This window comes from Ruegeria sp. THAF57 (assembly GCF_903914075.1).
Classification (GTDB): domain Bacteria; phylum Pseudomonadota; class Alphaproteobacteria; order Rhodobacterales; family Rhodobacteraceae; genus Ruegeria.
Window position 1 is genome coordinate 54,732 of sequence record NZ_CAIWNQ010000004.1, and the last position, 357,842, is coordinate 412,573.

The following is a 357,842-nucleotide window of genomic DNA, read 5'->3' on the forward strand; positions in this document are numbered from 1 at the left end:
GCGGCAAGTTGTGAGATCGGCAGGGCTGGGGTGTCGTCGATGAACAACGGGCAGGCTTCCAACTCCTTCGCGGCGTCCACGAAACGGCGGAACTCGGATTCCGTCATGTCGCCCTGACGGATCTTGTGGCTGGAAATTTCCGAGGCTTCTGCCAGAACCCGGCCAGCCAACTGCTCGGCGCTCATTTCCAGCGAGAAGAACCCGACCACGCCGCCGTCAACCGCTCCTTCGGATCCGTCCGATTTGGTGCCGCGTTTGTACGCCTTGGCCACGTTGAATGCCACGTTGGTCGCCAATGAGGTTTTCCCCATCGACGGACGCCCCGCCAGAATGATCAGGTCGGATGGGTGTAGGCCGCCAAGTTGTTTGTCCAAGTCGGCCAGACCGGTGGAAATCCCCGCCATGCCACCACCGCGCTGGTACGCTTCGTTGGTGACGTTGACGGCTTCTGTGACCGCCTTGAGGAAGGACTGAAATCCCTGTTCGGTCTGGCCCTGCTCGGATAACTGATAAAGCTGTTGCTCGGCCTCGACGATTTGTTCTTTAGGTTCGCTTGATACATCGACCCGCGCCGCCTTGTCCGAGATGTCGCGGCCCAGTCGGATCAGCTCGCGCCGAATGGCGAGGTCATAGATCATCTGGGCATAGTCATGCACGGCAAAGGCACTGATCGACGCACCCGCCAGTTTGACCAGATAGGCGGGGCCACCCAGTTCCTTCAGGCCTTCATCCTCGGCCATGAAGGATTTCAACGTGACGGGGGATGCCAGCGCATTCTTGGCGATGCGATTGGCGGCGACCTCATATATGCGGGCGTGAACCGGGTCATAGAAATGCTCGGCCCCGATGATCGAGGCCACCCGGTCATACAGATCATTATTCGTCAGGATCGCGCCCAGAAGCTGCTGCTCGGCCTCGATAGAGTGCGGCATGGTTTCGGCGTTCTGAATCTGCGCCGCTGCCTGCTCGATGCTGCTAATCTCGTTCATTTTGTCCCCGCTGCCCGTGCGACAGTTCTAATCAATCCGGCACCCGTTGGGCCATCTGTAAATCTCTGAAGATAAGTTGCGTATAACTCAGCTTCAGCTTGGGATAAGTTTGGACAACTTTGCCAAAGAACGCTGCGCCGCGCAACATTTAGTGCGCCATCCAGTCGGCGACACTAGATGCAAGCGTCTTGGGGCGATTCTACGCCGAGTTACCCCCAGCTTATGCACAGGTGGATTATCAGCTTTTGTGGGTTTCCTGCCATCCACGCGGGTCATTCAGGAAGGCTTCGACGCCATCAAGTGTCTCAGCGTCAAAGGCTTTCTGCGCCTTTGCTTCGGCCAGAACATCCCACCAGGTGCACAGGTGATGCAACTTCACGCCATGGTCGCCCAGGGTTTTCTCGGTCTCGGGGAAGATACCATAGTAGAAGATTACTGCGGTATGGCCGCAGGTGGCACCCGTATCGCGGATCGCGTCGACGAATGACAGTTTGGAACCTCCATCGGTAGTCAGGTCTTCGACCAGCAAGACGCGCTCACCCTCGGACATCGCGCCCTCAATCCGGGCATTGCGGCCATAACCTTTGGGCTTTTTGCGTACATAGGTCATGGGCAGGGCCATGCGTTCGGCCACCATGGCGGCAAACGGGATGCCTGCGGTTTCTCCACCCGCGATGTTGTCAAACGCTTCGAACCCCGCGTCCCGCATCACGGTAACGGTCAGGAAATCCATCAAGGTCGACCGGATGCGCGGGTATGAAATCAGCTTGCGGCAGTCGATATAGGTTGGGCTGGGCAGGCCCGAGGCCAGTGTGAACGGTTCACGGGAATTGAAGTGGACGGCTTTGATCTCCAGCAGCATCCGCGCGGTCAGGCGGGCGATTTCGGTGCTGTCGGGGTACGAGCTGGGGATCATGGTGCAAACCTCTGGGCTGAAAACAGGTTGCGGGCTGATAACGTGCTCCGCCACCCAGAGTCGAGAGGGCGGGCAAAAGAAAAGCGGACCCCGCAGATGCGAGGCCCGCCATGGCCCAAAAGGGCCCGAGCGCCAAGGTGGGCTTAGCTGCTCATGTCATAGGCCCGCTCGCCATGTACCGACAGGTCGAGGCCGTTTGTTTCGGTCTCGGCGTCTACGCGAAGCGGGGTGATCAGCGCAACCACCTTGATCAACACAAATGTGACAACTGCCGTAAAGGCACCCACGATAACCAGCCCGCCCAACTGGGCGGTCCAGGCGCCAAGGCCGAACACGGCGATCATGATGGTGCCGAAAATGCCTCCGACACCATGGACGGCAAATACATCCAGCGTGTCGTCGATTTTCAGTACGTTGCGGATGACATTGACAGCCTCTTGGCACAACACACCTGCGACAGCGCCGATGATCAACGCCTGCACCGGATCGACATAGCCCGAAGCCGGGGTGATTGACGCCAGACCCGCAATCGTACCGGTGACCAGACCAACCATCGAGGCTTTGCCGTACTTGATCCGCTCGTACAGCGCCCATGTCAGCGAGGCGGTCGCGGCCGAGATATGCGTCACGGTCATTGCCATCGCGGCACCGCCGTCAGCGGCCAGTTGCGACCCGCCGTTGAAGCCGAACCAGCCGACCCACAGCATCGCGGCGCCAACCATCACGAATCCGGGGTTGTGCGGCGGCGTCGTACGATTAAGGCGGGGACCAAGCACCACGGCAATGATCAGCGCGGCCAGACCTGCGGTTTCGTGCACCACGATACCGCCTGCAAAGTCGCGCACACCGACCTCACCCAGAATACCGCCATCTGTCAGGATGCCGCCGCCCCAGATCCAATGCACCACCGGCGCATAGCACAGCAGCATCCACAGGCCCGAGAAGGTCAGCACGAAGCCAAAACCAACGCGTTCCACATAGGCACCCACGATCAGCGCGGGCGTGATGATGGCGAAGGTCATCTGGAACGCAAAAAATAGGACCTCGGGCAGATTGCCTGAAAGGCTGTCTGCATCGACGCCGTTCAGAAAGGCTTTGCCCAGACCGCCCCAAAGCCCCGACCCGCCGTCGCCGAATGCAATCGAGTAGCCCGCGACCAGCCACAGAATGCTCATCAAACAGGCGATCGAGAAACAGTGCATGAAAACACTCAGCACGTTGCGGGCGCGCACAAGGCCGCCATAGAACAGGGCCAGGCCCGGAAGTGTCATGAAAAGGACCAGTGCGGTTGCAACTATGATCCAGGCGGTATCGGCTCCATTCATTGGCCGCTCTCCTCATCAGCATGTGTGGCGGGGCTTGAAGCGGAGGGGGAGCGTGGAAAAAAGAGGCAATGATCGAAAAGCCCGCCTAATTTGGGGGCTTTTTGTGAAGTGATGGTTAAATGCGCATCAATTCTGGTAAAATGCCTTATTTTTGGGCGAGTGTGAAAAGCCCAGTTGAAAGCAAGTTCAACGCGTGATCGCGCGCGGCAACGCGAACCTTGTCACGGCCGAGCGCGCCGAATTCGATGGTTTCAACGTGCGTTGGTGTTCCACTGGCAGCTAGTCCGAAGCACACGCGCCCTTCGGGTTTGAACTCGGACCCGCCGGGTCCTGCGATACCGGTAATGGACACGGCCAGTTGCGCCTCTGAATGCTCTAACGCGCCTTCGGCCATCTCGCGGGCGACCTGTTCCGAGACTGCGCCATGGGCGTCCAGCGTCCCGACCTGAACACCCAGCATCTGTTGCTTGGCTGTGTTGGTGTACGTGACGAAACCGCGGTCAACCACCGCCGAGCTTCCGGGAATGTCGGTCAGCGCCGCGGCCACCATGCCCCCTGTGCAGCTTTCGGCGGTGGCGATCATCACCCCTTGCACCTTGGCGCGGTCAAGCAGGTCAGTCACGTTCATAGCCCAAGAACTCCATGTGCAAGCCCGGCCAGCAGTATCACACCAATGGCGGCGAATACCCCGGCGATTACATCGTCCAGCATAACGCCCATCGCATCCCCCTTGCGGTCGGCCCAACCAACCGGACCGGGCTTGGTGATGTCGAATAGCCGGAATAGCAGGAAGCCGGCAATCCAACCGGGCCAGAGTGCGGTGATGTCGATCCCATGCGCCCATGAGGGGTAGGAAACCGCCCAAAGCGCGATGAACTGGCCCGCGACCTCATCTATAACAATCTCGGACGGATCGTGATCCTCTTGCCCTGCAGTCATCACGCGGGTCGCCCAAAGGCCACCGAAGAACGCAACCAAAGTGGCGATCACCAGCAGGGGAAAACCGCCCAGCGTATGCAGCAGCCATGCAAGGGGCAGGGCGACCAGCGATCCCCAGGTGCCCGGCGCAGGGCGCAGATAGCCCACACCGCAGACTGTTCCGATCAGGCGCGCGGCGGTCATGACTTCACCAGACAAGTGGTGGCTAGCGAGGCGATTCCCTCACTCCGGCCGGTAAAGCCCAGACGTTCAGACGTTGTCGCCTTGACCGAGATCTGATCGGCCTGCAGGCCCATGATCCTGGCCATTTCCGCGCGCATCGCTGCGGCATGAGGGCCGATTTTTGGGTATTCGCAGACCAGCGTGCAATCCACATTCGAAATTGCGTAGCCCATCGTTTCGGCCAGTTCGACCGCGTGACGCAGGAAAATCTCGCTGGCCGCGCCCTTCCATTGCGGGTCCGAAGGCGGGAAGTGCTGGCCAATGTCACCCTGTGCCAGCGCGCCATAGATCGCATCAGTTACGGCGTGCATTCCCACATCCGCGTCCGAGTGGCCCTGTAGGCCGCGATCATGCGGAACTTTCACGCCGCACAGGATCACATGATCCCCGTCGCCAAACCGATGCACGTCGTACCCGTTGCCCAGTCTTACATTCATATTCGTTCCCAATATGCGTTCCGCCCGGGCAAAATCCTCGGGTCGTGTTATTTTCAGGTTGTCCGCATCACCCGGAACAATCGCCACATCCAGACCCGCCGCGCGTGCAACTTCGACATCGTCTGCTGCGCCTCCGGGATGGGTCGCGTGGGCTGAAACGATCGCACCGTAGTGAAAGCCTTGCGGCGTTTGCGCAGCGAACAGGCCGGTTCTGTCCTGTGTTCCCGTAACGAAATGTCCATCTCCGGTCCATAAGGCATCCGTGACGGCAAGCCCCGGAGCGGCAGCAGGGGATTCGTTCAGGGCCGACAGTACACCCTGAATAAGATCGGTGGTCACGCAAGGGCGCGCCACATCGTGAACCAGAACGTAATTGATTTCCAAATCCGCCAGCGCGTCCAGTCCGTTGCGTACAGACGCCGCCCTATCTTGCCCGCCTGCGGCGAGGATCAGGTTCGTTCTTTCAAACTCGCTCCAGGCGGATTGATCGTCTTCGGACAGGACAAGAACGATGTGGTCGACCTGACCCTGAAATCGGTCAATCGTCCAGTCTGCAACGCGACGCCCTGCAAGTGGTCGCCACTGTTTTGGAATATCCCCTCCAACGCGCGTTCCGCGTCCTGCGGCGACGATGATGGCGGCGGTGGTCATGGGGCGGTCACTCCGGTGATTTGAGCGCAATGTTTAGGGTGCGGTGAATGCAGAGGCAATCACCCGCGTAACCGTGCCTAAAAAATAGGCACGTGATGATTTTACGGGCTTTTGACCCCCCGCTTTGTTGTTCATATACGCTCAATTCGATATCAAAGCCGCAACTGCCCAAGGATTAAGCACGTTGACCCTGCAACTCGCTGACAAAGACCTGAACCCGCCAGTCATGCTGGCTCCGATGGCCGGAATCACCGACCGGCCGTTTCGTGATCTGGTGATGCGCTTTGGTGCCGGGATGGTCGTCAGTGAGATGGTCGCCAGTCAGGAGATGGTTCAAGCCAAGCCCGGCGTGCGCGAACGGGCCGAGCTTTCGGCGGATGTGGAAAACACCGCCGTTCAACTGGCTGGGCGCGAGGCTCATTGGATGGCCGAAGCCGCACGGCAGGTTGCAGATCGGGGTGCGCGCGTCATCGACATAAACATGGGGTGCCCGGCCAAGAAGGTGACGAACGGCTATTCCGGATCGGCGTTGTTAAAGACACCGGATCACGCGCTGACTTTGATCGAAGCGGTCGTGAATGCCGTGGACGTGCCGGTCACGCTGAAGACGCGCCTTGGCTGGGACGATAGCCTGTTGAATGCTCCGGACGTTGCGCGGCGGGCGCAGGACGCTGGTATATGCATGGTTACGATCCATGGCCGCACGCGATGTCAGTTCTACAAGGGGCGCGCGGACTGGGCCGCAATTCGGGCCGTGAAAGAGGCTGTTTCGATCCCTGTCATTGCCAATGGCGATATCGTGGACGCAAGCGCGGCGAGGACTGCACTGGAAAAGTCGGGTGCAGATGGGGTCATGGTCGGGCGGGGTGCTCAAGGTAAGCCATGGTTGCTGGCGCAGATTTGCCATGACTTGTATGGGGCCAAAGCTCCGGTCGTTCCCATAGGGGATGATTTGGTTGAAATGGTGCAGGGGCACTATCAGTCCATGCTCGAATTCTACGGTACTGACTTGGGGCTGCGGGTCGCGCGAAAACACCTTGGCTGGTACATGGATGAGGCAGGCACTCCGCCCGGTTTGCGCCGCGCTGTGCTGACGTCCCGCGACACGGCTGAGGTTCTGCGTCTGCTGGGCGATGCGCTAATAGGCGATGCGGAGGCTGCGGCATGACTTCGGATCAGAGCATTTGGGCCTCATTGCCGGTACCAGCCTTCATTATTGACGCCGAGGACCGGATCACCGATGTGAATTCTGCGGGTGAAGGGTTTTTGAATGCGTCCCGCAAGTCTGTAATCGGCAACCCAGTCTGGGACCAGATCGCTGTCGATGCCCCGCTGGAAGAGGCGTTTCTGCGCGCCCGTCAGCAAAGCACCCCGTTGTTCGTGAACGACGTCGACGTGGGGTCCGGCAGCCGCGCGCCGCTGCAATGTGCGTTGCAGATTGCACCTTTGGTTGGACATTCGGGGTCGATGATCATGATCATCTCACCGCGCGAATTGGCAGGGCGGATGACACGCGGCAACACGGTCAAATCTGCGGCGCAGTCCGCCATCGGCATGGCCGAAATGCTGGCGCATGAGATCAAGAACCCGCTGGCCGGAATAACCGGGGCCGCGCAGTTGCTGAGCATGAATATCTCGCAGCAAGATCTTGAATTAACAGACCTTATCGTCGCTGAAAGCCGCCGGATCGTAAAACTGTTGGAGCAGGTTGAACAGTTCGGCAACCTCTCGCAGCCCGATTTCAAGCCGGTCAATATTCACGATGTTCTGGACCGTGCAAGGCGCTCTGCGCTGCTGGGGTTTGGTGCCCATATGACGATCATCGAAGATTACGACCCCTCGTTGCCGTTGGCCTATGGCGACCCGGATCAGTTTCTGCAAGTTGTGCTGAACTTGTTGAAGAACGCGTCGGAAGCAGCTGATCCCAAAGGGGGAACAATCCGGCTTCGCACGTATTTCGAACATTCCTTCCGACTGCGGCGCAGCGATGGATCGGGGCATTCGCTGCCGCTACAGATCGAAATCATGGATGACGGGCCGGGTTTGCCGGACAAGATTCGCAGCGACATTTTTGACCCGTTCGTGTCGGGCAAGGAAAACGGCACCGGCCTTGGGTTGGCGCTGGTGAGCAAGATCATCTCGGACCATGACGGCTGGATTTCCGCCGACTCGGTGCCGGGTCGCACGGTGTTCCGCATCTCGCTGAGGCGGGCGCCAAAAGACGCAACATAGAACACAGCCGGCAAGAGCTGAAAGCAAGGAGAGCACCCGATGGATGGAACAGTATTGGTCGCAGATGACGATCGCACAATCCGCACGGTCTTGACACAGGCCCTGACGCGGGCAGGGTGCAAGGTGCATGCGACATCCTCGCTGACCACGCTGATGCGTTGGGTTGGTGAAGGTAAGGGTGACGTCGTGATCTCGGACGTTGTCATGCCGGACGGGAACGGGTTGGAGATGTTGCCCAAGATCGCCCAAGATCGGCCCGGTCTGCCGGTGATCGTCATTTCCGCGCAGAACACGATCATGACGGCGATTCAGGCGGCAGAGGCGGATGCTTATGACTATCTGCCCAAACCGTTCGACCTTCCGGACCTAATGAAACGCACCGCGCGGGCGTTGGAGCAGAAACAGCGGGTTCAAACCGAGATCACGGAACCGTCGGATGATCGCCCTGAAGAACTGCCGCTGGTCGGTAGGACGCCGGTCATGCAGGCGCTTTATCGTCTGGTTGCGCGGGTGATGAATACAGACCTTTCAGTGATGATTTCGGGCGAAAGCGGAACGGGTAAGTCTTTGATAGCACGTGCTATTCATGACTTTTCTGACCGTCGGACGTTGCCGTTTGTCACCGCAACGGCTGCGGACCTGCGTGATCTGGAAGGCCCGGCCCGCGTGATGGCCCGTGTGCGCGGCGGCACGCTGCTGATTGATGAGATCGCAGATATCGAAGACGAATTGCAGGCCCGGATCGTGCGGATGATGGACACGCCCGGCGATCATGTCCCGCGATTCATGGCCACCAGCCAGTCGGATCTGACCGAAGCGATGGAGAGTGGTCGTGTTCGGCAGGACCTGTATTATCGCTTATGCGGCGCAACAATCCATGTTCCGGCCCTGCGTGAACGGGTGGATGACATCACGCTTTTGGCCGATCATTTTCTGGCGCGAGAAGAGCGCGAGCATGGCGCAAAACGCTGGCTCAGCCCCGAGGCGGTGGAACTGGTGCGCCGGTACTCGTGGCCCGGCAACGTTCGGCAGCTTGAAAACGCGATCCGCCGTCTAAGCCTGACCAGCCGCGCCGACGAGATTTCGAAGGCCGAGGTCGAGATGGTCTTGGGCAGCCAACCCGAAGCCGAACCGGTTCTGGGGGATGGTGAGCGCGAAAAACTGTCCGCCTCTGTCGCGCGTCATTTGCGCCGTTACTTTGATCTGCACGGCAATTTATTGCCACCTCCGGGCCTGTATCAACGCATCCTGCGCGAGGTTGAGGCCCCTTTGATCGAGCTGGCATTGGACGCAACCGGCGGAAATCAGGCGAAATGTGCCGATCTGCTGGGCATAAACCGGAATACGCTCCGGAAAAAGATCACTGATCTCGATATTCAGGTGACACGGCGACGCAAACTGATGTAATATAGCCACACAAAGCGTGGCATCCGGGCCTATGTCCGGCAACGACCACGAAATATGGCGGTAAGCCGCGCAAGCGGCACATCAGGATGAGGGCAGACGGTGGCAACCCGGGCACAGAGCGGGCTGATCCTATCGATCAATCGGTGGAGAAAGTCACGAAAGCTGCGCAATTTTAGCACCTTGGGTCTGGTTTTGCTGGGCCCTGTCCTTGCGTTGGCCACTTACCTTGTCATTGGTCCATTCGATCTGGGAACGACGGCGCCGACGTTGCGCCTGATTTTGCTGGCTGACCTGGTATATGTTCTGGTTGTTGCGGCACTGGTCCTAAGCCAACTTGGAAGCCTGATCGCTGCGCGAAGGGCTAAATCCGCGGGTTCTCGTCTTCATTTACGTCTGATCGGCGCTTTCACGCTGTTGGCGCTGGTACCAACTGTCACAGTCGCGATTTTCGCAGGGCTGACGGTGAATATCGGGCTTGAAGGCTGGTTTTCGGACCGCGTCCGCGAAGTTGTGGGCTCGTCCTTGACCGCCGCTGAGGCCTATGAACAGGAACACCGCGAGGGACTTACCCAAGACGCTACTGTTCTGGCGCGGTTCTTGGATACGGCCCGAGCGCGGGATTACTACATTTCGGACGCCGAATTGCGCACCGTTCTGGCGCAGGGCCAGTCGCAGATTCAGCGGGGCTTGCGCGAGGCTTACGTCATCGACGGCAGTGGTGAGATCAAATCCCGGGGTGATCGTTCGTACCTGTTCAACTACGAAGCCCCCACGCCTGAGCAGATGATCGAAGCTACGGACACCGGATTGCTGATCATTGCCGATTGGCAAAACAGCGAGTTTCGGGCCTTGGTGCCCCTCCAGGCGTATTTGGATCGCTATCTTTACGTCAGTCGCGAGGTGGACGGGCAACTGCTTACCTTGTTGGACGACACAAAAGAAACAGTCCAGTTCTATCAACAGCTTGAAAATGAACGAGGCAGGGTACTGTTCGAGTTTGGCCTGCTTTATCTGGGCTTTGCGGTGATCCTGATTTTGGCCGCGGTGTCTTTGGGCATGTGGTTTGCAGAACGGCTGTCTCGACCTGTCGGACGTTTGACCACCGCAGCGCAGCGGGTTGGGGCGGGTGACCTGAGTGTGCAGGTGATCGAAGAGGCCAGCGATGACGAAATCGCCATGCTGGGCCGTTATTTCAATCAGATGACTCGGCAACTGAAAGGCCAACGCGACACTTTGCTTGAAAACACGCGCCAGATTGAGCGCCGCCGGCGACTGTTCGACTCGGTCCTCAGCTCTGTAACGTCTGGCGTTGTGGGTGTGGACTCCGATGGTTGCGTGACATTCGTGAACCGGTCGGCGGAACGCCTTTTGGACTGGTCCAGTAAAGAAGAACATCTGGCTATCGGTATTGCCGTGCCAGAGTTTCTTCCTTTGTTTGAAAGCCTCAAGGACAGCGGTCAGGAAGCCGTTCAGGGCGAGGTCAAAGTGACCCGAAAGGGCAGGTTGGAGAACCTTCTGGTTCGTATGGCAATCCGGCGGGGCGAGGATGGTGGTCTGGAAGGCTACGTGGTGGCCTTTGATGACGTGACCGATCTGGTCAGCGCACAACGCATGGCGGCCTGGGGTGATGTGGCCCGCCGCATCGCGCATGAGATCAAGAACCCGCTGACCCCAATTCAACTGAGCGCCGAGCGGATCAAACGCAAATTCTCTCGCAAGCTGGATGAGGAAGATTGCAACAGCCTTGAATCCATGACGGACGTGATTGTGCGGCAGACTAATGATCTAAGGCGGATCGTGGACGAGTTTTCGAAGTTCGCGCGTATGCCCGAACCTGACCGGCACGAGGAGAATGTCGTTGATCTGGTGCGCGAGGCCGTGTTGCTGCAACAATCCGGTCAGCCCGACGTTCAGATTGATGCAACGCTACCGAACCATCCGGTCGTGGCGGATCTGGACGCGACGATGCTGAATCAGGCTTTGACCAATCTTATCAAGAATGCCGGAGAGGCGATTGAGACCTTGAAGAAAAAAGGTGCTCCGGAATATCTGAAACCACAGATAAAAGTGGATCTATCCTGTGATGACGCAGGGACAATCATCACCATTGCAGACAACGGAATAGGGTTGCCCGAAGATCGGGCGCGGCTGTTTGAGCCTTACGTAACCACACGTGACGAGGGAACCGGTCTGGGCTTGCCCATCGTCAAGAAGATTATCGAAGAACATGGCGGTGCGCTGACGTTGGAAGACGCACCGGTATTTGACGGACAGGACCATTTTGGCGCGATGGCCGTTATCCGTTTGCCGGGGGGCAAATTTACCCAGACGGCTGCGCCACAAAAGCAGGCAAATCATATAAACAAACTGAAAGCAGGCCAAAGATGAGTGACATTCTGATCGTAGATGACGAACGCGATATTCGCGAGCTGGTGTCCGACATTCTGGAGGACGAAGGCTATTCAACCCGGCTGGCTGGCAACTCGGACGAGTGCATGGCGGCAATCAATTCGGAACCGCCGGGGCTCTTGATTCTGGACATCTGGCTGAAGGACAGCCGTATGGACGGTATCGACATCCTGAAAGCTGTGAAACGTGACAATCCCGATGTTCCAGTGGTGATCATCTCGGGGCACGGGAACATTGAAATCGCCGTGGCTGCAATCAAACAGGGGGCTTACGACTTTATCGAAAAGCCATTTAATATTGATCAGTTGATGGTGGTGATCCGGCGCGCAATGGAAACCTCGCGCCTGCGCCGCGAGAATGCATCGCTCAAGCGTAAAGAGGTCACGAATTCGGACATGATCGGCAAATCCGCCGCCTTCCGTTCGATGCAAAGCCAATTGGACAAAGTCACCAAATCGAATGGCCGTGTAATGTTGAGCGGCCCTGCCGGGTCCGGCAAGGAAATCGCGGCGCGTTATATTCACGCCCATTCCAACCGGGCGAATGCGCCCTTTGTGACTGTAAACTGCGCGGGTATCGAACCTGAGAGGGTCGAAGAGGTTCTGTTCGGACGAGAGTCGTCGGAGCGCGGTGTTGAATCCGGGCTTCTGGAAGAAGCACATGGGGGCGTGGTTTACTTTGACGAGGTCGCAGATATGCCGCTTGGCACGCAATCCAAGATATTGCGCGTATTGGTCGATCAGCAGTTTCAGCGCGTCGGCGGGTCGGACAAGGTGCGGGTGGATCTGCGGGTGATCTCTTCGACGAACAAGGATCTAGACGCGGAGATCGCGGCAGAACGGTTCCGGGAAGAGTTGTATCACCGTTTGAACGTCGTGCCGATTGACGTGCCTTCGCTTGAAGACCGGCGCGAGGACATCCCGGTTCTGGCGCAGCATTTCATCGAAATGTGCAATGAATCCCAAGGTCTGCCCATGCGCGAGATATCTGAGGAAGCCGTTGCTCTGTTGCAGACGATGACTTGGCCGGGCAACGTGCGCCAATTGAAGAACCTGATCGAACGGGTGTTGATCTTGGGTGACGGCACCGGCCCAATCGAGGCCAAGGAACTGCCCGCCGAAGATGAGAAAGCGGACGATTCTGGCCGAGTCGTACTGTCAGGCGCATTGGCCACGCTGCCCCTGCGTGAGGCGCGCGAGGCGTTCGAACGTGAATATCTGTTGACGCAGATCAACCGGTTCGGTGGAAATATCAGCCGCACAGCCAGCTTCGTCGGGATGGAGCGCAGCGCGCTGCACCGCAAGCTGAAATCACTAGGTGTTGTGACGTCAAACAAGTCGGGCGCACGTGTCGCGCAACTGGATGAACCGGAGCCGGCAGAATAAGCTGCCGGTGACTTTAGCCCGGTACACCGGGTGTTATGATCTGAAACGCGCCGTCGTTAAATTTGACGAAACACGACTCGGTGCTCAGCGGCGGGAATTGTGTCGTTCGCTGCGCAGGAACCCGTGATTTCACATTTTGCCTGCATGGCGGCAGGCTGACGGGGCGATATCCCTTTTTGGCCATGCACTGGGCTTCGACGTTGTTGCGCAGGCCTTGGTTCACATCCACGGTGTAGACTTGCCCCGGCTGCCACCATCCAGCCGATCGGTAGCATCTTCCGTTCCCGTGACAATAGGTTCGACCAGGCCAATATGTTGGCGGGGATTGCCGCACTTGAGTGGCGACCGGCACGTTGTTGACCGCCTGCACCCGGCACTCGGTCGTGTCCGTTTGCATGCGCGATACGCTTTCACCCTCACGGTAATACATGGAAAGTGGGCCGCATGAGGTGAGCGTCAGAACAGGAATAAGCAATCGAAGCACTGTTTTCATAGGGTTATCTTGCCTTGAAAGGACAGGTATGACAATTCAATTGACCGCTATAAGGGCATCTGTCATTCAAAGATTTCAGGCAAGAGGGCCAAAAACATGAAGGTCATCATATGCGGTGCCGGTCAGGTTGGCTGGCAGATTGCACGGCACCTGTCGGGTGAATTGAATGATGTAACAGTTGTGGACAATAACCCGGACCTCGTGCGTCGGGCAACGGAAACACTGGACGTTCAGGGCATCGCTGGATTCGCCAGCTACCCAGACGTGTTGGAGCGCGCAGGTGCGCGCGACGCTGAGATGATCATTGCAGCCACCCATTCGGATGAGGTGAATATGGTCACCTGCCAAATGGCGCATTCGGTATTCTCGATTCAGCGGAAAATCGCGCGACTGCGGTCAAAATCTTACCTTGAGGCGATCCATTCGGATCTTTACCGCCGGGATCACCTTCCTATCGACGTGGTGATCAGTCCAGAGCGAGAGGTTGCAGCCGCCGCCATGCGCCGCCTTTCTGCACCTTCAGCCTTTGATACCGAAATGTTCATGGACGGTCAGGCGCAGCTTTTGGGGATTCGCATCGACGAGGATTGCCCAATTGTGAACACCCCTTTGCGGCAATTGACGGATCTGTTTTCCACGCTCAGCTCGGTTGTCGTCGGGGTGCGGCGTGAGGGCACCCTATTTGCTCCGGAATCCGAGGATCAACTTTTCGTCGATGACGAATGCTATGTCTTTGCCAATGTCAAAGACGTGGACCGAACGATGGAAGTGTTCGGAAAGGCACAAAAGAAACAGGATCGCGTCGTAATAGTCGGCGGCGGCAATGTAGGGCTCGAAGTTGCCCGGACGCTGGAAGAACGCGAAAGCCGCGTGCGTGCCAAAATCATCGAACGGGACCGCAATTGCGCGGAACTCGCGGCTGAGGCGCTGGAACGTACGATTGTTCTGAATGGCGACGGGCTTGATGCCGCCTTGCTGCGCGAGGCCGGGATTGAGCGCGCCGACGCGATGCTTGCGGTCACCGACGACGACCGTGCCAACATGCTTGCCGCCGTGCGCGCCAAGGCCGAAGGCTGTGCATTGGCGATTGCGCTGATCAATGATCCCAGCATGGTCGCTTTGATGGGGCCTTTGGGAATTGACGCCTATATTAACCCGCGCGCGACCACGGTCAGCTCGATCTTGCGTCACATTCGCCATGGACGTGTTCGGCAGGTGTATTCCATCGGCGATGCCGAGGCCGAAGTGATCGAGGCCGAGGTTCTATCCACCTCACCGATGGCAGGGCAGCGGTTGCGCGATATCGACTTTCCCGAAGGTGTCCTTGTTGGCGCGGTTCGCAAAGGGGAAGAGTTGTTTCGGCCAACAGGCAGCCTGCGGATCGAGGAAAAAGACGTAGTCGCCATCTTTGCCATGGCCAAGGACGTGCCCGAGGTCGAACGGTTGCTACAGGTCTCGATTGATTTCTTCTGATGGAGCGGGCGCAGGCACACAGGATCGGGCTGGTGCGGCGATTGCCGTTGTTCCTGCTCATCTGGGGCATCGCTGCTTTGTCGATGTGGGTCCCGGCGATCTATGCGCTCGCGCTGGATGACCACGACACATCCCGATCATTTTTCTATTCGGGGTTGTTGGGATTGTTTGTCGTAGCAACCGTTGCTCTTGCATCATCCAACCGGGTTCCAAGGCGCGGCACATTGGGGCAGTTGGCTGTGTTACTGGCCTGCTTCACAATCCTGCCGGTCTTTCTGGCGATACCGCTGCATGATGCCTTGGGGAACACTACGTTCCTGAATGCGTATTTCGACATGGTCAGCGCATTGACGACGACCGGAGCAGACATTTTTCCCGACCCTGACCGATTGACCGCCCCGCTACATCTATGGCGGGCGCAAGTGGGATGGATGGGTGGCCTGCTGATGTGGATTTCTGCCGCAGCTATTCTGGCACCCTTGTCACTGGGTGGGTTCGAAGTAACCGCCCGAGGGCAGCCGGGGCGACCCGTTTCCGGCGTGGCGCAGAGTGAAAAGGTCGATCCGCGTGGTCGGCTGATACGTGTCGCGCGTGCTCTGACACCAGTCTACGCCGGTCTGACGGCGGTGATCTGGTTGCTTCTGCTGATCGCGGGTGAGCAGGGTTTGACCGCGATCTGCCATGCCATGTCTACCATGGCCACGTCCGGCATTTCTCCTGTGGGGGGGCTTGAGGGCGCACAGGCGGGAATTACCGGCGAGGCGATTTTGTTTCTGTTTCTCTTCTTCGCGCTCTCCCGTCTGACGTTTTCGACCGATACAGCCATGACCGGGTATTCTCGGCTGGACAAGGACCCGGAGTTTCGGATCGGGCTGATGATTGTCCTTTCGGTTGCGATACTTCTGTTCATTCGTGTGTGGGCGGGTGTGAACGAAATTGGCAACACGATGGAGCCGCTGCAGGCGTTGAATGTTATCTGGGGCATGACATTCACGGCCTTGTCCTTTCTTACGACAGCGGGATTCGAAAGCGCCAACTGGAACGACGCGCAGCAACTGTCCGGCTTGGGCACACCCGGTCTGATACTGATGGGGCTGGCGCTGATTGGTGGGGGCGTTGCGACAACGGCAGGTGGCGTCAAACTGTTGCGCGTGTTTGCCCTGTACCTCAACGGCGCGCGCGAAATTGATCGGCTGATCTATCCGTCTTCGGTCAGCGGGGTGGGCGGCGGCAACAGACGCATCCAAAGCGATGGTGCCTTTATCGCTTGGATATTTTTGATGATGTTCGCGCTGACCGCTGCGGCTTTCAACTTGCTGCTGGCAGCGACCGGGGCTGGGTTTGAACAGGCGATGGTTTTGACGGTTGCCGCGCTTAGTACGACCGGGCCGTTGATCGAACTGGCCACGGATGTTCCATTGCGGCTGGTGGATTTATCGGCGGGGGCCAAGCTTACAATGTGCGCCGCAATGGTCATTGGTCGGCTTGAAACACTGGCGATTGTCGCGCTGATAACGCCAACACTTTGGCGGGGCTAAGAATCCACACCCGCAGAATGACTTATTTTTCATCTGGAAACTCGGTTAACGACACTCCATACTCCGCCGGAGGGAGCGCGTTGGTCCGCAGCGCGTAGCAAGAACAATGGCGAGATTATAAAAATATGGCTTCGGACAGACAGAATCTGCAGGACGCGTTCCTGAATAATGTACGGAAAGCAAAGGTCCCGGTCACAATTTTCCTGATCAACGGTGTAAAATTGCAGGGTGTGATTACCTGGTTCGATAACTTCTGCGTGTTGTTGCGCCGCGACGGACAGTCGCAGTTGGTCTACAAGCACGCGATTTCGACCATCATGCCGTCGCAGCCGATCAGCCTATATGAGGGCGAAGACGCCTCTTGATGGAACACGATAGGACGCGCACCCGCGCTTGGGTGCTGCATCCGGAAATCAAGTCAGATGAACAGCGCCGTGTCCCTGAACCAGCGCTGGAAGAGGCGGTGGCACTTGCCGCCGCTTTGCCCGATCTTGATGTGGTTGGATCGGAAATCGTGCGCCTGCAACGCGCCCAGCCCGGGTTGCTGTTCGGCAGCGGCAAGATTGATGAATTGGCAGAACGGCTGCACGACAACAAAATCGAACTGGTTCTGATCGACGGGCCGGTTACGCCCGTCCAGCAGCGCAACCTTGAAAAAGCTTGGAAGGTCAAAATCCTTGATCGGACGGGGCTGATCCTCGAGATTTTCAGCGACCGCGCGCGTACCCGCGAGGGTGTTCTTCAGGTCGAGATGGCCGCGCTCAGCTATCAGCGGACGCGTCTGGTTCGGGCGTGGACTCACCTTGAGCGGCAGCGGGGCGGGCTTGGATTTGTCGGCGGACCCGGTGAAACCCAGATCGAAGCCGACCGGCGCGCCATTGACGAACAGCTTGTGCGTTTGCGGCGGCAATTGCAGAAGGTGGTCAAGACGCGGACTCTGCACCGGGCCGCACGCGCCAAGGTGCCGTATCCGATTGTGGCGCTGGTGGGCTATACCAACGCCGGAAAATCCACTCTGTTCAACCGCCTGACGGGGGCCGAGGTGATGGCCAAGGACATGTTGTTCGCCACGTTGGACCCGACCATGCGCCGGGTTGAACTGCCTGACGGCCCCGAGGTGATCCTGTCGGACACAGTTGGGTTCATCTCGAACCTGCCGACCGAGCTGGTCGCGGCATTCCGCGCCACGCTGGAAGAGGTTCTGGGCGCTGATATCATTGTTCATGTGCGCGATATCAGCCATGACGAAACCGACGAACAGGCGCGGGATGTCGAAATGATCCTGAGCTCGCTTGGCGTTGATGATGAACGTCCACGACTTGAGGTTTGGAACAAGATCGACCTGCTAAGCGATGAGGATCGCGAAGCTGCCATTGCGCGTTCGGATCGCGATCCTGCGATCTTTGCGATTTCAGCAGTAACGGGTGAGGGGATAGAGCCGCTATTGGCCGATATCGCGGTCAAACTGCAGGGCGTAAGGCAAGAAAGCACGTTGTCCCTTGGATTTGCCGAAGGCGACAAGCGCGCGTGGCTATTCCGTCAAGACGTCGTCCGATCCGAAAAGCAGACAGAGGACGGGTTCCAGATAACGGTTCTGTGGACCGACAAGCAAGCCGCGCAGTTCGCGGCGCTTTGAGCTGACGAGGGGGGCACAGTGTCCGAAAGCAAGGTCTTTTTGACTGGTCATATCGACGTACCGATAGATCGTCTTGAGCAGGTACGCGCCGCCTTGCCCAAGCATATTGCGCTGACACGGGCGGAACCGGGGTGCCTGTCCTTCGAAGTCACCGAAGACGTGGAAACCCCAGGTCGGTTTAACGTCAACGAGGTGTTTCGGGATCAAGCGTCGTTTGATGCGCATCAGGAACGCACGCAAAACTCGGACTGGTTCAGGATCACACAGGGCATCCCACGTACCTACCAGATTACCAAGGGGTAGGTTGGGTCAAGCCCCGTCGATTTGCCGCTGATAGTCTTCGGCGTCGTACCACCACATCGAAGACTGAACCTTGTTGTCGGCTGTCATGTCCCATTCTTCCCAACCCCGAGTGATGACGTGATTGCGGGTTTCGGCGTGGTGCCCTTCCAGTGTCCAGACAAAGATTGCGTGGGTTCCGGCCCATCTCAACATATCGCATCGAACTTCTAGGTCGACAAACTCGTCAAAGAACCCGCGCGCCATATCCGCGATTGCCGAGCGTCCGACAAATGGATCACCACGATTGACAGTGATTGTTCCGTCCGGTGCAAAGAAACCGGCGACCGCTTCGGGGTCGCCCGAGCTCCACGCGATCGCGTAATCCCGTGCGAGGTTGTTCAACATATCCCGAATACTGGCCATGAATACCCCCCGGTTCCAATCAATGACCACTGGGATCGTAAGCCAAAACAAGGGGCTGCGTCCACGCAACCGTGAAAAAGGGGCAAGGTCTTGCCGAACAGACGAAATCAGCGCGGGATCAAATTCGTCACACCAACTGCCGCTGCACGGGCCAGATCAAGATCCAGCGACATCGGAATATACTCCCCACGCCGCCAAAGTTGTGCCTGATCGTCATAGTAGCGTGACAGGAAATGGCCCGATTGACCAGTGGCTGTGATGAAGACCGAACTGTCAGGGTCCGCGAAATCATAAACGCCCCGATAGCCCGCGCCGTGCACGTTCTGGAACGGGTCTGGCCCTTCGCCCGAAGTGCGGCCGCGCAGTAGGGTGTTGTCGCCACCGCTGGTGGATTGGCGGATATTGACGAAGAACCGCAGAACCGGGACCGAGCCCAGAACCGGGTGGTCATGGGTCGCCTGATGCGCGTCGCCCCAGCGCAGGGATTCCAGCGACCCGCCATATTTCTCGGAAATCCAGATCAGCGCGTCGTCCAGCGCCAGCCGCGCCATGTCGGTGCAGGTTTCCGTGGGTGCACTTTGACGCACGTCACACCATACTGCCGAGCCGTCGATGTCACGGTAAACACGTTCAATGAACAGCGGCTCAACATGTTTGTATTCAGCAGCCAACGGGCCAAGCTCGTCCGAGATCAGGCGGATTTGCAGCGCACGCAGCCAAGCGGCATAGATAAGAGGTTCGGGCAGATGTTCGTTCATCTCGCCATTCCACTCGGCCAGCAATCCCAGCGCGATCTGGCGCTGACGCTCGGGCGTGCCTTCTGGGGCCGATGCTCCGGTGAACCACAGGTCCGCGCCAATCAAGGGCAGCAGCGAGCGAGCGGTAAAGCTGACGGTGTCCAGTTGCGCCTCGATAAAGCTGTCGCGTGTGTGAACCTCGCGCGATTGCATTAGGCGTTCCCAGCGGTGAATGCGCTGCGTGTCACCCCATTCATATGAAACATGCTCGGGGAAGGGGCGGTCTATGATCTTGTTGTTTGTGTTGCCCAGTATGCCACCGGCGGGGGCCACAAACTCGGGGTTGTCCGCATAGGGCAGGCGGCCCTGCCAGCGGTTCTCGGTCAGCCATCCGGGGGTGGGGATGCGTCCACGGCTTTGATTGCGCAGGTCGCGCTTGGGCATGGCCCCGATCAGCTTCATGCCGATCGTGTCCTTATCCACCAGTGAAAGGTTTTGAGATGGGGCGATAAACAGTTCGGCTGCGTCAATCGCCTGCGGCACGGTATCTGAATTCATCAAGGCCATTGACGCGGTCATTGACGTGTCTTGCGCACTTAGGGCCGTCCAGGACAGCGATGCAACGTGGCCCTGCGGTGTGATGGTTCCCAGATCGTAGTGGCTGCCGGGCAGAACGGGGCCATTCTCCGTCCATCGCAGGGTCAGCGTGATGGGCGCCTCATCCTTGATCTCGATGATCGACGGGCGGGTTCGGAATGACTTGTACCCATCCGGGGTCAGGTATTCTTCGGGATTGTCAGGGTTGAGCTGTTCAATATGAACGTCCTGATCATCCAGGTAAGATGAGGTCAGTCCCCATCCCAGCCGATCGCTGCGCCCCGCCATGACCGAAGGAATGCCCGGAATCGTTGCGCCGATGACGCCACCTTTTTCAAGTTCCAGCCGGGCCAGATACCAAATTCCGGGTGCGGTGAAGCCCAGATGAGGGTCGTTCGCCAGCAGCGTCCCGCCAATGGCCGATCGTGATGGTGCGGCAGTCCAGGCGTTTGATGCCCCGGCTAATCCACGTTTCGGGAATGGCGAAAGCGGACTGTCTGGCATCGGCGATCCGGCTGCATATCGGGGCAAACCCGGAAACAGGGCAGCATATTCGGGCAGGGCCGCAATTCCGGCACCCGGTACATCGGGCAGGATATCGGCCAGCCGCGCCGGGGTGTTCAGCATGAGCGAGGTGCGCGCCCTCAGAACTTCGTCCTCAAGGTGGCCGGACAACTGAAGGCTCATCAATTTGATCACAGCGAGGCTGTCACCGGGTTGCCAAGGGGAAACAGGCGCATTGAACAGGAACATCTCGGGCGCGCCACGCCCAAGCGCCATCTCGTTGATTTCGTCCAGCCGCGCGTTGACACCGGCCGCGTAGGCGCGCAGCGCGGCCTTGGTATAACCGTCCTGCACGTCGACCGAGCGATGGGCAAGTCCATAAAGATCAAGCCGACGCAGTAACTTGTCGATGGATACCGTGCGCGCGCCGAACACTTCGGACAAGCGCCCTTGGGCGGTGCGTCGCAGGACGGTCATTTGCCAAAGCCGGTCCTGCGCATGCGCGTACCCAAGCCCGAAGAAGACATCCGGGTCAGTCTCGCCCAGAATATGCGGCACATTGGCGGTATCACGCACGATTTCCACGGGCGCTGTCAGCCCACGTACCTCGACGGTTTGATCGTATTCGGGCAGGGACTGACTAGCCAGAAAGTAGACCAGAATGACAGCGGCTAGACTAAGAAGAACGAGGCCCGTGGCGAGGCGCACCAGCCAACGAAATACTAATCCCATCTGAGGCCCATTTTCTGATCTATCTCCGTTTGGCTTCAGATTAGTGGAAGCCCATCCCAACCGAAAGAGGAACGCCGGAAGATTGTGAAACTTTGCGCAACGTCGCAAAGAAAAACCCCTGCCACAGAGATATGTCCATGGCAGGGGTTAAGCACTGAGGGGGTTAGTGCTGTGTTATGGGATGATCCGCGTGTATTTCGTGCCATCGACGGTTGCGCCGATCTGCAGACCCGCCTGACCGAAGACAGCGGCCAGTACCGGGGAACGCAACGTTGTTGTGTTGGTCGAAAGAGAATCCCCCTGATCGCTGACCACGTAGCCGATATCAGCGCCAGCCGTCCATCCACTGGAACGACGGAAGTCATTCAGCGCGTCCTGTGTCATGAAGAACAGGACGTGGGCGTATTGCTGCGCGCCGACCTGCAATCCGGCGGTGCCTTTTACAGCAGAATAGTAGTCCACGGTCGCGCCATTGATCCGTAATGCGCCACGGCCGTAACCGCCGCCAAAAACAAACCCGGCTTCGGTTATCAAAGGCATAACCAGCATACCGTTGGCTTTTTCCGCGATTTCCACCGTGTTCGGATAGCGTGAATACATTTCGGTCAGCGTGGCATCGACGCGCGCGTCGATCGTTGCCGCGTTCGAGTTGCCGACACCGTTGCCGCAAGCTGCGGTCAGGGTCAGCCCGGCCATGCCAATGGCAAAGCCACGACGACTTAGTCGAATGGGATTGGAACTGCTCATGTTTTTTCTCTGTATGACTGCCTGAATTGTCGGGTGTTCCCGATCTTATGGGCAAGGATACGCCTATTGAGTCTACGTGTCACGGGAAAGCTGCATCACCCCCGATCACAATAGGCGAATTATCGCGACAGTTTGAGGTCTTAGCCCTGAAGGTGCCGAGCGGCCTCTGGGGCAAAGTAGGTCAGAATGCCGTCACATCCCGCGCGCTTGAACGCGAGAAGGCTTTCCAGCATGACCTTTTCCCCATCGATCCAGCCGTTCTGCGTAGCCGCCTGAATCATCGCGTATTCACCGGACACCTGATAGGCATAAGTGGGGGCGCCAAACGTGTCTTTGACGCGTCGGCAGATGTCCAGATAGGGCATGCCCGGCTTGATCATGACCATATCAGCGCCTTCCGTCAGATCACGTTCGATCAGGCGCATGGCCTCGTTCGAATTGGCCGGATCCATCTGGTAGGTCTTCTTGTCACCCGTCAGCGCACCAGACGCGCCGACCGCATCACGGAACGGACCATAGAAGGCGCTGGCGTATTTGGCGGCGTAGCTCAGGATCATCACATTCTGGTGGCCTGCGGATTCCAGCGCGCGGCGCATTTCCCCGATCCGGCCGTCCATCATGTCAGATGGCCCGATGATGTCAGCACCCGCGTCGGCCTGGGCCAGCGTCATCTTCACCAGCGCCTCGACTGTCTGATCGTTCACAATCTCGCCATCGACGACATACCCGTCGTGACCGTTGATGTTGTAGGGGTCCAATGCCACATCCGTCATCACTGCAATATCCGGAGCCGCGGATTTGATGGCGCGAATGGCACGGTTCGACAGGTTGTCGGGATTCCACGCCTCGGCACAGTCTTCGGTTTTTAGGCTGGGGTCTGTGTAAGGAAAGATGCAGATCGCAGGTATTCCAAGCGCTTGCGCTTCGACTGCGGCCTTTGCAATCAAATCGACGGACCGCCGCACAACGCCAGGCATGGAGGGCACCGGTTCTTCAATCCCTTCGCCGTCACGCACAAATACCGGCCAGATCAGGTCATCTGTGGTCAGTGTGTTTTCGCGCACTAGGCCTCGAATGGCCTGAGATTGCCGCGCTCTACGGAAACGAGCCAATGGAAAAGGGGCGATGGTCGGTTTCATGTCGCGCTCTCCTTGAATATTCCCGCATTGGGTGGCATGAATTCCGCGTAGTCTCAAGGGTAACGATGGACGCGCCTGTGCGAAGAGGGTCCCTAAGGACAGTGAACAAAGGGCAGACGCGTGGACTTATACTCTTCGATTTTTGAACTCATCGACATGCGCAGCTTTTCCAACCTTTGGTACTGGATCGGTTTGGCCGTTCTATGGTCGTCGGCAAGCCACTGGGCCATGGGGGTGCCTTATGACCTGGTCGTTCGCGCGCGCCGCATCGGTGGACAGGCTGAAGAAGACCTGTTGGATATCGTCAGGATCAACAAAAACCGGCTTCTTTACATCGTGGATGTGTCCGGGCTGGTCATCTTGGCATTAAGTTGCTTTTTCTTTTCCGGGCTGGCGATACTTGGGTTTTTCTATGGGGTTGAGTTCGCGCAGGCGGTCTTTTTGCTTTTGTTTCCGCTTTGTGTGGTGATGCTGATCAACATATCCGCGGCGCGCAAGTTACAACGGACCGAACCGGGCATGGATGTCGTGTCAAAAATTCTCACGCGATGCAGAATCTATACGCAGATCGTCGGAATAATTTCGATCTTGATCACATCGCTTTGGGGTATGTATCAGAACTTTTCCATCGGCGTTCTGGGATAGAGAATTCGGAAAGGCAAGGCGATGACGGCTCCGAACCATGTGACGGTTGGCGGCGCCCCCGAAGGGTTTGACGCACAGCTTGTTCTGAACGAAATGACCCGGAGCGGTGGTCCGGTCTGTCATGTTGCGCGTGATGACAAGCGGATGGAAGCGATGCGCGCGGCGCTGGCTTTCTTCGCGCCGGGCGTTCCCGTATTTGTGTTTCCCGGCTGGGATTGCCTGCCATACGATCGGGTGTCGCCGAATGCGGATATCGCGGCGGCGCGGGTGGCGACATTGGCAGCTCTGGTCCACCAGATGCCAGAACGTTTCGTTTTGCTGACAACCCTGAACGCGGCAACACAGCGCGTTCCGGCGCGGGACGTGCTAAGACAATCTGCCTTTACCGCACGCGTGAATCATCGTGTCGATGAACAGGCCCTGCGCGCGTTTCTGGTCCGCATGGGATTTACCCAAAGCCCCACCGTGATGGAGCCCGGAGATTATGCGGTTCGCGGCGGTATCATCGACATTTTCCCGCCCGGTGAGTCCGGTCCCGTGCGGCTGGACCTGTTCGGCGATGTTCTGGATGGTGCGCGCCGGTTCGATCCTGTCTCGCAACGAACGACTGAAAAGCTTGAGGTCGTGGAATTAGCTCCGGTGTCCGAGGTTATTCTGGACGAAGCCGCAATTACCCGGTTCCGCCAGAATTACCGCATCGAATTTGGTGCGGCGGGGACGGATGATCCTTTGTATGAGGCCGTCAGCGCGGGGCGCAAGCATCAAGGTGTCGAACACTGGTTACCGTTCTTTCACGAAAGGCTGGAGACACTTTTCGACTATCTGCCGGGGGCGACGATCTCGCTGGATGATCAGGTGACGCCCGCGCGTCTTGCGCGGTGGGATACGATTGCCGATCAGTATGAAACCCGGTGTTTGGCTTTGGAAAACCGATCCCGCATGGATACGGTGTATAAGCCGACGCCACCCGGATTGTTGTATCTGGACGATGTTTCGTGGGAACAGGCGATTGGCGACCGGCGGGTTCTGCAGTTCAGCCCCCTGCCGCAAGCCAGCGGACCGGGCGTGATCGACGCAGGCGGACGGATCGGTCGAAACTTTGCACCCGAAAGGCAGCAGGAAAGCATCAGCCTGTTTGGTGCCCTAGCTGCGCATATCACCGACAAAATGGCCAAAGGCCCGGTGCTGATCGCGTCTTATTCCGAAGGCGCACGCGAACGTCTGACCGGGCTGATCGAGGATGAGGGGCTGGCCGAGGCGATCCCCGTCACCGATGGCACCCGCGTTGGCAAACGGGGCCTGCATCTGGCTGTTTGGGCGCTGGAGCATGGGTTCCAGACCCCCGACCTGACGGTGATTGCCGAACAAGACGTGCTGGGTGATCGCCTGATCCGTCAACCCAAGAAACGCCGCAAGGCCGAGAACTTCCTGACTGAGACCCAATCCCTAACGCCCGGCGATCTTGTGGTGCATGTGGATCACGGCATCGGGCGTTATATGGGGATGGAGGTCGTCACGGCTGCCGGTGCCGCCCATGAGTGCCTGCTGCTGGAATATGCCGAACAGTCGAAACTGTACCTGCCGGTTGAGAATATCGAACTGCTGTCGAAATACGGCCACGACGAAGGGTTGCTGGACCGTCTGGGTGGTGGCGCATGGCAGGCTAAGAAAGCCAAGCTGAAAGAGCGCATCCGCGAGATGGCGGACAAGCTGATCCGCATCGCCGCCGAACGCGCGCTGCGCAAAGCGCCCGTCATGGATCCTCCGCCCCACGCATGGGAGGAATTCAGCGCCCGTTTCCCTTATCAGGAGACCGACGATCAGTTGCGCGCGATCTCCGAGGTGATGGAGGATATGCATTCGGGCGCGCCGATGGATCGCCTGATCTGCGGTGATGTGGGCTTTGGCAAGACTGAGGTTGCCATGCGAGCGGCTTTTGTCGCCGCCATGTCCGGCGTGCAAGTGGCGGTGATCGCACCAACCACGCTGCTGGCCCGCCAGCATGCGGCCAGCTTCAAGGAACGGTTTCGGGGATTCCCGCTGGAGGTGCGGCAGTTGTCGCGCTTTGTCTCAGCGAAAGAGGCGCAGCAAACACGCGACGGGCTGGCGCGTGGCACAGTGGATATTGTGATCGGCACCCACGCACTGCTTGCCAAGGGCATCCGGTTCAACAATCTGGGCTTGCTGATCATCGACGAAGAACAGCATTTCGGCGTCGGTCACAAAGAACGGTTGAAGCAACTGCGCAGCGACATCCACGTCCTGACCCTGACCGCCACGCCGATCCCGCGTACCCTGCAACTTTCGTTGACCGGTGTGCGCGACTTGTCGATCATCGGCACGCCGCCCATCGACCGTCTGGCGATCCGCACCTATGTCAGCGAGTTCGACGCGGTGACGATCCGCGAGGCGCTGCTGCGTGAACATTATCGCGGCGGCCAGAGTTTTTACGTCGTTCCGCGCATCTCTGACCTGCCCGAGATTGAGGAATTTCTAAAAGAACAACTGCCGGAACTGACCTATATGGTGGCCCATGGTCAGATGGCAGCGGGCGAACTTGATGACCGGATGAACGCCTTTTACGACGGCAAATACGACGTTCTGCTGGCCACCACGATTGTCGAAAGTGGGCTGGATATCCCAACCGCGAACACGATGGTTGTGCACCGGGCGGATATGTTCGGCCTCGCGCAGCTCTATCAAATCCGTGGTCGGGTGGGGCGCTCAAAAACCCGCGCTTATGCCTATCTAACCACAAAACCGCGCCAGAGGCTGTCTGCCACGGCCGAGAAACGTCTGCGCGTTCTGGGCTCGCTGGATACGCTGGGGGCGGGGTTCACGCTGGCCAGCCAAGACTTGGACATTCGCGGCGCGGGTAACCTGCTGGGCGAAGAACAATCGGGGCAAATGCGCGATGTGGGCTATGAACTCTACCAGTCGATGCTGGAAGAGGCGATTGCCAAGATCAAAGCCGGTGAGATGGAAGGGCTGTCAGACAGCGATGACCAATGGGCCCCGCAGATCAATCTGGGTGTGCCGGTTTTGATCCCCGAGGACTACGTGCCCGATCTGGATGTTCGTCTGGGCCTCTATCGTCGCCTGTCATCGCTCTCGACCAAGGTTGAACTGGAAGGCTTCGCGGCGGAACTGATCGACCGTTTTGGAAAATTGCCGAAAGAGGTGAATACACTAATGCTGGTCGTGCGCATCAAAGCTATGTGCAAACGCGCGGGTATTGCAAAGCTGGATGGCGGGCCCAAGGGCGCGACGATCCAGTTCCACAATGACAAATTCGCGTCACCTCAGGGATTGGTCGATTTCATCCAGAACCAGCGCGGGTTGGCCAAGGTCAAAGACAACAAGATCGTCGTGCGGCGTGACTGGAAGAAGGACAGCGACAAAATCAAAGGCGCCTTCTCTATTGCACAGGACCTGGCCGAAAAGGTTATGGCAGAGAAAAAGGCCAAAACCTAAATCATATTGCTCAGTCGGGCCGGTGACGCCTTAGTCACCGGCGACGAAGGTGCATAATTGCCATTGACCGCCCTCTGACTTGGCGAATGCGGCGCGATACCCGACCATCGGCCATAGAAACATGCTGTGCATGTAGCCCTGGCCGCCATCGGTCAGCAAAACCTGCTGGTAATCGTCAATCTCGGAATAGTCCCGGACGATGACGACCTCGTGGCTGATCAGATCCAGAATAGGCGCGCCCCGGTTTGGAGACTGGCGCAAAGTCACGTCCGACGCATTGACGAAATAAGCCATATAAGGGTCTAGCGTGGCGGGCAGGGTGATCTGCCACTGATGCGGCATCCAGAACTCACCGTCTTCGTCGAAATAGCCGGGCTGTAACAAGGTGTTTTCAAGATCGGACCAATAGGTCTCGCCTCCTTGGTCCGACACGGTGGTCGGATCGGGGGCCAGAAGCTCTTGGAACTCTTCGGGGCCGCCATTCCCGCCGTGGCTAAGGTAAATGTCAGGACAGGCCGCAGCTATGACCGCGTCAGCGTCACGCGCTTTGACCTTGGTCAACAACTCGGCCCGAAACGCCAAAAGGCTTGGGTCTTGGTCAGCCTCATCCCCAGGGGGAAAGGTCTGGCGGTCCGCCAGCGCCGGACCGCATGCAAAGGCTGCAACAAGCAGAAGGGGCTTCATTCAGCGGCCCTCATCGCCGCTTGGGCGCAAAAGCAGGATGCGCCGACGGCCCGGTCAGCGCGGGCAAGTGCCAGATCCAGCCTTTGGCTGATTTGCTTGATCTCGTCGACCTCGCCACGCGCATTCAGGCAATCATGCAACCCCCTAAGGCTCCAGACATTGTCGGGATGGATCGAGGCGCGGCTGAGCGTACCGCCCAGCCCCAAATCCTCACGATAAATAGCTTCAGCTTCGGCGGTGTGGCCCTGTTCGAACAACAGGGCGCCCAATGCGTGACGGGTCGGCTGCATCCAGCCCCACGGCTCATCATAAGGAAGGTTATCGTCCAACTCGACCGAGCGTCGCAGATGGGCATAGGCCACATCGTAATTCTGCTTGCGGTACTCGATCTCGCCCCTCAGCATCTCTTGCGCGATCCCCAGCAGGTCAACAACACGGTTGTTGTGCATCAGCCGGGTGTCGGGGACGCGGGCCTTGGCAGCAAGAAAAAGCTGTTCCTCGGCCTCGGCTTCGGCCACCTGTCCCGTCGCCGCAAAAGCGATGGCGCGGGCATAGTAGGTCGTCGCGGTCAGGGTCAGGAATAAGTCGGTGTCTTCTGGTGGTTCAAGCGCCTTGGCTTCTTCCCAGCGGCCAAAACGGATCAGGATGTGAGGGCCCATGGACATGTAGCTTTCGAAGTAGTCCGCCATTGGCGGGCTTTCGATGCGCAGCATCTCTTCGGGTGTGGTGTCCCACATGCCCTGATTGGCGCGCAGGGCTGGTTCGATCTGACCCAGGAACAACGCGCCGTAGATGACAAAGTGATAATCGTGCTGACGATAGCCGGTGTACACGTTGAAAGCGCCTTCGCGCTCGTAATACTTAAGATCTGCCTCGATTGCCTTTTCGTTCCAATGAACGACGTTTTGATAGTGGCCGCACAACACGTCGATATGGGTGGGCATATGCACCAGATGGCCCGCATCAGGCACCAATGTGCGCAAAACATCCCCCGCTTTTAACGCTTTCTCGGGGGTTGGCGACATCTCCATCAGGTGCACATAAAGATGGAGAAGACCGGGATGAGACATGGCTGCTGGATCGTTAGCCATGGCGTCTTCCAGCGCTTTTTGGGCTTCCAGCGTCGCAGCACCCTCGGCTGGTTTCCCCAATTTCAGGTCCCACATCTGCCAAGGCGTGAGGTTCAGCAGCGATTCAACATAGATAGTGCGCAGGTCCAGATGGTCGGATCGTTCCGCAAATGCCGCGCGCATTGCGTCTGCAAAGTCGTAGTCCCATTGGTGCATTTCGTCCGTCGGGTCACTCTGCGGATAACGCGTTGGCAGGGCGCGGATTAGCGCCTGTTCGACTGGGGTACAGCCATCGACCAAAGCAAGCGCCCGTTGGGTCGCGTCAAATGCCAGGGTCAGCGCCTTATTCTTGCCGCGCTCATCCAACAGATTCCACGGCACGTTATAGTTCGGACCAGCGGCATAGGCGACGCCCCAATGTGCCATTGCGCAATTCGGATCGGCTTCGACCGCGCGCTGGAAACAGGCGACGGCCTCATCGTGGTTATAGCCGTAGGTCCAGACCAACCCGCGATCGAACCATAGCTGCGCCTCGGCCGAGGCGGTTGTGACCGTGCAGGTATGTGTTCCCAGATCGTAATAGTCGCTCATTGAAAATCTCCACTCGGGTTGAGCGGAGGTTAACCTGATTCACCGGGGGTGCACAGATCAGGCTGGCAATCTGTTTTCGATCCGACCCATGTGCAGCATAAGGCCAAAACCCAGTGTGCTCATCGTCAGTATCCCGGCTGCCAGAGGCGCGATTGAGCCGTCGAACAGCAGGCCAATGGGTGCAGCGATCGCCGCGGCAAGAACCGTTGAGATTGCGCCAATGACCGAGGCCGCCATGCCTGCGATATGGCCCATAGGTTCCATCGCTATGGCGTTCAGGTTGCCCATGGTCATGCCCGCCATAAAGAACACGGCGGTTTGCCAGCTTACGAATACTGCGAATGACAGGGTCGGTGACAGGTCTATGCTGTTCAGGACGATGACCGAGGTCGTGAAAACGATCTGCGCACCCAGAACCCAGGTCACGATCCGGCGCATTCCCAGACGGATGACAAGGGCTGCGTTCAGCAGGCTGGCAGAGCCGGACATAAGCGCCACGAAACCGAACCAGAAGGGAAAGCTTTCGGCGCTGTCGTGGATGATGTCATAGATCGGCTGCACCATGGTCAGCATAGTGAACAGCATCCCAAGGCACAGGGTCTGCACCATAATTGAAACCCGCACGGTTGGATGTGCAAACATCTGGCGCGCTGCGTCCAGCATCAGCGGCAGACGCAAAGGGCGTCGGTTTTCAGCAGCCAAAGATTCCGGCAGGCGCAGCCCCATCCAGACGATTGTGATCAGCGAAAACAGCACGAAAGACGCGAAAATTCCGCGCCATCCGGTCAGTGCGATTATTCCGGCGCCCATCATTGGCGCGATGGCCGGAACCAGCGTAAAGATCATCATCGCGATCGAGACAATACGGGCCATTTCGCGGCCGGAATACAGATCCCGGATAATTGCCATCGCAACAACGCGCGGGGCGGAACAGCCGATACCCTGAAAAATCCGCGCGATCAGCAGCATCTCAAGCGAGGAACTGGACCATGCCACCGCCGCCGAGAGAATATACAGTGCAGAGCCGACGTAGATGACTGGTTTACGCCCGAATGCATCAGACAGCGGACCGGTAAAGAATGTCCCGATCCCCATCCCCAGAACGAATGAGGTCAGGATCAACTGCGCTTGGTTGATGTCATCCGGGCTGAGCTGCGCGCCGATTTCGGGCAGGGCGGGCAGCATGGAATCGATCGAGAACGCGATTGTTGCGAACATCATCGCGACAAGTGCGACGAACTCTCCTCGTGACATACGACCGGCCATTGTGCCCTCCTGACCTGATCGCGCTATCACGGTAGGTCAGGTGGCACCAGAGACTAAATGTGCACATAGTGCTGTGCTAATTTGCAGGGGAAGCCTCAAGCTGAGACATGATTTCACCGATCACGCGCTCCCACATTTCAGGAGGTTGGGCGCCGGGAACTGCGTGCTGGTTGGCGACGATAAATGTCGGGACCGAGTTCACTCCCATCTGGCGCGAATGCGTGTCGCGGTCGCTTATGTCCTGACGATCAGCATCTGATTTCAGCAGTTTCAAAACGATCGCAGCGTCCATACCGATACCGTCGGCGATGTCCGCCAGAACCTCGTGGTCTCCGATGTCGCGTGTCTGAACGAAATAGGCATCGAACAGGGCGTCGACCGCCGCGTTTTGTTTCCCTTCGATCCCGGCCCAGTGGATCAGGCGGTGGGCGTCCAGCGTGTTGGGAGTGCGCTTCATCCCTTCAAAGTCGATTTTCAGGCCAGCGTTTTCTGCGTGCTGAACAACCGGGGCGTAGGCACGGACAGCACCTTCTTTGCCGCCAAACTTGCGCTCCAGATATTCGCGGCGGCCCATGCCTTCTTCAGGCATGTCGGGGTTCAGTTGGAAAGGATGCCATTCGATGACAAATGGGTGATCCGGGACCGCGGCCAGCGCCTTGTCCAGATGGGTCTTGCCGATATAGCACCACGGGCAGATCGGGTCGGACATGATGTCAAGCTTGACGGTCTGAGTCATTCGGTGGTCGCCTTGAAATAGGCCGGAAGCGCCCGGCGCAGGAGTTTGCCATTGCCGCCAGTCGGCAGCTCGGGCAGGTGGATAAAGGCGCGCGGCTGCTTGTAGCGCGCCAGATTTGCTTCCACATAGGTGCGCAGGGCATCTTCGTCCAGCTTTTCCGGGCCTGTATAGAAGGCTGCTATCAGGAATGTGTCCTGTTTCACCTCGACGGCGGCGGCACCTGCCTGCGTGATGCCGGGGTATTGTGACAGCACGGCCTCAACCTCGACCGGGGACACGCGGTACCCGCCCGCGTTCATCATATCGTCGTCACGGCCCAGATAGGTTATCTGCCCATCCACAGCCATCGCGCCCTGATCGCCGGTCAGAAACCAATCGCCCTGCATCCGCGCCTGCGCTTCGTCCGGGGCATTCAGATAGGTTAGCATCAGGCCAGGATCCGAGCGGTGGATGGCGATGGTGCCTTCGGTTCCTTGCGGGACTGGGCCATCCGGCCCAAGGATCGCCACGCGGCGACCGGGCTGCGGTTGGCCCAAGGCCTCACCCCGCGCGGGGTGTTCGGGGCTGGATGAGATGAAGGTCGAGCATTCGGACATGCCATAGGCCTCAAACAGTTCGGTCCCGGTGGCGTGTTTCCATTGTGTATGAAGCGTGGGCGACAGCTTTTCACCTGCGCACAGCCCATGCCTTAGGTGTGGAAGGGCTAACTTATCAGTCGTTCCGACGACTTTTCGAAAGACGCCCGGAGCGGCCGCGAAAATAGTGGCTTGGTGGTCGCGCAGAAGGGCGGGAAGGGTGGACAGATCGGTTCCGGGCTCTGGGATCAACGCTGTCGCGCCGATCGTCCAAGGGTCCATCAACCCCGTGCCCAATGTGTAGGTCCAGTTGAATGCTCCGGCGTGGCACAGGCGGTCGTCTTCGCGCAGACCATACCATCCATCCACCATCATCTGCCGGGCCCAAATCGCGCGATGCGCATGTGCAACAGCCCGAGGTTTCCCAGAGGTGCCCGAGGTATAGACGACGTAAGCCATCCTCTCGGGATCGCCCATCTGGAATGTTGCTGGGGGCAAGTCCCGCATGGCAGTCAGATCGGACAAAGTGATCTGCACAGGGTGGTTGGCGCAGGCCACGTTCAGGTCGCGCAGAACGGCTGCTGGCTTTAGGTCTTGGATGATCTTTGCCATTTCAGGTTCGGTCAATTGGGACGAGGTCGGTACAGGCACGATCCCCACCGATATCGCACCTAGATAGGCGATGGGGAAGTCGACCGTGTTTCCCAGCCTCATCAACGCGATGTCTCCGGGGTTTAGGCCGGACTGCAGCAAGCCAGTTCCGGTGCCAAGGATGGCGCGTTTCAACTGTGTGTATGACCAGTGTTGCGCCTTGGTCGACCCGACGACTGACAGGGCGATTTTGCCGGCCAGACGATCGGCCTGACGCAACACATGCGCCGCCAGATTGAACGGGGATGGACAGGCCAAAGCAGGGCCTTGATCGAAGACAGAAAGCATAACGACTGGCTAACGCGACGTCTGTTACGTTGCAAGCAGGTCAACCTGGCCCTATAGAATTGCACATGAGTACGCACGAACAGACATCCCTGATCCGATTGGCCCGAGACTCGGGCGAGCCCGCGGAGGTTGAGCCGCTGGACCTTGGCGCCCGCGTGCGCGAGCTGCGCAAGGCGCGCAAATGGACGTTGGAACAAGCGGCAACTCAGGCGGGGTTGGCGCGTTCGACACTCAGCAAAATCGAAAATGGTCAGATGTCTCCGACTTATGATGCGCTGAAAAAGCTGGCGACCGGGCTTGAGATTTCAGTGCCCCAGCTATTCACCCCGCCACAGCGGGAACAGGTGATTGGCCGTATGGCTGTCACGCGGATGGGAGAGGGCACAGCCCATCCCACGACGACGTACGAGCACGAGTTGCTGGCCGAAACGCTGACGAAAAAGCAGATGCTGCCCTATCGGGCGCGTGTGCGGGCGCGGTCGATGGACGAGTTCGAGGGCTGGGTTCGCCACGACGGGGAAGAATTTCTTTACGTGCTTACAGGCGTCGTGCGTCTGTACACCGAGTTTTATGAACCTGTGGAAATGCGCCGCGGCGACAGCGCCTATTACGACGGCAGCATGGGGCACAACGTGGTGTCTGTCAGCGACGAAGACGCGACGATCCTTTGGGTGACGTCACTTAGTTAACGACCGGCTGAATTCTCGGTTCAGGCCTTCCGTGAACAGAAAGTCCTCAAGCTCTTCGTGGGCTTCGTTCACTGTCAGGTGGTGACGTTCTGCAAGGTAAGCCTCAAATCCTTTGCGATCCTTGCTGAACAGCGGCTTGTCCTTGTCGCGCAGGTTTGGAAAGCGCCGTTTGGCGCGCGAATACATTGCGTCCCAGTCTTGCGTCAGGTCATTCCAGTTCAACATCTGCAAGCTTTCCGGTTTCCAGGTTTCAAAGCTGCTCGGCCATAAACAGGGTACGAAGGGGCATGGATCGTCAGCGCATGACAAAATGTCGCACCCATTTCCGATCTGCTGCAAGGATCAAAATGCCCGTTGCAGGCAATCCGCAACGGGCATACGGACCCAAGTTTGGAGTGAGTGGGGGCTGGTCCGTGAAAGGCGCACGCTGCGAGGCTGAGAAAAAGCTATGTTCCGAAATTCAAAGCAATAATCAGGTCGCACAAAGCGCTATAATGCGGCAAGGCTACAACGCACGGATACATTGCGTAAAGCTTTTTGTGCGAAGTTTCTGGTTATTAACTCAAATTAGTATGCGTACCAATCTGTAGCAGGCGCCCCAATTTGTGTCGCAAGATGTTGGGGCTATTGGCGCGTGTGCCGTTTTTCGCCGAAAAGCCGAACGCAATTGAATTCCGCCTGAGATCGGGTCTGGTCCGCGCGTTTGCGTTACTCTTCGAACCACCAGACCTGCGGCATATACTCGGGCCCGTCGCCGTAAATTGGCAGAGTTTCCGGTTGCTTCAGTTCTTTGGCGTGCGCGATCCGTCCGACGTCGAAATTCCAGATCGGAATGACGTACCGACCTGCCGTCAACACGCGGTCCAAGGCGCGGGTGGCGGCAACGAAGTCCTCATGGCTTTCTGACGCAAGCATGGCATCAATTAATCCGTCCACAGCAGGTGAGGCGACGCCCATCAGGTTGCGTGTGCCGGGCGTATCGGCATTTTCACTTCCCCAATACAGTCGTTGTTCGTTGCCCGGCGATAACGAGAGGGCGCGTCGGAAAAACGTCATGTCAAAATCCAGATCCGAGGTACGCCCCGTGAATTGCGCGCTGTCTACCTGTTCTGTTGATACCTGAATCCCCAGACGTTCCAGCGCTCGGCTATAGATCTCGATGGCGGTCTCGCCTTCGCTATCGCCCTGTTGCAGCAACACGTTCAGCGTGAACGCATCACCGTTTGCGTTGCGAAGGACGCCGTCCTGAATGGTCCAGCCTGCGTCGGACAGCAGCTTGGTCGCTTTACGGATGTTTGACCGGTTGCGGGCCGAGCCGTCACCTTCCGGCAGGACGTATCCCTCAAGCGTTCCGGGCGGCAGGTCTGCGGCGTAGGGTTGAAGCAGCTCTTCCACGCGGCCAGTCGCCGCGCCCGGCTGCATGGCGAGATCGGAGCCCGAGAAATAGGACGTGATCCTGGGCTGCGCCCCGCCGGTGATCGTGTCGTTGATGAACTCAAAATTGAAAGCCAGCGTCAGAGCTTCGCGAACGCGCCAGTCGTCGAAAGGCGCTTTGCGGGTGTTCATGACATAGCCGGTCATACCCGATGGCTTGCCATGAGGGATTTCGGTTTTTACTACATCGCCGCGCTGAACGGCTGGGAAGTTGTACTGTGTTTCCCACTTGTCTGCATTGAATTCGCGTACGGCGGTCAGCTCACCGGCTTTGAAGGCCTCAAACAGAACGGTGCCGTCCCCGTAGAATTCGATCCGCATCTCATCAAGGTTCATCGTACCCCGACGGAATGGAACATCGCTTCCCCAGTAATCGGGGTTACGCCGCAGATTGACGTATCGTCCCGGCTCATAACTGTCGATTACATAGGGGCCTGTGCCTACGGGAATATCGTGCAGTGTGGCATTGGCAAAATCCTTACCGTCCCATTGTGCCTTTTGCAGGATCGGGCGCAGACCGGCGATCAAGGCCAGCTCGCGGTCGGGCTCATTGAAGGTGATCCGCACGGTGCGCGGGCCGGTTGCTTCGATGCTGTCGATCTTGCCCCAAAGACCGCGATACCGCAGATGCCCTTCGGTTCCCAAAATCTCATACGACCAGATGACATCATCCACGGTGACGGGTGTGCCGTCCGAAAACAGTGCCCCTTCGCGCAGTGTAAATTCGACCCAAGACCGGTCCGGAGCGGTCTCAACTGATTCGGCCAACAAGCCATAAAGTGTGAAAGGTTCGTCCCAAGATCGCCCCATCAGGCTTTCATGCGTCCAAAACCGCAATTGCCAGGGAGACGTCCCTTTTTGCACAAACGGGTTCAAACTGTTATAGCCGCCCGTATTTCCGAAAACGACTTTCCCGCCTTTGGGCGCGTCGGGGTTTGCGTAAGGCAGAGACACAAAATCCGGTGGTAGGGCGGGCTCTGCGTACATAGCTATGCCATGCGCCGATTCTGCACTGGCGATTGCGGCCCCCAAAAGGAAAGTGATTCCCGTGATCACTGGGCGTGCGGGTCGTAGAAAATCGGGGCTCATTTTGGAAACAATCCTGCTCTGGCCTTATTTTGTTGGGATTCATCGTACCGATGATTTTTCTTCTTTTCAAACTTTTAGCTTGGACGAAGGCGTGGAATTGCTTATAAAGGGTGCACTGCTCGATAGGTTTCTTGCCTGTATGAAACCTGCCTCAATAACTTAACGCCCGCTTCGTGCGGGCGTTTTTTTTGGCCGAGTATTTGTCAATCCGTTCCGCAGGGTCATTCTTCGTTTTCTTTGCACGTGCAGCATGGCACTGTGTCGCCGATACGGATTCTAAGGGAGAGCGGCCATGAGCCTTAAGGGAAAAACGGCAATCATAACGGGGTCGAACTCGGGGATCGGATTGGGGGTTGCTCGTGAATTGGCCAAGGCCGGCGCAGATGTGGTTCTGAATTCCTTTACCGACCTTGACGAAGATCACGCCCTTGCTGCGGAAATCTCTCAGGAGACTGGCACCAACGCGCGCTATATCAAGGCAGATATGTCCAAGGGGGACGAATGCCGCGCCCTGATCGAACAGGCCGGGGTCTGCGATATCCTTGTTAACAATGCGGGTATTCAGCATGTCTCGCCGATCGACCTGTTTCCGGTCGACAAGTGGGATGCAATCATTGCGATCAACATGAGCTCGGCCTTTCACACGACTGCTGCCGCTCTGCCGATGATGCGAAAGGCAGGATGGGGTCGTGTGGTCAATATCGCGTCGGCGCATGGGCTGACCGCCTCTCCTTATAAGGCAGCGTATGTCGCGGCGAAACACGGGGTCGTGGGGATGACGAAGACAATTGCACTTGAGACCGCGCAGGAACCAATCACCTGCAACGCGATTTGTCCGGGCTATGTGCTGACGCCTTTGGTGGACGCTCAGATTCCGAACACGATGAAGGAATACAACATGAGCCGCGAGGACGTCGTGAAGAACGTCCTGCTGGAGCGGCAGCCGTCGAAAGAATTTGCAACTGTCGAGCAACTGGGCGGGACCACGGTTTTCCTGTGCTCGGACGCTGCGGCGCAGATCACGGGGACGACGATTTCCGTGGATGGCGGCTGGACGGCTTTGTGAGATTACGTGGGGGCGCTGCCCCCACACCCCCGAAGTATTTATAAACAGAAGAAGGGGTGGGATCGTGAAGAGGATCAATCTGGCTTTGCAAGGCGGTGGCGCACATGGGGCGTTTACCTGGGGTGTGTTGGATCGAATTCTGGATGAAGAGGATATCGAGGTCGCGGCGATTACTGGAACCTCGGCCGGGGCGTTGAATGGGGCGGCGTTCAAATCGGGCATGGTGCACGACGGGCGCTCGGGGGCGCGGGAAAATCTGAATGGTCTTTGGTCCCGGATGGGTGCGGTTGGTGACATGCGGCTTGCCAACTGGATGCAGTCGTTGGAGCCTGCGCAGATCGCTCAGGCCATGGAATATTCGCTGCCGTTTTCCGTGGGCGATGCATGGTCGAGACTGGTCTCGCCTTATGCGTATGGTCCGTTTTACCGCAATCCGCTTGAGCCCGTGGTGGATCGGTTCAATTTTGACGAGATTTGTGCAGATGAAGGGCCGCAGCTTTTTGTCTGTGCAACCTGTGTACGCAGCGGGAAGATACGGGTTTTTACCGGGCAAGAGGTTTCGACCGATGCTATTTTGGCCTCGGCCTGTTTGCCGAACCTGTTTCAGGCTGTCGAGATTTTTGATCCCAAATCCGGCAGGACCGAGGCTTATTGGGATGGCGGATATACCGGCAATCCGGCACTTTATCCGTTGTTCAATGGTGACCTGCCAGACGATGTGGTGATCGTGAATATAAACCCGCTGGAACGGGACGAGATACCGCGGACGCCGCAGCAGATTCAGAACCGTATTAATGAGATCAGTTTTAATTCCTCTCTGTTTCGGGAGCTGCGCGCGATCAGCTTTGTTCAGCGTCTCTTGGCGGATGGAAAACTAAAGGCCGGAGAGATGAGCCGGGTTCTGGTTCATATGATCGCAGATGATGATCTTATGAATGATTTGTCGGTGGCCACCAAGACTGTGCCAAACCCGGTGGTGTTGCACAAACTCAAGGATGCAGGGCGCAGAGCCATGGATCGGTTTCTGACGCAGCACAAATCCGATCTGGGCACGCGCAGCACGGTCAATCTGCCCGAAATGTTCGGCTGATCACTCAGGCGGCTGTGTCGGGTCTTTATCGTTGGGATAAACAAGACCTGCCGAAATCACCAGTTTGGCCGCGTCCTCGATCGACATGTCCAACAGGATTACGTCTTCTTCCGGGAAGAACAGCAGAAACCCAGAGGTCGGATTGGGTGTGGTTGGGACAAAAACACTCAACAGGTTGCCACCTGTTTCAGCGCGGTCGCTGACCTCGCCCCGCGCAGTGGTCGAGACAAATCCGATCGCCCAGATGCCCCGGCGGGGATATTGAATCAGGCAGGCTTTTTCAAAGGATCGTTCCGTCTGTGCAAACACCGTTTCTGATATTTGCTTGATCCCGGAATAAACAGAGCGCACCACCGGCATCCGGTTCACAAGGCTTTCGGCAAAGTGGATCAGCGAGCGGCCAAGAATTCCTTTGGCAATCCAGCCGACCAGCACGGTGAAGATCAGGAAGATCACCACGCCCACACCGCGCAGGTTCACCCCCACATATTCCGAGGGTTGGAATTTCTGCGGGATCAGCGGTAGGACCGCGCTGTCGATCCAGCCCACCACGGACCAGATCAGCCAGATGGTCAACCAGACCGGCGCAATGACAACGATGCCCGTCAGAAATGACGCGCGCAGCCGGGAAAACAGGCCCGGTCGGCGGTGAGGTTCTTCGTCAAAGGGCGTGTTCATTACGGTCCTGCGTGTTTGCCGATTTAGTTAAGCAGTCCGGGGCTTTGGTACAATAGCTTTGCTCACTCGGACAGGGCGCGGGCGATGCCGGCGGCCAATTTTGCGTTATTTCTGACCAATGCGATGTTCGCGGCCAGCGATCGTCCCTCGGTCTGTTCATAAATGCGTTGCAGCAGGTAGGGGGTGACGTCTTTGCCGGTGATCCTGTGTACGTCGGCATCAGCCTGAGCTGAGGCGATGATCGGGGCCAGTTCCAACGCCGGGATTTGATCAGCGGCAGGAATCGGGTTGGCGACCAACTGGCCGCCGGGCAGGTTCAGCGCGCGGCGGGTGGCGTGTGCCTTGGCGATTTCTGCTGCGCTGTCCATGCGCAAAGGCGCTGCATAGGGCGATTGCGCCGACCAGAAGGCAGGGAATTCGTCCTGACCATAGGCGATGACGGGCACGCCCAGCGTTTCCAGCACCTCGAGCGTTTTGGCCAGATCAAGGATCGCTTTGGCCCCTGCTGCCACCACGGTCACGCGGGTTTGCGCCAACTCATGCAGGTCTGCCGAGATGTCGAACGTAGTCTCGGCTCCTTGATGTACGCCACCAATGCCGCCGGTGGCAAAGACCTCGATCCCGGCATATTGCGCAGCGATCATCGTGGCGGCGACGGTGGTGGCGCCGGTGCCGCCAGTGGCGATGCAAGCGGCCATGTCGGCGCGTGAGATTTTGGCGACGCCCTGCGCCTGTCCCAGCGCCTTTAGTTGGTCAGCCTCGAGCCCCACATGCAGCTTGCCTTTAATCACCGCCATGGTGGCGGGTACGGCCCCTGCGTCACGGATATCTTGTTCGACCTGCGCTGCGACCTCGATATTCTGCGGGTAGGGCATGCCGTGGGTGATGATGGTGCTTTCCAGCGCAACGATGGGGTGGCCCGCGTCTTTGGCGGCGCGGAATTCGGCCGAGTATTGGATGTCGATCACAGTGGGGTTTCTCCGGAAACGTAAGTGGCGGCGGCGTGCAGGGCGCGGGTCAAAGCCTCATCGCTAGACGCGCCACCGGATTCTGAGGCGATGTGGGCCGCCATGAATGTATCGCCTGCGCCGGTCACACGCGTGACCAGAACGGACGGGGGTGTCTGGGTCAGGATTTCATCCGAGGTGCCGACGGTGGCAGAGTTGCCGCCGTCTGTTACCAACACCCGCAGCGCGCCCCGGTCCAGCAAACCTTTGGCGGCGCTTTCGGAATCGGTGAACTCGCGTTGGCACAGAATGCCAGCTTCTTCGAGATTCACATAAAGCGTCGCGCGGGCGTGTTTGAGGAAAGGCAGCAGGCGCTCGGCCTTGCCGGGCGAGGCCGGAGCCACACGCAGATCGGCTTTGGCAAAGGCCGGGCTTTGGGCGATGTCTTCCAGCAGGGTCAGCGTCAGGTTGCCGTCCAGCGCAATCGGGCCTTCGAACGGCGTGTTCTCAAAGCCCAGTGGCCCGTGCATCAGCGGGCGCAGAATCTTGGCCCCCGCAGCCTCGAGCGAGTGCGCGTCGGCGATGGCGGCGATCAGCCCGTTGGCGCCTTCGACCGCCATATAACGGTCGGTCGGCAAATCCAGCGAGCGGTAGATGTGATCCGTGACCATGCCCAGCCGGGCGCAGGCATGGACCAGCTCATCCCCTTCGGGGTCGCGGCCAATGGCAGTCAGCAAGGTGGGCGTCATGCCGAACCGCACCAGCGTCATGGCGATATTCATCGCCACGCCGCCAGGCAGGCGTGTGATCCGCCCCGGCACGTCGGATCCCTGCCGCATGGCGCTGGCCGAGCGTCCGATCACGTCCCACAGGACCGAGCCGATACACAGGATGTCACTAGTCTGAGTCATGCCCGTGTCATGCCGCAGCGTCACAGCAGGTGCAAGGGTTAACGCTCACATCGCGTCGGTGAGCGTTTTTAGCGCAGCAAGCGGATCGTCCTGCGACCAGATTTCGTCGCCGATGCCGAAGAAATCGGTATGGGGGGCGAGGTCACGGATCAGCTCGGGCGTCAGGCCGCCTTCGGCGACAACCGGCACCTCGATCATTTCAGACCACCACTGGAACAGGTCTTTTTCGGCGATCGTACCGTCGCCCAAAGTTGATGTACCGACCGGGCCGAAAGCCACGTAATCCGCGCCGTTTTCGCCTGCGGTCATGCCGTCATGGCTGGAGGCCGCGCAAAAGCTGCCGACGATGGCATCCGCGCCCAGTTCTTTGCGCGTAGCCCGAATTGATCGGGCACCATCATCCAGATGTACCCCGTCCAAACCCAGCCGTTGCGCCAGCAGAACATGGTTTGAGATGACGATGGCGACATCACGCGCATGGGCAACCTCGCGGGAGGCATCCGCCGCGCGGGCGATGGTGTCTTCGTCGCTGCCCGCCAAGGCCAAGCGGATGCAGGCGATTTCGGTGCTGTCCAGCACGCGGCCCAATTGGTCGGGGAAGGTACTAAGCGCAATGGTCGGAGGCGTAATCAGGTAAATCTGCGGCTGCTCGGGAGTGTCCATGGCGCGTCCTTCAGTTTTCAGTTCTCGGCGCGGTTTAGCGGATTGAGCGGGGGAAGCAAACTTTTTAGCCTGCCGAGCGGGTATTTGGGAACAGAAGAAGCAGCGGCGGCTTGCCCTAACCAGGCCGGGAGATTAGAGCAGGCGGAACTTTCGGAGTAAGCTATGCCCAGCGATCAACCTCAGCCTTCTTTTGTGCTTGTGCGCCCTCAGATGGGGGAAAACATCGGCGCCGCCGCGCGCGCGATGTGGAATTTCGGGCTGGACCGAATGCGGATTGTGGCGCCGCGCGATGGCTGGCCGAACCCCAAGGCCGTTGCCATGTCAAGCGGGGCAGGGCGGTTGCTGGATGAGGCGCAGTTGTTTGACGATCTGGCCGGGTCGTTGGCTGACAGCACCTTCGTCTTCGCCACTACGGCGCGCCAACGGGGCCTGACCAAGCCCGTCTACAGCCCGGAACGCGCCATGCAGATGGCCGCAGAGAAGGTTGCCGCGGGCGAAAAGGTCGCCGTGCTGTTCGGCCCCGAACGCGCAGGGCTTGAGAATGAGGATATCGCCAAGGCAAACGCCATCATCTCGGTGCCGGTTAACCCGGAATATGCCTCGCTCAACCTTGGGCAGTGCGTGTTGCTGACTGCATATGAGTGGATGCGCCAAAGCGCGGATGTTGTGCATGAGGCCACCGATCTGGGCAAGGGTGATTGGGCCACGGGGATCGAGGTTGAAAAGCTGGTTGAACATTATGAGGACCGGCTGGATCAGGCGGGCTTTTTCTATCCCCCCGAAAAGGCCGAAGGGATGAAGACCAACCTGCGCAACCTGTGGTCGCGGATGCGGATGACGCGGGCTGATGTGCAGATGCTGCACGGGATCATGCGGCAGATGGTCCGCTGGAAGGACAAGGGCTGAGGCTGGACCTATCTTCCGCTTCACCCTAGCGTGCGACGAAACAAGGACATGAGGACAGCATGAGCGGCAAGCGCAGCATCTTCGAAGAGGTCTCGGGCGACCAAAAGCAAGAGGCGGTTCAGCCCGGTATGATCGATCGTGACCGTGGTGGTGCACGCAAGGCGATCCGGGCTTGGCTGATAATCCTGTTTGCGCTGGTTGTGATCATGATCGCGGTGGGCGGTCTGACGCGCCTGACCGATAGCGGCTTGTCGATCACCGAGTGGCGGCCCATCACCGGGGCAATCCCGCCGATGTCCGAAGCCGACTGGCAGTCCGAGTTCGACAAATACAAAGAAATCGACCAGTGGCGCATCCAGAACCAGTGGATGGAATTGGACGATTTCAAAACGATCTACTGGTGGGAATGGGGCCATCGCCAACTGGGCCGCGTGATTGGTCTGGTCTGGGCAATCGGGTTCTTTGGGTTCCTTATGGCGCGGAAAATTCCAACTGGTTGGACGGGTAAGCTGCTTATACCCGGTGCTTTGGGCGGGGTTCAGGGCGCAGTGGGCTGGTGGATGGTCGCCTCGGGCGTAACGCAGGGCGAGGGTATGACCGCCGTCGCCAGCTATCGTCTGGCTGTGCATCTGGGGCTGGCTTTTGTGATCCTCGGGTTCCTTGCATGGTACATCTTTGAGCTAGGCCGCGAAGAACGTGACTTGATGCAGGCCCGCCGCGCGAAAGAGGCAAAGCTGTTCTCTCTCTCGACCGGCCTTATGCATTTCGCGTTCCTGCAAATCCTGATTGGCGCTTTGGTGGCCGGGATCGACGCGGGGCGATCCTATACCGACTGGCCTCTGATCGGCGGGCAGCTTTTGCCTCCTGATGCCACCATTCTTGAGCCGATGTGGCGCAACTTCTTCGAAAGCCCAGGATTGGTGCAGTTCATTCACCGCTGTGCGGGCTACCTGTTGCTGATCTTCGGTGTCATCGTCTGGCGGCGCGGCGGTACCAGCGCACATTCGCAAACCCGGTTCGCCTTTAACGCGGCCTTTGCGGCGCTGGCACTGCAAGTGGTAATCGGTATTGTGACCGTGGTCTATGCCGCGCCGTGGCAGATCGCGATCTTCCATCAGTTCATGGCCGTTGTCGTCTGGACTCTGATCTTGCGCGCGCGTTTCCTGACCGCTTATCCAATCGCAACTTCGATCCGCGGAGCGTGACATGACCGCCTTTGATGACCTGATGGCCTTTCAACGCGAAACCTCGGCGCTGGGGCAGATTGCCGGGCGGCTGGGCTGGGATCAGGAAACGATGATGCCACGCGGGGCCGCCCCGCAACGGGCCGAGGAAATGGCCGCGATCGAAGCCGTTCTGCATGCCCGTCGATCCGACCCGCGCGTGGCGGAGTGGCTGGATCAGGCCGACCCGCAGGATGAGGTGGGCCAAGCGCAGATCCGCGAAATCCGCCGATCCTATGAGCGCACGGTCAAAGTGCCCGCCGATCTGGCCAAGGCGATTGCCCGCGTGACCTCGGCCGCGCAGGGCACATGGGCACAGGCGCGCGCGGATGAGGACGTAGCGGCGTTCCTGCCCGTGCTGCAAGAGGTCGTCGCCCTGAAACGTCAGGAGGGCGAGGCGCTGGCCCAAGGCGGCGATGTCTATGACGCCATGGTCGAGGACTATGAGCCCTACACAACCGGTACCCAGATCGCCGAAATCTTTGACCAGATGCGCCCACGTCTGGTGGCCCTGCGCGCCGGTGTGCTGGACCGCCCCGCGCCGCAGGCCCTGACAGGCACGTTTGACGAGCTGACACAGATGCGGCTGTCGCAGAAGCTGGCGACAACCTTTGGATATGACCTCAACACAGGTCGTGTGGACAAGGCCGTGCATCCGTTCAGCTCGGGTAGTGGGCTGGATGTGCGTATCACCACCCGTACCAGTGAAACCGACCCGTTCAACTGTTTCTACTCGACCATTCATGAGGTCGGCCACGCCGCTTATGAACAAGGCATCGACCAAGCCTATGCGTTGACCCCGCTGGGCAGTGGGGTGTCGATGGGTGTCCATGAAAGCCAAAGCCGGATTTACGAAAACCAGTTGGGCCGATCCCGCGCCTTTACCGGCTGGTTGTTCGATCAGATGACAGCAGCCTTTGGCGATTTCGGGATCAGCGACGCCGACGCCTTTTACGCCACCGTCAACGGCGTCCATAACGGGTACATCCGTACCGAGGCGGATGAGGTGCAATATAACCTGCACATCATGCTGCGCTTTGATCTGGAGCGCGCCCTGATGGCCGGGGACTTGCAGGTCAACGATCTGGAGGTCGCGTGGAATGACCGGTTCAAAGCCGATTTCGGCTATGCGGTCGATAAGCCCTCGAACGGGTGCTTGCAGGACGTGCATTGGTCGGTGGGTCTATTTGGCTACTTCCCGACCTATTCACTGGGCAATGTCTATGCCGGATGCCTTTACCAGACCCTGCGCGCGGCGCTGCCTGATCTGGATACGCAACTGGCGCAGGGCGATACCTCGGGCGCAACGGGGTGGTTGCGCGAAAATCTGCAGCAATATGGCGGACTTTATGCCCCGCGTGACATTATTACCCGTGCAAGCGGGGTTGAGCCTGGGCCAGAGCCTTTGATGGCCTATCTGGAAGATAAGTTTGGCGAGATTTACGGCCTGTAACATGCCCGCTTGAACGCGTAGGCACGTGATTTCCTCCCCCCGCCAATAAAGTGCCCCGGATACGGATGGAGAGGGGTGTTCGTCTATCTGGAATGCGCTGAAACCTGTGTAGGGACTGTGGTCCTTTGAATCTGGCCAACCAGAGCGCGACGTTTAATGAAAAACCCCGCAGGCTGGCCTACGGGGTCTTACAGGTTCTTTCGGGCTGGCTTATTCGTCTTCGTCCTCGTCGCCCTGATCGGCGATCCAGGCAACGCTGACGACTTCTTCGCCCTTGCCGGTATTGAACACCCGTACACCGCCCGCGCTACGCGAGCGGAAGGAAATGCCTTCAACCGGCACACGGATTGATTGGCCCTTGGAGGTTGCCAGCATGATCTGGTCGTCGATTTCAACCGGGAACGATGCCACCAGTTCACCACCGCGCATGGCCTTGTCCATTGCCGCAACGCCCATGCCACCGCGCCCGCGAACCGGGTAATCGTGGCTGGAACTCAGCTTGCCAGCGCCCCCCGAGGTGATCGTCAGGATAAGGTTCTCGGCTGCCGACATCTCGGCATAGCGTTCCTGCGTGATCGAACCGGGTGCGGCTTCATCCTCGTCCGTTTCGCCGTCATCGGCGATGCCTGCCACGGCGCGGCGCATCTTGAGGTAGGCGGCGCGCTCGTCCGGTCCGGCCTCGAAATGGCGGATGACAGACATCGACACAACGCGGTCGCCATTGGACAGCTTGATACCGCGCACACCGGTCGACTCGCGCGAGTTGAAGACGCGCACGTCAGTGGTGCGGAAGCGGATTGCACGGCCAGAATTGGTGACCAGCATCACATCTTCATCTTCGGAACAGATGCGTGCATTCACCAGTTCAACATCTTCAGGCAGCTTCATCGCAATCTTGCCGTTGCGGCGTACGTTGGTGAAATCTGACAAACGGTTCCGTCGCACGTCGCCCGCGCTGGTGGCGAAGACGATTTGCAGGTTTTCCCATTCTTCATCCGGCACATCGACAGGCATGATCGCTGCAATGGAAACGCCGGTCGGGATCGGCAGGATGTTGACGATCGCCTTGCCCTTACCGGTGCGGCTGGACTGCGGCAAACGCCAGGTCTTGAGCTTGTAGACCATCCCTTCGGTGGTGAAGAACAGCAGTTGCGTATGTGTGTTCGCAACGAAGAGGTTGGTAACGACGTCCTCTTCCTTGGTCTGCATCCCCGACAGGCCCTTGCCGCCACGCTTTTGTGCGCGGAAATCAGCCAGCGGAGTACGCTTGATATAGCCGCCCGAGGTGACGGTCACGACCATGTCTTCGCGTTCGATCAAGTCCTCGTCTTCCATGTCGCCGGACCAGTCGACGATCTCGGTACGACGGGGAACGGCGAACTGATCACGAACTTCGCGCAGCTCATCGCCGATGATCGACATGATGCGTTCACGCGAGGACAGAATATCCAGGTATTCCTTGATCTTGGCAGCCAGTTGCTCCAGCTCATCCGTGACTTCTTTGACGCCCAGTTGGGTCAGGCGTTGCAAGCGCAGTTCCAGAATCGCACGGGCCTGCACCTCGGTCAGGTTATAGGTGCCGTCGTCGTTCATCTTGGACAGAGGATCGTCGATCAGGCGCAGATACCCTTCGATCTCGGCTGCAGGCCAGCGGCGCGTCATCAGCTTTTCGCGCGCCTCGGCGGCATCTGCCGACGACCGGATGGTGGCAACCACTTCGTCCACGTTTGATACGGCCACGGCCAGACCACACAGGATGTGGCTGCGTTCCCGCGCTTTGCGCAGGTCATAGGCTGTGCGGCGGGCGACGACATCCTCACGGAAGTCGATGAACGAAGTCAGGAACCGGCGCAGGGTCAACTGCTCAGGGCGACCACCATTCAGGGCCAGCATGTTGCAGCCGAAGGACGTTTGCATCGGCGAGAAACGGAAAAGCTGGTTCAGAACCACTTCGGGCGTTGCATCGCGTTTCAGTTCCACAACAACCCGTACGCCGTTGCGGTCAGATTCGTCCTGTACGTGCGCCACGCCCTCGATGCGTTTTTCCCGCACGGCCTCGGCGATCTTTTCGATCATCGACGCCTTGTTCACCTGATAGGGGATCTCGTCCACGATGATGGCATAGCGGTCTTTTCGAATTTCTTCGGTCCGCGTTTTGGCGCGGATGATGACACTACCGCGACCTTCCAGATAGGCTTTGCGCGCACCGGACCGGCCTAGCATCACACCGCCCGTCGGGAAATCGGGGCCGGGGACGTATTCGATCAACTGTTCAGAGGTCAGGTCCGGGTCGTCGATCAGTGCAAGCGTAGCATCGACCACTTCGCCCAGATTGTGTGGCGGGATGTTCGTGGCCATGCCCACTGCGATACCACCGGCCCCGTTGACCAGCATGTTCGGGAACCGGGCTGGCAGGACGGTCGGCTCTTTGTCCTTGCCGTCATAGTTGTCCTGAAAATCGACCGTTTCTTTTTCGATATCGGCCAGCAGGGATGCGGCAGGTTTGTCCATCCGCACTTCGGTATAACGCATGGCCGCCGGGTTATCGCCGTCCATCGAACCAAAGTTGCCCTGACCGTCCAGCAGTGGCAGCGACATCGAGAAATCCTGCGCCATCCGCACCAACGCGTCATAGATCGCGCTGTCGCCGTGCGGGTGGTACTTACCCATCACATCGCCAACGGGACGCGCCGATTTACGATACGCCTTGTCATGCGTGTTCCCGGTTTCGTGCATGGCGTACAGAATTCGCCGATGCACCGGTTTCAAGCCATCGCGCAGATCAGGGATCGCACGGGACACGATGACCGACATGGCATAGTCCAGATAGGACGTGCGCATCTCGGATTCGATGGACACCGTCGGACCGTCATAAACGGGACGGTCAGGCGGGGTTTCATCCATGTTTTCTGGGGTTTCTGGCGTATCGCTCACGTAAACTGCCCGATCTTTGGCTTGGGTCTATATCTTGTGTGTGCATCTTATCAGACCCGGTACATAAGGTGCAAGCAAGCTGAGCATTTCAGGCAAAAAACCACAGTAACACCGGAGTAACATATTGTTATTCAATAGTTTGAGGGTTTCCATGTTACCCTAACGAGACCTTGCAAGAAATTGGAGGTCTGCATGGAGCAAAGCGAAACCGAATTAATGCTCAAGGGATATGGGCTGACGACGGCGGAATTCTTCTATCACATGCCCGACTATATCCACGTTCTGAATACGTTCATCTGGCAGGATTACGATCTTGCTCCGGACCACCCGAAACTGTTTGATTTCATCGAATTCTGGCAGCGCGAGATTGAAGGACCGCTGCATTCGGTGAGGTACACGCACCGGAAAATGATTGCCCCCGGAGAATGGCGCAACATGGTCGGTGAATTCAGGATAAACTGAACGGGCATTCTCAACGCGGTTTTATTGAGTAGAGTGGCATGCAAACCGTTTGCCATATGGAAAGTCACAATGTCTCGAATTCTGTATCTCGCTTTTGCCGCCACACTGCTTGGCGGTCCCGTCGCCGCCGAGGGCGTCCTGGATAAAATCAAGAAGGGTGCTGAAAACACTGCAAACGCCATTGGGCGCGGGGCCGAGTCGGTTGGGAACACAGTCGAAAAGGGCGTGAGCGCCGTGGATGACACCATCGACTCCACTGCCGATCTAATGTCGAACGAAGCCACCCCGGAAGAGACTCGCGCGAAACTTGACGTCATGGCAAACGAGGTTCTTACCCAGCTTATGGCTGAGAACCCCGAAGCACAGGCGCTTTACGATGTCAGCGCGGGATATGCGGTTTTTGATTCCAGAAAGGTGACGGTATTTCCGGTGTCCGCCGGATACGGACGCGGTGTGGCCGTGTCGAAAGAGACCGGACAGCACACCTATATGAACATGGGAACCGGAGGGGTCGGTGCCGCGATTGGAATCGGTGGGTTTGAAACCAAGTTCGTTATCCTGTTTGAAACGCAGGCGGATTTGGACAAGTTCATTGACTATGGATACGACGCTACGGCCCAATCGGACGCGATGTACGGTGAAGAACGCACTGACGAGACACTCAGGTTTACTGATGGCCGTTCCTTCTTTGTCCTTAGCAAGAAGGGGTGGCGCGTTTCGGCAGGGGCGTCGGGAACCAAATACTGGAAGTCGCCCGAGTTGAACTGATCAGCCCGAACAGCTTGCGCCGCCCAATACACAGAACTTGGCGCAGTGCGGGTGGTTCAGGTGGACATCAGCTTCGGCCTCGGCCAATGTTTCTCCCATCTCGAACTCTGGTTCGTAGGCCAGCAGGGTGCAGGCAAGCACGCCGGGTTTGTCTGAGCCCTTGCGTTTCACGACCATCCGAGCGTTTGAGCACATGACCGCCTCGGGTGATTTATCCAGAATGCCCCAGCAAGCGGTTGTGATCTCAGGCACTTCGATGGTTTCGTCCATCTCGGGGAACAGGACGGTCTGCGCGGGGTTCTGCGCGTCGATGTCAAAACCATGGGCCCGATAAAACGCGGCATATCCTGCACGGCTTTCTGCGTCGGTATCCCCCCAAACCGAACGCCCGGCCACGGCCATTTGAAACCCGTTGTCGCGTAGCCATTTCATACCTTCGACGGTCTTGTCAAAGCTGCCTTGCCCACGCTCTTCGTCGTGTAGGTCAGGGCGGAAGTGATCGACAGAAATCCGCAAAGTCAGCTTGTCGCCGAAGTCACGTTGCAGGTCCAACAAGCCTTCGCGGACCTTGGGACGCATCATGGGCTGCATTGCGTTGGTGAGGATCAGAACCTCGAACCCACGTTCAAGCGCGGCGCGCGTCATCTCGATCATTTGGGGATTCATGAAAGGTTCACCGCCGGTGAAGCCTATTTCACGTACCGGCCACGCGCGTTCTTCGATCTGACCCAGATATGCGCGCACCTCGTCCGCTGTAATATAGACAAGCGCGTTGTTGGTCGGGCTGCTTGCGATATAGCAGTTGGTGCATTCGATATTGCACAAGGTGCCAGTATTGAACCAAAGCGTCTGAGGATTCTTCAACGCCACGGACGCACGGGTTTGCCCGTCTGCTGTCACCAATTTGTTCTGAAATTTGCCAATGTTGGCGCTTTGAGGGGCGTTGTCTTTCATTCCGGTTTCCGGTTCTTTGAGCTCGTGTGAAAGACTTAACGCCTTGGCTTGTGTTCGTTAAGTGGGCAGAACCAACCTGACAGAGTTGTGATGAAGCAGATTGCTGCAAAAATGGTTGCGCTAACATTGGACATGGCCTTAGGGGCAAGGTAAGGAAAACACATGGTTTCTCGTGTCATACCCGTCGACCCCTTTGATCTGGTCATTTTTGGCGGTACCGGTGATCTGGCGCAGCGCAAGATCCTTCCGGCGCTGTTCCGTCGCTTTTGCGCCGGACAATGGGCAGATGGGGTGCAAATTATCGGTGCCGCCAGAACAAAGCACGATGGCGCAACCTTTCGGCAAGTTGTGGCCGAATCGCTGAAAACGCATGCCTCGGTCCAGTGCAAAGATGCGGCGGCGCTTGCGGCATTTCTTCAATGCGTCGATTATGTTGCACTGGATGGTGGTTCCGACGAAGGGTGGTCGACATTGGCGGCCAAGCTTCAGCCCGACAGGGTGCGCGCCTTCTATTTTTCCGTTGGGCCAAGGCTGTTCGGTTCGTTGGCCGAGCGAATTCAGTCACATGATCTTGCGACCGAACAGACCCGAATTGTCGTGGAAAAGCCGTTTGGTCATGACTTGGACAGCGCTAAGGTGCTGAACGCGACCTTGGCAACGCATTTCAGGGAAAAGCAGATCTACCGGATCGATCATTATCTGGGCAAAGAAACGGTTCAAAACCTGATGGCAGTGCGGTTCGGAAACATGTTGTTCGAACCTCTCTGGAACAGCCAGTACGTAGATCACATTCAGATCACCGTGGCCGAATCCGTAGGTATAGACGGGCGGGAAGAGTATTATGAGCGCGCCGGTGCGATGCGCGACATGATGCAGAACCACCTGATGCAGCTTTTGTGCCTAATCGCGATGGAACCGCCGGCGAAATTCGATCCGGACGCCGTGCGAGATGAAAAACTCAAGGTTATCCGCGCGCTGGACCCGGTTGAACCACATCATATTGTGCGCGGCCAGTTTGAAGGGGGCGGGCCCAGCTATCGTCAGATCGTGGGCAATCCACGTTCGACCACTGAAAGTTACGTGGCGCTGCGGGCGCATATCAGCAACTGGCGATGGGCCGGTACACCGTTTTATTTGCGGACGGGCAAACGGTTGGTGGCGCGTTCTTCGGTCATCAATGTTATGTTCAAGGATGCTCCGCACTCGATCTTTGGTGAACAGGCTGGTCGCCACGCGAATGTCCTGTCGATCCGCCTGCAGCCGAACGAAGGGATCACCCTGAAGGTGACGATCAAGGAGCCTGGGCAGGGGGGCATGCGTCTAGTCGACGTGCCCTTGGACATGAGCTTTGCCGAGGCACTGGGGCCTGAAAACCAAGAGCCGCCGGACGCATATGAACGGCTGGTGATGGATGTGATCCGCGGCAATCAGACTCTGTTCATGCGCGGTGACGAAGTCGAGGCCGCATGGGCGTGGACCGACCCTATCATCGCGGGGTGGCAGTCGAGTGGGGACGTACCGAAACCATATGAAAGTGGCAGCACCGGCCCGGGCGACGCCGAGCTGCTGATGAAACGGGATGGTCGCCGGTGGCAAGGGATAAACCCATGAAAATACAGGAATACGCTGACAGGGACATGCTGGCCATCGACGTCGCCAACGTCTTGGCCGGAGATCTGGAAGCCGCGTTGCTGCATCACGACATGATTTCGCTGGCGGTTCCCGGCGGCACCACTCCGGGGCCGATATTTGACGGGTTATGTGCGGCTGATCTGGAATGGGACAGGGTGCGGATTTTGCCGACGGATGAGCGTTGCGTGCCGGGCAATAGCGACCGATCCAACGAAAAACTGATCCGCGAACGTCTGCTGACAAATCGCGCATCCGCCGCGCAATATGTTCCGCTGTATCTGGACGGCAAAGACCCCGAGGCGGTGCTGCCGGAAATCGAAAGCCTGATCACTCCGGTCCTTCCCCTGTCGGTTCTTGTTCTGGGGATGGGAGAGGACATGCATACGGCGTCATTGTTTCCTGGAATGCAGGGATTGGAAGAGGCCCTTCATAAGCACGCGCCGCCGCTGGCCATCGCTCGGACCGAAGTTCAGCCAGAAGCGCGCATAACCCTGACAGCACCGGTTCTGGACGGGGCCTTGTCCAAACATCTGGTGATCTTCGGGGCCGCAAAGCGCGAGGCGTTGAAACAAGCGCTTACCTTGCATCCGGAAGAAGCACCAATCGCAGCGGTACTAAGTGGAATGACGGTTCACTGGGCGGAGTGACGACAATGAAACTGGATAACCTCAAAACTCTGGCAGTCGGCGCGCAGAACCGCGCGATTTTGGACTTGTTCGAACAATCGGCCGACAGGGCGCGCATCTTCTCGACCTCGACCGGGGACCTGCTGTTTGATTACTCGAAGACACAGTTGGATACGTCGATCCGAGATGCCCTGATTCAGTTATGCGATGAGGCAGATTTGGCCGACCGTCGCGAAGCAATGTTCAGTGGTGCCAAGATCAACGAAACCGAAGGCCGCGCGGTGCTGCATACGGCCCTTCGCAATTTGGACGGTGGCCCGGTAGAAGTTGATGGTCTGGATGTCATGCCTGATGTGTTGGACACGCTTCAACGTATGCGGGTCTTTGCCGAAGAGGTGCGCAGCGGTGCCGTCACTGGGGCAGGGGGCAGCTTTACGGATGTGGTGAACATCGGAATCGGTGGGTCCGATCTGGGTCCGGTTATGGCCACTCATGCTTTGTCGCCGTATCACGATGGGCCACGGTTGCATTATGTGTCGAACGTGGATGGAGCGCATATCGCCGATACGTTGAGACAGTTGGATCCGACGCGGACGCTGGTCATTGTCGCCTCGAAAACCTTCACAACCGTTGAGACCATGACCAATGCGCGCACGGCTCGGGCGTGGATGGCCGAAGGTGGGGGCGACCCGGCGACACAATTCGCGGCGGTGTCCACCGCTTTGGACAAGACGCAAGCCTTTGGCATTCCTGAAAACAGGGTATTCGGCTTTGCGGATTGGGTCGGCGGAAGGTACTCGGTCTGGGGGCCGGTTGGTTTGCCCGTGATGATCGCCGTCGGGTCGAATGCCTTTGATGCCTTTTTGCGGGGCGGTCAGGCGATGGATGTGCATTTCCGAGCGGCTGACTGGGGTGAAAACATGCCTGTCATGCTGGCTCTCGTCGGTATCTGGCATCGGCAGGTTCTTGGCCATACCAGCCGCGCGGTTCTGCCCTATGATCAGCGGTTGTTGCGGTTGGCTGCGTATTTTCAGCAGCTCGAGATGGAGTCGAACGGAAAATCTGTGGCGATGGATGGCACAGCGTTGGCGGTTCCTTCCGGGCCCGTTGTCTGGGGCGAGCCCGGAACCAACGGGCAGCACGCTTTCTATCAGTTGATCCATCAAGGCACCGACGTGATCCCCTGCGAATTCATGGTTGCAGCCGAAGGGCACGAGCCGGAACTTTCGCATCACCACCATCTGTTGTTGGCAAATTGTTTGGCACAATCCGAGGCGTTGATGCGGGGGCGTTCGCTGCCCGAAGCACGGCAACGCATGGCTGCGAAGGGGTTGGAAGGCGCCGAGCTGGAACGTCAGGCCCGCCACCGGGTCTTTTCCGGAAACCGACCGTCAACCACATTGATATACCCAAAACTCACACCGTTTGTTCTGGGGCAGATAATTGCGCTGTATGAACATCGTGTATTTGTCGAAGGTGTGTTGCTGGGAATTAATTCGTTTGACCAATGGGGTGTCGAACTGGGTAAGGAATTGGCGACATCCCTTGGCCCGATCATCGAAGGTGAGGAATCGGCGTCTGAAGAGGATGGTTCGACCGCCGCGTTGGTGGCGTATGTGATGCGCCATCGGGACTGAGGAAAAAACTTCTTTTTGCCGCAGCGGAAAGCTGCATTCTATTATTGTCAGGAAATTAAATGCTTGGCAGGGTGGGTCCCCGAACAGATGCCCTGCCGGTTGTTGCAGGGGGCGGAACAAATGCACTGTCGCAAAGAAATGGTGCAACTACAGGGAGGATGTCCATGCTGGGACAAATGATGACGCAGCCGCTGCTGATTTCGTCACTGATTGAACACGCGGATCGCTATCACGGTCAGACCGAGATCATCTCGGTTGAGACCGACGGGTCCGTGACCGAAAGTACTTGGTCACAAGTGGCGGTGAATGCGCGAAAGCTGGCGTCAGCCTTGACCAAACTGGACCTCGAGCCGCAAGCGCGCATCGGGACACTGGCGTGGAATAATCGGCGGCACCTGGAAATATATTATGGAACTTCTGGTGCTGGCTTTGTGTGTCACACGATCAACCCCAGACTGTTCCCCGAGCAACTCACCTATATCATTAACCACGCGAAAGATCGGGTTCTGTTCTTTGACGCAACCTTTATTCCGCTGGTTGCGGCGATCAAAGAGCATCTGACCGAAGTTCAGCATTTCGTGCTGATGGGGCCAAGGAACGATGACGCGATCGCGCAGGTTCCCGGTGTTCAGTTCTATGATGAACTGATCGAAACGGGTGATGAACAGTTCCAATGGCCCAGCTTTGACGAAAACACAGCTTCTAGCCTGTGTTACACATCCGGAACAACGGGAAATCCAAAGGGCGTTTTGTATTCCCATCGTTCAACCGTGCTGCACAGTTTTGGGTCGAATACGCGAGATGTCATAGGGTACTCCGCTGTGGACGTTGTGATGCCGGTAGTACCGATGTTCCATGTGAATGCGTGGGGGTCGCCTTATGCCTGCGCGATGTCAGGCTCACGCATGGTTCTGCCCGGACCGGATCTGCATGGTGAGGCGTTGGTGAACCTGATTGACACCTATGGCGTTACTCTGGCGATGGGTGTTCCGACGATCTGGCAGGGTTTGTTGGCCCACGCTGGAAAGTCGGGCAGTAAACTGACCAGTCTGGAGCGAACGGTTATCGGCGGCGCGGCCTGCCCACCCTCGATGATCGAAACATTCCGTGACACCTATGGAGTAGACACAGTTCACGCCTGGGGCATGAGCGAGATGAGCCCGTTGGGTACGGCGAATCAACCCATGGCGAAACACGCTGATCTGCCGATTGAACAGCAGCACAAGCTGCGCGAGAGTCAGGGCCGGCCGTGCTATGGCGTCGAACTGAAAATCGTTGACGATGACGGCAATGAGCTGCCCCGTGATGGTGAAACTCAGGGTGATTTGCTGGTTCGCGGGTATTGGGTGCTGGACAGCTATTTTGAACTGCAGGATCAGAACCTGTTGCAGGATGGCTGGTTCGCCACTGGTGATGTGGCGACTTTGGATGCCGACGGGTACATGACCATCCGTGACCGATCCAAGGATATCATCAAATCCGGCGGCGAATGGATCAGTTCGGTTGAGTTGGAGAATATCGCCGTTGCCCATCCCAAGCTTGCGACGGCCGCTGTGATCGGAGTTCCGCACCCCAAGTGGGATGAGCGTCCTTTATTGGTTGCGGTTAAGGCCGAGGGGCAGGACCCGTCGGAGGACGAACTGCTGTCATACTTCGACGGCAAAATCGCCAAATGGCAGATTCCTGACAAGGTTGTCTTTGTGGACGCACTGCCACTGAACGCTACGGGCAAAGTGCTAAAGCGCAACCTTCGTGCAGACTTTTCAGATGCACTTACGGGCTAAGTCTTTGAAATAAGGGGAAATGGCTCCGGCGGTAGGGATCGAACCTACGACCAATTGATTAACAGTCAACTGCTCTACCGCTGAGCTACGCCGGAACGGTCCGCGCCGTATATCAATACGACTCTGCGGCGTCCAGAGGGGTGCGCGAAGTTTTTTTGACGAAGGTTGACTGTCCACGGCGCCGGGAAATTCGCCGAACCATTCTTCTGAAATCTGAGGGGGAATTTGGCTCCGGCGGTAGGGATCGAACCTACGACCAATTGATTAACAGTCAACTGCTCTACCGCTGAGCTACGCCGGAACTGAGGGCCGTATAGCAACCTCGTTTTTGGCCGACAAGACAAGATCGTCATAAGAGCTGAAAAAAGTTCTTTGGTTAGCCCAACCTTTCAAAACACGCATTCACGGAAAGCTGGCCTTTTGGTGAAGCCTTTGATTTTCCGCATAAATCGACAAGATGTGCAAAAACATTGCGCTCGGCGGCGGGTAGGAGGGCCGCGGGTGTCTCTGTGTAAATTCTCTCGGCCAGGTCGCGTGCGGTGCCGGGCTTTTCCTCCAGCGCGGTCAGAATCTGGGCTTCGCGCCCAAGTCGGTGATTGATCAGCCAGTCCAGACGCTGGGCTGGATTCTGAATCGGTGCTCCGTGACCGGCATGAAAACTGCTCCAGCCCCGTTCGCGCAGGCGATAGCAGGCGTTCATGAAATCAGTCAGATCACCATCTGGTGGTGACACAAGAGAACTGGCCCAACCCATGACGTGATCTGCGGTAAAACAGACATCCGACCAACCCAGCGCGATATGGTTGCCCAGATGACCGGGGGTGTGAATGACGTCGAGTTGCCAGCCATCGCCTTGGATAACTTCGCCGTCAGAAACCTCGATATCCGGACGGAAATCGGTGTCGATGCCTTCGCCGCCGCCTGCAAGGCCCTGTTCCGCCAATTCGGACATAACTGCGCTGCGGCCAGATTCGGGGCCGCCAAATGCCAAAATCGAGGCACCTGTGCGGGCGGCCAATGATGCGGCAAGGGGCGAGTGATCAAGATGCGTGTGCGTTACAATAATATGGCTGATCCGCTGGCCGGGCTGCAAAGCATCCAGAATCGCCTGAAGATGACCCTCATTCAGTGGGCCGGGGTCAATGACGGCGCAGTCCTTTTCACCCAATAGATATGTGTTGGTGCCCCGATAGGTCATTGGCGATGGATTGGGGGCCAGAATGCGCCTTAGGCCCGTCTGTAACTCGACAGCCATACCGGGACGCGGGTTGAAATCGTCGGGAGCCTGCATTCTGTACTCTTTCTCTTGTCGGATCAGCCCGTTAGGTTTAGCGCATGTCCAGTCGGTGGCTCAAATCCTATATGCCGCGCAGTCTCTATGCGCGTGCGGTTCTGATCCTGGTTCTTCCGGTGATCGTTCTACTGTTGGTGGTCGGCGTCGCGTTCATTCAAAAACACCTTGAGGATGTGACCGCGCAAATGACCAGCGCGGCTGCGCGTGAGGTCGACCTGATTACAGACACGATGGCGGACGCCGAAACGCAGCATCAGGCCATTGCCGCGATTCGACAGGACATCGCCTCATTGGAAATGAAGGCCCGATTTTTGGGGATCAATGAAGGGCCCGATATTGGATATCGCAGATGGTATGACTTCATCGCGCCACAAGTTGAAGCCGATCTGCACGAACAATTGCTGGATCTTGTTGCTGTCGCTCTGCCAACGGGCGATCAGGCGCGGCTGTACATGCGGACCCATCTAGGGTTGCTTGAACTGACACTGGACCGCCGCCGCCTGTCCCCAACCGCGCCGCACCAGTTGATCGTAACCATGGTTTTCTTCGCGGTGATCATGACTTCGATTTCCTTTTTGTACATGCGCAACCAACTGCGGCCGATCACTCGACTGGCAAATGCAGCGCAGGCATTTGGCCGGGGCAGGGTTGTCCCTTATTCACCCGGAGGGGCAATTGAAGTCCGCGCAGCAGGCAGTGCGTTTCTGGACATGCGCGCGCGCATTGAGCGCCAGATGGAGCAGCGCACACTGATGCTGTCGGGGGTCAGCCACGATCTCAGAACCCCGTTGACGCGGCTGAAACTGGGCCTGTCCATGCTGCCCGAGGATGAGGCCGCGCCGCTGCAACAGGATGTGGATGAAATGCAGTTGCTGTTGGACGCATTTCTGGATTTTTCTCGCGGAGCCGCAGAGGGCCCGCCGGAAACCGTTCAGCCCGAGGTTTTGCTGAGGCAGATTGTCGAGGATGCACGCCGCGCGGGTCACGAAGCCAGCCTGGTCTCGGTCGAGGGCGAGGGTACGGCCTTGCTGCGTCCCACGGCCATTCGCCGGGCCGTTGAGAACTTGATCGGAAACGCTGTTCGATACGGTAACAAGGCCGAAGTCAGCCTGTCGATGACGCCCAAGACGATCCGTTTTCGGGTTGAGGATGACGGCCCCGGTATTCCACAGGACCAGCGAACCGAGGCAGTCAAACCGTTTTCTCGCCTTGATCCTGCGCGGAATCAGAATCAGGGCAGCGGTGTTGGTCTTGGCCTTGCGATCGTCTCGGACATCGCGCGCGCGCATGGTGGGGTGTTACGTTTGGGCAAAAGCGAAAGGCTGGGTGGGCTATGCGCGGACATAATCATCGGTCGATGACTCGGGGCGGCTTAGATGCTCTGGACGTAGGTTTTCTTACAATTACTTAAATGTGTTATGATGAGCCTGAAGGAAGGAAAGACAGCGCTTGTGCTTTTGTAGGCCGCCTGTCGGGAATTGAGGTCAGGGTCTCGTTCGCGCGTGTTCTGCGAGGGGGTCATCGCACTGATTGAAACTCTTGTTTAGCACGCCTTGGTAAATGGTGAGGTTAAGGTTTTGAATTGGTTGTTTATTGTTGTCGGTGTTGCAATTGCGGCGGTGCTTTATTTCGGGTGGTTTGAACCCTGTGACGAATTCTACGCCGTCTGTCAGTTCATGGGATGGCGTTGAAGCGGTGTTTTGGTAGGCCCGGAGGGACTTGAACCCCCAACCAAAGCGTTATGAGCGCTCTGCTCTAACCAATTGAGCTACAGGCCCGCCTAAGCGCCTTGCGTACCACGGTGAACAGCCGCGTCAAGCCTGACCGTTGCAACATGTCCAACAATCGACTAACCCGCGCGTGAACCATTCAAAAGGGGTTGGCCATGACAGCGGGCAAGAACGGAATCACCTATGCTGATGCAGGCGTTGACATTGATGCGGGGAACGCTCTGGTCGACCGGATCAAGCCTGCGGCCAAGCGGACGAACCGCTCGGGCGTGATGAGCGGTCTGGGCGGATTTGGCGCGCTGTTCGACCTCAAGGACGCAGGCTATAGCGACCCGATTCTGGTGGGCGCGACCGATGGTGTGGGCACCAAGCTGCGCATCGCCATTGATACCGGCGTAGTTGACGGGGTGGGCATTGACCTGGTGGCTATGTGCGTCAACGACCTGATCTGTCAGGGCGCCGAGCCGCTGTTCTTCCTCGATTATTTCGCCACCGGCAAGCTGGACACAGATACCGCCGCGCGGATCATCGAAGGCATCGCTGAAGGCTGTGTACAGTCTGGATGCGCCCTGATCGGGGGTGAGACCGCTGAAATGCCTGGCATGTACCCCGAAGGAGATTTCGACCTGGCCGGTTTCTCGGTCGGCGCGATGGAGCGCGGCGCGCATCTGCCCGCAGACGTGCAGCAGGGCGATGTGCTGCTAGGGTTGGCGTCAAACGGGGTGCATTCAAACGGCTATTCGTTGGTGCGCAAACTGGTTGAACTCTCGGGGCTGGACTGGGATGCCGCCTCGCCGTTTAGCGCAGGTTCGTTGGGCGAGGCGCTGCTGACGCCGACGCGTTTGTATGTCAAACAGGCGCTGCAAGCGATCCGGGTAGGGGGCGTTCACGCGCTGGCGCATATCACCGGTGGCGGCCTGACTGAAAACCTGCCGCGTGTACTGCCTGATGAGTTGGGTGCGCAGATTGACCTGAATGCGTGGGACCTGCCGCCCGTTTTCCGCTGGATGGCTGACGTTGGCGGGATTGCCGAGGCTGAAATGCTAAAGACCTTCAACTGCGGAATCGGCATGATCGTCGTCTGCGACGCTGCGCGCGCGGATGAACTGACCACTTTGTTGGCCGAGGCGGGTGAGACTGTTTCCCGGATCGGCAGCGTCACAGACGTGCCCGGCGTATCTTATTCGGGCCAACTGCTGTGAGCCACAAGCGCGTCGCGATCTTAATTTCGGGTGGCGGTTCCAACATGGTGTCGCTGGTCGACAGCATGACCGGCGATCACCCCGCGCGACCGTGTCTGGTGCTGTCCAACGACCCGCAGGCGGGCGGCTTGGTGAAAGCCACCGACCGCGGCATCGCCACGGCTGCGGTTGATCACCGACCGTTCAAGGGGGACCGCGCCGCGTTCGAGGCCGAGTTGCTGAAGCCCTTGGTGCAAGCCCAACCCGACATCGTGTGCCTTGCTGGTTTCATGCGGGTATTGACGGCGGATTTCGTGTCGCGATTTCAGGGGCGGATGTTGAATATCCACCCGTCACTGTTGCCAAAATACAAGGGTTTGAATACCCACGCCCGGGCAATCGAAGCAGGCGATGCTGAACATGGCTGCTCGGTGCATGAGGTTACGGCCGCATTGGATGACGGTCCAATCCTGGGTCAGGCCCGTTTGAACATTGAACCAGATGAGACACCCGAAGCATTGGCTACACGTGTGCTGGTATTAGAGCACAAACTCTACCCGGCGGTGCTTAGACGTTATGCAGGCGCGGATCGCACTCCGGTGTTGCTGCCTTGAACATTTCAGGGTGATTTACACTTGCGTGTCATTCGGCCTATGTTCTGCACTACGGCTCGGTATGTCAAAAAACTGACGGGCAGTCACAAAGAACAAAAGCAAGAATAGCACCACGAATGAAAACCCTTACAACGACGCAAGAGTTGGCCGAGTTCTGCACGGCAGCTGCGGATCATGACTATGTCACTGTGGACACCGAGTTTCTGCGGGAACGCACCTACTATTCCAAACTCTGTCTGCTGCAACTTGCGGTTCCTTCCTCGGACGAGGGCAGTGCTGTTCTTGTTGATCCCTTGTCGGACGGACTGTCGTTGGACCCGTTGTACGAGCTTTTTGCCAACGAAAGTGTTGTCAAAGTCTTCCATGCGGCTCGGCAGGATCTTGAGATTTTCTGGGTAGAGGCTGGCGTGTTCCCCAAGCCGTTGTTTGACACGCAAGTGGCGGCGATGGTTTGCGGTTTTGGTGAACAGGTCGGATATGAAACGCTGGTGCGCAAGATCTGCAAACAAGGTTTGGACAAGACCTCCCGCTTCACCGACTGGTCCCGGCGGCCCTTGTCCGAAGCGCAAAAAACCTATGCTCTGGCTGATGTAACGCACCTGCGGCAAATCTATGAACATTTGGCCGCTGAGTTGGAGAAATCCCAGCGTAGCCATTGGGTCGCCGAAGAGTTGCGGACGCTGACCCTGCCTGACACATACGATATTCGCCCAGAAGACGCCTGGAAGCGGGTAAAGACGCGGACGAATTCCGCCAAGTTTCTGGCTGTCGTGCGCGAACTGGCCCGGTTCCGCGAGGCTTATGCGCAGGAAAACAATGTACCGCGCAGCCGTGTGTTCAAGGATGATGCACTGATCGAACTTGCATCTACCAAGCCGAAATCGCCGTCGGACCTGGGTGGCTCTCGGTTGTTGCTGCGTGAAGCCCGCAAAGGGGCTATTGCCGAAGGGATTTTGAACGCTGTCAAAGAAGGGGTCAGTTGCCCGCCCGAACAAATGCCGCGCGTGGACAACAGCCGAGACAAGCTTAAGGTCAATCCCGCGCTGGCGGATCTTTTGCGCGTGTTGCTGAAGTCGAAAACCGAAAGCGCGGGCGTTGCGGCAAAGCTGATCGCAACCAGTTCCGAGTTGGATCAGATTGCTGCGGGCGAGCGTGACGTTCCCGCCATGTCAGGCTGGCGGTTCGAGGTGTTCGGCGAGGACGCCCTCAAACTGTGTGAAGGTAAGATCGCTTTGGCTGCCAAGGGGCAAACGGTGAAGGTCGTCACGCTCTAGCGGCAGTTACCGGCGCCGGGATTCCAACGCGTTCTGCTGACCGACGACCCGAACCAGTCGGGTATTATTCAGATCATCAAGGCTGACATTAACCGCATCGGACACCGCTCGTGACCGTTCTGTCCCCTGATTGGTGGCATAGCTGGGGTAGCTGACCCGGAACGTGAACTCCAAAACCCCGTTCTTTTGGTTCTCTGCGTTTTCAACCCGGACAAGTTGGGCCCCATAAGCGCCTTGGCGCGCAGCGGTACCCCTTACATAAATGATGGCACCCGAGGGCGTGGGGTTAATCCGCAGCTCATCAACCTTGGCGATCGGCACGCTGTTGTCCACGGGATCAGGTCTTGAAAACAGGCCGGACCCTTCGCGTTCTGGCGGCACCAGTACGTCGGGGTCATAGGCCGCCTCGGCGGGTGGCGGGGTCGACGTGCTGGACCCGAACCAGTTGGACGGGTTGGCCCGCGAGTCGCTCCAACTGTTGCAGGCAGACAGGGTCAGTGCGGCGACCATAAGGAGTGACAGTGATTTTTGCATAGACCCAGCTCAGAGCATTAAATTCCGCAATGGGTTATCGTAATTTGCAGGCTTTGAAAACCCATGGCAGGGCTGGACAGATGCGGGTGCGCGGCATAGTTCTCCTGTATGGTCGCAACAAAAGGATCGCCGCAAGATGGCAACGCCAGCCTTTGAAGAAATCGTTGAGGATTTCGAGTTTTTGGAGGACTGGGAAGACCGGTACCGCCACGTCATTGAACAGGGCAAAGCAATGGAGCCGTTGGACGATGCGCTCAAGGTACCTGCGACCAAGGTGAACGGCTGTGCCAGCCAGGTGTGGCTGCAACCCATTATTGAAGGCGGTGTGTTTCGCTTTGATGGCGACAGCGATGCGTTGATCGTGCGGGGCCTGATCGCTGTGCTGCGGTCGCTTTATAACGGCTTGCCGGTTGCAGATGTGCCAAAGGTCGATGCGGGCGGAGAATTGGCGCGGCTGGGCCTGAATGATCACCTGTCCGCCCAGCGTTCAAATGGCCTGCGGGCGATGATCCAGCGCATTCGGGAAGTGGCTCAGGAAAACGCCTGATCTCGTTAGTTATTGGGCCTGCGAGTGGCCCAATCGGAAAGCGTGGTTTCAAGATCGCCGTACCCGGTAAAGCGGCGCTCGAACGCCAGCCCCATCCGGTCGGCGCAGTCGCGGGCGCGTTCTGTCAGATCCGGATCGTCCGTTTGCGCCTGATAGACCAGTTTCGTGTAATTCCCGAAATACATGTCCCTGAGTTCGGGGTGACGATCCAAGCCCAGCGGTTTCCAGACAAAGGCATCGAATTGGCGGGCCAGAAAGTCCGTCAGATAAAACGCTGTGGTCTCGTCTTCGCCGCGCGCGTCGAAGGCCTGATTGCCTTCAAAAAACGAATAGCAGTGCGGGCCCTGAACCATCTCAATTCCCATGTCAGCACAGGCTTTTTGGAGCAGCCCCCCGGTGCCGCAATCGGCATAGACAACAAAGATCTGGTCATATTCGTCGCGATGCTTGGCGACGGCCTCTTCAACAGCTTGCGTGATCCGTTCCGGGTGAACATGCAATATCGCAGGCAGGCAGGTCAGCGACATGTGATCCCATCCGTTGCGATTTTTTAGGTCAAGAATTTCACGCGCCAGCGCGCCACAGGCCAGCAACAGAATACTGCCCGAGCGCCCGGTTTCACTATAGCCTTGAGACGTCAGGCTTTCGTCATCTGGAGGGCTGTTGCGTTGCATGGCTTTGTTCCGACTACGATTGCGACATCAAAGGCCGAAACCGGGGTGAAGACAAGCCTGCTTACGACATCCCGCGCTAGGCGACCGACGCTTGCGTTTCGAAGTGCTGCAGCGACGGACGGGCAGGGGGACCGTATGCGGTAATTCCTTGATCTGCCAGTGTCGGGAACAGGTTCAGAATCTCGGTCCGTGTCGCGTCGGTCAAACTATTCCAGGCTTGGATGCCCGGATGAAAGCTTTCGGTCAAACACCCCTCGGCCCAGACCAGTTCGTGTTGATCAAACATCAGGTGATAGTAGGTAATAAGGCCGCCTGCTTGCATCACGATGTCATTGCCGTTCACCAATTGGGTTGCGGGCGCCAGCGCCTCGGAAAATCCGGTGTTCAATTCAACCTGCCAGGTGTCGATCAGCATTCTGTGCTGTTGGGACACCAGCAAATCCCTGCTGTTTCCAAATGCTCCGGCCTTGAAAAGAACGGGCGCGAATGCACCGGTGGCGCGAACGGTTCGGCGACCGACCCAGCGCAACGTCTGCAATCCGTGATCCAGTGTTTTAATCCTGTCGCCGATCCGAAGGTCTTCAACCGCGACGGCCCCGCTTTCTGTTTCAATCAGCGTGCCAGTGGTAAAGCACGTGGCAATGTCCCATTCCTGACGGTCCGAGTTCAGACCGCTGGCTGTATCGGTGTTAATACTGTCGAAGGTTACGGAGCGGATGCCCTGATCCTCAAGCGCGGCCTGATCTGCGTTGGCCGAAAACTCCGGCACCAGATAGGTATTTCCAGCATCATCCTGCGCCACCACGGCAGTTATGTTCGCCGTGGTTCCGTCGACATAGGTAATGGTAGCGTTATACGCGACCGCCGCGTCGAATTGGGCTGTGTTGCCATCAATCGAGAAAGAGTCGGTGTCGACATTCGCGTCGTTTTCATAGGTGCCGCCGGGATTTCCCACCGGGCTCCAGACAGCGGCTTCTTCGAGCAGGGGGTCGCCTGGGCCACCAAAGGTCTGACCCACAAGTGCGCCTGCGTTTTCGGCAGTGTTGTTACCCTCGGTCGGGTCGATGATCGGAAGCGTTCCGAGGAAAAGCACATTGAATGTCGTAGGCATAAACTACCTCGCAAATACTGGTCACTTATCGAGCTTAAATCGCAATGCTCGGCATCACGAAATCAAACTCTAAAATAATGAAGCTTTTTTCAAGACGTCCAACAAAAAGACCGCCCAGATTGGGCGGCCTTCGTTCAAATCTGTGTCACTATTGTCAACCGGCAAGCTGATTGTGCTTGCGAGAAACGAAGTCCTTGGCCATTTCCACGGCCACAGCCGCATCGCGGCAGTAGCCATCGGCCCCAATTGCTTTGCCGAACTCTTCGTTCAGCGGTGCGCCGCCCACCAGTACAATATACTCTTCGCGGAGGCCTTGTTCGACCATAGTGTCGATCACAACCTTCATGTAGGGCATGGTCGTGGTCAGCAGGGCGGACATGCCCAGAATGTCGGGTTTCTCGGTTTCCAGCGCTTCGAGGTAGTTTTCGACCGGGTTGTTGATGCCGATATCCACAACATCGAAACCAGCGCCTTCCATCATCATCGAAACAAGGTTCTTGCCGATGTCATGGATGTCGCCTTTCACGGTGCCGATCACCATCTTACCAACGCGCGGTGCACCGGTTTCGGCCAGCAGCGGTTTCAGGATGGCCATCCCGCCCTTCATGGCATTTGCGGCCAGCAGAACCTCTGGCACGAACAGGATGCCGTCGCGGAAGTCATGGCCAACAATGGTCATGCCACCGACCAGGGCCTTGGTCAGGATGTCATAGGGCGTCCATCCGCGTTCCAGCAGGATGTTCACACCTTCTTCGATTTCTTCTTTCAGGCCGTCATAAAGATCGTCGAACATCTGTTCGACCAGTTCGTCGTCATTTAGTTCGGACAGGACGATGTCTTCTTCATCGGACATGGGGCGTTTCCCTGAGCTGTTCGGGCATTGCGCCCGTGGTGGCATTTTTTCCGTTTTGGCCATTTCGTCGCAGTTCGACTGTGACGATTGCGACCTTGGCGGTTCCGGGACCGACCTATACGGCAAATTATTGATCAACTCGACGTCATTTTCTGCATGAACATCCTGCATTTCGTTCAGAAAAGGCTGCGGTACGCGGGTCTTTGTCAGGATGCTCAATTCCCAACGAAACTTCCGAAATGCTTGCCGCAGACGCAGAACGGGCGTATTCATTGATAAGAACAAAAGGGAAACATTATGGTTTCGCACAACATCAAAGCCCGGGGGTCTCTGTCAAATTCCGCAGGGCGGTTTGAGAGGTATGAGACCGAATCTTTTGACGATGGGTGGGATGCGGAGGACGATCTTCCTGTTCTTCGGACCGAGGTCCGCCAAGAGGTTGCGCGCAGCGCGATAACCTATAACCGATCGCCCGACTTGCCTTTTGACCGTTCCATTAATCCCTATCGGGGATGTGAGCATGGGTGTGTCTATTGCTTTGCGCGTCCCAGCCACGCTTATTTGGGCCTATCGCCGGGATTGGATTTTGAAACCCGTTTGGTTGCGCGTCCCAACGCAGCCGGAATACTCAGAAAAGAACTGTCAGCGCGTGGTTACAAGGTCGCGCCAATTGCGTTGGGGACAAACACCGATCCATATCAACCTATTGAGCGTGACCTTTCAATCACCAGATCTTGTCTGACAGTTCTACAGGAGTTTCGACATCCCATTGGAATTGTGACCAAGGGCACTTTGATTGAGCGGGACTTGGACATTCTGTCGGAAATGGCGCAGGACGGATTGGTGAGGGTCGGGATTTCATTGACCACCTTGGACGCTGACCTGTCTCGCAGGATGGAGCCGCGCTCGCCATCACCCCAGCGTCGCCTGTCCGTTATTCGCAGGTTGACTGGGGCAGGGGTGCCGGTGCGCGTCATGACGTCGCCCTTGATCCCGGGGCTAACAGATCACGAGTTGGAAGCCCTGTTGGAAGCCGGGCGAGATGCAGGTGCAGACGCCGCAAGCTGGATCATGCTGAGGTTGCCGCGCGAAGTATCGGGCTTGTGGCAGGACTGGTTGAAGCAACACGAACCGGCCCGCGCCGGAAAGATCATGTCAAAACTCCGCGAGATGCACGGTGGGCGGGATTATGATCCGCGTTGGGGACGCCGGATGCGCGGAGAGGGTGAATACGCAGGGGTGATCGCCAAAAGGTTTGCCTTGGCCGTCAAACGGCTGGGTCTTGCGACGCGAACGCCTTCCTTGCGATGTGACTTGTTTTCCAAACCCGCGCAGGCCGGAGATCAACTTTGCCTGTTCTGAATCAAAAACCGCCCCGGCGTTCTGACCCGGGGCGGTTTGTTTTAGTCTGGCAAATCAGCGATTTTCGATATCCACGTAGTCGCGGTTGGTTTCACCCAAATACAACTGACGCGGACGGCCGATCTTGTTCTGCGGATCTGCGATCATCTCTTTCCACTGGCTGACCCAGCCAACGGTGCGCGACAAGGCAAAGATCAGGGTGAACATCGACGTTGGAAAGCCCATCGCCTCGAGGATGATGCCCGAATAGAAGTCGACGTTCGGGAACAGTTTCTTCTCGGCGAAATACGGATCTTCCAGAGCCTGTTTTTCCAGCGCTTTGGCGACCTGTAGCTTCGGGTTGTCCTCGATACCCAGCAGGTCCAGCACTTCGTCCGCCGACTGCTTCATCACTTTGGCACGGGGGTCGAAGTTCTTGTAAACCCGGTGCCCAAAGCCCATCAAACGGAACGGGTCGTTCTTATCCTTTGCGCGGGCGATAAACTCGGGAATACGATCAACGCTGCCGATCTCTTCCAGCATTTCCAGACATGCCTGGTTTGCGCCACCATGTGCCGGACCCCACAAACATGCGATGCCAGCCGCGATACAGGCGAACGGGTTCGCACCCGAGGACGAGGCCAGACGCACGGTCGAGGTTGAGGCGTTCTGTTCGTGATCCGCGTGCAGGGTGAAAATCCGGTCCATAGCGCGGCTGAGGATCGGGTTGACCTCATATTCTTCTGCCGGAACGCTGAAACACATGCGCAGGAAGTTCGACGCATAATCCAGATCGTTGCGTGGATACACGAAGGGCTGACCGGTGTGGTACTTGAACGCCCACGCCGCAATCGTCGGCATCTTGGCGATCAGTCGGTGCGAGGCGACCTCGCGCTGATGCGGGTCCGAGATATCGGTCGAGTCGTGATAAAAGGCCGACATCGCACCAACCACGCCAACCATGATTGCCATCGGATGCGCGTCACGGCGGAAGCCACGATAGAAATACTGCATCTGCTCGTGCAGCATGGTGTGGCGAGTGATCGTGGTCTCAAACTTTTCAAGAACGGGTGCTGTCGGCAGCTCTCCGTACAGCAGCAGGTAGCACACCTCGAGGAAGTGAGATTTGCCAGCCAACTGGTCGATCGGATAGCCGCGGTGCAGCAGTTCACCCTTTTCACCGTCAATATAGGTGATGGTGCTGTCACAGCTGGCGGTTGAGGTGAAACCGGGGTCATACGTGAACACACCCGCCTGTCCATAAAGCTTGCGGATGTCGATCACATCAGGACCGGCGGTCGGCGAATGAACCGGCAACTCGTACGTTTCACCATGGACTGTCAGAGTGGCTGATTTATTGCTGTCGGTCATAGTGTCCCTTCCTCATTCATGCGCAAGTCGGATCGCTGTCCGAACTTACGGGCAACGGATGCGCGCAGACGCGCAGTCCGGGTGTTAGCGGAGCAGCGTTACCCAAATGTGAAGCTTTGGTTTAACTTGCTGCATCAGAAAGCCGTGCAAGGGTTTCTTCTCGCCCCAACACAAGCATCATGTCAAAGACCGAAGGTGTCACCGCCCGACCCGCCAAGGCCGCCCGCAAGGGTCCAGCCAGCTTGCCGAACTTCAGCCCATTCGCTTCCGCAAAGGAATTCAGGGCATCCTCCAGTTCGTTTCGCGACCAGCTAACATTTTGCAACTGCGGCGTCAATTCATTCAGTATACCATCGGATACAGAGTTAAGGGCTTTTTGGGCTTTCTCATCTGGCTGAATGGGGCGGGATGCCAATACAAACTGCGCTTTTTCAAGGAGTTCAGGAAAGGTTCGGGCCCGATCCTTGAGGCAATACATCGCACGTTGTAGATCACTGGATTGTGTGTCGCTGAGAGCAGGCAATCCGGCCGCGGCAAGATAGGCTTCGATCTCTTGCCGCAATGCAGCATCATCTGCAACGGCTATGTGTTGGCCGCACAGGTTCTCTAGCTTTTTCAAATCGAAACGGGCCGGGCTTTTGCCGATTCCGTCAAGATCAAACCATTCTTTGGCCTGTTCGTCGGTAAAGAACTCATCGTCCCCATGGCTCCAACCCAGCCGCGCGAGGTAGTTGCGCATCCCGGCAGCGGGGTAACCTATGGCCTGATATTCCTGCGCACCCAATGCGCCGTGGCGTTTGGACAGCTTCTTGCCGTCAGGTCCGTGGATTAGGGGGATGTGGGCCCAGACCGGTACGTCCCATCCCATCGCCTCGTAAATCATCATCTGGCGCGCGGCGTTGTTCAGGTGGTCGTCGCCCCGGATCACATGGGTGACGCCCATATCGTGATCGTCCACCACCACGGCCAACATATAGACCGGCGTCCCGTCCGAGCGCAGCAGGATCATGTCGTCCAACTGATCGTTACGGATGGTTACATCCCCCTGCACCTGATCGCGGATCACGGTTGCACCGTCTTGCGGGGCCTTGATGCGGATCACAAAGGGCGCGTCCGGGTGGGTCGCAGGATCTGCATCGCGCCAAGGGCTGCGGAACAAGGTGGACTTGCCCTCTGCGCGGGCCTGTTCACGAAACGCGGCAATCTCATCCTGGGTTGAGAAGCACTTGTAAGCCTTGCCCTCGGCCAGCAATTGACGAGCAACCTCGGCGTGGCGGTCGGCACCTTCGAATTGACTGATCACGTCGCCATCATGATCCAGCCCCAGCCATGCCATGCCTTGCAAGATTGCCGCTGTCGCTTCGGGGGTTGAGCGTTCGCGGTCGGTGTCTTCGATCCGTAGCAGAAACTTACCACCACGTCCGCGGGCATAAAGCCAGTTGAACAGCGCAGTACGCGCGCCGCCGATGTGCAAGAAGCCGGTGGGTGAAGGGGCGAAACGAGTGACGACCTGATCGGACATTGTGTGGATTAACCTTTTGGTAACCGTGTCGGGCATAGTTTGGCGCCTGTCTAACGAGCCGGAGGGACGGGGGCAACCATGCGTGTTCTGGCACGTGTCGAGGCGTCATTGCTGCACCAGACGGGTCATTTGTTCCAGTGGTCTCCGGTATGTCTTGCCATTGGCATTGCGCTGTATTTCTCGCTCAGGCTTGAACCGGGATGGCACGTTTATGGGGCTCTATTGGGCGTCATCGCTGTGGGCGCGTGGGCTGTCAGACACTGGCGTTCGGTCTGGGTGTCCTTGGCGATTGGCGGTATGCTTGTTGCGGCAGGGTTTGTTCTGGCAGGTGCGCGGGCGCACTCTGTAGCGGAACCGGTTCTTGGATGGCGGTACTATGGTCCGATCGAAGGGCGCGTGGTTGCAATTGATCGTTCCGCCTCTGACGCGCTGCGGGTGACACTTGATCACGTGCGGCTGAATGATGTGCCAGAGGCTCTGCGCCCCCAGCGCGTACGCCTGTCTCTGCACGGCACGGATGTATCAATGTCGCCGGGGCAAAGGATCATGACCACAGGTCACCTATCGCCTCCGCAAGGCCCGGTTGAGCCGGGGGGCTTCGATTTTCGCCGTCACGCGTGGTTTCAGGGGCTCGGGGCTGTTGGGTATACCCGGGTTCCTGTTCTGACGGCTTCCGCTGCTGACGAAACTGGACTGCGTATTACCGCATGGCGCATGGCGATATCCAACCATGTTCGAACGAAACTACCGGGTGAGGTCGGAGGGTTCGCGGCCGCTGTGACTACCGGCGACCGCAGCGGTATGGGGCAAGAAACGCTGACAACCCTGCGCGCGTCCAACCTTGCCCATCTTCTTGCGATTTCTGGCCTGCACATGGGGCTGTTGACGGGATTTGTATTTGTTACCTGCCGGATCGCGCTGTCGGCGTTGCCCGTGATTGCCCTCAGGTGGCCGGTCCGTAAATCGGCGGCGCTGTGCGCATTGCTTGCGGCTGTCATCTATCTGATGCTGTCTGGCGGAAATGTCGCCACCGAACGCGCCTTCATCATGGCAAGTGTCATGCTGGTCGCCGTTCTTATCGACCGCCGCGCGATTTCCCTGCGAGCTGTTGCGGTTGCGGCCCTTATTGTCCTGTGTTTGCGGCCGGAAACTCTGCTGAGTCCGGGATTCCAGATGTCATTCGCCGCAACAACGGCGTTGGTCGCGGTGTTTGGTGAATTGCGCGACTATGGCCCTTTGCCGGGCCCAAAATGGTTTAAACCTGTAATTGGCTTACTTTTGTCGTCTGCCATTGCCGGGATTGCAACTGCCCCTATTGGCGCCGCGCATTTCAACAGTTTGTCGCATTATGGGTTGTTGGCCAACATATTGTCTGTTCCCGTGATGGGAACCGTAGTGGTTCCGTCGGCGGTGGTCGCCGCGTTGCTCGCCCCGTTTGGGCTTGAGGGGGTGGCGTTGGGTGTAATGGGCCTTGGGCTTGAATGGATTCTGACAGTATCGGACTGGGTGTCCGGATTGGATGGCGCGCAAAGTCACGTGGTCAGCCCGCCGTTTTATGTGTTGCCGATGTTCGCACTGGGCGCATTGTGGCTAGCGCTATGGCTTGGGTCCGCGCGGTGGATCGGCGGAGTGGTGATCCTAGCCGCGTTCCTTCTTTGGGGGCAGGGTGATCGCCCCGAAGTCCTGGTCGCGGAATCCGGAGGTCTTGTTGGCGTCATGACGGACAAGGGCAGGGCGGTGAGCAAAAGGAAAGGCAGCGGTTTTGTCGCTACGGTCTGGTTAGAGAATGACGGGGATGGTGTGGATCAGATTCAATCGGCAGATCGCTGGCCTCAGGGTTCAGACTTGGTTCAACGCCATTTGTGGCGTGGCAAAGAGCTGATCCATATCACCGGCAAACGCGCCGCGCGCGCGTTTGACGAATGTGCCGAGCATCAGATCATCATATCCGCTGTTTCCATGGACCTGCCGGGCAACTGCCAGATATTTGACCCTCAGCGCCTTTCGAAAACCGGGAGCCTTGCGCTCCACGGCAACACGTTCAGAACCAGCAGAGATGAAATTGGCAACCGACTGTGGTCCCCGATTGAGGACAAGGACCACAAGTTCGATCAGTAGCTGCGGATCAAACCAACCAGCCGGCCTTGGACCTTGACTTTTTCTTCGGGCAGGACGCGGGTTTCATAGGCGGGGTTGGCGGCCTCCAGTGCGATAGCGTGACCACGGCGGAAGAACCGCTTCAAAGTCGCCTCTTGATCTTCAACAAGGGCCACAACGATATCACCGTTATCCGCGACAGAGGTTTCTTTGATCACAACGACGTCACCATCATTGATGCCCGCGTCGATCATCGAATCGCCACGCACCTCCAGCGCATAATGTTCGCCTTTGCCGGACACCATGCTGCCGGGGACAGCAACGCGATGCGACACATGGCTGATCGCTTCGATCGGCACACCGGCGGCGATACGGCCCATTACCGGCAGTTCCATGGCGTCGACCGTCACCGGTTCAAAGTTCGCTGGTCTCGGGCCTTGAGGTTTGTCGCCCTCAATCACGCGGGGTTTGAAAGCAACCGTTGGCTCACCGCCAAGACTTTCCGGTAGCTTGACGATTTCAATCGCACGAGCGCGATGCGCCAATCGACGAATAAACCCGCGTTCTTCAAGCGCGGTAATCAGTCGATGGATGCCTGACTTGGATCTGAGGTCCAATGCGGCCTTCATCTCGTCAAAACTGGGGGGAACACCATCCGCTTGCACGCGTTTGTGGATGAATTCCAACAAATCCAACTGCTTCTTGGTCAGCATTGCTCACACCTCGTCGGTCATGCGTTTTATTTTGTTCTACGCATGTTCACGTTTTGTGTCAATGGATTTGCGCGCCGTTCAGATAGGCAGGTACCTGACTATTTCTCCGGCAGCGCGTGCCGGTTCATTGGGGTCGCGGACCAATAATGCGTTTGCATGGGCCAAAACACTAAGCAGCGAACTGTCCTGATCATCGCAAGCCCGGATGCCGTTTTCGTCCAGAACCGCTCGCATGTAATGCTCGCGCGGGCCGTTTTCAGCAAGCGGTGCTGTCAGTGCAGCGTTGCGGAAGGAGGGTACAGCCTGTTCAATTCCCAACATGCGGTAGACCATGGGAACTAGGAACAAATACCCACAAACCATTGCGCTGACAGGATTCCCCGGAAGCCCAACCATCGGTATGTCCCCCAGCCGGCCAGCCATCAGAGGTTTTCCGGGCCGCATTCGGATTTTATAAAAGGACCTTTCCATGCCCAAACCGGTTGAGGCCTCGGAGACCAGGTCGTAATCCCCAACCGATGCCCCACCAATGGTGACGACAAGGTCAGCCCCCTGTGCGAGGTCAAAAGCGGCCTCCAGCGAAGAAATTGTATCGCGCGCAATGGGCAGGATTCTAACATCCGCCCCAGCTTTTTCGAGCAACGCCTTGAGGCCAAACGTATTTGAGGCGATGATCTGATCCGGTCCGGGAACCTCACCCGGCATCACCAGCTCATCTCCGGTCGAAATCAGGGCAACCGACGGTTTGCGAGCTACGGGAACCGCAGCGGCATTCATGGCGGCCATTAGCGCAAGGTCTTCGGGCCGCAAAAGTCGAGGCGACGTGATCCTGGTGCCAGCTTTAAAGTCCACGCCAGACGGGCGGATGTTATCCTTGGGGCCGGGATCGTCGGTGATCGTAAGAAGATCTTCACGGCGTTCCGTATCTTCTTGAATTACAACGAAATCAGCGCCTTCTGGAACCGGGGCACCGGTGAAGATACGCACGGCCTGTCCGGCACCGACCTGGCCTTCGTATCGGCGTCCGGCAGCGGATTCCCCCACGATCTTGAACATCGCGTGCGGTTCCACTTCGGACGATTTGACCGCATATCCATCCATGGATGAGGCTGCAAAGGGCGGCTGATCTCGCGTCGCGGCGATATCTTGCGCCAACACACGTCCAGCGGCCTGCGCCAGCGGAACCGTTTCGATGGGCTGTTGTTCCACCAGATCGAAAAGCAGTGCACGCGCGTCTTCAACCGTAATCATGACGCCTCATAACGTCCTGATTTACCGCCATCTTTCAAGATGACTCGAATGCCGCCAATCTCCATCGCCTTGTCCACGGCTTTGGTCATGTCGTACACCGTCAGGGCGGCGGTAGAAACCGCTGTAAGCGCCTCCATCTCCACTCCGGTTTGCCCGGATGTTTTTACGGTGGCCTCAATTTGAACTCCGGGTAGATCGGGATCTAACGTCAGTTCAACGGCCACCTTCGTCACAGGCAAGGGATGGCACAAAGGAATTAGGTCTGGCGTTTTCTTCGCCCCCATAATCCCCGCCAATCGAGCGACACCAAGCACATCCCCTTTTTTTGCACGACCTTCGGAAATTAAATCAAAGGTTTCCTGCCCCATCTTGATGTTTCCTGCGGCAACGGCAACGCGGTCGGTTACAGCCTTGTCCGAAACGTCAACCATATGGGCCTGACCCTGGGCATCAAAATGCGTCAAAGGCATCACATCACTCCGGGTATCAGTGGGTTCGCCAAAAGGGTGCGCGTGGCAAGCGCAACGTCGTCCTGCCGCATCAGGCTTTCACCAATCAGGAAACTGCGCGCGCCATAGCGGGCGATATCCGCCAAGTCGCCAGGGGTGCTGAGGCCGCTTTCACATACGATCGTCCGATCCGCCGGTACCAGCTTGGACAGGCGTCTTGTCGTATCAAGAGTGGTCTCGAACGTCTTGAGATTGCGGTTGTTTATTCCAATCAGCGGGCTTTTCAATTTGGTTGCGCGTTCCAACTCGGCTTCATCGTGAACTTCGATCAACACGTCCATGTCCCAATCGAAAGCTGTCTGCTCAAGCTCAGCGGCTTGGTCGTCCTCGACCGAGGCCATGATGATCAGGATACAGTCTGCGCCCAATGCGCGGGCTTCGACGACCTGATACGGATCATACATGAAGTCTTTGCGCAGCGCGGGTAACCCACAAGCCTCGCGCGCTTGGGTCAGGTATTCTTTGGCACCCTGAAAGCTGGGTGCGTCTGTTAGAACGGAAAGGCAAGCTGCACCGCCTTCCTCATAAGCTTGCGCAAGTAGAGGAGGATTAAAATCGGCACGGATCAAGCCCTTGGACGGGCTGGCTTTCTTGACTTCTGCAATAAGCCCATAGCCCTGACGTGCAGCGGTTTGGAGTGCTTTCGCAAAACCGCGAACTTCCGGGGCAGACCTGGCCTCACTCTCTAATGTTTCCAGTGGCTTGTGCGTCTTATCTGATGCAACTTCTTCAAGCTTGTAAGCCTTGATCTTGTCCAGTACCGTCTCGGTCATGCGGCCTCCTGAGTGATGCGGGCCAGTACCGCGATTTTTTCTTTGGCGCGCCCGCTGTCGATGCTTTCGGCAGCCTTGGCCACACCTTCCTTCAAGTCGCCAGCCGCATCCGCCACAACCAGCGCCGCGGCGGCGTTCAGCAAGACCGCGTCACGATAGGCTGACGGCGCACCGTCCAGTAGAGCGCGGAAGGCGATGGCGTTTTCTTCGGGGGTGCCGCCGATGATTTCCTCGAAAGGATGAACCGGCAGTCCGGCATCTTCGGGATGAAGCTCAACTTCTTTGATTACGCCGTCTTCGACTGAGGCAACCCAGCTCACGCCAGTAATGGTCAGTTCATCGGTTCCGTCAGAGCCATGGACCAACCAGGCGTGCTCTGATCCCAACAAACCCAGGGTTTCGGCCATAGGGCGGATCAATTCGCGGCTGAACGCACCGGTCAGTTGCCGTTTGACCCCTGCAGGATTGGTCAGCGGCCCGAGAATGTTGAAGATCGTCCGTGTTCCCAGCTCTTGGCGGGTGGGCATGACATGCGCAATGGCGGGGTGATGCATCGGGGCCATCATAAAACCGATGCCGACCTCTTCCATTGCCCTTTCAACGGTTTGTGGGCCGACCATCACGTTGATTCCCAGTTGTCCAAGCGCATCAGCCGCACCAGACTTTGAACTGAGATTGCGGTTGCCGTGCTTGGCGACCGTGACACCGGCACCTGCGACGACAAACGCAGTCGCGGTTGATATGTTCAGCGTCCCTTTGCCGTCACCTCCGGTGCCAACGATATCCATCGCGCCCGCCGGGGCTTTGACGGCATTGCATTTTGCGCGCATCACTGCTGCGGCTGCCGCGTATTCCTCAACGGTTTCACCCCGTGTGCGCATGGCCATTAGCAGCCCACCGATCTGGCTGGGGGTGGCTGCACCGTCAAATAGGATGCCAAAGGCTTGTTCTGCTTCGGCACGGGACAAGGGCCGGTCGGCCGCGGCACCGATCAGCGGTTTAAGGGCGTCGCTCATGCAGGGACTTTCATTTCAGTCAGGAAATTCTTGAGCATGGCATGACCGTGCTCGGAAGCGATGGATTCGGGGTGGAACTGAACCCCGTGGATAGGCAGTTCTTTGTGTTGTAGACCCATGATGGTGCCATCTTCCAATTCGGCGGTGACCTCTAGGCAATCGGGCAATGTATTCCGGTCTACGATCAGGGAATGATACCGCGTTGCTTCAAAGGGTGAGGGGAGTGCCGCGAACAGGCCTTTGCCCGTGTGGTGCATTGTGCCCATCTTGCCATGTACGATTTCGTGACAGCGAACGACGTTTCCCCCAAACGCTTGCCCGATCGTTTGATGCCCCAGGCAAACCCCTAACAGCGGCGTTCCGGTTTCAGCCGCCGCTTCGGTTAGGGCCAGGCATATTCCGGCCTGATCGGGATCACACGGTCCGGGGCTAAGAAGGATACCGGCCGGGTTCATGGCCATCGCTTCCTGCACGTCCAGTGCGTCGTTTCGGCGAATGACCATTTCAGCGCCAAGCTCGCCTAAATAATGGACGAGGTTGTAGGTGAAGGAGTCATAGTTGTCGATGAGCAGCAGCATTTGGGCACTTGTCTCGGATTGGGCATTTCGGGCTGGCGATGCAGCCCCGAGCCGCGATATAATGTTTGCACATACATGCTCAGGCTTGCGGGGCAGCGTCAAGAGGACATCCCATTCTTGACGAACCGGCAGGTGAGTGCTGCGCAAGATGGCACACTGGCGGTCGAAGCAGGAATTAGACGAGAGGCAATTGTTATGGGCGGATTTGTGGGTGGAATGATCGCAGGCGCGGTCGTTGTGTTACTGCTTGGTGCAGTTTTGTCCCTGAATACACCTTTGACCAGAAAACCCATTGTCGCCGAGGACGCTCCGGAACCGGCGCCGGTGGAATCGGTTTCAAGCGACTCGGAAGTGGAAGAAAGCGTTTCCGATGCCGGGCTTGTCAAAGTTCCACCAAAAGAAGCTGAACCAGCTGAGGAACAGGCCGATACCTTGGCAGGTTTGGATGAGGCGGAAACCGCCACTGACACGCAGCCTCAGGTCAAGGATACGGCGACTCAGGTTGAACAGGCGGCGCAACCGTCCGAAGCACAGGATGTGACCGTGTCGACCGAAGCTCCAATTGCGCCGCAAGCACCTGCACCGTTGCCTGATACTCCGCTGGAAGAAACGGGTCCGGAGGTGGCTGAACAATCCCCTGAACCGCCTGCGCCTGTGGTTGAAGAGGCCGAAGTGGAAGAAATTCCTCAGGATCAAAGCGATGAAGTTGCAGATGCCGAAACGTTGGATCAGGACGAAACCCTTCCGCAGGATAATCCGATCGCGGTTGAAGGTGAGGAAGAGGTCGCGCCGCCTGAACTGCCGCGAATTGCGTCGGTTCCCCAGATCGGAGGAGAGCAGACCGATGTAAGCTCGATTTCGGTCGGCAAGCGGATTGTACCCTTGACCGAACGCGATGACGCGCCAATCGCTGAATCGGCTGACGGAACTGCCGTGGTCGCGGGAAAACCGATCGAAGCGTATTCGGCTGAGTTTGAAAATCCCGATGCGAAACCCTTGATGTCCATCATTCTGATCGACGACGAAGGCGCGTTCGGTGCCGAGGCGCTGCAGGATTTTCCGTACCCAATCAGTTTTGCCATTAGTCCTGCTGATCCGGACGCTGCCGAAAAGATGGCCAAGCACCGTGCAGCAGGGTTTGAGGTATTGGCCATGGCAGATTTGCCCAAAGCGGCGAGCGCACAGGATGCGGAAGTTTCTTTGTCTGTCTGGCTGGATATGCTGCCCGAAACCGTCGGTATTCTAGAAGGGGTTGAGACCGGGATTCAGGGCAACAGAAAACTCGCAGATCAGGTGGCCGCGATTGCTGGTGGCACGGGGCGTGGGTTGATTACGCAGGATAATGGTCTGAACACGGTGCAGAAACTGGCTGCGCGAAACGGTATTCCGTCGGGTGTGATCTTTCGTGACATAGATGGTGCCCGGCAGGACCCGAAAATCATGCGTCGTTTTCTGGATCAAGCCGCGTTTCGTGCCGGTCAGGAAGGAACCGTCGTCATGCTTGGCAGGTTGCGCCCCGACACGATCTCAGCCTTGCTGTTGTGGGGGCTGGAAGATCGTGGTGGCCGGGTCGCCATGGCACCAATCTCAGCAGTCATGATGCAAGAAGTTCAATAATACTGCTACGAGGCCAATTCTCGATTGGCCTCTGGCTTAGCTGTTCCCGCTGCCCGTAAATCGCGCGGCATCTGCTGCTGCGCGCCTGATCGCGTTCGACTTGTGGACGGTCTCCATGAATTCAGCCTCGGGGTCGCTGTCGTAGACAACACCGCCGCCTGCCTGAATATAAAGTTTATGGTCCTTCACGATCGCCGTTCTCAGCGCGATGCACATATCCATGTCACCGCCCGCGCTGAAATACCCCACGCCGCCGCCGTAAATCCCGCGCTTTTCAGGCTCTAGCTCGTCGATGATTTCCATCGCCCGCACTTTGGGCGCGCCCGAGACCGTACCAGCCGGCATTCCGGCAAAAAACGCGTCCAATGCGTCTTTGTCATCGGCCAGTTCACCGACAACGTTGGAGACGATGTGCATGACGTGACTGTAGCGTTCGATGATGAATTCTTCTGTCGGACGCACCGTGCCGATTTTTGCGACCCGACCGGTATCGTTACGGCCCAGATCCAGAAGCATCAGGTGTTCGGCAAGCTCTTTCTTGTCGGCCAGCAGATCTACTTCGTTGGCCTTGTCCTCTTCGGGGGTCGCGCCACGCGGACGGGTTCCGGCGATCGGGCGGATTGTAACCTCATCCCCGAACACCCTAACCAGAATCTCGGGGCTGGCACCAACAACCTGAAAACCGCCGAAGTTGAAATAGAACATGAAGGGCGACGGGTTTGTGCGTCGCAAGGACCGGTAAAGCGCAAAGGGCGGCTGCGGGAAATCCTGAGTCCAGCGTTGCGCGGGAACGACCTGAAAGATATCGCCTGCGCGGATATATTCCTTGGCCTTCTCAACAGCTTCCATGTAGCCAGATTTGGTAAAGTTGGATACCGGCGCTGCGACCTCGGACGCATCCCCCAAATCGCGTGTTTCGGCAGGCATGGCGCGTTCAAGATCGCGCACCGCATCCATCACGCGCTCTGCCGCCTGAGCGTAGGCTGCTTTTGCGGATTGCACTTCGCTGACCCATGCTGGCGACACGACGGTTACCTCGCCCTTTACGCCATCAAGCACAGCAACGACCGAAGGGCGCAGCATGACCGCATCCGGCAGGCCAAGCGGGTCCGGGTTCACATCGGGCAGATATTCGACCAGACGAACCATGTCATAGCCCAGATAACCAAACAATCCGGCAGCGGCCTGCGGCAGGTCTTCGGGCAGCGCGATCCGGCTTTCCGCCAGCAGCGCCCGCAAGTTGTCCATTGGGTTGCCGTCTTGCGCGGTAAACGCTTCGGGATCAAACCGCGCCGAGCGGTTCAGGGCCGAGGTTTCACCTTGGCATCGCCAGATCAGGTCAGGTTTCATACCGATGATCGAGTACCGTCCACGGACTTCGCCGCCAGTCACCGATTCCAGCATAAATGCATCTTTTTGCGCGCCGGTCAGCTTCAGCATCAGCGATACCGGAGTGTCCAGATCAGCGGCAAGACGCGTGTAAACGACCTGATTTTCACCCGCCTCGTAAGCGCGCGCGAAACTGTCGAATTCTGGGGTAAGGGCCATCTTTGGTCTCTTTAATAGCTCGCTTGCACGGCGTTCAGGGCACGTTGATCCACGACGGGGCGCGCGCGCACCTGTGCATCGCGGACGTACACGTCGAAAATGTTCTGTGCCAGAGCTTGATTCAACTGGGCGGCCAATGCCTCTTGCGCCTGACGCAGCTCGTCAGTCTCATCTGGCGGCAACAACTCATCCAGACGCACGATCAGGGCGGTTCCCGCGCCGGGAACTACACGCAGTTCGCCCGGCTCCATCTCAAATACCTGCGTCATGAAGTCGGCTGGCACGTCATCAAGGAAGGCCGTGCGGGTAAGGGCATTTTCCACCCGGAACGGCAGGCCCGTGGCGGTAAAGTCGCCGTCTTCCTTCAGTTGTTCCAGAACCACGTTTGCCTGTTCTTCAAGGGCTTTGCCGGTTTCGGCCAGGGTCCACGCCGTGGCCACGCGTTCGCGGGCTGTGTCCAGAGGTTCAGGTCGGCGGGGCAGCACTTCGTTCAGGCGCATCGCAAAGATCGAGCCATCTTCCAGAAAAGCAACCTCGGGGAAGTCATCTTCTTGAACAGCTTCGGCGGCGGAACGGAAACCTTCATAGGCGGCAACACCGTCTTCGCTCTGGCGTGTCCAGTCGATCTGGCCCAACTCCATCTCGGTTTCCGCAACCAGTTCTTCCAATGTGGCACCACCAGCCAGCAAGTCATTGATGTCCTCGGATTGCGCCTCGATCTGACGGCGGGCGCGATCCGCTGCCAGTTCTTCTCGCAGGATCGGGGCGGCGTCTTCAAACGAGGTGTTGTTTTCAGCAAGCGATCCGTTGATCCGGAACAAGGCAGGGCCGAAAACCGACGGCAAAGGTCCGACGACGGTATCCAGTTCTGCCGCGAAAACAGCGTCGGCGGCACCTTCCAGATCCTCACGGGTCACGTCGCCAAGGTCGACGTCGCTAAGTTCAAGCTCGCGGTCGCGAACAAGTTGCTCGAAAGACGTGCCACCGACCTCAAGCTGCGCCATTGCGTCTTTTGCTTCTTCCTCGGACGGGAAGGGAAGGCGTTCGACCAAGCGGCGTTCGGGTTGCAAAAACTCAGCCGAGCGCTGGTCATACAGGCGGCGAACCGAATCCTCGTCAACCTCGACGCTGTCCAACAGCATGTCAGGTGACAGGATTGCATAGGTTAGCTGCTTGGTGCGGGGCAGGGTGAACTGGTCGGAATTCTCATCATAGTACGCCTGCACCTGCGCGTCCGTCGGGTCAGCAACCGGCGTCGCCAGGGCATCAGGTGCCAGCGTAGCAACGGTAAAGCTGCGCCGTGCGCCGATGAAATCCGTCAGGACATCGGTCAGGGTCTGCGGCATCTCAACACCACCCATGATTGCGCCCTGCACGATGGTACGGGCCGATTCCTTGCGCAGGTCGGTCTCGAACTCAGTGTCGGTCATGCCGACCTGTTCAAGCTGGAACTGATAGGCCTCGCGGTCGAACGTGCCGTTGACGCCCTGAAAGGCGGGGATCGCCAGAATTTCCTTCTGCAGGTTCTCGTCGCCGATCGAAATGCCCAGCAAGCCAACTTCGTTATCAATCGCGGCCAATGCGGTCAGGCGGGAAAGGGCAAGCTGATCCAATCCGATCTCAAGCGCCTGAGACATTTGCAGCGGTTGACCGGTCTGATTTTCGACGGCACGGATTTCTCGCTGAAGCTCACGCACATACTCGTTGACCGAGATATCCTCGTCGCCCACCTGCGCCACTGTCCGAACTGTTCCGGTCAGGCTGGTTGCTCCGAACCCGGCCAGACCCAGCATCAGAAGGCCCATCAATATCCAGACAAAGGTCTTCGAAAGGTTTTTCATGCCTGCGGCCATTTTGCCCTCTTTGTGCTTTTTGGCAGGTTACTGCCCCGTCGGTTGCGGCCCTGAATACGACGCGCACCGCCGGGGGGCAAGCTCAGAAGGAAAGGGCCTGTAGCCGATCGAACAATTGACCCAGCCCGGCGCGATCCAGATTGGCGAATGCGATGCGTACTTGGCGTTTTCCTGCCGGGTCGCCCGTGGGCATGAACATGGTGCCGGGCAGCAGCAGCACACCGGCGTCTGGCACCAGACGACGGGCCAGCTCGTCAGACGGAATGTCGAACGGATGCTCAAAATATGCGAAATAAGCCCCAAGCCCAAGCAGACGCCATCCCTTGTCCGTTAATACAGGCAGCAGTTCCTGAATGGCAGCGCGCCGGTCCAGAATTTCTTGTCTTTCATCCGCAAGCCATTCCGGAAGGTTCTTCATTCCCCAAAGTGCTGCGAACTGGCCGATCTGACCAGGGCAGATCGCAACGGTATCCAGAAACTTTTCAATCTCAGCCAAAAGCGCGACATCGGTGGCGATTGCACCAACACGGTGGCCAGTCAGCCGGTAGGCTTTTGAGAACGAATAGAGATGCACCAGAGTTTTTTCCCACTCCGGCTGCTGAAACAAATCGTGCGGCGGCCCGCTGCGGCTGTCAAAGTCACGATAGGTCTCGTCCACGATCAACCGGATACCAGCGTCACGACATAGCTGGTAGAAGGCCAACACCAGATCGGCAGGGTATTCAACGCCGCCCGGATTGTTGGGGGTAACCAACGCAATTGCCCGGGTTTTATCGGTCAGCAGCGCTCGGGCCGCATCAGGATCGGGCAGAAGGTCGTCGCCGGTCGGTAGGTCAACCGCACGCACCCCAGCCATATCCAGCCACATTTTGTGGTTGAAGTACCAAGGTGTTGGCAGGATCACCTCATCGTTTTGATCCGTGATCGCTGATATCACCGCCGAGAATGCCTGATTACACCCTGAGGTTATTGCGACCTGATCCGAGTGAACCTTTGCATCGTAATGTGCGCTGATTTGGGCTGCCAGTTCATCGCGCAGGTTCGTATTGCCCAGCACCGGCCCATAAAGGTGGGCCGCATCTTCGGAAATCGCGAACTCTGCCATGGCCTGTCGCAGAGCCAATGGCGGTGGATCAACCGGGGCTGCCTGACTGACGTTGATAAGCGGGCGATCTTCCGGGAAGTCCACACCGTCCAGCCAACGCCGCGCCTCCATCACCGGTGGCGCGAAGGTTGAGGCAGTGCGTGTCCGGGGCATGTGTATTCTCTGACCGTTGGAAAACTGAGTGTTATGGCCGTCGGCGTCAGTCGGTTCCGCGATAGGGCTCGACATATTGCAGGGCCATGTCCCAGGGGAAGAAAATCCAGGTGTCCTGGCTGACTTCGGTGATGAAGGTGTCCACCATTGGCCGACCCTTGGGTTTGGCATAGACGGTCGCAAAATGGGCGTTGGGATACATCGCGCGTACCAGCTCCAGCGTTTTTCCGCTGTCAACAAGATCGTCGATGATCAGAACGCCGGTTCCGTCGCCCATCAAATCCGCGTCCGGAGCCTTGAGCACTTCGGCCTCGCCCTGTTCCTGATGGTGATAGGACCGCACGCTGATGGTATCGACGGTTCGAATGTCGAGCTCACGGCTGACAATCATCGCAGGGGCCATGCCACCACGCGTGATGGCAACCACAGCGCGCCATGCGCCGTCGTCGGGGCCTTGCCCATCCAGTCGCCACGCCAACGCTCGGGAATCGCGATGGATCTGATCCCAACTGATGTGAAAGCCTTTTTCGTGGGGCAGACGGTCCTTGGCGCTCATGCTGTTAACCCTTCTCAACGTCTGGCGCGTCGACAGCCTTCATGCCGACGATATGGTATCCCGAATCCACGTGCAGGTTTTCGCCGGTCACGCCGCTGCTGAGGTCTGACAACAGGTACAGGGCCGACTTGCCCACATCGTCGATTGTCACGTTGCGGCGCAGGGGCGAGTTATATTCGTTCCACTTCATAATATAGCGGAAATCGCCGATGCCGCTGGCGGCCAGTGTCTTGATGGGGCCGGCCGAGATCGTGTTGACCCGAATGCCGTCTTTTCCAAGGTCTTCGGCCAGGTACTTCACAGAAGCTTCCAACGCAGCCTTTGCGACGCCCATGACATTGTAATGCGGCATAACCTGTTCGGCACCATAATATGTGAGGGTGACGGCACTGCCGCCTTCAGACATCATCTTTTCGGCACGCTGCATGACGGCGGTGAAGGAATATACCGAAACATCCATCGTCAGCTTGAAATTTGCGCGCGATGTATCGACATAACGACCGCGCAGTTCGTTTTTGTCCGAGAACCCAATGGCGTGAACGACAAAGTCCAGCTTGCCCCATTTTTCCGACAGCGCTGTGAAAAGCGCGTCGATCGACTCTTCATCGCTAACGTCACAGGGCAGTACGATTTCGCTGCCGAGTTGCGCCGCCAAAGGGTCGACGCGTTTCTTCAGCGCGTCCCCCTGATAGGAAAAAGCCAGCTCTGCTCCGGCTTCTGACAATGCACGGGCAATTCCCCAAGCGATTGATTTATCATTGGCCAGTCCCATGATGAGGCCGCGCTTTCCGGCCATCAACTGATTTGACATGTTCGGTTCTCCGCCTGTCTTCGCGTCATGTTGAGATGGTTTATGCCATTGGATGCGCGGCATCAAGGCCGCGCGCTCTTGCCCGAGGCGGGTTCTCGCCCTAGGGTGGAAGGCAAGAGTTTCCAGGGGATGGAAATGAACGAACGAGACGGCATTTTCGCCGGCACCGATCCGTTTGTTATCGCGGCGCGGTGGTTGGACGAGGCCAGGGATAGTGAACCGAACGATCCGAACGCGATTGCCTTGGCAACCGTGGATGATTCTGGTTTGCCGAACGTGCGCATGGTTCTGTTGAAAGAGATCGAACAGAACGCTTTTGTTTTCTACACAAACTATGAAAGCACCAAAGCTGCTGAGCTCGACAGTGCTGGCAAAGCCGCATTTGTGATGCATTGGAAATCTTTGCGGCGTCAAATCCGAGTTCGTGGTACAATAACACGCGAGAGTGGGTCGCAGGCAGACGAATACTATGCGTCCCGTTCTTTAAAAAGCCGTTTGGGGGCCTGGGCATCGAAGCAGTCGCAGCCTCTGAGTAGTCGCGCGGCTTTGATGGCCGAGGTCGCCAAGGTAACGGCGAAACTAGGGCCGAATCCGCCGCGCCCTCCGTTCTGGGGTGGTTACAGGCTGGAGCCGGTCGAGATCGAGTTTTGGGCGGACGGAGCGTTTCGACTGCACGATCGGTTTCGATGGCAACGCGATCATTCGGGCTCGCCCTGGCAAATTCAAAGGCTGAATCCATGACGTTCGCGTATCGTGAAATGCAAGACTCGGAGAATAAAGGATTTTTTCGGCTTGAAATTGCGGGCCATTCCCATACACATCGAACTCTTAACGAAGTGCTAAAACTCGCGATGGAAACACTGTGCCAGAAGACCTGAACAGCATGTACCGCGTCCGTGGACACGTAAAATGGTTCGATCCCGCCAAGGGGTACGGATTCGTTGTGTCCGATGAAGGCGGTCCTGATATTCTGTTGCATGTAAATGTTTTGCGTAATTTCGGCCAAAGCTCGGTAGCTGACGGCGCGGGAATCGAGATTATGACGCATCGCACCGATCGCGGTGTTCAAGCGGTTGAAGTGATCAGCGTCGACCCGCCGGTGCGTACCGACTCGATGATGCTTGCCGATTTTGCCGAGCTCGATCCAGTGGTGATCGCGCAAGCTCCGTTGGAAGCTGCGCGCGTGAAGTGGTTCGATAAGGGCAAAGGCTTTGGCTTTGCGAATGTCTTTGGGCGCGACGAAGATGTATTCCTCCATATTGAGGTTCTGCGTCGATCCGGATTGGCTGATCTTCAGCCCGGAGAGGCGTTGGCGATGCGCGTGATCGACGGCAAGCGCGGGCGTATGGCGGCCCAGGTACTGGCCTGGGAAGCGGCCTTGGACGAATAAGTCGGACAATGCTTAGGTTTCTCACGGTTCTTGCTTTTATCTCTCTGCTATGGACCGAAGATGCGCTGGCCGCGTGCCGTGCGGATCGCGTTAACCTGAAGAATGACAAGATGCAGGCGGGTTTTGATGTCGAGCTCGCCATCACGCCGCAAGAGCGATCCCGCGGGTTGATGTTCCGAGAATCACTGCCGGCCCGATCGGGAATGCTTTTTGTTTTCGATCCTCCACAACCTGTTGTGTTTTGGATGAAGAACACACTGATTCCCCTCGATATCATTTTCATCGACCGGGCAGGTGTAATCACACATATTCATCAGGGCGCAGTACCCGGCGATTTGACGCCGATTGAAGGCGGTGATTCCGTGTTTGCGGTGCTGGAAATCAATGCCGGGCTGTCTGCGCGGTATTCGATTACGCTTGGAACCGAGGTGCAGCACGAAATTTTTGCACAAGGTCCCGCAATTTGGCCCTGTTAGGGCTTTTCAAATCAGAAAGGCATCGTTAGGAAGGCGCACGGTCCGGGGCGTGGCGCAGTCTGGTAGCGCACCTGTTTTGGGTACAGGGGGTCGTAGGTTCGAATCCTGCCGCCCCGACCACTTCTTCTTATATCGCTGGTGATCCACCCATAGCCTGATAAAGCGCTGTCAGCGCCTTATCCAGCGTTTCGCTTTCCACAGGGACCTGAACGGCAGGCCCTGTTCGTTGCGGTACGTCAAAGTATAAATCGGCATCCACTCGGTACCCGGTTGAGTTCTTGGTCGACGTCAGTCTCATAACGCTTGTGGGAAGATCCTGCGGGTATCCGTCGTAATTGAGAATCAGGTAAGCCGTCGTATCCGGGGGCAGCAACTCGGAGCATTCAAAAACCCGATTCCCAAGCTGTTGAAACTGTTCGCCGGGTCCGGCACATCCAATTTCAAAGGTTTTAAACAAGCGCTCTGGATAGTTTTCGAATTGCGCACTGCGCGATGGAAGGGGCACATCTTGTGGTGCACAGGCCACGATCAGGCCAATCAGAGGAACCAACCCAACCCATCTCATCAGACTACTTGCCCAATTTTTGGCCCGTCGAAATTTCCGACCGAATTTTTCTTCATGACCATCCTTGCACCGATTCTTTTTTGACACGGCAATCATAGCGCGGGTTTATCAAATGCCGATAACCATACGAGGCAACACAGTTAATTGGTTCTCCCAAACATGTGTTCATCAGCCCAGAGCGGTGGATGAAGCTGTGGAGGAATCGGCCACCAAAGTTCGAGTGCGTTAGAATGCGAACCGGTCAACAGTAAAGATTCCAAAAATGACCGAAAAATGACGTTGACGATCTATGGCTGAATGCGTCAACTTGTATGGGCCGAAGGTGGTGCCACTAAATCTGGTAGTAAATCCAGAGATGGTACAGGGCGAGGGTCGGAAAGCACAGCTATACTAACGTGCAACCGTTTGGACGGGTTGCGCTGTCATAGGCAGCGAACGGTCTTTTGCGCCCAATTTTCTGGCGCGGTCGAAGGTCTACAGTTTCGGACCTGAAACCAAAGAATAAGTTGATTGAATCTAGGGCGGCGGACATGAAGATTGACAGAAAATTCACTACATCGGGGCAGGATGCTTATGCGGACCTGGACTTTGTGTCTGCAACGTCCGAGATTCGGAACCCGGATGGCACGATAGTATTCCGTCTGGATAACATTGAAGTTCCGGCGAGCTGGAGCCAGGTCGCAAGCGATGTCATTGCGCAGAAGTATTTTCGCAAAGCCGGTGTTCCGTCCAAGCTGAAAAAGGTCAAAGAGAAAGACGTTCCCGAATTTCTGTGGCGCTCTGTCCCGGCGGATGGTGCCGAGTTCGACGGTGAGACGTCGTCCAAGCAGGTCTTTGACCGCTTGGCAGGTGCATGGGCGTATTGGGGCTGGAAAGGCGGCTATTTCTCAACCGAGGAGGACGCGCGCGCCTATTTCGACGAGATGCGCTATATGCTGGCCACTCAGCGCGCCGCGCCGAACTCGCCGCAGTGGTTTAACACCGGTCTGCACTGGGCCTATGGCATCGACGGTCCTGCGCAGGGTCACCACTATGTCGACTATAAAACCGGCAAGCTGACAAAATCGAAATCTGCTTACGAGCATCCGCAGCCGCACGCATGCTTCATCCAGTCGGTAGATGATGATCTGGTCAACGAAGGCGGCATCATGGATCTGTGGGTGCGCGAGGCGCGCCTGTTCAAATATGGCTCGGGCACCGGGACCAACTTCAGCCATCTGCGTGCAGAGGGCGAAGCGCTGTCGGGTGGCGGCAAGTCTTCGGGCCTTATGGGCTTTCTCAAGATCGGCGACCGCGCCGCTGGCGCGATCAAATCAGGCGGGACAACCCGTCGAGCAGCAAAGATGGTAATCGTCGATGCAGATCACCCGGACATCGAGCAATTCATCGAATGGAAGGTGATCGAAGAGCAGAAGGTGGCCTCGATCGTTGCCGGATCGAAGATGCACGAGAAGATGCTGAACGGCATTTTCGAGGCCATCCGCTCATGGGACGGCGCCGCCGATGACGCTTATGATCCGAACAAGAATGACAGCCTGAAGACCGCTGTGCGCGAGGCGAAAAAGGTCGCGATCCCTGAGACTTACATCAAGCGCGTGCTGGATTATGCGCGGCAGGGCCACGACAGCATCGAATTCCCCACCTATGATACGGACTGGGATTCGGAAGCCTATAGCTCGGTCTCGGGCCAGAATTCGAACAACTCGATCCGTGTGACCAACGCGTTCCTGACCGCAGTTGAGAAAGACGCCGATTGGGAGCTGATCAACCGCACCGACGGCAAGGTCGCCAAGACCGTCAAAGCGCGGGACCTGTGGGAAAAGGTCGGCCATGCGGCATGGGCCTGCGCCGATCCGGGCATTCAGTTCCACGACACCGTCAATGAGTGGCACACATGCCCCGAAGATGGTGAGATTCGCGGCTCGAACCCGTGTTCCGAGTATATGTTCCTGGACGATACAGCGTGTAACCTCGCGTCGATGAACCTGCTGACCTTCCTGAAGGATGGTGAGTTCCAGGCGGCCGACTACATGCACGCCTCGCGTCTGTGGACCCTGACGCTGGAAATTTCGGTGACGATGGCGCAATTCCCGTCGAAAGAAATCGCGCAGCTTTCTTATGACTTCCGCACGTTGGGCCTGGGCTATGCCAATATCGGCGGTCTGCTGATGAACATGGGCTACAGCTATGACTCGGATGAGGGTCGGGCGATCTGTGGTGCACTGACAGCGATCATGACCGGCGTGGCCTATGCGACCTCGGCCGAGATTGCGGGTGAACTGGGGCCGTTCAAGGGATACGAGCGGAACGCGGACCACATGCTGCGTGTTATTCGTAACCACCGCCGCGCGTCGCAAGGCGTCACGACGGGTTATGAAAAGCTGGCCGTGAAGCCGGTGCCTCTGGATCACGGCAACTGCCCCGATAAGCGCTTGGTCGATCTGGCAATGTCGACTTGGGATGATGCCCTGAGCTTGGGCGAAAAGAACGGCTATCGCAACGCGCAGGCCACCGTGATCGCGCCGACCGGTACCATCGGGCTGGTGATGGATTGCGACACTACGGGGATTGAGCCGGACTTTGCGCTGGTAAAATTCAAAAAGCTGGCCGGAGGCGGTTACTTCAAGATCATCAACCGCTCGGTGCCGTCGGCGCTGGAAAAGCTGGGCTATTCCTCGGCGCAAATTGAAGAGATCGTGGGTTATGCGGTAGGCCATGGCACCATCGGCAACGCGCCGGGGATCAACCATACGTCGCTGACTGGTCACGGCTTTGGTCCGAACGAGCTGACGAAGGTGGACGCCGCGCTGGAAAGTGCCTTTGACATCCGGTTTGTCTTCAACCAGTGGACGCTGGGCGAGGATTTCTGCACCGGTGTTCTGGGCATCCCGGCGACCAAGCTGAATGACCCGACCTTTGACCTGCTGCGTCACCTTGGGTTCACCAAAGCCGATATCGACGCAGCCAACGACCATGTCTGCGGGACCATGACGCTGGAAGGTGCTCCGCACCTTAAGGAAGAGCATTATGCGATCTTCGACTGCGCCAACCCGTGCGGCAAGAAAGGCAAGCGTTTCCTTGGGGTTGATAGCCACATCACCATGATGGCAGCGGCTCAAAGCTTTATCTCGGGCGCGATCTCAAAAACGATCAACATGCCGAACGACGCGACCATCGAGGACTGCCAGCAGGCGTATGAACTGTCGTGGTCGCTGGGTGTGAAAGCGAACGCGCTCTATCGTGACGGATCGAAACTGTCGCAGCCCTTGGCCGCGGCGCTGGTTGAGGATGACGACGAAGCGGCTGAGGTTCTTGAAAGCGGCTCAATGCAGGAAAAGGCGACCGTGCTGGCCGAAAAGGTCATCGAAAAGGTGGTCGTCAAGGAAGTCATCCGCAGTCATCGCGAAAAACTGCCGCATCGCCGCAAGGGTTACACTCAGAAGGCGATCGTAGGTGGGCATAAAGTTTACCTGCGCACCGGTGAGTTCGAAGACGGACAGTTGGGTGAAATCTTCATCGACATGCACAAGGAAGGTGCTGGTTTCCGGGCGATGATGAACAACTTTGCCATTGCTGTTTCGGTTGGCCTGCAATACGGTGTGCCGCTGGAAGAGTTCGTAGATGCCTTTACCTTCACCAAGTTCGAACCGGCGGGGATGGTGCAGGGCAACGACTCGATCAAGAACGCGACGTCGATCCTTGATTACATCTTCCGCGAACTGGCCGTCAGCTATCTGGATCGCACCGATCTGGCCCATGTGAAGCCTGAAGGTGCAACTTTCGACGATCTGGGCCGCGGTGAGGAGGAAGGCGTCTCGAATGTCTCCGAAGTCACTGATACTGCGGCGTCCAAGTCACTGGAAGTGCTGAAACAAATTAGCTCTACCGGGTATCTACGCAAGCGGTTGCCGCAGGATCTGGCGGTGTTCAACCCGCAGGCGGATCTGTCCGGTATGGCCGAAACTGCTGCGACGTTTGAGGCCCCGGTCGCGGAAACCGCCGTCGCAACCGGAATGGACGCCCGCACCAAAGCCAAGATGCAAGGCTATGAGGGCGATCCTTGTGGCGAGTGCGGAAATTACACGCTGGTGCGTAACGGCACCTGCATGAAATGCAACACCTGCGGGGCAACAAGCGGGTGTAGCTAAGGCAAACACCCCGGCAACGGGGTGTAGGGACCGCGATCTTCCCCCCGGATATCCGGTCCCGACGAATACGGAGCAAGGCACTGAGACTTACCCAAGCTGCCATGCTCCACTCGGTCGACATGCCCGTGTCGACCGGGAACAGGGTGGGGCGGAATATTGCTCTTTCCCACTCTTTCACGGGACGGGTGCGCTCGTCCCATGCGCAGTCCAGGCCGCAGGCAAAAAAACACCGGGCGGTCAACGATATGAGCCTGGATGGCGAAACTTAAAGGGGGCTTCGGCCCCCTTTTTTTCTTGGGCTACGTCGGAAGGTGAATGTTGAACCGGGCGCGAATCTGGGCATCCAGCAGTGGATCAAACTTTGCCGGTGACGGCATGGACAGGATTTCCTCTTTCCGCGCGGTCGCCTTTTCGATCAGGTCCGGCCTGCCCAGTTCGACCCATTCTTTAGGTGACGTCCTGTCTCCGAAGGTCGGATAGACATAGTCCGCCTGCATACGGCTGAGTGTTGCGTCGGTTCCCAGATAGTGACCGGGTCCGCCCATGCAAACCTCGGCAATCTGATCCAAGGCCAGCGTTTCTTCGTTCACTTCAATTCCGCGGATACAACGCTGAGCTTGCCCGATAAGATCGTCCCCTAAGATCAGGCTTTCAAAGCAAAATCCCAATAGCGAAGCGTGCATTCCGGCTGCCTCGTAAACCATATTAACCCCAGACAGCCCCGCCAAGACATTCGAGCACATCTGCTCCCATCCTGCTTGCATGTCCGGCAGTTTCGAATCCGATGCCCCGGCTGCGGCCCCGCCGGGCAGGTCGTAGAACTGGTGCATCTGGGCGCAGCCTGCGGTCAAAAGGGCCTGTTCACCCGAGCCGATGGACATGGCCCCGGTGCGCAGGTCCAAACCAAACGGCCAAGTGCCAAAAACGGCTGGTGCCCCAGGACTTACGGCGTTTACGTAAACCAATCCTGCAAGGCACTCTGCCGTGGCTTGCGTGATGGCACCCGCGATGGTCGAAGGTGCGGTCGCTCCGGCCATTCCTGCGGAAAGAAGGAGAACGGGCATGCCTGCCTTGATGCATTCTTCCATCACTTCGCAGCTTTCGGTGGCGAATTTCATCGGCGGCACCACAAAGCAATTCGAGTTTGAGACGAATGGACGTTCACGCCACTTGTCCTCACCACCTGCAATCATGTGGAGCATTTCCACGGCCGGGGCGACATGACCGGGTTCGGTGAAAGATGTACCGATATGTTTGAAAGTTCCCGAACAGCTTGCGTAGATTGTGTTCAGGTCCATTTCCTGATTATCGAAAATATCACGACACACCATAGGGCGTTGAACAAAATGGATATTATCCAGTTGCTGACAAATCCGGGCTGCGTCGTGCAGGTCCTGTACGGTCGAGTCGCGATATCCGCGCCCGTGCACATCCACCATGCTGACAGCGGCCCCGGCTGTGCCGTAGTGAACGCGGGTGCCCGAGAGTTCAAGATCGGTACTTCCGTCACGACTGCACAGGGTAACTGATCGGTTGGCATTGGCGATCGTGTCTTCGACCAACGCCCGGGGAAACCGTATGCGGCCATCATCGCCCAATGTGCACCCGGCACCGACCAGATAGTCGATCCCGCTTTGCGGGGCGTCTGCCAAACCTATCGTTTCAAGCGCAGTCAGCGCTGCGTCGTGGATTTGTTCAACCTGAGTTTGGGTCAACGGCTTGTAGGTTCCGCCCTCAAGCCCCGGGCGTATGGGGCGCAAATGATCTGGAAGGGCAGAGGCGCGGGCGGCACGGCGCGCGGCGCGTCCGCCGCTGCGCGAAGTATTACGGGATTGATCGTTCATGTTGAGATTCCGCTAGGTGGCACGTGAGGGGGGTGAATGTGGTTACACCCCCGTCGGGCGCCCTCGGGCCGCGCGTCCACGATCCGCTCCTATTGTGCGGCTTATCAGACGGATCTTCCAAACGTCGCTTTGCATGCAGGTCCTCACCTTATGCCTATCAGTCTTTCAATACAGGTCGCGACATTCTGTCCTGTTTGCGACTTTGGGGTTCAAAAACGAAATGGATGCTTGGGTGCGGATCAAAGAAGCGAAAGAGATTATTAATTTGTACCGAAACGCGGGAAATCTGTTATACTTCTGTCACTTATTTAAGAGCGGTTCGTGATCTCAATTGATTGTTAACGATTGCGACCCAGTTTTATGCGAAAGTGAACTAAATTCTCGAATTCCTTATTGGAAGGTTTTTGGTGAAAGTTGTGATACCCCGTTCGGCCCTTATCGCCACTCTGATCATAGCGTGCGCTGCCCCGGCAGTTGCCGAGGATTGGAGCGGGGCCTATGCCGGTTTCAGCTTTGGGTATGCCGACGCAGATGGGCCCAACGGTTCAAGCGGCAGCGACCTGACTTTTGGTCCTCATGTCGGGTACGATCATGATTTCGGGAACTTCGTGCTTGGGGGTGAGCTGGAATATAACCGCTTGTCTCTGAATCTAGGGCAGGGTGAGGGTAGCCTGGACAGCATGACACGTCTGAAATTGCGGGGTGGATACGATTTTGGATCCGCGCTGGGGTATGTCGTGGTTGGAGCCGCGCGCGTGGATTCGACGGTCGATAATGACACCGCCGCTGTCTACGGCATTGGCGTCGCTTATCCGATCGGTGAGAACTTTGTCATCAGTGGCGAGGCGCTGCGCCAGAATTTCGACGATGTCACCCGCTCCGAAGGCGGCCTTGATTCCAACGTGTTCAACCTGCGGACGACGTTTCGGTTCTGAACACCGCTACTCGGCTGCGCGGCGGTCGGACAGTTCACTTGCAAAGTTACAAATTGTCTGAAGCGCCGAAGCAAAGCGTTCATCGTCAATTGTCATAGCCACGCGAATGTGCCCCGCAGCAGTATCACCGAAACTTTCACCCGGCATGACCGCGATCGCGTGCGTATCCAGCAAGGCATTGGCAAAACCTTCGCCGCTTTGACCGGTGGCGCGGATATCCAGCATCAGGTACATGGCACCTTGCGCCGGAACCAGACCAACCGTGTTTTGCGCCGCAAGAATTTCAACCGCCTTGGCGCGTCGCCTGCGAAATGGCGCGGCGATTTCCTCTTCCATTGCCACGCCAGCCGTCAACGCGAAACTGGCTGCATCCTGTATGAAACCGGGAACGCCATAAGTGGTATGCGTTGCCAAATTGATCAGATGTGAGATGACGTCCTCGGGGCCGACTATCCAGCCACAGCGGGACCCCGTCATCGCATGTGACTTGGACATCGATCCAACAACCAATGTCCGTTCGACCATGTCAGGCAAGCTCCGCGGAGAGATATGGTCGCCCTCCCAAACCTGAGTGTCGTAGACCTCGTCCGAAATCAGCCACAGATCACGCCTGCGGCAAACCTCGGCGATTTCCTCAAGTGTCTGCCGGGAATATGTCACCCCGGTAGGGTTATTGGGTGTATTGATCAGCAATGAGACCGCACCTTCGGCCGCTTCGTCGATCCGCTCGGCGCGGGGTTGAAAGGCATCTTCTGCGGTGGTTTGCACCGGTCGGGCAATTGCGCCCGCGCCACGGATCGTACCGGGATACGTGGCGTAGTATGGATCGAGAAACAATCCGACGTCACCCGGATTGCAGACCGCAACATGGGCGGCAAACAGTGCGGCTTGACCCCCTGGCGTGATCAGGACATTGCGGCGCGTGGTGGTTACGCCTGTGCGGGCCTGAACACGGGCCGCGACGGTGTCACGCAACAAATCTGTGCCGGGGACCATTGCATAACCGGTGTGACCTTGCCGGGCAGACAGGTCCATTGCCTGCAGGATTGAAGGGTCGGTGCGAATGTCATGTTCGCCAATAGTCAGCTCAGTAATGGCGTGGCCCTCACTGATCATCCGGCGCGCACGATAGAACACATCCCAGCCATCGTTGCCGCCCGGGGTTAGATGAGTGATACGCTGCGACAGCTTCATGGCACGCTCCTGCGGTGGTCTTTTGGGCTGAAAGGGCCAGAGGACGTTTCAATTGTCAATCGAATACCCGCCGGATCGTGGGGACTTGGCGAGAGGGATGCTGCGTGATAATCAGGGTGTCATGAACCGGATGACCTGCATCATTATTTGCTGCATTTCCTGCTGATTATTCAAGCGGGCCGGTTTCTTTCGTTTTCATCCCTGAGACAAGTTGCTATGCCCGCGCCAACGCGACACAGCCCATGCTGTTCTGAGGAGCCGACCGATGACGACGATCAAGCTGCACAACACACGGACGCGGACGAAAGAGGATTTCGTGCCGATCAGCGCCGACAATGTGCGGATGTATGTCTGTGGTCCCACGGTCTATGACCGTGCCCATCTGGGCAATGCGCGGCCAGTGGTGGTGTTTGATGTGCTGTATCGGTTGCTGCGCCATGTCTATGGCGCGGATCACGTGACCTATGTGCGCAATTTCACCGACGTAGATGACAAGATCAACGCCACGGCCTTGGCCCGTCAAAAGGCCGGGGCTGAAGGGACGTTGGAGCAGTTGGTGCAGGAGCGCTCGGACGAGACGATCGGTTGGTATCTGCACGACATGGGCGCTTTGGGTGCGCTTGAGCCGAACGAGATGCCGCGCGCGACCGAATATATCCCGCAGATGATCGCGATGATCGAAGGGTTGATTGAAAAAGGCCATGCCTACGCTGCCGAGGGGCATGTTCTATTCGCTGTGGATAGCTGGAAAGAGCGCTATGGTGCGTTGTCGGGTCGCTCGGTCGATGACATGATTGCAGGGGCGCGGGTCGAGGTTGCGCCCTACAAGAAGAACCCGATGGATTTCGTGCTGTGGAAACCGTCAAGCGATGAGCTGCCCGGTTGGGACAGCCCGTGGGGCCGGGGGCGTCCGGGGTGGCACATTGAATGCTCGGCCATGAGCTATGAGCTGCTGGGCGAAAGTTTCGACATTCACGGCGGCGGCAACGATCTGATGTTCCCGCATCATGAAAACGAGATCGCGCAAAGCTGCTGCGCGCACCCCGAGGGCGAGTTCGCTCGGGTCTGGCTGCATAATGAGATGTTGCAGGTCGAGGGTAAGAAGATGTCCAAATCGCTGGGCAATTTCTTTACCGTCCACGATCTTTTGGATCAGGGTGTGCCGGGTGAAGTAATCCGGTTTGTGTTCTTGCAAACGCATTACCGCAAGCCGATGGACTGGACCGAGAAGAAAGCGCGCGAGGCCGAAGCGACGCTGCGCAAATGGCGGGCGCTGACAGCGGGCATCGAGCCCGCCGCCAGCGCGGCCCCCTCGGTGATCACGGCGCTGAGTGATGACCTCAACACGGCGGGGGCTCTTACGGAACTGCACCGTTTGGCATCGGATGGTGATGCCGCCGGGCTGTTGGCCAGTGCGCGGGTTCTGGGGTTGTTGGAGCCTGAGATGGGTGATTGGGCCGATACGGGCTCGGCAGATCTTTCGGGCCATGCGGCGCGCCTGGCCGATGCGCGAGCCGAGGCGATGCAAAGCAAGGACTTCTCGGAAGTGGACCGGCTCAAGTCGGCTTACGTCGCGGCAGGGCTCGAAGTGCGGATGAGCAAGGACGGTGTGGAGCTGGTGCCGGGGGCCGGTTTCGACGCTGCCAAGCTGGAGGGCGTGTGATGTCGAAGGAACGGCTTTATCTATACGACACCACGCTGCGCGACGGGCAGCAGACCCAGGGAGTGCAGTTCTCGACCGCCGAAAAGGTGCAGATCGCCAAGGCTCTGGACGAGTTGGGCGTGGATTATATTGAGGGCGGCTGGCCGGGTGCGAACCCAACCGACAGTGCGTTTTTCGAGGTTGCGCCCAAGACCTCGGCCCGGTTGACGGCGTTTGGGATGACCAAGCGGTCGGGACGGTCTGCCGAAAATGACGATGTTCTTGCCGCCGTGATGAACGCGGGAACGCAGGCCGTCTGTCTGGTGGGCAAGTCGCATGACTATCACGTGACCCATGCGCTTGGGATCACGCTGGACGAGAATGTCGAGAATGTCCGTGCCTCGGTCGCGCATATCGTGGCACAGGGACGCGAGGCGCTGTTCGATGCCGAGCATTTCTTTGACGGCTACAAGGACAATCCCGCCTATGCGGTTCAGGTCTGCCGGGCGGCGCTGGAGGCAGGCGCGCGGTGGGTCGTGCTGTGTGATACCAATGGCGGCGCGCTGCCTGCCGAAGTCTCGCGCATTGTGGCCGAAGTGATTGCCGCAGGGCTGCCGGGCAACCGGTTGGGCATTCACACCCACAACGATACGGAAAACGCGGTAGCCTGTTCGCTGGCCGCCGTGGACGCGGGCGCACGCCAGATACAAGGCACGCTGAACGGGCTGGGAGAGCGGTGCGGCAATGCGAACCTGACCGCTTTGATCCCGACTTTGTTGCTGAAAGAACCCTATGCCTCGCAGTTTGAAATCGGCGTCAGTGCGCAGGCGCTGGCCGGTCTGACGCGGATCAGCCGGATGCTAGATGATATTCTGAACCGGGTGCCCAGCAAGCAATCGGCCTATGTGGGGGCCTCGGCCTTTGCGCATAAAGCAGGGTTGCACGCCAGCGCGATCCTCAAGGACCCATCGACCTATGAGCATGTGGACCCGGGCGCGGTTGGTAATGCGCGGATCATTCCGATGTCCAATCAGGCGGGGCAATCGAACCTGCGAAAACGCCTGACCGAGGCGGGGTTGTCCGTGGATAAAGGCGACCCGGCATTGGGCCGCATCCTTGATCGGATCAAGCAACGCGAGGCCGAGGGCTATTCCTATGACACCGCACAGGCGAGTTTCGAATTGCTGGCGCGGGTCGAACTGGGGCAATTGCCGGCGTTCTTTGAGGTTAAGCGATACAAGGTCACGGTCGAGCGGCGCAAAAACAAGTACAACAAGATGGTCAGCCTGTCCGAGGCCGTGGTCGTGGTGAAGGTCGACGGCGAAAAGAAGCTATCGGTTAGCGAGTCTCTGGATGAGGATGGCAGCGACCGGGGGCCGGTGAATGCGCTGGCCAAAGCGCTGGCGAAGGATCTTGGGCAATATTCGCAGGTGTTGGCCGATATGCGGCTGGTGGACTTTAAGGTGCGCATCACGCAAGGCGGGACCGAGGCTGTCACCCGCGTCATCATCGACAGCGAAGACGGGCAGGGGCGGCGCTGGTCGACCGTGGGCGTCAGCGCGAACATAGTCGATGCCTCGTTCGAGGCGCTTTTGGATGCGATACAGTGGAAACTGGTTCGCGATTGCGGACCGCAGACGGCGGTGGCCGAGTGAGCGTTGCCTTCGACGATGACGTAAAGGCCTGTGCCGCACTGGTGCATCGCGCCGACCCGGATCGGTTCATGGCGGCAATGGCTGCCCCTGTCACAGCACGGGCCGTTCTGTTCCCGATCTACGCGTTGAATGTCGAAGTCGCCCGGGCACCCTGGGTTACGCAGGAACCCATGATTGCCGAAATGCGCCTTCAATGGTGGCGTGACGCTTTGCAGGAGATTGCCGAGGGGCAGGCGGTGCGCAGGCATGATGTCGTAACACCTTTGTCCCGTATTCTTTCGCCGCATTTGGCGGCTCAGTTGGATGAGTATGTGGCCGTAAGGCGTTGGGATATCTACCGTGATCCGTTTGAGGATCACGCGCATTTTGAGTCCTATTTCAACCATAGCGCCGGAACTTTGATGGTCGCGTCCGCGCAAGCCTTGGGCGAGGCGGACGAACAGGTTTTGCGCAATTTCGGTTATGCCGTAGGTGTCGCGAACTGGTTGCGGGCGATCCCCGAGCTTGAGGCGCGCGGGCGTGTTCCCCTGTTGGATGGAACACCGGACGGGGTGCAGCAATTGGCAAAGTCGGCACTGGAACGACTTCACGCTGCCCGCGCTCAGCGATCTGCTGTCTCAAACGAAGCGCGTCCGGCCCTGTACGCCGGTTGGCAGGCAGACTGGGTGTTGCGGCAGGCGATGGCGCAACCAGATCTCGTCGCCGCTGGTGCGCTGGCGCAAGGTGAAATCCGGCGTCGGCTGTCACTGATGTGGAACGTCGCCCGAGGGCGCTGGTAGCCGTCAGGCTGCTTCCGGTTCGGTCGGGCGCAGTACCAACCACAGCAACGCGCCCCCGGCCAAAGTCAACAGCGGGATCATGGCAAGGTTGACGGCAGTCCACCCCTCAACCGGGGACCCGCCCGAACAGTTCATCAACCCGCCCGAGGACAAAGAGGCCAACGTCACACCGCCGAACACCAGCAGGTCGTTCAGGCCCTGCATCCGACCGCGTTCATTTACGTCGTGTGAGGCGGCCAGCATCGTGGTTGCCCCGATAAAGCCGAAATTCCAACCGACACCCAGCAGGATCAGGGCAATAAAGAAGTTTTCAAGTTCAACACCTTGCAAGGCCACGATACCCGCACCGCCCAGAATGGCGAGGCCAAGCGCAACGATCTTTTCCACCCCGAAACGTGCGATCAACTGGCCGGTGAAGAAGCTGGGAATATACATGGCCAACACGTGACCGGTTACCACATCCGCCGCATCATTCGCCGAGTATCCGCAGCCTACGACAGCCAGCGGGGTCGAGGTCATGACAAGGTTCATCAGCGCGTAGGACACCATCGCACAGATAACGGCCACGGCGATGCGCGGCGTCTTTAGCATCTCAAGCCGGGTTCTGCCCCTGGGCGTGCCTTTCTCGGCCATGGTAGGGGTTGGGGTTTCCAGAAAGAAGAACAGACCTGAACCAACAACGTTCAAAGCAATCACAGCCAGATAAGTACCGAGAAAAGGGATGACATATGCCGTCGAGGTAAGCTTGACGATCTGAGGTCCGATGATTGCTGCAACCAGACCACCTGCCATGACGTATGATATTGCCTTGGGACGAAACTCATCCGAGGCCGTGTCTGCGGCGGCAAAGCGATAGAAGCCGTGCGCGCTCATGTAGATGCCGGTCAGAAGGCTTCCCAAAAGAAACACGGGGAAAGACCCAAGATACAGCCCATACGCGCCGACAAGCCCGCCTAGGGCACCGGCCGTTGCCCCCAAAAGAAAACCCGCGCGCCGGCCCCAGCGTTGCATGATCGCGGAGATCGGCGTAGCCGTCAGCATTGACCCCAGCACGATCAACGAGATCGGAAGTGTTGCCAGGCAAGCGTTGGTTGCCAGAGACTGCCCCGCCAATCCAGCGACGATAAAGATAATCGGCAGTTGCGCGCCAAGCACGGCCTGCACCGCGACCAGTACAGCGACGTTGCGCTTGGCCACACTATCATTTGGGGAAGAGGCGGTCATTGTCATGTGCCTATGCGTATCCGTGAAAAGCGTGGCATACAAGCGGGTTGCATATACGGCAAAGCAGCCTAACGTGCTCGTGATTACTCAGCCCCCGGAGCGCGCATGTCCGTCGGACGTATCATCGAAACCAATGACTGTGTCAGCGAGGGTGCCGTGTGGTTGGCTGGCGCGTGCCCTCGGATGGCCTATGCGTTGGAACAAGTGGGGCCGCTGCCTCTGCGTCGGCGACCGGACGGGTTCGCGCAACTGCTTAGCGCGATTGTCAGTCAGCAGGTCAGCGTGGCCTCGGCCAATGCGATCTGGAAACGCTTGCAGGATGCGAAACTGACCGGCCCGCGCAAGATAATGTGGGCCACGGATGACGATCTTAGGGCAGTTGGGCTCAGCCGACAGAAAATACGCTATGCCCGCGCGCTGGCCGAGGCACGTATTGATTACAAAGCGTTGCGGGATGCTCCAAACGACGAAGTTGTCGCGATCCTTACCGAGGTTTCGGGCATTGGCGTCTGGACCGCCGAGATCTACGCGATGTTCTCGCTCGGTCGCGCGGATGTAATCGCGCCCGGTGATCTGGCCCTGCAAGAGGCCGCGCGTATTCTCTATGACCTGCCCAAGCGTCCGACCGACAAAGAACTGAGACAAATGGCCGAGGCGTGGTCGCCTTGGCGGTCTGTTGCGGCGCGGGTGTTGTGGGCCTATTACCGGGTGGCCAAGCAAAGAGAAGGGATCAGATGACACGGGTTTTGAACGCGCTCAGGAAAGAGCCGGTTTCGGGCGACACACGCTCGGTCGTGGTGTTCGTACACGGCTACGGGGCGAACGGGGCCGATCTGTTGGGCCTTGCCGACCCATTGGGCGAGCATTTGCCCGACACGCTGTTCGTCGCCCCCGATGCGCCGGAACAGATCCCCGGAATGCCAAACGGGTTTCAGTGGTTCCCGATCCCGTGGATCGACGGCTCGTCCGAGGAAGAAGCGCGTCGCGGCATGGAGATGGCAAGCGACGACTTCAACGCCTTCCTCGACGCGCTGATGGTGGACGAAGACGTGCTGCCCGAGCAGGTCGTGCTGTTCGGGTTCAGCCAGGGCACGATGATGAGCCTGCACGTCGCCCCGCGCCGTGAGGACCCGGTCGCGGGGATCGTCGCGTTCTCGGGCCGTCTGCTGGAGCCAGATTTGTTGCCGGACGAAACCGTCAGCCGGATGCCGATCCTGCTTGTCCATGGGGATGCCGATGACGTGGTGCCTCCGCAATCGCTGCCCGAGGCGGCCGAGGCCCTGCAAGCGGCGGATTTCAAAGAGGTCTACGCCCATGTCATGAAAGGCACTGGTCACGGTATCGCGCCCGACGGCCTCAGCGTTGCGCTGGCCTTTATGCGCGACAAGCTGAGCCTCTGACCCCGTGATCGCGGTCCGTCCGATGATGCGAGAGGACGTGGCAGTTGCCTGCCATATCCTCAACCAAATCATAGACATCGGCGGCACGACCGCACATGAAATCCCGTATTCCGAGGCCTTATTCACGCAAAGCTACTTGGATGGGTCGGACAAGATCTGTTGCCATGTCGCGCTTGATGAACAGGGCGAAGTCGCCGGCTTTCAATGGTTGGGTGTGAACGAAGCTCTGCCCGACGGATGCGCCGACATCGCCACATTCACGCGCCGAGAGCCTCTTTTGAAGGGCGCAGGGCGGGCGTTGTTTGCCGAGACTTCGAAACATGCCGGGGCGCTCGGGCTGCGGGCGATCAACGCGACGATAAGGGCCGATAACCGGCAGGGGTTAAGTTATTACGAAAAGATGGGGTTTGAGGATTACTCGGTCTCTTACGGTGTTCCTCTTAGGGACGGTACCCCGGTGGATCGGATTTCCAAACGGTTTGAATTGAGGAAAGGCTAAGAATGCTGGTTGTCACAGGAATAGTTGAAGTTTCGCCGGAAGGTATTGAAAAGGCTGAGAAAGCGGCTTTGGAAATGGTGGGGGAAACGGTCAAGGAAGAAGGTTGCATTACCTATGAGTTCAGTCAGGTTCTAGGCCACAGCAACCGGTTCCGCGTGTATGAGGAATGGGAAAGCCAAGCCGCACTCGAGGCGCACTTTGCCGCTCCGCATATGGCTGCGTTTCGGGCGGCATTGGGCGAAGCAGGAGTGAAGTCTAGCGATATCTGCCGCATCGTCGGGGGCGAAAAGCAGCCCCTTCGCTAAGTCTGACCCCAAAGGTGAGGTTCGGCGAATTCCACCGAATTTCCGGCCGGGTCACGGATATAGAGTGAGCGCGCGCCGTTCGGCCAATCGAACTCGGCCTCAATGGGTACATTCCAGTCCAACAGATGCTTGCGCATCACTTGTATCTGCGCGCGTGACATGGACAGGCAGACATGCCCGGGCCCGCGTGCCCCGTGGGGCGGAACAGGAAGGTCCGGGTTCGTTGGGGCCTTTTCAGTTTCATCCGCATTAAAGATCAGCAGAACCGATGCACCGAGGCGGTAGAAAACATGGCGGTCGGTGACACGTTGAATTTTCTCCAGCCCCAATATTTCGCCATAGAACCGTTCTGCTGAATCTAGATCATCGACGTAAAGAGCGGCCTCCAGAACACCTTGTGCGGTTGGTATGTCTGGTGTGACTTTCATGGCGTAAGTCTATCACAAATCGCGGTTTTTGTCACCGGCGCGGGCGGCGGTCCCGTTTGCGCTGAGGCGCGACATTGATTGTAGGTGCAGGCAGGCTGTCCCATTGGCCCGGTTCCAGCCCCTCAAGTGTCCAATCTGCGATGCGGGCCCGGATCAAGCGCAGGGTTGGGTGGCCAACCGCGGCCGTCATCCGGCGGACCTGCCGGTTCTTACCCTCGCGCAGGGTCAATTCGATCCAGCAATCAGGCACTGTCTGACGAACCCGTATCGGAGGCGTGCGCGGCCACAGCCCGTCGGGTTCATCTATCAGGCGTGCCTTTACGGGGCGGGTCAAACCGTCCTTCAGTTCGACCCCGTCCCTCAGGGCTTTCAGCGCCGCGGCATCAGGCAGACCTTCAACCTGAACCCAATAGGTTTTGGGCATCTTGTGCTGCGGATCGGATATCTGCGCCTGCAACCGGCCATTGTCAGTCAGCAGCATCAACCCTTCGCTATCGCGATCCAATCGTCCGGCGGGATAAACGCCGGGCAAATCAATGAAGTCAGACAAGGTGCTGCGCGGCGAATCTGCATTGGCGCGATCGGTGAACTGCGGCAACACGTCGAAAGGTTTGTTGAAGCGGATGAACCAGGACATAAGTCACGCCATAGCCCGAGCGACACAGGCAGCGCAACCTGTGGATAACTGTCACGTGCCTGTTACTTGGGCAGCTTACCCCATACCCGAGATATTGTGGAAACTCAGGGCTTGTCAGAGTTTTAACACGATATATAGTTGAGTTAAGGCCGGGGCGGGTGTTCCCCGCTCTGATGTCAAAACGGGCAGAGCAGAGCGAGGAGCGATTCTGATATGGATGGAGACTTCAGAACCGAATTTGTCAGGGAACCCGGTGCGCTAAAGCATCATCCGGCATTGGTTTTGAACGCCGATTACCGCCCCTTGTCCTATTATCCACTGTCATTGTGGCCCTGGCAGGAGGCGATCAAGGCGGCCTGGTTGGATCGGGTGGATATCGTCGCTGAATATGACGAGGTCGTGCGAAGCCCCAGTACCGAGATCCGAATACCCTCAGTCGTTGTTCTCAAAGATTACGTAAAACCCAGAAAGCGCGTGGCCTTCACGCGCTTTAATTTATTTCTGAGGGATGAGTTCCGTTGCCAATATTGCGGCGCTCGCGGAGACCTGACGTTTGACCACGTCGTCCCCCGCGCGGCAGGTGGCGTGACAAGCTGGCAAAACGTTGTGGCAGCGTGCAGCCCCTGCAATTTGAAGAAGGGGTCAAAATCGTTGCGTCAGGCCGGGATGGCGTTGCGCAAGCCCCCACGTCAACCGGACGCCGAGGCGCTTCGGAATATCGGCCGGAAATTCCCGCCAAACCACCTGCACGATAGCTGGATTGATTTTCTGTACTGGGATGCAGAATTGGATGAGTTTTAATCGCTGGCGCGTCGCGCTGCGAGCCAGATCATAACCAGCACAGCCGAGATAGCCGCATTCCAACCGGCCATGGATAGACCCAGAAACTCCCACGGGATGTCGTCGCAGCGTACCAATGGGGCAGACATGATCTGGTCCATCAATTCTTGTGTGGACAGACCTCCAATGTCTCCTGAAGTGCAGCTTGATGGGCCTTCCCACCATTTCTGCTCGACGCCTGCGTGGAAAACGCCGATGGCGGCGGTTGTCATCGCTGCAAGAGCGCCCAATACCGGAAGCAACGTGTTACGGGGCAGAGCCAGCGCCAACCCACCAATCAAAACGGCCGCCCCATGCGGGTAGCGCTGCCAGATGCACATCTTGCAGGGCGGCAGGCCGCCCAAGTACTGAAACCCCCAGGCCCCAAGCAAAAGCGCAGCGGAGCCTCCGGCGGCGATCAGGACATACAGGTTTCGACGCGTCATAGGTATTTCACCGCAATAAACCCGCCAAACAGCAGGATGATAAACAGCGTGAACATGAGGCCAAGGCGCTTTTCGATAAAGGCGCGAATGGGTTCTCCGAATCCCCACAGCAAGCCTGCCACAACGTAAAAGCGCAAAGCACGCGCCAGAATAGACGTCGCGATGAAGGTGCCCAAGGGCATACCGGTCCACCCGGACATGATCGTAATGACCTTGTAGGGAAATGGCGTTACGCCCGCGCCCAAAACGGCCCAGAATCCGAAATCATTGAATCGTGTGTTGAATTCTTCCATGGCGTGCGCCTTGCCCATGGATTCAAGAATGGGCTGTCCAATGCTTTCATAGAAAAACGCACCAATGGCATAACCCAGCAATCCGCCCAATACCGAAGCAACCAAGGCAACGGTCGCGATCAACCACGCGCGAGACGGTCGGGCGATGATCATTGGAATCATCAGAACGTCGGGGGGAATCGGAAAAAATGAGCTTTCGATAAAGGCAACCACGGCCAGCGCCCACAGCGCATGCGGATGTTCGGCCAGACGAATGGTCCAGTCATAAAGCGATCGCAACATTAGGTGCTAAAATCCTGTTGGTTTGATGTTCAAGCAAAATCACGGGCCAGATGTGTCGTCAACCTACCGGAGGAAAACAATCTGGCGATGGGGTGTTTTTTGCCTCTGGACGTTCCGGTTCATGGGCGATAATTCAGTGACCGTGGCCCAAGTGGCGGAATGGTAGACGCAGGGGATTCAAAATCCCCCGCCTTCACGGGCGTGAGAGTTCGAGTCTCTCCTTGGGCACCACAATTCCGGTTTCGACGTTTGTGTATTTGTTGCGCAATGCGACAGCCTTTTTTTGGCGCTTCGGGACAAGCGATTTCCGCCGATGCGTTTGGCTGTGTCCGTACAGTCGGCTGTCCACTTGGTGGTTTCGTGAACGTTACCCGCGGCGATACAGCCTCCATTCAAGATCAAATGACGGATAGCGGATTTTCGCGTCATGATGCAGCATTCGTAGGGGCCTAACAGGCATCTTGCTGCCAAGAAGGTGTTCCAGCAACGACGCGGCGTGTCCTGCGGATATGTATTTCTTTGGTTTGCCGCTATCTATCACCGAAAAAGAATGGCGCCGCATCAGTGTATCAAGCCCGGATCGCGAAAACCAATGCAGGACGCTTGGGGGCGAATACTCGTGCCAGCGCTTGCCCATCAGCCGGGCCATCCAACTGTCCAGACGCCAGTATTCGATCACGCAAATACCGCCTGGCCGCGTCAAATCCGCGACCGATTTCATGGCCTTGGGCAGGTCGTGAAAGTGGCCGATAACCTGTATCAAACTTACGGCATTGAAAGGTTCTAGACCCTTGCAGTCCTCAAGGCTTCCCTGCAGCGCGTTCAGACCTAGCGTGTCCCGAGCGTGAGAAACCATCGTCTGATTGGGGTCCAGGCCTGTCGTCGCCCAGCCTGCATCCTCCATCCCAGCTTGAAGAAAGCCTGCGGCGCTACCAACCTCAAGAAGCCGCCCATTTTTTGAATGGCGGGACAGGAGTTTTCCGTATCGTCGGCCTTGGTCTCGCAACAACTGAGCCTCGCTCAGGTAATCGGAGTACCCAGCGCCACCACCAAAAAAATAGCTGTCGTCATAAACTGACGCGACGTGGTCCTGATCAAACAAGCCTGCAACCGAACGGTTTCCGCAGGCCGGGCAGTGCATAATCGAGTATCCGTTTTTAGCGAACGCAAATTCGGTTCTATTTTCACAGGCCGGGCAAATTGAGCTTTGGCCTGTTTTTAATTCACCTGCATGTTTCACTCGGCAAATCCCGCCGCAATTGTTCAAATAGGTCTCTAACATGTCGCAAATCTTTGAGCGATCGTCAAAATTTAAGGCGTATGGATTGAATAATCGCCAACTAAATTGACATCAATTTGTACTTAATTTGGGCGCGTTGACGGCTGATTAAAAGTAAGATCTATGCGATGACTGACGGAAAAATTTAGGCGCCAATATGCTCCAAGGGAGATAATTGTTTCCTTTTTGTGGACACCTGTTCTGACGTTCAGATTCTCATTCACCTTGCGCTAAATCGTTAAAAACACTGGAGGTTAGGGGGTATTTTCAGGCCGTTTCAAACGAATCGGTTGACAATTCCGCATCCCATAACGGACTTTGAATGTGGGGGCAGGCAATTTTAGCGAGTAAAAATCTCGCGACTATTCATAGCAGAGCAGTACGAAAAGTATTGTGACTTGGGCGGAATTTTACGCCCGAGGTAATGATGAATAGTGGGGTGTTTGGTTTGTGTGAATTTGGTTATTTGTGCGCTCGAATGGGCGCAGTTTTCGGCGCTGTTTAAGCGTTATGGGGAACCCTCAATCGGAAAATAGGTCTGAACAAAGGGTGTTTGGAAAAGCACCTTTTGGCCGGCGTTCGGGCAGACAATCACGTCGTGTGGCATTGAAAATCATGTTGGTTTTTGGAACCCGCCCGGAATTAATCAAGATGCTGCCGATCATTCGCGAAGCAGGTGAGCGTGAAGACGTTGAGTTGATTACAGTGATGACGTCCCAGCACACTGATCTTGTGCGGTCTCTTGCTACGGAATGGGCAATCCCTGTCGATTACGACCTTGAGGTCATGAAGCACGCGCAGTCGTTGAATGACGTGATTTCTCGGGTTGTTGGACGGATTGATCGTGTTCTGGAGGAAGAGAAACCGGATGTGGTTCTTGTTCAGGGCGACACCTCAAGCGCGTTTGGTAGTGCTTTGGCTGCGTGGCAACGGCAGATACCTGTTGGTCATGTCGAGGCTGGACTGCGGACTGCGAGTATCGATTCTCCGTTCCCTGAAGAGGCGAACAGAAGGCTGATTTCCCGCATAGCCAGCTTCCATTTCGCACCAACCCTAAGCAACAAAAATGCGTTGCTGGCCGAGAAAGTACCGTCGCAGGGCGTTTTCCTGACTGGCAATACGGTGGTGGACTCGATCAGGCATGTCATGGGGCAAAGGCGTCCCTCCAAGCCGGTCGCGTCGTTGATATCAGAACTCGAGGGGCGTCGAATAATTGTATTGACGACGCATAGAAGAGAGAGCTTTGGCTCCGTTATGTGCGATCGCCTTAAGGTCTTGCGTCGCTATGTCGAAGAACGGCCGGATATCAGCCTCGTGTTCCCGGTCCACCCCAATCCGCAGGTCAAGAATGTAGCGCGTGCCGAGTTATCCGGGTCAGATCAGATTCACTTGGTTGAGCCTTTGGCCTATCCGGATTTCCTGCACGTGCTGGCGGCCTCGTGGGTTATTCTGTCAGATTCAGGAGGCATTCAGGAAGAGGCGCCAAGCCTTGGAAAGCCGCTGCTGATTTTGCGGGACGAAACCGAACGTTCGGAAGCCGTGAGTTGCGGAATCGCGCGGCTTGTCGGTCAATCGGCACAACGCCTGCAGGAAGAACTTCTGGAGCTTGATTGCCCTAAAAGTTGGGCCACAAAGGTCGGAGAAGTTGAAAATCCATTTGGCCGGGGAAACAGCGCAGCGCGGATACTGGACATCCTGCAAAGAAGGCAGACGGTGGCGCGTGCCGTTGACTTGGCTGCTGCGGGGACGGTGCAATGACGCGTTTGTCCGATCCCACTCCGGCGGCCAATCCGCGCGTACAAGGTGGGGCGGACACCGTCCTTGATCACCAGTCCTTGACCGTGGTCGCACCGTGTTTCAACGAGGAGGAGGGGCTGCATTATTTGGCAGAGAAGCTTGCCAAATTGCAGACGAGCCTTGGTTCGCAAGTGGTTCTTTCGATCGTTCTGGTCGACGACGGAAGCACTGACAACACGTGGGATGTCATGCACGACCTGTTCGGGCGTAGGCCGAACGTTACCTGCCTGCGTCATAAGAAAAACCTTGGGATCATGGCGGCAACGGCCACCGGGATAGCGGCCTCGACAGACGAGGCGGTCGCGGTCATCGATAGCGATTGCTCTTATGATCCGGCACTTATTTCCAAGATGCTGCCATTGCTGAAAGAGGACACGTCGATCGTGACGGCATCGCCGTACCACCCGCAGGGGCAAGTCGAAGGTGTACCGGAATGGCGTCTGTTTTTGTCCAAAGGCGCCTCTTGGGGTTATCGGCGGTTACTTCGGAACAATCTGGCTACGTACACATCGTGCTTTCGCCTGTATCGAAAAAGCTCGGTTGTTTCTTTACCCCGCCGGCATGACGGATTTTCCGGCGTGGCCGAGGTTCTTGCGTTGCTGGACCGCCGTGGGTGGCGCATTGACGAGGTTCCGGCCGTTTTGACAACACGTAAATACGGGCAGTCCAAGCTGAAGCTGATGCGGGTGGTTCGCGATCACCTGTCCTTGATGTCCAGTATCGCAGTCGGAAAGATTTTTTTTAACCGTATCCCCCCGCAGGAAGTTTCTGCGGGCCCTCAAGTTCGTGGAGAAAGAGATTAATGACGAGTACATCTGTTCCCGAGTTCCCTTCAGACCAGGATGCAAGCGGTCGCCAGTTGGGTGACGAAGAAATCGCGGCCCTGACGTCCGCAATTCGCTCTGGTACGCTTACGTCGACCAAAGGTCATTTCGTAAAAGAATTTCAGTCCAAATTCGCCCAATCCATCGGGGCTGTGTTCGGGTATGCCTGCAGTTCGGGGACGGGGGCGATCCACGCCGCGGTTTCCGCAATTGACCCAAGTCCCGGCGACGAGATCATCACGTCGGCGATCACCGATATGGGTGCGATAACCCCGATCCTGTACCAGACCGCCATACCTGTTTTTGCGGATGTCGATCCGATCACGGGAAACCTGACGGCGGAAACGATTGAGCGCGCGATTAGTGAACGCACGAAAGCTATCATCGTCACGCACCTTTTCGGGTATCCCGCAGACATGCCGGCGATTTGCGCTGTCGCCCGCCAGCATGGGATTCCAGTGATTGAAGACTGCGCGCAAGCATATGGCGCAACCATTGATGGACGTCATGTCGGGACATTTGGCGACATCGGGTGCTTTAGCCTTCAGCAAGGTAAACACATCACGACCGGCGAAGGTGGAATTGTAACGTCCAACGACGAAGGTCTTGCCCGGCGCATACGGTTGTTTATCGACAAGGCGTGGGGTTACGGAGATCCAAAGCCGGATCATTATTTTGTCGCGCTGAACGGGCGGATGACCGAACTGCAAGGCGCGGTGGCGCTTGCTCAGTTCGCCAAGCTTGATGACAGCGTGCACCAGAGAAAAGCGATGGCCCAAAAGCTGACGGACGCGATATCTGGCCTGCCTATGCTGGTGGCTCCGTATTCGGATGACCAAACCGTTCACAGCTATTGGAAATATCCGCTGATCGTTCAGCCCGAAATTGGCGGCCCCGTTCGTGTTGCCGAGGCGTTGCGCGGATTTGGCATCAACTCGGCGCCACGATACATCCAGAAGCCCGCGTTTGAGTGCGCCGTGATCCGCGATCAACAGACCTTCGGAGACAGCGGCTTTCCCTTCAATCTTGCCCGGCCCGAAGCTGTTGATTATGCGCCCGAGCGATTTGAGGGAACCTATTCTTTCCTGAACGATGTTCTCGTTCTGCCGTGGAACGAGCGTTACACCGACGAGCACGTCGATTACTTGGCACAACAGATTGCCGCTGTGTGTTCTGACGTGCCTCGTCTGGACGTGGCGGAGTAAAGCTGATGGTACGATTTGGTATTGTTGGGGCTGGAGCGATTGCAAAAGCGTATGCCGAAGCACTGGAGCAGGCCGAAGGCGTTTGCCTGACTGCCGTTGCAGATACGGTATCTGATGCCGCAAGTTCGTTGGCCGATTGCCACGGCGCTGCGACGTTTGCGTCGCATCGGGAATTGGCGTTGTCAGGGCTGTGTGACGCGGTGATCGTATCTACACCGCCCGCAACCCACGAAGCTGTTGTTTTGGATCTGATTGAGGCGGGTTTACCCGTGCTCTGCGAAAAACCTTTTGCAATTAACGGTGTAAGTGCACGCAGAATGGCGTCGGCGGCTGGTGAGAAAGGCATTCTGATCTCGATGGCGTCAAAGTTCCGCTATGTGGATGACGTCCAGATTGCGCGGGAAAAGGTGGCTGCGGGAGAGATTGGCGACCTCAAACTGATCGAGAACGTCTTTACAGGCGTGGTGGACATGACCGACCGGTGGAACGCGCAGCCTGAAATATCTGGCGGTGGCGTCTTGGTGGATAACGGCACACATTGTGTAGATATTGTGCGCTTCTTCACGGGCGGTATTGTCGCAGCCTCTGCCATGGTGGGCCCAAGTCTTCAGGATATCAGTGTCGAAGACCACGTCTTTATGTCGCTCAGAACGGCAAACGGGGCACTGGCCCAGATCGAAACGTCTTGGAGTATTCACAAGGACAGTTCGGACTACTTGGCGTTGTACGGCGACGAAGGCGTCATTGAAGTCGGTTGGAAGTCCTCGCGCATACGGCGTCCTTTGACCGGACAGTGGGAAACCTTTGGCACCGGTTACGGAAAGGTGCAGGCGTTTTCAAATCAGGTCTTGGATTTCGCGGCCGGAGTTCGCGGCGAACCAACCAAAAGCCTTGCGACCGGGCGGGACATTCTGGCGTCTGTGGACGTGATTTCAGCCGGTTACACGTCGATTGCGGAAGGCGGCAGATGGGTTGATGTTGACGGCGTTGCCACCATCGACAGGGTCATGCCCAAGAGTGTGGTGTCGTGACAGCCAGGATTCACCCAACGGCAATCGTCGAGAAGGGCGTGGAAATCGGCGCCGGCACATCGGTATGGGACAACGTTCATCTGCGCGGTCCCAGTAAGATCGGCAGAAACTGCATTATTGGTGGCAAAAGCTATATCGCATACGGGGTTGAAATCGGCGATTTCGTTAAGATAAACTCGTTTGTCTACATTCCAAATGCCGTCAAGGTCGGGAATGGGGTGATGATCTCTGCGGGCACCATCTTTACCAATGACATCACACCGCGTGCCACTGACGCCGACATCACACAGCTTTTGGATTCCGGTCCGCAGGATAGTACGCTCCCGACCTTTGTTGGGGACGGTGTCACCATCGGAGCGGGCAGCAGGATCTCTGGCGGGATCACGATTGCTGAGTTCGCAATGGTTGGAATGGGATCGGTTGTCACCAAAGACGTGGGGGCGTTCCATCTGGTATTTGGCAACCCGGCCCGGCTGAAGGGGGCTGTGTGCAAATGCGGCCACGTTTTAATCCGTGGAAGCCTTGAGGGGCAGGGAAGGGCGACCTGTCCAAAGTGCGACCGGCAATACAGTTATCAAGACGGGGTTGTCTCATCCGAGTTGGAAAGCGCGTCATGAGCGGTGTGCAAGCGGATACGTGGGCTGTCCTCGGCGGAGGGATTCTGGGTCAGGCACTGGCGCTTCGTTTGCAGGAAGCCGGTAAGCGCGTGACCCTGATCGAAGCCGCGCCAGAGTTGGGCGGCCTTGCAATGGCCCAGCAGGTCGGAGGCATCACCTACGACAAGTTCTATCATGTGATCTTGCCGTTTGATAAACGAACCCTCGCTCTGCTCGACGACATAGGGTTGGGGGACGACGTTGAATGGAGGTCAACGCGCACAGGTTTTTTCAGCGACGGGCGGCTGATGCCGCTGAACGGGGCATTCGATTATCTGCGCCTCAGATCAATCGGTTTGGTAACCAAGTTGCGGGTTGCCTATCTGTTGATGGCGGCTGGACGGATCAGGGATGGGGCTCCGCTTGAACAGATCAGCGTTCAGGAATGGTTAACCCGCTGGTGTGGGCAGGCTGGGTTTGATCGGCTCTGGCGGCCGCTACTCAGGGCAAAGTTGGGTGATAATGCATCGCGGGCATCGGCGGCGTTCATTTGGTCTAGCATACGCCGTTTGTACCTTGCGCGGCAGGGTGTTCAAAAAGTTGAACAGCTTGGTTTTGTAAAGAATGGTGGCTATGCCCGTATCCTGAACGCCCTGCGCGACACGTTGATCGCAAGAGGGATCGAGGTGCAAACCAACACCCCCGTAAGTCGGGTTTTTGGTTCCGCCGCAGGTGTTTGCGTCGAAACTCCATCCGGCAGGCAGGTATTCCAAAATGTTGTCTCGACACTTCCGACAAAAGCAAATCTGGCAGTGTGCGAGGGGCTGGATGCTGAAGAGAAAAACCGTCTGGATGGGGTGGTTTACCAAGGCATAATTTGCGCGTCCGTTGTGCTGAATCGACCACTGGCCGGTTATTATCTAACCTACCTGACAGATGAGGCGCTGCCATTCACGGGCATCGTTGAAATGTCTGCTTTGACCGGCACAGATGCGTTTGACGGCAAAACCCTGGTCTATTTACCGCGTTACGTCACGCAGGATGATCCGTATTGGGCCCTAAGCGATGAAGGGATTGCGCTGCAATTTGTTGACGCGCTGCGAAAGGTACATCCGGACGTCGCAAGCACCGATGTTCTGGACATAAAAGTATCAAGAGTACGCGAGGTGATGGCCGTGCCAACCATTGGGTATCGTGAGAACGCCCCGCAATCGGTGACTTCGGTGCCTGGCCTTTACTTTGTGAACTCGGCCCAGATCATCGACGGGACGTTGAACGTAGATGCGACTCTGGGCGTTTTGGACGAGGCCATGGAGAAACTCGAACTGGGCCGCACCACAACCGAGGCGAGGCCAGCAGCATGACAAAGAAGCTCGCAAGCCTGTCGCTCGATCTTGATAACCTGTGGTCCTACATGAAAACGCATGGCGATCCGGGATGGCAGGATTTTCCTGGATATTTGGACGTTGTCGTGCCGCGGTTTCTGGACATGCTTGACGAGCTTTCCATAAGCATGACGGTTTTCGTTGTCGGGCAGGATGCGGTGATCAAGGAAAACAAACCGATCCTAAAGTCCATCGCCGACGCAGGCCACGAAATCGCCAATCACTCATTCAACCATGAGCCTTGGTTGCACCTATATTCCCCCGAGGAGATCAGCAAAGAAATTGAACGCGCGGAAGAGGCGATCCACTCTGCCACAGGCGTAACGCCCAAGGGGTTCCGGGGCCCGGGATACAGTTTGTCAGAAACCGTTTTGGATGTACTGAAACAACGTGGCTACGACTATGACTGTTCGACCTTTCCCACGATCGCCGGCCCTTTGGCGCGGGCTTATTATTTTGCCAAGTCGCGCTTGTCATCAGATCAAAAGGAAAGGCGAAAAGTCCTGTTCGGCGGGATAAAGGATGGCTTTCGACCCTTAAAACCCTACGCATGGGACCTGAACCGAGAGCGGATGGTCGAAATCCCAGTTTCGACTATGCCGTTTTTCAGAATACCTTTTCATTACAGTTATTTACACTGGATCGCAGGCGCGTCCGAAGGGCTGGCCTCGGTCTATTACGCATCCGCACTACGAGCTTGTGATATGGCCGGTGTAGCCCCTTCGATGTTACTGCATCCGTTGGACTTCATGGGGGGGGATGACGTGCAGCAGTTGGCTTTTTTCCCCGGTATGAACCAGTCCTCTAATGAAAAGCTTGTCCGCATGAAGCGCTTCTTGTCCAAGCTGAACGACGAGTATGACGTCACGACGATGGCCGGGCACGCGAAGACTCTGAAAATCACTGAGCTGCCTTTGCGAAGACCGGATTTTGCCACCGAAGACACGGATGCCGTCGATTTGGCCCAAGAAACGAGCGCCACCCGATGATTGCGGCACGGCAAACCCAATCCTTTCAGGCGCTGCTGAGAGTCAGCGTGTTCTGCATTCTCACTGTTTCCTACCTGGTGACTGCGCCTGAGTATCATACGACAGCAATCGACTCGTACTATTTCGCCGAGATTATCTCGCAACATGACCTTTTCGAGGCGCCGGTCCGGCTGTTGTTGTGGCTGTCTTCGATGCAGGTGCTTTACCGGATAGTTTCGGTTTTTCAGGCCGAGCCCGACCCGTTCGTCATCCTGAGTATTGCCAACGCGATATTTGCATCGCTTTCTGTCATCTTGCTTGAAAGGTTATTGTCGCGACAGTTCGCAGTGCCTTCACCGGCGTCTTGGCTTACCGCCATTACTTTCGGGGTCAGTTACGGCACATGGCGATACGCAACCGAGCTTGAGGTTTATCCCTCAGCGATGTTGTTCACGATAGTTCTGCTTACCTTGGCCTTCTCGACGGCGGGGATGAAACCCCCTGCGCGGTCAAGACGGATCTGGATCACGGCAATCGCCGGCGCGGTTGCTTCGTTTTTCTATCAACCGTTGGGCATCGTCGCAGGCATAGCAATCCCGGTATTCTTCCTGTCCCGGCGGGTCTTGAAAGACCTTATTCAATACTGTGCAATCTACGGTCTGTTCTTGGCGGCTGGGTTCCTAAGCTTGGCACGCACGGGGGGATCCAGCGATCCGTTGCACACAATTTTAGATACGGACGGCAAAGTTGTTGTGCTGCCCGACATGGTCAGCCTTTCCGCTTCGGCGGTGGCGTTCTTTCAAAACCTGTTGTCGGCGAATTGGATGTTTGCGTTCCAACCCACACGGGATGTCATCGAAAGCAAGTTTGCGGACCATTTCATGCATGAATTGGTCGCCACTGACCCGGCCTATTGGGGGTACCGCCTATTCCTTCTTACGATTCCGGCAGCATTGGTTTTGTTGCTGCTTGCAGTCATTCGCGTTCTTAAGGCGCGTGAAAGACGCCCGCTGACCAGCCCTGAACTAAGTGCGATTTCGCTTTTGACCGTGCAGGCGCTTATGGTGCTGGGTTTGCACCCCGAAGGTTTCGAAGCGTGGTTGCCAACGCTTGTGCCTGTATTCTTACTGTTGGGAAGTCGTATTTCCGGGCCTCTGCAACGCTCTGGGCATGTGTCGGTACTTGTTTTAATTGTCGCGGTCTTTGGGGTTCATAACTGGTTTGCAGGCGTTGGAGTGTTTGCCAATGCAACGCGGGACTACAATCGCATACTGGCCGAACCCGCCATTACCCGCCTTGGCGAGAAGGACTTGGTTATCATTGGGGCCGACTGGCCGTTGTTTAAATATCTAAATTATGTAGGCGCCGCCGATACGATTTTCGCCAAGGACACACAGACCGACGTCATTCTTAGTCGGCTGGAGGGTACCATAGACAGTGGTCATCAGGTCATGATTTACCCAGATGTCATTGCACCCTCTGCCTTGGCCCTAAAGCAAGCCAGAAATCTGACGGAAGTCTACTCAAAAATGCCCAAGCAAGCGATTGCCAATGGCGAGAAGATTGAGTTCGGTGACCTTGGATACGGTTTGCTTTTGAGGAAAGAGTAGAAATTGAAACACCCGGGCACGTCATCCGGTTGTCAGAAGCCCGACACCAACAATGACGAAGGCAATTCCAAGTACCGTTTTCAAACCTATAACCTCGCCAAAAAAGATCATCCCGACGCTTGATATTCCGACGATAGAGAGGCTTGTCGCAAGCGTGTACGCTGTGCGCAAAGGAAGCCCGCGCAAAGCATATAGATAGCTGAGTAAAAGCATGACACCCAACGTCAGCCCAACCCATAGCATCGGGTGCAGTGCGGCAGACAGCATGGAAGACCACGAGCGGGATATCTCGGTTTCAACTGTAAACTTCTTGAAAGCAAAGTTCGCGCCAATATTTCCGCAAATCGCAAGCAACAAGGCTAACCAGTAACTCATCCGACAAAGCTCCGAAAATAAACTAAGTCTTCAAGTGCTAGTCTGGAAGCGGTCTCAGGTCTAATGAAAAGTCGGGCGTGCGCGGCCTGCGGTGCTTGCTGCCGTTCCGCGCAGTGTCGGACCCACTGTTTCCAAATAGACTGGTTGAGGCGCACGTTGACTTGCGGCTTCGTTCCGCTCACTGTTTGGAAAAAGAGGTAAAAGGTACATCCAGCAGTGTTTGTTGATCTGTTTAAAGACGGAGTTATTCGGAACTTCATGGCACCTTTGTTGCCATCGACAAGCCTGTTCTATCTCTATGTAGTTTCAGCGTTTATCATCTCGGCGGCGGTGTTTTTTTTCTTCGAGAGAAGAGAGAGTGAGCACCGTCCCGACGAGATTGAAAAAGGTCTGTTTGGGTATGTTTTTGATCGAAAGGTCTGGTTTCATCCGTCTTCAAAGCAGGATTATTATTTCTTTGTCGTAAACACTTTCATCTATTCTGGGATCATTGCCCACTTTATGATCTCGGGGCATATCGTGTTCAACGCATTCGGTAACGTCTTTGATTCAGTGCTCGGACCGCGTCAGGAGGCCCTGTTCACGTTGTCCGTATTCACGTCACTGGCATATACTCTGGTGGCGGTCCTTGCGATTGATTTTGCCATTTTCCTAACCCACTACGTGCAGCATAAGTTTGCACCGTTGTGGCATTTCCATTCTGTTCATCACTCTGCCGAGGTGCTGAACATCGTAACTGTCTATCGTCAGCACCCGGTCGACCTGTTCATTACCGGTACGTTCATGGTGGTTCTGACCGAGGTCGCTTTTGCGTTCTACGCCTATCTGACGATGTCCGAACCCGCGCAGCTTACAATCGGAGGGCTGAATGTTGTGCTATTTGGGTTTTACCTACTGGGGTACAATCTAAGGCACTCGCATATCTGGCTCAGTTATCCGCGCTGGCTGTCTTACATCTTCATCAGTCCGGCGCAGCACCAAACCCACCACTCGATCGACGAAAAGCATTTTGACAAGAATTTTGGTTTTATCTTTGCGATTTGGGATTGGTTGTTTGGCACGCTGTACGTTCCCAAAGGATACGAAAAGCTGGAATTTGGCATTTCACGCGCCGAACCCAACCCGTTTGGGTCGGTAGTCGAGCTTTATTTGAAACCTTTTCAACTGGCGTGGAAGGAAATCACGGGGTCAAAGCTGTTCAGTCGCTTTGCTATGGGGTTCGGCGTCGCGGCTGTTTTGTGCGTGGTTTTCAGCGTCGCCTTCTGAGTTGTGCAATCGGGGATCACGGATCCGGATGCTGGCTGAGCCAAATCAGAAAACCAACATAGGCGAACACACTTAGGTTCAGCACTGTATCAATCAGTCCACCAGTCATGCGTTTTCCTCCTTGGTGAGCGATTTGAACAGGCAAACGACCAGAACCGGAACAATAAACACAAAGGCAATAGCGGATAGCGCGATGATCGAGCGCACAAGGCCAATATCCCCGACCAAAATCATTGCCAGCCCAAGTGCCCCCAAAATTCCGCCCCAAATTGTACGAATGCGGGGCGAAGGGTTCTCATCCCCTCCGGCGCCGATCATAGCAAGAGTAAAGCCCGCGCTGACTACGCTTGTAACGACGAACAGGAACGCAGCTAGAACTGTCGCCGTGCGGGTCAAACCGTCCAGCGGAAACTTTTCGAGCAATGCAAATGTGGTCGCGTCAAGGTTTTCGGCATTTACTGCGGCCAGCGTTCCGTCCTGCCTGAGAGTGTCAAAGAATCCCAGCCCCCCGAAGATTCCGAACCAAAGGATGGAAAACAGGGTGGGGGTGACAATAACGCCGATCAAAAACTCTCGTATCGTTCGCCCGCGCGAGATGCGGGCGATGAAAATACCCACAAATGGTGACCAGGCGAGCCACCAGATCATGTAATTCAGCGTCCAGCTGTGGAACCAGTTGACGATCTTTTGGTCAAAGAACCCGGCCGTTGAAAAACCAGCGGGAAGAACGCCGAACAGGTAGCGCCCAAACCCCGATACGATGTCGTCCATCACATACGAAGTCGGGCCGAAGATCAAAAGGTAGATCATCAGTCCCACGGCGATCAGCATCGCGGCATTCGACAAAAGCGCCATGCCGTCGCCGAGGTCTCTGCGCAGTGGAATGATGAAGGCGATGCATAGGGCTCCAAATATTGGAAGGGTCAGGCGATCGGGCTGCTCAACACCAATCAGACCGGCCACCCCGGTTTGAATTTGAAAGACGCCCATCGCCATTGATCCCGCCAGCCCAACCGCGATGGCGACGATTGACAGCAGATCGAAAACCCAGCCCAACGCCTTGACCCAGCGGGCCTCTCCCAATGCGGCCAGCAACGGTGCGCTTAGCAACAGTGCGCGGCCTTTACGGTAGGCAAAATAGGCTATGACCAACGCGACGATCCCGTAAATTGCCCAGGCGTGGAAGCCCCAGTTCAAGTAGGTCACGAACATGGCGTGACTGGCGGCTTCGGCATCGTCGCTATAGTTTTGCAAAAGCTCAAAATGCGTCAGGGGTTCGGCCGTTCCGTAAAACAGCAAACCCACGCCCATCCCGGCCGCAAACAGCATCGCGATCCAGACCGGCGTTGAAAATTCGGGCTCGGACGTATCGGTCCCCAGACGTATGTCGCCAAAGCGCGAAAAGGCCAGATAGATTGCAACAAACAGAAGGCCGCTGACTTCGAGCATAATAAACCAGCCACGGCTGCTGAATTGTGTCTCAACAGCCGCAGTCGCAAGGCGGCCCAATCCATGCGGATCGGCAATGCCCCACGCAGCGATAGCCGCGCTGAGAGTCAGGGCAATAATCAAAAGCGGGCTGGGGGATTTCCTATCCACGGTCCGAGGCCTTTCTGCGCCGTTTCTGCCAGCTTAGTCCAATTGCGCGCATAACCGAAAGGACCGGCGTGCTTTACACGCCTTGTTGTTTTTCAATGCGAACCTGATGCGGGCACCGTCGAACAAAGTTAATCCGACTAGTCTGGTCAATTCCCGCGATCTCGGGGGGAAAGTTCCGGAAATTCTCTCACATTTGCTGCTCGGGGCGGTTGAGGGCGGCGCGGGGGTTGACAAGCGGAGTGTCTGAATGAAACGTCAAATAAGTTGGGAGATTTTGAAAATTCAGATGCTTGACCCTGTTGCAAGACGGGGTGGCTTGTCGTACCGGCAAGGTCCCAGATGAGGGACCGCTGAAAAGTCTCTCATCCATAATAAGAGTTTGGGAGTTCTCAAAAATGAAAAACAGCAGCAAGCTTAGCCTTGGCGCGGTCGTAACCGCGGCGCTCATGGCTCCGGCCGCTTACGCCGAGGAATTCATCACAATTGGTACCGGCGGTGTAACCGGTGTATACTATCCGACAGGCGGTGCCATCTGCCGTCTTGTCAACAAAGGCCGCAAAGAGCACGGCGTGCGTTGCTCGGTCGAATCTACCGGCGGTTCGGTCTACAACATCAACACCATCCGCGAAGGCGAGCTGGAGTTTGGTGTTGCCCAGTCCGACTGGCAGTTCCACGCTTACAACGGCACTTCGAAATTCGAAGAGGCTGGTCCCTTCGAAAGCCTGCGCGCGGTGTTCTCGGTCCACCCCGAGCCGTTCACCGTTGTGGCCCGTGCCGACTCCGGCATCGCCAGCTTTGAAGACCTCAAGGGCAAGCGCGTGAATATCGGCAACCCCGGTTCCGGTCAGCGCGGCACCATGGACGTCGTTCTCGAAGCGATGGGCTGGAGCCTTGACGATTTCGAGCTGGCGTCCGAGCTGAAAGCGGCTGAACAGTCGGCTGCTCTGTGCGACAACCAGATCGACGCGATGATCTACACCGTTGGTCACCCATCGGGTTCGATCCAGGAAGCGACCACAGCCTGTGATTCCGTTCTGGTCAACGTGACCGGCGACGCGATCGACGGTCTGATCGACGGCAACTCGTACTACCGCACCGCGACCATTCCTGGCGGCATGTACCGTGGGTCGGATGGCGACACCACCACCTTCGGTGTGGGTGCAACCTTTGTGACCTCGGCCGACGTGTCGGATGACGCGGTTTACGCGGTTGTCAGCTCGGTCTTCGAAAACTTCGACGACTTCAAAAAGCTGCACCCGGCATTTGCCAACCTCAAGCCCGAGGAAATGATCGCAGACGGCCTGTCGGCACCTCTGCATCCGGGTGCCGAGAAGTACTACAAAGAAAAAGGCTGGATTCAGTAAACCAGACCTGACGCGGGGTGCCTTCGGGCGCCCCGCAACCCAAGCCCGGCTCGACCGGGCAATAAATAAGGCCAAAAGGCCGCATGACGGGGAGACATCTTGATGAGTTCCGACACCCAATCCAACCGACCGCTATCCGAAGAAGAGCTACAGGACCTTGTCGCCTCGTCCGATGCGGGCGGGCGTAATCCGGTCGGTAATGTCGGAATTTTTCTGGCTGTTGTTGCGGCACTGTGGTCCGTGTTTCAGGTTGTTCTGGCCTCACCCGTTTCGAATGTGGTGCTGCCGGGCAGCGTGGTGAACAACTCGCGCCAGATTCATCTGGCTTTCGCTATGTTTTTGGCGTTTGCCGCCTATCCTGCGCTTAAGTCCAGCCCGCGGGATTACATTCCCGTGCAGGACTGGATCATGGGCGCGCTTGGCGCCTCCGTGGCGTTGTATGGATATTTCTTCTACGACAAGATCGTAAACGCAGGCGGTCTGGCCGATGACACCGACAAATGGGTCGCGCTGGGTGGTCTGTTGCTGTTGTTCGAGGCCGCGCGTCGTGCGCTTGGCCCAGCAATGGCGATCATCGCAACCATATTCCTGGCCTATGTCTTTTTTGGCTCGTCGGAATGGGTGCCCGAAGTTATCCGTTGGAAAGGGGCCAGCCTCAAGAAAGCCATGAGCCATATGTGGATCACGTCCGAGGGCGTGTTCGGTATCGCGCTTGGCGTGTCCACCAAGTTCGTGTTCCTCTTCGTTCTGTTCGGTGCACTTTTGGATAAGGCGGGGGCAGGGAACTATTTTATCAAGATGGCCTTTGGTGCATTGGGCCACCTGCGCGGCGGACCTGCCAAAGCAGCCGTTGTGGGTTCGGCTGCAACCGGCCTTATCTCGGGCTCGTCGATTGCGAACGTTGTGACGACCGGAACCTTCACCATCCCGCTGATGAAGCGGGTAGGCTTTAGCAGCGAACAGGCAGGCTCGGTCGAGGTTGCCTCATCCGTGAATGGCCAGATCATGCCGCCCGTTATGGGCGCTGCCGCCTTCCTAATGGTGGAATACGTCGGCATTTCCTATGTCGAGGTGATCACCCATGCGTTCCTGCCGGCTGCGATTTCTTACATCGCACTGGTCTATATCGTTCACCTTGAGGCCGTGAAGCGGAACATGCCCACGCTGGGTGACCGCGACGTTCATCTGGCGCGCACTGTTTTGGGTATGCTGTCCTTCTTTCTCGTCTTTGCGGGTCTTTGCTATGGCTCGCAGTTCCCTGTCGAAGCGGTGACAAGCTGGGCACCGTCCTCGGCGGGATTGATCCTGAGCCTTATCGTCTGCGCAGTGTACGTGGCGCTGCTGTATCTTGCCGCGCAGGTGCCGGACCTTGAACCCGACGATCCGAATGCCAAGGAAGTTACGCTGCCGGTGATCGCGGATATCTACAAGGCAGGTCTGCACTATCTGCTGCCGATCATCGTGCTGGTTTATTTCCTGATGATCGAACAGAAATCACCCGGGTTGTCGGCGTTCTGGGCGACGGCGCTGTTGTTTGTAATCCTTCTGACGCAGAAGCCTCTCAAAGCGTTGTTCCGGGGGCAAAGCAATCTGAAAGACACGTTCATCGACGGTGTTGCCGACCTGTGGCAGGGCCTGATCGACGGCGCTCGAAATATGATCGGGATCGCTCTGGCCACGGCCACCGCGGGTGTGATCGTAGGCACCGTGACCCTGACCGGAGTGGGTCAGGTCATGGCCGATCTGGTCGAGTTCCTGTCGGGCGGAAACCTGATCCTGATGCTGGTGATGGTCGGTCTGCTGAGCCTGATCCTGGGCATGGGCCTGCCGACTACGGCGAACTATATCGTGGTCAGCTCATTGATGGCCGGGGTTGTCGTTGAACTGGGCGCACAAAGCGGACTGATCGTGCCGCTGATCGCGGTCCATCTGTTTGTGTTCTACTTCGGTATCATGGCGGATGTGACCCCGCCCGTGGGTCTGGCCAGTTTCGCCGCAGCCGCCGTATCTGGCGGCGATGCGATCAAGACTGGTTTCACCGCGTTCTTCTACAGCCTGCGCACCGTGGCGCTGCCGTTTGTATTCATCTTCAACACCGATTTGCTGTTGATTGATGTGACGTGGGTAGAAGGAATAATCGTCGCGATATTTGCGACCATAGCGATCCTTGTCTTTACGGCGGGAACGATGGGGTATTTCCTGACCCACAGCCGCATCTACGAAAGCGTGGCGTTGATCGCGGTGGCCTTTGCATTGTTCAGGCCGGATTATTTCATGGACCGTATCGTGCCGCCCTATACATCGGTCGAGCCTGCTGCATTTGTGGAAACCATCGGGCAGACCCCGCCCGGAACCGAAGTACGCATGGTCGTAAGCGGCCCGGATTTCGACACGCTCGAAATGACTGACACAACCGTTGTTGTCACGGTCGGTAGCGAAGAGGGCGGCGCGGCGCGGGTTGATGCCATGGGCTTGCTTCTTCTGGAAGAAGACGGGTTGGTCAAACTAGAAGAACCGCTTTTTGGCACGCCCGTGGCGGATGAGCTGGATATGTTCGACTATTACGGCGACGACGCGGTGCGTCTGACCTCGGTCAGCCTGCCGTCCAGCCAGCCTCCAAAGCAATTGATCTACATTCCTGCTATGATCTTTCTGGGTCTGATCGCATTCCTGCAACGCGGCCGAGCCGCCAGACAAGAGGTGCCCGCATGACGAACTCGGTGCTTTGTGCCGTCGACATCAGCAACGGCGAACTGGATACCAATGTCTTGAACAAAGCCGCGGCTCTGGCGGATCAGGACAATGCGCAACTGGATGTGGTGACGGTGCTTCCCGATTTCGGGGAAAGCTGGGTTTCCGGGTTCTTCCAACCAGACTTTCACGACAAGGCGATGGAAGAAGCGCATTCCAAACTGGTCGAGATGTGCGTCGCAGCGGTTGGCAAAGAGCGGAACGAAAAAATCCGCCATGTTGTCGCGACGGGAACGGCCTATCAGGAAATTCTAAAAACGGCTGAGGGTGCGGGTAGTGATCTGATCGTGATTGGAGCGCACAAACCGGACCTGAAGGATTATTTGCTGGGCCCGAATGCTGCGCGGGTCGTGCGGCACTCGACGGTCTCGGTCTACGTCGTGCGATAGGGGTCAGTATCCGGTCATCTCAAGGTATCCGCGCCCCGCGTGGCTGCCCGAGATCGTAACCGGGCCTTCCCAATATTCGAACCTCGTCGCCATCCAAGCCTCGGGCGTCAGTGCGGACACTTCGACATCGAGGTTCCGGTCAGGCAGCGTCACGCGCCAGCGGGTCGGGATCGTGCGGCCAGCGACCGTGGACGTTTCGAGCGGGCTGAACGTAATGGAACCATCGGGCAGGGCGGTTGTCTCGCCATCTGCCGAGATCAGGGTCGCCGCGGTAAAGTCACTGCGATCCCCGCGAAGGCGAAACGCCATAAGTTTGTTCCCGTCGTTGAAGCTCAGCGAAAACCAGTCCCATCCGCTTTGATCTGCTGCCAGTGGTTGCGATGACCATTCACGATCCAGCCAGCCTTGTCCGGTGACCGCGATATCCTGATCCGGCAGGTGCAACGTGCCCTCGACCGCAAAAAACGGCTGAGAGTAATAGTAGCTGGCCTGTCCATCCCCTGATTTTACCGAATATCCCTGGTCGCCGTGAAACACCAGCGGGCCCTGAGCGTTCAGGTCTAGGTCATATCCGAAATTGCCCCCATTGGCCGAAAGGGACAGCTTATTGATATCTGGTCCGCGCATGTGCCATTCGTCTATCCAAGCCTCGAACGGTTTCGCCGTCACACCAGCCTGCCCGATGCCGCCCCGTGACAGTCTTTCCGCAAAGTAGTGGTGATCCGGGGTCGTAACCGCCGCGTGCCCCATCCATAGCTGGGGGCTTTGCCAACCCTCGGTTTCTTGGGGTTTGAGGGCAGAACGAAACAAAGTCCATTGAATGCCGTAGGGCCGCCCGTCTTCTCCGGTCAGGTTTGCTGTCAGGTACCACCATTCAATGCGAAAGGACGGGTGTGGGCCGTGATCCTTCGGAAACTCGAATTGGTATCCCGGCTGCGGAATGTCGAACCCTTCGGCCGATCCCCCCAAACCTGCATATCCTTGGGCCTGCGCGAAGGGTGGAAGCAGCAGAGCAAGGATCAATAACCACGGTTTAACGTTCATTGGCGAATACCCTTAGCAAGTCAGCCGGGGGCAGGCGCAGAAGGCGCAAGGCGGGCAAAGCCGCTGCGATCAAAGCCGCCAGCAAGGTAAGAAGGAACAATCGAACCCAATCTGCGGGAAACAGGTACATCGGCAGGCGCCAGCCAAATGCCTCGACATTGATGATAGCCAAGAGGCTCCAGGCCAGAACCAAGCCAAGGGGCAGCGCAATGATCGCGGTCATCGCCGCCAGCAACGCGCTGCGCAGCAGTTCAAATCGCGCGAGTCTGGCGCGAGTCAGGCCCAAGGCCCAAACGGGTGCAATTTGAGGCAGGCGTTGGGTCCACAGGGTCAGCAGGCTGGTCAGAATGGCGAACCCGGCGACACCCAGCGTCAGCACATTTAGCGCCGAAGTGACCACAAAGGTTTTCTCAAACACGGCCATGGATTGTGCTTTCATCGCGGCCTGTTGGATCACGGCCTGCCTTGAAAGGTCAAATCTGTCCCGTAGCGCGTTTGCCAGTTCCGTTGCACCTTCGGGGCGCGTACGTATCCCGAAGCGCCTTGCCTCAACCCCCGGGGCGATTTGATCCAGTCGTGTCATCGAGACAATCGCTTGTCCAGTTGGGTTGCCATAGTCAGAGTACACGCCAGCAATGGGCAATGTGTATTCACGGTTTATTTTAAGATCGTCACCGGGCCACAGGTCCTGACGGCGGGCGAGTTGTTCATTGATCAGCACCGCTTCGCCGGCATTCACGCGATCCCAGACATCCGCACCTGATGCGATCAGTGGCCAATGTTGTCGGTAGGTTTGATCGTCCACGACTCCGTACAGAAAAAGGGGTCCGCTGGGATGCGCCAGTTCCACACTGCGAATTGGCAGAATTGCGTTCACTTGCGGCGCTAACCAATCCGAGATTTCTCGCCCTTGCTGGTCATCCTCTGCCGTCAGGTACAGCTCGGACGTCAGGCGTTGATCCAGCCAGCCGGTGAAGGTCAGGCGAAAGCTCGAAACCATCGTTCCAACGCCGATATTGGCCGCAAGGGCCAATAGGAGCGCCATCAACGCGAGCGATAGACCGGGCAACTGCGCGCGCATATCCGACCAGATCCACTGGGCAATTGGGTCTTTGGTAAAGCGTTGAAAAACCGAAATCACCAACGAAAGCAAGGACGGCAAGAGCAGCGCCGCACCCAGCAGCAAGCCAGCAACCAGCGAAAACCCGGCGACCAATCCACCAATGGACAGTTGCACGATGATGCCAACCAATATGACCAACAGGCCCAAAAGCGGGGTGGTGAAACCGTTGAAGGCGGCTGTCCGCCACGCTTGAACTCCGGCACCCGACAACAGGGGCATATGGGATAATCGGATTAGTGCGTGACCACTGGCCAGCAGCGTTCCGCCCAAAGCCATCGCCAATCCAGCCAATGCCCATTTTGGCTGTAATGCAATTTCGCCGCTAACCGGGGCGCCATATAACCCGCGCAGCGTCGCGGCGACATCTGGCAAGAGCGCACCCGCCAGGAAGTACCCAAGCATCAGCCCTGCAAACCCGCCGAACAGTGCCAGCAAGGACAGCTCCAGAAGGATCAGCCAAACCAGTTGCCACATTGAAATGCCAAGCGCCCGCAGCGTTCGGATCATCCCCCGACGCTGCGCAAAAGCCAGCCCAACCGTTCCGTGCACGATGAACAGTCCAACGGCGAATGACAGCAGCCCAAAGGCTGACAGGTTCAGGTGAAAACTGTTGGTCAGTTGCGCCGTATCCAGTTGCGAAGACGCTTCGACCCGCTCTAGCTCGGGTGTTATCGCGGCGATTGCAGGAAGCGCGCGCGGTTGGTCGGGCAGAATGATCAGCCTTGAGATTTGACCCTTCCTGTCCAGCAAAACCTCGGCCACACCGATATCTGTCAGGATCAGATCAGGGGGAAGGTCCGGGCTTGTCAGAACGGGCGGCAGTCCGGTTTGGCTGCTCAGAAACCGCGCCAACTCAGGTGAGGCCAGCAACCGTCCGGGGGAGGTCAGAATGTCAGCCGGGTTCGGTGGGGTGGCGCTTTGCTCAATGCGCGTAACAGCTGGCAGCGCTGGATAGGCGACCATGTCAACGCCCATGACGCGGATGCTGCGCCCCCCTATGCGCGTGGTTTCTTCCAACACGGCCGCGACCTGCCATCCCGCGCGTCGCAATGACAGATATCTGTCAATCGTGATTGGACCAGCCGGATTTCTCAACTCGTCGTGTTGTCCCAGCGCGAGTTGTTCGTTGGCGCGCTGATAGCTTGCCCGTGCTTCGGCGTTGATAGCCTGAACCGCTGACCACAGGCCGGTTGCCAGCGCAATCCCGATTAACAGGGTTGCAAGTTGCAAGCGGTGCCGCCGCCAATGAGACAGCAGCGCCTGAATAATCGCCACAGTCATGTAATACGCCCGCCGGACAGATGCGCCCGTCGGTCCAACCGTACGGCAATGTCCTGTGAATGCGTGACCAGCAGCAGCGCGGCCCCGGTTTCAGCTACGAGGGATAGCATGAGGTCCAGAACGGTCGTGCTGGCAGTTTCATCCAGATTTCCGGTGGGTTCATCTGCAAGCAACAGTTTAGGCCGCGCAGCCATGGCACGACCAATCGCAACACGTTGCTGCTGGCCGCCCGACAGATTTTCGGGATAGCGGTCCAGTAAGTCTGACAGCCCCAGCCTGTCTGCAAGATGGGTTGACCACGCTTCGTCCCGTCTTCCTGCCAGACGCGCGTGAAAGGACAGGTTCTGCGCGACGGTCAAAGAAGGGATCAGGTTGAATTGCTGAAACACCAAAGAAACGCTCTGACGGCGCAACGCGGCACGACCGGGATCATCCAGACCGGACAGATCGGTTCCGTCCAGCGTGATCTCTCCGCCATCGAAACTGTCCAGCGCGGCGGCAAGGTTCAACAGCGTGCTCTTACCGCTGCCACTTTCACCGGTTAGCGCAAGCGTTTGCCCCTTATCCAGCGCCAGCGAGACACCGCGCAGGACAGGGCGCCCTCCGGGATAGGATTTCTGAACATTGTCTATTTTCAACAGCATGAGTAAGCCTCGGGTCGTATTTGCAACAATGTGGAACCCACCCGGGCAGAGTCCAGACCCGACACAGATTCGATTCTATTCGTCGCGGTGTCCGAGGCGGGGTTGTGAGCCTTTGCTTAAACCGTCATTCTGACGTTGCATTCACTGACCAAGACAAGAGATACCGAGTTATGACCTTAGCGCAGCAGATCCTTTGGGGCAGTGTCTATCTTGGTATTTGCTTTTTGATTGAACTTGTTCTGCTGACCTGGTGCACGCAGACGATCCGCGGCATGGCGCTGAAACTCGAAGAAAGTAAACGGTTTGTCACAATCGCCGCACCGATTTGCATTGCCTTGGTGTTTATCGTCGCGATTCACACGTTTCAGGTGTGGCTATGGGCGATCGTCTGGGTTCTCGGGGAAACCCTGCCAGATTGGAATACGGCGCTTTATTTTTCTTTGGTGACCTTCACGACGCTTGGCTATGGCGACATCGTTTTGGGTGAGGACCTGCGTATTTTCGGCGCGTTTGCATCCGTCACGGGTTTGCTGGCCTTTGGCCTGTCGACGGCTTTTATGGTTGCCTTGATGACTCAGGTGTTCAAAGAGGAACTGATGTCCTAAAGGATCGGGGCGAACAGCCGCGCCAGTGGAGAGCCAAAGCGAATAAAGGCGGGTTGCTCGGGCAATTTCCGCTCTAGTTCGTAGCAGTCTTTGAAATCTGCCTTTAGCATTTCGTCCACAGCCTGTGCTGCGCGTTCGTCAAAGAACAGGGCCATCGCCTCAAAGTTCAATCGGAAAGAGCGGTTGTCCAGATTGGTCGTGCCGACCGCCGCAAGAGTATCATCAACGACAAATGCCTTTTGATGCATGAACCCGTTGGTATAGCGAAAGACGCGCGCACCGCATTCGCGAATTTCGTCAAAATAGGCAAAAGCGGCCAGCCAGGGCAGGCGGTGGTCAATCACGTCAGGCACAAGAATTCGAACATCCACTCCGCGCAATGAGGCATGTTGCAACGCCGTCATGATGTCGATGTCAGGCACAAAATAGGGGGACGCGATCCAGATCCGTTCTTTTGCTGCAGCGATGGCAGCAAAGAACATCATTGCCCCGGTCTCGGTATCGTCGCCGGGACCTGTGGCGACCAGAAGCGCGTTCATGTTCTGCTCGGCCTCTGTTCCGGCCCAGTCCAGTTGATCAATCAGATCCTCTTCATGTGCCCAATGCCAATCTTCGCAGAAGATAAGCTGCAACTGGCGAACAATATGGCCGAACATTTTGATATGCGTATCCCGCCAATGGCCGAAATGCGGATCCTGTCCCAGATATTCGACGCCCACATTGTGCCCGCCGATAAAGCCGGTTTCCCCGTCAATGATCACCGTTTTTCTGTGGTTGCGGTAATTGAGCTGAAAGCGGTTTTGCGGGCCGCGCCGGTCGCGTGGATTGGCGATCTCAACCCCTGCAGAGCGTAGTTTGTCCAGATACGCCGTGGGCAGACCATAACTGCCGACCGCATCGGTCATGAAACGTACACTGACACCGCGTTCGGCCGCTTCGATCAGCTTTGCCTGAAGTTGTTGGCCCAATGCGTCATCGCGCACGATGTAGAACTGGATCAGGACATAATTCTGCGCGGCGTCAATTGCCTCGAATATGGAATCGAACGTGGCCTGACCGTCGATCAGCAACTCGGCCCCGTTTCCACGAGATACCGGTAAATGCGCCAGCGCCTCAAACGGTCTTGGGTTCACCTGCATTGTGTCTGGGTCGGGTTTTGAGAAGTCTGCGAAAGTCTTGATGCCTTCGACCACGGTTTCGCTTTGTTTGCGCGCAATCCGATACCCGCGAAACCGGTGGTGCCCTAAAAAAAGATAGAGCGGCACGCCAAACACCGGAGCAGAGATCAATAAGACAACCCACCCAACCGCACCTTGTGGGGTGCGCGCCGTTTGCGCCGCCCGGATCGCAAAGAGGATCGCGGTGACATATAGGATAAAGACAAACGCGGAAACAAGTAGTGTCCACATGGGGTTATCAGTCTCTGTTCTACCTAGTTTGCCCCAGTGTAGACGCGTTTCCAATCTTCCGCCATATCGACGATGACCCATCCCATGTCCGGGCCTTTGTCTAGCCCGTCAACAAGCTTGCCAATCGGGCTTTCGCGGTCATAGGCCCATTCACGTTCAGAATCCGTGTGATGGATTAACATCCCAAGACGAGGGCCTTCCCCGGCGGTCGTCCACTCCAGCATCGCAAAATCGCCATCTGAGTTGCCAGCCGCCAAAATGGGACGTCGGCCAATAGTACGTTCGATGTTGATGGGTTTTCCCTGTTTGTCGTCGATGAACGCAATACCGGGCGACTTCACAATGGTGGGCTTGCCGTCGATGGCCTCGTATGTGGCATCAGCATATGTACCAAGGACTTGCTCGGGCGGAATACCGTATGCGTCTTCGGCGAAAACGCGCATGAAATGCAGGCCGCCGCCGGACACGATATAGGTGCTAAATCCCTCGTCCCGGAGATACCGCAGCAGTTCCACCATCGGTTGGTAAGTCATTTGGTAGTAAGGCAGGCCCGTGTCAGGGTGGCGCGCTGATTGCAGCCAGTCAGCGACGGACTCTTGGAAATCATCGACGCTGGCGCCCGCGTGGGAGGCGTTGATTACCTCGATCAGTGCTTCATGCCCGCCTTCTGCAATGGTTTGGACATCGCCTTTGGCTGCGGCTTCCAAAATGGGGGAGTTCAGGATGGCGGGGTCTGTTTTTGCAAGTTCTTCAAGCCGATCCATGGCAAAGATCAACTGAAAATAGACCGGTTGTTCGGCCCAGAGAGTGCCGTCGTTGTCGAACACTGCGATCCGTTCGGCTGGTGTTACATAATCCGAGTGGTTTGGATCGGTCACCGTGCTGACGAATTCAACGATCCGAGACTTTGAATCTCCATCATCCCAACTGGGCAACGGGTCCGCGAACAAGGCTGTCGCTGTTATCGAAAGGAACGTGGTAAACAGAGCTGCCTTCATAGGAAATTCCTTAACCTTAAATAGTGCCTCAGAAGGGCCGCCATATGCGTGGCGGCCCCTTGTTTGTTGTCGTCTGGCCTTAGTTGTTTGTCGGTGTGGCCAGTTTCTCCATCACTTGATCCAGGTTGAAGCTGGCCGCCTTCTGTCGAGGCGGGAATTCCTGGAATGTTTCAAGGAAGGTTCCGACATACTGTTGCGCAGGCACCAGGAAGTACGCACGTTCCAGCAACCAATCGTAATAGGTGTTGGACGTACGATAGGCCCGTTCATACGGATCGCGGCGCAGATTGACGATCAGCGGAATGCGCAATTCGGTCCACGGCTCGATCCACGCGCGCAGCGTTGCCCAGGCTTTCTGCTCAAGGAAGATCAGTTTCCAATCCTCAAAGCGCAGCGCGGTCAGGTCGCCATCGTCTGAGAAATAAAAGATTTCCTTACGCGGGCTTTCGGTTGCCTCACCAGTCAGAAGGGGCAAGATGTTGTAGCCATCCAAATGCACCTTGTAATCACGGCCCATGCCCGAAGAACTGTATCCAGCCTTCAGTTTGTCCTTGATTTCCGGATCACCGGCAACCGCCAGATAGGTTGGCAGCCAGTCCATATGGTGAACGATCTCGTTGGTTACAGAACCAGCTTCAATCTTGCCGGGCCAACGCACCATCGAGGGCACACGCCAGCCGCCTTCCCAGTTGGTGTTCTTTTCTCCCCAGAACGGGGTCGCCGCCGCATCAGGCCACGTGTTCATATGGGGGCCGTTATCGGTTGAGTAGTGGACGATGGTGTTGTCGGCGATGCCGAGTTCATCCAGCAGATCAAGCAACTGACCCACATGCATGTCATGTTCGATCATGCCAGCGGTGTATTCGTCAGCCACTCCGCCAACGATTTCGTTGGCCTGAGCGCGCATCTCGTCCTTGACGTGGGTCCGGAAGTGCATGCGCGTCCCGTTCCACCAGACATAGAAAGGCTGACCCTGTTCGTGGGCACGCTTGATGAAGTCGATCGCTGCGGCAACGGTTTCGTCATCCACCGTTTCCATACGCTTTTTTGTCAGCGGACCGGTGTCTTCAATGGTGCCGTCGGCCTTTGACTTGATCACGCCGCGCGGACCATAGGCTTCGCGGAAGGTGCGACCGTCGGCCAGTACAGTATCACCGGGATAGTCTTCGTTCTCGGGCTCTTCCTCGGCGTTCAGGTGGTACAGGTTTCCAAAAAACTCATCAAAACCGTGGTTTGTCGGAAGATGTTCATCCTTGTCGCCTAGGTGGTTCTTGCCGAACTGACCCGTGACATAGCCATGATCCTTAAGCAGACCGGCGATGGTTGGATCTTCGACTTGCATACCAAGATCAGCGCCCGGCAAACCCACCTTGGACAGCCCGGTCCGAAATACGGATTGACCCATGATGTAAGAGGATCGACCAGCGGTACAGGATTGCTCACCGTAGTAATCGGTAAAGATCATTCCCTCTTTCGCGACACGGTCGATATTTGGCGTCTGATAACCCATCAGACCCATCGTATAGGCCGAGATGTTGGATTGCCCGACGTCATCGCCCCAGATCACCAGAATATTTGGCTTTTGGTCTTGCGCCCATGCGGGAACCGCCAGCGCGACCGCAACAGTTGCGACAGCGAATCTACGTAAGCCCCTGCGCCAAGTGTCTGCCATTGAACGTGGTGGTGACATGGTTTTCTCCCGTTTTTTTTTGGACCCTGTACGGCCCTGTCATGAAACTCAAAGTTGGCGCGATAACTAACTAAAAACGCAGCCTAAAAGTTGGTTCGATATTGTACTGCGATAATGCGTGGTAGAAGGAATCGAACGGGATTAGCATAGGCGATGATTTGTGTTAAAAAATTATCATTTGATGAGTTTGGAAAATTCTAATGTTAAACAAATCCAACAATCTTAATACCTTGAGGAAAGGCGGCTGGTTCAGCAATCGCTCGGCTGCGTTTCAGCGCGACTTGCTTGAGTGTGGGATCGCAAAGGACTTTGAAGCGAGCGAGGCGTTGTATCATCACGGCGATACAGTGAACGGTATTTTCGCGGTACTTGAGGGGGGCGTACAGATAACCGTGCCAGCCGATGATGGGCAGGAGTTCGTCATACACCGCGAAGGCGCAGGTTTCTGGGTTGGCGACCTGGCTTTGTTCGCCGATTCCTCAAGGCTGGTCAGTGTTGTCGTGACACAGACAACCCGCGCCCTGTTCTTCCCAAACTCGCGTGTCACCAAGTTGGTTCAGGAGAAGCCTGATTACGTGAGGGATTTCTATGCGCTCAGTCATGAGAATATGCAGACCGCGCTGCGTATCGTGGCGAATCTTGTGGTGACTGGTACGGAAAAGCGGCTTGCGCTGCGCCTTCTTCATCTGGACGAGGGCACTTCGAAGTCCGACGGTTGGATTGAGGTGTCGCAAGAAGAACTGGCCGAGATGATAGCGGTCTCGCAACCGACACTTCACCGCAGTCTGCACCGCTTGGCTGATCTTGGTTTGGTTGAGGTGGGCTATGGCCGCGTGCTTCTAAAAGACCGGCGTGGCCTTATTGCAAATTGTCAGAACTGAGCATCATGGGTTCAATGGGGGCAACGAATTGGCGTTAGCCCCTCGTGGCCGGACAAGGGTGTCAAGGGTGGCGATAGCCGCGGACCAATGCGGGGCCTGCCGACCGGCATCAGACCCGTAGCGCGTTGCGCCGATCAATGCCAATTGCGCTTCAAGTTTATTAAAATCCACGGGTGTTTCTGTTCGCGCCTTCAAAAGATCCAACGCCGAATAGGCGCCTGACAGGTCGTGGTTTTTCAAAGACAGCCTGAGCTGTGCAAAGGCATATTCGGCTGAGGACCTATAAGTACGTTCGCGTTCTTCCCGGCGCGTCCTTAAGCGGGGTGCAACCCAACGCCAGCCGGTCCAGATCATCAGCAACACGAGTGTTATCCCTAAGCCAAGCCAAAGAAAATCGCCCACGTCTTTCGGGGGCGCCTTGGGTGCAGCCAAGGTTAAGTCGATTGCAGGGATATCAACAGTTTCAACCTGTTGGGTCGTCAAGTTGAACCAGTCGATCGAAACAGCAGGAAGTTGCGTCTGCCCACCTGCCTGAGCCAGATAAACAACTTCATCAACGCGCTGACCCGACAAAACTCCGCGATCTTCAGATTCGGTAAAACGCGGCTCTTTTGGGTAAGCACGCAGGAGTTCATCCTGATTTTCCGAAATAAGAGGAGGTATCAAGATCGGAGTAGTCCCGGAAATTTCGGCTGTGAGCTTTCGCGTAATCGCGCCTCCGGTTTGAATGTCAGTGTTACCATCCAGTATTTGTTCAATGGAAAAGTCCGACGCCAGAATAAGCGGGTCCAGATTTTGCGCGCCTTGCGGGATCACAGCGTCAAAGGATATCGGTGGCAGCGGGACCGAAGATTCAATTGGTGCATTGGTATTTGGATCGGCGTAAGTAACCAAAATATCCATTTGACCCAACTGGATTTTTCCAGATTGCAAGGGATAAAGGCGATAGCTTCGCTGAACACCAGACCACGTGTCACCTTGCACAGTTTCGCTGACAGGACCGGATGCGCGCTCGGGCAGGCGCACCAATAGGTTTTCCTGCTCCAATGATGGAAAGACCGGAGGGGCCGGCAAAAAGGTCGGGACCAGAACCTTGACGCGCAAAATGGTGGGTTGCCCGACGATCACATCGCCCTCAGCAAGGTCCACTGTTACAAGTGGGGCAATATCTGTTGGGGTCTGCGGTGTGACCACCGTTGGAAGAAGCAAGAAAATGAGGAACAGAGGGTATCTCATTGCGATTGCACCTGATTTTCCAGCAGGAATCGGTTTCTCAGAAAATCCTGCATGTCGGTATCAATTGCGCTGATCCATTGGTCTGCAGACATTGGCTGCGCGGCTTCGGTCTGGGCTTGCACCGTGGTGTCCTGACCACGCGCGTCTTCATTGTCGAATACCGTATCATCCGCGCCGATCCCGGCCTCTTCGCCTGTATCCGATTGCTCTCGGGTGGTTTCGACATATTCCAGAATTGCTGTCGCAACCTCCAAATTGTGCTGGGCTTCTGGCCAGTCTGGGCGACGTTCCAATGCGGTTTCAAATGCGGCAATCGCCGGGCGGTACTCGCGGTTACGGATGCGCGCCATACCTTCCGCAAACGCGGCTTCAGGTGTGTTCAACGACGAAAAGACCTCGGCCGCCTCAGGATAGCGGCCTGCTTTGAGCATGGCGTATCCTTGATGGTAGGGGTCCTGAAACAAATCGGCCGCGTCAGAAAAGCGCTTTTGGTTCATGGCGATTTGGCCTTGTTGATCAGGTGTCAGGAACCAGTCCTTCCAACCTTCGGCCCGCGCAGGACCGGATGGGTGCGTGATGCAAAACAGCAAAAATGCCCACCGAATGACCCAGCCGCGCCGGAACCACAAAAGTGAGAGCAACGCCGCAGGCCAGGCCAAAATCCAACCCTGATCCTGCCAATCCAACTGATCCTCTTCGTCCAGAGCGTCAACATAGGCGTTGTGAATACTTCTGTTGAGCCGCGTAACATCCTGATCGCCCGTGGAAAATGGCACGACGGTCGCGGATGATAACGCGTCTAGCTGAACCAGTCTTTCGCCTTCTGGTAGCATCGTAAGAAACAACAGGTCTGCCACTTCACTATTCATTGCCTGAACCTGCGACGGGTCGATATCGTCCAGCACAAACAAAATGGCGCCCGGGGTTTCGGCATCGCCGAGTATGTCCTGAGCCAGTGCAAGGGCATCGGCTGCCGCGTCGCCTTTCAGCGGCATAACGGCGGGTGTCAATCCTTCCAGTAGTGGGCGAAGGATGTTCGCGTCCTCTGTCAGGGGGGCAACACGGTGCGGACTGCCTGCATACGCGATTAAAGCGGTTCGCGCCCCCGAGCGCGTGTTGATCAGATCGGTGATCTTGTATTTCGCGCGCTCAAGCCGGGATGGGGGCAGGTCGGTGCCTTCCATGCTTTCGGTGACTTTCAGCGCAATAACCAACGGCGCGGTGTCTGCAATCAGCGGGTTAGGGGCGCGCGACCACGTTGGGCCCGCAGCGGCCAAGGTAATCAGCACTGCGATGGCCATGACCACGTCAACGGGGTTCATCTTGCGTTTGTTTCTGTCGCCGACCTCAAGGGCTTTGGCTAGGTGCGGGGCGATACCGTCAGGAATTTGAGTGGACAGTTCCGATCTTGGACGGATCAGCCACCAAACTGCAAAAACCGGTATCAGGAAAAGAAGCCAAGCAGCTCTGATAAAGTGGAAATCTGCGAGTGCCTCAATCATCGAACACTCCGCCGGTGCTGCGCGACATGAAATCCTGCCGAACTCAACAGGATCACCGCAATGACGATCAAAAGCGGTATATGGGTAAGGCTTTCACGCGGTCGATAGCTTTGGGTTTCAACAACTCTTGGATTTTGCTCGTCAATTTGTTGGTAGGTCTGCGTCAAAGCGGCTTCATCATCGGCAAAAAAGTATTGCCCGCCAGTCGTTTGCGCGATGTCTTGAAGGGCCTGCAAATCCACGCGGTCTTCACCTGTTGCGTTCGGATCGCCAACTCCGATCGTATAAATGACCACATTTTTATCCGCAGCGATTGCCGACGCGTTGACGGGTGTCATGCGGCTTGACGTGTCGGCCCCGTCGCTGAGGACGATCATAAGGCGTTGATCGACTTCGCTCGAGTCAAACAGCCGTATGCCCAACCCAATGGCATCGCCAAGCGCCGTGTTCGGCCCAGCCATTCCCACTTCAGTCTGCTCGAGTAACCCATTCAAACTATTCAAATCTTCGGTGAACGGTGCCTGCACAAACGCGCGTGTCCCAAAGATGATCAAGGCCATTCGATCCCCCTGACGCGCGGCAATGAAGTCCCGCAGTACATCTTTGACCGCTGCGAGGCGCTGTTTGGGGGGTCCATCCTCGGACGTGAAATCCCGTTGGTCCATTGACCCGGATATATCTAGGGCCAGGACCACATCCCTCGCCGATTTTTCCACCACGATGGGATCCGCCAGCCGTTCAGGGCGTGCCAGTGCTGTAACCAACAAGACCCAAACCAGCGTCGCAATTATAGATTGCAACCATGTTCGTCCTAGAACGCTTGATCCGGATTTGGGTTCAAGGCCGGTCGCGGCCGCGACGTGCCGGAAAAACGGAATGCGTGTGGCTTGCACCTTTTCTTTATGTGGTGGGGCGAACCAAAACACGACAAAAGGCAATGGCAACAGAACAAAGACCCAGGGCGCGGCAAAGGTGTAGGTCATGCCCCTTGGTCCCTTTTGTGAAGTTTGATCCAACTGCGAACCAGATCGGGGACGTCGGTGTTTTGAACGGTTTCTTGGTACGGTGCGGCAAGGAGGACTTCGCCGGGGGCGCCTTTAAATTCTTTTTTTTCATACGTCTGATTTAAAAAGTTCAACCATTCTTGCCCGTGAAGACTTGCCACAGTCGCACGCGGAAAAGCGACCAGGGCGGTCCGCCGCAGAATCTCGGCTGCGCGTGCCACATCGGTGCCGGCCCGATCCAGCTCTGCAAGGGCCGAGCGCCGGTAGGCATTTTCTGACCAATGTCGACGGACCAGGTAGAAGCAATAAGTCAAAGCTGTTGCCAGCACCACTGCAAGAATCGCCCAACCCCATGTTTGCGGGGTCATTGCGATTGGTTCTGGGGCTGGAGCGGGCTCTAGCATATCCAGCAGTTCAACCAGTGATTTGCCCGAAACATCGACCGCCATCATCGTCCCCCCGGATGCCCGAACAGCTTCAGCAACTGATCTAGAGCAGGGACCGCTGTGGTCAGGGGGACAATTGGGAAGCCATAGCGGCGGGACCACAGGTTCAACTGCGAAAGCCTGTCCTCCATCGCTGATCTGATGCGGTCGGGCAGATCAGGGATTGAGCTATCGATTTCGATCTGGTTGTCCCCGTCGGATACCGTCAGTTTAACCCCCTGAGGTAATGTGCGCGAACTGGGGTCAAAAACATTAAACAGGATCAGATCATTTGATCGCGATAACCTGCTGAAAAGACGTTCGGACATGTCGTTGATCCCGTCGAAGTCGGAAAACACGCACACCAATGCGTTCGTGTGTGCAAGTCGGGCGGTCTGTTTCAGTACGTCGTTCAGTGTCACAGTTGGTACCGGGCGCAAAGACGCGTTCAGGCTGCAATTCAATTCTCCAACAGATGACAGGAATCGCGTCAGCGCAGCAGGGCGCCGTTGCGGGTGATGTTCGGCCAAATCGTTATCTCCGAAGACAATCCCGCCAACACGGTCGCCTTGCCCCAGAACCCGATGTGCGGCGATGGCCGCGGCTTCTGCCGCGATCACGGACTTCATATAGACCTCGGTTCCGTAGAACATGGATACCCGTTGGTCGACCAACAAAAGGGCGGGGCGATCGCGTTCTTCCGTATAGACCCGAACATGGGGTGTGCCGGTGCGTGCGGTGACCTTCCAGTCAATTGTTCGAATGTCGTCACCCGGCAAATATGTGCGCAATTCCTCAAAGTTCAGCCCACGTCCGCGTAAACGCGATGCGTGACGTCCATTGAGGATTGATCGCGCGGGTTGCCGGGGCAAAAGGCTGAGCGATCGCGATTTCGGTCCCAGCCGTTGTAAATGTTCGGCATTCACATGGATGCGCGTGTCTGAGAGATATGTGGCTGTCTGCGCCATGTGGGGCCCTTACGGCAACGCCACAAGGCGCAGGATTTCCGCAATGACATCATCGGCTGTTTTGGCGCTTCCCTGCGCTTCGAAGCTTAGGGATATGCGATGGCGAAAGACATCATGGGCAATGGCGCGAATGTCGGCGGGGTCGACATAGTCGCGTCCGTTCATCCAGGCATGTGCGCGCCCGCATCTATCAAGCGCCAATGACGCGCGGGGACTGGCCCCAATCTCGATCCAGTTGGCAAGCTCTTCGCTCAGGTTTCCCGGTGTTCGGGTCGCCTGCACAAGATCTGCCATATACCTGTCCATTGCGTCCGAAACATGGATCTGGCCGATCTCCGAACGCGCCGTGAACACGGCTTCTTGCGGGATCGGAGCAGGGCGTTCCCCAGACGTCTCGCGACCCGCAGCAATTTCTTCGTTTCGGACCAGGCGTATGACTTCGACCTCGTCATCGACCGGCGGGTAGGTGATCTGAACATGCATCAGAAACCGGTCCATTTGCGCTTCCGGCAGGGGGTACGTGCCCTCTTGTTCAATGGGGTTCTGCGTCGCCATAACGATGAACAACGGGTCCATTTTATGCGTTGTTCCGGAAACCGTGACCTGCCGTTCTTCCATCGCCTCAAGCAGCGCGGCCTGAACCTTGGCCGGGGCTCTGTTGATTTCGTCCGCCAACACGATATTGGCAAATATCGGGCCGGGATCGAAGCGAAACGTGCTGCCTGTATCGGTTTGCTGAAACACTTCGGTTCCGGTCACGTCAGACGGAAGAAGGTCTGGCGTGAACTGAATCCGACTGAAACTAGCGTCCATGTTGCGCGCCATTGCTTTGACGGCGCGGGTCTTGGCAAGGCCGGGCAATCCTTCGATCAACAGGTTGCCGTTTGCCAGCAAACCGATGATCAGACGGTCAATGACTTCGGTCTGGCCGATGATGGACTGTCCCATTCGGGTCTTGAGGTCGCTTATTTGTTCGTGTGCATTCATTTTGGTGATCCAATTGCAGCCAATAGGTAAACACAGGCTGGCAGGTTTCCAAATTATCCGGGCGGTCAGAAATATTTCGCAATGACCGCAGGTTAGCAGCCCTGTCGAAACCAATCCACTAAGAAATCCGGCTGGCAAGTCGCCTCACATCCGCCAACAGATCGAGCCTGATCTCGCCGGTGTTTGGACGGTCGCGTAGTGTTTTGAACCAGTGGGCCGGCGGCTGTTTGCCAGCGGCTCGGTTCCACGTCAAAGCGCCGAGGACGGATTGCGCCTTGGCATTTAATTCCTGAGGAATTTCAAAGCCATTAAGCGTCGCCCAAACGCCGGCCCACAGCCGGGCGACCGACCAAGGGTTATAGCCGCCTCCGCCCAGAACAAGAAACCTGGGCGCCATATCTCTTAGGTGCGCCACGGCGCGCCAATGGGCGTTGTTTGACAGAGACAGGCGCGACAGCGGGTCTTCGGCGACGGCGTCCGCGCCACATTGAAGGATAATCGCCTGCGGGCGAAACGCGGCTGTGGCGGGCAGGATCATCTGATCCAGTATCGCGTAGAACTCACTATCGTTTAGTCCGCGCGTGACCGGCAGGTTGATCGCAGCACCCCCAGCTGTGTCATCAAGCGCGCCGGTAAAGGGCCAGCGCCGCGCTTCGTGGACCGAGATCATTCTGACCTTGGAAGATCCGCAAAAGGCGGCTTCGACCCCGTCACAATGATGCGCGTCGATATCCACGTAAACGATACGCTCAAGACCTGCGTTCAGAAAGGTCAGGATCGCAAGTACGGGATCATTCAGATAGCAGAACCCGTTCGCACGGTCAGGCAGGCCGTGATGCGTCCCTCCGGCCGGGTTATAAACGATCCCGCCGTCCCGCAGTAGTTCTGCGGCCAGCAACGATCCCCCTGCGGCGGTAGCTGGCCTGCGAAACATTTCGGCGAAAACTGGATTTGAAAGTGTTCCAAGGCCGTATTTCTGGCGCGTTTCATCGGAAACCGACTGTGTCTTTTCGGCTTTTTGAAGCGCGGCAATATAATCGGGCGTGTGAAAGATGCGCAGGGCGTTAGGCTTGGCCCGGGGGCTGACCCGGTATGCCTCGGGGGGAAGCCATCCTTGCGCCCGGCACAGATCAATAACCGTTGAAACGCGCGGGATCGCAAGCGGGTGTTTCGACCCATAGGTCGAATTTCGATAGATCTCTGATCCGATGAACAGTGGGCGCATCGCTCAGGTGGTGGAAGTTGGTTGTTGATCTTCACCCAGTCGCCCGTCCAGTGACATGAGGATGGCGATCGGACGCAGCGCGGGGATGTGGCTGAAGACGATAAGAATGCAGACCGTCAGCGGAACACTTAGAAAGGCACCGATCATGCCCCAGACGGTTGTCCAGAATGTCAGCGCGAGAATGACCAGAAACGTCGACATGTTGAGCGAACGCCCCAGCATGGCGGGGTCCAGAAAATTGCCGATTAGGAACTGGATCGTCCCGCATCCAAATACGATGATCAGGAACGGACCGATGCTGTCGAACTGAACAAGAGCGATCATTGCAGGAAAAATCACCGCAATGATTGAACCAATTGAGGGGATGAAATTCAGCGCAAAGGTAAGCACAGCCCACGTTTCGGCGTATTCAAGACCCAATATTTTGAAAACCGAATAGCTGATTCCGGCGGTTATCAGGCTGATGAATGTCTTAACCCCAACATAACGCTGCAGGCTGTAAGAGATCGCGTCCAACACCGACGCAAACTCGGCCCCGGTCTGAGGGTTTCCTGCCGCCAGTTGAATCTTCTTTCGAAAGGCCAGCCGTTCAGCCATGAGGAAAGCCACGTAAAGGCTGATCAGGAAGAAATGGTTCAGCAAGGACGTGGCGCTGCCCAACAGAACGCGGGCGACATAAGACATGTCGATGCTGATCAGGTTGTCCCTGATAAAGGTGGTCACGTCGTTACCGACCAGCCCGGTGACACGGCTTACCGCGCCGTCGAATTGATTTTCATAGGTGCTGATGGACCGCGCGAACTGGGTCGCCTGACTGCCCAGAATATACATGATCATGAACAAGCCTGCCAAAACGACCGTCACACCGGCGACATTGGCCAGCCAGACAGGGGCGTGGGTGACGGAAATCACCCGGTCGCTTAGCGCGATAATCAGAACGTTAATCAGCAATGCCATCGTCAACGGGATAAGAAATGCGGACCCGGCATACAGGCCTAATACGGTCAGCGTGGCAACAATAGCCGTATCGCGGACGACAGACAGCTTCAGCCGGGGTGTCGTATACGTATCGTTTTGGTCCAAGGGCATCGGTTTCCCGCCGCTGAGCTGAGGTTGCCTCAAGCTGGTTATCCTATCCTGATCCTGCACAGCCGCGCGGGATTATGCAATGCACCCAAATATTTGTGCGGATTAATTTGTCTTCATGCTGGATTTGATGTTTCTGTGATCCAATGAGCCGGGGTAGGCTTTCAGCATGAGCGCGAACGTGATTCCCCTTTTTGGCCGGCCTCTTCAGGCGCTGTGGCTGGCGCTTGGTCGCTTTGGTGCCAAAAACGGGTTGGTGATGAGCAGCCATGTCGCCATGTCCCTTATGCTCGCCTTGTTTCCGTTCGTCTTGTTCACTGTGGCCTTGGCCGGATCTTTGTCTCAGGATTATGTCACCAATGAATTGATTGAGCTGATCTTTGGGGCCTGGCCGCAAGACGTGGCCGACCCCATTGTCGCTGAGTTGCGGGCCGTGCTGGAAGAATCCGGTTCAGGCGTCATAACCATCGGGGGATTGTTGGCCGTGTTCTTCGCTTCCAACGGTGTTGTGGCCGTTCGTGCAGCGATGAATCAGGCATATCATGACCACGATAGCTGGCCGTTCTGGAAAACCCGGCTGTTCTGTTTGGCACTGGTGGTGATCGGTGGCGCCACGATTCTGGCGATTGCTGCGGTCGAGGTGGTCTTGCCGGTCTATACAAAACTTGTGTCTGAAAGGACTGATGTAAACGTGTCAGAGTGGTTGTCCGTGGATCGGCTGCGATGGACCTTTACGGTTGCCGTTCCAGCCGGAACCGTGATTCTGGCGCATCTTCTATTGCCGACACGTCGACATTCGGTGATGCAGATTCTGCCCGGCGTGGTTCTTACACTGGCGCTTTGGGCAGCAGGGGGATGGGCGTTCTCGATCTATATCGGTCAGTTTGCGTCTTACAGCACGACCTATGCCGGATTGGCCGGTGCAATGGCGGCCTTGATCTTCCTGTATCTATGCGCGGCGATCCTGATTTTGGGCGCTGAATTTAACGGTGCCTTGATGGACCTTCAGAATTCCGGCGAAGGGACCGTGGATTGAGACAATTTCTTTTTGGTTTCATAGTGCTTTTTCCGGCGTTCGCTTGGGCGCAGGTACCGTCTTATGTCGGCTCGGATCAATGTGTTGAGTGTCATCAGGACGAAGCCGACGCATGGGCCAATTCTCATCACGCATTGGCGTGGACTGGCGTAGATGCCGGTCGCGTTGTCGCTGACTTTGACGGGACCGGGTTCGAGCATGATGGCATGTCTGTTGAGTTTTCCAAAGGCGAAGCCCTAAGCGCTCGGGTCACCGAAAAAGACGGTGTAACGACCGAGTATGATGTGCACTCGGTGATTGGTATCGCGCCACTTCAGCAATATCTTTTCGAAACCGAACCGGGCCGTTTGCAAAGCTTTGACGTGGTTTGGGATACCGAGCAAAAGCGTTGGTTTCACCTTTACCCCGATCAGGATTTGCCCCCGGATGACGGGTTGCACTGGACAGGACCCTATAAAAACTGGAATGCCCGCTGCGCAGAATGTCATGCGACTGGTTTTGAAAAGAACTATGACGCGCAAACCCGCAGTTACGCATCAACTCAGGAGGAGATCGGCGTCGGGTGCGAGGCGTGCCATGGCCCGGGTTCTGCCCATATCGACTGGACCAAAGGTCAGAGCCTCGGTGGCGACCTGACAGAATACGGGTTCATTATGGATTGGGGCAGCGGCCAGACCGAGGCTGAAATCCAGCAATGTGCTGGGTGCCATTCGCGTCGCGAAGCACATGGTGACGGTAATCCCTTGCCGGGAACGCCGTATCACGATGCCTATAACCTCGCGGTGCTGAGACCGGGATTGTACCACCCCGACGGGCAGATACTGGATGAAGTCTATGTCTATGGCTCGTTCCTGCAGTCCAAGATGTACGCGCAAGGCGTAGGGTGCATGGACTGCCACGAGCCCCACAGCGCGACATTGCGGGCCGAGGGGAATGGGGTTTGCACACAGTGCCATTCTCCCGCTGGGAACAGCCGCTTTCCGACTCTGACGTCAAAAGAATACGACGCGCCAGATCATCACCACCATCCTGACGGCAGCGACGGCGCACAGTGCAAGTCGTGCCATATGATCGAACGTGTCTACATGGGGGTCGACGGTCGACGTGATCACAGTTTCCGTATCCCGCGCCCGGACTTGGGGCTTGGCGAAGATGCCTGCACCGATTGTCACAAGGACGAGGATCAGGAGTGGGCAGCGACACAGATTGAGGCATGGTTTCCCCAGTCGGAACAGCGTGGCATGCACTATGGCACGTCGTTTCAGCAAGTGCTGACAGGCCGCGCGGACGGGCCCGCCGCATTGCTGGATATCGCCACCGATCCCGGGCTGGCGGGCATTGTTCGCGCGACGGCGGCTTATTTGCTGCAGGATTTTGGCTCGGACGAAATTGCGGCTCAGACGGCGTCGTTGCTGGCGGACGTTGATCCGGTTGTTCGCACCAACGCAGCCCCTCTGCAACGATATGCGAGTATGTCGGATCGAGTTCAGCGGTTGGAACCGTTGCTGTCGGACCCGCGCCGCAATGTTCGGATTGCAGCAGCGAAGGAGTTTCTGACCATACCGCCGCAAGTATTGACCCGCGAACAAGGACAATTGGCCGGACAGGGTATGTCAGAGTGGCAAGGCGCGATTGCGAACCGTCTGGATTTTCCCGAAACGCATATGGTGCTGGGTGGCATGGCCCTTACGCTTCGCAATCCCGAGGCGGCCGAGCGCGCCTTTGCCGAAGTGATAACCCTTGACCCGCAACGTGCCGAGGCATGGCCGATACTGGTTCAACTCGTTCAGTTGAACCGAGGGGTCGAAGCCGCGCGGGGCGTTCTTGCAGAAGGGTTGTCGCGGGTTCCGAAACACCCCGAACTGCTGCAGCTACAGGCCCAGATCGGGCGCTAAATTGGCATTGTAAAACCCGCTTTCGGCCATGTTCACGGCAAAATCTAGCGGTATCCAAATCGGAAGGAGCAGAAGCTTTTTTCGGTAAGGGGTTTGAAATGTTTGGAAAGCCGGTTTGGATATCGCAATTGCAACGCCCGCTATCAATGTCCCAGCGCATTGAGGATTTGCGTACCCGCAAGCCGCAATACCTTAACCATGGCGAGGCTCTGCTGCTACAGGGCATCGCTGCTGCGTCCCTGCGCGAGCAGGTTCTGACCGAAGAACAGGTTTCGTTAGAGGATTAAGAGTCGCCTCGAAAACCAGTTGCTACAACAAACTTCTCGGAACTGTCTGATCGGGACGCAGGTGGTTTGACGTTGGCGACCTTGGTGAATTTCTGTTTCAGCAGTTTTTGCAGATCGCCCTCGGCACCTCCGGCCAGGACTTTGGCGACGAAGGTGCCGCCTTCTTCCAAAACATCAAATGCGAAATAGGCGGCTGTCTCACACAGTGCCATGATCCGTAGATGGTCGGTTTGCTTATGCCCTGATGACGCGGCTGCCATGTCCGACATTACCACATCCGCCTTGCCGCCCAGCCATTCTTTGACCTTTTGGTCGGCGTCGTCCTCCATGAAGTCCAGCACATGGGCCATTGCACCAGCGACCGGCTCGACTTCTTGCAAGTCCACGCCCAGAACCGTGCCGATCCGCTTGCCGCTTTTTTCGCCCAGCGCATTCACCCGTTTGACAGCGACCTGCAACCACCCGCCGGGGGCGCAACCCAGATCAACGACGCGTGCGCCAGGGACCAGAAAACGAAACTTGTCGTCCAGTTCCAATATCTTATAGGCCGCGCGTCCGCGATACCCTTCGGCATTCGCGCGCTTGACATAAGGGTCATTCAACTGCCGTTCGAGCCAGCGGGTTGAGCTGAGCTTGCGCCCACGTGCAGTCTTGACCTTAACCTTCAGGTCGCGCTGTCCGCGGCCCGAGTTGTTTTTGCCAGTCGGTGTCTTCGCCATTAGAACGGTCCGTCTTCCAATACGCCGTCCGCGCTCATTTGTGCATAAAGCAGACCCTCGCGCAGCCCACGATCCGCCACGGAAAGACGGTCGGTGGGCCAGCAGCGTAACAGCGCCTGCAAAATGGCCGAGCCGGACATGATCAGGGCCTGCCGATCATCGCCGATACGCGGATCCCGGCGTCGACCCTGAGGGCCGAGTTCTAGATAACCACGTATCACTTTGTCAATCTGATCGCTGGTCATGCGCAGGCCATCGACCTTGGTTCGGTCATATCGTTTGAGCCCAAGGTGGGACGCAGCGACGGTAGTGACCGTGCCGCTGGTGCCTACAATCTGAAACCCTTCACGTGCCTGCTCATCTTTGTAGGGGGCGAAATCGGCCAGATTTTCTTCGAAAAACCAGCTCATCAAGGCAAACCGAGCCGAGTCGTCCTCGACGTCGTTGAACTGATCCCGAAGGGTCGCAACCCCTAAAGGAACACTGATCCAGTCCACAACCTTGGCCGCAGGAAATGGGCTTTCGGCTGTGTGAAACCCATTGTGCAGACGCATGATCGCCGCGGGCCGATCCCGGCGTGGAACGGATGAGATGTCGATCCACACCAGTTCGGTCGAGCCGCCACCGATATCCACGACCAGTAATTGTTCGGTCTTGGTTGAAACCAGAGGCGCGCAGGAGATCACGGCAAGCCGTGCTTCTTCCTCGGGCTGGATGATCTCAAGCGTCAGCCCGGTTTCGCGCCGCACCTGCCGGATGAAGTCGCGTGAATTTTTGGCGCGCCGACAAGCTTCGGTCGCAACCAGCCGCATTCGTCGGACTTTATTGCGTTTCAGTTTTTGCTGGCAAATCCGCAGCGCCTGAATGGTGCGTGCCATGGATGATCGGGACAAACGCCCGGTCCGCTCAAGACCCGCGCCCAATTGCACGGATTTTGAGAAGCTGTCGACCACATGGAACCCGCTGCCCTTGGGCTGGGCTATCAACATGCGGCAGCTATTTGTCCCCAGATCCAGCGCCGCATACAACGCATCTGGATCGGGTCTTGCCGGCGCGGGGCTTTCGACCGCCTTCGGGAACGCGCCCGCACCTTTGGGACGCTTGGGCGCCATCGTAACGCCCTCCGATTTTCGAGTTACCCCGACCATAGGTCGCGCGCCTGCGTCGTGCAAGACGCTCATTAAGGTGATGAGAATTTTGATGTGAGGGTTTGCTCAAGACTTCGTTACAAGGCCGGTATCCCATCGTGGGTAAAAAGGTCGTTAGAACTCTGCCTTGTGTCGAAAATCGACCGACCTGAGCCCATATTGAAGTTTAGAACCGATCCATCTGGTTAGGAGGAATCAAACGCGATGCCTGACGTCACCATCGTTTTTTGGCGCGATATCCCAGCTCAAGTCATCGTCGGCAAAGGCCGCCGGGGCGCAAAGCGGCAATTGGAGGAACGGTTCGAGCAAGCCATCGACCGCGCGGCGATGAAGGTGAACGCCAAGGATAGCGACGCCTATCTGGCCGAGTGGCGCAAGGCCGAGCCTTTTGCGGTTGAGGGCGACCCGTCCGAGATCGCTGAGGCCGAGGCCGTGCGTCTGGAAACGGAATATGATCAGGACCGTATCAAGGCGCTTATCGCAAATGACGGTTGGGCATGAGCCCGAAATCTATATGGGAGGCCGCGATGGCTTTGCTGAACTTCAAGAAACGTGATGCCGCCGAAAACGGCCCTGTAAACCCGACCGTCGAAGCCTTTTTGCAGGGCTATTCGATCGAGGTAATGCCCCGTACGGCCGAAAAGGTCGAGGATTTCCGCGCTCTGCTGCCCGAAGGTACCCGTGTCTACATCGCACATATCGAGGGCACCCCGATCGAGGACATGGTTAAGACCGCCAAGCGCATCGCTGCCGAGGGCTATCCGGTCATGCCGCACTTTCCTGCGCGGATCATCAAGGACGCGGCGACGCTGGAAAACTGGATTTCTATGTATCAGGGCGAAGCGGGCGTGGAACAGGCGCTGCTGCTGGCCGGTGGACTGGACAAGCCGCAGGGAGATTTTGACAGTTCGATGCAACTGATGGAGACCGGCCTGTTTGACAAGGCAGGTTTCAAGCGTCTGCACGTGGCTGGCCACCCCGAGGGCAACAAGGATATCGACCCCGACGGCTCGACCAAAAATGTTGACGATGCGCTGCGCTGGAAACAGAAATTCAGCGAGACAACCGACGCCGAAATGGCGCTGGCGACACAGTTTGCGTTCGACGCGAAGCCGATCATTGAATGGGCAGACGGTCTGAAGGCCGCGGGGATCGACCTACCGATCCATATTGGTATTGCGGGTCCGGCCAAGTTGCAGACTCTGATCAAATTCGCGATTGCCTGTGGCGTTGGTCCATCGCTGAAGGTTCTGCAAAAGCGTGCGATGGATGTATCCAAGCTGTTGCTGCCTTATGAGCCGACCGATGTGATCACTGAATTGGCCAACCACAAAGCCGCCAACCCGGATTTCAACATCACCAACGTACATTTCTTCCCGCTTGGCGGCGTCAAGACCAACGCCAACTGGGCTATCAACAATGGCGGCGCTTCGGCAAAGCCTGCAAATACCTAAGGAACGGACATGACCCGTACTGTCGTAGAATCAAAAACAAAAACCGCCGTTCTTGGCTTCGACGAACCGTTCTGCGTGATCGGTGAGCGGATTAACCCCACTGGCCGCAAGAAACTGGCCGCAGAACTGGAAGCGGGCGATTTCTCGACTGTCGAGAAGGACGCCATTGCGCAGGTTGCAGCAGGCGCGACCGTTCTGGATATCAATGCGGGCGTTGTCTACAACTCGAACCCCAACCCGAACGAGACCGAGCCGCCGCTGATGACCAAGATCGTCGAGCTGGTTCAGGGCCTGGTTGACGTCCCGCTCTGCATCGACTCGTCCGTTCCGGGCGCTCTGGAAGCCGGTCTTGAAGCGGCCGAGGGCCGCCCGCTTCTGAATTCGGTTACCGGTGAAGAAGAGCGTCTGGAACTGGTGTTGCCGCTGGTCAAGAAATACAACGTGCCGGTTGTGGCAATCTCGAACGACGACACCGGGATTTCCGAAGACCCTGATGTGCGCTTTGACGTCGCCAAGAAGATCGTTGAACGCGCCGCCGACTTCGGCATTCCGGCCCATGACATCGTAGTTGACCCGCTGGTCATGCCCATCGGCGCGATGGCAACTGCCGGCCAGCAGGTGTTTGCTCTGGTTCGTCGCTTGCGCGAGGAACTGGGCGTGAACACCACCTGCGGTGCGTCCAACATCTCGTTCGGTCTGCCTAACCGCCACGGCATCAACAATGCCTTCCTGCCGATGGCAATGGGCGCTGGTATGACCTCGGCGATCATGAATCCGGTGGCTTTGCCAGTTGGTCCTAAGAAACTGGCTGAAAAGAAGGCCGAGGTTGCAGCCAAGGGCATCGTTCTGCCTGCGGATATGGATGATGAGACCTTCTGTCAACTGTTCGGTCTGGGCTCGACCAAACCGCGAGCCGGTAAGGAAATGGAGGCCATCCGCGCCGCTAATCTGCTGACCAACAATGACCCGCATGGCGGAGCGTGGATCAAGTTCAACAAGTCGCCTGAAGAAGCCGCGGCAGCAGGCGCCGCAGGTGGTCGTCGTGGTGGTGGCCGCCGCCGCCGCGCGTGATCCGCATCAAATTTTGATCGAAGGCCGGGCCTAGTGCCCGGCTTTTTTTGTTTTGACACCGATCAATGCCGGTTGCGGCCGGTATTGCGACACTGGTTGTGATTTTCTGGCAGATCAGGGCGCCATTATGACCAAGCATATTCCCCCGAAGCTGGCCGAAGCCGATCTGTCGCTGAGGCTGGGCAAGAAAGAGTATTTTGAGGAACTGGTAGAGTTGCAGGCTCAATTGGCGCTCATCCAACAGGCATTTCTGTTTCACGGGACCAAGGGCGTGCTGGTGTTCGAAGGATGGGACGCGGCTGGCAAAGGCGGCACGATCCGGCGGATCAGTCAGGCACTGGACCCGCGCAGCTTCAAGGTTTGGCCGATTGGTGCGCCGCGCAACTACTATCTGAACCGGCACTATCTGTTGCGGTTCTGGGAACGTTTGCCGCCCGAGGGCGCGATTTCAGCCTTTGACCGCAGTTGGTACGGGCGCGTGCTGGTCGAGCGGTTGGAAAAGTTCACCCCCGAAGATCGCTGGCGCGCCGCTTATGGTGAGATCAACGATTTCGAACGGATGCTGGTGGATGACGGCACGCGGATTGTAAAGCTATTCTTCCACATCTCGCCCGAGGAACAGATGGCGCGATTCACCGAACGTCTGCGAAACCCGCTGAAACGCTGGAAACTGACCTACGAGGATTTCCGCAACCGCGAACGCTGGTCCGAGGCCGAGGTCGCGGTGGATGAAATGCTGGCGCGCACCTCGACCCAGACCGCGCCGTGGCACGTGATCCCCGCCAACAACAAGAAATACGCCCGGATCAAGACGATGCGAACGATTGTTGAAGCGTTCTCCAGGGACATCGACCTGAGCCCGCAACACTTGGACCAGCGAACTCTTGATGCCGCGTGCAAAGCGTTGGACGTTGAACAATCGCTGATCGACAGCCTGCGTGCCCGGACAGAGTAATCTTGTGATGCAGTGTTGAAACGTGCTTGAAGCTGGTCCCGAGCCAATGCTATTCCAACCCACGCGGCGGGTATGATGTAATGGTAGCCTGTCAGCTTCCCAAGCTGAACGCGCGGGTTCGATTCCCGCTACCCGCTCCAGTTTTCTCTGATCTGATCAATTGGCCCGACGCGCCTGAAATAGGTTGATCAGAGCCGGGACGTGCACGAATTCCCCTTGTAAATATGGCTCGAACTGCAACGCCACTGCCTCGCGGATAGCGGCTACATCTTCGGGTGTACCATCGAAATGGTCGATCACGCGCGCGGCGGGTCCGATCCGAGTACACAGCGCCGCGCAGTCCTCAAGCGTGCCTCGAGCGGGCAGGGTGAGGGGAACGGCATCGACGGTGATCTCGGTCAGGCCGGCGTCGGCAAGCAATCCGCTGACCCTGTCCTGATCGTGAAAGGCCAAGGGGCCGGGGGCGTTGCGATCCACTTTGGGTGGGGTGCCAAGCTGTTCGGTGGCTGCGATATGGGGCACGCGGAACCATGGGTTGCCGGACAGCGGCCCCCAAGCGGCGAAACACATCCGACCGCCAGGTTTCAGTGCACGGGCCATGTTGGCAAAGGCGGCCACGGTATCCTCAAAGAACATCACCCCAAAGCGCGAGATCATGATATCGCGATCGCCCTCCTCAAAAGGATGGGTCTGCGCGTCTGCGAATTGAAAGCTTATATTCGCGTGGCCTACGGCCTGCGCGCGCTCAGCCGCGCGATCCAGAAAAGGTTGCGAGAAATCTGCGGCCAGAACATGTCCGTTAGGTCCTACGGCCTGTGCGGCCAGAACCGTGCTGGCCCCTGTGCCGCAGCCAATATCCAACACGCGCTGACCCGGTTGCAGGGCGGCGCGATCCAGAACCAGATTCAGAACCGGGGCCAGAAGGGCATCCATCTGATCCTCATAGGTCAGCCATTTCGCACCCGAGGGTGAGTTGCCCCAGAATTCAGCCTGTTCTTCGTTTGCTATCGCCATGTCGCCTCCGGTTCTTTGAGGTGACTATGACCTGCGGCGGCGGCGGCGGCCAGATTTTTCCTCATCCCCGCCGCCGGTGTTGAACGTGGGTGAGGGCAGCGTGACCACCTGTGCCAGCTCCGGGAACGGGTCGGTCTTGTGCGGGATCGCGTTGGCGGCGACGAAATGGTCCTGAAACTTGGGCTCGATGGCGGTTTCGACCTTGGTGATCTCGCGCACGACACGTTCGATTTCCGTGCGCGATCCGATATTGCACAGCGCGATCCGCGCGCCGGTTCCGGCAGCGTTGCCTGCGCTGGAGACCTTGTCCAACGGCGCGTCGGGGATCATCCCCAGAACCATCGCGTGTTTGGTCGAGATATGCGCGCCGAACGCCCCGGCCAGAACCACGCGGTCAACGGCGTCGACCTCCATCTCGTCCATCAGCAGGCGCGCACCGGCATAAAGCGCCGATTTCGCCAGTTGGATGGCGCGGATGTCACCTTGGGTCACAGTAATACGCGGGCCACCCTCGGCGCTTGCATCGTGGATCAGATAGGAATGTGTGCGGCCCTCGGGGATGCAGCGCGCAGTGCCGGTTTGTTCGGCCGATCCGATCAGACCGCTTTCATCCAGCAGCCCGGCGATGCGCATTTCGGCCACAGCTTCGATAATGCCTGAGCCGCAGATGCCAGTGATTCCGGTGGTAGCGATGTCGAGATCGAACCCGTCCTCGTCGGACCACTTGTCCGACCCGATGATACGGAAACGCGGTTCCTTGGTGACGGGGTCAATCTCAATCCGTTCAATCGCGCCGGGCGCGGCGCGCTGGCCCGAACTGATCTGCGCGCCTTCAAATGCTGGGCCGGTGGGTGAAGAACAGGCCAGTACGCGCGAAGTGTTGCCCAGCAGGATTTCCGCGTTGGTGCCTACATCCACGATCAGCACAAGATCTTCAGACTTGGCGGGTTCCTCGGACAGGGCCACGGCGGCGCAGTCGGCCCCTACATGGCCCGCGATGCAAGGCAGGATATAGACCTGTGCGCGGGGGTTCATCTGGATCAGGTCCATCTCACGCGCGGGCAGGGACATGCTCTCGGATGTGGCCAGCGCGAACGGAGCCTGCCCCAGCTCGACCGGGTCCAGACCCAGCAGCAAGTGGTGCATGACGGGGTTGCAAACGAACACCGTTTCCACGATTAGGCTGGCGTCGATTCCGGCCTCATCTGCTATCGAGGTGGTCAGGTCATTGATTGCCTCGCGCACGGCCTTCGTCATTTCCTGATCGCCGCCGGGATTCATCATGGCGTAGGACACGCGGCTCATCAGGTCTTCGCCAAAGCGGATTTGCGGATTCATCAGGCCCGAGGAGGCCTTGACCTCACCGGTTTCCAAATCCGTCAGGTGGGCGGCGATAGTGGTTGATCCAAGGTCGATGGCCAGACCGTACAGTCCCTGTTCATGCAGGCCGGGCCAGATTTCCACGACCTGCGCGACCTTGTCCTTGTGGCCTTTGTGGACGGCGACCGTGACCTCCCATTTCCCTTTGCGCAGCACAGGCTGCAGCTTGGCCATCAGCGACAGGTCGGCGGTGATGGCTTCGATCTTCCACTGCTCGCGCAGGGCGCGTTCCAGCCGTTCCAGATCGCCGGTGGGCGAGTGCATGTCGGGTTCCTCGACCACCACGAAATACAGCCGCGTCGCCGGGTCCATGGTGATGGCGCGGGCCGCGGCCGCTTTGCGGACGACCTGACGATGGACCTGAGATTCGGGCGGCACGTCGATCACCACATCGCCCTGAACGGTGGCCTGACAGCCCAGACGGCGACCGGGCTTTAACCCTCGCTTGTCATCATAGCGTTGTTCGACCGCGTTCCATTCGCTCAGCGCGTCCTCAGATACGGTGACACCGTGCTTGGGAAACTCACCATAGCTGGGCGTGATCTGACATTTCGAACAAATCCCACGCCCGCCACAGACCGAATCCAGATCGACACCCAACTGCCGGGCAGCGGTCAGGACCGGAGTGCCAACTGGGAAGTGCCCACGTTTGCCCGACGGGGTAAAAACGACAAGGGGTTCGGTGGTCATATCTGGCCTGCCTTTTGTATTCGCGCATCTGCCGCGCAAGATATGGGTTTGTGCGCAAAGGGAAAGGCCATTCAGCGGCACGTTTTGACCGTCTTGCGTCGTTTTTTGCCGCGGCAATGTCCCGCAGGGCAAAACTAGTTTAGGTCAGGGGCTTTTCCTTAGCTTGAATCCATGCAATAGGGTCGCCGTCAAACGGGGTTTTGCATGGGGTTAGCAGATGCAGATTCGTGAGGCACTCACCTTTGACGACGTTCTTCTGGTTCCGGGCGCATCTTCTGTGCTGCCCGCAACGGCGAATACGACGACGCGCGTGACGCGCGAGATTACCATGAACATCCCGCTGCTGAGTTCAGCGATGGACACAGTGACCGAGGCGCGCATGGCCATAGCCATGGCGCAGGCAGGCGGCATCGGCGTGATCCACAAGAACCTGAGCACCGAAGAACAGGCCCGCGAGGTACGCCGGGTCAAGCGGTTCGAATCCGGCATCGTCTATAACCCTGTAACCCTGCGCGCGGATCAGACGCTGGCGGATGCCAAGGCGCTAGTCGAGCGGTACAACTTCACCGGCTTTCCCGTTGTCGATCCCGAGGGTCGCGTTGTCGGTATCGTGACCAACCGCGACATGCGGTTTGCGACCTCGGACGACACGCCGATCCACGCAATGATGACCACCGACAATTTGGCGATGCTTCAGGAGCCGGCCGATTTGGAAGAAGCCAAAAGCCTGATGAAGGCGCGTCGGATCGAGAAGCTGCTGGTAGTTGATGGCGAAGGCAAGCTGACCGGCCTGCTGACCCTGAAAGACACAGAACAAGCCGTGCTGAACCCTACCGCCTGCAAGGACCGTTTGGGCCGCCTGCGCGTTGCGGCAGCGACTTCGGTCGGGGACGCAGGGTTTGAGCGGTCCGAGCAATTGGTGGATTCAGGCGTCGACATCATCGTTGTGGACACCGCACATGGCCATTCGCAGGGCGTTCTGGACGCGGTGAAACGGGTCAAGACCCTGTCGAATGAGGTTCAGATCATCGCGGGCAACGTGGCCACGGGCGAGGCGACCAAGGCGCTGATCGATGCGGGCGCGGATGCGATTAAGGTGGGGATCGGGCCGGGCTCGATCTGTACCACGCGGATGGTGGCCGGTGTGGGTGTGCCACAGTTGACAGCGATCATGGATTGCGCTGCAGCGGCCGGGGATGTGCCGGTAATCGCCGATGGCGGCATCAAGTTTTCGGGCGATTTCGCCAAAGCGATCGCGGCCGGGGCATCTTGCGCCATGGTCGGCTCGATGATCGCGGGCACCGATGAAAGCCCAGGTGAGGTGATTTTGTATCAGGGCCGCTCGTTCAAATCATATCGCGGTATGGGTAGCTTGGGCGCAATGGCGCGCGGCTCGGCGGATCGGTACTTCCAGAAAGACGCCGCCAACGACAAGCTGGTGCCCGAAGGGATCGAAGGGCAGGTGCCCTACAAAGGCTCGGCCAGTGCCGTTGTGCATCAGTTGGTTGGCGGCCTGCGGGCGGCGATGGGCTATACGGGCTGCGCAACTGTGGAAGAGATGCGGCGCAACTGCAGCTTTGTCAAAATCACGGGCGCGGGGCTGAAGGAAAGCCATGTGCATGACGTTCAGATCACGCGCGAAAGCCCGAACTACCGCGTGATGTAAACTCTCGAATTGTGCAATGCGGCGCCTGTTTGGGCGCCGTTTTGTGTTTCTAAAGAGCAAGGGACAGCCCGATGACACCAGCAGCCCGCGTTCAGGCCTCCATCGAGATTCTGGACGAGATTCTTGGCGGAACGCCGGTTGAAAAGGCTCTTACGGGATGGGCGCGCCGAAGCCGTTTTGCGGGGTCAAAAGATCGTGCGGCCATTCGTGACCATGTTTTCGGTGCTGTTCGTTGCAAACGATCCTTTGCAGTACTTGGCGGAGCGGCAACCGGGCGTGGGCTGATGATTGGCGCGTCACGGGCCGCGCAGGCTGACCTTGCCGCGCTTTTCACCGGCGAACGTCACGCGCCGACTGCTGTGCTGGAAACGGAAGCTGGGCGAGACTTTGCATCTGACGCAGAGCTGTACGATATCCCCGATTGGTTATGGCCGGTGTTCAAGGACTCCTTAGGAGATCAGGCTGTTCCTGCTGCAGAAGCGTTGCAAAGACGTGCTCCGATCCATCTACGCGCCAACCTAATCAAAACCAATCGGTCCGACGCAATTGTGGCACTGAATCAGGATGGGATCGTTGCACGCGTTCATCCAGCCAGTGACACGGCACTTGAAGTCGTCGAAGGGGCCCGCAAGGTCGCACAAAGCCGGGCCTATACCGAAGGGCTTGTTGAGCTTCAGGATGCGGCAAGTCAAGCTGTTGTGTCCGCGCTGGACCTGCAGCCGGGTCTGCGCGTACTTGACTATTGCGCTGGCGGCGGAGGAAAGTCTTTGGCCTTGGCCGCGCATCGCGATGTCGAAGTTTTTGCGCATGATGTAAACGCGGGCCGGATGCGTGACCTTCCTGCCCGTGCTGAACGCGCTGGTGCCAAGGTTACGACAGTGACCACGCAAGACGTTCGGAAACACGGTCCTTTTGATATCGTGTTGGTGGACGCGCCTTGTTCGGGAAGCGGTTCATGGCGGCGTGCACCTGCCGGGAAGTGGGCATTGACACCACAGCGCCTGACTGAGTTGACTGAATTGCAGTTTGAGATTTTGGAGACAACGTCGTCGCTAGTCGGTGAAGGCGGAACACTGGCCTACGTGACCTGTTCGATGTTGAGGTTCGAAAACGATGAAGTCGTCGACAGGTTTACAGCGCTTCATTCCGAATGGAGTGAGGCATTTCGCAAAAGGTGGTTGCCGACTGAGGGCGCGGACGGTTTCTTTGCGTCACATCTAAGGCGGTAATTTTGACGCATCAAACAACTTGGGGTAGATTTTGGCGAGAGAATTAATAGGGTGTTAATCAATTTGGGCTGATCTCCAAAAAATCTATTGATCCGAGTTGTTAATGCCTGAAGCCCTCGCCTTGATTTCTGAACATTCCCTCAGGAAATTTCCTGCCAACGTGCGGCTTGCCTCTTTGGTGATGCTGGGTGGTGCACTTAGTCTCGCGCCCTTTGCCAAAGACCTACCGGAAGCTATTGCAACTGGATTTTTGGTCGTCGGAGTCTCATTTCTGTCGGCTGCATTTTTGGTCGTGCTTAGGGGGCAGATCGCGGAACTATCCCTGCGGCAGGCCATTAAGGTTATGGCATCATTCGCAGAACAGGACATGTTTCCCTGCGTGATCGCGGATTCCGAAGGGTGCGTGAGCCACGCGAATTCCAGGGCTTCGGCTCGGTTCCATGCTTTTCCGGGGGTCAGGCTGGACAGTTCTCTCAAGTCCGTGTTTGCCAATCCATCTGCGGTTTTGCTTCGGCTGCAAGCTTTAGCGGAAATTCACGGAAAAGCACGCGAAGATGTTGTTACTGTTGGGTCGACCGTGCCGGTCTCGGTCTTTGATGTTGGGCACGGCCTATATTGCTGGCGCTTCAAAATGGACGAGCGGGGACAATGGGATGATGCGGATGTTCCTGTTCTGACGCACGGAAGAAATGGCACGCTGCTGCGCGTCAACGGAGCCGCAGAAAGTCTTCTTGGTTTCCGGCCTGAGACCATAGGGCAAGTGTTTGCGACAGAACTCCCGCCCGCTGGTGAAATTGTGCGTGCCGAATCTGCCGATGGATCAATTCCGGTGACCTTGTGTGAGCTTTCACGTTCGGGATCAGTTCAAGATACACTTATTCTTCCAGTGAATGTGTCAGCCGGTCCCGCGCCTGAGGCCCCATTTGATGATTTACCAGTCCCCCTCATGTGCCTTTCCCTTGATGGGCAGATCAAAGAGGTCAACCGTCTGGCCGCCAAGCTGGTTGGGGATATCCGTCCAGGTGAAACGAACGTCGCGCAAATCATGCAGGGGCTGGGCTATCCGATCCACGAATGGCTGGCGCGCTCTGCAGCTGATGATGCAGTACCGCGTTCGGAATTTCTTAGGCTAAGTCGCAAGGATAAAGAAGTCTTCGTTCAGGTCACACTGAGCAAGGTCGTCGACAAAGGCGAAGTTTGCCTGATCGCCATGTTGAACGATGCGACGGAGCTCAAGACTTTGGAGGCCCAGTTCGTTCAGGGACAAAAGATGCAGGCCGTTGGGCAACTGGCAGGTGGAGTTGCGCATGACTTCAACAATCTGCTTACGGCGATCTCGGGTCATTGTGACCTGTTGCTGCTCAGACATGATCAGAATGATCCAAACTACGGAGATCTGGTTCAGATCAATCAAAACGCCAACCGCGCGGCTGCGCTGGTCAGTCAATTGCTGGCGTTCTCGCGCAAACAGACCCTTCAGCCCGAAGTTCTGGACCTGCGGGACACAATTTCTGACCTCATCCATCTGTTGAATCGACTGGTTGGCGAGAAAATCCGCCTGATCCTCAGCCATGACCCGGTTCTCAAACCCGTGAGGGCAGATAAGCGCCAACTGGAACAGGTTTTCATGAACCTTGTCGTCAATGCACGGGACGCCATGCCGGACGGGGGGATGTGCGAATTGAAACTGAGGTTGTTCGTTTGACAGAGCCACTTCGCAGGGACCGCGCGACCGTTCAACCCGGCGAATACGTTACTGTTAAGGTGATTGATAGCGGCACCGGGATTGCTTCGGACAAATTGCAAAAGGTCTTTGAACCCTTCTATACGACGAAGAGAACCGGCGAAGGCACGGGGCTGGGCCTGTCTACTGTTTACGGAATCGTAAAGCAGACGGGGGGGTTCATCTTTGTTGACAGTCTGGTTGGGCGCGGAACCGAATTCACAGTATTCCTGCCTGTCTCGGGCGCAGAGGAGCGGATTGTTCCCGAAGAAACCACCTTGCCTAACGCTCAGGGTGCTCGATCGGGCGAGGGCGTTGTCCTCTTGGTTGAGGATGAAGCACCGGTCCGGGCATTTGCCACCCGCGCGTTGCGGTTGAAAGGGTACACGGTGCTTGAGGCAGATTGCGCGGAAGAGGCTTTACGGTTGCTGGAAGATGGGTCCTTGAATGTGGACGTTTTTGTCACCGATGTCGTTATGCCCGGCATTGATGGGCCGACATGGGTTCGCAGGGCGTTGGAAGACCGTCCCGACGTCAGGGTCATCTTCATGTCAGGCTATACCGAAGGCGCATTTGGGAACTCGGACCACGATATCAGCAATTCGACCTTCCTGCCGAAACCCTTTTCTTTGAACCAACTTACAGAAGCGGTGTTTCAACAAATTAATTGAAACGGTCAGAGCGCGGCGTCATGACATGCGAATTCGGCGGCATGTGATTGGCGAAATGCTATTTCCGTTTCCGGGCTCAAACTCAAATCGCGTTTTGGCGAGACATTCTCTTGGGTCAAAGATATCTCGGTGCCAAGTCGGTCTTGCAGGAAATCCAGTATTTTGTCCTGATTTTCGTATTTGAAAACATGACTTGCGCCAACACCGTTGTTCCGTGTGCGAAAAAACTGGCTCTGACTGCCAATATCCGCGAAGCCCGGGCGTGGGGTTTGCATGTAGGCTTGAACGAAATCATCAAAGCTCAGGTCGTGGGTGGAATGCGGGTGGTTCAGACGCTCGGGTCGGCTGCGAAACTTGTACCAACTGCCAAGCCAGTCGATCGGCTCTCGGACAACGGCCATAATTTCCATCTCGGTGTCGTACATTTTTCGAAAGATGTTCTGAAAAAAACGATCATAGCGTCGGACCGGCGCGTGTTTCAGATCCGGAGGGCCGGTAATCACAAGGTCAGCCCGATCCTGCAAGGCCGCATGGTACGCAGTGCTTCCGGTCTTGGGGACGGCTAGGAACGCAAGACGTTCTTTATAGAAAACAAGCAATTATCGCGTCCTTGGCCAAGTTTGTCACAAGGGCAGAGTGGCGTAAACGACTCTTTAACACAATTGCTGAACAGTACTTTCTGTAAGTTTTTATTGAAATGTTCTCTCTTTGGTCCCATAAGGAACAAGAGGCGAACAAAGCAGTGATTGCCGCCCGTTAAAGGGTGTGACAAAAGGGAAGGCGACAGGACAATGGCGGATCTTCTGACGATGAGCGACAAGAAAAACGCAGACAAGCAAAAGGCGCTCGACAGCGCGCTGGCGCAAATTGAACGGCAGTTCGGCAAGGGCTCGATCATGAAGCTGGGTGAAGATGCCAAGCAGGATATCGACGCTAGCTCAACCGGATCACTGGGGCTGGATATTGCGTTGGGAATCGGTGGGCTGCCGATGGGCCGGATTGTCGAGATTTACGGGCCAGAAAGCTCGGGTAAGACTACGCTGACGCTGCATTGTATTGCAGAACAGCAAAAACGCGGCGGTGTCTGTGCGTTTGTCGACGCGGAGCATGCGCTTGACCCGCAATATGCCCGCAAGTTGGGTGTTGATCTGGATGAGCTGCTGATCTCGCAGCCCGATACCGGCGAACAGGCGCTTGAGATTACCGATACTCTGGTGCGCTCGGGTGCGGTGAACATGGTCGTGGTCGACTCGGTCGCGGCGCTGACGCCGAAATCCGAGTTGGAGGGCGACATGGGCGACAGCAATGTCGGTGTTCAGGCCCGTTTGATGAGCCAGGCGATGCGCAAGCTGACCGGCTCGATCAGCCGCAGCAACTGCATGGTGATCTTCATCAACCAGATTCGGATGAAGATCGGCGTGATGTTTGGCAGCCCTGAGACCACGACCGGGGGCAACGCCCTGAAATTCTACAGCTCGGTGCGTCTGGATATCCGACGCATCGGCGCGATCAAGGATCGCGATGAAGTGGTTGGCAACCAGACTCGCGTAAAGGTCGTCAAGAACAAGGTGGCACCTCCGTTCAAGCAGGTGGAATTCGACATCATGTACGGCGAAGGCATTAGCAAGATGGGCGAACTGCTGGATCTGGGCGTAAAGGCTGGAGTGGTTGAGAAATCTGGCTCGTGGTTCAGCTATGGCGACGAGAGGATCGGGCAGGGGCGTGAGAATGCCAAGCAATACCTGCGTGACAACAGCCGGATCGCGCTTGAAATAGAAGACAAGATCCGAGCCGCGCATGGGTTGGATTTTGATATGCCGCCCGGTGCGGCCGAGGATGACGACATCCTCGAAGCCTGATCTGATCCCGATTCCTGACAGACGGGCGGTCCTTCGGGGCCGCCTTGTTTCGTTTGGCCTTCCAATCCTGTGGACTATCCCATGGGACAGGGATAAACCCTTCTGGAACAAGATGACTGCGCGCTGAGAGAGCCTTATGCCCACGCTGAACGATATCCGATCGACCTTTCTGAACTACTTTGCCAAACAAGGGCACGAAGTGGTGGCGTCCAGCCCTCTGGTGCCCCGCAATGACCCGACACTGATGTTTGTGAACTCGGGCATGGTGCAATTCAAGAACCTGTTTACCGGCGTTGAAACCCGCGACTATCAGCGCGCGACAACGGCCCAGAAATGCGTGCGTGCAGGCGGCAAGCATAACGATTTGGACAATGTGGGTTACACCGCGCGCCACCACACGTTCTTTGAAATGTTGGGGAATTTCTCATTCGGTGATTATTTCAAGCATGACGCGATCCCTTTCGCGTGGGAGCTGATCACCAAGGAATTCGGTATCGACAAAAACCGTCTTCTGACAACGGTCTACCACACCGATGATGAGGCGTTCGAGATCTGGAAGAAGGTCGGCGTCCCCGAGGATCGGATTATCCGCATCGCCACCAGTGACAACTTCTGGCAAATGGGCCCGACCGGACCGTGTGGTCCGTGCACCGAGATTTTCTATGATCACGGCGACCACATCTGGGGCGGCCCTCCGGGTTCGGCCGAGGAAGATGGTGATCGGTTCATCGAAATCTGGAACATCGTTTTTATGCAAAACGAACAGTTCGAGGACGGCTCGATGGTGGAACTGGACATGCAGTCCATCGACACCGGCATGGGGCTGGAGCGGATTGGCGCGTTGTTGCAGGGCAGCCATGACAATTATGACACCGACCTGTTCAAAACGCTGATCGAGGCGTCGGCGGATGCAACCGGCGTTGATCCATACGGCGATCAAAACGTGCATCACCGCGTGATTGCGGATCACTTACGCTCGACCTCGTTCCTGATTGCCGATGGGGTGATGCCCAGCAATGACGGGCGCGGGTACGTTCTGCGCCGGATTATGCGTCGCGCTATGCGTCACGCGCATTTGCTGGGTGCGAAAGACCCTGTGATGCACCGCCTTGTGCCCTCGTTGGTGCAGTTGATGGGTGCGCAATACACGGAACTGGGACAGGCGCAGGCGCTGATCGAAGAAACGCTGCTGCTCGAGGAAACTCGGTTCAAGCAGACTCTGGATCGCGGTCTGAAGCTGCTGGATGATGAGGTTGCGGGCCTGCCCGAAGGGGCCGCTCTGCCCGGCGATGCAGCATTCAAACTGTATGACACTTATGGTTTCCCGCTGGACCTTACGCAGGATGCGTTACGTGAAAAGGGCCGGACCGTGGATACCGATGGATTTGATGAGGCGATGGCCGAACAGAAAGCCAAGGCGCGCTCCGCATGGGCAGGTTCGGGCGAGGCCGCAGATCAGGCCGTTTGGTTTGACGTGCTGGACAGTGCCGGGGCCACGGATTTTCTAGGCTATGATACTGAAAAGGCCGAAGGGCAGGTGGCTGCTCTGGTTGTGGATGGCGCGCTGGTCGACACTATCGAACAGGGCGGAACCGGCTGGGTCATCGTGAACCAAACCCCATTCTATGGTGAGGCCGGTGGTCAGGTCGGGGATACCGGCGAAATCCGACGGCTTGAGAATATGCAGGATGTGTCCAAGGTCGAAGACACTCGTAAGTTCGCCGAAGGTAAGGTCTATGCACATCGTGTGACGGTCAATCAAGGCGCGCTGTCCAAGGGTGACGGCGTCGAGCTTGAAGTGGATCATACCCGCCGTAGTGCGATCCGGGCCAACCACTCGGCCACGCACTTGCTGCATGAGGCGCTGCGCGAAACGCTGGGGGATCACGTGGCACAGCGCGGGTCGCTGAACGCCTCTGACCGACTTCGGTTCGATTTCAGCCACTCCAAGGCGCTGAGCACCGAGGAACTGCAAAAGGTCGAGCGTGAGGTGAATGCCTTTATCCGCCAGAACTCGACCGTGGAAACTCGGATCATGACGCCTGACGATGCGCGTGAACTGGGTGCGCAGGCGCTGTTTGGCGAGAAGTACGGCGACGAGGTGCGCGTTGTCTCGATGGGTAAAGCGCCCACGGGCAAAGGGCAGGACGGCGAAACGTGGTCGATCGAGCTGTGCGGTGGTACGCATGTCAAACAGACCGGCGATATCGGAACCTTTGTCGTTCTTGGCGACAGTGCCAGCAGCGCGGGTGTGCGCCGTATCGAGGCATTGACCGGGGAAGAGGCTTTCCGCCATTTGTCGGCTCAGGATCAGCGGTTGGGGCAGATTGCGTCCGAACTGAAGGCACAGCCCGACGATGTGGTCAGCCGGGTGAAGACTCTGATGGACGAACGCAAGGCCCTGCAGAACGAAGTAGCGCAGTTGCGTCGCGACTTGGCGATGGCAGGGGGTTCAGGTCAGGGTGGCGCTGAAGCAAAAGATGTGAACGGCGTGCCATTCCTGGCGCAGGCGCTGACTGGTGTGTCCGGTAAGGATCTGCCTGCATTGATCGACGAACACAAAAGCCGTCTGGGATCGGGGGCTGTTTTGCTGATCGCGGATGCGGGCGGCAAGGCGGCGGTCGCGGCTGGTGTAACGCAGGACTTGACCGAAAAAGTTTCGGCGGTCGATCTGGTTCGCGCTGCTGTCGCGGAACTGGGCGGTAAGGGCGGCGGTGGCCGCCCTGACATGGCGCAGGGTGGCGGCAAGGACGCTTCGAATTCTGATGCGGCGATCAAAGCCGCTGAACAGGTACTGGAGGGGTAAGATGCCCGCACTTTGGATCGCACATGTCACGGTGACAGACACCGAGGCTTATGGAAAATACGCTGAGCTTGCTGGACCAGCGATCGCCAAGCACGGCGGAGAATTTATCGCGCGCGCCGCGCGATATGTGCAGCTTGAAGGTAAAGAACGGCCGCGCAACGTGGTTGCCCGGTTTCCGTCCGTAGAAGCCGCGGTCGAATGCTATAATTCGCCCGAGTATCAAGAGGCCCTGGATCACGCGCGCGGCGCAAGTGAGCGTGAACTCGTGGTCGTGGAAATCACTGAGTAGAATCAGTTTTTTCGGCCGCCGGGTATTAACTAACCCGGCGGCCGTTTTTATTGCGCGGATTTCAGCCAACGCGCAAAATCGAAATTGTGTCCTCCACCGGGCTCACAATGTCATTCTAATATTTTATTTTTTTCAATGAGTTGCATCAGTTTTCTGAACGCAGCTCGCGACCTGCATGCCATAATTGTGGCTGGCTCAACGCAATTCTTGCTCCAAATGGTCAAATTGAGTCACGAAATTCCGCCTCTTTTCCTTCGCACGGTCACGTCAGATTGCGCAGGCGGTTCCGTTTACCGATAGTTTCCGAACTGGGGATACGGTCCGGTCTGTTCGCAATCGCTTGGAGACATAAGGATCGAGGGACAGGCATGAATTCTGTTGGCATCGGAAGCAGAGCAGTTGTTAAGAGGTCGGCCTTATCACTAGGGCGGGCCATTGGAGTATCCGCTTTGGCATGCGCCGCCATGTTTGGTGGCTCGAATGTCGAGGCTAGCGAAGGAAGTTTTATCCGCGCGGTGGCTGCGTCGCCGCCGCCGTCGGGCGCGCGCCAGTTGTGCCGGCAATACGCTTGGGCGTGTTCAAGTACGTCGTCTATCTCATTGACGACACAGCAGGAAATGAGAATCATCAACAGGGTCAATCGACAGGTTAACGCAACAACCCGAGAGGTCACCGACCAGTCGCAGTACCGCACAGTGGAACGATGGGCATTGCCAACTTCCCGTGGAGGCGATTGTGAAGATTTCGCTTTGCTCAAAAAGCGGGATTTGATCCGGGCAGGCATTGATCCAAGCAAACTGCTGATTGCGACCGTGCTGGATACGCAAAGACAGGCTCATGCAGTGTTGGTCTATCGCTCTGCCGGTGGCGATCTGGTGCTGGATAATCTGACCAACAGTATCAAGCCGTGGTCGGCCACCAGGTACCTGTTCTTGCGGATGCAGGACCCTAGAAAGCCAAGCAATTGGGTCGGAATTTACGGTCGAAGCTGAGCGTAGCCTTCGAAATTGACGGCCGGCAAAAGGAAGGGCGACCAATCGGTCGCCCTTGTCCGTATCTGAGAGGCGGTCAGAACGCTCGGTTAGAATACACCGCCGCTCCCGTCGGAACCGCCGCCGCCAGCACCGCCGCCGCTGCCATCGCTGCCACCACCGTCGGAGCCGCCACCGCTGCCGTCAGAGCCACCGCCACCAGAGCCGCCGCCGTCACCGTTGTTGCCGCCAGTGTTGCCTCCACCATTGCTACCGCCGTTGCCGTCGCCGCTGTTGGAGTTTCCACCGCCATTGCTGCCGCCATTGCCGCTGCCGCTGTCGGAGTTTCCTCCTCCATTGCTGCCGCCGTTTCCGTCGCCGCTACCTCTTCTGCTGCCGTCATCGCTGCCGCCATTACTCTGTCCAGAAGAACCAGAGTTGCCGCCACCGTTACTACCGCCATTGCCGCGACCTTCGCCATTGTCAGCACCGCCGTTGCTGCCGCCATTGCTGTCATTGCCGCCGCCGCTGTCGCCTGTGCTACCGCCGGAACCCGGTCCGTCACCGTTGCCGTTTCCGCTTCCGCCGCCGCCGTCATTGCCGCCACCGCCGTCGTTACCGCTGCCGCCGCCAGAATCACCTCTTGTTGGTGACACTCCACCACCGCCATTGGTCCCGTCGTCACCATCGGTGCCTGATCCGGTTTGTCCGCCGTCGCTACTGCTACCGGTCCCGGATGAGCCGAGCGAATTCTGATTTGCGTCATTGTTGCGTTGGTTGGCTGCGATGGTTGCGGTTGGGATGTCCGTAAGTATCGCTGCGAACAACGGGCACGCTTCAGATGTGCGCGCCAGGATGTCTTCAAAATCCGGGCGGCGTTGAAGATACTTGAGCATCCTCCGATCAACGACCTGACAATCGCACAGAGTTTCTGTCGATACCGACTGTCGGGCCGTTTTAACTGTGCAAGTTTCCGATGCCTGGACGGTACCCGCGGAAATCAGTGGGAAGGTCGCAGAAATGAATACAAATGATAGTAAACGGGATTTCACGCGCATGGCGTCACTCCTTCAAACTCGTTAACACATCGCTTTACAAATAATAGTGTGCCACATTTTTAACACAAATTCACCGGTTCTTGGCCATATTTTAATAATGCTTGAAGGAAAAACTTAAGTTGCTGACACAATGTTGGGTTGAAAGTTTTTAAAAAACAAAAAGAAAGCCCATCGCAAAGATGGGCTTTCGTTGAATGATTATTTCGCAGGGATACCCAAAAGTACCAAATTGCATATTTTGTTCCGAATATGGAAACCGCAATTTTCGAAATTATGCAGACTTGGCCATCCGCTTGCGTTCATGCGGATCAAGATAGCGCTTGCGAAGCCGGATGGCGTTTGGCGTAACTTCGACCAATTCGTCGTCGTCGATATAGGCAATCGCCTCTTCTAGCGAGAACTGGACATGCGGTGTCAGTCGTACCGCGTCGTCAGACCCGCTGGCGCGCACGTTTGTCAGTTTTTTACCCTTGAGTGGGTTCACTTCCAGATCGTTGTCGCGGGAATGCTCGCCGATCACCATGCCTTGATAGACATCGGTTTGCGGCGCCACGAACATGCGTCCACGCTCTTCTAGGTTCCATAGGGCATAGGCCACGGCCTGTCCGTTTTCCATCGAGATCAGAACGCCTGCACGACGACCGGGAATTTGGCCTTTATGCGCGGCCCAGCCGTGGAAAACGCGGTTCAGAACACCGGTGCCGCGGGTGTCGGTCAAGAACTCGCCGTGATAGCCGATCAGACCCCGCGACGGCACATGCGCGATGATGCGGGTCTTACCAGCACCTGCGGGGCGCATTTCAACCAGTTCGCCCTTGCGCGCGCCGGTGACTTTCTCGATCACAGCGCCCGAGAATTCGTCGTCGACGTCGATGGTGACTTCTTCGATGGGTTCCATGCGCTGACCGTCTTCTTCGCGGAACAGAACCTGCGGGCGCGAGATACTAAGTTCGAACCCTTCGCGACGCATGTTTTCGATCAGAACGCCCATTTGCAATTCGCCACGGCCTGCGACCTCGAACGCTTCGCCGCCGGGGGTATCGGTGATACGGATGGCGACGTTTGACTCGGCCTCCTTCATGAGGCGGTCGCGGATCACGCGGGACTGAACCTTTTTTCCGTCACGACCGGCCAGAGGCGAGTCGTTGATGCCAAAGGTCACTGTGATGGTCGGCGGGTCGATGGGTTGGGCGGGCAGGGCCTCTTCAACCTGCGGGGACACAAGCGAATCCGCAACGGTCGCTTTGCTCATGCCAGCGATGGTGACGATGTCACCGGCTTCGGCCACGTCGATGGGCTGTTGGGCCAGACCGCGGAACGCGAGGATTTTCGAGGCGCGGAAGTTTTCGATCAAAGTACCGTCGCGCGACAGCGCCTTGAGGCTATCGCCCGCTTTCAGTGTGCCGCTTTCGACGCGGCCGGTCAGGATTCGTCCGATGAACGGGTCGCTGCCCAGCGTCGTTGCCAGCATACGGAACGGTTCGTCTTTCTTGTCGGCCTGTTTGGGGGCAGGGACGTGATCGACGATCAGGTCGAACAAGGCGGTCAGGTCCTTGCGCGGACCGTCCAGCTCCATATCCGCCCAGCCAGAACGGCCCGAGGCGTACATCGCCGGGAAGTCCAACTGGTCATCGTCCGCGCCGAGGTTGGCGAACAGGTCGAAGCACTCATCCAGCGCGCGGTCGGGTTCAGCGTCGGGCTTGTCGACCTTGTTCAACACCACGATCGGACGCAGGCCCAGCGCTAGCGCCTTGGAGGTCACGAATTTGGTCTGCGGCATCGGGCCTTCGGCCGCATCGACCAACAGAACCACACCGTCGACCATCGACAGGATCCGCTCAACCTCGCCGCCGAAATCGGCGTGGCCGGGGGTGTCGACGATGTTGATGCGCGTACCTTTCCATTCGACCGAAGTTGCCTTGGCTAGGATGGTGATCCCGCGCTCACGCTCCAGATCGTTGCTGTCCATGGCGCGTTCCGCCACGGCCTGATTTTCCCGGAACGCACCGGATTGTTTGAGCAGCTCATCCACCAGGGTCGTCTTGCCGTGGTCCACGTGAGCGATGATTGCGATATTGCGCAGGTCCATGAGAGGTCAGCCTTTGAACGGGAAGTTGCCGCGCGCATAGCGTGGTTTGACCAAATAGACCAGCCCTAACCGGCGATCAGTGGCCAGCGGTTTTTGAAAACAGGTGAATGACAAGGATTCCGGTCAATATCATTGTCAGTCCGAGTACGGCTGGCCAGTCCAGCTTTTGGCCGAAGACAATAAACCCGATGATCGCAATCAGAAAGATGCCAAGACCGGACCAAATCGCGTAAACGATTCCGACCGGCATGTATTTCAGCGTCAGACCCAGCAGATAGAAGGCGACGCCATAGCCCACAACAACAAGTACCGATGGCCAGAATCGGCTGAATTGCTGGCTGGCCTGCAAGGATGTCGTCCCAACGGTTTCAGCAATAACTGCCAGTAGAAGGATCAAATAAGCTTTGGGCACGGCAGGTCTCGATATGATTGAACCAAGCGTTGTTGAGCACGGTTTTTCTGATCTCTGCAAGCCCTTTTTGGATGATCAGGTTTTTCTATGGGGACAGAGCATGCAACTCCGTTGAGGGTCCGGTTTACCTTACTGTTTAGACGCGCAAATTTGTGGCATTTGAGAAGCGTTAGAAGGTTGTATTTTATGAGTAATTTATATGACGAAATTTGCAATTTCTGTCATTGCTGTATCGGCTTTGATTGTGGCGCTGGGTTGGCTGACTGGCGGAGGGGAAGTTAACGACAGTGTGGCCGACAATGTTGAATGGTTAAACGGTGTTCAGGTCTAGGCGCCTGCCGGTTGCCGGGAGAAGGGGCATTTTCGCCCCTTCTTTCGTTATTCGGCCAACGTTTCAGAAAAATACCTATCCAGTTGCGGGCGCAGCCATGACCACAGTTTTGGGGCGCCCCGCGAAATAGGTTTGCCGACGCGGCTTTCGATCTGGGCAAAGGTCACGTTGTAATCTACCCACGATCCACCACCGGTTTCCAGATTACCGACCGGGGTCTGAAACCGGTCAATCGCCTTTGCAAAACATGCATCTGGCGTTTCTGCGGCTTCGAACTCCTGCCAAAGCGAAAAAAACCTTTGGTTTTGTTCAGGCGGGAGCATTCCGAACAACCTGGTCGCCGCAGCCTGTTCCTCGGCTTCCTGGGCGGCGTGGTCTACCTGTCCGTGGATCGGATGATCTCCGGCATCTATTTCGACGATGTCGTGCAGTAAGAGCATTTTGAGGACCCGGTCGATTGATACAACTGGGTCGGCATGCTCGGACAGTACCCACGCAAACAGCATGATGTGCCAGGAATGCTCGGCAGAGTTTTCGAACCGCTCCCCGGACAATAGCCGTGACGCCCGCGACACGGATTTGAGCTTGTCAGATTCAGCTAAAAAGGGAAGGCGTCGTGAAAACGGTGTGTCTTGGCCGCTTGTGTTTTCCAGCATCGAACGGGCAAGCCGGAACGCATCGGGGAAGTCTGTTTCCAGATAAGCCGCACGTCCGCCGTTCAAGTTATCGCGGACGACATCAATATGGTCTGGGCGCGGTTCCGGTGCACACAGTACCTGGAACATGGGTTGGCACCGATCAAGAATCTTGGCGAAACGGGCGTCTGCGGATTTATCCGCCTCAAATTCTTGCCAAAGCGACAGGAACGCCTGCGACTGATCGTCAGGAAGCAGCCCGAACAACTCTGCTGCCGCTGCTTGTTCTGCACGCTCAACAGCCAGCCAGTCTGTCTCAAGGTGGATCGGATGATCGCCGACTATGATCTCAACCAGATCATGCAGCAGAAGCATTCGTATGACGCGGTCGATATCAACGTCATCGCCAGCCAAAGGCTGCATGGCCAAAGCCCAAAGAGCCAATTGCCAGCTATGCTCGGCCGCATTTTCGGCACGTGACTGATCCAACAATGCGTTGGCGCGATCAACCGATTTCAGTTTGTCCGCGCTTTTCAGGAATTCTACTTGCGCGGACAGCCTGTCAGTCATTGTTTTTCAATCGCTTTTATTTGCTTGCGGTGTTCCGACAGGCGCTTGATGACGAACTGTCGCGCCTTGCGTTCAGCCAGCCGCACCCGGATTTCTGTCAGAAACGCCTCTTCCAATGTTTGAGAGGATGCGCCCAGCAAATCGCCGACCTCGACAAAGAAGCGATCGTCACCGGTTTCATCCATGACTTTCAACGTGTCTTCGGCCAGTTTCGCCGCAAGCGAGTTGAGCGTGTCAGACATCAGCGCGTGGTCTCGGTCAGCCGGCGTTTCACATAGTCGCTGACATCGGTGATCAGGGTGTCCATGTGGCGATCCTGGAAAAAGTGGTCAGCGCCTTCAACCTCGTTATGGGTGATGGTGATGCCCTTTTGCTCGTGCAGTTTGTTGACCAGCGATGTTGTGTCTGCAGGCGGTGCAACACGGTCCGCAGAGCCATTGATGATCAGCCCGGACGAGGGGCAGGGGGCCAGGAACGAAAAGTCGTACATGTTGGCCGGGGGCGATACACTGATAAAGCCAGTGATTTCGGGCCGGCGCATCAGCAGTTGCATACCGATCCATGCGCCGAATGAGAATCCGGCCACCCAGCAGTGTTTCGAGTTGTTGTTCATCGACTGCAGGTAATCCAGCGCCGAGGCGGCATCGCTCAACTCGCCGACGCCTTGATCATACTCGCCCTGGCTGCGGCCCACGCCACGGAAGTTGAACCGCAGAACTGTGAAGCCCATGTTGTAGAACGCATAGTGAAGGTTATAGACCACCTTGTTGTTCATGGTCCCGCCGAATTGAGGATGCGGGTGCAGCACGATGGCGATCGGTGCGTCTTTTTCCTTTTGCGGGTGGTAACGGCCTTCCAGGCGGCCTTCTGGTCCGGGAAAAATCACCTCGGGCATGTGTGCGTTGGTCCTGTCTTTTTCTTCTGGGCGCCTGTCTATACTTGACTGTTATCGTCAGGCACCTTAGAACGGTTCTAATTGTAATGCTGCGCGCTTTGGCGCTGTCAGTCGGAGATACGCACTGGCAGCGGCGGCGTCAATGTTTTCGCGCGATGTCAGCCAAGAGGGAAAGAAAATGAAGCTGTCGACCAAAGGTCGTTATGCGATGGTCGCTTTGGCTGATATCGCACTTCAACCGCCTGACGGGCTGGTGACGTTGGGCGAAATCTCTGAAAGACAGGACATTTCCTTAGCTTATCTCGAACAATTGTTCGTCAAACTGCGACGCGCCGATCTGGTGTCGTCAGTCAGGGGGCCAGGCGGTGGCTATCGGCTGGCGCGACCTGCTTCGGAAATCCGTGTTGTAGAAGTTCTGGCCGCGGTTGATGAGACTGTGGATGCGCTGCAAAAGGGCGCAGGAGCGTCGGGCGGATCCTCTGGCAGTCGTGCGCAATCCTTGACCAACAGGCTTTGGGAAGGCCTGAGTGCACACGTCTATGTCTTTTTACATCAGACCCGTCTTTCTGACGTCATCAAGAACGATCTGGCGCCTTGCCCGGCAGTTCCAAATCTATTTTCGGTCGTGGACGACTGAAATGATCAACTGCGCATTCAGGGCAATCACACGACACGATGAGCCGTTAAAGGTGCATCCATGAATCGCGTTTATCTGGATCATAACGCGACAGCCCCTCTGCGGCCCGAAGCACGGGATGCTATGCTTGCGGCAATGGATGTGTGTGGCAATCCGTCGTCTGTCCATGCGGAAGGGCGTGCAGCCAAGGCACTGATTGAGCGCGCGCGCGCCCAGGTTGCTGCGGCGTTTGGGGCGGATGGTGCCGATATCGTTTTTACCTCGGGGTCGACCGAAGGTGCGGCGCTGGCCTTGGAAGGCCGCGCCTTGCATGGCGCCGGGATTGAGCATGATGCGGTCAGGGCCTGGATACAGGAAGACCTTACAGTTTCCGATAACGGTTTGGTTGATGTAGCAGAGCCGCAAAACGCCACCTTGCAGCTTGCAAATTCCGAGACGGGGATCATCCAGTCTTTGCCTGCGGGTCTGGCAGTAACGGATGCGACGCAGGCGTTTGGAAAATTGCCCGTGGCGTTCAACTGGCTGGACGTACAAATGGCGTTGATCTCGGCGCACAAACTGGGTGGGCCAAAAGGGGTTGGCGCAGTCGTAATGAAGCGTGGAACTGATCTGGCCGCCCGAATAAAAGGCGGCGGACAGGAAATGGGGCGTCGATCCGGCACCGAAAATGTCATTGGAATCGCGGGTTTCGGAGCGGCGGCTGAGGCAGCGGCGCGCGATCTGGCCAATGGGGTTTGGGCGCAAGTTGAAGAATTTAGAAATATTCTAGAAATGGCTCTTGAGGCTGGTTCTAAAACTACTATTTTTATCGGGAATGGTCAGGATCGCCTGCCGAACACGCTGTGTTTTGCCACCCCCGGCTGGAAAGGCGAGACACAAGTCATGCAGATGGATTTATCAGGTTTTGCGGTCAGTGCTGGCTCGGCCTGCTCCAGCGGCAAGGTCCGGGCAAGCGCGGTTTTGACTGCAATGGGTTTCGATGACGAGGTGGCATCCAGCGCTGTGCGCGTGTCGCTTGGACATCAGACTACAGAAGAAGATGTGCTGCGTTTCGCGGAAACGTGGCTGGCGAAAGAAAAGAAACATCGCGCGCGGGCCGCGTGATCTGACGGAGGGTGACTTATGGCCGCTTTGGACCAGACCCAGGTAAAAGAGGGTGTCGATCAGGAAACCGTGGACGCGGTACGCGAGGTCGGAACCTATAAATACGGTTGGGACACTGATATCGAGATGGAGTATGCGCCCAAGGGCGTGAACCCCGATATCGTCCGTCTGATCTCGGAAAAGAACGAAGAGCCCGAGTGGATGACTGAATGGCGTCTGGCCGCGTTTGAGCGCTGGACCCAGATCGAAGAGCCGAACTGGGCGATGGTCAACTATCCCAAGATCGACTTTCAGGATCAGTATTACTATGCCCGGCCCAAGTCGATGGAGGAAAAGCCCAAGTCGCTGGACGAGGTCGATCCCAAGCTGTTGGCCACTTATGAAAAGCTGGGCATTCCGCTGAAAGAACAGATGATTCTGGCTGGTGTCGAGGGGGCCGAGGATGCGCCCGCCGAAGGCCGGAAGGTTGCCGTTGATGCAGTGTTTGACTCGGTGTCTGTTGGAACAACATTTCAGGCCGAATTGAAGAAAGCCGGTGTGATCTTTTGTTCGATTTCCGAGGCGATCCGCGAGCACCCCGAGCTGGTCAAGAAATACCTTGGGTCGGTGGTTCCGGTCTCGGACAACTTCTACGCTACGCTGAACTCGGCCGTGTTCTCGGACGGCTCGTTCGTCTACATCCCGCCGGGTGTGCGCTGCCCGATGGAGCTGAGCACCTATTTCCGCATTAACGCGGAAAACACCGGTCAGTTTGAACGGACGCTGATCATCGCCGACAAGGGATCGTATGTGTCCTATTTGGAAGGCTGCACCGCGCCGCAGCGCGATACCGCGCAATTGCATGCCGCTGTGGTTGAGATCATCATCGAGGAAGACGCCGAGGTTAAGTACTCGACCGTTCAGAACTGGTTCCCCGGGGATGAGAATGGCAAGGGTGGCATCTATAACTTCGTGACCAAACGCGCCGATTGCCGGGGTGATCGGTCTAAGGTGATGTGGACGCAGGTTGAAACCGGTTCGGCTGTGACGTGGAAATACCCATCCTGCATCCTGCGTGGTGAGGAAAGCCAGGGTGAGTTCTATTCGATCGCGATCACGAATAACTACCAGCAGGCCGATACCGGCACCAAGATGGTTCACCTTGGTAAGAACACCAAGTCGCGGATCGTGTCCAAAGGTATCAGTGCGGGTAAGGCGCAAAACACTTACCGTGGGCTGGTCTCGATGCATCCCAAGGCCAAGAACAGCCGGAACTATACCCAGTGTGACAGCCTGCTGATTGGCGACAAATGCGGGGCGCATACGGTGCCGTATATCGAGGTCAAGAACAACTCGAGCCGGGTTGAGCATGAGGCGACGACATCCAAGGTGGATGACGATCAGCTTTTCTATTGCCGTCAACGCGGCATGGACGAGGAAGAGGCCGTGGCGCTGGTTGTCAACGGGTTCTGCAAGGACGTCCTGCAGGCGTTGCCGATGGAATTTGCCATGGAAGCGCAGCAATTGGTTGCGATCAGCCTTGAAGGGTCTGTGGGGTAACCCTGAACTCTCTCTCTTGAAATCAGAATTTATCGGGGCCGGGTGGCCCCTTGCGATACGCTAAAGGGTCAAAAAATGCTGGAAATCAAAAACCTGCACGTGAAACTCGAAGAAGAGGAAAAGCAAATCCTCAAAGGTGTCGACCTTACCGTCGAGGCGGGAAAAGTGCATGCGATCATGGGGCCGAATGGCTCGGGCAAATCGACACTCAGCTATGTGCTGTCGGGTCGTGACGGATACGAAGTAACCGATGGGTCAGCCACGTTGGATGGTGAGGACCTGCTGGAGATGGAGCCCGAGGAACGCGCTGCCGCTGGTGTTTTCTTGGCCTTCCAATACCCGGTCGAAATTCCGGGCGTTGGCAACATGACGTTCCTGCGTACCGCTGTGAATGCACAACGCAAGGCGCGCGGTGAGGATGAGCTGTCGGCCGCTGATTTCCTGAAAGAGGTTCGCGCTAAGGCGAAATCCTTGAAGATCGACGCGGACATGCTGAAACGCCCCGTCAATGTCGGTTTCTCGGGCGGTGAGAAAAAGCGTAACGAGATCCTGCAAATGGCGATGCTTGAGCCCAAGATGTGCATCCTGGATGAAACGGATTCGGGTCTTGATGTCGACGCGATGAAACTGGTCGCAGAAGGCGTGAACGCGCTGCGCGACGAAGGTCGTGGGTTCCTGGTAATCACGCACTATCAGCGTCTGTTGGATCATATCAAACCGGATGTCGTGCACATTATGGCAGATGGTAAGATCGTCAAGACCGGCGGTCCTGATCTGGCGCTTGAGGTTGAAAACAACGGTTACGCTGACATTCTGGCCGAGGTGAACTGATGGCGCTGCCCGAAGTGAAACAAACCGCAACCGAGGCGCGGCTGGCCAATCTGGTAATGCCTGACGCCGGTTGCACACGTGCCGCGCGCGAAGATGCGCTGGCGCGGGTTCTTGAAATGGGTCTGCCGGGGCGCCGCGATGAGTATTGGAAATACACACGCCCCGATACGCTGGTCTCGGCCGAGGCGCCCACTGCTGCATTGTTCCACTCTGATGAAGCGATGCTGTTCAGCGAGTTTGACCGCCTGAAGATTGTGTTCGTGGACGGTGTCTTCAGCCCCGAAGAGTCGGATGATCTTGAGCTGGAAGGCGTCACGATTGATCGGATCGAAGACATCTGCTGCAAAGACATCCACTGGGCAAAAGAGCTGTACGGCGTTCTTGAAGCGCGTGGTCAGACTCCTGTGCAGCGTCCGCTTGCTGCGTTGAATACGGCATTTGCCGCAGACGGTATCGCGATTCATGTGACTGGGAAGCCCTCGAAGCCGATCAGCTTTATTTATCGGCACGCGTCGGAAACCTCGGATGCGATGTTGCATCATATCATTCGCGTAGAATCCGGAGCAGAAGTGACCATTCTTGAGAATGGGCCAGCCGCGTCGCGTTTTAACAAATGCATGGAAATCGACATCGCCGATGAAGGCGTTCTGCACCATGTACGCGCACAAGGCCGGGATCATGAGCGCCGGGCAGCCACCCATATGTTCACTCGTTTGGGTAAGGAGTCGGTCTACAAGTCCTTTACACTGACCGTGAACGGAGTGCTGACCCGCAATGAGCAAGTCATCGAACTGACCGGCGATGACGCCGTGGCGCATGTGGCGGGTGCTTGTGTTGGCGATGGTGATTTTCACCACGATGACACGGTGTTTGTAACCCATGACGCGGTGAACTGCGAAAGCCGTCAGGTGTTCAAGAAGGTTTTACGAAACGGCGCTACCGGCGTTTTCCAGGGCAAGATCCTTGTGAAAGAGGGCGCGCAGAAAACCGACGGGTACCAGATCAGCCAATCGTTGCTGTTGGACGATGACAGCCAGTTTCTCGCCAAACCCGAGCTTGAGATTTATGCTGACGACGTTGCATGCTCGCATGGCTCGACTTCGGGCGCGATCGACGAAACGGCTCTTTTCTATCTGCGCTCGCGCGGAGTTCCGACAAAAGACGCGACCAACATGCTGACGTTGGCGTTTCTGGCCGAAGCCGTGGACGAGATAGAGGATGAAGCGTTGGCTGAAGCGATCGTGAGCCGGCTGGAAGGCTGGTTGTCGCGACATAGCTGATGCCGGTTACGTCTGATATTGTGGCCACATATCGAGGGCCGGGCCGTGTCGTGCGCCGGCTTCTCGAATTGGGGCAACGTGAAGATCGCGCTTTGGTCTTTGTCATGGCGTTCTGCGTCGTGGCTTTCATTGCCCAGCTGCCCAGCCTGTCCCGACGCGCACATCTTGAAGGTCTTGAGTTGAACATGCTCATGGGCGGTGCGCTTTTGGGTACGGTGATTATCCTGCCTCTCTTCTTCTACTTGCTGGCGTTCATATCGTATGGCGCGGCGCGTTTGATTGGCGGCAAAGGTTCGGCCTATGGCGCGCGGGTCGCGCTGTTCTGGGCTCTCTTGTCATCAACGCCGTTGGTTCTTCTAAATGGGCTGGTTGCGGGATTCATTGGGCCGGGGCCAACGCTTTCAGCGGTCGGCCTGATCTGGGTCGCGGTTTTCCTGTGGTTTTGGATGTCAGGAATGCGTCAAGCGCAGGGGTTCTCAGAATGAATAGTGCCCCGCTCAGCCATCTTGCGGTTCTCACCGTAACCAATCCAGCCGAAGCCGCCCGTCGCCTGCTGTCACTGCGTCCGGGGCGCGAGGTTTTGTGGCTGGCCTTTTTCCTGGCGGTTGTTCTGAACGGACTCGTTCAGGTTGGAATCGACCAGCTTATCGTGGTTCCGCAGGGACAGGGCGTGGTTGAAGCTGAACCGGTGCTTTTGAACCTTTTACGATCGGCGGGTGCCATGCTGCTGAGCATCGCGGCTTTTCTGTTCATCGGAAAGTTCATGGGTGGCACGGCTTCGTTTGAAGACATCATGATTCTGTCAGTTTGGCTGCAGTTTCTTCAAATTGTCGCGCTTACGGTGACTTTGCTGGTGTCTCTGGTCGTGCCCTTCTTCATGGTCATGTTGATGCTGGCGACAGCGATACTAAGCCTTTACGTCACACTGCATTTCCTGAACGAAGCGCATAAGTTCGGCTCACTCCTTAAATCCTTTGGGGTCATTGTGTTGTCGGCTTTGGTTGCATTGCCATTTGTCCTTGTGCTGACACCCAGTGGTCCGGTGTAGGAAAGAAAAAACCATGTATGATGTGCAGAAAATCCGCTCTGACTTCCCGATCCTGTCCCGAGAGGTGAATGGAAAGCCGTTAACCTATCTGGACAATGGCGCTTCGGCGCAGAAACCTCAGGTCGTGATTGACGCGGTGACGCGGGCGTATGCTGAAGAATATTCAAATGTTCATCGCGGTTTGCACTACCTGTCGAACCTGGCGACCGAGAAATACGAATCCGTTCGTGGCACCATCGCGCGTTTCCTCGGCGCCCAAGATGAAAACGAAATCGTTCTGAATTCGGGCACGACCGAGGGAATTAACCTTGTTGCCTATGGCTGGGCGATGCCGCGTCTCGAGGCCGGGGATGAAATCGTCCTGAGTGTCATGGAGCACCACGCCAACATCGTTCCCTGGCACTTCCTGCGCGAGCGGCAGGGCGTTGTCCTGAAATGGGTCGACATTGATCCGGACGGCGGGCTGGACCCGCAAGCGGTGATTGACGCGATCGGACCCAAGACCAAGCTGGTTGCCGTAACACAGTGTTCAAATGTTCTTGGTACTGTGGTCGATGTAAAGGCTGTTACCGAAGGCGCCCATACCAAGGGCGTTCCGGTGCTGGTGGATGGAAGTCAGGGTGCCGTGCACATGCCGGTGAACGTGCAGGATATCGGCTGTGATTTCTATGCAATCACGGGGCATAAGCTGTATGGCCCGTCCGGTTCTGGTGCGATCTACATTAAATCCGAACGCATGGCCGAGATGCGCCCTTTTATCGGCGGTGGCGACATGATCAAAGAAGTCAGCAAAGATCAGGTTATCTATAACGACCCGCCCATGAAATTCGAGGCCGGTACCCCGGGCATAGTTCAGACCATCGGGCTGGGCGTCGCGCTGGATTACATGATGGATCTGGGGATGGAGAACATCGCCGCGCATGAGGCGGGGTTGCGCGATTATGCGTTCGAGAAACTGGCTGGTCTCAATTGGCTTCAGGTTCAAGGTATGCGTCCGGACAAGGCCGCGATCTTCAGCTTTACGCTGGACGGGGCTGGACATGCGCATGACGTATCCACCATTCTGGACAAGAAGGGCGTCGCGGTCCGCGCCGGGCATCATTGCGCAGGGCCACTGATGGATTTCTTCGGTGTTACCGCAACTTGCCGTGCGAGCTTTGGCCTTTACAACACAACGGATGAGGTTGACACGCTGGTCGACGCGCTTGAACTGGCGCATGATTTGTTTGCGTAAATGCCGGCGCTATAGGGGCGATTTGCAGTTGCACCCGGATCGGATCAAGGTTAGCTAACGACCAAGGCACCTGTAGCTCAGCTGGATAGAGCGCTGCCCTCCGAAGGCAGAGGCCAGAGGTTCGAATCCTCTCAGGTGCGCCATAATCATCCGATCCGTTTATCTGTCCTAACGTCGCAATTCTGCATCTGTCGGTATTGCGCCCGTCGTGAGACGTTCTAGAAAAACAAAAAGCGCCCGTGGGCGCTCTGTGTTTGGTGGGGTGGGTTGCTTTTAGCCGCCCCAGCTTCGGATTTCACCGCAATCCATGTGAACGAAATTTGAGCGGGAATATTTGCCAACACCACCGGCCCGACAGGACATTGCGGCCTTGGCCATTTGCGAGACTGAACGGGACGACAAGCGCAGGTCAGCAGCCTGACCTTTCATGTGCAACGAGTTCTTGGCAACGCGCCGCGATCGTGACCGCAACATCGCGTTTGTCTGCGGCGAGCGATAACCCGACAGCAGCATATAAGGCTCGTCAACATTCAGGAGATTGTGAGAGGCAGCCATGATGTCGATGGTGCGCAGGTCCATAGGTTTGACCTGATCGGTGCGCCAGTCGCGCATGAAGTGGTTCACTTCCTTGACGGCATCCTTGATGTACTTGCCGTCGACCCAATAGATCATATCGATCCGCTCGCCGGTACGGCCCGAATACATGCGAATACGTCGAATATCACCACCGCCGCGGAGAAACCCTGCTGCATTGGAATAACTCGGTGCCGCGACAACTGCCGTAGCTGCAAATGCGCCCAATAGGGCACGTCGGGTCAAGCCCGAAGTACTGCTCGTAGTCATTATAGTTTCGTCCCGTACTGTTCCTGCCTGCACACGATGTTACGCGCGCGTTCTTAATTTTTTCCCATCCCAGATGGCGAATTTATGGCACAGTCGTGAAAGACCGCCAAGAAGTCTTTCATACTCATCTATTCAAGGGGGAATTTTCGGCAGTTTTTTGCGCAGATGATGCAATTCGGTATATTCTTTAAGCGGATGGGTCATGCCGGTCCCTTGACGATGCAAACGCGCATCACGGCCAAAAAGAAGATTTGAAGTGATGCATTTGTGAATGGACAAGCGGTCTGACCCGCAATCATATTTGTTCGACGTGAACTGAAAAAGCGTCCAAGTTATTGAATAATCAGGGTCATCCCATGCGAGCATTTTTACGTGCACCATCTGGTTTCATCTTCGCAGCCTGCTTTGCGGCGTCTGCGGCGCTGGCGAACACCGAATCCAAACCTGCGACCGCGTTTCAGATGTCCGTTGCCGAATTTCTTCCCGCAGGCTCTGGAATGTCCGAATTTTATCGCTCCAACGGGTTTTCTCCGGTTTGGGTTGGCAATTCGCCCTCACATCAGGCACGCAGGTCAGGTTTGATCCGGGCATTGTCCAGCGTTGACATGCACGGTTTGCCAGAGGGCGCTTACGACGTACAGGGTTTGCTGACTCAGATGCAGGACGCGCAAACCCAGCGCGATCTGGGTGCGGTCGAAATGTCGTTGAGCCGCGCTTTCGTCGCCTACGCCAATGACATGTATTCGGGTGCGTTACGCCCATCCCAGATTGACGACGGGCTGGTGCGAAAGATCGAACGTCGGACAGCCGCCCAGCATCTGCAGGGCTTGGTGGATCACGATGCCGCGTATTTTGATCTGCTTACCCCACAAAACGCACAGTATCGCGCGCTTATGAAGCAGAAGATCGCGCTTGAAAACCTTATTCAGAAAGGCGGCTGGGGGGCGGGCGTTCCCTCTGATAAACTGGAACACGGTGACACGGGGCCGAATGTAATTAAGCTGCGCAATCGGCTGATTTCTATGGGCTATTTAAAATCCACGGCAAGCCCTGAATTCGACGATGCGTTGTTGGCGGCAGTAAAAAGATTTCAGTCCGATCATGGCCTTGCTGCGGATGGGGTGGCCGGTCAGGGTACAATCTCAGAATTGAACCGGACTGCATCTGACCGCCTGAAGTCCGTATACGTGGCGCTAGAGCGTGAACGCTGGTTGCCGAAAGAGCGTGGCGCGCGGCATATTCTTGTCAATCAGGCGGACTTTTCAGCGAAGATTGTTGATGACGGCTTGGTCTCATTCGAAACGCGGACGGTGATCGGAAAGAACACACATGATCGGCGCAGCCCCGAGTTTTCGGACGAAATGGAGCATATGGTTATCAACCCAAGTTGGTATGTGCCACGTTCGATTATCACCAAGGAATACCTGCCAAAGCTGCAGTCTAACCCAAATGCTGTTGGGCATATCCACATCACTGACCGCAGTGGCCGGCAAGTGAATCGCGGGGCCGTGGACTTTACCCAATTCAACGCCCGCAACTTTCCGTTTGCCATGCGACAGCCGCCGAGCCAAAGCAACGCATTGGGGCTGGTAAAGTTCATGTTCCCAAATCAATACAACATCTATCTGCATGATACGCCTCAGAAATCTCTTTTCGCGCGTGAGGTTCGGGCGTTCTCGCACGGGTGTATTCGTCTGGCCCAGCCGTTCGAGTTTGCCTACGCACTGCTTGCCAAACAGGAAGAAGACCCCAAGGCGTTTTTCCACCGCATTCTTGCCACCGGAAAAGAGACCACGGTTCCGTTGGAGCAACACGTGCCGGTTCATCTGATCTATCGAACGGCCTATATCGGCCCGAAGGGTGAGGTGCAGTATCGGCGTGATGTCTACGACCGCGACCGGAAAATCTGGGAGGCGCTCCAGAAAGCAGGGGTAGCCCTGCCGGACGTTCAGGGGTAATCACCGGGTTAAGTCCTAGTTCCGGGAAGCCCGACATGCACTACACAATTCTACAAATCGCCGAAGCACTGGGTGCTGAATACCAGGGCGAAGGCGATCTTGCCATTGAGCGCGCAGCAGAACCCGGTGATGCGGGACCTTTGGATTTGGCAATGGCCATGTCGCCAAAATATGCCGACGCTCTTGGTGCGGGGAACGCGCAGGCGGCGGTTCTTTGGGAAGGAGCCGATTGGAAGGCATTGGGCCTGAAGGCCGCTGTTTTCGTTGCTCGTCCCAGAATGGCAATGGCCGGGATTACTTCGATGCTTGATCCGGGGCAGGGTGTTGCGCCCGGTGTTCACCCCTCGGCTGTGGTTGATCCAACTGCGGAACTGGCCGACGGCGTTTCGATTGGCCCATTGGCGGTGATTGGCGCGCGCGCACAGATCGGCAAAGGGGCCGTGATCGGCGCGCATTGCGTGATCGGAATGGATGCCGTCTTGGGTGAGAACGCGGTCCTGCGCGAGATGGTCAGCATCGGCGCCCGAGCCCAAATCGGCCGTCGTTTCATTGCGCAACCGGGTGCCCGGATTGGTGGCGACGGGTTTAGTTTTGTTACGCCCGAGGTGTCAGGCGTAGAAAACGTGCGCAAAACGATGGGAGACCAAGGCGATGCGCGGGCGCAAAGCTGGTTGCGTATCCATTCGCTTGGCGCGGTCGAAATCGGGGACGATGTCGAGGTTGGCGCAAATTGTACGGTCGACAACGGCACGATCCGAAACACTTACATCGGGGACGGATCGAAATTGGATAACCTTGTGCATGTCGGCCATAACACGCGTGTTGGCAAAGATTGCCTTTTGTGCGGACAAACCGGTGTGTCGGGTTCGGTCGAGATCGGCAATAACGTGGTGTTGGGCGGACAGACCGGTGTGGTCGACAACATTTTTATCGGCAACGGTGTCATCGCGGGCGGTGGTACCAAAATACTGTCCAATGTACCGGCCGGGCGTGTGATCATGGGGTATCCGGGCGTAAAGATGGAAACGCATACGGACATGTACAAGGCCCAGCGCCGCCTCCCACGCATGGCGCGTGACGTAGAGGCGCTCAAAAAGGCTGTTTTCAAACAGGCTCCGAACGATTAAATCACCCTCAACGGGATAATCAGAGGTTCGACATGAGCATCACCGAACGCGTCATCGCCATCATCGCCGAACAGGCCGTGCTGGAACCTTCGGATGTGACGCCCGAAAGTACGCTCGAGGATCTTGGAATCGACAGCCTTGGTCTGGTGGAAAGCATTTTTGCCATTGAGGAAGAGTTCGATATCACCGTTCCTTTCAATGCCAACGAACCTACGGCAAGTGACTTTGACATCTCGAACGTGGCTGCGATCATTGCAGGCATCGAAAAACTTGTGTCGGAAAAGGTCTGACACAAGATCATGAAACGCGTTGTCATTACCGGGGCCGGGACGATCAACTCGCTGGGCCACTCCGTACCTGCCACACTTGAAGCAATGCGTGATGGCCGCTGTGGGATTTCCGAGTTGGAGTTCCGTGACGTTGAGAGGTTGGCCATCAAAATCGGAGGTCAGGTTCGGGGGTTCGAGGCCGAAGGCCGGTTCAACCGACAACAAATGACCCTGTACGATCGGTTCACGCAGTTCACGCTGACGGCTGCTAAGGAAGCAATCGAACAATCCGGTATCGAGTTTCACGGTGATCTGGCCGCGCGGTCCGGTGTTGTGCTAGGCACGGCCGGAGGGGGCGTTTCGACCTGGGACGACAATTATCGCTCTGTCTATGAGGATGGAAAGAACCGGGTTCACCCGTTCGTCGTGCCTAAATTGATGAATAATGCCGCCGCCAGCCATGTGTCGATGGAGCATAACCTCAAGGGGCCAAGCTTTACTGTTTCGACGGCCTGTGCGTCCTCGAACCACGCAATGGCGCTGGCGTTTCAGATGGTGCGCAGCGGTGCTGCGCCGACGATGCTGACCGGTGGTTCGGAATCCATGCTGTGCTTTGGCGGCGTCAAAGCGTGGGAGGGGTTGCGCGTCATGTCGAAGGACGCCTGCCGCCCGTTTAGTGCGAACCGGAATGGAATGGTTCAAGGTGAAGGCGCTGGTGTTTTTGTGTTTGAGGAATATGAACATGCGCGCGCCCGAGGTGCGGACATATTGTGCGAAGTAGTCGGGTTCGCGATGTCATCAGATGCCTCTGATATCGTGATGCCCAGCAAGCAGGGCGCGGCTCGGGCCATGTCGGGTGCGTTGGCCGATGCGGGGCTGAACGCGGATCAGGTAGGTTATATCAATGCGCATGGCACGGGGACGGCTGCCAACGACAAAACCGAATGTGCCGCCGTTGCTGATGTCTTTGGACCGCATGCGGACGAGTTGATGATCTCGTCCACCAAGTCGATGCACGGTCACCTGATTGGCGGAACCGGAGCTGTAGAGTTGCTGGCCTGTATCATGGCATTGCGCGACGGGGTGATCGCGCCGACCATAGGCTATGAAGAACCTGATCCCGAATGCGCCTTGGACGTGGTGCCAAATGACGCGCGCAACGCCAAAGTTGACGTGGCGCTGAGCAATGCGTTTGCCTTTGGCGGCCTGAATGCGGTTTTGGCGCTGAAACGTGTCTAAGCACGTTGGGCGGAAAAGAAAGGCGACCGTTTCTTCAGCCGCCTTTGTCTGCCGTTCTTAGTTTTGCTGTGCCGTCAGGCTGTCAAACCCCGAAGTGAATCCCGCAAGCGACATGTCCATTGACAGAACCTGATCCGGAAAACGGGCCGGAACCAGCGACAGAACCGCTTTGCTGCCTGCTTTCATTGCGTCGACATCGCCCTGGCTCAACCCAAGTTGGGCAACGCATCCGACGGGAACACAGTGGTGGTAATTGTAGAGTTTGCGCGGTGCCCCGTCGATTGACAGGGCAAGCTGCGCCTGAAGCAGGGTTTCAAGGGGAACGATCACACTGGCCCATGCAGCGGCAGCTCCACCAGCGGGCAATTTACCGATGGTGACTTCGGCAATGGGCTCACCCTGCTGACCGTTCAGGATCTGGACCAAGGCGCAGGGGTCATTGCCTTCCTCGGCCTTAATGCAGGAAACCTCCCAGTCGCCTGACTTTTCCTTGATGAACTGTTCGCCGACACGCGGCCCGGACTGACCCAGATCAAGACCACTGTCTGCCTGCGCCGGTTGAGATTCACCGGATTGAGTTTCCTGGGCTGCAACCGCGCCTGACAGTAGCACGGCGCCAACAATGTTGAGTGAGAGAAGTTTCTTGAACATGAACGCCTCGGCAGATTGGTTTAGCTTTTTGCCCGGTCTAACATCCTTGTGGCAGGGTGTCAGGCACTAAGCTTTCAAAATGCAGGGAAGTGATCGGAATCTTGCCGGTTTGCCGCGATTTTCGGGGCTATTTCCAACGAAGAAGGGAGCCGGTGGAGCGGCTCCCTTCAACTGAATTTTCTCCCCGTCGGACTGGCCGACTTAGTTATGCGCAGACGTTACGAGAGGGGAGCGCATCGGTCAACTGCAAACCTAAAAATTTAATGACATAGGCCGTAATCTTAAAAAAAGCCGCGCCCGAAAGCGCGGCCAGTCGACAGGGAGGAAGATCGTTGCCTCGCACCTCTCACCGCGGAGACAACGAATAGACTATCGCAGTTAAATATTAAATTTGTATGCTGCCGTCAGATCGGTGGATATTGGGACCATAATCATATGGAAAATGGTATTTTTTTAGGTGGCGCGGGTGACGACTATGGCCAGCCTCAATCATTGACGTTGAAATATGCCAATCGGCATGGATTGATCGCTGGTGCGACTGGAACCGGAAAAACGGTGACATTGCAAATTCTTGCCGAGGGATTTTCGCAGGCAGGCGTTCCGGTGTTTTTGTCCGATGTTAAGGGTGATCTGTCCGGGTTGGCCAAGGCGGGTAGTGAAACGCATAAATTGCACAAGTCTTTTCACGAACGCGCCGAGAGAATTGGACTTACAAATTATTCTTATGCGGCGTGCCCTGTGGCCTTTTGGGATCTTTTTGGCAAACAAGGGCACCCCGTCCGTACAACCGTGACTGAGATGGGTCCGCTTCTTCTATCGCGTCTGATGGATTTGAGCGAGGCGCAGGAAGGTATTTTGAACATCGCCTTTCGTGTGGCGGATGAAGAAGGGTTGCCGTTGCTGGACCTCAAGGACCTGCAATCGTTGTTGGTGTGGATCGGTGAAAATCGAACCCAGTTGTCCTTACGCTTTGGCAATGTCTCGACGGCTTCGATAGGGGCCATTCAGCGACGCCTCTTGGTTCTTGAAAACCAAGGTGGCACTAACCTGTTCGGCGAGCCAGCTTTGGAACTTGCGGATCTGATGCGCGTTGACGAAAACGGGCAGGGCGTCGTGAATATCCTTGCCTCGGACAAGCTGATGGGGGCGCCGCGTCTTTATGCGACGTTCCTTTTGTGGTTGCTTAGTGAACTGTTCGAAGAACTGCCCGAAGTCGGCGATCCGGATAAGCCAAAGCTGGTGTTTTTCTTTGATGAGGCCCACCTGCTTTTTGAAGACGCCCCAAAAGTTCTGGTGGACAAGGTCGAACAGGTCGCGCGCCTGATCCGTTCAAAAGGGGTTGGCGTTTATTTCATTTCTCAGAACCCCGCAGATATCCCAGAAGATATTCTTGGTCAGCTCGGGAACCGTATTCAGCACGCCCTGCGTGCGTTCACGGCGCGGGACAGAAAGAACCTGCGCCTTGCAGCCGAGACATATCGCGAGAACCCGGCCTTTGATACCGAGGCCGCAATCCGTGAAGTCGGGGTTGGCGAAGCCGTTACTTCGATGCTTCAGAAGAAGGGCGTGCCGGGTATTGTCGAGCGGACATTGATCAGGCCACCGGGCTCGCAGCTTGGCCCGGTAACTGCGGCCGAGCGTCAGGCCGTGATGGATGCGTCGCCGATGAGAGCGAAATATGATGCGTTGCAAGACCGAGAGTCCGCCTTTGAGATTTTAAAATCCCGTGCTTCGGCCGCCGCAGAAGCCGCTGCTGAGGCCGAAGAAAAGGAAGAATCTCAATCCGTGGCCGAACGTGAATTTGCGACAGCGCGACGTTATTCCGGCAGCAGGGTGGGGCGGTCAACGTCCCGCGACACACGCAAAAAGGATACGTTTACGTCGGCCATGAGCGAAGCGGTCATCAAAGAGCTTAAAGGCACCACTGGACGCCGCATCGTGCGCGGTATCCTTGGTGGATTGTTTAAAAACAATTAGGGGCCGCGCGCCGGACCAATTTGGTTCAGCGCGCACCCAGCCGGATCACTTCAGGCGGCGCTGGCCTTCCTGCTTACAGTAGGCGTCCGCCTCTGGCACGGACATCTTGTCAGCCGGGAAGTCAGTGGCGCGATCCCAGATTACCCGGTCTAGGCGGTAGAGCTGACAGGTGACTTCGCCCTTGGGGGTTTGAACTTTCACCGGTGTGCTCTCCACGTCTTCGGGTGATGGAATACATCCCGACAAACCTACAACAAGCGGCAGCAAAAGAACGGTTTTGGTGATCAAGGTTTTCATGTGAACTCTTTTCATACTCATCAGGCCGTCCGCGTTATTCAGGATGAGTGGAACACCGGCCTGAAACACTGCGGTTATTTATCCTGTAAACAAGCGATGGCCTGAAATCAACAAACCGCGCCAGACGTTTGGCGCGGTTTGAATCCTAACCTAAGGTTAATCTATTTTTCGGGTATCAATCCTCGTGGGCTGAACCTGAGCACGATGAGAAGGATCAGACCCATTGTGAACAGCCGCATATGAGCAGCACTTTCAATCAGGTGTGTCTTAAGCGCGCTGCCGTCCGGCATTCCGGCCGTAATCAGGTTCATCATCCACAAGCCAATCGGTTCGACCTGTACCCACAGGAACCAGATCAGGAAAGCCCCCAGAACCGCGCCGAAATTGTTACCGGAACCGCCGACGATCACCATCACCCAGACGAGGAAGGTAAAGCGCAACGGATTATATGTGCCCGGCGTCAACTGGCCGTCAAGCGTGGTCATCATCGCGCCCGCAATACCGCAGATCGCCGAGCCCAGCACGAAGATCTGCAGGTGGCGTCGGGTGACATCCTTGCCCATTGCCTCGGCCGCGACTTCGTTGTCACGAATGGCGCGCATCATCCGTCCCCAAGGGCTTTTTAGCGCCATTTGCGCCATCCACAGCAGCGCCAGCAGGACGATGGTGAACAGTAGCGAATAGCCCAGCTTGACCGAAAGGGTCGAGGCCGTGACCGGATCAAGACCCAGCCATTCGGCGCGGGCGATAAAGCCGGGATCGGCCTGCAACTCGACCTCATACCCCACCACTGGGGTGGGGCGCGGGATGCCGTAGACATTCTTGACGCCACGGGCCAACCAGTCTTCGTTCTTCATGATGGCGATGATGATCTCGGCGATACCCAGCGTCGCAATCGCCAGATAGTCTGACCGCAGGCCCAACGCAGTTTTCCCGATCAACCAGGCCGCGCCGGCTGCCAGTAGGCCGCCCGCAGGCCACGCCAACAGAACCGGCAAGTTCAAACCGCCGATATTGCCCGCGACTGCGGGGTCAATCGCCTCGACCGCGGCGATGCTGGGATCGAACACCGCGCGATAGATAAAGAACCCGGCGATGAGAATACCGATGATTGACAGGGTTTGTGTCCGTCCCTTTGGCATTCGCGTGGCGACAAGCACGGCTGCGACCACTGTCGCGGCCCCCAAAAGCAGGGCCAGCAGAATGCCGTATCCTCCGGCCGACCAAGCGCCCGGCGTAGGCGGGGTTGAGATCAGCACCACGGCCAATCCGCCCAGCGCGACAAAACCCATGACGCCTACATTGAAAAGGCCCGCAAAGCCCCATTGAAGGTTCACCCCGATCGCCATGATCGCCGAGATCAGCCCCATGTTTAGGATCAAAATGGCCGAGTTCCAGCTTTGCGTGAAACCCGTCAGCAGGATCAGAGAGCCGACCACAATGAAAAGCAGCGTGTTTTTGACGGACTCGGTCATACAGCTTTCCCCTTGAACAGGCCCGTGGGCTTAAACAGAAGCACGATCAGCAGGATCACGAAACTGACGGCGAATTTGTAATCGGTCGACAGGAACTGAACGAGGCCCGAGGGCTCCAGACCTTCGGGTGCCAGATAGGTCAGCACCTTTTTCCATGCATAAGTGATGGTCACTTCGGAAAACGCGATGATGAAACCACCGGCGATGGCACCAATCGGATTACCAAGACCGCCGACAATGGCCGAGGCGAAGATTGGCAGCAGAAGCTGGAAATAGACGAAGGGTTTAAAGCTTTTGTCGAGGCCATAGAGCACACCCGCCGTAGTCGCCAGCGCTGCGACGATGATCCATGTGATCATCACCACGCGTTCGGGGTTAATGCCTGACAGCAGGGCCAGATCTTCGTTATCCGAATAAGCCCGCATCGACTTGCCGGTGCGCGTTTGGTTAAGGAACCAGAACAACAGCACCACGGCGAAAACCGCAACAACCACGGTAATGCCCTGAGAGGTTTTGATCGCCAGTCCTTCCCGCAGGCCGGTCATCGCCTTGAAATCCCGTGCTGAAACGATGAACCGCGCCCCGTCCGAGAAACGTTGATCATCCGGCCCGATGATGAATCGCACGATCCCGTTCATGATGAACATCACGCCCATCGACACGATCACGAGAATGACCGGTTTGGCCTTTTGTTCGCGGTAGAACCTGTAAACAAGTCGGTCGGTGACCAGCACCAGAATGATACAGCCCAGAATAGCAACGGGCAGGGCGAGTAGGGCGGTCGGCAGCGGCCCGAAACTGACCCCGGCAGCTTGCAAGCCCCACGTGACCAGAACCGCGATCATCGCGCCAAAGGCCATCGTGTCGCCATGGGCAAAGTTAGAAAACCGCAGGATGCCATAGATCAGCGTCACCCCGAGTGCGCCCAGCGCCAACTGGCTGCCATAGGCGATTGCGGGAACAAGAACGAAGTTGGAGAGCGCCACAATGGCGTTGAGGAAATCCATTAAAACTCCTGCTCGCAATCACCTTCAAATACGCGACGCGCATTGAAAGTCTTTGAGTAATCGACATATTTCTGCGGAACGACAACGAGCGTAGCCGTCAGCGTTGATGGCGGTGTTTGTACAAAGTATATGATCGAGCGGCTATTTTCATTCTTTTGAGACGCGATCATCAATGAGTTTTTGGATGTGACCACATACTCTGTTCCATTCGAAAGACGCACTTTGGAAGTCGCTTCACCTGCTGCGGAGGTGCCGTCAACTCCGAAATCCCCGAAATTAGTTAGAACCCGATCAGGCGGATTGCCGACAATCTCGAATTTGAGTGTCGAACCCGTGCATCCTTCATTGTTTTCACAGAGTTCGCTCAGAAAGCATGGTTCAGTAACAGCAGTGCCGGTTAGATAGGTCAAGATCAATATTGTAGGTATCTTCACGCTAGCCCCCCAAGAAACTCTTACGCACTTCGGGATCGGCCAGCAGTTCCTTGCCCGTGCCGGTATAGGCGTTGCGCCCCTGAACCAGCACATAGCCCTTGTCCGCGATCTCCAGCGCCTGACGGGCGTTCTGTTCGACCATCAGGATCGGCAGCCCGGTGCGAGAAACCTCGATGATCCGGTCGAACAGCTCATCCATCACGATGGGTGAAACGCCAGCGGTGGGTTCGTCCAGCATCAGCACCTTTGGCTGGGTCATCAGCGCGCGGCCTACGGCGACCTGCTGGCGTTGACCGCCCGACAGCTCTCCGGCCGCCTGATTGCGCTTGTCGCGCAAGATGGGGAAAAGGTCATAGACCTGCTCCATCGTTCCAGAAATGTCGTCGCGGCGGATGAAAGCGCCCATCTCGAGGTTCTCCTCCACCGTCATTGAGGTGAAGATGTTCGACGTCTGCGGCACAAAGCCCATCCCCTTGATCACCCGGTCCTGCGGCGAAAGTTTGGTGATGTCTTCGCCGTCCAGTCGAACAGCTCCGGCGCGGACGTCCAGCATTCCGAAGACCGCCTTCATCGCGGTAGATTTTCCTGCGCCGTTGGGGCCGACGATCACGGCGATTTCACCTTTATCGACCGCGATGGTGCAGTCGTGCAGGATATCCGGCCCTTTGCCGTAACCGCCCGTCATCGTGTCACCGATCAGGAAGGGGCCGCCCGCGACCTTATGCGTTTCGCCACTTTTGCGATGGGCGGGGGTCATCGTGCCGACGCCATGCGTGTTTGTGATCGAGGCGTCCTTGTTGCCCTTGTCGTCGTGATAAGGATTGTCGCTCACGCCCCGGCCTCCAGCTTGTCTTTGTTCTTGAGGCCGGTGCCTAGATAGGCTTCGATCACGTGCTCATTCGCTTTGATTTCATCCAAGGTACCTTCGGCCAGCACCTTGCCCTCGGCCATACAGATGACTGGGTCGCAGATTTTGCCGATGAAATCCATGTCATGCTCGATAACCACGAAGGTATAGCCGCGTTCCTTGTTCAGGCGCAGGATCGTGTCAGCGATGGTCATCAAAAGGGTGCGGTTCACGCCCGCGCCGACCTCGTCCAGAAAGACGATCTTGGCGTCGACCATCATGGTGCGGCCAAGCTCCAGCAGTTTCTTCTGCCCGCCCGAGACCTGACCGGCCTTGTGATCGGCCAGATGTTCGATGGTCAGGAACTCCAGCACCTCATCGGCCTTGGCGCGCAGCGCGCGTTCCTCATCGGCGATGCGCTTGCGCCCAAACCACGTGTTCCAAAGGGATTCACCCGATTGCGCGCCCGGAACCATCATCAGGTTTTCGCGGCACGACATCGAGGAAAACTCATGCGCGATCTGGAACGTACGCAGCAGGCCTTTGTGGAACAGCTCATGCGGGGGCAGGCCGGTGATATCCTCACCATCCATGAAGACCTTGCCGCTGGTTGGCGGCAAGACTCCCGCGATTACGTTGAACAGAGTGGTTTTTCCGGCCCCGTTCGGCCCAATCAGACCGGTGATCGAGCCCTTTTGGATTTCCAGCGATGCCCCGTCCACCGCATGAAACCCGCCGAAATGCTTGTGCACGTCTTCGACGACGATCATCTTTTCCCCTAGCCGCCGTTTTCGGCGTTGTTGTCCCATCCCCGTTTTCCGGGGTGCGGCCTTTTTTCATTGAAACAGCCCGGACACAAGGCCCGGGCTGCTTGTTTTTATGACTTTTCAGGTCCGATCAACGGAAGTTGACGGTCTTGTTTTCGCCGTCGGTGACTTCGATCTCACGATACGAACCTGCGCTTTCACCGGGGCCGATCAGCTCAACACCCGACGCGCCGACATAGTCGATGTCCTGACCTGCGGCCAGCATTTCCAGACCCTTGGCTAGTTCGCCGGGATAGATCTTTTCACCCGGAGCGTTGGCAACGTCCATGATCTTGGCGCCGTAGTCCGCAGGGTTGGTGGACCCGGCGGCCTGCATTGCCAGCATGAACAGCGCTGCGGCGTCATAGCTTTCGGGCGAATAGGGCGAAGAGCCGTCGAAACCCGCGGCTTCGGCCATGGCAAAGTACTTTTCAGCACCTTCACCGCCCGAACCGGCGATCTGACCGAACGAGCCGTTCAGATCGGGGCCGACATTGTTGGGCAGCGAGTCACCGATCATGCCACCGGGCAGACCGAATGTGTCAAACGCACCGCTGTCCAGCGCTGACTGGATGATGCCCAGACCGCCCTGATCCAGATAGCCCGCGACCACCAGAATGTCGCCACCGGCCGAGGCCAGCGCGCCCACTTCGGCCGAGTAGTCGGCCTTGCCGTCTTCGTGCGCGGCCACGATGGTGACTTCGCCACCCGAAGCCTCGAACGACGACTGGATCGCGTCCGCCAGACCTTTACCATAGTCATTGTTGGTATAGGTCAAAGCGATCGAGCTGATGCCACGGTCGTTCAGGATGTCCGCCATTACCTGACCTTCGCGCGCATCCGACGGGGCGGTGCGGAAGAACAGGCCGTTGTCTTCCATGGTCGACAGGCCGGGCGAAGTTGCCGACGGCGAGATCATGACCATGCCGTTCGGAATCGCAACGTTCTGCAGGATCGCTCCGGTCACGCCCGAGCAGTCACCACCGATGATGCCGGCAACACCGTCTGCGATCATGCGCTCACCGTTCGAGGTGGCCAGACCGTTGTCGATGCAGCCAGTGTCAGCGCGGGATGCCGAAACGGACGAACCGTCCAGCAGCTTGCCGGATTCGGTGACTTCGGCCATTGCCAGTTCCGCGCCCGAGCCCATGGCCGGTGCCAGTGATTCAATCGGACCGGTAAAGCCGAACAGAACGCCCAGTGTGACATCTTCGGCCATTGCCGTGCCGGACAGCAGAGCGGTTGCTGCGGTTGCTGTAAGCAGCTTTTTCATATGGTTACTCCCTATTGTGAACGTATTCGTTCTGGGCATGACCCTAGGCAAGCTGTTCGGAAAAGAAAAGTCCTAACGCAAACGTGTTTTTGCGGCCCATAATCCTATTTGTTTTGTTGTGGTTGTCGCAGTGTCCCCAAAGTGGAGATCCCCATGCTCAGAGCGTTCGCGGTTTCACTCTTGCTGTTTGGTCCGATGGTGGCCGAAGCCGATGAATTAAGAACATCAGCCGGTCCAGTGCAGGTGAGCGCACTTGTCGATGGGCTGGATACCCCGTGGGCGGTTGGGATACTGCCAGACGGCACGTTTCTGGTGACCGAGCGTGACGGACAGCTATTGTATGTCGCTGACGGGGACGCGCGCCGGGTGCACGGAGCACCGGATGTGGTGGCCAAAGGGCAGGGTGGGTTGATGGACGTAACCGTCGCACGCGATTTTGCCCAGAGTCGTGAAATTTTTCTTACTTTTTCAAAACGTCAGAAGGGTGGTGCAGGAACTGCCGTGGCGGTCGCGCGCCTGTCAGAGAACGGAAAACGCCTTACAGACCTAAGGGTGATCTTCGAAGCCAAGCCGGGGGGATCTGGTGGTCGGCATTTTGGGTCTCGGGTCGTGGAAGCCGATGATGGAACCTTGTTTGTCACGATCGGTGATCGCGGTGACCGGCCTCAGGCTCAGGACAGGTCGAACCATATTGGCTCGGTTATCCGGATAAACCGCGATGGTTCGGTTCCGTCTGACAATCCGTTTGTCGGTCAACCCGATATCAGGCCCGAGATTTGGTCTTATGGGCACAGAAACCCGCAGGGCGCGGGTCTTGATGCGCAAGGGCGCCTGTGGACGTCGGAACATGGCGCGCGGGGCGGGGATGAGGTGAATCTTGTTCTGCCGGGCCAGAATTTCGGTTGGCCAGTGATTTCGTATGGTAAGCACTATTCAGGCAAGTCAATCGGCGAAGGCACCGCGAAGTCCGGGATGCAGCAACCGGAATTCTATTGGGACCCATCCATCGCACCGTCGGGATTGATGGTGTATTCTGGAAAACTATGGCCCGAGTGGAGGGGCGACATCTTCGTGGGGTCGCTCAAGTTCAACTACATCGTCCGGCTAGAGGGGACCCCCCTTAAGGAAGTCGAGCAAATCAAAGGAGCCGAGACCGAACGCGTCCGGGACATTGTCGAAGCGCCTGACGGGTCGATCTGGTTTATTTCCGTAGGAGAAGGCGCAGTTTATCGGATGGCGCCCCGGGGTTAAACCGAAAGGCGACCACTTTGGGCGCCGCGTTCCCTGTAGGGCGTGGTATTATAGTGCGCGCGGTAGCATTTCGAGAAATGCGAGGGGCTGGCAAATCCGCAGGCCAGCGCCACGTTAATGACACTCATATCTGTCTGCATCAGCAGGTTGCGTGCTTTGTGCAGCCTAAGCTCCATGTAGTACCGCTTGGGAGAACGGCTCAGGTAGCGGCGGAACAGGCGTTCCAACTGCCGCGTGGACATGCCCACATCTTTGGCAAGGATTGAAGGTGAGATCGGTTCCTCGATGTTTTTTTCCATCATCAGGATGACCTGGCTCAACTTGGGATGGCGCACGCCGATGCGAGTCGGGGTGGACAGGCGCTGCGTGTCCTGATCGGTGCGGATCGAGGAATAGATCATCTGGTCGGCGACCGCGTTGGCAAGATCTTCGCCGTAATCATCAGCGATGATTTTCAGCATCAGGTCGATGGATGAGGTCCCGCCCGCAGTAGTCATCCGGTTGCCATCAATCTGGAAAACAGACTTCGTGAGTTCGACCTCATCGAACTCCTCGACAAAGCTGTCCGAGTTTTCCCAGTGGATCGTCGCACGTTTTCCGTCCAGAAGTCCGGCCTTGGCCAGAGTATAGGCCGCTGTGCAAAGCCCACCGATTTTCAGACCACGCCGTGCCTCGCGCCGAACCCAATTCAGAACTTTCTTGGTGGTCGCCGCCTGCACGTCGACACCCCCGCATATGATCACAACGTCGTCGCGCTGTAATTCGTTCAGATCGGTGTCCAGCTTGAACTCGGTCCCGGCCGAGCATTTGACGGTATCACCGCCTTCACCTGCAAAAGTCCACGAATACAGTTCTTTGTCGGCCATGCGATTGGCAATACGCAGGCTATCCAGCGCCGAAGCAAAGGACAGCAGCGAAAATTTGTCCAGCAAGACAAATACGAAATTCTTAGGGTTGGCCGCAGTGTCTTCCACCGTGACAACTTGGCGTTGCTCTTGCATGGCGAGGTGTCCTTGATTCGGCGCCTGATGACGTTGCGTCGGCGACAGATTTGACAGCAACCATGATCAAAGCTTGTTTCCCGCGTCAAGAGGCGCAAATCGTATATGGTCACTCTTCATTGCATTTTGTATAGAGACGACCTGAATACTTCAGCGGAGATCAAAGCTATGACCGAGTGGCAAAAATCGAACTGGCGCAACAAGCCCCGGGTTCAAATGCCAGATTATACCGACGCGGACGCGCTGTCTAAGGTCGAGGCCCAGCTTTCTCAGTATCCCCCGCTGGTTTTTGCCGGGGAAGCGCGCCGCCTGAAACAGCTTTTGGGCGCCGCCGGACGTGGCGAGGCGTTCCTGTTGCAAGGTGGCGATTGTGCTGAAAGCTTTGAACAATTTAGTGCCGACGCAATCCGTGATACCTTCAAGGTGATGCTGCAAATGGCGATGGTGCTGACGTATGGCGCCAAAGTTCCCGTGGTCAAAGTTGGCCGGATGGCGGGACAGTTTGCCAAGCCGCGCAGCGCCCCGACCGAGGTTGTCGATGGTGTGGAACTGCCAAGCTATCGTGGTGACATCATCAACGAACTGGCGTTCACGCCCGAGGCGCGTATCCCGAATCCCGGCAAGATGTTGCAGGCCTATACGCAGGCCGCGGCGACGCTGAACCTGTTGCGGGCCTTCTCGACTGGCGGTTTCGCGGATATGAGCATGGTGCATTCTTGGACTTTGGGCTTCACGGACGAACAGGACGTTCAGAAATACTCTGAGATCGCGGACCGGATTCAGGACACGATCGACTTTATGCACGCGGCGGGTATCACCGCCGACACCACGCATGAGTTCTCGACCGTCGAGTTCTATACCAGCCACGAAAGTCTGCTGCTGGAATATGAAGAGGCGTTGACGCGTCTGGATTCGACTTCGGGCAACTGGCTAGCCGGGTCTGGCCACATGATCTGGATCGGCGACCGCACCCGTCAGCCCGACGGCGCGCACGTGGAATTCTGCCGCGGTGTATTGAACCCCATTGGTCTCAAATGCGGTCCAACCACGACAGCGGAAGATCTGAAAGTTCTGATGTCCAAGCTGAACCCCGAAAACGAAGAGGGTCGCCTGACCCTGATCGCGCGGTTCGGAGCGGGTAAGGCCGGTGAGCATCTGCCGCGGCTGGTCAAAGCCGTGAAGGAAGAAGGTGCCAATGTGACCTGGGTCTGCGATCCGATGCACGGCAATACCATCAAATCGGCAACGGGCTACAAGACGCGTCCGTTTGATTCAGTCCTGCGTGAAGTTCGCGACTTCTTTGGTGTGCATCAGGCCGAAGGAACCATCCCCGGTGGTGTACATTTCGAGATGACCGGTCTGGATGTAACCGAATGCACGGGCGGCGTGCGCGCCGTGACGGAAGAGGATCTTTCGGACCGCTACCACACCGCCTGCGACCCTCGTTTGAACGCGTCGCAGTCCTTGGAACTGGCCTTCCTTGTAGCCGAGGAACTGACCAACCTAAGGCGCGATCGCAGCAAACGTGCGGCGAGCTAACTCATAGAAAAAGCGGGCTAAGGCCCGCTTTTTTGTTACCTAATCATCTCGTGATACAACCAGACGCAAATGGGACGTTGAGCGATCAAATTCCCTTTGGCCCTCGGCAAAACCTGCTGAGGCCGGTTCGACGTTCGTGCGCGGTGATTGAATGGACGCCACTGTGCGAACCTTCTGACCAAGCACGCCGAACCGTCTGGGCGTAGCACCAATGGCACCATTGCTAGCAAGTACGCCCAAAACGCGACTTACGTCCCCTAAATCGCTCTTCAGCGGCAGGAGGATCATGCGCGCATCCAGATGGGCGCGCCCCGGTTTTCCAGCCCCCTCAAGTTCAAACTCGGCAATCGCAGGTCCTGCAAAAACCTGCTCCAATATCTCTGTAACCTGAGATCGCGCCGACGGTTCGAAAAAGGCGGTCAGGGGCATGCCCCGAACCTCCATCCCGGCAAGCCTGTTCAGATGACTGCCCGCAAGGCGAAAACGGGCCAGGCCGGGTGCTATGCGTTCGAGGATAAAGGTGTTTTCCAAAATGTTCTCAAGTCCGCGTGGATCAATTTGCGATCGCATTGGAACCTCGCCGCCCGTCAGCAGCGCGCTCCAATAAGCCTCAGCCTGGCGGAGGGGCGAAAATATGCGGCCACTGTCAAAGCGATCCATCGCGATGATCTTTCCAAAGCTAGACCCGGACCCGTTTCCGAAAAAGGTTTTCATTTCATAGCCCTAACGCCAATTGGCCATCATTTTCCTAAAATGCCAGATATCGGGGGCATCTTTCGAATGACCAGTTCTGACAAGGGCCAAACTGACATGGGTGGAGCCACTCTTGGAGGAATTCTTTAATGAATGGTTAACTTAGGTGTCTTCAGGCGAAACCCAGCAAACTCTTGCCCTGCGTGCTGTGATGGCATTAGGTGCGGTCAAGTATTCTGAGACGAGCAGCGACGAAAGGGCGGGCATGATCAGATCCATGACCGGATTTGCCTCTGGCAAGGGGGCGTTTGGGCCGCATAGCTGGACGTGGGAGATGCGCAGCGTTAATGGCAAGGGGCTGGACATGCGGGTGCGTGCCCCGGACTGGTTGACCGGGTTAGAGGTCGCATTGCGTGGACAATTGTCCAAGGCACTGAGCCGGGGAAACGTCACGCTGTCCCTGCGGCTTAACCGCGATGAATCTGCGCCGGACCTTGTATTGAACGAAGTCGCAATGGGGGCAGCGCTGGATGCGCTGGCAAAAACGCAGCAAATGGCAGAAACCCGGGATGTCACGCTGGCGCCTTCGCGTGCGTCCGACCTTATCGCGTTAAAGGGTATGCTGGATGCAGGCAGCGACGGAGACGATCCTGCGCCATTGGTCGAACATCTAATCGCCGAATTCCCAGGGCTTTTGACCGAATTTATTGCGATGCGCGAAACCGAAGGTCAGGCGCTTTCGCAAATATTGAACGGTCAATTGGAAACGGTAGCGGAGTTGACAGAACAGGCTGCAATTCTGGCGGAGCAGCGAAAGGATAAGGTCGCAGAAATGCTGCGCGAGAACCTGACGCGCGTCATGGATAACGCGCAGGGTGCCGACCCGGATCGTGTTGCGCAGGAACTTGCACTGATCGCGGTCAAGGCCGATATCACCGAAGAAATTGATCGCTTGAAAGCGCATGTCTTGGCGGCGCGGGACTTGCTGGATCAGGACGTTGCAGTTGGCCGAAAGCTTGACTTTCTGATGCAGGAGTTCAACCGAGAGGCCAACACCCTGTGTTCAAAGGCGCAAAGTGCCGATCTGACTTCGGTAGGGCTTGAGTTGAAAGCCGTTATAGATCAGATGCGCGAACAAGTTCAGAACGTGGAATAACGACAGGAGCGCCAAATGGCGGATCGACGCGGCCTACTAATCATTCTGTCCTCGCCCTCAGGTGCAGGAAAATCCACATTGGCCAAGCGGTTGATGCAGTGGGATACCGATCTGGAGTTTTCGGTCTCGGCCACCACCCGCGCGCCGCGTCGGGGCGAAGAACACGGTCGCGAGTATTTCTTTCTTACGGAGGATGCGTTCAAACAGCAGGTCGCCGAAGGGCAGATGCTGGAACACGCGCATGTTTTCGGGAACTTTTACGGCTCACCCGCCGGGCCTGTCCGCGAGTCGATCAACAGCGGAAAAGACGTATTGTTCGATGTGGATTGGCAGGGTGAGGTTCAGATCCGCAACTCGGACCTTGGCAAACACGCGCTTTCGATCTTTATCCTGCCGCCCTCGATCCCGGAACTGCGCCGTCGGTTGGAAAGTCGTGGCCAGGACAGTGACGACGTGATCGCCAAACGGATGCTCAAAAGCTGGGACGAGATCAGCCATTGGGGGTATTACGATTACGTTCTGGTCAATGACGATCTGGATTCGACGGAAGAAAAGCTGAAGACCATCGTCAGCGCCGAACGTATGCGCCGCATTCAGCAACCCAGCCTTCAAAACCACGTTCGCGCGCTACAAAATGAATTTGAGGGCCTGTCATGACAATCTACGCCTTGGGCGAGCATAAGCCGCAAATTCACGATGACACATGGGTTGCACCGGACGCCAACCTGATCGGCAAGGTGGTGATGGAGCAGGGCGCCTCGGTCTGGTTTGGTTGCACCATCCGCGCCGACCACGAAGAGATCCGCATCGGCGAAGGCAGCAATGTTCAGGAAAACTGCGTCATGCATATTGATGCAGGTTTTCCCCTGACTATTGGAAAGAACTGCACCATCGGCCACAAGGTCATGCTGCATGGCTGCACGATTGGCGAAAACTCTCTGATCGGAATGGGGGCGATCGTCCTGAATGGGGCAAGGATTGGCAAGAATTGCCTGATCGGGGCGGGGGCTTTGATAACGGAAGGCAAAGAGATCCCGGATAATTCACTTGTAATGGGATCACCGGGCAAGGTCGTGCGCACATTGGACGATGCAGCCGTAAAGGGTCTGACCCTAAGCGCCCTGCATTACCAGAGCAACATGCGCAGGTTTCGGGATACGATGACGGCGGTCTGATTACCTCCAAGAGGTTTTTTTCATGTCAAATGACCAGCTGACCGAATTTGTCGCTGCCGTTCCTATGCCGGCTTTGGTGGTCGATCAAACGGAACGCATTATCGCGGCGAACACGGACGCCAAAACCTTGCTTGGCGCGGGGATCGAGGGTCGGCACTTCGCAACGATCCTGAGGCAGCCTCAGGTCATTGAAGCCATGGAGCAGAGCTTGCGAACAAAAGGGCCGGTGAAAACGCGTCATCTGGCAAATGACGGGGCGCAGGACACAACCTTCGAAGTTCAGTGTCGGTACATGAACGGCGTCGGAGCGGTTTCCGGCGGCGCTGTGTTGGCCATCTTTCAGGATGTCACCCATCTGGAGCAGGCCGGTCAGATGCGCCGGGACTTTGTTGCCAATGTCAGTCATGAGCTGCGAACCCCTCTGACCGCCTTAATGGGGTTCATTGAAACCCTGCGGGGACCGGCCCGTGACGATGCCGTCGCGCGTGAGCGGTTTCTTAAGATCATGGCCGAGGAAGCCAACCGCATGAACAGGCTAGTCGGTGATTTGCTTTCATTGAACCGGGTTGAAAGCGAAGAACGCATCCGCCCGACAGAGCAACTGGAACTGACGGGAATGATGCAGTCGATTTTGAACTCGGTTCGTCCTTTGTCCGAGGACGCCGGTGTCGAACTGACCCTTTCGGCGGATCAGGGGCCTGTTACGTTAACCGGTGACAGCGATCAGTTGCGGCAGGTTTTCACCAACTTGATCGAAAACGGTATCAAATACGGCGGCAGCGGTGGCGTGGTCGAAGTGCGCATCACGTCATCGGAACGGGATACGGCGATGCGTGGCCCTGCTGTTCGGGTGCAGGTCATCGACAAGGGGCCGGGAATCGATGCGACACATCTGCCGCGACTGACCGAGCGATTCTATCGCGCCGACAGTCACAGATCGCGTGAGCTGGGCGGAACAGGGCTGGGCCTGGCGATTGTGAAGCATATTGTAAATCGCCACCGCGGTCGCCTGCGCGTGGAAAGCGACCTTGGAAAAGGTTCCGTGTTTACAGTTATTTTGCCGGGGTAACCCGGTTCAGTTTCCATCTGTGGTCGTCCAATTTGTCAGTTTTTGACCGACTTTTCTTTCGTTACGTCACCTTCAAACAAAGCAAGGTGTCATAAAAGCGTTACAAACCTGTCACAAAAGGCTTACGCACGGCTCTTAGGGGTGCCGCAGGATCATCATGGGGGTGATCAAATTCTATCTTTTCAGGGAGACTGAAATGTCCTTTGTAAAACTGTCGGCTTCGGCTCTTGCCATCTCTGCAATCTCGGCCACTGCTGCCGCTGCTCGTGATCAGGTTCAGGTAGCCGGTTCCTCGACCGTTCTGCCTTATGCTTCGATCGTTGCTGAAGCCTTCGGTGAGAACTTTGACTTTCCGACGCCGGTTGTTGAATCGGGTGGCTCGTCCGCTGGCCTCAAGCGCTTTTGTGAAGGTGTTGGCGAAAACACCATCGACGTTGCCAACGCATCGCGCGCTATCCGCGAGAAAGAAATCAAAGCCTGTGCCGAAAACGGTGTAACCGACATCATCGAAGTTCAGATCGGCTATGACGGCATCGTTTTCGCATCCGACATTAACGGCAACTCGTTCGAGTTCACCCCGGAAGATTGGTACAAGGCCCTGTCCGCTCAGATCGTTGTTGACGGTGAACTGGTCGATAACCCCAACAAAACCTGGGCCGACGTGAACCCCGCGTTCCCGGCGCAGCCGATTGCAGCCTTCATCCCCGGCACCAAGCACGGTACCCGTGAAGTGTTCGAAGACAAAGTGATCCTGGCCGGGTGCGAGCACCTAGGCGACTTTGACGTTTACAAAGCCGCTAACGGCGATGACAAGAAAGCCGCTGAAAAAGCCTGTATCGCGCTGCGCACCGACGGCGTGTCTGTCGACATCGACGGCGACTACACCGAAACTCTGGCCCGTATCGACAGCAACAAGGACGGCATCGGCGTCTTTGGTCTGGCTTTCTACGAGAACAACACCGACAAGCTGCAAGTTGCGACCATGTCGGACGTTGTTCCTTCGACCGAATCCATTGCTTCGGGTGAATACCCGGTTTCGCGCCCGCTGTTCTTCTACGTGAAAAAAGCCCACATTGGCGTGATCCCCGGTCTGAAAGAATATGCTGAGTTCTTCGTCGCGGACGAGATCGCAGGCCCCGACGGCCCGCTGGCGGAATACGGTCTGGTCTCGGATCCTGAGCTGGCGAAAGTACAGGAAACTGTTGCGAACGAAACCGTTCTGGGCGGCGGTTCCTAATATATCTTGTGAACCGAACCGGGGCGTAATTTTCGCGCCCCGGTTCTTTTTGACTCCTCCACTTGCGATACCATCGGAGTTCTCATGGCATTATCCTGGCTGCTGCTTATCCTGCTTGCGCTGGCAGTGATCGGTTTCTTCACGGGTCGCTCCCGTGCCTTGGCAAGCGCAGGAGGAGACGCGCGCGAGTTGCATTCGCTGCCGTCCTATTATGGGTACAATGTCGCCCTGTCTGCGTTGGTTCCGGCACTTGGCGTTTTGATTGTATGGCTTCTTGCCCAGCCGATGATCGTGAACAGCACGGTTTCCAGCCTTATCCCCGAGCAGTCGATCCCAGAAGGTTCTGATCGCGGCCTCATAATGAGCGAAGTACGTCGCGTGGCCGTTGGGTTGGATGGGGCAGTCGCCGCAGGCGCAATGACCGAAGCGCAGGCCCAAGACGCGAATTCGGATATTGATCAACTGACGGCAACACTAAAGGACGCCGGGCAGGTACTGACGCAGGAGATTTCTCAGCCGATCCTGATTGCGGCGCAAAAATACCGCAGTATGACGTCGACCGGATCGGTTGCCATGCAGGGCATTGTTCTGGCTGTCGCACTTTTGGGGGCAGCCTTCGCCTATATCCGCACGCATAAAGAATTCCGCGCCCGTAACGTGGTCGAGCAGGCGGTTCTGGCACTGCTGCTGCTGGCGGCTTCTATCGCGATCCTGACGACCGTGGGCATCGTTTTGTCGATGTTCTTTGAAACGCTGAACTTCTTCCAGCTTCATTCTTGGAAGGACTTCTTCTTTGGCAGCACATGGGCCCCCAACTTCCGTGGCGGGTCAGAGCTGTCGATCCTTCCGCTGCTGTGGGGTACGCTCTATATCTCATTAATTGCTTTGCTGGTCGCGGTACCGATTGGCCTGTTCGCGGCGATCTACCTGTCGGAGTACGCCACGGGTGCGACGCGCGCTGTGGCGAAACCGTTGCTTGAGATTCTCGCCGGTATCCCGACCATCGTTTACGGTCTTTTTGCCCTTTTGACGGTCGGCCCCGCATTGGTGTCGATGTTCGGTGAAGGCGGTGCGCTCGGGGTTGGCTGGATGGCTAGCTCGAACGCGGTGCTGACTGCGGGGCTGGTAATGGGCATCATGCTGATCCCGTTTGTTTCGTCGCTGTCGGATGACATCATCAACGCGGTGCCGCAGTCGATGCGCGATGGATCCTTGGGTTTGGGCGCGACAAAATCCGAAACCGTGCGTCAGGTGGTTCTGCCCGCCGCTTTGCCGGGTATCGTGGGTGCGATCCTGTTGGCCGCCAGCCGTGCCATTGGCGAAACAATGATCGTGGTCATGGCCGCCGGTGCAATCGCCAAGTTCTCGGGCAACCCGTTTGAGGCGATGACGACGATCACAACCCGGATCGTCAGTCAGTTGACCGGCGATACTGACTTTGCCAGCCCTGAGACGCTGGTGGCTTTTGCGCTGGGTCTGACCCTGTTCATCATCACGCTGGGGCTGAACATCTTCGCCCTTTATATCGTACGCAAATACCGGGAGCAGTACGAATGACCGATATTTCCCAAACGCCTGGGGCTGCTCCTGCTGCGAAGCCCAAAGGTGGCTCATTGTTCGAGAAAGACGCGCGTACCAAACGCCGCAACGCAGCCGAGGGTCGGTTCAAGCTGTACGGAATTGCCGCCATCGGGATCGGCCTGCTGATGCTGATCATTCTGGTCACGAATATCGTGACAGCAGGTACCGGCGCATTCCAGCAGACCTTTCTTGAGCTGAATGTCGAACTGAAGGCCGACAAGCTGGACAAAAAGGGCGACCGCAATATCGAGGATATCAAGAAGGTCTCGACCTTTGGTTACGCCCCGCTGATTGCCTCGGCGCTTGAGGCCGAAGTACAAAAACTTGGCATTCAGACGGATCTGAAACCCAAAGAAATGGGTAAGATCCTGTCAAAGTCGTCGCAGGCTCAGTTGCGGAACTACGTGATCGCCAACCCCGATGAGATTGGCAAAACCGTCAGTTTCCGCTTTCTGGTCAACAGCCGCGTAGATGGGTACATTAAGGGCCGTGTCACGCGTGAATCCATCGCCAATGACAAAAGCATAACGGCTGCACAGTTGGATTTTGTTGATCAACTGCGGGATGCAGGGGTGCTTTACAAGGCCTTCAACCCCGATTTCATCTTTGGTTCCGACGCGTCAGACCAACGGCCCGAGGCCGCGGGGATCGGCGTATCAATGCTGGGATCACTGTTCATGATGTTTGTGGTGCTGGCGCTGGCGTTGCCGATTGGCGTGGCCGCTTCGATCTATCTTGAGGAATTCGCGCCGCAGAACCGGCTGACCGATATCATCGAGGTCAACATCTCGAACCTGGCCGCCGTCCCGTCGATTGTGTTCGGTATTCTGGGTCTGGCTGTTTTCATCAACTACATGCACCTACCGACCTCGGCGCCGCTGGTGGGCGGTCTGGTGCTGACGCTGATGACGCTGCCGACGATAATCATCTCGACCCGCGCCTCGCTGAAGGCGGTTCCGCCATCGATCCGCGATGCGGCGCTTGGGGTAGGGGCCTCGAAGATGCAAGCGGTGTTCCACCATGTTCTGCCGCTGGCCGCACCCGGCATTCTAACCGGGACCATCATCGGTCTGGCACAGGCGCTTGGCGAAACCGCGCCGCTTCTGCTGATCGGGATGGTTGGGTTTATCGCGTCGAACCCGCCCGATGGGATTGTTGCGGGTTTCCTGTCGCCGAACTCGGCCATGCCTGCACAAATCTATGAATGGTCCAAACGCGCCGACCCGGCCTTTTACGAACGCGCATGGGGGGGCATCATCATCCTGTTGATCTTCCTTGTGACAATGAACACCATCGCGGTCATCCTGCGCCGCCGCTTTGAACGCCGCTGGTAAGGGGCTTATTATGAACGACATGACACGAGTGGAGAGAGCCGTGGACTCCAAAGCTATCAAGATTGCCGCGAACAAGGTTCAGGTCTATTACGGCGACACTCACGCCATCAAAGACGTGAACGTTGAGATTGAAGAAAAGACTGTGACTGCGTTCATTGGCCCGTCGGGTTGCGGCAAGTCCACCTTCCTGCGCTGTCTGAACCGGATGAACGACACGATCGACATCTGCCGGGTTGAGGGTGACATCCTGTTGGATGGTGAAGATATTTACGACAAGCGCGTCGACCCGGTGCAGTTGCGCGCTAAGGTGGGGATGGTGTTCCAAAAGCCGAACCCGTTCCCCAAGTCGATCTATGACAACGTGGCCTATGGCCCGCGCATCCATGGTCTTGCCAAGAACAAGGCGGAACTCGATGAGATCGTTGAGAAATCCCTGCGCCGTGGCGCGATCTGGGATGAGGTCAAGGATCGTCTGGATGCCCCCGGCACCGGCCTGTCCGGTGGTCAACAACAGCGTCTGTGCATCGCACGCGCAATCGCGACTGCACCGGAAGTTCTTTTGATGGATGAGCCGTGCTCGGCCCTTGATCCGATTGCAACCGCGCAGGTTGAGGAACTGATTGACGAGTTGCGTTCGCGCTATTCGGTGGTGATCGTGACCCACTCGATGCAACAAGCCGCACGGGTCAGCCAGAAAACTGCGTTTTTCCACCTTGGGAACCTCGTTGAATTTGGCGAGACAGGCCAGATCTTCACCAACCCCGAAGATCCCCGCACCGAAAGCTACATCACCGGCCGGATCGGTTGAGGACAGGTATCAGATCATGACTGAACAACATATTGCATCCGCTTTCGACCGCGATCTCGAAGCGATTCAGGCCCACATCATGAAAATGGGTGGTCTGGTTGAGGCCGCCATCATGGGCGCCGCACGGTCGCTGGAATCGCGAGATGAGGAACTGGCCCAGCAGGTCCGCGCAGGCGACAAGGCTATTGACGCGCTGGAAGAGCTGATCGACGAAGAAACTGCGCGTCTTATCGCCTTGCGTGCGCCAACGGCCAGCGATCTGCGTCTGGTGCTGTCGGTGCTAAAGGTTTCAGGCAATCTGGAACGTATTGGGGACTATGCCAAGAACATCGCCAAACGCACCACGGTTCTTGTGAATGCGGGGGAAATCAACGGCAGCGCCGCGGCCCTGCGCCGTATGGCCCGCGAGGTTGAACATATGCTGCGTGACGCGCTGGACGCCTATATCCAACGTGACGCAGAACTGGCCACCGATGTCATCAACCGTGACGAAGAGGTGGACCAAATGTATAACGGCCTGTTCCGTGAGTTTCTGACATTCATGGCTGAAGACCCGCGCAACATTTCGTCCTGTATGCACCTGCATTTCATTGCCAAGAACATCGAACGCATGGGTGACCACGTCACCGCCATTGCCGAGCAGGTCGTCTATCTGGTCACGGGGGAACGCCCCGCCGAGGCGCGACCCAAGGCCGATATCACGTCGCACACCCCGCAGGAGATCTGACACATGTCCGCCGACCAACCTACCGTTCTTGTGGTCGAAGATGAGCTGGCACAGCGTGAGGTGCTGGCGTACAACCTTGAGGCTGAGGGGTTTCGGGTGGCCAAGGCCGAGAACGGGGACGAGGCCCTGCTTTTGGTCGATGAGGATAGTCCGGACATCATCGTTCTGGACTGGATGATGCCAAATCTCAGCGGGATCGAGGTTTGCCGCAGGCTGAAATCAAGGGCCGATACGCGTTCCATTCCGATCATTATGCTGTCTGCTCGCACGGAAGAGGTCGACAAGGTGCGCGGTCTGGAAACCGGAGCAGATGATTACGTGGTCAAGCCATATTCGGTTGTCGAACTGATGGCTCGGGTCAGAACTCAACTGCGGCGCGTACGACCAGCAACAGTGGGCATCAGGCTGGAGTTCGGCGATATCATTCTGGATTCCGAAACACATAAGGTTAGCCGTGACAGTAAACCCCTGAAACTTGGGCCGACAGAATTCCGGCTTCTGAGTACGTTTATGGAAAAGCCCGGGCGTGTTTGGAGTCGTGAGCAGCTATTGGACCGCGTGTGGGGCCGCGATATCTATGTCGATACCCGGACGGTAGATGTGCATATCGGACGGTTGCGCAAAGCATTGACCCAACATGGTGGAGAAGATCCCGTACGCACCGTACGTGGTGCAGGTTACGCTCTGGGGTAAAGCCGGGCAGGGGACATACCTATCCGTCCATGAGAAAAACTCATGGTTGGTTGCGAATCTCTTACTGTCATTTGAAGGGCTGACAGGTTAGTTTGCGCCCAGAGATTTGAGCGGAGATACACCATGAACGCCCCCAATACGAAGCCCACCTTGCGCGCCAAAGATGCACCGGACTTGGGGCAATTCGCCTGGGACGATCCATTCCGTCTGTCTGATCAGTTGACGGAAGACGAGCGGATGATTTCCGACAGCGCGCGGGCTTATGCGCAGGAAAAGCTACAGCCCCGAGTCACCGACGCTTTTCAGAACGAAGAAACCGACCCCGAGATTTTTCGGGAAATGGGTGAAATGGGCCTGTTGGGGACGACGATCCCTGAAGAATACGGCGGATTGGGCGGGGGATACGTTTCCTATGGTTTGGTCGCCCGTGAAGTAGAGCGCGTGGACTCTGGTTATCGTTCGATGATGTCGGTTCAAAGCTCATTGGTGATGTACCCGATCTATGCCTATGGCAGCGAAGAACAACGCCGAAAGTATCTGCCCAAACTTGCAAGCGGTGAATGGATTGGGTGTTTCGGGCTTACCGAACCGGATGCTGGTTCGGACCCGGCTGGTATGAAAACCCGTGCCGAAAAGACTGACGGCGGCTATCGGCTGACCGGCAACAAAATGTGGATTTCGAACTCGCCGATTTCGGATGTCTTCGTGATCTGGGCCAAGTCGGATGCGCATGACGGTAAAATTCGTGGGTTCGTTCTGGAAAAAGGCCTCAAGGGGCTGAGTGCTCCGAAAATCCAAAACAAGATGAGCTTGCGCGCGTCGATCACTGGTGAGATCGTTCTGGATGGTGTCGAAGTGGGCGACGATGCTTTGTTACCGAATGTGCAAGGTTTGAAAGGCCCGTTTGGCTGTCTGAATCGCGCACGCTATGGAATTAGCTGGGGCGTCATGGGCGCAGCCGAGGCTTGTTGGCATGGCGCACGTCAGTACGGCTTGGATCGCAAGCAATTCGACAAACCCTTGGCCCAAACACAGTTGTTTCAACGAAAGCTAGCTGACATGCAGACCGAGATTGCGTTGGGGTTGCAGGGCAGCCTGCGTGTCGGTCGTTTGATGGATCAAGCGGAAGCAGCGCCCGAGATGATCTCGATCGTAAAGCGCAATAACTGTGGTAAAGCGCTTGAAATCGCACGCATGGCCCGCGACATGCATGGCGGCAACGGGATTTCTTTGGAATTCCAAGTGATCCGCCACATGGTTAACCTTGAGACGGTCAACACCTATGAAGGAACGCATGACGTGCATGCCTTGATCCTGGGACGCGCGCAAACTGGATTGCAGGCGTTTTACTAAGGGATTCTGCTGTGGAATCGCAGGATGGAAGTCCTGCGATATTTCACTTTAGGGCTACAATGACTGTTCGCATAATCGGTATTATGGTTAAATTAATGCTGTGCGGCGCCAGAATAGCAGTCGTCTAAACAGCGGTTTCCCCGGAATCCGAATGTTAAAATAAACCCTTAAGAATTCTTTTGAACTTTCCGCATTAACCCTTCCTGGGCAACCGATGCCACCAGGATTCCGTCTTCGGAATAGATAGAGCCTCGATTAAAGTTCCGGCCTCGGCCGGTCCACGGGGAATCCATTGAGTATAAGTGCCAGTTCTCGAACCGCACCGGAGCGTGAAACCACATCGCGTGGTCAAGGCTTGCGCCATTAACTTCGCCTGTGAACCAGCTCAGCCCATGTGGGCGCATACCAGAACTCAACAGGCTCATGTCTGACGCATAGGTAAGCAGTAATTGTTGTGTTCTTTCATCAGCTTGCTTGGCGGCATTCATGCGCATCCACATTTGGTTGCGATCATCTGTTTTCGCGGGTTTCAAAGGATGCACATGGTTGACCTCGCGCACCTCAATTGGACGCTCACGCATCAGTTCGCCATGCAATCGTTCCGGAAGCGCGCTCAGGTACTTTTCTTTTAACTCTGTGCGCGCCGGATAGTATTCCGGCTTTTCCAGTTGCGGCATATCATGCTGATGATCCCAGCCTTCGTCGCGCACATGAAACGATGCGGACATGTTCAGGATTTGCTTTCCGTGTTGAATTGCAACGACTCGACGCGTAGTGAATGAACCTCCATCTCGAGCTCTATCTACTTGATAAATAACAGGTATTGATGGATCACCCGGTCGAATAAAGTACGCATGTAAGGAGTGACACAGCCGTTCGTCCACTGTGCGATACGCGGCGGCAAGCGCCTGGGCAACCACCTGCCCTCCGAATATCCGTGTGGATGTTTCCCCACCTGACCCTACGCCCCGATAAAGGTCAACTTCCAATCTTTCGAGGTTCAAGAGGTCTATGAGAATACGTTCTGCCTCGGTCATGCGGGGTCTCCAATTGGATTTAAGACATGGCGTAACAGCCTAGCCCGTTTCGTTCAATAATTGCCCTGACTGAATGCCGTAGGGTGAATCGATTTCATAAGGCATCACCAAGCAGATCGGCAGGAAATCGGCGGAATTCGCCTGCTGTCGCACTTTAGAGGCAACAGTCTGTTAAACTGTTAGCAGTTAGAGAATCATTTGCTTGTGGTGAGTGCGTAGTAGCCATATTCCTTCAGGAGGAAGAACATGTCGCAAGCCATAGATTTTATTTATGATTTTTGCAGTCCAAATGCGTTTCTTGCGCATAAGATACTGCCGGAGTTGGCGGACATGCACGGCGTCAATATCGACTTGGTGCCGGTGTTGCTGGCAACCGTTTTCAAGGCCACAAACAACCAAAGCCCGTTTCGGGCCTTTTCCGACATTCGTCAGAAAAGCGCGTACCTCACGCATGACTTGCACCGTTTTGCCAGACGTCGCGGTTTGAGTTTCCACATGAGCCCGCACTTTCCCGTAAACACGAAATTCGCCATGCGGGGTGCAGTTTTTGCCTCGGGAAAATCATGGGAAGCCAAATATGTAGATGCCATATTTGATGCGATTTGGGTGCATGGGCAAAAGGTTGATGAACTTGGCGTTTTGATGGATATCCTGCAGGAAAACGAATTGCCTGTTCGCAAACTGCGCGAGGCAATGACAAGTGTCGAGGTCAAACAGCAGCTTAAGGATCAAACAAAAGCTGCTGTAAGAAAGGGCGTATTCGGTGTGCCGACGTTCTTTGTTGGGTCTGAGATGTTCTTTGGAAAGAACAGCCTTGGAAACCTTGAACTAGAGCTATCCGGTCCGTCGTGATTAGATGTCGTCGGTTGGTCTAAGCGCAGTAAGCTCAAACTGCTTGTCAGTTTGAAGGCTCAGAAACTTCGGCGTCTAACGCGACATACTTTCAGAGTGCCTCAGCGAAGATGTTCCCAGCGGTCACGACGTTTATGCCGCCTGAAACCGGAATGACAGCTCCGGTTACATAGCTCCCCCCGCGCCCGCAGAGAAACAGCATACATCCGGCAATGTCGTCTTCGCTTCCGACCCGGCCAAGCGGAACGGATTTGCCTACTTTGGCCCTTACGTCTTCGTCCGCTGTTGCGAACGCTGTCATTCGGGAAACAAACGGCCCCGGTGCCAACGCATTCACGGTGACATTGTATGGTGACAGTTCCTTGGCCATGATCTTTGTCAGGTGCAAAACCGCCGCCTTCGATGCCGAGTAGCTATAGGCACCATCCCCCATTGGGACCTCTCCCATCACGGATCCGACGTTGACCACGCGGGCAGGATCATCGGGCGTGCCGGACTTCATCAACATTGGCAACAGTTTTTGGGTCAGGTCAAAAATCCCTGCGACGTTTACAGACATCACTTTGTCCCAGGCTTCGTAGGGAAACTGCCCCATCGGTGCGCCCCAAGTAACGCCCGCATTGTTCATAAGGATGTCGAGTCTTTCCGTCCGCTGCCCAACCTCGGACACCATGTCGTCGATTCCCTCTTTGGTGCCGACGTCGCCTCCGAACCCTTCGGCGCTGCCCGGGGCATCCAGGGCATTCAACTCCTCCGCTACGGCTTCACAGGCGTCGCTGTTTCGCGAGGCGATCAGAACATGGGCCCCTGCCCTAACCAAGGCTTCAGCAGCCATGCGCCCAATTCCAGTCGCGCCACCTGTCACAAGCGCTGTCTTGCCGTTCAGTGAGAACAATGTTTCTGGGGTCATGATCTTTATCCTCCGAGCTTTGGTTTGGCGTGCAAAGACTGCCGCTATCCGGCGCGCAACTGCAATTTGAAGGTGCGCTTGGCCGGGATCGTGACATTTTTTGCGGTGTCGCCAATGTTCTTTCTGATTGGATAACAGGGATAACGGCGACGACATGCAAGCTTTACTCAACGTCGCGCCGGACGGGACATGAGTTTGATTTTGATGACACCGCCGACGGTGGCATCTTGGGCAAAGCGGTTTTCGTCGTGGCGCGCAGTTCGGGAAGGTAAATAGCTGCCCTGAGGGAACTGTGTGGGAAGGGCCATTCCCTTGTGTTTGAAAAATTGCAGGCGGTGGACATTCCTACCTTTTCGCGTTTATGAACTTGTAAACAGGAACAGTGAGATTATGCACAAAGCTCTGATTTTAAACGGTCCGAACCTAAATCTTCTGGGCACACGTCAGCCTGAGGTTTACGGCAGCACCACGCTTGAAATGATTGAAAGTTTGTGCGTGAAACACGGCAGTTCTGTCGGTTTGGACGTATCGCATTTCCAATCCAATCATGAAGGTCAGCTTATTGATGCAATTCACGTTGCCAAGGACACCCAGCACGGAATCGTTCTGAACGCTGGGGCGTTTACGCACACGTCGATCGCGTTGATGGATGCCATCGCGTCAGTTGAGTTGCCTGTGGTCGAAGTACATCTGTCCAATATCCATGCGCGCGAAAGCTTTCGGCACAATTCGTACATTGCGCGTGTGGCAATCGGGCAAATTTGCGGGTTTGGACCGCAAAGCTATGTATTGGCGCTGGATGCACTATCGGCTCATTTGAACGCAAGGGCTTCTACATGAAGCTAAGAGAGTATCTCCATTTTCTCAGCTATACAAAAACGCTGGAGGAGCTTTGGGACGCTCATTGCAGGCAAATGGCCGAGTATGGTTTCAATCGCCTGCTCTATGGGTTCACGCGCTATAGAACTGAAACGTCGTTGGGTGATCCCGAAGACTTTGTGATCCTGACCAACCACGGCAGGGATTATCTGGACGGGTTCCTGCGGGATGGTCTGTATTTCAACGCTCCGATGTTGAAATGGGCGTTGCAGAACGAAGGCGCCGGTAGTTGGAAAATTACTCAGGACATGATGGAGGACGGCACGCTTACAGAGCTTGAGCGCAAAGTTATTGAGTTCAATCGTTCCAAGGGTGTCGCGGCTGGTTATACGGTCAGCTTCAATTCGGTGTCTATGCGTTCGAAGGGGGCAATCTCTCTTTCAGGCTGCGGTTCGCGCACACAGGAAGAAGTTGATGAGGTTTGGGCCGAGCATGGCGAAGACATTTTGTTAATGAACAATGTCGCGCATCTCAAGATTTTGACCCTGCCCTATAATGCCCCCAACCGCGCGCTGACCAAGCGGCAGCGCGAAGCTCTGGAATGGGTGGGCGACGGTAAGACGACGCAGGACATCGCCCTGCTGATGGGGCTGACCGCAGCGACTGTCGAAAAGCATCTCAGGCTTGCACGAGAGTCGCTTGCCGTGGAAACGACGGCTCAAGCTGTTCTCAAAGCATCGCTGCAGAACCAAATGTTCATTATGTAGGCAAAATCGCTGAGCAATTGACGCTTCTCTGCGTCAATTTACCTTAGGTAAGGAAAACATGACTTCCCGAATCTGAGCGTTTGGTTGCAAAGTGATATTGTTCCGTGAGTGGTGGCTTTAGCCTGGGAACATTTGGTCGGATCTTTGCAATAACAAAGCTCTCTGATCGCTCTGGCAAAGGGGCGTCTATTCGTCCACGTACCTATGTCGGAAATTGTGGGGGGCCTCGACCATCCCCATCATGCGGGGCCCCTCATTCTAACCAACAATCACAGGACACTTCGGTGTCCTTTTTTATTTGCGCAAGCAAAAGGCCGGCCACGCAATGCGTCACCGGCCTTTGCAGTTATCTCAGAACCCAAAGCAGGTCCTGAGATTAAAATTAGCCCTGAGCGGCTTTGGCAACTTCGGCTGCGAAGTCTTCTTTTTCGACAACGATGCCTTCGCCAACTTCCAAACGGACGAAGCCCGTGATGGTTGCTCCCGCTTCTTTGGCCGCTGCTTCAACGGTCAGGTCAGGGTTCACAACGAAGGACTGGTTCAGAAGGGTCGATTCTGCGACAAATTTCTTCATGCGGCCTTCGATCATCTTCTCGATCACCTGCTCGGGCTTGCCGGATTCACGGGCGATGTCCATCTGAACCTGCTTTTCCTTCTCGACAACCGCCGGATCCATATCGGCCTCAGACAAAGCTGCCGGGTTCACAGCCGCGATGTGCATCGCAACCTGCTTGCCAATCGTTTCGTCGCCACCGGTCAGGGCGACCAGAACGCCGATTTTGCCCATGCCGTTGGTGGCAGCGTTGTGGACGTAGGAGACAACGATATCGCCCGACAACTTGGCCATACGACGCACCGACATGTTTTCGCCGATGGTGGCGATCTTGTCGGTCAGCGTGTCTGCGACGTTTTTGCCGCCCAAGTCAGCCGCCAGCAGAGCTTCGACATTGTCGACGCCTTCAGCTGCATATGCGATCTTGCCAACCATTTCCTGGAACTCGGCGTTCTTCGCAACGAAGTCGGTTTCCGAGTTCACTTCGACAGCAACACCATTGCCACCGTCAACGTGAACAGCAACCAGACCTTCTGCTGCGGTACGGCCCGATTTCTTGGCCGCCTTGGCCAGACCTTTGGTGCGCAGCCAATCAACGGCCTCGTCCATGTTGCCGCCGGTTTCGGTCAGCGCTTTTTTCGCGTCCATCATGCCTGCGCCGGTCGAGTCGCGCAGTTCTTTTACCATTGCTGCTGTGATTGCCATTTTTGGCTCTCCTCAATTCAAACGGAATTGGGGCAGGTCATACCCTGCCCCATATGTCATTTACGTGACGGGCAGCTTACGCTTCGGCAGGGGTTTCTGCGTCGGCTTCTGCGGGCGCTTCTTCCGCAACGGCTTCTTCAACCGGAGCTTCTTCGAACGCGCCCAGGTCAACGCCTGCGGCACCCATCTGAGCGGTCATACCGTCCAGCGCAGCACGTGCTGCCAGGTCACAGTACAGGCCGATTGCGCGGGCTGCGTCGTCGTTGCCGGGGATGATGTAGTCCACACCATCGGGCGAGCAGTTGGTGTCGACAACAGCTACAACTGGGATACCCAGCTTGTTGGCTTCGGCGATTGCCAGTGCTTCTTTCTTGACGTCGATGACGAACAGCAGGTCAGGAACGCCGCCCATTTCGCGGATACCGCCCAGCGAAGCCTGCAGCTTGGCCTGGTCACGCTCCATGCCCAGACGCTCTTTCTTGGTCAGGCCTTCAGCGCCCGATTCCATGGCTTCGTCGATCTGGTTCAGACGGTTGATCGACTGGGAAACGGTTTTCCAGTTGGTCAGAGTGCCGCCCAGCCAGCGGTGGTTCATGTAGTACTGAGCAGACTTTTCAGCCGCTTCGGCGATCGGGCCAGCGGCCTGACGCTTGGTGCCAACGAACAGAACGCGGCCACCTTTTGCGACGGTGTCACGAACGGCCTGCAGCGCCTGATCCAGCATCGGAACGGTCTGGGTCAGGTCCATGATGTGAATGCCATTGCGCGAGCCGTAGATGAACGGGCCCATGCGGGGATTCCAACGCTGTGTCTGGTGACCAAAGTGAACGCCAGCTTCCAGCAGCTGACGCATGGTGAACTCGGGAAGAGCCATGCTATTTTCCTTTTCCGGTTTACGCCTTGGCGGGGGTGAAAGAAGCGGATGCTCCAACCGGCGGTCCTGATGAGGATGTCTCCCTCAAAAAGCCCAAACCCCGCCTGCGGGTTTGAATGGCGCGCGTATACGGCAGGTTTAATAGCAGCGCAAGAGGCTTTTGCCCTTAATTTTCAAGCTGCGCCAGACTGTGAGCGTGACGAACGGCCGCTTCGCAATGCGCAGCCAGTTCCTTGCGGTTGGCGAAGTCGCTGACCTTAGCGGGTGTGTGGTAAATCAATTCGATAGACCCCTGCCGCCGTGCCCCGAGTGTTTTCAGTAGATGCGGTCCGAAGTCCATGTCGCCCCACCATCCGTAAAACCTGTCTGGCTTACCTCGGGGCGCGTGATAGATCACCGAAACCGGCTGTACGTACATGAAGTCACGTAGTTCATCTGTGAAGAACGCCGCAAAGAGCGTTGTTTTAAATGGTAAAACGCGCAATCCGTCCGTCGATGTGCCCTCGGGGAAGAACAGCAATTTGTGACCGGCGGTCAAACGCTCTTGAAAAAGAAGCGTCTGTTCGCGCGCCTTTTTGCGGTTTCTTTCGATGAAAACCGTGCCAGTTGCGCGGGCCAGCCAACCGATGCCGGGCCACTTGGCGACCTCGGCCTTCGACACAAAGTATACTCTTTTGCGCGCGTTCAGCGAAAAAATGTCCAGCCAGGATGAGTGGTTTGCGACAACCGCTCCGCGCTGCGTCATCAACTCTCCAGACGCTTTGAACCCGATGCCGAGAATACGCAGAGCATTTCGGCAGACGAATTGCGTAATGAACGGAGTCACCGGACGACGCAGCCCGAAAAAGGGAATTTCGATCAGACGCAGGACGAGAAGGATGGCGAGGCCGCCAAGCAGCAACACAACCAACGGTACACCCCGCAGAATGGCAAGCGCCCAGCCCGAAAGGCCAAGTTCTATAGGGTCAGGGGCATCTTCGCTGTGCCAGGACGATTCACTCAACGCTTCATGCTCCGCTATAAATTCGCCGTTGGCGTTCGTTCATGCGCGCCGTGTCGAGGATCAGGCACACATCCGTTGTGTTAAAGGCGTGGTCGATGAACGCCCCCTCGCCCACGAACCCGCCCAGCCGTAGATAGGCTTTGATCAGAGCGGGTACCTGCACCATGGCCGCCCGACGATCTAACGCGTCCGCGTTGACAATATTCATCGACTGAAACACGTCGGGTTGCGCCCGGACCCTTAAGTCAGGTGGGGCAAGATGGTTGTGATGCAGCATGGACAGAGGCTGCGCCAGAGGCTGCACATCGGTGCCGTGAAAGCTGGCAACGCCGAACAGAACCTCGATCTGTCGTTCGGCCACATAGGTCGCCAAGCCATTCCACAGATGGTACATCGCCGTACCACCACGATAGTCGGGGTGCAGGCAGGAACGACCCAGTTCCAACAGCTTGCGCCCGCTGTCTTTCAGGACAGTTAAATCGTATTCGTCTTCAGAATAGAATTGGCCCAATTCAGCGGCACGTTCGCCCGGTAACAACCTGTAAACGCCCACAGTTTCACCGCTCTGGTCGTCGATGGCCAGCATGTGGTCGAAATAGGGATCGAAGCGATCCCGCTCAAGCCCGGCCTCGTGGTCGACCATCTCTCCGCCGCCGCCCAGTTCGCGCACGAACACGTCATAGCGAAGGTGCTGCGCCGCGCGCAGTTCGGCCTCTGTCTCGGCAAGTTTGACGGTGAAGGATGGGCCCGCGTCCGGCATCTGAGGTTCCGTGTTGTTTCAGCGCTGATACCGCAGGTTTCGGGGGGATGGCAACATAGGGTAAGACCGACCGGACGTTAACCTTTCCTAAACCAGTTTCACGGATCAAAGACGGGCATCAGGGCGATGCGCGATCCGTCAATCACCACTTTCCCCTGCTCGCGGAAGTTAACGGTGATTTTGCCACCGATATTGGACTGCACCTGTCCAATGCCCCAATCAGGGAAATCGGGGTGGCGGACATACATGCCCGGTGCAAGAATGGCATTGAGGTCTGACATGACTGGGCTCCGGGTCCGGTGGCAGATACAGCAGGAGGTACGCATGAGCGCTACAGACGTCAACCTGGCCGAACTGATCGGCTCGCGGATCTGCCACGACCTGATCAGCCCAATTGGCGCGATCACCAACGGGCTGGAGCTGTTACAGATGGTTGGCGGTACGCAAGGCCCCGAGATGGAGCTGATCGCAGGCAGCGTGGGCAGCGCCGGGGCGCGGATAAGGTTCTTTCGCGTGGCCTTCGGGTCCGCAAGTGATCAGCCCCTTGGTCGAGCTGAAGTCACCGAACTTTTGAACGATGTGGAAAAGGCAGGTCGGGTGCGCGTGAGCTGGCATTTGACCGAAGCGGTTCCGCGCAATCAGGTCAAACTGGCGTTTCTGGCGATGATGTGCTGCGAAAGCGCGATGCCACTGGGCGGTGAGGTCAAAGTGCAAAATGACGGGCGAAACTGGGTCGTCATAGGCGTTGCCGACAGGCTCAACCTTGATGGTGACCTTTGGAAAAACCTGCCAACGGGCCGTTTTGTTGACAAAGTGACCCCGGCGCAGGTGCAATTCGCCCTTCTGCCGGATACAGCCGCTGCAATGGGGCGACGGGTTGCAGTAGAGACCACCGCAACCCGAATTGTGATCCGGTACTAACTGCGGACGGTGCCGTTCCCGCGAACCAGATATTTGAAACTGGTCAGTTGTGCTGCACCAACTGGGCCACGCGCATGCATTTTACCCGTGGCAATGCCGATTTCTGCACCCATGCCAAACTCCCCCCCATCGGCGAATTGGGTCGAGGCATTGTGCATTAGGATCGCGCTGTCGAGACGTTCAAAGAACCGATCTGCGGCGGCCTGATCTTCGGTGATGATGCAATCCGTATGGTTCGAACCAAATTGACGGATGTGCGCGATTGCCGTGTCAATATCCTGTACGGGTTTGGCGGCAATGATGCTGTCCAGGAACTCTTTGCCCCAATCCTCGGCAGTTGCGTCAATGGTGCCTTCGATAGCCAGAGAACCTTCTGCGTGAACCTCGACACCTGCCGCCAGTAACTCCTGTATGACGCTTTGGCCTAATGTCTCGGCTATGTCCTCGTGAATAAGCAGGCATTCAGCAGCCCCGCAAATTCCGGTGCGCCGCGTTTTGGCGTTCAGCACGACATCCAGCGTTTTCTGCATATCTGCGGTTTTGTCGACATAGATGTGCACGATCCCTTCGAGATGCGCAAAGACCGGTACGCGGGCTTCGCGTTGCACCAACCCAACCAGACCTTTGCCGCCGCGCGGGACAATGACGTCGACATAGTCGGTCATTCGCAACAATTCCTGAACGGCCGCCCTATCCCGTGTGGGGACTAACTGAATAGCGTCTTCGGGCAGGTTCGCGGCCTTCAATCCTTCGACCAGGCAGGCATGGATCGCGCTCGAAGAGTGAAAGCTCTCGGACCCGCCGCGCAGGATCACGGCATTCCCTGATTTCAGGCACAAGGCACCGGCATCCGCCGTCACGTTCGGGCGACTTTCATAGATGACGCCAATGACGCCGAGCGGTGTACGCACGCGCTGAATGTTGAGGCCGGACGCCATGTCCCATTCGGAAAGAACCTCACCGACTGGGTCAGCCTGATCAGCCACGGTTAGCAGCCCATCGACCATACCTTGCACACGGGCTTCGTCCAGCTTCAGACGATCCATCATGGCCGGGCTCAGGCCCTTTTCGCGCCCGAACTCGAGGTCTTTCTTGTTGGCTTCGATGATCTCTGCGCGACGTGCCCATACTGCATCGGCGGCGGCGATCAGGGCGGCGTGCTTACGCTCGGCACTGGCAAAAGCCAGTTCGGACGAAGCGGCCTTCGCCCGTGCACCGAGATCAGCCATCAGGGCGGGAATGCTGTCAAAATCCTTCATCTCAGGTGCCTTTCTCGTGTGTTTGTCATAGCGCCAGGTCGTCCCTGTGGATCAGAACGGCGCGGCCGGGATAGCCCAGCGTGGCTTCGATCTCGGACGACTTGCGGCCCTTGATTGCGTCTGCCTCTTGCGCGGTATAGCGGCTCAGCCCCTGCGCTAACCGCCGCGCCTGTGGGTCGATGATTGCCACAGGATCGCCGCGCCCGAAATCGCCGGTCACTTCGACAATACCTGCTGGCAGCAGGCTTTTACCATTGCCAAGAGCCCTCGCCGCGCCTGCATCCACTACGATCTCACCACGTGGTTTCATCGCCGAGATCCATCGTTTGCGCGCCGCGTGCGGATCGACCGTGGCGGTGAACCATGTGCAATTCGCGCCATTTTCAAGCGTTTTCAGTGGGTTCAGTGGCGATCCTTCGGTGATTGCCATGTCACAACCCGCCGCCGTCGCCATCTTAGCCGCCAGCAATTTGGTCTTCATCCCACCCTTGGACAGGCCTGAACCGGCGTCCCCCGCCATTTCTTCAATCTCTGGCGTGATTTCCTCGATCACGTCATAGCGTGTGGCTGAGGCATCCTGAACAGGGTTGCCGGTATAGAATCCATCCACATCCGACAGCAGGATCAACTGATCCGCACCCACCGTAACGGCGATCTGGGCAGCCAGACGATCATTGTCGCCGTACCGGATCTCATCCGTTGCGACCGTGTCATTCTCGTTGACAATCGGCACCACGCCAAGGCTTAGCAATGTCTCAAGCGTCGCGCGTGAGTTCAGGTAGCGGCGGCGGTCGGCGCTGTCCTCCAACGTCACCAGAACCTGTGCTGTCGTAATATTGTGCGGGGTGAGTGCCTCTTCATAAGCGCGAGCCAGTCGGATCTGACCAACGGCGGCTGCGGCTTGTGATTGTTCCAGAGGCAGGGTCTCCATAGGCAGCCCTAACACACCCCGCCCTAAGGCGATTGACCCGGACGACACCAAAATAACGTCAGTCCCCTGCCCCTTGAGCCACGCTACGTCCTGTGCCAGCGAATGCAGCCAATCTGAACGCAACAACCCTGAATTTCGGTCCACCAGCAAGGCAGACCCGATCTTTACAACCAGTCGTTTCGCCGACGTCAGGGTTGCCAAGGTGCGGCCTCCTCGGCGGGTTTGTGGCGCACGCGATTGTCGTCAATTTCGGCACGCAACGCGCGCAGCACCTCAGTCACGCCCAGATGCGCAACACCGGACATGGCCATGACGGGGCCGCCCACCGCCTCTTCCAGCTCGGACTTGGCCAGTTCTTGTTCCTCGTCATCCAGCGCGTCGACCTTGTTCAGCACCGTGATCCGAGGTTTCTCGGCCAGTTCTCCGCCATAGGCCTCAAGCTCGTGAATGATGGTGCGGTAATCTTCGGCCGCGGATTCCGAGGTTCCATCGACCAGATGCAGCAACACAGCGCAACGTTCGACGTGGCCCAGAAAACGATCTCCAATGCCGCGCCCCTCATGCGCGCCTTCGATCAGGCCGGGGATGTCGGCGACGACAAATTCCACGTTATCCACGCCCACAACGCCCAGATTGGGGTGCAGCGTGGTAAACGGATAATCCGCGATTTTGGGTCGTGCGTTTGAGGTCGCCGCCAGAAAGGTCGATTTGCCCGCATTGGGCATCCCCAACAGACCGACATCGGCGATCAGCTTGAGCCGCAACCAGATGGTGCGGTCGATCCCTGCCTGCCCCGGATTGGCCCGGCGTGGCGCCTGGTTGGTGGCCGATTTGAAATGCAGGTTGCCGAAACCGCCATTGCCGCCCTTGGCCAGCAGAACGCGCTGTCCAACCTCGGTCAGGTCGCAGATGACGGTCTCTTCGTCTTCGTCCAGAATTTCGGTGCCGACAGGCACGCGCAGGACGATGTCATCGCCATCCTTGCCGGTACGCTGCTGACCGCGGCCGGGTTGGCCGTTCTTGGCAAAGAAATGCTGCTGATAGCGAAAGTCGATCAGCGTGTTCAGGCTGTCCACAACCTCAACCCAAACGGAACCGCCTTTGCCGCCGTCGCCGCCATCAGGGCCGCCATATTCGATGTATTTTTCGCGCCGGAAGCTGACGCAGCCGCCCCCACCGGCCCCGGACCGGATGTAGACCTTTGCAAGATCGAGAAATTTCATGTCTGTCCCCTACTGCAAAGGCCCCATCGGCCACAAGTCAGAGTTTCTTTGTATATGTCCAGGTGGGCACATTTGCATCGCGCGCCACCGAATAGCTTTCCGCATCGCCCAGATATTCAAACCCACAATGAGTCAGAACCCGCGCCGAGGCAGGGTTGTCCTGAAATACACTGGCGAACATGTTGGCGTTCTCCAACGGGTTGGAGTTTACCAACGCTTCTACAGCCAGCGAAGCGACGCCCGTGTTCCAGTAGACGGGCGCGACCCAATAGCCAACCTCGGATTGGTTGCGATCCAGTCGCGTCAACGAAATCAAGCCAATAAGCTCGGGGCCGCCATCCTTGGTCGCGTCCATGGCCCAAACATCCTCGTCCCGGTCATCGGACATGGCACGGGTCACAAAGGCTTCGGTCGATCCAGGCGGCAGCGGATGTGGGATTGCTGTCGTCATCCGCGCCACGCGTTCATCACCTGCATAGTGTTCAATGAGACCCATATCCGACCGGCGCAACGGGCGCAGGTCGAACCGCTCGGTTTCTATCACCGGCTGGTTTATTATTGTCTCAAGCTTCATGAGTGCGTTCCTCCTCCGAACAACACGTAAATTGCGGACGCAACAGTGAAACCAATTAACGCCCACATCAGATATTTGCGGCCCAGACGATCTTCAACCGCATGGGCAATCCGTCCCTGAAACAGGGGTGGTATGGTGCTTGCTGCGTGTGTCATCGGGCTCATAGGTCAAAACTGTGTTAAAAACGAGAAAGGGGACCGGCATTTTCTGCCGGTCCCCCATTTATTTCTAAACCTTATGGGTTTCGGCTTACTCTGCGGCCTCCGCCACTGGCAGGACCGAAATAAAGGTGCGGTTCTTGAGCCCCTTATGGAACTTCACGGCGCCATCAACAGTTGCAAAGATTGTGTGATCCTTGCCCATGCCAACGCCTTCGCCCGGCCAGAACTTGGTGCCGCGCTGACGTACGATGATGTTGCCTGCGATGGCAGCTTGGCCACCATAGAGTTTTACGCCAAGGCGACGACCCGCTGAGTCGCGACCGTTACGGGAGGAACCGCCAGCTTTTTTATGTGCCATTCTCTCTCTCCTTAGCCTTTGGCCAGTTCTTTGGCCTGTTCAACCCATTCGGGTTTCACTTTGACGGTGTCGATAGCAGCAATCTGCTCGTCCGACAAGGCGGCCAGAGCGGCAAAGCTCTCGATACCTGCGTCGTTCAGCTTTTTGGCGGCGGCGGGGCCGACACCGTTCAGCTTGGTCAGATCGTCAGCGGCAGCAGCAGCAGCGGGTGCTTCTGCTTTGGCTTCAGCTTTCTTCGCTGCAGGCTTTTTCGCCGCCGGAGCAGCTTCGCCAGCCGGTGCGGAACCGGTTGCAGCTTTGATGCCCGACTTGTCAGCGCCCGACGACAGGATGTCGGTGATCTTGACCAGAGTCAGTTTCTGACGGTGGCCAACGGTACGCTTCGAGCTGTGCTTACGACGGCGCTTGACGAATTTGATGACCTTGTCACCTTTGATCTGTTCGATCACTTCGGCCTGAACGCCTGCGCCTTCAACGAAAGGTGCGCCAACAACCGGAGCGTCACCGCCCAGCATCAGAACATCGTTGAATTGAACTTTTTCACCTGCGTCGGCAGCCAGCTTTTCAACGCGGAGGATATCGCCCGCCTGAACCTTGTACTGCTTGCCGCCAGTCTTGAGGACCGCAAACATTGCGTCTTTCCTTTGTCTAACCGCGTTCTATGGTCCCCTTGCGGGCATTAACGGCCTCAGCCACCTCGAACAGCGCGCCCTTTTCGGGCTGTGTGACGACCTTTCGGGGTATCCCCTTGGGTCAATAATAACGAGACCCGGCGCGGAAAATCCGGCCGGGATGCGCGCTTATCCATAGATTGAAGAGGAAAGTCAACATCAAATACGGTTTACAGGTCCGATCCGCTCAGGACATGCGAAACTGCTAGACCGAGGCGGTAATACACATCGTCGTACATACGATTGAAGCCAAGAAAAAACGCATCATTCATGGCGCGGCCCGTGTCCGTACGTGAGAAAGCAATGTTTTCACGCATCTGCGCCTCGGTCAGCGGCTGATAAGCCAAAAGCAGAAAGGAATAGAGCCACGTAACGGTTTCTCGTTCAATGTTGTCTTTGTCGAGAAGCAATTGCTCAATCAAGTCAGTCCCGTCACCGCCTGTATCTTCTGTGAGCGCTCGGAAAAAGTTGTAATCGGCGTTCAGGGAACTCTCGACATTCTTTTCGATCAGGTCGTTGACCTTGATGTATTCGTCAATCAGCCGATAAGATTGCGAGGAACGGTCGATTGCGAAATAGCTGTCCTGCGCCATTTCCTTGATGGTTTCGTCTTGAATTGCCAATCGCGCCGAGTTTTCAAGCGAAACGATCGTTTGACCCAAGTCGCTCTCAAAAAACACGATTGCGCGGTCCAACTGGCTGTCTGTCAGGGTTTCGAGGAAAGCCATGGAGATCTGATCTTGTATCCAGTCCGGATCATAGATGTCTTCTATCTGGGTGTGAAAATACTCACCGCCTGAGTTTCCCAGAAAGGTTTCGTTCATCGTGTGCGCTTGCGCTTTGCCTTCGCTTGTCAGGATGTCGACAACCTCGGACAGGCGCAGCGCCTCCATCAGGCGGTCCACTTTTTCTGCGGCACTCAGCGGAGTGATCCACAGCACAGAGACGAACATAGCGGTCAAGAAGCGCATCAGATATCCTGTGCGGGATGTAGATCCGCCATTCGTACCGCCAGCACTTCGAACTTCATCGCCATGATTTCGTACTGAATTGCGTTTAACAGCTCATATACTTCCTGCATCAGGGGTTCTTCCAACGCTTCGGCATAGGCGATCACCTCGTCGTCGGAAAAGCCTTGATAGGTGTACGCCGCGCCTGCCAGTGCGGAAAGTTGCAAAGCCTGTCGCATACCGATTTCGTTTTGCTGCATCATCTGGCGCAGTTCGTCGGCACTAAGCTGAAGGTCAATGACGCCCGACGCGCTGGCGGCCAAAAGGAATCGGACCTGGATTTCCTGAAGGGCGCGCAGAGCTGTTCCGCTGGCGTCAATGGCCGTGTTCATGCGTTTGAGGCTTTCCACCCTTTTCGATCCCTCTTGAACCAAACCCGATACGATTTCCTGACCTTCAAGCTGCTTGGTGTCGTCATCCTCGATCATATGAGATTCGTTCTCGGCCTCGACCAGCCGCTGCCCAAGATCCGAGGCGTAGAACTCGACCGCGTGGTTCAGGGCATCGTCGCTGAGTGTTTGTTCCAATATCGACACGGCCGTTTCGTGCATGTCTTCGGTGTCAAAGACCTCTTCGGTCAGGCGTGTCCAATCCGAGCCGAATCCGTCGGGGTCAATTCCCAGCATTTGCGGGGCCGACGCCGACGCCAGCGCGATGCTTTCCAATGCGACGTCGAAACCGGTGGTGGTTAGAAAGGCTTCGATCCGGTCCCTATCGGCCGCACCAGCCGGAAGGGACAGTGTGGCAAGCGTGGCAACAAGGGCTGAAATCGACCGAAAGGCAGAGCGTGCAGAGTGTATCATGGTATCAGAGCCTAGGCGTTTTACGCCAACAGGCAATGGAAAATCCCGTCAGATTGAATTTCAGGAATTTTCTGCTTGCACCCCTGCGCGTTCCTCACTAAATCCCCCCCTCACAGACCCCCGCGGAGAGGTGCCGGAGTGGTCGAACGGGGCGGTCTCGAAAACCGTTGTGGGTGCAAGCCCACCCAGGGTTCGAATCCCTGTCTCTCCGCCACTATCCCCAAACGTATTGTGCGCTTTTTTGCCTTTGTGGCGCGATGTTGCCGGTGTTTCGCATGGGATCGGCGTGGCCCAGCTTAATCTCGCTTATTGATGACGTGGTCGAGGATTTCCCCTTGGATAATCCCTATCTTTAAGCCATCCCGGTTACACATATTCTGAGGAGATTTCGATGTCGCGTACTATCGTGTTAGGTGTAGTGGTCGCCGCTATTGGTGCTGGTATCTACTACTATTTGAATCAACCCGAGCCGACCCCTGCGGAACGGTTGCAATCAGCGGCTCAGGATGCAGGTGATGCCGTCAGTGACGCTGTGGAGTCGGTTACGGAACAGGCCTCTGACGCAACAGATCAAGCAGGTCAGGCAGCGGCGGACCTTGCAAATCAAGCTGGTGAAGAAGTGGCTGCTTTGGCAGAGCAAGGTCAGGACCTGCTGAATTCCTGGATCGAAGAAGGCACGCTGACGGTGCAAAATTTCGATTATGATGCGATGGTTGCATCGGTCCAGGACAGCGCACTGGCGCAGGATATGAAAACGAAAGCCATATCCATTCTGGACGAAATCAAAGCCTCTCCTGACTTGTTCGCAGCAAAACTGCAGGAATTGCAGGCCCTGCTTCAGGGGCAATAAATAACCGGGCCGCCAAATTGGTGGCGGCCCGATGCTTTAGCCGTGTGGCGGAGTTCCGTTAGGTAAGTCTCCGACAAAGTTGACGTAGCGCGAAACCTTTGTTTGGCTGGCTGAAAACCTGACACGAACCTGGAAGTGTTTTCGCGAAGTCTTGTCAAAATTTTTGGCACGTCGTGGGGAGAACGCCCAAAGAAGAGGATTAGCGATGGCCGCCCTGCCCTCTAAAATGTTTGCAGTCATTCAGACGCATGACGGCTATTCGGACACAGCGTCAGGACCATTCATTGATGATGCCGCCGATTGGCTTGCGGAAGCTGATCTACCGGTACCAGCACCAGGTCCTGGTCAGGTATTAATCAAGCTGAGGGCTTCTTCTGTAAATCCGTCGGACATCCATTTCATCAAAGGTGAATACGGCCAGCCGCGTGTCAAAGGTACCGCAGCGGGGTTCGAAGGCTGTGGGGATGTCGTGGCAACGGGCACGGGCGCCGAGGCGTTGCAAGGGAAACGCGTGGCTTTTATCGCGGCGGGCGCAGGGGCTTGGGCCGAATATGTCGTGACCCAGGCGCTGATGTGTATTCCGCTGCGCCCAGATGTCAGTGACGAGGATGGATCGGCACAGATCGTAAACCCGCTGACCGCCATGGCCATGGTCGACATCGCCAAGAACTCGGGCGAGGCCTTCATCGTGTCAGCGGCGACCAGCCAGCTGGGTAAGCTGATGTGCAGTTTGGGGCGCGACCTGGGGCTAAAGCCCATCGCGATCGTTCGTCGTTCAGATGCGGTTGAATCGCTGAAAGCCTTGGGGGCGCACGACGTGTTGGTTACCTCGGATCCAATGATGCTGGAGAAATTTTCCAAGTTGAGTTCTGAGTTGAAGCCACGGGTTTTTCTGGACGCAGTTGCTGACCAGATATCCGAGCAGATTTTTTGCGCCATGCCCAACGGTGCACGTTGGGTTTGTTATGGCAAGCTCAGCACGGAAACCCCTGCGCTGACGCAGACCGGCCAGCTAATTTTTATGGGAAAGCAGATCGAAGGGTTTTGGTTGACGAAATGGATGACCTCGACCCCGCCTGAGGATCAGATGCGCGTTGTTGGTGAAGTGCAGGCGCGTTTCGCTGACGGTCGCTGGAAAACGGATGTATCGCAACGGCTTCCACTTAGGAACGTGGTGACGGGTCTGGCGGATGCGCTGAAAAAGGGTGACGGCAAGGTGATAATCGCGCCATAGTAGAACAAAGCTCTGAACAAAGGAGGAGGTTCGGAGCGCCAAAAATACCGGTTGAACCGGTTATGGGAGGTGAACTTGGACAACGCTCAGCTGTTGATCAGCGGGCTGGCGAACGGCTGTGTCTATGGCCTGATCGCTCTTGGCTTTGTTTTGATTTATAAGGCGACCGAGGCTGTGAATTTCGCGCAAGGCGATTTCATGATGCTAGGGGCATTTGTCACCATCGGGCTTACAAACACCGAGTATATGGGGCTTCCTTTCTGGATGGCGTTGCCGATCTCTTTGGGGATCATGGGTGCGCTGGGGTATTTGCTGGACCGGTTAATCATCCGACGACTGTTCGGCGAAAGCCAAACGGCGGTCGTGATCTTGACCATTGCATTGGGCTTCGTGATCCGGTTTGCGGCTGGGTTGATCTGGGGGCATGAACCACAAACGCTTCAGAACCCTTTGGCCGGGAAAGAGGTCCGTTTTGGTGGCCTCGTGCTGGGGATGGAGGATGTTGCGGTTATCGTCGTTACAGTCTTGCTGACCTGGGGGCTTTATATTTTCTTTAGCCGAACGAAGCTGGGACTGGCGATGCAGGGGGCATCGCAAAACCAGTTGGCGGCCTATTACATGGGTATCCCCGTCAAACGTGTTCAGGGGTTTATCTGGGGGCTGGCTGGCGTGGTCGCCGGTATCGCGGGAATCCTGTTTGCCGCCAAAGGTTCGGTCGATCCAACCACGGGCCTACTGGGGATCAAGGCGTTTGCCGCGGCTGTGATCGGCGGGTTCGGCAGCCTACCCGGTGCGCTGGCCGGAGGATTGATCGTCGGCGTGATCGAGCCCTTTGCCAGCCGCTATATCGCTGCAGGATACAGCCAGATTGCACCCTATGCGCTGTTGCTGGCGGTGCTGATCTTCCGCCCCAACGGGCTGTTCAGTCAGGTTCGGGTCAAAAAGGTCTAGGCATATGCGGATTGTTTTCAAAACCAATTACATGCAGGACATCCGACCTTGGAAAGACGGCTACCAGCTTGGCCTCTACCTTGCTCTGCTGGCAGTGGTGGCAGCGGCTCCGTGGTGGCTGGACGACTTCTATCTGGGTGAGCTGACGAACGTCCTGATCTGGGCCATCGCCGGTCTGGGCCTGATGGTGCTGACGGGCCACACCGGGCAAGTCAGTCTGGGCCACGCGGCGTTTCTGGCTTTTGGCTGCTATGCCAATGTCATTCTTCTCGAGGCCGGAGTGCCCTTCCTGATCGCTTTCCCGTTGGCCGGTATCCTAACCGGGATCGCGGGCGTGACGGTCGCCATCCCTGCCCTGCGGTTGCACGGTATTTACCTCGCGATCTTCACCATGGCACTGTCGATTCTGATGGATGACGTGATCGTACTGGCCGAGCCTCTTACGGGCGGTGTCGGCGGTAAGTTCATCGGAGGCGTCGATATCTTTGGCCTGACGATCGACCGTTGGGGTACCCCGGTTCAATTCTTCTGGCTGGTCTTGGGCGTTACGGTTCTGGTCACGCTGGGCTATATTAATCTGCTGCGTGCCCCTTTGGGACGCAGCTTTATCGCGGTGCGCGACTCTGAAGTTTCGGCGCAGGCGATGGGGGTGGATATCGCGCGGACCAAGATGATCTCATTCGCGCTATCCTGCGCCGTCACTGGATGGGCGGGTGCGCTGATGGGGATGTTCTCGGGCGCGTTCAACAACGAAACCTTCAGCGTTGTGATCTCGATTCAACTGCTGATGATGATCGTGATCGGCGGGTTGGGCTCGATCCACGGTGCATTTCTTGGCGCTATTGTTATCGGGTTCCTTCCGCAATTCCTGTCGATCTCAAAGGAATATGTGGGCGCTCTGTTCGGCGGCAATACTGTTGCAATTCCAGGGTTGGAGTTCGGCATCTTCGGCATGATCCTGATCGCCTTCATCCTGTTCGAACCGATGGGCATGTATGGCCGCTGGTTGAAAATCCGCACATGGTTCGAGCTGTTCCCCTTCTACCGCAAGGACATGTTCAAACGTCAGAAATCTTACCTCAAGACGGAGCGCCTGAGATGAGCTTGCTTGAGTTCCAGAACGTGACCCTGAAATTCGGTGGCCTGACTGCGGTAAATGACCTGTCCTTTGCGGTTGAGGAAGGCGAAGTCTTTGCCATCGTTGGCCCCAACGGCGCGGGCAAATCGACCGTGTTCAACCTGATCTCGCGGTTCTACGATCCGTTTGCCGGGTCGATCCGTTTTGACGGGCATGATCTGCTGCAGGTCAAGCCCTCGGGCGTGGCAGCGTATGGCGTGGCGCGGACGTTTCAGAATATCGAATTGTTCGAACATGCGACTGTGTTGCAGAACCTGCTGGTCGGGCGGCATCGGCACCGCAAAACCAACCTGCTGTCCGAGGTACTGTTCCTGCCCTCGGCCCGGCGGCAAGAGGTCGAGAACCGTGAAAAGGTCGAAGAGATCATCGACTTCCTCGACCTTCAAGCGTACCGCGACAAGATGATCTCGGGCCTACCCTACGGGGTGCGCAAAGTGGTCGAGGTCGCCCGTGCATTGGCCACCGATCCCAAGCTGCTGTTGTTGGACGAACCGGCCTCGGGCCTGTCGGTCGAGGAGACGACGGATATGCGTTGGTGGATCGACGATATCCGGCGACAGATGGGGATCACGGTGCTGATGGTCGAACACGATATGGGGCTGGTCTCGGGCGTGTCCGACCGGGTGTTGGCAATGGCCGATGGCGCGATGCTGGCGCTTGGCACTCCGGCGCAGGTCCAGTCGCATCCGGCGGTGGTCGAAGCGTATCTGGGGAAAGCCTCATGAGCGCGCCGATCCTGACCATCCGCAATGTCGAAAGCTTCTATGGCCCGATCATGGCCATTCGCGGCGTGTCGCTGGACGTGCATCCGGGGCAGATCGTCTCGATCCTAGGCGCGAATGGCGCGGGCAAGACGACGCTGATGAAAACCGTGTCTGGCGTGATGGACCCTGAAAAGGGCAAGATCACCTTTGACGGCGACGAAATCCAAGGGTCCGAACCACATAAGGTCGTGCAGAAAGGCATTGTCCACGTCCCCGAAGGGCGCGAGGTGTTCCCCCTGTTGACCGTGGACGAGAACCTCAGCCTCGGGGCCTATACGGCAACAGACAAGGGCCAGATCGACCATGATCGCGAGCTGGTGTTTTCGTACTTCCCGATCCTCAAAGAGCGCCGGAGTCAAGAGGCAGGAACCCTGTCGGGCGGGCAACAACAGATGCTTGCCATCGGGCGCGGGCTGATGGCGAACCCGAGGATCATGCTGCTGGACGAACCCTCACTTGGGTTGTCGCCCCTACTGGTGCAGGAGATTTTCGGAATCCTCAAACGCCTTAATGACGAGCAGAGCATGACCATGATGCTGGTCGAACAAAACGCTAATGCTGCGCTGGAACTGGCGCATCATGGGTACGTGATGGAAGTCGGACGCATCGTGATGGATGGCGACGCAGATGTCTTGATGAAATCCGAAGATATTCAGAACTTTTATTTGGGCGTTGAGGAAGAAGGCGCGCGGGAAAACCGCCGCTGGAAACGCAGAAAGACCTGGAGGTGAGTGGAATGAATATCAGCACCCTGCCCCCTCAGACCAAGATCAACGGCGTGCAATTCAACGCCACTCCCGGCCAACGCCCCGTGCTGGTGGATGAATGCCAGACCATCAGCCAGCTATTCCAGAAACGTTGTGCCGATCTGGGTCCGCGCACGGCGCATCGGGAAAAGGACTTCGGCATCTGGAAAGCCTATTCCTGGGTTGATTACTGGCAACACGCAAAGTGGATCGGACTCGCCCTGCGCAAGCTGGGTTTGCAACGGGGTGAGGTTGTCTCGATCCTGTCCGAGGACCGCAAGGAATGGGCCTGGTTCGATATGGGCATTCAATGCGTGGGCGGGATCGCTTCGGGGGTCTATACAACTGATTCCGCCAACCAATTGAAGTACTTGGTGAATGACAGCGATAGCCGGTTTCTGGTGGTCGAGAATGAAGAGCAACTGGACAAATACTTAGAAATCGAAACCGAAGTTCCGGGCCTGTTGAACGTCATCATCCTTGAGGATGAGGGCTTGCACGATCTGGACCACGACCGATGTATGATGATCGACGCCCTATACGACATCGGGCGTCAGGCCGAGGCTGAAGACCCTGATCGGTTCGAGGCCGAAATCGCCTTGGCATCACCGCAGGACACGGCGCTACTGGTTTATACTTCGGGTACGACGGGCGCCCCCAAGGGGGCAATGCTGAGCCATGAAAATGTTCTGGCGGCCATTGAGTGTGGCGCCAATTCTCTGCCAACCCATGAAACGGATGAGCAACTGTGTTTCTTGCCGCTGTGCCATATCCTGGAACGGGATGTGTCCGTGTATTTCCCTTTGGCCGCAAAGTGCGTGGTTAATTTCGCAGAAAGCCCCGAGACTGTGTTTTCGAACCTGCAAGAGGTTTCTCCTTCGACCTTCACCGCGGTTCCGCGCGTATGGGAGAAAGTATATTCTCAGGTCCAGATCATGACGCAGGATGCAACCCCTGCTGGCCGTGCCGCTTTCGGGATGGCGTTGAAGGCGGGGCTTGCCCGGGCAGAGTACATTCTGTCCGGCCAACCCGTTCCTGCAGGTGTGGCTGCAAAATTCTGGCTGTGGGACCGCCTTGTGCTGCGCAACCTTCGCCGAATGCTCGGCATGGACAAAATGCGACGGGGCGGTAGTGGGGCCGCTCCAATCTCGACCGATCTGCTCAAGTGGTATTGGGCCATTGGTGTGCCGTTGGTCGAAGGTTTCGGGATGACGGAGACCTCTGGCTTGGCGACGCTGAATACCATCGACGACAATAAAGTCGGTACGATTGGCAAACCGGTCCCCGGCAATGATGTTCGCATCTCAGACGAAGGTGAGATCCAGATCAAAGGTTTGAACGTCTTTCAAGGATACTGGCGTAATAACGCAAAAACCGCCGAGACATTTACGGCCGATGGCTGGCTGAAAACCGGCGACATAGGGCAGATTGACAAGGAAGGCTATGTTTCCATCACAGGCCGGCTAAAGGACATTATCATTACCGCAGGCGGCAAGAACATCACCCCGGCCGAGATCGAAAGTCGTCTGAAATTCAGCCACTATATCTCGGACGCAGTGGTGATCGGTGACAAGCGAAAGTTCCTGACGGCGCTGATCATGATAGATCAGGAAAATGTCGAGAAGTTTGCGCAGGATCGAAAAATTCCGTTCTCTAACTTTGCATCTCTGTGTGCCGCTGCCGACGTGAAGGATCAGATCGCGTCAGAAGTTGCAGAGGTCAACAAAGAGTTCGCGCGCGTAGAGCAGATCAAGGATTTTCGTCTGATCGACGTTTTGCTGACAGCAGATGACGACGAACTTACTGCGACCATGAAACTTAAGCGCAGCTTTGTCGAAAAGAAACACGGGCACCTTATTGAAGACATGTACAAATAGACAAGGGATTACCCAAAGGGAGGAAAAACATGAGGACTCTGATCAAACGGATGGCTGCAGCTACTGCGCTGACCGCTTCGGCGACATTCGCCAGCGCGCAAACTCAGGGCGTGACAGATGATGAGATCGTCATCGGATCGGTCAATGATCTGAGCGGTATTTTCGCTGCGGTTGGAGTGCCGTCCACCAAGGGGGCCAACGTGGTGTTTGATCGCGTGAATGCCGAAGGTGGCGTGCACGGGCGCACGATCCGGTTTGTCGTTGAAGACAACGGTTATCAGATGCCGCGCGCGATGCAGGGTTATAACAAGCTGCTGAACCGGGACAAGGTCTTTGCGATGATGCAATCATTGGGCACACCAATGAATCTTGCAGGGTTCAAGCTATTGGATCCAAAGGGTATTCCGAATGTTGCCCCTCTGACCGCCGCGCGACAGATGTTGCAAGAGCCGATGAAGAACAAATTCACGTCCTTCTCGACTTACTATGACCAAAGCCGTGTGGGTGTGAAATACATCGCCGACCAATTCGGGTCGCAGAAGGTGTGTACGATGTACCTGCCCACGGATTTTGGTGAAGAAATTCTAGAAGGCAGCAAGGCCGGTGCCGAAGAAGCCGGAATAGAGTTCGCGGCTGAGACAACGCACAAGCCGGATGAAACCGATTTTGTGGGATCGCTCAGCAAGCTCAAGGAAGAAGGCTGCGACATTGTAACGATGGCCTTGGGGGTCCGTCAGGTGATCACAGTCGTCGGAACAGCCAAGAAGATGGGTTTGGAGGATATGAAATTCCTCGGCACATCGGCCAGTTTCCTGACCGTGGTCGCTCAGGTACCGGGCGGAGTGACCGACGGGTTTTATGCCGCAGCCTCGTGGCAGGACCTGTGGGCGCGCGCGGAGGAACCTGCCCCTGCCGCCTTTATCGAGGAATACAAAGCCGCAACCGGTGAAGACCCTGTAGGTTTTTCGATGCTTGGCTACGCAGCGGCTGAAATGATGGTCAAGGCGCTCGAGGCCGCAGGACCTGATCTGACGCATGACAGCTTTATCGCCGCGATGGAGTCACTGAACTATACCGATGAGTTGGTTGGGAATGAGATCACCTATGGTCCCGATGATCATCAGGGAGCGGATACTGTCTATGTCAGTGTTGTTGACAACGGTGTCTGGAAGAAAGTCTACGAAGAATAACCGTTCCAAAGAAAAAGGGCTCGCAGACGCGAGCCCTTTCCAATTCGATATTCGCAGCGATTAACGCTTCGAGAACTGGAACGAACGACGCGCTTTGCGCTTACCGTATTTCTTACGTTCCACAACGCGGCTGTCGCGGGTCAGGAAGCCAGCGGCCTTCAGTGCGCCACGCAGCGACGGATCATAGAGTTGCAGTGCTTTCGAGATGCCGTGCTTGACCGCGCCGGCCTGACCGGTCAGGCCGCCGCCTTTGACGGTTGCAACAACGTCGAACTCACCTTCTACACCGGCAACCTGGAAAGGCTGGCGCAGGATCAGCTGCAGAACGGGACGAGCGAAGTACTTGTCCTGGTCTTTGCCGTTGACGGTGACCTTGCCGGAACCCGGCTTGATCCAAACGCGGGCAACAGCGTCTTTACGCTTGCCGGTGGCGTAGGAGCGGCCCAGTTCGTCACGCACGGGCTCACGTGCGATGACTTCTTCGGCTACGGTTTCAACGCCTGCGACGGCGCTCAGCTCTTCGAGAGTATTGATCTGATCAGCCATCGGTCATTAGCTCCGGGTGTTTTTCTTGTTCATGGACTTAACGTCCAGAACTTCGGGCGCTTGCGCCTCATGAGGGTGCTCGGCACCGGCATAAACGCGCAGGTTGGTCATCTGCTGACGCGCCAGACGGTTACCCGGCAGCATGCGCTTAACCGCTTGGGTCACGACGCGCTCAGGGTGTGCACCCTCGAGGATCTGCTGCTTGGTGCGGGATTTGATGCCGCCCGGGTGACCCGTGTGCCAGTAGAAGTTTTCTTCGCGCTTCTTGCCGGTCATCTGGATTTTGTCAGCGTTGATCACGATGACATTGTCGCCCATGTCCATATTGGGTGTGAACGACGCTTTGTGCTTGCCACGCAGGCGCATGGCGACGATCGAGGCAAGACGGCCCAGAACAACGCCTTCGGCGTCGATCAGGATCCATTTCTTGTCGATGTCTGCAGGTGTTGCAGAAAAGGTTTTCATGGCAGGATAGTCCTGTTTGATGTGAAAGACCGCCCCAAGGCGGAGCGGCCCGAATTCGATGGAGCGTATTTAGAGGGGTGCGTGGTGCACGTCAACAACGCAAATTGGAATAAAATCCTTCAATAACAATGCTTTAAAAAATAGGTATTATTTTACCCCATAGTTAGACGCTGATTTGCTCGGGTGGATTGTCCAACAGGGATCTCAGCCGCTGCATTGCCTCTTCAAACCGTTCCAGAGAGACATGGCCGTTCATTGCAATGCGTACCGCGTTTGGGGCGCGCCCGTCACGCAATGCGAACTCGTCGGCCGACCTCAGTTGTATGCCTTCCCGTTCGGCTGCGCGGCTGAAGGCAGCAGCGCGCCAGCCTGATGGCAAATTCAGCCAGACAAATGGCACATCCGGCGCCCAGCTCAGGTCGAAACCGCCAAGAGCGTTGACAGTAACGCGCACATATTCACCCATCTTCAGACGCACGTCTTGTGCGATCCGTCGGGTTCTTGGGTCTGACAACAGTAACCGAGTCAATTCCGCCAGAGGCTGTGCAAGGCCAAAATACCCGTATTCCGCAGATCGACGTAGATCGACACTTCGTTCCCGCGGCGCGATCGCAAAGCCAACCCGCAATGCCGGTGTCAGTGTTTTTGAGATTGACGAGACATGCCACCCGCGTTCCGGCGCCAGTGCGCGGTAACTGGGTTCGCGTGCGTCGCCCATGCGATAGCAGTCGTCTTCGATGATTTGCAGATCAAAGCGGCGGGCGACTTCCACGATTTCCTTGCGCCGCTCCAGCGGAGCATGAGCGCCGGTTGGATTCTGCACCTCGGGCGAAACACAAACGGCCTGCGCGGCGGTTTGGCGCAAAACTTGTTCCATTGCTTGGGGATCAATTCCCCACTTGTCCATTTTCACGCCGACGACTTCGGCACGCATCAACTCTCCCGCGCGCCGAAACCCAGCATAGGAAAGGTCTTCGACCAGAACGACAGGTTTAGGTCCACGCAAAATGGTTTGAAACACAAGGCAAAGCCCGTTCTGGCCGCCATGTGTCAGTACAATGTCGTCATGTGACAGCGCCCCCAACGGCAGGTCCGACAACCATTCGACCACAGCTTGTCGAACGGGTTGATAGGAGTCGCGGGTCGGATAGTTCAGGAACAGCCCCGGATCTGCCTGCGAAACCTTGTTAAGGCATTCCCGGATAAGGGTTACCTGCCCCACATCTGCCAATCGCGGGCTGAACAGACTGACATTGGTATTGTATTTGCCATCCCGCAGATGCAATTGCCGCGCCCAGACATCGTCCAGAATCGGTGATTTCGGAGGGGCCACGAATGTACCGCGCCCTACCTCGGCTTGTAACAATCCTTCATCGGTCAAAATTGTATAGGCTCGTGCAACGGTCCCTGGCGTGATTTGTAACCGATACGCCAATTCACGGACCGGCGGAAGCTTGGTTCCAACGTCCAGTAACTTGTTATCAATTGCTTTTCGAATTGTGTCGGCCACCAGTGTATACTTGGGGCCTTTGGATTTTGGCAGTGACTCTGGCCAAATTGTATCCATTACAATTCTTCCTTTGATTTTGACACAATTGGGAATGTATCAAGTGAATATACCGAACATATTACGTTTGTGTCAATACAATTGAAAGGATACCCACTATGACACGCGCAATGCACACCCCCGCCCTTTTGCTGCTGAACGACAGCCCTCGGCTGCCTTTGATCGCTGCGCTGGCCGTGCGGTTTGCGGCGACTGTCACCAAGTGGGAACGTCAACGCCGCAGCAGGGTCAATTTGTCAAAACTGGATGATCGGATGCTGCGTGATGTCGGGCTGACCCGGCATCAGGCAGACCGCGAGATCAATCGTCCGTTCTGGCACGGATAGGTTTTCCCCAGTCCCATAAGGGACCTCTTCCTTGGCCGGGTTCGCCCGGCCATTTTTTATCCAAAAGATTCGGCTGAAGACCCTTCCGGCGGAAGGGAATACGTCATTGTGGCCCGGGCAACCGGCTTGTCCGAACCTACCGAGTACATAAGCACATCTCCGACCGCCAAAGTCCTTCCAAGCTTTAGCAACCTGCAACGGGCAATCATGTCCTTGTCTCCATCTGGCTTGCGCATGAAGTCCATCGAGCATCCCGTTGTAACCGCAAGGGACAATCGCCCCTTTCGCGCAAGGATGAGCGCGTAAACGCAGACGTCAGCCAAGCCGAACATCGAGGGCCCCGATACGGTTCCGCCCGGCCTCAGGTGCCTGTCTTCGACGACCAGTCGCATGACAATCGTATCTTCAGTCACGTCTTCAACGACAAAGTCATCCTGTACCTGCGGAAACACCTGCGCCATGTAATCCGACAGCTCTTCGCGGTTCAAAACCAACGACATACTTCCCCTCCTCGAATTGCCGACCTAGAGTTGGCCTCACATCAGATCGGAGGGCAAGATGGGAATTCTGGAACGTAGCGACACAGGTGCCGTTGCCAGGCTGAAGATGAACGCGCCGGATCGCCTGAATGCCCTCAGCGAGGAAATGCTTGCCGCTCTGCAAGCGGAATTTGATGCGCTTCGAGAAGACAGTTCTATTCGCGTCGTTATCCTTTCGGGGGCCGGGAAAGGGTTTTGCGCTGGCCACGATCTAAAGCAGATGACCGCTGGCCGTCAGGCTGAAGATGGCGGAAAGGCGTATTTTCAGGACTTGTTCGCCCAGTGCACCCGAATGATGCTGTCGATCCAATGCCTTCCTCAGCCTGTGATTGCACAGGTGCATGGGATTGCGACGGCTGCGGGTTGCCAATTGGTTGCCAGTTGCGATCTTGCGATTGCTGCCGAAGGGACGCGGTTTGGTGTCAACGGTGTGAATATCGGTTTGTTCTGTTCAACGCCGATGGTGGCCCTCAGCCGAAATATCCCGCGCAAGCGTGCTTTCGAAATGCTGACGACCGGTGATTTCATCTCGGCGGAACGGGCGTCTGAACTGGGTCTGGTCAATCGCGTGGCGCCAGAAATGCTGCTGGAGCACGAGACACAGGCGCTGGCTAATCAACTGGCGACCAAGCTTGGATCAGCGGTGAAAATCGGGAAACAGGCCTTTTATCAGCAACTGGAAATGCCCATTGAACAAGCCTATGCGTATACGGGTGAGGTAATGGCACAGAATATGTTGCATCGGGATACCGAAGAAGGAATATCCGCATTTATCGAAAAAAGACCCCCAAATTGGGATCAATAAGGCGACTATATTATACTTTTTTCGCCACTGTTCGTATTTTTGGACTTTTCAAAAGGGCGACACTGTGGCAATGCTGAGACAAGGCTAAGGCCTTACATATACTTTTGGGTCGCCGTGGGCGGAAGGTCCCTCCGAGCTGGTTTCTCTCACTGGCGTTGACATTCCCGCAGCGGCGATCCCAAAAAAACCTCTCCTTTTATCTGTTCTCTGAATAACAGTCGTTTGCGTTAGCGTGCGCTCTGCCCTATGTGGCAGCTCATGACACAGACATTGCATATCGTGGGCGGCGGCATGGCCGGGTCCGAAGCAGCTTGGCAAGCAGCGGAAATGGGCGTTGACGTGGTCATCCACGAAATGCGGCCCAAAGTTGGCACCTTTGCGCACCAAACCGGCAACCTGGCCGAGATGGTGTGCTCGAACTCGTTCCGCTCGGACGATGACGAACAAAATGCGGTTGGGTTGCTGCATTGGGAAATGCGCGCTGCAAACGGTTTGATCATGACTACAGCCGATGCATACCGTTTGCCAGCCGGGGGTGCGCTTGCTGTCGATCGTGACCCATTCGCCGAGGCCGTTACCGCAAAGCTCAAGTCGCATGACCGTGTGCGGATCTCCGAAGAGGAAGTGACCGCCCTGCCCGATGACGGCAAATGGGTCTTTGCGACGGGGCCTTTGACATCGACAGCACTCGGAGAATCGATCCGCGCGGAAACCGGAGCGGACTCATTGGCGTTTTTCGACGCGATCGCACCGATCGTATATGCAGACAGCATCGACATGAGCAAGGCATGGATGCAGTCGCGATATGACAAAGGCGAGACCGAGGAAGAACGCACCGCTTATCTGAATTGCCCAATGGATCAGGATCAGTACGAGGCGTTCATTGACGCGCTGCTGGCCGCCGACAAGACCGAGTTTCACGAAGGCGAAACCGCTGGCTATTTCGACGGCTGCCTGCCGATTGAGGTTATGTCTGAACGCGGGCGCGAGACACTCCGACATGGCCCTATGAAACCCGTTGGCCTTACCAACCCGCATCAGCCCGATGTGAAACCCCATGCGGTTGTTCAGCTTAGGCGCGACAACGCGCTTGGCACGCTGTTCAACATCGTGGGCTTTCAGACCAAGATGAAATACGGTGCTCAGACCGAGGTGTTCCGGATGATCCCGGGTTTGGAAAATGCAAGCTTCGCGCGCCTGGGTGGTATCCACCGGAACACTTTCATCAATTCACCCACGCTCTTGGATTCGCAGATGCGGTTGAAGTCGAAGCCCAACATTCGATTTGCCGGGCAGATCACTGGTGTTGAGGGTTATGTGGAAAGTGCGGCAATGGGATTGCTGGCGGGGCGTCTGGCCGCCGCGGAAATCCTTGGGCAGGATATGCCGACGGTCCCGCAGGACAGCGCCATGGGTGCCTTGATTCACCACATTACAGGCGGGGCCGAAGCCAAGACGTTTCAGCCCATGAACGTAAATTTCGGCCTGTTTCGTCCTGTTGATGGCCTCAAAGGGGGCCGCAGGGGGCGGAAAGATCGTTACAAGGCCTACACGGACCGTGCCAAGGCCGAATGGTCCGCGTGGCTATCACATTGCTGACTGGACGCAGCCCGTGTCAGCGGCCTAACATACGGGCATGAACGACGATTACCTAAAAGACGCGTATGGGCTGGACACACCTGAAGCTACGCGCGCGCACTATCAGAAATGGGCGTCGTCATATGATTCCGAAGTGGCTGCCCATGGCTATGTCACCCCTGGTCGCGTTGCCGAGGCGCTTTGGTCGCATATGCCCGAACCTCAGACACCTGTCCTGGACTATGGCTGTGGCACTGGTTTGTCCGGCGAGGCGCTGCATGCTGTTGGGTTCAGGGTCATCGACGGCGTAGACCCTTCACCAAAGATGTTAGAAGGCGCAGAGGCCAAGGGCGTTTACAGACGGTTGTCGACGTTCGATCTGGCCGACCCAAACCCCTTGCAGAAAGGTGCGTACAAGGCGATTGCCGCCATTGGCGTCATCAGCGTCGGCGCCGCGCCGCCCGAGACATTTGATCTGCTGATGAATGCTCTGCCCAAAGGGGGGCTGCTGGCGTTTTCATTCAACGATCACACACTTGCAGATCACGCCTATACCTGTCGCCTGAACGATTGGCTGGACATGGGGGCGACACGTTTGCTGTTTCGTGAGCATGGCCCTCATCTGCCGGGCATGGACCTCAAGTCGGACGTCTATATTGTTGAAAAGTCGTGACATTTGTAACTAGGTTTGCGCCCTCTCCGACGGGTCCCCTGCATCTTGGACATGCGTATTCGGCGCTTTTGGCCTGTGATATGGCCGCATCGCATGGGGGTTCGTTTCTTCTCAGGATAGAAGACATTGACCGCGCACGTTCGCGCCTGCAATGGGAAACCCAGATTTTCGACGATTTACACTGGCTTGGAATTACTTGGCCTACGCCGGTTACGAGACAATCTTTGCGGCTGGATGTGTATGAGCACGCGCTTGAAGCGCTCTGGCATGACGGACTGCTTTATCCTTGTACGTGCAATCGCCGCGATATTGCTGCAGCCGTTGGAGCACCGCAGGAAGGTGCCCCCTTGCTTGGGCCAGACGGGATAATCTACCCGGGTACTTGCAAGGGTAAATCGGATAGAACCGGACCGATGCCTCGAACCGTCCCGTTGAGATTGGACATGGAAGCGGCGGTGCACCGGGCAGTTGATCTGTTTGGAAAATCAGCAGGGTTTCAAGAAGATGGAGCGGGGCCAGAAGGAGAAACCGGGTGGATTTCTTTCAGCGGGCAAGAATTGATCGAAACGATCGGTGACGTCGTTTTGTCCCGGAGGAATATGGGCACTTCATACCACCTGTCGGTTGTATTGGATGACGCGGAACAGGGCATTAGTCATGTGGTGCGCGGGCAGGATCTGTTTGAGGCAACACGGATCCACGTTCTATTGCAGTCTCTACTTGGCTTGACCTCTCCGGTTTACCACCATCACAAATTGATCCGTGATGACACCGGCAAACGGCTTGCGAAACGCGACGATGCGCGCGCGATCGCAAAGTACCGAGCCGACGGCCAGACCCCAGCGGATATAAGGGCGATGGTGGGTTTATGTCATAGGTGACATTAGTTCGATCTCGTCGCCGCCCCGAACGGCAGTATAAAAACAGCTGCGCCGATTTGTGTGACAGGCTGGGCCGGTCTGATTTACGAGAACAAGCAGGCAATCACGGTCACAATCCACACGGAAATCTACCAACTCCTGCGTGTGGCCAGAGCTTTCCCCTTTGATCCAAAACGACTGACGTGAACGCGACCAATAGGTGACGCGGCCTGTTTCCAGCGTTTTTTCAATGGCTTCCGCGTTCATCCACGCCATCATCAGCACCTCGCCCGAGGTTTCGTCCTGAGCAATGGCCGGGATAAGACCCGCATCGTTATACTTCAAAGTGGTCGGGTCGAATGTGGCGCGTGTTTGCATCATAAAAACCTTTTGCATCCGGGTGGATGCTCACTATGTATGAGTAACAGTCAACGAGGGGAAGTCATGTCCGGCGATAATGACCTGATAAAGTTATACTCTGGCCGAATTCTGGCGCTGGCGTCGGATATTCCCCATTTGGACCGGCTTGAGAATCCGGACGCGACGGTGAAGAAACGCTCGCCTCTTTGCGGATCGACCGTGACCGTTGATGTCAAGGTTCAGGATGGACGTGTTGCGGAATTTGGGCAGGATGTGAAAGCCTGTGCCTTGGGTCAGGCATCGGCCGCCGTTGTCGGGGGCGCTGTTGTTGGCGCGACCAGAGCGCAGATAGAAACGGCGCGCGATCAACTGGCCGATATGCTCAAAAAGGATGGCCCTGCCCCTGATGCCCCGTTTGACGGGTTGGAGGTTTTGATGCCTGCCCGCGAATACAAGAACCGCCATGCCTCGATTCTACTTGCTTTGGATGCAACGGCCGAAGCGATGGAACAGGCTGAACAAGCAAACTGCGCGTAACCATAGTTTTTTCCGGCAATTCAGTCTAACCTCCTGCGAAATCAGGGGGAGTTTGTGATTTGAACAACTTGCTGGAACATTTCGTCACGCTTTGGGTTGTGATTGATCCCATCGGCACGATCCCCGTTTTCATTGCCGTTACCACCGGGCTGGAGGCTGCAGCAAGGCGCAAGATGGCGTTGGTTGCGTCAATTATCAGCGCTGGAATTCTTTTGTTCTTTCTAGTCTTCGGGCAATTGCTGATCGAGGCGCTGGATATCGGGCTGAACTCATTTCAGGTTGCAGGTGGCATTATTCTGTTCCTGTTCGCGCTGACCATGATTTTTGGCGAAAGCAAGCAGGACACCGAACAACGCGCCGCCGAGGAAGATATCAGAGACAAGATGCACCAGCACAACCCGGCCATTTTTCCGCTGGCGGTTCCATCTTTGGCATCGCCCGGCGCCATGTTGGCCATCGTCATTCTGACGGACAACAATAGATACAGCGTTGCTGACCAGGGAATCACGGCGCTTGTCATGATTTCGGTCGTGGCCATTGCATTTGTGCTTATGCTGTTGGCCGAGCCTATCATTCGGTTGATTGGCCATTCTGGAGCCGCGATCATCAGCCGTGTCATGGGGATGATATTGGCCTCTGTCGCCGTGAACTCTGTTCTGTCGGCGATGCTGGAAATAATGAAAACCGGGCAATTGTAGAAAAAAACCGCCGCACCTTCCGGGCGGAAAGGGCGGCGGCAGGATGTGCGTTTCTCGTGTGGGTCCGGAGGTCCGCACGGGGCCGAGGCAAGGCCCCTTCAAGGGAATTGGGACAGGCAGGTCACCCTTGACTGAGATGGGGATGACAGCGCGGGTTTGGTCGGCACGAGATCGCAGGCAGAAAAGGTTAGAACGCTCCGGGCAGGTGGAGGGCAACCATCAGAATAACCACCAAAGAAACGGCACCGGCTGCGTCCTGCAAAATCGTAGATTGTGAGCGGGTGATGGCGGTCTTTATCTGGGTTAACATGGGTCACCTCCGGTCAGAGCTTTAATCCTTTGTTGACCTTTTGTTCTCATATTTTGCCGAGTCGGTAAAGAACTTTTTGAGAACATTTGTGAACTAAAGGGAAATTACTCTCTAACCCACTGATATCAAACGGATCGCCTGATCCTGTCTCATCAGCCAGAGAAGAACGCGCACAGCCTGCCCCCTATCCGAGCTTAGTTTTGGGTCTTTCGCAAGAAAAGCTCTGGCATCCGTTTGCGCGATGGCCATCAGACCTGCTTGCCGCTCAAGATCAGCGATCCGAAATTTGGGTGACCCGGATTGCGCCGTCCCAATAAGGTCTCCGGCACCGCGCATCTGCAGATCTGTTTCGGATATCCGAAATCCATCCTCGGTCTCGCGCAGAACTTCCAGGCGTTTTCGCCCCCCTTCACTCAGCGGGGGTTGGTACATCAACAAGCAGGTCGAATCCGCTTCTCCACGACCGACACGGCCGCGCAGTTGGTGTAATTGCGCCAAACCGAAGATCTCGGCTCGCTCGATGACCATGATGGTGGCGTTGGGAACGTTTACGCCGACTTCGATAACAGTAGTCGCGACCAGAACCTTGGTCTGACCTTCCTGAAACGCTTTCATCGCCGCGTCTTTGTCCGCTGGTGGCATTTGGCCATGCACCAAACCCACCACGTTATCCCCGAGAATTGCGCGCAACTGCTTGAAACGCTCTTCAGCGGCTGTGAGGTCCAATACTTCGGACTCGTCAACCAGCGGGCACACCCAATAGCATTGCCGCCCCTCGTCTATCGCCCGCCGAAGGTGAGTGATCACTTCTTCCATACGGTCTGTGCTGACAACAGCCGTCTTGATGGGTTTGCGGCCCGGAGGCTTTTCATCCAGAACAGACACGTCCATGTCGCCATATTGGGCCAACGCAAGACTGCGCGGGATAGGCGTCGCCGTCATGACCAACACATCGGCACCACGTCCTTTTTCGGACAGTTCCATCCTTTGCCGAACGCCAAATCGATGCTGCTCATCCACGATCGCCAGTCGCAAGTCGCGAAATTCCACGTCATTTTGGAAGACCGCATGGGTTCCGACCAAAATTTGAATGTCACCCTTTTTTAGTGCATCCAACTTGTTGCGCCGTTCACCCCCTTTATCGCGTCCTGTCAGTATCTCCAGAACAATCCCGGCTTCTTCGGCAAGGGGGCGCAGTCCTTCAAGATGTTGACGGGCAAGTATCTCGGTCGGAGCCATCATGACGCCCTGCCCTCCGGCCTCGACCGCGACCAGCAGCGCCATGAATGCCACCAGAGTCTTGCCGGCACCGACATCCCCCTGCAACAGACGATTCATCCGCGCGTCCGAGGCCATATCCGCCGCGATCTGATCAATTGCCCGCATCTGCGCGCCGGTTGGCTTGTACGGAAGGCTCGCCAGAACCTTGGATTGAAGCGCGCCTGTTCCAACACTGACAACGCCCCTCGCCTTTCGCTCCCGTTGCCGGGCCAAGGCGAGGGTCATCTGATGAGCGAACAACTCATCATAGGCCAAGCGTTGTCTTGTAGGGGCATGGCTTGCGATATCATCCGCGCCTTGTGGGTTGTGGGCTGCTTTGACTGCAGTTGCCCAGTCAGGCCACTCTTGCTTGGTGACTTGCGTCGGATCAATCCACTCAGCCAGTTCCGGCGCACGGGACAATACGCTTCGAGCTGCCTTGTAAGCCGTCTTTTGCGTTATCCCCTGAGTCAGGTGATAGACCGGTTCAAACTCCGGTATGTCGCGGGCGCTTTCCAACGGAAGCATATGATCGGGGTGAACCATCTGGGCTATACCGTCGAACAGCTCAAGCTTGCCCGATATCACCCGTCGCGATCCTTCGGGCAGAACCTTTTTCAAATATTCCCCGCGTGCATGGAAGAAAACCAGTTGGAAATCTGCCTGCGAATCCTCGACGTGAACACGGTAAGCGCCACCTTTATTGCGCGGCGGTCTGTGCGGCCCCACCGTCACCTCAACTGTCAGGGTCGTCGGAAGATCAGCGCCTTGGATTGTGTCCCTTCGACGCCGATCTATTACCGCATAGGGCAAACCGAAAAGCACATCCCGGGGTGCTTCAACCCCGGCCTGAACCAGGGTTTGCGCGGTCTTGGGGCCCACTCCTTCCAGTGTTTCTAGCCCGGCAAACAGCGGGAACAGGACTTCGGGCCTGCTGCTCATGACGCGCCGATCAGGGTCAGCCAGCCGTCTTCGTCCAGCGTTTCGATGCCCAATTCCGCCGCCTTTTTCGCCTTTGATCCGGCACCCGGACCAGCCACGAGCAAATCGGTTTTCTTGCTGACCGACCCGGACACTTTCGCACCCAAGGATTCGGCCCGTGCCTTGGCTTCGGCTCGGGTCATTTTTTCCAGTGTGCCGGTGAAGACAACCGTTTTACCAGCCACAGGACTGCCCGAGGTGTCGGGTCTGGTTGCTTCCTGTACGTTCAACTGCGCCACCAGAGCGTCGATGCTCGACCGCTCGGCATTCTGGGCAAATGCTGAAACCAAAGCGCGGGCCATGATCTCTCCGATCCCGTCAATGGCCAGCAAGTCTTCCCATTCAGGACCGACAAAATCCACGGCGGCGGTGATGGCGCCCTCGAACTCGTCCCAGGACCCATAATGGTTGGCGATTAAGTTGGACGCAGCTTCGCCCATGTGGCGGATCCCCAGCGCAAACAAAAGGCGTCCGAACGGTATGTCCCGCTTTTCATCAATCGCAGCCCACAGGTTACCAGCGCTTTGCGCGCCCCAGCCCTTGCGGTTCGCCAGTTTGTTCAGGTTAGCGGCGTCGCGGGTTTGCAGGGTGAAGATATCAACCGGGGTTCTGACCGGAAGATCCGGGTCGTCATAGAACATCTCAATTTGTTTGGCACCCAGACCTTCGATGTCGAATGCCTTACGCGAGACAAAGTGCTTCAGCTTCTCAACGGCTTGGGCTGGGCAGATTATGCCTCCTGTACAGCGCCTTACGGCGTCGCCTTCCTCGCGCACCGCGTCGCTTTGGCATTCTGGGCAAGTCGTTGGGAACACATAAGGTTCTGCGTCAACCGGGCGTTTGGAAATGTCGACATCCGCAAGTTTGGGAATGACATCACCTGCCCGGTAAACCTGAACCCAGTCGCCGATGCGAAAATCCTTGCCGTCCCGGATGATCCCACCCTTGGCGTCGCGCCCTACGATGTAGTCTTCGTTGTGGAGCGTCGCATTCGATACGACAACACCGCCGACCGTTACCGGATGCAGGCGCGCGACCGGGCTGAGCGCCCCTGTTCGGCCAACCTGAATGTCAATTGCTTCAAGCCGAGTCCAAGCGAGTTCTGCTGGGAACTTATGAGCAATTGCCCACCTGGGGGTCGTGGACCTGAATCCAAGCCGAGATTGCAAAGACAGGTCATTCACTTTGTAAACGACGCCATCAATGTCATACCCAAGCGTTGCGCGCTGCGCTTCGATACTTCGGTAGTGGTTCAGGATCTGGTCCTTGGTGTCACAAACGGTGGTCAGTGGATTGGTCGAAAACCCAAAACCTGCCAAACGTTCAATTGCGCCCATTTGCGTGTCGGCCAAAGGTTCGGACAATTCGCCCCATGCATAGGCAAAAAACCTGAGCGGGCGCGACCGGGTGATTGCCGAATCCAGTTGCCTGAGAGATCCCGCAGCGGCATTGCGCGGGTTGGCAAAAAGTTTGTCACCCAAAGCCTCCTGGCGTGCATTCAGGTCCTCAAAATCTTTGTGCGACATGTAAACTTCGCCCCGGACCTCAAGAATATCAGGTGCATCTGATATGCTCTGGGGAATATCGGAAATCGTGCGCGCATTTGCAGTCACGTTTTCGCCGACCTCTCCATCCCCTCGGGTCGCAGCCTGAACCAAAGTTCCCTTTTCATATCGCAGCGATAGAGACAGACCATCTATTTTTGGCTCCGCCGTAAAGGACAGTGGCTGCGTATCCGACAAACCCAAATACTTGCGAACTGAGCGGTCAAAATCGACGATGTCTTCTTCGCTGAAGGCATTTCCAAGAGACATCATCCGGACGGCGTGGGAAACCTTAGAAAACCCATCAGAAGGTCGGGCACCTACCTGGTCGGATGGGCTGTCCGTTCTTTTCAGGTGCGGAAAGCGGCGTTCAATCTCAGCGTTTCGCTGTTTGAGGCTGTCATACTCGGCGTCCGAAATCTCGGGCGCGTCTTCCGAGTGGTACAGTGTGTTGGCCTGTAGAATCAGCGGGGCCAGCCGTGCAAGTTCGGATCGGGCCTGTTCTTCTGTCAGCTCGGATACTGGTATTGAATCGCTCATGCCCTCGCCCTGTCACGTAATCTTGAAACTCAGTGATAGGGCGAGGTTATTCTCAGGTCCAGACGTGCCGTTCATAGACTGAGGGTACCGCTCTGAACCAACGGCCAGATTTCGAAACCCGGGTTACGCGCCGACCGCCACCCGCCTGTCGTCCATGCTGTTGCTTTGTGGGTCCCGTAGGACGTATCCCCTGCCCCAAACTGTTTCGATATAGTTTTCGCCGCCCGTCGCGTTGCTGAGTTTCTTGCGCAGCTTGCAGATAAAGACGTCGATGATCTTAAGTTCGGGTTCGTCCATGCCGCCATAGAGGTGATTCAGGAACATTTCCTTGGTGAGTGTCGTGCCTTTGCGCAAACTCAACAGTTCTAGCATCTGGTACTCCTTGCCAGTCAGGTGTACGGCTTTGCCTTCGACCTCGACTGTTTTGGCATCCAGGTTCACCGCGACGCGGCCCGTGTGGATCACGGATTGGGAATGGCCCTTGGAACGGCGAATGATTGCGTGAATACGTGCAACCAGTTCTTCACGGTGGAAAGGTTTGGTCATGTAGTCGTCAGCACCAAAACCGAAACCTTTGATTTTGCTTTCGGTGTCGTCAGCGCCAGACAGGATCAGGATCGGCGTTTCAACCCGCGCAATGCGCAATTGACGTAATACTTCGTGCCCATTCATATCAGGCAGGTTCAGGTCCAGAAGGATCAGGTCGTAATCATATAGTTTTGCCAGATCGATACCCTCCTCGCCGAGGTCGGTCGCATAGACATTGAGGTTGGCGTGGGTCAACATCAATTCGATGCTTTTCGACGTAGTGGGATCATCCTCGACAAGAAGTATACGCATTTACTGCTCCAATTCGGTTCAACGTACCAATTAGGTTAAGCCTGCTCAAAAATGGTTAATCTGACGTTACCGTTGAATCACTTATTAACTTTCATCTTTAGGTTGTCGATATTTTTTTAAAGCCGTCACTTTCAGGGCGTCTTTTCCATGCTCTGCAACGGCCGAAACCCAGGAATTGAACTCTTCATCGCTCAGCCCATACCGTGACTTTGCGTCAGACAGCGTGATCAGGCCGTAAAGTACGCCGCGAACAACAACGACTTTGCGCGACGCCACCCATCTTGTCGTGTCCGCCGGAGGAAGGTCTGCGCGCGACAAAACCGTTCCATCCGGTAGGGTTACGGACCGTGGTCCTTCAACTTTGTGCAAATACATCTTCATAACCTTTTCTGCTGCGACAAAGCTGAGGCCAGCGTACTTAATGCTGGGTGAAACCACCCCTTGAGAGTGTGTAGAATTTTCCTATATTCTGCCGGTCTTTCTTAATCCGTACTGGAATCGTCATGGCCCTCGATACCGAGACACCGCTGAACTCGCTTGGCATTGCTAAACCCCCGTCGGAAACGCGGGTGGTTGTGGCCATGTCTGGTGGTGTGGACAGTTCTGTTGTGGCGGCACATCTGGCCGATCAGGGCTATGACGTCGTGGGCGTGACGCTGCAATTGTATGACCATGGTGCGGCGCTGGCTAAGAAAGGCGCGTGCTGTGCAGGGATCGACATCCACGATGCGCGGCGCGTGGCGGAAGAGCGCGGCTTTCCCCACTACGTTCTGGACTATGAGAACATCTTTAAGGACGCGGTGATTTACGAGTTTGCCGACAGCTATCTGGCTGGTGCAACCCCTGTGCCCTGCATCCGGTGTAACGAGCGTGTAAAATTCAAAGACTTGCTGGAAACTGCAAAAGACCTCGAAGCCGACTGCATGGCCACCGGCCACTATATCCAGCGCAAGATGGGTCCGAACGGCCCGGAACTGCACAGCGCCGAGGATGCGAACCGCGATCAGTCCTATTTCCTGTTCTCGACCACGCCCGAGCAGCTGGATTTCCTGCGGTTTCCGCTGGGCCACCTGCCCTCGAAGGACGCCACGCGCGAGATGGCAGCGCAATACGGGCTGGCCGTGGCCGACAAACCCGATAGTCAGGACATCTGTTTCGTGCCCGATGGCAACTATGCCAGCGTGATCGAGAAACTGCGCCCCGGTGCGGCTGAACCCGGCGAGATCGTCCATGCCGATGGCCGCGTTTTGGCGCAGCATGACGGGGTCATTCACTACACGATCGGGCAACGCCGTGGGCTTGGCATCGGCGGCCTGAGCGAACCGCTTTACGTGGTCAAGCTGGACGTGGACAAAAAGCAGGTCGTGGTCGGCCCCAAGGACATGCTGGCCACCCGCACAATCCCCGTGCGCGAGATCAACTGGCTGGGCGATGAGCCGTTCACGTCGCGCGACGAGTGGCACCTGAAGGTCAAGGTTCGGTCCACTCGACCCCCGCGCGACGCGATCGTTCGCCCCCTGTCAGACACCACCGCCGAAGTCGAGCTGCTGACGCCCGAGGAAGGCATTTCTCCGGGTCAGGCTTGTGTCTTTTACGCGTCTGAAGGTAGCCGAATCTTTGGCGGCGGCTGGATTTGGCGCGGCTACTGATTCAGCAATATCACAAGGCGTCTGTTGGGCTGTTGATCAGGATATAAAGACCGACGGAAACCATGATGTAAGGAGCTATTCTGTCCAGTCGTGCGATGCGTGGACCAAGGTTTTGCGCACGAGGGGCACCCCAGCTCGCCAAGGCAATCAATCCGGTAAGCGCGAAGGCCGCTCCGATCAGTGCGGTTACCCGGAATGCAGGTGTTGAATCCGCCAACAAAGGCGTCATCGCCGCAAGTGTGTCGATTGACAGGCTCAGAAACAGGACGACCACCGATGTGACCGCGCCGCGTTCGGGTATCTTGCGATCATCTTTGCCGGACATCTGGTGCCAAATACCGCGTAGGCCAAGCGCAAGAGGAACAACCCCAAGATAGCCGACCCAGTGCAGAAAGCTCGTTTGATCCAACCCGCTGGCAATGGCTAGCGACAGCGACAGGATCAAAACTTGCGCAACCGCAAAACCAATAACGGCGCGTGCTGTCTTCATCACCATGACCAGTCCAAACAACATGACGAGGTTGTCCAGGTTGGTCGAAATCGTCACGATGCCCGCAGAGATGGCAAATAGGATATGTTCAACCATGGCGCGCGGGTAGCCTGTCCAACACCGCTCGTGCCGCACGAAGGCCCGGAGCCTCGCCGCCGCGCCCCAGACGATTCATTGTCACGTCCATCGCTGTCTGCTGCGCCTTGGGGTTGGAATAAACTTTGGCCAGCGCTTCAGATATGCGTTCCGGAGTGCAGTCATCCAGCAGACGTTCCGGAACTGCATGGGTATCAGAGACTAGATTCACAAGCGTCACGGTTTTCAGTTTTACCATCCGCTCAGCTATTTTTTGGGTCAGCCAGCTTAGCTTGTAGGCGATGACCATCGGCGTGTTTTGTGCGGCCAATTCCAGTGACACAGTGCCCGAGGCGGCCAACGCCAGATCCGCCGACGCAAACGCAGCCCGCTTCTCCGCCACAGCTTGATCTGTTGGCAGGTCGCGCGGGTCCACAATCACCGGATTGCCCGGCCAGTCTTTGAGATGCTCGCGGACTGCATCGACCATATGCGAAACCGTCGGAACAACCACCCGCATGTCCGGGTGATCACGAAGAAGAAGTGTAAGCGCCTGTCCAAATACCGGAGCCAAACGATCAACCTCACCCCGGCGCGAACCCGGTAGAGCAAGCAAAAGCGGAGCATCACCCAATTCATGGGCCGTACGAAAATTGGTGATTTCCTGATCCGAGGCGACCGGCTCATTGGCGACAGGGTGGCCGACAAAATCACATTCCATCCCCGCCCGTTCCATGTAGGGGGGTTCAAAGGGCAGCAGCGCCAGAACGTGATCAATGACTTTGGCCATTTTATCCGCACGCCCCGGTCGCCACGCCCATACGCTTGGCGCGACATAGTGTACGGTTCTGATATTGCTTTGAGCTTTGACAATCTTGGCGACGCGCAAGGAAAAATCCGGGCTGTCGATCGTAATCAGAACATCCGGCTTCATATCCAAAACCGCCTGAGCAGTTTCGGCAATGCGACGCTTGAGGTGAAAGAACTTCGGCAGAACCTCGACCAGCCCCATTACCGAGAGTTCCGACATAGGAAAGCGGCTGTTTAGACCCTGCGCCTGCATCAAGGGGCCGCCAACCCCGTCGAACTCAACATCAGGAACAAGGTTGCGTAACCCTTCCATCAGCGAACCGCCAAGGCGGTCGCCCGAAGGTTCACCGGCGACCAGAAAAACTCGCATCAGTTGGCCCGCTCGCGGACATAAAGAAACAGGCCGAGGCGATCGCATTCTTCAACGACCCGCTCCTGATCCAACACAATGACACCGCCTTTTTCGATAACGATACCCGTCAGACCCGCAGCCACGGCTCCCGAGACTGTGCCGGGGCCGATTGTTGGAAGATCGGCACGACGGTCCTGATCGGGTTTAGGGGCTTTGAACAAAACCCCTCCGCCTGCATCGGGGCGTTGGGTCAGCGATTGCAGCATCCAGTCAGTGCCAAAGATGCTTTCAATAACAAGTGCTTGCCCTTTTGAAACCGCACAGGCCTGACCAACATCCGCAGTTCCCATTGCGCGCAGAATACCGGCCGCCCTGTCTGCATCGGCCAGATCGTCATCCGACGGCTGCGTGTCAGTCAAGCAACCAAGTTGCGGCAACAAGGCCGGTGCGATTTCATGGGCCGCGCGCACTTTCAGACCGGTTTCTTCAAGAATGCCGATTACTGCACGCAGCGCACTATCATCCCCGGACATCAGCGCCTGCTGAATCACGGGTACAAGAGGCATCGTGGCGGAATCAATGCGCGAGGGGTCTATCTGAGGCCGCTTCACAGCACCCGCCATACAGATTTCGGTAACACCGCGCCCTTTCAGATCGGCAATGAAACTGCCCAGATGCTCCAACGGAAAGACGATATCGGCAGTGAGCCTATCCGGGATGAACCCCTCCATTGCGCAAATGATCGGTTTGGTCTCAAGGTGGCTAACCACCTCATCCGGCAATGCGCCCGTTCCCGCAATCAGCGCCAGCATGAGTTACTTCCTCGGGGTCAGGAAAGAACGGTCTGTCTGTCCGGTGACAAAATCGACGATCCGTTGCACGTATTCGCTTTCGTTTTCTGCGCCGACACGCTGCGCACGTTCCATAAATGTGCCATCGCCCGTCGATAGCTCACGGAAGGCCGCGCGCAGGGCCGAGATATCTTCGCGGGAGACACCTTTGCGTTTCAGACCAACCAGATTCAGCCCGTCCAACTCGCCGCGTGGGGCCTGAACCAGCCCATAGGGAATGACGTCGTTCGGTACCATGGTCAGCGCGCCGATTATCGCGCCGCGTCCGACTCGCACCCACTGATGCAGTCCAGAAATACCACCCACGATCACGTCATCTTCGATGATGCAGTGTCCGGCAGCCCCGGCATGGTTCACCATAATCACCCGGTCGCCGATCTGCACGTCGTGAGCCACGTGAACGCCTGCCATCAGCAGACAATCATCCCCGATCCGGGTCACTCCGCCACCGCCATCGGTGCCCGTATTTACAGTAACATGCTCGCGGATGCGATTGCGCTTGCCGATTTCAAGGCGGGTATTTTCGCCGCCGAATTTGAGGTCCTGCGGAATCTCACCGATCACCGAGAAATTGAAGATGACCGTGTCATCCCCGACCGAAGTATCGCCGGTCACGACCACATGCGATTTCAGCTCGACCCGGTCGCCCAGTTTGACCCGAGGCCCGACGTAGCAGAACGGCCCGATGATGCAGTTTTCACCGATCTGCGCACCGTCTTCGATGATTGCGCTGGGGTGAATGCCGCTCATGTCGTTTTTTCCATGTCCCAATCAACATAGGCCGAGAATTCAGCTTCGGCGGCAACCTCACCTTCAACAGTTGCACGGCCGCTGAACTTGAAAATCTTACCACCTTTTTTGCCACGCACAGTTTCCACATGCATCTCAAGCACGTCGCCCGGTACGACTTTGCGGCGGAATTTGCATTTGTCGATATTCATGAAATAGATCAGCAGTTCGCTGTCGATCACATCCATGCCCACGCCCAACATCACACCGGCGGTCTGCGCCATCGCCTCGACGATGGTGACGCCCGGCATGATCGGAGTACCCGGAAAGTGCCCCTGAAAATGCGGTTCGTTCATGGTGACGTTTTTTATGCCGACCGCAGACTGATAGCCCGAGATGTTGATGACCTTGTCCACCAGCAGAAACGGATAGCGGTGCGGCAAAATCCGCTGGATCAGCTGAATGTCTGCGCTCTTGGTTTCCGTACTCATGATGAAGGTGTCCCGTTCTGGATTGCTCTTTCCGGCGTGGTTAGCAACACCACGCCCCAAGGGCAAGCAAACCTATTCGTTCGCCTGGTTTTCTATTGTGCTTCCGTCCCCGATTACCACGTTAATCCGGGCAATTGCAGATTCGGTCACATCTGTGCGGTCCGAGCTTAAAAAGACACTTGAACGTTCTATAATGACAGTTGCTCCGGATTCACGAAGCAGGTCTATCAGCACGGGCTGAATCAACTCAAAAAACATCTGCTGGGCTTCTTCACTCCGCCGCGCAAGTGCGTCCAGCTTTGCCCGCTGCCCGTCCCGATGGGATTGCACCTTTTCATCGAATGCTTCAGCTAGCGGTCGAAAATCTTCCGGCGGAAGCTCGGCCCGTTGCTCTGTAAGGTCTTTTTCCTCACGACTAAGTTCGGCAACGATCCGTTCATTCTCTTCGGCCAACAGTGTGCCCTCAGCCTCGATCTCACGCAGGACACGTTGGCCAAATTCGGAGTCGGCGAACAGACGCTCACTGGAAATCGTCAGAACCGCCGTTTGCGGAACCCCCAGTTGCTGAGCCTGAGCAAAACCGGCAAGGAAAATGGTCAAAAAAACACACAGGGCCCAAAGGGGGCCCTGCAGTTTAAGAGATAATGAGTTCATCATCCTCTGGTCAGAATTGCGCCTGAATGGTCAGGTCGAAATTCTGCTCCTGGTCGAAGTCTTCTTTCTTCAACGCCTTCGAGAAGTTGAACCGCAACGGTCCAAACGGTGTTTCCCATAGCACAGACACCCCGATGACGTGGCGAATTGAACCACTTGCACCAACGATATCAGCACCGGCCGTATTCACATCGTCGATGTTGTACAGGTTGCCCACGTCATAGAACACGCCACCGCGCAGTCCCAGTTCCTCGGGCAGGCCCAGCGGGAAATCCGATTCAAATCTGGCAACCCAGTAGTAGTTGCCGCCAATCGCATCGTCCTGACCGTTGGACAGATCGCGCGGACCAAGACCCGCGGGTTCAAAGCCGCGGAACGTGTTCGGACCAAGCACAAATCGGTCGATCGTCCGGCTAAAGTCGTCACCTCTCCAGTGCAGAGCACCCGCTTCAAGAGTGGCGCGCAAGACGACTTCTTCGCTGAGGACACGGGTTTGAGCGATCGCTCTGGCGGTTGATTTGTAGTACTCGTTGTCACCGCCCAGACCGGCGGCATCAAGACCAACTTCAAACAACACACCAGCATTCGGGTTCAGGCCGCCAATCCGGCTGTCGTACACATAGGATACGCCCAGGGAGCTGGTTGTACGCTTGCCCTGATCAATCTCCGACGAAATCACAGCGCCGTTTACTTCGTCATCCTGCTGCGTCATCTCGCTGCGGTCCCAGCCATAGCGCACGCGCAAGGCGGAAAGCTCACCAATCGAGTAGCTAAGCTGTGGATTGAAGAAAACCCGCTCGGTGTCGTAGCTTGCAAAACTCGAGTTCGTGGACGCCAGGCCCAGACCGAGATCAAAACGCAACCGGCGTCCCAACAGGTAGGGTTCGGTGAAGTTCAGCGTATATTGCTCGGCATCCTGCGCGGTCGACAGGGTCACACCCAGGTTCTGACCTCGGCCAAGGAAGTTCGATTCATTCAGGCCGATTGCAATCCCGAAACCGTCGGAAACCGAGTAGCTACCACCAAGGCTTAGCGAGCCGGTTGGTTGTTCTTCCACGTCCACGTCGACGATGACCTGGCTGGCCGTTGATCCTTCGCGCGGCTCAACGTCTGCCACCGCAAAGAAGCCCAGTGCACGGATACGTTCGGCCGCCTGCCGGATTTCACGCGGGTTGAAAGGGTCACCTTCAACGGTGTCGAACTGACGGCGGATGACACGGTCCAGCGTCGTGGTGTTGCCTTCAATGTCGATGCGTTCAACAAAGATACGCGGTCCTTTGGTAAGGACGAACTGAACATCCAACGTCAAGTCGCGTGGGTTACGCGTGACACGCGGTTCAACGCGCAAGAAATCAACACCCTGCTTGATGCCCAGGCGCTCCTGACGAGCGATCGAGTTCTCAACCAACGACGGTGAATAAGTCACACCGGGCTTGATTTTCAACGCCTGCTGATACGGAGCCGCATCGACGCCGGGAATTTCGCTGACGGTCGAGATCTTACCGAACGAGAACTTCTGTCCTTCGGTGATATTCATCACTAGGAAAAACGCATCACGTTCGCGGGTGAACTCCACATTCGCGCTGTTGACGCGGAAGTCGACATACCCTCGCGACAGATAGAAATCGCGGATGACCTGTTTGTCGAATTCGATCCGGTCGGCGATAAACGTGTCGCCCCGCAGGAAAGTCCGCAGGAAATTGGCTTGCTTGGTCTCCAGCACCCGACGCAGGCGACGGTCGGAAAACGCACGGTTGCCGACGAAGCTGACGCGCTCAACCTCGATTGTCGTGCCTTCAGCGATTTCAAAGACAAGATCAACGCGGTTGTCGCTGCGGCGAATGATGCGCGGAATGACGGTTGCCGACACCCTGCCCTGCGCCGAATAAATCTCGGCGATCAGATCCGCGTCGGCTTCGGCGACTTGTGGCGTGAATACGCGGCGTGGCTGCGACGAGATCGCCTCGATCAGAACGTCATCTTTTACGCGGCGGTTTCCTTCGATGCTGATCTGGTTGATCGTCGGGTATTCCTGAACCTCGATCAGCAGAGTATTGCCGCGCGGGGTCAGTTCGACTGTCTCAAAAACACCACTGTCAAGCAAACGCTGGAACGCGTCGTTCAATTCTCCGGCAGTCACGGTCTGTCCGGGCTGGATGCCAGTACGGGCAATAATCGTGGATGTTTCGATCCTACGGTTCCCGTCAACGTCGAAGGAATTGATGGTGTAACTCTGCGCCTGTGCGACCTGCGGCGCCGACACTAAACTCACTAAAACAATAAGGGAAAAAACGGATAGCGTTCGCCACAAAATATTGTTTGTCAGCTTCTGCCCTCCGCAGGATGTGCCTGCGCCTCGCCTATCAGTCATATTTTTCTCTACCCAAATTTTCAGGACTTTAAGTTTGAGTAGCGGTATTCAGAAATCTTGTCAAAAGCCCAAAAAGTAAAGCGACCCAGAAGGTCGCCAACTGTTGTTTTTCAGTGAAATGCGAGAATCACATCGTGATCAGGTAAGCGCATCCAAACATCGCCAAAGCGGTCGCGCCGAAGAACAGGATCGAGTCCCAGTTCAACAGGAATAGGAAGCTGAAGCTTTTATACGACTTTTGCAGGGCCCGTGTCATGGCATCCTCTGAAACAATCATCCAATTGCCATAGAGATTACCCATAAATTGAGGCGGAAATGCGGCCTTTCCGCGCCGAACGCGCCACAATCAGCAGAACAAATCGTTGGATACCGAGAAAAGCATCAAGCCCAAGATCAACGAAACCCCGACACCCATGAGCACGCGCAGTACACCATCGCTGGGTGGCTTGCCTGCAACCGCCTCGTAAGCGTAGAAAACCAGATGCCCGCCATCCAGAGCCGGGATCGGAAACAGGTTCAGAAGACCAACGGCCGTCGACAACACCGCTATGAAAAAGATGAAGTTCTGCGCGCCTTGGCTTGCCATCGCCCCTGAGGTCTCAGCAATTCCGATAGGCCCTGACATGTTACACGTACTGATAGCACCTGTAACCATATGCCAAATCCCCGAAAGGGATCCTTCAACGATCCGAATTGTCTGCCTTACGCCACCAGAAAGGGAATCGCCTATACCCGCCGGTTCCGTCGCTGGTTCCAGCATCATGCCGCCGACAATCCCGATCCGCCAATGGGTGACAAAACCGCCGTCCGGCTGAGGTTCGTCAGTTCGACGTGGTGCCAGCGCAAATTCCAACTCGGCCCCGTCGCGCCATACGTCCAGCAAAAGAACCTTGCCGTCAGAGGCTTCCACGTGGTCCTTCAACTGCTCGAACGCAAAGATCGGCTCACCGTCAACCGCAGTGATGACGTCACCCTGCTTCAGGTCGATATCCATTGCGGCGCTGCGCGGGGCCACCTGCTGGATTAGCGGAGGCATCAGCCAGGGGGCGGAAACGTCCAATGTCTGACCATCTCTGACGACCGTGTAGTCCAGCACAGGTTCAACGGGCAGCGCCTCCAAGAACTCGGACCAGACCCCCTCTTCTCCAAATTCGGGAAGTGGAACGCCTGCAATGGCGATGATCTCATCCCCGTCACGAAGCTCCTGAACTGTACCCGGCAAGGGTGCGAGTGCGCCAACCGTCAACGGCTCTTTCGTTACGCCCTGAGACAGGAAGATCATTCCAAAAACCAAGATGGACATGGCGAAATTGAAAATCGGTCCGGCAGCCACCGTCGCCGCTCGCGCCCAAAGCGGTGCGCCATGCATCGTTCTGCGCAACTCTTCCGGGCTTTGCTGCGTGATCTCGGACATGGCGGTTTCGTCCTTGCCCGATGCCGCATTGGCGTCTCCCAGAAATTTCACATATCCGCCAAAGGGTAGCGCCGCGATCTGCCACCGTGTTCCACGCTTGTCGACTCGGCTCCAGAGGACCGGGCCAAACCCGATCGAAAATACCTCGGCGTGGATACCTGACCACCGACCTACGATATAGTGGCCGTATTCATGCACCGCCACGATCACCGACAACGCAATGACAAACGCAACAATGGTGTAAACTAGATTACCGAATTGGGGGATCAGTGAAAGTAAGTCCAAAATTCTATCCTGCGCGTTGGGCTACGGTTTCATCTACCCACTTACGTGCCAGATGGTCCGTTTGCAGCACGTTATCAAGTGTCAAAGGGGCATCAATAAGGCTGCTTTCAGCCTCTGCCCTGTCCAGAGCGGTTTCGACGATGTCAGCCATTTCCAAAAAGCCGATCTTGCGGTCGATAAAGTGATCCAGCGCCCGTTCCTTGGCCGCATTGAAGATTGCGCCTGACAACCCGCCCCGCTCCATCACATGACGCGCCAGCCTTAGGGCCGGGTATCGTGCCTCGTCGGGGTCGTGGAACCGAATTTGACCCAATTTTGCAAGGTTCAACCGATCAACCGGCAGGTCGCGTCGGTCCGGCCAATTTAAGGCGTATCCTATGGCATGGCGCATATCAGGCGCACCCATATGGGCCATGACCGCGCCATCAGTAAATCCCACCAAGGCGTGCACAATGGATTCGGGATGAACCAACACTTCGATCTTAGATGGTGCGATACCGAAGAACTCTTTCGTCTCAATCAGTTCAAGGGCTTTGTTGAACATCGACGCACTGTCGATGGTAATCCTTTGGCCCATATTCCAGTTTGGGTGGCTTGACGCTTGTTCGACCGTGGCGCTTGCCAAATCGCTAAGGGGCCAGTCGCGAAATGCCCCGCCGCTTGCCGTTATGATGATACGTTCGACGGCCTGCATATCCTCGCCAACCAGAGCCTGAAACACGGCAGAGTGTTCGCTGTCGACCGGCAGAAGCTTTGCGTCATGCTTGCGCGCTGTCTCAAGCACAAGAGCGCCTGCGCAGACCAGAGTTTCCTTGTTGGCAAGCGCAAGAGTTGCGCCTTGCTTCAGTGCCTCAAGACCCGGCGGAAGGCCTGCCGAACCGACGATGGCCGACATAACCCAGTCTGCCGGACGCGCGGCTGCTTCGGCCAGAGCTTGCGGCCCGGCGGCCGCTTCAATACCGCTGCCTGCCAATGCGTCGCGAAGATCGCCCAGCCTGTCCTCGTGGGCTGTCACAGCCAAGTCGGCGTTCAAACGACGCGCGTCCTTGGCAAGCTGTTCAATACTGGCGCCCCCAGTAAGTGCAACGACGTCATATGCAGACGGGTCCCTGCCAATCAGGTCTATCGTGTTTTGACCGATGGAACCCGTCGCGCCAAAAATTGAAACTTTGCGCATTACATTGCACCCGGAGTGTAAATCAGACCGGCAATCAACACGAACAACGCGGCCCCCATCATCCCATCGAAGCGATCCAGAAAACCACCATGGCCGGGGATAAGGTTCGAGCTGTCCTTTACTCCGAACTTACGTTTGGTGGCGCTTTCTATGATATCTCCGGCCTGACTTGCCATCGAAGCGAGTATCGAGACTAATACGAACAAGACGCCAAATCCGGCATAGAGGGCAAAAATAGTCCCGACCAACGCAGCGGCAACCCACCCGCCGGCGGTGCCCGACCACGTTTTCTTAGGGCTGACTTTCGGCCAGAATTTCGGGCCGCCAAATGCCTTGCCGACGAAATAACCCGCAACATCTGTGGCGACCACGACGGCAATCAGCCAGACCATCCAGCCAAAGCCCATGTTTTCGCGGATTGAGATGAACCCGAGGCCCGCAGCCGCAATCCACGCGGCAAACAGTGCATATGTCCCCTTGGCGCGACTGATCTGCCCCGCCCCGACAAGGGCCGGTGCCAGCAGGAACGGCAACTTATAAAGCGGCGGCACGTGGTAACTTAGGACAACGGCCACACCCGTCAGGATAGACAATTGCACAGCCACCGCAGTTCGATCCGGGTCAATCATCCGGACCAGTTCCCATGTCATCAGGCCACAGGCAATTGCGATGAAGGCTTCAAACCAAAGACCGCCCAGCCAAACCTCGATTGAGCCAATCGCGACAAGAACCGCCGCTGACAGGACGCGCGCCGTCAGGTCAGACCATCGGCCTTCGCTCATGCTGAAATTGCTCCGAACCGGCGCTCTCGCGTCCCGAAATTGCGGCACAAACGCTCGAGTTCCTCGGCGGTGAAATCAGGCCACAGCGTGTCGATAAACTCATATTCCGAGTAAGCGGATTGCCACAGAAGGAAATTGGAAATCCTTGCTTCACCGCTTGTGCGAATAACAAGGTCAGGATCTGGAAGAACATGTGTGTCCAGATACTTGGGCAGGGTTTCCTCATCCACATCTTCCGGTTTCAGACGCCCTTCCGCGACATCCTTTGCCAGACGTTTCGTGGCCCGTGCAACCTCATCCCGACCGCCATAATTGATGGCAATGGTCAAGTGTACCAGATCATTGTTCTTGGTGGCGTCTTCCAGAGTATCCATCAGGTCGATTAGCTTTCGATCCAGACGAACGCGATCACCGATAAACCGAACCCGCACCCCATTGTTGGTCAGGTTTCGTGTTTCATTGATGATATAGCGTCGGAACAGGCTCATCAGACCGGCAACTTCTGCCTGTGTGCGTTTCCAGTTTTCGGTCGAGAACGCAAAGACGGTTAGATATTTGACTCCCAGCCCCGGGCACGCTTCGACCACGTCACGCACTCGGCGCGCGCCTGCCTGATGCCCGAACAAGCGCGGCCTGCCCCGTGCCTGGGCCCAGCGACCGTTGCCATCCATAATTATGGCAACGTGACGAGGGCCATCCACTGGTACAGTATGTGCGGTGTCGGGCATTGTGGCGTCAAACCTGCATGATTTCAGACTGTTTCGTCTCAAGCGCGGCGTCGACGGACTTGATCATCTCATCGGTCAGGTCCTGAACTTCGCTTTCCCAGAACTTCTGGTCGTCTTCGGACATTCCGTCAGCCTTGGCCTTCTTGATTTGGTCCATACCGTCACGGCGCACATTGCGGATCGAGACCCGTGCATGTTCCGCATACTGTCCCGCGACCTTACCAAGTTCGCGGCGACGTTCTTCGTTCAATTCGGGGATCGGCAGCATAATGATCGTGCCGTTCAGTTGAGGGTTAATTCCCAACCCGCTTTCACGAATGGCCTTTTCGACTTTGCCAACCAGACCTTTGTCCCACACGTTCACCGTAACCATACGGGGTTCGGGAACGTTTACCGTGCCAACCTGGTTGATTGGGGTCATCGAGCCATAGGCGTCAACCATTACCGGCTCCAGCATCGACGCTGACGCGCGACCAGTTCGCAGCGACGCAAACTCGGTTCTGAGGTTGGACATGGCGCCATCCATGCGGCGCTTTAGATCGTCAGTGTCCAGTTCGAAATCGTCAGACATGCTGCTCACTCCCCGTCTTCAGGTGCTATTTGCTAGGCTCATAAGACATCACGGTTGGGATGTATAGCAATGATGATGGGGAAATGCGTCAATGACCAGAGTTGTTTCCGGTATTTTCGAGTTCTTCAGAAGGCAAAAAGACCGACCGGTCCACTGACCAGTCGGTCCCCAGGAAGACTTCGGGATCAGGCGTTTACGTCTACAACAACACGCCCTTTAACCTGCCCTTTGAGGATATCGCCCCCCAATTGTGGCAGATCATTCAACGTGGCGGGCTGAATCATCGCATCAAGCTTGTCCATCGGCAGGTCGGTTGCCACCCGTTGCCACGCACGCACGCGGTTTTCGTAAGGCTGCATCACACTGTCGATGCCCAAAAGGTTCACGCCCCGCAACAAGAACGGAATGACCGAGGCTGGAAGCCCCGCCCCACCGGCCAGACCAACCGCTGCAACGGATGCCCCGTACTTCATCTGACCCAGAACACGCGCCAGCATCTCGCCGCCTACTGCGTCGACGCATCCTGCCCAAGTTTCGCTCTCCAATGGGCGTTTGACAGTCTCATTCAGATCCTCACGCGGGACGATAGTGGTCGCACCCAGTGATTTGAGGTATTCGCCCGCTTCGGGGCGGCCCGTAACGGCTGCGACCTTATATCCGAGATTGGAAAGAATTGCGGTCGCGACAGACCCGACACCACCAGCGGCGCCAGTCACCAAAACAGGTCCGTTACCGGGTGTCAGGCCGTGGTCTTCCAGCGCCATTACGGCCAGCATGGCCGTGAATCCCGCAGTACCAACCGCCATCGCCTGCTGTGTGTTTAGTCCGTCGGGCAAAGGCACCAGCCAATCGGCCAAAGCGTTGGCCTTTTGCGCATACCCGCCCCAATGAGCTTCGCCGACGCGCCAGCCGGTTGAAACCACTTTGTCACCAGGTTTGTAGCGATCGTCGGTCGAAGATTCGACTGTACCGCTGTAATCGACGCCGGGCACGTGAGGATAGTTTCTGACCAGTCCGCCGCCCTTTGCAGACAAGCACAGGCCGTCCTTGTAGTTCACGGTAGAATATTCGACAGCCACGGTGACTTCACCGTGAGGCAGGTCATCAGTCGAAAGCTGCTTTATCGAGGCGCTTGCAAGCCCGCTTTCTTCGTCCTTATCCATAACCAACGCGTTAAACATATGATTTCCTTTCATTTCTTGTGTGCTGCACGTCTGGCGACGTGATCAAATCCAGAATTTTTCCTGAACGACGGCGCGGCGTGTTCCTTGCGGTGTTTCAACCATGACTTCAGTTCCCGCGTCCCAATGGCTCAGCCGGAGCATCCCAATCGACACGTTTGTCTGGAAGTCAGGGGACCATGCGGCCGAGGTCACCTGCCCTACCCGTTTTCCGTCGGCCAAAATCGGCCACGTGCCACGACAGGCAGGTACCGGGTCTCCGTCGATTGCCAGGGGCCGAATTTGCTGAACCGGACCTTCCTTGGCCACGCGCAACAAAGCGTCCCGTCCGATGCAACCGATGGCCGTATGCGTGTTGCAGAATTTGCCCAAGCCACATTCATGCGGCGTGTTGTCGTCTGTCATGTCATTGCCGTACGACAGCAAACCGCCTTCGATACGTTCAATAAGGTTCGGACATCCCGCACGAACGTTCAGGTCTTTTCCTGCCTCGAACAAGGCGTTCCACAACGGCATCCCGATGTCAGACCCTTCGACATAAATCTCGAACCCACCCTGTTTGGAATACCCCGACCGGGCCACGGCCAGATCGCGCCCTTGAAAGTCGAACATGTCGAACTTGAAAAACCGGACGTCCCGAATGCGATCACCAAAGACTCGTGACATCAATTCGTCTGCCTTGGGGCCTTGCACTGCAAGCGGCGACACGTCTGGCTCATCAACGAGCACGTCCAGACGATATCCGTTCGCGATGCCCTTGACCCATAGCAGCAAATCGCTGTCCGCAATCGAGATCCACCAGCGATCTTCAGACAGTTTCACTGCGACGGGATCATTCAGCATCCCGCCGGTTTCATCCACGATGGGAACATAGAAACATTGTCCCGGAAGCATGCCTCGCAGATCACGCGGAGTCAGCATCTGCATCAGTCGCGTCGCCTCTGGCCCCCGCAGTTCCACCTGCCGCTCGCATGAGACATCCCATACCTGAACATGAGTTTTCAGATGTCGGTAATCGTCCTCGACGGATTCGAAAACCGTTGGCAAAAGCATGCGGTTGTAAACCGTGTATGCCTTGACACCCGCAGCCTCAACGCCTTCGGAAAAAGGGGTACGGCGCAAACGACGGGAAAGCGAAATCTGTGCCATTGCAAATCCTCGCTACTTGGGGCCGTGCCAGTCGATCGGGCAGATTTCCGCAGACTTTCCACCAAAGTCCCAGACCCGGCCATAATCGCGCACCTTGGACTTTGTCCCGCGGGCGACAATGATGTCCGGACCCATCCAGTATTTGGAATTGGAAACCATGACCGGATGGTCGGCATCTTTGCCTGCCATCATTTCGATCTCGCCCTGAATTTTGCGGCCAATCGAGATGCGGCGTTTGTTCCCGTCACGCTCAATTTGAACCGGGGCGCGTTCTGCACCGATTATTTCGCTCACCAACATGGTGAACAGACCGGTCGTGCCACCCGCCTGGCCGCTGAAGATTTGCAGCAAGCCGTTATAAGCTTTTCCGCTGGAGCGTTCGTCCACGTAAGCGGCGACTTTCCACTGGCCTTCGCCCATTCGACCCGGAATATCGACCAACAGCCCGACATTCAGCCCCGAGAGGTCTTCGCCTTCATAGTGACCTTCGTCGATGATCACGCCCATCCATGCATGGCAGTGCCCTTCCGTCGGAGGGTGCGCCCCCAGGGATACGACGCATGGGCAGAACACATCGCAGGAACAGTTCAGTATCAGTTCGCCCTTGATCGCCCAATCTGTCGGGCTCATTTCGCGCCGCTTTGGATTGGGCATACGGCTGTCGATGCGCTGGCTGATCGGTAAACGGTCAGCGTCTTGTTTTCTGTTTTTAGCCATATACTTATCCTCCGTAAGCAAAAGGGAAAACGAGCAGAACAAGACCGCCCGCTATCAGAGCAAACCCCAGCGGCCGCGTCACAGCGTGCCCGATCTGAGGTAGTTTTTCGAAAACCATGAACAGTGTCGCCAAGCCCATCCACAACAGGCTCATCACGCCGCCGACAAACCCAAGCGCCATGAAGCCCCAACAGCATCCCACGCAAAACGCGCCCAGGCCCAGCCCCATGCGCACCCCGCCGGAAAACCCTGTTTTCCAATGGCCCAGGAAATAGGTCATCGGGGCGTGGCACACACCATGGCAAACTTCTTTTGCGCGGGTGAACTGGAACGCTCCGACGGCGATAAGGAGCCCGGCAGCGAGTATGTTGGACTTGGAGATCCCCAGCATATCAACCACACCGCCATACAGAAGAGCAAGCTGCACACCGGTGATGAGCGCGGCAAAGCCGACCCAAACGAGAAAATAGCCGCTAAGAACGCCAAGCCATCCCGCGCGCGTACCGTCAGCGCTGCGGATCAGGTCATCATAACTGCGCAAGGTTGGAACCAGCGTGGGCAGCATCATGGCCGCCATCATAATCGCCCACATCCAGAAAAGGGGGCCGAACTCGGCCATGGGCATGTACATATCCATGCGCGGGTCCATGGCTGCCATCGCCTGACCCATCGGACCCGGGCGACCAATCCAGTCAAGGTCCATGTCACGGCTCATGGTGAACATCATCCACCACGCCCACAGGATCAAAGCATAGAAGCCCAGCCAAAAGCCGTTACGTAGAACTGCGCGACTCACTTGTGCCTCCCGACTCAATCCTTGCTTTTCAAATGTCAGACTTTTAAATGTCAGACAAATAAAAATTAGAAAAATGTCTAAGATTATGAAAATCGACCCTCAAAAACCTGTAGATCTGTCCGCGCAGATTGCTCAGGCTATCCGTGACGCGATCGTCTCAGGGCAGTTGATCGTTGATGAGCGGTTGCCGTCCGAAGCGGAACTTGCCGATCAATTTCAGGTTTCGCGCCCGACCGTCCGCGAAGCCCTTAAACGCCTTGCTGCACAGTCTCTGATCCGAACGCAGCGCGGCGCGACCGGTGGGGCCTTTGTCAATCGTCTAAGCTTTGAAGACGCGTATTCGCAGCAAATCACGACATCGACCCTTTTGCTGTCTATGAACGCCGTAGATTTCGATACTGCTTGTGAGGCACGCTATGCGCTGGAACGCGCTTGCGCGCCTTTGTCGGCGCAGCGTCGAACAGCGGATCAATTGGCAACGATGCGAGCCGAAATTTTCCGACAAGAACAACCCGGCCTTACGGATGAAGCATTCTGCGCCTCTGATGTGGCCTTCCATCGTGCGCTGGTCGACGGCGCAGGAAATCCGGTTCTGTCCTATCAATTGGCGGGCGCGGTTGAGGCGATGCAGCCTTTGATGAACATGATTACCTTCACGGCAAGATCACGCGAAGAGATCATCTCGCTGCACAGCCGGATCGTGGATGCTCTGCAAGAAAGAGAGCCCGACATTGTTGATGAAACGCTCGTAAAACTTGAAAACTATACCCGAAAGCTGGCGCAGGATGTCGCTGACCGGCGCAAAAAAGCTGTTTAACGAGGGCATGATGACCACAGGACTTAATGTAGTTGCCGCGATCCTGACAATCGGTTTCGGCTTGTTTGGATTCCTTGCCCCTGCCTTTACTGCTGCCTCGCTGGATTTGGCACCAACCGACAGCAATATGGGGCTGAGCGAAATGCGCGCCTCGGTCGGAGGGCTGTTTGTCGTGACCGGTGCAGTGGTTTTGCTGCTGAATAATCCAATGGGCTATGTGATGCTGGGTGTCGTCTATGCGGGTGCCGCACTGGGGCGGTTCGTATCGGTTGTGCTCGACAATCCACCACTGGTCAAGGCACTGACCTTCGGTGGAATCGAATTGGTGCTGGCGTTGTGGCTGATCCTCGCGAACTTCAACAAGGCCACCTAATTATTTAAAATTTATAAGAAAGACTGCAGGCGTTTCCCCGTTTGCATCCGGGCGTATGCTAACTTATATAGGAAGAGTCCTTCGGGACTATGGACATAAACGCGCTCGTAATAAGCGGATCGGACCCGGGGGCGGTACCCGGCGGCTCCACCAAAATCTCTCGTTTGGGGATCATGGGGCCGAAATAGGATCGACGAACGTCTAAAGGGGTTAGCTTTGTCTCGGCTGTCTGCCACCGTTACCGGCGAAAATAGTACAATTGCAAACGACAATCGTGCTCCGGTTGCAGTTGCTGCGTAAGCAGTAACAAGACCGAAACTTAAGCCCTTGCGCCTAGCCGCGTAAGGCGGGGTTCGCAGGTACCTGGCAACAGAAACCTGCATTTTCCCAAATTCACTCCGGAAGTCTTCTGTTCTTATGTTCAGAGTTTATTCACTGATTGCAGCGATGCTCTGTTCATAATGACAGGAGAACCGAGATGTCGCATGCAGAAGTGCTCAGAGAGTGGTATTCGGAGGTTTGGGAAAACGGCAATACCGACGCAATCGACCAATATTTTGCCCCGGAGACCATGGCCGAGGGGCTGATCCCGGAAATGCAGGTCGGCGCGGATGAATTTCGCGATCTGGTTATGGCATTTCGGCATATTCTCGGCGACATACAGGTCGACATTCCCAAGGTTATCGAAGATGGTGATTGGGTTTCGGCCATTCTGCATGTCAGGACAACCCGGGCCGACAACGGTGCCCCGCTTCAGGCGACCGGAAGCATGATCGGGCGTATCAAAAACGGGCGCGTCGTTGAGGCATACAACCAGTTTGACTTTATTTCACTGTTCGAGCAGCTCGGCCAATTTCCACAAGATACCCTGCCCGTCTGCATGACAGGACAAAGGCTGGATTGGGCCTGAGAGTCCCGGCAAGAAATCTTGACCCCCCTGTCCCATGCGCTGTAGCAAGGGGCATGGGGTAAGATTGCGAACGCCCCGTGAGGCGCAAGCCCAAGTTTCGCATGTATCCGACCAACACAGGAAACATGCTATGCCCGCGCCCAATTCGATAACCTCCAAGCAACTGTTGCGATTGATCGGAACACCTCAAGCCCCGGTGTTGGTCGACATTTGTGTCGATGAAGATTTTCAGACGGACCCTTTCCTGATACCGGGATCGTTCCGCCGTTCTGCCCGTGATTTTGACAGCGTGAAAGAGGCCGTTGACGACAGCCCTGCTGTGATTATCTGCCAAAAGGGCAAAAAACTCAGCCAAGGTGTTGTTTCCTGGTTGCGAAGTGAGGGGGTAGATGCCGAGTATCTGGACGGCGGGATGCATGCGTGGCGGGAAACACCAGATGCGCCGCGGATCCCCGCATCAACTCTCACTGGATTGGGGGGTGAGAATACTCTTTGGGTCACGCGACATCGGCCAAAGATTGATCGTATAGCCTGCCCCTGGTTGATCCGACGGTTTGTGGACCCCAAAGCGCGGTTTCTGTTTGTGGCCCCGAATGAGGTTCAGAGTGTTGCAGACGTTTTCGAAGCCACCCCCTTTGACGTGGAAAACGTGTTCTGGAGCCACCGTAACGACCAGTGCACCTTTGATACGATGCTGGATGAATTCGGCCTGCACACTCCAGCATTGGAACGGATGGCAACTGTTATTCGCGCGGCGGATACGAACCGTCATGACCTATCCCCCGAAGCCGCAGGATTGCTGGCGATCTCTGTCGGCCTGTCCCGGCAATACCGCGATGACCATCAGAACCTCTCGGCCGGACTGCAGCTTTATGATGCGATGTATCGCTGGGCACGCGATGGTTTCGAAGAGCGTCACGACTGGCCAACGGACAAGAAATCATGACGCCGACAATTACCGATTTGATCAGGGTTTTCGGGCGGATTGGGCTGTTGTCTTTCGGCGGGCCCGCGGCGCAGATTTCGTTGATGCATCAGGAATTGGTGGAAAAGCGCCCGTGGCTGGACGAGCAGACGTATCTTAGGGCGTTGTCCCTGTGCATGTTGCTGCCCGGGCCAGAAGCTATGCAGTTGGCCACATTCGCTGGATGGCGTCTTCGCGGGGTATCTGGCGGTCTGATCGCTGGTGGACTTTTCGTTCTGCCCGGGGCGTTTGTCATATCGGTTCTGGTTGGGCTCTACGCTGCGTTTGGCAATCTGCCTTTGGTTCAGGCCGGCTTTCTTGGCGTCAAGGCAACTGTAATCGTGATCGTGCTGCAGGCTTTGCATAAACTGTCACGCAAGGCTTTGTCGGACACCGAACATCGCATTATCGCCGGGTTGGGATTTCTGGCAATTTTTGCGTTGAACCTGCCTTTTCCGCTGATCATCCTGGCGGCCGCCGTTTGGGGATACGTGCGGGACAAAGGGACAGGTGCTTACGCGATCACCCCGCCGCCCGTTCCGGCGACGCATCCGGTTCGTACCTGCGTGATTTGGCTGGGCCTGTGGCTGACCCCTTTGTTCCTGCTGGGTTTAACAGGACAAAAACTGCTGAGTGATCTGGGTTGGTTCTTTGCCCGCCTTGCAGTTGTCACCTTTGGGGGCGCTTACGCAGTCCTTGCGTATATGACGCAGACAGTTGTGGACAAGTATCAGTGGATCAACACAGACCAGATGATTGACGCCCTCGGGCTCGCCGAGACAACCCCGGGACCCCTTATTCTGGTTACACAGTTTGTCGCCATGCTGACGGGCCAGATCGAAGGCGGAGCGTCATTGGCGATCGCGGCAGGTGTAGTCGCGCTTTGGGCAACATTCGTACCGTGTTTCCTCTGGATATTTCTGGCCGCACCGTACCTGGAACACTTGGCCGCGCGCCCACGACTATCCGCTGCCTTGCATGGGATAACGGCGGCCGTAGTGGGTGTGATTCTCAATCTGTCCGTTTGGTTTGGCCTTAATGTTCTGTTTGGCGAAATTTCGCAGAAACAACTGGGCATTGCCTCGGTTCCGTGGCCTGATCACTCCAGCCTGAATCCGTCGGCGGTAGTGCTGACAATGTTGGCTGGGGTGTTGATATTCAAACTAAAATTTGGCATGGGGCTGACGCTGGCGGTTATGGCTGCGGCTGGTATCGGGTTTCATTTTCTTTGAACAATCTGTGAATACGCGGCCTTTCGTTTCCGTTGGAATCCCTTATGCTTGGGGTAATTACTTTTGAGGATGGCACATGTCGCAGGACATTGATTATGGCAACTTGATGCACACCGCCATGCGCGGCCTTATCAAGACTGTTTTGACAGAAGTTTCCGAGCGAGGCCTGCCCGGTTCACATCATTTCTTTATCACTTTTGACACCGGCCACGATGGCGTCGAGCTGGCGGATTGGCTGCGCGAGCGTTACCCCGACGAAATGACTATCGTCATGCAGCATTGGTTCGAAAACCTCGAGGTGGGTGATAACGGATTCGCAATTACGCTGAACTTCGGGGATGCGCCAGAACCCCTTTATATTCCCTACGCGTCGATCAAGACATTTGTGGACCCGTCAGTCGAATTTGGCCTTCGCTTTGAAAGTCCGGAAGATGACGAAGAAGTGCCGCACGTCGCCGAGGAAACGATCGAGGTAGAAGAACCTCAGGACCAACATGATGCGGATGTTGTGTCGTTGGACAGCTTTCGGAAGTAACAACTCCCGGGCTTTTTCTACTGACGTTTTAGGAAGGTCTCCACCGACCGGGATTTGATCCCGTTTCGGAACCTCGAGAATGAAAGGTTTAGTCCGCCGTCGGCAAGTGTCCGATCAAACTGCTGAAGTTCGTATCCACCGTTTTCGTCAATAAACAACGAAAACACAGTCATAGTGTCCCCTTCGATCCGGCCCCAAACAAAGGGCTCGCCCTGCATCGGGTCCAATGGGACTTCGTGACCGAAGACATTCCGTCTCATTGCGGCAGAATAAACGTCCGACCGTTCGGATTCTTTGAAATCAATCGAAAAAGATTGCTCTTTCACACGGCCATCCGCTTTGTACGTCGTGGTTTTCCAACTGACATTGAAGCCGTCCTTGGTGGCTTGGATCGACACGCTCATATCACGCGGTGTTTCGCTGCCGTCCTGATCCACAACATTCGCCGATCCGACGTAATCGCCAACAAAATCTTCAATGTCTGCGGCGCGGGCCTGAAGGCTGAATAAGAAAACGAAAAGAGCGATGCCCGTGAAAAAGGCGAAGAATCTCAGGGGGTGAAGCCGTGTTAGTTGGGCCACCTTAACCTCCAAATTTATGATCTGTTTATCTTAGCCTACCCGGTGACACAGACAATGGCGCGAATTGTCATTGGTTCAAGAAAAATCAAGCACGCGCTTATCTATACCTTTCCTTTCCCTAAGTTTAAGGTGCGCGAAACTGGCCGATTGCATGGTGGCTCTGCTGCAGGTAAACGGCATACGATTGTATACACGACGGAGTGACCGATGTCTCAGACCCGCACCGAATCCGACAGCTTTGGCCCGCTGGAAGTCCCTTCTGACAAGTATTGGGGCGCGCAAACTCAGCGTTCGATCATGAACTTCCCGATTGGATGGGAAAAGCAACCCGTCGCCATCGTTCGCGCGCTTGGTGTGATCAAAAAAGCCTGTGCGATGGAAAACAAGGCGATCGGCAAGCTTGACGCCATGATCGCGGACGCTGTTATTCAGGCCGCTGGCGAAGTGATCGAGGGCAAGTTTGACGACAACTTTCCGCTTGTCGTATGGCAAACCGGGTCTGGTACGCAGTCCAACATGAACTCGAACGAGGTGATTGCGAACCGCGCGATCGAGATTTTGGGCGGCGTGATCGGCTCGAAGGATCCGGTTCATCCCAATGATCACTGCAATATGGGGCAATCGTCAAACGACACCTTCCCGACCGCGATGCACATCGCTACCGCCATGAGCGTGCGCGATGTTCTTCTGCCCGGACTGGAAAAGCTGGCCTCGGGGCTCGAGCAGAAGTCCAAAGAATTCGGTGATATTATCAAGATCGGGCGTACGCATACACAGGATGCAACGCCTCTGACTCTGGGTCAGGAATTCAGTGGGTATGCGCATCAAATTCGTCAGGGTATCGAACGGGTAAAGGCCGCGATGCCCGGAATTTATGAATTGGCACAAGGCGGTACGGCCGTCGGAACCGGCCTGAACACGCATGATGGCTGGAGCGAGGCCGTCGCTGCCAATATGGCCGAGATTACTGATCTGCCATTCGTCACTGCCCCCAACAAATTTGAGGCTTTGGCGTCGCACGATGCGATGGTCTTTCTGTCTGGTGCTTTGGCGACCATTGCGGGAAGCTGCTACAAAATCGCGAATGACATCCGGTTGCTGGGCTCTGGTCCGCGCTCGGGTCTGGGTGAACTGATCTTGCCTGAGAACGAGCCTGGATCGTCTATCATGCCGGGCAAGGTAAACCCAACGCAGGCCGAAGCGATTACCCAAGTTGCCGCCCATGTTATGGGCAATGACGCCGCAATCAAATTCGCGGGCAGTCAGGGGCATTTTGAACTGAACGTCTACAATCCAATGATGTCCTACAATCTGCTGCAATCCATTCAGTTGTTGGGCGACGCTGCCGACAGCTTTACCGAGCGCATGTTGATGGGCATCCAAGCCAACGAGCCTCGGATCGAAAAGTTGATGAAAGAATCTCTGATGCTGGTGACCGCTCTGGCCCCCACGATCGGGTATGACAACGCCACGACCGTCGCGAAAACGGCCCACAAAAATGGGACAACCCTCAAGGAAGAAGCGATCGCGCTTGGGTTTGTCGACGAAGAGACCTTTGACGCAGTGGTCCGTCCCGAGCACATGATCGGACCCAAAAGCTGATGGGAAAGCCGGTTAACCTCAACCGGTATCGTAAAGAAAAAGCGCGGGCTGAGAAAAAAGCCCGCGCGGATCAGAACTCTGTCGCATTCGGGCGAAGCAAGGCTGAAAAAGAAGTCTTGCAAAAACAACAGGAAAAGCAACGCTCGGACCTAGACAATCACGAGTTGGACAAATGAGCGGGCGTCCAGTCAAACGCTCACTGACGCTCAAGGGGCATCGGACATCCGTGTCGTTGGAGGATGAGTTTTGGCTGGCGTTTCGGGATATCGCCAAGTCAAAGAATACTCCAATCAATGCATTAGCTGCAGAAATTGATGTGGAGCGGGACCCAGATGTGGGGCTTGCATCGGCCATCCGCGTTTTCATTCTGAATTGGTACCGGTCCTGACGGAAAGCGGTTGAGTTTTGCGTACAAACCTTATTAGTGTTACCTGAGAACAAAAAGGGTACACGCAATGAGCAAGACCGTAGCTGGACCAGACGGTGAACCACGCTGTGCATGGTGTAACTCTGCGCCAGAGTTTTTTGACTACCACGATCAGGAATGGGGTTATCCGGTTGCGGACGACCAGCGGCTATTCGAAAAACTATGTCTAGAGAGTTTTCAGTCCGGCCTCAGTTGGCGCACGATCTTGTCCAAACGCGAGAACTTTAGAAAAGCGTTTAAACACTTTGATTTCAAACAGGTGGCTGAGTTTGATGAGGCTGATGTTAAACGCCTACTTCAGGACGAAGGGATCGTTCGCCATCGTGGAAAGATCGAAGCTGTTATCAACAATGCCCGGCGTGCTCAGGAACTGGTTGCTGCCGAAGGGTCTCTTGCCGCTTACGTCTGGAGGTTTGAGGCTGATACGCCGAAAAACCCGCAAACAGCTTCAACATCGCCAGAATCTATTGCGATGTCGAAAGACCTTAAGAAACGGGGGTGGAAATTTGTAGGGCCAACAACGGTGTTCGCCTTCATGCAGGCGATGGGTCTGGTGAACGACCACGCCGTTGGTTGCATCATGCGCGAAAAAGCGGCGCAGTTGCGCCGCGATTTCAATAAACCGTAAAGTTAGAATGCTTTAGACGGACGCCTTGAATATCTTGTCGATGTTCCCGCCCAAAGCCGCATTAAACTCAGCGTCGGACTGTTGCTTTGACAAACCTTCAGTCAACGCGCGTGAGAAAGACGCGATCATTTTACCATTCTGATCCAGCAGATCACAGGCTTGTTCGGTTGAGTATCCACCCGACAAGGCTACGACACGGACGACGCTTGGATGATCGGCCACTTCATCGTACAAGTTGGCCTGGCTGGGAATGGTCAGTTTAAGCATCACATCCTGCCCATCCTGCAACAGATCCAGATTCTTCAGGATTTCGTCTTTCAGGATATCCTCGGCTTCGGCCTTTGTTGCAGAGTTTATATTCACCTCAGGCTCAACAATCGGAACCATACCTGCGGCGACAACTTCACGGGCGACGTCGAACTGTTGGGCGACAACGGCCGCAATGCCTTCGGCGTTTGCTTCGTGAATGACCGAGCGTTCTTTGGTGCCAAACACACCGTCAGCTTTGGCCAGCGTGTCGGCGAGGCCCGGGATCGGCTTCATCATCTGAACGCCGTTCGCTTCGTCCTCTAACCCTTTGTCAATCTTCAGGAAAGGAACGATCCCTTTGACCGACCATAGGTAGTCGGCGACGGGGCGCCCGTCGATCTGTTCGGACAGAGTGCGCTCAAACAGGATTGCACCAATCACCTTGTCCTTGGTAAAATCATTACCCAGAATAATCCGCGCGCGCATCTTCTGGATTTCACCAAACATCTCTTCATCCGAAGAATAGTCCGATGCCTCTACCCCATAAAGCGCCAGTGCCTTGGGGGTTGAACCGCCACTTTGATCCAAAGCGGCAATAAAGCCCGCTCCGTTAGACATTTGTTCGCGCTGTTCAGATTTGGACATAAGACTTTCCCGTTCGAAATGATTCCGCTGTTTTCAACCGCATACAGCAAGGCGTCGGATGTTGATAGGCGTTTAGCGCTCACGCACGCGCAACCAAATCCCATCTTTTGATCTGACCGTAAGATGGGCAACGGGTACGGGTTCGCGCCCTTCAATCAGCTCAAAGCGGAAGGACTTCAGAAGCAACGACAACACCAAAGGCCCCTCGATCATCGCAAATCCGGCACCCGGGCAGACGCGCGCCCCCGCAGAGAAGGGAATAAAGGCATCCCTTTGACATGAGCGTCCGTTTTCGGTTTCCCATCGGGCCGGATCAAACGCGTCCGGGTTTTCCCACAATCGCTCGTGCCGGTGAAGATGCCAAGGACTGATAACTATTTGCGACCCTTCCACAACCTCTCGATCCCGGAACGTCACCGGGCAGGTATTCTCGCGGACCATCATCGGAACCGGCGGATATAATCGCAATGCTTCGCGAAACACATCCCGGCTGAGTTTCAGTCGGGGAATGGTCGTGAAGCCTTGGTCGGAAAGGCTGTGCGCTTCGTTGGCGACCTTGTCCTGCCAATCTGGGTACAGCGCCATCAGATAGAGGGTCCATGCCAATGCAGAAGCACTGGTTTCATGGCCGGCGAGGAAAAAGATTGCGACCTGATCCACCATTTCATCTTGCCCAAAGCATTTCCCCGTTGCCGGGTCGGGCGTGGTCATGATCTTGGTTGCCAGGTCGTTCGGGGCGCAACCAGCGGCGATTTGTTTCGCGCGGTCAGCCGTAAGCTGTTTGATCAGAAACCTGATCTCTTTGGCATTTCGTTTGGTTTTGGACGAATGAAATCGCGGCGCCCACTTTGGAAGCGGAAAAAGGGCTGCGAGGTTCAACAGAGGTTGCGCACGCTGATATCGTCGAAACTTATCAAATACTTCGGTTGCGATCTTGTGGTCAATCGGGACTGAAAACAGCGTCCTAAAGATGACATCCGCCGCCGCGTAACTGGTGAACTGTTCACATTCCAATTCAGTGCCCGCAAGAGGCCGCAACCGCTCGACCGCAGCATTCGCCGCGTCCAGCATTGCTGGATATGTGTCTTTCAACCGCCCCCCGTCAAACGCCGGGTCGATAATGCGCCTCTGGCGTTTCCAGGTTTCGCCGTTGGTCAGGAACACCGAATTCCCTAGCAACGGGCGAAGCCCTTCGCTGATCCGTTCCGATTTCGGAAACTGATCAGGCTGCTTTTTCAACACCTTATCAACAAGTTCGGGTTGGTTGATCAAGTATGATTTGAAGAACGGGGTTCGAAACTCTGCCATCCACGCTCGGTACAGACGATGCGGTTGTGCTGACAGGATATCTTTTCGAAAGAGTTTGAAGTAGCGCCAAAGTGACACCTTGTCGGGGCGCGAGACCGGCTTTGGCGGGGTCATGCCTGCACCGACCTGAATTTTGACACTGGTGCGTCTATCCGGGACTTTGAAGGCGCACGCCCTTCATATCTTTGCGCCAATGTCATTGGACCGGCGGTAATCCGGAAATAGTCATAGGTCCCCACCCGGTCGAACGCGCATAGGTACTGGAAGTGTAAACGAAAGAAACGCCACCGAAGTTCTTTCCAACGTTCTGCAGATAGCGTTTGCGTGAAGGCCGCCGACAGCACAAGTGGCCATTTCGACTTGTCTGTTCCGACCCCCGAAACCGCAACCGGATCGCAAAGCGCAAATGAGCATCCATCTCCGGGCGCCGAAACGTCCAGCCATGTAAGATCGTCCCGCTGAGACAGATAACGAAGGTCACTGCGCAATCCATGCGCATCAGGCAAAAAGGACACCATAGGAACGACCTGCCCCAATGTAAGAAACGAAAGCTCTGGCCCTTTTGCTGGTCGAGCTGTTGATCGCAAGACCTGCGCAAGCACACTAACTCCGAGATGCGCCCCTGAACTGTGTCCTACGACCAGAATTTCGTCGACATCTGCTTTTAGGGCTTCCGCTATCAGCATACCGAATTCTGACAGACGCGTTTCAAGGGCATCCGGCGTCACTCCTTTTTCAGAGGCCGAATAAGCGTAGTCGTGCATCAAGTAGTAAGCAAACAACCTGTTGTCTGCTTTTCGAAACCATCTCAACAGACCGTAGCCGAGCAGTGCCGCCGGCAGGATCGCGAACCAAGATGCAACTGGCAAGAGAATAGCCGTCAAAGCCCATGCTGCACCGAACGCCAGAAACAGTTGAAACAGCAGCATCGCCACGGGATACAGCGCGGCAATCACGGGGCCTTTTCGCAAACGCATCAGCCGCCAAAGGGTTCCGGTAGAGATGTAAACCCACGCGGTTTGAGCCAGTTGCAAGTAGGTCGCGAGGATCGAATTCGACATGCTTTCCCGAACGATGTCGGACCAGACCAGAACCTCAACATCGCTCTGGACTTGTGCACCATCCTGTTCCGAGCGCACATGCCAGCCGTATGGCCCCTCGCCCGACTTGGCGGATACGGATATTTCGTAACCCGAGAGTTTGGCCTGAACAGCGCTTTCCTTGCGGTACAGCTCACGATACCTGCGCGGATGGATCGGGTCATAACCGGGAATGTAGAACACCCGGCGTTTGCGTACCCGTGATTGTTTGGCCTGACTGCTCATGATCTTACCTTCTGCCACGTAAGTTACCGCAGCATTACCGACAAGGTAAGACAGATCAGGTCATCAACCGAAATTCGCCAGTGCTGGGAAGGCTTCCAGCAACCACCAACTGAATTCGGTAAACAAGCCGGTGATCAGCATGATGCCGACAAACAACAGCAAGCCCCCCATGACTTTTTCAATCGTCGCCATGTGCGGTTTGATTTTGTTCATCACTGTCATTGACCGGTTGAGGAACATCGCCGCCAGAAGGAAGGGAATTCCCAGCCCCGCCGCATAGACCCCCAACAGCAGCGTTCCACGCGCCACGGACGCCTCGGATGCAGCCAGGGAAAGGATCGCGCCCAATTGGGGACCAATGCAGGGCGTCCATCCAAAGGCAAACGCAAGACCCAGTATATAAGCACCAAAGACCGAGCCACCGGAATCACCGGTTTCGATACGGGCCTCTCGGTCAAGAAACGGAATTCGAAACACGTTCAGGAAATGCAAACCAAAGACAATGACCACAGCGCCGGACAGTTTGGTGAAAAGAACCTGATTCTGCAGCACAAACGCGCCAAAGGCAGACGCTGTGAAACCCAACAGCAGGAATACCGTTGAAAGGCCCAGAACAAAGAACAAGGCCGTCAGAGTCGCCTTGCGACGTGCCTGCGCCTGATCCTGCATGTCGTTGATGGACACGCCGCTCATATACGCCAGATACGGTGGTACAATTGGCAAAACGCAGGGTGACAAAAAGCTGATCAGGCCACCCAGCATCGCGATGAACATGGCAGGCAAAAGGCCCGCGTCTATGATGTCAATTCCGAACATGCTTCAGCACATATGTTATGACTCCGCCGACGTCACGGGGCAATTCGGTCACATCCTCGTGGTTGCATGCTGGACACCCGACAAAACTGGAAATATTTGATCTGTATGTCAGACACGCCGGAAACACTCGACGCACTGGGGCTGTTGTGCCCCCTGCCCGTGCTCAAAGCACGCAAGCGGTTGAAATCCATGCCGAAAGGGTCGTTGTTGCGCGTGTTGGCTGACGACCCCGCTGCAGTCGTTGATGTTCCTCACTTCTGTGTCGAAAGCGGCCATGTGCTTGTCTCGCAAGAGGTTTCAGACGGGCACCAAGTCTACGTTATTCAAAAGGCGGGCTGATAAAACCACGGCTTTCGAAGAAAAAAGGCGGGTCTTGAAACCCGCCTGATCTTGTTATTGTCCCAACGACCACCAACCACGTCGCTTGGGTTTGGCAGGATCGCTTGGTGCCTCAGGCTCTTCTGCAACCACTTCCAACACCGGCTCTGCGGCGGGTTTTTCCGGTTCTGGGTCCTGAGCAGGCTCTTCCGGTGCTTCCGCCACTGGCTCGGCAACCGGTTCGACAATCTCTTCGGAAACCGAGTCTGTTACTGACTCCGGTTCAACAGCGGTTTCCGCCTCGGTCACGGGTTCGCTCTCAGCAACCAAAGGTTCGGTCGTTTCGGTGTCCGCCGTTTCTTCTGGCTTTTCATTGCTGCTGTCCGACGCCTGACTTTCCTCAGAAGCTTCAGCCGTTTCGGGATCTTTTTTCTTGCGGCGGGGTGAACGGCGGCGTTTTGGTTTAGCCGGTTTTTCTTCTTCGGCCGCGTCATCTGCAACAGCTTCTGCTTCCGCCTCACCTGAAGATTCAGCCGATTCTTCTTCGCCTTCTTCTCCATTCACCTCAGGTGCGTCACCTGAATTGTTGCTCTTCTTACGACGGCGACGACGTCGCTTGCGCTTGGGTTTTGTCTCATCTTCCGCCTGAGGAGCTTCGTCCTCAACCTGCTCTTCGTCAGAAGCATCCACAAGGTCCATCAATGAGGCATCTACGGAAACAACCGGGGCACTCGCCTCGGGCACAATGCGGCTCGCTGTCTTGAACTTCTCCAACGAGAAGTCAGGGCTGACCAGATGCACGTCCCCTTCGATCCGAACGGACAGGCCATACCGGGCTTCGATTTGGGCGATGTGCTCGCGCTTTTGGTTCATCAGGAAGTTTGCGATACTCACCGGGCAGCGCACAAGTACCTCACGCGACCGGCGGCGTGTGCCCTCTTCTTCGATCTGGCGCAAAATGGTCAACGCCATATTATCGTCCGAGCGGATCAGGCCAGTGCCATGGCAGGACGGGCAAGGCTGCGTCGTTGCCTCCAACATTCCGGGGCGTAGACGCTGACGGCTCATCTCCAACAAGCCAAAGCCGGAAATCCGGCCAACCTGAATGCGCGCGCGGTCGGTTTTCAGCTTGTCTTTTAGACGCTTTTCAACAGCTGTGTTGTTCTTGCGCTCGTCCATGTCGATAAAGTCGATGACGATCAGACCAGCCAAGTCGCGCAGGCGCAATTGCCGCGCCACTTCTTCGGCCGCTTCAAGGTTGGTCTTAAGCGCGGTGTCCTCGATCGAGCCTTCCTTAGTCGCCCGGCCCGAGTTCACGTCAATCGCAACCAATGCCTCGGTCACGCCGATCACGATATAGCCACCAGATTTCAACTGAACGGTCGGATTGAACATCCCCGCCAGATAGCTTTCCACCTGATAGCGCGCGAACAGAGGCAGCGCGTCCTCGTACCGTTTCACGTTCTTCGCGTGCGACGGCATGATCATCTTCATGAAGTCCTTGGCGATCCGGTAACCGGCTTCACCTTCAACCAGAACTTCGTCGATGTCGCGGTTATACAGGTCGCGGATCGACCGCTTGATCAGATCGCCTTCTTCATAAATTTTCGCCGGTGCGATGGACTTCAATGTCAACTCGCGGATTTGTTCCCACATCCGCTGAAGATATTCATAGTCGCGCTTGATTTCGGACTTGGTGCGCTTGGCTCCAGCCGTTCGAATAATTAGCCCTGCGCCAGTTGGCACATCGATCTCGGCTGCGATTTCCTTCAGCTTCTTTCGGTCGGGCGCATTCGTGATTTTCCGGCTGATCCCGCCGCCGCGTGCTGTGTTGGGCATCAAAACGCAATAACGACCGGCCAAAGACAGGTACGTCGTCAGGGCAGCGCCCTTGTTTCCACGCTCTTCCTTGACGACCTGAACCAACAGGACCTGGCGAACCTTGATAACCTCTTGGATTTTGTAACGACGCGGCCGCGGTTTACGCGGAGGCCGAATGTCCTCACTGTCATCCTCATCCGCAACGGATTCGATCGAATCGTCTTTGGCGGCCGCGTCTGCACGGGCCTCTGCCTCGTCCGTATCTTCCTTGGTTTCGCCTTCGTCTGACGTCTGCTCAGCAGCTTCGGCAGTGGGGGTAGCATCGCCCGCATCTTCTTCACCGGAGTCACCGTCCGAGCTGTCCTCGGCGGCACCTTCTGAAGTTGGCGTTTCGACGGCTGAATCCGCTTCTTGGGTGTCTGATTCCTCGTCAGCCGCGCTTACAACGCCTTCGCCTGACGCGTTTTCAGATGCGTCCGGCGCGTCGTCAACGGGCTCCTCAACGGGTGTTTCGGCAACGCGATCTGCAGGGGACGTCCCCTCCGGCACATCAAGATCGGGACTTTCTTCCCCATCGCCGAGGTCAATTGTCTCCATCCCGGAAGGCTCGTTCGAAACATCAAGCGTTTCGACCGCATCATCGGTTTTTACGTCTGCAGCTTTGGTCCGAGAGCGCGAGCGACGTTTCTTAGGCTTGGATTCCTCCGCCTCATCGCGTGCTTTCAACGCTTCCGCATAAGCCCGCTCTTCTTCCATCAACGCTTCACGGTCAGCGACAGGAATCTGGTAATAATCCGGATGGATCTCTGAAAACGCAAGAAACCCGTGGCGATTGCCACCGTAGTCAACGAACGCAGCCTGCAGGGATGGTTCGACCCGCGTTACTTTTGCAAGATAGATGTTGCCAGCAAGCTGGCGTTTGTTTTCGGATTCAAAATCGAACTCCTCGACCTTGTTTCCGTCGACCACCACAACGCGGGTTTCCTCCGCGTGGGTGGCATCGATAAGCATTTTCTTAGCCATGTGTCCTTGGTGCACCGCGCCAAACGCGTTGTCCTGACCCGTCCGGGTGGACAGGCGCTTTTGGGGTGGTGTCTTGTCAGGGCGATTTCGGACGGCGCGCAGCAGGGTCCGGCGCTGTGGCCCCCTGCCCGTATGGTCAATCGTTGCGCGCGCGTCATCGCGGTTCTTCTCCGACAGGCGCGGTCCTACGCTGCCTGCCCATTTATTCCTATCACCCGTATAGACGGGTTCAGGCGTTCACTTGCCCCGCTAAGGGGCACAATCGGTCTGCGCAGCCTGTGTGGGAGATTGTCACCACCTGCGGCATTGCAGCGAAACTCAAAGATTCGGGACTTGGGGGCGCAAAAAGGCCCGGCCCGTTCGGTTACAATAAAAGCAGTCCTGTGGAAAAGACAATGGGCAAACTGCATGACAGTGCCTTCTAGCAGGCATCTGCACCTTCTTCTGTTCAAAAATACTTCGGGGGTGAATTGAGCCAATGGCTCAAGAGGGGGCTGGCCCCCTCCTCGCCTTTACAGATAGTCCGAACGCTGAAGCCCGTACTTGGCCATTTTCTCGTTCAAGGTACGCCGTGGAAGGCACAGTTCCTCCATCACGGACGCGATTGAGCCTTTGTGGCGGCGCATCGTATTGTCGATCAACATGCGTTCGAATGCCTCGACATACTCTTTCAGAGGTTTACCTTCGGTCGTCATCACCGGTTGCATTTCTTCGTGATCCGACATCAGCAACGAAGCAATGGTGCCCGAGCCGCGACGCGATTGCAGAACAGCACGCTCGGCAATATTGATCAACTGACGCACGTTGCCCGGCCACGGAGCTTGCAACAACTGCGCTGCTTCCTGAGCACTGACCTGCGGTGCGTCACAGCCATATTCCTCGGCAAATTGCTCACTCAGACGGGTGAACAATGTCAGGATATCCTCACCACGCTGCCGCAACGGGGGCATGGTAATCCGCAGCGCAGCCAAACGGTAGAACAAGTCAGGGCGCAGCACATCTTCGCTGGTCTTGCCAGCCTCTTGAAGGTTTGAAATTGCTATTATACGCGTTTCGGCCGGTGTTCCCTGATCGTTCATCACACTCAGCAGCCGCGCTTGTAACGTATCGCTCAGGGCTTCGATATCTTCCAAGACCAAAGTCCCGCCGCGCGCCTCTTCGATCGCTGGTAATTGTGCGTCTTCGGGCATCATCGGTCCGAACAGGCGCTTTGACAGGGCCTCTTCCTCAAGCGCAGCACAAGACACCAGAACAAACTTCTTACCTGCCCGGCTGCCAACAGCGTGCAATGCATGAGCCACTAGCGTCTTGCCAGTACCTGTTTCGCCGTCGATCAGCACGTGGCCGTCGGCCTGACCCAGATCCAGAATGTCTTCACGCAGACGGTCCATCACAGGGCTGGCACCGATCAACTTGTTCATGATCTGCGTGCCGTCCGATAATTCCCGCCGCAGGGCACGGTTGTCGAGCGTCAGGCGCCGCGCGTTGCTGGCGCGCTTGGCAAGCTCTGACATCCGATCCGGGTTGAACGGCTTCTCAAGAAAATCGAACGCCCCGACCCGCATGGCCTCTACCGCCATGGGAACATCGCCATGTCCGGTGATCATAATAACCGGCAGAGTGCTGTCCGCACCCATCAGCTTTTTCAACAATTGAATGCCATCCATGCCCGGCATCTTGATGTCGGAGATGACGATCCCGGGGTATTCAGGCCCAAGAACCTTGAGCGCATCTTCGGCACTGGAAAAGGTTTCCGTGTCATATCCCGACAACGCCAACCACTGACTGATCGACTGGCGCATGTCCTGTTCGTCGTCCACGATGGCAATCTTCATGGCTTGTGCCATAGTCTTTCCCCGTTATTCCGCGGCCGCAAGGCCGTCGCTTCCTAGTGTCGGCAGCTGCATTTCAAACACCGCGCCTCCGTTCGGGCTGTTGCGCGCGGTCAGCCGTCCGCCATGGTCGTTCACGATCCCGGACGAGATGGCAAGCCCCAGCCCAACGCCATCGCCGGGTTGTTTGGTCGTGTAAAAGGGCTCGAACAGGTTTTCGATGTCTTCGATCCCGTGACCATTATCCCTTACAGTCAACACCGCCATGTCGCCCACGGCCAGAATTATTTCGACATCTGGCTCTGTTACAGATTTGGTGGCATCCAGCGCATTCCGCAAGAGGTTCACCATGACCTGTTCAATCCGCATCCGATCCCCCATCACAAACACGGGTTCTTCCGGGAGAATTTGCGTGATCTTAACATGACGCTGCCGCAGTTGCGGTTCCATCATCGACAGGGCCGAGGCCAGCGCTTCACCAAGATTTACAGGCGAAAACGCATCCGCGCCCTTGCGCGCATAGGACTTGAGCTGTCGAGTAATGGCTCCCATCCGCTCGATCAGGCCGTCGATGCGGCCAAAGCTGGCCAACGCCTCTTCGGGGCGGTTTCGGCGCAACAGCAGGCGTGCGCCCGCCAAATAGGTTTTCATTGCAGCCAATGGTTGATTCAACTCGTGACTGACCGCCGCCGACATCTCACCAAGGGCTGCAAGTTTTGAGCTTTGCGCAAGCGTCTGTTCTGCCACTTCCAGCGTCTTTTCGACCCTCTCACGTTCAGCAATTTCCCGCTGTAGCCTTGTGTTCAATGCGCGAAGCTCTGCCGACTCGCGTTGGAACAAGGCCATGCGGAAGGTTGCCCGGCGACTGAGCGCATAGAAGGCAAGCGCCAGAAGAATCGCAAAACCCATGATTTCCAGCGCGATGACGCTGTTCACCTTTTCCCGAATTGAGGAATAGGTCGTGAACGACGTCATTTGCCAGCCTCTGAACGGAATTCGCGTGTCCAGTCGCATCACGGCTTCGCCTTGCAGATAGGCGTCTGGTGGCAATGCCGTCCAATCGGTTGTCGCGCGGATGGCACGTTCAATCGCGCCTTCGGGTGGTTGACGCACCAGGGCTGCACTTTCTTCCAGTCCCCGCCACTTCGGTTCAGTCGAAAGAATAATCGTGCCGGTACTATCTGCCACCATCACCGCGTCAGAGATACCGGCCCAGGCACGCTCGAACTTTTGCAGGTCGACCTCGACAACGATAACCCCAAGAATATCCGAACCGGCGTCCATTCGGCGTGAGTAGGTAAAGCTGTACGACCCGGTTTCATTCTCGATAACGGTGAAAATGGTCGAATTCGCGCGGACAGCCTCCACGTAGTATGGAGAGTTCCGGTGCGCTTCGCCCAACCTGCTGCGATCAGTGGCGGCAACGGTGCGCCCATCACTGTCCAACAGCATCAAAGATGCCGCGCCAATTTCTTCAACAAATGATATAAGGCGCTGAGTGGAAAGCGTAAAATCGCTGGATTGCAATGCCGAAATCAGGGTTGGGTCCCGCGCCAAAAGCTGTGGAACAATTGCGTTCCGGCGCAGTTCACTCAGCAGGTTGCCGGAATACAGGGCCAGGCGCAGTTCGGCCCGGTTGCGTGTGGATTCCGTAAACCGATCTGTTAATAACCGGTTGGTTACCCAGATTGTTGCAACGGTCGCAATCAGTAGAATGGAAACCGCAACTCGCAGGCGCCAACCCAATGGCGCGCCGCGGAAAGGTTTTTGCAGTGAAGCCCACCCTGAGCGATCGTCGGAACTCATACCCGGAAACTACGCGGGCTTGTCTGCGACCTCAAGTCATGCAGGTGCAAGCACGCCTGACAATGCGCGGAACAATGCCGTTCCGTCTGTTCCACCGTGGCCTTCGTCTGCCGCACGTTCGGGATGCGGCATCATTCCAAGAACGCGACGGTTTTCAGACAAGATACCAGCGATGTCGCCAACCGAGCCATTCGGATTCTCGGTATAGGTGAACGCCACCCGATCCTGGTCCCGCAGTTGATCCAGCGTGGCGTCATCTGCGAAATAATTGCCGTCGTGGTGGGCAATTGGAATCCCGATCACATCCCCTGCATTATATCCTTCGGTAAATGCACTGGCGCTGGTCTGGACCTTCAGGCCGACCGTTCGGCAGATGTACTTGAGGCCAGCATTTCGCAGCAAAGCACCCGGAAGGATGCCGGTTTCGGTCAGAATTTGAAAACCGTTGCAAATACCCAGCGCGTAGCCGCCCCGCTGTGTGTGATCTACGACTGCCTTGCAGATCGGCGACTGCGCAGCGATCGCACCGCAGCGCAGATAATCACCGTAAGAAAAACCACCGGGTACGCCGACAATGTCCACCCCCTCGGGCAAGGCGGCGTCCTTGTGCCAGACCATATCAACCTGAAAGCCGGCCTGTTCGAAGGCTACGGCCAGATCTCGGTCACAGTTCGAACCGGGAAATACGATGACTGCTGCGCGCATTACGGGGCCTCCTAATGCAAATAATCGGCGACCACGGCAACGCCAAGTGGCGTCGGATGATCAACGGCGGCAAGTTCTTCACTTGCCAGAGACAGTGAATTCTGACGTGACGCCAGCGGGCTCAGATCAACACCGCCCCCAGCGATCAACGATACAAGTGAAGGATAGCGCCAACTTGGCATTCCACCGGCGCCGAACACGGCCAGCCGCCCGGAATAGAGCGCATCCCGCATCCCGTCAGACCAGTTCGATTTCGTAGCGTTCGATGACCGTGTTGGCCAACAGCTTTTCGCACATCTGGGTCACGTCGGCTTCGGTCGCGCCTTCAGCCAGTTCCAGGTCGATCACTTTGCCCTGGCGCACGCCTTCGACCTGATCGAAGCCCATAGCGCCCAACGCATGACGCACCGCTTCACCCTGCGGGTCCAGAACCCCGTTCTTGAGCATCACATGCACCCGTGCTTTCATTCCTGCAACTCCAGCTAAGGGCCTTCGGTCACGGCCCGTTCCGTTGCGCGGGGGATAACGCGCCTTTGGCCATTCGACAACCCTTGTCCGCACGCAGTTTGCCGCAGGACCGACGGCAAATAAAAAACGCCGCAAACAGGTGCGGCGTTTTATGGTCAGATTGAGGCCATCGCCTCAATTGATAAGTGTCGGCTTGGTCACATTGCTTTTGGGCAGAACACCCAGACGACGCGCCACCTCGGAATAGGCATCTGTCAGGCTGCCCAGATCGCGGCGGAACACGTCCTTGTCCAATTTCTGGCCCGTTTCAATATCCCACAGGCGGCAACTGTCCGGGCTGATCTCGTCGGCTACGATCAAGCGTTGAAAATCGCCCTCAAAAACGCGGCCGATCTCGATCTTGAAGTCGACCAGTCGGATACCTACCGCCAGCATCATGCCGCTCATGAAGTCGTTCACACGCAATGCAAGGCTAAGGATATCGTCCATGTCCTGCTGGCTGGCCCAACCGAATGCTGCAATGTGCTCTTCAGTCACCAGAGGGTCACCCAAAGCATCATCTTTATAGCAGTACTCGACGATAGGTCGCGGCAACTGCGTTCCCTCAGCAATCCCAAGGCGCTTGGACATTGTTCCGGCCGCATAATTGCGCACGATCACTTCAAGGGGTACGATCTCGCAACTGCGAACCAGTTGTTCGCGCATGTTGAGGCGACGAATGAAATGGGTCGGCACGCCGATCTGGTTCAGGCCGTTCATGAAGAATTCGCTCAGACGGTTGTTCAGAACGCCTTTGCCGTCGATGACATCCTTCTTTTCTGCGTTGAATGCAGTGGCGTCATCCTTGAAATACTGCACGATTGTGCCCGGCTCGGGGCCTTCATACAGAATCTTCGCTTTGCCTTCGTAGATTTTCTTGCGACGCGCCATAAGCGACCCTTCCAGACTGTTGAGCCGGGGATTTCCCCTGCTTCTTCGCGCTCTCATAGTCCAAGCCCCACTTTCCCGCAAGTTCGACGACCCGAGGGGCTTTGACGCAGCGCAAATACCTTGCGTCTGGACGCAGCTATAGTCATATCATCAATTAAGAAGATGTAATCCAAGGGGTCCCCAATCAATGACCACGTTTGACGAACGCGAAAACGCCTTTGAAGCCAAATTTGCGCATGATGAAGAGATGCAGTTCAAGGCACAGGCACGCTGCAACAAGCTTTTGGGCCTTTGGGCCGCGGAAAAGCTGGGCAAGTCCGGTGCTGAGGCTGAAGATTATGCGAAAACCGTAGTGATCGCCGATATGGAAGAAGCAGGCCACGAGGACGTGGTTCGTAAAGTGTCCGGCGACCTTGGCTCTTTGTCATCCGATGATGAAATCCGCGCGAAAATGGCTGAGCTTTTGCCTGAGGCCAAGGCGCAGATTCTGAGCGAAGCTCAGTAAGGCAAACGCCCACCTCATGATCTTCATGAGTTTTATGAATTTGATTTGATGCCCCGTCCATGAGAGACGGGGCATCTTAGTTTATACGGCCTTGTTCGGCCTTGCCGACATCTGGAAACCTCAATGACAAACGCGCTCAACACATTTCTGGAAACCAACGATACGATTCTGGCTGATGGTGCCACCGGAACAAACCTGTTCAATATGGGTTTGCAATCCGGCGACGCGCCTGAGTTGTGGAACGTGGATGCACCCGAAAAAATCAAGGCTTTGTATCAAGGCTCGGTCGATGCGGGCAGTGACCTGTTTCTGACAAACACGTTTGGTGGAACATCGGCGCGGTTGAAGCTGCACGATGCCCAAAACCGCGTGGCCGAGTTGAACCGGGCCGGCGCTGAGTTGGGCCGCGAGGTCGCTGACAAAGCCGGACGCCCCGTAATCGTCGCCGGTTCGGTCGGCCCGACGGGCGAGATTATGGAACCCATCGGAAGCCTGTCCCATGCTGGCGCTGTCGAGATGTTCCATGAACAAGCCGAAGCGTTGAAGGCTGGCGGTGCGGATGTTCTTTGGCTTGAGACAATCAGCGCCCCGGAAGAGTTCCGCGCCGCAGCCGAAGCTTTTGCGCTGGCCGACATGCCCTGGTGTGGCACGATGAGCTTTGATACCGCCGGGCGCACCATGATGGGCGTCACTTCGGCAGATTTGGCCCAATTGGTCGAGACCCTACCGAACCCGCCCGTGGCCTTCGGTGCGAATTGTGGAACTGGTGCATCTGACATCCTGCGCACCGTTCTTGGTTTTGTGGCCCAAGGGACCGAGCGCCCGGTGATCTCAAAAGGCAACGCAGGCATCCCAAAATACGTCAACGGCCATATCCACTATGACGGCACGCCCGAGTTGATGGGGCAATACGCAGCGATGGCACGTGATTCCGGCGCGACGATCATTGGCGGCTGCTGTGGCACCATGCCAGCGCATCTTCGAAAGATGCGCGAAGCCCTTGATACCACTTCGCGCGGCTCTCGCCCTACACTGGATCAGATTACTGAGGCACTCGGGCCGTTTTCGTCAGCCTCGGACGGCACCGAAGAGGCGGATGTGCCCGAACGCAGGGCCCGCCGCCGTCGCAGAGCATAAGGTTTAGCGCCCCTCGAATTTCGGGGGGCGTTTTTCCATGAAGGCCACCACGCCTTCGGCAAAGTCTCGGGTTCGTCCGCATTTGCCTTGTAAATGGGCTTCGATCTCTAACTGCTGACTTAGCGTCTTGTCGTAAGTACCCCGAATGGCTTGCTTGATCGCTCCGAAACCGGCAGTTGGACCTTTGGCAAGATAGGATGCGCGCTTGCGCCAGTGCGCGTCAAATTCCTCATCAGGAACAGCTTCCCAAATCAAGCCCCATTCATCAGCTTGCCGCGCGCTGATCTTATCGGCGAACAAGGCTGCACCCATGGCCTTTGCGAACCCCATCTGCCGTGGTGTGAACCATGTGCCGCCCGCATCGGGCAGCAATCCAATTCGCGCAAAAGCCTGAAGGAAATACGCACTTTCTGACGCGATCACAACATCGGCACACAGCGCAAGGTTGGCCCCTGCCCCGGCCGCAGCGCCATTCACGGCAGCGATGGTGGGAACCGGACAGTTATAAATCGTTTCAAGCATTGGTTCGTACTCATCCCGAAGAGTACGCTCGAGGTCGATTTTGCCAGTGCTTGAGGAATCTCCCAGATCCTGACCCGAACAGAACGCGCCGCCTGCACCTGTCAGTACGACTGCGCGGGCATTGCGCGCTGCGTGTTTCATGGCATGTGTGACTTCGGCCCGCATCTGCGCGGTCATCGCATTCATTTTGTCTGGCCGGTTCAATGTGACTACTGCCAGATCATCGGCAACGTCCAACAACAGCGTTTCGTAGTCCATGCGTTCCTCCCGTTCGTCCTAGATTTCACGCGACCCTGACGCAATTACCTTGAGAGGGAAAGCCCGACGAACCGTTAGTCCTTAAGAATTTGTTCTAACCGCTCTTTTTCAGTGTCGGTCAGGGCCTCACCGCCTGTGGATTGTTGCGCGTTTGACCGCTTGCGCACAAAGTTCCAACCCAGACCCGCTGCGATCAACAGCATGATTGGACCGGCCAGCCACAGCACAAGGTTTGCCCCAGAAGAGGTAGGCCTCAACAGAACGTATTCGCCGTAACGATCCACGATGAATTTAATCGCCTCATCATCGGTGTCGCCTGCGACCAGTCTTTCCCTAAGCAAAAGGCGAAGGTCACGTGCAAGGTCGGCATTGCTTTCATCAATACTCTCGTTTCGGCACACAAGGCATCGCAGACCTGTGCTCAGGTCGCGCGCGCGCTGTTCTAGAACTGGGTCGTCCAGAACTTCGTCCGGTTGAACCGCCCACACGGGCGATGCAAGAAACGCGAGGATCAAAAGCAGTCGTTTCATTCTGCGGGAACTCCACCCGAAGGGGCCTTGCGCGCACCTGCCGCAACACGGAAGCGGCGGTCAGACAAGCTGATGAAGCCACCAAGGGCCATAAGAATACAGCCACCCCAAATCCAGTTGGCCAGAGGTTTGATATACGTCCGCATCACCCAGCCACCGTCAGCCTGTTGATCACCGATCACGACATATACGTCGCGCAGAAAACGATAGTCGATTGCCGCTTCGGTGGTGGGCATTCTGGCAACCGGATAGTCGCGTTTTTCCGGATACAGGGTAGCGACAGGTCGTCCATCCTTTTCCACCAGAACTTCGGCCATGGTTGAAAAGTAGTTCGGTCCCTCTACCCGCCGGACATCTTCCAATGTGAACGTAAACTGTCCCACATCGAATGGTTTTCCCGGTTGGGCAACACGAATATCCTCAACCTCCCACGCGGTAAGGCCCGCTATGGCGAACATTGTAACGCCAAGCCCCGTATGCGCGACGGCTTTGCCCCAATCAGCGCCGGGAAGGCGGAACAGACGCGACAGGTTGCCTTTGCGCCCGGTGCGGCTCCAAAGATCCACAGCTGCGCCAAAGGTAATCCATGCGCCCAGAAACAGACCTGCAGGCCCCAATGCACTGCGACCGGTCTGCATTGCCCACACCAACAGCGCCAGAGCCACCGCCAGAACAAAGGCAAAGCGCAATGAATAGGCGGCTTTCGCAATCTTGCCCCGTTTCCATGGAAGCATCGCCCCAACAGGAAGGGCTATTCCCAAAGCAATCATGAATGGCGTGAAGGCCGCGTTGAAGAACGGTGGACCAACCGAAAGCTTCCGGTCAAACGCCATTTCCGCCACCATCGGCCACATCGTTCCGAAGAACACGACAAAGCAGCTTACGGCCAGCAGGATGTTGTTAAGAACCAGCGCGCTTTCGCGGCTGACCATGCCGAAGACGCCCTTTGCCTCCATCGCCTGAGCACGGGCTGCATACAGGGTAAGCGCCCCGCCAATAAAAATGACAAGAATGAACAGGATGAACACACCGCGTTCCGGGTCATTCGCGAAGGCATGAACGGATGTCAGCAGGCCGGATCGAACGATAAACGTCCCGATAAGAGAAAAGCCAAAGGCAATGATGGCCAGAAGGATAGTCCAGCTTTTGAGGGCTTCGCGTTTTTCCACTACGATGGCGGAATGCAACAAAGCCGCCGCCAGAAGCCATGGCATAAACGATGCGTTTTCAACCGGGTCCCAGAACCAGAAACCGCCCCAGCCCAGTTCATAATACGCCCACCACGATCCCAAAGCGATGCCAATCGTCAGAAAAATCCACGCCGCCAAAGTCCATGGCCTAACCCAGCGGCCCCATGCGGCGTCGATGCGCCCCTCGATCAAGGCGGCGACGGCAAAGCTGAACGCCATGCTCAACCCCACATAGCCCAGATACAAAAACGGGGGGTGAAACGCCAAGCCCGGATCCTGCAACAGAGGGTTCAAGTCCTGCCCGTCGAACGGGGCAACGATGAGCCGGTCGAAAGGATTAGATGTGAACAGGATGAACGCATAAAACGCGACACCAATAGCGGCCTGTACTGACAGAACACGGGCCTTGAGTGTGGGTGGCAAACCAGCGCCAAAGAAGGCAGCCATTGCACCAAACAGCGCAACGATAAGAACCCACAGAAGCATCGACCCCTCATGGTTTCCCCAGGTTCCGCTGATCTTGTAAAGCATCGGTTTCAGCGAGTGGCTGTTTTCCACGACGATGCGCAGCGAAAAATCCGACGTCATAAAGGCCCAGACCAGCGCGCCAAAAGAAAATGAGACCAGCGCGAATTGGGCAATTGCAGCCGTTTCTCCGAACTTCATCCAACCCGTCCAGCGGTAGCCCGCGCCGATAAGTGGGAATACCGTCTGAACAATCGCGACGAGAAAGGCGAGTATCAGGGTGAAGTGACCGAGTTCAGTAATCATGGCCCCGCATATAATCCTGATGCGGGGCGATAACCAATAACTTTCGCCCCGTAGGGGCGCACATAGTGTCGCGGCTTCAGCCGGACCGCTGATGCCTCCAGTCCTCCAGTGCGCGGTTCATATCGGGCCGAAGCGCGTTTTCCGCCAATTCGGCGTCAGTGCCGGGGTCAGCGGAACCAATGGCTTCGGTACGCAATCCCTCAATTAGCCTAATATTTTCCACGACTTGGGGCACGCGCTGAACTGCCGCGGATAGCTCTCGTTGCAAATCTTGTGCCTTGGCCTGATGGCGGGCGCCAAAATAAAAGGACACGATCACACCCAACAACCACCACAACGGCTCAGGAACCAAAGCAATGCCCTGCATCCGGGCTGCGAACCAAAGCGGATCAACCATTGCAGCGACAAATAAGCCAAGTGTGCCAAGGGCCAGCGCCGGTCTAGGTAAACGATTAAGACCATCCAGCACCCGATCGTACCTGCTTTTGTTGGCCGCGCTGAATTCGGTGCCGAATTGGAGCATTGCCTGTTGTTGCAAGGTCAGATCACGAACGGCTGCGTTTTCGGCATTTTGGCGAAAAACCTCAGTTGTTTCGCGTACCACGTTCCTTCCGCCGCCAAAGAGGAACGTCAAAACCTCGGATATCAGTCCCATCCCGCCACCCTTGTCTGAAACTCTGCATCACTCAGATGGTAAACCGGCGAGATGAATTCCTCGGCCCGGCGTATCCACCCACCTTTGCCGCCTGCCCGCGTCCGTGCATATTTTCTGGCCGAGGGTCGGCGGTCTGCTAATCGGAAATAATAATTCCTCCGAGCCACTCCATAGGCGTCTTTCAAGGCCACAGGTTCTGGTCGCGAAGCCTTTTGTGCGGCGTTTGCTGTCTGCGGTCCAACAACCCCATCTACATTTACTGAATACCCCATATCGCGCAATAATATCTGCAATATTTTAACGGCTTGCGCGCCAGAGTTGACATACATATCGAATAACGAAGACTGTAAATTCCTTGGCAAAAGCCCCAGACGCGGACCCTTGAAGTAATGGGTTACAAAAATGTCGACCGCCTGTGATTTGTTAAGCAGTCTCACATCTTCCCTGTTTACCTTTCCGTCACCAGAAAGGTCCAAACCAAGCCGTCGCATTGTGTGGATTGTTACACCATACTTGGTTGCGCCGCCCGGGTCGTCTGGGTCATCAACAAACCCGCCTTCTCGGGTCACAATCTGTGTGGCGATTTGTCGAACCGTCTGCACCGCACCCTCCTTCAAAGTGTGACAGAACGGTCAGTCAATAGTGTTAAGACCAGAAAACAAGAAAGGGCGCTGCATAGTCTTCCTACGCAACGCCCTTGTGCCTAGTGGAAATTCGTCGGATCAGCCTTCGTCGGCGTGTTGATAAACGCCTTGTTCCTTGAGGGCATCCACTACCTCTTTCGGCATGTAGGTTTCATCATGTTTCGCAAGTATTTCAGTCGCTTCAAAAACACCATTTACGTAACTTCCGGTGCCGACCATGCCCTGATTTTCTGAAAACAGGTCTGGCAAAACACCCGTAAAGGCGACTGGCACGCTTTCTCCGCCATCCGTCACAACAAATGTCACCGTTTCACCCTGACCGCGAACAATCGAGCCTTCTTCGACAAGGCCGCCTATCCGAAACACTTCGGTCGGTTTGGGTGGTTCAGCGATCACTTCACTGGGCGAGCGAAAAAAGTTGATACCGTCCTGCAGTGCCCACCCAATCAACACCGTCGAGGACACCAAGGCCACAACGGCCAGCAGAATGATTTGTACGCGACGACGTTTCTTGAGTGACTTCATGATATCCTCACGGGAACAGAGGGGCCATCATTAGACCAGCGGTTTCAGCTTCACCTAACATCAGGTTGGCATTCTGCAAGGCTTGTCCACTGCTACCTTTTGTCAGGTTATCCAACGCACCGATCACAATTGCGCGGCGTTCAATCCGGTCTGCAACCACGCCAATATGGCAAAAATTCGAACCCCGCACATGGTGCGTCGAGGGCGTTTTACCATAGGGCAACATCTGGATGAACGGCTCATTCTGATAGGTCTTGGCCAATGCCTCATAGACACTGGCAGGATCGCCCTTGACGTAGGTGGTCGCCAGAATTCCCCGGTTCGCCGGTATCAAGTGCGGCGTAAACTGAACGTGCACAGGGCGTCCGGCCAAGGCGGAAAACTCCTGATCAAACTCTCCGAGATGCCGATGCGTGCCGCCAACAGCGTAAGCATTATACCCTTCGCTGAGTTCCGCGTGCAGTAGGTTTTCCTTGAGTGAGCGCCCTGCCCCCGACACGGCGCATTTGAGGTCCAGAACGATGTCGTCCAGATCAATCACCCCGGCCGAGATCAACGGGCGCAGAACATATTGCCCCGTCGCGGCGTTGCATCCCGTTCCCGCAACGAGTCGAGCTTGGCGAATGTCGTCGCGATAGAACTCGGTCAAGCCATAGACGGCTTCGTCTTGCTGTTCCAAGGCCACATGAGGGTTGCCGTACCACTTTTCGTATTCGTCGGGGTCACGCAATCTAAAGTCTGCGGACAGATCAACGATCTTTAACGCTTTAGGCAGATTGCGGATGACTTCCTGACTGGTCTTATGCGGCAGCGCGCAAAAACACAGGTCAACTTGCGAGAAGTCGATTTCAGATATCTTGCACAGATCCGGCAGGTTCATATGACGCAGATGAGGAAAGACTTGCGCCATCGGTTGGCCCGCTTTGCGCTCGGCGGCAAGGGCGGTGATTTCCATGTTCGGATGTTCGGCGATCAACCGAACAAGTTCAGCGCCGGTATATCCCGAAGCGCCCAGAATTGCGATTTTATGGGTCATCTGAGACCTCTTGTTTCTGAGTGTCACACATTACGATCGCCGAAGTGACGATCTTTGAACTAAGGGGCCAGCCGGGAACAATCCTTGACCTAAGTCAGGCGGCCTCGAATGTGATTTGTCGTCGGAGGAACTGTGTCGCCCGATCACTGACAACGTCTGGCTTCCCGGTTGTCAAAAAGCCGCCTGTCCCTTCGCCAAGCATCTTGGGGTGCCGCTGCAGGTAATCTGCCAGGCTTTCCGCCACCAGATCGCCCTGACTGAACACCTCGACATTGGTGCCAAGTGCCTGCTGGAACGTGTCCGCCATCAACGGGTAATGTGTACACCCCAAAATGGCGGCCTGCGGCTCGGGCATCTTGCGTTTGAGCGCATCGACATGGCTGCGAACCAGCGCCTCGGCCAAAATCATGTCGCCATCTTCGATCGCATCGACAACGCCACCACAGGCCTGAGCCTCGACATCCACACCGATCGCCCGGAAAGCCAGTTCGCGCTGAAACGCTCGGCTGGCGACGGTGGCCGGGGTTGCAAACAGGGCAACATGTTTCACGGCAACTTCGCGCGGGGGACTGTTATCGCCCCACTGACGTTCCGTTAGCGCTTCGATCAATGGAACGAATACACCCAGAACCCGTTTGCCTTCTGGTACGCCCTCTTCCTGCATCCGACGCAGGGCAGCGGCGCTTGCCGTGTTGCACGCCAGAATCACCAGATCACAGCCGCGGCTCCACAGATCGTTCACAGCGCTGCGCGTCAGATCATAGATGTTTTCGGCGTCCCGCACCCCGTAAGGCGCGTGAGCGCTGTCTGCGAAATACAGAAAATCCACGTCCGGCAGACGTTGCTGCGCGGCGTCCAGCACGGTTAAACCGCCCAAACCAGAATCAAAAATACCTACTGCCATTTGCCCCTTCAGGCGCGATGCCGTTCCTCGAATTCATAGCCGTAGTCATAGGACCTTAGCGGCTTTGGAGACAGCTCATACGTGGCTTTGCGCAGGAAATCCATCATCTTGCGCGTATCCTTTGCCAAAGGGTTCAGAACGTCGCGGCCAATCGGCTCTCCGATGGCGACTTTGACAGGTGTATCTACGCGCTTTTTGAACTCTTTGATCAACAAACCCATACGTAAAGTGCTGTGCAGATGGCTGGCGATCTGAAACAGGCGCGAGGTGTGGCCGTCAAAAAAGACAGGAACCACAGTGGCGTTCGACTTGGCGACCATCCGCGCGGTGAACCCGCGCCACCCCGGATCCATCGGGTGGGAGAACGGTTTTGCGCCCGTGCTGACAGTGCCTCCGGGGAAAATGCCGATTGCGCCACCCTCACCCAGGTAGTTCAAGGCTGTTTTCCGAGTCTCCAGGTTCAGCTTCACCGCTTCTTTCGTGTCATCAAACGAAATTGGCAGCACGATGCGGTTTAGGTCCTCAGCCTTTCGGAACACTCTGTTCGCCAGAATGCGGAAATCGCCACGGGTCTGGGATAGCATATGCCCCATCATCATCCCGTCCAGAATGCCATACGGATGATTGGCGATCAGGATCAACGGCCCAGTCTTGGGAATATTCGCCAGTGACCCGCCAACTACATCCAGCGAAAGACCGTACCGATCCACCATCACCGACCAGAAATCGCGCCCATTGGCGACTTCTTTCTCGTACCCGTCCGCCCGCTTGATCAACCGCATCCGGCCGGTTGTATTCTCCATCAGCTTAATGACCATGCGTCCGCCCTTGGTTTCGGCGGAATAAGCATAAGAAATGTCACGTACGACATGGCGGCGCGAGGGCATGGACGACTCCGGGGTTTGTTGCCTGCTATTTATGTGCAGGCATCAACTTTGCCTAGATATCGTGACAGGGCTGTGACGATTTACTCGGCGGCTGCGCGCAAATCGGGCCCTCCGCTTCGGATCGTTGCCAACAGTTCTTCGCGACGCTTGGCTGCTTTAGCCTCGTTTTCCTTCAAAACAGGTCCGAAACCCCGGATATCCAACGGCAACTGGGCCAGCGCAACAACGGCGTCTTTTGTCTGCGGCGTGATCAGCGAAGACACCTCTTTGAAATCACGCTCATATTGCTTGATCAAAGCACGCTCCATGCGCCGTTCCGTGCTGTAGCCGAAAATATCCAACGGTGTACCGCGCAGGAATTTAAACTTGCTCATTATCTTAAGCGGACCCAGCATCCATTCGCCAAAATCGCGTTTGCGTGGGCGTCCGTCCGGTCCGGTACCGCCCAGCAATGGAGGGGCAAGGTGGAAGGTCATCTTGAAGTCCCCGTCGAATTCAGCAGCAGCCTTATCGCGGCTGGACAACAGCAAGCGGGCAACCTCGTATTCATCCTTATAGGACAACAGCTTGTGATACCCTTTTGCTGCGGCTTCTTTGACTTCCGCATCCTCGAACGAGTCAATCAGTTTCCGGTATCGCTTTGCCAGTCGGGCACTTTGGTACTCGGATAGATGATTTGCCCGGAACTCGATCAGTTGATCCAGAGTTTTGGGCAGTTCGGCAACCTTGGGGCGCAGAATTTCGCTGACTTTTTCGGGGTGCAAAACGGCCCAGCGTCCAATGTCGAATGCCCGTTTATTGCGCTCAACCGCAGTTCCGTTCAGTTCTATCGCCGTCAAAACGGCCTCATGGCTGATTGGTAGCAACCCGCGCTGCCATGCGGCCCCAAAAACCATCATGTTGGAATAGATCGAATTCCCCATTACCGCACGCGCCAGATCGGTGGCGTCAAAAAGGGAAACGTCGTCTTTCAAACGCGCCTGCAATGCCAGTTCCAGCCTGTCACCGGGAATACGGAACTTGGTGTCTCGCGTGAAATCACCCGTGACTGTCTCGTGGCTGTTCACCACTGCTCCTGTCTGACCTGCGCGGGTTAGACCAAGTGTCGTGGACCCGGCGGACACGACAAGATCACCGCCGATCAATGCGTGGGCCTCACCCGTGGCGACGCGAATTGCGCTTATGTCTTCGGGCCGGTCGGCGAGGCGACAGTGAATGTGCACTGCGCCACCTTTCTGCGCCAGCCCAGCCATCTCCATCATCCCGGCGCCTTTGCCGTCGACCTGAGCGGCCTGCGCCAAAACCGCGCCAAGTGTAACAACCCCGGTGCCGCCAATACCGGTAATCACCACGTTATGAGTGCCATGGATCGTCGGCAGAGTGGGCAAAGGCAGGTCGGGCAGGTCAATCTCGGTTGTGGCTTCCTTCCGGATTTCCGCCCCTTCCAGGGTAACAAAAGAAGGGCAAAACCCTTTCAAACAGGAAAAATCCTTGTTGCAACTGGATTGATCAATCGCGCGCTTACGCCCCAGTTCTGTCTCTTGGGGCACGATCGACACACAGTTCGACTGAATGCCGCAATCGCCGCAGCCCTCGCAGATATCGGTATTGATGAACACCCGCTTGTCCGGATCGGGGAAAGTACCGCGCTTGCGACGCCGCCGTTTTTCGGCAGCGCAAGTCTGTACGTAGACGATAACGGAAACCCCTTCGATGTCTCGGAACCGTTCCTGAACATGCATGAGTTCCGCGCGTTCAAATGTCTCGACTCCGGCGGGCAGAGCCTTGAAGTTCACATCCTCTTTCTCGTCATAGACCAAAGCGACGTCCTTTACGCCCATCGCCTTAACTTCGGCTACGATCCGCTCGGCGGTCAGGTCGCCTTCATTCCCTTGCCCGCCGGTCATAGCAACCGCGTCATTGAACAGAATCTTGAAGGTGATGTTCGTTCTCGCAGACAATGCCGCCCGGATGGCCTGCACCCCGGAATGATTATAGGTTCCATCCCCAAGGTTCTGGAACACGTGCTGAGTGGTTGAGAACGGCTCTTCACCGATCCAGTTCGCGCCCTCTCCGCCCATTTGGGTAAAGCCGGACGTATTCCTGTCCATCCACTGAACCATATAGTGACACCCGATGCCGGCATATGCGCGGCTTCCGTCCGGCACTTTGGTCGAGCTGTTATGCGGACAGCCCGAACAGAAATACGGAAGGCGGGTCGCGATCTCTTCGGCGTTGTCGGCGCGTCGGGCTGCGGACAACGAATCGAGGCCGCCGCGAATGCCGTCGGTTTCACGACCTTCCTCGATCAGGATTTCTCCTAGTTTCTCGGCGATCATAATCGGGTCAAGCGCGCCACGGGTCGGGAATAGCTCCTCCCGGTGCAGCGTACCTGCGCCGCCCTTGTACCAGCCGTAAACGCGGCGCCCCCGGCGATCGTCGAAAATGGCTTCTTTGACCTGAACTTCGATCAATTTTCGCTTTTCCTCAACGATCACGATCAGGTCCAGCCCTTCGGCCCATTCGTGGAACCCGGCCATGTCCAGCGGGAATGTTTGCCCGACCTTATAGGTCGTGATCCCAAGCCGTTCGGCCTCGGCCTCATCGATATTCAAAAGTGACATGGCGTGAACAAGGTCAAGCCAATTCTTCCCGGCAGCTACAAAACCGATCTTGGCACCGGGTTTGCCCCAAACCCGCTTGTCCATCTTGTTGGCGCGCGAGAATGTTTCAGCCGCAAACCGCTTATAGTCGATGATCCGTGCTTCTTGCAGATGTGGTGTGTCGCCAAGCCGGATGTTCAAGCCGCCCTCAGGCATCTCAAAGTCCGGCGTTATCACCTTCATTCGGTCCACGCTGCCATCCACGACGGACGTCACTTCGATCGTGTCCTTCATCGTCTTCAGACCAACCCAGACGCCAGCAAACCGGCTGAGTGCAAATCCATAGACGCCATAATCCAGAATTTCCTGAACCCCGGCCGGGCTGACCACGGGCATATAGGTGTCGACCAGTGACCACTCGGACTGATGCAAAACGGTCGAGCTTTCGCCAGTGTGGTCATCGCCCATCGCCATTAGAACGCCGCCGTGCTTGGCTGTACCAGCCATATTCGCATGACGCATCACGTCACCAGATCGATCAACGCCGGGCCCCTTGCCGTACCAAAGGCCAAAGACACCGTCGTATTTTCCATCCCCACGCAAACCAGCCTGCTGGCTTCCCCACAGCGCCGTGGCCGCAAGGTCTTCGTTCAAACCGTACTGAAAAGTGACATCGCTTTCGGCCAATTGCTTCTGAGCGCGGATCATCTGCTGATCAACGGCCCCAAGTGGTGATCCCCGATACCCGGTCACCAAACCTGCTGTGTCTAGTCCTGCTTGTTTGTCCCTTGCCTTCTGAATCAACATCAGGCGCACCAAAGCCTGTGTTCCGTTCAGCAGAACCGGGTTCTTCTCCAGATCGAACCGGTCATTTAGCGATATCAGTGGCTGACTCATCAGACGTCTCCCCTCGTCAGATCAGTGTGCTTCATTTATACACATATTAGGTCACAATTCCTGACCTGTATAGAGTTTATCCTCTGAAACATAAGGATTTCACCGTTTGAATGTGGAAGTTGTTACCTATTTCATATAGGCATTCCGAAGGATAACGAAAGTTGCGGCGATGGACTGGGACAAGCTTAGGATATTTCATGCAGTGGCCGATGCAGGCAGTCTAACCCACGCGGGCGATCGACTGAACCTGTCGCAATCCGCCGTAAGCCGCCAAATTCGGGCATTGGAAGAATCGCTTGATTCGACCCTGTTTCACCGTCACGCCCGCGGCTTGATCCTGACCGAACAAGGTGAGCTGTTGTTCGATGCAACCTCGGCCATGTCCAAACGATTGGATGCTGCGGCAGCACGCATCCGCGACAGTGAAGAAGAGGTTTTTGGTGTTCTGCGCGTCACAACGACCTTCGGGTTCGGAACGCTTTGGTTGGCACCGCGCCTCCCTAAACTTTATGAGCAATATCCTGACCTGAATATCGACCTGATGCTGGAAGAACGTGTGCTGGACCTGCCAATGCGCGAGGCCGACGTTGCCATCCGTATGAAGGAACCCAGTCAGGCCGACCTTGTTCGCAAACGGTTGATGACCGTGCAGATGCAGCTTTATGCGACAAAGGAATACCTTGCCGAAAACGGTACGCCCGGGTCACTCGAGGAAATTTCGACCCATCGGCTGATCTGTCAAACTCCGGCAGCCCCACAAGTAGGCGCAAGCGCATCAATGGTTCGGCATCTCATGACCTATAACCCCGGGTCGTTGCTGACAGTGAACAACTATTTCGGCGTCTTACAGGGCGTTTTGCACAATCTTGGTATTGGTGTTTTACCGGACTATGTGACCCAGGATTTCCCACATCTGGTTCCGATTTTGAGCGATATCGAAACGGCCGATGTCCCCGTTTACCTCGCGTACCCCGAGGAATTGCGCCATTCCAAGCGCGTTGCGGCGTTTAGGGATTTTGTTCAGGATGAAATTATTGAACAACGCAAGCAACTGAAGCAAATGGGAAAACTATAGCTATGCACGAAAAGCATAGCGGACATTCCCATTCATCAGTCTGAAAAATCTTGATCGTTCATAAACTGATCCCTAAATGAGCACTCGAAGGCGGTGATGCTGAAACGCTCATCATCTTCATACCTCCCTGTTGGACTATGGCCGAGCTTAGTGCTCGGCCTTTTTTTTGCCTTCAAGCATCAGAACGGGCCTTGAGTCGGTGAAACATCTGGGAATGCCGGGCACTTAGACCTATGATCCGAGAAAAATACCAATACATGTGTTCGAGGACAGATTCGATGTTTCACCCATTTCGCCTTCTTTTGGCGATGCTGTCAGTTATTCTACTTTCAGGGCCTCTGGCCGCGCAGGAAAGCGGTACTTCCGGTTCGACAGCCTCCATCTCAATTCCCGAGGATCTGACACCCGAGCAGGTGGATGACCTTGTTGCGCGCATGTCCGACGATCAGGTTCGCGCCATTTTGCTGGAACGCCTCGACGCTGTGGCGGCGCAACAGGCCGAAACCACTCAGGCCAGAAAGGGTCTGATCCAAACGATTTCAGACACCGTCACCAGCATGACTGCCTCGTGGCTGGACGTGATCCGAAAGATACCCCTTTTGGTAAGCGCCCAGGTCGAGGCTTTCTCGAACTTCGGAGCGAACTTCGGTTCAAGTGGCCTCATGTCGCTGTTTGGATTTACGTTCCTGGCGCTGGCGATTGGGTATGCGGCGGAAAACGTCGTTGGTCTGTGGACGCGCCGCTGGATCAAGGTTGTCGATGGCGACGCATCATCGAACCTTCGTGGGGCCGTGACCTTTCTATTCAAACGGTTCCTGTTCGAGTTCCTGGGCCTGCTGGTCTTTTACTACACCCTCGTTTTTGTCGGACGGCAGTTGTTGAACGAACAACAGATTGCTCAGGCGGCCCCCTTTGTATTCTACATGATCTGGTTCCCGCGTCTGGGTGCGGCTATTTCACGGTTTATTCTGGCGCCCAAACAGCACGACCTGAGACTTGTGAACGTCGATGACCATTGGGCAAAGTATCTGCATCGGAACCTGATTGGCCTTTTCCTGCTAATCGGATTCACGCTGTTCATTCTGGACTTTAACGCGCTCAATGGTGTCATGCCGGGTGAATCGCGCTTGGGATTCTGGCTCAATACAGCGATCCATATCTATATCGGCGTGATCGCGTGGCGCGCGCGTGATGGACTGTCTGACATGATGCGGGGGTCTGACCCCGACCGCACGCGTTTCGACGAAGAGGTCGCGCGCCTTTATCCCTATCTGGCCATAGGTGTCTCGGCGGGTACATGGCTGCTTGTTGAATACCTTTCGGCACAGCGCAACCCGGCCGTTTTCGAGTTGCTGGCGCATGGCGCCCATTTCACCACCATGTTCTGGCTCCTGATTGCGCCGGCGTTGGATACGCTGATCCGTGGGCTGGTCCGCCACCTTCAGCCTCCGATGCTGGGCGATGGACCGGTTGCAGAACGCGCCTACAAGTCGACCAAGCGCAGCTATATCCGCATTGGTCGGGTTCTGGCTGGTATCCTGATCATTCTGATGATCGCGAACGCCTGGGATCTGGATCTGCAAGAGATTGCGGGCGGTGGAACAGAATCTGGCAGCAAGGTCATTCAGTTCTTTATCATCATCGCAGTCGGTTACATCCTAAACGAAGCGGTATCCCTGTGGATCAACCGCCGGCTGGCCAAGGAACAGACCGCGGCCGAACAAAGCCCCGACGAAGAAGCCGGCGAAGGCGGCGGTGCTGGTGGGTCCCGTCTGGCGACGGTCCTGCCTCTGTTGCGCGTGACGGCGCAGGTCTCGATCGCTGTGATCTTCTTGCTGCTGGCGCTGGGGGCGTTGGGTATCAACATCACCCCGCTGCTGGCTGGTGCTGGTGTCCTGGGTCTGGCCATTGGTTTTGGCGCGCAGAAGTTGGTGGCTGATATCGTCGGCGGCATCTTCTTCCTGATTGATGATGCCTTCCGCGTCGGTGAATATGTCGATGTTGGCGGCACAATGGGAACGGTTGAGAAGATTTCGATCCGCTCCATGCAACTGCGACACCACCGCGGACCGGTTCACACGATCCCTTACGGCGAAATTCAGAAACTGACAAATTTCAGCCGCGACTGGGTGATTATGAAGCTGAAATTCACCGTTCCATTCGATACCGATCCAAACAAGGTCAAAAAGATCTTCAAGAAGATTGGGGCCGAGATGATGGCAGACGAAACCCACAAAGACGGGTTCCTTCAGCCATTCAAATCTCAGGGTGTGTTTGATTTCGACGATGTTGGCATGATCATCCGAGGTAAGTTCATGGCCAAACCGGGCAAGCAGTTCACGTTGCGTAAGGAAATCTTCAATCGCGTGAAAGCGGCCTTCAAGGAAAACGGCATCGACTTTGCCCGCCGCGAAGTGCGCGTAGCGATCCCCGGCTTGGAAGAGGCCGAGAACCTGACGGAAGAACAAAAGGCAGCAGTCGGCGCAGCCGCGGCGGATGCCGTCAACAAGGGTGAAGCACCTGCCTGACCCGGTTCTTTCTTAGTCAACACACGGGCCCTGCACGATTGCGGGGCCCGTTTTTATTTATCTAGACCGCCCTGCGGTGACTTGACCCTTCCCACGGGCGCGTCCTTGCCCTACAAGGCGCGCAATCTCGGCCCCTTTGGACACAGGACAGACGATGCAAGAGCCCGCCATCACCCCGGATCTGATTGCCGCACACGGGCTGAAGCCCGACGAATATGACATGATACTAGAGATCATCGGGCGCGAGCCGACCTTTACAGAGCTGGGCATCTTCTCGGCCATGTGGAACGAACACTGTTCGTACAAGTCGTCCAAGAAATGGCTGCGCACCCTGCCCACCTCGGGCCCTCAGGTGATCTGCGGACCAGGCGAAAATGCGGGTGTGGTCGATATCGGCGATGGTCAGGCCGTGGTGTTCAAGATGGAAAGCCACAATCACCCGTCCTACATCGAACCCTATCAGGGCGCGGCGACCGGCGTTGGTGGTATCTTGCGCGACGTTTTCACCATGGGCGCGCGCCCTATTGCGTCTATGAATGCGCTGTCCTTTGGTGAGCCCAGCCACCACAAAACCCGTCAGCTTGTGAATGGCGTGGTCGAAGGCATTGGCGGCTATGGAAACTGCTTTGGCGTTCCTTGTGTGGGCGGTGAGGTTCGCTTCCACCCTGCCTATAACGGCAACTGCCTTGTAAACGCCTTCGCCGCCGGTCTAGCCGACTGCGACAAGATATTCTACTCGGCTGCCTCGGGCGTCGGGATGCCAGTCGTATATCTGGGCGCTAAGACCGGCCGCGATGGCGTGGGCGGTGCGACCATGGCCTCGGCTGAATTCGATGACACGATCGAAGAAAAGCGTCCCACCGTTCAGGTCGGCGACCCCTTCACCGAAAAACGCCTGATGGAAGCGACGCTGGAACTGATGCAGACCGGCGCCGTGATCTCGATTCAGGACATGGGTGCGGCTGGCCTGACCTGCTCTGCCGTTGAAATGGGCGACAAGGGCGGCCTTGGCGTGCGTCTGGATCTGGAAAACGTGCCCCAGCGCGAAGAGAACATGACCGCCTATGAGATGATGCTGTCTGAATCGCAGGAACGGATGCTGATGGTTCTTAAACCCGAGCTTGAGGCCGAGGCCCGCGCCGTGTTCGAAAAATGGGATCTGGATTTCGCCATCGTCGGCGAAACCATTGCCGAAGACCGGTTCCTGATCGTTCATAATGGCGAGGTCAAAGCCGATCTGGTGCTGTCGAAACTGTCCTCGACCGCGCCGGAATATGACCGCCCGTGGGTTGAAACACCCGCAGCCGAAGAATTGCCCGAGGTTCCACAAATCGACCCGATTGACGGATTGCGCTCCCTGCTCGCCTCGCCCAACTATGCGGGTAAGCAGTGGGTCTATGAACAATACGACACCATGGTAATGGCAGACACCGCCCGCACGCCCGGTCTGGGCGCTGGCATGGTGCGCGTGCATGGCACCGACAAGGCGTTGGCCTTCACCAGCGACGTGACCCCCCGCTATGTGCGCGCCAACCCCGTTGAAGGCGGCAAGCAGGCGGTGGCCGAAGCCTATCGCAACCTGACCGCTGTTGGGGCCACTCCGCTGGCGACCACAGACAACCTGAATTTCGGCAACCCCGAAAAACCCGAGATCATGGGCCAGTTCGTCGGCGCGATCAAAGGCATCGGCGAAGCCGTCGCCGCGCTGGACATGCCCATCGTGTCGGGCAACGTCTCGCTTTACAATGAGACCGACGGTCAGGCGATCCTGCCCACGCCCACCATCGGCGCGGTGGGCCTGTTGACCCATACCGACGACATCATCGGCAACGAGGTCCGCGAAGGCCATGTCGCGCTGGTCATCGGTGAAACCCAGGGTCATCTGGGCCAATCCGCCCTGCTGGCCGAGGTGTTCAACCGCGAAGACGGCGATGCGCCCCATGTCGATCTGGACGCTGAAAAACGCAATGGCGATTTCATCCGCGCCAACCGCGAGATGATCAAAGCTTGTACCGATCTGGGCGATGGTGGCCTTGCGCTGGCCGCGTTTGAACTGGCCGAGGCGGCTGGTGTGGGCGTTTGCCTCGACGAAGCTTCGACCGAGTTCCTGTTTGGTGAAGATCAGGCCCGTTATCTGGTCGCCTGCAACTTTGATCAGGCCGAGGCGCTGATGATTGCTGCGGCTCAGGCGGATGTACCCGTGGCCTCGGTTGGCCGTTTCACCAAAGACGCGGTTCGCATCGGAAGCTCCGAAGCCCCGCTGGAGGAATTGGCCGGGACGTTCCGCAGCAGCTTTGCCGCCGCTGTCGCCTGATCTTAACAGGGCTTTGCAATGCGAAACCTGCGCTGTTTCAAGCGCAGGTTTTGTGCGTTTTAGCCCGACACCACACCCTTGCACGCCCCGCCCGGGCACTCTACATCTTGGGAAAGACCTTCAGGAGTTACCTACATGCCGATGAGCGCCCACGAAATCGAACACCTGCTGCGCGAAGCTTTTCCGGATGCGGAAATTCAAGTCGGCGGCAACGATGGTGTACACATGTCCGCCATGGTCGTGGATGAGAGTTTTCGCGGAAAAAACAGGGTTCAACAGCAGCGCGCGGTCTATGCAGCCTTGAAAGGCAAAATGGACGGCCCAGATGGAGAATTACACGCGCTGGCGTTAACGACCAAGGCGCCCGAATAACTCGATTGGCTTGGGAACTTCTGGATTTTGAAATTTGGCCAGAAAACCCCTGTCACGACGAAGACCCACCTTTGAGTCTGAAGATTGCCAATATGACTAAGGTGCGGGTGGAAAACGAACGAATTGAACACGAAACTGGCGCCCCTGAGCGCTATCGACAAGGAAACGCAGGATGAGCGACGTTAAGACCCAGATCGACGAAACCGTCAAAGCCAACGACGTGGTGTTGTATATGAAAGGCACCAAGGAAATGCCTCAGTGTGGGTTCTCGTCCCGCGTGGCTGGTGTGCTGAATTTTATGGGGGTCGACTACACCGACGTAAACGTTCTGTCCGACGAAGAGGTCCGTCAGGGTATCAAGGATTACTCCGACTGGCCGACCGTTCCGCAACTGTATGTCAAAGGCGAATTCGTCGGCGGGTGCGATATCATCACCGAAATGACCCTGTCGGGTGAATTGGATACGCTGTTTGACGACAACGGTGTCGGCTACAACAAAGACGCTGCGGACAAAATCCGCGAAGCGAACGCCTGATTAACGGCTGGAGCAATCCTTTAGAATGTCCTGCTCACTGGCGGCGTCGCCCGTCGCCAGATAGCTGACCATGGCATCCCAGCCTTTGGACCGCAGTATATAAGTGCCGTCCTCACCCGTAGATTCATAGCGGATACCCGAAGCGCTGGGTGCCTGTTTAAGTGAAATTAGGGTGTCGTCAACCAACATCGCCGCCGCGCTGGATCCGTCAGTCGCGTTGAAATACGTCACTTGAAGCGGGACGTTATTCTCACAGGTAAATGTGACAGGCAGTATGTCTATCTCAGCCTGCGCCGATCCGCCTGACGCAAGCATCGCAGCGGCAAAGATTCCAATCCTGAACATGCGTTATCCTGCTGTTTTGTCTTCGATGACCGAGGCCAGGGCCTCAGCCCTTGCAGCCAGTTCTGCCAGCGTATCCGTCACCGAGGGTGGTACAACTGCTACTTCCACCCTTTCAGGCTCTGGCTTTGGCATCTCACGAAGGGTTTTGACCTCTGCTTCCACCTCGGACAATTTACGTTCAAGCGTCTTGATCTTGTCATCATTCGCCGCCGTCTTATCCGCAAGCATCAACCCGGCCATAAGCAGCATTCGCGACTCGGGCATACGCCCAATCTGGTCGGACAATACCTGCGCCTCGTCATCCAACATTTTGGCAGCGGCTTGAAGAAAAACTTCTTCACCCTCCTGGCAAGAGACATCAAAGCCACGGCCACCGATTTGAATGGTTACTTCGGGCATTACTCCACCTCTCCATCAGCCAGTTTCGCCCGCGACAACAGCGGCTCCAGACGCGCCAGAACCGCATGGGCTTCAGCCGCATCCGTTGCCTGCGCCGCGCGGGTTGCTTCCAGTTCCGCCACTGTGGCCCGGTTCAACAGTTCCGCATCGGGCAGACCGTTCTGGGAAGCAGCTCGTAATTCGTCAACGGACTTGCGTAATTGCTCATTGGCTTTGCGCATACGTTGCAGATCATCATCCAATCTGGACATTGCGGCACCATGGCTGCTGCGCTCCGCGCGCAACATCTTAAGTTCCGAACTAAGTTCGGCCACGCGCTCACTATCGGCCAATTCTGATTTCAATCGGGCGTTCTCGGCTTCCAGTTCCTGAGATTTTGTTGCCGCGGCCCTCAGTTGCTCATTCTCTGCGCGAAGCGTTTCGACCTCATCCTGATTTTCCAAGGCGGCCTTTGCATCCGCCAACTCCGCGCGAGCGGCTTCAACCGCCTCTAGCTTGGCAGTCGCTTCGGCCAACTGCTCTCGCAATGCGCCGTTTTCGGGGTGGTCGGCGGGTGCTGAACGCAGGCTTTCCATGTCAGCGCGCATTGCGTCGACTTCTTGTTCGTGCCGCTCTTTCAGTGTCTTCAGACGTTCTTCCAACTGCGCATTGGCGACACGTTCATCATCCAGTGCCGCGCGCAAGCTATCGTCTTGGACTGCCCCAGTCGGAGCTGCGTTCTGTAAGGCATCGACCCCGGTTCCAATTCTCTCCATCGCAGAGACGATACGGCGGTGTAATTCTTCGATCTGGCTCATGCCCCTGCCACCTCTTTATCAAGGTTCCTTGTGTCGCGGTTCATCCGAATCAACATAATCCGCGTCTTGCTCTAGTCTAACCCAATGGCGCAGAAAATACCCACTCTTTGCTTTCAACAACTTGGACTGCGTTCTTGATCCATGAATATGACGCAACCCCCAGTTATGCTTGCACTTTGAGGGCTGAGTGGTATTGAGCGGCCCATCTGCCTGTAATCCAAAGGAACAACGCCCGTGGACCTGACTGCGCTGCGCAATACAAACCCCGAACACTGGGACAAAGCTGCGGCCATCCGCACACTGACCCTCGACGCCGTCGCGGCCGCCAATTCCGGCCATTCCGGCATGCCCATGGGCATGGCCGATGTTGCGACCGTGCTGTTCGAAAAGCACCTGAAATTCGACGCCTCGGCCCCGAACTGGCCGGACCGCGACCGGTTTATCCTGTCTGCCGGACACGGCTCGATGCTGATCTATTCGCTGCTCTATCTCACGGGCCACGCAGACGTTACGCTGGACGAGATCAAGAACTTCCGCCAACTGGGCGCGAAAACTGCAGGCCACCCGGAAAACTTCCTGGTCGACGGGATCGAAACCACGACTGGCCCGCTGGGTCAGGGCATCTCGAACGCCGTGGGTTTTGCCATGGCCGAAGAAATCCAGCGTGCGCATTACGGCAAGAAAGTCGTCGATCACTACACTTACGTGATCGCAGGCGATGGTTGCCTGATGGAGGGCGTCAGCCAAGAGGCGATCACCCTTGCCGGTCGTCATGAACTGAGCAAGCTGATCGTCTTCTGGGACAACAACAACATCACCATTGACGGCACCGTGGACATCGCTGACCGCACCGATCAGGTGCGCCGTTTTGCGGCCTCGGGTTGGCATGTGATTGAGATTGACGGCCATGATCCTCAGGCCATCGACGCCGCAATCGTGGATGCGAAAAAGTCGAACAAACCGACCATGATTGCCTGCGAAAGCCACATTGCTTTGGGCCACGCAGCGCAGGATACCTCGAAAGGCCACGGTGCGCTGACCGATCAGGATCAACTGAAGGCCGCCAAGGAAGGCTATGGCTGGCCGCATGACGCGTTCGAAATCCCGGCAGAAGTGAAATCCGCATGGGAAGCCATCGGCGCACGCGGCGCGACCGAGCGTGCCGCATGGGAGGAGCGTTTCGCCCAGCTGTCCGAGCGTAAACAGGCCGAGTTCAACCGTGCCTATGCGTTTGAAGCGCCCAAGAAACTGGCCGGTGCGATCCGCGCATTCAAGAAACAGGCGTCGGAAGATCAACCGAAACTGGCTACCCGCGCCTCGTCGGAAAAGGTTCTGAACGTCGTCAACCCGATCATGACCGAAACCGTGGGCGGTTCGGCCGACCTGACCGGATCGAACAACACCAAATCGGCCGATATGGGCGTGTTCCTGCCCGAAAACCGCAAGGGCCGTTATATCCATTACGGTATCCGCGAGCACGGCATGGCCGCTGCAATGAACGGCATGGCGCTGCATGGCGGCATCCGCCCCTATGGCGGTACGTTCATGGCCTTCACCGATTATGCCCGCCCGTCCATGCGCCTGGCCGCGCTGATGAAAGTGCCGTCGGTCTTCGTGATGACCCACGATTCCATCGGTCTTGGCGAAGACGGCCCGACCCACCAGCCGGTCGAGCATCTGGCAATTTCTCGCGCGACGCCGAACACCTATGTGTTCCGCCCCGCTGATACGGTTGAAACGGCCGAATCCTGGGAACTGGCGCTGACCTTCAAGGACAGCCCCTCGGTCCTGTCGCTGACCCGTCAGGGCGTGCCCACCGTTCGGACCCAGCACAAGACCAAGAACCTGACCGCGCAAGGAGCCTATGTTCTGGCCGAGGCCGAAGGTAAACGTCAGGCTATCCTGATTGCCACCGGGTCCGAGGTTTCGCTGGCGATGGAAGCCAAGGCGATGCTCGAAGCTGAAGGCATCGGCACCCGCGTTGTGTCTATGCCCTGCATGGAACTGTTTGCACAGCAGGACGAAGCATACCGTAAGCGTGTTCTTCCGGCTGGTCCCGTCCGTGTGGGAATCGAAGCCGCCGTTCGCGCGGGTGGCTGGGATCGCTGGTTGCTGGGTGAACGCGGCCGCGAAGCCAAGGCCGGTTTCATCGGTATGTCAGGCTTTGGCGCCTCAGCCCCAGCGGGTGAACTGTACAAGCATTTCGGCATCACGGCTGAGGCTACAGTTGCGAAGGTTAAAGAACTGCTCGGTTGATCCCGGCAGCAATAACGTCAAAAGCCCCGGCCTGCGCCGGGGCTTTTTTGTTAAACAAAGATGATTTTGTTAGACAAAGATGATAACTGACTGCATCCCGTCTACAACAAGGTCACCGTCGGTGTTCCAGACCCGCATGACTTGAGAGCTATAGCCGTTTCGCCCCGCAGTCAGTTGATGTTCCAGCAGCCACCAGCCTTCTCGCGTCCTGATCTCTTCGGTCAACACATTGAAAATCCAGTTCATCGATGAGTTTGGACCCGGCTTTTTGAGTGTTGGATAGATTGCAGGCGGCGGCAGATCAGCAACCGCGATCAACCCTTCCATCCGGTCCCACATAAACGGATCTTTATGCCGTGCCCAAAGGCGCAAGTACCCTTTCTCGGCGCCTGAGAAAGGCAACGCACCGTCGATCAGTCTAACATCAAAATTTTGCAGAAACGGTATGGGCGGCTTAGGTAAATCTGGCGGAAAATAATGCCCCGTGTTTTCGGGTTCCTCTGCTGAATTTGCCGGGCATTCGAACGCTACGTGGCTATCCTGAGGGTAACCAAAAGAAAAAGTCGCCATCGCAGCGACCTTCCCGTCAATCTCAGCACGGGCATTGATGATAGTCACATTCCGGCCTTGCCTTAGAACCTCGGTGCCGATCGTCGGCGAGGTTCCAATAGGAGCGGTGAAATTCACCAAGGCCGAGCGCAAGGACGGTAAATCCTTATGCTTAGTGCGAACCGCATCTAACATAAGCGCCGAGGAAAAGCCGCCAAAGGTTGTCCGACCCTGCATCCACTCGGATGGCACGGGATATCTAAGACCATCGCCTTCCGGCATACGGCTCTCAAGAACCTCGGCTAAAGTGTGAGACGACATTTGGTTTCCGATTCTTGCAATTCAGCCCACAACTTAACTGCCGAATAGCTTCCGGCTATAACGACCCGACGTCAAAACAGAGTATTCAATGCTGTTTGTCTGCCCCCGAAAACATCTCCATCAACGGCGCGATGATCTTGGTTGCAATTGGAATCAGAACTAGCCCGTAGGCAAGTCCAAAAATGCCATCCATAGCGGCCTTGGATATCCACTCCACCGCTCCGGTCCATTGCTCGGACACAGTATGCCCCAGCGCATAAGCCCAGTCGTGAATGTGGTGGCCCAACCAACCAAAGCCCAGTTCTTCCATACCATGAATGAGGATTGACCCGCCGACCCACAACATTGCAGCCGTGCCGACGACGGATAACACCTTCATAACCATGGGCATCGCCTTGACCAACCCACGACCGAACCCGCGTCCGATCGGAGTGAATGCGTTCTGGGCCATATAGAGCCCGATATCATCCATCTTCACGATCAGCGCGACCGAGCCATATACCGCAACCGTGACACCGACACCCACAACGGCCAGAGTGGCCGCCTGCATCCAGAGGTTCGGGGCCTCAACTGCGGCTAACGCAATGGTCATGATCTCGGCGGACAGGATAAAATCCGTCTTAATCGCCCCTTTGACCTTTTGCTCTTCCAGCTGGCCCGGTTCGCGGATAGCCATATCCTCTTTGATAACATGGCTGCCGTGCGGAAAAAGGACGTGGAAAATCTTCTCCGCCCCTTCAAAACACAAGTAAGACCCCCCCAACATCAGCAAGGGCGTGATCATCCAAGGTGCGAAATTCGCAAGCAACAACGCGACGGGCAACAACAACACAACCTTGTTGAACACCGAACCCCGCGCAATGCGCCAGATGATCGGCAGCTCTCGGGCAGGTGCAAAGCCCTGAACATATTTGGGGGTGACTGCTGCGTCGTCGATGATCACGCCCGCAGTTTTTGCCCCGGCCTTGCCCGCTGCAGCAACTACATCGTCAACAGACGCCGCCGCAACTTTTGCGATCCCCGCCACGTCATCCAACAATGCCAAAAGACCGCTCATGCTGCTTCCTTTCCAGTCACCTGCCGCAATCCGACCCTACCCGATCCCACGGCTAGCGCAAGCGTTAGCGATACCGGCCCAGGTTTGCGCTAACACGTTCAGAATATGTCACTTTTACTCTTTTGGGAACGCGTTCGGGCCGTTATATCGCCTGCAACGCAAGCGCATTTTGGAGACGTCAGATGACCATCAAGGTCGGCATCAATGGTTTTGGCCGTATCGGCCGCTGCACCCTGTCGCATATCGCGGCATCGGCCCGCAACGACATCGAAGTGATCAAGGTCAACGCGACCGGCCCGCTGGAAACCACTGCGCATCTGCTGAAGTACGACAGCGTCCATGGCCGGTTCCCTCGTGATGTTGCGATCAACGGCAATACGATGGACCTGGGTCGCGGTCCGATGCAGATGTTCTCGACCTACGATATGAACGAACTGGACTGGGAAGGCTGCGACGTCGTTCTTGAATGTACCGGCAAGTTCAACGACGGCCTGAAGGCAAAGACTCACCTTGAGCGCGGCGCGCAAAAGGTTCTGCTTTCCGCGCCCGGCAAGAATGTCGACAAAACCATCGTATATGGCGTGAACCACAACAGCCTGGCCGCCGAAGACAAGATGGTCTCGAACGGTTCTTGCACCACGAACTGCCTTGCTCCGCTTGCCAAGGTTCTGGACGAAGGTATCGGGATCGAGCATGGCATCATGACCACGATCCACGCCTATACCGGCGACCAGCCCACACTGGACCGTCGCCACAGCGACCTGTACCGGGCCCGTGCTGCTGCTATGTCGATGATCCCGACCTCGACCGGCGCGGCCAAGGCGCTGGGTGAAGTGCTGCCGAACCTAAAGGGTCGTCTGGATGGATCGGCCATCCGTGTTCCGACGCCGAACGTTTCTGCCGTGGACCTGACCTTCCGTGCAGCACGTGACGTAAGCGTGGACGAAGTGAACGCCATCGTCCGCGAAGCCTCGCAAGGTCATATGCAGCGCGTGCTGGGCTATGAACCCGCGCCGCTGGTTTCGACCGACTTCAACCATACCGAAGAAAGCTCGATCTTCGCGCCGGACCAGACTCGCGTTGTCAATGACCGCATGGTTCGTGTGCTGGCGTGGTACGACAACGAATGGGCCTTCTCGGTGCGTATGGCGGACGTAGCCGTTGCGATGGGGCGTCTTAACTAAGACGTCGTTGAAATCTTGAACATATTTACCCGCTCAGGTTATCTGGGCGGGTATTTTCGTTCGGGGCCTAAATGACCAATCAAATCGCAATCTGGCTGGGTCTTTTGCTTCTGGGCGGCGCTTTTCTGGACTTTGCCTTGTTTGGACCCGAGCATTTCGTGTTCCTCGGCAAGAAATTCTATGCCTTTCTGGACTGGGTCGCCTTCTGGCGATGACAGAGGTTTTGCTTGACTTTTTTGTCGTTCTGGCGTTGTTAGCGCTAACTCGAACATGGCCGATACACGGACGGAGCAAACCATGACACTCAAACTGGCAATTAATGGATTTGGACGCATCGGACGCAACGTGCTGCGGGCTGTTATGGAAAATGGCCGGACCGATGTTGAAATCGTCGCCATCAACGATCTGGCAAAGCCGGAAATGAATGCGCATCTGTTCGAGTTTGACAGCGTCCATGGCCGCTATTCCAAACCCGTAACCCTGTCGGATGCCGGTATGGATGTCGGTGCAGGCCCTATCCGACTGACCAGCGAGCGGGACCCTGAGACTCTGGACTGGTCTGATGTGGACGTCGTTCTGGAATGCACTGGCGTGTTCCGCACGCGCGAAGCAGCCGCCCGCCATCTGGAGAACGGGTCGAAAAAGGTTCTGATCTCGGCCCCGGCACGTGGGGACGGCGGCGTTAAAACCATCGTATTCGGGGTCAACGACCACGAACTGACTGCGCAGGACACCATCGTTTCAAACGCCTCGTGCACCACGAACTGCCTGTCGCCGGTGGCTGCCGCACTGGATGCGGGCCTTGGTATTGTCCATGGCAACATGACGACGGTTCACGCCTATACCGCCAGTCAGCCGGTCCACGATTCCGCAGGCAAGGATCCATATCTATCCCGCGCAGCGGCTCTGTCGATGATCCCGACGACAACCGGCGCTGCATCCGCGGTTGGTCTTGTACTGCCGCAGTTGCAAGGCAAACTGACCGGTCAAGCCATCCGTGTGCCGACGCCGAATGTCTCGGTCGTTGATCTGGTGGCCGAGGTTTCGCGCGCGACCACGGAAGACGAGGTCAACGCCTTGTTTGTCGAAGCGGCGGCTAAAATCCCAGGCGTATTGGCTGCCGAACAACGCCCGCTTATCTCGGTCGATTTCAACCACGATTCCCACAGCTCAACCGTGTCCCTGCCCGAGACAAAGGTCACCGACGGTACTCTGGTCAGGGTGTTGGCCTGGTATGACAATGAATGGGGATTCTCGAACCGGATGCTGGATACGGCAGCGGCGATGGGTGCGTTATCCTAAGCGCGCTTTCAATGCTGTATTAACGCGGGGCGTGACGAATTTCGATACGTCCCCGTCCAGCCGGGCGATTTCTTTAACCAGTTTCGACGCGATCGCCTGGTGACGTGCTTCGGCCATCAGGAAAACAGTTTCCACTGAATTGTCCAACGCGCGATTCATGCCAACCATTTGAAATTCATACTCAAAGTCGGCAACAGCGCGCAAACCGCGCACGATAATCTGCGCGCCCACATCGCGGGCGCAATCGATCAAAAGGTTTTCAAAGGGATGGGCGATGATTTCGGTACCCGTCTGCTCTGTCAGATGCGCGCATTCCGCCTCGATCATGGCGACGCGTTCTTCTAGACTGAACAAGGGGCCTTTGTCCCGATTGATTGCAACGCCAATCACCAGCTTATCGACAAGCGCGGAAGCGCGGCGAATGATGTCGATATGACCCAAAGTGATCGGATCAAAAGTTCCGGGATACAATCCAACCCTCATCGCGGCCTCCTGCGCAACAAAATTTCTGCGCAAGCAAACATAACTCTGCCGCAGGTGCAATAGGAAGTAAGGTTTGAGGGGTGATTAATGACCCATGATCATCGTTTCCAGCGCTTCCTTTTCCATTGCCAGTTCTGACAATTGCGCTTTGACGACATCGCCCAGAGTGACAATTCCAATCAACTGTCCATCTTCTACAACCGGCATGTGGCGAAAGCGGCCGGTGGTCATGCGTTGAAGAACATCTTGCACACTGTCCTGCCGCGTTGCGGTTTCCAGATCGCTTGTCATATAGGCGCTGACGGACCGATTCAGACAACCACTGCCACTTGCGGCCAATTCCCGTACAATGTCACGTTCCGAAAGGATACCGGATGCTGTTTCCCCACCATCCACAGACACCACGACCGTACCGATCCGTTTTTCCGCCAGTATTTTCGAAGCCTCGGACACGGTAATTTCAGGGGTGACAGTAACGACCCCCTCGGTGGCCTTGGATTTCAGAATGGTCTGTACAAGCATATAGATAACCTCCGAAATAACTTCCTGTTTTACAAAGCGTTGCCGGAATGTCTAAACCTGTCAAGGTGAAGCTTCGGCCTCAAGCCGCTCAACCTCTTCGCGAATACCAAGCGTCAGGGCCTGCGCAAAACGGTTCAATCGTTCATTTCGTTGGTCCCCCTGATGGCGGACAAGGTGAAAACTTCGGGTCAGACTTACCTGATCCGTCAGTATTTTCTGCAAACATGAATGGAACGGCAGGGTAAAGTCATGCGCCATGCAAATACCTGAACCCAGCGAGACTTGCCTCAGTTGAACCGAAACCGAATTCGATGCAAGCGCGACACGGTCAACACCGATATCGACCAGATAATCCAGTTCGCGATCAAAGATCATGTCCGGGATGTAACCGATCAGCCTGTGCCCCCTCAAAGCCTCGACCGAGTTGATTGTGGCGTGAGCGTGCAGGTAATCCTGCGTTGCAACCAGATGTAACCTATAATCCGTGATCTTCTGAACCAGCAACTTCCCCGCTGTCGGCACGCTTACCGTCACCGCCATATCCGCTTCGCGGCGAGACAGGTTTATGACGCGCGGCAAGGCCAGGATTTGAATATCCAGTTCAGGATTGGCTTCGCAGATCTTTGCGCAAACCTGCGGCAAAAGATAATTGGCGCATCCATCAGGTGCCCCGATACGAATCTGGCCGCTCATTGTCTTGGACGATCCAGCCAACGCCCCAGACGCGGCGCGCATGGCTTCTTCTGCCCTCAGCCCGTATTCCAGAAGGCGCTCACCGGCGGTGGTCAGCAAATATCCCCGCGGGGACTTTGAAAAAAGCGGTGTGTCCAGTGACATTTCAAGCCGCCCGATCCTGCGCCCGACCGTGGCGGGATCAATTTTGAGCAAACGTCCAGCCGCCGACAGACTTTCCTCGCGGGCAACCGCAAGAAATACACGCATATCATCCCAGTTTGGCGTCACGTTTTACCCCATTGCATTTTTGCAAAGCACCTTTGGGAGATTGCCTCTGTTCACGCGATTTATGCAAGCCTATTCTGCCCGCAAATCTATCGGAGGAAATGGCAATGTCCGAACTGTCCCACTTTATCAACGGCGAGAATGTCGCTGGCACGTCTGGTCGCTTTGACGATGTATTTAATCCGGCAACAGGCGAAGTTCAGTACAAATGCCCGATGGCAAGCGCTGCTGAAACCAACGCTGCGATCGAAAGCGCGGCGGCGGCGCAACCTGCTTGGGGCGCGACAAACCCTCAGAAACGCGCGCGCGTTATGATGGCAATGGTTCACCTGATGAACCGCGACATGGATAAGCTGGCCGAGGCGCTCAGCCGTGAACACGGTAAAACCATCCCGGACGCCAAGGGTGACCTTCAACGCGGACTGGAAGTGATTGAATACTGCATCGGCGCGCCTCAGATGTTGAAGGGTGAGTTCACGGACAGCGCGGGTCCTGGCATCGACATGTATTCGATGCGTCAGCCGTTAGGTGTTGTGGCCTCGATCATGCCGTTCAACTTCCCTGCAATGATGCCCCTGTGGCATGTAGGCCCTGCGTTGGCCTGCGGCAACGCGGTCGTTCTGAAACCGTCCGAGCGTGACCCCTCGGTCCCGTTGATGTTGGCCGAACTGTTCATCGAGGCTGGTCTGCCCAAAGGCGTATTTCAGGTCGTGAATGGCGATAAAGAGGCCGTCGATACCCTGCTAGACAGCGAAATTATTCAGGGCGTGTCCTTCGTCGGCTCGACCCCGATTGCGCAGTACATCTATTCCCGCGCTACGGCGAACGGCAAACGAGCGCAGTGTTTTGGCGGCGCCAAGAACCACATGATCGTGATGCCGGATGCAGACATGGATCAGGCCGCCGATGCGCTGGTCGGTGCGGGTTTCGGCGCAGCAGGCGAACGCTGCATGGCGATTTCGGTTGCGGTTCCCGTAGGGGAAGAAGCGGCAGACGCGTTGATCGAAAAGCTGATCCCGCGCATCGAAAAACTTAAAGTTGGCCCCTATACTGCGGGTGATGACGTGGACATGGGCCCCGTTGTTACAGCCGCCGCGAAAGAACGCATTTTGGGCCTGATCAACTCGGGCGTGGAACAGGGTGCAAAACTGGTCGTCGATAATCGCGATTTCAGCCTGCAAGGCTATGAGGACGGTTTCTTTGTCGGCCCTCACCTGTTCGACCACGTGACGCCTGAGATGGATATCTACAAGCAAGAGATCTTTGGTCCTGTCCTGTCCACCGTCCGTGCCGGTTCTTATGAGGAAGCGCTGAAGCTGGCGATGGACCATGAATACGGCAACGGCACCGCGATCTTTACCCGTGATGGCGACACCGCGCGCGACTTTTCAAGCCGCGTGAATATCGGCATGGTCGGCGTCAATGTACCGATCCCTGTTCCACTGGCCTATCACACCTTTGGCGGCTGGAAGAAGTCCATGTTCGGTGACCTGAACCAGCACGGCCCTGACAGCTTTAAGTTCTATACCCGCACCAAGACCGTTACGGCCCGCTGGCCCTCGGGCATCAAGGAAGGTGGCGAGTTTAACTTTAAAGCCATGGACTGATTAAAAACGTCCCCCATGAACACCAAACCCGGCCTACGATGGCCGGGTTTTTTCGGCAAAGCTCTGCCGAAATCCAAGTTTTTGGCGAACTCACGATAAGTTCAAACTGACACCACTGGCAAATCCATGCCGTCAGCAATATTTTACTTCAAATTTGTTCGAGCAGTCCCTGAACCGGAGGCAACATTGTCAAACCCCCGTATGACCCGCCGCACAGCTTTGTTGGGTGCAGCGTCCTTGCTGGCAACACCTGCTTTGGTGCGCGCGCAAAGCACGGATGCATTCCCACAAACAGAAGAGGCGATCAGCACACAATTGCCTGTACGCCGCAATGTATCCTCGTTCTCTCAACAGAACTGGCAGGATCACTTTGACCAATTGGGGGTTGGGTGTCTGCTGGCCGATATTACCAGCCGCGCGGTCCATTACTGGGGCCCGGATGGAACCTATAAACTGTACCCAAGTTCCGTTCCCATGAGCGAAGAACTGACCAAGCGTGGATATACCGAAGTGGTACGCAAGCGGGAAAACCCAAGTTGGACACCAACCGCATCCATGCGCGAACGCGATCCCTCGTTGCCCGTTAGAATGGAAGGCGGAGACCCCGGTAATCCGTTGGGTACACGCGCTATGTATCTGGGGTGGCCGGCGTATCTGGTTCACGGAACGCACGACACGCGTAAGATCGGACGCCAAAGCTCGTCTGGGTGTATCGGTCTCTATAACCAGCATGTTGAGGAATTGTATCCTCTGGTCAAAGTCGGAACCCAAGTTCGACTGATCTGACAACAAAGCCCCGGCCAGATGGACCGGGGCTTTTTTTGAACTGATGGGTGATTATTCAGGCAGGATCACTGCGTCCACAACATGAATGACGCCGTTGCTTGCTTCGATGTCGGCTTGCACGACTTCCGCACCATTCACTTTGACGCCGTTCTTGGCATTCACGCTCAGGCGATCACCCTGAACGGTCAGAACCTTGGCACGTTTCCCGGCAATATCACCCGACATCACCTTGGCCGGAACAACATGGTAAGTCAGAATCTCGACAAGTTGATCCTTGTTTTCAGGCAGCAACAAGGTTTCCACAGTGCCTTCGGGCAGAGCGGCAAAGGCTTCGTCGGTCGGCGCGAAAACCGTGTAAGGTCCGTTACCTTTCAGCGTATCGACGAGACCGGCAGCTTGAACGGCTGCGACCAGCGTATTGAATGACCCAGCAGAAACTGCAGTGTCCACGATGTCAGCGGCCTGAGCCTTTACTGGCAGTGTCAGTGCGATTGCGGCGGCTGCGCCCATGAAAGTGCGGCGGAACATGGCTGTTAACTCCTCTCCAGCGTTGTATGGAAAGGGGTACGCGCCTTTGCGGAAGCCGGATCACAATGAGGTCAATTTTCTTTTATCTGCACCCAGATACTTTGCGCCCGACCGTCCTTTAGGAAAGACAGGGCTTCCACCGCATCCGGACGATCTTGTTGCAGGTAGTATCCCGGCCAAAGCATTGAAAAGGCGTCAGATTGCAACAGGGCGTGCAGCATATACTGTTCGCCCCAACCCGGACAATCATAGAAGAAACGCTTGGGATATTCGTAAGGCAGAAAAACATCGTGCACGTGGATGACGACGCCGGGTTTCAGGTTCGGAATGATCCGACAGAACAAATGCGCGACGTCATTACTCATGCGGACAACATGGCTGGAGTCGATGAACAAAACATCACCGGATTCAAGCTGATCGAATACCGATGGATCGACATCTTCCAGCCGTTTTTGCTCGAACTGATCCACCACATGCGCGATATCTGCACGCGGAAACGGGTCGATCGCCGTGATCTGCGTATCCAGCCCTGCGTCAATGATCGCCTGACGCGTAACACGTGTCGAATTCCCGCACCCGACTTCGATCACCCGCTTGGGCTGAAACCTTCGGATCATCAGATACAGAGCGTCTGCGTCGGGGCTGTCGTAATATCCGTTTCCGACGCGATACCCAGTCTGATTGCGTGCGGGGTCTTTCAAAGCCTCCAGCGCGGCCGCGTGCTGACGGTATTCTTCGACCAATTGGGAAATGTCGAACGCCTCCATCCCGGGTGAAAGCGCATAAGCCGGGCGGGTCAGCCCCCCTGCCCGTTCAAACGCTTCTAATCGGGCGCGTTCCTCGCGCTCGGTCACCTTGTCGATCAGCTTTACTCCAAACCGGTCAAGCACCGCGTTCAGCCGAAGGAATTTCCTAGGTTTCAATCGAAGACTCCGGGTTTGGATTTCATTTCCTCCCGTCCTTACATTTGGAGGCAGGCAGTCCGCAAGCGCCGCGCGGGTAAACACTTGGCAAAAATCCAAATTCCGTATTCACTGGTCCGATAATCAACCACGAGGGCCGCCATGCAGCAGGAATTCACACTGGGCATCGAGGAAGAGTATCTGCTGGTTGACCGCGACAGTCTTGAACTTGCCGAAGCGCCCGAAGCCCTGATGGAGGCGTGTCAGGCAGATTTCAAAGGGCAAGTCAGCCCGGAATTCCTGCAGTGTCAGATCGAGGTCGGCACCCGACCTCACACCACCATAAGCTCTGCCCGTGAAGACTTGAAGCGGCTGCGTAGCTGCGTTGCAAGTCGTGCCGCAGATTACAATCTGGCGCCGATTGCTGTGTCTTGTCATCCTTTTGCGGATTGGAAGAAACAGCATCACACACGAAAAGATCGGTATGATGCCCTGCACCACGCGCTGGGCGGTGTGGCACGGCGTATGCTCATCTGTGGAATGCACGTACATGTTGGCGTAGAAGACCCGGCTTTGCGGGCTGACCTGATGCCTCAGTTGTCATACTTTCTGCCGCACCTTTTGGCCCTGTCCACCTCTTCGCCCTATTGGAACGGCGAGGATACCGGTCTGTCATCCTATCGGCTGACCGTTTTCGATAACCTACCCCGTACGGGCCTGCCGCCAGTACTGGCAAGCTGGGCGGACTATGAACGGACGACCGGGATACTGGTGGAACTGGGGGTCATCGAGGACACCTCGAAAATCTGGTGGGATTTACGACCGTCCCATCGTTTTCCAACGCTCGAGACCCGGATAATGGACGTTCAGCCGCGCTTGGAACACGCCTTATCTCTGGCCGCGATGGTGCAAGCCCTGACGCGTATGCTGTGCCGATTAAAGGATCGTAACCTGCGGTGGCGTCAATACGACCGTTTTCTCATTGGAGAAAACCGATGGCGTGCGCAGCGTTACGGCGTTGGTGAGGGGATGATAGATTTTGGCGATCGCTCCATCAAACCGATGCCCGAACTCATGGGGGAGCTGATGGGATTGCTTGCCGAAGACGCAGAGGCCTTGGGGACCATGACGGAACTGGCCCGCCTTCAGCAAATCGCCCAGAACGGGACATCGGCCACCCGCCAACGCCGTGTTTACGCCGAATCTACAGCCCGGGACGAAGATCCCGGAAAAGCCGTCGTCAAACACCTGATCGAGGAATACCACGCGGATCTCTGACTGGGAATTCGGTGGCTTAATCCCGAAACGCCGTTACCCCGCTGGGGAATTGCTGACCGTGAAAAATTTCTGTAAGAATTCGGAAATAAACACTTGTTCAATTCATCCGACGGCGTGGGAGGCAAGCCATGGATTTCGCAATGACCGAAGAGCAAACAGCGATCTTCGATATGGCCTATGATTTTGGCCAGGAAAACATCGCCCCTTACGCGCGCCAGTGGGAGGCCGACGGAACGATCCCCAAGGACCTGTGGCCCCGGATCGGCGAACTGGGGTTCGGAGCGCTATATGTTTCAGAAGACGGTGGTGGATCGGGCCTCAGCCGATTGGACGCCACCTTGGTTTTCGAGGCGCTGTCCATGGCCTGCCCCTCAGTCGCGGCCTTTTTGTCGATCCACAACATGTGCGCCAAGATGCTGGACAACTTTGCCAGCGACGAGTTGAAGTCGCGCATCATGCCAGAGGTTCTAAGCCTGAACACCGTGCTCAGCTATTGCCTGACAGAACCGGGTTCGGGCTCGGACGCCGCGGCGCTCAAGACCCGGGCGGCGCGCACGAACGAAGGCTACACTCTGAACGGAACCAAAGCTTTCATCTCGGGCGGTGGCTATTCCGACGCCTATGTCTGCATGGTTCGCACGGGCGAGGACGGACCAAAGGGCATTTCGACCGTTTACGTCGAAGACGGAACGCCCGGCCTTAGCTTTGGTGCGCTGGAACAAAAGATGGGATGGAAAAGCCAACCCACCGCGCAGGTTCAGTTTGACGATTGCAAGATTCCAGCTGGGAACCTTGTCGGTGCCGAAGGTGACGGGTTCAAATATGCCATGATGGGGCTGGATGGTGGACGCCTGAATATTGCCTCATGTTCTCTGGGCGCAGCACAGACCGGGTTGAACATGACCTTGCAATATATGTCTGAACGCAAGGCCTTTGGGCAATCTATTGACCAATTTCAGGCCCTACAATTCCGCCTTGCCGATATGGAGATTGAACTGCAAGCCGCCCGCACGTTCCTGCGTCAGGCCGCGTGGAAGCTGGATCAAGGCGCGCCCGACGCGACAAAATTCTGCGCCATGGCAAAGAAATTCGTAACAGAAACCGGGTCAAAAGTCGTGGACCAATGTCTGCAGCTTCATGGCGGTTATGGTTATCTTGCTGACTACGGAATCGAAAAGCTTGTCCGCGACCTGCGGGTTCATCAGATTCTGGAAGGCACAAACGAGATCATGCGCGTCATCGTTTCGCGTCAAATGCTGGCTCAACGCTGAGGACCGAATGTCAGACATCGAAATCCGCACCGAAGGCCGCGCCGGGCGCATTACGTTGACCCGGCCGCAGGCGCTTAATGCACTCAGCTACGACATGTGCATGGCCATTGACACTGCGATGCGAAATTGGCGCGAAGATGACACCGTCGATCTGGTCATTTTGGACGCCGTCGGAGAAAAGGCATTCTGTGCAGGCGGTGATATTGCCGAATTGTATGAGACCGGCACAAAGGGCGATTTCGACTATGGACGAACGTTCTGGCGAGATGAATACCAGCTTAACGCGCTGATCTTTGAATACCCGAAGCCAGTGGTAAGCTTTCTGCAAGGCTTCACGATGGGTGGCGGGGTCGGTGTTGGATGCCACGGCAGCCATAGAATTGTTTGCGAATCCAGCCAGATCGCGTTGCCTGAATGCGGCATAGGTCTAATCCCTGACGTTGGAAGCTCGCTTATGTTGGCGTTGGCACCGGGTCGTCTGGGCGAATATCTGGGAACGACCGGCTACCGCATGGGGCCCGGCGACGCAATTTATGCGGGGTTCGCGGATACTTTCATCCCTTCGTCCCAATGGCCCGACATCATACAGCTTTTGGAAGCGTCCGGCGACGTTGAACATCTGGCGAACCATGCGCAGACACCACCGGACAGTAGCTTGACCATAGCTCAAGCTGAGATCGACACTGGTTTCGGGGGTGAAGTCCTGGCCGATATTCTGAACACTCTACACCATTCAGAGGATGAGTTTTCAGCAAACGCCCTGAAGATGATGAAACGTAGCTCACCTTTGTCGATGGCTTGTACCATTGAAATGCTGCACCGCTTGCGTAGTTCAAACCTGTCGATCCGCAAAGCACTTGAGCATGAATATCGCTTTACCTTCCGCGCAATGGAGAGCGGTGATTTTCTGGAAGGTATTCGCGCCCAGATCATCGATAAAGACCGCAACCCGTGCTGGCGCCACAAGGATCAAACTGTTCCGGCTGTGGAGGTATCGAACATGCTTCGGCCGCTCGGTGCGAACACCCTGACATTCGAAGAGGAGTAACGGATGAAAATCGGATTTATTGGTCTTGGGAATATGGGAAATCCGATGGCGGCCAATTTGGCGAAAGCTGGTCATGCCGTAACCGGATTCGATACCGCGAATGTAAGCGTTCCGGGTGTCGAAATGGCCAGTTCCAGCGCGGGCGCGGCTTCGGGTGCTGAAATCCTGATTACGATGCTACCCAACGGTCAAATCCTGCGCGCCGTCGCCGAAGACATCATTCCATCCATGTCCGAAGGATCAGTTTGGATTGATTGTTCAACCGTCGACGTAGACAGCGCCCGCGCCGTCGCATCACAGGCTGCCGAGGCCGGAATCTTGGCCGTTGACGCCCCGGTCTCGGGCGGTATCGGCGGGGCCGCTGCAGGAACATTGACGTTCATGGCGGGCGGCAGCGATGCAGCCTTTGCAAAGGCCGCGCCATTGTTTGACATCATGGGCCAAAAAGCAGTCCATTGCGGCGAATCCGGGGCCGGGCAAGCTGCGAAGATCTGCAACAACATGATCCTTGGCGTTACCATGATCGCAACATGCGAAGCATTCGCCCTAGCTGACAAGTTGGGGCTGGACCGACAAAAAATGTTCGACGTGGTCAGCACCTCGTCTGGTTATAGCTGGACAATGAACGCCTATTGTCCTGCTCCGGGTGTAGGCCCGGCTAGCCCTGCAGACAATGACTACCAGCCCGGCTTCGCGGCAGAGCTGATGTTGAAAGACCTGCGCCTTAGCCAACAGGCCGCCAAAAGCTCGAATGCGGACACGCCGATGGGACAAGTCGCAACTTCACTGTACGAACGTTTTGTTGAGGCCGAAGATGGTTTAGGCAAGGATTTCTCGGCCATGCTACCACGCTTCGAAAAGCGGGGGCGGGAATAACACAACTCCTCTGTTTAACTGGCCAAAAAGTATCCTGAAGCGCGAGGCAGAGCCTTGCACAATCTACGCCGATGCTTATTCCGCCGCAACACGCGCGTTGTCCAGCATCGGTTTCAGATACCGCCCGGTGTGGCTGCGTTCGACCGTAGCCACCTCCTCGGGAGTGCCAGTGGCAACAATTTCACCGCCCCCGTCACCGCCTTCGGGGCCAATATCAATTATGTGATCCGCCGTCTTCACGACATCCAGATTATGTTCGATGACGACCACAGTGTTACCCTGCTCCACCAGTTCATGAAGCACTTCGAGCAGCTTGCGCACGTCTTCGAAATGCAGGCCCGTCGTCGGTTCGTCCAGAATATAAAGTGTCCGACCGGTTGAGCGTTTCGACAACTCTTTTGACAGTTTTACCCGCTGCGCTTCGCCGCCAGATAGTGTGGTTGCCTGTTGGCCAACCTTGATATAGCCCAACCCGACGCGGGCCAATGCGTCCATCTTGTCTCGGATCGAGGGCACGGCCTTAAAGAACTCTTGCGCATCTTCTACTGTCATATCAAGGACATCTGCGATGGACTTACCCTTGAATTTAATCTCAAGCGTCTCGCGGTTGTAGCGCGCTCCTTTGCAGGTTTCACAGGTGACATAGACATCGGGCAGAAAGTGCATCTCAATCTTGATGACGCCATCGCCCTGACAGGCTTCGCACCGGCCACCCTTGACGTTAAAGCTGAAGCGACCGGGCTTATAGCCGCGTGCCTTGGCCTCGGGCAAACCGGCAAACCAGTCGCGGATTGGGGTGAAGGCCCCGGTGTAAGTCGCTGGATTCGAACGCGGAGTCCGTCCGATGGGCCGTTGGTCGATGTCGATGACCTTGTCCAGATGTTCTAGCCCCTTGATCGTCTCGCAGGGCGCTGGTGTCTGTCGCGCTCCGTTCAACCGCATCGAGGCCGTTTTGAACAATGTCTCAATCGTCAGGGTGGACTTGCCGCCGCCCGAAACTCCGGTCACACAAACGAACTTGCCTAACGGGAATTCCGCCGTGACATTTTTGAGATTGTTTCCCGTAGCTTTGACAACGGTGACTTTCTTCTTGTTGCCCTTGCGGCGCTTTGCGGGAACCGAAATTTCTCGCGTTCCGGCCAGATACTGACCCGTCATCGAGGCCGCGTCCGCCGCAATTTCCGATGGCGTGCCCTGACTTACAACCTGTCCACCATGCACACCGGCGCCGGGGCCGATGTCGAATACATAATCAGCCTCGCGGATGGCTTCTTCATCATGCTCGACAACAATGACGGTGTTGCCTTGATCCCGAAGGTTTTTCAAAGTTCCCAGCAACCGATCATTGTCACGCTGGTGCAAGCCAATTGAGGGTTCGTCCAAGACATAAAGCACCCCTGTCAGACCTGACCCGATCTGGCTGGCCAACCGGATGCGCTGACTTTCCCCACCCGAAAGCGTTCCACTTGAGCGCGACAGCGTAAGGTATTCCAATCCCACGTTATTCAGAAACCCAAGGCGTTCGCGAATTTCCTTTAGAATGGCCCGCGCGATCTCATTCTTCTGAACGCTCAGGTGATTTGGCGCATCCTCGACCCACGCCAGGGCCTCACGGATCGACATCTGAACCACCTGCCCTACATGCAGACCCGCGATCTTAACCGCCAGAGCTTCGGGCCGCAGACGGTAGCCTTCGCAGGTCCCGCACGGCCGGGTGTTCTGATACCTCTCGAATTCTTCACGGATCCATGCGCTGTCGGTTTCACGATAGCGGCGCTCCATGTTCGGGATCACACCTTCAAAGCTGCGTGTCACCTGATAGACGCGCCCGCCCTCGTCATAGCGGAACTGGATTTCTTCATCGCCCGAGCCGCGCAAGAACACCTGTTGAACGTTCTTGGGTAGGTCTTTCCACGGGGTATTTTTGTCGAACTCATAATGCCGCGCGATGGCTTCGATCGTCTGCAGAAAGTATGGGGATTTTCCTTTGCGCCACGGAGCCAGCGCCCCGTCATACAGCTTGAGCGTTTGGTCCGGCACCACAAGGCGCTCGTCAAAGAACAGTTCAACACCCAACCCGTCGCAATCCGGACATGCTCCGAAGGGCGCGTTGAAGGAAAACAAGCGGGGTTCGATCTCGGGGATGGTGAACCCACTGACCGGGCAGGCAAAGTTTTCGCTAAAGGTGATGCGCTCGGGGTCGCCCTCACGCGGAGCAGTTTCCAAGATCGCAATCCCGTCTGCCAAATCCAGCGCTGTGCGCAAGCTGTCAGCAAGCCGCGTTTCCATTCCTTCACGCACGACAAGGCGGTCAACCACCACGTCAATGTCATGCCGAAACTTTTTGTCCAAAGTCGGCGGCTCATCCAATTCGTAGAACTCTCCGTCCACCTTGACGCGCTGAAAGCCCTGTTTGCGAAGTTCAAGGAACTCTTTTTTATATTCGCCTTTCCGGTCCCGCACGATCGGAGCCAGAAGGTATCCGCGTGTGCCCTCCTCCATGGACATGATACGGTCGACCATATCCTGAACCTGCTGTGCTTCGATCGGCAGGCCCGTTGCGGGGCTGTACGGCGTTCCAGCACGCGCAAACAAAAGGCGCATATAGTCGTAAATTTCGGTCACCGTTCCTACGGTCGATCGCGGATTCTTGGAGGTCGTCTTCTGTTCGATGGAAATCGCCGGGGAAAGACCGCTGATGTGATCCACATCCGGCTTTTCCATCATGTCCAAAAACTGACGGGCATAGGCAGAAAGGCTTTCCACATAGCGGCGCTGGCCTTCGGCGTAGATGGTGTCGAACGCCAAGGATGACTTGCCCGAGCCGGATAGCCCGGTGATCACCACAAGCTGATCCCGAGGGATATCTACATCAATACTTTTGAGGTTATGTTCACGCGCACCGCGCACCTCGATATTCTTCAGCTCAGCCATATTCGGCCCCCAACACACAAGTGTCCTAGAAATAGGCGAGCCGCACTGAGTCTCCAACAGAAAAAATAGAACAAAGTGTGAACTGTCGGAATATCGCCCATCCCTGCTGACACATACTGACGTACTGCCGCCACGTGACGGCTGATGCATGGAAAATATGCATGTTTTGAGGAAAAGTGGCGCGGTTGACGGGGCTCGAACCCGCGACCCCCGGCGTGACAGGCCGGTACTCTAACCAACTGAGCTACAACCGCGCACTTATTTTCATGGCCTTTACCCTGGACCAAGGTTGGCAGCGATGGCGCGGTTGACGGGGCTCGAACCCGCGACCCCCGGCGTGACAGGCCGGTACTCTAACCAACTGAGCTACAACCGCGCACTTATTTTCATGGCCTTTACCCTGGACCAAGGTTGGCAGCGATGGCGCGGTTGACGGGGCTCGAACCCGCGACCCCCGGCGTGACAGGCCGGTACTCTAACCAACTGAGCTACAACCGCCCGCTGCCCGTTCGTTGCTGAACGTTGGGGTGTATTATGGCTAGGCTCGGACATCGTCAAGCGGCGTTTTGAAGATTTTTCCGAATTCCAAAAAAATCTTGGCCCTCAGGTCAGCGCGCCTACCAAGTTTCGTAGTAAACATTGATATTTAACGACAGCGCGAAGTCCTTAATCGAACTTCACCCTATAGGTGTGTCCAGCCCGCAACATCGTTACGAATTCAAATCGACTCAGTACACATTCCAGACCGACGTGACTAGAGCAGCGCCCACCGGAAGAGTCTCAATCAGACGCTACCGAAAACAAGAAAAAGACGGAGCAGAAGAATGAAAAATTTATTCATTATCAGCGCACTATCGGCAACAATTGCCGCAAGCCATGCCAGCGCGGTCGAAGTGACCGGTGGCTATCTGGATTTGGGTTACAGAACTTTCACAAACAGCGATCTGGGCGATGTATTTAACCTGAATGGATCTGGCGAGCTGGCATTCAACCGTGCATTCAGCGCGCAGTTGGACCTGGGTGGCTACCGCTTTCAGGATCTGGGTGAAAACGCGACAAACTGGACGCTGCACGCAAACTGGCACACCAGCAAGAACGCCTCATTCGGTGCGTTTTATGGGCAGGAAAGCGTCGATTCTCTTGATGTGGAATTCTACGGTCTGGAAACTGGCTTCGACGCAGGCCCAGCCGAGGTTGAAGGCTATATCGCTCGTCAACAGTTGAGCGATTTTTCAGATATGGACGGCAATATGTTCGGTGTATCGGTTACCGCTGACCTGAACGACAAATGGGAATTCACAGCCAGCTATGATCTGGTGAATGACGTTGTCGGCGTGTTGGATTTCGATCTGTTCGCACTTGGCGCGAATTACGCAGCCAGTGACAACGCCGAGGTCTACGGGATTCTCGGAGTTGCTCATATCTCCTCACCTATTGTTTCGGGTAACACGAACGAAGCATATATCGGTGTCGGGGTACGGATGAGTTTCGGCAACGAACGCGGAACCACATTCGGACGCCGTGGAGTGTTTGACAAGCTTCCCGGCCTGCCTGGCCTGTAAAGACCAAAGCCCCGAAGATTACCTTCGGGGCTTTTCTTTGCGTGCCATATCAAACGACGCACCAAATCTCATTTGGCCCCTCTTGCAGACGTCAATGACTCGCTGTAAGACGCCGCCTTACGGGTGATTAGCTCAGTGGTAGAGCGCTTCGTTCACATCGAAGATGTCAGGAGTTCAAATCTCTTATCACCCACCACCTACCCTTTTTCAGGATCGAGAATTGACCTTTGGCCGCGGTGTCCAGAGAAAAGAAAAAGGGCGAGGTCGAAACCCCGCCCAATCCATTAAGATCAAAGCTTAGTGCGTCGTTGCAGACGCACCTGAACTATCCTTCGACTTGGCCGCCGCTGCTGCTGCTTCTTCTGCGGCTTCGTCCCATTCGATCGGCTCAGGCTCGCGCACTAGCGCTTGTTTCAGAACTTCGGACACGTGGGTTACGGGAATGATTTCCAGCCCGTCTTTCACATTGTCCGGAATATCCGCCAGATCTTTCTCATTCTCTTCCGGGATCAGGACCGTCTTGATGCCACCGCGCAGGGCCGCCAGCAGCTTTTCTTTCAGCCCCCCAATCGGCATTGCGTTACCGCGCAGCGACACTTCGCCCGTCATGGCGATGTCTTTGCGCACCGGAATACCGGTCAGCACCGACACGATCGACGTAACCATTGCCAAACCGGCAGAGGGCCCATCCTTGGGCGTCGCGCCGTCCGGCACGTGGACGTGGATATCAAGCGTGTCGAATTTTGGCGGCTTGACCCCGATCTGAGGCGAAATTGAACGAACATAAGACGAAGCGGCGTCGATCGACTCTTTCATCACATCGCCCAACTTACCCGTGGTCTTCATGCGACCTTTGCCCGGCAGTTTCAGCGCCTCGATATGCAGCAGATCGCCACCAACCGACGTCCAGGCCAGACCAGTTACCACACCAACCTGATCGTCCTGTTCGGCCAGACCATAACGGAACTTGGGCACGCCAAGAAAATCATCCAGATTTTCGGGCGTCACCGTAACCGATTCAGCCTCTTTCTTGATGATCTTGGTCAGCGACTTCCGGGCAACCTTGGCGATTTCACGTTCAAGGTTCCGCACTCCCGCCTCGCGGGTATAGGTGCGGATGATCGACTGCAACGCCTCATCGGTCAGTTCGAATTCCTTGGCCTTCAGACCATGGTTCTTGACCTGCTTGCTGATCAGGTGCTGTTTCGCGATCTCGGACTTCTCTTCCTCGGTATAGCCAGCCAGCGGAATGATCTCCATCCGGTCCAGCAAAGGCCCAGGCATATTATAGCTGTTCGAGGTGGTCAGGAACATCACGTTGGACAGGTCATATTCGACCTCAAGATAGTGGTCCATGAACGTGCTGTTTTGTTCCGGGTCCAACACTTCCAGCATCGCCGAAGCCGGGTCGCCACGGAAATCCTGCCCCATCTTGTCGATTTCATCGAGCAAGATCAGCGGGTTCGTGGTTTTTGCCTTCTTCAGCGCCTGAATGATCTTACCGGGCATCGAGCCAATGTAAGTCCGGCGGTGCCCACGAATCTCGGATTCGTCGCGCACACCACCCAGCGAGATCCGAATGAACTCGCGTCCCGTAGCTTTGGCAACCGACTTACCAAGCGAGGTTTTACCCACACCCGGAGGGCCAACAAGGCACAGGATCGGGCCCTTCAGCTTTTTCGAACGCTGCTGAACCGCCAGATACTCGACGATCCGTTCCTTGACCTTCTCAAGCCCATAGTGATCAGCATCCAGAATATCCTGTGCGCGGCCCAAGTCCTTTTTGACGCGGGATTTGGTGCCCCACGGCAGAGACAAGATCCAGTCCAGATAATTCCGCACGACTGTGGCCTCAGCCGACATGGGCGACATATTCTTGAGCTTCTTCAGCTCACCTTCGGCCTTTTCGCGCGCTTCTTTCGACAGCTTAGTCTCGGCGATTTTGGCTTCCAGTTCAGCAACTTCGTTGCTGCCGTCCTCACCGTCGCCCAACTCCTTCTGAATGGCCTTCATCTGCTCATTCAGGTAGTACTCGCGCTGGGTCTTCTCCATCTGGGATTTCACGCGGGTCTTGATCTTTTTCTCGACCTGCAGAACCGACATTTCGCCCTGCATCAGGCCATAGACTTTCTCAAGCCGCTCGCTGACGCTGAGGGTTTCCAGCAACTCCTGCTTCTGTTCAACCTCGATGCCCAAATGACCCGACACAAGGTCAGCCAGCTTCGCCGGCTCGGCAGTTTCACCTACCGCGGTAAGGGCCTCCTCGGGGATGTTCTTGCGTACCTTGGCGTAACGCTCAAACTCGTCCGCGACGGTGCGCAGCAACGCTTCGGTTGTGGTCACGTCACCGGGAATTTCGGTCAGGTATTCCGCGCGGGCTTCAAAGAACTCGTCATTTGTCAGGAATTCGTTGATCTGAACACGCGCCTGCCCTTCAACCAGCACTTTTACAGTACCGTCAGGCAGTTTCAGAAGCTGCAGAACATTCGCCAAAACACCTGAGCGATAGATACCGTCTTCGGAAGGGTCATCATCGCTTGGGTCGATCTGGCTGGACAGCAGAATCTGCTTGTCGTCCTGCATCACTTCTTCCAGTGCGCGGACGGATTTTTCCCGACCCACGAACAGCGGCACGATCATGTGTGGAAACACCACGATGTCGCGCAGCGGAAGTACTGGGTACGAGGAATTCAGAGGCTCTTGCATGCTCAATCCTTATCATTGGCAAGACGGCACCGGTCCCTCATCGAGGCAACGCCTGACCGTCTCCTGTTTGGACGATTAAGGTGGGGCTTCAGCGCCCGTTTTCAACCTCACCGTCATTTGTCTCAATCAGAATGACCTGAGGTTTTTCGGACTGCAAGGCGTCGCGCTAATATATCCACGGATTTTACCACATGAATGCGGTTCCGCGTTATTAAATCGGCTCGATATCGCCCTGCGCGCGCTGCGCGTGGAATTCGGACTGCCAGGCCTGAAATGTTCCCGCCGCGATAGCGTCACGCATGCCCTGCATGATTTCCTGAAAATAGTGCAGGTTATGCCAGGTCAACAGCATTCCTGAAATCATCTCATTCGACCGGAACACGTGGTGAAGATATGCACGGGAATAGTTTGAGCAGGCCGGGCACGCGCAATTCTCGTCCAACGGACGTGGATCATCCGCATGACGCGCATTCTTAATGTTTACAACGCCATAGCGCGTGAACACCTGCCCCGTGCGCCCTGACCGAGATGGAAGTACACAGTCCATCATATCAATCCCACGTGCCACGGCCCCTACGATATCGTCGGGCTTTCCGACACCCATAAGATACCGAGGTTTATCAGCCGGCAGCATATCGGGGGCGAAGTCCAGCACGTCGAACATGGCCTCTTGGCCTTCCCCAACGGCCAATCCACCGACCGCATAGCCTTCGAATCCGATTTCTTTCAACGCGTCCGCCGATTCTTCGCGAAAGTCCTGTTCCAGCCCCCCTTGCTGGATGCCGAACAATGCATGACCGGGACGGTCGCCAAAAGCCTCGCGCGACCGCTCGGCCCAACGCATCGACAGGCGCATGGACTCGGCGATCCGATCGCGGTCAGCAGGCAGCGCCGGACATTCATCGAAACACATGACGATGTCAGACCCTAGCAGCCGCTGAATTTCCATCGACCTTTCGGGCGTCAGCTCATGTTTTGACCCGTCGATATGAGATTTGAAGGTCACACCCTTTTCAGTCAGCTTACGGAGGCCCGCCAGCGACATGACCTGAAACCCACCCGAATCCGTCAGAATGGGACGTTCCCAATTCATGAACTTGTGCAGGCCACCCAGCCGATCAATACGCTCGGCTGTTGGGCGAAGCATCAGGTGATAGGTGTTGCCCAGCAATATATCCGCACCGGTCGCACGCACGCTTTCCGGCATCATCGCCTTAACGGTGGCCGCAGTGCCAACAGGCATAAAGGCGGGTGTACGTACGTCGCCACGCTGCGTGTTTATGACGCCCGTTCTGGCCTTGCCATCGGTGGCCTTTAGCTCGAATGAAAACCGCTCGGTCATTGGGTCGCTCTTTGGGTCGCTGAACCGGGCAGCATTTGCCTGATCTGAGGCTGTATTGCAACCCGTCGAGAATTAGATGCGCAAATTCCAGAGGCTATACGCCAGATGTGGGGTCGCCTCCGTACATGTACCTCAACCCTTCCCCACTTTTTCAGGATGCAAAGCAGCCACATTCCCAAAAATCCGGCACACGGCGTTACGGTCAAAGATATGCAATTATGCGCATTCCCTTCATACCTGAGTTGAAATAGTGCGATTCAATCCCCAAATGTATACCATCGTACACAATAATAGAGGACAGATATGACCGAAGACCAAATTTTTGGATTGCTTTCATCAAACATAATCTACTTGCTTGCGGCGGTTCTGGTTGTCGTCGTTATTTTCAAAGGCATTAAAATCGTACCTCAATCCGAAAAATACGTGGTTGAACGGTTTGGACGCCTGCATTCAGTCCTTGGCCCCGGGATCAATTTTATCGTTCCGTTTCTTGATGTTGCGCGCCACAAGATATCCATTCTGGAACGCCAACTTCCCAATGCTACCCAAGACGCCATTACGAAGGACAACGTGCTGGTGCAAATCGACACCTCGGTATTTTATCGCATTCTGGAACCGGAAAAGACGGTTTACCGTATCCGCGACGTAGACGGTGCGATTGCCACGACTGTGGCCGGGATCGTTCGGGCCGAGATCGGTAAAATGGATCTGGACGAGGTACAGTCGAACCGTGCGCAGTTGATCACCCGCATTCAGGAAAGCGTTGAAACCGCTGTGGATGATTGGGGAATCGAAGTGACTCGGGCCGAGATTCTGGACGTGAACCTGGATCAGGCTACCCGCGACGCGATGTTACAGCAGTTGAACGCAGAACGTGCTCGCCGTGCGCAGGTTACCGAGGCCGAAGGTCAGAAACGCTCGGTCGAGCTTCAGGCGGATGCGGAACTTTATGCGGCCGAACAGACTGCCAAGGCGCGCCGTATTCAGGCCGAGGCAGAAGCCTATGCCACCGGCGTTGTCGCCAAGGCCATTCAGGACAATGGCATCGAAGCCGCCCAGTATCAGGTTGCGTTGAAACAGGTTGAAGCCCTGAATGCGCTGGGGAACGGAACCGGTTCGCAAACGATTGTTGTGCCCGCCAACGCACTTGAAGCATTCGGCGATGCGTTCAAAATGCTGAAAGGAGCAAAGTGATGGCCGACCCGTTTTGGCTGACATGGTGGATCTGGCTTGCCGGGGCGTTAGCCCTCGGCATCCTAGAGATCGTCTTGCCTGGGTTCATCTTTCTTGGCTTTGCGATCGGTGCCGCAATTACGGGTATCTTGCTGGTAATTCCCGGCTTCGCCCCGTCGCTGTCGATTTTGCTGCTGATCTTTGCGGTGTTGTCATTGGTTTCTTGGCTTGTATTGCGGCGCATGTATTCATTGCCCCACGGACAGGTGAAAACCTTCAACCACGACATCAACGAAAAATAACGCTGGCGCCCTTTTTGGCGCCACACCCCCACTGGACGCTGCCTGTGGCTTTCCCTATATAATTTCTCAGGAAACAGACCCGAGGCAAAAATGACTCATCCGAGTGAACAGTTTGAAGGAACCCCGCTGATCGCGCCTTCAACCATCGAGCACCCCCTGTACGATGCAGTGGTCGAAGCTTGCCGGACGGTTTATGACCCTGAAATTCCTGTAAATATCTACGATCTAGGCCTGATTTATACAATCGACATCACCGGCGATAATTCGGTCAAGGTCATCATGACACTGACGGCTCCGGGTTGCCCTGTTGCCGGTGAAATGCCCGGCTGGATCGTTGAGGCTGTTGAGCCCGTTGCTGGCGTCAAAGAGGTCGACGTCGAACTGACGTGGGAGCCGCCCTGGGGCATGGAAATGATGTCCGACGAGGCGCGACTTGAGCTGGGTTTCATGTAAACCCAGTGATTACAAAGGCCTAAACTGACTTGGGCGACGGGGCCGATATCCCGCCGATCACTGAATGTTGCAAGTGGTCTTTATCTCGTCGGCGCGCTGGTCCAACTGTTTGACGTAATCGCCTGACAACATTGTAAGTCTTTTCTTTTCGGTCCCAGTAACTAGCCCCAGTAATGCGCCTGCGGGGGTGATCGCAATCGCGCTCTCAACTTGCTGATCCTGCGCGTGTTTCTTTTCTGCGGCAATTGCGCGAAGATCACCTTCGGCGGTTGCGCAGTTTACAGGGTGACGAGCTGCCTCATCCGCCATCGACATGCCCGAAACGGCTAGAATTGCTGTGGTTGCGGACAAAACAAGCAATCCGCGCTGCGTCTTCGTAAATCGACTGTTCATAAGATTGTGCCCTCTGAATTCTCTGCTCAAACACGGCTCAGGCTAAAACCATCATGTTGCCAAAAGCAAATGAATAGAGGCCCATTTCGCAAACTTGACTCGAAAAGTTAAGTAAGCAGGGCTGCTATGACTTGAGACTGCGTCGAGTCAGCATTAAATTGAAACCAACCTGTGAAAACGGAGATCAACATGTTCGGCATTCCCGGCAAAAACGCCGTGACGATGACGCCTAAAGCTGCTGCGCAGATTGCCCGCCTGATGGATACTGGCGGACATGCCGGTTTGCGTATTGGCGTAAAGAAAGGCGGTTGTGCGGGCATGGAGTACACGATGGACTATGTCGACGAAGCCGATGTCAATGACGAGGTCGTTGAACAGGACGGTGCGCGGGTCATGATCGCGCCGATGGCCCAGATGTTCCTGTTCGGAACCGAGATTGACTATGAAGTGTCGCTGTTGGAATCCGGTTTCAAGTTCCGCAACCCCAACGTTGTCGATGCCTGCGGTTGCGGTGAATCCATTAAGTTCGACGAATCCCTGTCAACACAGCCTTAAGACGCCGTCTTTAGGTGGATGTATGTTTCATTGAACCGACGGGTGAGGTGTTCTCCGGCGGAAATCATCTGATCTGAGTCAGGTGGCGCGACATTGGTGTCATAGGACGGATTGAAAAACAACGGAATTGAAAGCCGCTCTTCCGCGCCTCCGACAACCCTGTGCATCGTTGCTTTAACCTGCCCTTCGGTCCAGAACTCCAACATTTCCCCGAAATTGATAATAAAGGTGCCCGGTTCAGCACGCACCTCTGCCCAGTTACCATCCGGCAACTGCGCCTCAAGACCCGGCGTACCATCCGTGGCCAATAAGGTCAGGCAGCCATAGTCCGTATGTGCGCCTATACCGAAATCCAGCGCGCCTGCCCACGCGGGGCGTTGTGGGTAGAAATTGCCCCTTAGCAGAGCCATGGGTGTATCAAAAGCCGCATCAAAGCTATTCGCGTCCCGGCCCAAAGCGGCAGCAATAGCGCGCAGGATACGCAGCGCAACAGCACAGGCATCGTCATAATAATCTTGGATCGTGTCCCGAAACCCGGACGGCGATTGGGGCCACAGGTTCGGGGCATAGACACTCAGTCCCCGGCTCGCATAGGGATCACCAACCGCCAGTTCATAGCCGCAATCAAACACCTCTTTAAAGTCAGGGTTTGCGCTGGGGTCAACCTGCTCGGATCTGGATGCACCCCAGCCCCGGTTTGCGCCGGTCTTAGCCATGTCAACGCGCCTTTTCTCGGCTTCCGACAGATGAAAGAACGCGCGGTATTCCGACAGCACTCTCTCGACGCGGGCTTTGTCCAAACCCGTGTTGGACACACACAGAAGGCCGACATCCTTGACGGCGCGCTGCAGCCGGGCCAACTCGGCTTCGTTGCGGGTGTCCAGTTTCTCCAAATCCAGAGTGTCGATCATATCTGCCTCGTTCTTTTGCGGGATTTCTGTCGATTTCGCCGCTGGTCTGCAACCAGAATTGTCACGCCCTGCCCTGGGTGTTATCCGAGTGGCCAACAACAGATCATGTGGGAGTACGTAAGATGCGGCGCAAGCTGGCGGCAGGTAATTGGAAAATGAACGGAACGTCATCTGCTTTGGGGGAACTGACCTCACTCGCGAATGCGTACCCTGCCCCGTCGATTGAAGTTCTGATTTGCCCGCCTGCCACATTGCTCCATCGAGCTGCCGAAACGGTGCAATCCACCGATATCGAAGTTGGAGGGCAGGATTGCCACGCCAACGGGTCTGGCGCGCATACCGGTGATATCAGCGCCGAGATGTTAGTGGACGCCGGGGCCACGGCCGTTATCCTGGGTCATTCCGAACGGCGCGAAGATCATGATGAACAAAACGAAGACGTCCGCGCCAAGGCTCGCGCTGCCATGGACGCAGGTCTAAAGGCAATTATTTGCGTTGGAGAAAGCCTTGAACAGCGCGAAGCTGCTAATACGCTGGATATCATCGGTGGACAGATGTCGGGGTCGATTCCCGATCTATCCACGGGCGAGAACCTGATCGTCGCATATGAACCCATCTGGGCCATCGGCACCGGCAAAGTGCCGACCCTAGACGAAATTGGTGAGGTTCACGACTTTATCCGCGCCCGTCTGGAACGGCGATTTGGCGAGGGCGTGGGCCGCTCGGTCCGGCTGTTGTATGGCGGGTCGGTCAAGCCGGGTAATGCCGCCGAGATTTTTGCCGTGTCCAACGTGGATGGGGCTTTGGTCGGCGGGGCCAGCCTCAAGGCGCAAGATTTCGCCGGGATCATCGACGCGCTGCAAAACGCCTGAGCCTCAGGCCAGCTTCATCATCACCAAACCGGCCACGATCAAGGCCGCTGCAACAAGGCGCGGGGCTGTCAGAGCCTCGCCCAGAAACATTACCCCGACCATAAAAGCGCCAACCGCACCGATCCCGGTCCAGATTGTGTAGGCCGTTCCCAGCGGTAGGTCGCGCATCGCCAGCGCCAACAGGCCAAACGATCCGATCATTGAAACACCCATCAGGGCCGTCGGCCAAAGCCGCGTAAAGCCCGCCGATTGCTTCATCGCAACCGCCCAGACGATTTCCAAAAGACCGGCAAGTAAGAGAAAAATCCAAGGCATTGAGGCACCTCATGTCCGTTCGGGTCGTCCCGAATGATTGACCATAATGGTGAGGTCGTCCTCTGCCCTCAAGATGGGCATGGCGAATATGTCATCAAGAGGGGCAGAAAAGAAAAAGCCGGACCATAGTGGCCCGGCTTTTGTGCCGCGTTCGGCTAGTTCGTTATGATCTCTGGCCCCATGAAGGTGTTGGGCAAGAAGGTCGATATCCATGGGATATATGTGACCATGATCAGGAAGACGAACAAAACCGCCAGGAAGGGCAGCGCCGCCTTCACGACACTCATCATCGGCATTCCGGCGACGCCCGAGGTCACGAACAGGTTCAGCCCAACCGGAGGGGTGATCATCCCGATCTCCATGTTGACCACCATGATGATGCCCAGATGGATCGGGTCGATGCCCAGCTCGATAGCAATCGGAAACACCAAGGGTGCAACGATGACCAACAGGCCCGAGGGCTCCATAAACTGACCGCCAATCAGCAGGATCACGTTGACCACGATCAGGAAGGTTACCGGACCCAGACCCGCCGACAGCATCGCGCTGGCGATATGTTGCGGTACCTGCTCGTCGGTCAGCACATGTTTCAGGATCAGCGCGTTGGCGATCACGAACAGCAGCGTGACGGTCAGCTTCCCAGCCTCGAACAGCGTGTGCTTGGTGTCGGGGTGGATGAACGCCGTAATCAGCGCATAGGGCTTTTTGATCAGCGGCAGGTTGGGTTGCCCCTCTTCCGTACTCAGGGGGCCCATGTCTTTGTAGACAAAGCTGGCGATCAGGAACGCATAGACGGCGGCCACGGCTGCGGCCTCGGTCGGGGTGAAGATACCGCCGTAGATACCACCCAGAATGATAACGATCAGGAACAGGCCCCACCCGGCCTCACGGGCCGAGGCAAAGATCTCCCCCCACCCTTTCCAGTCACCTTTGGGCAGGTTTTTGACCTTAGCCATCACGTAGATGGTAATCATCAGCATCAGACCGGCCATCAGGCCCGGAATAACACCGGCTAGGAACATGCGCCCGACCGAAACCTCGACCGCAGCCGCATAGACCACCATCACAATCGAGGGCGGGATCAGGATGCCCAGAGTACCGGCGTTACAGATCACACCGGCGGCGAATTCTTTGGAATAGCCAACCTGACGCATCCCTGCGATCACGATCGAACCGATGGCGACCACAGTCGCCGGGGAAGACCCCGACAAAGCGGCAAACAACATGCAGGCAAACACACCCGCAATCGCCAGTCCGCCCGGCAGATGCCCCACACAGGCAATCGAGAACCGGATGATCCGACGCGCCACCCCGCCCGTCGTCATGAAGGACGACGCGAGGATAAAGAACGGGATCGCCAGCAGGGTAAAATGCCCCTCGAACGCTTCGAACAGGGTGCCCGCGACCGAGGCCAGCGAACTATCAGAATAGATCAGCAGGAACAGTGTCGAGCTGAGGCCAAGCGCCACCGCAATCGGAACACCGATCAGCAGCAGACCGATGACCATTGAGAATAGAAGAACGACGTCCATTAGTTATGCTCTCCTTGCTGAGCGCGGACTTCTTCAATCTCGTCCTCGACTTCGTGGCTGGCGACAAGGCGGTCGGTTTCGCCGCGCCAGATTTGTACAGCGACCTGAGAAAACCGGATCACCAGCAGCAGCATAGATACCGGCAAAACCAAATACGGAATGACTTTCGGGATCTTCTCGTAGCCTTCGCCATAATTGATCAGATCTTCCAGAAAACGCAGCGGTGCGACCATTGGAATGTCGTCGACTTCATAAAAGCTCTGGCTGCGCGCGCCGGTGTCGAACCCGGTCGGGAACCAACGCCCCGAGGTGGGCGGCAAGTCCGCGAACACAGCCCAATAATCGTATGACCCCTTGAGCAACAGCAGCGAGAACACCAGACAACAGGCCACCGAAATCAGCGCCAGAATGCGACGCGGCGCAGGGGCCAGCATGTTCAGGATCGCATCGACGCCCAGATGTGCGTGCTTTTTGACCGCATAGGACGCGCCCAGCAGAACCAGCCAGCCGAACATGAACACTGTCAGCTCAAGCGCCCACAGAATATTGGAATTGAAAGCAAACCGCGCGATCACATTGGCAAAGGTCACAGCCGTCATCAGGCCAAGCAACACCGCGATCAGGGTTTCCTCGATATGGTCGATCAGCCCGCCTTGGCCGGGATTCGCACCAGACATCTTTCTGTCCCCACATTTTTTTTGTGATGAGAAATCTTGGGGCGGGCACATTATGGCCCGCCCGGGCGACGCGTCGATAACTCCCCAGTCCCCCGACGCGTTGCCTGAACCGGAATTAGAACCCGGCGTTGATCGCCTGAGCGGCGTCGATCTTGTCCTGCCCCACGTCGTCAGCGAACTTGTCCCAGACGGGCTTCATCGCATCGACCCAGGCCTGACGCTGTTCAGGGTTCAGGTCACGGATGATACCACCCGCGTCGGTGATCGAGGCTTTGGCCGCTTCGTTCACGGCAAAGGCTTCTTTGTTCCGGGTCTCTGTCACTTCGTCCAGAATGGTCAGGAACTGTTCACGCACTTCCGGCTCGAGGCTGTCCAGCCAGTCGACCGAGGTCACGACCAGATAGTCGATGATGCCGTGGTTGGTCTCGGTGATGCCGTCCTGCACCTCGAAGAACTTCTTGCCGTAGATGTTGGACCAGGTGTTTTCCTGCCCGTCCACAACGCCCTGTTGCAGCGCGCCGTAGACTTCCGAGAACGCCATTTTCTGCGGGCTGCCACCAATGGCTTCCATCTGCGCTACAAGAACGTCCGAGGACTGAACGCGGAACTTCAGACCATCCGCATCCGACGGGTCAACCAGAGGTTTGTTGGCCGACATCTGCTTCATACCATTGTGCCAGAACGCCAACCCTTGCAGGCCGCGGCGCTGCATACTGTCTTTCATGGCCTGACCGTCTGCCGATGCCTGGAATGCATCGACCGCGTCGATGTTCTTAAACATGAACGGCAGGTCAAACAGGCGGAACTGCTTGGTGAATTTCTCGAATTTCGACAGCGACGGAGCGGCCAGTTGCACGTCACCCTGCAGCATCGCTTCCAGCACTTTGTCGTCATTATAGAGGGTCGAGTTTGGGAACACCTCCATGCACATCACGCCGTTCATCTCATCATTGACACGCTGTTCCAACAGCGAGGCCGCGATGCCCTTGGGGTGTTTGTCCGTGTTTGTCACATGAGCGAATTTCACTACGATCTCGCCGTCATCGCAGGCCGCCATACCAGCAGTTGCAGTTACGGTCAGCGCAACAGCGGTTGCAGCCGTTGTCAGGAATTTCATCAGTCTCTTCCTCCCAGACTTCAAAGATGCATTCAAAGGACGCATAGGCTGCGTCGCATGCCGGGGAGTGAACCGAATCGTCCCTTACGCCTCAACTTTTTGTTCGATTCTAGGTTCCGAAACTTATTATTGTTTATTTTCAAATACCTATTGGACACTCTCACTCAACTCTGCGCCAAGGGCATTAGGCCCGTGCGAAATTTCGCACAGGTTTGAACCACTTTGTGCGAAATTCCGCACGATTGACGAATCGTTTAACGAGAATCACTTGGAATCGACCGCAGTTCGCCTGGGCGAACTGCCACCCCCAACGCCTTTAACTGCATGACAATGCAGAAAAAGGGGGCGGGAGGGCATGCTACCTGCGATAGTCTTCTGGGCGAATCTGATACCGCGCAAGCTTGTCATAGAATGTCTTACGCGGAAGCTTCAGGGCTTTTGCGGCGTCTGCCGCCTTGCCGTTGTGGCGGCCCAATGCCGCGATCAGCAATGACCTTTCCACTTGCGCCATCTGCTCATTCAGCCCCAAGTCCGCCGCCCGAGATACCTCTTCGGGCATACCAAGGACAAAGCGCATCGCAGCCGACATCAAAGACCGAGAGTTACCTGGCCAATCACTGGCCATAAGCGATGCCAAATGCTCTGAGGTCACTTCTGGGGCCGCAATCCCCGTCTGCTCGGCCGCCTGCCCCACATAGTGCCTGAAAATAACCGGAATATCCTCACGACGTTCAGCCAGAGATGGAATGCGCACCCGCATTACGTCCAACCGATAAAAAAGATCGGCGTTAAACTGTCCCTTGGCTGACAAACTGGCCAAGTCGGTCGTCGTTCCCGCCAGAATCCTAGCGTCGACCCCCTGCTCCAGCATCTCAAGGGCTGCATATTGCGTTGCCTCGGGCATCGTCCCAATCTCATCCAGAAACAAAGAGCCGCCCGCAGCATCTTCACATGCCCGCACCAAATCCTCGCGCGACAGCCCGGAAACCTGGCGTTTGACAAAGGCACCCTGTGCCTGCGGTGACATCATATGAATGACCTCGGCGACCTTGGCGATACCACTTCCGGCCGGTCCCGTCACAAGGACTTCGGCTTTGGTCGGGGCAACGGTCCGAGTGCGGTTTCGCAGTTCTTCCGCTTGGGGAGAATGCCCAAACAGCAATCGGGCCGCCGGATCGCCGCGCTCAAGCTCTCGCTTAAGCGCCCGCTGTTCCAGGACCTGCGATCGCGCGTCCGTCGCCCGCCCAATAACCTCAAGCAACTCGGCGGCGGCACAGGGCTTTTCCAGAAAATCAAAAGCCCCCTTCCCCATCGCCTGAACAGCCATCGGGATGTCGCCTTCTCCGGTTAACAAAATGACCGGCAACTCGGGATCGACCTCGTGCGCGTAGGTGAGCAGGTGAAACCCATCCCGACCGGGCATACGGATATCCGAAACAATTACCCCCTGAAAATCGGTCCGAATGTGATCCTTGGCCGCAACGAATGACCCGGCAGTCACAGGCGCATAATCAGCCAGTTCAAGCGTTTGGGCCAGTGCCTCGCGCACGGCGGCATCGTCATCGACCAGTAATACCTTTCGGGTCATATCGCTTCTTTTTCCTTGAAATGTTCAAGTTCAACGGTGAACTCTGCGCCCCTTTCAGTGTTGGAGCCACGAATATTTCCGCCAAAACTCTGGATCAGACCATAAGAAATCGAAAGCCCCAGCCCCATGCCTTCCGAGGACCCAACCGTCTTTGTCGTGTAAAACGGCTCGAACAGTTTTTCTGAGTTTTCTATGCCCGGACCAATATCCCGAACAGTAACAGACAATTTGGACCCCGATCCGATGTGAATACGAATTCGGACCAGTCTTTCATCCTGATGGCTCATGGCATCAGCGGCGTTATTGATGAGGTTTACAAAGACCTGAACCAGCCGCACCTCACCGCCCCACGCATAAACTGGTTTCGCAGGTGAGGCCCAGTCCATTTGCACCTGTTCCGACCTTAGCCGGGCTTGGGTCAACTCCACCGCAGTATCAATGACCTGTACCAAATTGACCTTGCCCATCGGTTCACTTTCATTTCGGGAAAAGGCACGCAAGTTCTTGATGATCCGCGCCATACGCGCCGCCATCTCGGAAATACGAGTCAGGTTTTCCGCTGCCCTTTCTTCGCGCCCTCGGGTCAGGAACGCGGTGCCATTGTCCGCAAATTGTTGGATGGCCATTAATGGTTGGTTTAACTCGTGACTGATACCGGCTGACATCTGACCCAACGCATTTAACTTACCCGCTTGAATAAGGTCCTCTTGGGCGTGCTTCAGGGCTGTCTCGGCCTCTTGCCTTTCGCGCACTTCACGACGAAGTGCCGTATTCGCAGCCGTGAGAGCATGGGTTCTCTGCGCGACCCGGCTTTCCAGAACTGCGTTGGCTTGCGCAAGGGTACGTCTGCGCTCGGTCGCGAGGAACAGCAAGGCACCGAACGCAAGGCAGATCGCGGCAACAGTTGCCGCCTGAAGGCTGGCAAGACGTTGGGCTGGCGCGATGTCCATGACAACTTCACCCGTCATGCCGATCACCGGCAAATCACGGCTCAGATGCAACGCCCGCGCGGGAAGGTACGGCCCCCATCCCAAATCCCAAACCTCAAAAGGACCAACCTGATCTGCGGCAAACGATAAGGTTTGACCGTCCGGCGGAGTAAGGCCGGGTTGACCATTCTCGCGCTTCCAGAACAACAGTTCGCTCCTGTTGCTGATAAAGACGACCCCGTTGCGATCTACGAAAAACACAGCTTCGGTGCTGCCGCGCCATTCCTGTTCGATGTCCTCAACATCGGCAATCACCACCAGCGCGCCGGACACCTGACCGCTTGGGGAAAAATCCGGGGCCGCATAGGAAAAGAAGCGGTCGCCCTGACTGGTCAAAACACCGTGCTCGCTTCCGAGGGCGCCTTGCATCGCACGTTCGAAGGCCGGATGCCCGGAAACGCTGCCGCCAACCACGTCATGGGCAGCGGCCAGTACCCGGCCCGTTGGATCGGCATAGATCACGTCGACAGCCGCTGTTTTGTCGGCGACCTCCAGCAACAGCGCGCGCGCCTGCGCCGGGGTATCCGCCCCCTGAAGGTTTCTCAGGTCCGGGTGACCGGCCATAAGAACGGCCAATTCCTGATACACTTGCAGTTGCGTGCTTAGGCGGTCGGCTGCCAGTTCCAAATCCGCCTCGGCTTTTTCGCTGAGTTGTGACAATGCCTGCCGGAACCCATAGGACCACACCCCGGCCGCCAACAGCGCGACAGCAAACAAAAATCCCAGTACGACCCAAACCCTTTGCATGTCATAGGGTCTTGCATTCACCGGGCCGCATGGCAAGTGTGCCCGTCATGAAGACGTTATCACAATCGCCGGTCGACCCGGATTTCGTTCAAAACCCCTATCCTTTTTATGATCAGGCCAGAGAGCACAGCGACCTGTTCTATTGGTCAGAGTACAAAATGCCCGCAGCCGTTTCGCACAAGGCTGTACAAACACTGCTTAAAGACCGCCGTTTTGGCCGCGAAGTCCCGGTTGAAATGCAAAGCCCCGGCCCCAGCCACCTTGCGCCTTGGCTCGCCGTCGAAGCGCACTCTTTGTTAGAGGCGGAGCCGCCGCGTCATACACGCCTGCGCGCCCTTGTGATGCGCGCCTTTACGTCCCGCGCCATTGCGGACCTTGAAGATTCCATCCACGAACTGAGCCATTCCCTGATCGACCAGTTTCCAGCGACGCCGTTTGACATACTGGGCGGTTTCTGCACGAAGGTACCTGTCGTTACAATTTGCAGGCTTCTGGGCGTTCCCGAAGAAAAGTCGCCCGACCTTCTTAGGTGGTCGCATGATATGGTCGCCATGTATCAGGCTAGCAAAACCCGCGAGACCGAAGACAACGCGTCGACCGCATCCCAGGACTTCACGGCATTTCTGTCGTCATATATCGAAAAGCGCCGCGATGATCCTCGCGACGACCTGATCACCCGCCTGATCGAGGCTGAAGAACAAGGCGATAAACTCAGCAAAGATGAGTTGGTGGCCACCTGCATCCTGCTGCTGAACGCCGGGCACGAAGCAACGGTTCATTCCTTGGGAAATGGGATCAAGACGGTTCTGGAACTTGGGATTCACAAAGACGCGTTTTCGCCCGATGCGATCGACAAGACGGTCGAAGAAATTCTGCGCTTTGACCCTCCGCTGCATATGTTTACACGCTATGCCTATGAAGACATTGAGATTTTCGATCATCGGTTCAAGCGAGGCGATCAGGTGGCACTGCTGCTAGGCGCGGCAAACCGTGATCCGACTGTATGGGCAAACCCCAACACCTTCGATCCGACCCGCCCGATAGTAACGAACAGCAGCTTCGGAGGGGGGTTGCATTTCTGCGTTGGCGCACCGCTTGCACGGCTCGAAATGCGTATCGCGCTGTCGGTTCTGTTCGAACGGTGTCCGAATTTGCGCCTTAGCAAGGGTCCCGACTATTCAAACAGTTATCACTTTCACGGGTTGAGCCAACTTATGGTCGAGGTTTAAAGCTTCAGCTTTCGGTCAAGGCACTCAGGGGCAGCATTGTCGTGGATTTGATTTCCTCCATGGACAGCAACGCCGTGACATTATGAACGCGCACCTCAGAGATCAGTGTCTGATAGAATTCGTCATAAGCGCGCGCGTTTTTGACCCGGACTTTCAGGATATAGTCGATGTCACCAGCCAGCCTGTGAGCCTCCTGAACTTCGGGACGATCACGAAGGGCTTTCAAGAACTTTCTCTGCCAGTCTGCCTCATGCTCGGACGTGCGAATTAGAACAAAGAAAGTCGCTTCGAATCCAAGCGCCTCGGCGTCCAACAAAACGGTTTGCTGACCAATAACGCCTGCGCCCTTGAGCTTGCGAATACGATTCCAGACCGGGGTTTTCGAACTGCCGACCCGAGCCGCAATTTCGTCCAGTGATTGACTGGCATCGCGCTGAAGCTCTACCAGAATTTTCCGATCCGTATCGTCAATCCGCACCGACATTCCAATTTTTCCTTCGTTTTAAAACTTTCGTTCCAAATGGACCATCCATTGAAACGATTGTTCTTATTTTCCCGCCCATATGGCGCATTACCGGGAATATTTCCTATATTGCAAGCCAAGTCAAACCAACCGTGGAACGGGACATGCGGCATTCGCAAACAAATGATGGCATTGGGCACGTCGACTTTGTCGGCGCAGGTCCGGGCGATCCCGAGTTGCTGACCCTCAAGGCGCTAAAAGCCTTTGAGCGTGCGGATGTCGTCCTGCATGACCGCCTGATCAGCGCCGAGGTTCTGGCACTGGCTGGTCGAAACGCTGTTTTGGTCGACGTAGGCAAGGCCGGGTTCGGCCCCTCTTGGAAACAAGAAGACATCGACGCACTTCTCGTCAATCACGCGGTCAACGGTCAGCACGTTGTTCGCCTTAAGTCCGGCGATCCAACCGTGTTTGGTCGCCTTGATGAGGAAATCGAAGCAGTTCAGGCCGCGGGAATCTCGTGGACCATCGTACCGGGCGTTACTGCGGCCTCTGCCGCTGTTGCCGGGATCGGTCAAAGCCTAACCCAACGGGGGCGCAATTCCTCGGTCCGGTTCCTGACGGGCCACGACATGAAAGGTTTCGCGGACCACGATTGGACCGCGCTTGCCCGATCCGGGTCCGTCGCTGCGATCTATATGGGCAAAAGGTCCGCTCGATTCATTCAAGGTCGTCTGATCATGCACGGCGCAGATCGCACGACTCCGGTAACGCTGATCGAAAACGCATCCCGACCCGATCAGCGCATATTGGCGACCACACTTGATCAACTGCCTGACGATCTAATTGCCGCCGAAATGGATGGCCCAACCCTGATGTTTTATGGCCTCGAACCGCGCAACGCGGTTAATGCCCTGACCCAATACAAGAAGGAGCACGCCTGATGCCCCGCGCTTTTACTCCAAAAGTAGTCACCGCAAATCATTTGCTGGAAGGCGACGTGATCTATCTGACCGAAGACGACCGCTGGTCGCGTGATCTGTCCGAGGCCGAGTTGATCACCGACGAAGCACATGCGCAGGTCCGCTTGCTGGATGCTGAACGTCAGGCAAATGTCATTGTCGGCGCGTATCTTGCGGACGCTGTGGCTGGTGAAAACGGCCCCGAACCGTCCCATTTTCGGGAAGACTTCCGTCGGACTGGCCCGTCCAACTATGCCCATGGCAAACAGGAAACTTCCCCGCAGCCCCGGACCTGAGATCAGGCCCTCTCTCTCCCCAATAAGCCCCCCAGGTTTCGGGGCTGCAACCAAGGACAGCTAATCATGTATCGCTACTCCGAGTTCGACACAGCATTTTTGGCAGAACGCAACAAACAGTTCCGCGCACAGGTCGAGCGCCGTATTGACGGCTCATTGACCGAGGATGAGTTCAAACCCCTGCGCCTGATGAACGGCCTATATCTGCAACTGCACGCCTATATGCTGCGGGTCGCTATCCCTTATGGCACGCTCTCCAGCGCGCAGATGCGCCAACTGGCCCTGCTGGCCGAAAAGTGGGACAAGGGTTATGGCCATTTCACCACGCGTCAGAACATCCAGTACAACTGGCCCAAGCTAAAAGACGTGCCGGATATGCTCGACGCGCTGGCCGAAGTTGGAATGCACGCCATCCAGACCTCGGGCAACACGATCCGCAACGTGACCGCCGACCACTTCGCCGGTGCCGCCGCGGATGAGGTCGCCGACCCGCGCCCCTATGCCGAACTGCTGCGCCAGTGGTCCACCGATCACCCGGAATTCCAGTTCATGCCACGTAAGTTCAAGATCGCCATTACCGGCAGCGAAAACGACCGCGCCGTGATCAAAGCACATGACATCGGCCTGCAACTGATTGAGCGTGACGGCGTTTTAGGCGCCCGCGTCATCGTCGGCGGCGGTCTGGGCCGCACGCCGATGATTGGCAAAGAACTGTCGGACTTCGTCGCCTTTGATGACCTGCTGGCCTATCTGGAAGCCACCGTATCGGTCTGGAACCAGATCGGTCGGCGCGACAACAAGTACAAAGCGCGCATCAAGATCACCGTGCATGAAAACGGCATCGACACGATCCGCGCCAAGGTCAACGAGCGGTTCCTACAGATCCGCCCGCAGTTCAAAGGCGCCGACATGGCCCTGCTGGATGAGATCAAGACGCATTTCGCCGCGCCTGATTTCCGCCAAGGCTCGGCTGCATCGTTTGAAAGCGCCTACACCAACGATCCGGTCTTCCGGTCTTGGGTCGACACCAACATCGCGCCGCACAAAAACGCGGACCATGCGATTGTCACGATCTCGATCAAGAAACACGGCGCAACGCCGGGCGATGCGACCACCGAACAGATGCGTGTTATGGCCGATCTGGCCGAAGAATTCGCCTATGACGAGCTGCGCATCAGCCACGAGCAGAACGTGATCCTGCCGCATGTCCACAAATCGGACCTGCCCGCGATCCACGCCAAGTTGAAGGAACATGAACTGGCCACCGCCAATATCGGCCTGATCAGCGACATCATCGCCTGCCCCGGCATGGACTACTGTGCGCTGGCCACGGCGCGTTCGATCCCCGTTGCGCAGGAAATTGCAACTCGCTTTGACGATCTGAAGCTCGAGCATGACATTGGCAACCTGAAGATCAAGATCTCGGGGTGCATCAACGCCTGCGGGCATCACCATGTCGGCCACATCGGCATCCTGGGACTGGATCGCGCGGGCGTCGAGAATTACCAGATCACGCTGGGCGGCGACGGCACCGAGACCGCGGCCATCGGCGACCGCACCGGTCCCGGCTTTGCCTATGATGAGATCGTTCCGGCGGTCGAGCGGATCGTGAACACCTATCTGGAACAGCGCGACAGCGCCGATGAGGAGTTTCTGCAAACCTACCGCCGTGTTGGCATGGCTCCGTTCAAGGCTGCTCTGTACCCCGAGGCTCAGGCGAATGCCGCTTGATCTAATCCAGACGGAACTGGGCAAGGACCGCAGCGAACTGACCGAAAAAGTCGATGCGCTGAACGCCCGGTTCCGGCACCACAGTGCGCACGACGTGATGCACGGTGCCATCGACCAGATTGAGGACCTTGCCCTGGTGTCTAGTTTCGGGGCCGAGTCGGTGGTGTTGCTGCATATGGCGGCGGTCGTCGACAAGATGACCCCGGTGCTGTTCGTGGACACGCAGATGCTGTTCACCGAAACGTTGGAATACCAGCAGGGGGTAAGCGAACGTCTGGGCCTGAAAAACGTGCGGGTCATCCGTGCCGAGGACGAAGATGTACAACGTGACGACCCCTATGGAGCCTTACGCCTGCGGGATACGGACGCGTGCTGCAACTTGCGCAAGACCTTTCCGCTGCAAAAGGCCCTTACGGGCTATAGCGGTTGGATAACCGGGCGCAAACGGTTCCAGTCCGGCACCCGCGCTGCGCTTGACTTCTTTGAGGTCGAGGACGGAACGGGCCGGATCAAGGTCAACCCGCTGGCGCATTGGGCACCCGAGGATGTGCGCGCCTATATGGACGAAAACAACCTGCCCCGGCATCCGCTGGTGGCCAAAGGATACCCTTCGATCGGCTGTGCGCCCTGCACCTCGCCGGTCAAGGAGGGCGAAGACCCGCGCGCCGGACGCTGGCGCGACCAGAACAAGGAAGAATGCGGCATCCATTTTGTCGATGGCAAGATGATGCGCGCCGGAGAGACATCATGAACGTAATCGTTACCGATGAGGGCTTTGCCCCCGACGACTGGACCGATGGGTTTGTCACACTGGAAGACACCGCCAACGACGTTGTTGCGCTGGACGTTGCCTCGGACACTGACCCCGATGAACTATTTGAACGCCTGGGCAACGCCAAGATGGTGCGCGTGGATTTTCCGTCTTCGGCAGACGGGCGTGGCTTTACGATCGCACGCATTCTGCGCTTGAAGGGCTATTCAGGCCGCTTACGCGCAAAAGGGCATGTCTTGGCCGATCAATACGCCATGGCCCGCCGCAGCGGATTCGACGAAGTAGAAATAGATCACAGCCTTGCAAATCGGCAGCCCGAAGATCAGTGGCTAGCGCGTGCGAACTGGGAAGAGAACAACTACCAAGCCCGCCTGCGCGGTTAACCGCAACTAATCGACAGCTTGTCGACAGGACGGTGCGGCAACTGCCCCCTTTTCCTGACTTGGATCAAAGATTAAACGGAGATGTCGGTTTAGCAAACCGACAGTGAAACGATGACAGAGATGAAGCCCGTGACCGAAGCAACCACCGTGAAGGCCCCCGTTCTGCCGGACGCGCAGACCGTAACTGACGTCAAGCACTGGACCGACAGCCTGTTTTCTTTCAAGGTTTCGCGCCCTGCCTCGCTGCGTTTCCGCTCGGGTGAGTTCGTGATGATCGGCCTTTTGGGCGACAACGGAAAGCCTTTGCTGCGCGCCTATTCTATCGCTTCGCCGTCGTGGGATGAAGAGCTGGAATTCTACTCGATCAAGGTTCAGGATGGCCCGCTGACCTCGAAGCTACAGCATATCAAGCCCGGCGATCAGATCATCCTGCGGCCAAAACCCGTGGGCACGCTAGTCCATGACGCCCTGCTGCCGGGCAAGCGGTTGTGGTTCTTTGCTACCGGCACCGGTTTCGCGCCTTTCGCATCGCTGCTGCGCGAGCCGCAGACCTATGAGGATTACGACGAAGTCATCATCACCCACACCTGCCGCGAAGTGGCCGAACTGGAATATGGCCGTCAACTGATCGAAGACATCCGTCAGGATGAGATGCTGGCCGAACTGATCGGCGAAGGTTTTGCAGACAAGATCCGCTACTACCCGACCACGACTCGGGAAGAGAGCCCAAAGATGGGCCGCATCACCAATTTGCTGAACGACGGCACCGTTTTCGCGGACCTTGGCATCGAAGGCGGCATCAAACCTGAAACCGACCGCGCGATGGTGTGTGGTTCGCTGGCCTTTAACCTCGATATCAAGGAGATCCTTGAAGGGTTCGGCCTGCGCGAGGGTGCAAATTCCGAGCCCAAGGAATTTGTGATCGAAAAAGCCTTTGTCGGCTGATCAGACCGTGCCGGTCACCGTCCAGACTGTGACCGGCGCATAAACCTACCGTGAATCATGTGAATTTCAATCGTTTCAGCGCGGTTGGCGCTTGAATCAGGGCGCGTGGCAGTCTAAATTTCGGGCTCGAAATTCTGCAATCATCAAAGGAATGAACCCATAGCTCGCAGACCTCACAACGCGCCGCCGCAACGAGAAACCGGCCCGCGCGTCAATGAAAAGATCCGTGCCCCCGAAATTCGCCTGATCGGTGCTGATGGTGACAACGTCGGGGTGGTTCATCCCGCTAAAGCCATGCAACTTGCCGCCGATGCCGGCCTCGACCTGGTTGAGATTTCGCCCAACGCGAACCCGCCGGTCTGCAAGATCATGGATTTTGGCAAGTTCAAGTACGAACAGCAGAAACGCGAAAGCGAAGCCCGCAAGAAACAAAAAGTCATCGAAGTGAAAGAGGTCAAGTTCCGGCCCAACACGGACACGCATGACTATGACGTCAAGATGAAGAACGTCTTCAAGTTTCTGGAAAAGGGCGACAAGGTCAAAGTCACCCTGCGCTTCCGTGGTCGTGAAATGGCACACCAGAATCTGGGGCGTGAGCTGTTGGAACGTGTGGCCGAGGACATCAAGGAACTGGGCAAGGTCGAGAACATGCCCAAGATGGAAGGCCGCCAGATGATCATGATGATCGGGCCGTTGCCGCAGAAATAAATCTGGCTCAGGTTAGGTTATCAAAGCCCCCTTTTCAGGGGGTTTTTCGCCCAAGTCTGCAATAGATTTCGACTTTATAGTTAGTTTTATGAAATTAGTCGGAAAGTTGTGACACAACACCTCAGAAATCTGTGGCCGAGCGCCACAATAGTCTCCCGCTGAAGCGCGTACCCAGAGTCAAATCGAAGTAAATAGTGCCGACTTGTCAAAAAAATTAGGTGTTGGAGAGTTAGCTAAGACTATGCGTTTCTCTTTCTCTTTCCTGCCAGCAACCAATCTTTGAAAGTACATTTCGATCCAAATTTTAAGTACGATGTTAGAAGGATTGGAAAATAGAATTTCACTTTCGAGAAATACGTTGCCTCGCAGCATAGCCAACATACTTCCAAGGGTATCGTCTTGCTTTGTCTCGTTCGGCTATTGCCTTGTCGCGCTCGACGGCCAGAGCCCGCGAAAGGGTCTTCGCTACGGAGTAATGGTACAGCGCCCTAATCGCAAGTTCCTGCTCACAACTCCAATTGAATGAAGAGCCTTGAGATTGCAAATGCGTGTTAATTATTTCCAGAGCACGATCATCCAGCTTAAGGAAATCTTCTGTGGTCGGAGTTGGAGAGTTTGGCTTTTCGTACACAATTCCAAAGTGTTTTTCGAGAAATTCGTAGTCTTCCACAAGGCAGTGGGACAAGAAATCACTCTTTTTCAACATGGGGCCGTCTTGGAACAGGGTTTTTACTAGATTTACAAAGTCCCAATGAGCTGCATCAAACTCGACTCCGCTTCTCAGAGATCCCAGCGAGCGATTGTGTATGTTGAGGACTTTGTAAGCGTCTGAAGTCATCGATACGTTCGTGAAATTCGGCGTGTAGTCAGGTGGTGGCTTTAGGTCCACGGCACTGCAAAAAAAGCGAACTACATCTCCGTCAAACAACGCCTTGTCCTCATACTTGAGAACGCAGATTTCTTCCTTCGCAAATACTTGGCTAATACTATTGTATCGTTTTTGAAGGCTTGGATCTGATCTACAAGTACCCCCATGCTTTAACCTCTCCTGCATCGAACTCATCGCCCAGGAGAGCGGATCGCGCACGAACATCACCACCTTAAATTCCGTACACTTGCTCTCAAGAGCACTGCGCATACGATTCAGCGCTCCACCACTAAATACAGAAATATTTTCCCCGCTAAAAATTATTGTTTCTTGCTCACAATCTAAAGCTGCGGCCAACAGCCCTTCAAATCGTCTACGCTGTTTAATCGCAGAATGGCCTAGCCGGTTCCAAAATTTTTCAGCTGAGTCTGTTGAGAACAGAGTTTGAAATGCATGGCTGTGATTGCGGATGCGATCACCCAATTTGGCATAGACACACCCATTGGTTTCATAGCCGTGAAGGGCACCTTGAATGGCCGTTGAACCTGTTTTGTGCACACCGACATGAATAATACACTTCACAGCAACATCCTAAATAACCTTTGGCTAAATGATAAGTATTAGTAAGCATTTCGTTAGTCAAACTGTCTCAAGGATGTCGCTACACAGCATACCAAGACGCCCGAGTCGAGGAAACCCTTCTGGACGCAGACCCAGTTGAAACACTGAAATTAAGAGATAACGTATCGCCGTATCATTTGCCCCCTTTTCAGGGGGCTTTATTGTTCCGCCTGTCGTTCGCGCAGCCAAACGATCGAGTCGTTCACATCGAAACCAAGAGAAATGAGGTCGACCACCAACAGCAGCATCAAAAACTGCACATAACCCGGTGACAATGCGGAAGCATCCATCAACAGCATTATGACGATTGCCAGCATTGGAACCCAACAGACCAAATGCGGCAGCGCCATCGCCTTTGTCATACCTCTGGCCGCGCGCATGATGGGAATGTTCAACGCCATACCGGTCACCGACAGCGCAGCGATTAATGCACCTTGTGGTTGATCGACAAATGCTAGCGGAGCCAAGTTGACGGGAATAAGTATGAAAGCCATCCAAAACTGAACCCAAAGGGGTAATTCCCTAAAGCTCAGCCAAATATCGCGAACCATTCGTCACCTGTGCACTATTAACTAATCAATTACTTTAATTGATACACAGGATTAGTCAGTTCACAAACACGTTAAACGGCTGCAGATAGCGCTTTACTCAACTTTGTGACTAATTCGCCGATTTCCGAGTTTCCGATAATGAAGGGCGGTGCCAATAGGATATGATCGCCATGCCTGCCATCCCGCGTACCGGACATGGGATAACAGATTAGTCCTTCAGAAAACGCGGCTTTTTTTATCTTAGCCGCTGTGCCGTGCGATGGATCAATCGGTGTTCTCGTCGCACGATCTGCAACCAACTCCAACCCACGGAACAATCCACGACCCCGGATATCGCCGACATTCGGATGCTGGCCAAACTCTTCCAACAGCGCATTTTGCAAAACGTCACCCATCTCGGTGGCCCGTGCTGGAAGGTCGCGTTGTATCAGTTGCTGCACAACTGCCAAAGACGCAGCCGTTGCTACAGGATGGCCGACATATGTGTGCCCGTGCTGAAAGAAACCGGAACCGTCCTCAATCGCGCCATACAACTTACTGGTGCATAGCATCGCTCCGATAGGTTGGTACCCTGCCCCCAAACCTTTTGCGATACATAGGATATCCGGAGAGATTCCATCGTGGTCACAAGCAAACAGATGCCCGGTTCGCCCCATGCCGCACATCACTTCGTCCAGTATCAGCAGAACACCATATTGATCGCAAATCTCTCGGATGCGGCGAAAATACCCCTCGACCGCCGGGACCGCGCCCAAGGTCGCGCCGACAACCGGCTCGGCCATGAACGCCATCACCGTTTCAGGCCCCAATCGCAAAATCTCTGACTCAAGTTCGTTTGCAACACGCTGGCCGTAATCGTAACTGCTCTCGCCATCCGGCTTCTCAGCGTATTCATAACACGGGGCGATATGTGTCATCTCGATCAACATCGGCGCGAACTGCGCACGTCGCCACGCATTTCCACCTGCAGACAACGCCCCCAACGTATTTCCATGATAGCTTTGACGGCGCGCAATCACGTGACGACGTTCGGGTTGACCAATCTCAAGGAAATACTGTCGCGCCAGCTTGATCGCCGCTTCGGTCGCCTCGGACCCACCGGACAAAAAATAGACGCGATCCAGATCGCCCGGCGCATGTTCAATCAACAGCTCCGCCAAGGCTTCGGCTGGTTCGGATGTCATGAAACCGGTATGCGCAAAGGCGATCTTGCCCACTTGATCCTGCACGGCCTCGATAACCGATTGGTCCGAATGACCCAAACAAGACACCGCAGCATCCCCACAATCCAGATAGCGCTTTCCTACGGCGTCGATGACGTAACACCCGTCCCCTGCAACGGCGACCGGCAAGTTGGATTTTGTATGACGTGGAAAGACGTGGCTCATGAAACATTCTCCTTCAATGCTGCGACAAGTGCCTTTACCGAGGACGCATTGTCCTTCCACGGCATGTCATCTCGATCAGTCATGCTGTTTTCAAAACCGACGCGCACATCACCGCCACGTCTGGCGACTGCCAACAGGCATTCATGCTCTTGCCGGCCAAACGCACAAACCATCCATCGCGATTGAGCGGTTGGAAACAGGTCCAGATCCTTCGGATTTGATTGCTGTCCTTCCACATATCGACCAAGAACCAACAACCTGTCTGTCTGACCCGACCTGACCAGCCCCTGTTCCTGCCAATGACGCAACAATGCGGCATCATCGGCATCGTACAAAATATGTTGCACCTGCGTTCCTTGCTCGGCACAAACGGCATAAACCTTGTCGACCAGTTCCGGCGATCTGGCAATTTCTCTGACCGCGATCGAAACCCAATTGGGGCAGACCCGCTCAAGACATTCTAACTGAGCGGAAACATCGTACATGTCAGCAGCTTCGGTCGTAATCTGAACGTCCATATCAGGGACGGCCCTGTGCAACTCGGCAATCGTTTCTATGTATCGGCCAGCATCCAAACTGTGCTGCCCTTTTTCATCGCGCACATGCAGATGAATACCTTGCGCGCCAGCATCGAAACAAGTCTGCGCCGTCGCTACGACTTGCTCGGTCGTAACGGGCAGATTTTGATGGTCGCTTTTCCCGCGGCGCGCGCCATTTGGTGCCACAAGAACATACGGAGTGTGCTGTAGTTGCTCGGGTGTCATCAGAACTGCCTTCCACGGTTCAATTTTATCTACCGCCGCCCACTGTGTTTTCAATTTGCAAACTGCAAAACATATGTTTTTTTCATGCTATGAAGGACACACTCAACAACCTCACCAATAAGCTACGCCGGGACATCGAGCAGATGCCCCCCAGTCTTCAAGCCGCCGCAAAGTATATCATAGATTATCCTGGCGACTTTGGCCTGAACCCCATTCGCGTAACGGCTGCACATGTTGGCGTCAGCTCAAACGTTTTGGTTCGCCTCGCCCACCGCATGGGGTTTGATGGCTTCGATGCATTTCGTGACCCTTTTCGGCAAGCTCTGGTTACGGACCGAGAAGATGAATTGGGTCAAGATTGGCTGAAAAATCTGCAATCAGGGGACGAGCTAAGCCAATCACAAGCAAAATACGCGCAGAATGCTCAGAACGTCGTAACCCGCTCCCTCAGGCTCATGCACCCGGAAAAGATACGCAGGGCCGTTGATTTCATCACCAAGTCTAAAAGATGTTTTGTGACGGCCACGCGTGCCAGCTATGCGATGTCATACTATTTTTCCTATGTCGGACGAATGGCACATCCCGGCATTCAACTTGCACCCCGGCATGTCGGGTCGGCTGTTGATGATTTGCTGGACGCAGACCACAATGACTGCCTTATTGCGATTACAGTCCACCCATATTCAGCCGAAACAATTCAATCGATGCGGTTCGCAAGGCAGAAAGGGATGAAAATCATCCTTGTGTCCGACAGCGATGTCATTGCGCCAAAAATTGAGCCTGACGTGACGTTTCCCGTCAGCGTCCGCTCCCTACATGATTTCTCGAATTTTACCGGCGCGATGGCTGTTTTGGACTGTATCCTGGGGCATCTTTTCGACGCGGGAGGCGAAGATGCAAACCACCGTGCTAGGCAATACCAACAAGCACGCGAAAACACCGGCGCTTATTGGAGGCCTTCGAAAGCACCCAAAATTCGAAAACCGTAACCAAGGCCCTTTGTTTCCGGGCCTTGGCTTATTGGTGTGTTACGAGCAGGCGTTGATTGCGCGTTTAGTCAT

The 357,842-nt window shown here is 56.5% G+C and carries 343 protein-coding genes, 12 tRNA genes and 1 other RNA gene (1 of these 356 only partly in view); 171 read left to right on the top strand and 185 right to left on the bottom strand.

Going from position 1 to position 357,842, the window contains the following annotated elements; all coding sequences use genetic code 11:
* The 6 genes from RUESEDTHA_RS11595 to RUESEDTHA_RS11620 form a co-directional block, all read right to left on the bottom strand.
* A protein-coding gene (locus RUESEDTHA_RS11595; protein ID WP_170383012.1) for a replicative DNA helicase crosses the window boundary here: on the bottom strand, window positions 1-989 show its 5' portion. Its footprint begins 502 nt before the window's first position; only the first 989 of its 1,491 coding nucleotides appear in the window; the start codon lies at window positions 987-989; its stop codon lies beyond the left edge, outside the window.
* A gap of 238 nt (window positions 990-1,227) precedes the next feature.
* Window positions 1,228-1,905 carry an orotate phosphoribosyltransferase gene (locus RUESEDTHA_RS11600; RefSeq protein WP_171121609.1) on the bottom strand — a complete coding sequence of 226 codons (678 nt, stop codon included), beginning with the start codon at window positions 1,903-1,905 and terminating at the stop codon, window positions 1,228-1,230.
* 143 nt (window positions 1,906-2,048) lie between these two features.
* Complete coding sequence (locus RUESEDTHA_RS11605; protein ID WP_180887003.1) at window positions 2,049-3,230, bottom strand: ammonium transporter; 1,182 nt, start codon at window positions 3,228-3,230, stop codon at window positions 2,049-2,051.
* Window positions 3,231-3,375: 145 nt separating this feature from the next.
* A complete protein-coding gene (locus tag RUESEDTHA_RS11610; protein WP_180887004.1) occupies window positions 3,376-3,858 on the bottom strand; it encodes a CinA family protein in 483 nt (160 codons plus the stop codon).
* Window positions 3,855-4,352, bottom strand: coding sequence for a phosphatidylglycerophosphatase A (locus tag RUESEDTHA_RS11615; protein ID WP_180887006.1), 498 nt, complete (start codon window positions 4,350-4,352; stop codon window positions 3,855-3,857). The genes RUESEDTHA_RS11610 and RUESEDTHA_RS11615 overlap by 4 nt, the downstream gene beginning before the upstream one ends.
* Window positions 4,349-5,479: a bifunctional 2-C-methyl-D-erythritol 4-phosphate cytidylyltransferase/2-C-methyl-D-erythritol 2,4-cyclodiphosphate synthase gene (locus RUESEDTHA_RS11620; protein WP_180887008.1), complete on the bottom strand. Its 1,131-nt coding sequence runs from the start codon at window positions 5,477-5,479 to the stop codon at window positions 4,349-4,351. Before RUESEDTHA_RS11620 ends, RUESEDTHA_RS11615 begins: the two co-directional genes overlap by 4 nt.
* A 184-nt stretch (window positions 5,480-5,663) precedes the next feature.
* Here RUESEDTHA_RS11620 and dusB point away from each other — a divergent pair, with 184 nt between their 5' ends.
* The 5 genes from dusB (at window position 5,664) to RUESEDTHA_RS11645 (ending at window position 12,912) form a co-directional block, all read left to right on the top strand.
* Window positions 5,664-6,647, top strand: coding sequence for a tRNA dihydrouridine synthase DusB (gene dusB, locus RUESEDTHA_RS11625; protein ID WP_180887009.1), 984 nt, complete (start codon window positions 5,664-5,666; stop codon window positions 6,645-6,647).
* Entirely contained in the window at window positions 6,644-7,711 is a 1,068-nt protein-coding gene (locus RUESEDTHA_RS11630) for a nitrogen regulation protein NR(II) (protein ID WP_180887011.1), read from the top strand. Before dusB ends, RUESEDTHA_RS11630 begins: the two co-directional genes overlap by 4 nt.
* Before the next feature lie 39 nt (window positions 7,712-7,750).
* Window positions 7,751-9,118, top strand: a complete 1,368-nt coding sequence (locus RUESEDTHA_RS11635) for a response regulator (protein ID WP_180887012.1) — start codon at window positions 7,751-7,753, stop codon at window positions 9,116-9,118.
* Between the two features lie 99 nt (window positions 9,119-9,217).
* Window positions 9,218-11,506, top strand: coding sequence for a PAS domain-containing sensor histidine kinase (locus RUESEDTHA_RS11640; protein ID WP_180887014.1), 2,289 nt, complete (start codon window positions 9,218-9,220; stop codon window positions 11,504-11,506).
* A complete protein-coding gene (locus tag RUESEDTHA_RS11645; protein ID WP_171124797.1) occupies window positions 11,503-12,912 on the top strand; it encodes a sigma-54 dependent transcriptional regulator in 1,410 nt (469 codons plus the stop codon). Before RUESEDTHA_RS11640 ends, RUESEDTHA_RS11645 begins: the two co-directional genes overlap by 4 nt.
* Before the next feature lie 13 nt (window positions 12,913-12,925).
* Here RUESEDTHA_RS11645 and RUESEDTHA_RS11650 read toward each other — a convergent pair whose 3' ends face one another.
* Window positions 12,926-13,405, bottom strand: a complete 480-nt coding sequence (locus RUESEDTHA_RS11650; protein WP_180887015.1) for a hypothetical protein — start codon at window positions 13,403-13,405, stop codon at window positions 12,926-12,928.
* Window positions 13,406-13,501: 96 nt separating this feature from the next.
* Here RUESEDTHA_RS11650 and trkA point away from each other — a divergent pair, with 96 nt between their 5' ends.
* The 5 genes from trkA to RUESEDTHA_RS11675 all read left to right on the top strand — a co-directional run bounded on the left by trkA (window position 13,502) and on the right by RUESEDTHA_RS11675 (window position 18,355).
* Window positions 13,502-14,878, top strand: coding sequence for a Trk system potassium transporter TrkA (gene trkA / locus RUESEDTHA_RS11655; RefSeq protein ID WP_171211366.1), 1,377 nt, complete (start codon window positions 13,502-13,504; stop codon window positions 14,876-14,878).
* Window positions 14,878-16,416, top strand: a complete 1,539-nt coding sequence (locus tag RUESEDTHA_RS11660) for a TrkH family potassium uptake protein (RefSeq protein WP_180887017.1) — start codon at window positions 14,878-14,880, stop codon at window positions 16,414-16,416. Before trkA ends, RUESEDTHA_RS11660 begins: the two co-directional genes overlap by 1 nt.
* A 125-nt stretch (window positions 16,417-16,541) precedes the next feature.
* The gene (gene hfq, locus RUESEDTHA_RS11665; RefSeq protein WP_010440340.1) at window positions 16,542-16,781 is read left to right on the top strand and encodes an RNA chaperone Hfq; all 240 of its coding nucleotides are present in this window, start codon (window positions 16,542-16,544) and stop codon (window positions 16,779-16,781) included.
* Complete coding sequence (gene hflX / locus RUESEDTHA_RS11670; protein ID WP_180887019.1) at window positions 16,781-18,052, top strand: GTPase HflX; 1,272 nt, start codon at window positions 16,781-16,783, stop codon at window positions 18,050-18,052. The genes hfq and hflX overlap by 1 nt, the downstream gene beginning before the upstream one ends.
* 18 nt (window positions 18,053-18,070) lie before the next feature.
* On the top strand, window positions 18,071-18,355 hold the full coding sequence (locus tag RUESEDTHA_RS11675; RefSeq protein WP_180887020.1) for a putative quinol monooxygenase: 285 nt from the start codon (window positions 18,071-18,073) through the stop codon (window positions 18,353-18,355).
* 6 nt (window positions 18,356-18,361) lie between these two features.
* On the opposite strand, the gene RUESEDTHA_RS11680 is transcribed toward RUESEDTHA_RS11675, so the two are convergent.
* The 4 genes from RUESEDTHA_RS11680 to hemB all read right to left on the bottom strand — a co-directional run bounded on the left by RUESEDTHA_RS11680 (window position 18,362) and on the right by hemB (window position 23,213).
* Complete coding sequence (locus tag RUESEDTHA_RS11680) at window positions 18,362-18,757, bottom strand: nuclear transport factor 2 family protein (RefSeq protein ID WP_180887022.1); 396 nt, start codon at window positions 18,755-18,757, stop codon at window positions 18,362-18,364.
* Window positions 18,758-18,864: 107 nt separating this feature from the next.
* A complete protein-coding gene (locus tag RUESEDTHA_RS11685; protein ID WP_180887024.1) occupies window positions 18,865-21,327 on the bottom strand; it encodes a penicillin acylase family protein in 2,463 nt (820 codons plus the stop codon).
* 174 nt (window positions 21,328-21,501) lie between these two features.
* Window positions 21,502-22,074, bottom strand: a complete 573-nt coding sequence (locus RUESEDTHA_RS11690; RefSeq protein ID WP_180887026.1) for a YSC84-related protein — start codon at window positions 22,072-22,074, stop codon at window positions 21,502-21,504.
* 140 nt (window positions 22,075-22,214) lie between these two features.
* Window positions 22,215-23,213: a porphobilinogen synthase gene (gene hemB, locus RUESEDTHA_RS11695; RefSeq protein ID WP_180887027.1), complete on the bottom strand. Its 999-nt coding sequence runs from the start codon at window positions 23,211-23,213 to the stop codon at window positions 22,215-22,217.
* Window positions 23,214-23,333: 120 nt separating this feature from the next.
* On the opposite strand from hemB, the gene RUESEDTHA_RS11700 reads away from it, so the two are divergent.
* Both RUESEDTHA_RS11700 and mfd read left to right on the top strand, forming a co-directional pair.
* Window positions 23,334-23,858: a component of SufBCD complex gene (locus RUESEDTHA_RS11700; protein WP_180887029.1), complete on the top strand. Its 525-nt coding sequence runs from the start codon at window positions 23,334-23,336 to the stop codon at window positions 23,856-23,858.
* A gap of 21 nt (window positions 23,859-23,879) precedes the next feature.
* Window positions 23,880-27,332: a transcription-repair coupling factor gene (gene mfd, locus RUESEDTHA_RS11705; RefSeq protein WP_180887030.1), complete on the top strand. Its 3,453-nt coding sequence runs from the start codon at window positions 23,880-23,882 to the stop codon at window positions 27,330-27,332.
* 30 nt (window positions 27,333-27,362) lie between these two features.
* On the opposite strand, the gene RUESEDTHA_RS11710 is transcribed toward mfd, so the two are convergent.
* The 5 genes from RUESEDTHA_RS11710 to RUESEDTHA_RS11730 all read right to left on the bottom strand — a co-directional run bounded on the left by RUESEDTHA_RS11710 (window position 27,363) and on the right by RUESEDTHA_RS11730 (window position 33,193).
* On the bottom strand, window positions 27,363-28,016 hold the full coding sequence (locus tag RUESEDTHA_RS11710; protein ID WP_180887032.1) for an SH3 domain-containing protein: 654 nt from the start codon (window positions 28,014-28,016) through the stop codon (window positions 27,363-27,365).
* Window positions 28,013-29,677 carry a tetratricopeptide repeat protein gene (locus tag RUESEDTHA_RS11715; protein WP_180887034.1) on the bottom strand — a complete coding sequence of 555 codons (1,665 nt, stop codon included), beginning with the start codon at window positions 29,675-29,677 and terminating at the stop codon, window positions 28,013-28,015. Before RUESEDTHA_RS11715 ends, RUESEDTHA_RS11710 begins: the two co-directional genes overlap by 4 nt.
* Before the next feature lie 57 nt (window positions 29,678-29,734).
* Window positions 29,735-30,943 (bottom strand): multidrug effflux MFS transporter, encoded by a 1,209-nt coding sequence (locus tag RUESEDTHA_RS11720; RefSeq protein WP_180887036.1) that lies wholly within the window; start codon window positions 30,941-30,943, stop codon window positions 29,735-29,737.
* 76 nt (window positions 30,944-31,019) lie between these two features.
* A complete protein-coding gene (locus tag RUESEDTHA_RS11725; protein ID WP_180887038.1) occupies window positions 31,020-31,679 on the bottom strand; it encodes a DsbA family oxidoreductase in 660 nt (219 codons plus the stop codon).
* Window positions 31,676-33,193 carry a class I adenylate-forming enzyme family protein gene (locus RUESEDTHA_RS11730; protein ID WP_180887040.1) on the bottom strand — a complete coding sequence of 506 codons (1,518 nt, stop codon included), beginning with the start codon at window positions 33,191-33,193 and terminating at the stop codon, window positions 31,676-31,678. The genes RUESEDTHA_RS11725 and RUESEDTHA_RS11730 overlap by 4 nt, the downstream gene beginning before the upstream one ends.
* 65 nt (window positions 33,194-33,258) lie before the next feature.
* Here RUESEDTHA_RS11730 and RUESEDTHA_RS11735 point away from each other — a divergent pair, with 65 nt between their 5' ends.
* The gene (locus tag RUESEDTHA_RS11735; RefSeq protein WP_171121585.1) at window positions 33,259-33,882 is read left to right on the top strand and encodes a helix-turn-helix domain-containing protein; all 624 of its coding nucleotides are present in this window, start codon (window positions 33,259-33,261) and stop codon (window positions 33,880-33,882) included.
* Here the strand turns inward: RUESEDTHA_RS11735 and RUESEDTHA_RS11740 are convergent.
* Together RUESEDTHA_RS11740 and RUESEDTHA_RS11745 are read right to left on the bottom strand one after the other, a co-directional pair.
* A complete protein-coding gene (locus tag RUESEDTHA_RS11740) occupies window positions 33,871-34,107 on the bottom strand; it encodes a hypothetical protein (RefSeq protein WP_171121584.1) in 237 nt (78 codons plus the stop codon). The two genes, RUESEDTHA_RS11735 and RUESEDTHA_RS11740, sit on opposite strands and share 12 nt — an antisense overlap.
* A 483-nt stretch (window positions 34,108-34,590) precedes the next feature.
* The gene (locus RUESEDTHA_RS11745) at window positions 34,591-36,405 is read right to left on the bottom strand and encodes an extracellular solute-binding protein (protein WP_180887041.1); all 1,815 of its coding nucleotides are present in this window, start codon (window positions 36,403-36,405) and stop codon (window positions 34,591-34,593) included.
* A 292-nt stretch (window positions 36,406-36,697) separates the two neighbouring features.
* On the opposite strand from RUESEDTHA_RS11745, the gene RUESEDTHA_RS11750 reads away from it, so the two are divergent.
* Both RUESEDTHA_RS11750 and RUESEDTHA_RS11755 read left to right on the top strand, forming a co-directional pair.
* Window positions 36,698-37,471 carry a 3-hydroxybutyrate dehydrogenase gene (locus tag RUESEDTHA_RS11750; protein WP_180887043.1) on the top strand — a complete coding sequence of 258 codons (774 nt, stop codon included), beginning with the start codon at window positions 36,698-36,700 and terminating at the stop codon, window positions 37,469-37,471.
* A gap of 61 nt (window positions 37,472-37,532) precedes the next feature.
* Window positions 37,533-38,561, top strand: coding sequence for a patatin-like phospholipase family protein (locus tag RUESEDTHA_RS11755; protein ID WP_180887303.1), 1,029 nt, complete (start codon window positions 37,533-37,535; stop codon window positions 38,559-38,561).
* On the opposite strand, the gene RUESEDTHA_RS11760 is transcribed toward RUESEDTHA_RS11755, so the two are convergent.
* The 4 genes from RUESEDTHA_RS11760 to RUESEDTHA_RS11775 all read right to left on the bottom strand — a co-directional run bounded on the left by RUESEDTHA_RS11760 (window position 38,562) and on the right by RUESEDTHA_RS11775 (window position 41,760).
* Window positions 38,562-39,239 carry a DUF502 domain-containing protein gene (locus RUESEDTHA_RS11760; protein WP_180887045.1) on the bottom strand — a complete coding sequence of 226 codons (678 nt, stop codon included), beginning with the start codon at window positions 39,237-39,239 and terminating at the stop codon, window positions 38,562-38,564.
* A 62-nt stretch (window positions 39,240-39,301) separates the two neighbouring features.
* Window positions 39,302-40,207, bottom strand: coding sequence for a pseudouridine-5'-phosphate glycosidase (locus RUESEDTHA_RS11765; RefSeq protein WP_180887047.1), 906 nt, complete (start codon window positions 40,205-40,207; stop codon window positions 39,302-39,304).
* Entirely contained in the window at window positions 40,204-41,097 is an 894-nt protein-coding gene (locus tag RUESEDTHA_RS11770; RefSeq protein ID WP_180887048.1) for a PfkB family carbohydrate kinase, read from the bottom strand. The genes RUESEDTHA_RS11765 and RUESEDTHA_RS11770 overlap by 4 nt, the downstream gene beginning before the upstream one ends.
* Window positions 41,098-41,142: 45 nt before the next feature.
* The gene (locus tag RUESEDTHA_RS11775) at window positions 41,143-41,760 is read right to left on the bottom strand and encodes a thiamine phosphate synthase (protein WP_180887050.1); all 618 of its coding nucleotides are present in this window, start codon (window positions 41,758-41,760) and stop codon (window positions 41,143-41,145) included.
* 162 nt (window positions 41,761-41,922) lie between these two features.
* On the opposite strand from RUESEDTHA_RS11775, the gene RUESEDTHA_RS11780 reads away from it, so the two are divergent.
* Genes RUESEDTHA_RS11780 through RUESEDTHA_RS11790 form a run of 3 tightly spaced genes read left to right on the top strand, consistent with a single transcriptional unit; the run spans window position 41,923 to window position 45,342 of the window.
* Window positions 41,923-42,666 (top strand): RNA methyltransferase, encoded by a 744-nt coding sequence (locus RUESEDTHA_RS11780; protein WP_180887052.1) that lies wholly within the window; start codon window positions 41,923-41,925, stop codon window positions 42,664-42,666.
* A 59-nt stretch (window positions 42,667-42,725) separates the two neighbouring features.
* Window positions 42,726-43,871: a heme A synthase gene (gene ctaA / locus RUESEDTHA_RS11785; protein ID WP_180887053.1), complete on the top strand. Its 1,146-nt coding sequence runs from the start codon at window positions 42,726-42,728 to the stop codon at window positions 43,869-43,871.
* A gap of 1 nt (window position 43,872) precedes the next feature.
* Window positions 43,873-45,342, top strand: coding sequence for a carboxypeptidase M32 (locus RUESEDTHA_RS11790; protein WP_180887054.1), 1,470 nt, complete (start codon window positions 43,873-43,875; stop codon window positions 45,340-45,342).
* A 210-nt stretch (window positions 45,343-45,552) separates the two neighbouring features.
* On the opposite strand, the gene gyrA is transcribed toward RUESEDTHA_RS11790, so the two are convergent.
* Window positions 45,553-48,276: a DNA gyrase subunit A gene (gene gyrA / locus RUESEDTHA_RS11795; RefSeq protein ID WP_180887055.1), complete on the bottom strand. Its 2,724-nt coding sequence runs from the start codon at window positions 48,274-48,276 to the stop codon at window positions 45,553-45,555.
* A 192-nt stretch (window positions 48,277-48,468) separates the two neighbouring features.
* On the opposite strand from gyrA, the gene RUESEDTHA_RS11800 reads away from it, so the two are divergent.
* Both RUESEDTHA_RS11800 and RUESEDTHA_RS11805 read left to right on the top strand, forming a co-directional pair.
* On the top strand, window positions 48,469-48,738 hold the full coding sequence (locus tag RUESEDTHA_RS11800) for an usg protein (protein WP_171121572.1): 270 nt from the start codon (window positions 48,469-48,471) through the stop codon (window positions 48,736-48,738).
* Between the two features lie 69 nt (window positions 48,739-48,807).
* The gene (locus tag RUESEDTHA_RS11805; RefSeq protein WP_180887056.1) at window positions 48,808-49,506 is read left to right on the top strand and encodes a hypothetical protein; all 699 of its coding nucleotides are present in this window, start codon (window positions 48,808-48,810) and stop codon (window positions 49,504-49,506) included.
* On the opposite strand, the gene RUESEDTHA_RS11810 is transcribed toward RUESEDTHA_RS11805, so the two are convergent.
* Window positions 49,507-50,460 carry a radical SAM protein gene (locus RUESEDTHA_RS11810; RefSeq protein WP_180887057.1) on the bottom strand — a complete coding sequence of 318 codons (954 nt, stop codon included), beginning with the start codon at window positions 50,458-50,460 and terminating at the stop codon, window positions 49,507-49,509.
* A 162-nt stretch (window positions 50,461-50,622) separates the two neighbouring features.
* On the opposite strand from RUESEDTHA_RS11810, the gene zwf reads away from it, so the two are divergent.
* The 4 genes from zwf to RUESEDTHA_RS11830 all read left to right on the top strand — a co-directional run bounded on the left by zwf (window position 50,623) and on the right by RUESEDTHA_RS11830 (window position 56,139).
* Window positions 50,623-52,071, top strand: coding sequence for a glucose-6-phosphate dehydrogenase (gene zwf / locus RUESEDTHA_RS11815; RefSeq protein WP_180887058.1), 1,449 nt, complete (start codon window positions 50,623-50,625; stop codon window positions 52,069-52,071).
* Complete coding sequence (gene pgl / locus RUESEDTHA_RS11820; RefSeq protein ID WP_180887059.1) at window positions 52,068-52,739, top strand: 6-phosphogluconolactonase; 672 nt, start codon at window positions 52,068-52,070, stop codon at window positions 52,737-52,739. The genes zwf and pgl overlap by 4 nt, the downstream gene beginning before the upstream one ends.
* Window positions 52,740-52,744: 5 nt before the next feature.
* Window positions 52,745-54,355 carry a glucose-6-phosphate isomerase gene (gene pgi / locus RUESEDTHA_RS11825; RefSeq protein WP_180887060.1) on the top strand — a complete coding sequence of 537 codons (1,611 nt, stop codon included), beginning with the start codon at window positions 52,745-52,747 and terminating at the stop codon, window positions 54,353-54,355.
* Window positions 54,356-54,519: 164 nt separating this feature from the next.
* Window positions 54,520-56,139: a long-chain-fatty-acid--CoA ligase gene (locus RUESEDTHA_RS11830; protein WP_180887061.1), complete on the top strand. Its 1,620-nt coding sequence runs from the start codon at window positions 54,520-54,522 to the stop codon at window positions 56,137-56,139.
* Between the two features lie 20 nt (window positions 56,140-56,159).
* On the opposite strand, the gene RUESEDTHA_RS11835 is transcribed toward RUESEDTHA_RS11830, so the two are convergent.
* The 3 genes from RUESEDTHA_RS11835 to RUESEDTHA_RS11845 form a co-directional block, all read right to left on the bottom strand.
* A tRNA-Asn gene (locus RUESEDTHA_RS11835) sits at window positions 56,160-56,234 on the bottom strand.
* Window positions 56,235-56,365: 131 nt separating this feature from the next.
* Window positions 56,366-56,440, bottom strand: a tRNA-Asn gene (locus RUESEDTHA_RS11840).
* Window positions 56,441-56,515: 75 nt separating this feature from the next.
* Entirely contained in the window at window positions 56,516-57,430 is a 915-nt protein-coding gene (locus tag RUESEDTHA_RS11845) for an MBL fold metallo-hydrolase (RefSeq protein WP_180887062.1), read from the bottom strand.
* A 44-nt stretch (window positions 57,431-57,474) separates the two neighbouring features.
* On the opposite strand from RUESEDTHA_RS11845, the gene RUESEDTHA_RS11850 reads away from it, so the two are divergent.
* On the top strand, window positions 57,475-58,794 hold the full coding sequence (locus tag RUESEDTHA_RS11850; RefSeq protein WP_180887063.1) for an ATP-binding protein: 1,320 nt from the start codon (window positions 57,475-57,477) through the stop codon (window positions 58,792-58,794).
* A 340-nt stretch (window positions 58,795-59,134) separates the two neighbouring features.
* On the opposite strand, the gene RUESEDTHA_RS11855 is transcribed toward RUESEDTHA_RS11850, so the two are convergent.
* Window positions 59,135-59,211 (bottom strand) — tRNA-Ile (locus RUESEDTHA_RS11855).
* 107 nt (window positions 59,212-59,318) lie between these two features.
* Here RUESEDTHA_RS11855 and purM point away from each other — a divergent pair.
* The 3 genes from purM to rnd all read left to right on the top strand — a co-directional run bounded on the left by purM (window position 59,319) and on the right by rnd (window position 62,232).
* On the top strand, window positions 59,319-60,365 hold the full coding sequence (purM, locus tag RUESEDTHA_RS11860) for a phosphoribosylformylglycinamidine cyclo-ligase (RefSeq protein ID WP_180887064.1): 1,047 nt from the start codon (window positions 59,319-59,321) through the stop codon (window positions 60,363-60,365).
* Window positions 60,362-60,958: a phosphoribosylglycinamide formyltransferase gene (purN, locus tag RUESEDTHA_RS11865; protein WP_180887065.1), complete on the top strand. Its 597-nt coding sequence runs from the start codon at window positions 60,362-60,364 to the stop codon at window positions 60,956-60,958. Before purM ends, purN begins: the two co-directional genes overlap by 4 nt.
* Window positions 60,959-61,074: 116 nt before the next feature.
* Entirely contained in the window at window positions 61,075-62,232 is a 1,158-nt protein-coding gene (gene rnd, locus RUESEDTHA_RS11870) for a ribonuclease D (protein ID WP_180887066.1), read from the top strand.
* A 6-nt stretch (window positions 62,233-62,238) separates the two neighbouring features.
* On the opposite strand, the gene RUESEDTHA_RS11875 is transcribed toward rnd, so the two are convergent.
* Complete coding sequence (locus RUESEDTHA_RS11875) at window positions 62,239-62,766, bottom strand: hypothetical protein (RefSeq protein WP_180887067.1); 528 nt, start codon at window positions 62,764-62,766, stop codon at window positions 62,239-62,241.
* A gap of 136 nt (window positions 62,767-62,902) precedes the next feature.
* Here RUESEDTHA_RS11875 and RUESEDTHA_RS11880 point away from each other — a divergent pair, with 136 nt between their 5' ends.
* Window positions 62,903-63,313 (top strand): SufE family protein, encoded by a 411-nt coding sequence (locus RUESEDTHA_RS11880; protein ID WP_180887068.1) that lies wholly within the window; start codon window positions 62,903-62,905, stop codon window positions 63,311-63,313.
* Window positions 63,314-63,318: 5 nt separating this feature from the next.
* Here RUESEDTHA_RS11880 and RUESEDTHA_RS11885 read toward each other — a convergent pair whose 3' ends face one another.
* The 3 genes from RUESEDTHA_RS11885 to RUESEDTHA_RS11895 form a co-directional block, all read right to left on the bottom strand.
* Complete coding sequence (locus RUESEDTHA_RS11885; RefSeq protein WP_180887069.1) at window positions 63,319-63,987, bottom strand: DUF1638 domain-containing protein; 669 nt, start codon at window positions 63,985-63,987, stop codon at window positions 63,319-63,321.
* 76 nt (window positions 63,988-64,063) lie between these two features.
* Entirely contained in the window at window positions 64,064-65,098 is a 1,035-nt protein-coding gene (locus tag RUESEDTHA_RS11890) for a Hint domain-containing protein (RefSeq protein WP_180887070.1), read from the bottom strand.
* A gap of 154 nt (window positions 65,099-65,252) precedes the next feature.
* Window positions 65,253-65,951, bottom strand: a complete 699-nt coding sequence (locus RUESEDTHA_RS11895) for a B12-binding domain-containing protein (protein ID WP_180887071.1) — start codon at window positions 65,949-65,951, stop codon at window positions 65,253-65,255.
* Between the two features lie 297 nt (window positions 65,952-66,248).
* On the opposite strand from RUESEDTHA_RS11895, the gene RUESEDTHA_RS11900 reads away from it, so the two are divergent.
* On the top strand, window positions 66,249-67,313 hold the full coding sequence (locus RUESEDTHA_RS11900) for a PA0069 family radical SAM protein (RefSeq protein WP_180887072.1): 1,065 nt from the start codon (window positions 66,249-66,251) through the stop codon (window positions 67,311-67,313).
* A 54-nt stretch (window positions 67,314-67,367) separates the two neighbouring features.
* On the opposite strand, the gene gltA is transcribed toward RUESEDTHA_RS11900, so the two are convergent.
* Both gltA and gltX read right to left on the bottom strand, forming a co-directional pair.
* Entirely contained in the window at window positions 67,368-68,663 is a 1,296-nt protein-coding gene (gene gltA / locus RUESEDTHA_RS11905; RefSeq protein WP_180887073.1) for a citrate synthase, read from the bottom strand.
* A gap of 121 nt (window positions 68,664-68,784) precedes the next feature.
* The gene (gene gltX / locus RUESEDTHA_RS11910; protein WP_180887304.1) at window positions 68,785-70,185 is read right to left on the bottom strand and encodes a glutamate--tRNA ligase; all 1,401 of its coding nucleotides are present in this window, start codon (window positions 70,183-70,185) and stop codon (window positions 68,785-68,787) included.
* A 78-nt stretch (window positions 70,186-70,263) separates the two neighbouring features.
* Between gltX and RUESEDTHA_RS11915 the strand changes: the two genes are divergently transcribed.
* Window positions 70,264-72,303 carry a ComEC/Rec2 family competence protein gene (locus RUESEDTHA_RS11915; RefSeq protein WP_180887074.1) on the top strand — a complete coding sequence of 680 codons (2,040 nt, stop codon included), beginning with the start codon at window positions 70,264-70,266 and terminating at the stop codon, window positions 72,301-72,303.
* Here RUESEDTHA_RS11915 and lexA read toward each other — a convergent pair.
* From lexA to RUESEDTHA_RS11945, 6 genes are all read right to left on the bottom strand, one after another.
* A complete protein-coding gene (gene lexA, locus RUESEDTHA_RS11920) occupies window positions 72,297-72,995 on the bottom strand; it encodes a transcriptional repressor LexA (protein ID WP_180887075.1) in 699 nt (232 codons plus the stop codon). The two genes, RUESEDTHA_RS11915 and lexA, sit on opposite strands and share 7 nt — an antisense overlap.
* 78 nt (window positions 72,996-73,073) lie before the next feature.
* Window positions 73,074-74,246 (bottom strand): gephyrin-like molybdotransferase Glp, encoded by a 1,173-nt coding sequence (gene glp, locus RUESEDTHA_RS11925; protein WP_180887076.1) that lies wholly within the window; start codon window positions 74,244-74,246, stop codon window positions 73,074-73,076.
* Window positions 74,243-74,716 carry a cyclic pyranopterin monophosphate synthase MoaC gene (moaC, locus tag RUESEDTHA_RS11930; protein WP_180887077.1) on the bottom strand — a complete coding sequence of 158 codons (474 nt, stop codon included), beginning with the start codon at window positions 74,714-74,716 and terminating at the stop codon, window positions 74,243-74,245. The genes glp and moaC overlap by 4 nt, the downstream gene beginning before the upstream one ends.
* Complete coding sequence (gene trpC, locus RUESEDTHA_RS11935) at window positions 74,716-75,528, bottom strand: indole-3-glycerol phosphate synthase TrpC (protein WP_180887078.1); 813 nt, start codon at window positions 75,526-75,528, stop codon at window positions 74,716-74,718. The genes moaC and trpC overlap by 1 nt, the downstream gene beginning before the upstream one ends.
* Complete coding sequence (trpD, locus tag RUESEDTHA_RS11940) at window positions 75,525-76,544, bottom strand: anthranilate phosphoribosyltransferase (protein WP_180887079.1); 1,020 nt, start codon at window positions 76,542-76,544, stop codon at window positions 75,525-75,527. Before trpD ends, trpC begins: the two co-directional genes overlap by 4 nt.
* Entirely contained in the window at window positions 76,541-77,122 is a 582-nt protein-coding gene (locus tag RUESEDTHA_RS11945; protein ID WP_180887080.1) for an aminodeoxychorismate/anthranilate synthase component II, read from the bottom strand. Before RUESEDTHA_RS11945 ends, trpD begins: the two co-directional genes overlap by 4 nt.
* A gap of 132 nt (window positions 77,123-77,254) precedes the next feature.
* Here RUESEDTHA_RS11945 and RUESEDTHA_RS11950 point away from each other — a divergent pair, with 132 nt between their 5' ends.
* Window positions 77,255-78,739, top strand: a complete 1,485-nt coding sequence (locus RUESEDTHA_RS11950; RefSeq protein WP_255431705.1) for a divergent polysaccharide deacetylase family protein — start codon at window positions 77,255-77,257, stop codon at window positions 78,737-78,739.
* A gap of 36 nt (window positions 78,740-78,775) precedes the next feature.
* Here RUESEDTHA_RS11950 and trpE read toward each other — a convergent pair whose 3' ends face one another.
* The 5 genes from trpE to fabI form a co-directional block, all read right to left on the bottom strand.
* The gene (trpE, locus tag RUESEDTHA_RS11955; RefSeq protein ID WP_180887081.1) at window positions 78,776-80,287 is read right to left on the bottom strand and encodes an anthranilate synthase component I; all 1,512 of its coding nucleotides are present in this window, start codon (window positions 80,285-80,287) and stop codon (window positions 78,776-78,778) included.
* An 11-nt stretch (window positions 80,288-80,298) separates the two neighbouring features.
* Window positions 80,299-82,140, bottom strand: coding sequence for a peptidyl-prolyl cis-trans isomerase (locus RUESEDTHA_RS11960; protein WP_180887082.1), 1,842 nt, complete (start codon window positions 82,138-82,140; stop codon window positions 80,299-80,301).
* 82 nt (window positions 82,141-82,222) lie between these two features.
* Window positions 82,223-83,398, bottom strand: a complete 1,176-nt coding sequence (locus RUESEDTHA_RS11965) for an aminotransferase (RefSeq protein ID WP_180887083.1) — start codon at window positions 83,396-83,398, stop codon at window positions 82,223-82,225.
* A 46-nt stretch (window positions 83,399-83,444) separates the two neighbouring features.
* Window positions 83,445-83,954 carry a xanthine phosphoribosyltransferase gene (gpt, locus tag RUESEDTHA_RS11970; protein WP_170413262.1) on the bottom strand — a complete coding sequence of 170 codons (510 nt, stop codon included), beginning with the start codon at window positions 83,952-83,954 and terminating at the stop codon, window positions 83,445-83,447.
* Between the two features lie 4 nt (window positions 83,955-83,958).
* On the bottom strand, window positions 83,959-84,765 hold the full coding sequence (gene fabI / locus RUESEDTHA_RS11975) for an enoyl-ACP reductase FabI (protein ID WP_180887084.1): 807 nt from the start codon (window positions 84,763-84,765) through the stop codon (window positions 83,959-83,961).
* A 135-nt stretch (window positions 84,766-84,900) separates the two neighbouring features.
* On the opposite strand from fabI, the gene pdxH reads away from it, so the two are divergent.
* The 4 genes from pdxH to RUESEDTHA_RS11995 all read left to right on the top strand — a co-directional run bounded on the left by pdxH (window position 84,901) and on the right by RUESEDTHA_RS11995 (window position 86,751).
* Window positions 84,901-85,506 carry a pyridoxamine 5'-phosphate oxidase gene (gene pdxH / locus RUESEDTHA_RS11980; RefSeq protein WP_180887085.1) on the top strand — a complete coding sequence of 202 codons (606 nt, stop codon included), beginning with the start codon at window positions 84,901-84,903 and terminating at the stop codon, window positions 85,504-85,506.
* A gap of 121 nt (window positions 85,507-85,627) precedes the next feature.
* Window positions 85,628-86,155, top strand: a complete 528-nt coding sequence (locus RUESEDTHA_RS11985) for a cold-shock protein (RefSeq protein ID WP_180887086.1) — start codon at window positions 85,628-85,630, stop codon at window positions 86,153-86,155.
* A gap of 110 nt (window positions 86,156-86,265) precedes the next feature.
* Window positions 86,266-86,631, top strand: a complete 366-nt coding sequence (locus RUESEDTHA_RS11990) for a DUF192 domain-containing protein (RefSeq protein WP_370456787.1) — start codon at window positions 86,266-86,268, stop codon at window positions 86,629-86,631.
* Between the two features lie 43 nt (window positions 86,632-86,674).
* Window positions 86,675-86,751: transfer RNA gene (locus RUESEDTHA_RS11995), tRNA-Pro, on the top strand.
* 7 nt (window positions 86,752-86,758) lie between these two features.
* Here RUESEDTHA_RS11995 and RUESEDTHA_RS12000 read toward each other — a convergent pair.
* Window positions 86,759-87,196: a hypothetical protein gene (locus tag RUESEDTHA_RS12000; protein ID WP_180887088.1), complete on the bottom strand. Its 438-nt coding sequence runs from the start codon at window positions 87,194-87,196 to the stop codon at window positions 86,759-86,761.
* Between the two features lie 530 nt (window positions 87,197-87,726).
* On the opposite strand from RUESEDTHA_RS12000, the gene RUESEDTHA_RS12005 reads away from it, so the two are divergent.
* Window positions 87,727-91,344: a vitamin B12-dependent ribonucleotide reductase gene (locus RUESEDTHA_RS12005; RefSeq protein WP_180887089.1), complete on the top strand. Its 3,618-nt coding sequence runs from the start codon at window positions 87,727-87,729 to the stop codon at window positions 91,342-91,344.
* 299 nt (window positions 91,345-91,643) lie between these two features.
* Here the strand turns inward: RUESEDTHA_RS12005 and RUESEDTHA_RS12010 are convergent, their stop codons facing one another.
* Window positions 91,644-93,188 carry a trimethylamine methyltransferase family protein gene (locus RUESEDTHA_RS12010; RefSeq protein WP_180887090.1) on the bottom strand — a complete coding sequence of 515 codons (1,545 nt, stop codon included), beginning with the start codon at window positions 93,186-93,188 and terminating at the stop codon, window positions 91,644-91,646.
* Window positions 93,189-93,595: 407 nt separating this feature from the next.
* Between RUESEDTHA_RS12010 and RUESEDTHA_RS12015 the strand changes: the two genes are divergently transcribed.
* On the top strand, window positions 93,596-94,123 hold the full coding sequence (locus tag RUESEDTHA_RS12015) for an outer membrane protein (RefSeq protein WP_180887091.1): 528 nt from the start codon (window positions 93,596-93,598) through the stop codon (window positions 94,121-94,123).
* Between the two features lie 6 nt (window positions 94,124-94,129).
* On the opposite strand, the gene RUESEDTHA_RS12020 is transcribed toward RUESEDTHA_RS12015, so the two are convergent.
* Window positions 94,130-95,317 carry a pyridoxal phosphate-dependent aminotransferase gene (locus RUESEDTHA_RS12020; RefSeq protein ID WP_180887092.1) on the bottom strand — a complete coding sequence of 396 codons (1,188 nt, stop codon included), beginning with the start codon at window positions 95,315-95,317 and terminating at the stop codon, window positions 94,130-94,132.
* Window positions 95,318-95,582: 265 nt separating this feature from the next.
* Here RUESEDTHA_RS12020 and cysS point away from each other — a divergent pair, with 265 nt between their 5' ends.
* From cysS to RUESEDTHA_RS12035, 3 genes are read left to right on the top strand one after another with little or no spacing between them, the layout of a single operon-like run.
* Window positions 95,583-96,980, top strand: a complete 1,398-nt coding sequence (gene cysS, locus RUESEDTHA_RS12025) for a cysteine--tRNA ligase (protein WP_180887093.1) — start codon at window positions 95,583-95,585, stop codon at window positions 96,978-96,980.
* Window positions 96,980-98,614, top strand: coding sequence for a citramalate synthase (cimA, locus tag RUESEDTHA_RS12030; RefSeq protein WP_180887094.1), 1,635 nt, complete (start codon window positions 96,980-96,982; stop codon window positions 98,612-98,614). Before cysS ends, cimA begins: the two co-directional genes overlap by 1 nt.
* The gene (locus RUESEDTHA_RS12035; RefSeq protein ID WP_180887095.1) at window positions 98,611-99,393 is read left to right on the top strand and encodes a squalene/phytoene synthase family protein; all 783 of its coding nucleotides are present in this window, start codon (window positions 98,611-98,613) and stop codon (window positions 99,391-99,393) included. Before cimA ends, RUESEDTHA_RS12035 begins: the two co-directional genes overlap by 4 nt.
* Window positions 99,394-99,396: 3 nt before the next feature.
* Here the strand turns inward: RUESEDTHA_RS12035 and RUESEDTHA_RS12040 are convergent, their stop codons facing one another.
* The gene (locus tag RUESEDTHA_RS12040) at window positions 99,397-100,623 is read right to left on the bottom strand and encodes an MFS transporter (RefSeq protein WP_180887096.1); all 1,227 of its coding nucleotides are present in this window, start codon (window positions 100,621-100,623) and stop codon (window positions 99,397-99,399) included.
* A gap of 99 nt (window positions 100,624-100,722) precedes the next feature.
* Here RUESEDTHA_RS12040 and RUESEDTHA_RS12045 point away from each other — a divergent pair, with 99 nt between their 5' ends.
* Genes RUESEDTHA_RS12045 through RUESEDTHA_RS12060 form a run of 4 tightly spaced genes read left to right on the top strand, consistent with a single transcriptional unit; the run spans window position 100,723 to window position 102,821 of the window.
* Complete coding sequence (locus RUESEDTHA_RS12045; RefSeq protein ID WP_180887097.1) at window positions 100,723-101,355, top strand: DNA-3-methyladenine glycosylase; 633 nt, start codon at window positions 100,723-100,725, stop codon at window positions 101,353-101,355.
* Entirely contained in the window at window positions 101,352-102,017 is a 666-nt protein-coding gene (locus tag RUESEDTHA_RS12050; RefSeq protein WP_170373640.1) for an alpha/beta hydrolase, read from the top strand. The genes RUESEDTHA_RS12045 and RUESEDTHA_RS12050 overlap by 4 nt, the downstream gene beginning before the upstream one ends.
* A gap of 22 nt (window positions 102,018-102,039) precedes the next feature.
* Entirely contained in the window at window positions 102,040-102,516 is a 477-nt protein-coding gene (locus tag RUESEDTHA_RS12055) for a GNAT family N-acetyltransferase (RefSeq protein ID WP_180887098.1), read from the top strand.
* 2 nt (window positions 102,517-102,518) lie between these two features.
* The gene (locus tag RUESEDTHA_RS12060; protein WP_180887099.1) at window positions 102,519-102,821 is read left to right on the top strand and encodes a putative quinol monooxygenase; all 303 of its coding nucleotides are present in this window, start codon (window positions 102,519-102,521) and stop codon (window positions 102,819-102,821) included.
* Here the strand turns inward: RUESEDTHA_RS12060 and RUESEDTHA_RS12065 are convergent.
* A complete protein-coding gene (locus RUESEDTHA_RS12065) occupies window positions 102,818-103,249 on the bottom strand; it encodes a VOC family protein (protein ID WP_180887100.1) in 432 nt (143 codons plus the stop codon). The two genes, RUESEDTHA_RS12060 and RUESEDTHA_RS12065, sit on opposite strands and share 4 nt — an antisense overlap.
* A 31-nt stretch (window positions 103,250-103,280) precedes the next feature.
* Window positions 103,281-103,886 carry a pseudouridine synthase gene (locus RUESEDTHA_RS12070; protein WP_180887101.1) on the bottom strand — a complete coding sequence of 202 codons (606 nt, stop codon included), beginning with the start codon at window positions 103,884-103,886 and terminating at the stop codon, window positions 103,281-103,283.
* 213 nt (window positions 103,887-104,099) lie between these two features.
* Here RUESEDTHA_RS12070 and RUESEDTHA_RS12075 point away from each other — a divergent pair, with 213 nt between their 5' ends.
* Window positions 104,100-104,687, top strand: a complete 588-nt coding sequence (locus RUESEDTHA_RS12075; RefSeq protein WP_171121524.1) for an HNH endonuclease — start codon at window positions 104,100-104,102, stop codon at window positions 104,685-104,687.
* On the opposite strand, the gene RUESEDTHA_RS12080 is transcribed toward RUESEDTHA_RS12075, so the two are convergent.
* Window positions 104,684-105,151, bottom strand: a complete 468-nt coding sequence (locus tag RUESEDTHA_RS12080) for a disulfide bond formation protein B (RefSeq protein WP_180887102.1) — start codon at window positions 105,149-105,151, stop codon at window positions 104,684-104,686. The two genes, RUESEDTHA_RS12075 and RUESEDTHA_RS12080, sit on opposite strands and share 4 nt — an antisense overlap.
* Window positions 105,148-105,726 carry a YqaA family protein gene (locus RUESEDTHA_RS12085; protein ID WP_180887103.1) on the bottom strand — a complete coding sequence of 193 codons (579 nt, stop codon included), beginning with the start codon at window positions 105,724-105,726 and terminating at the stop codon, window positions 105,148-105,150. The genes RUESEDTHA_RS12080 and RUESEDTHA_RS12085 overlap by 4 nt, the downstream gene beginning before the upstream one ends.
* Window positions 105,727-105,871: 145 nt before the next feature.
* Here RUESEDTHA_RS12085 and RUESEDTHA_RS12090 point away from each other — a divergent pair.
* A tRNA-Leu gene (locus RUESEDTHA_RS12090) sits at window positions 105,872-105,957 on the top strand.
* Window positions 105,958-106,093: 136 nt separating this feature from the next.
* Here RUESEDTHA_RS12090 and RUESEDTHA_RS12095 read toward each other — a convergent pair.
* A complete protein-coding gene (locus RUESEDTHA_RS12095; protein ID WP_180887104.1) occupies window positions 106,094-106,828 on the bottom strand; it encodes a class I SAM-dependent methyltransferase in 735 nt (244 codons plus the stop codon).
* A 792-nt stretch (window positions 106,829-107,620) separates the two neighbouring features.
* On the opposite strand from RUESEDTHA_RS12095, the gene wecB reads away from it, so the two are divergent.
* The 8 genes from wecB to RUESEDTHA_RS12135 are packed head-to-tail and all read left to right on the top strand — an operon-like array spanning window position 107,621 to window position 116,421.
* Complete coding sequence (gene wecB / locus RUESEDTHA_RS12100) at window positions 107,621-108,763, top strand: non-hydrolyzing UDP-N-acetylglucosamine 2-epimerase (RefSeq protein WP_180887105.1); 1,143 nt, start codon at window positions 107,621-107,623, stop codon at window positions 108,761-108,763.
* Entirely contained in the window at window positions 108,760-109,605 is an 846-nt protein-coding gene (locus tag RUESEDTHA_RS12105) for a glycosyltransferase family 2 protein (protein WP_180887106.1), read from the top strand. Before wecB ends, RUESEDTHA_RS12105 begins: the two co-directional genes overlap by 4 nt.
* A complete protein-coding gene (locus RUESEDTHA_RS12110) occupies window positions 109,605-110,831 on the top strand; it encodes a DegT/DnrJ/EryC1/StrS aminotransferase family protein (RefSeq protein ID WP_180887107.1) in 1,227 nt (408 codons plus the stop codon). The genes RUESEDTHA_RS12105 and RUESEDTHA_RS12110 overlap by 1 nt, the downstream gene beginning before the upstream one ends.
* A gap of 5 nt (window positions 110,832-110,836) precedes the next feature.
* Window positions 110,837-111,862 (top strand): Gfo/Idh/MocA family protein, encoded by a 1,026-nt coding sequence (locus RUESEDTHA_RS12115; protein ID WP_180887108.1) that lies wholly within the window; start codon window positions 110,837-110,839, stop codon window positions 111,860-111,862.
* Entirely contained in the window at window positions 111,859-112,479 is a 621-nt protein-coding gene (locus tag RUESEDTHA_RS12120) for an acyltransferase (RefSeq protein WP_180887109.1), read from the top strand. The genes RUESEDTHA_RS12115 and RUESEDTHA_RS12120 overlap by 4 nt, the downstream gene beginning before the upstream one ends.
* The gene (locus RUESEDTHA_RS12125; RefSeq protein ID WP_180887110.1) at window positions 112,476-113,822 is read left to right on the top strand and encodes an FAD-dependent oxidoreductase; all 1,347 of its coding nucleotides are present in this window, start codon (window positions 112,476-112,478) and stop codon (window positions 113,820-113,822) included. The genes RUESEDTHA_RS12120 and RUESEDTHA_RS12125 overlap by 4 nt, the downstream gene beginning before the upstream one ends.
* Window positions 113,819-114,832, top strand: coding sequence for a polysaccharide deacetylase family protein (locus RUESEDTHA_RS12130; protein ID WP_180887111.1), 1,014 nt, complete (start codon window positions 113,819-113,821; stop codon window positions 114,830-114,832). Before RUESEDTHA_RS12125 ends, RUESEDTHA_RS12130 begins: the two co-directional genes overlap by 4 nt.
* A complete protein-coding gene (locus RUESEDTHA_RS12135; RefSeq protein ID WP_180887112.1) occupies window positions 114,829-116,421 on the top strand; it encodes a DUF2723 domain-containing protein in 1,593 nt (530 codons plus the stop codon). The genes RUESEDTHA_RS12130 and RUESEDTHA_RS12135 overlap by 4 nt, the downstream gene beginning before the upstream one ends.
* 21 nt (window positions 116,422-116,442) lie before the next feature.
* Here RUESEDTHA_RS12135 and RUESEDTHA_RS12140 read toward each other — a convergent pair whose 3' ends face one another.
* Window positions 116,443-116,796 (bottom strand): multidrug efflux SMR transporter, encoded by a 354-nt coding sequence (locus tag RUESEDTHA_RS12140; RefSeq protein WP_180887113.1) that lies wholly within the window; start codon window positions 116,794-116,796, stop codon window positions 116,443-116,445.
* A 258-nt stretch (window positions 116,797-117,054) separates the two neighbouring features.
* Between RUESEDTHA_RS12140 and RUESEDTHA_RS12145 the strand changes: the two genes are divergently transcribed.
* Window positions 117,055-118,062, top strand: a complete 1,008-nt coding sequence (locus RUESEDTHA_RS12145; protein WP_180887114.1) for a sterol desaturase family protein — start codon at window positions 117,055-117,057, stop codon at window positions 118,060-118,062.
* Window positions 118,063-118,167: 105 nt separating this feature from the next.
* Here RUESEDTHA_RS12145 and RUESEDTHA_RS12150 read toward each other — a convergent pair whose 3' ends face one another.
* Window positions 118,168-119,661 carry a BCCT family transporter gene (locus RUESEDTHA_RS12150; RefSeq protein ID WP_180887115.1) on the bottom strand — a complete coding sequence of 498 codons (1,494 nt, stop codon included), beginning with the start codon at window positions 119,659-119,661 and terminating at the stop codon, window positions 118,168-118,170.
* A gap of 395 nt (window positions 119,662-120,056) precedes the next feature.
* Here RUESEDTHA_RS12150 and RUESEDTHA_RS12155 point away from each other — a divergent pair, with 395 nt between their 5' ends.
* The 3 genes from RUESEDTHA_RS12155 to RUESEDTHA_RS12165 all read left to right on the top strand — a co-directional run bounded on the left by RUESEDTHA_RS12155 (window position 120,057) and on the right by RUESEDTHA_RS12165 (window position 124,165).
* Window positions 120,057-121,025: a TAXI family TRAP transporter solute-binding subunit gene (locus tag RUESEDTHA_RS12155; RefSeq protein ID WP_180887116.1), complete on the top strand. Its 969-nt coding sequence runs from the start codon at window positions 120,057-120,059 to the stop codon at window positions 121,023-121,025.
* 102 nt (window positions 121,026-121,127) lie between these two features.
* The gene (locus RUESEDTHA_RS12160) at window positions 121,128-123,737 is read left to right on the top strand and encodes a TRAP transporter permease (RefSeq protein ID WP_180887117.1); all 2,610 of its coding nucleotides are present in this window, start codon (window positions 121,128-121,130) and stop codon (window positions 123,735-123,737) included.
* On the top strand, window positions 123,734-124,165 hold the full coding sequence (locus RUESEDTHA_RS12165; RefSeq protein ID WP_180887118.1) for a universal stress protein: 432 nt from the start codon (window positions 123,734-123,736) through the stop codon (window positions 124,163-124,165). The genes RUESEDTHA_RS12160 and RUESEDTHA_RS12165 overlap by 4 nt, the downstream gene beginning before the upstream one ends.
* Window positions 124,166-124,168: 3 nt before the next feature.
* Here RUESEDTHA_RS12165 and RUESEDTHA_RS12170 read toward each other — a convergent pair whose 3' ends face one another.
* Genes RUESEDTHA_RS12170 through RUESEDTHA_RS12180 form a run of 3 tightly spaced genes read right to left on the bottom strand, consistent with a single transcriptional unit; the run spans window position 124,169 to window position 128,257 of the window.
* Complete coding sequence (locus RUESEDTHA_RS12170) at window positions 124,169-125,209, bottom strand: lipocalin-like domain-containing protein (RefSeq protein WP_180887119.1); 1,041 nt, start codon at window positions 125,207-125,209, stop codon at window positions 124,169-124,171.
* A complete protein-coding gene (locus RUESEDTHA_RS12175) occupies window positions 125,199-127,613 on the bottom strand; it encodes an ABC transporter permease (protein WP_180887120.1) in 2,415 nt (804 codons plus the stop codon). Before RUESEDTHA_RS12175 ends, RUESEDTHA_RS12170 begins: the two co-directional genes overlap by 11 nt.
* Window positions 127,610-128,257 (bottom strand): ABC transporter ATP-binding protein, encoded by a 648-nt coding sequence (locus RUESEDTHA_RS12180; protein WP_180887121.1) that lies wholly within the window; start codon window positions 128,255-128,257, stop codon window positions 127,610-127,612. Before RUESEDTHA_RS12180 ends, RUESEDTHA_RS12175 begins: the two co-directional genes overlap by 4 nt.
* Window positions 128,258-128,427: 170 nt before the next feature.
* Between RUESEDTHA_RS12180 and RUESEDTHA_RS12185 the strand changes: the two genes are divergently transcribed.
* Window positions 128,428-128,862, top strand: coding sequence for an ion channel (locus tag RUESEDTHA_RS12185; protein WP_180887122.1), 435 nt, complete (start codon window positions 128,428-128,430; stop codon window positions 128,860-128,862).
* On the opposite strand, the gene cls is transcribed toward RUESEDTHA_RS12185, so the two are convergent.
* From cls to RUESEDTHA_RS12200, 3 genes are all read right to left on the bottom strand, one after another.
* A complete protein-coding gene (gene cls / locus RUESEDTHA_RS12190) occupies window positions 128,859-130,271 on the bottom strand; it encodes a cardiolipin synthase (protein WP_180887123.1) in 1,413 nt (470 codons plus the stop codon). The genes RUESEDTHA_RS12185 and cls overlap by 4 nt on opposite strands.
* Before the next feature lie 23 nt (window positions 130,272-130,294).
* The gene (locus RUESEDTHA_RS12195; RefSeq protein WP_180887124.1) at window positions 130,295-131,269 is read right to left on the bottom strand and encodes an HAD family phosphatase; all 975 of its coding nucleotides are present in this window, start codon (window positions 131,267-131,269) and stop codon (window positions 130,295-130,297) included.
* Window positions 131,270-131,348: 79 nt separating this feature from the next.
* Window positions 131,349-132,959, bottom strand: a complete 1,611-nt coding sequence (locus tag RUESEDTHA_RS12200) for an arylsulfatase (RefSeq protein ID WP_370456789.1) — start codon at window positions 132,957-132,959, stop codon at window positions 131,349-131,351.
* Window positions 132,960-133,159: 200 nt separating this feature from the next.
* Between RUESEDTHA_RS12200 and RUESEDTHA_RS12205 the strand changes: the two genes are divergently transcribed.
* Window positions 133,160-133,840, top strand: a complete 681-nt coding sequence (locus RUESEDTHA_RS12205; RefSeq protein WP_180887125.1) for a Crp/Fnr family transcriptional regulator — start codon at window positions 133,160-133,162, stop codon at window positions 133,838-133,840.
* Between the two features lie 3 nt (window positions 133,841-133,843).
* Here RUESEDTHA_RS12205 and RUESEDTHA_RS12210 read toward each other — a convergent pair whose 3' ends face one another.
* From RUESEDTHA_RS12210 to RUESEDTHA_RS12245, 8 genes are all read right to left on the bottom strand, one after another.
* Window positions 133,844-135,076, bottom strand: coding sequence for a BatD family protein (locus RUESEDTHA_RS12210; RefSeq protein ID WP_180887126.1), 1,233 nt, complete (start codon window positions 135,074-135,076; stop codon window positions 133,844-133,846).
* Window positions 135,073-136,578, bottom strand: coding sequence for a VWA domain-containing protein (locus RUESEDTHA_RS12215; RefSeq protein ID WP_180887127.1), 1,506 nt, complete (start codon window positions 136,576-136,578; stop codon window positions 135,073-135,075). Before RUESEDTHA_RS12215 ends, RUESEDTHA_RS12210 begins: the two co-directional genes overlap by 4 nt.
* Window positions 136,575-137,561 (bottom strand): VWA domain-containing protein, encoded by a 987-nt coding sequence (locus tag RUESEDTHA_RS12220; protein WP_180887128.1) that lies wholly within the window; start codon window positions 137,559-137,561, stop codon window positions 136,575-136,577. The genes RUESEDTHA_RS12215 and RUESEDTHA_RS12220 overlap by 4 nt, the downstream gene beginning before the upstream one ends.
* Window positions 137,558-138,034, bottom strand: coding sequence for a DUF4381 domain-containing protein (locus tag RUESEDTHA_RS12225; RefSeq protein WP_255431706.1), 477 nt, complete (start codon window positions 138,032-138,034; stop codon window positions 137,558-137,560). The genes RUESEDTHA_RS12220 and RUESEDTHA_RS12225 overlap by 4 nt, the downstream gene beginning before the upstream one ends.
* Entirely contained in the window at window positions 138,031-138,975 is a 945-nt protein-coding gene (locus RUESEDTHA_RS12230; protein WP_180887129.1) for a DUF58 domain-containing protein, read from the bottom strand. The genes RUESEDTHA_RS12225 and RUESEDTHA_RS12230 overlap by 4 nt, the downstream gene beginning before the upstream one ends.
* Window positions 138,976-138,984: 9 nt before the next feature.
* Window positions 138,985-139,962: a MoxR family ATPase gene (locus RUESEDTHA_RS12235; protein WP_180887130.1), complete on the bottom strand. Its 978-nt coding sequence runs from the start codon at window positions 139,960-139,962 to the stop codon at window positions 138,985-138,987.
* A gap of 118 nt (window positions 139,963-140,080) precedes the next feature.
* Window positions 140,081-141,187: an acetoin utilization protein AcuC gene (locus tag RUESEDTHA_RS12240; RefSeq protein ID WP_180887131.1), complete on the bottom strand. Its 1,107-nt coding sequence runs from the start codon at window positions 141,185-141,187 to the stop codon at window positions 140,081-140,083.
* 3 nt (window positions 141,188-141,190) lie between these two features.
* Entirely contained in the window at window positions 141,191-142,309 is a 1,119-nt protein-coding gene (locus RUESEDTHA_RS12245) for an AI-2E family transporter (protein ID WP_255431707.1), read from the bottom strand.
* A gap of 133 nt (window positions 142,310-142,442) precedes the next feature.
* On the opposite strand from RUESEDTHA_RS12245, the gene RUESEDTHA_RS12250 reads away from it, so the two are divergent.
* From RUESEDTHA_RS12250 to RUESEDTHA_RS12260, 3 genes are all read left to right on the top strand, one after another.
* The gene (locus RUESEDTHA_RS12250; protein ID WP_180887132.1) at window positions 142,443-143,309 is read left to right on the top strand and encodes a YihY/virulence factor BrkB family protein; all 867 of its coding nucleotides are present in this window, start codon (window positions 142,443-142,445) and stop codon (window positions 143,307-143,309) included.
* Window positions 143,306-145,204: a multiheme c-type cytochrome gene (locus tag RUESEDTHA_RS12255; RefSeq protein WP_180887133.1), complete on the top strand. Its 1,899-nt coding sequence runs from the start codon at window positions 143,306-143,308 to the stop codon at window positions 145,202-145,204. Before RUESEDTHA_RS12250 ends, RUESEDTHA_RS12255 begins: the two co-directional genes overlap by 4 nt.
* Before the next feature lie 98 nt (window positions 145,205-145,302).
* A complete protein-coding gene (locus RUESEDTHA_RS12260; protein ID WP_180887134.1) occupies window positions 145,303-145,491 on the top strand; it encodes a hypothetical protein in 189 nt (62 codons plus the stop codon).
* Here the strand turns inward: RUESEDTHA_RS12260 and RUESEDTHA_RS12265 are convergent.
* Window positions 145,488-146,210, bottom strand: a complete 723-nt coding sequence (locus tag RUESEDTHA_RS12265) for an RlmE family RNA methyltransferase (RefSeq protein ID WP_180887135.1) — start codon at window positions 146,208-146,210, stop codon at window positions 145,488-145,490. The genes RUESEDTHA_RS12260 and RUESEDTHA_RS12265 overlap by 4 nt on opposite strands.
* On the bottom strand, window positions 146,210-147,322 hold the full coding sequence (locus RUESEDTHA_RS12270) for a Ppx/GppA phosphatase family protein (protein ID WP_180887136.1): 1,113 nt from the start codon (window positions 147,320-147,322) through the stop codon (window positions 146,210-146,212). Before RUESEDTHA_RS12270 ends, RUESEDTHA_RS12265 begins: the two co-directional genes overlap by 1 nt.
* Window positions 147,323-147,562: 240 nt before the next feature.
* Between RUESEDTHA_RS12270 and RUESEDTHA_RS12275 the strand changes: the two genes are divergently transcribed.
* The 5 genes from RUESEDTHA_RS12275 to RUESEDTHA_RS12295 all read left to right on the top strand — a co-directional run bounded on the left by RUESEDTHA_RS12275 (window position 147,563) and on the right by RUESEDTHA_RS12295 (window position 150,978).
* Complete coding sequence (locus RUESEDTHA_RS12275) at window positions 147,563-147,859, top strand: virulence factor (RefSeq protein ID WP_180887137.1); 297 nt, start codon at window positions 147,563-147,565, stop codon at window positions 147,857-147,859.
* A gap of 26 nt (window positions 147,860-147,885) precedes the next feature.
* A complete protein-coding gene (locus RUESEDTHA_RS12280) occupies window positions 147,886-148,812 on the top strand; it encodes a methylenetetrahydrofolate reductase (RefSeq protein ID WP_180887309.1) in 927 nt (308 codons plus the stop codon).
* A gap of 9 nt (window positions 148,813-148,821) precedes the next feature.
* Complete coding sequence (locus RUESEDTHA_RS12285) at window positions 148,822-149,883, top strand: methyltetrahydrofolate cobalamin methyltransferase (RefSeq protein ID WP_180887138.1); 1,062 nt, start codon at window positions 148,822-148,824, stop codon at window positions 149,881-149,883.
* Between the two features lie 127 nt (window positions 149,884-150,010).
* Entirely contained in the window at window positions 150,011-150,838 is an 828-nt protein-coding gene (locus tag RUESEDTHA_RS12290; protein ID WP_180887139.1) for a polyphosphate kinase 2 family protein, read from the top strand.
* Between the two features lie 66 nt (window positions 150,839-150,904).
* Window positions 150,905-150,978, top strand: a tRNA-Gly gene (locus RUESEDTHA_RS12295).
* 16 nt (window positions 150,979-150,994) lie between these two features.
* Here RUESEDTHA_RS12295 and RUESEDTHA_RS12300 read toward each other — a convergent pair.
* Both RUESEDTHA_RS12300 and RUESEDTHA_RS12305 read right to left on the bottom strand, forming a co-directional pair.
* Window positions 150,995-151,852: a class I SAM-dependent methyltransferase gene (locus tag RUESEDTHA_RS12300; RefSeq protein WP_180887140.1), complete on the bottom strand. Its 858-nt coding sequence runs from the start codon at window positions 151,850-151,852 to the stop codon at window positions 150,995-150,997.
* A 24-nt stretch (window positions 151,853-151,876) separates the two neighbouring features.
* A complete protein-coding gene (locus tag RUESEDTHA_RS12305; protein ID WP_180887141.1) occupies window positions 151,877-153,922 on the bottom strand; it encodes an ASKHA domain-containing protein in 2,046 nt (681 codons plus the stop codon).
* Window positions 153,923-154,139: 217 nt separating this feature from the next.
* Here RUESEDTHA_RS12305 and guaB point away from each other — a divergent pair, with 217 nt between their 5' ends.
* From guaB to RUESEDTHA_RS21045, 4 genes are all read left to right on the top strand, one after another.
* Window positions 154,140-155,588 carry an IMP dehydrogenase gene (gene guaB / locus RUESEDTHA_RS12310; protein WP_180887142.1) on the top strand — a complete coding sequence of 483 codons (1,449 nt, stop codon included), beginning with the start codon at window positions 154,140-154,142 and terminating at the stop codon, window positions 155,586-155,588.
* A 71-nt stretch (window positions 155,589-155,659) separates the two neighbouring features.
* Window positions 155,660-156,817 carry an RsmB/NOP family class I SAM-dependent RNA methyltransferase gene (locus RUESEDTHA_RS12315; protein ID WP_180887143.1) on the top strand — a complete coding sequence of 386 codons (1,158 nt, stop codon included), beginning with the start codon at window positions 155,660-155,662 and terminating at the stop codon, window positions 156,815-156,817.
* Window positions 156,818-156,920: 103 nt separating this feature from the next.
* Complete coding sequence (locus RUESEDTHA_RS12320) at window positions 156,921-158,522, top strand: nitrogen regulation protein NR(II) (RefSeq protein WP_370456790.1); 1,602 nt, start codon at window positions 156,921-156,923, stop codon at window positions 158,520-158,522.
* Window positions 158,519-159,211, top strand: coding sequence for a response regulator (locus tag RUESEDTHA_RS21045; protein WP_370456791.1), 693 nt, complete (start codon window positions 158,519-158,521; stop codon window positions 159,209-159,211). The genes RUESEDTHA_RS12320 and RUESEDTHA_RS21045 overlap by 4 nt, the downstream gene beginning before the upstream one ends.
* 5 nt (window positions 159,212-159,216) lie before the next feature.
* Here RUESEDTHA_RS21045 and RUESEDTHA_RS12325 read toward each other — a convergent pair whose 3' ends face one another.
* Window positions 159,217-159,810, bottom strand: coding sequence for a sulfotransferase family 2 domain-containing protein (locus RUESEDTHA_RS12325; RefSeq protein ID WP_180887144.1), 594 nt, complete (start codon window positions 159,808-159,810; stop codon window positions 159,217-159,219).
* Window positions 159,811-160,002: 192 nt separating this feature from the next.
* Between RUESEDTHA_RS12325 and recA the strand changes: the two genes are divergently transcribed.
* The 4 genes from recA to RUESEDTHA_RS12345 all read left to right on the top strand — a co-directional run bounded on the left by recA (window position 160,003) and on the right by RUESEDTHA_RS12345 (window position 165,157).
* Window positions 160,003-161,070: a recombinase RecA gene (gene recA / locus RUESEDTHA_RS12330; RefSeq protein WP_170629954.1), complete on the top strand. Its 1,068-nt coding sequence runs from the start codon at window positions 160,003-160,005 to the stop codon at window positions 161,068-161,070.
* Window positions 161,071-161,206: 136 nt separating this feature from the next.
* Window positions 161,207-163,876: an alanine--tRNA ligase gene (gene alaS, locus RUESEDTHA_RS12335; protein ID WP_180887145.1), complete on the top strand. Its 2,670-nt coding sequence runs from the start codon at window positions 161,207-161,209 to the stop codon at window positions 163,874-163,876.
* 1 nt (window position 163,877) lies between these two features.
* A complete protein-coding gene (locus tag RUESEDTHA_RS12340) occupies window positions 163,878-164,165 on the top strand; it encodes a DUF1330 domain-containing protein (RefSeq protein ID WP_171121476.1) in 288 nt (95 codons plus the stop codon).
* A gap of 368 nt (window positions 164,166-164,533) precedes the next feature.
* Window positions 164,534-165,157, top strand: coding sequence for a transglutaminase-like cysteine peptidase (locus tag RUESEDTHA_RS12345; protein WP_255431709.1), 624 nt, complete (start codon window positions 164,534-164,536; stop codon window positions 165,155-165,157).
* 89 nt (window positions 165,158-165,246) lie between these two features.
* Here the strand turns inward: RUESEDTHA_RS12345 and RUESEDTHA_RS12350 are convergent, their stop codons facing one another.
* From RUESEDTHA_RS12350 to RUESEDTHA_RS12360, 3 genes are all read right to left on the bottom strand, one after another.
* On the bottom strand, window positions 165,247-166,032 hold the full coding sequence (locus RUESEDTHA_RS12350; RefSeq protein WP_180887146.1) for a hypothetical protein: 786 nt from the start codon (window positions 166,030-166,032) through the stop codon (window positions 165,247-165,249).
* A 433-nt stretch (window positions 166,033-166,465) separates the two neighbouring features.
* On the bottom strand, window positions 166,466-168,283 hold the full coding sequence (gene typA / locus RUESEDTHA_RS12355; protein WP_171121474.1) for a translational GTPase TypA: 1,818 nt from the start codon (window positions 168,281-168,283) through the stop codon (window positions 166,466-166,468).
* 76 nt (window positions 168,284-168,359) lie between these two features.
* Entirely contained in the window at window positions 168,360-168,695 is a 336-nt protein-coding gene (locus RUESEDTHA_RS12360) for a multidrug efflux SMR transporter (protein ID WP_180887147.1), read from the bottom strand.
* A gap of 199 nt (window positions 168,696-168,894) precedes the next feature.
* Between RUESEDTHA_RS12360 and RUESEDTHA_RS20880 the strand changes: the two genes are divergently transcribed.
* Window positions 168,895-169,026 (top strand): hypothetical protein, encoded by a 132-nt coding sequence (locus RUESEDTHA_RS20880; RefSeq protein ID WP_255431711.1) that lies wholly within the window; start codon window positions 168,895-168,897, stop codon window positions 169,024-169,026.
* A 47-nt stretch (window positions 169,027-169,073) separates the two neighbouring features.
* On the opposite strand, the gene RUESEDTHA_RS12365 is transcribed toward RUESEDTHA_RS20880, so the two are convergent.
* The 3 genes from RUESEDTHA_RS12365 to RUESEDTHA_RS12375 are packed head-to-tail and all read right to left on the bottom strand — an operon-like array spanning window position 169,074 to window position 171,126.
* Window positions 169,074-170,231 (bottom strand): HD domain-containing protein, encoded by a 1,158-nt coding sequence (locus RUESEDTHA_RS12365; RefSeq protein WP_180887148.1) that lies wholly within the window; start codon window positions 170,229-170,231, stop codon window positions 169,074-169,076.
* On the bottom strand, window positions 170,228-170,473 hold the full coding sequence (locus RUESEDTHA_RS12370; RefSeq protein WP_180887149.1) for a hypothetical protein: 246 nt from the start codon (window positions 170,471-170,473) through the stop codon (window positions 170,228-170,230). The genes RUESEDTHA_RS12365 and RUESEDTHA_RS12370 overlap by 4 nt, the downstream gene beginning before the upstream one ends.
* Window positions 170,473-171,126, bottom strand: a complete 654-nt coding sequence (locus tag RUESEDTHA_RS12375; protein ID WP_170450609.1) for an alpha/beta hydrolase — start codon at window positions 171,124-171,126, stop codon at window positions 170,473-170,475. Before RUESEDTHA_RS12375 ends, RUESEDTHA_RS12370 begins: the two co-directional genes overlap by 1 nt.
* A 178-nt stretch (window positions 171,127-171,304) precedes the next feature.
* Here RUESEDTHA_RS12375 and RUESEDTHA_RS12380 point away from each other — a divergent pair, with 178 nt between their 5' ends.
* The 9 genes from RUESEDTHA_RS12380 (at window position 171,305) to RUESEDTHA_RS12420 (ending at window position 178,942) form a co-directional block, all read left to right on the top strand.
* Window positions 171,305-171,763 (top strand): Rrf2 family transcriptional regulator, encoded by a 459-nt coding sequence (locus RUESEDTHA_RS12380; protein ID WP_180887150.1) that lies wholly within the window; start codon window positions 171,305-171,307, stop codon window positions 171,761-171,763.
* A 60-nt stretch (window positions 171,764-171,823) separates the two neighbouring features.
* Window positions 171,824-172,867, top strand: coding sequence for a cysteine desulfurase family protein (locus tag RUESEDTHA_RS12385; RefSeq protein WP_180887151.1), 1,044 nt, complete (start codon window positions 171,824-171,826; stop codon window positions 172,865-172,867).
* Between the two features lie 18 nt (window positions 172,868-172,885).
* Window positions 172,886-174,406 carry a Fe-S cluster assembly protein SufB gene (gene sufB / locus RUESEDTHA_RS12390; protein ID WP_170413089.1) on the top strand — a complete coding sequence of 507 codons (1,521 nt, stop codon included), beginning with the start codon at window positions 172,886-172,888 and terminating at the stop codon, window positions 174,404-174,406.
* Between the two features lie 75 nt (window positions 174,407-174,481).
* Complete coding sequence (gene sufC, locus RUESEDTHA_RS12395; protein ID WP_170553354.1) at window positions 174,482-175,237, top strand: Fe-S cluster assembly ATPase SufC; 756 nt, start codon at window positions 174,482-174,484, stop codon at window positions 175,235-175,237.
* A complete protein-coding gene (locus RUESEDTHA_RS12400) occupies window positions 175,237-176,517 on the top strand; it encodes a SufD family Fe-S cluster assembly protein (protein ID WP_180887152.1) in 1,281 nt (426 codons plus the stop codon). The genes sufC and RUESEDTHA_RS12400 overlap by 1 nt, the downstream gene beginning before the upstream one ends.
* The gene (locus RUESEDTHA_RS12405; protein WP_180887153.1) at window positions 176,517-177,002 is read left to right on the top strand and encodes a YIP1 family protein; all 486 of its coding nucleotides are present in this window, start codon (window positions 176,517-176,519) and stop codon (window positions 177,000-177,002) included. The genes RUESEDTHA_RS12400 and RUESEDTHA_RS12405 overlap by 1 nt, the downstream gene beginning before the upstream one ends.
* The gene (locus RUESEDTHA_RS12410; RefSeq protein ID WP_180887154.1) at window positions 176,999-177,565 is read left to right on the top strand and encodes a Yip1 family protein; all 567 of its coding nucleotides are present in this window, start codon (window positions 176,999-177,001) and stop codon (window positions 177,563-177,565) included. Before RUESEDTHA_RS12405 ends, RUESEDTHA_RS12410 begins: the two co-directional genes overlap by 4 nt.
* Window positions 177,566-177,578: 13 nt before the next feature.
* A complete protein-coding gene (locus RUESEDTHA_RS12415) occupies window positions 177,579-178,799 on the top strand; it encodes a cysteine desulfurase (protein ID WP_180887155.1) in 1,221 nt (406 codons plus the stop codon).
* Between the two features lie 66 nt (window positions 178,800-178,865).
* A tRNA-Arg gene (locus RUESEDTHA_RS12420) sits at window positions 178,866-178,942 on the top strand.
* Between the two features lie 130 nt (window positions 178,943-179,072).
* Here RUESEDTHA_RS12420 and RUESEDTHA_RS12425 read toward each other — a convergent pair.
* Window positions 179,073-179,642: a DUF882 domain-containing protein gene (locus RUESEDTHA_RS12425; RefSeq protein ID WP_180887156.1), complete on the bottom strand. Its 570-nt coding sequence runs from the start codon at window positions 179,640-179,642 to the stop codon at window positions 179,073-179,075.
* A gap of 356 nt (window positions 179,643-179,998) precedes the next feature.
* Between RUESEDTHA_RS12425 and RUESEDTHA_RS12430 the strand changes: the two genes are divergently transcribed.
* Genes RUESEDTHA_RS12430 through RUESEDTHA_RS12445 form a run of 4 tightly spaced genes read left to right on the top strand, consistent with a single transcriptional unit; the run spans window position 179,999 to window position 184,235 of the window.
* Entirely contained in the window at window positions 179,999-181,600 is a 1,602-nt protein-coding gene (locus tag RUESEDTHA_RS12430; protein ID WP_180887157.1) for a murein L,D-transpeptidase, read from the top strand.
* A 35-nt stretch (window positions 181,601-181,635) separates the two neighbouring features.
* A complete protein-coding gene (gene lpxD, locus RUESEDTHA_RS12435) occupies window positions 181,636-182,727 on the top strand; it encodes a UDP-3-O-(3-hydroxymyristoyl)glucosamine N-acyltransferase (RefSeq protein WP_180887158.1) in 1,092 nt (363 codons plus the stop codon).
* 32 nt (window positions 182,728-182,759) lie between these two features.
* A complete protein-coding gene (locus RUESEDTHA_RS12440; protein ID WP_180887159.1) occupies window positions 182,760-183,017 on the top strand; it encodes an acyl carrier protein in 258 nt (85 codons plus the stop codon).
* A gap of 9 nt (window positions 183,018-183,026) precedes the next feature.
* Window positions 183,027-184,235 (top strand): beta-ketoacyl synthase, encoded by a 1,209-nt coding sequence (locus RUESEDTHA_RS12445; protein ID WP_180887160.1) that lies wholly within the window; start codon window positions 183,027-183,029, stop codon window positions 184,233-184,235.
* A gap of 57 nt (window positions 184,236-184,292) precedes the next feature.
* Here the strand turns inward: RUESEDTHA_RS12445 and RUESEDTHA_RS12450 are convergent, their stop codons facing one another.
* On the bottom strand, window positions 184,293-184,886 hold the full coding sequence (locus RUESEDTHA_RS12450) for an invasion associated locus B family protein (protein ID WP_171121455.1): 594 nt from the start codon (window positions 184,884-184,886) through the stop codon (window positions 184,293-184,295).
* Between the two features lie 435 nt (window positions 184,887-185,321).
* Between RUESEDTHA_RS12450 and RUESEDTHA_RS12455 the strand changes: the two genes are divergently transcribed.
* Window positions 185,322-186,863 (top strand): helicase HerA-like domain-containing protein, encoded by a 1,542-nt coding sequence (locus tag RUESEDTHA_RS12455; protein ID WP_180887161.1) that lies wholly within the window; start codon window positions 185,322-185,324, stop codon window positions 186,861-186,863.
* 45 nt (window positions 186,864-186,908) lie between these two features.
* Here RUESEDTHA_RS12455 and RUESEDTHA_RS12460 read toward each other — a convergent pair whose 3' ends face one another.
* The 7 genes from RUESEDTHA_RS12460 to RUESEDTHA_RS12490 all read right to left on the bottom strand — a co-directional run bounded on the left by RUESEDTHA_RS12460 (window position 186,909) and on the right by RUESEDTHA_RS12490 (window position 193,002).
* Window positions 186,909-187,181, bottom strand: coding sequence for a hypothetical protein (locus RUESEDTHA_RS12460; protein ID WP_255431714.1), 273 nt, complete (start codon window positions 187,179-187,181; stop codon window positions 186,909-186,911).
* A 140-nt stretch (window positions 187,182-187,321) separates the two neighbouring features.
* Window positions 187,322-188,635, bottom strand: coding sequence for a branched-chain amino acid ABC transporter permease (locus tag RUESEDTHA_RS12465; RefSeq protein WP_180887162.1), 1,314 nt, complete (start codon window positions 188,633-188,635; stop codon window positions 187,322-187,324).
* Complete coding sequence (locus RUESEDTHA_RS12470; protein WP_180887163.1) at window positions 188,632-189,642, bottom strand: branched-chain amino acid ABC transporter permease; 1,011 nt, start codon at window positions 189,640-189,642, stop codon at window positions 188,632-188,634. The genes RUESEDTHA_RS12465 and RUESEDTHA_RS12470 overlap by 4 nt, the downstream gene beginning before the upstream one ends.
* The gene (locus RUESEDTHA_RS12475; protein ID WP_180887164.1) at window positions 189,642-190,076 is read right to left on the bottom strand and encodes a hypothetical protein; all 435 of its coding nucleotides are present in this window, start codon (window positions 190,074-190,076) and stop codon (window positions 189,642-189,644) included. Before RUESEDTHA_RS12475 ends, RUESEDTHA_RS12470 begins: the two co-directional genes overlap by 1 nt.
* A 1-nt stretch (window position 190,077) precedes the next feature.
* Window positions 190,078-190,908, bottom strand: a complete 831-nt coding sequence (locus RUESEDTHA_RS12480; protein WP_180887165.1) for an ABC transporter ATP-binding protein — start codon at window positions 190,906-190,908, stop codon at window positions 190,078-190,080.
* Window positions 190,905-191,693 (bottom strand): ABC transporter ATP-binding protein, encoded by a 789-nt coding sequence (locus RUESEDTHA_RS12485; RefSeq protein ID WP_171174031.1) that lies wholly within the window; start codon window positions 191,691-191,693, stop codon window positions 190,905-190,907. Before RUESEDTHA_RS12485 ends, RUESEDTHA_RS12480 begins: the two co-directional genes overlap by 4 nt.
* A gap of 127 nt (window positions 191,694-191,820) precedes the next feature.
* Window positions 191,821-193,002, bottom strand: coding sequence for an ABC transporter substrate-binding protein (locus RUESEDTHA_RS12490; RefSeq protein WP_171125033.1), 1,182 nt, complete (start codon window positions 193,000-193,002; stop codon window positions 191,821-191,823).
* A gap of 153 nt (window positions 193,003-193,155) precedes the next feature.
* Between RUESEDTHA_RS12490 and RUESEDTHA_RS12495 the strand changes: the two genes are divergently transcribed.
* Window positions 193,156-194,253 carry a PQQ-dependent sugar dehydrogenase gene (locus tag RUESEDTHA_RS12495; RefSeq protein ID WP_180887166.1) on the top strand — a complete coding sequence of 366 codons (1,098 nt, stop codon included), beginning with the start codon at window positions 193,156-193,158 and terminating at the stop codon, window positions 194,251-194,253.
* Here RUESEDTHA_RS12495 and RUESEDTHA_RS12500 read toward each other — a convergent pair.
* Window positions 194,250-195,254, bottom strand: a complete 1,005-nt coding sequence (locus tag RUESEDTHA_RS12500; RefSeq protein WP_171211480.1) for a GlxA family transcriptional regulator — start codon at window positions 195,252-195,254, stop codon at window positions 194,250-194,252. The genes RUESEDTHA_RS12495 and RUESEDTHA_RS12500 overlap by 4 nt on opposite strands.
* Before the next feature lie 168 nt (window positions 195,255-195,422).
* Here RUESEDTHA_RS12500 and RUESEDTHA_RS12505 point away from each other — a divergent pair, with 168 nt between their 5' ends.
* A complete protein-coding gene (locus tag RUESEDTHA_RS12505; RefSeq protein WP_171121446.1) occupies window positions 195,423-196,793 on the top strand; it encodes a class II 3-deoxy-7-phosphoheptulonate synthase in 1,371 nt (456 codons plus the stop codon).
* 39 nt (window positions 196,794-196,832) lie between these two features.
* On the opposite strand, the gene RUESEDTHA_RS12510 is transcribed toward RUESEDTHA_RS12505, so the two are convergent.
* Window positions 196,833-197,507 (bottom strand): PAS domain-containing protein, encoded by a 675-nt coding sequence (locus RUESEDTHA_RS12510; protein WP_180887167.1) that lies wholly within the window; start codon window positions 197,505-197,507, stop codon window positions 196,833-196,835.
* Between the two features lie 256 nt (window positions 197,508-197,763).
* On the opposite strand from RUESEDTHA_RS12510, the gene RUESEDTHA_RS12515 reads away from it, so the two are divergent.
* The 11 genes from RUESEDTHA_RS12515 to RUESEDTHA_RS12565 all read left to right on the top strand — a co-directional run bounded on the left by RUESEDTHA_RS12515 (window position 197,764) and on the right by RUESEDTHA_RS12565 (window position 208,619).
* Complete coding sequence (locus tag RUESEDTHA_RS12515) at window positions 197,764-198,642, top strand: YicC/YloC family endoribonuclease (RefSeq protein WP_255431715.1); 879 nt, start codon at window positions 197,764-197,766, stop codon at window positions 198,640-198,642.
* Window positions 198,643-198,657: 15 nt separating this feature from the next.
* On the top strand, window positions 198,658-199,299 hold the full coding sequence (gene gmk / locus RUESEDTHA_RS12520) for a guanylate kinase (RefSeq protein WP_180887169.1): 642 nt from the start codon (window positions 198,658-198,660) through the stop codon (window positions 199,297-199,299).
* Window positions 199,296-199,817, top strand: a complete 522-nt coding sequence (locus RUESEDTHA_RS12525; RefSeq protein WP_180887170.1) for a gamma carbonic anhydrase family protein — start codon at window positions 199,296-199,298, stop codon at window positions 199,815-199,817. The genes gmk and RUESEDTHA_RS12525 overlap by 4 nt, the downstream gene beginning before the upstream one ends.
* Window positions 199,818-199,839: 22 nt before the next feature.
* Window positions 199,840-200,886: an ATP-binding protein gene (locus RUESEDTHA_RS12530; RefSeq protein ID WP_180887171.1), complete on the top strand. Its 1,047-nt coding sequence runs from the start codon at window positions 199,840-199,842 to the stop codon at window positions 200,884-200,886.
* Window positions 200,887-201,082: 196 nt separating this feature from the next.
* Window positions 201,083-202,123, top strand: a complete 1,041-nt coding sequence (locus RUESEDTHA_RS12535) for a substrate-binding domain-containing protein (protein ID WP_180887172.1) — start codon at window positions 201,083-201,085, stop codon at window positions 202,121-202,123.
* Between the two features lie 84 nt (window positions 202,124-202,207).
* On the top strand, window positions 202,208-203,680 hold the full coding sequence (pstC, locus tag RUESEDTHA_RS12540; protein WP_180887173.1) for a phosphate ABC transporter permease subunit PstC: 1,473 nt from the start codon (window positions 202,208-202,210) through the stop codon (window positions 203,678-203,680).
* Complete coding sequence (gene pstA / locus RUESEDTHA_RS12545) at window positions 203,677-205,038, top strand: phosphate ABC transporter permease PstA (protein ID WP_180887174.1); 1,362 nt, start codon at window positions 203,677-203,679, stop codon at window positions 205,036-205,038. Before pstC ends, pstA begins: the two co-directional genes overlap by 4 nt.
* Before the next feature lie 10 nt (window positions 205,039-205,048).
* Entirely contained in the window at window positions 205,049-205,846 is a 798-nt protein-coding gene (pstB, locus tag RUESEDTHA_RS12550; protein ID WP_171121437.1) for a phosphate ABC transporter ATP-binding protein PstB, read from the top strand.
* 16 nt (window positions 205,847-205,862) lie between these two features.
* On the top strand, window positions 205,863-206,573 hold the full coding sequence (gene phoU, locus RUESEDTHA_RS12555; RefSeq protein ID WP_171121436.1) for a phosphate signaling complex protein PhoU: 711 nt from the start codon (window positions 205,863-205,865) through the stop codon (window positions 206,571-206,573).
* Window positions 206,574-206,576: 3 nt separating this feature from the next.
* Window positions 206,577-207,266 carry a phosphate regulon transcriptional regulator PhoB gene (gene phoB / locus RUESEDTHA_RS12560; protein WP_180887175.1) on the top strand — a complete coding sequence of 230 codons (690 nt, stop codon included), beginning with the start codon at window positions 206,577-206,579 and terminating at the stop codon, window positions 207,264-207,266.
* A gap of 123 nt (window positions 207,267-207,389) precedes the next feature.
* Window positions 207,390-208,619 carry an acyl-CoA dehydrogenase gene (locus RUESEDTHA_RS12565; RefSeq protein ID WP_180887176.1) on the top strand — a complete coding sequence of 410 codons (1,230 nt, stop codon included), beginning with the start codon at window positions 207,390-207,392 and terminating at the stop codon, window positions 208,617-208,619.
* Between the two features lie 167 nt (window positions 208,620-208,786).
* On the opposite strand, the gene RUESEDTHA_RS12570 is transcribed toward RUESEDTHA_RS12565, so the two are convergent.
* Window positions 208,787-209,656, bottom strand: a complete 870-nt coding sequence (locus tag RUESEDTHA_RS12570; RefSeq protein ID WP_180887177.1) for an acyl-CoA thioesterase II — start codon at window positions 209,654-209,656, stop codon at window positions 208,787-208,789.
* Window positions 209,657-209,902: 246 nt separating this feature from the next.
* Between RUESEDTHA_RS12570 and RUESEDTHA_RS12575 the strand changes: the two genes are divergently transcribed.
* A complete protein-coding gene (locus tag RUESEDTHA_RS12575; RefSeq protein WP_180887178.1) occupies window positions 209,903-210,508 on the top strand; it encodes a 2-hydroxychromene-2-carboxylate isomerase in 606 nt (201 codons plus the stop codon).
* 91 nt (window positions 210,509-210,599) lie between these two features.
* On the opposite strand, the gene RUESEDTHA_RS12580 is transcribed toward RUESEDTHA_RS12575, so the two are convergent.
* Window positions 210,600-211,418, bottom strand: coding sequence for an SDR family oxidoreductase (locus tag RUESEDTHA_RS12580; protein ID WP_180887179.1), 819 nt, complete (start codon window positions 211,416-211,418; stop codon window positions 210,600-210,602).
* Window positions 211,419-211,808: 390 nt separating this feature from the next.
* Between RUESEDTHA_RS12580 and aroQ the strand changes: the two genes are divergently transcribed.
* Together aroQ and RUESEDTHA_RS12590 are read left to right on the top strand one after the other, a co-directional pair.
* Window positions 211,809-212,258 (top strand): type II 3-dehydroquinate dehydratase, encoded by a 450-nt coding sequence (aroQ, locus tag RUESEDTHA_RS12585; protein WP_180887180.1) that lies wholly within the window; start codon window positions 211,809-211,811, stop codon window positions 212,256-212,258.
* Window positions 212,255-213,004 carry a LuxR family transcriptional regulator gene (locus tag RUESEDTHA_RS12590; protein ID WP_180887181.1) on the top strand — a complete coding sequence of 250 codons (750 nt, stop codon included), beginning with the start codon at window positions 212,255-212,257 and terminating at the stop codon, window positions 213,002-213,004. The genes aroQ and RUESEDTHA_RS12590 overlap by 4 nt, the downstream gene beginning before the upstream one ends.
* Window positions 213,005-213,386: 382 nt before the next feature.
* Here the strand turns inward: RUESEDTHA_RS12590 and tsf are convergent, their stop codons facing one another.
* The 5 genes from tsf to RUESEDTHA_RS12615 form a co-directional block, all read right to left on the bottom strand.
* Window positions 213,387-214,262 carry a translation elongation factor Ts gene (gene tsf / locus RUESEDTHA_RS12595; protein ID WP_180887182.1) on the bottom strand — a complete coding sequence of 292 codons (876 nt, stop codon included), beginning with the start codon at window positions 214,260-214,262 and terminating at the stop codon, window positions 213,387-213,389.
* A 76-nt stretch (window positions 214,263-214,338) separates the two neighbouring features.
* Window positions 214,339-215,136 (bottom strand): 30S ribosomal protein S2, encoded by a 798-nt coding sequence (rpsB, locus tag RUESEDTHA_RS12600; protein ID WP_171121427.1) that lies wholly within the window; start codon window positions 215,134-215,136, stop codon window positions 214,339-214,341.
* 166 nt (window positions 215,137-215,302) lie between these two features.
* Window positions 215,303-216,139: a 1-acyl-sn-glycerol-3-phosphate acyltransferase gene (locus tag RUESEDTHA_RS12605; RefSeq protein ID WP_180887183.1), complete on the bottom strand. Its 837-nt coding sequence runs from the start codon at window positions 216,137-216,139 to the stop codon at window positions 215,303-215,305.
* A gap of 4 nt (window positions 216,140-216,143) precedes the next feature.
* Window positions 216,144-216,899, bottom strand: a complete 756-nt coding sequence (locus tag RUESEDTHA_RS12610) for a GNAT family N-acetyltransferase (protein ID WP_180887184.1) — start codon at window positions 216,897-216,899, stop codon at window positions 216,144-216,146.
* A gap of 98 nt (window positions 216,900-216,997) precedes the next feature.
* Complete coding sequence (locus RUESEDTHA_RS12615; RefSeq protein WP_170388360.1) at window positions 216,998-217,180, bottom strand: DUF3553 domain-containing protein; 183 nt, start codon at window positions 217,178-217,180, stop codon at window positions 216,998-217,000.
* A gap of 43 nt (window positions 217,181-217,223) precedes the next feature.
* Between RUESEDTHA_RS12615 and RUESEDTHA_RS12620 the strand changes: the two genes are divergently transcribed.
* The gene (locus tag RUESEDTHA_RS12620; RefSeq protein ID WP_180887185.1) at window positions 217,224-217,820 is read left to right on the top strand and encodes a histidine phosphotransferase family protein; all 597 of its coding nucleotides are present in this window, start codon (window positions 217,224-217,226) and stop codon (window positions 217,818-217,820) included.
* Here the strand turns inward: RUESEDTHA_RS12620 and RUESEDTHA_RS12625 are convergent.
* The 8 genes from RUESEDTHA_RS12625 to RUESEDTHA_RS12660 all read right to left on the bottom strand — a co-directional run bounded on the left by RUESEDTHA_RS12625 (window position 217,817) and on the right by RUESEDTHA_RS12660 (window position 224,810).
* Complete coding sequence (locus RUESEDTHA_RS12625; RefSeq protein ID WP_180887186.1) at window positions 217,817-219,079, bottom strand: glutamate-5-semialdehyde dehydrogenase; 1,263 nt, start codon at window positions 219,077-219,079, stop codon at window positions 217,817-217,819. The two genes, RUESEDTHA_RS12620 and RUESEDTHA_RS12625, sit on opposite strands and share 4 nt — an antisense overlap.
* A gap of 25 nt (window positions 219,080-219,104) precedes the next feature.
* Window positions 219,105-220,211 (bottom strand): glutamate 5-kinase, encoded by a 1,107-nt coding sequence (proB, locus tag RUESEDTHA_RS12630; RefSeq protein WP_180887187.1) that lies wholly within the window; start codon window positions 220,209-220,211, stop codon window positions 219,105-219,107.
* Complete coding sequence (obgE, locus tag RUESEDTHA_RS12635) at window positions 220,199-221,233, bottom strand: GTPase ObgE (RefSeq protein WP_180887188.1); 1,035 nt, start codon at window positions 221,231-221,233, stop codon at window positions 220,199-220,201. Before obgE ends, proB begins: the two co-directional genes overlap by 13 nt.
* 37 nt (window positions 221,234-221,270) lie before the next feature.
* Entirely contained in the window at window positions 221,271-221,807 is a 537-nt protein-coding gene (locus RUESEDTHA_RS12640) for a GNAT family N-acetyltransferase (RefSeq protein WP_171211500.1), read from the bottom strand.
* 249 nt (window positions 221,808-222,056) lie between these two features.
* Window positions 222,057-222,326 carry a 50S ribosomal protein L27 gene (rpmA, locus tag RUESEDTHA_RS12645; protein WP_010440093.1) on the bottom strand — a complete coding sequence of 90 codons (270 nt, stop codon included), beginning with the start codon at window positions 222,324-222,326 and terminating at the stop codon, window positions 222,057-222,059.
* An 11-nt stretch (window positions 222,327-222,337) separates the two neighbouring features.
* Window positions 222,338-222,958 (bottom strand): 50S ribosomal protein L21, encoded by a 621-nt coding sequence (locus RUESEDTHA_RS12650; protein WP_180887189.1) that lies wholly within the window; start codon window positions 222,956-222,958, stop codon window positions 222,338-222,340.
* 209 nt (window positions 222,959-223,167) lie between these two features.
* Window positions 223,168-223,968 carry a DUF2059 domain-containing protein gene (locus RUESEDTHA_RS12655; RefSeq protein ID WP_180887190.1) on the bottom strand — a complete coding sequence of 267 codons (801 nt, stop codon included), beginning with the start codon at window positions 223,966-223,968 and terminating at the stop codon, window positions 223,168-223,170.
* Complete coding sequence (locus RUESEDTHA_RS12660) at window positions 223,968-224,810, bottom strand: DUF2059 domain-containing protein (protein ID WP_180887191.1); 843 nt, start codon at window positions 224,808-224,810, stop codon at window positions 223,968-223,970. The genes RUESEDTHA_RS12655 and RUESEDTHA_RS12660 overlap by 1 nt, the downstream gene beginning before the upstream one ends.
* A gap of 124 nt (window positions 224,811-224,934) precedes the next feature.
* On the opposite strand from RUESEDTHA_RS12660, the gene RUESEDTHA_RS12665 reads away from it, so the two are divergent.
* The 9 genes from RUESEDTHA_RS12665 (at window position 224,935) to RUESEDTHA_RS12705 (ending at window position 233,560) form a co-directional block, all read left to right on the top strand.
* Window positions 224,935-225,024 (top strand) — tRNA-Ser (locus tag RUESEDTHA_RS12665).
* Window positions 225,025-225,201: 177 nt separating this feature from the next.
* On the top strand, window positions 225,202-225,660 hold the full coding sequence (locus tag RUESEDTHA_RS12670) for a hypothetical protein (protein WP_180887192.1): 459 nt from the start codon (window positions 225,202-225,204) through the stop codon (window positions 225,658-225,660).
* Between the two features lie 205 nt (window positions 225,661-225,865).
* Window positions 225,866-226,894 (top strand): zinc-binding dehydrogenase, encoded by a 1,029-nt coding sequence (locus tag RUESEDTHA_RS12675; protein WP_180887193.1) that lies wholly within the window; start codon window positions 225,866-225,868, stop codon window positions 226,892-226,894.
* Window positions 226,895-226,969: 75 nt separating this feature from the next.
* Window positions 226,970-227,845, top strand: coding sequence for a branched-chain amino acid ABC transporter permease (locus RUESEDTHA_RS12680; RefSeq protein WP_171121413.1), 876 nt, complete (start codon window positions 226,970-226,972; stop codon window positions 227,843-227,845).
* 4 nt (window positions 227,846-227,849) lie between these two features.
* Window positions 227,850-228,947 (top strand): branched-chain amino acid ABC transporter permease, encoded by a 1,098-nt coding sequence (locus tag RUESEDTHA_RS12685; RefSeq protein WP_180887194.1) that lies wholly within the window; start codon window positions 227,850-227,852, stop codon window positions 228,945-228,947.
* Window positions 228,944-229,708, top strand: a complete 765-nt coding sequence (locus tag RUESEDTHA_RS12690; protein WP_180887195.1) for an ABC transporter ATP-binding protein — start codon at window positions 228,944-228,946, stop codon at window positions 229,706-229,708. Before RUESEDTHA_RS12685 ends, RUESEDTHA_RS12690 begins: the two co-directional genes overlap by 4 nt.
* Window positions 229,705-230,478, top strand: a complete 774-nt coding sequence (locus RUESEDTHA_RS12695; protein WP_180887196.1) for an ABC transporter ATP-binding protein — start codon at window positions 229,705-229,707, stop codon at window positions 230,476-230,478. Before RUESEDTHA_RS12690 ends, RUESEDTHA_RS12695 begins: the two co-directional genes overlap by 4 nt.
* A gap of 5 nt (window positions 230,479-230,483) precedes the next feature.
* A complete protein-coding gene (locus tag RUESEDTHA_RS12700) occupies window positions 230,484-232,370 on the top strand; it encodes a long-chain fatty acid--CoA ligase (RefSeq protein WP_180887197.1) in 1,887 nt (628 codons plus the stop codon).
* A gap of 29 nt (window positions 232,371-232,399) precedes the next feature.
* Window positions 232,400-233,560 carry an ABC transporter substrate-binding protein gene (locus tag RUESEDTHA_RS12705; protein ID WP_180887198.1) on the top strand — a complete coding sequence of 387 codons (1,161 nt, stop codon included), beginning with the start codon at window positions 232,400-232,402 and terminating at the stop codon, window positions 233,558-233,560.
* Between the two features lie 60 nt (window positions 233,561-233,620).
* Here the strand turns inward: RUESEDTHA_RS12705 and rpsI are convergent, their stop codons facing one another.
* From rpsI to RUESEDTHA_RS12720, 3 genes are all read right to left on the bottom strand, one after another.
* Window positions 233,621-234,106 (bottom strand): 30S ribosomal protein S9, encoded by a 486-nt coding sequence (rpsI, locus tag RUESEDTHA_RS12710; RefSeq protein ID WP_170388395.1) that lies wholly within the window; start codon window positions 234,104-234,106, stop codon window positions 233,621-233,623.
* 6 nt (window positions 234,107-234,112) lie between these two features.
* A complete protein-coding gene (gene rplM, locus RUESEDTHA_RS12715) occupies window positions 234,113-234,571 on the bottom strand; it encodes a 50S ribosomal protein L13 (protein WP_039536983.1) in 459 nt (152 codons plus the stop codon).
* A gap of 163 nt (window positions 234,572-234,734) precedes the next feature.
* Window positions 234,735-236,138: a PLP-dependent aminotransferase family protein gene (locus RUESEDTHA_RS12720; RefSeq protein ID WP_180887199.1), complete on the bottom strand. Its 1,404-nt coding sequence runs from the start codon at window positions 236,136-236,138 to the stop codon at window positions 234,735-234,737.
* A gap of 98 nt (window positions 236,139-236,236) precedes the next feature.
* On the opposite strand from RUESEDTHA_RS12720, the gene RUESEDTHA_RS12725 reads away from it, so the two are divergent.
* The gene (locus tag RUESEDTHA_RS12725) at window positions 236,237-236,464 is read left to right on the top strand and encodes a DUF1127 domain-containing protein (RefSeq protein ID WP_171121406.1); all 228 of its coding nucleotides are present in this window, start codon (window positions 236,237-236,239) and stop codon (window positions 236,462-236,464) included.
* A 56-nt stretch (window positions 236,465-236,520) separates the two neighbouring features.
* On the opposite strand, the gene RUESEDTHA_RS12730 is transcribed toward RUESEDTHA_RS12725, so the two are convergent.
* Entirely contained in the window at window positions 236,521-236,964 is a 444-nt protein-coding gene (locus RUESEDTHA_RS12730) for a PaaI family thioesterase (RefSeq protein ID WP_180887200.1), read from the bottom strand.
* A 58-nt stretch (window positions 236,965-237,022) separates the two neighbouring features.
* Here RUESEDTHA_RS12730 and RUESEDTHA_RS12735 point away from each other — a divergent pair, with 58 nt between their 5' ends.
* The 4 genes from RUESEDTHA_RS12735 to gluQRS all read left to right on the top strand — a co-directional run bounded on the left by RUESEDTHA_RS12735 (window position 237,023) and on the right by gluQRS (window position 240,940).
* The gene (locus RUESEDTHA_RS12735; RefSeq protein WP_180887201.1) at window positions 237,023-237,808 is read left to right on the top strand and encodes an enoyl-CoA hydratase; all 786 of its coding nucleotides are present in this window, start codon (window positions 237,023-237,025) and stop codon (window positions 237,806-237,808) included.
* Between the two features lie 258 nt (window positions 237,809-238,066).
* Window positions 238,067-239,407 (top strand): methylenetetrahydrofolate--tRNA-(uracil(54)-C(5))-methyltransferase (FADH(2)-oxidizing) TrmFO, encoded by a 1,341-nt coding sequence (gene trmFO, locus RUESEDTHA_RS12740; protein WP_180887202.1) that lies wholly within the window; start codon window positions 238,067-238,069, stop codon window positions 239,405-239,407.
* Between the two features lie 37 nt (window positions 239,408-239,444).
* The gene (locus tag RUESEDTHA_RS12745; RefSeq protein WP_180887203.1) at window positions 239,445-240,059 is read left to right on the top strand and encodes a class I SAM-dependent methyltransferase; all 615 of its coding nucleotides are present in this window, start codon (window positions 239,445-239,447) and stop codon (window positions 240,057-240,059) included.
* Window positions 240,056-240,940, top strand: coding sequence for a tRNA glutamyl-Q(34) synthetase GluQRS (gluQRS, locus tag RUESEDTHA_RS12750; protein WP_180887204.1), 885 nt, complete (start codon window positions 240,056-240,058; stop codon window positions 240,938-240,940). Before RUESEDTHA_RS12745 ends, gluQRS begins: the two co-directional genes overlap by 4 nt.
* Here the strand turns inward: gluQRS and hisI are convergent.
* On the bottom strand, window positions 240,926-241,315 hold the full coding sequence (gene hisI, locus RUESEDTHA_RS12755; protein ID WP_180887205.1) for a phosphoribosyl-AMP cyclohydrolase: 390 nt from the start codon (window positions 241,313-241,315) through the stop codon (window positions 240,926-240,928). The two genes, gluQRS and hisI, sit on opposite strands and share 15 nt — an antisense overlap.
* A 48-nt stretch (window positions 241,316-241,363) precedes the next feature.
* On the opposite strand from hisI, the gene RUESEDTHA_RS12760 reads away from it, so the two are divergent.
* Window positions 241,364-241,816 (top strand): iron-sulfur cluster assembly scaffold protein, encoded by a 453-nt coding sequence (locus RUESEDTHA_RS12760; RefSeq protein WP_180887206.1) that lies wholly within the window; start codon window positions 241,364-241,366, stop codon window positions 241,814-241,816.
* A gap of 59 nt (window positions 241,817-241,875) precedes the next feature.
* A complete protein-coding gene (locus RUESEDTHA_RS12765) occupies window positions 241,876-242,514 on the top strand; it encodes a MarC family protein (RefSeq protein ID WP_180887207.1) in 639 nt (212 codons plus the stop codon).
* A gap of 187 nt (window positions 242,515-242,701) precedes the next feature.
* On the opposite strand, the gene RUESEDTHA_RS20885 is transcribed toward RUESEDTHA_RS12765, so the two are convergent.
* The 5 genes from RUESEDTHA_RS20885 to RUESEDTHA_RS12785 all read right to left on the bottom strand — a co-directional run bounded on the left by RUESEDTHA_RS20885 (window position 242,702) and on the right by RUESEDTHA_RS12785 (window position 248,364).
* Window positions 242,702-242,824 (bottom strand): hypothetical protein, encoded by a 123-nt coding sequence (locus RUESEDTHA_RS20885; protein WP_255431719.1) that lies wholly within the window; start codon window positions 242,822-242,824, stop codon window positions 242,702-242,704.
* A gap of 111 nt (window positions 242,825-242,935) precedes the next feature.
* On the bottom strand, window positions 242,936-245,026 hold the full coding sequence (recG, locus tag RUESEDTHA_RS12770) for an ATP-dependent DNA helicase RecG (RefSeq protein WP_180887208.1): 2,091 nt from the start codon (window positions 245,024-245,026) through the stop codon (window positions 242,936-242,938).
* A complete protein-coding gene (gene ligA, locus RUESEDTHA_RS12775; protein WP_180887209.1) occupies window positions 245,023-247,149 on the bottom strand; it encodes an NAD-dependent DNA ligase LigA in 2,127 nt (708 codons plus the stop codon). The genes recG and ligA overlap by 4 nt, the downstream gene beginning before the upstream one ends.
* 123 nt (window positions 247,150-247,272) lie before the next feature.
* On the bottom strand, window positions 247,273-247,989 hold the full coding sequence (gene ctrA, locus RUESEDTHA_RS12780) for a response regulator transcription factor CtrA (protein ID WP_180887210.1): 717 nt from the start codon (window positions 247,987-247,989) through the stop codon (window positions 247,273-247,275).
* Between the two features lie 84 nt (window positions 247,990-248,073).
* Window positions 248,074-248,364, bottom strand: coding sequence for a DUF1153 domain-containing protein (locus RUESEDTHA_RS12785; RefSeq protein WP_180887211.1), 291 nt, complete (start codon window positions 248,362-248,364; stop codon window positions 248,074-248,076).
* 128 nt (window positions 248,365-248,492) lie between these two features.
* On the opposite strand from RUESEDTHA_RS12785, the gene mnmA reads away from it, so the two are divergent.
* Entirely contained in the window at window positions 248,493-249,638 is a 1,146-nt protein-coding gene (gene mnmA, locus RUESEDTHA_RS12790) for a tRNA 2-thiouridine(34) synthase MnmA (RefSeq protein WP_180887212.1), read from the top strand.
* A 10-nt stretch (window positions 249,639-249,648) separates the two neighbouring features.
* On the opposite strand, the gene RUESEDTHA_RS12795 is transcribed toward mnmA, so the two are convergent.
* The 17 genes from RUESEDTHA_RS12795 to RUESEDTHA_RS12870 all read right to left on the bottom strand — a co-directional run bounded on the left by RUESEDTHA_RS12795 (window position 249,649) and on the right by RUESEDTHA_RS12870 (window position 265,261).
* Complete coding sequence (locus RUESEDTHA_RS12795; protein ID WP_180887213.1) at window positions 249,649-250,224, bottom strand: hypothetical protein; 576 nt, start codon at window positions 250,222-250,224, stop codon at window positions 249,649-249,651.
* Window positions 250,217-251,383, bottom strand: a complete 1,167-nt coding sequence (gene lpxB, locus RUESEDTHA_RS12800) for a lipid-A-disaccharide synthase (protein ID WP_180887214.1) — start codon at window positions 251,381-251,383, stop codon at window positions 250,217-250,219. The genes RUESEDTHA_RS12795 and lpxB overlap by 8 nt, the downstream gene beginning before the upstream one ends.
* Window positions 251,383-252,177 (bottom strand): LpxI family protein, encoded by a 795-nt coding sequence (locus RUESEDTHA_RS12805; protein ID WP_180887215.1) that lies wholly within the window; start codon window positions 252,175-252,177, stop codon window positions 251,383-251,385. The genes lpxB and RUESEDTHA_RS12805 overlap by 1 nt, the downstream gene beginning before the upstream one ends.
* A 3-nt stretch (window positions 252,178-252,180) precedes the next feature.
* Window positions 252,181-252,966, bottom strand: coding sequence for an acyl-ACP--UDP-N-acetylglucosamine O-acyltransferase (gene lpxA / locus RUESEDTHA_RS12810; RefSeq protein WP_180887216.1), 786 nt, complete (start codon window positions 252,964-252,966; stop codon window positions 252,181-252,183).
* Entirely contained in the window at window positions 252,963-253,436 is a 474-nt protein-coding gene (fabZ, locus tag RUESEDTHA_RS12815) for a 3-hydroxyacyl-ACP dehydratase FabZ (protein ID WP_171121388.1), read from the bottom strand. The genes lpxA and fabZ overlap by 4 nt, the downstream gene beginning before the upstream one ends.
* 72 nt (window positions 253,437-253,508) lie before the next feature.
* Window positions 253,509-254,036 carry an OmpH family outer membrane protein gene (locus tag RUESEDTHA_RS12820; protein WP_255431720.1) on the bottom strand — a complete coding sequence of 176 codons (528 nt, stop codon included), beginning with the start codon at window positions 254,034-254,036 and terminating at the stop codon, window positions 253,509-253,511.
* Window positions 254,037-254,100: 64 nt separating this feature from the next.
* On the bottom strand, window positions 254,101-256,461 hold the full coding sequence (bamA, locus tag RUESEDTHA_RS12825) for an outer membrane protein assembly factor BamA (protein ID WP_180887218.1): 2,361 nt from the start codon (window positions 256,459-256,461) through the stop codon (window positions 254,101-254,103).
* Window positions 256,462-256,588: 127 nt separating this feature from the next.
* The gene (locus RUESEDTHA_RS20890; protein WP_255431721.1) at window positions 256,589-256,717 is read right to left on the bottom strand and encodes a hypothetical protein; all 129 of its coding nucleotides are present in this window, start codon (window positions 256,715-256,717) and stop codon (window positions 256,589-256,591) included.
* A 90-nt stretch (window positions 256,718-256,807) separates the two neighbouring features.
* The gene (rseP, locus tag RUESEDTHA_RS12830; RefSeq protein WP_180887219.1) at window positions 256,808-258,160 is read right to left on the bottom strand and encodes an RIP metalloprotease RseP; all 1,353 of its coding nucleotides are present in this window, start codon (window positions 258,158-258,160) and stop codon (window positions 256,808-256,810) included.
* 4 nt (window positions 258,161-258,164) lie between these two features.
* A complete protein-coding gene (gene dxr / locus RUESEDTHA_RS12835; RefSeq protein WP_180887220.1) occupies window positions 258,165-259,337 on the bottom strand; it encodes a 1-deoxy-D-xylulose-5-phosphate reductoisomerase in 1,173 nt (390 codons plus the stop codon).
* A complete protein-coding gene (locus tag RUESEDTHA_RS12840; RefSeq protein ID WP_180887221.1) occupies window positions 259,337-260,119 on the bottom strand; it encodes a phosphatidate cytidylyltransferase in 783 nt (260 codons plus the stop codon). The genes dxr and RUESEDTHA_RS12840 overlap by 1 nt, the downstream gene beginning before the upstream one ends.
* Window positions 260,116-260,847, bottom strand: coding sequence for an isoprenyl transferase (locus RUESEDTHA_RS12845; RefSeq protein ID WP_180887222.1), 732 nt, complete (start codon window positions 260,845-260,847; stop codon window positions 260,116-260,118). Before RUESEDTHA_RS12845 ends, RUESEDTHA_RS12840 begins: the two co-directional genes overlap by 4 nt.
* A 7-nt stretch (window positions 260,848-260,854) precedes the next feature.
* Window positions 260,855-261,418 (bottom strand): ribosome recycling factor, encoded by a 564-nt coding sequence (gene frr / locus RUESEDTHA_RS12850; protein WP_180887223.1) that lies wholly within the window; start codon window positions 261,416-261,418, stop codon window positions 260,855-260,857.
* A gap of 185 nt (window positions 261,419-261,603) precedes the next feature.
* Window positions 261,604-262,599, bottom strand: coding sequence for an acryloyl-CoA reductase (acuI, locus tag RUESEDTHA_RS12855; RefSeq protein WP_180887224.1), 996 nt, complete (start codon window positions 262,597-262,599; stop codon window positions 261,604-261,606).
* A gap of 45 nt (window positions 262,600-262,644) precedes the next feature.
* Window positions 262,645-263,748 (bottom strand): dimethylsulfoniopropionate demethylase, encoded by a 1,104-nt coding sequence (locus tag RUESEDTHA_RS12860; RefSeq protein ID WP_180887225.1) that lies wholly within the window; start codon window positions 263,746-263,748, stop codon window positions 262,645-262,647.
* A gap of 12 nt (window positions 263,749-263,760) precedes the next feature.
* Entirely contained in the window at window positions 263,761-264,465 is a 705-nt protein-coding gene (locus tag RUESEDTHA_RS12865; RefSeq protein ID WP_171121379.1) for a DUF1326 domain-containing protein, read from the bottom strand.
* Window positions 264,466-264,469: 4 nt separating this feature from the next.
* On the bottom strand, window positions 264,470-265,261 hold the full coding sequence (locus tag RUESEDTHA_RS12870) for a DUF2182 domain-containing protein (protein WP_255431723.1): 792 nt from the start codon (window positions 265,259-265,261) through the stop codon (window positions 264,470-264,472).
* Window positions 265,262-265,346: 85 nt separating this feature from the next.
* On the opposite strand from RUESEDTHA_RS12870, the gene RUESEDTHA_RS12875 reads away from it, so the two are divergent.
* The 7 genes from RUESEDTHA_RS12875 (at window position 265,347) to RUESEDTHA_RS12905 (ending at window position 270,092) form a co-directional block, all read left to right on the top strand.
* Complete coding sequence (locus RUESEDTHA_RS12875) at window positions 265,347-266,078, top strand: FadR/GntR family transcriptional regulator (protein WP_180887226.1); 732 nt, start codon at window positions 265,347-265,349, stop codon at window positions 266,076-266,078.
* Between the two features lie 10 nt (window positions 266,079-266,088).
* The gene (locus RUESEDTHA_RS12880) at window positions 266,089-266,451 is read left to right on the top strand and encodes a DUF4345 family protein (RefSeq protein ID WP_180887227.1); all 363 of its coding nucleotides are present in this window, start codon (window positions 266,089-266,091) and stop codon (window positions 266,449-266,451) included.
* Window positions 266,452-266,488: 37 nt separating this feature from the next.
* Window positions 266,489-266,835: a transfer-messenger RNA gene (ssrA, locus tag RUESEDTHA_RS12885) on the top strand.
* Between the two features lie 94 nt (window positions 266,836-266,929).
* The gene (locus RUESEDTHA_RS12890) at window positions 266,930-267,361 is read left to right on the top strand and encodes an ester cyclase (RefSeq protein ID WP_180887228.1); all 432 of its coding nucleotides are present in this window, start codon (window positions 266,930-266,932) and stop codon (window positions 267,359-267,361) included.
* A gap of 130 nt (window positions 267,362-267,491) precedes the next feature.
* On the top strand, window positions 267,492-268,307 hold the full coding sequence (locus tag RUESEDTHA_RS12895; RefSeq protein ID WP_180887229.1) for a sulfurtransferase/chromate resistance protein: 816 nt from the start codon (window positions 267,492-267,494) through the stop codon (window positions 268,305-268,307).
* Entirely contained in the window at window positions 268,304-269,557 is a 1,254-nt protein-coding gene (chrA, locus tag RUESEDTHA_RS12900; protein ID WP_180887230.1) for a chromate efflux transporter, read from the top strand. Before RUESEDTHA_RS12895 ends, chrA begins: the two co-directional genes overlap by 4 nt.
* A 76-nt stretch (window positions 269,558-269,633) precedes the next feature.
* Entirely contained in the window at window positions 269,634-270,092 is a 459-nt protein-coding gene (locus tag RUESEDTHA_RS12905) for an SspB family protein (protein WP_180887231.1), read from the top strand.
* Window positions 270,093-270,109: 17 nt separating this feature from the next.
* Here RUESEDTHA_RS12905 and RUESEDTHA_RS12910 read toward each other — a convergent pair whose 3' ends face one another.
* Complete coding sequence (locus tag RUESEDTHA_RS12910; RefSeq protein ID WP_180887313.1) at window positions 270,110-270,646, bottom strand: hypothetical protein; 537 nt, start codon at window positions 270,644-270,646, stop codon at window positions 270,110-270,112.
* A gap of 234 nt (window positions 270,647-270,880) precedes the next feature.
* Here RUESEDTHA_RS12910 and fumC point away from each other — a divergent pair, with 234 nt between their 5' ends.
* The 4 genes from fumC (at window position 270,881) to RUESEDTHA_RS12930 (ending at window position 273,330) form a co-directional block, all read left to right on the top strand.
* On the top strand, window positions 270,881-272,275 hold the full coding sequence (gene fumC / locus RUESEDTHA_RS12915) for a class II fumarate hydratase (protein ID WP_180887232.1): 1,395 nt from the start codon (window positions 270,881-270,883) through the stop codon (window positions 272,273-272,275).
* Window positions 272,275-272,451, top strand: a complete 177-nt coding sequence (locus RUESEDTHA_RS12920; protein ID WP_180887233.1) for a DUF4169 family protein — start codon at window positions 272,275-272,277, stop codon at window positions 272,449-272,451. The genes fumC and RUESEDTHA_RS12920 overlap by 1 nt, the downstream gene beginning before the upstream one ends.
* Window positions 272,448-272,663 carry a ribbon-helix-helix domain-containing protein gene (locus tag RUESEDTHA_RS12925; RefSeq protein WP_180887234.1) on the top strand — a complete coding sequence of 72 codons (216 nt, stop codon included), beginning with the start codon at window positions 272,448-272,450 and terminating at the stop codon, window positions 272,661-272,663. The genes RUESEDTHA_RS12920 and RUESEDTHA_RS12925 overlap by 4 nt, the downstream gene beginning before the upstream one ends.
* Before the next feature lie 67 nt (window positions 272,664-272,730).
* Complete coding sequence (locus RUESEDTHA_RS12930; protein ID WP_180887235.1) at window positions 272,731-273,330, top strand: DNA-3-methyladenine glycosylase I; 600 nt, start codon at window positions 272,731-272,733, stop codon at window positions 273,328-273,330.
* Window positions 273,331-273,342: 12 nt separating this feature from the next.
* Here RUESEDTHA_RS12930 and RUESEDTHA_RS12935 read toward each other — a convergent pair whose 3' ends face one another.
* From RUESEDTHA_RS12935 to RUESEDTHA_RS12950, 4 genes are all read right to left on the bottom strand, one after another.
* Window positions 273,343-274,224, bottom strand: coding sequence for a fructose bisphosphate aldolase (locus tag RUESEDTHA_RS12935; protein ID WP_180887236.1), 882 nt, complete (start codon window positions 274,222-274,224; stop codon window positions 273,343-273,345).
* Window positions 274,225-274,296: 72 nt separating this feature from the next.
* Window positions 274,297-275,646 carry a cytochrome P450 gene (locus RUESEDTHA_RS12940; RefSeq protein ID WP_180887237.1) on the bottom strand — a complete coding sequence of 450 codons (1,350 nt, stop codon included), beginning with the start codon at window positions 275,644-275,646 and terminating at the stop codon, window positions 274,297-274,299.
* Window positions 275,643-276,857 (bottom strand): hypothetical protein, encoded by a 1,215-nt coding sequence (locus tag RUESEDTHA_RS12945; protein WP_180887238.1) that lies wholly within the window; start codon window positions 276,855-276,857, stop codon window positions 275,643-275,645. Before RUESEDTHA_RS12945 ends, RUESEDTHA_RS12940 begins: the two co-directional genes overlap by 4 nt.
* A 63-nt stretch (window positions 276,858-276,920) precedes the next feature.
* The gene (locus tag RUESEDTHA_RS12950; protein WP_180887239.1) at window positions 276,921-277,673 is read right to left on the bottom strand and encodes a cytochrome c biogenesis CcdA family protein; all 753 of its coding nucleotides are present in this window, start codon (window positions 277,671-277,673) and stop codon (window positions 276,921-276,923) included.
* Window positions 277,674-277,778: 105 nt separating this feature from the next.
* Between RUESEDTHA_RS12950 and RUESEDTHA_RS12955 the strand changes: the two genes are divergently transcribed.
* Window positions 277,779-278,012, top strand: coding sequence for a sulfurtransferase TusA family protein (locus tag RUESEDTHA_RS12955; RefSeq protein WP_180887240.1), 234 nt, complete (start codon window positions 277,779-277,781; stop codon window positions 278,010-278,012).
* A gap of 54 nt (window positions 278,013-278,066) precedes the next feature.
* Here RUESEDTHA_RS12955 and RUESEDTHA_RS12960 read toward each other — a convergent pair whose 3' ends face one another.
* The 7 genes from RUESEDTHA_RS12960 to purC all read right to left on the bottom strand — a co-directional run bounded on the left by RUESEDTHA_RS12960 (window position 278,067) and on the right by purC (window position 286,576).
* Window positions 278,067-280,835, bottom strand: a complete 2,769-nt coding sequence (locus tag RUESEDTHA_RS12960; RefSeq protein ID WP_180887241.1) for an Rne/Rng family ribonuclease — start codon at window positions 280,833-280,835, stop codon at window positions 278,067-278,069.
* A 512-nt stretch (window positions 280,836-281,347) separates the two neighbouring features.
* Window positions 281,348-282,682 carry a sigma-54 dependent transcriptional regulator gene (locus tag RUESEDTHA_RS12965; RefSeq protein ID WP_171125158.1) on the bottom strand — a complete coding sequence of 445 codons (1,335 nt, stop codon included), beginning with the start codon at window positions 282,680-282,682 and terminating at the stop codon, window positions 281,348-281,350.
* Between the two features lie 12 nt (window positions 282,683-282,694).
* Window positions 282,695-284,473, bottom strand: a complete 1,779-nt coding sequence (locus tag RUESEDTHA_RS12970; protein WP_180887242.1) for an ATP-binding protein — start codon at window positions 284,471-284,473, stop codon at window positions 282,695-282,697.
* Between the two features lie 36 nt (window positions 284,474-284,509).
* Window positions 284,510-285,178: a phosphoribosylformylglycinamidine synthase subunit PurQ gene (gene purQ / locus RUESEDTHA_RS12975; RefSeq protein WP_180887243.1), complete on the bottom strand. Its 669-nt coding sequence runs from the start codon at window positions 285,176-285,178 to the stop codon at window positions 284,510-284,512.
* Window positions 285,179-285,189: 11 nt separating this feature from the next.
* A complete protein-coding gene (locus RUESEDTHA_RS12980) occupies window positions 285,190-285,411 on the bottom strand; it encodes a hypothetical protein (RefSeq protein ID WP_180887244.1) in 222 nt (73 codons plus the stop codon).
* 4 nt (window positions 285,412-285,415) lie between these two features.
* A complete protein-coding gene (purS, locus tag RUESEDTHA_RS12985) occupies window positions 285,416-285,646 on the bottom strand; it encodes a phosphoribosylformylglycinamidine synthase subunit PurS (protein ID WP_170683997.1) in 231 nt (76 codons plus the stop codon).
* 174 nt (window positions 285,647-285,820) lie between these two features.
* The gene (purC, locus tag RUESEDTHA_RS12990) at window positions 285,821-286,576 is read right to left on the bottom strand and encodes a phosphoribosylaminoimidazolesuccinocarboxamide synthase (RefSeq protein ID WP_171121706.1); all 756 of its coding nucleotides are present in this window, start codon (window positions 286,574-286,576) and stop codon (window positions 285,821-285,823) included.
* Between the two features lie 187 nt (window positions 286,577-286,763).
* On the opposite strand from purC, the gene RUESEDTHA_RS12995 reads away from it, so the two are divergent.
* Both RUESEDTHA_RS12995 and bmt read left to right on the top strand, forming a co-directional pair.
* Window positions 286,764-287,081, top strand: a complete 318-nt coding sequence (locus tag RUESEDTHA_RS12995) for a DUF1476 domain-containing protein (protein WP_171121358.1) — start codon at window positions 286,764-286,766, stop codon at window positions 287,079-287,081.
* 123 nt (window positions 287,082-287,204) lie between these two features.
* Complete coding sequence (gene bmt / locus RUESEDTHA_RS13000; RefSeq protein ID WP_180887245.1) at window positions 287,205-288,218, top strand: betaine--homocysteine S-methyltransferase; 1,014 nt, start codon at window positions 287,205-287,207, stop codon at window positions 288,216-288,218.
* 3 nt (window positions 288,219-288,221) lie between these two features.
* Here bmt and RUESEDTHA_RS13005 read toward each other — a convergent pair whose 3' ends face one another.
* The 10 genes from RUESEDTHA_RS13005 to RUESEDTHA_RS13050 all read right to left on the bottom strand — a co-directional run bounded on the left by RUESEDTHA_RS13005 (window position 288,222) and on the right by RUESEDTHA_RS13050 (window position 299,640).
* Window positions 288,222-288,998 carry an enoyl-CoA hydratase-related protein gene (locus tag RUESEDTHA_RS13005; protein WP_180887246.1) on the bottom strand — a complete coding sequence of 259 codons (777 nt, stop codon included), beginning with the start codon at window positions 288,996-288,998 and terminating at the stop codon, window positions 288,222-288,224.
* Between the two features lie 74 nt (window positions 288,999-289,072).
* On the bottom strand, window positions 289,073-289,528 hold the full coding sequence (locus tag RUESEDTHA_RS13010) for a cytochrome c-type biogenesis protein (RefSeq protein ID WP_180887247.1): 456 nt from the start codon (window positions 289,526-289,528) through the stop codon (window positions 289,073-289,075).
* Window positions 289,525-291,489, bottom strand: coding sequence for a heme lyase CcmF/NrfE family subunit (locus RUESEDTHA_RS13015; protein WP_180887248.1), 1,965 nt, complete (start codon window positions 291,487-291,489; stop codon window positions 289,525-289,527). Before RUESEDTHA_RS13015 ends, RUESEDTHA_RS13010 begins: the two co-directional genes overlap by 4 nt.
* Before the next feature lie 76 nt (window positions 291,490-291,565).
* Window positions 291,566-292,144, bottom strand: coding sequence for a holin family protein (locus RUESEDTHA_RS13020; RefSeq protein WP_180887249.1), 579 nt, complete (start codon window positions 292,142-292,144; stop codon window positions 291,566-291,568).
* Window positions 292,135-292,746: a holin-associated N-acetylmuramidase gene (locus tag RUESEDTHA_RS13025; protein ID WP_180887314.1), complete on the bottom strand. Its 612-nt coding sequence runs from the start codon at window positions 292,744-292,746 to the stop codon at window positions 292,135-292,137. Before RUESEDTHA_RS13025 ends, RUESEDTHA_RS13020 begins: the two co-directional genes overlap by 10 nt.
* A 120-nt stretch (window positions 292,747-292,866) precedes the next feature.
* On the bottom strand, window positions 292,867-293,313 hold the full coding sequence (ccmE, locus tag RUESEDTHA_RS13030) for a cytochrome c maturation protein CcmE (RefSeq protein WP_171121351.1): 447 nt from the start codon (window positions 293,311-293,313) through the stop codon (window positions 292,867-292,869).
* 7 nt (window positions 293,314-293,320) lie between these two features.
* Window positions 293,321-294,349 carry an N-acetyl-gamma-glutamyl-phosphate reductase gene (gene argC / locus RUESEDTHA_RS13035; RefSeq protein ID WP_180887250.1) on the bottom strand — a complete coding sequence of 343 codons (1,029 nt, stop codon included), beginning with the start codon at window positions 294,347-294,349 and terminating at the stop codon, window positions 293,321-293,323.
* Window positions 294,350-294,443: 94 nt separating this feature from the next.
* Window positions 294,444-295,253 (bottom strand): glutamate racemase, encoded by an 810-nt coding sequence (locus RUESEDTHA_RS13040; protein WP_180887251.1) that lies wholly within the window; start codon window positions 295,251-295,253, stop codon window positions 294,444-294,446.
* 8 nt (window positions 295,254-295,261) lie between these two features.
* Window positions 295,262-296,140 carry a lysophospholipid acyltransferase family protein gene (locus tag RUESEDTHA_RS13045; RefSeq protein ID WP_180887252.1) on the bottom strand — a complete coding sequence of 293 codons (879 nt, stop codon included), beginning with the start codon at window positions 296,138-296,140 and terminating at the stop codon, window positions 295,262-295,264.
* A gap of 80 nt (window positions 296,141-296,220) precedes the next feature.
* Entirely contained in the window at window positions 296,221-299,640 is a 3,420-nt protein-coding gene (locus tag RUESEDTHA_RS13050; RefSeq protein ID WP_180887253.1) for an indolepyruvate ferredoxin oxidoreductase family protein, read from the bottom strand.
* 169 nt (window positions 299,641-299,809) lie between these two features.
* Between RUESEDTHA_RS13050 and RUESEDTHA_RS13055 the strand changes: the two genes are divergently transcribed.
* The 5 genes from RUESEDTHA_RS13055 to grxD all read left to right on the top strand — a co-directional run bounded on the left by RUESEDTHA_RS13055 (window position 299,810) and on the right by grxD (window position 306,464).
* The gene (locus RUESEDTHA_RS13055; protein WP_180887254.1) at window positions 299,810-300,715 is read left to right on the top strand and encodes a LysR family transcriptional regulator; all 906 of its coding nucleotides are present in this window, start codon (window positions 299,810-299,812) and stop codon (window positions 300,713-300,715) included.
* 278 nt (window positions 300,716-300,993) lie between these two features.
* Complete coding sequence (locus RUESEDTHA_RS13060) at window positions 300,994-303,243, top strand: mechanosensitive ion channel family protein (protein WP_180887255.1); 2,250 nt, start codon at window positions 300,994-300,996, stop codon at window positions 303,241-303,243.
* A 154-nt stretch (window positions 303,244-303,397) separates the two neighbouring features.
* A complete protein-coding gene (gene purL, locus RUESEDTHA_RS13065; RefSeq protein WP_180887256.1) occupies window positions 303,398-305,557 on the top strand; it encodes a phosphoribosylformylglycinamidine synthase subunit PurL in 2,160 nt (719 codons plus the stop codon).
* A 135-nt stretch (window positions 305,558-305,692) separates the two neighbouring features.
* A complete protein-coding gene (locus RUESEDTHA_RS13070) occupies window positions 305,693-305,929 on the top strand; it encodes a BolA/IbaG family iron-sulfur metabolism protein (RefSeq protein ID WP_171121343.1) in 237 nt (78 codons plus the stop codon).
* A 172-nt stretch (window positions 305,930-306,101) separates the two neighbouring features.
* Window positions 306,102-306,464: a Grx4 family monothiol glutaredoxin gene (gene grxD / locus RUESEDTHA_RS13075; RefSeq protein WP_180887257.1), complete on the top strand. Its 363-nt coding sequence runs from the start codon at window positions 306,102-306,104 to the stop codon at window positions 306,462-306,464.
* On the opposite strand, the gene RUESEDTHA_RS13080 is transcribed toward grxD, so the two are convergent.
* From RUESEDTHA_RS13080 to RUESEDTHA_RS13090, 3 genes are read right to left on the bottom strand one after another with little or no spacing between them, the layout of a single operon-like run.
* A complete protein-coding gene (locus RUESEDTHA_RS13080; protein ID WP_180887258.1) occupies window positions 306,465-306,809 on the bottom strand; it encodes an MliC family protein in 345 nt (114 codons plus the stop codon).
* A gap of 3 nt (window positions 306,810-306,812) precedes the next feature.
* Entirely contained in the window at window positions 306,813-307,208 is a 396-nt protein-coding gene (locus tag RUESEDTHA_RS13085; RefSeq protein WP_180887259.1) for a cell division protein ZapA, read from the bottom strand.
* On the bottom strand, window positions 307,208-308,005 hold the full coding sequence (locus RUESEDTHA_RS13090; RefSeq protein ID WP_180887260.1) for a hypothetical protein: 798 nt from the start codon (window positions 308,003-308,005) through the stop codon (window positions 307,208-307,210). Before RUESEDTHA_RS13090 ends, RUESEDTHA_RS13085 begins: the two co-directional genes overlap by 1 nt.
* 234 nt (window positions 308,006-308,239) lie before the next feature.
* On the opposite strand from RUESEDTHA_RS13090, the gene tkt reads away from it, so the two are divergent.
* Window positions 308,240-310,261: a transketolase gene (gene tkt / locus RUESEDTHA_RS13095; protein ID WP_180887261.1), complete on the top strand. Its 2,022-nt coding sequence runs from the start codon at window positions 308,240-308,242 to the stop codon at window positions 310,259-310,261.
* A gap of 69 nt (window positions 310,262-310,330) precedes the next feature.
* Here tkt and RUESEDTHA_RS13100 read toward each other — a convergent pair whose 3' ends face one another.
* Complete coding sequence (locus RUESEDTHA_RS13100) at window positions 310,331-311,131, bottom strand: thioesterase family protein (protein ID WP_180887262.1); 801 nt, start codon at window positions 311,129-311,131, stop codon at window positions 310,331-310,333.
* An 85-nt stretch (window positions 311,132-311,216) separates the two neighbouring features.
* A complete protein-coding gene (locus RUESEDTHA_RS13105; RefSeq protein ID WP_180887263.1) occupies window positions 311,217-312,188 on the bottom strand; it encodes a DUF808 domain-containing protein in 972 nt (323 codons plus the stop codon).
* 182 nt (window positions 312,189-312,370) lie between these two features.
* On the opposite strand from RUESEDTHA_RS13105, the gene gap (RUESEDTHA_RS13110) reads away from it, so the two are divergent.
* From gap (RUESEDTHA_RS13110) to gap (RUESEDTHA_RS13120), 3 genes are all read left to right on the top strand, one after another.
* Window positions 312,371-313,372, top strand: a complete 1,002-nt coding sequence (gap, locus tag RUESEDTHA_RS13110; RefSeq protein WP_180887264.1) for a type I glyceraldehyde-3-phosphate dehydrogenase — start codon at window positions 312,371-312,373, stop codon at window positions 313,370-313,372.
* Between the two features lie 71 nt (window positions 313,373-313,443).
* Window positions 313,444-313,587: a hypothetical protein gene (locus tag RUESEDTHA_RS13115; protein ID WP_180887265.1), complete on the top strand. Its 144-nt coding sequence runs from the start codon at window positions 313,444-313,446 to the stop codon at window positions 313,585-313,587.
* Between the two features lie 82 nt (window positions 313,588-313,669).
* Window positions 313,670-314,674: a type I glyceraldehyde-3-phosphate dehydrogenase gene (gene gap / locus RUESEDTHA_RS13120; protein WP_180887266.1), complete on the top strand. Its 1,005-nt coding sequence runs from the start codon at window positions 313,670-313,672 to the stop codon at window positions 314,672-314,674.
* On the opposite strand, the gene coaD is transcribed toward gap (RUESEDTHA_RS13120), so the two are convergent.
* From coaD to RUESEDTHA_RS13135, 3 genes are all read right to left on the bottom strand, one after another.
* Complete coding sequence (gene coaD, locus RUESEDTHA_RS13125) at window positions 314,666-315,157, bottom strand: pantetheine-phosphate adenylyltransferase (protein WP_180887267.1); 492 nt, start codon at window positions 315,155-315,157, stop codon at window positions 314,666-314,668. The genes gap (RUESEDTHA_RS13120) and coaD overlap by 9 nt on opposite strands.
* A gap of 84 nt (window positions 315,158-315,241) precedes the next feature.
* Complete coding sequence (locus RUESEDTHA_RS13130; RefSeq protein WP_180887268.1) at window positions 315,242-315,679, bottom strand: CBS domain-containing protein; 438 nt, start codon at window positions 315,677-315,679, stop codon at window positions 315,242-315,244.
* A gap of 60 nt (window positions 315,680-315,739) precedes the next feature.
* On the bottom strand, window positions 315,740-316,642 hold the full coding sequence (locus RUESEDTHA_RS13135) for a LysR family transcriptional regulator (RefSeq protein WP_180887269.1): 903 nt from the start codon (window positions 316,640-316,642) through the stop codon (window positions 315,740-315,742).
* A gap of 104 nt (window positions 316,643-316,746) precedes the next feature.
* Here RUESEDTHA_RS13135 and RUESEDTHA_RS13140 point away from each other — a divergent pair, with 104 nt between their 5' ends.
* Complete coding sequence (locus tag RUESEDTHA_RS13140; protein WP_180887270.1) at window positions 316,747-318,246, top strand: CoA-acylating methylmalonate-semialdehyde dehydrogenase; 1,500 nt, start codon at window positions 316,747-316,749, stop codon at window positions 318,244-318,246.
* A gap of 201 nt (window positions 318,247-318,447) precedes the next feature.
* Entirely contained in the window at window positions 318,448-319,032 is a 585-nt protein-coding gene (locus RUESEDTHA_RS13145) for a L,D-transpeptidase (RefSeq protein WP_180887315.1), read from the top strand.
* 51 nt (window positions 319,033-319,083) lie between these two features.
* Here the strand turns inward: RUESEDTHA_RS13145 and RUESEDTHA_RS13150 are convergent, their stop codons facing one another.
* Window positions 319,084-319,560 carry a fasciclin domain-containing protein gene (locus RUESEDTHA_RS13150; RefSeq protein ID WP_170485513.1) on the bottom strand — a complete coding sequence of 159 codons (477 nt, stop codon included), beginning with the start codon at window positions 319,558-319,560 and terminating at the stop codon, window positions 319,084-319,086.
* A 71-nt stretch (window positions 319,561-319,631) separates the two neighbouring features.
* On the bottom strand, window positions 319,632-320,483 hold the full coding sequence (locus RUESEDTHA_RS13155; protein ID WP_180887271.1) for a class I SAM-dependent methyltransferase: 852 nt from the start codon (window positions 320,481-320,483) through the stop codon (window positions 319,632-319,634).
* 141 nt (window positions 320,484-320,624) lie between these two features.
* Here RUESEDTHA_RS13155 and RUESEDTHA_RS13160 point away from each other — a divergent pair, with 141 nt between their 5' ends.
* The 4 genes from RUESEDTHA_RS13160 to mmsB all read left to right on the top strand — a co-directional run bounded on the left by RUESEDTHA_RS13160 (window position 320,625) and on the right by mmsB (window position 324,935).
* A complete protein-coding gene (locus RUESEDTHA_RS13160; protein WP_180887272.1) occupies window positions 320,625-321,740 on the top strand; it encodes a carboxylate-amine ligase in 1,116 nt (371 codons plus the stop codon).
* 128 nt (window positions 321,741-321,868) lie between these two features.
* On the top strand, window positions 321,869-323,011 hold the full coding sequence (locus tag RUESEDTHA_RS13165; protein ID WP_180887273.1) for an acyl-CoA dehydrogenase family protein: 1,143 nt from the start codon (window positions 321,869-321,871) through the stop codon (window positions 323,009-323,011).
* A 7-nt stretch (window positions 323,012-323,018) separates the two neighbouring features.
* Window positions 323,019-324,059, top strand: a complete 1,041-nt coding sequence (locus tag RUESEDTHA_RS13170) for an enoyl-CoA hydratase/isomerase family protein (RefSeq protein WP_180887274.1) — start codon at window positions 323,019-323,021, stop codon at window positions 324,057-324,059.
* Window positions 324,060-324,062: 3 nt separating this feature from the next.
* Window positions 324,063-324,935: a 3-hydroxyisobutyrate dehydrogenase gene (gene mmsB, locus RUESEDTHA_RS13175; protein WP_180887275.1), complete on the top strand. Its 873-nt coding sequence runs from the start codon at window positions 324,063-324,065 to the stop codon at window positions 324,933-324,935.
* 75 nt (window positions 324,936-325,010) lie between these two features.
* Here the strand turns inward: mmsB and uvrA are convergent, their stop codons facing one another.
* The 4 genes from uvrA to RUESEDTHA_RS13195 all read right to left on the bottom strand — a co-directional run bounded on the left by uvrA (window position 325,011) and on the right by RUESEDTHA_RS13195 (window position 328,367).
* Window positions 325,011-327,869 (bottom strand): excinuclease ABC subunit UvrA, encoded by a 2,859-nt coding sequence (uvrA, locus tag RUESEDTHA_RS13180; RefSeq protein WP_180887276.1) that lies wholly within the window; start codon window positions 327,867-327,869, stop codon window positions 325,011-325,013.
* A 177-nt stretch (window positions 327,870-328,046) separates the two neighbouring features.
* Window positions 328,047-328,123: transfer RNA gene (locus RUESEDTHA_RS13185), tRNA-Asp, on the bottom strand.
* A gap of 45 nt (window positions 328,124-328,168) precedes the next feature.
* Window positions 328,169-328,245, bottom strand: a tRNA-Asp gene (locus tag RUESEDTHA_RS13190).
* Between the two features lie 45 nt (window positions 328,246-328,290).
* Window positions 328,291-328,367 (bottom strand) — tRNA-Asp (locus RUESEDTHA_RS13195).
* A gap of 326 nt (window positions 328,368-328,693) precedes the next feature.
* Between RUESEDTHA_RS13195 and RUESEDTHA_RS13200 the strand changes: the two genes are divergently transcribed.
* Window positions 328,694-329,431 (top strand): porin, encoded by a 738-nt coding sequence (locus RUESEDTHA_RS13200; protein ID WP_180887277.1) that lies wholly within the window; start codon window positions 328,694-328,696, stop codon window positions 329,429-329,431.
* Window positions 329,432-329,552: 121 nt separating this feature from the next.
* Window positions 329,553-329,627: transfer RNA gene (locus RUESEDTHA_RS13205), tRNA-Val, on the top strand.
* 101 nt (window positions 329,628-329,728) lie between these two features.
* On the opposite strand, the gene lon is transcribed toward RUESEDTHA_RS13205, so the two are convergent.
* Together lon and tgt are read right to left on the bottom strand one after the other, a co-directional pair.
* The gene (gene lon, locus RUESEDTHA_RS13210; protein WP_180887278.1) at window positions 329,729-332,137 is read right to left on the bottom strand and encodes an endopeptidase La; all 2,409 of its coding nucleotides are present in this window, start codon (window positions 332,135-332,137) and stop codon (window positions 329,729-329,731) included.
* Window positions 332,138-332,348: 211 nt separating this feature from the next.
* Window positions 332,349-333,479 (bottom strand): tRNA guanosine(34) transglycosylase Tgt, encoded by a 1,131-nt coding sequence (gene tgt / locus RUESEDTHA_RS13215; RefSeq protein WP_180887279.1) that lies wholly within the window; start codon window positions 333,477-333,479, stop codon window positions 332,349-332,351.
* Window positions 333,480-333,782: 303 nt separating this feature from the next.
* Between tgt and RUESEDTHA_RS13220 the strand changes: the two genes are divergently transcribed.
* From RUESEDTHA_RS13220 to RUESEDTHA_RS13230, 3 genes are all read left to right on the top strand, one after another.
* Entirely contained in the window at window positions 333,783-334,673 is an 891-nt protein-coding gene (locus tag RUESEDTHA_RS13220; RefSeq protein ID WP_171121318.1) for an SPFH domain-containing protein, read from the top strand.
* Entirely contained in the window at window positions 334,673-334,954 is a 282-nt protein-coding gene (locus RUESEDTHA_RS13225) for an NfeD family protein (protein ID WP_171121317.1), read from the top strand. Before RUESEDTHA_RS13220 ends, RUESEDTHA_RS13225 begins: the two co-directional genes overlap by 1 nt.
* Before the next feature lie 90 nt (window positions 334,955-335,044).
* Window positions 335,045-335,407, top strand: a complete 363-nt coding sequence (locus RUESEDTHA_RS13230) for an SUF system Fe-S cluster assembly protein (protein WP_180887280.1) — start codon at window positions 335,045-335,047, stop codon at window positions 335,405-335,407.
* Between the two features lie 57 nt (window positions 335,408-335,464).
* Here RUESEDTHA_RS13230 and RUESEDTHA_RS13235 read toward each other — a convergent pair whose 3' ends face one another.
* Window positions 335,465-335,800 (bottom strand): hypothetical protein, encoded by a 336-nt coding sequence (locus RUESEDTHA_RS13235; protein WP_255431725.1) that lies wholly within the window; start codon window positions 335,798-335,800, stop codon window positions 335,465-335,467.
* A 189-nt stretch (window positions 335,801-335,989) separates the two neighbouring features.
* Between RUESEDTHA_RS13235 and RUESEDTHA_RS13240 the strand changes: the two genes are divergently transcribed.
* Window positions 335,990-336,355: an iron-sulfur cluster assembly accessory protein gene (locus tag RUESEDTHA_RS13240; protein WP_180887281.1), complete on the top strand. Its 366-nt coding sequence runs from the start codon at window positions 335,990-335,992 to the stop codon at window positions 336,353-336,355.
* Here the strand turns inward: RUESEDTHA_RS13240 and RUESEDTHA_RS13245 are convergent.
* Window positions 336,352-337,266 carry an isopenicillin N synthase family oxygenase gene (locus tag RUESEDTHA_RS13245; RefSeq protein ID WP_180887282.1) on the bottom strand — a complete coding sequence of 305 codons (915 nt, stop codon included), beginning with the start codon at window positions 337,264-337,266 and terminating at the stop codon, window positions 336,352-336,354. The two genes, RUESEDTHA_RS13240 and RUESEDTHA_RS13245, sit on opposite strands and share 4 nt — an antisense overlap.
* A gap of 122 nt (window positions 337,267-337,388) precedes the next feature.
* Here RUESEDTHA_RS13245 and tpiA point away from each other — a divergent pair, with 122 nt between their 5' ends.
* The gene (gene tpiA / locus RUESEDTHA_RS13250; RefSeq protein WP_180887283.1) at window positions 337,389-338,138 is read left to right on the top strand and encodes a triose-phosphate isomerase; all 750 of its coding nucleotides are present in this window, start codon (window positions 337,389-337,391) and stop codon (window positions 338,136-338,138) included.
* Between the two features lie 3 nt (window positions 338,139-338,141).
* Here the strand turns inward: tpiA and RUESEDTHA_RS13255 are convergent, their stop codons facing one another.
* The 6 genes from RUESEDTHA_RS13255 to RUESEDTHA_RS13280 all read right to left on the bottom strand — a co-directional run bounded on the left by RUESEDTHA_RS13255 (window position 338,142) and on the right by RUESEDTHA_RS13280 (window position 345,103).
* Window positions 338,142-338,453 carry a multidrug efflux SMR transporter gene (locus tag RUESEDTHA_RS13255; protein WP_180887284.1) on the bottom strand — a complete coding sequence of 104 codons (312 nt, stop codon included), beginning with the start codon at window positions 338,451-338,453 and terminating at the stop codon, window positions 338,142-338,144.
* 155 nt (window positions 338,454-338,608) lie between these two features.
* The gene (locus tag RUESEDTHA_RS13260; RefSeq protein WP_171211567.1) at window positions 338,609-339,985 is read right to left on the bottom strand and encodes a TRAP transporter large permease; all 1,377 of its coding nucleotides are present in this window, start codon (window positions 339,983-339,985) and stop codon (window positions 338,609-338,611) included.
* Window positions 339,985-340,662 carry a TRAP transporter small permease gene (locus RUESEDTHA_RS13265; RefSeq protein WP_180887285.1) on the bottom strand — a complete coding sequence of 226 codons (678 nt, stop codon included), beginning with the start codon at window positions 340,660-340,662 and terminating at the stop codon, window positions 339,985-339,987. Before RUESEDTHA_RS13265 ends, RUESEDTHA_RS13260 begins: the two co-directional genes overlap by 1 nt.
* A 115-nt stretch (window positions 340,663-340,777) precedes the next feature.
* Complete coding sequence (locus RUESEDTHA_RS13270; RefSeq protein WP_304621567.1) at window positions 340,778-341,779, bottom strand: DctP family TRAP transporter solute-binding subunit; 1,002 nt, start codon at window positions 341,777-341,779, stop codon at window positions 340,778-340,780.
* A 358-nt stretch (window positions 341,780-342,137) separates the two neighbouring features.
* Complete coding sequence (locus tag RUESEDTHA_RS13275) at window positions 342,138-343,367, bottom strand: sigma-54 dependent transcriptional regulator (RefSeq protein WP_180887286.1); 1,230 nt, start codon at window positions 343,365-343,367, stop codon at window positions 342,138-342,140.
* A complete protein-coding gene (locus tag RUESEDTHA_RS13280) occupies window positions 343,364-345,103 on the bottom strand; it encodes an ATP-binding protein (protein ID WP_180887287.1) in 1,740 nt (579 codons plus the stop codon). The genes RUESEDTHA_RS13275 and RUESEDTHA_RS13280 overlap by 4 nt, the downstream gene beginning before the upstream one ends.
* A 47-nt stretch (window positions 345,104-345,150) precedes the next feature.
* Here RUESEDTHA_RS13280 and RUESEDTHA_RS13285 point away from each other — a divergent pair, with 47 nt between their 5' ends.
* Window positions 345,151-346,332: a cytochrome P450 gene (locus RUESEDTHA_RS13285; RefSeq protein ID WP_180887288.1), complete on the top strand. Its 1,182-nt coding sequence runs from the start codon at window positions 345,151-345,153 to the stop codon at window positions 346,330-346,332.
* Between the two features lie 4 nt (window positions 346,333-346,336).
* Here the strand turns inward: RUESEDTHA_RS13285 and RUESEDTHA_RS13290 are convergent, their stop codons facing one another.
* The gene (locus RUESEDTHA_RS13290) at window positions 346,337-346,816 is read right to left on the bottom strand and encodes an Lrp/AsnC family transcriptional regulator (protein ID WP_180887289.1); all 480 of its coding nucleotides are present in this window, start codon (window positions 346,814-346,816) and stop codon (window positions 346,337-346,339) included.
* A gap of 143 nt (window positions 346,817-346,959) precedes the next feature.
* Between RUESEDTHA_RS13290 and cobA the strand changes: the two genes are divergently transcribed.
* From cobA to infC, 7 genes are all read left to right on the top strand, one after another.
* Window positions 346,960-347,736: a uroporphyrinogen-III C-methyltransferase gene (gene cobA, locus RUESEDTHA_RS13295; protein WP_180887290.1), complete on the top strand. Its 777-nt coding sequence runs from the start codon at window positions 346,960-346,962 to the stop codon at window positions 347,734-347,736.
* Window positions 347,736-348,050, top strand: coding sequence for a DUF2849 domain-containing protein (locus RUESEDTHA_RS13300; protein ID WP_180887291.1), 315 nt, complete (start codon window positions 347,736-347,738; stop codon window positions 348,048-348,050). The genes cobA and RUESEDTHA_RS13300 overlap by 1 nt, the downstream gene beginning before the upstream one ends.
* A gap of 66 nt (window positions 348,051-348,116) precedes the next feature.
* Window positions 348,117-349,781 carry a nitrite/sulfite reductase gene (locus RUESEDTHA_RS13305; RefSeq protein WP_180887292.1) on the top strand — a complete coding sequence of 555 codons (1,665 nt, stop codon included), beginning with the start codon at window positions 348,117-348,119 and terminating at the stop codon, window positions 349,779-349,781.
* Complete coding sequence (locus RUESEDTHA_RS13310) at window positions 349,771-350,532, top strand: phosphoadenylyl-sulfate reductase (protein WP_180887293.1); 762 nt, start codon at window positions 349,771-349,773, stop codon at window positions 350,530-350,532. Before RUESEDTHA_RS13305 ends, RUESEDTHA_RS13310 begins: the two co-directional genes overlap by 11 nt.
* Window positions 350,529-350,936 (top strand): DUF934 domain-containing protein, encoded by a 408-nt coding sequence (locus RUESEDTHA_RS13315; protein ID WP_180887294.1) that lies wholly within the window; start codon window positions 350,529-350,531, stop codon window positions 350,934-350,936. Before RUESEDTHA_RS13310 ends, RUESEDTHA_RS13315 begins: the two co-directional genes overlap by 4 nt.
* Window positions 350,937-351,047: 111 nt before the next feature.
* A complete protein-coding gene (locus RUESEDTHA_RS13320) occupies window positions 351,048-351,881 on the top strand; it encodes a ferredoxin--NADP reductase (protein WP_180887295.1) in 834 nt (277 codons plus the stop codon).
* A 159-nt stretch (window positions 351,882-352,040) separates the two neighbouring features.
* Window positions 352,041-352,589: a translation initiation factor IF-3 gene (gene infC / locus RUESEDTHA_RS13325; RefSeq protein WP_171121702.1), complete on the top strand. Its 549-nt coding sequence runs from the start codon at window positions 352,041-352,043 to the stop codon at window positions 352,587-352,589.
* Window positions 352,590-352,929: 340 nt separating this feature from the next.
* Here infC and RUESEDTHA_RS13330 read toward each other — a convergent pair whose 3' ends face one another.
* The 4 genes from RUESEDTHA_RS13330 to RUESEDTHA_RS13345 all read right to left on the bottom strand — a co-directional run bounded on the left by RUESEDTHA_RS13330 (window position 352,930) and on the right by RUESEDTHA_RS13345 (window position 356,781).
* Complete coding sequence (locus RUESEDTHA_RS13330) at window positions 352,930-354,039, bottom strand: hypothetical protein (RefSeq protein ID WP_180887296.1); 1,110 nt, start codon at window positions 354,037-354,039, stop codon at window positions 352,930-352,932.
* 197 nt (window positions 354,040-354,236) lie between these two features.
* Window positions 354,237-354,629, bottom strand: coding sequence for a hypothetical protein (locus RUESEDTHA_RS13335; RefSeq protein WP_180887297.1), 393 nt, complete (start codon window positions 354,627-354,629; stop codon window positions 354,237-354,239).
* A gap of 71 nt (window positions 354,630-354,700) precedes the next feature.
* Window positions 354,701-356,017 (bottom strand): aspartate aminotransferase family protein, encoded by a 1,317-nt coding sequence (locus RUESEDTHA_RS13340; RefSeq protein WP_180887298.1) that lies wholly within the window; start codon window positions 356,015-356,017, stop codon window positions 354,701-354,703.
* Window positions 356,014-356,781 carry a 3-keto-5-aminohexanoate cleavage protein gene (locus RUESEDTHA_RS13345; RefSeq protein WP_180887299.1) on the bottom strand — a complete coding sequence of 256 codons (768 nt, stop codon included), beginning with the start codon at window positions 356,779-356,781 and terminating at the stop codon, window positions 356,014-356,016. The genes RUESEDTHA_RS13340 and RUESEDTHA_RS13345 overlap by 4 nt, the downstream gene beginning before the upstream one ends.
* On the opposite strand from RUESEDTHA_RS13345, the gene RUESEDTHA_RS13350 reads away from it, so the two are divergent.
* Window positions 356,775-357,770 carry a MurR/RpiR family transcriptional regulator gene (locus RUESEDTHA_RS13350; protein ID WP_370456793.1) on the top strand — a complete coding sequence of 332 codons (996 nt, stop codon included), beginning with the start codon at window positions 356,775-356,777 and terminating at the stop codon, window positions 357,768-357,770. The genes RUESEDTHA_RS13345 and RUESEDTHA_RS13350 overlap by 7 nt on opposite strands.
* The last annotated feature ends 72 nt before the right edge of the window (window positions 357,771-357,842 follow it).

Bases quoted from the DNA above. Each gene is read 5' to 3' on its own strand.
- RUESEDTHA_RS11600 (WP_171121609.1), bottom strand. From the start codon at position 1,905: ATGATCCCCAGCTCGTACCCCGACAGCACCGAAATCGCCCGCCTGACC.
- RUESEDTHA_RS11605 (WP_180887003.1), bottom strand. From the start codon at position 3,230: ATGAATGGAGCCGATACCGCCTGGATCATAGTTGCAACCGCACTGGTC.
- RUESEDTHA_RS11610 (WP_180887004.1), bottom strand. From the start codon at position 3,858: ATGAACGTGACTGACCTGCTTGACCGCGCCAAGGTGCAAGGGGTGATG.
- RUESEDTHA_RS11615 (WP_180887006.1), bottom strand. From the start codon at position 4,352: ATGACCGCCGCGCGCCTGATCGGAACAGTCTGCGGTGTGGGCTATCTG.
- RUESEDTHA_RS11620 (WP_180887008.1), bottom strand. From the start codon at position 5,479: ATGACCACCGCCGCCATCATCGTCGCCGCAGGACGCGGAACGCGCGTT.
- RUESEDTHA_RS11630 (WP_180887011.1), top strand. From the start codon at position 6,644: ATGACTTCGGATCAGAGCATTTGGGCCTCATTGCCGGTACCAGCCTTC.
- RUESEDTHA_RS11635 (WP_180887012.1), top strand. From the start codon at position 7,751: ATGGATGGAACAGTATTGGTCGCAGATGACGATCGCACAATCCGCACG.
- RUESEDTHA_RS11645 (WP_171124797.1), top strand. From the start codon at position 11,503: ATGAGTGACATTCTGATCGTAGATGACGAACGCGATATTCGCGAGCTG.
- RUESEDTHA_RS11650 (WP_180887015.1), bottom strand. From the start codon at position 13,405: ATGAAAACAGTGCTTCGATTGCTTATTCCTGTTCTGACGCTCACCTCA.
- trkA (WP_171211366.1), top strand. From the start codon at position 13,502: ATGAAGGTCATCATATGCGGTGCCGGTCAGGTTGGCTGGCAGATTGCA.
- RUESEDTHA_RS11660 (WP_180887017.1), top strand. From the start codon at position 14,878: ATGGAGCGGGCGCAGGCACACAGGATCGGGCTGGTGCGGCGATTGCCG.
- hfq (WP_010440340.1), top strand. From the start codon at position 16,542: ATGGCTTCGGACAGACAGAATCTGCAGGACGCGTTCCTGAATAATGTA.
- hflX (WP_180887019.1), top strand. From the start codon at position 16,781: ATGGAACACGATAGGACGCGCACCCGCGCTTGGGTGCTGCATCCGGAA.
- RUESEDTHA_RS11680 (WP_180887022.1), bottom strand. From the start codon at position 18,757: ATGGCCAGTATTCGGGATATGTTGAACAACCTCGCACGGGATTACGCG.
- RUESEDTHA_RS11685 (WP_180887024.1), bottom strand. From the start codon at position 21,327: ATGGGATTAGTATTTCGTTGGCTGGTGCGCCTCGCCACGGGCCTCGTT.
- RUESEDTHA_RS11690 (WP_180887026.1), bottom strand. From the start codon at position 22,074: ATGAGCAGTTCCAATCCCATTCGACTAAGTCGTCGTGGCTTTGCCATT.
- hemB (WP_180887027.1), bottom strand. From the start codon at position 23,213: ATGAAACCGACCATCGCCCCTTTTCCATTGGCTCGTTTCCGTAGAGCG.
- mfd (WP_180887030.1), top strand. From the start codon at position 23,880: ATGACGGCTCCGAACCATGTGACGGTTGGCGGCGCCCCCGAAGGGTTT.
- RUESEDTHA_RS11710 (WP_180887032.1), bottom strand. From the start codon at position 28,016: ATGAAGCCCCTTCTGCTTGTTGCAGCCTTTGCATGCGGTCCGGCGCTG.
- RUESEDTHA_RS11715 (WP_180887034.1), bottom strand. From the start codon at position 29,677: ATGAGCGACTATTACGATCTGGGAACACATACCTGCACGGTCACAACC.
- RUESEDTHA_RS11720 (WP_180887036.1), bottom strand. From the start codon at position 30,943: ATGGCCGGTCGTATGTCACGAGGAGAGTTCGTCGCACTTGTCGCGATG.
- RUESEDTHA_RS11725 (WP_180887038.1), bottom strand. From the start codon at position 31,679: ATGACTCAGACCGTCAAGCTTGACATCATGTCCGACCCGATCTGCCCG.
- RUESEDTHA_RS11730 (WP_180887040.1), bottom strand. From the start codon at position 33,193: ATGCTTTCTGTCTTCGATCAAGGCCCTGCTTTGGCCTGTCCATCCCCG.
- RUESEDTHA_RS11735 (WP_171121585.1), top strand. From the start codon at position 33,259: ATGAGTACGCACGAACAGACATCCCTGATCCGATTGGCCCGAGACTCG.
- RUESEDTHA_RS11740 (WP_171121584.1), bottom strand. From the start codon at position 34,107: ATGTTGAACTGGAATGACCTGACGCAAGACTGGGACGCAATGTATTCG.
- RUESEDTHA_RS11745 (WP_180887041.1), bottom strand. From the start codon at position 36,405: ATGAGCCCCGATTTTCTACGACCCGCACGCCCAGTGATCACGGGAATC.
- RUESEDTHA_RS11750 (WP_180887043.1), top strand. From the start codon at position 36,698: ATGAGCCTTAAGGGAAAAACGGCAATCATAACGGGGTCGAACTCGGGG.
- RUESEDTHA_RS11760 (WP_180887045.1), bottom strand. From the start codon at position 39,239: ATGAACACGCCCTTTGACGAAGAACCTCACCGCCGACCGGGCCTGTTT.
- RUESEDTHA_RS11770 (WP_180887048.1), bottom strand. From the start codon at position 41,097: ATGACTCAGACTAGTGACATCCTGTGTATCGGCTCGGTCCTGTGGGAC.
- RUESEDTHA_RS11775 (WP_180887050.1), bottom strand. From the start codon at position 41,760: ATGGACACTCCCGAGCAGCCGCAGATTTACCTGATTACGCCTCCGACC.
- RUESEDTHA_RS11780 (WP_180887052.1), top strand. From the start codon at position 41,923: ATGCCCAGCGATCAACCTCAGCCTTCTTTTGTGCTTGTGCGCCCTCAG.
- ctaA (WP_180887053.1), top strand. From the start codon at position 42,726: ATGAGCGGCAAGCGCAGCATCTTCGAAGAGGTCTCGGGCGACCAAAAG.
- RUESEDTHA_RS11790 (WP_180887054.1), top strand. From the start codon at position 43,873: ATGACCGCCTTTGATGACCTGATGGCCTTTCAACGCGAAACCTCGGCG.
- RUESEDTHA_RS11800 (WP_171121572.1), top strand. From the start codon at position 48,469: ATGGAGCAAAGCGAAACCGAATTAATGCTCAAGGGATATGGGCTGACG.
- RUESEDTHA_RS11805 (WP_180887056.1), top strand. From the start codon at position 48,808: ATGTCTCGAATTCTGTATCTCGCTTTTGCCGCCACACTGCTTGGCGGT.
- RUESEDTHA_RS11810 (WP_180887057.1), bottom strand. From the start codon at position 50,460: ATGAAAGACAACGCCCCTCAAAGCGCCAACATTGGCAAATTTCAGAAC.
- zwf (WP_180887058.1), top strand. From the start codon at position 50,623: ATGGTTTCTCGTGTCATACCCGTCGACCCCTTTGATCTGGTCATTTTT.
- pgl (WP_180887059.1), top strand. From the start codon at position 52,068: ATGAAAATACAGGAATACGCTGACAGGGACATGCTGGCCATCGACGTC.
- pgi (WP_180887060.1), top strand. From the start codon at position 52,745: ATGAAACTGGATAACCTCAAAACTCTGGCAGTCGGCGCGCAGAACCGC.
- RUESEDTHA_RS11830 (WP_180887061.1), top strand. From the start codon at position 54,520: ATGCTGGGACAAATGATGACGCAGCCGCTGCTGATTTCGTCACTGATT.
- RUESEDTHA_RS11845 (WP_180887062.1), bottom strand. From the start codon at position 57,430: ATGCAGGCTCCCGACGATTTCAACCCGCGTCCCGGTATGGCTGTCGAG.
- RUESEDTHA_RS11850 (WP_180887063.1), top strand. From the start codon at position 57,475: ATGTCCAGTCGGTGGCTCAAATCCTATATGCCGCGCAGTCTCTATGCG.
- purM (WP_180887064.1), top strand. From the start codon at position 59,319: ATGACAGCGGGCAAGAACGGAATCACCTATGCTGATGCAGGCGTTGAC.
- rnd (WP_180887066.1), top strand. From the start codon at position 61,075: ATGAAAACCCTTACAACGACGCAAGAGTTGGCCGAGTTCTGCACGGCA.
- RUESEDTHA_RS11875 (WP_180887067.1), bottom strand. From the start codon at position 62,766: ATGCAAAAATCACTGTCACTCCTTATGGTCGCCGCACTGACCCTGTCT.
- RUESEDTHA_RS11880 (WP_180887068.1), top strand. From the start codon at position 62,903: ATGGCAACGCCAGCCTTTGAAGAAATCGTTGAGGATTTCGAGTTTTTG.
- RUESEDTHA_RS11885 (WP_180887069.1), bottom strand. From the start codon at position 63,987: ATGCAACGCAACAGCCCTCCAGATGACGAAAGCCTGACGTCTCAAGGC.
- RUESEDTHA_RS11890 (WP_180887070.1), bottom strand. From the start codon at position 65,098: ATGCCTACGACATTCAATGTGCTTTTCCTCGGAACGCTTCCGATCATC.
- RUESEDTHA_RS11895 (WP_180887071.1), bottom strand. From the start codon at position 65,951: ATGTCCGATGAAGAAGACATCGTCCTGTCCGAACTAAATGACGACGAA.
- RUESEDTHA_RS11900 (WP_180887072.1), top strand. From the start codon at position 66,249: ATGGTTTCGCACAACATCAAAGCCCGGGGGTCTCTGTCAAATTCCGCA.
- gltA (WP_180887073.1), bottom strand. From the start codon at position 68,663: ATGACCGACAGCAATAAATCAGCCACTCTGACAGTCCATGGTGAAACG.
- gltX (WP_180887304.1), bottom strand. From the start codon at position 70,185: ATGTCCGATCAGGTCGTCACTCGTTTCGCCCCTTCACCCACCGGCTTC.
- RUESEDTHA_RS11915 (WP_180887074.1), top strand. From the start codon at position 70,264: ATGCGTGTTCTGGCACGTGTCGAGGCGTCATTGCTGCACCAGACGGGT.
- lexA (WP_180887075.1), bottom strand. From the start codon at position 72,995: ATGCTGACCAAGAAGCAGTTGGATTTGTTGGAATTCATCCACAAACGC.
- glp (WP_180887076.1), bottom strand. From the start codon at position 74,246: ATGATTACGGTTGAAGACGCGCGTGCACTGCTTTTCGATCTGGTGGAA.
- moaC (WP_180887077.1), bottom strand. From the start codon at position 74,716: ATGCCTTTGACGCATTTTGATGCCCAGGGTCAGGCCCATATGGTTGAC.
- trpC (WP_180887078.1), bottom strand. From the start codon at position 75,528: ATGACCGAGACGGTACTGGACAAGATCAAGGCTTACAAGCTTGAAGAA.
- trpD (WP_180887079.1), bottom strand. From the start codon at position 76,544: ATGAGCGACGCCCTTAAACCGCTGATCGGTGCCGCGGCCGACCGGCCC.
- RUESEDTHA_RS11945 (WP_180887080.1), bottom strand. From the start codon at position 77,122: ATGCTGCTGCTCATCGACAACTATGACTCCTTCACCTACAACCTCGTC.
- trpE (WP_180887081.1), bottom strand. From the start codon at position 80,287: ATGGCCCTTACCCCAGAATTCGACAGTTTCGCGCGCGCTTACGAGGCG.
- RUESEDTHA_RS11960 (WP_180887082.1), bottom strand. From the start codon at position 82,140: ATGGCCGCAGGCATGAAAAACCTTTCGAAGACCTTTGTCTGGATATTG.
- RUESEDTHA_RS11965 (WP_180887083.1), bottom strand. From the start codon at position 83,398: ATGCCCCGGACACGCACTGCCTCAACCTTCGCGCCACCGGTGATGGAG.
- gpt (WP_170413262.1), bottom strand. From the start codon at position 83,954: ATGAGCGCCAAGGACCGTCTGCCCCACGAAAAAGGCTTTCACATCAGT.
- fabI (WP_180887084.1), bottom strand. From the start codon at position 84,765: ATGTCAAATCAGTTGATGGCCGGAAAGCGCGGCCTCATCATGGGACTG.
- pdxH (WP_180887085.1), top strand. From the start codon at position 84,901: ATGAACGAACGAGACGGCATTTTCGCCGGCACCGATCCGTTTGTTATC.
- RUESEDTHA_RS11990 (WP_370456787.1), top strand. From the start codon at position 86,266: ATGCAGGCGGGTTTTGATGTCGAGCTCGCCATCACGCCGCAAGAGCGA.
- RUESEDTHA_RS12000 (WP_180887088.1), bottom strand. From the start codon at position 87,196: ATGAGATGGGTTGGGTTGGTTCCTCTGATTGGCCTGATCGTGGCCTGT.
- RUESEDTHA_RS12005 (WP_180887089.1), top strand. From the start codon at position 87,727: ATGAAGATTGACAGAAAATTCACTACATCGGGGCAGGATGCTTATGCG.
- RUESEDTHA_RS12010 (WP_180887090.1), bottom strand. From the start codon at position 93,188: ATGAACGATCAATCCCGTAATACTTCGCGCAGCGGCGGACGCGCCGCG.
- RUESEDTHA_RS12020 (WP_180887092.1), bottom strand. From the start codon at position 95,317: ATGAAGCTGTCGCAGCGTATCACTCATCTAACCCCGGGCGGCAACGAT.
- cysS (WP_180887093.1), top strand. From the start codon at position 95,583: ATGACGACGATCAAGCTGCACAACACACGGACGCGGACGAAAGAGGAT.
- cimA (WP_180887094.1), top strand. From the start codon at position 96,980: ATGTCGAAGGAACGGCTTTATCTATACGACACCACGCTGCGCGACGGG.
- RUESEDTHA_RS12040 (WP_180887096.1), bottom strand. From the start codon at position 100,623: ATGACAATGACCGCCTCTTCCCCAAATGATAGTGTGGCCAAGCGCAAC.
- RUESEDTHA_RS12045 (WP_180887097.1), top strand. From the start codon at position 100,723: ATGTCCGTCGGACGTATCATCGAAACCAATGACTGTGTCAGCGAGGGT.
- RUESEDTHA_RS12050 (WP_170373640.1), top strand. From the start codon at position 101,352: ATGACACGGGTTTTGAACGCGCTCAGGAAAGAGCCGGTTTCGGGCGAC.
- RUESEDTHA_RS12055 (WP_180887098.1), top strand. From the start codon at position 102,040: ATGATGCGAGAGGACGTGGCAGTTGCCTGCCATATCCTCAACCAAATC.
- RUESEDTHA_RS12060 (WP_180887099.1), top strand. From the start codon at position 102,519: ATGCTGGTTGTCACAGGAATAGTTGAAGTTTCGCCGGAAGGTATTGAA.
- RUESEDTHA_RS12065 (WP_180887100.1), bottom strand. From the start codon at position 103,249: ATGAAAGTCACACCAGACATACCAACCGCACAAGGTGTTCTGGAGGCC.
- RUESEDTHA_RS12070 (WP_180887101.1), bottom strand. From the start codon at position 103,886: ATGTCCTGGTTCATCCGCTTCAACAAACCTTTCGACGTGTTGCCGCAG.
- RUESEDTHA_RS12075 (WP_171121524.1), top strand. From the start codon at position 104,100: ATGGATGGAGACTTCAGAACCGAATTTGTCAGGGAACCCGGTGCGCTA.
- RUESEDTHA_RS12080 (WP_180887102.1), bottom strand. From the start codon at position 105,151: ATGACGCGTCGAAACCTGTATGTCCTGATCGCCGCCGGAGGCTCCGCT.
- RUESEDTHA_RS12085 (WP_180887103.1), bottom strand. From the start codon at position 105,726: ATGTTGCGATCGCTTTATGACTGGACCATTCGTCTGGCCGAACATCCG.
- wecB (WP_180887105.1), top strand. From the start codon at position 107,621: ATGTTGGTTTTTGGAACCCGCCCGGAATTAATCAAGATGCTGCCGATC.
- RUESEDTHA_RS12105 (WP_180887106.1), top strand. From the start codon at position 108,760: ATGACGCGTTTGTCCGATCCCACTCCGGCGGCCAATCCGCGCGTACAA.
- RUESEDTHA_RS12110 (WP_180887107.1), top strand. From the start codon at position 109,605: ATGACGAGTACATCTGTTCCCGAGTTCCCTTCAGACCAGGATGCAAGC.
- RUESEDTHA_RS12115 (WP_180887108.1), top strand. From the start codon at position 110,837: ATGGTACGATTTGGTATTGTTGGGGCTGGAGCGATTGCAAAAGCGTAT.
- RUESEDTHA_RS12125 (WP_180887110.1), top strand. From the start codon at position 112,476: ATGAGCGGTGTGCAAGCGGATACGTGGGCTGTCCTCGGCGGAGGGATT.
- RUESEDTHA_RS12130 (WP_180887111.1), top strand. From the start codon at position 113,819: ATGACAAAGAAGCTCGCAAGCCTGTCGCTCGATCTTGATAACCTGTGG.
- RUESEDTHA_RS12135 (WP_180887112.1), top strand. From the start codon at position 114,829: ATGATTGCGGCACGGCAAACCCAATCCTTTCAGGCGCTGCTGAGAGTC.
- RUESEDTHA_RS12140 (WP_180887113.1), bottom strand. From the start codon at position 116,796: ATGAGTTACTGGTTAGCCTTGTTGCTTGCGATTTGCGGAAATATTGGC.
- RUESEDTHA_RS12145 (WP_180887114.1), top strand. From the start codon at position 117,055: ATGGCACCTTTGTTGCCATCGACAAGCCTGTTCTATCTCTATGTAGTT.
- RUESEDTHA_RS12155 (WP_180887116.1), top strand. From the start codon at position 120,057: ATGAAAAACAGCAGCAAGCTTAGCCTTGGCGCGGTCGTAACCGCGGCG.
- RUESEDTHA_RS12160 (WP_180887117.1), top strand. From the start codon at position 121,128: ATGAGTTCCGACACCCAATCCAACCGACCGCTATCCGAAGAAGAGCTA.
- RUESEDTHA_RS12165 (WP_180887118.1), top strand. From the start codon at position 123,734: ATGACGAACTCGGTGCTTTGTGCCGTCGACATCAGCAACGGCGAACTG.
- RUESEDTHA_RS12170 (WP_180887119.1), bottom strand. From the start codon at position 125,209: ATGAACGTTAAACCGTGGTTATTGATCCTTGCTCTGCTGCTTCCACCC.
- RUESEDTHA_RS12175 (WP_180887120.1), bottom strand. From the start codon at position 127,613: ATGACTGTGGCGATTATTCAGGCGCTGCTGTCTCATTGGCGGCGGCAC.
- RUESEDTHA_RS12180 (WP_180887121.1), bottom strand. From the start codon at position 128,257: ATGCTGTTGAAAATAGACAATGTTCAGAAATCCTATCCCGGAGGGCGC.
- RUESEDTHA_RS12185 (WP_180887122.1), top strand. From the start codon at position 128,428: ATGACCTTAGCGCAGCAGATCCTTTGGGGCAGTGTCTATCTTGGTATT.
- cls (WP_180887123.1), bottom strand. From the start codon at position 130,271: ATGTGGACACTACTTGTTTCCGCGTTTGTCTTTATCCTATATGTCACC.
- RUESEDTHA_RS12195 (WP_180887124.1), bottom strand. From the start codon at position 131,269: ATGAAGGCAGCTCTGTTTACCACGTTCCTTTCGATAACAGCGACAGCC.
- RUESEDTHA_RS12200 (WP_370456789.1), bottom strand. From the start codon at position 132,959: ATGTCACCACCACGTTCAATGGCAGACACTTGGCGCAGGGGCTTACGT.
- RUESEDTHA_RS12205 (WP_180887125.1), top strand. From the start codon at position 133,160: ATGTTAAACAAATCCAACAATCTTAATACCTTGAGGAAAGGCGGCTGG.
- RUESEDTHA_RS12210 (WP_180887126.1), bottom strand. From the start codon at position 135,076: ATGAGATACCCTCTGTTCCTCATTTTCTTGCTTCTTCCAACGGTGGTC.
- RUESEDTHA_RS12215 (WP_180887127.1), bottom strand. From the start codon at position 136,578: ATGATTGAGGCACTCGCAGATTTCCACTTTATCAGAGCTGCTTGGCTT.
- RUESEDTHA_RS12220 (WP_180887128.1), bottom strand. From the start codon at position 137,561: ATGACCTACACCTTTGCCGCGCCCTGGGTCTTTGTTCTGTTGCCATTG.
- RUESEDTHA_RS12225 (WP_255431706.1), bottom strand. From the start codon at position 138,034: ATGATGGCGGTCGATGTTTCGGGCAAATCACTGGTTGAACTGCTGGAT.
- RUESEDTHA_RS12230 (WP_180887129.1), bottom strand. From the start codon at position 138,975: ATGGCGCAGACAGCCACATATCTCTCAGACACGCGCATCCATGTGAAT.
- RUESEDTHA_RS12235 (WP_180887130.1), bottom strand. From the start codon at position 139,962: ATGAATGCACACGAACAAATAAGCGACCTCAAGACCCGAATGGGACAG.
- RUESEDTHA_RS12240 (WP_180887131.1), bottom strand. From the start codon at position 141,187: ATGCGCCCACTGTTCATCGGATCAGAGATCTATCGAAATTCGACCTAT.
- RUESEDTHA_RS12250 (WP_180887132.1), top strand. From the start codon at position 142,443: ATGAGCGCGAACGTGATTCCCCTTTTTGGCCGGCCTCTTCAGGCGCTG.
- RUESEDTHA_RS12260 (WP_180887134.1), top strand. From the start codon at position 145,303: ATGTTTGGAAAGCCGGTTTGGATATCGCAATTGCAACGCCCGCTATCA.
- RUESEDTHA_RS12265 (WP_180887135.1), bottom strand. From the start codon at position 146,210: ATGGCGAAGACACCGACTGGCAAAAACAACTCGGGCCGCGGACAGCGC.
- RUESEDTHA_RS12270 (WP_180887136.1), bottom strand. From the start codon at position 147,322: ATGGCGCCCAAGCGTCCCAAAGGTGCGGGCGCGTTCCCGAAGGCGGTC.
- RUESEDTHA_RS12275 (WP_180887137.1), top strand. From the start codon at position 147,563: ATGCCTGACGTCACCATCGTTTTTTGGCGCGATATCCCAGCTCAAGTC.
- RUESEDTHA_RS12280 (WP_180887309.1), top strand. From the start codon at position 147,886: ATGGCTTTGCTGAACTTCAAGAAACGTGATGCCGCCGAAAACGGCCCT.
- RUESEDTHA_RS12285 (WP_180887138.1), top strand. From the start codon at position 148,822: ATGACCCGTACTGTCGTAGAATCAAAAACAAAAACCGCCGTTCTTGGC.
- RUESEDTHA_RS12290 (WP_180887139.1), top strand. From the start codon at position 150,011: ATGACCAAGCATATTCCCCCGAAGCTGGCCGAAGCCGATCTGTCGCTG.
- RUESEDTHA_RS12300 (WP_180887140.1), bottom strand. From the start codon at position 151,852: ATGGCGATAGCAAACGAAGAACAGGCTGAATTCTGGGGCAACTCACCC.
- RUESEDTHA_RS12305 (WP_180887141.1), bottom strand. From the start codon at position 153,922: ATGACCACCGAACCCCTTGTCGTTTTTACCCCGTCGGGCAAACGTGGG.
- guaB (WP_180887142.1), top strand. From the start codon at position 154,140: ATGCAGATTCGTGAGGCACTCACCTTTGACGACGTTCTTCTGGTTCCG.
- RUESEDTHA_RS12315 (WP_180887143.1), top strand. From the start codon at position 155,660: ATGACACCAGCAGCCCGCGTTCAGGCCTCCATCGAGATTCTGGACGAG.
- RUESEDTHA_RS12320 (WP_370456790.1), top strand. From the start codon at position 156,921: ATGCCTGAAGCCCTCGCCTTGATTTCTGAACATTCCCTCAGGAAATTT.
- recA (WP_170629954.1), top strand. From the start codon at position 160,003: ATGGCGGATCTTCTGACGATGAGCGACAAGAAAAACGCAGACAAGCAA.
- alaS (WP_180887145.1), top strand. From the start codon at position 161,207: ATGCCCACGCTGAACGATATCCGATCGACCTTTCTGAACTACTTTGCC.
- RUESEDTHA_RS12340 (WP_171121476.1), top strand. From the start codon at position 163,878: ATGCCCGCACTTTGGATCGCACATGTCACGGTGACAGACACCGAGGCT.
- RUESEDTHA_RS12345 (WP_255431709.1), top strand. From the start codon at position 164,534: ATGAATTCTGTTGGCATCGGAAGCAGAGCAGTTGTTAAGAGGTCGGCC.
- RUESEDTHA_RS12350 (WP_180887146.1), bottom strand. From the start codon at position 166,032: ATGCTCAAGTATCTTCAACGCCGCCCGGATTTTGAAGACATCCTGGCG.
- typA (WP_171121474.1), bottom strand. From the start codon at position 168,283: ATGGACCTGCGCAATATCGCAATCATCGCTCACGTGGACCACGGCAAG.
- RUESEDTHA_RS20880 (WP_255431711.1), top strand. From the start codon at position 168,895: ATGACGAAATTTGCAATTTCTGTCATTGCTGTATCGGCTTTGATTGTG.
- RUESEDTHA_RS12365 (WP_180887148.1), bottom strand. From the start codon at position 170,231: ATGACTGACAGGCTGTCCGCGCAAGTAGAATTCCTGAAAAGCGCGGAC.
- RUESEDTHA_RS12370 (WP_180887149.1), bottom strand. From the start codon at position 170,473: ATGTCTGACACGCTCAACTCGCTTGCGGCGAAACTGGCCGAAGACACG.
- RUESEDTHA_RS12375 (WP_170450609.1), bottom strand. From the start codon at position 171,126: ATGCCCGAGGTGATTTTTCCCGGACCAGAAGGCCGCCTGGAAGGCCGT.
- RUESEDTHA_RS12380 (WP_180887150.1), top strand. From the start codon at position 171,305: ATGAAGCTGTCGACCAAAGGTCGTTATGCGATGGTCGCTTTGGCTGAT.
- RUESEDTHA_RS12385 (WP_180887151.1), top strand. From the start codon at position 171,824: ATGAATCGCGTTTATCTGGATCATAACGCGACAGCCCCTCTGCGGCCC.
- sufB (WP_170413089.1), top strand. From the start codon at position 172,886: ATGGCCGCTTTGGACCAGACCCAGGTAAAAGAGGGTGTCGATCAGGAA.
- sufC (WP_170553354.1), top strand. From the start codon at position 174,482: ATGCTGGAAATCAAAAACCTGCACGTGAAACTCGAAGAAGAGGAAAAG.
- RUESEDTHA_RS12400 (WP_180887152.1), top strand. From the start codon at position 175,237: ATGGCGCTGCCCGAAGTGAAACAAACCGCAACCGAGGCGCGGCTGGCC.
- RUESEDTHA_RS12405 (WP_180887153.1), top strand. From the start codon at position 176,517: ATGCCGGTTACGTCTGATATTGTGGCCACATATCGAGGGCCGGGCCGT.
- RUESEDTHA_RS12410 (WP_180887154.1), top strand. From the start codon at position 176,999: ATGAATAGTGCCCCGCTCAGCCATCTTGCGGTTCTCACCGTAACCAAT.
- RUESEDTHA_RS12415 (WP_180887155.1), top strand. From the start codon at position 177,579: ATGTATGATGTGCAGAAAATCCGCTCTGACTTCCCGATCCTGTCCCGA.
- RUESEDTHA_RS12425 (WP_180887156.1), bottom strand. From the start codon at position 179,642: ATGACTACGAGCAGTACTTCGGGCTTGACCCGACGTGCCCTATTGGGC.
- RUESEDTHA_RS12430 (WP_180887157.1), top strand. From the start codon at position 179,999: ATGCGAGCATTTTTACGTGCACCATCTGGTTTCATCTTCGCAGCCTGC.
- lpxD (WP_180887158.1), top strand. From the start codon at position 181,636: ATGCACTACACAATTCTACAAATCGCCGAAGCACTGGGTGCTGAATAC.
- RUESEDTHA_RS12440 (WP_180887159.1), top strand. From the start codon at position 182,760: ATGAGCATCACCGAACGCGTCATCGCCATCATCGCCGAACAGGCCGTG.
- RUESEDTHA_RS12445 (WP_180887160.1), top strand. From the start codon at position 183,027: ATGAAACGCGTTGTCATTACCGGGGCCGGGACGATCAACTCGCTGGGC.
- RUESEDTHA_RS12450 (WP_171121455.1), bottom strand. From the start codon at position 184,886: ATGTTCAAGAAACTTCTCTCACTCAACATTGTTGGCGCCGTGCTACTG.
- RUESEDTHA_RS12455 (WP_180887161.1), top strand. From the start codon at position 185,322: ATGGAAAATGGTATTTTTTTAGGTGGCGCGGGTGACGACTATGGCCAG.
- RUESEDTHA_RS12460 (WP_255431714.1), bottom strand. From the start codon at position 187,181: ATGAGTATGAAAAGAGTTCACATGAAAACCTTGATCACCAAAACCGTT.
- RUESEDTHA_RS12465 (WP_180887162.1), bottom strand. From the start codon at position 188,635: ATGACCGAGTCCGTCAAAAACACGCTGCTTTTCATTGTGGTCGGCTCT.
- RUESEDTHA_RS12470 (WP_180887163.1), bottom strand. From the start codon at position 189,642: ATGGATTTCCTCAACGCCATTGTGGCGCTCTCCAACTTCGTTCTTGTT.
- RUESEDTHA_RS12485 (WP_171174031.1), bottom strand. From the start codon at position 191,693: ATGATCGTCGTCGAAGACGTGCACAAGCATTTCGGCGGGTTTCATGCG.
- RUESEDTHA_RS12490 (WP_171125033.1), bottom strand. From the start codon at position 193,002: ATGAAAAAGCTGCTTACAGCAACCGCAGCAACCGCTCTGCTGTCCGGC.
- RUESEDTHA_RS12495 (WP_180887166.1), top strand. From the start codon at position 193,156: ATGCTCAGAGCGTTCGCGGTTTCACTCTTGCTGTTTGGTCCGATGGTG.
- RUESEDTHA_RS12500 (WP_171211480.1), bottom strand. From the start codon at position 195,254: ATGCAAGAGCAACGCCAAGTTGTCACGGTGGAAGACACTGCGGCCAAC.
- RUESEDTHA_RS12505 (WP_171121446.1), top strand. From the start codon at position 195,423: ATGACCGAGTGGCAAAAATCGAACTGGCGCAACAAGCCCCGGGTTCAA.
- RUESEDTHA_RS12510 (WP_180887167.1), bottom strand. From the start codon at position 197,507: ATGAAAACCTTTTTCGGAAACGGGTCCGGGTCTAGCTTTGGAAAGATC.
- RUESEDTHA_RS12515 (WP_255431715.1), top strand. From the start codon at position 197,764: ATGACCGGATTTGCCTCTGGCAAGGGGGCGTTTGGGCCGCATAGCTGG.
- gmk (WP_180887169.1), top strand. From the start codon at position 198,658: ATGGCGGATCGACGCGGCCTACTAATCATTCTGTCCTCGCCCTCAGGT.
- RUESEDTHA_RS12525 (WP_180887170.1), top strand. From the start codon at position 199,296: ATGACAATCTACGCCTTGGGCGAGCATAAGCCGCAAATTCACGATGAC.
- RUESEDTHA_RS12530 (WP_180887171.1), top strand. From the start codon at position 199,840: ATGTCAAATGACCAGCTGACCGAATTTGTCGCTGCCGTTCCTATGCCG.
- RUESEDTHA_RS12535 (WP_180887172.1), top strand. From the start codon at position 201,083: ATGTCCTTTGTAAAACTGTCGGCTTCGGCTCTTGCCATCTCTGCAATC.
- pstC (WP_180887173.1), top strand. From the start codon at position 202,208: ATGGCATTATCCTGGCTGCTGCTTATCCTGCTTGCGCTGGCAGTGATC.
- pstA (WP_180887174.1), top strand. From the start codon at position 203,677: ATGACCGATATTTCCCAAACGCCTGGGGCTGCTCCTGCTGCGAAGCCC.
- pstB (WP_171121437.1), top strand. From the start codon at position 205,049: ATGAACGACATGACACGAGTGGAGAGAGCCGTGGACTCCAAAGCTATC.
- phoU (WP_171121436.1), top strand. From the start codon at position 205,863: ATGACTGAACAACATATTGCATCCGCTTTCGACCGCGATCTCGAAGCG.
- phoB (WP_180887175.1), top strand. From the start codon at position 206,577: ATGTCCGCCGACCAACCTACCGTTCTTGTGGTCGAAGATGAGCTGGCA.
- RUESEDTHA_RS12565 (WP_180887176.1), top strand. From the start codon at position 207,390: ATGAACGCCCCCAATACGAAGCCCACCTTGCGCGCCAAAGATGCACCG.
- RUESEDTHA_RS12570 (WP_180887177.1), bottom strand. From the start codon at position 209,656: ATGACCGAGGCAGAACGTATTCTCATAGACCTCTTGAACCTCGAAAGA.
- RUESEDTHA_RS12575 (WP_180887178.1), top strand. From the start codon at position 209,903: ATGTCGCAAGCCATAGATTTTATTTATGATTTTTGCAGTCCAAATGCG.
- RUESEDTHA_RS12580 (WP_180887179.1), bottom strand. From the start codon at position 211,418: ATGACCCCAGAAACATTGTTCTCACTGAACGGCAAGACAGCGCTTGTG.
- aroQ (WP_180887180.1), top strand. From the start codon at position 211,809: ATGCACAAAGCTCTGATTTTAAACGGTCCGAACCTAAATCTTCTGGGC.
- RUESEDTHA_RS12590 (WP_180887181.1), top strand. From the start codon at position 212,255: ATGAAGCTAAGAGAGTATCTCCATTTTCTCAGCTATACAAAAACGCTG.
- tsf (WP_180887182.1), bottom strand. From the start codon at position 214,262: ATGGCAATCACAGCAGCAATGGTAAAAGAACTGCGCGACTCGACCGGC.
- rpsB (WP_171121427.1), bottom strand. From the start codon at position 215,136: ATGGCTCTTCCCGAGTTCACCATGCGTCAGCTGCTGGAAGCTGGCGTT.
- RUESEDTHA_RS12610 (WP_180887184.1), bottom strand. From the start codon at position 216,899: ATGCCGGACGCGGGCCCATCCTTCACCGTCAAACTTGCCGAGACAGAG.
- RUESEDTHA_RS12615 (WP_170388360.1), bottom strand. From the start codon at position 217,180: ATGTCAGACCTCAATGCCATTCTTGCACCGGGCATGTATGTCCGCCAC.
- RUESEDTHA_RS12620 (WP_180887185.1), top strand. From the start codon at position 217,224: ATGAGCGCTACAGACGTCAACCTGGCCGAACTGATCGGCTCGCGGATC.
- RUESEDTHA_RS12625 (WP_180887186.1), bottom strand. From the start codon at position 219,079: ATGAAGGATTTTGACAGCATTCCCGCCCTGATGGCTGATCTCGGTGCA.
- obgE (WP_180887188.1), bottom strand. From the start codon at position 221,233: ATGAAATTTCTCGATCTTGCAAAGGTCTACATCCGGTCCGGGGCCGGT.
- RUESEDTHA_RS12640 (WP_171211500.1), bottom strand. From the start codon at position 221,807: ATGAAGCTTGAGACAATAATAAACCAGCCGGTGATAGAAACCGAGCGG.
- rpmA (WP_010440093.1), bottom strand. From the start codon at position 222,326: ATGGCACATAAAAAAGCTGGCGGTTCCTCCCGTAACGGTCGCGACTCA.
- RUESEDTHA_RS12650 (WP_180887189.1), bottom strand. From the start codon at position 222,958: ATGTTTGCGGTCCTCAAGACTGGCGGCAAGCAGTACAAGGTTCAGGCG.
- RUESEDTHA_RS12655 (WP_180887190.1), bottom strand. From the start codon at position 223,968: ATGCGCTTCTTGACCGCTATGTTCGTCTCTGTGCTGTGGATCACTCCG.
- RUESEDTHA_RS12660 (WP_180887191.1), bottom strand. From the start codon at position 224,810: ATGATACACTCTGCACGCTCTGCCTTTCGGTCGATTTCAGCCCTTGTT.
- RUESEDTHA_RS12670 (WP_180887192.1), top strand. From the start codon at position 225,202: ATGTCGCGTACTATCGTGTTAGGTGTAGTGGTCGCCGCTATTGGTGCT.
- RUESEDTHA_RS12675 (WP_180887193.1), top strand. From the start codon at position 225,866: ATGGCCGCCCTGCCCTCTAAAATGTTTGCAGTCATTCAGACGCATGAC.
- RUESEDTHA_RS12685 (WP_180887194.1), top strand. From the start codon at position 227,850: ATGCGGATTGTTTTCAAAACCAATTACATGCAGGACATCCGACCTTGG.
- RUESEDTHA_RS12690 (WP_180887195.1), top strand. From the start codon at position 228,944: ATGAGCTTGCTTGAGTTCCAGAACGTGACCCTGAAATTCGGTGGCCTG.
- RUESEDTHA_RS12695 (WP_180887196.1), top strand. From the start codon at position 229,705: ATGAGCGCGCCGATCCTGACCATCCGCAATGTCGAAAGCTTCTATGGC.
- RUESEDTHA_RS12700 (WP_180887197.1), top strand. From the start codon at position 230,484: ATGAATATCAGCACCCTGCCCCCTCAGACCAAGATCAACGGCGTGCAA.
- RUESEDTHA_RS12705 (WP_180887198.1), top strand. From the start codon at position 232,400: ATGAGGACTCTGATCAAACGGATGGCTGCAGCTACTGCGCTGACCGCT.
- rpsI (WP_170388395.1), bottom strand. From the start codon at position 234,106: ATGGCTGATCAGATCAATACTCTCGAAGAGCTGAGCGCCGTCGCAGGC.
- rplM (WP_039536983.1), bottom strand. From the start codon at position 234,571: ATGAAAACCTTTTCTGCAACACCTGCAGACATCGACAAGAAATGGATC.
- RUESEDTHA_RS12720 (WP_180887199.1), bottom strand. From the start codon at position 236,138: ATGGATACAATTTGGCCAGAGTCACTGCCAAAATCCAAAGGCCCCAAG.
- RUESEDTHA_RS12725 (WP_171121406.1), top strand. From the start codon at position 236,237: ATGACACGCGCAATGCACACCCCCGCCCTTTTGCTGCTGAACGACAGC.
- RUESEDTHA_RS12730 (WP_180887200.1), bottom strand. From the start codon at position 236,964: ATGTCGTTGGTTTTGAACCGCGAAGAGCTGTCGGATTACATGGCGCAG.
- RUESEDTHA_RS12735 (WP_180887201.1), top strand. From the start codon at position 237,023: ATGGGAATTCTGGAACGTAGCGACACAGGTGCCGTTGCCAGGCTGAAG.
- trmFO (WP_180887202.1), top strand. From the start codon at position 238,067: ATGACACAGACATTGCATATCGTGGGCGGCGGCATGGCCGGGTCCGAA.
- RUESEDTHA_RS12745 (WP_180887203.1), top strand. From the start codon at position 239,445: ATGAACGACGATTACCTAAAAGACGCGTATGGGCTGGACACACCTGAA.
- hisI (WP_180887205.1), bottom strand. From the start codon at position 241,315: ATGCAAAAGGTTTTTATGATGCAAACACGCGCCACATTCGACCCGACC.
- RUESEDTHA_RS12760 (WP_180887206.1), top strand. From the start codon at position 241,364: ATGTCCGGCGATAATGACCTGATAAAGTTATACTCTGGCCGAATTCTG.
- RUESEDTHA_RS20885 (WP_255431719.1), bottom strand. From the start codon at position 242,824: ATGTTAACCCAGATAAAGACCGCCATCACCCGCTCACAATCTACGATT.
- recG (WP_180887208.1), bottom strand. From the start codon at position 245,026: ATGAGCAGCAGGCCCGAAGTCCTGTTCCCGCTGTTTGCCGGGCTAGAA.
- ligA (WP_180887209.1), bottom strand. From the start codon at position 247,149: ATGAGCGATTCAATACCAGTATCCGAGCTGACAGAAGAACAGGCCCGA.
- ctrA (WP_180887210.1), bottom strand. From the start codon at position 247,989: ATGCGTATACTTCTTGTCGAGGATGATCCCACTACGTCGAAAAGCATC.
- RUESEDTHA_RS12785 (WP_180887211.1), bottom strand. From the start codon at position 248,364: ATGTATTTGCACAAAGTTGAAGGACCACGGTCCGTAACCCTACCGGAT.
- mnmA (WP_180887212.1), top strand. From the start codon at position 248,493: ATGGCCCTCGATACCGAGACACCGCTGAACTCGCTTGGCATTGCTAAA.
- RUESEDTHA_RS12795 (WP_180887213.1), bottom strand. From the start codon at position 250,224: ATGGTTGAACATATCCTATTTGCCATCTCTGCGGGCATCGTGACGATT.
- lpxB (WP_180887214.1), bottom strand. From the start codon at position 251,383: ATGCGAGTTTTTCTGGTCGCCGGTGAACCTTCGGGCGACCGCCTTGGC.
- RUESEDTHA_RS12805 (WP_180887215.1), bottom strand. From the start codon at position 252,177: ATGCTGGCGCTGATTGCGGGAACGGGCGCATTGCCGGATGAGGTGGTT.
- lpxA (WP_180887216.1), bottom strand. From the start codon at position 252,966: ATGAGCGGCATTCACCCCAGCGCAATCATCGAAGACGGTGCGCAGATC.
- fabZ (WP_171121388.1), bottom strand. From the start codon at position 253,436: ATGAGTACGGAAACCAAGAGCGCAGACATTCAGCTGATCCAGCGGATT.
- bamA (WP_180887218.1), bottom strand. From the start codon at position 256,461: ATGACTGATAGGCGAGGCGCAGGCACATCCTGCGGAGGGCAGAAGCTG.
- RUESEDTHA_RS20890 (WP_255431721.1), bottom strand. From the start codon at position 256,717: ATGACACGGGCCCTGCAAAAGTCGTATAAAAGCTTCAGCTTCCTATTC.
- dxr (WP_180887220.1), bottom strand. From the start codon at position 259,337: ATGCGCAAAGTTTCAATTTTTGGCGCGACGGGTTCCATCGGTCAAAAC.
- RUESEDTHA_RS12840 (WP_180887221.1), bottom strand. From the start codon at position 260,119: ATGAGCGAAGGCCGATGGTCTGACCTGACGGCGCGCGTCCTGTCAGCG.
- RUESEDTHA_RS12845 (WP_180887222.1), bottom strand. From the start codon at position 260,847: ATGCCCGACACCGCACATACTGTACCAGTGGATGGCCCTCGTCACGTT.
- frr (WP_180887223.1), bottom strand. From the start codon at position 261,418: ATGTCTGACGATTTCGAACTGGACACTGACGATCTAAAGCGCCGCATG.
- acuI (WP_180887224.1), bottom strand. From the start codon at position 262,599: ATGTTTAACGCGTTGGTTATGGATAAGGACGAAGAAAGCGGGCTTGCA.
- RUESEDTHA_RS12860 (WP_180887225.1), bottom strand. From the start codon at position 263,748: ATGGCACAGATTTCGCTTTCCCGTCGTTTGCGCCGTACCCCTTTTTCC.
- RUESEDTHA_RS12865 (WP_171121379.1), bottom strand. From the start codon at position 264,465: ATGGCTAAAAACAGAAAACAAGACGCTGACCGTTTACCGATCAGCCAG.
- RUESEDTHA_RS12875 (WP_180887226.1), top strand. From the start codon at position 265,347: ATGAAAATCGACCCTCAAAAACCTGTAGATCTGTCCGCGCAGATTGCT.
- RUESEDTHA_RS12880 (WP_180887227.1), top strand. From the start codon at position 266,089: ATGACCACAGGACTTAATGTAGTTGCCGCGATCCTGACAATCGGTTTC.
- RUESEDTHA_RS12890 (WP_180887228.1), top strand. From the start codon at position 266,930: ATGTCGCATGCAGAAGTGCTCAGAGAGTGGTATTCGGAGGTTTGGGAA.
- RUESEDTHA_RS12895 (WP_180887229.1), top strand. From the start codon at position 267,492: ATGCCCGCGCCCAATTCGATAACCTCCAAGCAACTGTTGCGATTGATC.
- chrA (WP_180887230.1), top strand. From the start codon at position 268,304: ATGACGCCGACAATTACCGATTTGATCAGGGTTTTCGGGCGGATTGGG.
- RUESEDTHA_RS12905 (WP_180887231.1), top strand. From the start codon at position 269,634: ATGTCGCAGGACATTGATTATGGCAACTTGATGCACACCGCCATGCGC.
- fumC (WP_180887232.1), top strand. From the start codon at position 270,881: ATGTCTCAGACCCGCACCGAATCCGACAGCTTTGGCCCGCTGGAAGTC.
- RUESEDTHA_RS12920 (WP_180887233.1), top strand. From the start codon at position 272,275: ATGGGAAAGCCGGTTAACCTCAACCGGTATCGTAAAGAAAAAGCGCGG.
- RUESEDTHA_RS12925 (WP_180887234.1), top strand. From the start codon at position 272,448: ATGAGCGGGCGTCCAGTCAAACGCTCACTGACGCTCAAGGGGCATCGG.
- RUESEDTHA_RS12930 (WP_180887235.1), top strand. From the start codon at position 272,731: ATGAGCAAGACCGTAGCTGGACCAGACGGTGAACCACGCTGTGCATGG.
- RUESEDTHA_RS12935 (WP_180887236.1), bottom strand. From the start codon at position 274,224: ATGTCCAAATCTGAACAGCGCGAACAAATGTCTAACGGAGCGGGCTTT.
- RUESEDTHA_RS12940 (WP_180887237.1), bottom strand. From the start codon at position 275,646: ATGACCCCGCCAAAGCCGGTCTCGCGCCCCGACAAGGTGTCACTTTGG.
- RUESEDTHA_RS12945 (WP_180887238.1), bottom strand. From the start codon at position 276,857: ATGAGCAGTCAGGCCAAACAATCACGGGTACGCAAACGCCGGGTGTTC.
- RUESEDTHA_RS12950 (WP_180887239.1), bottom strand. From the start codon at position 277,673: ATGTTCGGAATTGACATCATAGACGCGGGCCTTTTGCCTGCCATGTTC.
- RUESEDTHA_RS12955 (WP_180887240.1), top strand. From the start codon at position 277,779: ATGTCAGACACGCCGGAAACACTCGACGCACTGGGGCTGTTGTGCCCC.
- RUESEDTHA_RS12960 (WP_180887241.1), bottom strand. From the start codon at position 280,835: ATGGCTAAGAAAATGCTTATCGATGCCACCCACGCGGAGGAAACCCGC.
- RUESEDTHA_RS12965 (WP_171125158.1), bottom strand. From the start codon at position 282,682: ATGGCACAAGCCATGAAGATTGCCATCGTGGACGACGAACAGGACATG.
- RUESEDTHA_RS12970 (WP_180887242.1), bottom strand. From the start codon at position 284,473: ATGAGTTCCGACGATCGCTCAGGGTGGGCTTCACTGCAAAAACCTTTC.
- purQ (WP_180887243.1), bottom strand. From the start codon at position 285,178: ATGCGCGCAGCAGTCATCGTATTTCCCGGTTCGAACTGTGACCGAGAT.
- RUESEDTHA_RS12980 (WP_180887244.1), bottom strand. From the start codon at position 285,411: ATGCGGGATGCGCTCTATTCCGGGCGGCTGGCCGTGTTCGGCGCCGGT.
- purS (WP_170683997.1), bottom strand. From the start codon at position 285,646: ATGAAAGCACGGGTGCATGTGATGCTCAAGAACGGGGTTCTGGACCCG.
- purC (WP_171121706.1), bottom strand. From the start codon at position 286,576: ATGGCGCGTCGCAAGAAAATCTACGAAGGCAAAGCGAAGATTCTGTAT.
- RUESEDTHA_RS12995 (WP_171121358.1), top strand. From the start codon at position 286,764: ATGACCACGTTTGACGAACGCGAAAACGCCTTTGAAGCCAAATTTGCG.
- bmt (WP_180887245.1), top strand. From the start codon at position 287,205: ATGACAAACGCGCTCAACACATTTCTGGAAACCAACGATACGATTCTG.
- RUESEDTHA_RS13005 (WP_180887246.1), bottom strand. From the start codon at position 288,998: ATGGACTACGAAACGCTGTTGTTGGACGTTGCCGATGATCTGGCAGTA.
- RUESEDTHA_RS13010 (WP_180887247.1), bottom strand. From the start codon at position 289,528: ATGAAACGACTGCTTTTGATCCTCGCGTTTCTTGCATCGCCCGTGTGG.
- RUESEDTHA_RS13015 (WP_180887248.1), bottom strand. From the start codon at position 291,489: ATGATTACTGAACTCGGTCACTTCACCCTGATACTCGCCTTTCTCGTC.
- RUESEDTHA_RS13020 (WP_180887249.1), bottom strand. From the start codon at position 292,144: ATGGGACTGATATCCGAGGTTTTGACGTTCCTCTTTGGCGGCGGAAGG.
- ccmE (WP_171121351.1), bottom strand. From the start codon at position 293,313: ATGAAGTCACTCAAGAAACGTCGTCGCGTACAAATCATTCTGCTGGCC.
- argC (WP_180887250.1), bottom strand. From the start codon at position 294,349: ATGACCCATAAAATCGCAATTCTGGGCGCTTCGGGATATACCGGCGCT.
- RUESEDTHA_RS13040 (WP_180887251.1), bottom strand. From the start codon at position 295,253: ATGGCAGTAGGTATTTTTGATTCTGGTTTGGGCGGTTTAACCGTGCTG.
- RUESEDTHA_RS13045 (WP_180887252.1), bottom strand. From the start codon at position 296,140: ATGCCCTCGCGCCGCCATGTCGTACGTGACATTTCTTATGCTTATTCC.
- RUESEDTHA_RS13050 (WP_180887253.1), bottom strand. From the start codon at position 299,640: ATGAGTCAGCCACTGATATCGCTAAATGACCGGTTCGATCTGGAGAAG.
- RUESEDTHA_RS13055 (WP_180887254.1), top strand. From the start codon at position 299,810: ATGGACTGGGACAAGCTTAGGATATTTCATGCAGTGGCCGATGCAGGC.
- RUESEDTHA_RS13060 (WP_180887255.1), top strand. From the start codon at position 300,994: ATGTTTCACCCATTTCGCCTTCTTTTGGCGATGCTGTCAGTTATTCTA.
- purL (WP_180887256.1), top strand. From the start codon at position 303,398: ATGCAAGAGCCCGCCATCACCCCGGATCTGATTGCCGCACACGGGCTG.
- RUESEDTHA_RS13070 (WP_171121343.1), top strand. From the start codon at position 305,693: ATGCCGATGAGCGCCCACGAAATCGAACACCTGCTGCGCGAAGCTTTT.
- grxD (WP_180887257.1), top strand. From the start codon at position 306,102: ATGAGCGACGTTAAGACCCAGATCGACGAAACCGTCAAAGCCAACGAC.
- RUESEDTHA_RS13080 (WP_180887258.1), bottom strand. From the start codon at position 306,809: ATGTTCAGGATTGGAATCTTTGCCGCTGCGATGCTTGCGTCAGGCGGA.
- RUESEDTHA_RS13085 (WP_180887259.1), bottom strand. From the start codon at position 307,208: ATGCCCGAAGTAACCATTCAAATCGGTGGCCGTGGCTTTGATGTCTCT.
- RUESEDTHA_RS13090 (WP_180887260.1), bottom strand. From the start codon at position 308,005: ATGAGCCAGATCGAAGAATTACACCGCCGTATCGTCTCTGCGATGGAG.
- RUESEDTHA_RS13100 (WP_180887262.1), bottom strand. From the start codon at position 311,131: ATGTCGTCTCACACTTTAGCCGAGGTTCTTGAGAGCCGTATGCCGGAA.
- RUESEDTHA_RS13105 (WP_180887263.1), bottom strand. From the start codon at position 312,188: ATGAGCGGTCTTTTGGCATTGTTGGATGACGTGGCGGGGATCGCAAAA.
- gap (WP_180887264.1), top strand. From the start codon at position 312,371: ATGACCATCAAGGTCGGCATCAATGGTTTTGGCCGTATCGGCCGCTGC.
- RUESEDTHA_RS13115 (WP_180887265.1), top strand. From the start codon at position 313,444: ATGACCAATCAAATCGCAATCTGGCTGGGTCTTTTGCTTCTGGGCGGC.
- gap (WP_180887266.1), top strand. From the start codon at position 313,670: ATGACACTCAAACTGGCAATTAATGGATTTGGACGCATCGGACGCAAC.
- coaD (WP_180887267.1), bottom strand. From the start codon at position 315,157: ATGAGGGTTGGATTGTATCCCGGAACTTTTGATCCGATCACTTTGGGT.
- RUESEDTHA_RS13130 (WP_180887268.1), bottom strand. From the start codon at position 315,679: ATGCTTGTACAGACCATTCTGAAATCCAAGGCCACCGAGGGGGTCGTT.
- RUESEDTHA_RS13140 (WP_180887270.1), top strand. From the start codon at position 316,747: ATGTCCGAACTGTCCCACTTTATCAACGGCGAGAATGTCGCTGGCACG.
- RUESEDTHA_RS13145 (WP_180887315.1), top strand. From the start codon at position 318,448: ATGACCCGCCGCACAGCTTTGTTGGGTGCAGCGTCCTTGCTGGCAACA.
- RUESEDTHA_RS13150 (WP_170485513.1), bottom strand. From the start codon at position 319,560: ATGTTCCGCCGCACTTTCATGGGCGCAGCCGCCGCAATCGCACTGACA.
- RUESEDTHA_RS13160 (WP_180887272.1), top strand. From the start codon at position 320,625: ATGCAGCAGGAATTCACACTGGGCATCGAGGAAGAGTATCTGCTGGTT.
- RUESEDTHA_RS13165 (WP_180887273.1), top strand. From the start codon at position 321,869: ATGGATTTCGCAATGACCGAAGAGCAAACAGCGATCTTCGATATGGCC.
- RUESEDTHA_RS13170 (WP_180887274.1), top strand. From the start codon at position 323,019: ATGTCAGACATCGAAATCCGCACCGAAGGCCGCGCCGGGCGCATTACG.
- mmsB (WP_180887275.1), top strand. From the start codon at position 324,063: ATGAAAATCGGATTTATTGGTCTTGGGAATATGGGAAATCCGATGGCG.
- uvrA (WP_180887276.1), bottom strand. From the start codon at position 327,869: ATGGCTGAGCTGAAGAATATCGAGGTGCGCGGTGCGCGTGAACATAAC.
- RUESEDTHA_RS13200 (WP_180887277.1), top strand. From the start codon at position 328,694: ATGAAAAATTTATTCATTATCAGCGCACTATCGGCAACAATTGCCGCA.
- lon (WP_180887278.1), bottom strand. From the start codon at position 332,137: ATGCAAGAGCCTCTGAATTCCTCGTACCCAGTACTTCCGCTGCGCGAC.
- tgt (WP_180887279.1), bottom strand. From the start codon at position 333,479: ATGACCGAGCGGTTTTCATTCGAGCTAAAGGCCACCGATGGCAAGGCC.
- RUESEDTHA_RS13220 (WP_171121318.1), top strand. From the start codon at position 333,783: ATGACCGAAGACCAAATTTTTGGATTGCTTTCATCAAACATAATCTAC.
- RUESEDTHA_RS13225 (WP_171121317.1), top strand. From the start codon at position 334,673: ATGGCCGACCCGTTTTGGCTGACATGGTGGATCTGGCTTGCCGGGGCG.
- RUESEDTHA_RS13230 (WP_180887280.1), top strand. From the start codon at position 335,045: ATGACTCATCCGAGTGAACAGTTTGAAGGAACCCCGCTGATCGCGCCT.
- RUESEDTHA_RS13235 (WP_255431725.1), bottom strand. From the start codon at position 335,800: ATGAACAGTCGATTTACGAAGACGCAGCGCGGATTGCTTGTTTTGTCC.
- RUESEDTHA_RS13240 (WP_180887281.1), top strand. From the start codon at position 335,990: ATGTTCGGCATTCCCGGCAAAAACGCCGTGACGATGACGCCTAAAGCT.
- RUESEDTHA_RS13245 (WP_180887282.1), bottom strand. From the start codon at position 337,266: ATGATCGACACTCTGGATTTGGAGAAACTGGACACCCGCAACGAAGCC.
- tpiA (WP_180887283.1), top strand. From the start codon at position 337,389: ATGCGGCGCAAGCTGGCGGCAGGTAATTGGAAAATGAACGGAACGTCA.
- RUESEDTHA_RS13255 (WP_180887284.1), bottom strand. From the start codon at position 338,453: ATGCCTTGGATTTTTCTCTTACTTGCCGGTCTTTTGGAAATCGTCTGG.
- RUESEDTHA_RS13260 (WP_171211567.1), bottom strand. From the start codon at position 339,985: ATGGACGTCGTTCTTCTATTCTCAATGGTCATCGGTCTGCTGCTGATC.
- RUESEDTHA_RS13265 (WP_180887285.1), bottom strand. From the start codon at position 340,662: ATGTCTGGTGCGAATCCCGGCCAAGGCGGGCTGATCGACCATATCGAG.
- RUESEDTHA_RS13270 (WP_304621567.1), bottom strand. From the start codon at position 341,779: ATGAAATTCCTGACAACGGCTGCAACCGCTGTTGCGCTGACCGTAACT.
- RUESEDTHA_RS13275 (WP_180887286.1), bottom strand. From the start codon at position 343,367: ATGACCCGAAAGGTATTACTGGTCGATGACGATGCCGCCGTGCGCGAG.
- RUESEDTHA_RS13280 (WP_180887287.1), bottom strand. From the start codon at position 345,103: ATGCAAAGGGTTTGGGTCGTACTGGGATTTTTGTTTGCTGTCGCGCTG.
- RUESEDTHA_RS13285 (WP_180887288.1), top strand. From the start codon at position 345,151: ATGAAGACGTTATCACAATCGCCGGTCGACCCGGATTTCGTTCAAAAC.
- RUESEDTHA_RS13290 (WP_180887289.1), bottom strand. From the start codon at position 346,816: ATGTCGGTGCGGATTGACGATACGGATCGGAAAATTCTGGTAGAGCTT.
- cobA (WP_180887290.1), top strand. From the start codon at position 346,960: ATGCGGCATTCGCAAACAAATGATGGCATTGGGCACGTCGACTTTGTC.
- RUESEDTHA_RS13300 (WP_180887291.1), top strand. From the start codon at position 347,736: ATGCCCCGCGCTTTTACTCCAAAAGTAGTCACCGCAAATCATTTGCTG.
- RUESEDTHA_RS13305 (WP_180887292.1), top strand. From the start codon at position 348,117: ATGTATCGCTACTCCGAGTTCGACACAGCATTTTTGGCAGAACGCAAC.
- RUESEDTHA_RS13310 (WP_180887293.1), top strand. From the start codon at position 349,771: ATGCCGCTTGATCTAATCCAGACGGAACTGGGCAAGGACCGCAGCGAA.
- RUESEDTHA_RS13315 (WP_180887294.1), top strand. From the start codon at position 350,529: ATGAACGTAATCGTTACCGATGAGGGCTTTGCCCCCGACGACTGGACC.
- RUESEDTHA_RS13320 (WP_180887295.1), top strand. From the start codon at position 351,048: ATGACAGAGATGAAGCCCGTGACCGAAGCAACCACCGTGAAGGCCCCC.
- RUESEDTHA_RS13335 (WP_180887297.1), bottom strand. From the start codon at position 354,629: ATGGTTCGCGATATTTGGCTGAGCTTTAGGGAATTACCCCTTTGGGTT.
- RUESEDTHA_RS13340 (WP_180887298.1), bottom strand. From the start codon at position 356,017: ATGAGCCACGTCTTTCCACGTCATACAAAATCCAACTTGCCGGTCGCC.
- RUESEDTHA_RS13345 (WP_180887299.1), bottom strand. From the start codon at position 356,781: ATGACACCCGAGCAACTACAGCACACTCCGTATGTTCTTGTGGCACCA.